This window comes from Bradyrhizobium sp. USDA 372 (assembly GCF_053629095.1).
This window is the reverse complement of record NZ_JBRJHR010000001.1, coordinates 4,173,727-4,625,504: the sequence shown is the minus strand read 5'-3', so window position 1 is coordinate 4,625,504 and position 451,778 is coordinate 4,173,727. Positions and strand designations below refer to the sequence as shown.

General features: G+C 64.5%; 416 protein-coding genes, 3 tRNA genes and 5 pseudogenes (2 of these 424 only partly in view). 227 read left to right on the top strand and 197 right to left on the bottom strand.

The features are described 5' to 3' along the window. Window positions 1–600 (bottom strand): annotated as a pseudogene (locus AB7M16_RS21830) (potassium/proton antiporter) (it extends 1,195 nt beyond the left edge of the window). Window positions 601–790: 190 nt separating this feature from the next. Between AB7M16_RS21830 and AB7M16_RS21825 the strand changes: the two are divergent. The 4 genes from AB7M16_RS21825 to AB7M16_RS21810 all read left to right on the top strand — a co-directional run bounded on the left by AB7M16_RS21825 (window position 791) and on the right by AB7M16_RS21810 (window position 4,659). Further along, window positions 791–2,107 (top strand): mechanosensitive ion channel family protein, encoded by a 1,317-nt coding sequence (locus AB7M16_RS21825; RefSeq protein WP_212259421.1) that lies wholly within the window; start codon window positions 791–793, stop codon window positions 2,105–2,107. A 120-nt stretch (window positions 2,108–2,227) separates the two neighbouring features. Beyond that, window positions 2,228–3,046, top strand: coding sequence for a type I methionyl aminopeptidase (gene map, locus AB7M16_RS21820; protein ID WP_172786644.1), 819 nt, complete (start codon window positions 2,228–2,230; stop codon window positions 3,044–3,046). Between the two features lie 82 nt (window positions 3,047–3,128). Next, complete coding sequence (radC, locus tag AB7M16_RS21815; RefSeq protein WP_453945190.1) at window positions 3,129–3,842, top strand: RadC family protein; 714 nt, start codon at window positions 3,129–3,131, stop codon at window positions 3,840–3,842. Window positions 3,843–3,870: 28 nt separating this feature from the next. After that, window positions 3,871–4,659 carry a bestrophin-like domain gene (locus AB7M16_RS21810; protein WP_439365421.1) on the top strand — a complete coding sequence of 263 codons (789 nt, stop codon included), beginning with the start codon at window positions 3,871–3,873 and terminating at the stop codon, window positions 4,657–4,659. Window positions 4,660–4,865: 206 nt separating this feature from the next. On the opposite strand, the gene AB7M16_RS21805 is transcribed toward AB7M16_RS21810, so the two are convergent. Continuing rightward, window positions 4,866–5,570, bottom strand: coding sequence for a tetratricopeptide repeat protein (locus AB7M16_RS21805; RefSeq protein ID WP_212259418.1), 705 nt, complete (start codon window positions 5,568–5,570; stop codon window positions 4,866–4,868). 97 nt (window positions 5,571–5,667) lie between these two features. Further along, the gene (locus tag AB7M16_RS21800) at window positions 5,668–6,042 is read right to left on the bottom strand and encodes a hypothetical protein (RefSeq protein WP_172786638.1); all 375 of its coding nucleotides are present in this window, start codon (window positions 6,040–6,042) and stop codon (window positions 5,668–5,670) included. A 252-nt stretch (window positions 6,043–6,294) separates the two neighbouring features. Here AB7M16_RS21800 and AB7M16_RS21795 point away from each other — a divergent pair, with 252 nt between their 5' ends. After that, window positions 6,295–7,689: a peptidoglycan-binding protein gene (locus AB7M16_RS21795; protein ID WP_260381793.1), complete on the top strand. Its 1,395-nt coding sequence runs from the start codon at window positions 6,295–6,297 to the stop codon at window positions 7,687–7,689. Window positions 7,690–7,907: 218 nt separating this feature from the next. On the opposite strand, the gene AB7M16_RS21790 is transcribed toward AB7M16_RS21795, so the two are convergent. The 5 genes from AB7M16_RS21790 to AB7M16_RS21770 all read right to left on the bottom strand — a co-directional run bounded on the left by AB7M16_RS21790 (window position 7,908) and on the right by AB7M16_RS21770 (window position 12,448). Beyond that, on the bottom strand, window positions 7,908–8,600 hold the full coding sequence (locus AB7M16_RS21790; RefSeq protein WP_453945189.1) for an AprI/Inh family metalloprotease inhibitor: 693 nt from the start codon (window positions 8,598–8,600) through the stop codon (window positions 7,908–7,910). Continuing rightward, window positions 8,600–9,589, bottom strand: a complete 990-nt coding sequence (locus AB7M16_RS21785; protein WP_453945188.1) for a 2-hydroxyacid dehydrogenase — start codon at window positions 9,587–9,589, stop codon at window positions 8,600–8,602. The genes AB7M16_RS21790 and AB7M16_RS21785 overlap by 1 nt, the downstream gene beginning before the upstream one ends. Next, the gene (locus tag AB7M16_RS21780) at window positions 9,589–10,407 is read right to left on the bottom strand and encodes an ABC transporter permease (RefSeq protein WP_453945187.1); all 819 of its coding nucleotides are present in this window, start codon (window positions 10,405–10,407) and stop codon (window positions 9,589–9,591) included. The genes AB7M16_RS21785 and AB7M16_RS21780 overlap by 1 nt, the downstream gene beginning before the upstream one ends. Next, on the bottom strand, window positions 10,404–11,219 hold the full coding sequence (locus AB7M16_RS21775) for an ABC transporter ATP-binding protein (RefSeq protein WP_453945186.1): 816 nt from the start codon (window positions 11,217–11,219) through the stop codon (window positions 10,404–10,406). The genes AB7M16_RS21780 and AB7M16_RS21775 overlap by 4 nt, the downstream gene beginning before the upstream one ends. Window positions 11,220–11,425: 206 nt before the next feature. Then, complete coding sequence (locus AB7M16_RS21770) at window positions 11,426–12,448, bottom strand: ABC transporter substrate-binding protein (protein WP_172786632.1); 1,023 nt, start codon at window positions 12,446–12,448, stop codon at window positions 11,426–11,428. A gap of 153 nt (window positions 12,449–12,601) precedes the next feature. Here AB7M16_RS21770 and AB7M16_RS21765 point away from each other — a divergent pair, with 153 nt between their 5' ends. From AB7M16_RS21765 to AB7M16_RS21755, 3 genes are all read left to right on the top strand, one after another. Then, window positions 12,602–13,408 (top strand): creatininase family protein, encoded by an 807-nt coding sequence (locus AB7M16_RS21765; RefSeq protein WP_453945185.1) that lies wholly within the window; start codon window positions 12,602–12,604, stop codon window positions 13,406–13,408. A gap of 139 nt (window positions 13,409–13,547) precedes the next feature. Further along, window positions 13,548–13,811, top strand: a complete 264-nt coding sequence (locus AB7M16_RS21760) for a hypothetical protein (protein ID WP_036045494.1) — start codon at window positions 13,548–13,550, stop codon at window positions 13,809–13,811. Window positions 13,812–14,210: 399 nt separating this feature from the next. After that, window positions 14,211–16,181, top strand: a complete 1,971-nt coding sequence (locus AB7M16_RS21755) for a carbohydrate porin (RefSeq protein WP_172786630.1) — start codon at window positions 14,211–14,213, stop codon at window positions 16,179–16,181. Window positions 16,182–16,189: 8 nt separating this feature from the next. Here the strand turns inward: AB7M16_RS21755 and AB7M16_RS21750 are convergent, their stop codons facing one another. Both AB7M16_RS21750 and AB7M16_RS21745 read right to left on the bottom strand, forming a co-directional pair. Further along, entirely contained in the window at window positions 16,190–16,921 is a 732-nt protein-coding gene (locus AB7M16_RS21750) for a sulfite exporter TauE/SafE family protein (RefSeq protein ID WP_453945184.1), read from the bottom strand. Window positions 16,922–17,037: 116 nt separating this feature from the next. Beyond that, window positions 17,038–19,113, bottom strand: a complete 2,076-nt coding sequence (locus AB7M16_RS21745) for a methyl-accepting chemotaxis protein (protein WP_453945183.1) — start codon at window positions 19,111–19,113, stop codon at window positions 17,038–17,040. Between the two features lie 244 nt (window positions 19,114–19,357). On the opposite strand from AB7M16_RS21745, the gene AB7M16_RS21740 reads away from it, so the two are divergent. Further along, complete coding sequence (locus tag AB7M16_RS21740) at window positions 19,358–20,653, top strand: hemolysin family protein (RefSeq protein WP_453945182.1); 1,296 nt, start codon at window positions 19,358–19,360, stop codon at window positions 20,651–20,653. Between the two features lie 178 nt (window positions 20,654–20,831). Here the strand turns inward: AB7M16_RS21740 and AB7M16_RS21735 are convergent, their stop codons facing one another. The 3 genes from AB7M16_RS21735 to AB7M16_RS21725 all read right to left on the bottom strand — a co-directional run bounded on the left by AB7M16_RS21735 (window position 20,832) and on the right by AB7M16_RS21725 (window position 23,943). Next, window positions 20,832–21,071: a PilZ domain-containing protein gene (locus AB7M16_RS21735; RefSeq protein ID WP_453945181.1), complete on the bottom strand. Its 240-nt coding sequence runs from the start codon at window positions 21,069–21,071 to the stop codon at window positions 20,832–20,834. 97 nt (window positions 21,072–21,168) lie between these two features. After that, window positions 21,169–22,794, bottom strand: coding sequence for an FMN-binding glutamate synthase family protein (locus AB7M16_RS21730; protein WP_453947240.1), 1,626 nt, complete (start codon window positions 22,792–22,794; stop codon window positions 21,169–21,171). Between the two features lie 375 nt (window positions 22,795–23,169). After that, complete coding sequence (locus tag AB7M16_RS21725; protein ID WP_453945180.1) at window positions 23,170–23,943, bottom strand: ferredoxin--NADP reductase; 774 nt, start codon at window positions 23,941–23,943, stop codon at window positions 23,170–23,172. 373 nt (window positions 23,944–24,316) lie between these two features. On the opposite strand from AB7M16_RS21725, the gene AB7M16_RS21720 reads away from it, so the two are divergent. Next, complete coding sequence (locus tag AB7M16_RS21720) at window positions 24,317–25,111, top strand: ATP-grasp domain-containing protein (protein ID WP_453945179.1); 795 nt, start codon at window positions 24,317–24,319, stop codon at window positions 25,109–25,111. 208 nt (window positions 25,112–25,319) lie between these two features. Here the strand turns inward: AB7M16_RS21720 and AB7M16_RS21715 are convergent, their stop codons facing one another. Together AB7M16_RS21715 and AB7M16_RS21710 are read right to left on the bottom strand one after the other, a co-directional pair. Continuing rightward, the gene (locus AB7M16_RS21715) at window positions 25,320–26,261 is read right to left on the bottom strand and encodes an amino acid ABC transporter substrate-binding protein (protein ID WP_453945178.1); all 942 of its coding nucleotides are present in this window, start codon (window positions 26,259–26,261) and stop codon (window positions 25,320–25,322) included. Between the two features lie 9 nt (window positions 26,262–26,270). Then, a complete protein-coding gene (locus tag AB7M16_RS21710) occupies window positions 26,271–27,569 on the bottom strand; it encodes a dicarboxylate/amino acid:cation symporter (RefSeq protein WP_172786622.1) in 1,299 nt (432 codons plus the stop codon). Window positions 27,570–27,780: 211 nt separating this feature from the next. On the opposite strand from AB7M16_RS21710, the gene AB7M16_RS21705 reads away from it, so the two are divergent. The 5 genes from AB7M16_RS21705 (at window position 27,781) to AB7M16_RS21685 (ending at window position 33,046) form a co-directional block, all read left to right on the top strand. Then, window positions 27,781–28,788: an NADP-dependent oxidoreductase gene (locus AB7M16_RS21705; protein ID WP_453945177.1), complete on the top strand. Its 1,008-nt coding sequence runs from the start codon at window positions 27,781–27,783 to the stop codon at window positions 28,786–28,788. A gap of 148 nt (window positions 28,789–28,936) precedes the next feature. Beyond that, on the top strand, window positions 28,937–29,755 hold the full coding sequence (locus AB7M16_RS21700; protein WP_453945176.1) for a hypothetical protein: 819 nt from the start codon (window positions 28,937–28,939) through the stop codon (window positions 29,753–29,755). Between the two features lie 113 nt (window positions 29,756–29,868). Beyond that, the gene (locus AB7M16_RS21695; RefSeq protein WP_453945175.1) at window positions 29,869–30,084 is read left to right on the top strand and encodes a hypothetical protein; all 216 of its coding nucleotides are present in this window, start codon (window positions 29,869–29,871) and stop codon (window positions 30,082–30,084) included. A gap of 188 nt (window positions 30,085–30,272) precedes the next feature. Continuing rightward, complete coding sequence (locus AB7M16_RS21690) at window positions 30,273–31,436, top strand: FAD-dependent monooxygenase (RefSeq protein ID WP_453945174.1); 1,164 nt, start codon at window positions 30,273–30,275, stop codon at window positions 31,434–31,436. Further along, complete coding sequence (locus tag AB7M16_RS21685) at window positions 31,433–33,046, top strand: benzoate-CoA ligase family protein (RefSeq protein WP_453945173.1); 1,614 nt, start codon at window positions 31,433–31,435, stop codon at window positions 33,044–33,046. The genes AB7M16_RS21690 and AB7M16_RS21685 overlap by 4 nt, the downstream gene beginning before the upstream one ends. Window positions 33,047–33,198: 152 nt before the next feature. Here AB7M16_RS21685 and AB7M16_RS21680 read toward each other — a convergent pair whose 3' ends face one another. After that, a complete protein-coding gene (locus AB7M16_RS21680) occupies window positions 33,199–33,711 on the bottom strand; it encodes a MarR family winged helix-turn-helix transcriptional regulator (protein WP_172786616.1) in 513 nt (170 codons plus the stop codon). Further along, on the bottom strand, window positions 33,701–34,333 hold the full coding sequence (gene maiA / locus AB7M16_RS21675; RefSeq protein WP_453945172.1) for a maleylacetoacetate isomerase: 633 nt from the start codon (window positions 34,331–34,333) through the stop codon (window positions 33,701–33,703). Before maiA ends, AB7M16_RS21680 begins: the two co-directional genes overlap by 11 nt. Before the next feature lie 204 nt (window positions 34,334–34,537). On the opposite strand from maiA, the gene gtdA reads away from it, so the two are divergent. Next, the gene (gtdA, locus tag AB7M16_RS21670; RefSeq protein ID WP_172786614.1) at window positions 34,538–35,578 is read left to right on the top strand and encodes a gentisate 1,2-dioxygenase; all 1,041 of its coding nucleotides are present in this window, start codon (window positions 34,538–34,540) and stop codon (window positions 35,576–35,578) included. A 240-nt stretch (window positions 35,579–35,818) separates the two neighbouring features. Here gtdA and AB7M16_RS21665 read toward each other — a convergent pair whose 3' ends face one another. The 4 genes from AB7M16_RS21665 to AB7M16_RS21650 all read right to left on the bottom strand — a co-directional run bounded on the left by AB7M16_RS21665 (window position 35,819) and on the right by AB7M16_RS21650 (window position 40,098). Then, entirely contained in the window at window positions 35,819–36,643 is an 825-nt protein-coding gene (locus AB7M16_RS21665; protein WP_453945171.1) for an ABC transporter permease, read from the bottom strand. Further along, on the bottom strand, window positions 36,636–37,409 hold the full coding sequence (locus AB7M16_RS21660) for an ABC transporter ATP-binding protein (RefSeq protein ID WP_453945170.1): 774 nt from the start codon (window positions 37,407–37,409) through the stop codon (window positions 36,636–36,638). The genes AB7M16_RS21665 and AB7M16_RS21660 overlap by 8 nt, the downstream gene beginning before the upstream one ends. A gap of 286 nt (window positions 37,410–37,695) precedes the next feature. Beyond that, a complete protein-coding gene (locus AB7M16_RS21655; protein ID WP_453945169.1) occupies window positions 37,696–38,700 on the bottom strand; it encodes an ABC transporter substrate-binding protein in 1,005 nt (334 codons plus the stop codon). A 30-nt stretch (window positions 38,701–38,730) separates the two neighbouring features. Then, entirely contained in the window at window positions 38,731–40,098 is a 1,368-nt protein-coding gene (locus tag AB7M16_RS21650) for an FAD-dependent oxidoreductase (RefSeq protein ID WP_453945168.1), read from the bottom strand. Window positions 40,099–40,174: 76 nt separating this feature from the next. On the opposite strand from AB7M16_RS21650, the gene AB7M16_RS21645 reads away from it, so the two are divergent. Then, window positions 40,175–40,483, top strand: a complete 309-nt coding sequence (locus AB7M16_RS21645; protein WP_453945167.1) for a hypothetical protein — start codon at window positions 40,175–40,177, stop codon at window positions 40,481–40,483. A 3-nt stretch (window positions 40,484–40,486) separates the two neighbouring features. Here the strand turns inward: AB7M16_RS21645 and AB7M16_RS21640 are convergent, their stop codons facing one another. Continuing rightward, complete coding sequence (locus AB7M16_RS21640) at window positions 40,487–41,290, bottom strand: enoyl-CoA hydratase-related protein (RefSeq protein WP_453945166.1); 804 nt, start codon at window positions 41,288–41,290, stop codon at window positions 40,487–40,489. A 151-nt stretch (window positions 41,291–41,441) separates the two neighbouring features. Here AB7M16_RS21640 and AB7M16_RS21635 point away from each other — a divergent pair, with 151 nt between their 5' ends. Next, window positions 41,442–42,416 carry a ketopantoate reductase family protein gene (locus AB7M16_RS21635; RefSeq protein ID WP_260381770.1) on the top strand — a complete coding sequence of 325 codons (975 nt, stop codon included), beginning with the start codon at window positions 41,442–41,444 and terminating at the stop codon, window positions 42,414–42,416. Window positions 42,417–42,419: 3 nt separating this feature from the next. Here the strand turns inward: AB7M16_RS21635 and AB7M16_RS21630 are convergent, their stop codons facing one another. Then, window positions 42,420–43,097, bottom strand: coding sequence for an alpha/beta hydrolase family protein (locus AB7M16_RS21630; RefSeq protein ID WP_453945165.1), 678 nt, complete (start codon window positions 43,095–43,097; stop codon window positions 42,420–42,422). Window positions 43,098–43,223: 126 nt separating this feature from the next. Between AB7M16_RS21630 and AB7M16_RS21625 the strand changes: the two genes are divergently transcribed. Then, complete coding sequence (locus AB7M16_RS21625) at window positions 43,224–44,369, top strand: acyl-CoA dehydrogenase family protein (RefSeq protein WP_260381767.1); 1,146 nt, start codon at window positions 43,224–43,226, stop codon at window positions 44,367–44,369. A gap of 16 nt (window positions 44,370–44,385) precedes the next feature. Here AB7M16_RS21625 and AB7M16_RS21620 read toward each other — a convergent pair whose 3' ends face one another. Next, window positions 44,386–45,366, bottom strand: coding sequence for a helix-turn-helix domain-containing protein (locus AB7M16_RS21620; protein ID WP_453945164.1), 981 nt, complete (start codon window positions 45,364–45,366; stop codon window positions 44,386–44,388). Window positions 45,367–45,523: 157 nt separating this feature from the next. Here AB7M16_RS21620 and AB7M16_RS21615 point away from each other — a divergent pair, with 157 nt between their 5' ends. Beyond that, window positions 45,524–46,249: an alpha/beta fold hydrolase gene (locus AB7M16_RS21615; protein WP_439402054.1), complete on the top strand. Its 726-nt coding sequence runs from the start codon at window positions 45,524–45,526 to the stop codon at window positions 46,247–46,249. Between the two features lie 8 nt (window positions 46,250–46,257). Here AB7M16_RS21615 and AB7M16_RS21610 read toward each other — a convergent pair whose 3' ends face one another. Further along, window positions 46,258–47,142, bottom strand: a complete 885-nt coding sequence (locus tag AB7M16_RS21610; protein ID WP_453945163.1) for a LysR substrate-binding domain-containing protein — start codon at window positions 47,140–47,142, stop codon at window positions 46,258–46,260. Window positions 47,143–47,244: 102 nt separating this feature from the next. Between AB7M16_RS21610 and AB7M16_RS21605 the strand changes: the two genes are divergently transcribed. The 3 genes from AB7M16_RS21605 to AB7M16_RS21595 are packed head-to-tail and all read left to right on the top strand — an operon-like array spanning window position 47,245 to window position 48,729. Continuing rightward, window positions 47,245–47,673 carry a DoxX family protein gene (locus tag AB7M16_RS21605; RefSeq protein ID WP_453945162.1) on the top strand — a complete coding sequence of 143 codons (429 nt, stop codon included), beginning with the start codon at window positions 47,245–47,247 and terminating at the stop codon, window positions 47,671–47,673. A gap of 14 nt (window positions 47,674–47,687) precedes the next feature. Continuing rightward, complete coding sequence (locus AB7M16_RS21600) at window positions 47,688–48,143, top strand: DsrE family protein (protein ID WP_453945161.1); 456 nt, start codon at window positions 47,688–47,690, stop codon at window positions 48,141–48,143. Further along, window positions 48,136–48,729 carry a TlpA family protein disulfide reductase gene (locus tag AB7M16_RS21595; protein ID WP_453945160.1) on the top strand — a complete coding sequence of 198 codons (594 nt, stop codon included), beginning with the start codon at window positions 48,136–48,138 and terminating at the stop codon, window positions 48,727–48,729. Before AB7M16_RS21600 ends, AB7M16_RS21595 begins: the two co-directional genes overlap by 8 nt. Before the next feature lie 6 nt (window positions 48,730–48,735). On the opposite strand, the gene AB7M16_RS21590 is transcribed toward AB7M16_RS21595, so the two are convergent. Both AB7M16_RS21590 and AB7M16_RS21585 read right to left on the bottom strand, forming a co-directional pair. Further along, window positions 48,736–49,875, bottom strand: a complete 1,140-nt coding sequence (locus tag AB7M16_RS21590; RefSeq protein WP_212258839.1) for an amidohydrolase/deacetylase family metallohydrolase — start codon at window positions 49,873–49,875, stop codon at window positions 48,736–48,738. Window positions 49,876–50,040: 165 nt separating this feature from the next. Then, a complete protein-coding gene (locus AB7M16_RS21585) occupies window positions 50,041–51,030 on the bottom strand; it encodes a DUF2252 family protein (RefSeq protein ID WP_453945159.1) in 990 nt (329 codons plus the stop codon). A gap of 6 nt (window positions 51,031–51,036) precedes the next feature. Here AB7M16_RS21585 and AB7M16_RS21580 point away from each other — a divergent pair, with 6 nt between their 5' ends. Continuing rightward, window positions 51,037–51,219 (top strand): hypothetical protein, encoded by a 183-nt coding sequence (locus AB7M16_RS21580; protein ID WP_453945158.1) that lies wholly within the window; start codon window positions 51,037–51,039, stop codon window positions 51,217–51,219. Between the two features lie 113 nt (window positions 51,220–51,332). Here the strand turns inward: AB7M16_RS21580 and AB7M16_RS21575 are convergent. Next, window positions 51,333–51,409, bottom strand: a tRNA-Arg gene (locus AB7M16_RS21575). A 142-nt stretch (window positions 51,410–51,551) separates the two neighbouring features. Here AB7M16_RS21575 and AB7M16_RS21570 point away from each other — a divergent pair. Further along, on the top strand, window positions 51,552–51,905 hold the full coding sequence (locus tag AB7M16_RS21570; RefSeq protein ID WP_212258843.1) for a VOC family protein: 354 nt from the start codon (window positions 51,552–51,554) through the stop codon (window positions 51,903–51,905). 106 nt (window positions 51,906–52,011) lie between these two features. Further along, complete coding sequence (locus AB7M16_RS21565; protein ID WP_172786591.1) at window positions 52,012–52,305, top strand: GYD domain-containing protein; 294 nt, start codon at window positions 52,012–52,014, stop codon at window positions 52,303–52,305. Window positions 52,306–52,363: 58 nt separating this feature from the next. On the opposite strand, the gene AB7M16_RS21560 is transcribed toward AB7M16_RS21565, so the two are convergent. The 3 genes from AB7M16_RS21560 to AB7M16_RS21550 all read right to left on the bottom strand — a co-directional run bounded on the left by AB7M16_RS21560 (window position 52,364) and on the right by AB7M16_RS21550 (window position 54,482). Next, window positions 52,364–53,320: a tripartite tricarboxylate transporter substrate-binding protein gene (locus AB7M16_RS21560; RefSeq protein WP_453945157.1), complete on the bottom strand. Its 957-nt coding sequence runs from the start codon at window positions 53,318–53,320 to the stop codon at window positions 52,364–52,366. Window positions 53,321–53,443: 123 nt separating this feature from the next. Continuing rightward, window positions 53,444–53,815 (bottom strand): cupin domain-containing protein, encoded by a 372-nt coding sequence (locus tag AB7M16_RS21555; RefSeq protein WP_172786589.1) that lies wholly within the window; start codon window positions 53,813–53,815, stop codon window positions 53,444–53,446. A gap of 28 nt (window positions 53,816–53,843) precedes the next feature. After that, the gene (locus AB7M16_RS21550; protein WP_453945156.1) at window positions 53,844–54,482 is read right to left on the bottom strand and encodes an RraA family protein; all 639 of its coding nucleotides are present in this window, start codon (window positions 54,480–54,482) and stop codon (window positions 53,844–53,846) included. A gap of 294 nt (window positions 54,483–54,776) precedes the next feature. Here AB7M16_RS21550 and AB7M16_RS21545 point away from each other — a divergent pair, with 294 nt between their 5' ends. Then, window positions 54,777–55,400, top strand: a complete 624-nt coding sequence (locus tag AB7M16_RS21545) for a hypothetical protein (protein ID WP_453945155.1) — start codon at window positions 54,777–54,779, stop codon at window positions 55,398–55,400. Window positions 55,401–55,644: 244 nt separating this feature from the next. On the opposite strand, the gene AB7M16_RS21540 is transcribed toward AB7M16_RS21545, so the two are convergent. Both AB7M16_RS21540 and AB7M16_RS21535 read right to left on the bottom strand, forming a co-directional pair. Next, entirely contained in the window at window positions 55,645–55,848 is a 204-nt protein-coding gene (locus AB7M16_RS21540) for a hypothetical protein (protein WP_439402047.1), read from the bottom strand. Between the two features lie 16 nt (window positions 55,849–55,864). After that, window positions 55,865–56,872 (bottom strand): 2-dehydropantoate 2-reductase, encoded by a 1,008-nt coding sequence (locus AB7M16_RS21535; RefSeq protein WP_453945154.1) that lies wholly within the window; start codon window positions 56,870–56,872, stop codon window positions 55,865–55,867. Window positions 56,873–57,033: 161 nt separating this feature from the next. On the opposite strand from AB7M16_RS21535, the gene AB7M16_RS21530 reads away from it, so the two are divergent. Further along, window positions 57,034–57,603 (top strand): YidB family protein, encoded by a 570-nt coding sequence (locus tag AB7M16_RS21530; protein ID WP_172786584.1) that lies wholly within the window; start codon window positions 57,034–57,036, stop codon window positions 57,601–57,603. A gap of 42 nt (window positions 57,604–57,645) precedes the next feature. Further along, window positions 57,646–57,918, top strand: a complete 273-nt coding sequence (locus tag AB7M16_RS21525; protein ID WP_172786583.1) for a GlsB/YeaQ/YmgE family stress response membrane protein — start codon at window positions 57,646–57,648, stop codon at window positions 57,916–57,918. A 128-nt stretch (window positions 57,919–58,046) separates the two neighbouring features. Here the strand turns inward: AB7M16_RS21525 and AB7M16_RS21520 are convergent, their stop codons facing one another. Beyond that, complete coding sequence (locus AB7M16_RS21520; protein WP_260381753.1) at window positions 58,047–58,832, bottom strand: SDR family NAD(P)-dependent oxidoreductase; 786 nt, start codon at window positions 58,830–58,832, stop codon at window positions 58,047–58,049. A 246-nt stretch (window positions 58,833–59,078) separates the two neighbouring features. On the opposite strand from AB7M16_RS21520, the gene AB7M16_RS21515 reads away from it, so the two are divergent. From AB7M16_RS21515 to AB7M16_RS21505, 3 genes are read left to right on the top strand one after another with little or no spacing between them, the layout of a single operon-like run. After that, window positions 59,079–60,143, top strand: coding sequence for an acyl-CoA dehydrogenase family protein (locus AB7M16_RS21515; protein WP_453945153.1), 1,065 nt, complete (start codon window positions 59,079–59,081; stop codon window positions 60,141–60,143). A 15-nt stretch (window positions 60,144–60,158) separates the two neighbouring features. Next, on the top strand, window positions 60,159–61,319 hold the full coding sequence (locus AB7M16_RS21510) for an acyl-CoA dehydrogenase family protein (protein WP_453945152.1): 1,161 nt from the start codon (window positions 60,159–60,161) through the stop codon (window positions 61,317–61,319). Between the two features lie 17 nt (window positions 61,320–61,336). Continuing rightward, window positions 61,337–62,149 carry an enoyl-CoA hydratase/isomerase family protein gene (locus AB7M16_RS21505; protein ID WP_212258864.1) on the top strand — a complete coding sequence of 271 codons (813 nt, stop codon included), beginning with the start codon at window positions 61,337–61,339 and terminating at the stop codon, window positions 62,147–62,149. Between the two features lie 110 nt (window positions 62,150–62,259). Here AB7M16_RS21505 and AB7M16_RS21500 read toward each other — a convergent pair whose 3' ends face one another. The 3 genes from AB7M16_RS21500 to AB7M16_RS21490 form a co-directional block, all read right to left on the bottom strand. Next, on the bottom strand, window positions 62,260–63,006 hold the full coding sequence (locus AB7M16_RS21500; RefSeq protein WP_453945151.1) for a hypothetical protein: 747 nt from the start codon (window positions 63,004–63,006) through the stop codon (window positions 62,260–62,262). A 2-nt stretch (window positions 63,007–63,008) separates the two neighbouring features. Continuing rightward, complete coding sequence (locus AB7M16_RS21495) at window positions 63,009–63,797, bottom strand: enoyl-CoA hydratase (protein ID WP_212258868.1); 789 nt, start codon at window positions 63,795–63,797, stop codon at window positions 63,009–63,011. Between the two features lie 150 nt (window positions 63,798–63,947). Beyond that, window positions 63,948–65,153 carry an ABC transporter substrate-binding protein gene (locus AB7M16_RS21490; protein WP_453945150.1) on the bottom strand — a complete coding sequence of 402 codons (1,206 nt, stop codon included), beginning with the start codon at window positions 65,151–65,153 and terminating at the stop codon, window positions 63,948–63,950. A 351-nt stretch (window positions 65,154–65,504) separates the two neighbouring features. On the opposite strand from AB7M16_RS21490, the gene AB7M16_RS21485 reads away from it, so the two are divergent. Together AB7M16_RS21485 and AB7M16_RS21480 are read left to right on the top strand one after the other, a co-directional pair. Continuing rightward, window positions 65,505–66,272 carry a thermonuclease family protein gene (locus AB7M16_RS21485; protein ID WP_453945149.1) on the top strand — a complete coding sequence of 256 codons (768 nt, stop codon included), beginning with the start codon at window positions 65,505–65,507 and terminating at the stop codon, window positions 66,270–66,272. 33 nt (window positions 66,273–66,305) lie between these two features. Next, the gene (locus tag AB7M16_RS21480; protein WP_172786576.1) at window positions 66,306–67,796 is read left to right on the top strand and encodes a M48 family metalloprotease; all 1,491 of its coding nucleotides are present in this window, start codon (window positions 66,306–66,308) and stop codon (window positions 67,794–67,796) included. A 7-nt stretch (window positions 67,797–67,803) separates the two neighbouring features. Here the strand turns inward: AB7M16_RS21480 and AB7M16_RS21475 are convergent, their stop codons facing one another. Then, entirely contained in the window at window positions 67,804–69,051 is a 1,248-nt protein-coding gene (locus tag AB7M16_RS21475; RefSeq protein WP_453945148.1) for an MFS transporter, read from the bottom strand. 142 nt (window positions 69,052–69,193) lie between these two features. Next, window positions 69,194–70,441, bottom strand: coding sequence for an MFS transporter (locus tag AB7M16_RS21470; protein WP_453945147.1), 1,248 nt, complete (start codon window positions 70,439–70,441; stop codon window positions 69,194–69,196). Window positions 70,442–70,647: 206 nt separating this feature from the next. On the opposite strand from AB7M16_RS21470, the gene AB7M16_RS21465 reads away from it, so the two are divergent. Beyond that, the gene (locus tag AB7M16_RS21465; protein WP_453945146.1) at window positions 70,648–72,717 is read left to right on the top strand and encodes a prolyl oligopeptidase family serine peptidase; all 2,070 of its coding nucleotides are present in this window, start codon (window positions 70,648–70,650) and stop codon (window positions 72,715–72,717) included. 181 nt (window positions 72,718–72,898) lie between these two features. On the opposite strand, the gene AB7M16_RS21460 is transcribed toward AB7M16_RS21465, so the two are convergent. Next, complete coding sequence (locus AB7M16_RS21460; RefSeq protein ID WP_172786572.1) at window positions 72,899–73,570, bottom strand: DUF938 domain-containing protein; 672 nt, start codon at window positions 73,568–73,570, stop codon at window positions 72,899–72,901. A gap of 230 nt (window positions 73,571–73,800) precedes the next feature. On the opposite strand from AB7M16_RS21460, the gene soxX reads away from it, so the two are divergent. From soxX to AB7M16_RS21410, 10 genes are all read left to right on the top strand, one after another. Continuing rightward, entirely contained in the window at window positions 73,801–74,157 is a 357-nt protein-coding gene (soxX, locus tag AB7M16_RS21455) for a sulfur oxidation c-type cytochrome SoxX (RefSeq protein ID WP_172786752.1), read from the top strand. 26 nt (window positions 74,158–74,183) lie between these two features. Next, window positions 74,184–74,669, top strand: a complete 486-nt coding sequence (gene soxY / locus AB7M16_RS21450; protein ID WP_453945145.1) for a thiosulfate oxidation carrier protein SoxY — start codon at window positions 74,184–74,186, stop codon at window positions 74,667–74,669. 15 nt (window positions 74,670–74,684) lie between these two features. Continuing rightward, the gene (soxZ, locus tag AB7M16_RS21445; RefSeq protein ID WP_172786570.1) at window positions 74,685–74,996 is read left to right on the top strand and encodes a thiosulfate oxidation carrier complex protein SoxZ; all 312 of its coding nucleotides are present in this window, start codon (window positions 74,685–74,687) and stop codon (window positions 74,994–74,996) included. Further along, the gene (gene soxA, locus AB7M16_RS21440; protein WP_453945144.1) at window positions 74,996–75,859 is read left to right on the top strand and encodes a sulfur oxidation c-type cytochrome SoxA; all 864 of its coding nucleotides are present in this window, start codon (window positions 74,996–74,998) and stop codon (window positions 75,857–75,859) included. Before soxZ ends, soxA begins: the two co-directional genes overlap by 1 nt. Then, window positions 75,856–76,161, top strand: a complete 306-nt coding sequence (locus AB7M16_RS21435; protein ID WP_453945143.1) for a hypothetical protein — start codon at window positions 75,856–75,858, stop codon at window positions 76,159–76,161. The genes soxA and AB7M16_RS21435 overlap by 4 nt, the downstream gene beginning before the upstream one ends. 51 nt (window positions 76,162–76,212) lie before the next feature. Further along, on the top strand, window positions 76,213–77,964 hold the full coding sequence (gene soxB, locus AB7M16_RS21430; protein WP_453945142.1) for a thiosulfohydrolase SoxB: 1,752 nt from the start codon (window positions 76,213–76,215) through the stop codon (window positions 77,962–77,964). Window positions 77,965–78,091: 127 nt separating this feature from the next. Further along, a complete protein-coding gene (locus tag AB7M16_RS21425) occupies window positions 78,092–79,129 on the top strand; it encodes an MBL fold metallo-hydrolase (RefSeq protein WP_453945141.1) in 1,038 nt (345 codons plus the stop codon). An 85-nt stretch (window positions 79,130–79,214) separates the two neighbouring features. Then, window positions 79,215–79,388: a hypothetical protein gene (locus AB7M16_RS21420; RefSeq protein WP_260381743.1), complete on the top strand. Its 174-nt coding sequence runs from the start codon at window positions 79,215–79,217 to the stop codon at window positions 79,386–79,388. Between the two features lie 136 nt (window positions 79,389–79,524). Further along, window positions 79,525–80,730, top strand: coding sequence for an MFS transporter (locus tag AB7M16_RS21415; protein ID WP_453945140.1), 1,206 nt, complete (start codon window positions 79,525–79,527; stop codon window positions 80,728–80,730). Between the two features lie 104 nt (window positions 80,731–80,834). Next, window positions 80,835–82,553 (top strand): N-acyl-D-amino-acid deacylase family protein, encoded by a 1,719-nt coding sequence (locus AB7M16_RS21410; RefSeq protein ID WP_453945139.1) that lies wholly within the window; start codon window positions 80,835–80,837, stop codon window positions 82,551–82,553. A 191-nt stretch (window positions 82,554–82,744) separates the two neighbouring features. Here the strand turns inward: AB7M16_RS21410 and AB7M16_RS21405 are convergent, their stop codons facing one another. Beyond that, complete coding sequence (locus AB7M16_RS21405; RefSeq protein WP_172786562.1) at window positions 82,745–84,070, bottom strand: MFS transporter; 1,326 nt, start codon at window positions 84,068–84,070, stop codon at window positions 82,745–82,747. Between the two features lie 259 nt (window positions 84,071–84,329). On the opposite strand from AB7M16_RS21405, the gene AB7M16_RS21400 reads away from it, so the two are divergent. Genes AB7M16_RS21400 through AB7M16_RS21385 form a run of 4 tightly spaced genes read left to right on the top strand, consistent with a single transcriptional unit; the run spans window position 84,330 to window position 88,933 of the window. After that, entirely contained in the window at window positions 84,330–84,983 is a 654-nt protein-coding gene (locus AB7M16_RS21400) for an ABC transporter ATP-binding protein (protein ID WP_453945138.1), read from the top strand. Beyond that, on the top strand, window positions 84,980–87,442 hold the full coding sequence (locus AB7M16_RS21395; RefSeq protein WP_453945137.1) for an FtsX-like permease family protein: 2,463 nt from the start codon (window positions 84,980–84,982) through the stop codon (window positions 87,440–87,442). Before AB7M16_RS21400 ends, AB7M16_RS21395 begins: the two co-directional genes overlap by 4 nt. Next, the gene (locus AB7M16_RS21390) at window positions 87,432–88,514 is read left to right on the top strand and encodes a lipocalin-like domain-containing protein (protein WP_453945136.1); all 1,083 of its coding nucleotides are present in this window, start codon (window positions 87,432–87,434) and stop codon (window positions 88,512–88,514) included. Before AB7M16_RS21395 ends, AB7M16_RS21390 begins: the two co-directional genes overlap by 11 nt. A 29-nt stretch (window positions 88,515–88,543) precedes the next feature. Beyond that, entirely contained in the window at window positions 88,544–88,933 is a 390-nt protein-coding gene (locus AB7M16_RS21385) for an MAPEG family protein (RefSeq protein WP_212258902.1), read from the top strand. 62 nt (window positions 88,934–88,995) lie between these two features. Here AB7M16_RS21385 and AB7M16_RS21380 read toward each other — a convergent pair whose 3' ends face one another. From AB7M16_RS21380 to cobS, 9 genes are all read right to left on the bottom strand, one after another. Further along, window positions 88,996–90,186 carry an ABC transporter substrate-binding protein gene (locus AB7M16_RS21380; protein WP_453945135.1) on the bottom strand — a complete coding sequence of 397 codons (1,191 nt, stop codon included), beginning with the start codon at window positions 90,184–90,186 and terminating at the stop codon, window positions 88,996–88,998. Window positions 90,187–90,495: 309 nt separating this feature from the next. Then, complete coding sequence (locus AB7M16_RS21375) at window positions 90,496–93,660, bottom strand: efflux RND transporter permease subunit (protein ID WP_453945134.1); 3,165 nt, start codon at window positions 93,658–93,660, stop codon at window positions 90,496–90,498. Beyond that, the gene (locus tag AB7M16_RS21370) at window positions 93,657–94,856 is read right to left on the bottom strand and encodes an efflux RND transporter periplasmic adaptor subunit (RefSeq protein WP_453945133.1); all 1,200 of its coding nucleotides are present in this window, start codon (window positions 94,854–94,856) and stop codon (window positions 93,657–93,659) included. The genes AB7M16_RS21375 and AB7M16_RS21370 overlap by 4 nt, the downstream gene beginning before the upstream one ends. 284 nt (window positions 94,857–95,140) lie before the next feature. After that, window positions 95,141–95,548, bottom strand: coding sequence for a hypothetical protein (locus AB7M16_RS21365; RefSeq protein ID WP_172786554.1), 408 nt, complete (start codon window positions 95,546–95,548; stop codon window positions 95,141–95,143). Between the two features lie 201 nt (window positions 95,549–95,749). Next, window positions 95,750–96,862 carry an NADH:flavin oxidoreductase/NADH oxidase gene (locus AB7M16_RS21360; protein WP_453945132.1) on the bottom strand — a complete coding sequence of 371 codons (1,113 nt, stop codon included), beginning with the start codon at window positions 96,860–96,862 and terminating at the stop codon, window positions 95,750–95,752. A gap of 301 nt (window positions 96,863–97,163) precedes the next feature. Beyond that, window positions 97,164–98,249 (bottom strand): esterase-like activity of phytase family protein, encoded by a 1,086-nt coding sequence (locus tag AB7M16_RS21355; RefSeq protein ID WP_453945131.1) that lies wholly within the window; start codon window positions 98,247–98,249, stop codon window positions 97,164–97,166. After that, window positions 98,246–100,153: a cobaltochelatase subunit CobT gene (cobT, locus tag AB7M16_RS21350; protein WP_172786551.1), complete on the bottom strand. Its 1,908-nt coding sequence runs from the start codon at window positions 100,151–100,153 to the stop codon at window positions 98,246–98,248. Before cobT ends, AB7M16_RS21355 begins: the two co-directional genes overlap by 4 nt. Beyond that, a complete protein-coding gene (locus AB7M16_RS21345) occupies window positions 100,150–100,560 on the bottom strand; it encodes a GNAT family N-acetyltransferase (RefSeq protein WP_260381734.1) in 411 nt (136 codons plus the stop codon). Before AB7M16_RS21345 ends, cobT begins: the two co-directional genes overlap by 4 nt. 4 nt (window positions 100,561–100,564) lie before the next feature. After that, on the bottom strand, window positions 100,565–101,563 hold the full coding sequence (gene cobS / locus AB7M16_RS21340; protein ID WP_172786549.1) for a cobaltochelatase subunit CobS: 999 nt from the start codon (window positions 101,561–101,563) through the stop codon (window positions 100,565–100,567). 294 nt (window positions 101,564–101,857) lie between these two features. On the opposite strand from cobS, the gene AB7M16_RS21335 reads away from it, so the two are divergent. Next, window positions 101,858–102,514: a DedA family protein gene (locus tag AB7M16_RS21335; protein WP_453945130.1), complete on the top strand. Its 657-nt coding sequence runs from the start codon at window positions 101,858–101,860 to the stop codon at window positions 102,512–102,514. Between the two features lie 20 nt (window positions 102,515–102,534). On the opposite strand, the gene AB7M16_RS21330 is transcribed toward AB7M16_RS21335, so the two are convergent. Both AB7M16_RS21330 and AB7M16_RS21325 read right to left on the bottom strand, forming a co-directional pair. Beyond that, window positions 102,535–102,933, bottom strand: coding sequence for a nuclear transport factor 2 family protein (locus AB7M16_RS21330; RefSeq protein WP_453945129.1), 399 nt, complete (start codon window positions 102,931–102,933; stop codon window positions 102,535–102,537). Between the two features lie 11 nt (window positions 102,934–102,944). Next, window positions 102,945–103,547: an NADPH-dependent F420 reductase gene (locus tag AB7M16_RS21325; RefSeq protein ID WP_453945128.1), complete on the bottom strand. Its 603-nt coding sequence runs from the start codon at window positions 103,545–103,547 to the stop codon at window positions 102,945–102,947. Window positions 103,548–103,671: 124 nt separating this feature from the next. On the opposite strand from AB7M16_RS21325, the gene AB7M16_RS21320 reads away from it, so the two are divergent. Beyond that, a complete protein-coding gene (locus tag AB7M16_RS21320; protein ID WP_172786545.1) occupies window positions 103,672–104,601 on the top strand; it encodes a LysR family transcriptional regulator in 930 nt (309 codons plus the stop codon). An 18-nt stretch (window positions 104,602–104,619) separates the two neighbouring features. Here the strand turns inward: AB7M16_RS21320 and AB7M16_RS21315 are convergent, their stop codons facing one another. After that, window positions 104,620–105,840, bottom strand: a complete 1,221-nt coding sequence (locus AB7M16_RS21315) for a citrate synthase family protein (RefSeq protein WP_260381729.1) — start codon at window positions 105,838–105,840, stop codon at window positions 104,620–104,622. 75 nt (window positions 105,841–105,915) lie between these two features. On the opposite strand from AB7M16_RS21315, the gene AB7M16_RS21310 reads away from it, so the two are divergent. Next, entirely contained in the window at window positions 105,916–107,010 is a 1,095-nt protein-coding gene (locus tag AB7M16_RS21310; RefSeq protein ID WP_453945127.1) for a citrate synthase/methylcitrate synthase, read from the top strand. Between the two features lie 208 nt (window positions 107,011–107,218). On the opposite strand, the gene AB7M16_RS21305 is transcribed toward AB7M16_RS21310, so the two are convergent. Beyond that, on the bottom strand, window positions 107,219–107,848 hold the full coding sequence (locus AB7M16_RS21305; protein WP_036014711.1) for a J domain-containing protein: 630 nt from the start codon (window positions 107,846–107,848) through the stop codon (window positions 107,219–107,221). A 118-nt stretch (window positions 107,849–107,966) separates the two neighbouring features. Here AB7M16_RS21305 and AB7M16_RS21300 point away from each other — a divergent pair, with 118 nt between their 5' ends. Further along, window positions 107,967–108,245, top strand: coding sequence for a BolA family protein (locus tag AB7M16_RS21300; RefSeq protein WP_193760624.1), 279 nt, complete (start codon window positions 107,967–107,969; stop codon window positions 108,243–108,245). Here AB7M16_RS21300 and AB7M16_RS21295 read toward each other — a convergent pair. The 3 genes from AB7M16_RS21295 to AB7M16_RS21285 form a co-directional block, all read right to left on the bottom strand. Then, a complete protein-coding gene (locus AB7M16_RS21295; protein ID WP_172786541.1) occupies window positions 108,242–109,594 on the bottom strand; it encodes a hemolysin family protein in 1,353 nt (450 codons plus the stop codon). The two genes, AB7M16_RS21300 and AB7M16_RS21295, sit on opposite strands and share 4 nt — an antisense overlap. Window positions 109,595–109,661: 67 nt before the next feature. Next, entirely contained in the window at window positions 109,662–110,804 is a 1,143-nt protein-coding gene (aroB, locus tag AB7M16_RS21290; RefSeq protein ID WP_453945126.1) for a 3-dehydroquinate synthase, read from the bottom strand. Continuing rightward, entirely contained in the window at window positions 110,801–111,424 is a 624-nt protein-coding gene (locus AB7M16_RS21285) for a shikimate kinase (RefSeq protein ID WP_172786751.1), read from the bottom strand. The genes aroB and AB7M16_RS21285 overlap by 4 nt, the downstream gene beginning before the upstream one ends. A 173-nt stretch (window positions 111,425–111,597) precedes the next feature. Between AB7M16_RS21285 and AB7M16_RS21280 the strand changes: the two genes are divergently transcribed. From AB7M16_RS21280 to AB7M16_RS21265, 4 genes are all read left to right on the top strand, one after another. Next, complete coding sequence (locus AB7M16_RS21280; protein WP_035669499.1) at window positions 111,598–111,744, top strand: hypothetical protein; 147 nt, start codon at window positions 111,598–111,600, stop codon at window positions 111,742–111,744. A 17-nt stretch (window positions 111,745–111,761) separates the two neighbouring features. Then, on the top strand, window positions 111,762–112,718 hold the full coding sequence (gene xerD, locus AB7M16_RS21275; protein ID WP_453945125.1) for a site-specific tyrosine recombinase XerD: 957 nt from the start codon (window positions 111,762–111,764) through the stop codon (window positions 112,716–112,718). Between the two features lie 324 nt (window positions 112,719–113,042). Beyond that, entirely contained in the window at window positions 113,043–114,005 is a 963-nt protein-coding gene (locus tag AB7M16_RS21270; protein ID WP_036042616.1) for an acetyl-CoA carboxylase carboxyltransferase subunit alpha, read from the top strand. A gap of 493 nt (window positions 114,006–114,498) precedes the next feature. After that, window positions 114,499–116,031 (top strand): L,D-transpeptidase family protein, encoded by a 1,533-nt coding sequence (locus tag AB7M16_RS21265; protein ID WP_453945124.1) that lies wholly within the window; start codon window positions 114,499–114,501, stop codon window positions 116,029–116,031. Between the two features lie 858 nt (window positions 116,032–116,889). Here AB7M16_RS21265 and AB7M16_RS21260 read toward each other — a convergent pair. From AB7M16_RS21260 to AB7M16_RS21230, 7 genes are all read right to left on the bottom strand, one after another. Next, entirely contained in the window at window positions 116,890–117,585 is a 696-nt protein-coding gene (locus AB7M16_RS21260) for a branched-chain amino acid ABC transporter ATP-binding protein (protein WP_453945123.1), read from the bottom strand. Next, window positions 117,578–118,309 (bottom strand): ABC transporter ATP-binding protein, encoded by a 732-nt coding sequence (locus AB7M16_RS21255; protein ID WP_453945122.1) that lies wholly within the window; start codon window positions 118,307–118,309, stop codon window positions 117,578–117,580. The genes AB7M16_RS21260 and AB7M16_RS21255 overlap by 8 nt, the downstream gene beginning before the upstream one ends. After that, window positions 118,299–119,402: a branched-chain amino acid ABC transporter permease gene (locus AB7M16_RS21250; RefSeq protein WP_453945121.1), complete on the bottom strand. Its 1,104-nt coding sequence runs from the start codon at window positions 119,400–119,402 to the stop codon at window positions 118,299–118,301. Before AB7M16_RS21250 ends, AB7M16_RS21255 begins: the two co-directional genes overlap by 11 nt. A 6-nt stretch (window positions 119,403–119,408) precedes the next feature. Further along, entirely contained in the window at window positions 119,409–120,626 is a 1,218-nt protein-coding gene (locus AB7M16_RS21245) for a substrate-binding protein (RefSeq protein ID WP_172786534.1), read from the bottom strand. A 2-nt stretch (window positions 120,627–120,628) separates the two neighbouring features. After that, on the bottom strand, window positions 120,629–121,486 hold the full coding sequence (locus AB7M16_RS21240) for a branched-chain amino acid ABC transporter permease (RefSeq protein WP_271497989.1): 858 nt from the start codon (window positions 121,484–121,486) through the stop codon (window positions 120,629–120,631). 36 nt (window positions 121,487–121,522) lie between these two features. Continuing rightward, window positions 121,523–123,037 (bottom strand): amidase, encoded by a 1,515-nt coding sequence (locus AB7M16_RS21235; protein ID WP_212258926.1) that lies wholly within the window; start codon window positions 123,035–123,037, stop codon window positions 121,523–121,525. A 165-nt stretch (window positions 123,038–123,202) separates the two neighbouring features. Next, the gene (locus tag AB7M16_RS21230) at window positions 123,203–124,387 is read right to left on the bottom strand and encodes a substrate-binding domain-containing protein (RefSeq protein WP_172786531.1); all 1,185 of its coding nucleotides are present in this window, start codon (window positions 124,385–124,387) and stop codon (window positions 123,203–123,205) included. 179 nt (window positions 124,388–124,566) lie between these two features. Here AB7M16_RS21230 and AB7M16_RS21225 point away from each other — a divergent pair, with 179 nt between their 5' ends. Then, window positions 124,567–125,010, top strand: coding sequence for a MarR family winged helix-turn-helix transcriptional regulator (locus AB7M16_RS21225; protein WP_172786530.1), 444 nt, complete (start codon window positions 124,567–124,569; stop codon window positions 125,008–125,010). Window positions 125,011–125,147: 137 nt separating this feature from the next. Here AB7M16_RS21225 and secA read toward each other — a convergent pair whose 3' ends face one another. After that, window positions 125,148–127,988, bottom strand: coding sequence for a preprotein translocase subunit SecA (gene secA, locus AB7M16_RS21220; RefSeq protein WP_453945120.1), 2,841 nt, complete (start codon window positions 127,986–127,988; stop codon window positions 125,148–125,150). Window positions 127,989–128,339: 351 nt separating this feature from the next. On the opposite strand from secA, the gene AB7M16_RS21215 reads away from it, so the two are divergent. Together AB7M16_RS21215 and argJ are read left to right on the top strand one after the other, a co-directional pair. Beyond that, window positions 128,340–129,248 (top strand): peptidylprolyl isomerase, encoded by a 909-nt coding sequence (locus AB7M16_RS21215; protein ID WP_172786528.1) that lies wholly within the window; start codon window positions 128,340–128,342, stop codon window positions 129,246–129,248. Window positions 129,249–129,348: 100 nt separating this feature from the next. After that, window positions 129,349–130,590, top strand: a complete 1,242-nt coding sequence (gene argJ / locus AB7M16_RS21210; protein ID WP_453945119.1) for a bifunctional glutamate N-acetyltransferase/amino-acid acetyltransferase ArgJ — start codon at window positions 129,349–129,351, stop codon at window positions 130,588–130,590. Window positions 130,591–130,648: 58 nt separating this feature from the next. Here the strand turns inward: argJ and AB7M16_RS21205 are convergent, their stop codons facing one another. Further along, window positions 130,649–131,974, bottom strand: coding sequence for a TadE/TadG family type IV pilus assembly protein (locus AB7M16_RS21205; protein ID WP_453945118.1), 1,326 nt, complete (start codon window positions 131,972–131,974; stop codon window positions 130,649–130,651). Window positions 131,975–132,112: 138 nt separating this feature from the next. Between AB7M16_RS21205 and AB7M16_RS21200 the strand changes: the two genes are divergently transcribed. Continuing rightward, on the top strand, window positions 132,113–132,523 hold the full coding sequence (locus tag AB7M16_RS21200; RefSeq protein WP_172786525.1) for a (deoxy)nucleoside triphosphate pyrophosphohydrolase: 411 nt from the start codon (window positions 132,113–132,115) through the stop codon (window positions 132,521–132,523). A gap of 116 nt (window positions 132,524–132,639) precedes the next feature. On the opposite strand, the gene AB7M16_RS21195 is transcribed toward AB7M16_RS21200, so the two are convergent. Then, window positions 132,640–133,488, bottom strand: coding sequence for a methyltransferase domain-containing protein (locus AB7M16_RS21195; RefSeq protein WP_453947239.1), 849 nt, complete (start codon window positions 133,486–133,488; stop codon window positions 132,640–132,642). Window positions 133,489–133,552: 64 nt separating this feature from the next. Between AB7M16_RS21195 and AB7M16_RS21190 the strand changes: the two genes are divergently transcribed. The 4 genes from AB7M16_RS21190 to AB7M16_RS21175 are packed head-to-tail and all read left to right on the top strand — an operon-like array spanning window position 133,553 to window position 136,027. Continuing rightward, window positions 133,553–134,362 (top strand): ComF family protein, encoded by an 810-nt coding sequence (locus AB7M16_RS21190; RefSeq protein WP_453945117.1) that lies wholly within the window; start codon window positions 133,553–133,555, stop codon window positions 134,360–134,362. Window positions 134,363–134,397: 35 nt separating this feature from the next. Then, complete coding sequence (gene grxC, locus AB7M16_RS21185; protein WP_453947238.1) at window positions 134,398–134,673, top strand: glutaredoxin 3; 276 nt, start codon at window positions 134,398–134,400, stop codon at window positions 134,671–134,673. Continuing rightward, complete coding sequence (locus tag AB7M16_RS21180) at window positions 134,670–135,548, top strand: carbon-nitrogen hydrolase family protein (RefSeq protein ID WP_453945116.1); 879 nt, start codon at window positions 134,670–134,672, stop codon at window positions 135,546–135,548. The genes grxC and AB7M16_RS21180 overlap by 4 nt, the downstream gene beginning before the upstream one ends. Next, a complete protein-coding gene (locus AB7M16_RS21175) occupies window positions 135,545–136,027 on the top strand; it encodes a DUF1178 family protein (protein ID WP_212258932.1) in 483 nt (160 codons plus the stop codon). Before AB7M16_RS21180 ends, AB7M16_RS21175 begins: the two co-directional genes overlap by 4 nt. Here AB7M16_RS21175 and AB7M16_RS21170 read toward each other — a convergent pair. The 3 genes from AB7M16_RS21170 to AB7M16_RS21160 all read right to left on the bottom strand — a co-directional run bounded on the left by AB7M16_RS21170 (window position 136,024) and on the right by AB7M16_RS21160 (window position 138,275). Further along, the gene (locus tag AB7M16_RS21170; protein WP_453945115.1) at window positions 136,024–136,923 is read right to left on the bottom strand and encodes an EamA family transporter; all 900 of its coding nucleotides are present in this window, start codon (window positions 136,921–136,923) and stop codon (window positions 136,024–136,026) included. The two genes, AB7M16_RS21175 and AB7M16_RS21170, sit on opposite strands and share 4 nt — an antisense overlap. Before the next feature lie 102 nt (window positions 136,924–137,025). Beyond that, window positions 137,026–137,793 carry a bifunctional 2-polyprenyl-6-hydroxyphenol methylase/3-demethylubiquinol 3-O-methyltransferase UbiG gene (ubiG, locus tag AB7M16_RS21165; protein ID WP_212258934.1) on the bottom strand — a complete coding sequence of 256 codons (768 nt, stop codon included), beginning with the start codon at window positions 137,791–137,793 and terminating at the stop codon, window positions 137,026–137,028. A gap of 14 nt (window positions 137,794–137,807) precedes the next feature. Next, window positions 137,808–138,275, bottom strand: a complete 468-nt coding sequence (locus AB7M16_RS21160; RefSeq protein ID WP_212258935.1) for a PH domain-containing protein — start codon at window positions 138,273–138,275, stop codon at window positions 137,808–137,810. Between the two features lie 153 nt (window positions 138,276–138,428). On the opposite strand from AB7M16_RS21160, the gene AB7M16_RS21155 reads away from it, so the two are divergent. The 5 genes from AB7M16_RS21155 (at window position 138,429) to AB7M16_RS21135 (ending at window position 145,590) form a co-directional block, all read left to right on the top strand. Beyond that, window positions 138,429–139,685: an aspartate kinase gene (locus tag AB7M16_RS21155; RefSeq protein WP_212258936.1), complete on the top strand. Its 1,257-nt coding sequence runs from the start codon at window positions 138,429–138,431 to the stop codon at window positions 139,683–139,685. Window positions 139,686–140,059: 374 nt separating this feature from the next. Further along, on the top strand, window positions 140,060–142,327 hold the full coding sequence (ptsP, locus tag AB7M16_RS21150; RefSeq protein WP_172789746.1) for a phosphoenolpyruvate--protein phosphotransferase: 2,268 nt from the start codon (window positions 140,060–140,062) through the stop codon (window positions 142,325–142,327). A 60-nt stretch (window positions 142,328–142,387) separates the two neighbouring features. After that, complete coding sequence (prfA, locus tag AB7M16_RS21145; protein ID WP_172788313.1) at window positions 142,388–143,473, top strand: peptide chain release factor 1; 1,086 nt, start codon at window positions 142,388–142,390, stop codon at window positions 143,471–143,473. Between the two features lie 3 nt (window positions 143,474–143,476). Next, on the top strand, window positions 143,477–144,358 hold the full coding sequence (gene prmC, locus AB7M16_RS21140; protein WP_453945114.1) for a peptide chain release factor N(5)-glutamine methyltransferase: 882 nt from the start codon (window positions 143,477–143,479) through the stop codon (window positions 144,356–144,358). Window positions 144,359–144,819: 461 nt separating this feature from the next. Beyond that, entirely contained in the window at window positions 144,820–145,590 is a 771-nt protein-coding gene (locus AB7M16_RS21135) for a DUF4167 domain-containing protein (RefSeq protein WP_453945113.1), read from the top strand. Between the two features lie 95 nt (window positions 145,591–145,685). Here AB7M16_RS21135 and AB7M16_RS21130 read toward each other — a convergent pair whose 3' ends face one another. Then, window positions 145,686–146,432 carry a methyltransferase domain-containing protein gene (locus AB7M16_RS21130; protein ID WP_172788310.1) on the bottom strand — a complete coding sequence of 249 codons (747 nt, stop codon included), beginning with the start codon at window positions 146,430–146,432 and terminating at the stop codon, window positions 145,686–145,688. A 108-nt stretch (window positions 146,433–146,540) separates the two neighbouring features. Between AB7M16_RS21130 and gloB the strand changes: the two genes are divergently transcribed. Both gloB and AB7M16_RS21120 read left to right on the top strand, forming a co-directional pair. Then, window positions 146,541–147,308, top strand: a complete 768-nt coding sequence (gene gloB / locus AB7M16_RS21125; protein ID WP_172788309.1) for a hydroxyacylglutathione hydrolase — start codon at window positions 146,541–146,543, stop codon at window positions 147,306–147,308. A 23-nt stretch (window positions 147,309–147,331) separates the two neighbouring features. Continuing rightward, window positions 147,332–147,754, top strand: a complete 423-nt coding sequence (locus tag AB7M16_RS21120; protein ID WP_172788308.1) for a cupin domain-containing protein — start codon at window positions 147,332–147,334, stop codon at window positions 147,752–147,754. Window positions 147,755–147,761: 7 nt separating this feature from the next. Here AB7M16_RS21120 and yddG read toward each other — a convergent pair whose 3' ends face one another. The 3 genes from yddG to AB7M16_RS21105 all read right to left on the bottom strand — a co-directional run bounded on the left by yddG (window position 147,762) and on the right by AB7M16_RS21105 (window position 150,920). After that, window positions 147,762–148,631, bottom strand: a complete 870-nt coding sequence (gene yddG / locus AB7M16_RS21115; protein ID WP_172788307.1) for an aromatic amino acid exporter YddG — start codon at window positions 148,629–148,631, stop codon at window positions 147,762–147,764. Window positions 148,632–148,773: 142 nt separating this feature from the next. Beyond that, entirely contained in the window at window positions 148,774–149,499 is a 726-nt protein-coding gene (gene phbB, locus AB7M16_RS21110) for an acetoacetyl-CoA reductase (RefSeq protein ID WP_080140541.1), read from the bottom strand. A gap of 242 nt (window positions 149,500–149,741) precedes the next feature. Then, a complete protein-coding gene (locus AB7M16_RS21105; RefSeq protein ID WP_453945112.1) occupies window positions 149,742–150,920 on the bottom strand; it encodes an acetyl-CoA C-acetyltransferase in 1,179 nt (392 codons plus the stop codon). A gap of 314 nt (window positions 150,921–151,234) precedes the next feature. On the opposite strand from AB7M16_RS21105, the gene phaR reads away from it, so the two are divergent. Continuing rightward, window positions 151,235–151,825 (top strand): polyhydroxyalkanoate synthesis repressor PhaR, encoded by a 591-nt coding sequence (gene phaR, locus AB7M16_RS21100; RefSeq protein ID WP_172788304.1) that lies wholly within the window; start codon window positions 151,235–151,237, stop codon window positions 151,823–151,825. A 42-nt stretch (window positions 151,826–151,867) separates the two neighbouring features. After that, window positions 151,868–152,488 carry a class I SAM-dependent methyltransferase gene (locus AB7M16_RS21095; protein WP_453945111.1) on the top strand — a complete coding sequence of 207 codons (621 nt, stop codon included), beginning with the start codon at window positions 151,868–151,870 and terminating at the stop codon, window positions 152,486–152,488. Between the two features lie 106 nt (window positions 152,489–152,594). Here the strand turns inward: AB7M16_RS21095 and AB7M16_RS21090 are convergent, their stop codons facing one another. Then, window positions 152,595–153,482: a branched-chain amino acid aminotransferase gene (locus AB7M16_RS21090; protein WP_453945110.1), complete on the bottom strand. Its 888-nt coding sequence runs from the start codon at window positions 153,480–153,482 to the stop codon at window positions 152,595–152,597. A 141-nt stretch (window positions 153,483–153,623) separates the two neighbouring features. On the opposite strand from AB7M16_RS21090, the gene AB7M16_RS21085 reads away from it, so the two are divergent. Next, window positions 153,624–154,559, top strand: a complete 936-nt coding sequence (locus AB7M16_RS21085) for an alpha/beta hydrolase (RefSeq protein ID WP_453945109.1) — start codon at window positions 153,624–153,626, stop codon at window positions 154,557–154,559. Window positions 154,560–154,570: 11 nt separating this feature from the next. Here AB7M16_RS21085 and AB7M16_RS21080 read toward each other — a convergent pair whose 3' ends face one another. After that, window positions 154,571–154,816, bottom strand: a complete 246-nt coding sequence (locus AB7M16_RS21080; RefSeq protein WP_260381706.1) for a hypothetical protein — start codon at window positions 154,814–154,816, stop codon at window positions 154,571–154,573. Window positions 154,817–155,029: 213 nt separating this feature from the next. Between AB7M16_RS21080 and AB7M16_RS21075 the strand changes: the two genes are divergently transcribed. Further along, window positions 155,030–155,902, top strand: coding sequence for a hypothetical protein (locus tag AB7M16_RS21075; RefSeq protein ID WP_453947237.1), 873 nt, complete (start codon window positions 155,030–155,032; stop codon window positions 155,900–155,902). A gap of 184 nt (window positions 155,903–156,086) precedes the next feature. Next, entirely contained in the window at window positions 156,087–157,670 is a 1,584-nt protein-coding gene (locus AB7M16_RS21070; protein WP_453945108.1) for a diguanylate cyclase, read from the top strand. Between the two features lie 16 nt (window positions 157,671–157,686). Here AB7M16_RS21070 and AB7M16_RS21065 read toward each other — a convergent pair whose 3' ends face one another. Continuing rightward, window positions 157,687–158,247 carry a carboxymuconolactone decarboxylase family protein gene (locus tag AB7M16_RS21065; RefSeq protein WP_172788298.1) on the bottom strand — a complete coding sequence of 187 codons (561 nt, stop codon included), beginning with the start codon at window positions 158,245–158,247 and terminating at the stop codon, window positions 157,687–157,689. Between the two features lie 112 nt (window positions 158,248–158,359). Beyond that, a complete protein-coding gene (locus AB7M16_RS21060; protein ID WP_172788297.1) occupies window positions 158,360–159,520 on the bottom strand; it encodes a PLP-dependent cysteine synthase family protein in 1,161 nt (386 codons plus the stop codon). Between the two features lie 183 nt (window positions 159,521–159,703). On the opposite strand from AB7M16_RS21060, the gene AB7M16_RS21055 reads away from it, so the two are divergent. Continuing rightward, complete coding sequence (locus AB7M16_RS21055; protein ID WP_172788296.1) at window positions 159,704–160,102, top strand: hypothetical protein; 399 nt, start codon at window positions 159,704–159,706, stop codon at window positions 160,100–160,102. A gap of 12 nt (window positions 160,103–160,114) precedes the next feature. On the opposite strand, the gene AB7M16_RS21050 is transcribed toward AB7M16_RS21055, so the two are convergent. Continuing rightward, window positions 160,115–160,579 carry an Lrp/AsnC family transcriptional regulator gene (locus AB7M16_RS21050; RefSeq protein WP_453945107.1) on the bottom strand — a complete coding sequence of 155 codons (465 nt, stop codon included), beginning with the start codon at window positions 160,577–160,579 and terminating at the stop codon, window positions 160,115–160,117. Between the two features lie 158 nt (window positions 160,580–160,737). On the opposite strand from AB7M16_RS21050, the gene AB7M16_RS21045 reads away from it, so the two are divergent. Further along, window positions 160,738–161,754 carry a 1-aminocyclopropane-1-carboxylate deaminase gene (locus AB7M16_RS21045; RefSeq protein WP_453945106.1) on the top strand — a complete coding sequence of 339 codons (1,017 nt, stop codon included), beginning with the start codon at window positions 160,738–160,740 and terminating at the stop codon, window positions 161,752–161,754. Between the two features lie 180 nt (window positions 161,755–161,934). Here AB7M16_RS21045 and recQ read toward each other — a convergent pair whose 3' ends face one another. The 7 genes and pseudogenes from recQ to AB7M16_RS21010 all read right to left on the bottom strand — a co-directional run bounded on the left by recQ (window position 161,935) and on the right by AB7M16_RS21010 (window position 171,361). Further along, the gene (gene recQ / locus AB7M16_RS21040; protein ID WP_453945105.1) at window positions 161,935–163,800 is read right to left on the bottom strand and encodes a DNA helicase RecQ; all 1,866 of its coding nucleotides are present in this window, start codon (window positions 163,798–163,800) and stop codon (window positions 161,935–161,937) included. 224 nt (window positions 163,801–164,024) lie between these two features. Then, a pseudogene (locus AB7M16_RS21035) lies at window positions 164,025–164,769 on the bottom strand (polysaccharide deacetylase family protein). A 106-nt stretch (window positions 164,770–164,875) separates the two neighbouring features. After that, window positions 164,876–165,875 (bottom strand): annotated as a pseudogene (metA, locus tag AB7M16_RS21030) (homoserine O-succinyltransferase MetA). 12 nt (window positions 165,876–165,887) lie between these two features. Further along, entirely contained in the window at window positions 165,888–167,189 is a 1,302-nt protein-coding gene (locus AB7M16_RS21025) for an O-acetylhomoserine aminocarboxypropyltransferase/cysteine synthase family protein (protein ID WP_453945104.1), read from the bottom strand. Between the two features lie 247 nt (window positions 167,190–167,436). Beyond that, window positions 167,437–169,011: an amidase family protein gene (locus AB7M16_RS21020; RefSeq protein WP_453945103.1), complete on the bottom strand. Its 1,575-nt coding sequence runs from the start codon at window positions 169,009–169,011 to the stop codon at window positions 167,437–167,439. 123 nt (window positions 169,012–169,134) lie between these two features. Continuing rightward, entirely contained in the window at window positions 169,135–170,169 is a 1,035-nt protein-coding gene (locus tag AB7M16_RS21015) for an aldo/keto reductase (RefSeq protein ID WP_453945102.1), read from the bottom strand. A 10-nt stretch (window positions 170,170–170,179) separates the two neighbouring features. Continuing rightward, window positions 170,180–171,361, bottom strand: a complete 1,182-nt coding sequence (locus AB7M16_RS21010) for an MFS transporter (RefSeq protein ID WP_453945101.1) — start codon at window positions 171,359–171,361, stop codon at window positions 170,180–170,182. Between the two features lie 98 nt (window positions 171,362–171,459). On the opposite strand from AB7M16_RS21010, the gene AB7M16_RS21005 reads away from it, so the two are divergent. From AB7M16_RS21005 to AB7M16_RS20985, 5 genes are all read left to right on the top strand, one after another. Next, window positions 171,460–172,413: a LysR family transcriptional regulator gene (locus tag AB7M16_RS21005; RefSeq protein ID WP_453945100.1), complete on the top strand. Its 954-nt coding sequence runs from the start codon at window positions 171,460–171,462 to the stop codon at window positions 172,411–172,413. 154 nt (window positions 172,414–172,567) lie between these two features. Beyond that, the gene (locus tag AB7M16_RS21000) at window positions 172,568–173,245 is read left to right on the top strand and encodes a nitroreductase (protein WP_025032723.1); all 678 of its coding nucleotides are present in this window, start codon (window positions 172,568–172,570) and stop codon (window positions 173,243–173,245) included. Window positions 173,246–173,277: 32 nt separating this feature from the next. Then, complete coding sequence (locus AB7M16_RS20995; protein ID WP_453945099.1) at window positions 173,278–174,393, top strand: L,D-transpeptidase family protein; 1,116 nt, start codon at window positions 173,278–173,280, stop codon at window positions 174,391–174,393. Window positions 174,394–174,557: 164 nt separating this feature from the next. Then, window positions 174,558–175,598: an SMI1/KNR4 family protein gene (locus AB7M16_RS20990; protein ID WP_453945098.1), complete on the top strand. Its 1,041-nt coding sequence runs from the start codon at window positions 174,558–174,560 to the stop codon at window positions 175,596–175,598. A gap of 307 nt (window positions 175,599–175,905) precedes the next feature. After that, window positions 175,906–176,889 (top strand): ABC transporter substrate-binding protein, encoded by a 984-nt coding sequence (locus AB7M16_RS20985; RefSeq protein ID WP_453945097.1) that lies wholly within the window; start codon window positions 175,906–175,908, stop codon window positions 176,887–176,889. Window positions 176,890–177,115: 226 nt separating this feature from the next. On the opposite strand, the gene AB7M16_RS20980 is transcribed toward AB7M16_RS20985, so the two are convergent. Next, on the bottom strand, window positions 177,116–178,552 hold the full coding sequence (locus AB7M16_RS20980) for an IS1182 family transposase (RefSeq protein ID WP_453945096.1): 1,437 nt from the start codon (window positions 178,550–178,552) through the stop codon (window positions 177,116–177,118). Window positions 178,553–178,865: 313 nt separating this feature from the next. Between AB7M16_RS20980 and AB7M16_RS20975 the strand changes: the two genes are divergently transcribed. After that, window positions 178,866–179,651: a hypothetical protein gene (locus tag AB7M16_RS20975; protein WP_453945095.1), complete on the top strand. Its 786-nt coding sequence runs from the start codon at window positions 178,866–178,868 to the stop codon at window positions 179,649–179,651. A 978-nt stretch (window positions 179,652–180,629) separates the two neighbouring features. Here the strand turns inward: AB7M16_RS20975 and AB7M16_RS20970 are convergent. Both AB7M16_RS20970 and AB7M16_RS20965 read right to left on the bottom strand, forming a co-directional pair. Continuing rightward, window positions 180,630–181,943: an adenylate/guanylate cyclase domain-containing protein gene (locus AB7M16_RS20970; RefSeq protein ID WP_439401998.1), complete on the bottom strand. Its 1,314-nt coding sequence runs from the start codon at window positions 181,941–181,943 to the stop codon at window positions 180,630–180,632. Window positions 181,944–182,981: 1,038 nt separating this feature from the next. Beyond that, window positions 182,982–183,506 carry a hypothetical protein gene (locus AB7M16_RS20965; RefSeq protein ID WP_453945094.1) on the bottom strand — a complete coding sequence of 175 codons (525 nt, stop codon included), beginning with the start codon at window positions 183,504–183,506 and terminating at the stop codon, window positions 182,982–182,984. A 559-nt stretch (window positions 183,507–184,065) separates the two neighbouring features. Between AB7M16_RS20965 and AB7M16_RS20960 the strand changes: the two genes are divergently transcribed. Further along, window positions 184,066–185,040, top strand: a complete 975-nt coding sequence (locus AB7M16_RS20960; RefSeq protein ID WP_453945093.1) for an ABC transporter substrate-binding protein — start codon at window positions 184,066–184,068, stop codon at window positions 185,038–185,040. Window positions 185,041–185,127: 87 nt separating this feature from the next. Here AB7M16_RS20960 and AB7M16_RS20955 read toward each other — a convergent pair whose 3' ends face one another. Further along, the gene (locus AB7M16_RS20955; protein ID WP_453947236.1) at window positions 185,128–185,739 is read right to left on the bottom strand and encodes a tyrosine-type recombinase/integrase; all 612 of its coding nucleotides are present in this window, start codon (window positions 185,737–185,739) and stop codon (window positions 185,128–185,130) included. Between the two features lie 358 nt (window positions 185,740–186,097). On the opposite strand from AB7M16_RS20955, the gene AB7M16_RS20950 reads away from it, so the two are divergent. From AB7M16_RS20950 to AB7M16_RS20935, 4 genes and pseudogenes are all read left to right on the top strand, one after another. Next, complete coding sequence (locus AB7M16_RS20950) at window positions 186,098–186,790, top strand: tetratricopeptide repeat protein (RefSeq protein ID WP_453945092.1); 693 nt, start codon at window positions 186,098–186,100, stop codon at window positions 186,788–186,790. Beyond that, window positions 186,763–186,831, top strand: a pseudogene (locus AB7M16_RS20945) (hypothetical protein); the annotation flags it as partial. The gene AB7M16_RS20950 and the pseudogene AB7M16_RS20945, both read left to right, overlap by 28 nt. A 6-nt stretch (window positions 186,832–186,837) precedes the next feature. Further along, complete coding sequence (locus tag AB7M16_RS20940) at window positions 186,838–187,968, top strand: glycosyltransferase family 9 protein (protein ID WP_453945091.1); 1,131 nt, start codon at window positions 186,838–186,840, stop codon at window positions 187,966–187,968. A 718-nt stretch (window positions 187,969–188,686) separates the two neighbouring features. Then, the gene (locus AB7M16_RS20935; protein ID WP_453945090.1) at window positions 188,687–188,923 is read left to right on the top strand and encodes a hypothetical protein; all 237 of its coding nucleotides are present in this window, start codon (window positions 188,687–188,689) and stop codon (window positions 188,921–188,923) included. 208 nt (window positions 188,924–189,131) lie between these two features. On the opposite strand, the gene AB7M16_RS20930 is transcribed toward AB7M16_RS20935, so the two are convergent. Beyond that, the gene (locus AB7M16_RS20930; protein ID WP_453945089.1) at window positions 189,132–189,779 is read right to left on the bottom strand and encodes a hypothetical protein; all 648 of its coding nucleotides are present in this window, start codon (window positions 189,777–189,779) and stop codon (window positions 189,132–189,134) included. Between the two features lie 332 nt (window positions 189,780–190,111). Here AB7M16_RS20930 and AB7M16_RS20925 point away from each other — a divergent pair, with 332 nt between their 5' ends. From AB7M16_RS20925 to AB7M16_RS20910, 4 genes are all read left to right on the top strand, one after another. Then, window positions 190,112–190,744 carry a hypothetical protein gene (locus AB7M16_RS20925; protein ID WP_453945088.1) on the top strand — a complete coding sequence of 211 codons (633 nt, stop codon included), beginning with the start codon at window positions 190,112–190,114 and terminating at the stop codon, window positions 190,742–190,744. A gap of 304 nt (window positions 190,745–191,048) precedes the next feature. After that, a complete protein-coding gene (locus AB7M16_RS20920; protein WP_453945087.1) occupies window positions 191,049–192,056 on the top strand; it encodes a methyltransferase in 1,008 nt (335 codons plus the stop codon). A 269-nt stretch (window positions 192,057–192,325) separates the two neighbouring features. Next, a complete protein-coding gene (locus AB7M16_RS20915) occupies window positions 192,326–192,796 on the top strand; it encodes an ABC transporter substrate binding protein (RefSeq protein WP_453945086.1) in 471 nt (156 codons plus the stop codon). Between the two features lie 333 nt (window positions 192,797–193,129). Then, window positions 193,130–193,435: a GlsB/YeaQ/YmgE family stress response membrane protein gene (locus AB7M16_RS20910; protein ID WP_453945085.1), complete on the top strand. Its 306-nt coding sequence runs from the start codon at window positions 193,130–193,132 to the stop codon at window positions 193,433–193,435. Window positions 193,436–193,482: 47 nt separating this feature from the next. Here AB7M16_RS20910 and AB7M16_RS20905 read toward each other — a convergent pair whose 3' ends face one another. Genes AB7M16_RS20905 through AB7M16_RS20890 form a run of 4 tightly spaced genes read right to left on the bottom strand, consistent with a single transcriptional unit; the run spans window position 193,483 to window position 196,074 of the window. Further along, window positions 193,483–194,220 carry a hypothetical protein gene (locus AB7M16_RS20905; protein ID WP_453945084.1) on the bottom strand — a complete coding sequence of 246 codons (738 nt, stop codon included), beginning with the start codon at window positions 194,218–194,220 and terminating at the stop codon, window positions 193,483–193,485. Continuing rightward, on the bottom strand, window positions 194,217–194,633 hold the full coding sequence (locus AB7M16_RS20900; RefSeq protein ID WP_453945083.1) for a phage holin family protein: 417 nt from the start codon (window positions 194,631–194,633) through the stop codon (window positions 194,217–194,219). Before AB7M16_RS20900 ends, AB7M16_RS20905 begins: the two co-directional genes overlap by 4 nt. Then, window positions 194,630–195,310 carry a hypothetical protein gene (locus AB7M16_RS20895; RefSeq protein WP_453945082.1) on the bottom strand — a complete coding sequence of 227 codons (681 nt, stop codon included), beginning with the start codon at window positions 195,308–195,310 and terminating at the stop codon, window positions 194,630–194,632. Before AB7M16_RS20895 ends, AB7M16_RS20900 begins: the two co-directional genes overlap by 4 nt. Window positions 195,311–195,321: 11 nt before the next feature. Beyond that, the gene (locus AB7M16_RS20890; RefSeq protein ID WP_453945081.1) at window positions 195,322–196,074 is read right to left on the bottom strand and encodes a DUF3618 domain-containing protein; all 753 of its coding nucleotides are present in this window, start codon (window positions 196,072–196,074) and stop codon (window positions 195,322–195,324) included. Window positions 196,075–197,137: 1,063 nt separating this feature from the next. Here AB7M16_RS20890 and AB7M16_RS20885 point away from each other — a divergent pair. Next, on the top strand, window positions 197,138–197,551 hold the full coding sequence (locus AB7M16_RS20885) for a hypothetical protein (RefSeq protein ID WP_453945080.1): 414 nt from the start codon (window positions 197,138–197,140) through the stop codon (window positions 197,549–197,551). On the opposite strand, the gene AB7M16_RS20880 is transcribed toward AB7M16_RS20885, so the two are convergent. Together AB7M16_RS20880 and AB7M16_RS20875 are read right to left on the bottom strand one after the other, a co-directional pair. Then, a complete protein-coding gene (locus tag AB7M16_RS20880; protein ID WP_453945079.1) occupies window positions 197,509–199,185 on the bottom strand; it encodes a PHP domain-containing protein in 1,677 nt (558 codons plus the stop codon). The two genes, AB7M16_RS20885 and AB7M16_RS20880, sit on opposite strands and share 43 nt — an antisense overlap. Continuing rightward, window positions 199,186–199,656, bottom strand: coding sequence for a hypothetical protein (locus tag AB7M16_RS20875; RefSeq protein ID WP_453945078.1), 471 nt, complete (start codon window positions 199,654–199,656; stop codon window positions 199,186–199,188). It abuts the gene before it with no gap. A 109-nt stretch (window positions 199,657–199,765) separates the two neighbouring features. On the opposite strand from AB7M16_RS20875, the gene AB7M16_RS20870 reads away from it, so the two are divergent. Further along, a complete protein-coding gene (locus AB7M16_RS20870; RefSeq protein ID WP_453945077.1) occupies window positions 199,766–199,954 on the top strand; it encodes a DUF3606 domain-containing protein in 189 nt (62 codons plus the stop codon). 323 nt (window positions 199,955–200,277) lie between these two features. On the opposite strand, the gene AB7M16_RS20865 is transcribed toward AB7M16_RS20870, so the two are convergent. Then, window positions 200,278–200,517, bottom strand: coding sequence for a PilZ domain-containing protein (locus AB7M16_RS20865; protein ID WP_453945076.1), 240 nt, complete (start codon window positions 200,515–200,517; stop codon window positions 200,278–200,280). A gap of 166 nt (window positions 200,518–200,683) precedes the next feature. Here AB7M16_RS20865 and AB7M16_RS20860 point away from each other — a divergent pair, with 166 nt between their 5' ends. Together AB7M16_RS20860 and AB7M16_RS20855 are read left to right on the top strand one after the other, a co-directional pair. Beyond that, complete coding sequence (locus AB7M16_RS20860; protein ID WP_453945075.1) at window positions 200,684–200,905, top strand: hypothetical protein; 222 nt, start codon at window positions 200,684–200,686, stop codon at window positions 200,903–200,905. 136 nt (window positions 200,906–201,041) lie between these two features. Next, window positions 201,042–201,284, top strand: coding sequence for a hypothetical protein (locus AB7M16_RS20855; protein WP_453945074.1), 243 nt, complete (start codon window positions 201,042–201,044; stop codon window positions 201,282–201,284). A gap of 638 nt (window positions 201,285–201,922) precedes the next feature. Here AB7M16_RS20855 and AB7M16_RS20850 read toward each other — a convergent pair. From AB7M16_RS20850 to AB7M16_RS20830, 5 genes are all read right to left on the bottom strand, one after another. Further along, window positions 201,923–202,087 carry a hypothetical protein gene (locus tag AB7M16_RS20850; RefSeq protein WP_453945073.1) on the bottom strand — a complete coding sequence of 55 codons (165 nt, stop codon included), beginning with the start codon at window positions 202,085–202,087 and terminating at the stop codon, window positions 201,923–201,925. Window positions 202,088–202,221: 134 nt separating this feature from the next. Continuing rightward, window positions 202,222–202,923 (bottom strand): cellulose biosynthesis protein BcsS, encoded by a 702-nt coding sequence (gene bcsS / locus AB7M16_RS20845; RefSeq protein WP_453945072.1) that lies wholly within the window; start codon window positions 202,921–202,923, stop codon window positions 202,222–202,224. Between the two features lie 42 nt (window positions 202,924–202,965). Continuing rightward, window positions 202,966–205,053: a glycosyltransferase family 2 protein gene (locus tag AB7M16_RS20840; protein ID WP_453945071.1), complete on the bottom strand. Its 2,088-nt coding sequence runs from the start codon at window positions 205,051–205,053 to the stop codon at window positions 202,966–202,968. A 683-nt stretch (window positions 205,054–205,736) separates the two neighbouring features. Continuing rightward, the gene (locus tag AB7M16_RS20835) at window positions 205,737–206,528 is read right to left on the bottom strand and encodes a cache domain-containing protein (protein ID WP_453945070.1); all 792 of its coding nucleotides are present in this window, start codon (window positions 206,526–206,528) and stop codon (window positions 205,737–205,739) included. Between the two features lie 218 nt (window positions 206,529–206,746). Further along, window positions 206,747–207,676 carry an ABC transporter substrate-binding protein gene (locus tag AB7M16_RS20830; protein ID WP_453945069.1) on the bottom strand — a complete coding sequence of 310 codons (930 nt, stop codon included), beginning with the start codon at window positions 207,674–207,676 and terminating at the stop codon, window positions 206,747–206,749. Window positions 207,677–209,373: 1,697 nt separating this feature from the next. Between AB7M16_RS20830 and AB7M16_RS20825 the strand changes: the two genes are divergently transcribed. Continuing rightward, window positions 209,374–209,838, top strand: coding sequence for a MaoC/PaaZ C-terminal domain-containing protein (locus AB7M16_RS20825; RefSeq protein WP_439401982.1), 465 nt, complete (start codon window positions 209,374–209,376; stop codon window positions 209,836–209,838). Window positions 209,839–210,000: 162 nt separating this feature from the next. On the opposite strand, the gene AB7M16_RS20820 is transcribed toward AB7M16_RS20825, so the two are convergent. From AB7M16_RS20820 to AB7M16_RS20810, 3 genes are all read right to left on the bottom strand, one after another. Further along, entirely contained in the window at window positions 210,001–210,969 is a 969-nt protein-coding gene (locus AB7M16_RS20820; RefSeq protein WP_453945068.1) for an ABC transporter substrate-binding protein, read from the bottom strand. A 582-nt stretch (window positions 210,970–211,551) separates the two neighbouring features. Then, window positions 211,552–214,137, bottom strand: coding sequence for a phage/plasmid primase, P4 family (locus AB7M16_RS20815; RefSeq protein ID WP_453945067.1), 2,586 nt, complete (start codon window positions 214,135–214,137; stop codon window positions 211,552–211,554). A 22-nt stretch (window positions 214,138–214,159) separates the two neighbouring features. Further along, window positions 214,160–214,948: a hypothetical protein gene (locus tag AB7M16_RS20810; RefSeq protein WP_453945066.1), complete on the bottom strand. Its 789-nt coding sequence runs from the start codon at window positions 214,946–214,948 to the stop codon at window positions 214,160–214,162. 242 nt (window positions 214,949–215,190) lie between these two features. Between AB7M16_RS20810 and AB7M16_RS20805 the strand changes: the two genes are divergently transcribed. From AB7M16_RS20805 to AB7M16_RS20790, 4 genes are read left to right on the top strand one after another with little or no spacing between them, the layout of a single operon-like run. Next, window positions 215,191–215,391 (top strand): hypothetical protein, encoded by a 201-nt coding sequence (locus AB7M16_RS20805; RefSeq protein WP_453947326.1) that lies wholly within the window; start codon window positions 215,191–215,193, stop codon window positions 215,389–215,391. Beyond that, window positions 215,354–215,833, top strand: a complete 480-nt coding sequence (locus tag AB7M16_RS20800; RefSeq protein WP_453945065.1) for a DUF2924 domain-containing protein — start codon at window positions 215,354–215,356, stop codon at window positions 215,831–215,833. The genes AB7M16_RS20805 and AB7M16_RS20800 overlap by 38 nt, the downstream gene beginning before the upstream one ends. Beyond that, a complete protein-coding gene (locus AB7M16_RS20795; RefSeq protein WP_453945064.1) occupies window positions 215,830–217,143 on the top strand; it encodes a recombinase family protein in 1,314 nt (437 codons plus the stop codon). Before AB7M16_RS20800 ends, AB7M16_RS20795 begins: the two co-directional genes overlap by 4 nt. Further along, window positions 217,140–217,559: a hypothetical protein gene (locus tag AB7M16_RS20790; RefSeq protein WP_453945063.1), complete on the top strand. Its 420-nt coding sequence runs from the start codon at window positions 217,140–217,142 to the stop codon at window positions 217,557–217,559. The genes AB7M16_RS20795 and AB7M16_RS20790 overlap by 4 nt, the downstream gene beginning before the upstream one ends. Before the next feature lie 1,504 nt (window positions 217,560–219,063). Here the strand turns inward: AB7M16_RS20790 and AB7M16_RS20785 are convergent. The 3 genes from AB7M16_RS20785 to AB7M16_RS20775 all read right to left on the bottom strand — a co-directional run bounded on the left by AB7M16_RS20785 (window position 219,064) and on the right by AB7M16_RS20775 (window position 220,962). Beyond that, window positions 219,064–220,119 carry a DUF262 domain-containing protein gene (locus tag AB7M16_RS20785; RefSeq protein ID WP_453945062.1) on the bottom strand — a complete coding sequence of 352 codons (1,056 nt, stop codon included), beginning with the start codon at window positions 220,117–220,119 and terminating at the stop codon, window positions 219,064–219,066. A 95-nt stretch (window positions 220,120–220,214) separates the two neighbouring features. Then, window positions 220,215–220,502: a hypothetical protein gene (locus AB7M16_RS20780; RefSeq protein ID WP_453945061.1), complete on the bottom strand. Its 288-nt coding sequence runs from the start codon at window positions 220,500–220,502 to the stop codon at window positions 220,215–220,217. Window positions 220,503–220,872: 370 nt separating this feature from the next. After that, window positions 220,873–220,962: transfer RNA gene (locus AB7M16_RS20775), tRNA-Ser, on the bottom strand. A gap of 194 nt (window positions 220,963–221,156) precedes the next feature. On the opposite strand from AB7M16_RS20775, the gene AB7M16_RS20770 reads away from it, so the two are divergent. After that, window positions 221,157–221,498 (top strand): hypothetical protein, encoded by a 342-nt coding sequence (locus AB7M16_RS20770; protein WP_453945060.1) that lies wholly within the window; start codon window positions 221,157–221,159, stop codon window positions 221,496–221,498. Between the two features lie 51 nt (window positions 221,499–221,549). Here the strand turns inward: AB7M16_RS20770 and AB7M16_RS20765 are convergent, their stop codons facing one another. From AB7M16_RS20765 to AB7M16_RS20755, 3 genes are all read right to left on the bottom strand, one after another. Next, on the bottom strand, window positions 221,550–223,013 hold the full coding sequence (locus tag AB7M16_RS20765; protein WP_453945059.1) for a trehalose-6-phosphate synthase: 1,464 nt from the start codon (window positions 223,011–223,013) through the stop codon (window positions 221,550–221,552). Between the two features lie 242 nt (window positions 223,014–223,255). Beyond that, window positions 223,256–224,077: a trehalose-phosphatase gene (gene otsB, locus AB7M16_RS20760; protein ID WP_172788246.1), complete on the bottom strand. Its 822-nt coding sequence runs from the start codon at window positions 224,075–224,077 to the stop codon at window positions 223,256–223,258. A 4-nt stretch (window positions 224,078–224,081) separates the two neighbouring features. Beyond that, a complete protein-coding gene (locus AB7M16_RS20755) occupies window positions 224,082–225,569 on the bottom strand; it encodes an MFS transporter (RefSeq protein ID WP_453945058.1) in 1,488 nt (495 codons plus the stop codon). A gap of 181 nt (window positions 225,570–225,750) precedes the next feature. Here AB7M16_RS20755 and AB7M16_RS20750 point away from each other — a divergent pair, with 181 nt between their 5' ends. Then, window positions 225,751–226,131: a DUF3175 domain-containing protein gene (locus tag AB7M16_RS20750; protein ID WP_453945057.1), complete on the top strand. Its 381-nt coding sequence runs from the start codon at window positions 225,751–225,753 to the stop codon at window positions 226,129–226,131. A 305-nt stretch (window positions 226,132–226,436) separates the two neighbouring features. After that, entirely contained in the window at window positions 226,437–227,690 is a 1,254-nt protein-coding gene (locus tag AB7M16_RS20745) for an IS110 family RNA-guided transposase (protein WP_172789764.1), read from the top strand. A 215-nt stretch (window positions 227,691–227,905) separates the two neighbouring features. Here AB7M16_RS20745 and AB7M16_RS20740 read toward each other — a convergent pair whose 3' ends face one another. Together AB7M16_RS20740 and AB7M16_RS20735 are read right to left on the bottom strand one after the other, a co-directional pair. After that, entirely contained in the window at window positions 227,906–229,954 is a 2,049-nt protein-coding gene (locus tag AB7M16_RS20740) for a methyl-accepting chemotaxis protein (RefSeq protein ID WP_172788243.1), read from the bottom strand. 159 nt (window positions 229,955–230,113) lie between these two features. Then, on the bottom strand, window positions 230,114–232,153 hold the full coding sequence (locus tag AB7M16_RS20735; protein ID WP_453945056.1) for a methyl-accepting chemotaxis protein: 2,040 nt from the start codon (window positions 232,151–232,153) through the stop codon (window positions 230,114–230,116). Window positions 232,154–232,419: 266 nt separating this feature from the next. Here AB7M16_RS20735 and AB7M16_RS20730 point away from each other — a divergent pair, with 266 nt between their 5' ends. Both AB7M16_RS20730 and AB7M16_RS20725 read left to right on the top strand, forming a co-directional pair. Then, window positions 232,420–233,586, top strand: coding sequence for an FIST N-terminal domain-containing protein (locus tag AB7M16_RS20730; protein WP_453945055.1), 1,167 nt, complete (start codon window positions 232,420–232,422; stop codon window positions 233,584–233,586). A 5-nt stretch (window positions 233,587–233,591) separates the two neighbouring features. Then, window positions 233,592–234,947, top strand: coding sequence for an ATP-binding protein (locus AB7M16_RS20725; protein ID WP_439367572.1), 1,356 nt, complete (start codon window positions 233,592–233,594; stop codon window positions 234,945–234,947). Window positions 234,948–235,089: 142 nt separating this feature from the next. Here AB7M16_RS20725 and AB7M16_RS20720 read toward each other — a convergent pair whose 3' ends face one another. The 5 genes from AB7M16_RS20720 to AB7M16_RS20700 all read right to left on the bottom strand — a co-directional run bounded on the left by AB7M16_RS20720 (window position 235,090) and on the right by AB7M16_RS20700 (window position 240,711). Continuing rightward, complete coding sequence (locus AB7M16_RS20720) at window positions 235,090–235,785, bottom strand: response regulator (RefSeq protein ID WP_453947235.1); 696 nt, start codon at window positions 235,783–235,785, stop codon at window positions 235,090–235,092. A 115-nt stretch (window positions 235,786–235,900) separates the two neighbouring features. Beyond that, a complete protein-coding gene (locus tag AB7M16_RS20715) occupies window positions 235,901–236,593 on the bottom strand; it encodes a response regulator (RefSeq protein ID WP_172788317.1) in 693 nt (230 codons plus the stop codon). Window positions 236,594–236,746: 153 nt separating this feature from the next. Next, window positions 236,747–237,922, bottom strand: a complete 1,176-nt coding sequence (locus AB7M16_RS20710) for a c-type cytochrome (protein ID WP_453945054.1) — start codon at window positions 237,920–237,922, stop codon at window positions 236,747–236,749. A gap of 141 nt (window positions 237,923–238,063) precedes the next feature. Beyond that, window positions 238,064–239,779 carry a PQQ-dependent methanol/ethanol family dehydrogenase gene (locus tag AB7M16_RS20705; protein ID WP_246571711.1) on the bottom strand — a complete coding sequence of 572 codons (1,716 nt, stop codon included), beginning with the start codon at window positions 239,777–239,779 and terminating at the stop codon, window positions 238,064–238,066. A 488-nt stretch (window positions 239,780–240,267) separates the two neighbouring features. Next, window positions 240,268–240,711 carry an SRPBCC family protein gene (locus tag AB7M16_RS20700; protein ID WP_260381661.1) on the bottom strand — a complete coding sequence of 148 codons (444 nt, stop codon included), beginning with the start codon at window positions 240,709–240,711 and terminating at the stop codon, window positions 240,268–240,270. Between the two features lie 694 nt (window positions 240,712–241,405). On the opposite strand from AB7M16_RS20700, the gene AB7M16_RS20695 reads away from it, so the two are divergent. The 4 genes from AB7M16_RS20695 to AB7M16_RS20680 all read left to right on the top strand — a co-directional run bounded on the left by AB7M16_RS20695 (window position 241,406) and on the right by AB7M16_RS20680 (window position 246,665). Further along, entirely contained in the window at window positions 241,406–241,891 is a 486-nt protein-coding gene (locus tag AB7M16_RS20695) for a (2Fe-2S)-binding protein (RefSeq protein ID WP_453945053.1), read from the top strand. An 84-nt stretch (window positions 241,892–241,975) separates the two neighbouring features. Then, a complete protein-coding gene (locus tag AB7M16_RS20690) occupies window positions 241,976–244,318 on the top strand; it encodes a xanthine dehydrogenase family protein molybdopterin-binding subunit (protein ID WP_453945052.1) in 2,343 nt (780 codons plus the stop codon). A gap of 13 nt (window positions 244,319–244,331) precedes the next feature. Further along, the gene (locus tag AB7M16_RS20685) at window positions 244,332–245,132 is read left to right on the top strand and encodes an FAD binding domain-containing protein (protein ID WP_453945051.1); all 801 of its coding nucleotides are present in this window, start codon (window positions 244,332–244,334) and stop codon (window positions 245,130–245,132) included. A gap of 426 nt (window positions 245,133–245,558) precedes the next feature. After that, complete coding sequence (locus AB7M16_RS20680) at window positions 245,559–246,665, top strand: CaiB/BaiF CoA transferase family protein (protein WP_453945050.1); 1,107 nt, start codon at window positions 245,559–245,561, stop codon at window positions 246,663–246,665. Window positions 246,666–246,800: 135 nt separating this feature from the next. On the opposite strand, the gene hppD is transcribed toward AB7M16_RS20680, so the two are convergent. Next, a complete protein-coding gene (gene hppD / locus AB7M16_RS20675) occupies window positions 246,801–247,919 on the bottom strand; it encodes a 4-hydroxyphenylpyruvate dioxygenase (RefSeq protein WP_212259008.1) in 1,119 nt (372 codons plus the stop codon). 121 nt (window positions 247,920–248,040) lie between these two features. Here hppD and AB7M16_RS20670 point away from each other — a divergent pair, with 121 nt between their 5' ends. Both AB7M16_RS20670 and AB7M16_RS20665 read left to right on the top strand, forming a co-directional pair. Then, a complete protein-coding gene (locus AB7M16_RS20670) occupies window positions 248,041–248,520 on the top strand; it encodes an Lrp/AsnC family transcriptional regulator (RefSeq protein ID WP_036045971.1) in 480 nt (159 codons plus the stop codon). Between the two features lie 74 nt (window positions 248,521–248,594). Continuing rightward, window positions 248,595–248,906 (top strand): DUF1272 domain-containing protein, encoded by a 312-nt coding sequence (locus AB7M16_RS20665; protein WP_453945049.1) that lies wholly within the window; start codon window positions 248,595–248,597, stop codon window positions 248,904–248,906. A 154-nt stretch (window positions 248,907–249,060) separates the two neighbouring features. On the opposite strand, the gene fahA is transcribed toward AB7M16_RS20665, so the two are convergent. From fahA to AB7M16_RS20640, 5 genes are all read right to left on the bottom strand, one after another. After that, entirely contained in the window at window positions 249,061–250,332 is a 1,272-nt protein-coding gene (fahA, locus tag AB7M16_RS20660) for a fumarylacetoacetase (protein ID WP_453945048.1), read from the bottom strand. Between the two features lie 194 nt (window positions 250,333–250,526). Further along, window positions 250,527–251,873, bottom strand: a complete 1,347-nt coding sequence (gene hmgA / locus AB7M16_RS20655; protein WP_453945047.1) for a homogentisate 1,2-dioxygenase — start codon at window positions 251,871–251,873, stop codon at window positions 250,527–250,529. A 2-nt stretch (window positions 251,874–251,875) separates the two neighbouring features. Next, window positions 251,876–252,832, bottom strand: a complete 957-nt coding sequence (locus AB7M16_RS20650; protein WP_453945046.1) for an MBL fold metallo-hydrolase — start codon at window positions 252,830–252,832, stop codon at window positions 251,876–251,878. Window positions 252,833–252,850: 18 nt separating this feature from the next. Continuing rightward, window positions 252,851–253,075: a DUF2783 domain-containing protein gene (locus tag AB7M16_RS20645; RefSeq protein WP_025032749.1), complete on the bottom strand. Its 225-nt coding sequence runs from the start codon at window positions 253,073–253,075 to the stop codon at window positions 252,851–252,853. Window positions 253,076–253,083: 8 nt separating this feature from the next. Then, window positions 253,084–254,700 (bottom strand): FAD-dependent oxidoreductase, encoded by a 1,617-nt coding sequence (locus AB7M16_RS20640; RefSeq protein WP_453945045.1) that lies wholly within the window; start codon window positions 254,698–254,700, stop codon window positions 253,084–253,086. Between the two features lie 107 nt (window positions 254,701–254,807). Here AB7M16_RS20640 and AB7M16_RS20635 point away from each other — a divergent pair, with 107 nt between their 5' ends. The 4 genes and pseudogenes from AB7M16_RS20635 to AB7M16_RS20620 form a co-directional block, all read left to right on the top strand. Next, window positions 254,808–255,350, top strand: a complete 543-nt coding sequence (locus tag AB7M16_RS20635; protein ID WP_453945044.1) for a MarR family winged helix-turn-helix transcriptional regulator — start codon at window positions 254,808–254,810, stop codon at window positions 255,348–255,350. Between the two features lie 89 nt (window positions 255,351–255,439). Further along, complete coding sequence (locus AB7M16_RS20630) at window positions 255,440–256,159, top strand: class I SAM-dependent methyltransferase (RefSeq protein WP_453947234.1); 720 nt, start codon at window positions 255,440–255,442, stop codon at window positions 256,157–256,159. 216 nt (window positions 256,160–256,375) lie between these two features. After that, window positions 256,376–257,356 carry an ABC transporter substrate-binding protein gene (locus AB7M16_RS20625; protein WP_212258982.1) on the top strand — a complete coding sequence of 327 codons (981 nt, stop codon included), beginning with the start codon at window positions 256,376–256,378 and terminating at the stop codon, window positions 257,354–257,356. Window positions 257,357–257,470: 114 nt separating this feature from the next. Continuing rightward, window positions 257,471–257,548, top strand: a pseudogene (locus AB7M16_RS20620) (MarR family winged helix-turn-helix transcriptional regulator); the annotation flags it as partial. Window positions 257,549–257,657: 109 nt separating this feature from the next. On the opposite strand, the gene AB7M16_RS20615 reads toward AB7M16_RS20620, so the two are convergent. Then, complete coding sequence (locus AB7M16_RS20615; protein ID WP_453945043.1) at window positions 257,658–258,464, bottom strand: N-acyl homoserine lactonase family protein; 807 nt, start codon at window positions 258,462–258,464, stop codon at window positions 257,658–257,660. 363 nt (window positions 258,465–258,827) lie between these two features. On the opposite strand from AB7M16_RS20615, the gene AB7M16_RS20610 reads away from it, so the two are divergent. The 4 genes from AB7M16_RS20610 (at window position 258,828) to AB7M16_RS20595 (ending at window position 265,448) form a co-directional block, all read left to right on the top strand. After that, window positions 258,828–260,393: a caspase family protein gene (locus AB7M16_RS20610; protein ID WP_453945042.1), complete on the top strand. Its 1,566-nt coding sequence runs from the start codon at window positions 258,828–258,830 to the stop codon at window positions 260,391–260,393. Window positions 260,394–260,537: 144 nt separating this feature from the next. Next, the gene (locus AB7M16_RS20605; protein WP_172789297.1) at window positions 260,538–261,209 is read left to right on the top strand and encodes an OmpA family protein; all 672 of its coding nucleotides are present in this window, start codon (window positions 260,538–260,540) and stop codon (window positions 261,207–261,209) included. Between the two features lie 157 nt (window positions 261,210–261,366). Continuing rightward, window positions 261,367–262,296 carry an efflux RND transporter periplasmic adaptor subunit gene (locus AB7M16_RS20600; protein WP_172789298.1) on the top strand — a complete coding sequence of 310 codons (930 nt, stop codon included), beginning with the start codon at window positions 261,367–261,369 and terminating at the stop codon, window positions 262,294–262,296. Beyond that, window positions 262,296–265,448: an efflux RND transporter permease subunit gene (locus AB7M16_RS20595; protein ID WP_453945041.1), complete on the top strand. Its 3,153-nt coding sequence runs from the start codon at window positions 262,296–262,298 to the stop codon at window positions 265,446–265,448. The genes AB7M16_RS20600 and AB7M16_RS20595 overlap by 1 nt, the downstream gene beginning before the upstream one ends. 24 nt (window positions 265,449–265,472) lie before the next feature. On the opposite strand, the gene AB7M16_RS20590 is transcribed toward AB7M16_RS20595, so the two are convergent. Then, window positions 265,473–266,147 (bottom strand): Crp/Fnr family transcriptional regulator, encoded by a 675-nt coding sequence (locus AB7M16_RS20590; RefSeq protein WP_172789300.1) that lies wholly within the window; start codon window positions 266,145–266,147, stop codon window positions 265,473–265,475. Between the two features lie 235 nt (window positions 266,148–266,382). Here AB7M16_RS20590 and AB7M16_RS20585 point away from each other — a divergent pair, with 235 nt between their 5' ends. The 3 genes from AB7M16_RS20585 to AB7M16_RS20575 all read left to right on the top strand — a co-directional run bounded on the left by AB7M16_RS20585 (window position 266,383) and on the right by AB7M16_RS20575 (window position 272,158). After that, window positions 266,383–268,434, top strand: a complete 2,052-nt coding sequence (locus AB7M16_RS20585; RefSeq protein ID WP_453945040.1) for an AsmA family protein — start codon at window positions 266,383–266,385, stop codon at window positions 268,432–268,434. 189 nt (window positions 268,435–268,623) lie between these two features. Further along, window positions 268,624–271,071: an adenylate/guanylate cyclase domain-containing protein gene (locus AB7M16_RS20580; protein WP_453945039.1), complete on the top strand. Its 2,448-nt coding sequence runs from the start codon at window positions 268,624–268,626 to the stop codon at window positions 271,069–271,071. 205 nt (window positions 271,072–271,276) lie between these two features. Further along, window positions 271,277–272,158, top strand: coding sequence for a hypothetical protein (locus AB7M16_RS20575; protein WP_453945038.1), 882 nt, complete (start codon window positions 271,277–271,279; stop codon window positions 272,156–272,158). 145 nt (window positions 272,159–272,303) lie between these two features. Here AB7M16_RS20575 and AB7M16_RS20570 read toward each other — a convergent pair whose 3' ends face one another. The 3 genes from AB7M16_RS20570 to AB7M16_RS20560 form a co-directional block, all read right to left on the bottom strand. Then, window positions 272,304–272,540: an AbrB/MazE/SpoVT family DNA-binding domain-containing protein gene (locus AB7M16_RS20570; protein ID WP_453945037.1), complete on the bottom strand. Its 237-nt coding sequence runs from the start codon at window positions 272,538–272,540 to the stop codon at window positions 272,304–272,306. Between the two features lie 69 nt (window positions 272,541–272,609). Then, entirely contained in the window at window positions 272,610–273,914 is a 1,305-nt protein-coding gene (locus AB7M16_RS20565) for a Spy/CpxP family protein refolding chaperone (protein WP_453945036.1), read from the bottom strand. A 148-nt stretch (window positions 273,915–274,062) separates the two neighbouring features. Further along, a complete protein-coding gene (locus tag AB7M16_RS20560) occupies window positions 274,063–275,169 on the bottom strand; it encodes a LysM peptidoglycan-binding domain-containing protein (protein ID WP_453945035.1) in 1,107 nt (368 codons plus the stop codon). 180 nt (window positions 275,170–275,349) lie between these two features. On the opposite strand from AB7M16_RS20560, the gene AB7M16_RS20555 reads away from it, so the two are divergent. From AB7M16_RS20555 to AB7M16_RS20520, 8 genes are all read left to right on the top strand, one after another. Continuing rightward, window positions 275,350–276,042, top strand: a complete 693-nt coding sequence (locus AB7M16_RS20555) for a hypothetical protein (protein ID WP_453947233.1) — start codon at window positions 275,350–275,352, stop codon at window positions 276,040–276,042. 139 nt (window positions 276,043–276,181) lie between these two features. Next, window positions 276,182–278,845 carry a bifunctional diguanylate cyclase/phosphodiesterase gene (locus AB7M16_RS20550; protein WP_453945034.1) on the top strand — a complete coding sequence of 888 codons (2,664 nt, stop codon included), beginning with the start codon at window positions 276,182–276,184 and terminating at the stop codon, window positions 278,843–278,845. 252 nt (window positions 278,846–279,097) lie between these two features. Beyond that, window positions 279,098–279,436 (top strand): hypothetical protein, encoded by a 339-nt coding sequence (locus AB7M16_RS20545; protein WP_172789308.1) that lies wholly within the window; start codon window positions 279,098–279,100, stop codon window positions 279,434–279,436. Window positions 279,437–279,525: 89 nt separating this feature from the next. Beyond that, the gene (locus AB7M16_RS20540; RefSeq protein WP_453945033.1) at window positions 279,526–279,918 is read left to right on the top strand and encodes a hypothetical protein; all 393 of its coding nucleotides are present in this window, start codon (window positions 279,526–279,528) and stop codon (window positions 279,916–279,918) included. 86 nt (window positions 279,919–280,004) lie between these two features. Then, the gene (locus tag AB7M16_RS20535; RefSeq protein WP_257187544.1) at window positions 280,005–280,136 is read left to right on the top strand and encodes a hypothetical protein; all 132 of its coding nucleotides are present in this window, start codon (window positions 280,005–280,007) and stop codon (window positions 280,134–280,136) included. 128 nt (window positions 280,137–280,264) lie between these two features. Beyond that, on the top strand, window positions 280,265–281,392 hold the full coding sequence (locus AB7M16_RS20530) for a lactonase family protein (RefSeq protein ID WP_453945032.1): 1,128 nt from the start codon (window positions 280,265–280,267) through the stop codon (window positions 281,390–281,392). A 68-nt stretch (window positions 281,393–281,460) separates the two neighbouring features. Further along, on the top strand, window positions 281,461–281,631 hold the full coding sequence (locus AB7M16_RS20525) for a hypothetical protein (protein ID WP_172789311.1): 171 nt from the start codon (window positions 281,461–281,463) through the stop codon (window positions 281,629–281,631). A gap of 162 nt (window positions 281,632–281,793) precedes the next feature. Then, complete coding sequence (locus AB7M16_RS20520; protein WP_439365213.1) at window positions 281,794–282,687, top strand: HlyD family efflux transporter periplasmic adaptor subunit; 894 nt, start codon at window positions 281,794–281,796, stop codon at window positions 282,685–282,687. A 199-nt stretch (window positions 282,688–282,886) separates the two neighbouring features. Here AB7M16_RS20520 and AB7M16_RS20515 read toward each other — a convergent pair whose 3' ends face one another. Further along, window positions 282,887–283,735 (bottom strand): caspase family protein, encoded by an 849-nt coding sequence (locus AB7M16_RS20515; protein WP_172789313.1) that lies wholly within the window; start codon window positions 283,733–283,735, stop codon window positions 282,887–282,889. Between the two features lie 421 nt (window positions 283,736–284,156). On the opposite strand from AB7M16_RS20515, the gene AB7M16_RS20510 reads away from it, so the two are divergent. The 3 genes from AB7M16_RS20510 to AB7M16_RS20500 all read left to right on the top strand — a co-directional run bounded on the left by AB7M16_RS20510 (window position 284,157) and on the right by AB7M16_RS20500 (window position 288,193). Beyond that, entirely contained in the window at window positions 284,157–285,884 is a 1,728-nt protein-coding gene (locus AB7M16_RS20510; protein ID WP_453945031.1) for a hypothetical protein, read from the top strand. A 293-nt stretch (window positions 285,885–286,177) separates the two neighbouring features. Then, window positions 286,178–286,903 (top strand): thermonuclease family protein, encoded by a 726-nt coding sequence (locus AB7M16_RS20505; RefSeq protein ID WP_212258995.1) that lies wholly within the window; start codon window positions 286,178–286,180, stop codon window positions 286,901–286,903. A gap of 102 nt (window positions 286,904–287,005) precedes the next feature. Beyond that, on the top strand, window positions 287,006–288,193 hold the full coding sequence (locus tag AB7M16_RS20500; RefSeq protein ID WP_453945030.1) for a pyridoxal-phosphate-dependent aminotransferase family protein: 1,188 nt from the start codon (window positions 287,006–287,008) through the stop codon (window positions 288,191–288,193). 181 nt (window positions 288,194–288,374) lie between these two features. On the opposite strand, the gene AB7M16_RS20495 is transcribed toward AB7M16_RS20500, so the two are convergent. Both AB7M16_RS20495 and AB7M16_RS20490 read right to left on the bottom strand, forming a co-directional pair. Beyond that, window positions 288,375–289,481: a hypothetical protein gene (locus AB7M16_RS20495; RefSeq protein ID WP_453945029.1), complete on the bottom strand. Its 1,107-nt coding sequence runs from the start codon at window positions 289,479–289,481 to the stop codon at window positions 288,375–288,377. After that, window positions 289,481–290,914, bottom strand: a complete 1,434-nt coding sequence (locus AB7M16_RS20490; protein ID WP_453945028.1) for an MBOAT family O-acyltransferase — start codon at window positions 290,912–290,914, stop codon at window positions 289,481–289,483. The genes AB7M16_RS20495 and AB7M16_RS20490 overlap by 1 nt, the downstream gene beginning before the upstream one ends. A gap of 320 nt (window positions 290,915–291,234) precedes the next feature. On the opposite strand from AB7M16_RS20490, the gene AB7M16_RS20485 reads away from it, so the two are divergent. Next, window positions 291,235–293,334 carry a S9 family peptidase gene (locus AB7M16_RS20485; RefSeq protein ID WP_453945027.1) on the top strand — a complete coding sequence of 700 codons (2,100 nt, stop codon included), beginning with the start codon at window positions 291,235–291,237 and terminating at the stop codon, window positions 293,332–293,334. Between the two features lie 262 nt (window positions 293,335–293,596). On the opposite strand, the gene AB7M16_RS20480 is transcribed toward AB7M16_RS20485, so the two are convergent. After that, a complete protein-coding gene (locus AB7M16_RS20480; RefSeq protein ID WP_453945026.1) occupies window positions 293,597–294,316 on the bottom strand; it encodes a ribonuclease activity regulator RraA in 720 nt (239 codons plus the stop codon). Between the two features lie 111 nt (window positions 294,317–294,427). Next, on the bottom strand, window positions 294,428–296,167 hold the full coding sequence (gene araD / locus AB7M16_RS20475) for an L-arabinonate dehydratase (RefSeq protein WP_453945025.1): 1,740 nt from the start codon (window positions 296,165–296,167) through the stop codon (window positions 294,428–294,430). 255 nt (window positions 296,168–296,422) lie between these two features. Here araD and AB7M16_RS20470 point away from each other — a divergent pair, with 255 nt between their 5' ends. Further along, entirely contained in the window at window positions 296,423–296,842 is a 420-nt protein-coding gene (locus AB7M16_RS20470) for a response regulator (RefSeq protein ID WP_172789322.1), read from the top strand. Next, a complete protein-coding gene (locus AB7M16_RS20465; protein ID WP_453945024.1) occupies window positions 296,820–300,428 on the top strand; it encodes a PAS domain S-box protein in 3,609 nt (1,202 codons plus the stop codon). The genes AB7M16_RS20470 and AB7M16_RS20465 overlap by 23 nt, the downstream gene beginning before the upstream one ends. Before the next feature lie 202 nt (window positions 300,429–300,630). On the opposite strand, the gene AB7M16_RS20460 is transcribed toward AB7M16_RS20465, so the two are convergent. Next, window positions 300,631–301,266, bottom strand: a complete 636-nt coding sequence (locus tag AB7M16_RS20460) for a response regulator transcription factor (protein WP_172789324.1) — start codon at window positions 301,264–301,266, stop codon at window positions 300,631–300,633. A gap of 150 nt (window positions 301,267–301,416) precedes the next feature. Here AB7M16_RS20460 and AB7M16_RS20455 point away from each other — a divergent pair, with 150 nt between their 5' ends. Continuing rightward, complete coding sequence (locus tag AB7M16_RS20455) at window positions 301,417–301,719, top strand: hypothetical protein (RefSeq protein WP_453945023.1); 303 nt, start codon at window positions 301,417–301,419, stop codon at window positions 301,717–301,719. A gap of 20 nt (window positions 301,720–301,739) precedes the next feature. On the opposite strand, the gene AB7M16_RS20450 is transcribed toward AB7M16_RS20455, so the two are convergent. The 7 genes from AB7M16_RS20450 to AB7M16_RS20420 all read right to left on the bottom strand — a co-directional run bounded on the left by AB7M16_RS20450 (window position 301,740) and on the right by AB7M16_RS20420 (window position 308,208). Further along, on the bottom strand, window positions 301,740–302,243 hold the full coding sequence (locus AB7M16_RS20450) for a response regulator (RefSeq protein WP_172789326.1): 504 nt from the start codon (window positions 302,241–302,243) through the stop codon (window positions 301,740–301,742). 141 nt (window positions 302,244–302,384) lie between these two features. Then, window positions 302,385–302,702 (bottom strand): PilZ domain-containing protein, encoded by a 318-nt coding sequence (locus AB7M16_RS20445; protein ID WP_172789327.1) that lies wholly within the window; start codon window positions 302,700–302,702, stop codon window positions 302,385–302,387. 2 nt (window positions 302,703–302,704) lie between these two features. Further along, complete coding sequence (locus AB7M16_RS20440; RefSeq protein ID WP_172789328.1) at window positions 302,705–303,583, bottom strand: CheR family methyltransferase; 879 nt, start codon at window positions 303,581–303,583, stop codon at window positions 302,705–302,707. Between the two features lie 60 nt (window positions 303,584–303,643). After that, window positions 303,644–304,030 carry a response regulator gene (locus AB7M16_RS20435; RefSeq protein WP_018321619.1) on the bottom strand — a complete coding sequence of 129 codons (387 nt, stop codon included), beginning with the start codon at window positions 304,028–304,030 and terminating at the stop codon, window positions 303,644–303,646. Window positions 304,031–304,063: 33 nt separating this feature from the next. Continuing rightward, the gene (locus tag AB7M16_RS20430) at window positions 304,064–304,537 is read right to left on the bottom strand and encodes a chemotaxis protein CheW (protein ID WP_453945022.1); all 474 of its coding nucleotides are present in this window, start codon (window positions 304,535–304,537) and stop codon (window positions 304,064–304,066) included. A gap of 27 nt (window positions 304,538–304,564) precedes the next feature. Continuing rightward, window positions 304,565–307,348, bottom strand: coding sequence for a hybrid sensor histidine kinase/response regulator (locus AB7M16_RS20425; RefSeq protein ID WP_453945021.1), 2,784 nt, complete (start codon window positions 307,346–307,348; stop codon window positions 304,565–304,567). A gap of 437 nt (window positions 307,349–307,785) precedes the next feature. After that, complete coding sequence (locus AB7M16_RS20420; RefSeq protein ID WP_172788850.1) at window positions 307,786–308,208, bottom strand: response regulator; 423 nt, start codon at window positions 308,206–308,208, stop codon at window positions 307,786–307,788. 342 nt (window positions 308,209–308,550) lie between these two features. Here AB7M16_RS20420 and AB7M16_RS20415 point away from each other — a divergent pair, with 342 nt between their 5' ends. From AB7M16_RS20415 to AB7M16_RS20400, 4 genes are all read left to right on the top strand, one after another. After that, entirely contained in the window at window positions 308,551–309,153 is a 603-nt protein-coding gene (locus AB7M16_RS20415) for a hypothetical protein (RefSeq protein ID WP_453945020.1), read from the top strand. Further along, entirely contained in the window at window positions 309,101–309,799 is a 699-nt protein-coding gene (locus AB7M16_RS20410) for a Crp/Fnr family transcriptional regulator (RefSeq protein ID WP_172788851.1), read from the top strand. Before AB7M16_RS20415 ends, AB7M16_RS20410 begins: the two co-directional genes overlap by 53 nt. Before the next feature lie 154 nt (window positions 309,800–309,953). After that, entirely contained in the window at window positions 309,954–310,328 is a 375-nt protein-coding gene (locus tag AB7M16_RS20405; RefSeq protein WP_172788789.1) for an Hpt domain-containing protein, read from the top strand. A 153-nt stretch (window positions 310,329–310,481) separates the two neighbouring features. Next, entirely contained in the window at window positions 310,482–310,730 is a 249-nt protein-coding gene (locus AB7M16_RS20400; protein ID WP_172788790.1) for a hypothetical protein, read from the top strand. Between the two features lie 77 nt (window positions 310,731–310,807). Here the strand turns inward: AB7M16_RS20400 and AB7M16_RS20395 are convergent, their stop codons facing one another. Further along, window positions 310,808–311,428, bottom strand: a complete 621-nt coding sequence (locus AB7M16_RS20395) for a helix-turn-helix domain-containing protein (RefSeq protein WP_172788791.1) — start codon at window positions 311,426–311,428, stop codon at window positions 310,808–310,810. Between the two features lie 337 nt (window positions 311,429–311,765). On the opposite strand from AB7M16_RS20395, the gene AB7M16_RS20390 reads away from it, so the two are divergent. Together AB7M16_RS20390 and AB7M16_RS20385 are read left to right on the top strand one after the other, a co-directional pair. Beyond that, window positions 311,766–312,929 (top strand): hypothetical protein, encoded by a 1,164-nt coding sequence (locus tag AB7M16_RS20390; RefSeq protein ID WP_453945019.1) that lies wholly within the window; start codon window positions 311,766–311,768, stop codon window positions 312,927–312,929. A gap of 601 nt (window positions 312,930–313,530) precedes the next feature. After that, complete coding sequence (locus tag AB7M16_RS20385; protein WP_212257630.1) at window positions 313,531–314,739, top strand: EAL domain-containing response regulator; 1,209 nt, start codon at window positions 313,531–313,533, stop codon at window positions 314,737–314,739. A 48-nt stretch (window positions 314,740–314,787) separates the two neighbouring features. Here the strand turns inward: AB7M16_RS20385 and AB7M16_RS20380 are convergent, their stop codons facing one another. Further along, on the bottom strand, window positions 314,788–315,642 hold the full coding sequence (locus AB7M16_RS20380) for an NAD(P)H-dependent oxidoreductase (protein ID WP_453945018.1): 855 nt from the start codon (window positions 315,640–315,642) through the stop codon (window positions 314,788–314,790). A 94-nt stretch (window positions 315,643–315,736) separates the two neighbouring features. On the opposite strand from AB7M16_RS20380, the gene AB7M16_RS20375 reads away from it, so the two are divergent. Then, a complete protein-coding gene (locus AB7M16_RS20375; RefSeq protein ID WP_453945017.1) occupies window positions 315,737–316,672 on the top strand; it encodes a LysR family transcriptional regulator in 936 nt (311 codons plus the stop codon). Window positions 316,673–316,687: 15 nt separating this feature from the next. Here AB7M16_RS20375 and AB7M16_RS20370 read toward each other — a convergent pair whose 3' ends face one another. The 4 genes from AB7M16_RS20370 to AB7M16_RS20355 form a co-directional block, all read right to left on the bottom strand. After that, the gene (locus AB7M16_RS20370; protein WP_453945016.1) at window positions 316,688–317,548 is read right to left on the bottom strand and encodes a DMT family transporter; all 861 of its coding nucleotides are present in this window, start codon (window positions 317,546–317,548) and stop codon (window positions 316,688–316,690) included. A 330-nt stretch (window positions 317,549–317,878) separates the two neighbouring features. Continuing rightward, window positions 317,879–319,018 carry an FAD-dependent oxidoreductase gene (locus tag AB7M16_RS20365; RefSeq protein WP_453945015.1) on the bottom strand — a complete coding sequence of 380 codons (1,140 nt, stop codon included), beginning with the start codon at window positions 319,016–319,018 and terminating at the stop codon, window positions 317,879–317,881. Window positions 319,019–319,388: 370 nt separating this feature from the next. After that, window positions 319,389–319,904, bottom strand: a complete 516-nt coding sequence (locus AB7M16_RS20360) for a nuclear transport factor 2 family protein (protein ID WP_453945014.1) — start codon at window positions 319,902–319,904, stop codon at window positions 319,389–319,391. An 89-nt stretch (window positions 319,905–319,993) separates the two neighbouring features. After that, window positions 319,994–321,055 (bottom strand): aldo/keto reductase, encoded by a 1,062-nt coding sequence (locus AB7M16_RS20355; protein WP_453945013.1) that lies wholly within the window; start codon window positions 321,053–321,055, stop codon window positions 319,994–319,996. A 92-nt stretch (window positions 321,056–321,147) separates the two neighbouring features. Here AB7M16_RS20355 and AB7M16_RS20350 point away from each other — a divergent pair, with 92 nt between their 5' ends. Continuing rightward, window positions 321,148–322,050 carry a LysR family transcriptional regulator gene (locus AB7M16_RS20350; protein ID WP_172788800.1) on the top strand — a complete coding sequence of 301 codons (903 nt, stop codon included), beginning with the start codon at window positions 321,148–321,150 and terminating at the stop codon, window positions 322,048–322,050. A 196-nt stretch (window positions 322,051–322,246) separates the two neighbouring features. On the opposite strand, the gene AB7M16_RS20345 is transcribed toward AB7M16_RS20350, so the two are convergent. After that, window positions 322,247–323,227: a Bug family tripartite tricarboxylate transporter substrate binding protein gene (locus AB7M16_RS20345; protein ID WP_274069618.1), complete on the bottom strand. Its 981-nt coding sequence runs from the start codon at window positions 323,225–323,227 to the stop codon at window positions 322,247–322,249. Between the two features lie 79 nt (window positions 323,228–323,306). Beyond that, window positions 323,307–324,947, bottom strand: a complete 1,641-nt coding sequence (locus AB7M16_RS20340) for an FAD-dependent oxidoreductase (RefSeq protein WP_453945012.1) — start codon at window positions 324,945–324,947, stop codon at window positions 323,307–323,309. Between the two features lie 111 nt (window positions 324,948–325,058). Here AB7M16_RS20340 and AB7M16_RS20335 point away from each other — a divergent pair, with 111 nt between their 5' ends. Further along, the gene (locus AB7M16_RS20335; RefSeq protein ID WP_453945011.1) at window positions 325,059–325,970 is read left to right on the top strand and encodes a LysR family transcriptional regulator; all 912 of its coding nucleotides are present in this window, start codon (window positions 325,059–325,061) and stop codon (window positions 325,968–325,970) included. Window positions 325,971–326,005: 35 nt separating this feature from the next. On the opposite strand, the gene AB7M16_RS20330 is transcribed toward AB7M16_RS20335, so the two are convergent. Continuing rightward, window positions 326,006–326,095: transfer RNA gene (locus AB7M16_RS20330), tRNA-Ser, on the bottom strand. Between the two features lie 160 nt (window positions 326,096–326,255). On the opposite strand from AB7M16_RS20330, the gene AB7M16_RS20325 reads away from it, so the two are divergent. Next, window positions 326,256–327,119: an alpha/beta fold hydrolase gene (locus AB7M16_RS20325; RefSeq protein ID WP_453945010.1), complete on the top strand. Its 864-nt coding sequence runs from the start codon at window positions 326,256–326,258 to the stop codon at window positions 327,117–327,119. 542 nt (window positions 327,120–327,661) lie between these two features. Here AB7M16_RS20325 and AB7M16_RS20320 read toward each other — a convergent pair. Next, window positions 327,662–328,795 carry an ROK family protein gene (locus tag AB7M16_RS20320; protein ID WP_453945009.1) on the bottom strand — a complete coding sequence of 378 codons (1,134 nt, stop codon included), beginning with the start codon at window positions 328,793–328,795 and terminating at the stop codon, window positions 327,662–327,664. A 334-nt stretch (window positions 328,796–329,129) separates the two neighbouring features. On the opposite strand from AB7M16_RS20320, the gene rplU reads away from it, so the two are divergent. The 3 genes from rplU to AB7M16_RS20305 all read left to right on the top strand — a co-directional run bounded on the left by rplU (window position 329,130) and on the right by AB7M16_RS20305 (window position 330,624). After that, window positions 329,130–329,510, top strand: coding sequence for a 50S ribosomal protein L21 (rplU, locus tag AB7M16_RS20315; protein ID WP_172788806.1), 381 nt, complete (start codon window positions 329,130–329,132; stop codon window positions 329,508–329,510). Window positions 329,511–329,612: 102 nt separating this feature from the next. Next, entirely contained in the window at window positions 329,613–329,882 is a 270-nt protein-coding gene (gene rpmA / locus AB7M16_RS20310; protein WP_008538809.1) for a 50S ribosomal protein L27, read from the top strand. 148 nt (window positions 329,883–330,030) lie between these two features. After that, window positions 330,031–330,624, top strand: a complete 594-nt coding sequence (locus AB7M16_RS20305) for a GNAT family N-acetyltransferase (RefSeq protein ID WP_439365192.1) — start codon at window positions 330,031–330,033, stop codon at window positions 330,622–330,624. Window positions 330,625–330,790: 166 nt separating this feature from the next. Here AB7M16_RS20305 and AB7M16_RS20300 read toward each other — a convergent pair whose 3' ends face one another. Further along, on the bottom strand, window positions 330,791–331,705 hold the full coding sequence (locus AB7M16_RS20300) for a DMT family transporter (protein WP_212257643.1): 915 nt from the start codon (window positions 331,703–331,705) through the stop codon (window positions 330,791–330,793). Between the two features lie 259 nt (window positions 331,706–331,964). On the opposite strand from AB7M16_RS20300, the gene AB7M16_RS20295 reads away from it, so the two are divergent. The 3 genes from AB7M16_RS20295 (at window position 331,965) to AB7M16_RS20285 (ending at window position 335,444) form a co-directional block, all read left to right on the top strand. Then, window positions 331,965–332,447 (top strand): MaoC family dehydratase, encoded by a 483-nt coding sequence (locus AB7M16_RS20295; protein WP_260381608.1) that lies wholly within the window; start codon window positions 331,965–331,967, stop codon window positions 332,445–332,447. Window positions 332,448–332,531: 84 nt separating this feature from the next. Continuing rightward, window positions 332,532–333,572: a GTPase ObgE gene (gene obgE / locus AB7M16_RS20290; protein ID WP_453945008.1), complete on the top strand. Its 1,041-nt coding sequence runs from the start codon at window positions 332,532–332,534 to the stop codon at window positions 333,570–333,572. Window positions 333,573–333,809: 237 nt separating this feature from the next. After that, the gene (locus AB7M16_RS20285) at window positions 333,810–335,444 is read left to right on the top strand and encodes an alkaline phosphatase family protein (RefSeq protein ID WP_453945007.1); all 1,635 of its coding nucleotides are present in this window, start codon (window positions 333,810–333,812) and stop codon (window positions 335,442–335,444) included. Between the two features lie 145 nt (window positions 335,445–335,589). Here AB7M16_RS20285 and AB7M16_RS20280 read toward each other — a convergent pair whose 3' ends face one another. Then, complete coding sequence (locus AB7M16_RS20280; RefSeq protein WP_453945006.1) at window positions 335,590–336,558, bottom strand: Bug family tripartite tricarboxylate transporter substrate binding protein; 969 nt, start codon at window positions 336,556–336,558, stop codon at window positions 335,590–335,592. A gap of 189 nt (window positions 336,559–336,747) precedes the next feature. On the opposite strand from AB7M16_RS20280, the gene proB reads away from it, so the two are divergent. Continuing rightward, window positions 336,748–337,869 (top strand): glutamate 5-kinase, encoded by a 1,122-nt coding sequence (gene proB / locus AB7M16_RS20275; protein WP_453945005.1) that lies wholly within the window; start codon window positions 336,748–336,750, stop codon window positions 337,867–337,869. Between the two features lie 24 nt (window positions 337,870–337,893). On the opposite strand, the gene AB7M16_RS20270 is transcribed toward proB, so the two are convergent. Beyond that, a complete protein-coding gene (locus AB7M16_RS20270; RefSeq protein ID WP_439365186.1) occupies window positions 337,894–338,079 on the bottom strand; it encodes a hypothetical protein in 186 nt (61 codons plus the stop codon). Window positions 338,080–338,258: 179 nt separating this feature from the next. On the opposite strand from AB7M16_RS20270, the gene AB7M16_RS20265 reads away from it, so the two are divergent. The 9 genes from AB7M16_RS20265 (at window position 338,259) to AB7M16_RS20225 (ending at window position 346,733) form a co-directional block, all read left to right on the top strand. Further along, complete coding sequence (locus tag AB7M16_RS20265; protein WP_453945004.1) at window positions 338,259–339,566, top strand: glutamate-5-semialdehyde dehydrogenase; 1,308 nt, start codon at window positions 338,259–338,261, stop codon at window positions 339,564–339,566. A 19-nt stretch (window positions 339,567–339,585) separates the two neighbouring features. Continuing rightward, the gene (locus tag AB7M16_RS20260) at window positions 339,586–340,230 is read left to right on the top strand and encodes a nicotinate-nucleotide adenylyltransferase (protein WP_439401947.1); all 645 of its coding nucleotides are present in this window, start codon (window positions 339,586–339,588) and stop codon (window positions 340,228–340,230) included. Window positions 340,231–340,438: 208 nt separating this feature from the next. Next, on the top strand, window positions 340,439–340,795 hold the full coding sequence (gene rsfS, locus AB7M16_RS20255) for a ribosome silencing factor (RefSeq protein ID WP_024338888.1): 357 nt from the start codon (window positions 340,439–340,441) through the stop codon (window positions 340,793–340,795). A gap of 90 nt (window positions 340,796–340,885) precedes the next feature. Beyond that, on the top strand, window positions 340,886–341,368 hold the full coding sequence (gene rlmH / locus AB7M16_RS20250) for a 23S rRNA (pseudouridine(1915)-N(3))-methyltransferase RlmH (protein ID WP_453945003.1): 483 nt from the start codon (window positions 340,886–340,888) through the stop codon (window positions 341,366–341,368). 32 nt (window positions 341,369–341,400) lie between these two features. Next, the gene (locus AB7M16_RS20245; protein ID WP_453947232.1) at window positions 341,401–342,759 is read left to right on the top strand and encodes a murein hydrolase activator EnvC family protein; all 1,359 of its coding nucleotides are present in this window, start codon (window positions 341,401–341,403) and stop codon (window positions 342,757–342,759) included. Next, a complete protein-coding gene (locus tag AB7M16_RS20240; protein WP_172788818.1) occupies window positions 342,756–344,117 on the top strand; it encodes a S41 family peptidase in 1,362 nt (453 codons plus the stop codon). The genes AB7M16_RS20245 and AB7M16_RS20240 overlap by 4 nt, the downstream gene beginning before the upstream one ends. 145 nt (window positions 344,118–344,262) lie before the next feature. Beyond that, a complete protein-coding gene (locus AB7M16_RS20235) occupies window positions 344,263–345,486 on the top strand; it encodes a divergent polysaccharide deacetylase family protein (protein ID WP_453945002.1) in 1,224 nt (407 codons plus the stop codon). 75 nt (window positions 345,487–345,561) lie between these two features. Continuing rightward, on the top strand, window positions 345,562–346,068 hold the full coding sequence (locus tag AB7M16_RS20230; protein ID WP_172788820.1) for an RNA pyrophosphohydrolase: 507 nt from the start codon (window positions 345,562–345,564) through the stop codon (window positions 346,066–346,068). A gap of 164 nt (window positions 346,069–346,232) precedes the next feature. Further along, the gene (locus AB7M16_RS20225) at window positions 346,233–346,733 is read left to right on the top strand and encodes an RNA pyrophosphohydrolase (RefSeq protein ID WP_453945001.1); all 501 of its coding nucleotides are present in this window, start codon (window positions 346,233–346,235) and stop codon (window positions 346,731–346,733) included. Window positions 346,734–346,848: 115 nt separating this feature from the next. Here AB7M16_RS20225 and AB7M16_RS20220 read toward each other — a convergent pair whose 3' ends face one another. The 6 genes from AB7M16_RS20220 to AB7M16_RS20195 all read right to left on the bottom strand — a co-directional run bounded on the left by AB7M16_RS20220 (window position 346,849) and on the right by AB7M16_RS20195 (window position 353,770). Beyond that, window positions 346,849–348,525: an adenylate/guanylate cyclase domain-containing protein gene (locus AB7M16_RS20220; RefSeq protein WP_453945000.1), complete on the bottom strand. Its 1,677-nt coding sequence runs from the start codon at window positions 348,523–348,525 to the stop codon at window positions 346,849–346,851. A gap of 164 nt (window positions 348,526–348,689) precedes the next feature. After that, window positions 348,690–349,097, bottom strand: coding sequence for a F0F1 ATP synthase subunit epsilon (locus AB7M16_RS20215; protein ID WP_172788823.1), 408 nt, complete (start codon window positions 349,095–349,097; stop codon window positions 348,690–348,692). A gap of 86 nt (window positions 349,098–349,183) precedes the next feature. Continuing rightward, window positions 349,184–350,626, bottom strand: a complete 1,443-nt coding sequence (atpD, locus tag AB7M16_RS20210; RefSeq protein ID WP_172788824.1) for a F0F1 ATP synthase subunit beta — start codon at window positions 350,624–350,626, stop codon at window positions 349,184–349,186. Between the two features lie 34 nt (window positions 350,627–350,660). Then, the gene (locus tag AB7M16_RS20205) at window positions 350,661–351,536 is read right to left on the bottom strand and encodes a F0F1 ATP synthase subunit gamma (RefSeq protein WP_172788825.1); all 876 of its coding nucleotides are present in this window, start codon (window positions 351,534–351,536) and stop codon (window positions 350,661–350,663) included. Between the two features lie 144 nt (window positions 351,537–351,680). Then, complete coding sequence (gene atpA, locus AB7M16_RS20200) at window positions 351,681–353,210, bottom strand: F0F1 ATP synthase subunit alpha (protein ID WP_172788826.1); 1,530 nt, start codon at window positions 353,208–353,210, stop codon at window positions 351,681–351,683. Then, entirely contained in the window at window positions 353,210–353,770 is a 561-nt protein-coding gene (locus AB7M16_RS20195) for a F0F1 ATP synthase subunit delta (RefSeq protein ID WP_453944999.1), read from the bottom strand. Before AB7M16_RS20195 ends, atpA begins: the two co-directional genes overlap by 1 nt. Window positions 353,771–354,427: 657 nt before the next feature. Between AB7M16_RS20195 and AB7M16_RS20190 the strand changes: the two genes are divergently transcribed. Continuing rightward, window positions 354,428–354,925 (top strand): septal ring lytic transglycosylase RlpA family protein, encoded by a 498-nt coding sequence (locus AB7M16_RS20190; protein WP_172788828.1) that lies wholly within the window; start codon window positions 354,428–354,430, stop codon window positions 354,923–354,925. Between the two features lie 401 nt (window positions 354,926–355,326). On the opposite strand, the gene AB7M16_RS20185 is transcribed toward AB7M16_RS20190, so the two are convergent. Further along, window positions 355,327–357,531 (bottom strand): primosomal protein N', encoded by a 2,205-nt coding sequence (locus AB7M16_RS20185; RefSeq protein ID WP_453944998.1) that lies wholly within the window; start codon window positions 357,529–357,531, stop codon window positions 355,327–355,329. A gap of 112 nt (window positions 357,532–357,643) precedes the next feature. Between AB7M16_RS20185 and AB7M16_RS20180 the strand changes: the two genes are divergently transcribed. The 5 genes from AB7M16_RS20180 (at window position 357,644) to AB7M16_RS20160 (ending at window position 362,679) form a co-directional block, all read left to right on the top strand. Next, entirely contained in the window at window positions 357,644–358,609 is a 966-nt protein-coding gene (locus tag AB7M16_RS20180) for a tyrosine recombinase XerC (RefSeq protein WP_453944997.1), read from the top strand. Window positions 358,610–358,761: 152 nt separating this feature from the next. Continuing rightward, window positions 358,762–359,010, top strand: coding sequence for a hypothetical protein (locus tag AB7M16_RS20175; RefSeq protein ID WP_246571395.1), 249 nt, complete (start codon window positions 358,762–358,764; stop codon window positions 359,008–359,010). Beyond that, a complete protein-coding gene (locus AB7M16_RS20170) occupies window positions 359,003–360,412 on the top strand; it encodes a class I SAM-dependent methyltransferase (RefSeq protein ID WP_453944996.1) in 1,410 nt (469 codons plus the stop codon). Before AB7M16_RS20175 ends, AB7M16_RS20170 begins: the two co-directional genes overlap by 8 nt. A 1-nt stretch (window position 360,413) precedes the next feature. After that, window positions 360,414–361,952: a sulfatase-like hydrolase/transferase gene (locus AB7M16_RS20165; RefSeq protein ID WP_453944995.1), complete on the top strand. Its 1,539-nt coding sequence runs from the start codon at window positions 360,414–360,416 to the stop codon at window positions 361,950–361,952. A 139-nt stretch (window positions 361,953–362,091) separates the two neighbouring features. Continuing rightward, entirely contained in the window at window positions 362,092–362,679 is a 588-nt protein-coding gene (locus AB7M16_RS20160) for a DUF4337 domain-containing protein (protein ID WP_212257655.1), read from the top strand. A gap of 162 nt (window positions 362,680–362,841) precedes the next feature. Here AB7M16_RS20160 and AB7M16_RS20155 read toward each other — a convergent pair whose 3' ends face one another. From AB7M16_RS20155 to AB7M16_RS20100, 12 genes are all read right to left on the bottom strand, one after another. Beyond that, complete coding sequence (locus AB7M16_RS20155; protein WP_172788833.1) at window positions 362,842–363,372, bottom strand: hypothetical protein; 531 nt, start codon at window positions 363,370–363,372, stop codon at window positions 362,842–362,844. A 34-nt stretch (window positions 363,373–363,406) separates the two neighbouring features. Further along, window positions 363,407–364,807 carry a dihydrolipoyl dehydrogenase gene (gene lpdA, locus AB7M16_RS20150; protein WP_172788834.1) on the bottom strand — a complete coding sequence of 467 codons (1,401 nt, stop codon included), beginning with the start codon at window positions 364,805–364,807 and terminating at the stop codon, window positions 363,407–363,409. Between the two features lie 52 nt (window positions 364,808–364,859). After that, window positions 364,860–365,621: an SDR family oxidoreductase gene (locus AB7M16_RS20145; RefSeq protein WP_453944994.1), complete on the bottom strand. Its 762-nt coding sequence runs from the start codon at window positions 365,619–365,621 to the stop codon at window positions 364,860–364,862. A gap of 57 nt (window positions 365,622–365,678) precedes the next feature. After that, a complete protein-coding gene (gene odhB / locus AB7M16_RS20140; protein ID WP_439401940.1) occupies window positions 365,679–366,920 on the bottom strand; it encodes a 2-oxoglutarate dehydrogenase complex dihydrolipoyllysine-residue succinyltransferase in 1,242 nt (413 codons plus the stop codon). 182 nt (window positions 366,921–367,102) lie between these two features. After that, window positions 367,103–370,060, bottom strand: coding sequence for a 2-oxoglutarate dehydrogenase E1 component (locus tag AB7M16_RS20135; protein ID WP_172788837.1), 2,958 nt, complete (start codon window positions 370,058–370,060; stop codon window positions 367,103–367,105). Window positions 370,061–370,196: 136 nt separating this feature from the next. Further along, window positions 370,197–371,081: a succinate--CoA ligase subunit alpha gene (gene sucD, locus AB7M16_RS20130; protein WP_260381590.1), complete on the bottom strand. Its 885-nt coding sequence runs from the start codon at window positions 371,079–371,081 to the stop codon at window positions 370,197–370,199. Between the two features lie 36 nt (window positions 371,082–371,117). After that, window positions 371,118–371,597: a DUF1579 family protein gene (locus AB7M16_RS20125; RefSeq protein ID WP_453944993.1), complete on the bottom strand. Its 480-nt coding sequence runs from the start codon at window positions 371,595–371,597 to the stop codon at window positions 371,118–371,120. Between the two features lie 4 nt (window positions 371,598–371,601). Continuing rightward, complete coding sequence (gene sucC / locus AB7M16_RS20120; RefSeq protein ID WP_172788840.1) at window positions 371,602–372,798, bottom strand: ADP-forming succinate--CoA ligase subunit beta; 1,197 nt, start codon at window positions 372,796–372,798, stop codon at window positions 371,602–371,604. Between the two features lie 203 nt (window positions 372,799–373,001). Further along, window positions 373,002–373,970 carry a malate dehydrogenase gene (gene mdh / locus AB7M16_RS20115; protein WP_027572983.1) on the bottom strand — a complete coding sequence of 323 codons (969 nt, stop codon included), beginning with the start codon at window positions 373,968–373,970 and terminating at the stop codon, window positions 373,002–373,004. Window positions 373,971–374,219: 249 nt separating this feature from the next. Next, the gene (gene zapE, locus AB7M16_RS20110) at window positions 374,220–375,407 is read right to left on the bottom strand and encodes a cell division protein ZapE (protein WP_453944992.1); all 1,188 of its coding nucleotides are present in this window, start codon (window positions 375,405–375,407) and stop codon (window positions 374,220–374,222) included. Between the two features lie 197 nt (window positions 375,408–375,604). Next, a complete protein-coding gene (thpR, locus tag AB7M16_RS20105) occupies window positions 375,605–376,141 on the bottom strand; it encodes an RNA 2',3'-cyclic phosphodiesterase (protein WP_172788842.1) in 537 nt (178 codons plus the stop codon). Window positions 376,142–376,317: 176 nt separating this feature from the next. Further along, window positions 376,318–376,953 (bottom strand): arylesterase, encoded by a 636-nt coding sequence (locus tag AB7M16_RS20100; RefSeq protein ID WP_453947231.1) that lies wholly within the window; start codon window positions 376,951–376,953, stop codon window positions 376,318–376,320. A gap of 55 nt (window positions 376,954–377,008) precedes the next feature. On the opposite strand from AB7M16_RS20100, the gene AB7M16_RS20095 reads away from it, so the two are divergent. From AB7M16_RS20095 to AB7M16_RS20080, 4 genes are all read left to right on the top strand, one after another. After that, window positions 377,009–377,731 (top strand): ATP-binding cassette domain-containing protein, encoded by a 723-nt coding sequence (locus AB7M16_RS20095; RefSeq protein WP_439401935.1) that lies wholly within the window; start codon window positions 377,009–377,011, stop codon window positions 377,729–377,731. Continuing rightward, complete coding sequence (locus AB7M16_RS20090; RefSeq protein ID WP_453944991.1) at window positions 377,728–380,298, top strand: ABC transporter permease; 2,571 nt, start codon at window positions 377,728–377,730, stop codon at window positions 380,296–380,298. Before AB7M16_RS20095 ends, AB7M16_RS20090 begins: the two co-directional genes overlap by 4 nt. A 276-nt stretch (window positions 380,299–380,574) precedes the next feature. After that, a complete protein-coding gene (locus AB7M16_RS20085; protein WP_172788845.1) occupies window positions 380,575–381,366 on the top strand; it encodes a Bax inhibitor-1/YccA family protein in 792 nt (263 codons plus the stop codon). Between the two features lie 223 nt (window positions 381,367–381,589). Continuing rightward, window positions 381,590–382,120 carry an N-acetyltransferase family protein gene (locus AB7M16_RS20080; RefSeq protein WP_453944990.1) on the top strand — a complete coding sequence of 177 codons (531 nt, stop codon included), beginning with the start codon at window positions 381,590–381,592 and terminating at the stop codon, window positions 382,118–382,120. Window positions 382,121–382,236: 116 nt separating this feature from the next. Here the strand turns inward: AB7M16_RS20080 and AB7M16_RS20075 are convergent, their stop codons facing one another. The 3 genes from AB7M16_RS20075 to acnA all read right to left on the bottom strand — a co-directional run bounded on the left by AB7M16_RS20075 (window position 382,237) and on the right by acnA (window position 386,892). Next, window positions 382,237–382,608 carry a DUF2794 domain-containing protein gene (locus AB7M16_RS20075; RefSeq protein WP_172788847.1) on the bottom strand — a complete coding sequence of 124 codons (372 nt, stop codon included), beginning with the start codon at window positions 382,606–382,608 and terminating at the stop codon, window positions 382,237–382,239. Window positions 382,609–383,164: 556 nt separating this feature from the next. Then, window positions 383,165–383,941, bottom strand: a complete 777-nt coding sequence (locus tag AB7M16_RS20070; protein WP_172788848.1) for a DUF1223 domain-containing protein — start codon at window positions 383,939–383,941, stop codon at window positions 383,165–383,167. Between the two features lie 230 nt (window positions 383,942–384,171). Next, window positions 384,172–386,892 (bottom strand): aconitate hydratase AcnA, encoded by a 2,721-nt coding sequence (gene acnA / locus AB7M16_RS20065; RefSeq protein ID WP_172788849.1) that lies wholly within the window; start codon window positions 386,890–386,892, stop codon window positions 384,172–384,174. 241 nt (window positions 386,893–387,133) lie between these two features. Between acnA and ccmA the strand changes: the two genes are divergently transcribed. The 5 genes from ccmA (at window position 387,134) to AB7M16_RS20040 (ending at window position 390,139) form a co-directional block, all read left to right on the top strand. After that, window positions 387,134–387,736, top strand: coding sequence for a heme ABC exporter ATP-binding protein CcmA (gene ccmA, locus AB7M16_RS20060; RefSeq protein WP_453947230.1), 603 nt, complete (start codon window positions 387,134–387,136; stop codon window positions 387,734–387,736). Window positions 387,737–387,815: 79 nt separating this feature from the next. Beyond that, a complete protein-coding gene (gene ccmB / locus AB7M16_RS20055; RefSeq protein ID WP_063198473.1) occupies window positions 387,816–388,484 on the top strand; it encodes a heme exporter protein CcmB in 669 nt (222 codons plus the stop codon). A gap of 91 nt (window positions 388,485–388,575) precedes the next feature. Next, on the top strand, window positions 388,576–389,367 hold the full coding sequence (locus AB7M16_RS20050) for a heme ABC transporter permease (protein WP_453944989.1): 792 nt from the start codon (window positions 388,576–388,578) through the stop codon (window positions 389,365–389,367). Then, entirely contained in the window at window positions 389,364–389,549 is a 186-nt protein-coding gene (gene ccmD / locus AB7M16_RS20045; RefSeq protein ID WP_453944988.1) for a heme exporter protein CcmD, read from the top strand. The genes AB7M16_RS20050 and ccmD overlap by 4 nt, the downstream gene beginning before the upstream one ends. Further along, window positions 389,546–390,139 carry a DsbE family thiol:disulfide interchange protein gene (locus tag AB7M16_RS20040; protein ID WP_453944987.1) on the top strand — a complete coding sequence of 198 codons (594 nt, stop codon included), beginning with the start codon at window positions 389,546–389,548 and terminating at the stop codon, window positions 390,137–390,139. The genes ccmD and AB7M16_RS20040 overlap by 4 nt, the downstream gene beginning before the upstream one ends. Before the next feature lie 137 nt (window positions 390,140–390,276). On the opposite strand, the gene AB7M16_RS20035 is transcribed toward AB7M16_RS20040, so the two are convergent. Continuing rightward, window positions 390,277–390,879, bottom strand: coding sequence for a septation protein A (locus tag AB7M16_RS20035; protein WP_172789710.1), 603 nt, complete (start codon window positions 390,877–390,879; stop codon window positions 390,277–390,279). Between the two features lie 122 nt (window positions 390,880–391,001). Next, on the bottom strand, window positions 391,002–391,946 hold the full coding sequence (gene ftsY / locus AB7M16_RS20030; RefSeq protein WP_260381582.1) for a signal recognition particle-docking protein FtsY: 945 nt from the start codon (window positions 391,944–391,946) through the stop codon (window positions 391,002–391,004). 57 nt (window positions 391,947–392,003) lie between these two features. Between ftsY and AB7M16_RS20025 the strand changes: the two genes are divergently transcribed. Next, complete coding sequence (locus tag AB7M16_RS20025; RefSeq protein ID WP_172789712.1) at window positions 392,004–392,705, top strand: RluA family pseudouridine synthase; 702 nt, start codon at window positions 392,004–392,006, stop codon at window positions 392,703–392,705. A 232-nt stretch (window positions 392,706–392,937) separates the two neighbouring features. Next, window positions 392,938–394,047 carry a DUF2336 domain-containing protein gene (locus AB7M16_RS20020; protein ID WP_212257915.1) on the top strand — a complete coding sequence of 370 codons (1,110 nt, stop codon included), beginning with the start codon at window positions 392,938–392,940 and terminating at the stop codon, window positions 394,045–394,047. A gap of 168 nt (window positions 394,048–394,215) precedes the next feature. Here AB7M16_RS20020 and mtaB read toward each other — a convergent pair whose 3' ends face one another. Together mtaB and dapF are read right to left on the bottom strand one after the other, a co-directional pair. Beyond that, entirely contained in the window at window positions 394,216–395,469 is a 1,254-nt protein-coding gene (mtaB, locus tag AB7M16_RS20015; RefSeq protein ID WP_453944986.1) for a tRNA (N(6)-L-threonylcarbamoyladenosine(37)-C(2))-methylthiotransferase MtaB, read from the bottom strand. Beyond that, window positions 395,469–396,344 carry a diaminopimelate epimerase gene (gene dapF, locus AB7M16_RS20010; RefSeq protein WP_453944985.1) on the bottom strand — a complete coding sequence of 292 codons (876 nt, stop codon included), beginning with the start codon at window positions 396,342–396,344 and terminating at the stop codon, window positions 395,469–395,471. The genes mtaB and dapF overlap by 1 nt, the downstream gene beginning before the upstream one ends. Before the next feature lie 245 nt (window positions 396,345–396,589). Here dapF and AB7M16_RS20005 point away from each other — a divergent pair, with 245 nt between their 5' ends. Continuing rightward, window positions 396,590–397,348 (top strand): GyrI-like domain-containing protein, encoded by a 759-nt coding sequence (locus AB7M16_RS20005; RefSeq protein WP_453944984.1) that lies wholly within the window; start codon window positions 396,590–396,592, stop codon window positions 397,346–397,348. Window positions 397,349–397,353: 5 nt separating this feature from the next. Then, window positions 397,354–398,055, top strand: a complete 702-nt coding sequence (locus tag AB7M16_RS20000) for an SIMPL domain-containing protein (RefSeq protein ID WP_453944983.1) — start codon at window positions 397,354–397,356, stop codon at window positions 398,053–398,055. A 36-nt stretch (window positions 398,056–398,091) separates the two neighbouring features. On the opposite strand, the gene AB7M16_RS19995 is transcribed toward AB7M16_RS20000, so the two are convergent. Together AB7M16_RS19995 and AB7M16_RS19990 are read right to left on the bottom strand one after the other, a co-directional pair. After that, window positions 398,092–398,502 (bottom strand): hypothetical protein, encoded by a 411-nt coding sequence (locus tag AB7M16_RS19995; protein ID WP_453944982.1) that lies wholly within the window; start codon window positions 398,500–398,502, stop codon window positions 398,092–398,094. A gap of 176 nt (window positions 398,503–398,678) precedes the next feature. Beyond that, a complete protein-coding gene (locus tag AB7M16_RS19990) occupies window positions 398,679–399,743 on the bottom strand; it encodes an MBL fold metallo-hydrolase (RefSeq protein ID WP_453944981.1) in 1,065 nt (354 codons plus the stop codon). Window positions 399,744–400,175: 432 nt separating this feature from the next. On the opposite strand from AB7M16_RS19990, the gene ffh reads away from it, so the two are divergent. The 9 genes from ffh (at window position 400,176) to AB7M16_RS19945 (ending at window position 407,649) form a co-directional block, all read left to right on the top strand. Beyond that, on the top strand, window positions 400,176–401,726 hold the full coding sequence (gene ffh / locus AB7M16_RS19985) for a signal recognition particle protein (RefSeq protein ID WP_271510434.1): 1,551 nt from the start codon (window positions 400,176–400,178) through the stop codon (window positions 401,724–401,726). Window positions 401,727–401,825: 99 nt separating this feature from the next. Further along, window positions 401,826–402,158, top strand: coding sequence for a 30S ribosomal protein S16 (gene rpsP / locus AB7M16_RS19980; RefSeq protein ID WP_172789386.1), 333 nt, complete (start codon window positions 401,826–401,828; stop codon window positions 402,156–402,158). 9 nt (window positions 402,159–402,167) lie between these two features. Further along, complete coding sequence (gene rimM / locus AB7M16_RS19975) at window positions 402,168–402,701, top strand: ribosome maturation factor RimM (protein WP_453944980.1); 534 nt, start codon at window positions 402,168–402,170, stop codon at window positions 402,699–402,701. Between the two features lie 465 nt (window positions 402,702–403,166). Then, window positions 403,167–403,493, top strand: a complete 327-nt coding sequence (locus AB7M16_RS19970; RefSeq protein WP_453944979.1) for a TapB family protein — start codon at window positions 403,167–403,169, stop codon at window positions 403,491–403,493. Between the two features lie 53 nt (window positions 403,494–403,546). Further along, window positions 403,547–404,224: a hypothetical protein gene (locus AB7M16_RS19965; protein WP_453944978.1), complete on the top strand. Its 678-nt coding sequence runs from the start codon at window positions 403,547–403,549 to the stop codon at window positions 404,222–404,224. A gap of 56 nt (window positions 404,225–404,280) precedes the next feature. Continuing rightward, the gene (gene trmD, locus AB7M16_RS19960; protein ID WP_453944977.1) at window positions 404,281–405,024 is read left to right on the top strand and encodes a tRNA (guanosine(37)-N1)-methyltransferase TrmD; all 744 of its coding nucleotides are present in this window, start codon (window positions 404,281–404,283) and stop codon (window positions 405,022–405,024) included. Window positions 405,025–405,135: 111 nt separating this feature from the next. Next, window positions 405,136–405,516, top strand: coding sequence for a 50S ribosomal protein L19 (gene rplS / locus AB7M16_RS19955; protein ID WP_036008895.1), 381 nt, complete (start codon window positions 405,136–405,138; stop codon window positions 405,514–405,516). Between the two features lie 426 nt (window positions 405,517–405,942). Then, window positions 405,943–407,349 carry a 3-isopropylmalate dehydratase large subunit gene (leuC, locus tag AB7M16_RS19950; RefSeq protein ID WP_172789383.1) on the top strand — a complete coding sequence of 469 codons (1,407 nt, stop codon included), beginning with the start codon at window positions 405,943–405,945 and terminating at the stop codon, window positions 407,347–407,349. A 90-nt stretch (window positions 407,350–407,439) separates the two neighbouring features. Next, window positions 407,440–407,649 (top strand): hypothetical protein, encoded by a 210-nt coding sequence (locus AB7M16_RS19945; protein ID WP_027573016.1) that lies wholly within the window; start codon window positions 407,440–407,442, stop codon window positions 407,647–407,649. Window positions 407,650–407,708: 59 nt separating this feature from the next. Here AB7M16_RS19945 and AB7M16_RS19940 read toward each other — a convergent pair whose 3' ends face one another. The 3 genes from AB7M16_RS19940 to AB7M16_RS19930 form a co-directional block, all read right to left on the bottom strand. Continuing rightward, on the bottom strand, window positions 407,709–408,236 hold the full coding sequence (locus AB7M16_RS19940; RefSeq protein ID WP_453944976.1) for a hypothetical protein: 528 nt from the start codon (window positions 408,234–408,236) through the stop codon (window positions 407,709–407,711). A gap of 194 nt (window positions 408,237–408,430) precedes the next feature. Further along, window positions 408,431–408,691, bottom strand: a complete 261-nt coding sequence (locus AB7M16_RS19935) for a hypothetical protein (RefSeq protein WP_172789381.1) — start codon at window positions 408,689–408,691, stop codon at window positions 408,431–408,433. Between the two features lie 50 nt (window positions 408,692–408,741). Continuing rightward, complete coding sequence (locus tag AB7M16_RS19930) at window positions 408,742–409,023, bottom strand: hypothetical protein (RefSeq protein WP_172789380.1); 282 nt, start codon at window positions 409,021–409,023, stop codon at window positions 408,742–408,744. Between the two features lie 154 nt (window positions 409,024–409,177). Here AB7M16_RS19930 and AB7M16_RS19925 point away from each other — a divergent pair, with 154 nt between their 5' ends. The 4 genes from AB7M16_RS19925 (at window position 409,178) to AB7M16_RS19910 (ending at window position 411,947) form a co-directional block, all read left to right on the top strand. Continuing rightward, window positions 409,178–409,576, top strand: a complete 399-nt coding sequence (locus tag AB7M16_RS19925) for a metallopeptidase family protein (RefSeq protein ID WP_453944975.1) — start codon at window positions 409,178–409,180, stop codon at window positions 409,574–409,576. A 253-nt stretch (window positions 409,577–409,829) separates the two neighbouring features. After that, window positions 409,830–410,435, top strand: coding sequence for a 3-isopropylmalate dehydratase small subunit (gene leuD / locus AB7M16_RS19920; protein WP_027573022.1), 606 nt, complete (start codon window positions 409,830–409,832; stop codon window positions 410,433–410,435). Window positions 410,436–410,515: 80 nt separating this feature from the next. Continuing rightward, the gene (locus AB7M16_RS19915) at window positions 410,516–411,301 is read left to right on the top strand and encodes a hypothetical protein (RefSeq protein ID WP_453944974.1); all 786 of its coding nucleotides are present in this window, start codon (window positions 410,516–410,518) and stop codon (window positions 411,299–411,301) included. Window positions 411,302–411,527: 226 nt separating this feature from the next. Continuing rightward, window positions 411,528–411,947, top strand: a complete 420-nt coding sequence (locus AB7M16_RS19910) for a hypothetical protein (protein WP_453944973.1) — start codon at window positions 411,528–411,530, stop codon at window positions 411,945–411,947. Between the two features lie 9 nt (window positions 411,948–411,956). On the opposite strand, the gene AB7M16_RS19905 is transcribed toward AB7M16_RS19910, so the two are convergent. Both AB7M16_RS19905 and AB7M16_RS19900 read right to left on the bottom strand, forming a co-directional pair. Next, window positions 411,957–412,730 (bottom strand): N-acyl homoserine lactonase family protein, encoded by a 774-nt coding sequence (locus AB7M16_RS19905; RefSeq protein ID WP_453944972.1) that lies wholly within the window; start codon window positions 412,728–412,730, stop codon window positions 411,957–411,959. Then, window positions 412,631–413,587 carry an AraC family transcriptional regulator gene (locus tag AB7M16_RS19900; protein ID WP_453944971.1) on the bottom strand — a complete coding sequence of 319 codons (957 nt, stop codon included), beginning with the start codon at window positions 413,585–413,587 and terminating at the stop codon, window positions 412,631–412,633. The genes AB7M16_RS19905 and AB7M16_RS19900 overlap by 100 nt, the downstream gene beginning before the upstream one ends. 192 nt (window positions 413,588–413,779) lie before the next feature. Between AB7M16_RS19900 and AB7M16_RS19895 the strand changes: the two genes are divergently transcribed. Next, entirely contained in the window at window positions 413,780–414,535 is a 756-nt protein-coding gene (locus tag AB7M16_RS19895; RefSeq protein ID WP_453944970.1) for an SDR family NAD(P)-dependent oxidoreductase, read from the top strand. A 312-nt stretch (window positions 414,536–414,847) separates the two neighbouring features. Beyond that, window positions 414,848–415,720 carry a Crp/Fnr family transcriptional regulator gene (locus AB7M16_RS19890; protein ID WP_453944969.1) on the top strand — a complete coding sequence of 291 codons (873 nt, stop codon included), beginning with the start codon at window positions 414,848–414,850 and terminating at the stop codon, window positions 415,718–415,720. 43 nt (window positions 415,721–415,763) lie between these two features. Here the strand turns inward: AB7M16_RS19890 and AB7M16_RS19885 are convergent, their stop codons facing one another. Beyond that, the gene (locus AB7M16_RS19885; RefSeq protein ID WP_172789372.1) at window positions 415,764–416,645 is read right to left on the bottom strand and encodes an HpcH/HpaI aldolase/citrate lyase family protein; all 882 of its coding nucleotides are present in this window, start codon (window positions 416,643–416,645) and stop codon (window positions 415,764–415,766) included. 105 nt (window positions 416,646–416,750) lie between these two features. Here AB7M16_RS19885 and AB7M16_RS19880 point away from each other — a divergent pair, with 105 nt between their 5' ends. From AB7M16_RS19880 to trmB, 13 genes are all read left to right on the top strand, one after another. Further along, on the top strand, window positions 416,751–417,392 hold the full coding sequence (locus AB7M16_RS19880; RefSeq protein ID WP_172789371.1) for a carbonic anhydrase: 642 nt from the start codon (window positions 416,751–416,753) through the stop codon (window positions 417,390–417,392). A gap of 162 nt (window positions 417,393–417,554) precedes the next feature. Next, window positions 417,555–418,250, top strand: a complete 696-nt coding sequence (gene tsaB, locus AB7M16_RS19875) for a tRNA (adenosine(37)-N6)-threonylcarbamoyltransferase complex dimerization subunit type 1 TsaB (protein WP_453944968.1) — start codon at window positions 417,555–417,557, stop codon at window positions 418,248–418,250. Then, the gene (gene rimI, locus AB7M16_RS19870; RefSeq protein ID WP_172789369.1) at window positions 418,247–418,732 is read left to right on the top strand and encodes a ribosomal protein S18-alanine N-acetyltransferase; all 486 of its coding nucleotides are present in this window, start codon (window positions 418,247–418,249) and stop codon (window positions 418,730–418,732) included. The genes tsaB and rimI overlap by 4 nt, the downstream gene beginning before the upstream one ends. 38 nt (window positions 418,733–418,770) lie before the next feature. Further along, a complete protein-coding gene (locus AB7M16_RS19865) occupies window positions 418,771–419,226 on the top strand; it encodes a Fur family transcriptional regulator (protein WP_453944967.1) in 456 nt (151 codons plus the stop codon). A gap of 227 nt (window positions 419,227–419,453) precedes the next feature. Then, on the top strand, window positions 419,454–420,134 hold the full coding sequence (locus AB7M16_RS19860; protein WP_260383819.1) for an HAD family hydrolase: 681 nt from the start codon (window positions 419,454–419,456) through the stop codon (window positions 420,132–420,134). A 192-nt stretch (window positions 420,135–420,326) separates the two neighbouring features. After that, window positions 420,327–421,721, top strand: coding sequence for a tRNA (N6-isopentenyl adenosine(37)-C2)-methylthiotransferase MiaB (gene miaB, locus AB7M16_RS19855; protein ID WP_453944966.1), 1,395 nt, complete (start codon window positions 420,327–420,329; stop codon window positions 421,719–421,721). 64 nt (window positions 421,722–421,785) lie between these two features. Beyond that, entirely contained in the window at window positions 421,786–422,781 is a 996-nt protein-coding gene (locus tag AB7M16_RS19850; RefSeq protein WP_172789366.1) for a PhoH family protein, read from the top strand. Between the two features lie 59 nt (window positions 422,782–422,840). After that, on the top strand, window positions 422,841–423,350 hold the full coding sequence (gene ybeY, locus AB7M16_RS19845; RefSeq protein ID WP_439401920.1) for an rRNA maturation RNase YbeY: 510 nt from the start codon (window positions 422,841–422,843) through the stop codon (window positions 423,348–423,350). A gap of 1 nt (window position 423,351) precedes the next feature. Next, on the top strand, window positions 423,352–424,470 hold the full coding sequence (locus AB7M16_RS19840) for a hemolysin family protein (RefSeq protein ID WP_246571404.1): 1,119 nt from the start codon (window positions 423,352–423,354) through the stop codon (window positions 424,468–424,470). Continuing rightward, a complete protein-coding gene (gene lnt / locus AB7M16_RS19835) occupies window positions 424,467–426,080 on the top strand; it encodes an apolipoprotein N-acyltransferase (protein WP_453944965.1) in 1,614 nt (537 codons plus the stop codon). The genes AB7M16_RS19840 and lnt overlap by 4 nt, the downstream gene beginning before the upstream one ends. A 218-nt stretch (window positions 426,081–426,298) precedes the next feature. Further along, window positions 426,299–426,712, top strand: coding sequence for a helix-turn-helix domain-containing protein (locus AB7M16_RS19830; protein WP_018319423.1), 414 nt, complete (start codon window positions 426,299–426,301; stop codon window positions 426,710–426,712). A gap of 86 nt (window positions 426,713–426,798) precedes the next feature. Next, window positions 426,799–427,956 (top strand): M20 family metallopeptidase, encoded by a 1,158-nt coding sequence (locus tag AB7M16_RS19825; RefSeq protein WP_453944964.1) that lies wholly within the window; start codon window positions 426,799–426,801, stop codon window positions 427,954–427,956. Beyond that, a complete protein-coding gene (gene trmB / locus AB7M16_RS19820; RefSeq protein ID WP_453944963.1) occupies window positions 427,953–428,666 on the top strand; it encodes a tRNA (guanosine(46)-N7)-methyltransferase TrmB in 714 nt (237 codons plus the stop codon). The genes AB7M16_RS19825 and trmB overlap by 4 nt, the downstream gene beginning before the upstream one ends. Before the next feature lie 125 nt (window positions 428,667–428,791). On the opposite strand, the gene AB7M16_RS19815 is transcribed toward trmB, so the two are convergent. Further along, the gene (locus AB7M16_RS19815; RefSeq protein WP_453944962.1) at window positions 428,792–429,874 is read right to left on the bottom strand and encodes a DUF2336 domain-containing protein; all 1,083 of its coding nucleotides are present in this window, start codon (window positions 429,872–429,874) and stop codon (window positions 428,792–428,794) included. A 358-nt stretch (window positions 429,875–430,232) separates the two neighbouring features. On the opposite strand from AB7M16_RS19815, the gene rimP reads away from it, so the two are divergent. The 8 genes from rimP to pnp all read left to right on the top strand — a co-directional run bounded on the left by rimP (window position 430,233) and on the right by pnp (window position 440,588). Further along, window positions 430,233–430,988, top strand: coding sequence for a ribosome maturation factor RimP (gene rimP, locus AB7M16_RS19810; RefSeq protein WP_172789359.1), 756 nt, complete (start codon window positions 430,233–430,235; stop codon window positions 430,986–430,988). Window positions 430,989–430,990: 2 nt separating this feature from the next. Next, window positions 430,991–432,601, top strand: coding sequence for a transcription termination factor NusA (gene nusA, locus AB7M16_RS19805; protein ID WP_197949020.1), 1,611 nt, complete (start codon window positions 430,991–430,993; stop codon window positions 432,599–432,601). Window positions 432,602–432,624: 23 nt separating this feature from the next. After that, entirely contained in the window at window positions 432,625–433,308 is a 684-nt protein-coding gene (locus AB7M16_RS19800; protein ID WP_453944961.1) for an RNA-binding protein, read from the top strand. A 70-nt stretch (window positions 433,309–433,378) separates the two neighbouring features. Continuing rightward, window positions 433,379–436,084, top strand: coding sequence for a translation initiation factor IF-2 (gene infB, locus AB7M16_RS19795; RefSeq protein WP_175424020.1), 2,706 nt, complete (start codon window positions 433,379–433,381; stop codon window positions 436,082–436,084). Between the two features lie 156 nt (window positions 436,085–436,240). Then, the gene (gene rbfA / locus AB7M16_RS19790) at window positions 436,241–436,672 is read left to right on the top strand and encodes a 30S ribosome-binding factor RbfA (protein WP_036008998.1); all 432 of its coding nucleotides are present in this window, start codon (window positions 436,241–436,243) and stop codon (window positions 436,670–436,672) included. Continuing rightward, window positions 436,669–437,778, top strand: coding sequence for a tRNA pseudouridine(55) synthase TruB (gene truB / locus AB7M16_RS19785; protein ID WP_212257699.1), 1,110 nt, complete (start codon window positions 436,669–436,671; stop codon window positions 437,776–437,778). Before rbfA ends, truB begins: the two co-directional genes overlap by 4 nt. A gap of 2 nt (window positions 437,779–437,780) precedes the next feature. Then, entirely contained in the window at window positions 437,781–438,050 is a 270-nt protein-coding gene (gene rpsO, locus AB7M16_RS19780; RefSeq protein WP_008540131.1) for a 30S ribosomal protein S15, read from the top strand. A gap of 378 nt (window positions 438,051–438,428) precedes the next feature. Further along, on the top strand, window positions 438,429–440,588 hold the full coding sequence (gene pnp / locus AB7M16_RS19775) for a polyribonucleotide nucleotidyltransferase (protein ID WP_453944960.1): 2,160 nt from the start codon (window positions 438,429–438,431) through the stop codon (window positions 440,586–440,588). Window positions 440,589–440,803: 215 nt separating this feature from the next. Here pnp and katG read toward each other — a convergent pair whose 3' ends face one another. Next, window positions 440,804–442,969: a catalase/peroxidase HPI gene (gene katG / locus AB7M16_RS19770; protein ID WP_453944959.1), complete on the bottom strand. Its 2,166-nt coding sequence runs from the start codon at window positions 442,967–442,969 to the stop codon at window positions 440,804–440,806. A 114-nt stretch (window positions 442,970–443,083) separates the two neighbouring features. Here katG and AB7M16_RS19765 point away from each other — a divergent pair, with 114 nt between their 5' ends. From AB7M16_RS19765 to AB7M16_RS19750, 4 genes are all read left to right on the top strand, one after another. Next, window positions 443,084–444,007: a hydrogen peroxide-inducible genes activator gene (locus AB7M16_RS19765; RefSeq protein ID WP_260381551.1), complete on the top strand. Its 924-nt coding sequence runs from the start codon at window positions 443,084–443,086 to the stop codon at window positions 444,005–444,007. Between the two features lie 4 nt (window positions 444,008–444,011). Then, on the top strand, window positions 444,012–444,476 hold the full coding sequence (locus AB7M16_RS19760) for a GNAT family N-acetyltransferase (RefSeq protein WP_453944958.1): 465 nt from the start codon (window positions 444,012–444,014) through the stop codon (window positions 444,474–444,476). Window positions 444,477–444,578: 102 nt separating this feature from the next. Next, window positions 444,579–445,400: a hypothetical protein gene (locus AB7M16_RS19755; protein WP_453944957.1), complete on the top strand. Its 822-nt coding sequence runs from the start codon at window positions 444,579–444,581 to the stop codon at window positions 445,398–445,400. 10 nt (window positions 445,401–445,410) lie between these two features. Then, window positions 445,411–446,007: a glutathione S-transferase family protein gene (locus AB7M16_RS19750; protein WP_453944956.1), complete on the top strand. Its 597-nt coding sequence runs from the start codon at window positions 445,411–445,413 to the stop codon at window positions 446,005–446,007. A 117-nt stretch (window positions 446,008–446,124) separates the two neighbouring features. On the opposite strand, the gene fabI is transcribed toward AB7M16_RS19750, so the two are convergent. From fabI to fabA, 4 genes are read right to left on the bottom strand one after another with little or no spacing between them, the layout of a single operon-like run. Continuing rightward, window positions 446,125–446,922: an enoyl-ACP reductase FabI gene (gene fabI / locus AB7M16_RS19745; RefSeq protein WP_260381547.1), complete on the bottom strand. Its 798-nt coding sequence runs from the start codon at window positions 446,920–446,922 to the stop codon at window positions 446,125–446,127. Continuing rightward, complete coding sequence (locus tag AB7M16_RS19740) at window positions 446,919–447,272, bottom strand: hypothetical protein (protein WP_453944955.1); 354 nt, start codon at window positions 447,270–447,272, stop codon at window positions 446,919–446,921. The genes fabI and AB7M16_RS19740 overlap by 4 nt, the downstream gene beginning before the upstream one ends. An 8-nt stretch (window positions 447,273–447,280) precedes the next feature. Next, the gene (gene fabB, locus AB7M16_RS19735) at window positions 447,281–448,504 is read right to left on the bottom strand and encodes a beta-ketoacyl-ACP synthase I (protein WP_260381546.1); all 1,224 of its coding nucleotides are present in this window, start codon (window positions 448,502–448,504) and stop codon (window positions 447,281–447,283) included. A gap of 53 nt (window positions 448,505–448,557) precedes the next feature. Further along, entirely contained in the window at window positions 448,558–449,079 is a 522-nt protein-coding gene (fabA, locus tag AB7M16_RS19730; protein WP_439401906.1) for a bifunctional 3-hydroxydecanoyl-ACP dehydratase/trans-2-decenoyl-ACP isomerase, read from the bottom strand. A gap of 354 nt (window positions 449,080–449,433) precedes the next feature. On the opposite strand from fabA, the gene irrA reads away from it, so the two are divergent. Next, entirely contained in the window at window positions 449,434–449,922 is a 489-nt protein-coding gene (gene irrA / locus AB7M16_RS19725) for an iron response transcriptional regulator IrrA (protein WP_036009037.1), read from the top strand. 177 nt (window positions 449,923–450,099) lie between these two features. On the opposite strand, the gene AB7M16_RS19720 is transcribed toward irrA, so the two are convergent. Then, a complete protein-coding gene (locus AB7M16_RS19720) occupies window positions 450,100–450,630 on the bottom strand; it encodes an SH3 domain-containing protein (protein ID WP_172788581.1) in 531 nt (176 codons plus the stop codon). A 323-nt stretch (window positions 450,631–450,953) separates the two neighbouring features. Between AB7M16_RS19720 and AB7M16_RS19715 the strand changes: the two genes are divergently transcribed. After that, a protein-coding gene (locus AB7M16_RS19715; protein ID WP_172788582.1) for a 2-hydroxyacid dehydrogenase crosses the window boundary here: on the top strand, window positions 450,954–451,778 show its 5' portion. The gene runs 177 nt beyond the window's last position; the window shows 825 of its 1,002 coding nt (coding positions 1–825); the start codon lies at window positions 450,954–450,956; its stop codon lies off the right edge, out of view.

Sequence of the window (451,778 nt, the reverse complement as noted above, 5' to 3'; positions counted from 1 at the left end):
GCCCAGTGCCGCCTCCAGCACGAACTCCATCAGCACGTGGCCGGCCGAGCTCGAGCCGACCGAGATGTATTCCACCAGCATCAAAGTGAGGAAGATCGCGAAGGGATCGTTGGTGCCGGATTCCGCCTCCAGCGTCGCGCCGACGCGCGGGCGCAGACGCAGGCCCTGGGTGTGCACCAGGAGGAACACGGCGGCCGCGTCGGTCGAGGCCACCACGGCGCCCACCAGCAGCGACTCCGCCCAGTTGAGGTCGAGCGTGTATTTGGCGAACGGCGCCGTGACCAGCGCGGTCAGCAGCACGCCGACGGTCGCGAGCACGAGAGACGGGGCGAGCACGGTGCGGATGCTGGCAAAGCGCGTGCGCAGGCCGCCGTCGAACAGGATCAGGGCGAGCGCGACGGAGCCGACCAGATAGGTGGTGCGGACGTCGTCGAACTGGAGCTGACCGGGGCCGGAATCGCCGGCGAGCATGCCGATGATCAGGAAGACGAGCAGCAACGGCGCGCCGAAGCGCAGCGCAAGCAGGCTCGAGAGGATGCCGGCCATGACGAGGACGGCGCCGAGCAATATGGCCAGACTGACGGAGTCGAGGGAAGCCATCCACCTTCCGGGTAAAAAATCGCTGGAATTTCATCCTTATCGTCGGCGGACTCGCGCGCCAACCCATTTTCGCGCTTCGCGGCAATCTGCCCGTATTTTACGGCCTTAACGCGCATCACTTCACGGTGTATCGATGGCCCGGCCGCGCCCTGCCCTCGAATCAATTCCTGCCCGCTTGCCGACGAGACCGATGGACATGGACCTCAAAGACTTCATGGAGTTCGTGCAGACCACCGCACGCAGCGTCGGGGCGGAAATCTCCTCACCCTGGTTCTACCTGCAATTCGGCCTCATCCTGGCAGCGGCCGGCATCGCCTATGCCGCGGAGGCCGGCATTCGCAGCCGTGTCGACCTGACCTCGCTGGCGATGCGCTGGCCGCTGCCGCTGCGACACTTCGTTCGGGTCATGGTCGCCAGCGCCTCGACGGCGGTGTTCACGCTGCTCGTGATCGTCTCGCGCGTGGTGATGTATCACGCGACCTGGCCGAGCCGCTCCTATCTCCTGATGGTCGCAGCCAAGCTGGGTTTCGCCTGGCTGGTGATCCGGCTCGTGACCTCGGTGCTGCGGAACGCCTTCATCGTCAAGCTGGTGTCGATCACGGCCTGGTTCGTCGCCGCGCTCTCGATCGTCGGCCAGCTCGATGCGACGGTCGACCTGCTGGATTCCTTCGCGATCGTGCTCGGCGGCCTCAGGCTGACCCCGCTTCTGGTGCTCAAGGCCGGCGCGCTGCTGCTGATCGCGCTCTGGCTCACCAACATCGCCAGCAATTTCGCCGAGAGCCGGATCAACTCGACCACCGACCTGACGCCGTCGGTGCAGGTGCTGCTGGTGAAGATCATCCGCATCGGGCTGCTCACGGTCGCAATCGTTATCGCGCTCGGCGCGGTCGGGATCGACCTGTCGGCACTCGCGGTGTTCTCCGGCGCGGTCGGCGTCGGTATCGGTATCGGCCTGCAGAAGATCGTGGCCAACTTCATCTCGGGGATCATCCTGCTCGCCGACAAATCGGTGAAGCCGGGCGACCTCGTCACCATCGGGGACAATACCGGGCGGATCAGCGCGATGAAGACGCGCTATATTTCCGTCGCCGCCGGTGACGGCCGCGAATTCCTGGTGCCGAACGAGGATCTGGTGACGCAGAAGGTCGTCAACTGGACCTATACCGACAAGAACACGCTGGTGAAGATCGCCTTCGGCACCAATTACGACGCCGACCCGCGCCTGGTCACCAAGCTCGCCGCCGAGACCGCCGCCGCCCATCCGCGCGCCACCAAGGGCAAGGCGCCGAACAGCATTTTGACCGAGTTCGCGGAAGCCGGCATGAAGTTCTCGCTGACCTTCTGGATCGCGGACCCCGACGGCATGGACAACGTCAAGAGCGACGTGATGCTGGCGCTGTGGGACGCCTTCAAGCGCGAGGGCATCCGGGTTCCCTACCCCGTCCGCGAAATCCGCATCCGCGGCGGCGCCCTGCCGGTGGAAACCACCGTAGAAGTCCCGAATTAGGTCACTTTCGCCCCCGAGGCTGGCCCCTCGGCTTGCATGAAGCCTGCCAATCATTAAATTGGGGCCTGAAATCAAGCCTTTCCACCGACATCGAGATCAGCCCGAGAAGACCTGACACGCATGAGCTACGTCGACGCCACCGAGACCTCCCTGCGCAAGACCGGACAGATCAAGCTGCACGGGCCCGCCGCCTTTGCCGGCATGCGCAAGGCGGGCGCGCTGGTGGCCAGGTGCCTGGACGAGCTCACCGACATCGTCGGGCCCGGCGTGCCGACCTCCAGAATCGACGAATTCGTCCGCGACTTCGCCTTCAGCCATAGCGCCTATCCGGCGACGCTGATGTATCGCGGCTACCGCTACTCGACCTGCACCTCGCTCAACCACGTGGTCTGCCACGGCATGCCGGGCGACCGTCCGCTGAAGGAAGGCGACATCGTCAACATCGACGTCACCTTCATCGTCGACGGCTGGTATGGCGATTCCAGCCGGATGTATGCGATCGGCCCGATCGCGCGCAAGGCGGAGCGGCTGATCGAGGTGACCTATGAAGCGATGATGCGCGGCATCGCCGCGGTGAAGCCCGGCGCCACCACCGGCGACATCGGCCATGCCATCCAGAGCTTCGTCGAGCCGCAGGGCATGAGCGTTGTGCGCGATTTCTGCGGCCATGGCCTCGGCCGCATGTTCCACGACGAGCCGAACATCATCCATATCGGCCGGCCCGGCGAGGGCGTGCAGCTCAAGCCCGGCATGTTCTTCACCATCGAGCCGATGATCAATCTCGGCAAGCCGCATGTGAAGATCCTCTCCGACGGCTGGACCGCGGTGACGCGCGACCGCTCGCTGTCTGCGCAATTCGAGCACTCGGTCGGAGTCACCGCGACGGGTGTCGAGATCTTCACGCTGTCGGAGCGGCACGGCGAGAAGCAGATCGGGTGATCTGGGGCACCGCCCTCGTCGCGCGACTGCTGGCGCAATTGACGGTTGCAAAAACGCCGGTCCCCGGCAATGCTGGCGGCCGATGCCCGCCAAGTCTGACCACGACAACAGCAAGCCCGAGGACGCGCCGCACTATCTCGGCCATCGCGAGCGGCTGCGCGAGCGCTTCTACAGCGCGGGCGCGGATGCGCTGAGCGATTACGAATTGCTGGAGATGGCGCTGTTTCCGGCGCTGCCGCGGCGCGACACCAAGCCGCTCGCCAAGCTGCTGATCAAGACCTTCGGCTCGTTCGCCGAGGTCGTGCATGCGCCGGTGGCGCGCCTGCGCGAGGTCGACGGGATCGGCGAGTCCGCGATCAACCAGCTCAAGCTGATTGCCGCGGCGGCGCATCGGGTCGCCAAGGGCGAGGTCAACAGCCGCAACGCGCTGTCATCCTGGAACGAGGTGATCGCCTATTGCCGCACCAGCATGGCGTTTGCCGACAAGGAGCAATTTCGCCTGCTGTTCCTGGACAAGCGCAACCAGCTGATCGCCGACGAGGTGCAGCAGACCGGCACGGTCGACCACACTCCGGTCTATCCGCGCGAGGTGATCAAGCGCGCGCTGGAATTATCGGCGACCGCGCTGATCCTGGTGCACAACCACCCCAGCGGCGATCCCTCGCCCTCGCAGGCCGACATCCAGATGACGAAGGCGATCATCGACATCGCAAAACCGCTGGGGATTGCCGTGCATGATCACATCATCGTCGGCAAGAACGGGCATGCGAGCCTGCGCGGGCTGCGGCTGATCTAGAGTCTCAAAATCAGATGACAAGGGAACGATGAGCGACTGGCTGCACAATCTGCCGGTGCCCGTCATGGCGCTGGTGATCTTCGGATTCACCTATCTTATGGCCGCGGCGATCTTCGCAGGCATCGCGCTTGTCGCAACGGAGGAGCGTGCCAAATCGCTCAAAGTGATCTCGCCGGGCATGCTGCCCGTGCTCGGCATCATCTTTGGCCTGTTCGTCGCCTTCACCGCAGCGCAGGTCTGGGGCGACAGCGATCGCGCCAGTGCCGCGGTGAGCCGCGAGGCCAGCGCGCTGCGCAGCGCCGTGCTGCTGGCCGGCGGCCTGCCGGCGGAGCAGGAGACGAAGCTGCGCGGCCTGGTGCGCGACTATGTCGGGCAGGCTGTCGCGGTGGAATGGCCGATGATGGCGCATCAGGAGGCATCGCTGAAAGTGACGCCGCCGGCGCTCGCCGATGCCCTGCAGCTCGTCATCACGATGACGCCGCAAGGCACGGGGCAGGCGAATGTGCAACGCGAGCTCATCGCCGCGCTGGAGCAGGCGCTGGATGCGCGGCGGCAGAGGATCATCGTCAGCCTCGCCGCAGTCAATCCAGTCAAATGGTGGTGCCTGTACCTCCAAGCCGCCTGCGCCTTGCTGGTGATCGGCCTCGTTCATTGCGACAACCGGCTGGGATCGGCGATCGCGATGGGCCTGTTCGCGACGGGGGTGGCCACCTCCGTCCTGCTGATTGCCGCACACGACCGGCCATTCGCCGGTCAGGTCTCGATCAAGCCGGAGCCGCTGCTGCAGATCATGCCGGAGGCAGCAGCGAAGACCTAGACGGAGGCGCACTCCCTCTCCCGCTTGCCGGAGAGGGTCGGGGAGAGGATGTTTCCGCAATGGGATAATCCCCAAGAGGAAAACCTCACCCGGCGCGCGGGACGATGCTTCGCATCGCCCGGACGCGCCGACCTCTCCCGCAAGCGGGAGAGGTGAACCGAGACCGCGGCATTGATCAACCTAAAGCCATTCCGCTTGAGGCCAGATCAGAACACCTGGCTTTTGGCGGCCTTCAAGTGGTCTTCTGCGGCCGTGATGCCGGCGAATGCCTTGAGCGTCAGGGCGGTCGGTTGCGGCTTCCATTCGGCAACCATTTTCTCGGCCTTCTCGAGCTCCGGCTTGGACAACATGGAAGCCATTTCGTTGACATTCCTGGCCGGCGCCACCTTCGAGAGCTTGAAATAGGCATACGACAGGGACACGTCCCTCGGCGTGCCCTTTCCTGCAGAATATGCGCGGGACAGGCTGAAGAGGGCGCTAGGGAGGCCCTGATCGCCTGCCATCTTCCACCATTTCAGCGCTTCTTCCGAATTCCCTTGCCGGTCGTACATGAGAGCGACATCGTGCTGGGCACGCGCGTAACCGGCCTTGGCGGACACAAGCTTGTACTTCAATGCCTGATCCGGATCCGTTGCGACGACGCCCACGCCCTGCCCGTCATAATAACAGCCGAGCTTATAGGCTCCGAGCGGATCGTTGGCCGCGGCCGATTTTTGAAACCACTCGAATGCCTGGCTGCGATCCTGCGGTGTGCCGATGCCGTTATTGTGCATCATGCCGACATGATATTGCGCCTCCGCATCTCCGCGATTGGCCAACGCCACCATCGCATTGAAGGTACGGGTGTCATTCGCGCTGGCGGGCATCGCGAATAGCAGAAGGCACGAAAAGGCCAGGGCAACGAATTTCATATCAAAGCCCGATCGAGTTTGAACCATTCCGTCTTGGTCGCTCGAGACGGAGAAAAAGTTCGAAATCAGCGATCCTTGGCCTGCCCGGGCGGTCCCGTCAGGGCTCCACCCAGCGCTGCACCGCCTCGGCGGTGTCGGCAGGCGTGGTGTTGAAGCAGATCGCGGCGTCCGGCGCCAAACGGTGGACGAGGTTCAGCACCTTCTCGAACAGGAGCAGGCGCTCCTTCGGCTCGCGCAGGCCGGCGCCGATGACGATGCAGTCGAAGCGCTCATCGCGCAGCGCCGCCACCACGCCGGCTTCGGCTGTGACATCGAGATCGATCAGGCAGCTCGTGACCTCGAAGCCGAGATCGCGCAGGCGCAACAGCTGCGCCTCGATGTAGTCGCGCACGAGCTCCGGCGTCAGCTGCGGGAATGCGCTGTAGTCGGCATTGCCGGGTTCGATGCCGATCGCGAGGACGCGCTTGGCCATGCAGGACACTCCTTGCCGGACCGTCTCGTCTTGCTAACGGAGGGATGGCCGGCCGGTTCCCGGAGCGGTGGAGGCCTCGCCCTGGTTCTACCGAGATTTCCCGCCCAAGCTGTAAGCCATTTCACATGCGCCGCGCCGGTGACCTGCCAGACTTTCGACAGATCACGCTGGAGCCAGGCGCCGATCACGACACCCGGCTCACTCTGGTTTGCACGGCAAGTCGATCATTCAATCAATTTGCGGGAGCGGAAGATGATTTCATTCGAGAGTTTCAAGAACGAATACGAGCGGAATTGGGCCGGTCTCGAAATCCGGCCCGGACGCCTCGCCGAGGCGAATGCCATCGCCCGCAAGGCGCTCAACGGCAAGGCGACCTATCAGCAGATCGAGCGGCTGACCGGCGTGCCCTGGTACTTCACCGCGCTCTGCCATTACCGCGAATCCAACTTCGATTTCGACACCTATCTGGGCAACGGCGAAACGCTTCATCGCACGACGACGATCGTTCCGAAGGGGCGCGGCCCGTTCGCCACCTTCGTGGACGGCGCCGTGGACGCGTTCAGAATCGAGAACTTCATCGGTGCGCGGGATTGGGGCATCGCGCGGATGCTGTTCCGGCTCGAGGCGTTCAACGGCTTCGGCTATCATTCCAAGGGCGTCAATTCGCCCTATCTCTATGGCGGCTCGACCCTGTACGGCCCGCCGGAAGCAAGAGCCGGAAAATTCGTCCGCGACCATGTGTTCGATCCCGGTCACGTCGATGCCCAGCTCGGCACGGCGGTGATCCTGCATGCGATGATGGCGCTGGATTCGTCGATCGCGCTCGACGACGGCCCGCAATTCGCCGGTCGCACCGAGCCCGAGGATGAGGTGGCTTCGACGGTCATGCTGATGCAGCAGGCGCTGAACAAGCTCGGCGCCAATCCGCCGCTCGTCGAGGACGGCATCAGCGGACCGAAGACCAGGGCCGCCGTCTCGCTGTTTCAGCAGCAGAACGGCCTGAGGGATACCGGATTGCTCGACGCCGCCACGGTCGCCGCCATCACGCGCGGGATGCAGCAGCCGGGCCCGGCCGGGCAGAACGGCGACCTCTCGCAGATCCTGAAGCGGCTGGAAGATCTCACACAAGTGCTGCGACCGCCGGCAAGCGGCGGGACGCTGCCGGCGATCGTGCCGAGCAACACATTGCCTGCCACCAACGATCCCGTCAGCCTGTTCGAACGGCTGTTCTCCCTCATCAACAAGACAGCGCCCATGCCCGGACCCGTCGCCCCGATGAGCCCCGCCCCCGTCGATCAGCTGAAACAGGTCGTCGATTTGCTCAGCACCCTGCTCAACAACGGCGGCGGCAAGCCGATGCTCGGCCAGGTCAATGGCGCGCTCGGCGAGACCATCGGCAAGCTGCTCGACGGCAAGAAGACCGCGCTCGGCATCGGGGGCTCGCTGATCACCGCCCTGCTCTCCTCGGTGACGGCAAGCCCGAATGCGGGAGGCCTTGCCGGGCTGCTCGGAACCATCGTGTCGGCCGTGCCCGGCCTTGGCCAGTTCGCAATGCCGATCTCGCTCGCGCTCGCCGTCTGGGGCGTGCTCGGCAAGATGGAGAAATGGGCGCAAGGCACCGCGCCGCCGCCGAAGGTGACGACGTGAGGACCCAGGGAGATCGGACTTGGGATGCTTCTCCAGGAGCAGGTGCGCTCCCTCCCCTGCTTGCGGGGGAGGGTTGGGGAGAGGGTGTCTCCACAATCGAGAATCCCCAAGAGGAGAAAGCCCTCACCCGGCGCGCTGGACCATGCTTCGCATCGGCCGGAACGCGCCGACCTCTCCCGCAAGCGGGAGAGGTTGTCGAGCCCGCGGCTTGGCCCCGCCTACTGGCGCAGCATGATCAGGGGATCGGCGGTGTCGGGGACACGGCGCCACTGCGCGTTGTCGTCGGCCTCGAACTGCCAGGCGTCGCCTGATTTGGACATCAGGATGATCTGGCCACGCTCGAGTCGCCATTGCGTCGGGTTGAACTGCGCGATCGTGGCGTCGCATCTCGGCTTGAGGAAGACCTGGAAATTGTCCGGGCCCGCTTCGGTGTTGGTCAGCGTCAGCCCGCAGATCGGCTGGCCGTTGCCGCGCACCATCGACCAGTCGCCGATCATCTGGTCCATCGACTTCGCCATCGAGCGCGCGGCGGCGAGGTCCTGCAGGATGTAGACGCCCTCGCCCTGGCGCAGGCCTTCGAAGATGCCGGCCTCGACCTCGGTGAAATCGATCACGGCTTCGCCGGTCGCATCCTGCAGGCGCACGATGTCGAGGCCCTTCACGCTCCAGGCGACGATGTCCTTGGTGAAGGGCAGCGCGGTCTTGCAGGCCGGCTCCAGCTCCAGCTTGTAGCCCTGGCCTGCGGCGTCACCTCTCAGTGTGACAACGCAGGTCTTGCTGCGCTCGGTGGTCGAGAGCTCCCACTGTCCGGGCATCTGCTTCTTCAGGCTCGTCGCATCCTGCGCATGCGCGATGCCGGTCGCGGCCAGAAAGGCCGCGATGGCAGATGCGAGAAGGCGACGAGCGATCATCAGCGCCCCTTGAACGGCGTTTCCGCAACCGGCGTCAGCGGCGCCTTGCCGGCGAACCAGGACTTGAGATTGTCGACCACGAGCTGGTCCATGGCGTTGCGCGTCACCACCGAGGCCGAGCCGATATGCGGCAGCAACACGACGTTCTGCATGGTCTTGAGCTCGTCGGGCACGTTCGGCTCGGCCGCGAACACGTCGAGGCCGGCGGCGAGAATGGTGCCGGATTTCAGCGCCTGGATCAGCGCGGGCTCGTCGACCACCGAGCCGCGCGCGACGTTGACCAGCACGCCGCGCGGGCCGAGCGCCTTGAGCACCTCGGCATTGATCATCTTTTCGGTCGAGGCACCGCCCGGCACGATCACAACAAGCGTGTCGACAGCTTTCGCCATCTCGATCAGATCAGGGTAGTGCTTGTAGGCGACCTCCTTGGAGGGGTTGCGCGAGTGGTAGACCACCGGCACCAGCGAGGCATCGAGCCGGCGCGCGATGGCTTGGCCGATCCGGCCCATGCCGACGATGCCGACCTTGCGGTCGCGCAGCGAGCCGACGCTGAGCGGATAGTTCTGGGTCTGCCACAGCCCGGAGCGGACATAGCGGTCGGCCTTGATGAACTCGCGCAAGGTCGAGATCAGAAGGCCCATCGCGACGTCGGCGACCTCCTCGGTCAAGACGTCGGGCGTGTTGGTGACGACGATGTTGTGCTCGGCGGCATATTTGGCGTCGATGTGGTCGTAGCCGACACCGAAGCTCGCCACCATTTCCAGCTTCGGCAGCTGCGACAGCGAATCCTTGTCCGCGCGCACGGTGTGGTAGGTCACCGCGACGCCGCGGATCCTGTCGCGGACCGCCGGCGTCAGCCGCTCGAGATCGCCGCGCGTCTCCGCCTTGTGCACGACGAAATGATCGGAAAAGCCGTTCTCGAGAATCGGCCGCACCGGCCCATAGATCAGAAGGTCGATCTTTTCGGACGAAATCGAACCGGCAGCCATCAGTTTTCCTTTCCAAGCGCGCTTTCATGCCAGCGCCGTAAAACGAGGTGGGAAACTAGCGCCAGCACCCCATAGATGACAATCCCGGCCAGCGACAACAGAAGCAGCGCTGCAAACATGCGGGGTATGTTCAAGCGATAGCCGGATTCGGCGATCCTGTAGGCGAGCCCGGAGCCGGCGCCGGCCGTTCCGGCCGCGATCTCGGCCACGACGGCGCCGATCAGCGACAGGCCGCCGGCGATGCGCAGGCCGCCGAGGATATAGGGCAGCGCCGCCGGCAGCTTGAGGAAGCGCAGGGTTTGCGGCTTCGATGCGCCATAGAGCTGGAACAGCCCGGCCAAATTGCGGTCCACCGAGTTCAGCCCGAGCGTGGTATTCGACAGCACCGGGAAGAAAGCGACGATGAAGGCGCAGACGACCACCGCGGTCTGCTGCTCCAGATAGATTAGCAAGAGCGGCGCGATCGCGATCACAGGCGTCACCTGGAGCACGATGGCATAGGGGAACAGCGAATATTCCACCCATTTCGACTGGTTGAACAGCAGCGCCAGCGCGATGCCGCCGATGCTGGCGGCGACAAAACCTTCGAGCGTGGTTGCAAGCGTGATCGCCAGCGATTGTGACAGCACCGCCCAGTCCTTGATTAGTGTCAGCACGATGACCGAGGGCGCCGGCAGCACGTAAGGCGGGATCTCCTTGATGCGGACCACGAGTTCCCAGGCTAGGAGGCCGGCTGCGAAGACGATGACCGGCAGCACGAAGCGCATCGCGCGTTGCGCGCCAGAGGATTTTGCCGGCACGGGAGCTTGCGCGCTCATAGCGTCGACTGCTCCGAATAGGACGGCGCCAGCGCGGCGGACACGCGTCGGCAATAGTCGGAATAGGCCGCCGAGGTGCGAAACTCCTCAGCCCTCGGCTCGACCGTCTCGATACGGATGTCGGCCTGGATGCGGCCGGGCCGCGACGTCATGACCACGACGCGCTGCGACAGATAGACGGATTCGAACACCGAATGGGTGACGAAGATGACGGTCTTGCGCAGGGACCGCCACAGCGCCAGCAGATCGTTGTTGAGGCGGAAGCGCGTGATCTCGTCGAGCGCGGCGAACGGCTCGTCCATCAGGAGGATATCGGGATCGGTGACGAGCGCGCGCGCCAGCGACACCCGCATCTTCATGCCGCCGGAGAGCTCGCGCGGAAAGGCATCGGCGAAATCGGCAAGGCCGACACTCGCCAGTGCCGCGTCGGCACGCGCGCGCCCCTCCGCCTTCGGCACGCCGCCGAGCTTCAGCGGCAGCCGCACGTTCTCACGGACGTTGGCCCAGGGCATCAGGGTGGGCTCCTGGAACACGAAGCCGATGCCGTGACCCGGCTGCGGCACGCCCTCGTGCCGTGCCACCCGCACCGTGCCCGACGACGGCGCGCTGAGCTCGGCGATCAGCCGCAACACCGTCGATTTGCCGCAGCCGGACGGGCCCAGCAGCGAGATGAACTCGCCCTTGCGGACAGCAAGATCGAACGGGCCGAGCGCCATCACGCCGTTGTCATAGACCTTCGTCACGCCGCGCAGGCTGACGGCAAGAGCCGTGAGGCTGGCCTCGACGGCGGGTGGCGTTGAGCTCGCTACCATCGATCGCTGGTCTTTGTGAGGCTCGGTCGCGCCGCATCTCTCACCTCTCCCCAACGGGGAGAGGTCGGCGCGCAGCGCCGGGTGAGGGGCCTCAGGTCCCACGAGAGAGCGTAACCCCTCACCCGCACCGCATCTGACGATGCGATGCGGCCTCTCCCTTCGGGAGAGGTGGGCCCCAGCCGCACCGCCGTGCCTGATCTCAGCATCTACGGCTTGTTCGGGCGCAGCTCGACGCCGACGCCCTTGTTGACGAAGCGCAGCGTATAGGATTTGCGGAAGTCGAGATCCGCCTTCACGACGCCGGCCTTGACCATCTTGTTGAAGAAGGAGGCATAGCGCTCGTCGCTCATCGCACCGATGCCGTTCTTCAAGCTGTCGCCGGAATCGACGATGCCGTGCTCTTTCATCTTGGCGACGGAATAGGCCAGGAGATCGTCGGTCATCTCCGGGTTGAGCTGCTTGATCAGGGCATTGCCGGCGGAATTGTCGCGGTAGATGTAATTGTACCAGCCGATCATGGAGGCATCGACGAAGCGCTGCACCAAGTCGGGCTTCTTCTCGACGATCTCACGGCGGGTTTCGATCAGGGTCGAATAGGTGTTGAAGCCGTAATCGGCGAGCAGCAGCACGTTGGGCTTGAAGCCGGCGGCCTTCTCGACCGCGAACGGCTCGGAGGTGACGTAACCCTGCATGGCGCTCTTGGGATTGGCGATGAAGGGCTGCGGATTGAAATTATAGGGCCGGACGTTCTTCTCGCTGAAGCCGTATTCGGACTTCAGCCACTGGAAATAGCTGGTCATGCCTTCCTTGGAGACGAACAGCGTCAGCGGCTTGAGATCCTCGATCTTGGCGACCTTGGCGTCGGGCTGCGTCAGCATCACCTGCGGATCCTTCTGGAACACCGCGGCGATGCTGACGACGGGAACGTTGTTGGCGACCGCGTCGAACGACATCAGCGTGTTCGCGGCCATGAAGAAATCGATCTTGCCGGCAATCAGCAGCATCCGGTTGTTCTCGTTGGGACCGCCGGGGACGATAGTGACGTCGAGACCGTATTTCTTGTAGGTGCCGTCGGCGACCGCCTGGAAGAAGCCGCCATGCTCGGCCTCGGCGACCCAGTTGGTGCCGAATGTGACCTTGTCGAGCGTTTGGGCGCGCGCCGGCGCAAAGGAGGCGACAGCGGCCAACAAGCCTGCAATTAACGCTCGCCGCAGATGAAAGGGGGGCATGATGGCACTCCGTCGACCCTGGCTGGTCCAATCGTCTCTGGTTCAAGTGAATGCAACGCGATAAAACCGCACGACATCAGGGGATGCGAGCCGGCCGGGCCCGCATCCCCTCATAGCGCAAATTACGTGACAAATTCGGGCAAGGAAACCTTGATGACGCCCTCCCGCGACTGGATCGACATCGACTGGGCTCATGCGAGCCCGGGCGAGGTGTCGCGCTGGATCGCGGTGCTGCCGCTGGCGGCAACCGAGCAGCACGGCCCGCATCTGCCACTGACGACGGACGTGCTGATCGCGGACGCCTATCTGGCACGTGTGCGCGAGCTGTTGCCCGCGAGCATTGCGGCGAGCTTCCTCCCGGTCGAACGGGTCGGGATTTCCACCGAGCATATCGACTATCCGGGCACGCAGACGCTGCCGACCGAAATGGCGCTGAAGAAATGGACTGGGATCGGCGAGGAGGTTGCACGCCGCGGCGTGAGAAAGCTCGTCATCGTCACCAGCCATGGCGGCAATAGCGCGGCCATGATGCTGGTCGCGCAGGACCTTCGCGCGCATCAAAAGCTCTTCGTGGTGACGACGTCGTGGTCGCGGCTCTCGGGCGCGGACACATTGTTCCCGACCGATGAAGTGCGCCACGGCATTCACGGCGGCGCGGTCGAGACCTCGATCATGCTGGCGCGCTATCCTGATCAGGTGCGCAAGGATGCGATCGCTGATTTTCCCGCGAGCAGCATCGCGATGGAGCAGCAATATCGCTGGCTGTCGACGCAGCGGCCAGCGCCGTTCGCCTGGCAGGCGCAGGATCTCAACGCCAGCGGCGCAGTCGGCAACGCGACGCTGGCTGAGCCAGCGAAGGGCGAGCAGTTGCTCGATCAAGGCGCGCGCGCCTTTTGCGAGCTGCTGGGAGAGGTCGATAACTTCGACGTGAACAGGCTCGCAAAGGGGCCCCTCGGCTAGCCCGCATCCAACTGAAACCATTCGAGAAATGACGGGATTCCGGGAGCGCCAGATGCGCTTTCGAACCGGACGCGGCATGCCTCCGTCCAACTGGGCACGCGGGCCACAACGGACCGCCTCAACCCGGATGGAGTTTCACATGTCGATCAAGACCAAGATTGCCGCCGCAGCTCTCGCTGCTCTCGCCGTCACCGGCAGCATCGCGTCCACCACCACCTCGGCCGAAGCCAAGCAGCCCGGCTGGGTCTGGGGTGTCGGTGCCGGCATTGCCACCGCCGCTGTCGTCGGCTCCGCGATCGCCGCCAGCAACGATCCCTATTACCACGGCTATCACCGCTGCGGCTGGGTCGCGCAGTACAACGCCTTCGGCCAGTACGTCGGCCGCGTTCGCACCTGCTACTGATCTGAGTACCTGAGGCCGATCTCCACGTGGATCCTGCGTCCGACACGGGCGCCTCATCCACCCCGTGTCGTGCCCCCGACCCCGCCCGGCGTCCCCCCGGGCGGGGTCATTCGTTTTGAGCCCGGCGAATTTGTTGCAGCCGCGTCACACAGCGGTGCGAACTCTTCTCTGCGGCGATGCGCATCAGTTGCTATTGCGAATTAATCGCAATAAGGTTTGTCGCAGGTTCAGGAACTTGGGACGAAGTCGCGACGAATCGAGATCATCTCGGCCGGTCGCCTCAATCGCCGAGGCTTGGTGACAGAATCGTCGCGACCCGTCAGGGATATTGCGGCGGGTGGAACAGATTCGCGTTTGGGGGCGTGCGTTTTGGCGTTGAGAGGTCACAGACATCGGTGCTTGCGAACGGCCGCGGCGATTGCCACGGGCGTGCTGGCTTTTCCGACTGCCGGCCGCGCGGCCGATCTGCCGCTGAAGGCGCCGGCCTTGAGAGCGGTCTATGACTGGACCGGCCTCTATATCGGCGCGCATGCCGGCTACGGCCGCGGCTCGTCGCATTTTGCACTGAACGACGGCACCGCACTCAGCGACAGCGGCGTCTTCAGCGGCATGATCGGCGGCGTGCAGGCGGGCTACAATTACCGCCTCAACTCCGGCTGGCTGGTCGGCGTCGAAGGCGATTTTACGTTTCCCAACTACATCACGTCGAACTCGATCGTCTCGTTCCTGGCGACGCCCGCCAACACCGTCACGCAGCAATGGGACTACACCGCGAGCCTGCGCGGGCGCGTCGGCTACACCAGCGGTCCGTGGCTCGTCTATGCCACCGGCGGCTTTGCCTGGATGGGCGAGCGCTATTTCGACGCGCCGGCCTCCGGCGCCGAAATCCCGAAGATCCTGAACACACGTCCTGGCTGGGTCGCAGGCGCCGGCGTCGAATACGGTTTCGCGCCGCATTGGAGCGCGCGGCTCGAATATCTCTACAGCCGCTTCGATAGTGCCAACGTCGCCTTCTCCACGGGCGCGCAATACACGTCCTCGTCGCTCGACTTCCAGCAGGTCAGGCTGGGCCTCAACCGCAAGGTCGATTGGCCCGGCATGCCGGGCTATAACCCGAAGAGCTCCCTGATCGACACGGAATCGGATCGCTGGGAGATCCACGGCCAGAGCACCTATCTGCCGCAAGGCTATCCATCGTTCCCCGCGCTCTATACCGGACCGAACTCGCTGTCGCCGTCGCGACAGGCCAAGGCGACGTGGAGCAACAGCCTGTTCCTGAACGCGCGGCTGTGGGACGGCGGCGAGGTCTATTACAATCCCGAGCTGCTGCAGGGATTTGGGCTCAACGACACGGTCGGTGCGGCCGGCTTCCCGAACGGCGAAGCGCAGAAATCGAACTTCCCCTACCCGCACTACAACACCTCGCGCCTGTTCGTGCGCCAAACCTTCGGCTTCGGCGGCGAGCAGGAAGAGCTGGCGAGCAGCCAGCTGCAGCTGGGACAGAAGGTCGACGTGTCGCGCCTCACCTTGCAGGCCGGCAAGTTCCCCGTGGTCGACGTGTTCGACGGCAATGCCTATGCCAAGGACACCCGCAGGGATTTCATGAACTGGTCGCTCTGGGCGCCCGGCGCCTTCGACTATTCCGCCGACAAGGTCGGTCTCACCTACGGCGTCACGGCCGAACTCAACCAGAAGCAATGGGCGCTGCGCGGCGGCTATTTCCTGATGGTGTCGGAATCCAATTCGAATCATTTCGACACCAGGGTCGGCGAGCGCGGCCAGTACGTGCTCGAGCTCGAGACGCGCTTCTCGCTGCTCGGCCAGCCCGGCAAGCTCAGGACCATCGGCTGGCTCGACAGCGCCAATATGGGCAGCTTCCGCGAGACGCTGAACAATCCCGCGCTCAATCTCGACATCGCGCAGACCCGGCGCGGACGCCTAAAGTACGGCTATGTGCTCAATCTCGAGCAGGCGATCACCGACGATGTCGGGCTGTTCGGCCGCTGGAGCTGGAACGACGGCCGGTTCGAAACGCTGGCCTTCACCGACATTCATCGCAGCCTGTCCGCGGGCTTGTCGATCAAGGGCACGAGATGGGGCCGGCCGGACGACGTGATCGGCGTCGGCGGCGCGATCAACGCGATCTCGCAGGATTATCGCGACTTCCTTGCCGCCGGCGGCCTCGGTGTCCTCGTCGGCGACGGCGCGCTGAACTACCGCAAGGAACGCATCCTCGAAACCTACTACGCCTATGCGGTGAACAAGAACATCACCCTCACCGCCGACTATCAGCTCATCGTCAACCCGGCCTACAACGCCGACCGCGGACCGGTGTCGGTGTTTTCGGGCCGGCTGCACGGGGAGTTCTGAGCTGCGGCTCAGAACAGGAGCGCGACACCCGAGACGAACAGCAGCGCCAGCACGATCTTGCGGAACGCGGCCTCGTCGATCCGGCCGAACAGTTTCAGCCCGAGCCAGGTGCCGGCGAACAGAAACGGCAGGCCGAGCGCGAACAGCTTCGCCGTGTCTGATGTGAGCGATCCGTTGGCACCGAGCCAGAGCGCCGCCATGGCGAATACCACGACGGCGACCGGCTGGAACGTGGCACGCTGCGCGTCCTTGGGCAGGCCGCGCAAATTACACCAGATGGTGACGACGATGCCGGCAAGGCCCGTCAGCCCGCCAAGCAGGCCGTTGACGAAGCCGACCGTCATGTCAGCGGCCGGCGGCACGACGACCGCGAGTTTGAGCTGCGGCCGGAAGAATGCATAGAGGCTGTAGGCGATCAGGACAGCTCCGACCGCGATGCGAACACTCTTCGGATCGGCCCAGGTCAGGAGCGACACCCCGGCCGGCACACCGATGACTGCACCGACGATGAAGGGCCACAGCCGGTGCCAGTCGAGCGCGCTGCGCAACTTCCAGACCGAATAGCCCTGCACCAGAAGGCCGAAGCCGACGATCAGGCTGGCACTTTGAAGCGGCGTCAGCACGTAAAGCCACAACGATGCCGCGACCAGGCCGAAGGCGAAGCCGGAGAGGCCGGCGACGAACGCGCCGGCGAAGGTGGCCAACAGAAAGAGCGGAAGCTCGATTGCGATCCCGTCCATTGCTCGCTCCATAGATCAGCGAGCAGCGCTTGCGTGGGATCACCACTTCACGGGGAGGCTGCGACATCCCCGGGATGCAAGTCTAGGTGAAGCGGCCTCTTTGCACAATGACCTCGTTACGCCGCGCGGATCGCGTCCAGGAATTTTCCGACCTCGGTCTTGAGCCGGCTGCTTTCGCCCGAGAGCGACCTCGCCGATGCGAGCACGTTGGAGGAGGCCGATCCGGTTTGGCTCGCGCCACGCTGCACGTCGACGATGCTGGCCGAGACCTGCTGGGTGCCGCGCGCGGCCTGCTGCACGTTGCGTGAGATCTCGCGCGTCGCCGCGCCCTGCTCCTCGACCGCTGCGGCGATTGCGGACGCGATCTCGGACATGCGGGAGATGGTGTCGCCGATCGACTTGATGGCGCCGACGGAGTCTTCGGTGGCGGCCTGGATCCCTGCGATCTGCTGGCTGATCTCGCCGGTGGCCTTGGCGGTCTGCTCGGCCAGCGCCTTGACCTCGGAGGCGACGACGGCAAAGCCGCGACCGGCCTCGCCGGCGCGCGCCGCCTCGATGGTGGCATTGAGCGCCAGAAGATTGGTCTGGCCCGCGATCTGGCTGATGAGCTCGACGACGTCGCCGATCCGGCCTGCGGCCCTGGCGAGCTCGCCGACATGCTCGTTGGTCCGCCCCGCCTGCTGCACGGCCTCGCCGGCGATGCGCGCGGAGTCCTGAACCTGGCGGCTGATCTCGTCGACCGACGAGGCCATCTCCTCGGCCGCGGCGGCAACGGTCTGTACGTTGGTGGAGGCCTGCTCGGAGGCGGCAGCGACGGTCGCCGTGACCTTTTCCGATTGCTCAGCCGAGCTCGTCAGCGTTCCCGCGAAGGCTTCCAGCTCGGAGGATGCCGACGAGACGGTGTTGATGACGTCGCCGATCATGGCTTCGAACTCACGCGCGACCTGATCCATGCGCTGGCTGCGCTTCAGCTTCGCTTCCGCTTCGATCGCGGCCGCCTCGTCGGCGGACTTCTTGGCGAGCAGCGAATCCTTGAAATGCTGGAGCGAGCCGGCGACCTGGCCGATCTCGTCGCTGCGGCCCGTCGCGGGAATCTCGACCTCGTGCTGCCCTACGGCGAGCGCTCCAATCACGTCGGCGATCCGCCCGAGCGGCGTCACCACGCGCCTGCGCAGCATGATGGTCACGCCACCGAGCGTGCCGAGCAGGGCCAGCACGGCGATTGCGGCGAGCGCGAGCATCGCCAGCGCGCCGTCGCGCGCGGCCGAGGCACGCTCGGCGGCTTCCGCCAGCGCAGCGTCGCGCACGCCGTAGAACATCTGGATGGCCGGGACGATGACCTTCGCCAGCTCGTCGGCGGTGATGCCGTACTTGCCGTCGCTCTTCGCCGCAGGCATCTCCTTCTCCACGACCGAGGCCGCTTTTCCAAAATAGGATTCCGTCGCGGCCTTCAGCGTCGTGGCGATCCGGGGCGGATTGCCGAGCTGCTCCATGCCGGCTTCGATGCGCTCGCGGTCGGCTTCGACGCGTCCCTGCATGCGATCCATCAGCGCGAATTCGGCCGCCACCAGGGGGCGGCGTGCGGACAGCGCCGGCGACAATGTGGCGGCGCGGCTGCCGGCCGAAACGCGCAGATCCTGCGCCGTTCGCGCCAGGCTCAAGAGCGCGGCGAGCGAGGAATCGGCATTGACGACCTGTCCTTCGAGCCGGTTCATGATGGGCTCGATGTTGCTGATAACCTCGGCAACGGCAGGCAGGAAGCCCTTGACCACAGCGCTGTCGCGCGCCGCAAGGGGAACGCTCATTGCGCGATCGGCCGCCGTGTAAACGTCCTTGAGCCGACGAGCGGCGCGATCCAGGGTTTCGATCATCGCGGCCCCGTCATCGACCGCCATGAGCGCGCGCCTTGCGGCCTCGAATCCGGCATCGGCCGCTTTCGCCGCCTTCCCGGCAGCTTCGGTCTGCGCCTGCGTTGCCGCGCCTTCCTGGAAGATGGGGGTGATGTAGGGCGCACGAAGGCCAGCGACGTGCTGGCTCACCGTTAGCATCGCACCGAACGCTTCCACCGTCTTGATCGCGTCGGAGCGGTTCGTGAAGATGCGCGTCTGCGGTATAAGCACCTCGGCGCCGAGAATGACTGCAAACACCGTCACCGTCAGCATCGACAGCGCGAAAAGCTTCCCGATCCGCATCCTCAGGTCCCCGAATATTATTTCTGCAAGCGCGAAAACTAGCCGCCGGCCACTAAGGGCTCGTTAAGCAACGATCCGTAGTTCCGCGGGGTGTCAGGTCGTCGCGGGACCCCTTGGCACGCTGTCGCGTACCGGTTCCCTTTGCCCGACGAATGCGCAGAATCGCCAGCACTTCCGCACCGAATACCTATATCAATGGCTTGCGCCGGCACCCCGGTCACACTTGCCTACCTCCGGAACGTCAATGCTCTCGCTCGAACTCGTCATCGTCGTCGTCCTGATCGTCATCAACGGCCTGCTGTCCATGTCCGAGCTGGCCGTGGTCTCGTCCCGTCCGGCACGGCTGTCGCTGCTCGCGGCCAAGGGCGTGCGCGGCGCCGAGCGGGCGCTGACGCTGGCGGCCGATCCCGGCAAGTTCCTGTCCACGGTCCAGATCGGCATCACGCTGGTCGGCGTGCTCTCCGGCGCGTTCTCCGGCGCCACGCTCGGGCAGCGGCTGACGCAATGGCTGCTCGAGCTCGGTCTGTCTCCGGGCATCGCCGACATCGTCGGCGTCGGCATCGTGGTCACGCTCATCACCTACGCCACCCTGATCGTCGGCGAGCTGGTGCCGAAGCAGGTGGCGCTGCGCGACCCCGAAAGCATCGCGGTGCGGGTCGCGCCGGCGATGCACGCGCTTGCGAAAATATCCCTGCCGCTGGTCTTTCTGCTCGACATCTCCGGCAAGCTGATCCTCGCGCTGCTCGGCCGCGGCGGCAAGGCCGAGGAGAAGGTCTCGGAGGACGAGATTCATCACCTCGTCAGCGAGGCCGAGAGCGCCGGCGTGCTCGAGCCCGGCGAGAAGGAGATGATCGCCGGCGTGATGCGGCTCGGCGACCGGCCGGCCGGCGCGGTCATGACGCCGCGCACCGAGGTCGACGAGATCGACCTGAACGACGATCCCGCCGCCGTCCAGGAGATCATCGCCAAGAGCCCGCATTCGCGCTTTCCCGTCTCCGACGGCGACCGCGACAAGCCGATCGGCGTGCTCCAGGCCAAGGACCTGCTGGTCGCCTACATGAACGAACGCAACCCGGACCTGCGCGCGCTCGTGCGCGAGGCGCCCGGCATCCCGGTGTCGGCAGATGCGCGCGACGTGCTGACCATCCTGAAAGCGGCGCCCGTTCACGTCGGGCTCGTCTACGACGAATACGGCGCGTTCGAAGGCATGGTGACGGCCGCCGACATCCTCGAGTCGATCGTCGGCGCCTTTCATTCCGAGGAAGGACCGCCCGAGCCGGCCTTCATCCGGCGCGACGACGATTCGCTGCTGATCTCCGGCTGGATGCCGGTCGACGAGTTCGGCGAGCTGCTCGGCATCGAGCTGCCGCCGCATCGCTACAACACCGTCGCAGGCCTCGTGCTGCAACAGTTCAGCATGCTGCCCAATGTCGGCGACGCCTTCGATTTCGGCGGCTGGCACATCGAGGTGGTCGATCTCGACGGGCGTCGGATCGACAAGATCTTGGCCAGCCGGTTGACCGAGGTCGAGACGGGGTAGCAGGTGACGGCGCGCGCCCTCTTCCTTCTCCCTTGCGGGAGAAGGTGGCGCGAAGCGCCGGATGAGGGGTTGCTTCAGCGAATTCGAATGGAAGTTGGACTCGGGGAGAAATACCCCTCACCCGTCTCGCCGCTACGCGGCGAGCCACCCTCTCCCACAAGGGGCGAGGGAAACATCCTCACCCGAACCGCACCCCGATCCGCTTTTCCTTGCGCCAGACCACGGTGCAGCGCAGATGCGTGCCGTCGGCCTGAACGAACAGGGTGAAATGATCGGGAATGCCGACGGGACTGGTGACGTCGAGTGCGGCGCCGGTATCGGAGAGATTGCGGACGGTGCAGTCGATCGCGCCGCCGCCGAACTCGATCGTTCCGGCCTTCAGCACGCGATGCCGGGCTTTGTCGCGTCGCTCGTCCATGGGGCAAATCTACACCCAAAGTTGAACCAGAGGTTAAACCCACCCTCCGCTCTCGGCAATTTGACGCCCCTGGCCTGCGGCAGCGGCGGCCGGAATGTCACAGCGCGGGCTGGAACGTCTCGGCGCGCGCCATCTGCCAGGCGTCGCGGAACCGCGGGTCTTCGGTGCCTTCGAGCAGCTCGCCCGGACGCAGCGCCGGATAGAGCTGCGCGAAGGACTTCACCTGGGTCGTCGACGTCCGTTGGCTGAAATGGATCGGCCGCAGCTGCTGCGGATGTTCGAGGCCGGCCGCAGCGATCAATTCGGTCAGCGAGTGCAGCGTGGCGTGGTGATAATTGTGCACGCGATCGATCTTGAGCGGCACGTAGAGCGCGCGCGCCCGCGTTGGGTCCTGCGTCGCCACCCCGGTCGGGCAGCGATCGGTGTGGCAGCTCAACGACTGGATGCAGCCGAGCGAGAACATGAAGCCGCGCGCCGAGTTGCAATAGTCGGCGCCGATCGCCATCGCCCGCGCCATGTCGAAGGCGGTGGCGATCTTGCCGGAGGCGCCGATCTTGATGCGGTCGCGCGCATTGATGCCGACCAGCGCATTGTGGACGAAACTGACGCCCTCGCGCATCGGCATGCCCAGATGATCCATGAACTCCAGCGGCGCCGCGCCAGTGCCGCCCTCATTGCCGTCGATAACGATGAAGTCGGGATAGATGCCGGTCTGAAGCATCGCCTTGCAGATCGCTAGGAACTCCCAGGGATGGCCGATGCACAGCTTGAAGCCAGCCGGCTTGCCGCCGGAGAGGCGGCGCATCTCGGCGATGAACTGCATCATGCCGACAGGCGTGGAGAACGCGCGATGCGAGGCCGGCGAGATGCAATCCTCGCCCATCGCGACGCCGCGGATCTTGGAGATCTCCTCGGAGACCTTGGCGGCCGGCAGCACGCCGCCATGGCCGGGCTTGGCACCCTGGCTGATCTTGAGCTCGACCATCTTGATCTGGTCGTCGCCGGCGACGCGCGCGAACGCTTCGGGATCGAAGCTGCCGTCGAGATGGCGGCAGCCGAAATAGCCGGAGCCGATCTCCCAGATGATGTCGCCGCCCATCTCGCGGTGATAGGGGCTGACGCCGCCCTCGCCGGTGTCGTGCGCGAAGCCGCCCTGCCTGGCACCGGCGTTCAATGCCCGCACCGCATTCGGGCTGAGCGCGCCGAAGCTCATCGCCGAGATGTTGAACACCGAGGCCGAATAGGGCCTTGCGCAATCCGGTCCACCGATCACGACACGGAATTTCTCCGTGGCATGCGCCTTCGGCGAGACCGAGTGATGCATCCACTCGTAGCCCTCGCGATAGACGTCCTCCTGGGTGCCGAACGGGCGCTTGTCGAGCTCCATCTTGGCGCGCTGATAGACCACCGCGCGGGTGTCGCGCGAGAACGGCATGCCGTCCTTCTCGCTCTCGAAGAAATATTGCCGCATCTCCGGGCGGATCTCTTCGAGCAGAAAGCGGATATGCGCGGAAATCGGATAATTGCGCAGCACCGCGTGGCTCTTCTGCAGGAGATCGCGGACGCCGAGCAGGGTCAGCGCGCTGAAGATCAGGATCGGGATCAGCAGGATGTCGAAGATCTTGCGGTCGGCGATGCCGATGCCGATCAGGAGGGCGGTGACGACCGCGCAGATCGTCAGCACGATGAAGCGCGGCGAGAAGGGCAGCAGCAGGGTTTCCATGATCCCCTCCTCCGCCAGCGGCAGGCGTTTCGGGGATGCATGCGTCTTGGTGTCGTCGGCCACGATTCCGATCCTCTCGCCAGCAGAAGGCGTCACGATACGCCCGCGCCTGTCATACGGATATGACGCCGCCCTTGTTTCAGGCTAGCGAATTCGGTCGAGACAAATCAATCAGCCGGATGGACGGGTTTTGCAGTGCAGCAGAGGGACGGGTTAGGCGGCAAGCGGCCGCAACCAAGCAGTGTCCCGGGCAAGCGCAAGCGCAGACCCCGGACCCAGAATGCAACGCCAAGCGATGCGGAGAGATGGGCCCCGGCTCTGCAGCGGACCGCCGAAGGGGCGCTGCGCTGCGTCCGGGGCACGATGGCGTGGCGCTTAGCGCTCGACGAAGGCCTTCTCGATCACGAAATGGCCGGGCTTGTTGCCGCTGCCTTCGACGAAGTCGCGGCTCTCGAACATCGCCTTCAGCTCTTCGAGCATCGCCGGGCTGCCGCACATCATGATGCGGTCGGTTGCGATGTCCAGCGGACCTTGGCCGATGTCGTTGAATATCTGCTCGGAGCTGATCAGATCGGTGATGCGGCCGCGGTTCCGGAACGGCTCGCGGGTCACGGTCGGGTAGTAGATGAGCTTGTCCGCGAGCAGCTCGCCGAACAGCTCATCCTCGCGCAGGGTCGCAACCAGCTTCTCGCCATAGGCGAGCTCGGAGACCTGGCGGCAGCCATGCACCAGCACGATCGTTTCGAACTGCTCGTAGACCTCGGGGTCCTTGATCAGGCTGGCGAAGGGCGCAAGGCCGGTGCCGGTCGAGAGCAGCATCAGCCGCTTGCCGGGAAGCAAATTGTCGGTGATCAGCGTGCCGGTCGCCTTGCGGCCGACCAGGATGGTGTCGCCTTCCTTGATCTTCTGCAGGCGCGAGGTCAGCGGACCGTCCTGCACCTTGATCGAGAAGAACTCGAGCTCTTCCTCGTGGTTGGCGCTCGCCATGCTGTAGGCGCGTAGCAGCGGCCGGCCATCGACCTCGAGGCCGATCATGGCGAACTGGCCGTTCTGGAACCGGAAGCCGGTGTCGCGGGTGGCGCGGAAGCTGAACAGCGTGTCGGTCCAGTGGTGGACGGAAAGAACCTTCTCTCGGTAAAACGCGCTCATGATTTTCGATATTCCGAATAGCTGCGGTTTTAGGGCAAAAGCGTTGCCCGGCCCTGAAACGGGGCGGTCACCATTTGCCATGGCGGAGGATTTCGCGTGTGTGATCTACGCCATTGAGACCAATAATCAACCTCGTTTCGGATGCAATTGATGCCGGTCAAACCGGCATTTGCGGCAGAACTGGTCACATCATTAAAGAATCTGCTGCCTGGCGCGCGTGGAGGATAATTTCTTTTCCCTCCCGGGCTTCATTGCAGCACTTAATTTCCGCCGCGCTCGCGGGAATTTCATTAAGAATAGCTCTGATTTTCACCCGGTTTGGCGCCGGTGCCCGCATTTTTGCGGCTTTTGGCGCCAGGGACGGCGAAACACCATGGCAAGCGGCGAGCGGATCTTCGTTCAGGCGATCAGGCGCTATTGCGCGGCGCGGGGCATCGCGGTCGATGTCCGCTCCGGGGGCTGGCTCATCGCGATGCGCCGGGGGCCGCGGCGGCACTTCGCCTTCGGCTACGACATCGGCCTCAACAGCGCCATCGCCCATCGCCTCGCCAACGACAAATCAGCCACCGCCGAGGCGCTGACGCTGGCGGAGGTGCCCTGCATTCCGCATCGGCTCTTCCTCAACCCGAAGCTGGGCGTGCATGTCGCCAGCGCCGACTGGCGCGAGGGGATGCTGGCGCTGCTCGCCGAAAATCCGCAGGGCGTGGTGGTAAAGCCGAACGAGGGGACATCAGGGCGATCGGTGTTCAAGGTCACGACCGAGGCGGAGCTCGACCACGCGGCCGGCGAGGTCTTTTCGATGAGCACGGGGCTCGTGATCTCGCCCTATGTCGCGATCGAGGAGGAGGTCCGCGTGGTGCTGCTCGATGATGCGCCCCGCGTCGTCTACAGCAAGCAGCGCGGCTCGGACTGGCGGCACAATCTCGATGCCGGCGCAAAGCCGGTGCTGCTGCAGGACGGCGAGGTCCGCGCGGCCTGCGGGAAGCTCGCGATCGATGCCGCGCGCGCCATCGGCATCGTCTTTGCCTCGATCGACGTGGTTCGTGTCGGCGGCGAATGGAAGGTGCTCGAGATCAATTCCGGCGTGATGATGGAGGCGCTGGCCAAGCTGCATCCGGCTCTGGTGCAGGCGACCTATGACGCGGCGCTGGACCGGGTGTTTGGGTGAGAGCGGCAAAGAATAGCAGCCGCGACACAGGTGCCCACCCTCCCCTGGAGGGGGAGGGTCGCTGTGCATGGAGCGAAGCGGAATGCGCAGCGGGGTGGGGTGACAGTCTCTCCCCAGAAGCGCTGCCCGAGCGGAGAGATCACCCCACCCCGCTCGCGCTGCGCGCGATCGACCCTCCCCCTCCAGGGGAGGGTAAGAAGGACTGCCGCTAATTATTCGCGCTGGGGGAATCGTCCATGGCCTTGAACGCCTCTTCCAGCTGCAGCGAGATCGGCACGTTCAGGCGCTCGCCTGTGGGCAGCCTTGCGGTGAACCATTTGTTGTAGAGCGGGACGAGGTCGCGGTTGGAGCCGAGCTTGCGGAAGGCGCGCTCGACCACGGCGGCAAGTTGCGGCTCGCCCTTCCTGAACATGATGCCGTAGGGATCGTAGGACAGATAGTCGCCGGTGACGCGGAACTTGTCCTGCGCCTTGTGGCGCGCGATCAGGCCGAACAGCAGGATGTCGTCGGTCGCGAACGCATCCGCCTTGCCGTCGGCGAGCATCTGGTACGATTGCTCGTGGTCGGGCGAGGTGATGATGTTGAGGCCGAGCGAGAACTTCTTGTCGGCCGCATGCATCGCCTGCTCGTTGGTGGTGCCCTTGGTCACCACCACGGTCTTGCCCTTGAGATCGGTGACCGAAGCGACGGTCGAGGCCTTCGGCACCATCAGCTTGGTGCCGGCGACGAACATCAGCGGCGAGAAGGCGACGCGCTTGCCACGCTCGGCATTGGCCGTGGTCGAGCCGCATTCGAGATCGATCTTGTTCTGGAGCACGGCGTCGATGCGGTCGTCCGAGGTGACCTTGACGTAGTCGATCCTGAGATCGGAATCGTCGACCTCGACGCCGATCTCCTCGACGATGGCTTCGCACAGTTCGAGGCTGTAGCCGATCGGCCGTCCCGACTGGTCGAGGAACGAGAACGGCGGTGAGCTCTCGCGATAGCCGAGCCGCACGGTGTGGGCCGACTTGATGGCCGACAGTGTCGGGCTGAGCCCTTCGCCGGCGGTCTGGGCGTGTGCCGACGTCGCGCACGAGGAGGCCGCGAGCAACGACGCGGCGAGCAAGAGGACGCCTGAGGTCAGCGGCCTCGCCAATATCCTGCCCATGGCGCGCTCCTATCCATGGCCGGCCATCGCGGGCACCTCGCCCGGGACCACGTCGTCGGGCACGACGTCGCCAGGGCCAAGCTCGTGCTCGGGGCCGAGCTCGCCCTCCCATTTGGCCACGACCGAGGTCGCAAGCGTGTTGCCGATCACGTTGGTGGCGCTGCGGCCCATGTCGAGGAAGGTGTCGATGCCCATGATCATCAGGAGGCCCGCCTCGGGAATGTTGAACTGCGCCAGTGTCGAGGCGATCACGACGAGAGAGGCGCGCGGCACGCCGGCGACGCCCTTCGAGGTGATCATCAGCGTCGCCAGCATCGCGAGCTGGGTGCCGAGCGGCATGTCGATGTGATAGCTCTGCGCGATGAAGACGGCCGCGAAAGTGCAGTACATCATCGTGCCGTCGAGATTGAAGGAATATCCGAGCGGCAGCACGAAGCTCGAGATCCGCGACGAGGCGCCGAAGCGGTTGAGCGCCTCGAGCGTCTTCGGATAGGCCGCCTCCGAGCTCGCGGTCGAGAACGCGATCATCAAGGGCTCGCGGACCAGCTTCAAGAGATGGCTGTAGCGCGGACCGATCACGATGAAGCCGACGATGACCAGGATGGTCCACAGGATCGCCAGCGAGAGATAGAAGCCGCCCATGAACACGATGAGCTTCCACAGCACGGCGAGACCGTTCTTGGCCACCGTTGCGGTGATCGCCGCCCACACTGCGAGCGGCGCGAACAGCATGACGTAGGCCGTCACCTTCAGCATGATGTGGCCGACGTCGTCGATCATGGCGAGGATCGGCTTTGAACGTTCGGGCATGGAGCCCATCGCCACCGAGAAGAACACGGCGAAGATCACGATCTGCAGGATCTCGTTCTGCGCCATCGCATCCGCGATCGAGGTCGGAATCAGATGGGTGAGGAATTTCTCGATGGAGAAGGCCGAGACCGGCAGGCCGGTCGATTGACCCGCCTGCGGCAGCGTGCCCGGGAAGTTGGCGCCGGGCTGCAGCAGATTGACCATGATCAGGCCGAGCAGCAGCGAGACGAAGGATGCGCTGACGAACCAGCCCATGGTCTTGGCGAAGATGCGGCCGAGCTTGGAGCCCGAGCCCATATGGGCGATGCCGCCGACCAGGGTCGCGAACACCAGGGGCGCGATGATCATCTTGATCAGGCGCAGGAACATCATGGCGATCAGGTTGATGGAGGAGGCCCAGTCGGCGCGCGTGTCCGGCAGGAAGTTGTAGATCGCCGAGCCCATGACGATGCCCAGCACCATCGCGGCCAGAATGTATTGCGTGAACCTGTTGGACATCGCTTACCCCCACGTACACCGGCGCTTCATAGTGTCGCAGATATGACAGCGACGCAACACGCTTTGCGTGCACGCGCCATGGCGCGATGTTCCCGTTGCGCAACGCCAGCGCGCGATCTAGCCTTCGTGCAGCGCACAACACATGCGGCTTGCACGTTTTCTTTGCGGCGGCTGCACCAATAATCGTCAAACGAATGAAGAGGGAAACGCCATGAGCGGCAACACCAATCGCCAGATTCTGCTGGTGGAAAAGCCCAGCGGCAAGCTCGGTCCTGAACATTTCAAGATGATCGACGGCACGATGCCGGAGCCGAAGGACGGCGAGGCTTTGCTGCGCGTGCGATACATCTCGCTCGACGCAGCCAACCGCGCCTGGATGCACGGCGCGACCTATCGTTCGGCCGTCGAGGCCAACAGCGTGATGGCCGGCGGCGCCATCGCCGAAGTCGTCAGCTCAAAAGCGCCAGGGCTTGCGCCCGGTGACATCGTGTTCGGCGACACCGGCTGGCAGGAGTTTGCCGCGGTGCCGGCGAAGCATCTGACCAAGATGCCGAAGCTCGAGCCGATGACGCATCTGCTCAGCGTGTTCGGCATCGCCGGCCTCACCGCCTATTTCGGCCTGCTGGAGGTCGGCAAGCCCAAGGAGGGCGAGACGGTCGTGGTCTCGGCGGCCGCGGGATCGGTCGGCTCGATCGTCGGACAGATCGCCAAGATCAAGGGCTGCCGCGTCATCGGCATCGCCGGCGGCGTCGACAAGTGCCGCTGGCTGACCTCCGAGCTCGGTTTCGATGCCGCCGTCGATTACAAGGACGGCGCGGTGTTCAAGGCGTTGCGCGCGGCTGCGCCCAAGGGCATCGACGTCTATTTCGACAATGTCGGCGGCGACATTCTCGAAGCCTGCCTGCCCCAGATGAACAATTACGGCCGCATCGCCTGCTGTGGCGCGATCTCGCAATATGACGGCGCGCCGTCTGCACATGGGCCGCGCGGCGTGCCCGGCCTGATCGTGGTGAAGCGGCTGACCATGCAGGGCTTCATCGTGATGGACTACATGAAGGACAGCGAGCGCGCGCTGGCCGATCTCCAGGCCTGGGTGAAATCCGGCAAGCTCAAGGTGCAGGAGGACATTCTCGACGGACTTCAGAACACGCCGAAAGCGCTGATCGGATTGCTTGCAGGCGAGAACCGCGGCAAGCGCATGGTGAGACTGACGACCTAGTCGCGTCGCGATTGCGGCGACATTATCCACTTGCGGTAGAGGCCAAAGCGGCCAAAGATGCCGCTCGCGAGCTGACCCTCGCGACGATTGCGCTTGCATATCTTTTCAAAAATAGTCGGCATTCCCGACCGGGCAGGAATTCATGCAAATGTTCAACACGTTGAAACATGCATCGGCGCGCACCGCGTTGCTGGCGACGGCACTCTTCGCAAGTGCAACAGGAGCGTTCGCGCAGACCGAGGCCGAGAAGAACGCCATCCGGTCCGCATGCCGCTCCGACTACATGGCGCATTGCTCGAGCGTGACGCCCGGCGGAGTGGAGGCGGTTCAATGCCTCGCCAAGAACATGTCGAGCCTGTCGTCGGGGTGCCAGGCTGCCGTTCGCGCGGTCGAGCAGGCCGCCGCGCCGAAGACCGAAGCGGCGCCCGCCAAATCTGAACCGGCCAAGTCTGAGCCCGCAAAGACGGAAGCGGCGCCCGCCGCCGAGCCCACAGCCAAGCCGGCAGCGGCAGCCGCGCCGAAGGCAGCAACAGCAAAGCAGCCGAGCCCCGCGCAGGTGTCCGCGATCAAGGGCGCCTGCCGCGGCGATTACCCCAAGGTCTGCGCCAGCGTGCCGCCGGGCGGCGCGCCCGCGGTCGAATGCCTGGAGAAGAACAAGGCGAAGGTGTCGGCGGGCTGCGCCAAGGCTATCAATGCGGCTTTCGGTGGCGGAGCGACCCCGCCTGCGTCCGGTGCTGCACCGGCAGCAGCGGCAGCGCCTGCCGCGGCACCTGCCGTCATCGTGCTGCGGCCCTTGCTGCCGCGCGAAGAGCTGTTCATCGCGCGGTCGGCCTGCGGCGCCGACATCCGCACCCTCTGCGCCGGCGTGGCGCCCGGCGGCGGCCGGATCATCCAATGCATTTCCAACCGGGCGGCATCGCTCTCGCCGGCCTGCAAGGAGGTGCTCGCACCTTTCGCGGCCAGATAAGGCGGACGCAGCACGAAAGATGAATTGCGGCGTACGCGACCGGATGCGCGCACGCTGACACAGATACTTTCTTCAGACGCAGCTTCGATCACGACAAGCCCCGGGAGAACAACATGCGTTCATTGCTGCTCGTTGCTTCTGCGCTCTTCGCTTTCGCCGCCACCATGACCTTCGAGGCCACTGACGCCAATGCGGTGGTGTGCGCCCGCGGCGTGGCTCGCGCCGGCTGCGCCGGCCCGAATGCGGCCGTGGTCGTCCGCAAGCCCGTGCCGGTGGTCCGCTGCACCAGAGTTCTGGTGAACGGGGTCTATGTGAAGCGCTGCGTCTGACCCCCGGTGGCCAATCCGCCCCGGGTTGGCTATGATTCGCGCCTGACGGTTTCGGATCCGCAAAACGCGCGTCCGGATAACGGGCTTTGGCGTGCCACGCACTGGCGATAATTCCGCTGGCGCTGGACGCCGGAGCACATTAGTCTACCCCTAGATAGTAAGTATACTGTCAATTAGGGAGGCAGACGTTGCGGATCGCCGTGATTGGCGGGGGGCCCGGTGGGCTCTACTTCGCCTATCTCTGGAAGAAGCGTCACCCCGAGGATCAGGTCGACCTGTTCGAACAGAACCCGGCCGACGCGACCTGGGGCTTTGGCGTCGTGTTCTCCGAACAGGCGCTGGAGTTCCTGCGCACCGACGACCCCGAGACGGTCGATGCGATCGCCCCGCACATGGAGAGCTGGGAGAACATCACGCTGAACCTGCATGGCGACAGCGTCGCCATCGACGGCGTCGGCTTCTCCTCGATCGGCCGGCTGGAGCTGCTCAAGTTCCTGCAGCAGCGCGCGTTCGACGTCGGCGTCACCCCGCGCTTCGACACGCAGATCCAGGCGATCGACCAGCTCAACGGCCACGATCTGATCGTCGCCGCCGACGGGCTGAACTCGCTGGTGCGGCGCGCCTATGAGGGCGATTTCGGCACCTCGCTGTCCTACTCATCCAACAAGTTCGTTTGGTACGGCACCTCGAAACGCTTCGACACGCTGTCGCAGACCTTCGTGAAGACCGAGCGCGGCGTCTTCAACGCCCATCACTACCGCTATTCGCCGACCATGAGCACCTTCCTGGTCGAATGCGATCACGCCACCTGGCAGGCCTATGGTTTCGCCTACAAGGACGTCGAGCAGTCCAAGGGCGTCTGCGAGGAGGTGTTCGCCGACACGCTCGGCGGCCATTGCCTCGTCTCCAACAAATCGGTCTGGCGCAATTTTCCCTGGGTCTGGAACGAGCACTGGTCGTTCAAGAACATGGTGCTGCTCGGCGATGCCCTGCATTCCGCGCATTTCTCGATCGGCTCGGGCACGCGGCTCGCGATCGAGGACGCCATCGCCCTCGTCAAGGCGCTGGAATCGGATGCGCATCTTGCGACCGCGCTGCATCGCTATCAGGCCGCGCGCAAGCCCATCGTGCAGAAGCTCGTCAACGCCGCGCGCACCAGTGCATTCTGGTACGAACATTTCGCCGAGCACATGAAGCTTCCCCTGATGGACTTCGCCTACAGCTATATCACCCGCTCCGGCCGCATCGACGATTCCCGGCTGCGGGCGATGTCGCCGGCCTTCATGGCGCGCTACGAGACGGCCAAGAACGGCGGAGGCAACGCCGAAGCCAACGGCGGAGATGCGGCATGAGACATGACATCCGTGACCAGGTGCCGGCGGACAGCGAGGGGGCGCGCGAGATCGGCTTTGCCGTTCCTGAAATTTACAATGCCAGCCGTGTGCTGTTCGACAATCTCGGCAAGGGCCGCGGCGAAAAGCTCGCGCTCCTGGGCCCTGCAGGCACGCGCACTTACGCCGAGCTCTGCGCGGAGGCCTGCCGCTGGGGCAACGGTCTCGCCTCGCTTGGCCTTGCGCGCGGCGACCGCGTGCTGTTGTTTCTCGACGACACGCCGGCCTACCCCGCCGCCTTCTTCGGCGCGGTGCGCGCCGGCTTCGTGCCGCTGCTGATCAACACGCTGACGCCGCCGGACCTCCTGCAATTCTATCTCGCCGATTCCGGCGCGACTGTCGCGGTGGTGGATGCCGAGTTCGCGGCGCGCTTCGATGCGGAGGCTTGCAAGGAGACGAAGCTGCATACGCTGATCGTCGCCAATGGCGCGGCCGGCGAGCACGCGGCGCCGCGGGCGCTCGCGGCGGCGAGCTGGCTCGCGCAATTCCCTGCTGAGCTGGCGGAAGCGGCAACGCAGCGCGACGAAATGGCGTTCTGGATGTACTCCTCCGGTTCGACCGGACGGCCCAAGGGCATCGTGCACCTGCAGCACGACATGGCCTATAGCGAAGCCGCCTTTGCGCGGAACGTGCTGAAGCTGACGCCTGATGACATCTGCTTCTCGGTGCCGAAGATCTTCTTCGCCTACGGCTTCGGCAATTCCGTCACCTTCCCGTTCTCGGCCGGCGCCGCAACGCTGCTGCTGCCGGGGCAGCCGAAGCCGGCGTCGATCTTCGCGGCGATCGAGCAATACAAGCCCACGGTCTTCTTCGGCCTGCCGACGCTGTACACCGCGCTGACCAAGGCCGAAGGGGCGGACAAGACGGATTTCTCGTCGCTGCGCATGGCGCTCTCCGCCGCCGAGGTGCTCTCGGCCGAGGTCTTCAACGGCTGGAAGACGCTCACGGGGCTCGAAATCGTCGAAGGCCTCGGTTCGACCGAGGTGCTGCACATCTATCTCTCCAACCAGCCCGAGCAGAAGAAGCTCGGCGCCGCGGGCCTGCGCGTCCCCGGCTACGAGGTCGCGCTGCGCGACAAGGACGGCCGCGACGTCGGCGACAACGAGGAAGGGATTCTCTGGGTCCGCGGCGATTCCAACACGCCGCTGTACTGGAACCGGCCTGACAAGTCCGCGGAGACCATTCGCGAGGGCGGCTGGATCTACACCGGCGACCGCTTCGTGCGGGATGCCGACGGCTTCCACTTCTTCCGCGGCCGCGCCGACGATCTCATCAAGATCTCCGGCCAGTGGGTCTATCCGCTCGAGGTCGAGCTGTGCCTCGCCGATCACCCCGACATCCGCGAATGCGCCGTGTTCGCCGCCGAGCTGCCGGACCGTCGCATGACGCTGAAGGCGGTGGTGGTGATGAACAACCGCGCGGTGAACCAGAGTGATGCGACGCGCAGGCTGCAGGACTATGTGAAGGGCAAGCTGCTGCCGTACAAATATCCGCGAGAGGTGATTTTCATCGACGAGCTGCCGAAGACCGGCACGGGGAAGATCGATCGGCAGGCGTTGCTGAGGATGTGAGGCGACGGCGTTGCCACACTCACCGCAATCGTAGGGTGGGCAAAGCGAAGCGTGCCCACCATTGCAAAATAGGAGAGAAATCGTGGGCACGGCGCAAGCGCGCCTTTGCCCACCCTACGAGATCGCGCGCTGGGCTGGGCCGGGGCGCCCCCTCACCCCGCCTTCCCAAGATGTTCCAGCGCGTCCTCCGCGCGCAGCGGCACTCGTGATGCTTCGTTGTTGAGATCGACCAGCTGCGCCAGCAGGCTCATCAGCGCCTTGCGGTCGGCGGGCTTGAGAGGCTCCAGCATCCGCTCCTGCGCACGCTCCACGGCGGGAATGATCTCGCGCAGGATCGCAGCGCCCGACTTGGTCAGATAGAGCAGCTTGATCCGCTTGTCCTCGGGTGCCGGCCTGCGCTCGATATAGGCCTTGGCCTGGAGACGTTCGATCACGCTGCCGAGCGTCGAGCGGTCGAAGGCGATCACCGCCGACAGCCGCGTCGCATCGATGCCGGGATGGGTGTGGATTGCGACCAGCGCCGCATATTGCACCGGAGTGAGGTCGAACGCCTTGCACTCCTCCATGAAGATCGAGACCGCGATCTGCTGCATGCGCCGGAACAGATAGCCCGGCGCGGCATAGACCGCGTCGATCGTGATCGGAGGGGGCGGCTTACTCGGCATCGGGCTGCTTCTCCGGTGCGGCATCGGCAAACGCCGCCAGCGCCTTGGCGGCAGCCTCGGCCTGGAGCAGGTGCGGATAGGCGGAGACGTCGACGCCGAAGCGGCGCGCATTGCCGAGCTGCGGCACGAGGCAGAGATCGGCCAGCGTCGGCGCATCGCCGAAGCAGAACGGACCCGGCTCGGCCTTGATCAGCGTCTCGCAGGCCGACAGGCCCTCGCGATTGACCCAGGCGGCCCAGCCCTGGACCTTCTCCTCGGGCAGGCCGAGCTCGCGCAGCCGCGCCAGCACTTTCAGGTTCTGCACCGGATGGGTGTCGCAGGCGATCGCCAGCGCGAAGGCGCGCACCTTGGCGCGGCGCAGCGGATCCTTCGGCAGCAGTGGCGGATTGGGATGGGTCTCGTCGAGCCATTCGATGATCGCCACCGATTGCGTCAGCACGCCACCCGCATCGTCCTCCAGCGCCGGCACCAGGCCCTGCGGATTGATGGCGAGATAAGAGGGTGCGCATTGCTCGCCCTTGCGCAAATGATGCGGCAGATGCTCGGCGCCGAGCCCCTTGAGGTTCAGCGCGATCCGCACGCGGTAAGCAGCGCTGGAGCGGAAATAGCCGTGCAGCTTCATGGAGAGCCTCCCTGCTTTTGTCATTCCGGGGCGACGCGCCAGCGTCGAGCCCGGAATCCATAACCACGATCGGGAGTATGGATTCCGGGCTCGCGCCTTGCGGCGCGCCCCGGAATGACACGATCTTGTGTGTCGTTCGTCAAGTTGACGCTACCTAGATCCTCAGTATACTGTCAATCAACAAAACGATCGGGAGCCGCAACCATGGAAGCCGTGACCAAGACGCCGGAACGCGAGGCGTTCTACAAGAAGATCGACGGCGAAAACCTCACCGCGCTGTGGACGGTGATGAGTGACCTGATCACGCCGGAGCCGAAGAGCGCCTGCCGGCCGCACCTCTGGAAGTTCGACGTCATCCGCGACTACATGACCGAGGCCGGCAAGCTCATCACCGCCAAAGAGGCCGAGCGGCGCGTGCTGGTGCTGGAGAACCCGGGACTGCGCGGGCAATCCAAGATCACGACCTCGCTCTATGCCGGCGTGCAGATGGTGGTGCCCGGCGACGTCGCGCCCGCGCATCGCCACAGCCAGTCGGCGCTGCGCTTCGTGCTCGAAGGAAAAGGCGCCCACACCGCGGTCGACGGCGAGCGCACCGCGATGGAGCCGGGCGACTTCATCATCACGCCTTCGATGACCTGGCACGATCATTCCAACGAGACCGATCAGCCGATGTTCTGGCTCGACGGCCTCGACATCCCGCTGGTGCAGTTTTTCGACTGCTCCTTTGCCGAAGGCTCGATGGAAGATCAGCAGAAGATCACGAAGCCCCCGGGCGACAGCTTTGCCCGCTATGGCCACAACCTCTTGCCCGTCGATGTGAAGCGGAGCTCGAAGACCTCACCCATCTTCAGCTATCCCTATGCCTACACGCGCGAGGCGCTGGAGAAGGCCAGGACGAGCCAGGAATGGGACGCCTGCCACGGCCTCAAGCTGAAATTCAGCAACCCCGAGACCGGCGATTTCGCCATGCCGACCATCGGCACCTTCATCCAGCTGCTGCCGAAGGGTTTTGGCACCGCGCGCTATCGTTCGACGGACGCAACGGTGTTCTGCCCGATCGAGGGCCGCGGCCGCAGCCGCATCGGCGATACCGTGTTCGAATGGGGGCCGCGCGATCTGTTCGTGGTGCCGAGCTGGCACTGGGTCACGCACGAGGCGGATGAGGACGCCGTGCTGTTCAGCTTCTCGGACCGGCCGGTGCAGCAGAAGCTGGATCTGTTTCGGGAAGATCGCGGGAACGCGTGACGGTCGCACTGCCAACCACATCGTCATTGCGAGCGAAGCGAAGCAATCCAGAATCCCTCCGCGGAGAGAATCTGGATTGCTTCGTCGCAAAAGCTCCTCGCAATGACGGTTGGCTACCTCCAGTTCAACAGTCTCGTAGGGTGGGCAAAGGCGCAACGCGCCGTGCCCACGTCTTCGCGACGCGTGAAGGAATCGTGGGCACGCTTCGCTTTGCCCACCCTACTGCAGCGGTGAATGCCGCTACCGCCAGTGCAACAGCCGCGTCTCCAGCCAGCCGATCACCTTGCCCACTGCGAGGCCGAACACCGACAGGATCACGACGCCCGCGAGCAGCTGATCGGTCTGCATCAGATTGCCGGCCTGCAGCACGAAGGCGCCGATGCCGTATTGGGCGCCGATCATCTCGGCGCTGACGACGAGCAGCAGCGCGACGGAGGCGGTGATGCGGAAGCCGGCGAGGATCGCCGGCAGCGCGCCCGGCCAGATCACCTTGCGCACGATGGTGGCGAAGGGGACGTTGAAGCTCTGCGCCATGCGGATCAGGTTGCGTGGCACGGCATCGACGCCGCTATAGACCGAGATCGCGGTCGAGAAGAACACCCCGAGCGCAATCGTCGCGATCTTCGGCTCCTCGCCGATGCCGAGCCAGAGAATGAGCAGCGGCAGCAGCGCAATCTTCGGGATCGGAAACAGCGCCGATATGAAGGTGATGCCGACGCTGCGCGCGAGGCGCGACAGGCCGATGGCAAAGCCGACGGCGACGCCGGCCGCCGTTCCCACGAGCCAGCCGACGCCGATCCGCAGCAGCGAGGCCGTAACATGCTGCCACAGTGCGCCGGAGACCGCGAGCTGATAGATCGCGCGGACAATCGCAGAGGGGGTCGGCAGAAACAGCGCATTGACGAGGCCGGCGCTGCCGGCGGCTTGCCAGATCGCGATGACGAGGCCGAGCGCGATCCAGCCGCCAAACCGGCTCGACGCAGGCACGAAGCCCGCACCACGAAAGCGGACGCGCCGCGTCGGTTCGTTCTTGGCCGTCGTGTCCGTTGCCGCGCGGTCAAGCATGCTGGACCTCGCGCTCGGCATCGATCGCCTCGTTGCGGATCAGCGACCAGATCTGATTCTGCAGCGCCAGCAGTTTTTCGCGCGCCGCCGCTTCGCCGCGCGCCGCGCGCGTCATCGGCACGGTGACGACCTCGCGGATGCGGCCGGGCCGCCGCGACAGCACCACGATGCGGTCGGCGAGCCGCGCCGCCTCTTCGAGATTGTGGGTGACGTAGACCGCGCCCATGCCGCCATCGGCGAGCAGGCGGATGAAATCCTCCATCAGCAGCTCGCGAGTCTGCGAATCCAGCGCCGACAGCGGCTCGTCCATCAAGAGGATCGCGGGCCTCACCGCAAGCGCGCGCGAGATGCCGACGCGCTGGCGCATGCCGCCGGAGAGCTGCTTGGGATAGGTCCGGCGAAAATCGGTGAGGCCGGTGCGGCGCAGCGCATCCTCGACCAGGGCGCGGCGCTGCGCGGCCGAGAGCTGGGTGTGCAGCAGCGGGAATTCGACGTTTTCCTCGACCGTGGCCCAGGGCAGCAGCGCAAAGTCCTGGAACACGAAGGTCAGCGGATTGAGACTATCCGCCGGCGGCGCGCCGCGCAGCTCCGGCGCGCCCGAGGTCGGCTGCAACAGCCCGCCGAGGATCGACAGCAGCGTGCTCTTGCCGCAGCCGGAGGGCCCCACGATCGCCACCACCTCGCCGGCACCGACGGTGAAAGAGACGTCGTCGAGCACGGCGAGATCGCCGAAGCGATGGGTGATGTGGTTGGCGATCAGGTCCATGCGATGAGCGCGCTTTCTTCACCCTCCCCTGGAGGGGGAGGGTCGGTTTGCATGCAGCGAAGCAAAATGCAAACCGGGGTGGGGTGAAGGTCCATCCGCAAGGATACTGACAGCGCTTGCTCTCGAACTTCCCGCGAAGAGTTTGAGCGAACGACGGACAGACCGCCGCCGTGGCTCACCCCACCCCGCTCGCTCCGGACGATGCTGCGCATCGCCGGTGCGATCGACCCTCCCCCTCCAGGGGAGGGTGGCAGATAGCCGGCGGCGAGAGACTGCATCATCAGCATCAATCCGCCTTCACGAATTCCTTCACAATGATCGCATCCGCATCAAAGCCCTTGTCGGCAAAGCCCTGCTCCTGCAGCCATTTGATCTGGTTGTCGACGTTCTTCACGTCGAGCTTGCCCTCGGGATCGATATAGGCGCAGTTGCCGACCACCTGCTCGACCGGCAGGTTGGTGTACTTGGCGATGATCTCCAGCAGCGGCCTGGTCTTGTCGTTGATCGGGGCGACACCGTCCTTCATCGCGGCGAGGATGACGTCGTGATATTCGCGGTCGGCTTTCGCGAGCACGCCGAGGAATTTCGTCACCAGCGCCTTGTTGGCCAGCGTCTTCGGCGACGCGAATACCGCGCCCAGCTGCCACGGCGTCTCGTCGCCGACCCAGCCCAAAAATTTCGCGCCACCCTCGTCCATCAGCTTTCGCGCGGTCGAGATCGGGAGCAAGGCGGCATCGACGGTCTCGCCCTTGAGCGCGGCGGCGGCATTCGACAGCGATTGCAGCGGCACGATCTTCACGTCCGCTAGCTTGAAGCCGTATTTGTCGGCGAGCAGGCCGAGCGAATAGTGGAAGCTCGATCCGACCTGCGTCATCGCCACGCGCTTGCCGGCGAGGTCCTTCGGCGTCTTCAGGCCGCTCGCATAGGCGTTGTTGCTGGCGAAATAGCCGATCAAGGGGTAGCCGGGCTTCTCGCGGCTCATGCCGCCGATCACCTTCAGCACTCCCTTGCCGGCGAGATTGTAGAGCCCGGCGGTGAAGGCGGTGACGCCGAAATCGACGTCGCCCGAGGTGGTGGCGACCGCAATCGGCTGCGCTGCGTCGAAGAACTTCAGCTCGACCTCCAAGCCGGCCTCCCGGAAATAGCCCTTGTCCACCGCGATGAAGACCGGCGCCGACGAAGACAGGCGGAGCACGCCGATCTTGGCTTTCAGCGCATCCTCGGCCCGCGCCGTGCCCATTGCCATGATCGCCATCAGGCCCGCTACCGCGAGCCGCGCAATCCCGATCATCCCGTTTCCTCCGCTTTGTCTTGCAGTGCGTTACAGGCCTTCGGGCACCGCCTGGTCCCCTCCGATGAAGGCGCCCTGTTGTTTCAACGTTTCCTGCAATTTTTCAATGGGGATTTCGCGTGGAATCCGGTTTCCGGACAGCGCCAGCGCGGCGGCGGAACCGGCGGCTTCACCCATCGCGAAGCAGGCACCGGAGACCCGCGCCGCCGACTGTCCCTCATGGGTCATCGAGGCACAGCGGCCGGCGACCAGGAGATTGTCGACGCCTTCAGGGACCAGCATCCGGTACGGCAGCTCGTTGTAGCCGCGCGATTCCGGGATCGGCGGGAAGGTGAAGACGACGTCGCCGGGCACATGAGCCTCGATCGGCCAGCCGTTGACGCCGATGGAATCCGCGAACGAGGCACAGCGAAGCACGTCCTCGCCGCTGAGCTGGTAGCCGCCTTTGATGCGGCGAGTCTCGCGGATGCCGAGCTGTGGCGGCAGGTCGACGATGTAGGAATTCTCAAAACCCGGCACCGCGCTGCGCAGGAATTCGTACGCGGCGAGCGCCTGCTTGCGCCCCTCGATCTCGCCGCGGGTGAGATCGTCGGGCTCGATTCCGTTGATGGCGTGACCATCCTCGCGCGGCACTTGGGTGAAATTCACCCGCCATTCGATGCCGGATTTCTGCGGCCGCACGATCGCGCTTTTCCGCGGAAATCTGTGCGTGCCGGCGGCGATCGCCTTCTCCATCAATTGCGGAATGGTGCGCCAGGCCTCGCCGGCCTTGGCGGGATCGATGCCGTTGAGACGCAGCATCATCGAGGGATAGAGCGGATGGCCATGCTCGTCGCCGATCTCGAACGGCGCGCCGGCCCACTCGGCGAGATCGCCGTCGCCGGAACAGTCGATGAAGATCTCCGCGCGCACCGCCTGGCGGCCGGCCTTGGTCTCGACCAGCATCGCGTCGATGCGACGCTCGTCCGCCATGACGACGCCGGCGCCGAGGGCATGGAACAGGATATTCACCTTGTGGCTAGCCAGCAGCTCGTCGGCCGCGATCTTGTAGGCGGCGGTGTCGTAGGCCTGGGCATAGACCTTGCCCAGGATCAGATGCGGCGCGTTGAGACCGTTCAAGCGATCGATCCGCGCCAATAGCTCCGAGGCCAGGCCCTGCACCAGCCGCCGGTGCTCGCCATGGACATTGCCGTGCAGGCCGCAGAAGTTGGTGACGCCGGCCGCGGTGCCCATGCCGCCGAGAAAGCCGTAGCGCTCGATCAGCAACGTCTTCCGCCCGGCGCGCGCCGCTGCGGCTGCCGCCACGATGCCGGCCGGCCCGCCGCCGAGCACGACGACTTCATACTCGCCATAGAGCGGTACTTTGCGCGCTGGTTCATCGATCGTCATGGCCGGCATGGCGCGTTCCTTCCCGGAATCTGGTTCGAACTGGATCACGACTTAGCCGGCGGTCCTCATGCCCGCAAGATCGCGGTTGCTCGCCATCGGTGAACCTGAGACAAGTGCGGCCATGAATTCGATCATCGTCAGGTACTGCTTCGCCGCTTCTATTGCCCTCGCGCTCTCGGCCGCTCCCGCCGCAGCCGTGGAGCAAAACTGCCGCTTCATCCCGGCCAAGGCCGACCGCGAGGCCTGCTACAAGCAGCAGGAGGAAGAGCTGGCAGCGAAGCGCAAGCCGGCCGCGCCGGCGGCTGAGAGCACGACGCTCGAAACGCTGCGCCAATTGCGCCAGGACGACGACGCCGTCTACCGCAGCATCAACAATATCTGCCGCGGCTGCTGACGCCTAACCTTTGCCACCGCCCCAGTTCGCCGCCCGTTTCTCTGCGAACGACGCAAGCCCTTCCGCCGCCTCGGCGCTCTGGCGCTTGAGCGAGTGCAATTGCACGAGCCGCGTATACGCCGCATCGTCCACCGCCATGCCGCCGAACGAGCTCTCCAGCGCGAGTCGCTTGGTCTCGGCCATCGCCTCGGGTCCGTTGGCGAGCAGCTGCTCGACCACCTTGACGCCTGCGGCATCGAGATCGGCGAGCGGCACCACCTCGTGGACGAGGCCGATGCGGCGGGCATCTTCGGCGCCGAAGCGTTCGCCGGTCAGCGCGTAGCGACGGACCTGGCGGACGCCGATGGCATCGCAGAGCTGCGGGATGATGATCGCGGCGGTCAGGCCCCAGCGCACCTCGGTGATCGAGAACAGGGCGTTGTCGGCGGCAATCACAACGTCGCAGGCCGCGATGACGCCGGTACCGCCCCCGAAGCAGCCGCCCTGCACCAGCGCGACGGTGGGAATCGGCAACGTGTTGAGCCGCTGCACGGCTTCGAACGTCGCCCGCGAGGCCGCTTCATTGGCCTCAGCCGATTGCGGCCGCACGCTGTTGATCCATTTGAGATCGGCACCGGCCTGGAAGTGCTTGCCGTTGCCCCGGAGCACGACGACGCGCAGATTGGGCTTGCTGCCGAGGTCGTCCATGGCCGCGAGCACGCCTGAGATCAGCGCGCCGTCATAGGCATTGTTGACCTCGGGCCGGTTCAACGTGACGGTCGCAACCCCGCGTTCATCGAGGCTCCACAGGACGGGGCTGGCAGTCATCGGCGGTCCTCCGGTTGTTTGCCCCGCACTATGGCCGAGGGCGCGTGCCGTGATCCATATCTTTCCGGCGTAGGGCGGCCGCGTCCATCGCATGGCGGCTTGTGTCATGCTGGCTGCGGGCGACACCACGGGATGGATACGGGATATCAATATGCGCATCTGCATTTTCGGCGCAGGCGCCGTCGGCAGCCACATTGCGGTACGGCTGGCGCGCGCCGGCCATGAGGTCAGTTGCGTGATGCGGGGGGCGCATCTGGAGGCGGCCCGCGCCAATGGCCTCAAGCTGCGCGTCGGCGATTCCGAGGTCGGCGCCAAGGTGAACGCGTCAGGCGATCCGGCCCAGCTCGGCCCGCAGGACGTCGTGATCTCGACCTTGAAGGCGACCGCGCTTCAGGGGCTGGTTTCCAGCATCAAGCCGCTGCTCCAGGACGACACTGCGATCGTGTTTGCGCAGAACGGCATTCCCTGGTGGTACGGCATCGGCCTGCCGCCGCGGCACCCGGCGCCGCCGGACATTTCATTCCTCGATCCCGGCGGGCGCCTGCGCGCCTGCATCCCGAAGGAACGGATCGTCGGCGGCGTGGTCTTCTCATCCAACGAGGTGATCGCGCCCGGCGTGGTGCAGAACCTGACGCCGGACCGCAACCGTCTCCTGATCGGCGAGTGCGACGACCGCAATTGCGAGCGCATCACCAGGCTGCGCGGTGTCTTCAACGACGCGCGGCTGGAATCGCCGCCGGTCGCCGAGATCCGCGAGGCGATCTGGTCAAAGCTGCTGACCAACATGTCGCTGTCGGTGCTGTGCCTGCTCACCGGCCAGACCGCGCGCGGCGTGCGCGACGACCCCGCCTTCACGGAGGTGATTCCGCGCATGCTGAACGAGGCCAACGAGATCGCCCAATACTTCATTCCCGAGGTCAAGCGCGCCAGCCGCAGCGGCCCTGCCCCCAACCACAAACCATCGCTGCTGCAGGATTACGAGCTCGGCCGCGCCATGGAGATCGACGTGCTGGTGAAGGCGCCCCAGGCCTTCGCGCGCACCGCCGGCCTGTCGACGCCGACGCTCGACCTGATCGCCGCGCTCGCCATCCAGAAGGCGCGCGACAGGGGGCTCTACTCGGCGTGAGTCTCAGGCGAGCGCGTCGATCCAGGCCGCGAGCGTGTCCAGCACCTCGGTGAGCGCCTCGTCATTGGTACGGCCGGATTTCTTCAGCACCGCGAACGAATGGTCGCCGCCTGCGACCTCATGCAGCGTCGCCTTCGGGCCGAGCTTCTCGACGACAGGCTTGAGGTAGCTCAGATCGGCAAGCTCATCGCGCGTGCCTTGCAGGAACAGCATGGGGATCGCGATGGCGGCAAGGTGTTCGGCGCGCTCGGATGACGGCTTCTTGGCGGCATGGAGGGGAAAGCCGAGAAAAGCGAGCCCTTTGACATCGGGCAGCGGCGACTTCGACTGCGCCTGCGAGGTCATGCGGCCGCCGAAGGATTTCCCGCCGGCAACGAGCTTCAGCCCGGGGCAGAGCCGCGCCGCCTCCGCGACCGCTGCGCGGATGGCGGCGTGCGCGACCGCCGGCTGGTCGGGACGTCCCTTCTTCTCTTCCATGTAGGGGAAATTGAAGCGGAAAGTCGCGATGCCGCGGCTCGCGAGACCTTCCGCGACCTTCTCCATGAAGGAATGCCGCATGTCGGCCCCGGCGCCGTGCGCCAGCACGTAGCAGGCGCGCGCATGCTCCGGCTGCGTCAGGATCGCCGAGACAGTGCCGATGCGCTCGATGTCGAGCTTGAGCTCCTGGGTTTTGATCGCCACAATCAGACATCCCGATAGACGCTGTTACCGGCGCCTTGGTAGCGTCACCGGCGCAGCCTGAAAACACAATAATTGCCGCGGTTCGCTGGCTTACCAAGCCGGAACGCCGCATCAACCGAGGTAATCATGCCCTACCGCTCCTCCTGGATGACCGAAGAGCTCGACGTCTTCCGCGACCAGTTCCGCAAATATCTCGCCAAGGACCTGGCCCCGCATGCCGAGAAGTGGCGCGAGCAGAAGATGGTCGACCGCTTCGCCTGGCGCGGGCTCGGGGAGATGGGCGCGCTGCTCGCGAGCGTGCCGGAGGAATATGGCGGCCTCGGCGCCACCTTCGCCTATGACGCCGCCGTGCTCGACGATCTCGAGAGCACGGTGCCGGAGCTGACCACCGGCGTCTCCGTGCACAGCGCCATCGTCGCGCATTACATCCTCAATTACGGCTCGGAGGAGCAGAAGAAACGCTGGCTGCCGAAGATGGCGTCCGGCGAGATGGTCGGCGCCATCGCCATGACCGAGCCCGGCACCGGCTCGGATCTCCAAGCCGTCAAGACCACGGCCAAGAAACAGGGCAATTCCTACGTCATCAACGGGCAGAAGACCTTCATCACCAACGGCCAGGCCGCCGACCTCGTCATCGTGGTCGCGCGCACCGGCGAGCAAGGTGCCAAGGGCATCTCGCTGATCGTGGTCGAGACTGCGGGCGCGGACGGCTACAAGCGCGGGCGCAACCTCGACAAGATCGGCCTGCACGCCTCCGACACCTCGGAGCTGTTCTTCGACAACGTGACGGTGCCGCCGGAAAACCTGCTCGGCAAGGAAGAGGGCCAGGGTTTCGTCCAGCTGATGCAGCAATTGCCGCAGGAGCGGCTTGCGCTCGCGGTCGGCGCCGTGGCCTCGATGGAGCGCGCGGTCAAGCTCACCACCGACTACACCAAGGAGCGGAAGGCGTTCGGCAAGCCGCTGATGGATTTCCAGAACACCGCCTTCACGCTGGCCGAGCGCAAGACCGAGGCGATGATCGCGCGCGTCTTCGTCGACTGGTGCATCGAGCGCCTGGTCGCAAAAGACCTCGACACCGTGACGGCCTCGATGGCGAAATATTGGTGCTCGGAGAAGCAGGTCGAGACCGCCGACGAATGCCTGCAGCTGTTCGGCGGCTACGGCTACATGCAGGAATACCCGATCTCGCGCATCTTCATCGATTCCCGCATCCAGAAGATCTATGGCGGCACCAACGAGATCATGAAGCTGCTGATCGCCAGATCCTTATAGGTCAGGTCGATGTAGATCACCGCGCGCGCCAGTCGCGCGGCCGGCAGCCGAAGCGCTGCTTGAAGCGGCGGGTGAAGTGGGAGAGGTCCGAGAAGCCCCAGTCGATCGCGATGGCGCCGATCGCCTGGTCCGCCTTCGCAGGATCGCTCAGGTCACGTGCCGCGCCGTCCAACCTACGATCCATGACGTAGTCCGAGAATGTGGTGCCTGCGCGCTCGAACAATTTGTGCACGTAGCGCTCGCTGATGCCGATGGCACGCGCGACGTCCGCAACCGCAAGGCGCTGCTCGGAGAGCCGCTCATGCACGGCCCGGCGGAGCGCGAGCGCGGTCGCGTCGGCAAAGCTGGCGGCCTCGGCCGTCTGCGCACGCGCGCGGCGCGACAGGCTCAGCGCGACAAGATCGAGCAGCACGCCGAACAGCCTGACGGCTTCGCCTTCCGTCATCCGCAGCGCGCCGGCATTCAGCGATCGCGCGGTCTCGACGATGAGATGGCCGACGAAGGGATCGTCGGACACACGCTCCACCCTGAAGTCGAAGGATGGCGGCAGCCGATCACGCAGCTCGCGCGAAGGCACCCAGAAGGATGCAACCTGCAGCGTCGGCCCGCGATCATGCAACAAGGTCACTTCCCGGTCGCTGTCGCAGATGCCGACCTGACCGCGCGACAGGCTGACGTCGCAGCCGCCCTGGACCACGCGGCAGCGGCCGGCTAGCTTGAAGTTCAGATAGAAGCAGCTTTCGGTCGACGCAGCGATATCGGCGCGCGAGCGATGCACGGTGTGCTCGGGAAAGACCACGCGGTTGATGGCACCGCTGCCGATCTTGATCGCCTCGACCTTGGCCGGGAAGCGTGAGGTGGTTGCCGATTCCGGCGTCAGGTTCATGAATGCCTGGCAGATCGCTTCGCGATAGTAGGAGAACTGCTCCTCCGGCCTCGTCTCGCCGGTGTCCCAGACCAAACGGCGGGGCCGGCTTTCGGAATTGAGCTGCTCCATCAGTTCGCTCCAGGACCAATCCGGTTCACCGTCGGACAAGCGCGCAACGCGCCAGCGGTTCAGTATGGCGGCAACAACGTCGACCGGCGTTCAGCCGGCAAATCCAGGCAAGGTCATCGCCGCACCGATCTAAGCAGTCTTCCGAGGGAGCCACAACATGTCGACCTACGTTCTCGTCCATGGCGCCTGGCATACCGGTGCCGAGCTCGAGCCGGTCGCCGCGCCGATCCGCGCAGCAGGCCATCAGGTCCATACCCCCACCATCAAGGGCAACCGTCCGGGCGATGCCAAGACGACCGGGCTGAAGGAAGCGATCCAGTCGATCGCCGACTACCTTGCGGAGAATAATCTGCAGGACGTCATCCTGCTCGGCCATTCCTATGGCGGCATGGTCATCACCGGCGTCGCCGACCTCGTGCCGGAGCGCATCCGCCGCCTGGTCTACTGGAACGCTTTCGTGCCCAACGACGGCGAATGCCTCAACGACATGGTGCCGCCGCACTATATCGGTCTGTTCGACGCCATTGCGGCCGAGCGCGGCGACGGCTCGGTGGTGTTGCCCTTCCCGATCTGGCGCGAGGCGTTCATCAACGATGCCGATCTGGAGACGGCGCAGCGCGCCTATGACGTGCTCAATCCGCATCCGCTCGCGACCTTCACCGACAAGATCGCGCTCAAGAGCAATCCGGCCGAGATGCCGCTGGCCAAATCCTACATCAACTGCACCGAGGATACCGCGCTGCCGCACAGCCATGGCTGGCATCCGCGCCTGTCGGAGAAGCTGGGCCTGTTCCGCCTGGTGCAGGTCGCGGGAAGCCACGAGCTGTGCTTCTCCGATCCGGCGCGGCTCGCCAAGGCAATCATCGAGGCGGGACGCGACTAGATCGTACGCTATCGCATCCGCTTGTCGGCGGCGATGAAGTCGATGAAGGTCCGCACCTTTGCGGAGAGATATTTGCGGCTCGTATAGACCGCGAACAGTTTTCCGACGAAGATAATGTGCTCGGGCATGACGTGCTCGAGGCGTCCAGTCGCGATGTCCTCGGTGACCAGCCATTTCGGCAGGAAGGCGAAGCCCATGCTTTCCAGCGCCGCCATGTGCAGCAGCGTCTCGTTGCCGCTGCGCAGCACCGGATTGAGCTTGACGGTCTCGGGGCCGTGCTCGCCCTGGAAGGAGAAGCTCTCGCCCGGATAAAGCGCATAGTGCAGCAACGCCTGGCCGGAGAGATCGGCGAAGGTCCTTGGGCGGCCCGCGCGTTTGAGGAAGGCGGGAGCGGCAACCAGGTAGAACGGAACTCCGGTGATGGGCCGCGCGATCAGCGCCTCGTCCGGCGCGGCCGTCGCGCGCAGGGCGAGATCGAACCCCTCCTCGACCAGATTGACGAGGCGCCCGCTGAGATCGACGTCGAGGCGCACGTCCGGATAACGGGCCTGATAGTCCGCCAGCACGCCCGCGAAGATCTTGTTCGCCATCCACACCGGCGCGGTCAGCCGCAGCGTGCCGCGCGGCACGACCGTCGCCTTGCTGACGGCGGCTTCGACCTCGTCGAGCGAGTCCAGCATCTGCCGCGCCTGCTCGAAATAGAGCGCGCCGCTCTCGCTCAGGCTGACGCGCCGGCTGGTCCGGTTGAGCAGTCGCGTGCCGAGCCGCTTCTCGAGCTGCATCACGTGCTTGCTTGCCATGGCAGGCGAGATGCGCAGGCGCTGCGCCGCGGTCACAAAGCTCTTCAGCTCCGCGACCAGGCAAAACACCTTCATGCTGACCAGAGTATCCATGAGATCATCAACATCCACGAAATGAATAATTCCTTTAGCGCAGAATGATCAAATGCGGCGAAACTATCAGATGGTGGCAACCTTCACATTCCGGAGAACCCCATGTCCGCCACCACCATCGAAACCGCCGCTCCCGGCCGGTCCCTTCGCATCGGCCTCTGGGCCGCGCAGGTCGCCCTCTCCGCCGTGTTCGTCTCGGCAGGCTTCGTGAAGCTGACCACGCCCATTCCCCAGCTGGCCGCGATGATGCCGTGGGCCGGTCAGTATTCCGAAACGTTCGTCCGAACGATTGCGCTGGTCGATCTCGCCGGCGGCATCGGCATCCTGCTGCCGGCCTTGACGCGAATCCTGCCGCGGCTGACGGTGCTCGCCGCGCTCGGCTGCGCGGTGCTGCAGGTCATTGCGCTTGTCTTCCACCTCTCGCGCGGCGAAGCCGAGGTAGCGCCGCTCAACATTGTCCTGCTCGCGCTCAGCCTGTTCGTGCTGTGGGGACGCCGCAGCAAGGCGCCGATCGCGCCGCGTCAGTTCTGAGCGGCAGGAACGCCATGATCTCTGCATGGTCCCGCAGAAGCCTGCTCGCTGGCACCGCGGTCCTCACAACCGGCGGCACCGCCGCGGCCAAGGAGGATCGTCTCGCTGAGGGCGTCGTAATCCTGATCGACAGCAACGAGCCCTACGTCATGGGTCACACGATCAGCTATTCGGCCAACCTCTCCAAGCATTTTGCCGAGAGGGGCGCGCGGCTGCTGATCGAGGTCGTCGCCAACGGCAAGGGCATCGACGTCTTCCGCGCCGACAGGACGCCGCTGGCCGAGCCGCTCGCGGCGCTGCGGCAGTCGGTGCCCAATCTCACCTTCAGCATGTGCGCCTCGTCCAAGACCATCGCGGAAGCCAAGGAGCAGATCTCCATCCCGCTGATCCCGGGCGCAAGCCTCGTCCCGTTCGGCATTGGCCGCGTCGTCGACCTGCAATTGAAGGGCTGGGCCTATATCCATGCGTGAGGCGGACGAGAGCCATCGCGCGCTGTCGCGGCGATCGATCCTGATGGCCGCGGCAGCCTCTCTCGCCATCCCGCCCGCCGGCCGCGCGCAAGACAGCTGGCCGCCAATGTTCGAGGCCGGACGCAGCCAGTTCACACTGGTTCGGCCGCGCGCCCCGATGCCACAGCTCAGGCTTCAGGACCTGCACGGCCGGGATGCCATCGTGACGGCGAAGCTGGGGCGCATCACGTTGGTGAATTTCTGGGCGACCTGGTGCGCGGCCTGCAAGCTCGATCTGCCGATGCTCGCAAGCCTTGCAGCCTCGCGGCCCGAGCCGCTCGACGTGGTCGCGATCTGCACGGACACCAAAGACCTGCGCAAGATCCGCGCATTTCTCGGCGGCCTCGCCGTGCAGAACCTCGCGTGTTACGCCGATGCCTACGGCGCGGCAGCCGAAGCTTCCAGGGCGATGTTCCCGCTCGTCGGCATGCCCGTCACCTATCTGGTCGGAGCGAGCAGCCGCGTCGAAGGCTACATCACCGGCGCACCCGACTGGCTCTCGCCGGCGGGCGCGCGGCTGCTGCAATTCTATCGCGAGCGGGGCTAGCGATCGTCAATTCGGATGCCACCAGCGCCCGCCGATGACGACACCCTCTGAGACGATCTTGCGATCACCGATCAGGTGCTCGCCGACGACGTCTTCGTAGTCGAACTGGCCTTGCTTCACCGAAATCAGCGTGGCGTCGCCGACGCTGCCGGGCTTGAGGCTGCCGAGCTCGGGACGCCGCAGCGCCATCGCCGCATTCACCGTCGATGCCGCGATCACATCCGGCAGCTCCATGCCCATGCACAGGAACTTCGACATGGTGGTGACCTGGTCATAGGCCGGGCCGTCGATGCAGAGCTGATGGATGTCGGAGGAGATGGTGTCGGGATAGAAACCATTGGCGAGCATGGCACGCGCGGTCTTGAACGCGAACGAGCCCTTGCCGTGGCCGATATCGAACAGCACGCCGCGCTCGCGCGCCTCCAGCACCGCCTTCTTCACGGTGCCTTGCGCCGTCGCCGGCGTGTTCGGGAAAGGGCGGAACGCATGGGTCAGCACGTCGCCGGGACGCAGCCGCGCCAACACGTCCTCATAGCTCGGCGGCGGATGGTCGATATGCGCCATCAGCGGCATGCCGACCTCGTTCGCGACCTCGAGCGCGATGTCGAGCGGCACCGCACCCGAGGTGCCCGAGGAATGCAGGCCCACGCGCACCTTGATGCCGACGATGAGATCGCGGTTGGCATCGGCCACCTCGGCCGCCTCGACCGGATTCATCAATCGCAGCTCCTCGCTCTCGCCGACCATGATCCGGTGCGAGAAGCCGAAGATGCCGGCATGCGAGACGTGCAAATAAGCGAGGATGCGGACCTGGCTCGGCTCGATCACATGCTTGCGGAAGCCGGCGAAATTGCCGGGTCCGGCGCTGCCGGTATCGACCGCCGTGGTGACGCCGGAGAGGCGGCAGAACTCCTCGGCATCGATGCCGAGCGAGGTGCCGCCCCAATAGACATGGGTGTGCAGATCGATCAGCCCCGGCGACACAATGAATTGCGAGACGTCGCGCACCTCGGTGCCCGGATCCGCCTTGAGGGCGCTGCCGATCGCGGCGACCTTGCCGCCGGCAAAGGCGACATCGGTCACGGCGTCGAGCCTCTGGGACGGGTCGATCACCCGCCCCCCGCGCAGGATCAGGTCGAAAGGCATCAATGGTCTCCGGGATGTGGCTGGGTATGGCAGGATTACAGGCAGGAGACCCGGGCAGGTCCCTGCAATTGTCCCTGTTAGCAATTTTCGCGCCCGCTGCGCAAATCGGAGCGCATGCCGGTTACGCTCCCAGCGCTTGCAAACCGCCTGCCGGCGCCTCGCACGTCAATCCTGGGTATCAGGTGTCCACGGCAGCCGGACCTTCCGCCATTCCTCGAAGTCCTCCTGGACGTCCGCGGCGGCGACTTTTGCGGCGCTGTGAAGCCAGTCGTCCTTGCGTCCATCGAGATCGTGCTCGATCTTGGATCTGGCGCCGCCCGTTCCCGCATGGATTGCGCCGAGATCGAATCCCTTGGCCCAGAGCAGATCGAGTCTCAGCCGCGGATGACTGCGATTGCTGAGCTCGAGCTTGCGCTGATCGGGAGCAATGCGGCGAATGATGTAGCCGCCTTTCAACTTGAGATGCGGATCGGGCGCCCGAAACTCTCCTTGGGCGACGTCTAGAAAGCGCGGCTTGCCGTTCATGCCGTGCGCCCAATCCCAGGCGGAGGGCACCAGCGCCTTGGCTTCCCTCACGATCTTGCCGCCATCCCAGGTGGCGATCGCAACGTAGCGCGGCCGGCCAAGGCCGCCGCCGCCTTTCCTGCGCGAAGCGAACCGCTCCAGCTCGGCATGGTCGGGCAGGTTCTTTCTGAGCGCCGAAGCAACCTGCGAAGGCGGCTCCGCATTTGGATAGTCCTCCAGCTCGTGCCAGAAGTCGCGGCGTTCCTCGTCGGAGCAGGCCACGAAGGGCCGCATCCAGCTCTCCTCCTCGTCCAGCAGCGACGGGCGCGGGTTCGCGAGCCCCTCGCGATAGCCATCGAGAATGGCCGCCGCCGCATTGCGATTAGCGGTCCGCGCCTTCGGTGCGAGCCGCGCGCTGGTCGCAAGGCGGACGAGATCGAACGGATAGGGAATGACCGCGGCTTCGTCGAAATCGTTGATGCCCCAGACCAGACGGCCTTCGGCATCGCGCCAGGTCCCGTAATTTTCGATGTGGGTGTCGCCGACCGACAGCACGGCGGGCGCATCCCTCAGCTTGGGACAGAGCTTCTCGATGCGACGCGCCCAGCGAAAGAACGTCGCGCGCAGGAACGTGAACGCATCCTTCTGCATCCGCTCGTGTTTGTGGACGAGGTCCGCGTCAACGACGTCGCATTGCTTGCGCAGCCAGTGCTCGAAAGCCGCATTGTCGCGCTGAAAAGTCATCCGCTGCAAACCACGAATATCGGGCGGGCCGGCGCTGATCCGCGGCGCGCCATCAAATCAATCTTCGGCTGCATCGACAATAGACTGATGCTCTGACGCGAAATGCTACAATCAAATGGGCAGCGGCGCAATTGTCGGCATCTGGACTGACATCGACCGTCGCGCAGCCCTCGGCAGGGCGACAGACGAAGCAAAGCCGGACAAGGAAATGGCGATCCCGGGAAGACTCGAACTTCCGACCTACGGTTTAGGAAACCGTCGCTCTATCCGGCTGAGCTACGGGACCGCGGAACCCGTGGGTACGGGTTCAATCCGGTCATAGCAGAGCAGGATACGGTTCGCCAGCCGCAAGACGGGCGAGATCCATCGTCAAGCTGAACACGGCGGCAGTACAATCGCGCCCGGACCCCTTCGACGGAGCAGCCCACATGATCGAGAGCATCAGCGCCATCACGCTCGGCACCCACGACATGGCACGCGCCGTGCACTTCTACCGCTCGCTCGGGTTCGAGCTTCTCTATGGCGGCGAAGCCGCAGCATTCACCAGCTTTCGCGGCGGCAGCGGCTATCTCAACCTGACTGCGCAGCCGGACGACAAGCGCTGGTCCTGGTGGGGCCGCGTCATCTTCTATGTCGCCGATGTCGACGCCACCTATGAGCAGGCGCTCGCGGCAGGATGGCAGCCGTCGACCACGCCGCGCGATGCCGAATGGGGCGAGCGCTACTTCCATCTCACCGACCCCGACGGCCATGAGCTCAGTTTCGCACGGCCGTTGTCCTGACCGAATAAGTCGCATCTGCTGACGTTCCAACGCGCAACTAGCGCTGTCTCAGCCACCGTGGCAAGCTCGGCGCGGTTTCCTCAAGTTCTAACCAGGGAGGACGACCATGGTAGCTTATGTCGTGCTGGGAAACTTCACTGATCAGGGAGTCCGAAACGTCAAGGACTCGCCGAAGCGGGCCGAAGCCTTCAAGGAGATGGCCAAAACGTTCGGCGTGACTGTGAAAGAGATCGTCTGGACGCAGGGACGATATGACGTTGTGACCGTTCTCGAGGCTCCAGATGAGGCTGCCGCGATGTCACTCAGCCTTAGTCTCAGCGCACTCGGCAATGTCCGCACCGAAACGCTGCGCGCGTTTTCGGCGGCAGATATGACGAAGATCGTCGGCAAGATGCTCTGACGCGCAAGCCCGCGCGAGCGCACTGGACCCGGGATGGCATCCCGGGCATGGGCGGATCTCACGCCTTGATATTGTTGTCCTTCACGACCTTGCCCCAATAGGCGACCTGCTTGTCGAAGAAGGTCTTGAAGGTGGCGCCGTCCTGGAGCAGCAGCGTCATGTGCTGGGTGTCCTTGAGCTGGGCGGCGGTCGCGGGCTCGCTCAGGATCTCCTTGGATGCCGTCGCCATGGCCGCGACGACGTCGGCAGGCGTACCTGCGGGGGCGAAGATGCCCCACCATGCCAGCGTCTCGAAATCGGGGAAGCCGGCCTCGATCGCGGTGGGCGTGTCCGGCAGGGACGGCAGCCGCTCGCGGCCGAGCTGCAGGATCGGGCGCAGCATGTTGGTGCCGAGCTGGGCCGCGACCAGCGCCGCCGATCCCGCGATGAGATCGACATGGCCGCCGAGCACGTCGTTCATGGCCGGCCCGCCGCCGCGATAGGGCACGTGCATGATCTCGACGCCGGCCTTGCTGCCGAGCACGGTCATGGCGAGATGGCCGAGCGTGCCGATGCCGACCGAGGCGTATTTCACCGCACCGGGGCTCGCCTTGCAGGCGGCGACCACGTCGGCAAAGCTCTTGTAGGGGCGTCCGGCGCCGGCCGCGATCACGTAGGGCGCGGTGCCGATCAGCAGCACCGGCATCAGCTCGCGCTCGACGTCGACCGGCGGCTTGTCGAGGATCGACGGGATCACCGCATGGGAATCGAACGTCACCAGGAAGGTCGAGCCGTCGGCCGGGCTCTTGGCGACCTGCGCCGCGCCGAGCGCACCGGCCGCGCCCGATTTGTTCTCGACCACGACGATGCGACCCAGCTTGGTCTGCAGGTTCGTCTGCAGCAGCCGCGCCATCGCGTCGGTCGATCCGCCAGGCGGGAACGGCACCACCAGCGTTATCTTGCCGGCCTGCGCTGCTGCCGGTGCCATCGCGAGGATGGCCGGTGCGGCCAAGAGCGTGCGTCGTGTGATCGTCATGGTCCCTCCCTTGTTGTTGCGCCCGGCTTTTTGCTCTGTGGCGCTCGAGCATGATCCGGAAAAGTGTGCAGCGGTTTTCCGAAAAGATCATGCTCAAGAAAATAGGCTAAAGCGCAAGGCGCTTTAGGTCGTGCCGAAGCCTGACCCTGCTTTTCTGTATTCTGGCCGAGGCGGGCTGAAGATGTCCAGCACGCGGGCGCCGTCGGGACCGGCACGCATGGTGTGCGGCACGTTCCCTGGCGTGCGCCAGAAATCGCCCTTCTTGACCGGGATTTCCTCATCGCCCTGGACGCGGATGGCGGAGCCGTCGAGCAGCACGCCCCATTGCTCCTCGGGATGATGGTGCAGCGTGCCTTGCGCATGCGGCGCCAGTGTCACCACCGACAGCATCGCTTGCTCGCCGGAGAAGATGCGCGTGGTCACGCCGGCGGCGAGCTCGCGGAAGAGGCCGTCGCTGGCGTCGTCGAGATTGTGGAATTCGTCCTTCTGGCTCACGTCATCCTCCCCTTTACACTCCGCCAGATCAGGCCTTGCCGTAAGCGCCCTGGTAACGACCCTCACGGATCGCCTTCAGCGTCTCTTCCTCGCGCGCGACCTGGACGCGCACCGCTTCCAGCAGCGCGGCCGCACCAGTCGCGGGAAACGAAACCACGCCGTCCTCGTCGCCGACGACGATGTCGCCGGGCGCGATCACGCTGCCGCCGATCGTCACCGGCACGTTGATCTCGCCGGGGCCGTTCTTGTACGGACCGCGATGGATCACCGCGCGGGCGTAGCAGGGAAAGTCGTCGGCCGCGAAGGCCGCGACGTCGCGGATCGCGCCGTCGATCACATAGCCTTCGGCTTTGCGCCATTGCGCGATGTTCTTCATGATCTCGCCGATCAGCGCGCGCGTCTCGTCGCCGCGGCCATCGACCACGATGACGTCGCCGGGCCCGACCAGGTCGAGCGCGCGGTGGATGGCGAGATTGTCGCCGGGCCGGGTGCGCACGGTGAAGGCCGTTCCCACCAGCTTGCCGCCGCGATGATACGGCCTCAGCCCGACCGCGCCGGGCAGCCGGCCGAGGTTGTCCGAGATCACCGAGGTCGGCGCGTCCCTGAAACCTTTAATGATATCAGCCGGCGGCTTCGGCACGCTGCTCGCTGCGATGGTGATCGTCATATGAGTCCTTCCGTGTTTGTCTCATTCAGCATGCGCCCGCGCCTTCGAAAGGCCAGATCCGGAAGGCGCGCCACTTCGTCTTCCTGGCGTCGCCAGCCGGGAGTGAGGCGCTCGCAATACGAGTGTAACAGCCTGCCGGCGGGGCGCTGTGACTCCCGCGCCACGTCAAGCACAAAATGTCAGCATCCCAGCCCTGAATTTCCCGGGTTCCATGGGTGACAAGCCGGCCATAAAGAGGCAAAAATCTGGCTCGACTCAGTTCGGGTTGCGTCTTGCAAGGAATACCCTCTTAGAATGTCGGCCGTAGTTACATCGCATCGCGCGGCGCTGCTTCTCGTTGCCGCAGCAGGATTTATTCTGCTGACGCCGGGGCATGCCGAGGCGCAATGGTGGAAACGCGCACCTGTCGATTTCGAGGAATGCGCCGACGCCGCCGAGAAAGCCGCAACCAAGGCTGAGAAGACCGCGGCCCTCGCCGATTGCAACGCCAAGTTTGCCGGCCGCCGCAAGCCGGGTGGCGGCTATTCCTATTACGATTTCCTCCAGGATCGCACCTTCGACATCGCCGGCCCCAATCCGACGCCGGAGGAGCAGAAGAAGATCGACGAAGCCTATACCGCCTATCTCGCCAAGCAGCGCCGCAGCAACGAAGCGGCCCAGGCCACCGCGCGGCAGCAGCGCGAGCAGCAAGAGCAACAGGTGCAGCAGCTCCAGCAGGTCGCGCTGCGGACCGAAGTCGAGCGCGTGCCGGTGCCGGTCGAGCGGCCGAAGGTGCAGCAGGCCGCAGGCGCAAGGCCGAAGGCCGCGCCTTGCACCAAGAGCTCATTCTCCTGCGAATGGCCGCGTCTGTCGGAAAGCTTGAACGACCTGAAGAAGCTGTTCAACCCGACACCGAGCAAGCCCGCGAAGAAAGGCTGAAGCAGCAGCCGTCATTGCGAGATGGTCGTAGGGTGGGCAAAGGCGCAAGGCGCCGTGCCCACCATTTGTTTATGATCGAGAGAGTCGGTGGGCACGCTTCGCTTTGCCCATCCTACGAGAGCTGAGCTCACGACAGGCGTCATTGCGAGCGCAGCGAAGCAATCCAGAGTCTCTGCACAGAAAGATACTAGATTGCTTCGCTGCGCTCGCAATGACGCGTGGATGGAGCTCCGGCTTGCAATCCTCAGTTCGGCTGCTTCTTCTTGCCGCGCTTCGGATGGACCACCGGCGCTGCGACCGTCGGCGAAGCACCCAACTGCGACCGGCTCTCCTGCAAACGCCTGTCATAGCCGGGGGAGTTCAAGACCGTCGGCGGCCTGGCGTAGGCGAGCGTCGACATGCCGCAGAGCGCGGCCAGCGCCAGGCCGATCATCAGACAACGCTTCATCACGCCCTCCTCGTCCTCAATTCACGCCCCGGATCTGCTGCGGCGTCAGCCGCGGCGGACCGTTGCCGGCCGCCTCGGCTTCCTTGATCAGCGCAACAATGCGGCGCATCAGCGGCACGGCGACATGGTTCTGCTCGGCGAGCGCAATGACCGCGCCTTGCAGATAGTCGATCTCGGTCTTGCGGCCCTGCTTCAGATCCTGCCACATCGAGGAGCGCGCCTCGGGATCGATCTTCATGGTCCGCCCGAGGATCGCGCCGAAGATCGCATCGGGCAGCCGCAGCAAGGCCGGAGACCAGCTCGTCGGGATCGGCGTCGACGATACCGGCACGATGCCGGCGGCCTTCAGTGCGGCCAGCCCTTCCGCCATCTGGTCAGCGAACAATCTTCGCCAGTCACGGTTCGCCAATTGCGCGGCGAGCGGCATGTCGGACAGCGCGCTCAGCGCATTGTTGAGGTTGATGATCAGCTTGCCCCATTGCACGCCGGTGATGTCACGGCTCGCGCGCACACTGAGGCCGGAGACCGAGAGCGCCGCGGCCGTGTTCTCCGGATCCTCTCCGACGTGAATGTCGCCGGAGGTCGAGCGGTGGAAACGGCCATCGCCCATCGCGATCACGTTGAACGGCACCATGCCGGCGAGCACGGACCGGCCGCCGAGCCGCTCGCGCAGCACTGCGACATTGCCGATGCCGTTCTGGAGCGAGACGATGACGGCATCCTCAGGCGCATGCTGCGCGATCTGGTCGGCGACAGCGGCGGTGTCGGCGCTTTTCACCGTGACCAGCACGATGCCGGCGCTGTGCAAGATCGAAGGGTCTTCCGACAGCGCGAGCTGGCCGGCGCCGAGCTTCGTCTCGGAGCCGTCGAAATCGGTCAGCAGCAGGCCGAACCGCTCGATCTCGGTCTTCACCCGCGGCCGCACCAAGAGCGCGACGCGCCGGCCGGCGGCGGCCAGCTTGCCGCCGACGAAACAGCCGATGGCGCCGGCGCCAGCCACCACGATCGATCGATCCGCAACCACTGGGCTTACTCCCTGAATGACCGGCCTTCGATAGCAGAGGCGAGGCCGGCAACCAATCGCGGCGCATCCGACTTGTAACGGTCATGACTGCCCCATATGTTTTCGCCCCGGGGGCAGCCAGCGGCGAGCGCTCGCCGAACGAGACGCCAAAGGAGAGCACCATGGGTCTACTCGACGTCCTCAACGGCATGCAGAACGGCCCGCGCGGCCCCTCTACACCGAGCTCAGAGAAATCCTCCGGCGGCATGTCGCCGATGACCATGGCGCTGCTCGGCCTGCTTGCCTGGAAGGCGTTCAAGCATTTCACGACCAGCCAGTCAGGCTCGGCGCCGCAACCATCACCGTCGCCCGCACCGCCGCCGGTGAACGCGGGTGCAGGCGGCGGCGGGCTAAGCGACATTCTCAAGGGCGGCCTCGGCGGCCTGCTCGCGGGCGGCGCTGCAGGCACCGTGCTCAGCGGCGGTCTCGGCGATCTCCTCAACCAGCTCCAGCAGGGCGGCCACGGCGATGCCGCGAATTCCTGGGTCGGCAAGGGCGAGAACAAGCCGATCGCGCCGGGCGATCTCGCCAGCGCACTCGGCGCCGACCAGATCGAGAGCCTGTCCGCCCAGAGCGGCCTGTCGCGCGAGGAACTGCTCAATGGCCTCAGCCAGTATCTGCCGCAAGTGGTCGACCATCTGACGCCGGATGGACGGCTACCGACCGAGAACGAGCTCTCGGGCAGAATCTAGTCGGACCTCGATCGATACGCTTTCGGGAAGGGGAGCAAAGTCATGAGCATGGGCGGCCTGTTGTGGATCATCGTCGTCGGCTTCATTGCCGGCCTCATCGCACGCTGGCTGGCGCCGGGGCCGAACAATCCGAGCGGCTTCATCCTCACCACCATCCTCGGCATCGCCGGCGCGTTTCTAGCGACCTTCGTCGGCCAGGCCATCGGCCATTACAGCCCCGACCAGGGCGCCGGCTTCATCACAGCGACGATCGGCGCGGTGGTGGTGCTGTTCATCTGGCACCGGCTGGTGGCGAGTGGCGTGATAAAGGGGTAGCAACCTCAATCGGGAGGGGCGGCACACCGCCTCCACATCGTCATTGCGAGGAGCGCAGCGACGAAGCAATCCAGACTATTTCCGCGGAGGGACTTCTGGATTGCTTCGCTGCGCTCGCAATGACGAGTTCACGTCACCAAATGCATTCCCGCATCCATGCGCACGACTTCGCCGGTCATGTTGCTGGAGGCCGGCATCGCCAGGAAGCAGACGAGCTGGGCGATGTCCTCCGCGGATGATGCGACCTTCAGCGGCACCTTCGCCACGACGCTGTCGCGTACCTGCTTGGCCTGCGCCTCGCCGCGGCCCTTGGTGAACCAGGGCGTGTCGATATAGCCCGGACACACGGTGTTGACGCGGATCAGCGGCGCCAGGGCACGCGACAGCGACAGCGTCATGGTGTTGAGCGCGCCCTTGCTCGCGGCGTACGCAATCGACGAGCCGACGCCGCTGATGCCGGCGACCGACGACACATTCACCACCGCCGAGGGCCGCCCCGAAGCCTTCGCACCGGCCTCGAGCAGGCTGCGCGCCGCGCGCACCATCTGGAACGGGCCGATCGTGTTGACGCCGTAGACCCGCTGGAAATCTTCAGCCGACAAGCCGTCGAGATCGGCATGAGCCACATGCTTGGTGGTGCCCGCATTGTTGACGAGGATATCGAGCCGGCCCCAGCCGCTCGCAGCCGCGACGATCTTGCGGCAATCCTCATCCTTGGAGACGTCGCCCTGTGCGACCAGCACCTCAGCGGCGCCCGCCTTGCGGCAGGTCTCGGCCGTCGCCTCGGCTTCCTTCTGGCTCGACGAATAGTTGATGACGAGCCGCGCCCCGCTGCGCGCGAGAATTTCCGCAGTCGCTGCACCCAGCCCGGATGCGGACCCCGTCACGATTGCGCACAAGCCGTCTTTTGCCATCCGGATTTCCTTCCCCTGTATCTGGTGTGGCGTCCTGTTTAGCGAGTTTGCCGCGCCCTGCAAATCGAGCAAACTCCGCTAAGCGGAATTAGCATTTCTTCAAGCCTGGCCCCATGCCGGCGCCGCAGATGGACCTGCGATCAACGCTTGTCAGGGCCATGGCTTTTTCCGATCATCGGGCGCAAGAAGAGACTGCGCACTGGCCGATCAGACCGGACGCGCCAATGGCAAAATACGGGGAACGCTGTGGCGGAGAGTGACAATATCGTCGTCGAGACCGCGGAGAAAATCTTCGCCGATCTCGCCGATCCGCAGACCATCAACAACGACAAGACGAATGCGTGGCAGGCCCCGCTGTGGCAGGCGCTGAGCGAAGCCGGCCTGCCGCTGTCCTGGGTGGCTGATGATCTCGGCGGCTCGGGCGCGAGCCTCGCCGACGGCTTTGCGCTGATGGGCGCCGCCGGCCGTTTCGCGGTCGCGGTGCCGCTGGCCGAGACCATGCTGGCGGGATGGCTGCTGGCGCAGGCGAAGATCGCTTCGCCCGAGGGCGAGATGACGGTGCTGCCGGCCACGCCAAAGGACCGCATCAGCCTGGATGCCGACGGCGCGCTCTCCGGCCGTGCCCGCGGCGTGCCCTTCGCCAAGACGGCGAAGCATTTCGCGGTGCTGGCGCACGGCAAGGACGGCGTTTCCATTGCGCTGATCGACGCGGCCAAGGCGCGGATCGAGGCCGGACTCAATGTCGGCTACGACCACAGCGACACCGTCACTCTCGACAAGGCCCAGCCGATCACCATCAAGCCCGCGCCGAAGGGCTTCGAGCAGACTCATCTGATGCTGATGGGCGGCGTCGCGCGCAGCCTGCAAATCGCCGGCGCGCTGGAATCGATGCTCGACATTTCCGTGCGCTATTCCAACGAGCGCGTCGCCTTCGAGAAGAAGATCTCGAAATTCCAGGCGGTGCAGCACAATCTCGCCCGGCTTGCCGGCGAATCCGCCGCGGCCCTGGCGGCGGCGACGTCCGCCGCCGACGCCATCGCCAATGCAAAATCGTTCAACGACGAGATCTATCTCGAAGCCGCCTCCGCAAAAATCCGCTGCGCGGAAGCTGCCGAAAAAGGCGGCGGCATCGCGCATCAGGTCCATGGCGCGATCGGCTTCACCATGGAGCACATCCTGCACCGCTATTCGCTACGTGCGCTGGCCTGGCGCGACGATTTCGGCTCGGAGAGCTACTGGGCGGTCGAGCTCGGCAAGCTCGTCGCAAACCGCGGCGCCGACGAATTGTGGCCGCTCGTGGCATCGCGCTGATCGGAGAGAGAAGACATGACCGCTGCCCTGCGTTTCGATCCGATCCGCCTGCCCGAGAAATGCGAGCAACTGCGCAAGGAAGTCCGCGCCTTCCTCGCCGAGGAGATCGCCGCCGGCACCTTCGATCCGCACAAGCCCAACCGCGAAGACACCGACGCGCCGGAATTTTCCCGCCGGGTCGGCGCCAAAGGCTGGCTCGGCATGACCTGGCCAAAGAAATATGGCGGCCAGGAACGCTCCTTCCTCGAGCGCTACGTGGTGACCGAGGAGATGCGCGTTGCCAACGCGCCGACGCGGCGCTTCTTCGTCGCCGACCGCCAGAGCGGGCCGGTGCTTTTGAAATACGCGCCCGAGCACATCAAGATGGAGATCCTGCCGCGGATCTGCCGCGGCGAGATCTGCTTTGCCATCGGCATGAGCGAGCCGAATTCGGGCTCCGACCTGTTCGCGGCGAAGACGCGCGCGACCAAGACCGACGGCGGCTATCTGATCAACGGCACCAAGATCTGGACCTCGTCGGCGCATATCGCCGACTACATGATCGCGATTTTCCGGACCTCGCCGCCGACCAAGGAAAACCGCCGTCATGGCCTGACCCAGTTCCTGGTCAAGATGAAGCAGCCGGGCATCAAGGTGAACCCGATCGGCCAGATCACCGGCCAGTACGAGTTCAACGAGGTCGTCTTCACCGATCACTTCATCCCCGATGACCATGTGCTCGGCGAAGTCGACGGGGCCTGGAAGCAGGCGACGAGCGAGCTCGCCTATGAGCGCTCGGGCCCCGAGCGCTTCCTCGAGACCTATTACGTGCTCACCGAGCTCGTGCGTGCGGTCGGCCCCAATCCGGACACGCGCAGCGCTGAGGGCATCGGCCGCCTGGTCGCGCAGCTCCACACCATGCGGCGCATGTCGGTCTCGGTGGCCGGCATGCTCGAAGCCGGCAAGGAGCCGGTGGTGGAGGCGTCCATCATCAAGGACATCGGCACGGTCTGGGAGCAGCAGCTGCCGCATCGGGTTCGCGATCTCGCCGCCTTCGTCGAGGAGACCGCGACCAATCGCGAGACCCTGGAGCGGCAGCTCGACTTCGCGATCAAGACCGCGCCGAAACTCACCATCCAGGGCGGCACCACCGAGGTGCTGCGCGGCATCATCGCCCGCGGATTGGGTCTGCGCTAATTCAATCGAGGATCATCATGAGCACGTATAAAGATATCGGCGTCGAGAAGGTGGGGCATGTCGGCACTATCGAGATCCGCCGCCCGCCGCTCAACTTCTTCGACATCTCGCTGATCAACCAGATCGCGGACGCGCTCGACGAGTTCGACCGCGACATCGAGATCCGTGCGTCCGTGCTCTCCGCGCAAGGCAAGGCGTTCTGCGCCGGCGCCAATTTCGGCGATCCTGCGCGGCAGGCCCAGGAGGCACGCGAAGCCGAGAAGAAGGGCGATCCCGCCGACAGTCTCGGCCCGATCAACCATCTCTACATCCAGGCCGTGCGCATCTTCCGCGCCAAGAAGCCGATCGTCGCCGCCGTGCAGGGCGCGGCCATCGGTGGCGGACTCGGGCTTGCAGTGTCGGCCGACTTCCGCGTCACCTGCCCCGAGGCGCGCTTCTCCGCCAACTTCACGAAGCTCGGCTTCCATCCCGGCTTCGGCCTGACCGTGACGCTGCCGGAGCTGATCGGCAAGAACAACGCCGAGCTGATGTTCTACACCAGCCGCCGCGTCACCGGCGAGGAAGCCTACAGATGGGGCCTCGCCAACGAGCTGGTCCCGCAGGACCAGGTCAAGGCGGCCGCGATGAAGCTGGCCGGCGAGATCGCCGAATGCTCCCCGCTCGGCCTGCTTTCCACCCGCGCCACGATGCGCAATGGCCTCGCCGACCGCGTGATGGCTGCGACCAATCACGAGCTCGCCGAGCAGACAAGATTGCGCGCGACGGAGGACTTCAAGGAAGGGGTGAAGGCGACTGAAGAACGCCGCGCGGCGAATTTCAAGGGGCGGTAAGCCGGAGCAGTAGGATGGGCAAAGGCGCAAAGCGCCGTGCCCACCATCGCTTCATTTGTGTGGTGGAATTGGTGGGCACGCTTCGCTTTGCCCACCTACGCATGAGTCGCTCAACTCACGCGGAACGTCACTCCGCCCAGCAGAAACTCATTGCCTGCGACCGCGAGCCCCTTCGCCTTGGCGGTATGCAGCACCTGCGCCACGTCTGTCACCCGAAACTCCAGCGCGCTCATGATCTCGCTGGCGCCCTTGACGAAGCGAAAGGTCGCATTGGGCAGCTTCAGTTCGGTGCCTTCAGGCGCAACGCCGATGATCCTGCCCCAATGCTCGGCCAGCCCTTGCGGATCCGGGCTCTGCATCTCCACCGCCGTCAGCGCCTCGGTCACATCCTTGCGGATGAACTTTTGCCAGTCCGGTCCGGCCGGCGGATACGGACCGAGGATATCGTCGCTGCCGTCGGTGTGATTGAACTCGATGAAGGCGGCGCGGCAGTCGCGGGGGTGGAGCTGCACGCCGTGATAGGGCGCGTGGTCGATGACGTTGGCGGTGCGCACACCGAGCGCGTTGGCATTGCGGCCGCGCTCGTCCGGATCGTCGCAGCAGAAGATCGCCATGTAGCCGCCGCGGCCGCCGGTCTTCTCGATGAAGCGGCCGGCCGTGGTGCCGTCCTTGAACGGCGCGACCACCTCCAGCAGGATCGTGTCGACCGGGAGCAGTGCGTTCTCCAGGCCGTATTTGGCGACATTGCCGTCGCGATAGCAGACGGCGAGGCCCATGATCCGGCCGATATCCGTGATGAGGGGCTCGAGCTGCGGCGCGACCAGGCAGATCTGACGCAGCCGGATATAGGGCGCCATGGTCATGCGCCCCTGAAGCTCGGCTTGCGCTTCTCGACGAAGGCCTTGGCGGCCTCCTTGTGGTCCTCGGTGTCGCCGCAGCGGGTGTGATGGATCGCCTCGCCGTCGAAGCAATCCTCCAGCGCCAGGTGCTCGGCATTGTTGATGTTGCGCTTGATGAAGCCGAGCGCGATCGACGGGCCCTGCGCCAGCGACAGTGCGAGCTCGTGCGCGGCGGCGTCGATCTCGGCGTCGGGCACGACCTTCGTCACCATGCCGATCGCGTGCGCTTCCCTCGCCGTGAGCACCGGCGACATCAGATAGAGCTCGCGCGCCCGCGCGCTGCCGAGCAACTGGGTCAGGAAGTAGGTGCCGCCGTAGTCGCCGGAGAAGCCGACCTTGGCAAAGGCCGTCGTGATCTTGCAGGATTCGGAGGCGATCCGCAGGTCACAGGACAGCGCCATCGACAGGCCGGCGCCGGCCGCGGCGCCATCGAGCTGCGCCACCACGGGCTTCGGCATCTGATGCAGGATGCGCGAGACCTCCATGCCGCGGCGAAGATTTGCGAGCTTCTGCTCGAACGGCAGCGGTGCGCGCCCCTGCGCCATCGATTTGACGTCGCCGCCGACGCAGAACGAGCCGCCGGCGCCCTTGAACAGCACCGCCCGCACCTCGGGATCATCAGCCGCGCGCCGTGCCGCCTCGACCAGCCCGGCGACCATGTCGGGGTTGAGCGCATTCTTCCGCTCCGGGCGATTCATGGTGATGGTGAGCAGCCCGCCTTCGAGCTTTTGCAGGACCATGTCGTTCATGCGGACGTCTCCTTGTTATTGTCTAGCCGACCTATCACCAGATCGTCATTGCGAGCGAAGCGAAGCAATCCAGGAATGTTTCCGCAGATGCAGTCTGGATTGCTTCGTCGCAAGAGCTCCTCGCAATGACGGCGTGAAGAAGTCACGCCGTCACTTCTTCACCAGCGGGCAGCGCGACTGCTCCAGCGACTGGAATGCCTCGTTGCCGGGGACGGTGGCGAGCAGCTTGTAATCGTCCCAGCGGCCCTTGGACTCCGACGGCTTCTTCACCTCGAACAGGTACATGTCGTGGACCATGCGGCCGTCCTCGCGGATCTTGCCACCCTTGGCGAAGAAGTCGTTGATCGGCGTCTCCTTCATCACCTTGATCACCGCCGCGGCGTCGGTGGTGCCGGCCGCCTTCACGGCTTTCAGGTAATGCGTGACGGAGGAATAGACGCCGGCCTGCGCCGAGGTCGGCACCCGCTTGGTGCGCTCCATGAAGCGCTTCGAGAAGGCACGCGTGTCGTCGTTGAGATCCCAGTAGAACGCTTCCGCGAGCAGCAGACCTTGCGCGGTCTCGAGCCCGATCGAGTCGATATCGGTGACGAAGGCGAGCAGCGGCGAGACCTTCTGGCCGCCCTTGGTGATGCCGAACTCCGCCGCCTGCTTGATGGCGTTGATGGTGTCGCCGCCGGCATTCGCGAGCCCGATCACCTTGGCCTTGGAGGCCTGGGCCTGGAGCAGGAAGGACGAGAAATCCGACGTGTTGAGCGGATGGCGGACGGCACCGAGCACCTTGCCGCCGGTCTTGGTCACGACGGCGCTGGTGTCCTTCTCCAGATCCTGGCCGAAGGCGTAGTCGGCGGTGAGGAAGAACCAGCTGTCGAGACCCGACTTCACCGCCGCAAGACCGGTCACATTGGCCTGGCCGTAGGTGTCGAACACGTAGTGGATGGTGTAGGGACCGCAGGCCTCGTTGGTGAGGCGGATCGAGCCCGGCCCGTTGAACATGACGATCTTGTTGCGCGCTTTCGCGATCTCGCCGGCGGCAAGCGCGGTCGCGGAGGCCGCGACGTCGTAGATCATCTCGACGCCCTGGTTGTCGAGCATGTCGCGGGCGATGTTGGCGGAGAGATCGGCCTTGTTGAGATGATCGGCCGCCAGCACCTGGATCTTGCGTCCCAGCACCTCGCCGCCGAAATCCTCGACCGCCATCTTCGCCGCAGTCTCGCTGCCGGGGCCGGTGATGTCCGCATAAAGGCTCGACATGTCGAGAATGCCGCCGATCTTCAGCGGCGGCTTGTCCTGGGCCTGTGCGGCGCTCGCATGGAGGGCAAACGCGGCGGCAAAAATGCCGGACAAAATACTCTTCATCGAAAACGACCTCCCTTATCGCGCCGTGCTCTGATGGCGGCTTGGTTATTGCTCTTGGCTATTCGCTGTTGCCGCAATCATGTCGCATGCGCAAGAGCGCAGCAAGCGGAGGGGCGAGGCGAATGCGTGATTGCCGCGCGTGTTTTCCGCAAAGCGGAATGGTGAGGTACGACGAAATGTTCCCGCGTCGTCAGTGCGAGCGCGGCGAAGCAATCCAGAAATGCATCCGCGGAAACAGTCTGGATTGCTTCGTCGCGAAGAGCTCCTCGCAATGACGGCGGTGGGGAAGACCCTTCGCGTCTCACCGCGCATGAGTTAAAGTCCGGCCGCAATGCAACCTTTCCGGGTCACGTGACGCAACGGCTTCACTTCATCGTCGCATGTCTTGTCGCGAGTGGCTCGGCATTCGCGAGCCCCTGCCAGTTCGAGTCCCAGGGCGAAGGCCGCGTTGCAGCCATTGTCGATGCGCGCAGCATGCGTCTCGACGACGGCCGCGAGATCCGCCTCAGCGGCATCGCGCCGACCGCGACCACGAAGCAGGCGCTGACTTCGCTGCTCGCCGGCCGCGACGTGATGCTGCGGAGCGCTGACGACACGCCCGATCGCTACGGCCGCCAGAGCGCACTGGTCTTCATCGGCGAAAGCGACATCTCGGTGCAGGCCATGCTGCTCGCCCGGGGCGAGGCCGTGGTCTCCGCCGAGATCGTAGACAAAGACTGCGCGGCCGCCCTGATGGCGTCCGAAGCCGCGGCGCGGCGTCAAAAAATGGGCAGCTGGGCTGACCCGTCGGCCATAAAAAACGCGGAAAGTCCGGACGATATTTTGGCGGAGATCGGGCGCTTTGCGGTAATCGAGGGCAAAGTCCTGTCAGTCCGGCAAGCTGGGGCAACGACCTACCTCAACTTCGGACGGAACTGGACACGTGGCTTTGCCGTGACTATTTCAAAGCGCACGCTAGCGGCGTTCGAAAACGCCGGCATGGCCCTTAAGTCCCTGGAAAATCGGCGTATTCGCGTTCGGGGCTGGGTTGAGGGGACGACGGGACCGCGTATCGATGTGCGTCTCTTGGGACAGGTTGAATTGCTGGGCGCAAACGAGCCTACTGGGGTAAGGCCTTAAACGGCCGGGCACGGGTTAATCGACGTGAATGGGGTGCTAGAACGGCACGGACTGGGTGATTGCCGCCGCCTGCGGGCTGCGCCGGCCGCGCTTTGCCTTGTGCTGGGCGGGCTTCTCGCCGGCTGCGGCGATATGGGCCGGTTCCAGACTGCGGCGACCCCGACGGCCGTGGCGATGCCGAAGCCAAAGCCCGCCGTCGCACAAACCCCGGCCACCGAAAAGGAGCACGAGCGTATCCTGGCGAGCTATGGCGGGACCTATGACGATCCCAAGCTCGAGGCGCTCGTCAGCAAGACCGTCGACCGGCTGGTCGCGGCCTCCGACCGGCCCGATCAGGGCTACAAGGTCACCATCCTCAATTCCGGCGCGGTGAACGCCTTCGCTCTGCCGAACGGCCAGCTCTATGTCACGCGCGGCCTGCTTGCACTCGCCAGCGACACCTCCGAATTGTCCTCCGTGCTCAGCCACGAGATGGCGCATGTGCTGTCCAAGCACGCGGCAATGCGCGAGGACCAGGCGCGCCAGGCCGCGATCGTCACCCGTGTCGTCACCGACATGAGCAACGATCCCGACCTCACCGCGCTGGCGCTGGCCAAGACCAAGCTCACCATGGCCAGCTTCTCGCGCAAGCAGGAGTTCGAGGCCGACGGCATCGGCGTCGGCATCTCCGCCAAGGCGCATTTCGACCCTTACGGCGCCGCGCGCTTCCTGTCCGCGATGGAGCGCAATGCCGAGCTGAAGGCCGGCAAGAGCTCGCTCGATCCGCGCGCGCAGGATTTCACCTCGTCGCATCCGGCAACGCCGGAACGCGTGCAGAACGCGCAGAACATTGCCCGTCAATACACGGCGCCTGAAGGCGCCGAGCGCGATCGCGAGAGCTATCTCGCCGCGATCGACAACCTCGTCTATGGCGAAGACCCCAGCGAAGGCTTTGTCCGCGGCCGGCGTTTCCTGCATCCGAAGCTCGGCTTCACCTTCCAGGCGCCGGACAATTTCACGCTCGACAACACCGCACAGGCCGTGATCGGCGTGCGCGAGGGCGGCGCGCAGGCGATGCGCTTCGACGTCGTGCGCGTGCCTGGGGAGCAGTCGCTCGGCGACTACCTCAACTCCGGCTGGATGGAAGGCGTCGAGAAGGCCTCGACCGAGGACCTCACCATCAACGGTTTTCCGGCGGCGTCCGCCACCGCCAAGGGCGACCAGTGGCAGTTCAAGGTCTATGCGCTGCGCTTCGGCAGCGACGTCTATCGCTTCATCTTCGCGGCACGGCAGAAATCGACCGAGAGCGAGCGCAACGCGCGCGAGACCGTCAACTCGTTCCGCCGCCTGACGCTGGAGGAAATCCAGGCCGCGCGCCCGCTGCGCATCAAGGTCATCACGGTGCAGCCCGGCGACACCGTGGAATCGCTCTCGCACCGCATGGCCGGCGTCGACCATCCCGCCGAGCGCTTCCGCGTGCTGAACGGCCTCGATCGCACCGCGCAGGTCAAGGTGCGCGATCGCGTCAAGATCGTGGCGGACTAACGCCTCGCTAAGCGCGCGTCGTCCCGGAGAGACGCGGCTTCCCGCGCACCATGATCAGCGCCGCCGCGATCACCTCCAGCGCGATGCAGAGATAGAACGGCAGCGTATAGCCGCCCGAGAGATCGCGCAGGAAACCGACGACGCCGGGGCCGAACGCATAGGTCACCTGGTTGATCGCGGTATTGAGGCTGATCAGCACGCCGAAGGCGGCGGAGTCGAACTCCTGCTGCACGATGAGCGAGGGCAGCGTGATGAGGTTGCCGACCGAAAAGCCGAACACGGCGCAGGCCGCGATCAGCACATAATCGTTGTGCAGGTTGATGACGGCGAGAAGCGCGGCGGCCTGGCTGAGGAACGACAGCGCGGATGCGAGACGCTGATTGAGGCGGTCGATCACCAGCGAGAACAGCACGCGACCGACCACCGCCATCGCGGTCAGCACCGCGACGGCCACGGCGGCGCGCTCGCGCCCGATCACGGGATCGAGGAACGAGATCAGATGCACGATGAAGCCGACCTGGGCGAACAGCACCAGGGCAAAGGCGATCGTTACCGTGAGGAAGCCGACGTCGCGCAGCGCCCAGGCGCGGATCTCCGTCGATGATTGCGGTCTTGCCTTCGCCGTCGCGTGCCAGCCGTGGCGATCGGGCGGGCGGCCGACGAGAAGGAGGATGACCGGCACGAGCAGCACCAGCATGGCGCCGGCGGCGGCGTACATCGCACCGGCAAAGCCGACATGGCCGATCAAGGCCACCAGCAGCGGCACGCCGGCGATGCCGCCGAAGCTCGCGCCGTTGAGTGCGAGACTGATCGCCATGCCGCGCCTCTCGTCGAACCACAGGCTGATCGTGTTGGTGATCATGGCGAGACTGGTGCCGGCCCAGCCGAAGGCGAGCACGGCATCGGCGAGATAGAGCTGCCAGGGCTCGCGCACCGCGCCGATCGCGACTGCGGCCGCCGCCATCGCCAGCGTGCCGGCCAGGAGGCTGAGGCGCGGACCGTATTTCCGCACGGCCTCGCCGACGAAGACGACGAGCAGCGCGCCGAACAGGTAGAAGAACGTGGTGCCGGAGGAGATCAGCGAGGCCGGCCAGCCCCGCGCCCGCTGCAGCTCGGCGACATAGACGCTCTGGCCGTAGAAGCCGAGCCCCCAGCCGAAGGTCGCGAGCAGGAAGCAGACCGCGACGATGCGCCAGCCTTCGTAACGGAGCGAGGATTCGTCGATTGGCGGAATGTGGCGGGGATTGTCGAGCATTTGCGCTGGTCCTTCGTTCCCCCCGCGAGCGCTTGGGCTGAACGCTCGCCTGTTGATGACGAGCATCATGTAACAACGCGGCTCTCGAAAATCACTTCGACCTGGATCGAAGTGTCAACGCTGCTGACAGCCTCTTGCCAAACTAGACCGCGTCGGGGAACTCGCCCATGGCTGCCTCCAGCCGCGCCTGGCGGCGCCTCGCCCAGGAGACCATCGAGAGCACGGCAAGACCCAGCAGCACCGGCGGGAACACCACGAGGTTCACCGCGGACCAGCCGAAATTGGCGAGCAGCTGGCCCGACGAGAACGAGCCGATCGCCATCATGCCGAACACCAGGAAATCGTTGAAGGCCTGCACCTTGTTGCGCTCCTGCGGGCGATGCGTCTCCAGCACCAGCGCGGAGGCGCCGATGAAGGCGAAATTCCAGCCCACGCCGAGCACGATCAGCGTGGCCCAGAAGTGCATCGCGGTGAGCCCGGAGAGACCGATGGTGGCGGCGCCTGCTTCCAGCAGCAGGCCGGCAGCCACGATCTTCGGCGCCCCGAAGCGCGCGATCAGCGCACCCGTGAAGAAGCTCGGCCCATACATCGCGACGATGTGCCATTGAATGCCGAAATTGGAATCGGAGACGCTGAGGCCGCACATCTTCATGGCGAGCGGCGCAGAGGTCATCACCAGGTTCATCATGGGATAGGCGATGACGCCGCACAAAGCGGCCGCGACGAAGCGCGGCTGGGTCACGATGGTGAGCAGTGGCCGGCCGCCGTGCAGATCGGCCGGGGCGGGCCTGGGCATGTCGACGCCGGCGACGATGCCCATGGCAACCAGCGCGACGGCCGTCTGCACCAGGAAGCTGAAGGCGAACAGATAAGGCTGCCAGACATCCATGGTCCACTGCACGAGCTGCGGACCAAGCACGCCCGCGAACACGCCGCCCGCCATCACCCAGGACACGGCCTTGGGCCGGTAGGCCGCACTGGCGCCGTCGGCAGCCGCAAAGCGATAGGATTGCGCCACCGCGCCGTAGAGGCCGCCGAGAAAGGTCGCCAGACAAAACAGCGCGAACGAGCCGTGCAGGATCGCGAACGAGCCGAGCAGGCCGGTGAGCGCGCCGAGGCCGGTGCCGATGACGAAGGCGGCACGGCGGCCGAAGCGGCGCGAGATCGCGCCGGTCGGCAGCGTGCCGGCAGCGAGCCCGACCACATACATCGAGATCGGCACGGTCGCGAACGACATGTCCGGCGCGAGCGTGGCACCGACGATCGCGCCGGTGGCGAAGATCACCGCCGAGTTGGCGCCGGTCAGCGCCTGCGCGGCGGCAAGGCGCACCACGTTGGCGCGCACGCGGGCTTCGTCGGCGATCTCATTGGCTGCAGTCACGTCCAGCATCGGCACTTCCGCCCCAAGGGCATTTGAGGCTTTCGAGGGCCTTGTTGATTCCCGGCACTATGGAGGGGCGCGGAAGGACGGGCAACCGACGCAAACGGGCGCGGGCCATGCCTCTGACGCAATCAATGGGATGATAGCGGAGTGCGCCCTTGACGGCTTGCGCTCGATCAAATCCTATCCGCCGCGAACTTTACGGAGTTTCGTTCATGTCCGTCGACGACAGGCCCACGCTTCAAGCTCCCGACGACGATCCCTGGCTGTGGCTGGAGGAGATCGAGGGCAAGCAGGCGCTCGATTTCGTCGAGCGACAGAATAGCCTGACGCTGCAGGCCTTCGGCGGAGCGGCGTTCGAACGCGACCGCGATATTCTCGCTGGCATCTACGATCGTCCCGACAACATTCCCTATGTCAGCCGCCGCGGCACTGACCTGCACAATCTTTGGAAGGACGCCGGCAATCCGCGCGGCCTGTGGCGGCGAACGACGCTGGCGGAATTTCGCAAAGCCGCACCGGTGTGGGAGACCATGCTGGATATCGACCAGCTCGCGGCAAAGGAAGGCGAAGACTGGCTCCTCGGCGGGATCGCCACGATGCCGGAAAGCTCGCGTGCCATTCTGAGCCTATCGCGCGGCGGCAGCGACGCCGTCACCCTGCGCGAGTTCGACCTCGGCGCCAAGAGCTTCGTTGCGGACGGCTTTACGCTGCCGGAGGCCAAGGGCGGCGTCGACTGGCTCGATGCCGACACGCTGCTGCTGTCGAGCGCTCATGGCGAGGACATGGCGACGAGCTCGGGATATGCGCGAACGGTTCGCCTGTGGCGGCGCGGCCAGCCTGTCGACCAGGCCGAGCCGATCGCGGAGACCACGGAAGATCACATGGTGATCTACGGCGGCGTCGATGACACGGGACCTGCGCCGCGCACCTGGATCATCGACCAGATCGACTTCTTCAATCACGCCATCTGGCTGCGCGATAGCGCCGGCACGATGACGAAGCTTGACCTGCCGACCGGCGTCTGGATGCAGGCGCATGGCGACTGGTTCGCGATCAAGCTGCGCAAGGACTGGACGGCCGGAGGCCGCGTCTATGCCACCGACACCGTGCTCGGCATCTCGCTCTCCGCCTTCCTCGCCGGCAGCCGCGATTTTGCCGTCCTGTTCGAGCCTGCACCGCGGCGCGCCTTGCAAGGCCTTTTCTGGGTCGCAGGAAAGCTGGTGCTGTCGATTCTCGACGAGCTCAAACCGCAATTCGAGATCTGGACGCCATCCGCTACGGGCTGGAGCCGCGAGACGCTTCCCGGCCTGCCGCAGATCGGCGTCGTCGACGTCTGGGCGCTCGATCGCCATCCGTCCGAAAGCAATGGCGATCTGCTCGCCAACGTGCAGGATCCGCTCACGCCGCCGTCGATGCTGCTGCTCGAGCGCGGCGTCGCAAGCCCGACCGTGCTGAAGCAGGCGCCGAAGACGTTCATCGCCGACGGCCTCGTGGTGACGCAGCACGAGGCGATCTCTGTTGACGGCGAGCGCATTCCCTATGTGCAGACCGGGCCCGCGACCGAGACCGGCGATGCGCCGGTCTATATGAGCGCCTATGGCGGCTTCGCCGTCTCCGTGAAGCCGTATTACAATTCCTCGCTCGGCAAGCTGTGGCTGGAGCGCGGGGGCACCACGGTGCAGGCGAATTTGCGCGGCGGCGGCGAGTTCGGCACGCGCTGGCACGATGCCGGACGGCTCGCCGGCAAGAAGCTGTCGCATGACGATTTCGCCGCCGTCGCCGCCGATCTCGTCCGCCGCGGTGTGACGAGCGCAAAGCGTATCGCCGCGCAGGGCGGCTCGAACGGCGGCATCCTCATCACCAACATGCTGGTGCGCTACCCCGAGCGTTTCGGCGCGCTGTTCTGCACCATCCCGCTGATCGACATGCGCCGCTACACAAAGCTGCTCGCGGGCGCGAGCTGGATCGCGGAATATGGCGATCCCGACAAGCCCGACGAATGGGAATGGCTGAAGACCTACTCGGCCTATCACAACGTGAAGGCCGGCCAGGCATATCCGCCGATCCTGATCGCGACGACGCGGCGCGACGACCGCGTCCATCCCGGCCACGCGCGCAAGATGGCGGCCAAGCTGCAGGCCATGGGCTATGAGGCCTGGTTCTACGAGCCGGCCGCAGGCGGCCACGGCTACGGCAAGGACAACAAGGAGCGCGCGGGTTTCGAGGTGCTGGGCTATCGGTTCTTGAAGGAGAAGATCGGGTGGCGGGATGACGAAGACTGAGACGTCTTGACAAGGTGCTGGCCACGGACAGTTCTTGCCTCTCCCGCTTGCGGGAGAGGCCGACGCGCTCGAAGAGCGCGGCGGGTGAGGGCTTTCTCCCCTAGGGGAGTATCCCGTTGCGGAAGCACCCTCTCCCCGACCCTCTCCCGCAAGCGGGAGAGGGAGCGCACCTCCGGCGTAGCTACCGCGCAAACACCAACGTCAGATTGTTCGCGGGCATCTCGATCGTATCGACGAGACCGAGGCCTGCCGCCTTCGCCAGCTTCTCGACGTCGACGACGTCGCGCACGCCCCATTCGGGATTGCCCTCGCGCAAGGAGGTGTCGAACACCGCGTTGCTGAGCGCGGTGTGCTTGCCGTCGCGCTTGAACGGGCCATAGAGGAACAGCTTGCCGTCGCGGCGCAGATAACGGCCGGCGCCGGCGAACAGGCCTTCGGCCACGGCCCAAGGCGCGATGTGAATGACATTGGCGCAGAACACGGCCGCGAGGCTGGTCGGCCCCTGCCCGCTTTTCATTTCCGGGCACCAATCTGCATCGGTGAGGTCGATGCGCAGGGGTGGGCGGATGTTCGGCAGGCCCGCATGCATGCGCCAGGCCTCGATGCTCTTGAGGTGGCGCTGGTTGAGATCGCTCGGCCACCAGACCAGGCCGGGCGTGTGGCGGGCGAAATGCACCACGTGCTGCCCGGTTCCACTGCCGAGTTCCACGACGTTGCCGGTCGCATCCGCGAGGTGCTTTTCCAGGGCGGCCCAGATCGGTTCGTGATTGCGATGAAAGGCCGGCGCATCGAGCCGGCCATCCGGCTCGACCCGTCCGCCATCCCTGCCAAATTCGACGACATATTCAGCCAAGTGACGTCCCCAAAAATGCGTACCAAAAAAGAAGGCCAGAAGGCCAAAGGTCCGAGAATAATTTGCTAGTCCGCGCCCATCCGCATGAACGAACTATCTTGTCGGTTGCAATGCGGAGGATATTAACCCCATTTTGCCGCATGCATAGTCTTGATTGTCAGGCGATGTCCTTTGTGCTTTTGAACAATTCCGTAAATGAGATCATCGAGATAACGCTCCGGGACGATGCCTTGACCGCCTTTCCTCGCAAGCCCGCTTTGCTTGTTGCCCTAGCCCTCCTCGCCGGCATGGCCATGGCCCCGGCGGGGGCGCAATCCGCCGTGACGGTGGGCCAGAAGCTCGCCTTCGACCGCGGCAAGGGCAATTGCCTGACTTGCCATGTCATCAAAGGCGGCGACCTGCCGGGGACGATCGGACCGGAATTGAAGGACATCAAGTCAAAATACCCTGATCGCAACGAGCTCACCGCGATCATCTTCGACGAGACCAAGCGCAATCCGCAAACCATGATGCCGCCGTTCGGCCGGAACCGGATTTTGACCGAACAGGAGATCGACGCGATCGTTGATTTCCTGCAGACCCTGTAACCGCCGGCGGCCCCAGGAGACTTGAGATGACCACGACCACGAGGCCTCACCCGACGCGGCGCCTGATCCTTCAGGGCGCAGCCTCCGTGGCGCTGCTCGGCCTCGGCAATCTGCCGTTCGCGCCCGCGCGCGCCGCGGCGAACGACAAATATCCGGAAGAGGCCTTCAGGCAGAAGATCGAAGCCGACGCGATCAAGGCGCTCTACGGCAAGACCGCCGAACCGTCGGACAAGGTCAAGCTGGATGCGCCGGAGATCGCCGAGAACGGCGGCGTCGTGCCGATCTCGGTGACGACGACGCTGGAGAAGGTCACCTCGATCTCGTTCTTCGTGGCGGAGAACCCGAGCGCGCTGGCCGCCAGCTACAGGATTCCCGACGGCACCATCCCTGCCGTCGCCAACCGGCTGAAGATGGCCAGGACCACCAAACTGACCGCGATCGTGGAGGCCGACGGCAAGCTCTACAGCGCGACCAAGGAGGTCAAGGTCACCGTCGGCGGTTGCGGCGGCTAAGCGAGGCAGTTCGACATGGCATCCAGCATTCGCGTGCGCGCAACATCGAGCGGCGACATCACCGAGGTGCAGGCGCTGATCCAGCACCCCATGGACACCGGCCTCGTCAAGGATTCCAAGGGCGAGTTGATCCCGGCGCATTTCATTCAGCAGCTGAAGTTCGAATGTAACGGCAAGGACGTGTTCGTCGCCGATTGGGGCACCGCCGTTTCCAAGGACCCCTATGTCAAGTTCAGCTTCAAGGGCGCCAAGAAGGGCGACGAGCTCAAGATCTCATGGACCGACAACAAGGGCGGCTCGGACACGACCACCGCGAAGATCGCGTGATGAAGGCCCGCATCCACCTCCTGCTGGGCTCGCTCGGCGCCGCGCTCGTCGCGCTCGCCCTCGCTTCGCCCCGCGTGATCGCTGCCGACAAGGTGGATCCCGTTGCTGATGCCAAGGCGTTCCAGAACTTCTTCTTCCAGAAGTTTCCGAACGTGAAGCACGAGGATTTCGTCAACGGCCCGTATTCCATGAACGAGGACATGAAGCGGCAGTGGCAGGAGAAAGAGGAATTCCCGCCTTACGAGTTTGCGCTCGATGCCGGCAAGGAGATGTTCTCGACCCCGTTCAAGAACGGCAAGACCTATGCCGACTGCTTCCCGAACGGCGGCATCGCCATCCGCCAGAACTATCCGTACTTCGACAGCAAGGAAGGCAAGGTCATCACGCTGGAGCTCGCGCTCAACCGCTGCCGCGAGGCCAATGGCGAGGCGCCCTATTCCTACGTCAAGGACGAGATGGCCTCGCTCACCGCCTACATGGCCTACACCTCCCGCGGCAAGCTGATGGACATCAAGATTCCCGATGACCCTCGCGCGCTCGCGGCGTACGAGAACGGCAAGCGCTATTTCTACACCCGCCGCGGCCAGATGAACTTCTCCTGCGCGAGCTGCCATGTGCAGAGCCCGGGCGAGCGCATCCGCGCCGAGACCCTGGCCCCGGCGCTCGGCATCGTCAACGCGATGCCGATCTACCGCTCGGAATGGAGCGGCATGGGCACGACCAGCCGCCGCTTCGTCACCTGCAACAGCCAGACCCGCGCGGTTCCGCTGGAGCCGCAGTCGGATGAATATCGCGACGTCGAATATTTCCTGTCCTACGTCGCCAACGGCCTGCCGATCTCGGGGCCAGGAGCACGGCCATGAAGCGGTCACTTGCGCTCGCCATGCTGCTCGCCTTAAGCCTTGCGCCATCCGTGCGCGCGGCGAATGAGGCGGACTACAAGGCGGCCTATGCCGCCGCCGAAGCCGCCTCCAAGGAGGCGGCCGGCATGCGCAACCAGTGGACGGTGACCGTATCTGCGCTGGCGGCTGCGAAGAAGGCTGCCGACGGCGGCGATTTCGACCGTGCGGTGGCCGCGGCCAGGGAGGCCGAAGCGCTGGCGAAGGCGTCGATCTTCCAGGCTAGTTCCGAAAAAGAAGCCTGGAAGGCGGTGGAAATCCGCTAGACTGCCCCCGCGGTGAACGCAGTCCACACGAGAGGCGCGGAGAATTCTTGAATGGCGATCCGCCGCCGCGATTTCCTGAAAGGTGCAGGCCTTGCCGCGGCAACGATCGCCCTGCCGCGGCTGGCCCGCGGCGCTGAGGCTGCCAGCATCTACGACCTCGAACGGTTCGGCACTGCGCGGATCCTGCACATCACCGACACGCATGCGCAGCTCAATCCGGTCTATTTCCGCGAGCCCAGTGTCAATATCGGCATCGGCGAGATGGCGGGACGGCCGCCGCATCTGGTCGGCCGCGCCTTTCTCGAACGCTTCGGCATCCGGCCCGACAGCGCCGATGCCTATGCCTTCACCTGCTTCGAGTTCGAGAAGTCAGCAGGCCGCTTCGGCAAGCTCGGGGGCTTTGCCCATCTGAAGACGCTGGTCGATCGCTTGCGCGCCGATGTCGGCGAGCGGCGTTCGCTGCTCGTCGACGGCGGCGATCTCTGGCAGGGCACGGGGCTGGCCAACCTGATGCAGGGCCGCGACATGGTCGAGGTCGCCAATCTGCTCGGCATCGAGGCGATGACGGGGCATTGGGAATTCACCTATGGCGAGCAGGCGCTGCGCGACAATCTCGAGCGCTTCAAGGGCGAGTTCCTGGCGCAGAACGTGTTCCTGACCGAGGAGGCCGCGTTCAACGACGCTCCCGCCTTCGACAAGGCCACCGGACGCGTGTTCAAGCCTTCTGTCATCAAGGAGCTCGGCGGACATCGCGTCGCGATCATCGGCCAGGCCTTCCCCTACACTCCGATCGCGCATCCCAAGAGGTTCACGCCGGACTGGAGCTTCGGCATCCGCGAGGAGGAGCTGCAGAAGCATGTCGATGCCTTGCGCGGCACCGACAAGGTCGATGCCGTCGTGCTGCTGTCGCACAACGGCATGGACGTGGACCTCAAGCTCGCGAGCCGGGTCACCGGCATCGACGTCATTCTCGGCGGCCACACCCATGATGCCGTACCGCAGCCTATGCCAGTGAAGAACGCAGGTGGCACGACGCTCGTCACCAATGCCGGCTCCAACGGGAAATTTCTGGGTGTGCTCGATCTCGCGCTCGACAGCGGCAAGGTCAGCGATGTCAGGTATCATCTGCTGCCGGTCTATTCGGAGCTGCTGAAGCCCGATCCGGCGATGGCCGAGCTGATCGGCCGGGTCCGTGCACCGCATGTGGCCGACTGGTCGGAGAAGATCGCGACACCCGACCGTCTGCTATATCGCCGCGGCAATTTCTCCGGGCCCATGGACGAATTGATCTGCACCGCGCTGCGCACCGAGCTCGATGCCGAGATCGCGCTGTCGCCGGGCTTCCGCTGGGGCGTCACCGCACTGTCAGGCCAGGCGATGACCATGGAGGATCTGCTGGCGGAAACCGCGATCACCTATCCCGAAACCTATGTGCAGGAGATGACGGGGGCCCAGCTCAAGGACCTGCTCGAGGACGTCTGCGACAACCTCTTCAATGCCGATCCCTACTACCAGCAGGGCGGCGACATGGTGCGCGCCGGCGGGCTCAGCTACACCTGCACGCCGGACGCTGCGATCGGCAGCCGCATCTCGGAGCTGAAGCTCGGTAGCGGCAAGGCGCTCAGCGCCAGCCACCGCTACAAGGTCGCGGGCTGGGCCTCGGTCAACGGCCAGCAGGGCGCGCCGGTATGGGACGTCGTCGGCAAATATCTGCGCTCGGGCCGGATGCTTCAGGAGCGACTGGGCTCCGGCGTGACGCTGAAGGGGGTCGAGGGCAATCCAGGCATTGCCGGATTGGGATGATGCCGTCGCCGCTCTCGCACCCGCAATAAGAATCTTCTAGATTTCGCTGTTCACGCAGTGAATTGCTTCTCTTTTGGACCCATACCGTAGTAGAATCTTGGAAGTCAGTTCCAAGCCGGGTCCTGCCATGATCTTCCGCCAGCTCTTCGACAGCGTTTCGGGCACCTACAGCTACGTCCTCGCCAGCCGCCCCGGCGGCGAGGCGCTGATTCTCGACCCTGTGCTGGAGAAGGTCGACCGCTACTGCCAATTGCTGCGCGAGCTCGACCTCAAGCTGGTCAAGGCGGTCGACACGCATCTGCATGCCGACCACGTCACCGGCCTCGGCGAGCTGCGCGACCGCACCCATTGCATGACCGTGATGGGCGACCAGACCAAGGCCGACGTCGTCGCCATGCGGGTGGCGGACGGCGACAAGGTGACGATCGAGGGCCTGTCGCTCGACGTGATGTACACGCCGGGCCACACCGACGATTCCTATTCCTATTTGATGGGCGACCGCGTCTTCACCGGCGACACGCTGCTGATCCGCGGCACCGGCCGCACCGATTTCCAGAACGGCTCGGCGCGCGCGCAATACGATTCGATCTTCAACCGTCTCTTGAAGCTGCCGGACGAAACGATGGTGTTTCCGGCCCACGACTACAAGGGCGATACCGTCTCCACCATCGGCGAGGAAAAGCGCTACAATCCGCGGCTCCAGGTGCGCTCGGTCGACGAATATGTCGAGCTGATGGCCAACCTGAAGCTGCCCAATCCGAAGATGATGGACGTGGCGATCCCCGCCAACATGCATGTCGGCCTGCATCAGGAGGAGCTGGAGAAGGAAGGCCGCGCGCTCAGCGCGATCGAGGCGATCCGCAGCCTCGGCCGGCCCGACATCCTGCTCGTGGACTTGCGCGAGACCAATGAGCGGATGAAGCACGGCATGCTCGAAGGCGCGCTGCACACGCCCTATCCCTCTGTGGAGGAAAGCCTCAAGCCCGGCGGCATGCTGCGCGAGGTCGCGGCCGCAACGGGGCGCCGCGTCGTGTTCTTCTGCGCCTTCGGCGAACGCTCGGCGATGGCCGTTGGGGCTGCAAAGGAAGCGGGGCTTCTCAACAGCGCACATATCGCCGGCGGCCTCGATGCCTGGAAGAAGGCAGGCGGGCCGGTGGTGCACTGACGACCTCGTCGCCCCTTGAGATAAATCAGGCGCCGCACATATTTGGCGGTACATTCGGATGCAGCATCACCATCCGGGACCCGCCATGACCAAGACCGCAAAGCCGAGCGAACCACCCAAGATCGCCGAGAACAAGGCCGCGGATAAGAAGGCGAAGAAGCCCTCCTCCCGCCGTGCGAACGATGACGACGATTACGAAGACGGCGACATCGCGACGCCGAAACGCGACCGCTATGGCCCTGACGACGAGCCGTTCTGAGTGGGAACGCCGATTCTGATCGCGCGCTAGCGGGATGGCGCCCCGCCCGCACTACCTGCCATGCGCGTGCGTTCATGGACAAATAACCGCCCTCCCCGATAGTTTGCCGGTCCATCGGGAGTGAAACGGAACTGCAATGGTCGACGTTCTCGCCGCACCGCAGCAAGGCAAGGCGGACAGTGCGCTGCGCACGCTCACCGGCATCTCGATCGCGCATTGGGTCAGCCATTTCCATCTGCTGGTCCTGCCGATGCTGTTCCCGTTCCTGAAGGAGAAGCTCGGCGTCGGCTATGTCGAGCTCGGCTTCTCGCTGACCACGCTCGCCGTCGTCTCCGGCCTGACGCAGGCGCCGACCGGCTATCTCGTCGACCATTTTGGCGCGCGCAAGATCCTGCTTGTAGGGCTGACGCTCGGCGGCTGCGCACTGATCCTGCTCGGCCTGAACCTCAGCTACGCTGCGCTGATCGCCTGTGCCGTGCTGCTCGGGCTCGCCAACAGCGTCTATCATCCTGCCGACTACGCGATCCTGGCCGAGCACATGGACGAGGCGCGGATGGGCCGGGCCTTTTCGGTCCACACCTTTGCCGGCTATCTCGGCGGCGCGGTGACGCCAGCGATCGTGGCGGCACTGGTCACGGTGTGGGGCGGCGTCGGCGCGCTGATCGCCTCCGGCGCGATCGCCATTCTGGTGGCGGTGTTGCTGGTGGCCATGGGCATCCCCGAGGCCGGCGCGCACAAGAAGAAGCCGGGCAGCGAGAGCGCGCCGAAGCAGGCCGTCATCACCCCGGCGCTGATCACGCTGACCGCGCTGTTCATGCTGCTCAGCCTGTCGGTCGCCGGCATCAACAATTTCGGCGTGGTGGCGCTGATGAGCGGCTACGGCACGTCCTATTCGATCGCCAATATCGCGCTGACTGCGTTCCTCGCAGCCAGCGCCGCGGGCGTGCTCGCCGGCGGCTTCCTCGCCGACCGCACCGCGCGTCACGGCTATGTCGCCGCGGCCTGCTTCGCCGCGAATGCGGTCATCGTGCTGCTGATCGCGCTGGTGACGCTGCCGGGCTGGGCCCTGACGGCGACGATGGCGACCGCAGGCTTCCTCTCCGGCGTGATCGCGCCGTCGCGGGACATGCTGGTGCGCAATGCCGCGCCTGCGGGTGCCGCGGGGCGCGCCTTCGGCATCGTCTCCACCGGCTTCAACCTCGGTGGCATCGTCTCACCGCTGCTGTTCGGCTGGATCATGGACCAGAGCGCGCCGCATTGGGTGTTCGGGGCGTCCGTGATCTTCATGCTGGCGACAGTGGTGCTGTCGCCGTTCACCGAGCGGCGGGCGGCGAAGGCGTAGCCAAGGTTCATCTGTCGTCGCCGCGAAGGCCCGGATCGGCGCGCGCTGAAAGCGCGCTTGTCCGGGACGACGAAAGCAAGCAACAAAAAACGGGAAGAAACACCATGAGCAATCCTGATCTCGTGATCCGCGGCGGCAATGTCGCGGACGGAAGCGGCGGCGAGCTGTTCGAGGCCGACGTCGCCATCACCGGCGGCAGGATCAGCGAAGTCGGGAAGGTCTCCGCGAAAGGCCGCGAAGAGATCGACGCGCGCGGCAAGCTGGTGACGCCGGGCTTTGTCGATGTGCACACCCATTACGACGGGCAGGTCACCTGGAGCCAGGACATCACGCCGTCGTCGCAGAACGGCGTCACCACCGCGATCATGGGCAATTGCGGCGTCGGCTTTGCGCCGTGCAAGCCTGCCGACCACACCCGCCTGATCCAGCTGATGGAGGGCGTCGAGGACATTCCTGAGCCGGTGCTGAGTGCCGGCATTCCCTGGGCCTGGGAGAGCTTTCCGGACTACATGAACTGGCTCGGCAAGCGCGATTTCGACATCGACGTCGGCGCGCAGCTGCCGCATGCCGCGCTGCGCGTCTATGTCATGGGCGAGCGCGGCGCACGCCGCGATCCCTCGACGCCTGAGGACAACGCGGCGATGGCGAAGCTCGCGGGCGAGGCCGTGCGCGCGGGCGCGCTCGGCTTCTCGACCTCGCGCACGCTCAACCACCGCACCTCGACCGGCGATTTCACGCCGACCCTGAAGGCCGGCGAGGACGAGCTCACCGCGATTGCCGGCGCGATGCACCGGCAGGGGCGCAGCGTGCTGCAATTCGTGCTCGACCTCTCCACCATCCACGAAGACCTGCCGATGATGCTGCGGGTGGCGGACAGCACAAAATGCCCGATCTCGTTCTCGATCACGCAGAACGACAAGGCGCCAAACCGCTGGCGCCAGACGCTGGACGAGATCAATGCAGCGGCCAGACGCGGCCTCTCCATCACCGCGCAGATCGCGGCCCGGCCCGTCGGCCTCCTGCTCGGGCTCGAGCTTTCGCGCAATCCGTTCCAGACCCATCCGAGCTACAAGGCGATCGCGCACCTGCCGTTGAAGGAGCGGCTGATGCAGCTGCGTCAAGCCGACATGCGCAAGGCGATCCTGAGCGAGACGGCGACTGCGACCGACGATCCGCTGTTCTTCCGGCCCAACTACGACAAGATGTTTTTGCTCGGCGATCCCCCCGACTACGAGCAGCCGCCGGAGAACGCGCTGGGGCCGCGGGCGCGCCAGCAGGGAAGGCAGCCGGAGGAGCTCGCGTACGAGGCCATGCTGTCGGACGACGGGCGCGGCATGCTCTACGTGCCGTTCCTGAACTATTCCGATGGCAATCTCGATGCGACGCGCGAGATGCTGCTCGATCCGCAATCGGTGCCGGGCCTTTCCGACGGCGGCGCGCATTGCGGCATCATCTGCGATGCCAGCTTTCCGACCTATCTCTTGACGCACTGGACGCGTGACCGCACGCGCGGCGAGAAGCTGTCGATCCCGTTCGTGGTCGCCGCGCAGTCGCGCAAGACCGCGCTCTCGGTCGGCCTCACCGACCGCGGGCTCATTGCTCCCGGCTATAAAGCCGACGTCAACGTGATCGACTACGACCGGCTGCATCTGCATCCGCCGAAGGTGCATTACGACCTGCCGGTCTGCGGTCGCAGGCTGTTGCAGGATGTCGACGGCTATGAGGCGACGATCGTCTCGGGCGTGGTGACGCGGCGGCACGGCGAAGCCACCGGCCGGCGGCCGGGCAAGCTGATTCGTGGCGCGCAGGAGATGGCGAGCTAGCGAGGCGACCGCTCACCCTCCCCTGGAGGGGGAGGGTCGGCTCATATGGAGCGCAGCGACATGTGAGACGGGGTGGGGTGACAGTCTCTCTCCACCGATACGGTGCCCGAGCGGAGAGATCACCCCACCCCGCTCGCGCTTTGCGCGATCGACCCTCCCCCTCCAGGGGAGGGTAAGAAAGAGGCCGCCGCTTACGTCGGCGACACCGCGCCCTTCAGCGCTGTGCCCTGCGCCGCCGCACCGCGGGTCAGCCTGGCCTTCTCCGTGTTCGGCCACAGCAGCAGCAGGCCGATGACGCCGGAGCCAATCATGACCGCCGCGTTGATGGTGAAGCCGGTCAGGTAGCCGTCGAGCATGGTGCCGGCGCGCTGGATCACGGTGCCCATCACGCTCGGCGCGATGATCCCTGAGAGCGTGTAAAGCGCGCCGTAGATCGCGATCACCGCGCCGCGCTGCGAGGCCGGGGTGAACTCGCCGAGCATCGGCGGGCAGACCACGTAGATCGCACCGCACAGGCCGGAGCCGACGACGAGCAGCGCGATCTGCAGGCCGGCGCCCTCGACATGCGCCATCGCGGTGAGGATCAGGCCGCCAATGATCAGCGGCACAGAGCCGAGCACGCCGCGCGAGATGCGCGTGGTGTAGCCGCGCGCCATCATCACCTGCGAGATCCAGCCGGTGAGGATGACGATGGTAGCGCCGAACACCCAGGGCAGGATTGAGATGAAGCCGGCCTGGCTCTGCGAGAAGCCGAGCCCCTTGACGATGAAGGGCGTGAACCAGGTGAGGCCGAGCGACAGCGCCCAATAGGCGCCGAACGTCGCGATCACGCAGCCGAGGAAGGTGCGCGAGGTCAGCAGCTGCACGTACGGAATCTTCGGCTCAGTGGCGGCCAGGACCTCGGTATCCTCCAGCGGGCCTTCCTTGCCGAGCGCGAGCCAGGCCGCGACCCAGATCAAGCCGACGATTCCGAGCGCGCCGAAGGCGTAGTGCCAGGAATGGTTGACGATGATCCAGTTCAGCGCCGGCACCGCCAGGATGACGCCGAAGGCCGAGCCCTGCGACAGGATCGCGGTCGGCAGCGTGCGCTTCTCGTCGGGGAACCATTTGTAGATCGCGTGCGCGGCGACCGAGAAGGCCGGGCCTTCGCCGGCCCCCAGCACGATGCGGCAGATCAGAAGCGTGGTGAAGGATACCGTGCCGACCATCGGGAACTGCGCCACCGCCCAGATCACCGCCAGCGTCAACAGCACCCAGCGTGTCGGCACCTTGTTGACGATGAAGCCAACCACGATGGCCGAGATCGAGAACAGGAAGAAGAACGAGGACCCGAGCAGGCCGAACTGCTCGGCGCTGAGCTTCATGTCGGTCATGATCGGCACGCCGGCGAGACCGACGACGATCTTGTCCGCGAAGTTCACCACCATGAAGAGAAAGAGGAGAAATGTAACGGTCCAGGCGCCCTGTGGCGTCTTGGTCGTTCTAGCCGCCACATTCGGCGTTCCCTGAGCGCTCATCATTCTCCCCGCATGTCTTTTTCGGCACTTTTTTGATTTGGCCGTCTTGGAAGCTAACAGCGGCTTCAGGGCCAACGCAACCCCGGCATTTCCGCATCAGGTGTGCTACGCAGCATTCTTACCTCTCCCCGTCGGGGAGAGGTCGATTTGCGTAGCAAATCGGGTGAGCGGCCTTGGGCTCTCAAGAGACCGTAACCCTCACCCGCGCCTATGGCGCGACCTCTCCCTATGGGAGAGGTGGAAGAGAAGTGGCAGGCCCGTGCTGAGCATCCGAAACCTCTCAAAGACCTTCTCCTCGGCGGGCGAGCCCGTCCACGTTCTGCGCGGCGTCGACCTTGACCTCGGGGCTGGCGAGCGCGTCGCACTGACCGGTGAATCCGGCAGCGGCAAGAGCACGCTGCTGCACCTGATCGCCGGGCTCGATGCCGCCGATGGCGGCTCGATCCGGCTGGGCGACATCGAGGTCACCAAGCTCTCGGACACAGGACGGGCCGGCTTGCGGCGCGATCGCATTGGCCTGGTTTTTCAGCAATTCAACCTGATCCCGAGCCTCTCCGTCGCGGACAATCTCGCCTTCCAGGCCCGGATTGCCGGCCGGCATGATGCGGCCTGGACCGAGGAGCTTGTCGAGCGGCTCGGACTCGGCAGCCTGCTCAAGCGTTATCCAGAGCAAATATCCGGCGGCCAGCAGCAGCGGGTCGCGATCGGCCGGGCGCTGGCGACAAAGCCCTCGCTGCTGCTGGCGGACGAGCCGACCGGCAATCTCGACGAAGCCACTGCCGAGGAGGTGCTGGCACTGGCGCGCGATCTCGTCTCGCGCACCGGCTGCGGCTTCCTGATGGTGACGCACAGCCTGCATCTCGCCGCCACGCTCGACCGTCATCTCACGTTGCATGCAGGGCGCATTTCATGAGACGCGCGCTCTGGGTCCTCGCCGTGCTGCTCAGCCATTGGCGGCGCCACAAGATGCAATTCGCGACGCTGCTCATCGGATTGATCGCTGCAACCGCGCTGTGGAGCGGGGTGCAGGCCATCAATCAGCAGGCCCGCAATGCCTATGACCGCGCCGCGGCGACATTCGGCGGCGTGCGCACGGCGATGCTGGTCGCTCCCAATGCGGCGACTTTCCCGCAGGAGCTGTTCGTAAAGCTCCGCCGCGCCAGCTGGCCGGTGTCGCCGATGCTGGAGGGACGTGTCCAGATCAACGGGCATTCGGTGCGGCTGCTCGGTATCGAGCCGGTCACGCTGCCGGTCGACGTCGGCAACGCGCCGCGCCTGGGTGCCGCGGATCTCAGCAGCTTCGTTGCTCCGCCCGGCCAGACATTGGTGGCCCGGGAGACGCTGCGGGACTTGCAGCAAGCAGAAGGCGCGGCCCCGGCGATCAGCAGCGGCGCAAAGCTGCCGCCGCTGCGCGTCGTGCCGCAACTCGCACCCGGTGTGCTCGTGGTCGATATCGGCGTGGCACAACGGCTGCTGAGCAAGCCCGACCAGGTCTCGCGGCTGCTGATCGGCAAGCCGAAGGGCAAGCCCGCACCGCTCGCGAGCGTCGTCGGCGAGCAGTTGCAGCTGATAGAGCCGAATGCGGAGACGGAGTTGGAGCGTCTCACCGACAGTTTTCATCTCAACCTCACCGCCTTCGGTCTGCTGTCGTTCTTCGTCGGCCTGTTCATCGTCAATTCTGCCGTGGGCCTTGCCTTCGAGCAGCGGCTGCCGATGCTGCGCACCTTGCGCGCCTGTGGCGCCTCGGCGCGACTGGTCAATACGGTGCTGGTGATCGAGCTGGTTGCACTGGCGCTGGCCGCAGGCCTGATCGGGCTCGCTTGCGGCTATTTCATCGCAGCCGCCCTGCTGCCCGATGTCGCGGCCTCGCTGCGCGGGCTCTATGGCGCGCAGATCCCGGGGCAGCTCAGCCTGCGAGGCGAATGGTGGCTCGCCGGCATCGGCATCAGCGTTGCGGGCGCGCTCGTGGCGGCGGCGACGAGCCTGATCAAGGCGATCAGGATGCCGGTGCTGGCGACGGCGCAGCCGGGCGCCTGGCAGCAGCGGCAACGCCGCTGGCTGATCCTGCAGAGCTGTGCGGCCTGCGCCGTGTTCGCCGTCGCGCTGATGCTGCTCCACTACGGGCAATCGCTGATCGCAGGGTTCGGCGTGCTGGCCGCGCTGATGTTCGGTGCGGCACTGATCCTGCCGGCCTTCCTCGACATCATCCTGCTCGTGGGTCAGCGCCTCGCGCGCGGCCCGCTCGCGCTGTGGTTCTGGGCGGACAGCCGGCAGCAGCTTTCCGGATTGTCGCTGGCGCTGATGGCGCTGCTGCTCGCGCTTGCCGTCAATGTCGGGGTCTCCACCATGGTCGAGACCTTCAGCCGCACCTTCATCGGCTGGCTCAACGGGCGGCTTGCGGCCGACGTCTACGTCAGCGCCTCCGACAATGCGCAGGGTGTCGCGATCCGCAACTGGCTGAAGGATCGCAGCGATGTTCAGGCGATCCTCTCGGGCGGACGCGCCGAAGCGCAGGTTCAGGGCCAGCCGGTGGAGCTGCTCGGCCTGCCCGATCACGCGCTCTATCGCGAGCGCTGGCCGCTGCTCGAGACCGCGCCGCGCGCCTGGACCCGGCTGGTGCCGGGCAATGCCGCCTTCATCAGCGAGCAATTGAGCCGCCGGCTGAACGTGCAGATCGGCGACGTCGTCGAGGTGCCGGCGCCGGGCGGGAGCTGGGAGCTCGACATCGTCGGCATCTATGCCGATTACGGCAACCCCAAGGGGCAGCTCACGGTGAACGTCGCCGCACTGCTCCGGCAGTTTCCGCAGACGCCGCAGACGCGGATCGGCCTGATCGTCGCGAGAGAGAATATCCCCGCCCTGATCGCGGCCTTGCAGAAGCAGTTCGGGCTCGACGACCGCAGCGTCGCCGACCAGGCGACGGTGAAGGCGGAATCGATCCGCATCTTCAACCGCACCTTTGCGGTGACGTCGGCGCTGAACGCCTTCACGCTCGGCGTCGCCGGCATCGCCTTGCTCACGAGCCTCCTGACGCTGGCGAACTCCCGACTGCCGCAGCTTGCGCCGCTGTGGGCGATCGGCCTGACGCGGCCGCGGCTTGCCGCGATCGAGCTGACCAAGACGCTCTCGGTCGCGCTGTTCACGGCGCTGCTGGCCGTGCCGCTCGGCCTTCTGGTCGCGTGGTGCCTGATTGCAATCGTGAACGTGAAAGCGTTCGGCTGGCGGTTGCCGTTCCACGTCTTCCCGTTGCAGCTGGTGGAGCTGGTCGCGGTGGCGCTCTTCGCCTCGCTGCTTGCGGCGCTGCTGCCGATGGTCCGGCTGGCGCGGATGCAGCCGGCGAATCTCGTCAAGGTGTTTGCCAATGAGCGCTGAAGCAATCACGCGACGCGCCTTCGCCGGCGGCATCGCTGCGCTGGCGCTCGCACGCCGCGCGGCCGCGCAGGGCTATGCCGGGCTCGGCGAGACAGCGGACGGCTTTGCGAAGGTGACGCCGGGAAGGACGTTCGCCTTTCCGGCCGACCACGGACCGCATCCAGAGTTTCGTATCGAGTGGTGGTATCTCACGGCAAACCTCGTCGACGCGAGCGGTGCTCCTTGCGGCCTGCAATGGACGCTGTTCCGCCAGGCTTCGCAGCCGGGTCCGCAAGGCGAAGGCTGGGCCAATCAGCAGGTGTGGATGGCGCATGCGGCGGTGACGCGCGCCGACACCCACCGCTTCTCTGAGACGTTTTCACGCGGTGGCGTCGGGCAAGCCGGCGTGACGGCAAAACCGTTCGATGCCTGGATCGACGATTGGGAGATGAAGAGTCTCGAGCGCACCGACGATCGCACCTTGGCGCCGCTGAGGCTGAAGGCGTCCAGCACTGATTTCAGCTACGCACTGACGCTCGAGGCCGATCGTCCGGTCGTATTGCAGGGTGATCGCGGCTACAGCCGCAAGTCGGAGCGCGGGCAGGCTTCGTACTACTACAGCCAGCCGTTCTACCGTGCCCGCGGCACGCTCAGCATCGACGACAAGCCGGTCGATGTCTCGGGCCAGGCCTGGATGGACCGGGAATGGAGCAGCCAGCCGCTCGACGCCGACCAGACCGGCTGGGACTGGTTGTCACTGCATCTGTCATCCGGCGACAAGCTGATGCTGTACCGGCTGCGGCAGAAGGACGGTAAGGATTATCCGTTCGGCAATTGGATCAGCGCCAGCGGCGAGACGCAGATGATTGCAGGGAACGACATCCAGATGATGCCGAAGGCGACGGCGGAAGTCGCGGGACGCAAGCTGCCGGTGCAATGGGAGATCGCGATACCGTCGCGATCGTTCGCGATCCTGTGCAAGCCGCTCAATCCCAGAGCCTGGATGGGGACCGGCTTCTCGTACTGGGAAGGGCCAATCAGCTTTGCCGGCACGCATGACGGCGTTGGCTATCTCGAGCTGACCGGCTATTGAAGCGCGGCTTCTCTTCAAGGGGTTTCGCGATGTATCATCTCACCGCGCTCGTCACGCTGCTGGCGATCGCATTTTATTTCTTCACCGCCATCAACGTCTCACGCTCGCGCACCAAGACCGGCGTCAAAGTGCCTGCGATGGCGGGCCATCCGGATTTCGAGCGGGCCTTCCGCATCCAGATGAACACGCTGGAATGGATGCCGATTGTCCTGCCCGCGCTCTGGCTGTTCGCGATCTATATCAGCGACGCCATCGCGGCGGGGATCGGCGCGATCTGGATCATCGGCCGTATCGTCTATTTCGTCGGCTATTCGCAAGCAGCGGCCAAGCGCGGCACGGGCTTCGCGATCCAGGCGCTCGCCGCCATGGCGCTGTGGGTCGGGGCGCTGGGAGCGGTGGTGTTGCGGTTGGTGAAGTGAAGCCCTGCATCACGCGGGCGCGTGTCCCGGGCACGCTGCAGCACGTCCGGGACACGAGAGCCTTACTTCGTCAGCGGACAGCCGCTTTCCTTGGCGGTGAAGAAGGCCTTGTCACCGGGGACGGTGGCGAGCAGCTTGTAATAGTCCCAGGGCTTCTTCGACTCCGAGGGCTTCTTGACCTCGAACAGATACATGTCGTGGACCATGCGGCCGTTCTCGAGCACCTTGCCGCCCTGCGCGAAGTCGTCGTCGACCGGCAGCTCCTTCAGCTTCTTGGCGACGGCATCCGGATCCTTGGTGCCGGCAGCCTTGACGGCTTTCAGGTAGCTCAGCGTCGCCGAATAGGTGCCGGCGTGGATCATGCTCGGCATCCGCCCGGTGCGCTTGAGGAAGCGCTCGCCGAGATGGCGCGTCTTGTCGTTGAGATCCCAGTAATAGCCCTCGGTCAGCACCAGACCTTGCGCAGCCTGAAGGCCGAGGCCGTTGACTTCGGCGAGCGTCATCAGGAGGCCGGCGAGCTTCTGGCCACTTGCGACGATGCCGAATTCGGACGCCTGCTTGATCGAGTTGGTGGTGTCGAGGCCGGCATTGGCGAGGCCGACGATCTTCGCCTTCGAGCTCTGCGCCTGCAGAAGAAAGGAGGAGAAGTCCGACGAGTTGAGCGGCACGCGCACCGAGCCGACCACCTTGCCGCCATTGGCGGTGACGATCTCGCTGGTATCCTTCTCCAGCGCGTAGCCGAAGGCGTAGTCGGCGGTGAGGAAGAACCAGGTGTCGCCGCCGGCTTTGGTCAGCGCACCGCCGGTGCCGACGCCGAGCGCGCGGGTGTCGTAGGCCCAGTGAAAGCCATAGTGCTGGCAGGCATCGCCTGTCAGCCGCGAGGTCGCGGCGCCGACGACGATGTCGATCTTCTTCTTTTCCTTGGAGAGTTCATGGATCGCGAGCGCGACCGAGGAGGTCGTCAGCTCCGTGATCATGTCGACATTCTCGACGTCGTACCAGCGCCGCGCGATCGAGCTGGCCAGATCCGGCTTGTTCTGGTGGTCGGCAGTGACGAGCTCGATCTTCTGGCCGAGCACCTCGCCGCCGAAATCCTCGATCGCCATCTTGGCCGCTTCGACCGACCATTTGCCGCCGTAATCGGCATAGACGCCGGACTGGTCGTTGAGGATGCCGATCTTGACGCCTTGCGCGGATGCGGGAACCGCAATCAAGAGGGCCGAGGCCGCTGCGGCCCAAAGTGCTGATTTCATATGTTTATCTCCAGCATTCTTCTGTGAAATCGCGCGGATGATAGTGAAGAACCCCGCGTGCGCCCATCCATTTCATATTGGTCGTTAGTATGGGATTCTGCACACCAAGCTCCCGCTGTCGTCCCGGGGCGCGCGGAGCGCGAGCCCGGGACCCATAACCACAGGGAGACGTTTGGCAATGACTCGGAGTTACTGTGTCGCCCCACACTTCTCCCTGTGGTTATGGATCCCCGCCCCCGTGCGCAATTGCGCACTCGGCGGGGATGACAGCGGAGGGTGTAGCGGCGTCCAGGTCCATCGAGGCAGACGTCAGGCCACCACCTCCGGCTTCTTGTCGCGCCGCCCTTCCGCGAGGTTCCGCACCACGACGTAGAAGATCGGCGTGAACAGCAGGCCGAACAGGGTGACGCCGATCATGCCGAAGAACACGGCGACGCCGACGGCCTGGCGCATCTCCGAGCCGGAGCCGGTCGAGATCACCAGCGGCAGCACGCCGAGGATGAAGGCGAAGGAGGTCATCAGGATCGGCCGCAGGCGCAAGCGGCAGGCGTCGATGACGGCCTCCAGCCGCGGCTTGCCTTCGTTCTCGATGTCGCGCGCGAACTCGACGATCAGAATCGCGTTCTTCGCCGCCAGTCCCACCAGCACGACGAAGCCGATCTGGGTGAGGATGTTGACGTCCTGGCCCATGATGCGCACGCCGATGGTGGCGGCGAGCAGGCACATCGGCACGATCAGAATCACCGCGAACGGCAGCGTCCAGCTGCCATATTGCGCGGCGAGCACGAGATAGACGAACAGCACGCAAATCGGGAACACGTAGAGACCGGCATTGCCGCCGGTAATCTGCTGATAGGACAGGTCGGTCCATTCGAAGGTGAAGCCGCTCGGCAAGGTGTCGTTCGCGAGCTGCTTGATGGCGTTGAGCGCGGTGGTCGAGCTGGTGCCCGGCGCCGGCTCGCCCTGGAGCTCGGAGGCCGCGTAGAGATTGTAGCGCGCGACGCGGTCGGGCCCCGAGACGTCCTTGAACTCGACCACGCTGCCGAGCATCACCATGTCGCCGGACGCATTGCGCGTGCGCAGGCGCGCAAGATCGCTCGGCTCTTTTCGGTACGGGAAGTCGGCCTGCGCGGTGACGTGATAGGTGCGGCCGAACAGGTTGAAGTCGTTGACATAGGTCGATCCGAAATAGGTCTGGATCGTTTCATTGATGTTGGAAATGGGGACACCCAGCTTCTGCGCCTTGGTGCGGTCGATGTCGACGAAGAGCTGCGGCGTGTTCGCCGTGAACGGCGAGAACACCGAGGGGGCGAGCAGCGAGGGCGATTTGCGCGCGGCCGCGACAAGCTCGTCGGTGGCCGCAGCGAGCATTTCAGGCCCGCGGCCCTGGCGGTCCTGGATGCGGATGGCAAAGCCGCCGCCGGTGCCGATGCCCGGCACGGCCGGCGGCGGAATCACGATGATGAAGGCGCCCTGGATCGCGGACAACCGCTTGCGCAGCTCGGCCGTAATGGCGGTGGCGGACAGGCCCTTCTTCAGCCGCACCTCCGGCTCGTCGAACACAGGGAATAGCGCCGCCGCATTGCCGGCCTGCGTGCGGGTGGCGCCGGAGAAACCGGCAAAGGCAGCGACGCGAACGATGCCCGGCGTATCCAGCGAGATCCGCTCGATCTCGCGCACGACCTCGGTGGTGCGCGCCAGCGACGCCGCGCCCGGCAATTGCACCGATATGATGACGTAGCCGCGATCCTGCGCCGGGATGAAGCCCTGCGGCGTGGTCGCGATCAGCCAGCCGGCGCTGCCGATCAGCACGACGTAGAACAGCAGCATCACCACCGAATGCCGGATCACGAAATTGGCGAGGCCGGCATAGCCATGCGAGAGCCGGTCGAACAGACGGTTGAACACGCCTGTGAACGCATTCCAGCCGCGCGCAATGACATTCCAGCTCGCCGGCGGCCGCTTCTCCTCATGCGGCGTGAGGATCTGCGAGGCCAGCGCGGGCGAGAGCGTCAGCGAGCAGAAGCAGGAGATCGCGGTCGCGACCGCGATGGTGACGGCGAACTGCTGGAAGAATTGCCCGGAAATGCCGCCGAGGAACGCGGTCGGCACGAACACCGCGCATAGCACCAGCGCAATCGAGACCAGCGCGCCGCCGACCTCCTCCATCGTCTTCAGCGCGGCATCGCGACGACTGAGGCCGTGCTCGAGATGGCGCTCGACATTCTCGACCACGACGATGGCGTCATCGACCACGATGCCGACGGCGAGGACGAGGCCGAACAGCGTGAGATTGTTGATGGAGAAGCCGAGCGCCGCCATCACCGCGAAGGTGCCGACCAGCGACACCGGGATCGCGATGATCGGAATGATCGCGGGCCGCCAGCCCTGCAAGAACACCAGCACGACGACGACCACGAGCAGCATGGCCTCGTAGATGGTCTTGATCAGCTCGTGGACGGACTGGGCGATGAACTCGGTCGGATTGTAGCCGATATTGTAGTCGAGGCCCTTGGGAAAGCTCTCCTTGAGCCTCGTCATGGTGTCGGAGATGTTTTTTGCGGTCGCGAGCGCGTTCGAGCCCGGCCGCTGCGTCACCAGCATGGCCACCGCCGACTTGCGCAGCAGGAAGCTGTTGGTGGAATAGGCCAGCGCCCCGAGCTCGATGCGGGCGACGTCGCGCAAGCGAACGACCCGGCCGTCGGAGCCTGCCTTGATCAGGATGTCCTCGAACTGCTTCTGGTCCTTCAACCGCCCGGTGAAGGTGAGGTTGGGCTGGAAGGCGCGGTCGACGATCGGCGGCTCGGCAATCTGGCCACCGGCGATCTGCACGTTCTGGGCGCGGATCGCCGCCAGCACCTCGGCCGAGGTCAGTCCGAGATTGGCGATCCGGTCAGGGTCGAGCCACAGCCGCATCGAATAGTCCCGCGCGCCGAAAATCTGGATGTCGCCGACTCCGTCGATGCGCAAGAGCTGGTCGCGGACCTGCAGCAGGGCGTAGTTCGAGATGTAGAGCTGGTCGAACGTGTCGTCAGGCGACAGCATGAACACGACCATCAGGATGTCGGGCGAGTTCTTGCGCGTGGTGACGCCGTTGCGCTGGACTTCTTCAGGGAGCCGCGGCTGCGCGATGGCGACGCGATTCTGCACCAGCACTTGCGCCTTATCGAGATCGGTGCCCAGCTTGAAGGTGACGGTGATGGTGAGCTGGCCGTTCGAGGTGGCCTGGCTGTAGAGGTACAGCATGTCCTCGACGCCGTTGATCTCCTGCTCGATGGGAGCTGCGACCGTGTCGGACACGGTCTGCGCGGAGGCGCCGGGATATTGCGTGGTGACGACGACGGTCGGCGGCACCACTTGCGGATATTCGGAGACCGGCAGCGTCGTGTAGGCGAGCGCGCCGACGATCAGGAGCACGATCGACAGCACCATCGCGAGGATGGGCTGGTTGATGGAGAGACGGCCGAGATTCATGGCTTGCCACCGGCTGGGGCTTGCGCGGTCTGGGGAGCGACCTTGGCGCCGACGCGGGCGCGCTGGATGCCGTTGACGATGACGCGGTCGTCGGCCTTCAGCCCGTCACGGATCACACGCAGGCCGTCGTCGAGCGGTCCGAGCACCACGGGACGTGCCTCGACCGTGTCGTCAGGCTTGACCACGAAGACGATCTTGCGGGACTGGTCGGTCGCAATCGCAACGTCCGGAATCAGCAACGCCTCATAAGGCGCGCTGCCGATCAGGCGGACGCGGCCGAACTGGCCGGGCAGGATCGACAGATCGGTGTTCTTGACCACCGCGCGGCTGCGCAGCGTGCCGGTCGAGACGTCCAGCCGATTGTCGAGGAAATTGACGATGCCCTCGTGCGACGGCTTGGTCTCGCCGGCGAGAGTCACTTGCACCGGGTTCGCCGTATCGCGCGAGCTTGGCCGCCGTCCCTCGAACCACAGCTTGCTGTATTTGATGAACGTTGCCTCATCCATGTCGAAATAGATGTAGATCGGATCGAGCGCGACGATCGACGTGAGGAGCGTCGAGGTGCCGGTGTCGCTGCCCTGCACGAGATTGCCGGGGCTGACGAGATGGCGGCTGACGCGGCCGGTCAGCGGCGCAGCCACATGCGTGAACTCGATGTTGAGCTTGGCAGCCTTCAGCGCGCCTTCGGCCTGCATCTCGGCGGCGTGCGCGGCCTGCAGGGCCTGGCGGCGCTGGTCGACGACCTGCTCGGAGACTGCGCTGGTCTGCACCAAATTCAGACCACGATCGAGCTCGCGCTTGGCAAGCTCCACTCTTGCCCGTGCGTCGGACAGCTGGCCCTCCGCCTGAGTGGCCACCGCCTCGAACGGGCGCGGATCGATCACGTAGAGCAGATCACCCTGGCGCACGATGGCGCCGTCCTGAAACTCGACCGAGTTGACGAAACCGCCGACCCGCGGTCGCACCTGGACCTCCTCCACCGCCTCGAAGCGGCCGGTGAACTCGTCCCAATCGGTGACCGTGCGCTTGACCGGCTGGGCGACCGTCACCGGCGGCGGTGGCGGGGCCGCAGCCTGCGATGCCGGCTTGTCGCAGCCGGACAGGGCGAATGCCGCGGCGAGAAGCCCGGCGATTGCGCTGACCTGAACGAAATCGTGCTTTTTGATCAACTGCCTGCTTCCGTCCGGTCCGCTCATCCCCAGGTCCTCGCATCCAAGCCGCAGGAAATGCAGGGTACGCCTCTACCTGCGGGCGTCACAAGATGGGCAGCAAAGATGAACTCTTCAAGACCGATGCGCGTGCAATGCTTCGAACGATGCCCTGACCGGATGACGGGTTGACAGGGAGAGGGACGATGCCGTGTAAGGCCGTCGAGGCTCGCCAGACCCTGCCGTGAAGGACCGGGCTCTCGGACTTGCGAGCTTTTCCCGCGGCCATCCATCGAGATGCCCGCTTCAGGCGGGCGCGTCATGAGAGAGAGCTACTTCCGCAGCCTGGCCTTGGCGCCGGCGACGATCTGCATGGCGACGCCGGCAATCCAGCCGACCAGGACGAGCCAGGTCCAGGCCATGTGCGGATCGAGCCGGAGCACGATCACGGCGACCGAGGCAAAGGCGGTGAGCGTAGCGCACAGCGTGCCGGCGGCGCTCATGAGCTCGGCGGCATCGATCTGGCTGTGCGCATCGTCGAAAGGCATCTGCGGCGTGTCGATGCCGAGATAGAAGCCGATGCCGCCGAGCAGCATCATCAGCAGCAGGAAGCCCTGCGTGGTGAGAGTGGGGATCGCCGAGCCGACATAGGCGCCGACGAACAATCCGCACGCGGCCCCCGCCATGGCAAGACCGACGCGCTCGAACACATGGGCGGTTTTACGAACACGAAAATGCATGGCCAGCCTCCGCGAGGCGTTGAGTGTGAGAGGTTAGGCCAGTTTTGCGGTGGGTGGAAGGCGAGGAGTTTTACGGATGCGTGACGGGGGTGAGAGCGAGCGCAACACACTCAGCAATCATCCCGGACAAGCGCGCGGAGCGGAGCGCAGATCCGGGACGACAGCGGAGCTTATAGCGCCGTCATCGCACCACACTCGCCCTCACCGCGCCCCGAACGTGGTCTTGCCGAACAGCGCCTTCTGCGTCGAGGGCTGCGAGCGCCAATATTGCGGCGGCGCCTCAACCATTCCGCCGAGCTCGGCGGCGGCGTGCCAGCCCCAGCGCGGATCGTAGAGCAGGCCGCGGGCAATCGCGACCATGTCAGCCTTGCCTGACGCAACGATCTCCTCCGCGTGCTTCGGCTCGGTGATGAGGCCGACGGCGATGGTGGGCAGGCCGGTCTCGCGCTTGATCGCCTCTGCAAACTGCACCTGATAACCGGGACCGAGCGGGATTTTCTGCAGCGGCGAGACGCCGCCGGAGGACGCATCGATCCAGTCGACACCGTGCGCCTTCAGCGCGTTCGCGAATTCGATGGTTTGCGCCAGATCCCAGCCGCCCTCGACCCAGTCGGTCGAGGACACCCGTATGCCGACCGGCTTGTCAGCGGGGAACGCGGCGCGCACCGCGTCGAACACCTCCAGCGGAAAGCGCATGCGGTTCTCGAGGCTGCCGCCATATTCATCGGTGCGCTTGTTGGAGATCGGCGAAAGGAATTGATGAATCAGATAGCCATGCGCGCCATGGACCTCGATAGCGTCGATGCCGAGCCGCGCGGCGCGCTTGGTCGAATCGACGAAGGCCTCGCGGATGCGCTTCAGGCCCACCGCATCCAGTGCCAGCGGGGCGGCCTCGCCCTCCTTGTGCGGCACCGCCGACGGCGCCACCGTCCGCCAGCCGCCCTGCCCTTCCGGAATCAATTGGCCGCCGTCCCAGGGGCGCGCGCTCGAAGCCTTGCGGCCGGCATGGGCGAGCTGCATCGCGATCGCGGTGGAGGAATGCTTGCGCACCGAATTGAGGATCTGATGCAGCGCGGCCTCGCAGGCATCGCTGTAGAGCCCGAGGCACCCCGGCGTGATGCGGCCGATCGCCTCGACATGCGTCGCCTCGATGCAGAACATCGCCGCGCCCGACAGGCTGAGATTGTTGATGTGGGTGAAGTGCCAATCCGTGGCGACGCCGTCCTCGGCCGAATATTGGCACATCGGCGACACCATGAGGCGGTTCTTCAAGGTCAGGCCGCGCAGCTTGATCGGGGAAAACAGGGCGCTCATGCGGGGAGTTCCGGAGGATGGAGGATGATGATGGGAGTGTAGTGACGGACGCGCGGATTGCTAGTTGCGCGGCGGGAATGGGGGACCGTGGGGCCATGCATTGCGCGCGTCATACAAACTCGGTTGTCGGCCCCGGGGCACGCGCAGCGTGAGCCCGGGATCCATAACCACGGGATCCGGTTTGACGAAAACCGGGGGCCACGAGCCTTCGCCAAATCACGTCCTGGGGTTATGGGTCCTCAGATGCGCAATTGCGCATCATAGCTCGCGACTTCGTCGCGCCCCGGGACGACGGCTGTGGCTACTCCGCCAGCGTGAATTGCAGCAGCAGGGTTCGCTGCAGCATCGAGAAATTGTCGTCGGAGATCAGGGTCAGCACCGTCTCCCCCTCGGCCGTGACGTGGGCGTCGATGCCTTCCATGTTGTCGATCTCGTGGCCGAGATCGGCGGCGAACAGCGCGGGGCCATCGACCAGCGCACCGGGCGCGATTGCTTTCAGCGGGATCGCGCGGATGCGGATGTTGACGCCGGTGAACCAGGAGAATTTGCGTTCGAGGATGAGCAGTTCGCCGGAGGGCAGCAGCACGGCATCGCTGATGTCGTATTTCTCGGTACGCCGCACGCTGAACTGGCCGGGCGTGGGACCGCCAATCAGGAAGGCGACGAGGTTGCCGTCGGCATCGAGCCCGCGCTCGGAGAAGGCGATCAGGGTGCCGGCGAGCGGTAAGTTCTGGTCTTTGCCCTTGGGCACGACGACCATCGCCTCCAGCCCCTTGTTGGAGGGCAGCTTGCGCAAGGCGGCTGGGACGGCAATCATCTCGCCACGGGCGCGGGTGCCGCCCTTGGCAAAATCGTAGCGCAGGATCTGGTTGACGCGCTCGAGCCCGACATAGACGAGGCTGCCGTCGCGCGCGATCGATTCCGAATCCCACCAGAGGTGCTTTTCCGTGATCGGCCGCCCTTCGGCGCCGAGCAGCGGCGCGGCCTCGACGTCGGCAAGGCCGACCATGTCGCGGCCGGAATAGCGGATGCTGCCGGTGAACCAGCCGCCCTGGTCGGAGATCGCGAGGAAACGCTCGCCCTTGCCGTCGAGGAAGCGGAGGCCTGACAGGCCGCCGAAGCCGCGATAGGGCGAGGTCAGCACCAGGCCGCTGCGATAGTCCAGCGAGCCGAAGCGCGTGCGCGTGCGGTCGCGCGGCTCGAAATTGGGAATGCTGCGCGCGTTGACCTCGACGCTGACGGGCGCCGCGACGGCGTGCTCGACCTGAAGCGGGCGCGGTGGCGGCTCGGTCGCGGCTTGCGCCTGCGCGAACCTGGAGACTGCGAATGTGGAGAATCCCGCCGCGGCGTGCCTGAGAAAGCTGCGGCGGGATGCAATCGTGCTCACGAATGCAATTTGCGTCGCGGGCGACCGGCCGCTTGCGTTGGCGCCGTGTTGGTCTCGCTGAAGAGCTCGGCGAGCTTTTCGGTGATCGCGCCGCCGAGCTCCTCGGCGTCCACGATCGTCACGGCGCGGCGATAATAGCGCGTCACGTCATGGCCGATGCCGATCGCGATCAGCTCGACCGGCGAGCGGGTCTCGATCTCCTCGATGATGTGGCGCAGATGCCGCTCGAGGTAGTTGCCGGGATTGACCGACAGCGTGGAATCGTCGACCGGCGCGCCGTCCGAGATCATCATCAGGATCTTGCGCTGCTCGGGCCGGCCGAGCAGGCGCTTGTGCGCCCAGTCCAGCGCCTCGCCGTCGATGTTCTCCTTCAGCAGCCCCTCGCGCATCATCAAGCCAAGGTTTTTGCGCGCACGACGCCAGGGAGCATCGGCCGACTTGTAGATGATGTGACGGAGATCGTTGAGGCGGCCGGGATTGGCCGGCTTGCCGGCGGCAAGCCACGCCTCGCGCGATTGCCCGCCCTTCCAGGCCCGCGTGGTGAAGCCCAAAATCTCGACCTTGACGCCGCAACGCTCCAGCGTGCGCGCGAGGATGTCGGCGCAGGTCGCGGCGACCGTGATCGGGCGGCCGCGCATCGAGCCGGAATTGTCGAGCAGCAGCGTCACCACGGTGTCGCGGAAGGTCGCCTCCTTCTCGTGCATGAAGGACAGCGGATGATAGGGATCGGTGACGACGCGCGACAGGCGTGCAGGGTCGAGGATGCCCTCTTCGAGGTCGAACTCCCAGGCGCGGTTCTGCTGCGCCATCAGGCGGCGCTGCAGCCGGTTGGCGAGACGGGCGACGATGCCTTGCAGATGTGCGAGCTGCTTGTCGAGATAGGCGCGCAGCCGCTCCAGCTCGTCATGGTCGCAGAGATCCTCGGCGGCGATGACCTCGTCGAATTTCGGCGCGAAGGCGTGATATTCCGGCCCGCGCGGCTCGTTCCTGCCGTGCTGGTTCGGGCGCGTCGCCTCGCCCGGCGTCTCGTCGTCGCCGAGCTCGCCGTCGTCGAAGGTGTCGGAGGTCGAGGCCTGCGCGCTTTCCATCGCGCTCTCGCTCATCTCCTCGGATGTTGCCTGCGCCTGGTCGGCGCTCATCTCCTGCGCGGCATCGGAATCGGGCGAGCCCTCGGCGCCGGACTGGTCATTGTCGCCGTCCTGGTTCTCCTCGTTCTCGTCGTTGTCCTCGCTGTCGGCGTTGCGCTCGTCGCCGAGCTCGAGCGCAGACAACAGATCATGCACGGCATCGCCGAACTTGGTCTGATCCTCGAGCACGCCGTCGAGCCGGTCGAGCCGCCTGCCGATCTTGTCTTCGAGAATGGGACGCCAGAGGTCGACCATCTTCTTGGCCGCCGTCGGCGGCGCCATGCCGGTGAGGCGCTCGCGCACCAGCATCGCCAGCGCGTCCGCCAGCGGCGCGTCGGCGCGGTCGGTGATCTCGTCGAACTTGCCGCGGTGGAAATGGTCGTCGAGCATCGCGGTGAGGTTCTTGGCAACGCCCGCCATGCGGCGCGCGCCGATCGCCTCGACGCGGGCCTGCTCCACCGCCTCGAACACGCCGCGCGCCTGCGGATTGCCGGGCATCAGCTTGCGATGAACCTTGGGATCGTGACAGGCGATCTTGAGCGCGATCGAATCGGCGTGGCCGCGCACGATGGCGGCGTCACGCTTGGTCATCTTGCGCGCCGGCTCCGGCAGCCGCGCCTTGCCGGGCGCCAGGCCCGGCCGCTCGGCGGCGAAGGAGACGTCGAGCTCGGGCGATTTCGCGATCGCCTTGAGACAGGAGGCGACCGAGCGCTTGAACGGCTCGGTCGGCGCTTCCTTGTTGTTGCGGAATTTGGAGTTGGATGATGATGTGCTCATAGCGACTTCGTAAACGAATGGCGCGTCACGCCGCCGGGATAGCCGTCGATGGTGCCGAATTCCTGATACCCGCAAGAACGATAGAAGCCCGGCGCCTGGAAACTCATCGTATCGACATGGGCCCGGATCGCGCCGAGCCGTCTTGCCTCGTCCTCGATCGCCGCGATCAGCTTCGTGCCGTGACCCTTGCCGCGCTGCTTCTGGTCGATCCAGAAATACTGGATGAACAGAACCGTGGACCAGAGTTGCCCGACGATGCCGCCGACGATCTTGCGGCCGTCCTTCAGCGAAACCGCGATGCTCTTGACCTTCTGCTTCCCAAACTTCTCGTCGTTGTAAGCGCCGAGACCGGCGAGCACAGCCTTCTTGGTGGTACCAATGGTGCGCTCGACGGTGATGGTTTGCATGGGGTCAGCTGAGCGCCACGTTGACCGCCGATTCCGGCAGCTCCGCATTGAAGCAGCGCTGATAGAACTCGGCGACCAGGGGACGCTCGAGCTCGTCGCACTTGTTGAGGAAGGTGACGCGGAAGGCGAAGCCGATATCGCCGAAGATGTCGGAATTTTCCGCCCAGGTGATCACCGTGCGCGGGCTCATCACCGTCGACAGATCGCCATTGGCGAAGGCGTTACGGGTGAGATCGGCAAGGCGCACCATCTTGTTGACGATGTCGCGGCCTTCCTGGGTGCGATAATGCTTGGCCTTGGCCAGCACGATCTCGACTTCCTCGTCGTGGCTGAGATAGTTCAGCGTGGTGACGATCGACCAGCGGTCCATCTGGCCCTGGTTGATCTGCTGGGTGCCGTGATAGAGGCCCGAGGTGTCGCCGAGGCCGACCGTGTTGGCGGTCGCGAACAGGCGGAACGCCGGGTGCGGCTTGATCACCTTGTTCTGGTCCAAGAGCGTCAGGCGTCCCGAGACTTCCAGCACGCGCTGGATCACGAACATCACGTCCGGGCGGCCGGCGTCGTATTCGTCGAACACCAGCGCGACGTTGTTCTGCAGCGCCCAGGGCAGGATGCCGTCGCGGAATTCGGTGACCTGCTTGCCGTCGCGGACCACGATGGAGTCCTTGCCGACGAGGTCGATACGGCTGATGTGGCTGTCGAGGTTGACGCGCACGCAGGGCCAGTTCAGGCGTGCCGCGACCTGCTCGATATGGGTGGATTTGCCGGTGCCGTGATAGCCGGTCACCATCACGCGGCGGTTCCGGGCAAAGCCGGCGAGAATGGCGAGCGTGGTGGCGCGGTCGAAACGATAATCGGAATCGACTTCGGGCACGTGAGGATCGACTTCGGAATAGGCCGGCACTTCGAGATCGCTGTCGATCCCGAACACCTGGCGCACCGACACCTTCATGTCGGGCTGACCGGAAACTTCCTCAACTTTGGACAGGGCGGCGGTCGTCATCAATCCTCCGAGGTCCCGGGCGGTCCCGAAACCGGTTATTCGCACGTTGGCTGCGGCTGGGTGCTGAAAATCAACCTATCAGAGACAACGAGCCGGCAGAAGCCCGCCCACCAATCAAAGTTCCGTTGTCTTTTCATTTAGATAGGCAAGGAGCGCGGTTTTTGGAGGGCTGCCTTGCGAATCACGCCCAAATTCGGGCGGGTCGCGCCGTTCCGTGCGAATGGTTACTTTGGCCGTATGCGGTTACTTATGTAGGGTCCGAAGCTCCCATGCTCCAGCCCTTCAAGAGACGACGTGACGTCCTTTCTCGATCCCCTCATCGCCTTCGTCTCCGCCCATCCGTGGCTGGCCTACCTGACCCTGTTCCTGGCGGCGCTGCTCGAAGCCGTTCCGGTGGTGGGATCGGTGATCCCCGGCTCGACCATCATCCTGGCGCTGAGCGCCCTGGTCCCGGGCGGCGAATTGCAGCTGCCGTGGGTGCTGCTCGCGGCCGCAGCCGGCGCCGTGCTCGGTGACGGGTCGGCCTATTGGATAGGGCATAGGCGGCAGCGGGAAATCCTCAACACCTGGCCGCTGACCAATTATCCGCGCCTGGTCGCCGAGAGCGAGAATTTCTTCCACCGCTTCGGCACCTGGGCCGTGTTCTTCGCCCGCTTCGTGCCGCCGATCCGCGCCTTCGTGCCCGTGACCGCCGGTGCGCTCGGCATGGCGCCCGCGAAATTCTATGCCGTGAACATCCCGGCGATCCTGGCCTGGGCGCCCGCCCATGTGCTGCCGGGCGTGCTGGCCGTGTCGGCGCTGCACGAATATGCCGGGCTGCATCATCACGCACATGTCGGCAAGCACGTTTGGATCTTGACGGTGGTAGCCGTCGCGATCGTGCTGGGCGTAGCGGTGTGGATCTATCGCCGGCGGAATGGTGATGTCGCGGCGAAGACGCCGCAGGCCTAGTTCGGCAGCACGACTTGTTTTCACTGCGGCGGATTGAGCAACACCCAGAGCCGTGCGATTTTGCCACCTTCGACTTCGGCTACGTCGGCTCCGGTCACTGCAATAGGGCCTTGCTCGGGTCCGGCATGCCAGGCCAGACGCGCCAAGCCATGATGCCCGACTGCAACGCCATCGGGTACGAACCTGAATGTCGGTCCGAACTGCTTCAGAAGCTCTCGGGCGACGCGCGATATCTCCAGTCGTCCCCGAACGATCTTCGTCGGCTCGTACATGACGGGCTCTTCAACGAACAACTCGGCAATGGCGGTCCGCCGCTTGTCCTCGTCCCGCTCGTTGAACACGCGCTCCAAATTGGCCCGTAGAAGTCGGTCGAAATCGATATCATTGCTCGCAGCCTTTCTCATCTCGTTGGAGAACATCCTCGAAGCCATCAGCCGAACTTGACCAGGTTCAGCGCCGGAAGCGGACCGCCCGGAAACTGGGTCAGCCTGGCTCCGACCGCGAGCGAACCGAGATCGATGCCAAAGAATCCGAGCCGGTCGATCAGCGCGCCGACACTTGCCTTCGCATCGGCGTCGTCGCCCGAGTAGAACAGCACGCGCTTGCCGCCGTCGCTCGCCGGGTCTGTTGCGAGGAGCTGCGCCAAGAGGTGATTGAACGCCTTCACCACCCGCGCACCTTGCACCAGATCGGCGAAAACTTCGGACGAGGCGCGACCACCGAGCTCCGCCGGCTTGAACAGCGGCGCCTCGATCGGATTGTTGGCGTCAACGACGATGCGCCCGCCGAATGGCGGCAGGCCGGCAAGCGCATCAGGCAGCTTCGACCAGTTGACCGCAACGAAGACGATATCCTTGGCCGCAGCTTCCTCGCGGGTGCCGGCGATCACGAGCGGACCGATCTCGGCCACGGTCGTCCTAAGACTGTCCGGGCCGAGGCTGTTGGACAGGGTCGCGGCGATGCCATTGCGCGCCAGTGCCTGGGCGATTGCGCGGCCAATATTGCCTGCGCCGATGATGCCGATGGTGGACATGGAATGCTCCGAGCTGTTTGGGATCAGGCGAGCTGATCGGTGGCCCAGAGATGACCCAAACATTGCCCTTTGATTAGGAGGATATTGCTCGTAAGATTTTCAACGATCACTTGCAAATGAGCCCATGGAAACACTGGCCAACCTGGAATCATTCATACGCAGCGCTGAGTGCGGCAGCTTCTCGGAGGCTGGCCGGCGCCTTTTGCTGACTCCGGCAGCGGTCAGCCGCAACGTCGCCATGCTGGAGCGCAATCTCGGCGTCCGATTATTTCATCGTTCGACACGGAGGCTGACGCTCACCGAGGCCGGCGAGACGTTTCGCACAGCCATCGCCGGCCATCTTGAGGGACTGCAGGCCGCGATCGCCGGAGCATCGACCGGACGCGAGGAGCCGGCGGGCGTTCTCAAGATAAGCCTGCCGCCGACATTCGGCACAGCCCATATCCTGCCACTGCTTCCCGGCTTCCTGGCCCGTTACCCGCAGGTCCGCCCTGAGTGGCACTTCGAGAACCGTCAGGTCGATCTGGTCGGTGAAGGCTATGACGCCGCGATCGGAGGTGGGTTCGAATTGTTGCCCGGTCTTGTCAGTCGCACCCTTGCGCCAGCACACATCATCGCCGTGGCGTCTCCAGCCTACATGTCCGGGCGAACATCACCGACCAAGCCGGACGAACTGGCCGCACTGGATGGCATCGTCATGCGCTCGCTGCAGACGGGACGCATCCGGCACTGGTCGATGCGCGATGTTTCGGGGCGGGAAGTTCAAGCCCCGCTATCTGAGTCGATCGTGGTCAACGATCCCGCTGCGATGCGCGAGGCGGCACTGTTGGGCCTGGGCGTTGCCATGCTTGCCACCGCCGACATTCTTCCCGCGCTCGAAAACGGGTCGCTGCTACGCCTGGTGCCACGATGGTACTGTGACGCTGGCGCAATCTCGATTTACCACGCATCGCGCAAGCTTGTGCCCGCGAAGACGAGAGTCTTCGTGGACTGGGTTGCCGACGCATTCAAGAAAAACAGGCTCGCCGAACGCTTCGCCGGAAGCCTGAGCTAACAGGACCGGCAAGGTATTCTACTCCGCGGCCCCCGCTCGCCGCCCCGGCGCCGGTCCCACATACCTTGCCCGCGGCCTGATCAGCTTGCCGAACTGCAATTGCTCGCTGGCATGGGCGATCCAGCCGACGCTGCGGGCCATCGCGAACAGCGCGAGTTCGCTGCCGGCGGGCAGGCGCAATGCGTGCACCAGCACGGCGAGCGCGTAGTCGATATTGACGAACTCGCCGGTGGCTTCCGCAATCCGCTCCGGCACTTCCCGGGTGAATTTTCGCGGTGCGCCGGCTCGCGACAGCGCGTTCAGCAGCGACTGCGCACGGGGATCGCCGCGCTTGTAGACGCCGTGTCCGAAGCCGGCAAAGCGCTCGCCGAGCGCGACGCGTTCGCGCACAACAGGCGCGACGTCGCGGTCGACCAGGGTCTTGACGAGCTGCGAGGCCAAGACGCCGGCGCCGCCATGCTTCGGCCCCTTCAATGCGGCGAGGCCGGCAATGACGGAGTCATAAAGGTTGAGGCCGGTCGAGGCCGCGCAGCGCGTGGTGAAGGTCGAGGCGTTCAGCTCGTGGTCGGCCAGCAGCACCAGCGCGCGGCGGATCAGATCGGGCGCGTGCTTGTTGTCCGCCGCCCAGGCGCGCGCGACCTGCTGATGCAGCGGCTCGGCCGAGGCTTCCGCATTGAGCATGGTCGCAACCAGCAGGCGGACGATGCGTGCACCGACCATGGCGCGCCCATCGGGCGCCCGGGTGAAGGCGCGGGGATCGACGCTCGCGGCCAGTGCCAGCACGGCGATGGCGCGGTCGATCGGCGCCGCCCGGCGCGCGGCCGCTGCGATCGTGCGCATCTCCTCGGACATCTCTGGCTGATTATCCGGATCGAACGGATCGACGTCGGCGACATCCCACAGCAGCGTCGCCGTGTGCTCCAGCGTGTCGTTCTCTGAAAGATCGACGCAATTGACGCCGCGGTAGATCGCGCCCTCCTCGGTGATGGTCGAGATCTCCGTGTCCATCACCGGCAGGTCGGCATCGAAGCTGCGCAGGCCGCGCGGCTCCGGCGACGGCACGCGCCGTTCTTTGAGCGCGCGGACGTCCTCGGCGCGATAGCGGTTCTTGCGCGAATCCGGCGTCGGCTCGGAGCGGATCAGGCCGCGGCTGACATAGGCGTAGAGGGTGGCCGGGGAGATCGCGAGCTCGGCGGCGGCTTCCCGGGCGGAGAGGTACAGCCCATCGGAATTTTTCATATTGATTTATGTAATCAAGATTGATCAACGTGTCGAGAGGCCTGACCTTATCCTCCTGAACAGGAGATTTTGGCCATGAACATCCACCTCACCAAAAGCCAGATCGGGCTGGACGGCGTTCCCGCGGCCGAGACCGTGCTGAGCCATGTCGATGGCGAGCGCGGCGAGCTGATCATCGCTGGCGAGCATGTCGGGCGGCTCGCCGCCATCTCGAGCTTCGAGGGCGTCACCGCCCGGCTCTGGAACGGCGCCAACAAGACCACCCTCACCGAAGCCAATGTGCGCTCACACCTGGGCGCGGCGCGCGAGCGCGCCTTCGCGCGGCTGCCGGACCTGCTGCCGGCGACGCGCGGCATGGGCGTCATCGACGGGTTCCGGGCGGCCGTCGCCGGACTTCGCGCCGAGCCCGGGCTGGAGCACGAGGCGACGATCGTCGGCGCATTTCCGGTGATCGCGGGCGCACTGGTCCGGCGCGCGAGGGGGCTCGAGCCGGTCGCGCCCGATCCGAACGTGAGCCATGCCGCCGATACGCTGCGCATGTTGCACGGGCGTTCGCCGGCCGCGCGCGAGGTCACGGCATTGGACGCCTATCTCGTCACCGCCAGCGACCACGGCATGAACGCCTCGACCTTCACCGCGCGCGTGGTGGCCTCGACGCAGGCCGATCTGTTCGCGGCCGTTACCGCCGGCTATTGCGCGCTGACCGGTCCGCTGCATGGCGGCGCGCCGGAGCCGGTGCTGGAAATGCTGGACGCGATCGGCTCGCGCGAGCGCATCCAGCCCTGGGTGGATGCGGCGCTGGCGCGCGGCGAGCGGATGATGGGTTTCGGTCACCGCGTCTATCGCGTGCGCGATCCGCGCGCCGACGTGCTCAAGACCGCGGTCGAGGCGCTGGCGTCCAATGGCACCGACCTGCCGTTTGCCGGCGAGGTCGAGGCCTATATCCGCAGCGCCCTGCGCAAGAAGAATCCGGACCGGCCGCTGGAGACGAACGTCGAGTTCTTCACCGCGATCCTGCTCGATGCGCTGACGATCCCGCGGCAGGCGTTCACGCCGATCTTCGCGGTCGCGCGCAGCGCCGGCTGGACCGCACACGCGCGCGAGCAGCAGCGGACGGGGCGGTTGATCAGGCCGAGCTCGTCGTATGTCGGGGCGATGCCGGTGGCGTGAGGTGGCGCGGATCTCTCCGCGAGTCCGGGAATCGTAGGGTGGGCAAAGGCGCACTTGCGCCGTGCCCACCATCTCTCTCGATCGCAAAAATCGCGTGGGCACGCTTCCGCCGTCGCTCTTCGAGCTATGGCGGACAAGTCGCTTTGCCCGCCCTACGACACTGCCGTCCGCGCGAAAACCGGGACGACACCGGAAGGTACCGCGAGTCCTACGCCTCGCGCACCACCGTCTTCAGATAATTATACGCCTTGATGATCTCGATCAGGCGGTCTTCGGTGGAGCGGTCGCCGCCATTGGCGTCGGGGTGGTGCTGCTTCACCAGCGCCTTGTACTTGGTCTTGACGTCGGCGAGCGTGGCGCTGGGGCCGAGGCCCATGACCTGGAGCGCCTTGCGCTCGGCGTTCATCACCTTGCGCGTCTCGGCCTTGGGCTCCGCTTCGGGGCCCTTGCGCCAGCTGGCGCGGCCGTTGATCTCGGAGAACATGCTGAAAGGATCGGCCGCCATGTCGATCTCTTCCGCACCCTTCTTGCCGCCATTGGCGCCCATCTTCCAGGTCGGGCGGTGACCGGTCAGCGCATCCTTCTGGTAGCGCGCAACGGCTTCGGCATTCATGCCGGAGAAGAAATTGTAGTTCTGGTTGTACTCGCGCACGTGGTCGAGACAGAAGTGCCAATACTCGCGCTGGTTCTCACGGCCCTTCGGCGCGCGGTGCGAGCCCTTGTTGGCGCAGCCCGCCCACTCGCAATTGACCGCGGTGTCGCGCGGCTTCACTTCCGGCTGCTTGCCCCGCGGCTTCACGCGGATGGAGTCGAAGAACTTTGATGAATCGATCGGCATGGCTGACTTTGACTACGCAATGCGAAAACCTTCAAGTCTTGACATTGCAATTCGCTGAGCACCCGGTCGCGACGAGCCTGGACGTCCGGGTATTGACGGGGTGCGACCGCGCACCTTAATGGCACACATGGCTATGAAAGACACTATCAGCAACAAGTTGCAGGAAGCTTTCACGCCCGAAAGCCTGCAAGTCGTCGACGAGTCACATTTGCATGAGGGCCACGCCGGCCATCGGGCGGGCGGCGAGACGCACTTCCGTGTGTATATCGTGTCTGCCGCCTTCAAAGGGAAGAGCCGGGTCGACCGTCATCGCATGATAAATTCGGCGCTCGCCGCGGAACTTGCCGGCAGCGTGCACGCGCTCGCGATCAATGCGCAGGCGCCAGGGGAAGGTTAGAACGAAGTCCCGGCCCGTCTCGGCTTGGCCTCTTCCAGCTCGGCCTCGCGCGGCACCGGTGAAATACGGAGCGCGGTGATGCGGTTGCGCTCGCGGCGGAGCACGCGGAAGCGGAAGCCGTGGAAGGTGAAGCTCTGGCCGCGGTCGGGGATCGAGCGCGCCTCGTGAATGACGAGGCCGGCGACCGTGGTTGCCTCTTCATCGGGCAGATGCCAGTCCATGGCGCGGTTGAGGTCGCGGATCGGCACCGAGCCGTCGACGACGACGGAGCCGTCGGGCTGGCGGCGCACGCCGGCCACCACCACGTCATGCTCGTCGGAGATATCGCCGACGATCTCTTCCAGAATGTCTTCCAGCGTCACGAGGCCTTCAACCTCGCCATACTCGTCGACGACGAGCGCGAAATGGGTCTTGCGACGGCGGAACGCCTTGAGCTGCTGGGATATCGGCCGCATCTCCGGCACGAACCAGGGCGGCAGCATGATGGTGGAGACGTCGATGCGCGAGGTCTCGCCCTCCGACGCGCGGATGGCGCGCAACAGATCCTTGGCGTGCAGAATGCCGATGATGTTCTCCGGCTTGTCGCGCCACAGCGGAATGCGGGTGTATTCGGTGGCCAGCACCTCCCGCACCAGCTCCTCCGGCGGCAGGTCGGCATTGATCATCACCATGGCGGTGCGGTGAACCATCACGTCGGACACCGTCAGCTCGCCGAGGCGGAAGACGTTGTGAATGTATTCGGCCTCGCCGCTCTCGATCTTGCCGTGCACGGCGGATTCCTCGACCAGGCCTTCGATCTCCGAATCGGTCAGGATCTCGTGTTGCGAAAACTCCTGGACCCCGATCAGGCGCAGGATCGCGCTCGAGGCCGTGTTGAGGCACCAGCTCAGCGGATAGAACACCAGATAGGAGACATGCAGCGGATAGGCGATCCACTGCGACACCGGCATCGGCTCCCGGATCGCCAGCGTCTTCGGCACCTGCTCGCCGATGATGATGTGCAGCGACGAGAAGACCAGGAAGCCCGCCACGAAGGAGGTGAAGTGCAGCGTGGCCTCCGACAATCCGAGCGGGCTGAGAACAGGGCTCAGCAGCGCCGACACGGTCGGCTCACCGATCCAGCCGAGACCGAGGGAAGCCATGGTGATGCCGAGCTGGCAGCAGGCGAGATAGGATTCGATATTCCCCATCATGGTCTGCAGCAGGCGAGCGCCGAAGCGGTTCTGCTCGACCATGGCCTTGACACGGAAGCCGCGGCTCTTCACCAGCGCAAATTCCGCCGCCACGTAGAACGCGTTGGCGGCGAGCAGGAGGGCCGCAAGCAGAAGATTGATCGAGATCGAACTCATGTTTGCCTCGCGACCGCCCCGGCATTCCCCGCCGTTTCGCGGGCGGCCGATCTGAACGGTCCCGCCATCACTGCGCGAGCTTCTCTTTCAGGAAGTCGCGCACCGGCGCTGGCTCGACATCCTTCGCGATCACCGCGCGGCCGACCGCCTCCAGCAGGATGAAGGTGAGCTTGCCGCGCTTGACCTTCTTGTCCTGTGCCATCAACGCCATCAGCGCGTCGGCGTCGGCAAGGCCTTCCTGCGCAAAGCCCGCGATGTCCTGCAGGCGCGTCGGCAGGCCGGCATCGATGAGGTGACGCTCGACACGTGCGGCATCGGCCGCGCCGATCATGCCGAGCTTCGCGGAGAACTGCGCCGCCAGCGTCATGCCGATGGCGACGCCCTCGCCGTGGAACAGGCGGTCGGAGAAGCCGGTCGCAGCTTCCAGCGCGTGACCGAAGGTGTGACCGAGATTGAGCAGCGCGCGTTCGCCGGTTTCGCGCTCGTCGCGTGAGACGATTGCGGCCTTGGCGCGGCAGGAGGTCGCGATCGCATGTTCGCGGGCCGAGCCTCCCCTAGAGATGTCGGCATGGTTCTTCTCCAGCCAGGAGAAGAAGGCTTCGTCGCCCAGCACGCCGTATTTGGCGACCTCGGCATAGCCGGCCCGGAACTGACGCGGCGACAGCGTGTCCAGCACGGCGGTGTCGGCGATGACGAGCACCGGCTGGTGGAAGGCCCCGAGCAAGTTCTTGCCCTGCGGCGAATTGATGCCGGTCTTGCCGCCGACGGATGAATCGACCTGAGCGAGAAGCGAGGTCGGCACCTGCACGAAATCGACGCCGCGGCGCAGGATGGCCGCGGCAAAGCCGGCGAGATCGCCGACCACGCCGCCGCCGAGCGCGATGACGAGATCGTTGCGCTCGATCCGCGCGGCGATCAGGGCCTCACTGACCTTTTCGAGGCCGGCATAGGTTTTCGAGATCTCGCCTTCCTCGACCACGATGCGCGAGGTCGGAATGCCGGCGGCCGCAAGCGATGCTTCGGTCGGCTCGAGCCAGTGTTTTGCCACGGTGCGATCGGTCACGATCGCCGTGCGCACGCCGGGACGCAGCGCGGCGATGCGATCGCCGAGCGAGGCCAGCACGCCGCGGCCGATGACGATGTCATAGGCGCGATTCTCCAGCGCGACGCCGACGTTGATGGGATCGGAATGCTTCAACGGCGCCGTCATCTTAACGCACTCGCAACGTCTTGAGGTGGTGGGGCGGACTGCTCGCCGCAGAGATGAGCACGCAGCGTCTCGATGCACTCCTCGACGATTTTGTCGTGGGGCACGTCGCGCGAGGCGATGGTGAGGTCGGCTTTGCCATAGACCGGCTCACGCTCGGTGAGCAGGCGCGTCACCGTCCCTTCCGGATCGGCAGTCTGGAGCAGCGGACGGTCGGCACGGCGGCGGACGCGGCGCATGATGACGTCGTGGTCCGCCCGAAGCCAGATCGAGACCGCCTTGGCGGCGATGCGGGACCGCGTCTCCTCGCGCATATAGGCGCCGCCGCCGGTTGCCAGCACCACGGGTCCATCGTCGAGCAGCCGCGCGATCACCCGTGTCTCGCCCTCGCGGAAATGCGCTTCGCCATAACGCTCGAAAATTTCCGGTATGGTCATGCCGGCCGCCGCCTCGATCTCGGTGTCGGCATCGACGAAGGGCAGCTTGAGCCGGGCCGCGAGCCGCCGGCCGATGGTGGATTTGCCCACCCCCATCATGCCGACGAGCACGATCGAGCGCGCGCCGAGCGCCGACAGGATGTCGGCCTCGGGCGAAGCAGGAAGCGGCAACGCGGCGTCGGACATCGTCTCGCTCGACTGGATCTCGCTCGAACTGCCGCCAGATGCGGCATGCTTTGGCCACCTATACGACCCCATGGGGGCCCTCGCCAGAGGACTCTTGCCACGAAACGGCGAACATGTTGGATGATTTCATTGGTTAATTTGGCTGCCGAGCCCCTACCCGAGACTCCCGAACGATGCCGAGCCTGTTCCGCTTCCTGACGGTCGTTGCTGTGATCGCCGGCATCGTCTATGGCGTGGTCTTCGCGCTGGCGAACTTCGTCAATCCGAAGCCGCGGGAAATGACGGTGACGATCCCGCCGGACAAATTTCTCAAGAAATAGGAGCTAGCCTCCAGGGCATGCGCAACCCGCCCTCAGACGCCAAGCTCATCGGCCTGTTCCTCGACATGCTCGCAGCGGAACAGGGCGCCGGCCCCAACACGCTCGACGCGTACCGCCGCGACCTCACCGATTTCTCCGAATTTCTGGGCCGGGTCGGCCATACCTTCGTGGATGCCGAGACCCAGAGGCTGCGCGACTATCTCGCCGATCTCGACACCCGCGGTTTCAAGTCCACCAGCGTCGCCCGCCGGCTATCGGCGATGCGGCACCTCTACCGTTTCCTGCTGAACGAGCGCATCCGCGGTGACGACCCCGCGGCGATCCTGTCAGGCCCGAAGCGCGGCCGCGGCCTGCCAAAAGTGCTGTCGATCGCCGACGTCGACCGCATGCTCCGCCGCGCCAAGGAATTGAGCGAGGCGGAAGATGCCTCGCCCTCCAGGCGGCTGCGGGCGCTGCGGCTCTACTGCCTGCTCGAGGTGCTCTACGCCACGGGCCTGCGCGTCTCCGAGCTGGTGGCACTGCCGCGCTCGGCGGCCAAGCGCGACGCCCGCATGATCGTGGTGCGCGGCAAGGGCAACAAGGAACGGCTGGTGCCGCTCAACGACGCCTCGCGGCAGGCGATGGCGGATTATCTCGCCGCGACGGAAGCAGCAAAGGCCGACAGGAAGAACAGCGTGGCCGCCTCGAAATGGCTGTTCCCCTCGTTCGGCGAGAGCGGACATCTGACGCGACAGCATTTTGCCCGCGACTTGAAGGAGCTCGCGGTCGCCTCCGGCCTGCAGGCCCGGCTGGTCTCCCCGCACGTGCTGCGCCATGCCTTTGCCAGCCATTTGCTGCACAACGGCGCGGACCTGCGCATCGTGCAGACCCTGCTCGGCCACACCGACATCTCGACGACCCAGATCTATACCCATGTGGTCGAGGAGCGACTGAAGAGCCTGGTGCGCGACCTGCACCCGCTGGCGGAGAAGTGAGGATAAGTGAGAGGTCTTCGTGCCCCGGACGCAGCGCAGCACGTCAGTGATGCGCTGCTGAGCCGGGGCCCAGGCCGCGCTGGGTCCCGGCTCTGCGCAGCAGCGCTATAAAAGCGCTGCAGCGCGTCCGGGACACGACAGCCCAGCCAGACGACGAGGAAACCGCCTTGACTTCGGCCAGATCTCCGCGGAAAGAGCCGGGGCCTTTCGACTGATTTGGCCGACTGCCGCCAGCACACAAGCCAACTCCTTGAAGACGCTACACTTCTTTCCGCAACCCCAACTCGCTTCGCTTCTCAAGCCCCGTCCCCTTATATTGAGTTGATGCAAGACCAGATGCGCAGCTATCTCGACTTCGAAAAGCCCGTCGCCGAGCTCGACTCCAAGGTCGACGAATTGCGCGCGCTCGCCGCCACCGGCACCGACATCAGCGACGAGGTCGGACGGATCGAGGACAAGGCGGCGCAGGCGCTGGCCGACCTCTATGCGAACCTGACGCCGTGGCAGAAGACGCTTGTGGCGCGGCATCCGCAGCGGCCGCATTTCAACGACTTCATCAAGGGCCTGATCACCGAATTCACCCCGCTGGCCGGCGACCGCAAGTTCGGCGAGGACGAGGCGCTGGTCGCCGGCTTCGGCCGCTTCCGCGGCGAGCCGATCTGCGTGATGGGCCAGGAAAAGGGCGATTCCACCGAGAGCCGCATCCGGCACAATTTCGGCATGGCGCGCCCCGAAGGCTATCGCAAATGCGTGCGGCTGATGGAGATGGCCGAGCGCTTCGGCCTGCCGGTGCTGTCGCTGGCCGATTCCGCCGGCGCCTATCCCGGCATCGGCGCCGAGGAGCGGGGACAAGCCGAGGCGATCGCGCGCTCGACCGATGCGTGCCTGGCGCTGACCGTGCCGAACGTCGCGATCATCACCGGCGAGGGCATGTCGGGCGGCGCCATCGCCATCACCACGGCCAACAAGGTCTTGATGCTGGAGCACGCGATCTACAGCGTGATCTCGCCGGAGGCGGCGTCCTCCATTCTCTGGCGCGACGGCACCAAGGCGCAGGAAGCCGCCAACAACATGAAGATCACCGCCCAGGACATGCTCCGCTTTGGCGTGATCGACGCCATCCTGAAGGAGCCGGTCGGCGGCGCCCACCGCGACCCCGCCGCCATGATCGCCACCACGGGCGAGGCCATCGCCAAGGCCTTCGATGAGCTCCGGAACTTTGATGGGGATGCCATCCGCAAGCAGCGGCGGCAGAAATTCCTCGATATCGGCCGGAAACTGGGCTGATTCGCCTCGATTCCGGTCTCGGTAGGGTGGGCAAAGCGAAGCGTGCCCACCATTTTACGCCTCGCAACGGACAGATCGTGGGCACGGCGCTTCGCGCCTTTGCCCACCCTACGAGACCTTTCGCAGCCCCCGGTAACCCAGCGTTAACCCTTTTTTTTGCCCAAATCGGCGATCTGAGTCCTGCTGGGCCAAAAGCCCAAGTTCCGTCCCAAGTCGCGTCCATTTAGTCTCTGTTGACCATGCCACTGGGCCAACGCCCTCGTGATCCCCGCTCGGGTTGCGACCACATGCCCCAGAGGTTAGAATTTTAATCAATGGCTTCAGGGCATAAGCGCTGGAGCGGGGTCTGACCGGGCCCGTCTCGGCGGGTCGGTTTTCCGGTCGGATTGCGCTTCGGGAGAATTGGGGTTCGCGCTTCAATGCCCGGCACGGTGTGGGGTCCATCTTGATTTCTCGTTCGCTTGCTCGCGCGCTCTTGGCTTCGGTTGCGCTGATGACGGCCGGCGTTCTGCTGTCCGGCTGCGACACCGATCAGGTCTCGCTCGCAACCAATGCCAAGGCCAATCAGCCGGTGCCGCCGAAGCTGATCGCCGCGATGGCCGAGAAGAACATGGACCTGCAATCGCCGATCCTGGTCCGCTTGTTCAAGCAGGAGGCGGAGCTCGAGGTCTGGAAGCAGACCCGCAACGGCCAGTTCGCGCTGCTCAAGACCTATCCGATCTGCCGCTGGTCGGGCGATCTCGGCCCCAAGGTGCGCGAGGGCGACCGCCAGGCGCCGGAGGGATTCTACTCGATCAATCCGGGCCAGATGAATCCTCAATCGGCGTATTACCTCTCGTTCAACACCGGCTATCCGAACGCGTTCGACAAGGCGCTGGGCCGCACCGGCTCGCAGCTGATGGTGCACGGCGACTGCTCTTCGCGCGGCTGCTACGCGATGACGGATGAGCAGATCGCGGAGATCTATTCGCTGGGGCGCGAATCCTTCTTCGGCGGCCAGAAGGCGTTCCAGCTGCAGGCCTATCCGTTCAAGATGACGCCGGTGAACATGGCCAAGCACCGGAACAATCCGAACATGGCGTTCTGGAAGATGATCAAGGAAGGCTATGATCATTTCGAGGTGACGCGGCAGGAGCCGAAGGTCGATTTCTGCGAGAAGAAGTACGTCTTCGACGCGGCGAAACCGGCCGATGCCAAGCGCGATCCGGTGTTCGACGCCTCGGCCAAGTGCCCGGCCTATGTGATCCCCGAGGAGATCGCCAGCGCCGTGCGCGAGAAGCAGGCCAAGGACGAAACCGAATACGCAAGGCTGGTCGCCAAGGGCACGCCGGTGGCGCGGATGAACACCGGCATCGATGGCGGCATGAACAAGATCTTCGCCGCCAAGATTCCGGAAGGCTCGACCGGCCTGTCCGAGGGCGCCGAAGGCACCACGCTGCAGATGCTCGCCATGGCGAAGGCGCCCGGCACCATCCCCGGCCACGTCAACCCGCCCAAGCCGAACCTCGACGCCGTCGCGTCCGCGCCCGCACCGAAGGAAGAGCCTGTCGTCGCCGTCAGCACGCCCGCGACCGGCACCCGCGTCGCCGCGGCGCAGCCTGCCGAAAAGTCCCAAGAAAAATCCGGCGGCTTCTTCTCCAATCTCGGCCGCAAGATGGGGCTCGGCACCGCCGATACCACCACGCCGGCGCCGCAAGCCACCGCGTCCGTGGCCCCGGCCGCCCAGACCTCCACGACGCCGGCCACGGCCGCCTCGAGACTCAAGGCCGCCGTGACTCGCTTCGTGCCGGGGCAGGACAAGTCCAAGGATTCAGTAAAGGACGCGGCGAAGGACACGCCGAAGCCGGCCGTTGCGACCGCCAAGCCTGCCGAGCCGCCGAAACCCGACACCCGCCTCGCCGCGACACGCCCGGCGCTGAAGCCGTCGGTCTCGGACGGCGCGGGTGACAATGCCCCGATGATGGCCGGCGCCGCGCCGGTGGTGCAGTCGAACTCGTTCGACAGCCGGTTCTCGGCGGTGAAGTAAAGCACGCTACTTCGGACAAACAAAATTTCGCTTTACCCGAACCCCCGAAACACCCTATCCTCCACGCCATCTCATCCCTCCGGAAGGGGCGGGTCGCGATCGTCACGGTTCGTGGGGTGGGTTGCGGTGGACGCGGGCGGCGTTGGCGCCAGATGCGGTCGCAGGGCGGGTAGTCCCCGTGAGCGATCAGCGGGCGTGGTACGACGGCGCTGCCGTGCCCTTGCGAGGCCGAAAGGCGAAGCAGGGCCAGCGTACGGCAAAATCGTGTGGTCCTGGCGCCCGCAGGCTGGCGTCAAGTCTCCGCGGTGGTGTGGGTGCCCGACCGGGTTGCCCACATCAGCGATCTGGCGAGGCGACGGGGGCAAAAGTGCAACGCTCCCCGGGGAGAGCGCGACATAAGCCGTCAAACCACTGCGCAGGGAAGGCCGGTTATCGGGCTGCACCTGTGTCTCCCCTGTGAGCGTCTACTCTACGCATCATGCACAGGGGCTCGTGGGTGCCAGCCGGTACCCGGCCTTCCCTGCGCCCTTCCGACTCGAAGGGCGTCAGAAGCGAAGCAAAACCCGGACGCGGAAGCGCTGCGGGATCGCGATGCCACGTTCGGCTGTCTGACAATTGAAGAAGCGGACGGGGTGCCGCGCCAGTCTTGGTCAAGCGCCGGGGTATCGCATATGGAGCGATCTCGCTTGTGGCCATCCTTCGAGACGCCCGCCGTTGGCGGGCCCTCAGGATGAGGATCGAGAGCGTTGCACCAGTTTCAACAGGCTCCGATGCTGCTTAGCCTCATCCTGAGGAGACCGCGAAGCGGTCGTCTCGAAGGACGAGGCGCGCGCTCAGCTCGCGCAACGGGCCATATCCCTACGGCGCCAGATAGCGCATCAGCTCCGGATTGCCCCTCACCTCCGCCGCCTCTTCCTGCAGCGCGACTCTTCCGCGGTCGAGCACGTAAGCATAATCGGCGACGCGGAGCGCGAGGTCGAGGTGCTGCTCGACGATGATGACGGCGATGGTCTTGGCGAGCTCGATCAGGCGCTCGGTGATCTCCTCGATGACGCCGATCCAGACGCCTTCGGTGGGCTCGTCCAGCAGCAGCAGCTTGGGATCGCCCAGCATGGCGCGGCCGATCGCGAGCATCTTGCGCTCGCCGCCGGAGAGCGTGCCGGCGGGTTGGTCGAGGCGCTGGCCGAGCTTTGGGAAGATGGCCAGCACGCGGTCGATTGCGGAGGCGTCCTTGCTCGCGAGCGAGCCGACCGCGAGATTGTCGCGCACCGACAGGCGCGCGAACACCGAATGCTCCTGCGGCACGTAACCGATGCCGGCGCGGACGCGCTCCTGGGTGGCGCGGCGACTGATGTCGCGGCCATCGAATGCGACCTCGCCCTTCCATGCCGGCAGCTCGCCGACGATGGTCTTCATCAGCGTGGTCTTGCCGGCGCCGTTGCGGCCGAGCACGGCGACGCCGCCGCGCCAGGGGATGCCGAGGCTGACGTCGAACAGGACCTGGCTGCGGCCGTAGCCGGCGTCGAGATGCTTGATGTCCAAAAATTCAGGCACGGCGCAGATAGATCTCCTGGACGGATGTGTTGGCCTGGATCTCGGACACCGTGCCTGTTGCCAGCACCTTGCCCTGGTCGAGCACGGTGAGGCGGTCGCAGATGTCGCGGATGAAATCGAGGTCGTGCTCGACGATGACGAGCGAGCAATGCTTTTTGATCGGTTGCAGCAATTCGCCGGTGACGCGACGCTCCTCCAGGCTCATGCCGCCGGTGGGCTCGTCGAGCAGCAGGAGCTTCGGTTTGCCGGCGAGTGCCATCGCGATTTCCAGCCATTGCTGCTGGCCGTGCGAGAGCGCGGCGGCCGCATCGAAGGCGCGGTCGGCGAGACGGAACTGCCTCAGCATGGTCATGACCTGATCGTGCAACGCGCCGCGTGTGCGCGAGAACACGAGGTCGAACAGCGAGGACTGCGCCTGCAGCGCGAGCAGGATGTTGTCGTAGAGCGTCAGCGACGGCAGCACGGACGTGATCTGGAATTTCAGGCTCATGCCGGCGCGGGCGCGCTCGGTCGGCGTGAACGCGGTGATGTCGGTGTTGACGAAGGAGACTTTTCCTTGCGTCGGCACCTCGGCCCCGGCGATGCACTTCATCAGCGTGCTCTTGCCCGAGCCGTTCGGGCCGATCAGGCCGTGAAACTCGTTCTCGCCGACCATGAGGGCTGCGCCGTCGAGCGCGGTGAGCTTGCCGAAGACTTTCTTGATGCCGGCCGCTTCAAGGAGCATTGCGCGTCTCCTTGATTTTGGCGCCGAAGCTGCCGACGCGTTCGCGCTCGCCGAGGACAAAACTGATCAGGCCGAGCGGCCGGAACAGGATCACGAGCAGGAGCAGCAGGCCGAGGATGATCGGCCAGATGTCGCGGTAGTTGTCCGAGAGCCAGAAGCTGACGCCTTCGACGATCACGGTACCGATGACGGCGCCGATCAGCGTGCCGGAGCCGCCGAACAAGACGTAAAGCACCACTTGCGTCGAGACCACGACGCCGACCATGTTGGGCCAGACGAAACCTTCGTGAAAGGCATAGAGGCTGCCGGCGAGACCGGCGACGGCCCCGCCGATGGTGAAGATGATCGCTTTCAGGTGCTGCGCCTTGTAGCCGAAGAAGGCGATGCGCTGCTCGTTCTCGCGCAGGCCGGCCAGCGCCAGGCCGAACTGCGAGCGCACCAGGAAGCGGCAGAGCAGATAGACCACGACGAGGATGCCGAGCACGAGATAATAGAAGGCCGGCCCTTCCGTGAAGTCGTAAGACCCAAGCGACATCGGCGCGATCGAGGGGATGCCGTTCTGGCCGCCGAGATAATACCAGCCGCGCGCCAGACGATCGGCGGCGTAGGAGCCGGTCAGCGTGCCCAGCGAGACGAAGATCACGCTGGAGGGGTGCCGTCCCAGCAGCAGGAAGCCGCCGAGCAGTAGCGCGAAGGTCAGGCCGATCAGCGTGCCCGCCGGCAGCACCAGGAAGATGTTGGTGATGCCGAGGTCGCGCGCGAGCAGGGCGACGCCGTAGCCGGCCGAGCCGAAGAACAGGGCCTGGCCGAAGCTCATGATGCCGGCATAGCCCCAGACCAGGTCGAACGACAGCGCGAACAGCGCGAGGATGACCACGCGCGTCGCGAACACCGTGAGATAGTCCTGCAGCACCAGGGGCGCGAACAGCGCCGCGACGAGCACAAGGCCCTCGACGATGGGCAGGATTTTTCGTCCTGCCTCGACGCGGCCATTGGCCTGTTCCGCCGCTGCGCCTTCAGCCATCGCACCGTCCACTTCGTCGTCCGCGTCGGCGACGATGGCCTCTCTTACCACACTCATCGGCTTCAGCATTCCACCTCAGCATTCCTTGGGATCGACGAGACCGTTGCTGCGCCCGACGATCTCGTAATTGCCGCTCTTGGCGACCGCGGTGTACATCTTCATCTTGCAGTGCCGCTTGCCCGGCACCATTTCGGCGGGTCCACCGGGACCTTCGGCGATCTTGGCATGGTCGAGCGCGGCGGCAACGGACTCGCGGTCGATCTTGCCGGCTTCCTTCACCGCCGCTTCCCACAGCTTGAGGCCGCGATAGGTGCCGGTGGCCGCGCTGCCAGCGGCGAACAGGAAGTTGCCCGGGAAGTCCTTCTCATAGGCCGCCTGGATCTTGGCGTCGAACGGGTTCTCCTTGGTCAGCACCTTGAAATAATCGAGGCAGCTGGCGAGGCCCTCGATTTCGGCAGCCTGGTTGATGTTGAGCGTGTTCTCGTCGTAGTAGACGCAGGCGAGACGTCCGCCGTTCTTGAGGAAGCCGGCTTCATAGAGCTGCTTGAAGAACGGTCCGACGCCGGGCGGGATGACGGTGTTGAAGACGACGTCGACCTTGTTGGAGATGATGCGGTTGACGGTCGCGGAGAAGTCGACCTGGTCGAGCGGGTAATATTCTTCGAACACGACCTCGCCGCCACTCGCCTCGATCACCTTGCGGGCGTAGACGTTGAGGGTATGCGGCCAGACATAATTGGCGCTCGGCAGCGCGAACTTCTTGCCGCCGTTCTTGATCAGCCAGGGGATGAACTCGTCGCATTGCTGCGCCGGCGTCGGGCCGGTGCAGAACAGGTAGGGCGTGCACTCCTTGCCTTCGTAGAGCTGCGGATAGATGTAGAGCGTCTTGCCGCGCGCCACGATCGGGTCCTTGATCGCGTTGCGCATCGACGAGGTGATGCCGCCCAGAACCATGTCGACCTTGTCGCGCTGGATCAGCTTGCGGACATTGCCGACGGCGACGGATTCGTTGGATGCGGTGTCCTCGATGTAGAGCTCGAGCGGACGGCCGAGCAGGCCGCCGGCTCCGTTGATCTCCTTGATCACCATTTTCGCGACGTTGGCGTCGGCATTGCCGGCATAGGCGATTGGGCCGGTGAGGTCGGTGGCGATGCCGACCTTGATCGGCGCCTCCGCCGCATTGGCCCAAGGCGCCGGGATCACCCAGCTGCCGACGCCGGTTGCGACCGCGCCCGATGCAAAGGCGAAATTGGAGAGAAAGCGGCGGCGTGAAAGCTGCGTACGATCGAACATGACTAAACCCCTTTTCCAGCGATGAGACCTTGCGGACGGAATTTGATGAAGACGATGGCAAGGACGAAGACGAGGACGTCGGCGACGACGGGCGCCATCACCCAGGGCAGCGCCGCGCTCAGCGTGCCGATGACCCCCGCGCCCGCGACCGGGCCGATGAAGGAGCCGACGCCGCCGACCATGACCGCGACGAAGCCCTGGATCAGGAAGCGCAGGCCGAGATCGGCAAACAGGCTGAACACCGGCACGATCAGCGCACCGGCCAGGCCGGCGAGCGCTGCTCCGAAGGCAAAGGTGGCGCCGTAGATCAGCGGCGTTGAGATGCCCGAGGCACGCGCCAGCGACGGGTTCTCCAGCGTCGCCCGCACGCGCAGGCCGAAGCTGGTGCGCGACAGCAGCAGATAGCAGAGGCCCATCACCAGCAGCGTGATGACGATGATGGTGAAGCGCCAGGCCGAGATGTGCATGGCGCCGATGTCGATCGAGCCGCCGATCGGCTCCGGCACGGTGAGATAGAAGCCGCCGATCAGCCCGCGAACGATCTCGCGGATGATCAGGCCGAGCGCATAGGTGCCGAGCATGGCAACGATCGGCGCGGCGTAGAAGCGCCGGATGATCAGCGCCTCCAGCACGAAGCCGAGAGCGCCGACCACGAAGGGCGCTGCCACCATGCCCGCCCAGATCGGCAGGCCCTTGGCATAAGCGAGATAGGTGATGTAGGCGCCGAGCAGAACGAACTCGCCCTGCGCGAAGTTGAAGATGCCCATCATGCTGGCGATGATCCCGAGCCCCAGCACGATCAGGACGATGATCGCACCGAAGCTCAGGATTTCGAACGCTGCGACGAACGCGTTAGCCATGTGGTGGTGTTCCGTTCGTCTGGACTAATCCCTCGTTCACATCTTCTTCCAGTCGCCGATCTGCTCGAAGGCATGGGCGGCGCGGTAGATGGTGGATTCCTCGAACATGCGGCCGACCAGCATCAGGCCGACCGGCAGGCCGTCGACCATGCCGCAGGGCAGCGACATCGCGGGATGATGGGTGATGTCGAACGGCGCGGTGTTCGAGATCATCTCGAGCGCGCGAGCGACGTAGTCCTCGCGGCTGGCATTGGGCTCTGGTAGCTTGGTCGCCTTCATCGGCGTGGTCGGCATCAGCAGCAGATCGTAATCCCCGAACGCCTTGTCGTAGGCCGCGGTCAGCCGGCGCGAGATGTTGAGCGCCTTGCCGTAGAAGCGTGGACCGAAATTGTTGTTGATGTAGGTGCCGAGCATCATGAACAGTTTCGTGGTCTCGGACAGCGAGTCGGCCTGCCGGCGCCAGCCGCGATGGAAATCCATCAGCGAGGTCGAATAGAGATCGCCGCGGCTGAGGCCGTAGCCATCGCCGAACATCATGGTCTGGGTCAGGCCTTCGGTGCCGATCGGAGTCCAGATCGCTCCGCCCATGAGGTGCATCGGAATCGAGACGGTCTCGACAGTGGCGCCCAGATCCTTGAAGCGCTTTGCGGCCTCGCGCACGCTTTCGTTCACCGCAGACTCGGCGGTCGGCTGCTCGAAACCCTCCTTGAGGATGCCGATCTTCATGCCCTTGACGCCCTGGCCGAGCGCCTTGGTGTATTCCTCGACCTTCGGGGCCTTGATCCTGGGATCGTAGCCGTCATCGCCGGCGAGCACCTCGAGCAGCAGCGCATTGTCGGCGACGGTCGCGGTCATCGGGCCGGTGTGATCGACATAGATCTCGATCGGCATGATGCCGGTGTAGGGAACGAGGCCCCAGGTCGGCTTCATGCCGTAAATGCCGCAGAACGACGACGGCATGCGGATCGAGCCGCCCTGGTCGCCGCCGATCGCCATGTCGACCTCGCCGAGCGCGACCACGACGCCCGATCCCGAGGACGAACCGCCGGCCGAGTAGCCCATCTTGTGCGGATTATGCACCGGCCCGTAGGAGCCGGTGTGGCTGCCGCCGGACAGGCAGAAATGCTCGCAATGCACCTTGCCCTTGATCTCGGCGCCGGCATCCAGCATGCGCGTGACGATCGTGGCGTCGAAATCGGGCACATAGCCTTCCAGCGTCGACGAGCCGTTGGTCATGGGCACGCCGGCCAGCATGATGTTGTCCTTCAGTGCAACGGTCTTGCCCTTGAGCTTGCCGCTGGCGGCGCCCTTCACGGTCGACTTGCGATACCAGGCATTGCGCGGGTTCTCTTCGGCCGAGGGCCGATAGCCCGGCGTGCGCGGATATTTCACCTCGGGCAATTCGTCCGGCATCGCGGCAACGAGATTGTAGGCTTCGATCGAGCCCTGCATGAGACCGCGGAACGAGGCGACGTCATCATCGGTGAGCGAAAGGCCGCACTGCTCGGCGACACTGCGAAGTTGGGCTGGCGTGGGAAGGGCAACTGTCACGGCGCTCTCCTTGAAGGCTTCTTGATCCCTGGCACTGATGGAAGCCTCTCGCCCTCGCCTTGGGGGGTGCGGGTCAACCGGCTTCACGTGGTTACTAGAGACGGAAATATTTTCCTTTTCAACTATTATTTCGCGAGAGCGCTGCGGCGTATCGGCAGCCGTCGCTCAGAGCGTCTTGATGATCTTGAAGTCGAGACCGTCGGCTTCAGCGAGGTACATCGGCATCTCGGCACGGCCGTCGCGAAGCGTCACGGGACCGCGGCCCGCCGAGTAGACGGTGTTCCGCGCGGCCTTCAGCAGCGGACGAAAGGCCAATGATCCGGCACGGTTGGCGACGGATTCCAGGAAGCGCAGCCCCTCATAGTTCGACTGACCGACGGAGCCGACCGGCGGCGCGTTGGCACCGAACATGGAATAATAGGCACCGAGGAACTCGTCATTGGCGCGCGAGACCAGGCCGTTGAAATAGCCGGAGGCGCAGAACAGATTCTCGGTGTTGTCGGCACCGATGCCGAGCAGCACGGTCTCGTCCATCGCACCTGCAAGCCGCAGCGTCGAGGTGGCAAGGCCCGCTTCGGCGAAGGCGCGGTTGAAGGTGATGCTGTCGGTGCCGATCAGCGAGATCAGCACCACATCCGGCTTGGCGGCACGGATCCGCGCCAGATGCGGCTCGTGATTGTCCTCGCCTACGGGTACGAACTCCTCGCCGACGACCTGGCCGCCCGCCTCCTTGATGTAGCGCTTGACCGCGCGATGCGACTGCCAGGGCCAGACGTAATCACTGCCGATCAGGTACCAGCGCGCCGCCTTCTTGACGTCCGCGAGCCAATGGATCGCCGGCCGGCTCTGCCAGCGCGGCGTCTCACCGATCGCCATGACGCCCGGCGTGCGCTCGCCGCCCTCATAGACAGGCGTGTAGATGTAGGGGATGCGGTTGCCGGTGACCTTGCGCAGTGCGACGCGGACCGCGCTGATATGCGAGCCCATGATGAGGTCGACCTCGTCGAGTGCAATCGCCTGCTCGGCACGGCGCACCACCTCCTCGATCGGTCCGCCGGAATCGTAGATCGACAGTTCGAGCTCGCGGCCGAGAATGCCGCCGCGCTTGTTGATCTCGGCAACCGCGAGCATCGCGCTGTTGGTTGAGGTCGGGCCCCAGATTCCGGGCGAGCCGGTGAAGGTGAGGAAATTGCCGATGCGCAGCTTGCTGCGCGCGCCGCGCCGCCTCATGAAATGCGCATCGACCGGAGACAGGTCGAAATCCGCCGCCGATGACGACAAATTCCTGAACAGCAAGGACGGCGGCAACGCCGGACCGCCGTGAGCCGGGAAGTTTACCGTCGCGTGCACGCCAACTCCTGTCTGAGACCAGACTTGAAAGCACATTGAGCAGGCGGCCGCGGCTTCCGCCCTTTTGTTGGGCAATGATCCTATTTTGAAAATATTGAATATTCAAGAATTGAAGTGCATATAGATGCAGCATTGTTTGCAAGACATTCACTCATTTGGGTCAAGACGAAGTCTTAGCCGTGGCAAAACCGTCGAAAGAAAACTCCCCGATCACCGAACATCTCGCCTACCTGCTCGCGCAAGCCAACCGGGAGATCAACCGGCAGCTCGAATTGCGGTTGAGCAAGGAAGGCGTGCCGGTCGAGCAATGGCGCATCCTGAAAGTGCTGTCGGATGGCGAGGGCCATTCGATGGGCGAGCTTGCGGACGCCGTGCTGCTCAACCATCCGACGCTGACCAAGATGATCGACCGCATGGTCTCCGACACGCTGGTCTATCGCGTGCAGGACCCGAACGACCGCCGCAAGGTGCTGATGTTCATCTCCGACCGCGGCAAGGTGCTGTGCAAGAAGCTCAACTCGCTCGCGGTCGACCAGGAGGAGCACATCCTGGAGAGCTACGGCGACAAATCGACGAGCGAATTGAAGCGGCTGCTGGAGAGCTTGATCGATAGCTCGAATTGAGCGCGAGCTACACCCTCAACTGTCATCGCCCGCGGAGGCGGGCGATCCAGTATTCCAGAGACGATTGTGATTGAGCCGAAAGGCTGGGGGGTACTTGATGCCCCGCCTTCGCGGGGCATGACAGCATCACCTAATCACTACGCATACCGCCCGTGGCAGTGCTTGTACTTCTTGCCGCTACCGCACGGGCAGTCCTCGTTACGGCCGACCTTGCCCCAGCTCGTCGGGTTCTTCGGATCGCGCAGCGCAGCGTCGGTAGCCTGGGCGCCGAGGGTGACGCTGGCGAGGGCCATCTCGTCTTCGCCGGTGTTCGGATCGAACTTGTGCGCCTCCATCGGCGGCAGCACCGGGGCTTCCTGCTCCGGCGGGACGATCTCGACACGCATCAGCTGCGCCGTGACCGCCTCGCGCAAGTGAGCGCTCATCTCCTGGAAGAGATTGAAGGCTTCGGTCTTGTACTCCTGCAAGGGATCGCGCTGGCCGTAGCCGCGCAGGCCGATGACCTGGCGCAGATGGTCGAGCATGATCAGGTGCTCGCGCCAGAGATGGTCGAGCGTCTGCAAGAGGATGGTCTTCTCGACGTAACGCATCACGTCGGGACCCCATTGCGCGACCTTCGCCGCCATGTGCTCGTCGGCCTTGGTCTCGATGCGGTTGAGCAGCTCCTCGTCGGCGATGCCCTCTTCCTTGGCCCATTCGTCGACCGGCAGGTCGAGATCGAGCACGCGCTTCAATTCGTCCTTCAGACCCGCGACGTCCCACTGCTCGGCATAGGCATGCTCGGGGACGTGCTTCGCGACGAGGTCGTCGATGAAGGCGTGGCGCATGTCGGCGACCGTCTCGGCGACGCTCTCGTCCTTCATCAGCTCGACGCGCTGATCGAAGATCACCTTGCGCTGGTCGTTCTGGACGTTGTCGAACTTGAGGAGGTTCTTGCGGATGTCGAAGTTGCGCGCCTCGACCTTCTGCTGCGCCTTCTCCAGCGCCTTGTTGATCCAGGGATGGATGATGGCCTCGCCCTCTTGCAGGCCGAGACGCTGCAGCATGCTGTCGAGGCGATCCGAGCCGAAGATGCGCATCAGATCGTCTTCCAGCGACAGGAAGAACTTCGAGCGGCCGGGGTCGCCCTGACGGCCGGAACGGCCGCGCAGCTGGTTGTCGATGCGGCGGGATTCGTGGCGCTCGGAGCCGATGATGTAGAGGCCGCCGGGCTTCTTCACGGTCTTGGCGGGCTTGCTTCCCTTGGCCGGCTCGACCTCGACGGTCTCCTCGGCCTTCAGCACGATGTCGCGGAAATGCTCGATGTCGGCCTTGATCTGCTCGATCTTCTTGGCCTTCTCGGCTTCGTCGGTGATGCCGGCCGTTTCCTGCTGGATGCGCATCTCCAGGGAGCCGCCGAGCTTGATGTCGGTGCCGCGGCCGGCCATGTTGGTGGCGATCGTGATCGCGCCGGGCACGCCGGCCTCTGCGACGATATAGGCTTCCTGCTCGTGGAAGCGCGCGTTCAGCACCGCGAACAGCTTGGCCGGCTTGCCGGCGCGGGCGGCGGCATAGAGCTTGTCGAGCGCGCCCTCCTTGCCGAAATCGATCTGCTTGTAGCCGTTCTTCTTGAGGAAATCGGCCAGCACTTCCGACTTCTCGATCGAGGCGGTACCGACCAGCACCGGCTGCAGCCGCGCATTGGCCCGCTCGATCTCGGCGAGGATGGCCTGATATTTTTCCTTGTGGGTGCGATAGACCTCGTCGTCCTCGTCGAGGCGCGCGATCGACAGATTGGTCGGGATCTCCACGACCTCGAGCTTATAGATGTCGAACAATTCATCCGCTTCGGTCGCGGCGGTGCCGGTCATGCCCGCCAGCTTCTCGTACATGCGGAAGTAGTTCTGGAAGGTGATCGAGGCCAGCGTCTGGTTCTCGGGCTGGACCTGGACGTGCTCCTTGGCCTCCAGCGCCTGGTGCAGGCCTTCCGAATAGCGGCGGCCCGGCATCATGCGGCCGGTGAATTCGTCGATGATGACGACCTCGTTGTCGCGGACGATGTAGTCCTTGTCGCGCGTGAACAGCGTGTGGGCGCGCAGGGCCTGGTTGATGTGGTGCACGACGGAGACGTTCTCGACGTCGTAGAGCGATTCGCCCTTGAGCTGGCCGGCATCGCGCAGCAGCGTCTCGATCTTCTCCATGCCGCCTTCGGTCAGCGTCACCGTGCGCTGCTTCTCGTCGACCTCGTAGTCGGTCTTGTCGAGCTTGGGCAGGAAGCCGTCGATGGTGTTGTAGAAGTCGGAGCGATCGTCGAGCGGACCGGAGATGATCAGTGGCGTGCGCGCTTCGTCGATCAGGATGGAGTCGACTTCGTCGACGATGGCGAAGAAGTGCGGCCGCTGGACCATGTCCTCGAGCCGGTACTTCATGTTGTCGCGGAGATAGTCGAAGCCGTATTCGTTGTTGGTGCCGTAGGTGATGTCGCAGGCATAGGCCGCCTTGCGCTCGGCATCGTCGAGGCCGTGCACGATGACGCCGGTGGTCATGCCGAGGAAGCTGTAGATCTGACCCATCCAGCCGGAGTCGCGGCGGGCGAGGTAGTCGTTGACGGTGACGACGTGGACGCCCTTGCCGGCGAGCGCGTTCAGATACACCGCAAGCGTTGCGACCAGCGTCTTGCCTTCGCCGGTCTTCATCTCGGCGATGTCGCCCTCGTGCAGCACCATGCCGCCGATCAGCTGGACGTCGAAATGGCGCTGGCCGAGCGTGCGCTTGGCGGCCTCGCGCACGGTGGCGAAGGCGGGGACCAGCAAGTCGTCGAGCGTCTTGCCGTTCGCGAGCTGCTGCTTGAATTCCGCGGTGCGGGCCTTGAGCGCCTCGTCGGAAAGCTTGGCGAGCTCAGGCTCCAGCGCGTTGATCGCGTTGACGCGGGACTGATATCCCTTCACCCGCCGGTCGTTGGCGGAGCCGAAAAACTTGCGGGCGAGCGCGCCGATCATGCCTAGTTCCTGTGTTCGCGATTTAACCGCGTTGGGCCCAAGAAGTTGTTCCCCGCCTGCCTATCAACTCACCGTGACGCTTCGCGGCGTCAGAGCCCGGACTGCGGGGTCATCCGCCATATGGGTGGGAATTGGGCAAGTCTGGGTTCAACGGCCAAAAACGCAGCAAAATAAACGCCATCGCCATGGTCGCGACCGGGCAGAGATATGGCCCGGTCAGGGCCTTGTCAACGGCGGGCGCATTGCGGCTAATTCATCATTTTGACAGACTTTTCGCGTTGCCAAGCCCCCCTGATTGGGCGAGTGTCCGCCCCGCTCGAGCAGCCCCCTGCTTCAACATAAGGATTTTCCATGACCGCCTCGTTCCCGGTAATCACCGGCCAGCGCTTCCGCAACGCGTCCGCCCTGGCTGGCAGCCTCGCCCTGGCGCTGTCCCTGGCGTTTGCGGGCCCGCTCCGGGCCGCCGATGATCCGGTGCTGGCGAAGGTCAACGGCGCGGAAATCAAGAAGAGCGACGTCACCATGGCCGAGGAGGAGCTCGGGCCGAGCCTCGCCCAGATGGACCCGGCGACCAAGGATGAGAACGTCCTCTCGTTCCTGATCGACATGAAGATCGTCAGCAAGGCTGCCGAAGACAAGAAAATCGCCGACAGCGAGGAGTTCAAGAAGCGGCTCGCCTTCGCCCGCAACCGGCTTCTGATGGACAGCCTGCTCGCCAACGAGGGCAAGGCCGCCACCACGCCGGACGCCATGAAGAAGGTCTATGAGGAGGCTTCCAAGCAGATCACCGGCGAGCAGGAGGTGCGCGCCCGCCACATCCTGGTCGAGACCGAGGACGAGGCCAAGGCGGTGAAGGCCGAGCTCGAGAAGGGCGCCGATTTCGCCGAGCTCGCCAAGAAGAAGTCCAAGGATCCGGGCTCCGCCGACGGCGGCGACCTCGGCTTCTTCACCAAGGAGCAGATGGTGCCGGAATTCTCGGCCGTGGCCTTCTCGCTGGAACCCGGCAAGATCTCCGACCCCGTGAAGTCGCAGTTCGGCTGGCACATCATCAAGGTCGAGGAAAAGCGCAGCCGCAAGGCGCCCGATTTCGAGCAGGTCAAGGCCCAGATCGAGCAGTACGTGACCCGCAAGGCCCAGGCCGAGTATGTCGCCAAGCTGCGCACCGAAGCCAAGGTCGAGCGGCTGGACCAGCCGGCGGCGGATGCCTCCAAGGACGCCAAGCCGTCAGACAGCAAGATGGCGCCGCCGGCGAAGAAGTAAGAATTCGCTGTCACTTCGCGGACGCCAAGAGTATCTAACGTCGCAATGGCCGGGGCTCCCCCGGCCATCTGCATGTCCAGACCCTACCAAGGCGCCCGCGATGTCCTCCTCCGTCTCTCCCCTCGCCCCCAAAACCGTCCCTGATATGCCCGTGATCGCGGGCGTCCGTCTTGCGACGGCCGAAGCCGGCATCCGCTACAAGAACCGCACCGACGTGCTGCTGGCGGTGATGGACAAGGGCACTGCGGTCGCCGGCGTCTTCACCAAGTCGAAGTGCCCCTCGGCCCCGGTGGAATGGTGCCGCGCCAAGCTGAAGGGCGGCAAGGCGCGCGCGCTCGTCGTCAATTCCGGCAATGCCAACGCCTTCACCGGCAAGACCGGCCGCGCCTCGACCGCGCTGACCGCGAAGATCGCGGCCAAGGCGGTCGGCTGCAGCGAGAGCGAGATCTTCCTGGCCTCGACCGGGGTGATCGGCGAGCCGCTGGACGCCACCAAGTTCGACGGCGTGCTCGGCCGTCTCGCCGAAACCGCCGAGCCCGGCGATTATCTCGCCGCGGCCAGGGCGATCATGACCACCGACACCTTCCCGAAGGTCGCGACCGCGACCGTCAAGCTCGGCAAGGCCAAGGTCACCATCAACGGCATGGCCAAGGGCGCCGGCATGATCGCACCCGACATGGCGACGATGCTGTCCTTCATCTTCACCGACGCGCCGATCGCGCCCGCCGCACTGCAGGCCCTGCTCAAGGCCGGCGTCGAGGACACGTTCAATGCGGTGACGATCGACGGCGACACCTCGACCTCCGACACGCTGCTGGCGTTTGCGACCGGCGCTGCCGCCGCGCAGGGCGCACCGAAGATCAGCCGCGCCAGCGATCCGCGCCTGAAGACCTTCGTCAAGGCCTTCAACCAGGTGCTCGCCAATCTCGCCGAGCAGGTCGCCCGCGACGGCGAAGGCGCGCGCAAGCTGGTCCGGATCACCGTCGAGGGCGCCAAGACCAAGGTCTCCGCCCGCAAGATCGCGATGTCGATCGCGAACTCGCCGCTGGTGAAGACCGCGATCGCCGGCGAGGACGCCAATTGGGGCCGCGTGGTGATGGCCGTCGGCAAGGCCGGAGAACCCGCCGATCGCGACAAGCTCTCGATCTCTTTCAACGGCATCCGCGTCGCCAAAAGCGGCGCGCGCGATCCGTCCTATGACGAGGCCCAGGTGTCGGAAGCGATGAAGGCGCCGGAGATCGCGATTCTGGTCTCGCTCGGCCTCGGCAAGGGCCGCGACCGCGTCATGACCTGCGATCTCACCAAGGAATATGTGGCGATCAACGGGGATTACAGGTCGTAGGGCCTCACGGTGTCATTCCGGGGCTCGCGAAGCGAGAACCCGGAATGCGTCCAAGCAATCACCCCGAGATCCTTGCGTCGGCAACCGCCTTCTTGAACAGCGCGTTCATGGCGTCCGAGATGCCCTGCGTCGGGCTGACCTCAAAATACAGGCCCGGCGAAGCGCAGCTCTCCATGTTCTGTGCGATCTGGCTGTTCGGCGACGGGCCATAGGGGCCGGCATTGAACGGGTCGATCCATTTCATGTACCAGGAGTTGGTCGGCAGCGCGAGATAGGTCGTGTACAACACAGCGATCTTGATGCCGCGATCCTTCATCGTCTTGCAAAGCGCAGGGTTGAGCGGTGACTGGCAGCGCGTGCTGCCCGAGAGCGGTTTCAGGCACCCGGTGTTACTCTCGTCGGCGACGCCATCGGACACGAAGAACAGGTATTTGAGCGGACTGGACGAGGTGCCGCTTCCGGGGGAGCTGATCTGGCCGTTGATCGCAGGAAAGACCGCGGTGAATGGGGTATCCTGATCGTTATTCTCGTTCTGGCCGTTCACCGACATCAAGTCGATGTTGCCGGCCGCCGTTTTGGCGCTGGAGAGAGAGGACGACAACGAAAACAGACTGCGCAGACCGAGCGAGCTTGCAGAGCCGCCGAAATCATAGATCGCCATTCTGAACTGGTTTGAATAGGTCTGAGTGGCGTTTGCCGTATCCATCAAGGACTGCGTGGCGCTCCGAAGTACGTCGATCCGGGTGGTCACGCCAAGCTTCTTGGCCAGGTCGTAATAATTGTTCTTGTCGTTGAGGTCGTGGCAGGCGAAAGCGCACTTATCGGACGTGTTGTTGACCATCTTCTGCACGTCGCTCGGCGTCGCGCCGACACCCATCGACGGAGAATTGTCCAGCAGCAGATAGAAATCGATATAGAGCGGCATGCTGGCCGTCGCCTTCGACGTGCCACTCAAGGTCATCGCGGACTTGCCGATCACGCCGAGAAACATGGTGTTCATAGTTGCGGTGAACGAAACCGTCGCAGTGACGGTCGAGCCGGACTTGACCACGGTCGGCGTGAGGCCCGTCAGCGTGTAGCCGGTCAGATTGGCGCGATTGGCATCGAAGATGTTCTGGGCGTCCGTAACGCCGACCGAAATGGAGCCGTCCGCAGTCATGTTGCCGGCGGCCTTGAAGCCGGGCGAGGCCTTGGCGATCGAGCCGACACTGGCCGCATCGGCGGCAGCCTGAAGCTTGGACCGGGTCAGCGTCGCGCGCGAATAATCGATGGCGCAGCCGATCGCACTGATCACCGGAACGCAGGCGAGAGCAAAAATCACCGCGATATTGCCGCGCCGGTCGTGGACTAACCGGCGGAAGAGAACGGAAAGCGCAGTGCGCATGGGTCGGACCTGGTGTGGTTTAAGCGTTCCCACACTAGGAACCGTGGATTAAATATGACTTATGGAGACCTTGGAAACATGGACCGCAACGAGGTTAACAAACCGTTGCGGACGATCATCAGCGAGCGACGACCACGCATGGCCGATCTCAAACTGACACTGGTGGTGGCCTGCGCGCTCGTCGACGCCGACAAACGCGTCCTGATCGCGCAGCGCCCCGAAGGCAAGGCGCTGGCGGGCCTTTGGGAATTCCCCGGCGGCAAGTGCGAACCGGGCGAGCGGCCGGAGCAGAGCCTGATCCGCGAGCTGCATGAGGAGCTCGGCATCGAAGTCGCCGAGCCGTGCCTCGCGCCGTTGACCTTCGCCAGCTACGCTTATGAGACCTTCCATCTCCTGATGCCGCTCTACATCTGCCGGCGTTGGGAGGGAATGGTCACCGCACGCGAAGGCCAGAACCTTGCCTGGGTCCGCGCCAACAAGCTGCGCGACTACCCGATGCCGCCGGCGGATATTCCGCTGATCCCGCATCTGATCGATTTGCTGATGTGATTGCACTGTACCCCGGACGCAGCGCGAAGCGCTGCAGAGCCGGGGCCCCAGGGCGCAGACCGGGTCCTGGCTCTGCGCAGCAGCGTTAGAACGCTGCAGCGCGTCCGGGACACGCGTCACTCCTTCCCGGCCTTCTTCACCGCCTCCGCCAGGCTCGCTTTCGCCGATCCTGGCTTCAGCGGCTGCTGCTGGCTCGCATGCGGCGCCCAGCCAGAGAGCCAGATGATGTCGAACGTCGCGCGGATGCGGCCGTCGGCATCGGCAAAGCGCTCCGCGTAGATTTCGGCCATCCGCAACAGCGTCGCGCGCCGGCTCGGTGTGCGGCGGCGTTCGATCAACACATTGGCCGCGCCCATGCGGCGGAGATCCTGCATCAAGGCGAACGCATTGCCATAGCGCACCACGACACGATCGACATCGGTCACCGGCAAGGCAAAGCCCGCCCGCTGCAGCAGCGCACCGATATCGCGGAGGTCCGCAAACGGCGCGACACGCGGCGACACGCCGCCCTCGCATTCGGCTTCCGCCGCGGCAAAGGCCTGCCGCAGCTCGGTGAGGCTGTCGCCGCCGATCATCGCGGCGAGCAGGAGCCCGTCCGGCTTCAGCGCCCGCCGGATCTGCGCCAGCACGCCCGGCAGGTCGTTGACGAATTGCAGCGCCAGCGCCGAGACGAGGAGGTCCAGGCTTTCCGGCGCGAAGGGAAGCCTCTCCGCGCCGGCCGCGTCGAGCGCGATGTGTTCGATGGCGGGAAGCCGCGTGCGCAACGCCACCAGCCCCACGCCGGGCGTCCAGAGATCGGTCGGAGCGTGAAACTCCCGCATCACTGCCGCCAACCGGTCGGACATGTCCTCGGCAGCGCGGTCGAGCAGGAAGGTCACGGCACCCTGCGCCTGCGCACGCCGCTGCCGTGCTTGCAGCAAGGCGCGATCGAACAAAGCAGGCGGGGTTTGGGGGTGTTGGGCCATGCCGCTGGTTACGCCGATCTCCACGGTTCTGGCAATCCGCCGCGTGCAGCGTTAGCCTCCCCACATGGAAGCCGACACCGCCCCTTCCCGTTCCATCGCTGCACCGCTGCGCGCCGCGTGGACGGCCGGCCGCCACGTGCTGGCGCGGGCGGCGCGGCTGGCGCTCGACATCGCGCTGCCGACACAGTGCGTATCCTGCCACGAGCCGGTCGACGGCGAAGGCGTTTGCGCCTCGTGCTGGGCCCGGCTGTCGTTCATCGAACGGCCCTATTGCCCGCGGCTCGGCATTCCCTTCGTCTATGATCCCGGCCCCGACATGCTGTCGATGGAGGCGATCGCGAGCCCGCCAGCCTATCAGCGGGCCCGCGCGGCTGTGCGCTATGACGACGTCGCACGCTCGCTGGTGCATGCGCTGAAGTACCAGGACCGCACCGATCTGGCGCCTGCCATGGGCCGCTGGATGGCGCGCGCGGGGCGCGAGTTGCTGACCGGCGCCGACATGCTGGTGCCCGTGCCCCTGCATTGGCGAAGGGCCTGGCGGCGCCGCTACAACCAGTCCGGAGCCCTCGCCCGTGTGATCGAGCGGCAGGGCGGGGTCAAGGTACGAGGCGACGTGCTGAGGCGGGTGCGTGCCACCGAGCAGCAGATCGGCCTGTCACGGGCCCAGCGCGCCACCAATGTGCAGGGCGCATTCCAGGTATCTCCCGACCGTCGGGCCGAGGTCCAGGGCCGCCGCGTTGTCCTGATCGACGATGTCCTGACGTCAGGGGCGACGCTCGATGCCTGCGCGCGAGCCCTGCTCCGCGCCAAGGCGGCCCAAGTCGACGTGCTGGTCTTTGCCCGGGTTGTCGAGAGCGGCCCCCGTCCCATATAATTCAACGAATTCATGTCATGAAAGCGCCAGACGAAATGACTGCTGCTGTCGAGATCTACACCCGGCCGGGCTGCGGCTATTGTTCCGCCGCCAAGTCGCTGCTGACCCGCAAGAAGGCGGCCTTCACCGAGTTCGACGTCGCCAAGAACCCGTCCTGGCGCCAGGACATGTACGGCCGTGCCGGCCAGGGTTCGACCTTCCCGCAGATCTGGATCGGCGGCACCCATGTCGGCGGCTGCGACGACCTCTATGCGCTCGACCGCGAAGGTAAGCTCGATGGCATGCTCGAAAGCGTGAAGGCCACGTCATGAGCGAGAACCGCACGTTCACGGCCGCCATGGTGCAGATGCGCACCGGGCTGATGCCCGGGCCGAGCCTCGAACAGGCCACGAAGCTGATCCGGCAGGCTGCGGCCGCTGGCGCCGATTACGTGCAGACACCCGAGGTCAGCAACATGATGCAGCTGAACCGCAAGGCGCTGTTCGAGCATCTCCAGAGCGAAGAGGACGACACCTCGCTAAGGGCCTACCGGGCGCTCGCGGCGGAGCTGAAAATTCACCTCCATGTCGGCTCGCTGGCGCTGCGCTTCTCGCCGGAGAAGGCGGTCAACCGCTCCTTCCTGATCGGGCCCGAGGGCAACGTGCTCGCGAGCTACGACAAGATCCACATGTTCGACATCGAGCTGCCGGACGGCGAGAGCTATCGCGAATCCGCCAATTACCAGCCGGGCGAGACCGCGGTGATCTCGGATCTGCCCTGGGGCCGCGTCGGCTTGACGATCTGCTACGACGTGCGCTTCCCTGCGCTGTACCGAGCGCTGGCCGAAAGCGGCGCCTATTTCATCACTGTGCCGTCGGCCTTCACCCGCAAGACCGGGGAAGCGCATTGGCACGTGCTGCTGCGTGCCCGCGCGATCGAGACCGGCTGCTTCATCTTTGCCGCGGCGCAGGCAGGCCTGCACGAGAACAAGCGCGAGACCTATGGTCACTCGCTGATCATCGACCCCTGGGGCGAGATCCTCGCCGAGGGCGACGTCGAGCCCGGCATCATCATGGCCAAGATCGATCCGGCCAAGGTCGAGACCGCGCGCCGGGCGATTCCCTCGCTCCAGCACGGCCGCCGCTTCGGCGTCTCCGATCCCAAGGCGGGACCGGACCATTTGCACCTCGTGCGGGGATCGGCATGATCCGCTACGCGCTACGCTGCGACCGCGACCACGACTTCGAGAGCTGGTTCCAGAGCTCGTCGGCCTATGATTCGCAGGTGAGGCGGAAGCTCGTGACCTGCCCGATCTGCGGCTCAGCCAAGGTCGGCAAGGCCATCATGGCGCCGCGCATCGTCGGCAAGAAAGGGCGCGGGCGCGCCACGCCACCGCCGGAGCCAGTGGCTGCGACCACGCCCGAGGCTGCGCCGTCAGGGCCGACCTCGTTGCTGATGGCACAGGAGCGCGAGTTGCGCGCCAAGCTCAAGGAGCTGCGCGATCACATCGTCAAGAACGCCGACAATGTCGGCGAGCGTTTTGCGAACGAAGCCCGGGCCATGCATTACGGCGACAAGGAGCACCGCCCGATCTACGGCGAGGCATCGCCCGAAGAAGCGAAGTCGCTGATCGAGGAAGGCATCGAGGTGTCGCCGCTGCCGACCCTGCCGGAAGACCGGAATTAGGCCCCCACCAGCACCGCCACGCCGATCACGATCAGCGCGATGCCAAGAATCTCGCGCCGCGCGATCGGCTGCTTGAACGAGTAGTAGGCGACGGCTTGTGCGAACAGCACCTCGACCAAAGCGAGCGTTCGGACATTGGCGGCGGCCGTCAGCGCGAATGCCAGGAACCAGAATTGCGAGGCTAGGGCGCCCGTGAAGCCCGCCAGCATCGAGGGCTTCCACAGGCCGAGGATCGCCTCCAGCACTTTTGGAGCGCGCCAGAGCAGATAGATCGTCAGCACCAGCGTCTGCACGAACAGGCCGAGCACCAGCGTGATCGACGCCGCGGTCACGAAGGAGACATCCGGCACATTGATGATGGCGCCGCGAAAGCCGACTGCGGAGAGCGCGAAGGCCGCCGCGGCAACGAGGCCGGTGATGGTCGGCTTCAGCTCGGCAAAGCTCTTCTCGCCGCCGGGGCGGAGCGCGGTGATGACGACGCCGATGGTGGCGATCACGATCGCCAGCACCTTCAGCCAGGTCAGGTGGTCGCCGAGGAAGACGAAGCCGAAGATCGCGGTCTGGATCGCCTCGGTCTTCAGGTAGGCCGTCGTCACGACGAAGGAGCGGTCGTTCATCGCGAGCAGCATCAGGCCGGTGGCGACGATCTGGCTGAGCGCGCCCAATAGCAGCCACGGCCAGAACACGGTCGGCGGCGCGCTCAGATGATCGCCAGTCGCGAGCAGCACCAACCCCAAGAACAGCAGCGAGAACGGAAAGCCGAACAGGAAGCGGATATTGGTCGCGCCCCAGGTCCCCAGCGGCTTGGTCAACGACCGCTGCATCGCATTGCGCGCGACCTGCCCGAGCGCGGCAATGATGGTGAAGGGAATCCAGAGGCTGGCGATGGTGAACATGGGATGGCGGGCGCGAGGAAGAGACAGTCAACCTGCCGCTTGCGCTCAAGCAGGTCAATCACGCCCACGTCATAGGAGCGATGCTCGCGCCGACCGATAGCCTCACACCATCGCTTCAGCGACCACCATGTAGTTCACGTCCATGTCGGACGACAGAGACCATTTGTCGGCGAAGGGCGAGTAGACGACGCCGGTTTGCTCGGTGATGACGAGGCGGTTGTCGAGCAGGTATTTCGTCAGTTCGTCCGGCGTGACGAACTTGTTCCACTCATGCGTGCCACGCGGCAGCCAGCGCAGCACGTATTCGGCGCCGACGATGGCGAGCGCAAAACTCTTCCAGTTGCGGTTCAGCGTCGAGACCACCATCAGGCCGTTCGGCTTCAGCATCGCGGCGCAACGCTTCAGGAAGACGCCGACGTCGGTGACGTGCTCGACCACTTCCATCGCCAGCACGATGTCGAAGCGCTCGCGCGGGTCGATCTCCTCAACCGTGGTGCAGCGATAGTCGATCGCCAGATGGCTCTTGTCGGCATGCAGCTTCGCCGCCGCGATGTTGCTCACGGAGGGATCGATGCCGATGACCTGCGCTCCGAGGCGCGACAGCGGCTCGCAGAGCAGGCCGGCGCCGCAGCCGATGTCGAGCACGCGCAGGCCGGCCAGGCAGTTCAGGCTTCGTACATTACGCTCGAACTTGCGGCAGGCGGCGTCGCGGATATAGCCGAGCCGCAGCGGGTTGATCCGGTGCAGCGGCGCCATCTTGCCCTTCGGGTCCCACCACTCCGCCGAGAGCTTTGAGAATTTCGCGATCTCGGCGGCGTCGACGGTCGAGCCCGGCTGGGTGGAGAGGGAAGTATTTTGCTGCATGCTCATGGTTGGGCGCGGTCCTACCGCGTGGTGATCGAACTACGGAAAGCGAGCGGCGAGGCGATGGTCTTGATCGTCTCGATCCCCTCGCCGACGCCTCGAATCGTCACGTCGCCGTAGTTGAGAATACGTCCAAGAATGGTCTGGTCGACGTCGACGCTCTCGACCTTGTCCAGCGCCATCTCGAAGGTTCGGCGCTTGATGAAGCCGGTCTTGTGCACGACCCTGAGATTGGTGACGTCGGTCTCGGTGGTGAAGCGATGGAACCAGCCCTTCACGGTCCAATACAGGCCCGCCAGCGCCGCGAGAGCTGCGGCGGCGAGGCAAAGCAGAACGAGCCAGTCGACGGTCGCCTGTCGCGACAGGATGAGCAGGGCCAGCGCCGCGATCCAGGCCACGATGGCCGGAAAGTAGAAGATCCAGTGCGCATTGGTCGAATACAGCACCCGCTCGCCGGGCTGCAGGATCTCGTCGATGTAACGCGCCATGATCTCGGTTAACCCACTACCCCCGCCCCGGCCCCCGCAGGAACCCGCTTGCCCCCGGCCCCGCCGCTCTGTATACGCGCGGTCGGTGTCCGCGAGGCACCCGTCCAGTGCGGGCCACCATACTGATCCTTATGAAGGAATGCACGCGTCGTCATGAGCCGCCTCGTGATGAAATTCGGCGGCACGTCCGTCGCCAACATCGAACGTATCCGCAACGTCGCACGCCATGTGAAGCGTGAGGTCGATGCCGGCCACGAAGTGGCCGTGGTCGTCTCGGCGATGGCTGGCAAGACCAACGAGCTGGTCGCCTGGTGCACCGAGGCCTCACCGATGCACGACGCGCGCGAATATGACGCCGTGGTCGCCTCGGGCGAACAGGTGACGTCCGGTCTTCTTGCCATCGTGCTCCAGGGCATGGGCATCCAGGCCCGCTCCTGGCAGGGCTGGCAGATCCCGATCAAGACCAGCGACGCCCATGCCTCGGCCCGGATCGAGGACATCGACGGCGGCGAGATCATCAAGCGCTTCAGGGAGCGCAAGGAGGTTGCGGTCATCGCCGGCTTCCAGGGCATCAACCCCGAGACGGGTCGCATCACCACGCTCGGCCGCGGCGGCTCCGACACCTCGGCCGTGGCGATCGCCGCTGCCGTCAAGGCCGACCGCTGCGACATCTACACCGACGTCGACGGCGTCTACACCACCGACCCGCGAATCGTGCCGAAGGCCAAGAGGCTCGACAAGATCGCGTTCGAGGACATGCTGGAACTGGCCTCGCAGGGCGCCAAAGTGCTCCAGGTCCGCTCGGTGGAACTCGGCATGGTCCACAACATGCCGATCTTCGTCCGCTCGAGCTTCGACAAGCCCGAGGATATCGACCCGCATGCCAACCAGCCGCCCGGCACCCTGATCTGCGGCGAGGAGGAGATCATGGAAAACCACGTCGTCACCGGCATCGCCTTCTCCAAGGACGAGGCTCAGATCTCGGTGCGCCAGATCGAGGACAAGCCCGGCGTTGCGGCCTCGATTTTCGGCCCGCTGGCCGATGCCAACATCAACGTCGACATGATCGTGCAGAATGTTTCCGAGGACGGCAAGACCACCGACCTCACCTTCACCGTACCGGCCGCGGACTTCACCCGTGCCAAGGACACGATTACCGCCGCCAAGGCCAAGATCGGCTATGCGCGGCTCGATACCGCCACCGACGTCGCCAAGATCTCGGTAATCGGCAGCGGCATGCGCAGCCATGCCGGCGTTGCCGCCCAGGCGTTCTCGGCGCTCGCCCGACGGAACATCAACATCCGGGCCATTACAACCTCCGAGATCAAATTCTCGGTTTTGATCGATACCGCCTATACCGAGCTTGCGGTGCGCACCCTGCACACGCTCTACGGCCTCGACCAAGCCTAAAGCGCGACCCTCGTCGCGCTTCAGATTGCCGTTTGAGCATGGTCTTTCCGGAAAACCGCTTCGCACTTTTCCGGACCAAGCTTAGGCTAATTTTCTCTTAGCGGTCGCAGCAAACGCGAAGGTATACACACCTTCGCGTTTGGCAGGCGTTTTGCTTGGCAAAACAAGCCTCAATTCGCTATACGGCGGACAGGGTGGGCTGCCGCAGACTGTGTCCCAGTTCAGGCGGCGCTGATTCGGTACGAGCGCTAAATTTCCCGTGGATTTTGGGCTTGTGCCTGCGCCGGACAAACAATTTGATTGTTTTTCTGGAATTTTGGTCCAGCCGCCGGCCGATACCGCCGGGCCCGGCAGACGGAGGAGATTGACGGTTCATGCGGAGCGCGTCGGGAGGTCCCCGCGTCTTGTTGAGACGGCTCCGCGAGACCATGGCGGAGCAGGTCTCGGCCCAGGAGCGGCTGGACAAGATCGTGGTGCTGATCGCCGCCAACATGGTGGCCGAAGTGTGCTCGGTCTACGTGCTGCGCATCGACAACACGCTCGAGCTCTACGCCACCGAAGGTCTGAACCGCGAGGCGGTGCACCACACCGTGCTCAGCGCCCATGAGGGCCTGGTCGGCCTCGTCGCCAGCGAGGCGACGCCGCTCAATTTGAGCGATGCGCAGAGCCACCCGGCCTTCTCGTTCCGCCCCGAGACCGGCGAAGAAATCTATCACTCCTTCCTCGGCGTGCCGATCCTGCGCGCCGGTAACACGCTCGGCGTGCTGGTGGTGCAGAACCGCGCCAAGCGCAATTACGTCGAGGAGGAGCTCGAGGCGCTCCAGACCACCGCGATGGTGCTGGCCGAGCTGATCGCCTCGGGCGAATTGTCCGCGCTGGCCCAGCCGGGCCAGGAACCGGCGGCGCGCCATTCGGCGCAGAAAGTCGGCGCCATCCTGTCGGAGGGCATTGCGCTCGGCCATGTCGTTCTGCACGAGCCGCGCGTCGTCATCAAGGACTACATCGCCGAGGACCTGCCGAAGGAAATCAAGCGGCTCGATACCGCGCTCGCCAAGCTGCGTGCCGATCTCGACCGCATGCTGGAGCGCGGCGACGTCGCCGAAGGCGGCGAGCATCGCGAGGTGCTGGAAGCCTACCGCATGTTCGCCAACGACCAGGGCTGGTCGCACAAGCTGCACGAGGCGGTTGCGACCGGCCTGACCGCGGAAGCCGCGGTCGAGCGCGTGCAGTCCGACACCCGCGCGCGCATGCTGCGCTCGACCGACCCCTATTTGCGCGACCGCCTGCACGACCTGGAAGACCTGGGCTACCGCCTGATGCGGCAGCTGGTCGGCCAGGATCACGCACCCTCGCGCGAACAATTGCCCGACAACGCCATCGTCATCGCCCGTGCGATGGGTCCGGCGGCGCTGCTGGACTACGACCGCAAGCGCCTGCGCGGCATCGTGCTGGAGGAAGGCACCGCCAATTCGCACGTTTCGATCGTGGCGCGGGCGCTGGGCATCCCTGCGGTCGGCGAGGTGCCGAACGCGCCCGGCATCGCCGATCCCGGCGATGCCATCATCGTCGACGGCACGTCCGGCTCGATCTATGTGCGCCCGTCGCAGGAGATCGAAGCCGCCTTCGCCGAGCGCGTGCGCTTCCGCGCCCGCCGCCAGGCACAGTATCTGGCGCTGCGCGACCGGCCCTGCGTCACCCGGGACGGCCAGAAGGTCGAGCTGATGATCAACGCAGGTCTTGCCATCGACCTGCCGCATATCGAGGACACCGGCAGCGCCGGCATCGGCCTGTTCCGCACCGAGCTGCAATTCATGGTCGGCCAGAGCCTGCCGCGCACCAGCGACCAGCTCGCGCTCTATCGCACCGTGCTCGATGCCGCCGGACCTAAGCCCGTCACCTTCCGCACGCTCGATATCGGCGGCGACAAGGCGCTGCCCTATATGGAAGCGGTGATCGAGGAAAATCCCGCGCTCGGCTGGCGCGCGATCCGGCTCGGGCTCGATCGGCCCGGCCTGTTGCGCGGCCAGATCCGCGCGCTGCTGCGGGCCGGCGGCGGCCGCGCGCTGCGCATCATGTTCCCGATGATCTCGGAGGTCGCCGAATTCGACTCGGCCAAGGCGCTGGTCGAGCGCGAGCTGACATATCTGCGCCAGCACGGCCACACGCTGCCTGAACGAATCGACATCGGCACCATGGTCGAGGTGCCCGCGCTGCTCTACCAGCTCGACGAGCTCCTGAAGAAAGTCGACTTCATCTCGGTCGGCTCCAACGACCTGTTCCAGTTCCTGTTCGCGGTCGACCGCGGCAATGCCAAGGTGTCCGAGCGCTTCGACACCATGTCGGCGCCGATCCTGCGCGCGCTGCGCGACATCGCACGCCAAGCCCACGCTGCGCAGAAATCGCTCTCCCTCTGCGGCGAGATGGCGTCGAAGCCGATCGGCGCGCTGGCGCTCATTGCGCTGGGCTACCGCTCGCTCTCGCTCTCGGCGACCGCGCTCGGCCCGGTCAAGGCGATGGTGCTCGACCTCGACGCCAAGAAGGCCGAAGCGATGCTGGGCCCTCTGCTGGATGCACCCGCGGGCAGCGTCTCGATCCGCCAGAAGCTGACGGAATTTGCCGAGGCCGAGGGCCTTGCGTTGTAGCGGGCCGATCGCCCGCTTTCCCGCCGCCCTCGCCCCCTTCCGCCCTTTGAGACTGAACCGATGTCGTCACTTCCCGAAGCCAAACTGGACGTCCTGCTCGCGCATCACGCCTCGCTCGAGGCCGAATCGCTCGGGCAGCTCGCCTCCGAGCGCTACGTGCAGATCACGCGCGAGCTCGCCGAGCTCACGCCGCTGATCGAGGCGGTGAAGGCCTATCGCTCCGCCGTCAAGGAGCTCGCCGACACCGAGGCGCTGATCGCCGATCCCGCCACCGATGCCGAGATGCGGAGCATGGCCGAAGCCGAACGCGACGAGCTCGCGCCGAAAATCGAGGAACTGGTCCAGAAGATCCGCGTCGCGCTCCTGCCCAAGGACGCCATGGACGATCGCAACGTCATGCTGGAAATCCGCGCCGGCACCGGCGGCGACGAGGCCTCGCTGTTCGCCGGCGACCTGTTCCGGATGTACGAGCGCTTCGCCAGCTTGCAGGGCTGGAAGGTCGAGGTGATCTCCGCCAGCGAAGGCACGGTCGGCGGCTACAAGGAAATCATCGCCGAGATCCAGGGCCGCGGCGCATTCTCGAAGCTGAAATTCGAATCCGGCGTGCACCGCGTGCAGCGCGTCCCCGACACCGAGACACAGGGACGCATCCACACCTCGGCGGCAACGGTCGCCGTGCTGCCCGAGGTCGAGGACGTCGACGTCGACATCAAGAACGACGACCTGCGCATCGAGACCATGCGCGCAGGGGGCGCTGGTGGCCAGCACGTCAACAAGACCGAATCGGCGATCCGCATCACCCACATCCCGACCGGCATCGTGGTGATGATGCAGGACAGCCGTTCGCAGCACAAGAACCGCGCCTCCGCCATGAACATCCTCCGCTCGCGCATCTATGACGCCGAGCGGCAACGCGTCGAGGCGGCGCGCTCGGCCGAGCGCAAGGAGAAGGTTGGCTCCGGCGATCGCTCCGAGCGCATCCGCACCTACAATTTTCCGCAAGGGCGCGTCACCGATCATCGCATCAACCTCACGCTCTACAAGCTGCCCCAGGTGATCGCGGGTGAAGCGCTCGGCGAATTGATCGACGCACTGACGACGGAGCACCAGGCCGCACAGCTCGCTGCGCAAGGCGCGGCGGCCTGAGGCGTGAGCAACCTCTTCACCGGGCAATCCATCGAGAGCGCGCGGCGCGCGCTGGCTGCGCAACTGAGATCGGCAGGGCTCGACGAAGCCGAGCTCGACGCACGCATCCTGATCAGTGCGGCACTCGGCCTCGACCTCACCGGCCTGATTGCGCAGGCGGCCCGTCCCCTCACCGCGGCCGAAGCATCGCGGCTCGCGCAACATACGCAGCGCCGCATCGCCGGCGAGCCGGTGGCGCGCATTCTCGGGACGCGCGAATTCTGGGGCCTACCGTTCCGCCTGTCGGAGGCGACCCTGGTGCCGCGCCCCGATACCGAGACCGTGGTCGAGCTTGCGCTCGAAATTCTTCGCGAACGACAGGCCTCTCACCCGCCGCGTATCGCCGACATCGGCACCGGCTCCGGCGCGATCCTGCTCGCGCTGCTGCACGAAATTCCGGATGCGTTCGGCGTCGGTACCGATCTCAGCCAGAACGCGCTCATAACCGCCAGGGACAATGCCGCCGCGCTCGGCCTCGCCGGCCGTGCCGGCTTCGTCGCCTGCTCCTACGCCACCGCGCTCCGTGGCCCGTTCGACCTCATCGTCTCGAACCCGCCCTATATTCCCTCGGCTGAAATTCCGAAATTGAGCGTCGAGGTGCGCGAGCACGACCCGCATTTGGCGCTCGACGGCGGCAACGACGGATATGATGCCTACCGCACCCTGATCCCGCAGGCGAGCGAGCGCCTCGCCCCCGGCGGCGCCCTGGTCGTCGAGGCCGGACAGGGTCAGGCCCAAAATATTGAAACCTTGATGAGGGCCGCCGCGTTGTCATTGGACAGGCCACCCAAGGCAGACCTGGTGGGCATTCCGCGGGCCGTATCGGCCCGAAAAATGCCCCCATAAAAGCCGGATTGGCCCGCAAAAAGCTCTTGGAATATCCCGTGGGAACGACTACGTTCCGGTCAACACATCGGTGCCGGCCCCGTAGACCTACGGGTGAAAGCCGGGCTCTCGGGCGAGAGCTTTACTGATTTACAGGTTCCAAGCCGCAGGTCCTGTTGAGCGCGATTGGCCAGTGAGCTGCGCTGCTCTCCGACCGCAACGTGAACGAAAGCCTGATATTGCGCCTGAAGACTAACGCAAGAAAGCTGGGCTTGTTTCGGCAGGCGAAATGAATGGGTTCGCTGGCGATGAATGCTGGCGGGTGGGGAACGCGTCTTTGTTGAACGCGACGGTCGACGAACATCGGCAGGGTTGGATCCGCTGGCGTGCGGTGCGCGCGAGTCGTGTGAACCGCTGTCACCAGGTCACTCCTAGCAATCAGTAATGCGTGCAACCTTTAGGGCTGGAATTAAAGGCAGGACATGAGAAACGGTCAAAACAAGCAGCGGATGCGCAACCGCAACAACAATAACAACAACAACCGGCGCGGCCAGAACCCGATGACCCGGGTCTACGAGTCCAATGGGCCCGACATCAAGATTCGCGGCACCGCTTCGCACATCGCTGAAAAGTATCTCCAGCTTGCGCGTGACGCGCGCTCCTCCGGCGATCCCGTTGCAGCCGAGAACTACTACCAGCACGCCGAGCATTATTTCCGCCTGATCGCGGCGGCCCAGGAGCAGTTCCGTCAGAACCAGCAGCCGCGCGGCGATGAGCCCGTCGCCAGCAGCGAGGACGGCGACGAGGACGGCGAGAATTTCTCGGCCTTCGGCCAGGAGCCCGGCTTCGTCCCGCAGCCTCAGCAGCAGCCGTTCATGCGCGACCGCGACGGCCAGCGCGATCATCACCAGCGTGATCACCAGCCGCGCGACAATCAGCCCTATCAACGTGACAACCAGCAGCCGCGCGAGCACCGCGAACGCGATCACCGTTCGCAGCCGCAATATCAGCCGCAGCCGCAGCCGCAACCCGCCAACCAGCCGCAGCCCGTCATCGCCGATGCCGGCGGCGTCGACCGTCTGCCCTCCTTCATCACCGGCGCGCAGCCACAGGTGAACGGCGGTCAGGGCGGCTTCGAGGGCGGCGGTGGCGGCGAGCGCTATCCGCGCCGGCGGCGCCGGCCGCATGGCCCGCGCCCGGAGCGTGAAGCCGCTCCAGTCGCTTCCAGCGACGAAGTCGCCTCGGGCGAGTAAGCTTTTCTGACTTTCCGACTTGAATCGTCCCGGCCTCGCCGGGACGATTTGTTTTTGAGGATGTCGGTCCGCTGAATCGGCGAGAGCCGAGGCTGCTAGCCGCGCGTCACCGTCGTCGAGGACGGCACCAGCACGGGCTTGGCGAGCGAGGGAATCAGCCGCGCCCGCTCGCGCTTGGCGGGGATCGCGCGGTAGACCTGCTTGGTCGCCTCCACGATGTGGACGCCGGCAAAGGGCAGCGACAGCGCGGCGCCGGCGCGCTCCCACATCTGGGCCGATTTCAGCACCCAGCCGCCGGCGTAGGGCGGCATGAACAGCGCCTCGCCCCAGGCGGTCGGCGTGAACCAGGTCTGGCGGAACAGCTCGGTGATCTGCGAGCGCGAATAGGGCCGGCCGTGACCGAACGGCGTGCTGTCGGTTCGGGTCCACACCCCGCGCCGGTTCGGAATCACCGCGATGACGCGTCCGGACGGCGACAGCACGCGCCACACCTCGCGCAGCAGCGCGGCCGGATCGTCCGACATCTCCACCGCGTGCACCAGGAGAATGCGGTCGACCGCTGCCTCGGGGAGCGGCAGTGAGAATTCGTCCACCAGCGAGGCCAGCGCCGGCCGTCCCGTCGGCCATTTCAGGACACCCTGGGCCGCCGGCATGAAGGCCAGGCAGCGCTCGGCGTCCTCGCGGAACAACCCCAGATAGGGTGTGGGATAGCCGATGCCGAGGACCCGCTGGCCCTCGGCGTTGGGCCAGCGCTGCCTGATGCCGCGATTGATCATTTGCCGCGCCACGATGCCGAGGCGGCGGGAATAGAACTCGCGGAGGTCGACGACGTCGATGGTCATGACAGCAATGTAACATGCGCGAGGGCGCCGCTGCGCGCGGAATATTGCATTGCCTGCGCAACGTTAACGCCATATTTGTCGGACGGGGCTGAGCGCGATGGAGATGACATGGCCGCCGAAATTCGTACTTTCACCTGTTTAAATGACAATTTCGGTTATCTGATCCACGATGTGGAAACCAAAGCGACGGCCTCGATCGACGCGCCGGAGGCCGGCCCGATCCTCAAGGCCCTGGAGCGCGAGGGCTGGCAGCTCACCGACATCCTGATCACCCATCATCATGGCGATCATGTCGGCGGGGTCGCGGAGCTCAAGCAGAAATACAATTGCCGCGTCGTCGCGCCGCACGACAAGACCACGAAGATCGCAAATGTCGACTTGCGCGTCGCCAATGCCGACGTGGTCAAGATCGGCAATCTGCTGGCGCGTGTCGTCGAGACGCCCGGCCATACGCTCGACCACATCTCCTACGTGTTCGACAACGAGAAGACGGTGTTCGCCGCCGACACGCTGTTCTCGATCGGCTGCGGACGCGTGTTCGAGGGCACCTATCCGATGATGTGGGATTCGCTGCTGAAGCTGCGCGCCCTGCCCGACGACTTCAAGCTCTATTGCGGCCACGAATACACGGCCTCCAACGTCAAGTTCGCGCTCACCATCGAGCCCGACAACGCGGCACTGCAGGCGCGCGCTGCGGAGGTGACGAAGCTCCGCGCCGAGAACCAGCCGACCATTCCTTCCCTGCTCGGTGAGGAGAAGCGCGCCAACGTCTTCCTGCGCGCCGACGAACCGGCGGTCGCGGCCAAGCTGCACATGAAGGGCGCGGATCCCGCTGCGGTGTTCGGCGAGCTGCGCGAGCGCAAGAACAAGTCCTGAAGCACACATCCCGACGAGGATCGATGCCGACCGCAGCCGAGATCATCGCACGCCTCGAGCTCCGCCCGCATCCCGAAGGCGGACATTATCGCGAGACGTTTCGCGACCAGAGCACGGACGCCAACGGGCGTTCGCGCTCGACTCTGATCTACTTCCTGCTCGCGCGCGGCGAGCGTTCGCACTGGCATCGCGTCGATGCAGTGGAGACGTGGCACTATTACGCCGGCAGCCCCTTGACGCTGCGCATTGCCCATGACGGCTGCTCGCAGCACGAGGTGCGGCTCGGCACCGACCTGATCGGCGGTGAGCGGCCGCAGGCGATCGTGCCTGCGCTGGCCTGGCAGATGGCGGAAACCACAGGCGAGTGGACGCTGGTCGGCTGCACCGTGGCGCCCGCTTTCGAGTTCGCGGGCTTCGAGCTCGCGCCGCCCAGCTGGGAGCCGTAGCTTCCAATCAGCGCTTCCGCAGCACCATGTCCTTGGCCGCGATCAGGCCGCCCCCGGCAATGAGGATCGCAGCAAGGGCGATGTTGGCGCTGGCCTTGGCGAAGCCGGCAGCGATGAGGAATCCTGTCGAGAGCAGCGGCGTCGCATAGGAGGCCGCGCCGAGCACGCGGATGTCGCCGCGCTTCATGCCGATGTCCCAGGCGTAGAAGGCGGCACCGACCGGGCCGATGCCGAGCGCGATGACCGAGAGCCATTGCAAGCCCGTCTCCGGCCAGACCGTAGTTTCAAGCAGGCCGTGCATCAGCGCGGCCAATATGGCCGTGGCAAGACAGAAGCCCGCGACCGCATCGGTCGGCACCGCTTTCAACCGGCGCGACAGCACCGAATAGGTCGCCCAGACGAACGCCGCGATGAAGGCTGCGATCAATCCCGGCACAGTTCCCGGGGCAAAGCCGGAGGTGTTGCCGGCGAACAGCAGCACGGTGCCGACGAGGCCGAGCACGGCGCCGATGATGTGGTGCGCCGCCAGCCGCTCGCCCGGCAGGAACGACGAGAACAGCACGATCAACAGCGGCCACAGGTAATTCAAGAGGCCGGCTTCCGCCGGAGGGGCGAAGCGCAGCGCGAGGAAATACAACGCGTGATAGCCGAACAGGCCGCCGACGCCGACGACCCAGACGACGAGCGGCTGCTTAAGGCTTTTCGCCGCCTCGCTCCGCCCGATCCAGGTCAGCAGACCGACGAGACCCCCGATCGCAAACGTCATCGCAGCGAGCTGAAACGCCGGGATCTTTCCGGTCGCCACCGTCATCACTGACAGCAGCGACCACATCAGGATCGCGGTCAAGCCGATCAGCGTGGCAGTGCGGGGAGTCATCGGCCCAATGTTTCCGTCATGGCCGGGCTTGTCCCTGCCATCCACGTTCTTCCGTGGCGACGGCTGTTGTAAGGCCGTGGATGCCCGGGACAAGCCCGGGCATGACGGTGTGGACAATATCAGCCTGCGTGATGCGATCGCATCACACCATGTACTGGCCGCCGTTGACCGACAGCGTCGAGCCGGTGATGGCGCCGGCTTCGTCCGCGGCGAGGAACACGACGGCGCGCGCGATCTCTTCGGGCTCACCGAGACGGCCGATCGGAATCAGCGGCAGGATCGCCTTCTCCAGCACGTCCTTCGGCACCGCCTGCACCATCTCAGTGTTGATGTAACCGGGGCAGATCGCGTTCACGGTTACGCCGCCCTTGGCGTTCTCCAGTGCCAGGGCCTTGGTGAACCCGATCTCGCCGGCTTTCGCCGCGGAATAATTGACCTGACCGAACTGCCCCTTCTGCCCGTTGATCGAGGAAATGTTGATGATGCGGCCGAACTTGCGCCCGCGCATGCCTTCGATCACCTGGCGCGACATGTTGAACAGCGAGCCGAGATTGGTGCCGATCACGGCGTTCCATTGCTCGAGGCTCATCTTGTGGAAGGCACCGTCCTTGGTGATGCCGGCATTGTTGACCAGCACGTCGACCGGGCCGACCTCGGCCTCGACCTTCTTCACGCCTTCGGCGCAGGCGTCGAAATTGCTGACGTCCCATTTGTAGACGGCGATGCCGGTCTCGGCCTTGAACTTCTCCGCCGCCGCATCGTTGCCGGCATAGCTTGCCGCGACCTTGTAGCCGGCCGCCTTCAGCGCCTTGCTGATCGCAGCTCCGATGCCCCGCGTACCACCCGTCACCAGTGCAACACGTGCCATGTCGTATTCCTTCCCTCTTCCTTGGACTCTTCGGACTTTTCTGACGTGATCGTTTTTAGCTAGGGATTATGCGATTGGTTTGACGGACATCAAGAACAAAACGCCCGGCATCGAGCCGGGCGTTTCTCTTTAGTCGAGGCTTGCGCGGTTGCGAAGAATATTTGATTTGCAACCGCCGCCTTTTTAGTCGCGTGCAACGCACGCGCTGACGTGTGCGGCGCACGCGTCAGCTGCGTGTAAGATCAGTCGCGCGCCAGACACATCGCGATACCCATGCCGCCGCCGATGCACAGCGTGGCGAGGCCCTTCTTCGAATCGCGCTTCTGCATTTCGTGCAGCAGCGTCACCAGCACGCGTGCGCCGGATGCGCCGACCGGATGACCGATCGCGATCGCACCGCCGTTGACGTTGACCTTGGAAGTGTCCCAGCCGAGGTCCTTGTTGACGGCGCAGGCCTGTGCCGCGAAGGCTTCATTGGCCTCGATCAGATCGAGATCGCCGACGCTCCAGCCGGCCTTCTTCAGCGCGGCGCGCGAGGCCGGGATCGGGCCCGAGCCCATGATCTTCGGATCGACGCCGGCCTGCGCCCAGGACACGATCCGCGCGAGCGGCTTCTTGCCTTCCTTGGCGGCCTGCTTGGCGGTCATCAGCACCACGGCGGCGGCGCCGTCGTTGATGCCCGAGGCCGAGCCCGCGGTCACCGTGCCGTCCTTCTCGAAGGCGGGCTTGAGCTTGGCCATCGCGTCGATCGTTGCGCCATGGCGCGGATATTCGTCGGCGCTGACGACGACGTCACCCTTGCGGGTCTTGATGGTGACGGGAACGATCTCGTCGTTGAACTTGCCGGCCTTCTGCGCGGCCTCGGCCTTCTGCTGCGAGGCGACCGCGAACTCATCCTGCTGGGCGCGGGTGATCTGCCATTGCCGCGCGACGTTCTCGGCGGTGTTGCCCATGTGGTAGCCGTTGAATGCATCCCACAGGCCGTCCTTGATCATGGTGTCGACCAGCTCGAGGCCGCCCATCTTGACGCCGCCGCGCAGATGCTGGGCGTGCGGGGCCATGCTCATGGATTCCTGTCCGCCGGCGACCACGATCTCGGAATCGCCGTTGAGCAGCGCCTGATAGCCGAGCGCAACCGTGCGCAGGCCCGAGCCGCAAAGCTGGTTGACGCCCCAGGCCGGACTCTCCACCGGAATGCCGGCGGCGATCGAAGCCTGGCGGGCCGGGTTCTGGCCCTGGGCGGCGGTCAGGATCTGACCCATGATGACTTCGGAGACCCGGCCGGGCTCGATGCCGGCGCGCTCCAGCGCGGCCTTGATGGCAATGGCGCCGAGGTCATGGGCGGGAAGGGTCGCGAACGCTCCGTTGAAGCTTCCGACCGGGGTGCGGGCGGCGCTGACGATGACGACATCGTCTGACATGGGCATCTCCTGGGGCTTGAGGTTCTTGTGATGGGGGCAGGCGGGGCTGGAAAGCGATCGCCAGTCTCGTCAGCCATCCTGTTAACGTCGTTGAGGCATGTCAATCGGCTGGGCACCGAATTCATACCGCAGCGCATTCAAAATAGCGTTCTTGGCGTTTTCGCAAGCACGATCTTGCTCTGCAATTAACCGTGCCGCACAAAACGGTAGCGTGAGCCCTTTGAAAATGCTTATTTTGTTGCGTTGCGTACTCTTCCCGCCCTGCGGCATTGCCCGACAGGTTACCCGTTCTCCGCGTTTGCAAGTGAGAGCCCATGGCGAAATCAGACCAACCCACCACCATCAAGAAATACGCGAACCGCCGGCTCTATAACACCGGAACGAGCACCTATGTGACGCTGGAAGACCTCGCCGCCATGGTCAAGGACGGCGAAGATTTCCTGGTCTATGACGCCAAGACCGGCGACGACATCACCCGCTCCGTGCTCGCGCAGATCATCTTCGAGCAGGAGAACAAGGCCGGCCAGAACCTCTTGCCGACCACCTTCCTTCGCCAGCTGATCCGCTTCTATGGCGACAGCATGCAGATGGTGGTGCCGAAATATCTGGAGCAGTCGATCGCGACCCTGACCCAGGAGCAGGAGAAGTTCCGCAAGCAGATCGCCAATACGCTGTCCGGCACTCCTTTTGCTCCGTTGGAGGAGCAAGTCCGCCGCAACATGGAGCTGTTCCAGCAGACCTTCTCGATGTTCAAGCCGTTCGCTGCGCCCCGCCCGGCGACTACTCCCGAGCCGGAGCCCGATGCGAATGCCGAGGCGCCGAAGGACAGCAACATCGACGAGCTGCGCCAGCAGATGAAGGAAATGCAGGAGCGCCTCGAGCGGATGTCGAAGAAGGACGAATAGTCTTTCATTCACGCCGGCCCCTTGTATGCGGGAGGGCGAGCCATGTCTGACCGAAGCACCCATTGGGACCATGTCTACGCCACCAAGGGCGAGGCCGAGGTCAGCTGGTATCAGGATAGCCCCGCGACGTCGCTCGCGATGATTCGCGGAGCCGGCTCAGATCGTGACGCGGCCATCATCGACATCGGCGGCGGCGCATCGCGGCTGGTCGATGCGCTGTTGCAGGACGGATATCACGACGTCGCCGTCCTGGATCTTTCTGCCAATGCGCTCGAGGCGGCGAAGAAGCGCATCGGTCAGGCCGCTTCGACCGTCGACTGGATCGTTGCCGATGCCACGACATGGCATCCGGCCAGGACCTACGATGTCTGGCACGATCGCGCAGCGTTTCACTTCCTGACTGATCCGCGCGACAGGGCGGCTTACGTGGAGCGCCTGCGGTCGACGGTCAAGCCTGGCGGCCACGTCATCATTGCGACGTTTGCACCCGACGGCCCCGAGAAATGCAGCGGCTTGCCGGTGCAGCGCCATGACAGCGCGAGCCTTGCGGCGGAGCTCGGGCCGGACTTCGAGCTGGTCGAGACGCGAAGCGAGACGCATCACACGCCGTGGGGTTCGAGCCAGGCGTTTCAGTTCAGCCGGTTTCGGCGGCGCGGCTTGTGAGCGGCCACAAACTCGTCATTGCGAGCGCAGCGAAGCAATCCAGACTGCCGCCGCGGAAAGACTCTGGATTGCTTCGCTGCGCTCGCAATGAAGGAGGGACTGGCACCTATGCCGCCATCTTCACGGCATGCGCAAAGTCCCAGTAGAGCTTGCGCGCCTTGGTGTAGAACGGGCCCGGCTTCAGCTCGCGCTCGTCGATGCGGATCACGGGCGCGACCTTGGCGAAATTGCCGGTGGAGAAGATCTCGTCGGCGGCCAGAAAGTCGGCGTAGCGCAGCGTCTTCTCGACCACGGTGACGCCGTCGGCGCGAAGCAGGCTGATGACGCGCTGGCGCGTGATGCCGTTGAGGAAGGTGCCGTTCGGCACCGGCGTGAACACCACGCCGTCCTTGGCCATGAACACGTTGGAATTGCCGAACTCGGCGACGTTGCCGAGCATGTCGAGCATCAGCGCGTTCTGGAAGCCGCGCGAAGCAGCTTCGGCGAGCGCGCGCGAATTGTTCGGGTAGAGGCAGGCGGCCTTGGCTTCGACCGGCGCGCATTCGGCCGTCGGCCTGCGGAACGGCGATAAGGTGATGGCGTTGCCGACGGGTTTTGGCATCGGCGCTTCATAGATGCACAGGCACCAATTGGTGGTCTCGGGGTCGAACAGCACGCCGCCGCCGCTTCCGTTCTGCGCCCAGTACATCGGGCGGACATAGAGCTCGGCATGTGCGGCAAAGCGCGCGATGCCTTCGTTCGCGAGCGTCAGCCAGGCGTCGGTATCGACCACCGGCTTCAGGCCGAAATTGATCGCAGATTGATTGGCGCGGGCGACGTGACGGTCGAGATCGGGCGCAACACCCTCGAATGCGCGCGCGCCGTCGAACACGACGGACCCGAGCCAGGCCGCATGCGTGCGCGGGCCCATGATCGGCACGTTGCCGTCGTGCCATTTGCCCTCGAAGAAGGTCCAGCTCGGCGAGTAGTCGATGGGCTTCTTGATCTCGGCCATGACCGGCCTCCCCTTGCAAAGATGCGGGCACTATTGTCCCAATTTCTAAACGATTTGCTGCGGGGCTAGCCACCCCTCTCTGGAGGAAAGGGTAAGACAGAGCAAACCGGCTATAATGCTGACCACGATATGGAGTGCCCCATGCCGCTCGATCCGCTCGCAAAGCGTCTGTTGACCATGATGGCCGTGGCTGCGCCGCAGGCGCGGAGCCGGCCGAGCGTGGAGGAGCGGCGGCAATCGCTGGCCAAGCTGATGCAGTTCGCCCGCGCCGAGGCGCCGGATGTGACGACCTCCGACGGCATGCTGCCCGGCCCCGGCGGCGAGTTGCCCTATCGCCTCTACACGCCGGCAGGCACTGAAGCGCCCGCACCGGGCTTCGTGTTCTTTCATGGCGGCGGGCTCGTCGCCGGCAGCATTGCCACGCATGAGCGCATCGCGGCGGCGTTGGCGCATGCCACCGGCTGCCGCCTCGTGTCGGTCGACTATCGGCTCGCGCCGGAGCACAGGTTCCCCGCAGCCGTCGAGGACGCGATCGCCGCCGCCGAATGGGTGGCGCGCGAGGCGGCATCGCTCGGCATCGACGCTGACCGCCTTGTCATCGGCGGCGATTCCGCCGGCGCCACACTCGCGGCGATCGTCTGCCAGAATGCGGCGCAGACCGCCGGCCTCTCCATCGCCGCCCAGTGCCTGATCTGTCCGGTGCTGGATTTCGAGGAGACCTCGCCTTCGCGCGAGGCCTTTGCCGAGGGCCATCTGATCGATCGCGTCACGATCGAAGCCGATCTTTCCGATTATCTGCCTCACGGCAGGGATACTGCCGATCCCCGCGTCTCTCCGTTGCGCGCGACACGCCTCACGGGCCTGCCGACCGCGATCATCCACACCGCCGAGTACGACCCGATGCGCGATGAGGGCAATGCCTATGCGCGCAAGCTGCTCGCCGCGGGGGTGGCGGTCGAGCATGTCTGCCACGAGGGGATGGTTCACAATTTCCACGCCATGGGCGCAATCCTGCCGCAGTCACAGCTCGTGCTGTCGCAAATCGGCGAGCAGGTGCGGCGGGCGGTGAAGAGGTGAGAGCGCTTTGATCACACGCGCGCGCCGATCACCGCGCGCGCTGCCCCGACATATTCCGGCCAGTGCGTGTCCGCGTAACGCTCCGCCTGCCATGCGCAGGTGAGGTCGGGCGCATGCGCCGCCGCAATCGTGCGCGCGAAGCGCTCCTCCGCAACCGTCACTTCGCCGGGCTCGGCCGTGGGTACAGCCGCCGCAGCAGTCGGAGCAACGGCGAGCCCCGCCAGACCGGTGAGCAGGATGCGGCGTGACGTGTTCATGGCTGTCTCCTCCATTGTTCGGCCAGCACAGTGGCGGGCGAATGTGTCCGTGCGATCACGGCAGGGTAACCGCACATGTCCACGCCGTCCATCGCCTGCGGATAGCGCTTGACCAAGCGGGCGATCACGTTCCATCTAACAACGGTCTTGCCCCCACATCGCCACGCGTCGGACCGTCACGTGCCTCTTCGCAGCCAACCCCGTTGTCCGGCATTGCGCGCTGCCGCGGCGGGATTGCTGTGTCTGGCGATCCCGGCTGGCGGCGCCTTCGCCGCCGACGATGAGGAGGACGAGCCCGCAAAGCCGACCGTCCCGAACATCTATCTCGACCTCCGCACCATCTATGCGACGATCCCCGCAGGCACGCTCGCGCTCGGCTTCGGCAACACCTCGCTGTCGGCCGCATTCCAAGCCCTGGCGGCGCAACGAGGCACGACGCTGCCGAACGGACTGCCGGCCGCGAAATCGATTGCGATCGACCTGCCGCTGACCGTCGACGTCAGCGACCGCGTTTCGCTCTACGGCGGCGTATCCGGTACGACGACGGATATCGGCGGCGGCTGGTCGTCCTTCGACATCACGAGCTGGAACATCGGCGTGCAGGCCGATCTCTACCAGCAGAATGGCGGCAAGATCCCGACCATCACGCTGCAATCGACGCTGACGCAGTCGGTGCCGAACGAGCAGGGCATGACGAATTCCTTCAATAACATCCTGGAATTCGACTACGCGCTCGACGAGGACGAGACGCGGGGCTGGCTGGCCGGCCTGCAATATACCTACACCACCGTTGCCAGCCCGTTCGCCAGTATCCGGCCGAACACGATCCTCTATGCAGGCGGCTATTACCAATGGCCGAGCAACTGGAAGTTCACCGGGCGCCTCGGCATCCAGTCGTTCGCCGGTGCCCAGCTCGCGGGCCGGACGCTCGCGGAATCCTTCACCCAGCCGGTCCTGCGGCTCGACCTCGATCGCATGGACGACAACGACAACCGCCTGTTCGGCATCACCGCGCAGATCGCCTGGATGCCGAAGCCGTCGTACCAGCTGACGTTGCGAACGCCGCTCTATGCGGTGCGCAACTGACTGCATTCGCGAGGAATTTTCGCTCAGGCGCGGCGGCAGCGCTTGACCGGCCGGACAGCATTCCGCATCGCCGTCAACCGATCATTAATCCTCATTCCGGAACATCGATTGCGTTACATCGCCGCAAAGAAGCTTGCGCGAAACTACGCCGGCTCTTCGGTCGTGTTCGCTTTGGAGGCCGCGAATGTCCCGCTTGGTTTCGGAACGGACGTTCCTTGCTGGGAAGATCTTTTTCAATTTCGGCCAGTCGTCGATCGATTGCGTGGTACGCCGCCTGACCGAGGAGGCCGCGACGCTCGAGATGGAGAGTGGCCTGGGCGTACCCGAGCGCTTCCAGCTCCGGCTCGCGGGGCGCGAGATCCTGACCTGCCGCGTGATCTGGCGATCGGACCGTCAGGCCGGCGTCGCCTTCGAGCAGCCGAACAGCATCGAGCCAGCAGCCGGCGAGGAACGGGAACGCTCGTCCGACGCGTTGATGCGCAGCCAGATGCTGGCGCTGCGCGCCGCACTCGATCATGTGCCGACTGGCATCGTGCTGCTCGATTCTCACCTGAGGGCGCGGCTGATCAACCGGTCGTTTCGTCAGATGTGGCGCCTGCCCGACGAGGTTGCCGACAGCAATCCATCCATTCTCACCCTGCTGCATCACGGGCGCGATACCGGCGCCTATGAGGTGCCGGACCCGGACCTCGATGCACTGATAGCGGAGCGCGTCCGTGTGATTGAGTCGGGCGATCCAACCCCAATCGACGTGCGCCGAACCAATGGCGATGTCGTACGCGTTCAGGTCACGCCGCTGCCCGACGGTGGGCGCATGCTGACCTATACGCCCGTCACCGATATCGTGCGCACCTCCGACGAGTTGAAGCTGCTGCGGGATGCGCTGGAGAATGTCCAGGACGGCGTTTTGCTGCTCGATGCCGACCTGCACGCCACCTTCATGAACCGGCGGATGCGGCGGTTCTGGGAGGTCAGCGAAGACGAGGCGGCGAGCCGCCCGGCCTATTCCTCGCTGGTCCGACGTCTGCATCGCGCCAGCGCGCCCAATCTTCCGAACAGCGAGCTCGCGAAGTTTCCGGCGCGGCGTGTCGAGGAGGTCAAGGCCGGCGATCACGTGCGCGACCTGCAGACGCCGGACGGACGCCGCATCCGGGCCCATTGCACCACGATGGCGAATGGCGGGCGCATGCTGACCTATGTCGACATCACCGATCTGACGCAAAAGGCCGCAATGCTGGAGACGCTCGCCACCACCGATCCGCTCACCGGCCTCCACAATCGCCGCCACTTCCTCGACAACCTCGAAGCGGAATGGAGTCGCTTTCAACGCTATTATCGCTCTGTCTCCGTGTTGATGCTCGACATCGATCACTTCAAGTCGGTCAACGATCGTCACGGTCATGCCGTGGGCGATGCGGCGATCAAGGCGGTTGCGGCCGCCTGCCTTGACGGCAAGCGGAAATCGGACATCGTCGGCCGTCTCGGCGGCGAGGAATTTGCCGTGCTGCTGCCCGAAACCAGCCTGTCCAGGGCGAGAACGGTAGCCGAGCGCATCCGCAAGCGCGTGATGAGCACGCAGGTCTTTGCCGACAAGGTGCAGTTCGGTGTCACCGTTAGCATCGGCATTGCCGAGGCCACCGTCAGCATGTCCGGCATCGATGCGCTGATGGTCGCGGCCGATCATGCCCTCTACCAGGCCAAGGCCGAGGGCCGCAACCGCTGCATAGCCTGGATGCCCCCGCCCCCTGCAAACAAGGCGGCGGAGTGACGGCAGCAGTTGCCGTCTACTCGGGCACCGGCACGTCGAACGTGTTGAGCGTGACCGAGACCATGCAGTAGACGCCGACGAGATAGGACAGTTCGGCCGCACCGTGCTCGCCGAATTCCTTCACGGCCGCACGATAAGTCAGCTCGGGCAGCACGCCGCCGCTTACCAGGGCCGAGGCCATGTCGTAGGCGACTGCCTCCTGCTTGGTGAGATCGACCGGCCGCTGGCCGGCGACGATGGTCGCGAGCTTCTCGTCGGAGAGGCCACGCTGCTCGGCCACCAGCACATGGGCATAGAGCTCGTAACCGGAGCGGAAATGCGAGCCGGTGACGAGGATCGCGACCTCGCGCACCGGCGCGGGCAGCAGCGGGTTCGACGCAATCGCCTTGACCAGCTCCCACACCGGCTTGCCGAAGCGCGGCTCGCGGATCCAGGGATTCCAGGGCCCGAGCAGCGCGCCGTCCTCGCGCATGTTCACAAAGCCCTTGAAGTGGTCCTTGATGCCGGCCTGCATGTCGTCATAGAGCGGCTTCTGCTCAGCACTCAGGTCTTTCGGATCGAGAATGGGAAGGCGCACGGCGGGATCTCCTCATTGAGAAGAGGCAACCGTCACCCGCAGGAGATCGCAAGGCAAGTGAAGTTGCCGTGACGACCTTGCCCTTTCGCAAATCCCAGGGAGATCTCGGCTATCACGCCGTGGGGCCTGGCACGCTTTGCGGATTGACGACATCGTCGACGTCCAGCGCCAGTGGCTCACCTGTGGTGAGAAACGACGACAGCGCCGCTTCGAACGGCGCCGGATCGAGACCGCGTGCGGCGAGCCAAGCGGGCTCGTAATAGGTCTGCCGGTAGCGCTCGCCGGAATCGCAGATCAGCGTCACCAGTGATCCCGTGACGTTCGCCTGGCGCATCTCCGAGGCGAGCCGGCACAGCGCCAGGAAGTTGGTGCCGGTGGAGCCGCCGACCGGACGACGCAGCCGGCGCGACAGCACGTTCATCGCCGCGATCGTCGCCGCATCCGGGATCTTCATCATGCGGTCGACCACGCCGGGCACGAAGGACGGCTCGCAGCGGGGACGACCGACGCCTTCGATCAGCGACGGGCGGTCGCAGACACGCGAGCGGTCCTGCGTGCGGAAGCAGTCGAAGAAGGCGGAATGCTCGACATCGGCGACGCACAGCCGCGTCGGATATTGCCGATAGCGTAGATAACGTCCGATGGTGGCCGAGGTGCCGCCGGTGCCGGCGCCCATCACGATCCAGTCCGGCAGCGGGCGCGGCTCGCCCTGCAACTGCGTGAAGATCGATTCGGCGATGTTGTTGTTGCCGCGCCAGTCGGTGGCGCGCTCGGCGAAGGTGAACTGGTCCATGTAATGGCCGTCGAGCCGGGCGGCGAGCGCGGCGGCTTCCGCATAGAGCGCGCGGCCATCGTCGATCAAATGGCAATTGCCGCCATAATGCTCGATCGCGGCGATCTTCTCCGCCGACGTCGTGCGCGGCATCACGGCATAGAAGGGCACGCCGATCATCTCTGCGAAATAGGCCTCCGACACCGCCGTCGATCCCGACGAGGCCTCGACCACGGGCGTGCCTTCGCGGATGTGGCCGTTGCAGAGCGCGTACAGAAACAGCGAGCGCGCGAGGCGATGCTTCAGGCTGCCGGTCGGATGCGTGGACTCATCCTTCAGATAGATGTCGATGCCCGATAGCGCCGGCACGATCAGCCGGATCAGATGCGTGTCGGCGGTGCGGCACTGGTCGGCCTCGATCGCGGCCACGGCCTCGTCGACCCAGCCGCGCCGATAGGCCGGCCCGGCCGGATTGTGCTGGCGGAAGGGGAATGTCTGCATCGCATGAATCTCTCATGACACGGATCGCGCATCAAGTGCGCTGAATAACGCTCCTGCTCGAAACTCCAGCGGCGAGGCTCGCGTGTGGTGCGCTAGGCAAGTGAAGCTTCCGGAACGGCCGAGGTGGCTTGGCAGAACGACTGCGATATGCTGACATTGCGGTGATGCTGGGGGGCTCACGGAATGAAATTTGAAGCCTGGATCGCGACGCTGGGCCTACTCTGCGCAACAGTCGGACCAGCATGTGCGATGCAGTTCGATCGAACGGTCCCCTCCGGAGCGATGGTCAGAATGCATCACTACCGCTCGTGGGGCCCGAACTGCGAGGGCAATGGCGGCGTGGTGAGGCTGCTGACCAAGCCGCAGCACGGCAAGCTGACGACGCGCACCGTGGACTCGCGCATCGAGATTAACCGCTTCGCCCGCGGCGGCGGCACGCCGTGCACCGGACGGCCGATCAAGGCCTTTGAGGTCAATTACCGATCGAATCCGGGCTACCACGGCCCGGATAGTTTCACCATCGAGATGATCACCGGCAGGGGCAGCCGCGACGTCGATACCTATTCGATCACCGTCCAATAGCGGCACGCCCGCTCAAAATTCCAGCGGCGCGTTGTCGACGACTTCCTTCATCACGAAGAACGTCCGGGTCTGGCGCACGCCGGGGAGCGCGATCAGCTGCTCGCCGTGGATGCGGTTGAAATCCTCCATGTCGCCGACGCGGATCTTGAGGAAGTAGTCGAAGTCGCCAGCGACGAGGTGGCAGTCGAGCACGAATTTCAGTTTTGCGACGGCCTGCTCGAAGGTGGCAAAGCTCTCCGGCGTCGAGCGGTCGAGCACGACCCCGACCATCACCAGCGTGCCTTTTGCCACTTTCTTCGGCGCGACCATGGCGCGGACAGTGACGATGAAGCCGTCCTCGAACAGGCGCTGGGTGCGACGATGGCAGGTGGCGGGGCTGATCGCCACCGTTTCGGCCAGCTCGGCGTTGCTGAGCCGACCATTATTCTGAAGCAATCTCAAGATCTTAAGGTCGGTGCGATCGAGCCGGGCAGCCATGAAAGAAGCTTTCATAGATACGTGATGTTCCGGAAGGAATATTAGCAGTATGCACCAATCCTGCAAGAAACTACGCAATATAGGTGCAATATTCGAGAGCACATTTTCCCGACGCGATGCTAGGCAGCTGGCAACACCAACGCCAATCGGGATGATCCATGAAGCTGGACAAATTTCCGCGCTATCCGTTGACCTTCGGCCCGACGCCCATCGAGAAGCTGGAGCGGCTGTCAAAACATCTCGGCGGCAATGTCGAGATCTATGCCAAGCGCGAGGACTGCAATTCCGGTCTCGCCTATGGCGGCAACAAGCTGCGCAAGCTCGAATACATCATTCCCGATGCGATCGCCTCCAATGCCGATACGCTGGTCTCGATCGGCGGCGTGCAATCCAACCACACCCGCATGATCGCGGCCGTCGCGGCCAAGCTCGGCATGAAGTGCCGCCTGGTGCAGGAAGCCTGGGTGCCGCACGAGGACGCGGTCTATGACCGCGTCGGCAACATCATGCTCTCGCGCATCATGGGCGCCGACGTGCGCCTGGTCGACGATGGCTTCGACATCGGCATCCGCAAGAGCTGGGAGCAGGCGATCGAGGAAGTAAAGGCCGCAGGCGGCAAGCCCTACGCCATTCCCGCCGGCGCCTCCGTGCACAAATATGGCGGCCTCGGCTATGTCGGCTTCGCCGAGGAGGTGCGCAAGCAGGAAGCCGAACTCGGCTTCAAGTTCGACTACATCATCGTCTGCACCGTCACCGGCTCCACCCACGCCGGCATGCTGGTCGGGTTTGCGGCGGACGGCCGTGCGCGAAAGGTGATCGGCATCGACGGCTCGTTCACGCCGGCGCAGACGAAAGCACAGGTGCTCTCGATCGCGCAGAACACGGCCAAGCTGGTCGAGCTCGGCAAGGAGATCATCGCGGACGACGTCGTGCTGATCGAGGATTACGCCTATCCCGCCTATGGCGTGCCGTCGGAAGAGACCAAGGAGGCCATCCGCCTCACCGCGCGCCTCGAAGCCATGATCACCGACCCCGTCTACGAGGGCAAGTCGATGCAGGGCCTGATCGATCTCACGAAGAAGGGCTATTTCGAGAAGGGCGCGAAGATCCTCTACGCCCATCTCGGCGGCGCGCCGGCGCTAAACGGCTACGGCTACGCGTTCCGGAACGGCTAGCTCCTCTGTCGTCCCGGGGCGCGACGAAGTCGCGAGCCCCGGGACCCATAGCCCCAGGAAGATGTTTGGCGAAGACTCGTGGTGACTAGCTTGCCGTAGCCACATCCGCTTGTGGTTATGGATTCCGGGCTCGCCACTTCGTCGCGCCCGGGGATGACGGCGGAGTTTTCGTGGCGCGCCCTACCTCGTCCTCACGATCTGCAGCAGCTCGTCGCCGTAATGCTCGAGCTTCTTGTCGCCGATCCCCGGCACGTTGCGAAGCTCGTCCAGCGTCGTCGGCCAGGCCCGGACGATGCCGTCGATCGTTGCATCGTGCAGCACCACATAGGCCGGCACGCCGCGTTCGCGCGCGACCTCTGAGCGCCAGGCGCGCAGGCGCGCGCGCAATTCAGGATCGACGTCGCCTTGCGGCGCGCTGGCCGCGGGCGCGAGGTCGCCGCGTCGCGACTTCGTGCGGCTGGCACGAACACGCGTGCCGGGCGCCTCCTCGCGCAGCCAGACCTCGGTCTCGCCGCGCAGCACCCCGCGCGAGGACTCCGTCAGCTTCAGCGCGCCGTAGGCTTCGCTGTCGCTCCGCAAATGGCCCATTGCCACCAATTGCCGCAGCACCGTGCGCCACTGCTTCTCGTTGAGCTCGCGGCCAACGCCGAACACCGACAGCTTGTCGTGGCCGAACTGCGTGACCTTCTCGGTCAGGCGTCCGATCAGCACGTCGATCAAATGCATGGCGCCAAAGCGTTGCCCGGTGCGATAGACGCAGGACAACAGCTTCTGCGCCAGCACCTTGCCGTCGCGCATCTTCGGCGGCGTCAGGCAATTGTCGCAATTGCCGCAGCTCTCGCCCATCACGATCTCGCCGAAATAAGCGAGCAGGCGCCGGCGCCGGCAATGCGGCGTCTCGGCGAGGCCGACCAGCGCGTCGAGCTTGCCGATCGAGACCCGCTTGAAATCCTCCGATCCCGCCGACTCGTCGATCATGCGGCGCTGCTGCACGATGTCGGAGAGGCCATAGGCCATCCATGCCGCCGACGGCTTGCCGTCACGGCCGGCGCGCCCGGTCTCCTGGTAATAGGCCTCGATGCTCTTGGGCAGGTCGAGATGGGCCACGAAGCGCACGTCGGGTTTGTCGATGCCCATGCCGAAGGCGATGGTCGCGACGATGACGATGCCGTCCTCGTTGAGGAAGCGGTCCTGGTTGCGCGAGCGAACGCTGCCGTCGAGCCCGGCGTGGTAGGGCAGCGCCGCAATGCCGGCCTCGGCAAGCGCGGCGGCGACCTCCTCGACGCGGTTGCGCGACAGGCAATAGACCACGCCCGCATCGCCCATGTGGCGCTCGCGGATGAATTCCTTCAGCTGCGACACCGCATTGCGCTTGTCGACGATCTCGTAGCGGATGTTGGGCCGGTCGAAGCTGGAGACGAACTGCGGCGCGCCCGTCAGCTGAAGCCGGTCGACGATCTCCTTGCGCGTCAGCTCATCGGCGGTCGCGGTCAGCGCGATCCGCGGCACGTCGGGAAAGCGCTCGGCGATGATTGAAAGGCCGACATATTCAGGCCGGAAGTCGTGGCCCCATTGCGAGACGCAATGCGCCTCGTCGATCGCAAACAACGCCACCTTCGCCTGCGCCAGCAGCGACAGGCAGCGCGGCGTGACCAGCCGTTCCGGCGCGACATAGAGCAGGTCGAGATCGCCGGCGAGCAGGCGGCGTTCGATGTCGGACGCCTCCTGCGGCGTCAGCGACGAGTTCAGCGCGGCGGCATTGACGCCGGCCTCGATCAGGCCGGCGACCTGGTCGCGCATCAAGGCGATCAACGGCGAGACCACGATTCCGCAGCCTTCGCGCAGCAGGGATGGAAGCTGATAGCACAGCGATTTGCCGCCGCCGGTCGGCATCAACACCAGGCAATTGCCGCCGTCGGTGACGTGGCGGATGATCTCGCCCTGCGCGCCGCGAAATCCCGGCAGGCCGAACACCGAATGCAGCACCGACAGCGCGTCGCGGCCGTTGGTCGGCGCAGGCAGCGGGGCGTGGGACGGAGCAGACATGGGCGGAGCAGATCAGGCCGTGAGATTCGTCACAAGGCCAGTCGCATGCTGGCGTCGGCGTGGCAAGACTGTTTGCGGGGCAACGCTGCTTGTTCTCCCTCTCCCCGTTCTTACGGGGTGAGGGGCCTCTCTCCGCGCATGAGAATGCCGATGGGCCTGTACCCCCTCACCCGGATCGCAAGAGCGATCCGACCTCTCCCCGCAAGCGGGGAGAGGTGAAAAAGCTACGCCCCGATCCGTCGCAGCGCTTCTGCGACGGTCACGATCGGCATGTTGCGCTTGGCGGCGGCTTCGAGCGCGTGACGCATCAGATGCGGCGTGCAGCCATAGGGGCTCGGCCTGTCGGTGACGTCGTGGCCGTAGAAGATCAGCCAGCCGCCGCTCGCGACCGCCTCGTCGAAATAGCGATCGACCCCCGCCTCGTCGATCTCGCAATCGACCAAAGGCGAGGCGCGCAGAAATTGGAGGTCGATGACACCGCTATTGACGCCGGGAAGAATGCCGCGCGCGGAACGGAAGGCTTTTGCCAGCTGCGGCTTGCGCCACACCGAGGCGATGCCATAGGGATAGGCGAAATTCTGCAGCGTGATCGAGGCATCGATGCCGTGGAGATGGCTGCGGTTTCGTTCGATCTCGCGCGCCATCGCGGCCTCGTCGAGCGTGGCCGAGCTCTGATGCGAGAAGGTGTGGCAAGCGATCTCGTGCCCGGCGCGGTGGAGCCGGACGATGGCGTCATCCGACAGGCCATGCCAATGCTCCGACGGCTGACCGATCAGGCTGCCGGCGAGGTAATAGGTGCCGCGGCCGCCATGTTGCTCCAGAAGCTCGGCGCCCTCGCCTGCGGCGCTATCGGGGGCGTCGTCGAACGTGAAGCTCACCATCGGCGCATGCGCAGGCAGCCGGTTGCGGCGCGGCGCGGAAATGCCGGGCCAGCCGATTGATCACGCGTCCCTGGAGTGCCGACCACACGACTGCGTTTCCCGTGATGCCTTCTTGCTCTACTGAAACATTCGTGCGCAGGTCGAGACAAGCCTAACGCCCGGGTAATCCTAACGCTGAACCAAGACCGCCTCGGCTAGCGCACCGATATCGACGCGTCGGCGTCCGCGCCGAGATAGCGCAACCAATTGCGGAAGAGCACCGCCGCCGCCTCGCCAGCGCCGATATCGCCGCGCAGGTTCAGCGCGGGCAGCTCGTTGCTGAGCGCCGGATGGCGCTGGTGTGCCGCCTTCCTCTCGAAGCGAGCCAGCTTCTCTTCCGTTGCTGCGTCAAAATAACTCACCGGCAGGTGCGGATAGTTCTCCCGCTCGCGCGCGAGATAGCGGCCGATGTCACGCAGATATTCGCGCTGGAGCGACAGCGCGTCATATTCGGGGTGGCCCTGGAAGAACACGAAGCGGCTGGCATATTGGCGAACGAAGACGTCGACGCCGGCATCCTCCGAGCGTGTCAGCACCTGATAACCGGCCTGCACGATGTCGCTTTCGGCGATCTCGTTCAGGCGTGAATGCGAGACCTTCAGCGGCGCAGGCGCAGAGCGGATCAGCGAATCGTCCGTCACGACGTCGCAATCGAAGATGCCGTGACATTTGGCCGGCAGCCGCTGCCGTTCAATGCCGTCGAGGTGCAGCACCGCGGCATGGGCGGCAAGGCAGGACCAGATCGTCGAACGCGTGTTGGCCTTGGCCCAGTCGATCAGGTTGGTGAGGTCGCGCCAGTACGGCTCCCGGTCGAGCTCGGGCGCGATCGGCTCTGCGCCTGTTACGATCAGCCCGTCGAATTTGCCGCGCTCGAGATCGGAAAGGTTGGAATATTCGCTTTCGACATGCCACTTCGCTTCCGGCGACCGCTTCACGCTGGGGAGCGAGAAGCAGTGGAAACGGATACGCCGCGAGCCTGCTGCGGGCCTGAAGCAGCTTCATGAACTGCCGCTCGGTCGCCTTCAACGCGGCATCCGGCATGTTGTTGACGAGGCCGATGGTGAGCTCGGGGCCGGCATCGCGCGCAAGATCGTGCGCGGCCGGCACCAGCGTCGGGCCCGCGATGACTTGATCCTTGTCGATCAAGATCGTCATGGACGGCGCCGCCTACTCCGCAGCTTCGCGGCGTGCCGACGGGCAGGCCTTCTCCAGCGCCTGGTCGATATCCTCGATGATATCAGAGACATGCTCGATGCCGATCGACAGACGGATCGTCTCCGGCAGCACGCCCGCGGCGCGCTGCTGCTCCGCGGACATCTGCCGATGGGTGGTCGACGCCGGGTGGCAGGCGAGCGACTTGGCATCGCCGATATTGACGAGGCGCGTGATCAGCTTCAGCGCGTCGTAAAACGTCTTGCCGGCCTCCATGCCGCCCTCGATGCCGAAGGTGAACAGCGAGGAGGCGTTGCCATTCAAGTATTTCTGCACCAGGGGATAATAGGGGCTGTCCGGAAAACCGGTGTAGTTGACCCAGGCCACGCGCGGATCGACGCGGAGGAATTCGGCGACCTTGCGGGCGTTCTCGACATGGCGCTCCATGCGCAGCGCCACGGTCTCGATGCCCTGGAGCAGCAGGAAGGCGTTGAACGGCGACAGCACCGAGCCCATGGTGCGCTGATAGACGCTGCGCGCGCGCTCGATATAGGCGGTCTTGCCGAAGCGCTCGGCGTAGACGAGACCGTGATAGGAGGCGTCGGGCGTGTTGTAGGCCGGGAAGCGGTCGGCGTGCTTGGCCCAGGGGAAGTTTCCGGAATCGACGATGGCGCCGCCGAGCGTAGTGCCGTGACCGCCCAAGAACTTGGTCAGCGAATGCACCGCGATGTCGGCGCCGTAGTCGAACGGCTTGAAGAGGATCGGGGTTGCGACGGTGTTGTCGACGATCAGCGGCACACCATGGGCATGGGCGATTCTCGCCAGCGCCTCGATGTCGCAGACATTGCCGGCGGGATTACCGATGGTCTCGGCGAACACGGCGCGGGTGTTCTCGTCGATCAGCTTCTCGACCGCCTCTGGCTTGTCGCTCTCGGCGAAACGGCCGGTGATGCCCTGGCGCGGCAGGATGTGGGAGAGCAGCGTGTGCGTGGTGCCGTAGAGCTGCGGCACCGAGACGATGTTGCCGCCGTGATCGGCGACGTTGACGAAGGCGAAATGCAGCGCCGCCTGCCCGGTCGCGACCGCGAGCGCGCCGACGCCGCCTTCGAGCTGCGCGATGCGCTTCTCGAGAACCGCGCTGGTCGGATTGGCGATGCGGCTGTAGCGAAAGCCCTCGGTCTCGAGATTGAACAGGGCTGCGCCATGATCGGCGCTGTCGAAGGCGTAGGCCGCGGTCTGGTAGATCGGAACGGCCACGGCGTGCGTGGTGGCTTCAGGCTCGTAGCCGGCGTGAATAGCGATCGTCTCGTTGCGCATCGTGCCACCTCCGCGTGGGGCGGGCCGCACTTATTGGCCTAGAATGAGGCATGTGCGTTGTCCGCCGTCCCTCTGTTAGAGGCGGGTGGTAAAGCGGACAATAATTCGCCTAGAGATCGAGGAAGTAACCCTAATGCTTGCTCGCGAAATGGCTGGAAACCGGGTTAAAGCCGATTAACGAACGCACGGCGCCACCCTCGCCCACGAGGACGAGGGGCCGCCGTCAGCGCTGCGATAGCTCGCTGCGTCAGCCCATCTGCTCCCACAGCCGATGGGTGAGCGCGCCGACGCGCTTCTCGATCGCAGCTGCGGCGTCGAGGGCGAGATCCTCGCGATAGCGTCCGGCAATCAGCTGCACGCCGATCGGCTTGCCGTCATGCAGCGCCACCGGCACCACCGCGCCGGGCAGGCCCAGCACGTTGATGGCGGAGATGAAGCGGATCTCGCCCCAGAATATCTCGCGCACGCGCTCTGCGCTGACGGTGTCCTCGCGCGGGCCCGGCGTCGGCTTCACCGTGGTCGGCGCCAGCACGATCGGATAGTCCTCGAAGAACAATTGCCAGGCGCGGATGTGACCGTTGCGCGCGGCGGTGGCCTGCATCCAGGCCTTGAGATCGAGCACGTTGGCCTTGGCCTTCATGCCGCCCCAGGACTTGTGAAAATCCCCGGACGTGACCTTCAGCATGGCGGCCTCCTGCATCATCACGGTCTCGTTGGTGATGATGTCGCACCAGGTCTGCCAGACCCCGTTGATGTCGGGCACCTCGACCTCGCTGACGCGATAGCCGGACCGCTCGAGATGATCGGCAGCCTGACGCAGCGCCGCGGCGACAGACGGATCGACGTCCATGTCCTCGGGGATCTTTGCCAGCGCGACCTTGATCGGCCCCTTCGGCCGCTCGCCGACCAACGGCGCCGGCACCCACCAGGGATCGCGCGGATCGCGCCGGCTCATGACCTCCAGCGCGAGGCGGACGTCGGCGACATGGCGTGCGAGCGGCCCCTGCGCCGACATCAGATGCGCCAGCATCGGCCGCTCCGACGTCGCGCTTCCGTTGAAGGCGGGGATGCGGCCCTGCGTCGGCTTGATGGTGGCAACGCCGTTGCAATGCGCCGGCCAGCGCAGCGAGCCGCCGATGTCGTTGCCATGGGCGATGGTGCCGATGCCCGCGGCGACCGCCGAGCCCGCGCCGCCCGAGGAGCCGCCGCAGGTGATATCGGGATCCCAGGGGTTGAGCGTCAGCCCGTGCAGGGGATTGTCGGTGAAGCCGCGGAAGGAGAATTCGGGCGTGTTGGTGAGCCCGATGACGATCGCGCCTGATTTCTTCAGGTTGCGCACCACGGGCGCATCCGATGGCGCGATGAGGTCCTTGTTGGCGGGCACGCCGTTGAAATTCGGCCGGCCCTGGTAGTCGACATTTTCCTTGATGGTGATGGGTACGCCGTGCAGGAGACCGAGATCGCCGCCCTTGGCGCGCTGCTTGTCCGCCACGTGCGCCGCCTTCAGCGCCTCCTCGCCGAGATCGACGACGACCGCATTCAGCCTGGGATTGACGGCGCGCATCCGGTCCAGATGGGCCTCGACGGTCTCCACGGCGGAGATCGCGCCGGCGCGGACCGCGGCCGCGGTCTCGACCGCGGACCATTGCCAGATCGGCCCCTTGGGCCGGCGGACCGCGGCTGGCTTGCGCGGTGCCGCCTTCTTGACTGTCGTCTTCGCGGTTTTCGCAATGGCGCCCTTTCGGGCGGTGCTCGTCTTGCTCGAGGCCCTGCTTACCTGCCTTGAAGCACTTTTCTTCTTGGTCGCCGTCTTCTTCGCCACGTCGCATCTCCAAAAAATTGCGCGGCGGAGGTTATGGAGGTCACGCAACCGTGTACAGGCGCGTTTCTGCATGGCGCATTGTCGCGACGCTCTGTCGCAATTCGCAGCGTTCTGAGAGAGCTCCTACACCAACGGTGGATTGAGCCGCGCGAAACCCTCCTGGACGCGATAGGGATAGTACGGATAAGGCGGCATCACGAAGCTGACCTCATCGAGCCGCTTGATCTGGTCCGCGCTCAGCGACCAGCCGACGGCGCCGAGATTGTCGCGCAGCTGCGCTTCGTCGCGTGCCCCGATGATCACGGAGGAGACCGTGGGACGCGACAGCAGCCAGGCAATCGCGACCTGCGGCACGGTACGACCGGCCTCAGCGGCAATCGCATCCAGCACGTCAACGACGGCATAGAGGCGCGCATCGTCCACGGACGGACCGAACTGTGCGGTGGCATGCAGGCGGCTTCCTTGCGGCAGCGGCTGGCCGCGCCGGATCTTTCCGGTGAGCCGGCCCCAGCCCAGCGGGCTCCAGACCAGAGCGCCGACGCCCTGATCGCGCGCGAGCGGCATCAGCTCCCATTCATAGTCGCGCCCGAGCAGCGAGTAATAGACCTGGTGCGCGACATAGCGCGGCCAGCCATGCCGGTCCGCGATGGCGAGCGACTTCATCAGCTGCCAGCCGGCGAAATTCGAGACGCCGACATAGCGTAGCTTGCCGGCGCGCACGAGCGTATCGAGCGTGGACAGCACCTCCTCGATCGGCGTGAACGCGTCGAAGGCGTGGAGCTGAAGCAGGTCGATCGTGTCAGTGCCAAGCCGTCGTAGCGTCGCATCGACCGCGGCCAGCAGCCGCTGCCGCGACGAGCCGGCATCGAGCGGACCGTCGCCGATCGGCAGGCTCATCTTGGTCGAGATCAGCACCTTGTCGCGGCGCCCCTTGATCGCAGCACCGAGGATCTCCTCCGAGGCGCCGTTCGAATAGACATCGGCGCTGTCGAACAGATTGACGCCGGCATCGAGGCAGATGTCGACCAGCCTGCGCGCCTCCTCGATGCCGCTGCGGCCCCAAGCGGAAAACAACGGACCCTGGCCGCCGAACGTGCCGGTGCCGAAGCTGAGGACGGGCACTTTGAGCCCGGAAGCGCCGAGGTTGCGGTATTCCATGATCGCTCTCCTATTCCGCCGGGCACGCCGCGACTGCGGTCGCCGTGCGATCAAGCTGGAGGCTCCACAGCGCCAGAACGAGGCCGATGGCGGTGACGCCGGCTGCGACCAGCGGCAGCGCCGAGAGGCCGAGGCCGCGGTCGATGGTGACGCCGCCGGCCCAGGCGCCGAGCGCGTTGCCGAGATTGAACGCGGCGATGTTGAGGCTGGAGGCGAGCGTCCGGCCGCTGGGACCGGCAGCCTCCAGTACGCGGAGCTGAAGCGGTGCGACGGTTGCGAAGGCGGCGACGCCGAGCAGCAGGATCAGCACGACGCTGATGATCTTGACCGACAGCAGCGCCGCAAGGCCAAGCAGCACGATGGCAAGCGCGGCCAGTGTGCCGATCAGGGCGCGCGCAAGGCCGCGATCGGCGAGCTTGCCGCCGGCGACATTGCCGATCGCAAGCCCAACGCCGAACACCAGCAGGATCGGCGACACGGCGGTCTCCGAAAAACCGGTGAAGCGCGTCAGGATCGGCTGGATATAGGTGAAGACGACGAACAGTCCGGCGAAACCGAACACGGTCATGGCAAGACCGAGCAGCACCTGCGGACGGCCGAGCACGGCCACCTCCTCGGCAAGCGAGATCGGCTTGTCGCCATTGCCGACATGGCCGGGCACGAGCGCGGCAACGACCGCGAACGCGATCACACCGATGACAGTCACCGCCCAGAACGCTGCGCGCCAGCCGAGCATCAGGCCGAGCCAGGCACCGAAGGGCACGCCCAGGAGCGTCGCGACCGTCAGGCCGATGAACATGGTGGCGATCGCAGACGCACGCTTGTCCTCGGCGACGAGGCTGGTGGCCACCACCGAGCCGACGCCGAAGAACGTGCCATGCGCGAGCGAGGTCAGCACGCGCGCGGCCATCAGCAATTCGTAGGTGGGCGCCAGCGCGCAGGCCGCATTGCCGAGCGTGAAGATCGCCATCAGCGCCAGCAGCACGGTTTTCCGCGGCATTTTGCGCGTCGCCAGGGTGAGGACTGGTGCCCCCACGAACACGCCGAGCGCGTAGCCGGAGATGAGCAGGCCCGCGACCGGCACCGAGACGTGCATGTCGGCGGCGACCTGCAGCAGCAGGCCCATGATGATGAATTCGGTGGTGCCGATGCCGAAGGCACCGGCGGTGAGCGCGAGGACGGCGGGAGGCATGCGTTGCTCCAAGGGATGAGACGAGCCACGCAGATAGCGGCGCTGCCGCCAAACCATTAGAATGTCCGCAATCCAATCATTTGTGACGTGAATTCAACATGGCCCGTTTCGACACCAACCGCTCGGCCGAGATGGAGGTCTTCGTCCGCGTCGTGGACCTCGGCGGCTTCACCCAGGCCGCGCGAAAGCTGCGCCTGACGCCATCGGGCGTCAGCAAGCTGATCTCGCGTCTGGAGGCGCGCCTCGGCGCACGGCTCATCAACCGCACCACGCGCAAGCTGACGCTGACGGCGGAAGGCCAGGCCTTCTACGAGCGCTCGTTGCGCATTCTCGCCGAGATGGAGGAGGCCGAGCGCGAGGCGGCCTCAGGCGCGGCGCCGCGCGGCCGCCTCACGGTCAATTGCAACATTCCCTTCGGCATGCTGCATGTGATGCCGTTGATCCCGCGCTTTCTGAAGCAGCATCCCGACGTCACGCTCGATCTCGTGCTGACCGATACGGTGATCGACCTGATGCAGGAGCGCGCCGATGTCGCCATCCGCGTCGGTCCGCTGCGCGCCTCGCGTCTGGTCGCGCGAAAGCTCGGCACCAGCCGCATGGTGGTGGTCGGCGCGCCGGATTATCTCGCCCGTTGCGGCACGCCGAAGATTCCGGCCGATCTCGCCGACCACCGCGGCATCGGCTGGACCTTTCCGCGCAGCATCCGCGGCTGGCCGTTCAGGCGTGGCGACCACGCCGAGGAGGCCCTGCCCCCGCCCGTCGCACGCGCCAGCGACGGCGAAGCCGCCCGCCGCCTCTGCCTCGGCGGCGCCGGTCTCGCGCGCCTCGCGCTCTTCCACATCGGCCCCGACATCGAATCCGGCCGCCTCGTCCCGGTGCTGCAAAGCTACAATCCCGGCGACCGCGAAGACATTCACGCCGTCTATGTTGGCCACACCGCGCCACTCCCGGCACGCGTGCGCGCGTTCATCGATTTCCTCGCCGAGCACGTGCGCGTGAGCGACCCCGCATTGAAGCGGGCCGCGGATGGGAAGTGGAAGCTGGTGGGGTGAGGCGCGATGGCGGAGCGAGCGTCAGCCAATCCAGATTGGCGATCATGTTCCGTGTGGCTGGACCGTTGAGGACACGCCGCCGGAGCTTGCGCGAGGGCGCAGAAATCGCGAAAATCCCGGCTGTTTCAGAACTCGCCAGAGGAATTCCACACACATGCAGTTCGATGACGTCATCCTCGGTCGCCGGAGCATCCGCGGCTACAAGCCGGATCCGGTGCCCAAGGAACTGATTGCGGAAATCATTGGATTGGCGATGCGCGCTCCGTCGTCGATGAACACCCAGCCCTGGAATTTCTATGTCATCACCGGCGAACCACTTGATCGGATCCGCGCCGGCAATACCGAACGGATGCTGGCGGGCATCCCGCAGTCGCGCGAGTTCCGCACGGGCCAGGCCTTTGCAGGCAAGCACCGCGACAGGCAGGTCGGCGTCGCCAAGCAATTATTCTCCGCAATGGGAATCGAGCGCGACAACATGGAGAAGCGCCAGGACTGGGTCCTGCGCGGCTTCCGTCAGTTCGACGCGCCCGTCTGCGTGATCATCACCTATGACCGCGTGCTCGACGGTAGCGACGATACGCCCTTCGACTGCGGCGCCGTGGCGACCGCCCTGGTCAATGCCGCGTGGTCCCGCGGGCTCGGCGCCGTGATCAACAGCCAGGGCATCATGCAATCCCCCGTGGTGCGCGAGCACGCAGGGATCGCCGACGATCAGGTCATCATGAAAAGCATCGCGCTGGGCTGGCCGGATGAAACTTTTCCGGCGAATGCCGTGGTGTCGGAGCGGAAGTCCGTCGAGGAAGCGACGGTGTTCGTCGGGTTCGAGACTTAGCGGCGCGGGCCGGAAGGGCTGGAGGCACAGCAGTGATCCGCGCCATGATCCGACGTGTCCTTGTGCTGGCGGCGGCTTTTGCCGCCGCCTTGACGCCGGTCATGTGTCTTGGCGAAAGCAGCAAGCCGTTGCCGGCGAAGGCGACGCGGGAACTACCTGATGAGCTGCTCTCGCTGCTCGAGCAGAAAAAGATGCCGAAGTATTCACCTATCCTCGTGCGTCTCTTCAAGGAGGAGGCCGAGCTCGAGGTCTGGAAACAGGACACCACCGGCCGTTTCCAGATCCTCAAGACCTATCCGATCTGCCGGTGGTCGGGCGATCTCGGGCCGAAATTGCACGAGGGCGACCGACAAGCTCCGGAAGGGTTCTATACGATTACACCTGAGTTGATGAACCCCAACTCCAACTTCTATCTTTCGATCAACCTCGGCTTCCCCAACACGTTCGACAAGGCGCACAAGCGCAATGGCAGCTTCCTCATGATCCACGGCGACTGCTGGTCGAGCGGTTGCTATGCCATGACCGACGAACAGATCGGCGAAATCTATGCGCTGGCGCGCGACAGATTCCTCGGCGGCCGCCCGTCGTTCCAGGTCCAGGCCTATCCGTTCCGCCTGACACCGGCAAATCTGGCGCGGCATCGAAACAGTCCCGACCTCGCGTTCTGGAAAATGCTCAAGATCGGCAACGATCATTTCGAGACGACGCGAATCGAACCGAAGGTGGATGTGTGCGACCGCCGTTACGTCTTCGATGCGCAAGGTCCACCGAATTCGCCGTCGCCTCCAGTGTTCAACCCTACCGAAAAATGTCCCCCCTTCGCCGTCAATCCGGACATCGCGCGGCGGGCCCTGGAGAAGAGGCGCGCCGACGAGCTCGAGTACGCGCGATTGCTTGAAGATGATTTGCCGGCCGCCCCGATATACAGCGGACTGGACGGGGGAATGAACAAGGTGTTCCTCACACGGTTTCCGGGCAGAGTGACGCTTGCCAAAGTCATGCCGTATGCATCCTACCTGCCGCAATTGCCACCGATCCCCTGGATCGACAGGGATGGCTCATTGACGAGCAGATGGTTTGGCAGCTTGTTGGACCAGCCGCCGGAATGTAATCCAACGCGTATCGGCTTCCCGTCAGGTCGGTGCTGAACACTCGTGCGGCGTCCGCGATGGATCATCAGCAGACGATGGCTGGCATCGACGTTCCGTCCCAGCGAATGCGGTGGCGTCGGAGCCGAGGTCTGGCGAGAAAGCTACGGTGTTCGTCGGATCTGGGTTGGATGGGTCTGCCGTAATATGATGGGGTAACGCGGATGACGTCGAAAAGGCCCTTTGACGGCTTCGACTTCGAAGGCTTCTGGGACGACTGTCCGTATTCCCTGGAGAACTATGTCGAGCCTCCGCCAAGCGACGAGCTGATCGCCTCCATTGAAGAGGAGATGGGCGGGTATCGGCTGCCGGCCGCCTATGTCGATCTCGCGCGCCGCCACAACGGCGGTATGGTCAAGCGCAACTGCCACCCGATGAAGGAGCGTACAGGCTGGGCGGAGGACCACGTGGCAATCGAGGGCCTCTACGCCATCGGCCGCACGTCCAAATATTCACTCGGCGGTGAGCTCGGCGCCAAGTTCATGATCGAGGAATGGGGCTACCCGCCGATTGGCATCGGCATCGCCGCCACGCCGGCCGGAGGCCACGAGCTGATTATGCTGGACTACCGGACCTGCGGAAAGCGCGGCGAGCCGCAGGTCGTGTACGTCGACCAAGAGGCTGACTACAGCATCGCCGTCATCGCGCCGGACTTCGAGACCTTCATTCGAGGCTTGGTCGAGGAGTCCGAGTACGACACCGCTGATGAGGATCGGGCTGCTGCGATCGCAACCGTCGAGCAGGGAACGTTATCGCCGATCGTGGTGCGAGCTTTGGCCGCCGTCGGCGACCGTCTGCCGCACGGCGAGCGAATGTTGCGCACCTTGGCCCGGCAGATCGTGGACGAGAAAGGCTTCTTTGCCCTGCACGACGACGAGCGCTCGCATCTGATGTATGGGCTGATGTTCTGGCTCTATTCGAGCCTTTGTACCGCCAAGTCCTTCGAGGCTTTCGTGGGCCGTCCCGAGACCGGCACCTCCTACGACTCGCCCTGTTACGAGCTGATGATTGCTTTCGACCTCGTCGCCGAACCTTACGGCTTCAACACGCGCGGGTACGCCGAGGGCTTTGTGAGGGACTGGTGGGACGCGTGCGTCGCCCGCGGCGACATCGTCAAGATGGCGGAAGGCTACCGTCTGGCCCCCAAGGCCGAGGCGGCCCTGCTCGGGCGCTTGGCGACATTTGCTGGCGCGCAAGGCAAATAAGCCGGCGCGATTGATTCGAGCCGGCGGCGGAGGGAGAGAAACCGAGTTCGAACATTCTCCAATCGACTAAACCACGCCTGCCTCAGAAACTGCTGAAATTTCAATAACTTAGATTTTGGCCTCGAAGGGCACTCCCGCTTAGCTGCCTGCGCCAAGCGAACCGGCCGTCGGCGCGAATTCCGGACATCGCCCAGTTTCTGTCGTGGACACGTCCCCTTCTAAGGCGAACAGACGAGATCGCGCTGCTCGCCGGACGGCGGCTTTTGAACCCGAAGCGGACAACCGTCTTCGGCTCCGATGTGCTAGTATGAAAAACCCGGTCAAAGGCTCCCTGGGTCCCATGAAACGGCGCGAGTTCATCACGCTGATTGCCGGCGCTGCGGCATCGCCGCTCGGGGCCCACGCGCAGCAGCGGGCTGGCCGGCGTCCCCGCGTTGCGCAACTGGGACCTATACCACCCAGCTTCTTCGATGAGCTGGACAGAGTCGGCTTTGTCAAAGGCAGCAACCTCGAGATCGACAGTCGTGGCGAAAGCGCGGCCGCCGTATCTTATGTCAGCATGGCCGTTGAACTGGCCAAGGCCAGTCCAGATGTGTTGGTGGTGGTTGGGGCCGAAGCAGGGCGTGCAGCACAGAAAGCCACACAGCGCATTCCAATCGTGGTAATCGCGGACGACTTGGTTGGCAGCCAGCTTGTCGCCTCGATGCCGCGTCCCGAAGGTAACACTACTGGTGTCGCCATCTTTGCATTCCAGCTCGACGCCAAGCGTTTGGAGTTGCTGCATGAAGCACTGCCGAGTACCCGGCGAATAGCTGCTCTCGCCGACCGCGTGCCGATACCAAACATGGATGCTCTCAAAAGCGCGGCCAAGAGGCTCGGCGTCGAGATCGTTCCGTATGCCGCACGATCAGAGGAAGATCTCATCCGGGTAATTGACGCCATGAAGGTCGAAGAGGTCGAGGCCGTTAACCTGCTGGCCTCACCGATCCTGGCATCGAAATTCCAGTACCTGATCCGCGATCGGCTGGCCCTCCGTCGTCTGCCCGCCATTCTACAATGGCCCGAACAGGCGGAAGAAGGCGGACTGATGGCATACGGTCCTCGCCTCAGCGCGGTCTTCGAGCAATGCGCGCGCCAGGTCGCAAGACTATTGCGAGGCGCACATGTTGCCGACGTACCTGTAGAGCAGCCGACAAAGTTCGAATTGGTCATCAATCTCAAGACAGCTAAAATGCTAAGTGTCGACATTCCGCCGATACTACTCTCTCGTGCCGACAGCACGATCGAGTGAGTGTAGAATTCTGCTTCTGGCTCATCTGCGAAGTTGCGCTGGGTCTCACGGAGGTCCGCTGTCGCGGCAGAGCGGACCAGATTTGCTCAACCTAAAGTTCTTCGCATTTTGACCGAGGCTGTGTGAGAACTCTTTGACAATTGGCAGTGCGGACGCCCGCCATCGATTTGGGCTGCCAAAGAGCAACCAGAAGGTTCTGAAGGCTGAGGCGTCGGTACAATATACCTTACATCTGCATCGCCTTCAGCAGGGTTGCGCACCCCAGAATCGCCATGACCCGTTTCATATTGTAGGCGAGCACATTCAACGCCATTTCGGTCGCAACCTTGTGTCGTCTTTGCATCAGGAAATGCGTCGCCCCCATCCAGGCCTTTATGGTCCCGAACGGATGCTCGGCCGTTTGACGGCGTAAGGTCATCTTGTTGGGGTCTTGGTCGAGCCGCCGCTGAACCTTCTCCAGCACGGCCTCGTGCTCCCAACGCGCGATGCGCCGCTCGGGGCCAGTGGTGCACTGAGCTTTGAGCGCACAGCTTTGGCAAGCCGCCGTCCAGTAACGGCGCAGCATCTTACCATCCTCTTGGCCGGTGAAGCGGTAGGTCAGCCGTTCGCCGGCGGGGCAGCGATGGATGTCCTCGGCCGCAACATAGACGAAGTCCTGCTTGCCAAAACGACCTGCGGCTTTCGCACCTGAGGTCAGCGGTTTCGGCAATGTGACCGTGATACCGGTTTCTTCACAGGCACGGAGCTCTTCGCCGTCGTAGTAGCCGCGATCCGCAACGACCTCGAGCGTCTCGACAACCATCTCGGCACGAGCCTGCCCGGCCATGTTGCCGAGTTGGTGGCGATCGGTGCCCACGTTGGTCACATCGTGAGCCACGATAAGATGATGCTGCGTATCAACGGCAATCTGAACATTGTAGCCAACGATGCCGGTGTCCTTGCCACTTGTCACCATCGAGCGTGCGTCAGGATCGGACAGTGAGATCTGCTTGTCCTCGCTCGTCATCATCTCCGCGTTGATCGCGTTGAGTCGGACGATCTCTTCCTTGAGCTTCTCGATCTTGCCCTTCAACCGCTCAACCTTCGCCTCCGGGACCGCGTCGCCATGCCGATCGGCGGTTTCAAGCTGCGAGAGATAGCGGGCGATGCTCTCATCGATCCGCTCAAAACGCCGCTTCATCTTGGCCTCGGTGAAGTTCTTGTCCCGTGCATTGACAGCCTTGAACTTTGATCCATCGATGGCGACGCTCGCGGCACCGAACAGCTCAAGCTTGCGGCACAACGCGACGAACTCGCGACAGACCTCACGAATGGCCTTGCCATTGTCCTTGCGGAAGTCCGCGATGGTCTTGAAGTCCGGCGCCAGCTGCCCGGTCAACCAGAGCATCTCGATATTGCGCTGGCATTCCCGCTCCAGGCGACGGCTCGACGGAATCCGATTGAGATAGCCGTAGATGTAGAGCTTGAGCATAGTGCTGGGGTGATAGCTGGGCCGGCCGGTGTCGAGTGGCTGGACACCGACGAACCCGAGCTTGTCGAGGTCGAGACTGTCGACGAACACGTCGACCGCTCGCACAGGGTTATCCTCGGCCACATAGTGATCGAGCGATGCCGGAAACAGCGTGCTCTGCCCGCGGTCCACCCCTTCGACAAAGCGCTTCATCAGATGCCCCCGCGAAATCGCCGGGAATCCTATCGCGCGAATCACTTTAAACAGAGCGTTTTCACACAGCCCGGGCCCTGAGCTGAACAACTCGGCAGCCCCCGCCATGTCAGCTGGTTGCGGAAGACCGGACCTTATAGATGATTGCGGTGGCCGCCGCTCGTGACCAAAACGGACCCCAGCATCTAGCCTTCTCGTGCAAACCGAACCTTAACCTTCGGTTGCTCTAATCAAAGATCTCTATCACGGCGTCTCTGAAGCTATGGCTTGCCCAGATCGAGTCCGAGCTTTGGCTGAAGCTCGAGAGGTTGACGTGAGCGCTACAGTCAAAATTTATATCGAGATTCTATTCCTACAGCTTCCACTTTATGCACTAATCGTTGGTTGCGCCTACGGTTCTTGGCTAGAGTTCAACCGTCGTCACTATCTTATCGCGATTTTCCTTGCCGGAATCGCTGTTCTGCCCGGTGCGACTTACGCTTATTCGTTCGCGGCTTCTCGGTTCGTCGCTCCCGCTGCCAGAAGAGCCGAAGTGGCGTCTTGGCCCCGTGTGAAGATTACTCAAGATAACAAGCCGAACACATTCCTCACCACATGGCAAAACAGCGGTGGTTCAATAGCAAAGGCGCTGGTTCAACTTGATCGTTTTGAGAAAGCCTACGGCTTGGTTGCGGACGACTGGTACGCTTTTGAACGGATCCAGGGGCAGGTATGCCCTCAGAGTCAGCACCATCCGCTTGACCATGCTCGACAAAATGAGACGCGGGAAACAACGCCCTGTGTTTCTGTCAAGAAACTTGGACGGTATCTTATGCCGCAGATATCGGAGCCACACCTGCGATTGCTGATCGACGGGACTGCTCCTTCCCACCACCGAAGTGCCAGTGGGACCACCGGCCGCACTCTAGAGCTCAGGTTAGTTTCCAAAGAAGCCAGCCAACTCGTTTCCTTCTGGGAAGTGGCGTATTTCGACGTTCCCGTATTTCCGCCGATATTGGTCAACGGAGAGAAGGGCTGGGTCAGAGAGCCATTCGGGACGAATCGTATGCCTCCCCCCGATCCGCTAAAGTTTGTTCTAGATGCAATCGGAGATGCTTAGTGCTTGGCCCAGCGTTTCGGCACACTCGGTTCGTCGGACCACCTTGCTGGACTTGACCGTGCTCGGACTCTTGCTGGGGCCGGCTTCTGACGCGAAGCTGACAGCGATCACGGGGCAAGCGGCGCTAGCTTGAGCATGGACACCTGGTTCAAGGTTGTGACATATTTGTTGCGCAACCGCCGAAATGAGGCCGCTCGATGGATCGCTTACCGTACGTTCTCATGGTCGCCACAGGAGCGATGCTTGGCGTCGTTCTGGTCACGTTTTTGATGGGGAGATCAGCTGGCGATATTCTCTATTCGGGAATTTCCACAGCCGTTATCTGGGCAGTTGTTCACGCTGGCTTCTTGCGCTGGAGAGGCCTGCCGCTCGACATATCCTTGCGCGAGTATAATCGCCACTGCGATCCGGGGACAGGTTGACAAATTGCGGGGAATGAAACGCACTCGTGACTATGGGTGGGCCGGCTAACAAACAATTGAAATCGGCAGCTTGCCCAATCGACTAAGATGGCACTGCATGACCGAGTCTCGCGAACCGAGAAGCGTGCGTCCTGACCCTCCACCCGAAGGGGTGGTACGATCCGACGTGAGCGGCGCCATCAGTCCGACACATGATCAACCGCCCATCGGGTGGCAACCACCTCTAACGACAACGTGGGAGCGAGCCATCCTATGGGCCGCTATAGCTGCTAGCGTGCCCATTGGAGTTTATTTTAAAGGTTCGGCTTATCTACTGGACGGTCTTGTGTTGGGGCCGTTCCTTTATCTGTGGTGTCGTTCTTCACGCAAGCAGTAAGCCGCCATCGCCTCTTTACTCCGATGTCACTTGTTGGCCCATCTGCGAAGTTGCGCTGCGTCTCACAGAGGTCTGCTTATCGCGGCAGAGCGGACCAGATTTGCTCAACCTGAGTTCTTCCCATTTTGACCCACTGCAGACCATCAGGCGGGGAGAAGGAGTACTGCTCGGAGGCACCTCTTAACGTGCGGCTGCGAAGATGCGCCACTCCCCCGGAATACCCTTGAGAGACCGGGTGCCGCGGTCCTCGAAGCGTAACCCAGAACCGGCCACCAGATCCTTGACCGTGCTCGATACCAAGACCTCGCTTGCACCGGCAAGGGCCGCAACCCGCGCTCCTATGTGGACAGCGATCCCGCCGACATCATCACCAATCATTTCGCACTCGCCTGTGTGAAGCCCAGCACGAACCTCAATGCCGAGCGGCCTGATTTCCTCGGCAATGGCCGAGGCGCAGCGAACGCCACGAGCTGGACCGTCAAAGGTCGCGAAAAAGCCGTCTCCAGTTGTTTTCACTTCCTGGCCTCGAAATCGTTGGAGATTGCGCCGGATCGTTGCGTGATGATGGTCGAGAAGATCACGCCAACGTTGATCGCCAAGTTCAGCGGCCTTCTCCGTTGAACCCACGATGTCGGTGAAGAGAACCGTTGCGAGGACCCGGTCGACCGGGACCGACGTCCTTGAACCAGTCAAAAATTCCTCGATGGCATCGGAAATTTCGCCCGCGTTTTCTCCGACGTAGAAAATGTGGTCGCTTCCCGGCAGCTCAAAGAGCCGGGCGCCGGGAATGTGCGCCGCCACGTCGCGCCCACCCTCTACACTGACAGTTTTATCCCCAGTCCGGTGGACCACGAGTGTTGGTACCCGAACCGCCGGTAGAATACCGCTGATTTCGATCTGGCTGTTCATCTTCATGAGAGCTTTCACAGCGGCTGGGCTGGCGCCGAGCCGCTCGTTGCGACCCCACCAGTGTTGGAAAGCCGCATCATTGGCGCGAGAAGGCGCGAATTTCTGGACGCTGCCGCCTGTGCCCCATGCCTGCTCGACGTAACCGAAAAACGCCTCGAGTGCTTCGTCTGTCGGAAACCAGTAGGAAAACCGTGAAAAGCTGCCATAGAGCACCAGCGCACCGCAACGGTCGGGGTAGGTTGCCGCGAACAGGACCGACAGTGGGGCGCCTTCGGAAATCCCGAGGAGTGCCGACTGCTCCATGCCGGCGGCGTCCATGACCGCTCGAAGGTCGTCCATACGTTGGTCGAGGCCGGGAAGCTCGACGCCTCGGTCTGACATTCCGGTGCCGCGCTTGTCGAAAGTGACCACTCGGGCGTAGGTGCCCAAACGATTCAGAAAGCGAGCGAGGTCGGGCTGTTCCCAATAGTTCTCTACGTTAGATACAAACCCCGGAACCATAACCAGGTTGATCGGACCAGCACCGAACGACTGGTAGGCGATGTGAATATCGCCGCTCTTGGCGTATTGCGTGACCGGCTGCATGGGCGTCCCTACAGGTTCACCGGGCTTTACCCGGCCGAATTTTGAAACCTGACCTGACGATGGAAAAACGGCAAGCCCACAATGTCGACTTCTGGCCCATCGCCGCCGCCTTTCTCAGCCGAGAATATGTCGGCCGTCAGAGGTAGACCGGGCCTAACTTAAACCGGACCAAACCGTAGCGATTGACCCTAAGCGGACATGCAATTTTAGGGAGTATTAACACCTGCCGCGCACGTTGGCGGTGACGATGATCGCGTGTCTGGAGAGTTGCCTTGAGATCATTTTCGCGAATTGTAGTGATGGTCGTTGTTTCGCTCGTAGTGCTCACGACCGGCGCGGGCGGATACGCGCGCAATTTCGCGGGACTCTTCGTCCTATTCAGCATGTTTTGGGGACTGCCACTTCTCGCTCTCATTTCGTTGTTCCACTTTCTCGACAAGCGCTTTGGACCCCGCGCTCGCTATCCAATAGCAGCAATCGGGCTTTGCCCTCTCTTGCTCGTCCTCTACATTGGTCGAGGCGATCCGACGTTTATGATGGCAGCTGTTCTGTCGGGACTCGCTTGGTCTGGCGCTTGGTTAATTACATCCCACAGCCTAGCATCGAAGCCCTCGCAGTCGGTCCGAACGGCAAATGGCCAACCAGCGACGTGAAGAAACACGCCCGCTGTGGTCCGCTTATGGACCTAAGCTGGGTGTAGGTTTGGCCCTTGCCATTCTTGTGGGTCTCTATTTCTACGGATCGCCGCCTTATAGAGCACTAAAGAAAGAGTGTATTGAAACTGGCATGGAGTATTCCGATGCTCCATCGGACGACGATTTGCACCGCTTGTGGATGGCTTGCCGCAAGATAGGCTTCGGTGCTCCGTTGTGAAAAGAGGCAAGTGACCTAGGTCGGCCGTTGGCCCATCACTGCCGCATCCACGACCGAAAATATCTCGGCTGTCAGGGGTAGACCGGGGTCTAGCTTTAGCCGGGCCAGATCGCCGCGATTGACCCGGAGCCGACATGGCGGAGCCAATTGCGGCTGCCCAGCACCTCATTCATCTCTTCGATAAAAATCGCGTGCGGTCAGCTCGTTAGCAAGCGTGTTTCGAGAGTGATATTGATTTCCGTCCAGATGAGTTTTCATGGTCTTAAGCCACGGCAGCTTTGCTTCAATGCCAGCAGTCAACGGGTCTTGCGTTACCTCAATGACAACGTCGCGGAGTGAAACTCCAGAGCCGAATGTTGCTGCTAGATTTCCGGGATCGATCTGTTCAACCGACTTCGGGTCATCAAGATCGCGAAAGCGGACCAACATCGGAATGTAATCGAGATGCAACACGCGACGCGGGCGCAGCTCTCTCAACAGCCTTACTTTTGGGAGTGGATCGATCTCGCCTTTGGTCAGATCGTCAAAGGCACGAAACAGCATCCCCGCAGGATCGCCTAAATCTCCAAATCCAGCTTTCGGTCCATGCAGAAGCGCGAAGAGCGTGCCGTGAGGACCGAGATCGACCACGACGGCTTCGCCGCTGACATCATTTCCTGCGCCGCCCATAGACCCAAAGATGGGTCTCATATCAGACTGCTTGACTTGGATGACGCGAGAACCGCTGACGAGCCTGCCATCAACCTCTACGTTAACCGTTAGTCGGTATCTGATTGTTTCGCTCAGGCGACCACAGCCAGTTAGTGCGCTCACAAGAACGCAGAGCGCAGCCAGCCGTTTCGCAAGTAGAGCCATCGCCGTACCAATACCACGCCAAATCTGGTCGAGCTTGCTGGCGCTTCCACAAGCTTTGGTTGTGTGGGCAACTGACTAAGGTTCAGTAAATGTTGGTCCTCGCCGCCCATAAAGGCGCAAAGCTGGGCAGAGTTTCACTTCCGCTTGTGGCCCATCGCTTCCGTTTGGGCGTAGCGACGTGTTGTCCGGAAACGGGGGTAAACCGGAAGCGCCCGCCCGCTGGGCAAATCGGCAGCTTTTGAGCCAGAGCGGACCAGATTTGCTCAACCTGAGTTCTTCGCATTTTGACCCGTAGCGGTCCTGCGACCGCCTTATCGATTCGAACTGCAAGTGCAACAACCGTGGAAACGTGATACTCTGCTTCCCGTCGTCCTCAATCTGCGATGAGGATCGAATGAAGCGGCGGGAGTTCCTCGCGGGCACTGCGGCGCTGCTCGTTCAGCCGGGGCATTTGCACGCGCAAGGGAAGCCTCGGCGGATGGGCTTCCTTGGCATCTGGGCGGATGATCCGACTCGCGACCCCATTCACGCGGCATGGCTGAGCGGGTTGCGCACGAAGGGTTGGATCGAGGGCAAGAACCTGCTTGTCGAGTATCGTTACGCCCCGGATCGTTTGCCTGCTTTAGCCGCCGAGCTGGTCGGCTTAACTCCCGATGTGCTCGTCGCCTCTGGACCACGGGCAGCCCAAGCCCTGAAATCAGTAACCTCCACCATTCCGATTGTTTTCGTGGCTGTCGCCGATCCCCTGGGACTGGGCCTCGTGCAAAGCCTTGCGCGGCCAGGTGGCAACATCACGGGTGTTGCGACCATGGTTCCCGATGACTTCGGCGCGAAACGCCTCGAAATCCTCCGCGAGCTCGTTCCCAGTGCCCTGAAAATCGCGATCTTGATCAACCCTAACAATCCGATGCACAGACTTAACTTCGGAGAATTCTTGGCTCGCACCGCCGAGAGGCTCGGTGTGACTTTGCTGACAGTTGAGGCGACGACGCCCGACGAACTTGACCTTGGATTTGCCTCGGCCGCCGCCCAACATGCCGATGCCGTGCTGGATATGGGTGATGGTCTGACGTTTTTCGAAGCTCCCCGAGTGGTCGCGCTCGCTGCGAAGTATCATCTGCCGACAAGCTACTTGTTCCGACGATGCGCCGAACTCGGGGGATTGATCGTCTACGGCCCCGATTTTGCAGACCTGTACCGCCGTGCAACCGGCTATGTCGATGAGATACTCAGAGGCACCAAGCCCGCCGATCTGCCGGTAGAACAGCCGACCAAATTCGCGCTGGTGATCAACTTGAAGACTGCAAAGGCGCTCGGCCTCACCGTGCCTCCCTCCTTGCTCGTTCGCGCCGACGATGTCATCGACTAGAGATGCCGCTCGCTGCGGCATGAGTCTGCTTGTGGCCCGGAGCCGTCGGTGAGGGCAGCGCAGAGCGCGTCTGCTCTGCCCCCGAAGTCAGACGTCGACTTGTTCTGCTATCGCGAGCGCGTCGTCGACCTCGATGCCGAGATATCGAACGGTACTCTCGATCTTAGTATGCCCCAGAAGGAGCTGTACGGCTCGCAGGTTGCCGGTCCGACGATAGATCAAGGTCGCTTTGGTCCGGCGAAGGGAATGCGTTCCGAAAAAGTGCGGGTCCAGTCCGATCTCGGCGAGCCAGCGGGATAGGAGGCGGGCATACTGGCGGGTCGTCATATGACCACCCGGCCGCCGGCCAGTGAACAGGTATTCTCCTGACTTCTTGCCCGTAAGCCGCAGGTAATCGTCGATTGCCTGCCGGGTCGATTCCGTCAGTTCAAACCTGACTGGTCGGCCGGTCTTCTTCTGTCGGACCGTCGCGCGGTCGGCCGAATATCCGCCCGGCGCAAGGTCATCAACTTTCAAGGCTACGACGTCGCAGCCGCGCAGCTTGCTATCGATGGCGACGTTGAACATTGCCAGGTCACGGCTTCGGCCTTCGACCTGGAGCTTGGTTCGGATTGACCAGACATGCTTTGGACGGAGCGGCGGCTTTGCGCCGACAATCTTCCCCTTATTCCAAGGCACGTTCTTCGAGAGGGTGGGGATGGTGTTCGGGTACCGGCCATGTTGACCTCCTCAGCTAGTGAGGCTGGTCATTTTCCGCCGGGAGCTCTTCTATTCAGCGTTCGCTTTTAGATGATTGAAGACGTACTTACGTCCAATTCGAACGATGGCGCGACCGATCTTATTCCGAAGCGGGCATTGCAGCCTGCAAACAAGGCCCCTTAGCCAAGCAACCTTCTCAAACCAAGGTCCGCTCGCAACAGATCGATGGCAAACGCGCCGGCATGCAACTTTGCTAGGGCTGCCTTTCGTTGGATGCATACGTCAGGATGATCGATCGATCCATTACTCGTTAGCAGCGAATCACCTAGAGATTGTGCAAGCCACTCGTGGAGTTGCAATGGCACGTTCTGAGCGTCAAATCGTCCAGCAGAAATCCGCGCCGCTCGATAAAGATCATCGTGCAGCGATGCGCCTTGAAGAACTTCATGCCGCGGCGATCGAACATTTGCGCAGTGGCCAACTACTAAAGGCGCAGTCTCGCGTCAAAGAAGCGTTCAAGCTGGATGCGGATAGCGCTAAGAGCCTGCACCTCATGGCCGTTGTAGACGCTGCCGCTGGCCGCGCAGACAGAGCGATAGATTGGGCTTCCCGCGCGATCCGGAAAGATCCCCAGCCTGCCTACTTGGCCACGCTGGGACATGCGCTTGCGAGTGCTGGCCGCCTTGACGAGGCTTTGAGAGTCTTTGACAAGGCTATTCAGCTCAAGCCGAGCGATGCCGAACTTTGGCGGCAGATGGGAGACGCGCTGATCCAGGCTCGAAGAAACAGCGAAGCTGTGCTCTGCTTTCGTCGCGCGTTCGAACTTGATCCGGCGCATGCTGACGCTGCGTATAAGGCAGGCCACCTTCTGCATGGGGGCGGGCAAGTTGCGGAGGCGCTCGCATATTTGGATCACAGCCTCAATTTGCGGCCCGATAACGCGCAGGCTCTGCACACGCGTGCACTCGTTTTAAACGGCCTGGGAAGGATTGAGCGACGGCAGATTGCCGGCGCGCAGTCCAACTGGATCCCAAGAACGCTGATACACTAGGCAACCTTGGTGCTCTGCTGCGAGCGCAGGGCCATTTGGAAGAGGCTTTGTCCTTCTTCGACCGGTCCTTGAAGATCAAGCCTAATGCCGGAAAGGCCATTGTCGGCCGGGCAAGCGTACTTGCCGACCTGGGCCGGGTCGAAGAAGCAATGTCTGCTTACAAGCGGTCGGCAGCCATTATCTCAGAGCATTCGAGATCCGTCTGGAATCTTGCTTTGCTTCAGATGCTCACTGGCGATTTCAAACGCGGCCTGAAGAGGATGCAGGCGCGTTGGGACGTTCCGGGCTTGCCGAACGGATATCCGCCGCTTCCCGGGCCTAAGTGGCTTGGTGACGGGGAGATCGCCGGAAAAACGATATTAGTTTGCGCCGACGAGGGGCTGGGGGACGCAATTCAGCTCGTGCGCTACATTCCGCTGCTTGCTGGCCGAGGTGCGCGCGTCGTTCTAATAGTGCAGGACGCTTTGCGGCCGCTATTCGCCGAAATGGAGGGCGTCTCAGAATGCTTGCCAGGATCATCGGGAGCTCGCTTGCCTCCTTTCGATCTTCATTGCCCTCTTAGCAACCTGCCGCTCATCTTTGGAACCCTCCTGGAGACCATTCCAGCGGCCGTCTCCTATTTGCCGCTGCCCTCTCAGGAGCGTGTTCAAGCTTGGGAGAACCGGCTTGGTCCGCGGGCTCGACCACGAGTAGGGCTTGTCTGGTCAGGTAATCCTGAACATTTGAATGACCACAATCGGTCTATTCCATTTCGTATGCTCACGGGCCTTTTGGATGAAAAGGTGAGCTTTGTCAGTCTTCAGAAAGACGTCAGGCCCAACGACCGAGCTGAACTGTTGGCTCGAATCGATATCTTCGATGCGGCACAGCATCTTACTGATTTTGCGGAGACGGCAGCTCTGATTTCGTGCCTCGATCTCGTCATCACTGTTGATACCAGCGTTGCTCATCTTTCGGCCGCCCTTGGGAAACTGACCTGGATTCTGCTACCTTTTATACCGGACTACCGGTGGCTTCTCGACCGCGAAGACAGCCCCTGGTATCCGACCGTTCGCCTCTTCAGGCAAAACGAGGGTCGGGAGTACGGCAGCGTCATCGACCGCGTGCGCCGAGACTTGCAAAGCTTGATCGGCAACGAACTTGATCGGGCACAACAGACAGGCAGCGCCCGCTTCTGACCCTGGCTGTGTGAAAACGCGAACGATCGAAACACGGCTAGAATTACATTCTTCAGTTCGTTCTCTAAGTTGAATGCGCTCGCGAGGTTGACCGCTAAGACGGTCTTGAACGAATGACTTATTCTATCGCCGCCAAGCGCCTTGGCGTTTTCACACGGCCAAGACCCGAAGCAGACTATCCCCGAGCCTCATCGATCTTTTGCGCTAGCTTATGCGCCCACTTTGGAGGCTCAGTACCAAAGAGGCTCGCATTTACTATTCCGCAAAGTGCGCCTAAGCCGAAACCGCCGAGACCAAGCCCTACCAGTAGCCCGAGCGCAAGGAACACGTACAAATCGCCGGACGACAAAGAAAGGAGCATCACTAATGTCGGCATATTGGAGCCTATAGCGAACCACCAAGCCAATTTTGGTCTTTTGCGAGCGAGCAATAAAGTCAGCGGCCATCCCGAGATGAAGCCAATGCCGGTGCAGATAAAGACGTACTTCATAGTCCGACCTTCGCTCAGGCGAGTTTAACAAAGATGAATATCATCGGTTGCACTACGCACAAATGTGCCTTGTGGCCCATCTGCGAAGTTGCGCCGCATGTGCCGGAGGTCCATTCTCCCTTCCTTAACGGACGCCGCGCTGTAGCAGTAGGGCGCTGGGCTCCGTCACTTTTTGGCACTCACAACGGATTGACTGCCAACCCAGTGAGGAACAGGCTGTTTTACGTCATGATCCGCCACCTGCCTTCAATGTTAACGCGAGAAGAACGTCTTAAACGGAGCAAGGAAGCCGCGCTCGCGCTTCTGAGCGCCGGTCGTATGCGTGAAGCGGTTTCGTCGATAATGACGGATATCCTTGATGGCCCAAGCAGCGCATTGCCTCATGAAGTCCATGCGTTCGGCATCTGTGCTGCCGCCGCTGGCGACACAAGCGCGGTGCGAGAATACATCGAAGGCTTTATCTGATATCTCTCAGCTCTAAGTCCGCTTTGGCCCATCGCGTCCGTTGACGCGGTGCCTGACCATGTTCGAAGTTGAGGGTAGACCGGACCTGACCGCTCACGCCCGAAACAGGCGCTGTTGACCCAAACCAGACCTGCCCTTCGCACAAAGTGACATTGCTTGAGCGAGCTGTCAGGCGGCGATCACAAATGGATTTGCGTACCCTCAAATCTCATTTTTTAATCTTGCCGGTTACGAATGAAATCAATTGCCAGATCGTCGCCTCACCCTGCTCAAAGAAGCAGCGCTCAGCCGTGGCTGGGACGCGCAGATGAGTGTCGCGCGTCAATTGTATTCTGACGTTTATCGTTGGAGGCTCGCGGTAGAAGGTTATCTGTTCGCCCCAGAAATCTTTGAGGTCGCTGGCTTCAAATTGATACAGATCCAATATAGGTCGTCCGGATGGTGGCCTGAGTTGGGAAATGCCGCGAAACTCGGAGGCCATCGGCGTATAGTCGACAAAGAGCGGCTGGCGCACGGTCGGCTCGATGGTCTGATGGGTTAAAAGCACCTGTCCGATTTCCAAGCACCTCGGGACCTCAAACGGGGGCGTGAAGAAAACGGACCCATTGTTGGGAACGGTTATCGTTGATTCTGTTAATTGATCCGGCTTCTTTTGATAGCCGCTGATCCAATTGATGGTCTTCTTTTCAACGACAATCGTAGTTGCTCCAAACCGGAGCTCTAACAAGCTCGATTGCGGCTCTTGCGGTGAAGACGGATCAATCGGTGCTGCTAATAGTGCGGCGCTCGACGTTACCCCCCAGTGGATGGCTAAAGAAAGCGAAATCAGAAATCGCTGGGATGCCAAGCTAGGCACAACGAGTCTCCAGAAGAAACGACATCCAGTGGTTGTGCCTTAACGCATGCTAACCTTCGGTAAACTCAAGTCGCAGTTCCGCTGCTGGCCCATCGCTGCCCCATCCCCAAGACCGAGGAAACGTCGGCTGTCAGGGGTAAACCGGCCCTAACTTAAACTGAGCCAAACCGTCGCAATTGACCCGTAGCGGACGCCCGGGCCGTCAGCGATGTTTTATGATGACAGAAAGTCTGCTGATATTCTGACGTAAATCACTGCTGGTTTGTAAACTCTATTGCCCGACAAAGGCCGGGGATTGGCGTCTATCGGCACCGATCAAGCGAGATGCTCGTATGTCCTTCCTGATCTTCATTGGTCGTCTCGATACAACGATCCGTTCCGGCGAAGAGGGGCTCTTCTTCAACCCCGCTCTTGGTGGCATCGATGATCTCGGCTTTAGCGGCGATACAGACCACGACCTGTCGCACCGCCCGCCTCGGCCGGAGAGCCTTCCATATGACAGCTGGTGTCTCGATAGGTCATTCTGCGTCAAACCTGACAAGTTCGTCAGTTCAACGGGGTCCGTGGAAGTCACGGAGACCTTAGTCTACGACAATCGCATGCGCGGGCAGATCGACTTCACCGGCTTCACGGTGATCGTCTCTTTGCAAGAGCACCTTTTCCAAGCTTATCTCAACTATATCGGTGAAAGGCGGGTGCCTGTGCGGAGCGATGAGGACGTCTGGGATGGTCGCATTCTGTTTCGCATCCCGTCGGACCCTTTCGCCTTTCCGATGCCTCGCGGCAGTTCAAGCCCATGGGAGATGCGTAAATCGGTCGTCGGCCCATTGAAGTTGATCAGGCGCTTCTCGTTCGATGAGATCGAGGTACAACCGCTCCGAGACGAGCAAGGCCGCCGGATGAAACTTGACGAAACAGCTGACGAAGTGCCTTCAGCGCTGCCGGGCTTGTATCTTCGAGTTTGACGGAGCCTGAACTCTCAGATCGACGTATGCTTGCTGCTGCTACAGAGTAGCCGTTAGAGATGTCGCCTATTGGCCCATCCCTGCCATATCCCACGGCCGAGAATATGTCGGCTGTCAGAGGTAGACCGGACGTAACTTGAATCGAACCAAACCGACGCGATTGACCCTACGCGGTCCTCGAATCTAAAGGATTCGTTGTGTTAGATGGTGCGCATCGCAATTTCTGAGATATCATCCGTTTGGCGGGAAGTCTGGTACTCGATGCATCTTTACTGTGTGCAGGGCAACAGCAGGAGGTGAGACCATGGCCACCAATGCTTTGTCGGATCTTACGCGGCTGATTAACGGTTATCAGATCTCGCAGGCTATTCACGTGGCGGCCCGGCTTGGCATAGCCGACCACCTTAGTCGCGGGCCCCTAGGCAGCAACGAACTTGCTCAGCTCAGCGGATCGCATCCGAGGACACTTTATCGGCTCTTGCGGGCGCTGGCTTCAGTCGGTGTTTTCCATGAGGCCGAGAACAAAACGTTCTCGCTCACCCCGATGAGCGAGTGTCTTCGTTCCGACTCGCCGACTCCACTCGACGGCTGGGCCGCATATGTTGGCCGACCTTATGCTTGGCAGACGTGGGGCCATCTTGAACACAGCGTCCGCACCGGCGAGAGTGCCTTTCGGCATCTCAACGGTCAGAGCGTATGGGAGTATCGCAGCACCCGCCCGGATGAGAACGCGATCTTCAACCGAGCCATGACGGCCAATTCACGCGGCGCGATCGACGCTATTATCGCCGCCTACGATTTCAGCAGCTTTCGTCACGTCGCGGATATCGGGGGTGGTGAAGGCCAACTGCTGGCGGGAATTCTCGGAGCAAACAAGGGCCTGCGCGGAACGCTGTTCGATCAGCCGCACGTGGTTGGCAAGGCGGCCGAAGTTCTGAACCAACATGGTGTCGCCGACAGATGCGAAATCGTCGGAGGCAGCTTTTTTGAATCCATCCCGGAAGGGGCTGACGCCTATGTGATGCGGGCGATTATCCACGATTGGGACGATAAGGAAGCGATTTCTATCCTGAAGATATGCCGCCGCGCTATGACCGCTGATGCCAGATTACTCCTCATTGAACGTGTGGTGGACGCGCCGAACGAGGGGCCGATCTCGAAATTCAGTGACCTCAATATGCTCGTCATGCTCGGGGCGCTTGAACGGAGCTACGACGAGTATTCCGCGCTATGTCGAACGGCCGGATTTGAGATGCGCGGCACAGTTCGCGCAGGCTCGCACTTCCAGGTCATCGAGGCAGTTCCAATTTAGACTGAGCCAGTGCGGGTCCTATCTTCACGGCCGCAGGGTCTGCATCCGATGCGCTTTCACAACCTGAGGTCTGGTTATGGCTCGAATGCGAAGTTCGGGCGGCGTCCTCAGTTGTCGGCTTATCGGGGTGGACCGGAGGCAATCGGCCGACCTTCCAAACGACGCTCACGACCCGTAGCAAAACTTCGTTGCGACGACTCGCTATAGTCTTGGGTTGGTGTTCATGATCAAATGTGACGTTTCAACCAGTACGCAGTTCGGGGCGAGGTATGAGGCGACGGGAACTATTGGTCATTGCCATTCTTGGTGCAGCAAATCTTCCTCGGTCGCTTCGGGCTCAGCCTATAAAGGGAAAGATAGGTTATCTACATCCCGTTACGACAAATCGAAATCACATTACCTTCTCAGTGCTTCAGGCGGAGTGGCGTCGCCTCGGGTACGTTGAAGGGGAGACTGTTTTGACCCGTTCCGGCGAAGGCGAATTGCTACGACTTCCCGAGTTGGTCCGAGATTTGATCGGCAAAGGAGTCGGCGTTCTTATTGCCGTCGGAGCGCAAGCTGTCCGCTTTCCTCGTGCGGTTCAACTGGCTGATCGAATATTGCGAGGCGAGAAAGCAGCTGACCTCCCGGTGGAGCGTCCCTCGAGGTTTGAGTTCATTGTGAATTTGAAGACAGCAAGAGCGCTGAATCTGACTGTGCCGCCGAGTCTACTGCTTCGGGCCGACGAGGTTATCGAATAAAGATCCGTTGCTGGGCCCGTAGCGGACATTTGTCGGAGAGCCCGCCAATTGTCTTTTTTGACTCACTGACGACTTTCCGGCCTCAAAGCAGGCGTGAGTTCGTGGTCGTCTGTCCATCAGGATCGTGCGGCGCGGTTTGAAACTTCAAGCTGTAGGGATGATTCGCGTATTGAAAGTTATGGAAGAAGCAGGCCAACGGCCGAGTTCCTGCATTCGCACAGCTTAAGCAACAGAGCTGGAGCGCCACCAATACCGCCGTCTGTTCTGGCTCCGCGGCATCCTCGGATGGCTTTGCCGTCTTGCTACAGCGCCGGTATCCAAGAGGAGGAGGGAATGAGCATTCTTTGGACGATCATCATCGGCTTTATCGCGGGCGTCATCGCGAAATTCATCATGCCGGGTGACAATGAACCCTCCGGGTTCATCCTCACGACGATCTTGGGCATCGTCGGTGCCTTCGTTGCCACTTACCTTGGCCAAGCTCTAGGCTGGTACCGTCCTGGAGAGGGTGCCGGGCTGGTCGGAGCAGTTGTCGGCGCCATCATCGTCCTCTTTGTGTATGGTCTCTTCGCCGGACGACAAAGGCGTGCCATATCAAGTCAGGCCGCGCGGAGCGATCTGCGTAACCATCTTGCCTGACCAGTTTGAAGGAGCGCGCCATCCTCCGCGCGCTCCTCCTATTCCGTTCACGAAGGCAACTTTACCTCGGCGCACGCAGCTGCCGCAGCATCCGTACCCGCCTGTGTAACCCGGTCCACGACTTCGGCCCCGGTGTCGCCGATTTCTGCGACGAGGGTATCTGAAGCTTCCCGCAGCGCCTGCGAGACCGCGCCAGCGCGTCGATTCAGGTCGGCCTTCAGGTCATCGCTGACTTCACCGACATACTTGTTCTCCATGTCGGACGCGCGAAACGCGCCTGCAACCGCTGCGCCGACCGCGACGCCCACGATCCCGAGGACGAGGGGTTGCCGCTCCAGCATGTCTGTAAGCGACGACTTGGCGCTGTTTAGGGTGTCCTTGTTCGGAAGCGGGTTGCCGAGCTTGCTAAATTGCTCCTGCGCGAAGGCGACGCCTTCATCGAAACGATCCCGGACGCTGCCCGCAGCCTGCGAGACAGTATCGGAAACGGCGGCTGTCGCGCCACGCAGGCTCTCTGCGCCCCCCTGCGCGCCTTCGTTGTCCATTTCGGGGGCGGTCGGCGGCGCCACGGTCTGCTTGATCGCTGACGCTGCCGACCTGAAACCACTGGTCCCTATATCGGTGACGGGTTCGACGGCTTCGGCAGCGGAACGTGCAACAGTTTTCAGCCCTTGGTCGCCGGCCAACAGCCAGAGCGCTCCGCCTCCGATCAGCGCGGCGGCAAGCGGGTTGTCCTTGGCAGCCGCCACCAGATTGTCGATAAAGCCGATCTTTGTGCTACTCATCGCACCATTCCCTTCACGGTGTCCTTGTCCTTTTCGAGTTGGCCGATCGTTTCTCGCGGGGCCAGCTGACGTGCATCAAGCCGGTTGATGCCGATTGCGACCAGCACGGCGGCAATCGCCGCCGCGATGATTGCCGAGGTCAGATAAGAGACGGGCTGCGACCACCCCGCCGAGATCAATGCGGCGGACAGAGCAAAAAGCGCCATCACGATCGCCGGGATCACCAGAACGGCGCCGCCCACAATCAAGCCCAGCGCGCCGCCAATCTTCTGAAGCTTCTCGCCAACCTCCGCTTTCGCCAGGTCGATCTCGTTCTGGAAGAGCTTGGCGAACTGCGACATGGCATCGCCGAGTAGCGTCGAGATCGCCCTCAACTCCCTTTGGCTGGTTTTGATATCGCGCTCGATGCTCATGGTACTGTGCTGCCCTGTGTGGGAGAGGTTTGTTGCCGATTAGAGCCAGTCTGCATGGATTCCCGAGCCCAGGTTTGTTGCCCCGCGGAATACGACGTCCCGGTCGGGCTCTGACTGCCTTCCGACGACGATCTCTCCTTCGTGTCGCGCTGCCCAGGGGATGACGACTGTCCGCCTGACGCCTTCAGGAAGCGCACGGCCGCGAAGCCTGCCAGCACCGATATTCCGAGAAAGGCCGCAGGTTGACGTCTGGCGAAATCGGTTGCGCCTTCGACGAGATCTCGGAAGCTTCCATCCCGGATCTTCTGCGCAGCGTCCTCGACATAATCGGCGGCGGCGCCGATGCCGCGTGCGGCGAACGGGACGTCGCTCTCGAAAGCCCGGCCGGCTTCGCGGATGTTGCCTGCGAGGCGCTCGACGAAATCTGCGCCCGAACGTTGCTGCTCGCGCGCCTGGCTCTGGATCTGGTCCATGGTTCCTTCCGCGACCCCCTTTGCTGCATCCGCCGCCTCACCGAACTTGTCGCGCGCGACGTCGGCCGAAGCCCTGAAAGCGTCGCCAGCACGCTGTTTCACCTCTGCTCCGGCATCACTCATCTGCTCCTTGATTTCTTTTGCGGTGCCCTTGTCCTGGTTCTTTGCGAACTGCGTCACATTGTGCGGGTCCAAATCGCTCATGATAGTTTCCTTCAGGTGTTGGGTTGAGAGGGGCTAAAGGCAGCTTTGACCACGTCGTCGGCAGCCTCTTTCAATGTGTCGGCGATGTTCTGAGTCACGCGGCTGGCATGGCTGCCGAGATCTGCCTCGGCGACCTTCTGCGTCGCAGCATCGGCCGCAGACGTGGTCGCGTCTCTCACTGCCTCGAATCCGGATTGCACCGCGGCGGCCGCCGCCTGCTTCACTCCATCGCTTGCTCCGCCCATCGCCTTGGCTTCAGCCTTGGTTTCGGGAAGAGCCGCAGCGATGATGGCCCCGATCGCGATGCCCAAGCCTCCGATCAGCGCGGCGTTGTCGCCGATGGTCTGTCGGGCCTGGTCGGGCGCGCTCGCAGCGGCATCCTTGGCCGCGTCCATGCCGCTCTTGAGCTTTTCACTCGCGAAGCTCGCGGCCTGCGCCGCGCTCGCCTGCAGATCAGCGGCGAGACCTGCGGCCTTGTCCCGGGCGTCATCAGCCATGCCGGCGGCCCGGCTTTGGGCGGAGGATAGCGTCTCCTTGGCCTCGCCCTGCATGGACCGCGCGCCCTCCGTCACCTCGTCAAGCATGCGCCCCGCTTTGTCCATGACCGGACCGGTGGCTTCGGCGGCGCGATCCCGCACTGTCTTCGACGTCAGCGCCAGCCCCGCCCCGATCATGAGAAGCGGCAGCGGCATACCTCGTGCCAACCTCAGCAATGGAACGCCCACTGCGGCGCCCGCAGCCACTGCGCGCATCGGGTTGTCCATGATCTGTTGCTTGAGCGCTTCGACCCAGCTCTGGGTCTTGTGGCTGACGTATTCGGTAACTTCGGATTTGATGTGCTGCGGCGAGACCTTGTGGCGAATGTCGTCGGCGGTGTCCGCTATCTGCTCCTTCAATCGTCCTACCGTCGCCGCCAGCTCCGCGCGGCTACGCTCGGACTGGCGTCTCAACTCCTCCACGGATCGTGTCATCGCGTTACCCTCTTGCTTTGTTTCTTGAATTTGATGTCGAACTCACGCTGTGTTGAATCGTTCCTCGTCTCGCTTCGCAGCCTGCCGGGGCGATGAAAACTGTTGCTCAAACGCGAGGGGAGTGGCGGGCGACAGTGGTAATGCTGCTTGCCGGATATCCGCGGAGAAGACATCGGCCTGAGAAGACGCGGTCGCGAGGAACGTCAGCAAGCAATCTAGCGTAGGGCCAGAGAGGCTCTTCGCCGTCTGGTATGAAAAAAAGGGCCGCTATCGAGCGGCCCTGGTTGTGATTCACCAATGACGGTGGCGGCTCCAGCCGTAGTGATGGCCACGCCCTCTTCCCCACCCGTAATGGTGACCACGGCCACCGCGGTGCCCCCACCCGTGGCCGCCGCCATGACCGTGTCCACCCTTGACTTCGATCGCAGTCGAGGCAGGCCCACCAATTGCATTAGGAGGCGCAACAGGCATCGCCGTGACCGACGTTGTAAAAGCTATGGCAACAGCGCACGTCAGATAGCTAAGCCTGCAAATCCATTTCATGTATTGTGCCTCCCTGTAAGGCCGGCGCGTCCGTCGCGGCCGGGTCAACCCCAACAGTGGAACCGGGAAAAAGTTGCAATCCCTGTCACGGGTGTCGGAATGACGCTGCTTCAGGGCGAGGCTTGGTTCGGAATGCCACAGCGACTGAGGTGAGAACCTCCCCCTTTCTATAGGGCCGGCAGCATCCGAAATGAGGAGGACGGGAGCCGAACCCGCGCGATGTCGCCGGCTGCGACCGTTCCGCCGGCTCGAACAACGCCCAGCACCCCACATCTGAATGCGGGACCCGTTTCCGCCAATGAGAGCACGTGCCGTGGCCGGTCAATTCGATAATCGCCGTAGGCCCGAGTTCGACCAGTGTCCCAAGCGGCATCCGTTCGAGGTTCAGGCCCGCAGTTGTGATGTTCTCGCCGAGCTCTCCGGCTCCAACCTCGAAGCCAGCCTCCCCGAGAGTTGCGAAGAGCTCCGATGGGATCAAGTGGACCCGCCGCAGATTGGGAAGCCGGGGTCGGCGGCGCGCGACATAGCGGTGTCGAACGAAGGGGCCAGCGTGGGCGTCGCCTTCGACTCCGTGGCCTTCCAGCAGCACGATCCAGTCCCGGGAAGGCTTGCTGAAGTGGTGCCCGCGATCGGCGGCGACCGCAACCACCCTTCCCTCCATCGCGAGATCGTGCCCGGGCGACATCAGGCAGCGCGGGAAAGCGAACGTCGCTTCTGGCGGAGGTAGCGCGTGATTTCGGAAAGCGGCATCGCGTTCAGGACCCGATCGGCAGGCACGCCGCCCTTGCGAGCCATCTCGACGCCCCAATGCATGTGGTCAAGCTCTTCAATCGAGTGCGCGTCTGGATTGATGCTCAGCATGCAGCCGAACTCAAGCGCCGTCTGGTGCCAGCGCCAATCTAAGTCGAGACGCCAGGGATGCGCGTTGATCTCGACGACGACGTCGTGCTTCGCGCATGCCCGAAGCACCTTCTCGACGTCGATCTCGTAGCCCGGCCGCCGCTGGAGCTGCCGCCCGGTCATGTGGCCGATGATGCTTGTGTGACGATCGGAAATGGCCCGAAGCAAACGCTGCGTCTGCGCCTTGCGGTCCAGCTTGAAACGACCATGAATGCTGGCGACGACGAAGTCGAAACGTTCAAGCACCTCCTCGTCGTAGTCGAGCGACCCGTCCGCCAAAATGTCGGATTCGATGCCTTTCAAGATTCGGAAATCTTTGGCGAACCGCTTGTTCAGCCGGTCCGCTTCCCGGTGCTGCTGCACGATCTCCTCAACGGCGAGACCACCGGCATAGTGCGCGGACTTCGAATGGTCCGCGACCCCGAAATATTCGAAACCGCGCTGACGGGTCGCCTTCGCCATCGTCTCCAGGGTCTCGGCGCCGTCGGAAGCATCCGTGTGGCAGTGAAGGATACCGCGGAGATCGTCGTCGGTGACCAGCTTCGGCAGCTTGCCCTTCAGAGCCAATTCGACCTCGCCCCGCCCCTCCCGGAGCTCGGGAGCGATGAATGACAGCCCGAGAGCGCGATAGATGTCGGCCTCCTCGCCCGCAATCAGCGTGCGGCTCTTATGCAAGCCATCGGGCTCCAACCGCATTCCTTTCTCCGCGGCCAATGTCTGGAGCTGCTCGACATGGGCGGCGGAGCCGGTGGCGAAAAGAAGGGCGGCCCCGAAGTGTTTGCGGTCGGAGACGGAGATTTGCAGACCATCCGCTGGCGGCTTCGACGTCTTGCTTGACTTAGCGGCCTCCGCAACGATCGCAAGGTCGCGGACGAGTTCACATCCACGGCGGAAGTCGCCGGCGATCGTCACACGCTTTAGCTCGGGCTGAGCCTTCCGGATGGAATTCTGAGCGTGCGCGAGCAGGGCGGCGGCACGGTGCAGGTGGAGACGGCCTTCTCCACTCTTCGCGATGGCCAGGTTCTGCAGAATCTTGGTTTGCAGCGCGGCACCAAGTCCTTTCACCTTCTTGATGCGGTCGTTCTTGGCAGCGGCCTCTAGTTCGGCGAGAGAGGCGATGCCCAGATCTTTGTAGAGCCGCAGCACTTTGTCCGGACGAAGGCCAGGCACGGCGAGCATCTCGAGCACACCCTCGGGGATCTCCCGCCGCAGCTTTTCCAGGCTTGGAGTGCCCGTCTTGTGAAGCTTGGTAATGATATCGGCTATCGCGTCGCCGACCCCGGGCACCTCAGTGAGCCGGTCTTCGGCAACGAGCACGTCCAAAGACACCGTAAGAGCGCCCAAGCTGTCCGCCGCGCGAGAATAGGCTTTTGCCCGGTACGGGTTGCCGCCACGAAGGGCGGCGCGCTGCGCATATTCCCGCAGGAGACCTGCTACGGCGCGAGCGTCGAGGGAGGCCACTCAACGAACCTCCTGCTCTGCCTGATGAGAGTTCGTCGCGGCAAAGCGAGGTCGAGCGGCCGGGTCGTTCGGGCGACTATCCAAAGATCGTTCTAGCTTTTGCGCTGCTCGAAAGTCTTCCAAGTGCTGCGTGTTCGGGCCATAAGCCGCCTCCTTCTTGAGGAGGTTAAAGATGCGGCCGACCACAAGCTGCAGGTGCTTCATCCGGCCCTTCGGCATCGATCGCGCTTTGCAAAGAGCTCGCACAGCATAGGCGCGGAAATAATCGAATGCGTCTGACATGGTCGGTAAACGCCCGTTCTCGCCGATTGTTCGGCCCTCGCCGATCCCGCCTTGATGTGCCAGGCGCCCTCGGCGACCTTCTTGGAGCGGTTGGTTCAGTCGGAGACCGCGACCGGTGAAGACTTTGACGGCTTCGTTCGCCAGATGGACCTGGAGCGGCAGCCGTCGAATTTGATTTGGTGAATCCATCCCGGATGGACCCATGTACGGTGGATTCGTTCCGACCAAGCCGCAAGGCAGACCCAGGGCAAGGAACCACCTGAATCTCTATGCGTTTCGCAAAGAATGGAGGCGCAATATGGCTAAGGCGAAGAAGTCGACCGCTCGCGGTCGCAAGCAGGATCGCGCACGCGTGGCGGGCGGACAGGATTACGAGGTTCGTTACGAGGCGAAGAAGACTCACCGCTCCGCTTCGGCGGTGAAGAAGGCGGTCAAGAAGGTGGGAAGTAGCCGGAAGAAGGTGGAGCGGAAGCTAAAGCGCAAGTGAGCTTTGGGCCGAATTGAGGTTCTGGAAAGAACACCAATGAAGTGGCCGCCAGCGCGAAGGGCTCGAACGGAGCAGTTCCCCCCGACGCATTCATCTTCGCTCTACAGCGAAGTGGAAGATGCGGGGATTCCGATGGACAAGCCTTGCCCATGTGCCGGGCTTTCGCATGTTTGGGGCAAGCGGCCGCTTCCAGTCGCTGCTCTGAAGACCTCAGAAAGGTCCGGCTGCCTCCCGAAAGCGGACCGGAGGCGGGTGTGCTGGCAAAGACAGCTAAGGGACCACAAGGCGACTTCGAAAGGAGAGGGCCTCTAGCTGAGGCGGCCTTACTCGTCGAAAGCTACACCGATCTGGCCGTCCTTTCGCCAAACAATATGGCAACGCCTCGAAGTGCCATCCGAGTTTATCGCGAGCACGAAGCTGTCAGGAAACCAAAGCGGGCCCCGCGCTTGGATGCGGGCACCCGTCGCGGAGATATCGCGAACGATGCAATCAACGGCCGATGAGCCGAACACAATTTGCCCGGCCTTGAGAATGCGACGGCGCTGGGAGGATCGATCCTGCATGGCTAGAAGCTCCCACTGATTTCTAAAAAGTGGATTAGGCTTCTTGGACTTGTTCTGTTCTCATAGGGCAAAATACCACTTTGTGGGTAGAACGAATGACGGGCAGTTCCCGCTAAGCGCCGGTTCCATGATATTGTGCGACCTCAGGCGTGCTGGAGGGCGAGACATGGCCATCTACCGGCATTTGCAAACCGGCGGTTTGGCACCGAAGCAGATTGCCTGCATTACAAAGGCTTACGAGCAAACCTTACGCACACTCTGCGTTAAGGATCGTGACGATCCACTCGCGGAATTGGTGGCGAAGACAATCATCAAAATCGCTCAAAGCGGGATCAAAGACCCTGCAAAGATATCAGCGCAGGCAATCAGCAAACTCGAAATGCGCTAGGCGAATATCGTCTGAAAACCGTGAAGTGTGAAGCTGTTCACCTTGGCCGGATCTCTCCTCGCCTACAATAGCAACACTCCCCTCTGGGACGCACATCCGGGGAATGGGCGAGTTGGGCGAAGCTGGAGGCGCGGCCATGAAGCGCCACGCCATGAGCAAGTATTTCGGTAATGGCGCCGGCCACGTTCTGCGCCAACACAATAGCGCCGTGCTGCTGTTCAGCTGGCGCGGCAGGCCCGACGGATCGGCCCGCTATGTCGAGCGCGTCAACCGCTACACCCGCGATGGCGTGGAATATTCCAGCCTTGCCGCCCTGCTCCGCGCCGTCGAGGACGAGCACGCTCAGACGCAGCCGCAGGAACGATCAAGCGGCGAATGAATCTCCGCCCAAGACGGCATGGAACTGAAACACTCCCGCTCGCGGGAGTTGGCTAATGCGCTTCGGGGCATCGCAACGTGCGAGGCGCGCCATGCCCCCTCTCCCGGTGGGCGATGTGTTTCTCACGGCAATCATGGCCGTGACCTTCATGGTGGAGATCGGCCTTTTCACCTTGATCGGAATGTTCTGAATGGATGTTCGGCTACAGGCCTACTCATCCAGATCTCGGGTCATAGGCAATCGCGCTAGCGCAAAAAGGCCGCCGGGCGGGGCGACCTTTCTGGCTAGTGAGGAGAGACTAGTGCAGCCAAACTAAATGCCACCGCACAAGCGGCGGCCAAAGAGCAGAGCGTTATCGCAATCTCCCTGGGCATGCAGATCAAGCACATCGGAGCCCGTAAGTTCCTCGGCTAGGTTTGTTCCTGTAGAGGAGTATCCCGAGCTGCCGAGCCTGCCGGCGGACTGAGCCGACCCGCCGGTCCAAGAGCCTGGCTGCCTCTGCCGCGGTTGTCCTGCTTCTAGCTAACTGAACAAGTCGCTCCAGCTCTTGAGCTGTCCAATCGGGGATTTGCGCCGCGGCTATGCTGTCCATAAAACCGAGCCTAGTAACAAATATTAATCAAATGCTTAACGATGGATTAAGGATGCTCGCGGTCGGGCGAGCGTCGGGCAAGATCGCGAAGTTGAGCCAGCAGCTCTGCTTTCAAATCCCGCAGGTTTCGGGTGCTGATCTCTCCCGAAAACACCTTGGCCAGCTCGCGGCAGAGAGCGCTGATTGCCAGATTTTCCTGATCGATCTGCATGCTTTTGGAATGCACAAATCGAGAAGTTGTTCAGAGACAAAATTGGGCCGCTTTGGCGCAAACGCTGCCCCGGTTTTCTGCATGACGACGCAAAAAATGTACATATGGCCACTCATCACCAGTCCGGTCTCAGGTCAAAAATTGATCTGAAAGTTCAAGCCGCCATATACGCCTTTGCCGTAGTTGCTATCGCTGACATAGCCGAGCGAGACGCCCGTATTCATGCTGCCGACGGTAAACCCTGTAATGTGTCCTCCAAGACGAAGCTGGTTGTAGGTCCAACTGCCTGAATAGGCCGCTTCAGGTCCCACAAAAATGTTTGGGGCGATTGCTATGCCTGTCTTGCCCTGCGCGTAATAGAACTCGGATGCAGTATTGTAGTGTGCTTGGACATAGACCATCGTTTGGTCAGTTGGCTTGCCGTACAGCGAAGTGAGCACCTTCAGTCCGTACAGCTGTGCGTCGGATCGCGGCAAGCCAGGCGCGGCATAGACGTGACTGTTGACGCCCGTCACGCCGGCGGCGACAAGCCAAGACCAGCCACTCGGGGTGAATTGGTATCCCGCAAGCACATCCAGCGTTGCATCGAGGCCGACACGTTTCTGGCCGTCTTCGACAAAGCTGTAGCGGCGTGCTGAGGTAATGCCTTCCACGCGCCAGCCAGGCTCCCACAGAGTCCCGAATGGAGAATACAGGGCCGTAAGGTCAGTGTAAAAAGCGCCGTAGGATGCAAAATCACTGGTACTCTGCAGTGAGAGGCGCGGCGGCTCCTCCGCGGCTGCGACGCCTGCCAAACTAGCCGTCAAGACCGAAGCGAAGCCCTTTAGCAACTTCACCGGCTCCCTCCGACCGCATGTGATCGACGAAATGCCATGTGCCTACACCCGGAGGCTCGACTGCTTAGCAAGCGTCGTCGCTTCTCCGCGAGCGTATTGACCGGCTTTTCGTACCGAGATACCAGCCTTGATATCTTCGACGGCATCGCGCCATCCAATCAGGCGCCAGATGCCATACAAAAGAAACGCGGCATTTGCTGCAGAGAAGCCACAGAAGAGCACGCTACCTCCCCACAGATTGGCTGCGGCCGAAACGAGAGAAGTCGTCAGGAGACCGGCCAAGAAGATCAGATGGGACGGGGGCGCTCCGGTCCGCCCCTCGATCTTGGGAGTGCGGGCGAACGCACTCTTACGCCCCGTAACCAATTGCTCCAGGGATCGGTAGACTCCAGCGAGATTAACAGGCACGAGCAACAGCGTCAGTGCATAGACCCGTACTGCATCCGACCATTTGTATCCGCACCGGATGAGGTCTCGTCCATACAAGAGGTAGTACGGCGCCGCAGCCAACGGAAACCAGATGTTCGAGAATCCCTCGCCGAAGGGAACCACGAGAAGTAACAACAAGCCAACATTCGCGAGCGCCGGAGAGATGAGGTAATGGGACCGGACGAATGTTTCGAGGCCACCCGCGCGAGCCGACCCGCGATCACGCCAATGCGCAAGAAGGCTCGGCAATATGATCAGACCGCCATTTGCCCATCGCCGGCGCTGGATGACAAGCGCGCCGAAGTCAGGAGGCGTGGCGCTGTATGCGAGTCGCTCTGGATGATTGTGTAGGCGCCATCCCTTTGCGACGAGGTCAATCGTCGAGCCCGTGTCTTCAATAAGCGTTTTGTCTTGGATAAAGACAGGTACGACATGACCACGCTCCGTCGTCATGGCCTTGATGTCATTCAAGGCTGAATGCCGCAGCACTGCGTTGGCGCCTACCCAAAAGGTTGCGTTGTAGGCCGTAAATCCTTGATGGACGAGATATTGAATATCGGTAGTTGCAGCTGCAACTCGCTCCAGCCTTGAAGGTGGATTTGGATAGGCAGAGTATGGCGTCTGTGCAATGGCGATCGTTGGATCTGCCTGCATGATGGAGACGAGCTTGCCGATGTAGTTGGGCAGAATGATGCTGTCGGCATCAATGGTGAGGACGTAATCCGCCGGCGGCACGATGAGGTCTGCTTCGCCTGCGGGACAGTCTTTGAGAACCGAGCGACCATCAGATCCCTTGGCTACGCGAAAGGCGCGTCCAATCAGGCCAATATAGCTGTTGAGGTTCATCGCCTTGTTTGGCGCATGAGAGAGGTTTCCAAATCGCTTGCGCTCGAAGCAGCCGATCGGCACCTCGAAAAGCCTGACCAAGCGTCTGTACTCGGAGCGAATGCGCCCAAAGTTGAGGTCCCTTGGATTGCGAAGAGCGTCGGCAAGCCTCCGATACTCGGCATCGAGCTGATCGATGACTTCGCGAGCGAAAACTTCGTCTCCATGAGCAAACACCGGCTGAGAACGCTCCGCGTAAAGCAGCCCCAGCTCGCTCACGAAATCAGCGGCTTCTACGTAAAGCCCGGCGAGGACTATGCCCTCTTTCTCCAGGGAAAAGCCGGTCGAGGCACGGCGCACGTTGAAGTCCTCGGCGGCCGTTTGAAATCGCTGCGACATTCCACGGAAAAGATCATGCAGCTCAAAGATCAGAGCGCGCGCGGCCTCGAGTCCCGCCAGATCGGCCCCTTTGCTCGTCGGTGGATCGTCAAGGAGCAGCGTGATTCGCCGATTTGGATGCTCGGAAAGAGCCGCCGACAACACCGTCTGCATTATAACCGGGATCTGCTCTTTATAGGACGGTATGAGGATGCTGATCCGCGGCGCTTCCGTATCTTCAGCCGGGCGGCAGTGGTTCGCCTCCTCGCGGTGGGCGGCATGCCGTCTGATCTCGCCAAGTCGCGTCAGCTGATAAACGATGTTCCCATAAAACAGGCTGATCACGGCAGCACAGAAAACCAGAGTCAGGAAGGCTTTCTGCAAGAAAGGGCCATTGAAGGCCGGTTCTAAACCAGAAAGCACGGTGGCGAGGCCAAGAGCAAACGCGAGCGTGCTCACGCCCGCGGCGACGCGGGTCAACAGGATCTCGTGCTTCATTTAGGAATGATGCCCCAGTGATGCGGAAGTGCGGTGATGACGGATTTGCGGGCGCCAAATGCGAGGTGAAAGGTGACGCAAATGCGGTCTGGATCGTGGGAAAAAATGGCAATCCGCGTGCATTTTGCGGCATCCGCGTCTTTGAAAACCAACGTTTGGCGGCCGCACCACGTGCGCTCAAGTGCTGGAGCAGAGCCATACAGCTAACCCGAGATCTCCATCGGCATCAGGAGAACGGGCAAAGCGCGTTTTGACATCTATCAGCCACTAGAACTTTGGGATCCTTAAGGGACTGAGCAGCTCGCGCAACCGACCGCCCCGAACCCAAGCATCTGCAAATTTGGATCGACTGCTAGCGGCGCCATTCGGCGATTTCCGCTTTGGGTCTTGGCTGTGTGAAAACGCCAGGACGCTTTAAGGCGATTGAAGAAGTTATTCGTTCAAGACCGTTTTAGCGGTCAACCTCGCGAGCGCATTCAACTTTGAGAACCAATTGAAGAATGTAATTCTAGCCGGGCTTCCTTCTTTCGCGTTTTTACACAGCCAGGGTCAAAGGCTGCCCAGAGCAGCGCCAAGGCGCTATTCCGCTCAGCTATCCGAAGCGGACAGGGCGACGCCAAGACCGAAAGTCAGCCACGGGCCAAGAAGAGACGTATGCATCGCAGCAATTGGCTTGGCTTTTCTCAATATTTTGTCCACTCTTCAATCGGCAACTCCGCAAAGACCAACCAGCCGAGCCCCGCGACGCGCGCGTAGGCAGCGACGACCTTTTGACCATTCATGTCACGCGTGATGTGCGCCGTTCCCGTCAAAGCTGTCGTGGTGCGCGCCTCCCGCACCTGGGCAAGGGTTGACAAATCCCGCAGAGACTTTCGCACCCCGAAATCCGGATGTGCGATGATACGCCCCCCGGCGTCAACAACATAGGCAACGCCTCGATTGCCGACCTTGGTTTGTTGCACAATATCCCAAATCGAGATGAGATTGAGTTCGACCACGCTCACGCCAGCGTCGGGCCGTGTACTGGCCAGTCCCAAGGTCATGTAAGGCTCCGACTCGCGGCGCAAATAGACCGGCCCGTAGTAGAACTTCTTGGCCACCGTTTCGGTGAATTTCGCTTCCTTGGAGTAGTCAGTGCCGCTGCCAACCACGTCCATGGCTAAACGCGATACTTTGTAGAACTCCTTGCCTTCGCCATCGAGTAGCGACAGCTCGGTAATAGCAGGAGCCTGGCGCATAAGCCGCAGCGCGTCGAACCGACGCTGCTCGATGGAGCCTCCCGTCGGCGGCGGCTGCGTGGTCCAACCAACTTGGTTCTGATTTTGCTTAATGAACTCAGCAACCTTGTCGGCGATGCACTCAGCCTGCATGAGAAGAATTTGGCCTCGCAAAGCCCGACCGTCCGGCTGTCCATGGGCAGCGATTGGCCACGCCATCGCGAGACCTAGAACAATGATGAGTGCTGGTCGCCGCATGCCTCCTCCCTCAAACTACCAAGCCTTTGGGATGGGGAGCCTAGCACTTTGTGGTGGGACTGTGGCCTTCTTTGAAGGACCGCTTGGGGTCATGAACGTCGTTTGTCGGCACGGCAGGTTACTTCCGGTTTCCCCCGATGAGCCCGACAACAGAGACGCTGTCTGGAGCTGCACCTTTGGGCCGTGCAGACTCATGCAGGGCCGCAAACACCGTCATCTCATTCGATCACCTTGTCGGCGCGCGCCAACAAGACCGCCGGAACCGTGACACCTATCGCCTTAGCGGTCTTGAGGTTGATCACCAGCTCGAACTTCGTCGGCTGTTCGACCGGCAGATCAGCAGGCATCGTGCCGCGCAAAAGGCTCGCGGCAAATCGGGCAGTAAGGTCTGCCAAGTGATCGGAGGATGGGCCGTAGCCGATAAAGCCACCTTGCTCGGCCCGCACTCCCCACTGATACATGGTTGGAAGGCGCAGTGCTGCAACTCGTTCCATAATCCGCGGACCATTGCCGTCGAGCATCCCGGAACCAAGAACATTTAGCGCCGTGGCCCCCGATGCCTGTGCCCTATCGATAGTCGCGACAATCTCCTCAGCTCTGGTGACGCGATAGATTGAAAGCTCGACGTTTTTTGCGCGCGCCGCCTCTTGCAGAGCGCGAGCCTTCGCCTCAGTCAAGCTGGTATCGGCGAGAGCCGCCATGCGGCGAATTCCAGGCACGGCTTCGATCAGGATGTCCTGTCGCATGCCGTCAAGCTCAGCGCCAAAAATGCTGATCCCCGTGATATTGCCATTGGGCCGGGCGAACGATTTTACCAAGCCCTGCGCGACCATATCGCCTGTGATCCCAACGACGGGGATACTCGTGGTTGCCTGCTGTACTGCGTCAACTGCCTCGGGTCCAGCAGCATAGATGACATCGGGTTGGGCTATGACCAGCTCCGCCGCAAGTTGCGAAGTCAGATCGCTATGAGGTGCAAAGGCGCGGTAATCAATCGTGAGGTTTTGGCCGTCAATGAAACCAGCGCGCCGTAGTTGCTCGAAAAAACGTACGTTAAATTGAATATCGCGAGGATGCGGAGACAAGCAACCGAGGCGATAGGTCCGTCCCGCTTTTTGGGCCAACGCCGCGAGCGGCAACGCCACCATCGTACCGCCGGCAAGCGTTATGAACTCCCGCCGTCGCATTTGGTCGCCCTCAAGGCCGAGCGACAGCCTAACATATGTTTCAAATCTCAGCGGTATTATGCATCACAGCATATGCGCGCTGATGTCGCAGATGGGTCAACCTGAGACCTTTGAACCGATGGCTGGCTACGTCTGGTTCACCGCCAACTCCGGACATCCAACCGGCAACCCAGCATGGCAGCAACGGGCCACAAGCGGAAGTGAGGGATAACCAATGAAAGAGGCCGCGAACTGAGGCGGCCTTACTTCGGCCCCCGGAGATCGTCCTTCTTCGGCGGCTGTAGGCCGGGCGAGTTAAGCCAATCGTCCATGTGAGCGGCCGTCTCTGCTTGCCTCGCTCTTCTTAATGCCGCGTCGCGCACCGGTCCGTGTGGCAGCAACCTAGCCTCCTCCAAGAGCTTGTGAGCCTCTTCGAGAAGCCGTTCTTTAAGTGACTTAGTTTGTTTGAAACGACGCCGACGAATGATCGTCATAACGCGCTCCTTTCCATTGGAGGAAGGCGGGAGCGCAATCGGCGTTCTCGTCACGGATAAAAGCCAAGGTCCGGTCCGTGATGAAGGCATAATGACACAGCGCCGGGTTTAGTCATGTATCTTTTGATACGCAGCGAGAAGTAATTATTCTTTCGGTAACTTACTCAAATTGAGCCACCACTGACCGTCGCCCAAGTTCGCTTAGGGTCTTGGCTGTGTGAAAACGCCAGGACGCTTTAAGGCGATTGAAGAAGTTATTCGTTCAAGACCGTTTTAGCGGTCAACCTCGCGAGCGCATTCAACTTTGAGAACCAATTGAAGAATGTAATTCTAGCCGGGCTTCCTTCTTTCGCGTTTTTACACAGCCAGGGTCAAACGCTACCTCAACCCGCTCGCATCACCCTGTTCGGGTCACCTACGGAAAGCAGACCTCGCGACGCTTTGAGCTAAGGTCAGCCTCGGGCCAGAAGCGGTCGTGAAGGAGCTAAGGATATGTCGGGTGCCAGATCGCAAATGGACGCTCCCACTCGCCGTTATCCTTTAGGACTAGCAATATTGCGGCTCCCGGCGAGAATGTGGTCGAGTTAGAAAGAGAGAATTGGACGCTGCGGCCACCCGAAGCTCTTTCCTCTCCCTTGAAGTAAATGGACCTCTTGATCGTTTGGGACGCGGCATCGAAAGTACAGCCGGGAACCGGCATGTGATCGAGCAGAAACGCGTAGATTGCGTTCAAATCGTTCGGCTTCCGGGCCAACAAGCTATCGAGTTCTGTCACGAATGTCGCAAGCTTCATTGAACAATTTATGGCATCAGCGCTTTGTGCGAAGAGCGATGGAGCGAAATTGCAACTCCCGACGACTCCTGCCATCGCGATTGTTGTCTTCCAAATGGGGCTCATGCGGTTGCTTCGGCCTCCATCATCTTAGGTCGGTCCTCTTTTGGTTGCATGAGGACGGAAGGTCAACCGTGGCCACGACCAATACTCAATTTTCCATAAACAGGGAGGTCCGCTCCGGGTCAAACTCTGCCCTGAACGGTTGGTCTGGTCGGCGTCCGGTCTACCTCAAAAAGCCGAACTCAACCTTAGCTTCCTCCTCCAGAACCGACCGTGCTGACCTTGAGCGGCACAGAGACTATAGTGGCGTTTGCCATCCCTATAGTTAAGTCCGCTCGAAGGATTGACCAATGACCCGTATATATTTCGAAGATGCCGAAATTGGTGCCACCAGAAAGGCAGGTCCTTATTTGGTCTCGAAGGAAGAGATTATTCAGTTCGCCAAGCAATACGATCCGATACCGCGCCACATCGATGAGGAGGCAGCAGCACGTTCAATTTTTGGTGGATTAACCGCATCGGGCGCCCACACGTTTGCAGTCTTCATCTCGCTCACGCCCAAGCTCCAGCCTCGGCCTCTCCATGTCCTCGCCGGAATGGGCTGGGATGAGCTGAGGTTGCCGAACCCGGTACGCCCAGGAGATGAACTTAATCTCGAAGCGATTATTTTGGAGAAGCTGGAATCAAAATCGAAACCTGATCGCGGTATCGTGCGCAATCAAATCCGATTACGTAATCAAAGAAACGAAATCGCCCTGCAATGCATCGGCACAATCCTCGTCGCAAGGCGACCAGACGCGAAAGAATCGGCGTAAGCCGTTCTACAAGGTGCCGTCGGTTGGTTTCGCTCCGATGTCTCTTGCGGGTCAAAAGCGCCGACTTGACCGGCGGTCTGGCAGTTCCGGTTTGCCCCCGGCTGCTGACATCTCGCTGCGACATGCCAACGGAAGCGATGGGCCACAAGCGGAAGTTCAGCCCTACTCGATCACCTCGTCGGCCCGAGCGAGCAAGGCGTGTGGTACGCTCAGACCAAGCGCTTTCGCAATCTTCATGTTGATTACTAGCTGGAATTTGGTCGGCTGTTCTACGGGCAGATCGGCAGGCTTGGTGCCTTTGAGGATCTTATCAACATAGCCGCCCGCACGGCGAAATAGATCTGGTACATCGGGGCCGTAGACGACCAATCCGCCATTGGCGAATGGTCGGAAAAGATAGCTCGCGGGCAGACGATGCTTCGCTGCGAGTGCCATAACTCGCTGGGCATGGCGATTGATCAGATCATCGCTAAAGACCGTGATCGCATCGACGTGCTGAGCGGCGGCCGAAGCAAAGGCGCTATCCAGTTCCTCGGGCGTGGTCGCTTCAACTATCGGCAGAGCCACGCCCAACTGCCGGGCTACGCTGGGTGTCTCTTCGGCTAATGCCCGCCTATGGAGTGGGTTGTTCGGATTGGCCAAGAGAGCAATTTTCGAGGCGTGGGGAACCAATTCTCGGAGGATTTCTATTTGTTTTCCAATAAAACTTCCCGGAACAAAGGTTGCAAATCCCGTTGCGTTGCCGCCTGGTCGCGAGAGGCTCTGCACAAGGCCAAGCCCCACGGGATCGGCCACAACTACGAAGATAATCGGAATGGTAGCAGTTGCCGATTTCAGTGCTACGGCCGCTTGCGGCCCGGCGGCGATTATTAAATCGGGAGTTAAAGCCACTAACTCGGCAGCGAAGTTCGGGAGGCGATCCGGCGTTTCGGCAAAATGACGATATTCGACGAACAGGTTCTGGCCCTCAATCCAGCCCCGTTGGCTTAGTCCGTTGTGCCACGCGTCGCGACCTCGCGCCTCCAAGAAAGAACTCAAGAAACCAATACGGCGAAGTTTTCCCTGCGCCCCAGGACGCGTAGGCAGAACGAGAAGCGCCGCAGTAACCGCTATGAACTGGCGCCGTTTCATTCGAACCTCATCGCCTTGAGGATGAGGTGGTAGAGTATCACGTCTCGCTGGTCCTCGCACGCATGCGAGGGATGTGCGCAGGACCGCTTTGGGTCACAAGCTGACCATGCGACGCGTCGGCGACAGGTCAGCTACTGAGGCAAAACCGGCCTGGTGAGCCGACTCAGGGGTGTGCGGCCATGCCTGGTAGGCACTGCCGCTCCCCCTCCTTGAATGTTTCCTTTCGAGACTCTGCTGCATCCAGCGGGCCGATCGCTTCATCGCGGTCGGTCCTTTTTGTTTCGCGGGTCCCTCTGGCTTTCCGAGCGACCGCGGGTAATTCGCACCCCTTGGTCTCGCTAGCCAGAGCATTCAAAAAATTAGGTTGACACGGTTGACAAGGTTGACACCCGGTTGACACCGACCAGCTTGACGCTTCCGACACTTGGGTGTCCTGAGCCAGTCCTTCCTGCGCGCGCGGGCGCGCGCTTAGCCAGTTTTGTGCAACGAAGTGTCGAAAGTGTCGAAACTGTCGGGAAGCCCCACTTTTCTCGAGCTTTTTTGGCTCCGACACTTCCTGGACGCTCGTATTTCCCGACACTTTCAACTGTCGTTTTCGGCCTCCTCACCCTCTAAATCGTCCTCAGCCGAGGCGCTGACCGCGAAGTCACCCACCGCCTTGGTGGCCACGATGTCCTTCCAATAGCGCTCCTCCCCTCGGGACTGCTCGTAGTCCCGCTCCTTCATAGCGCTGGTCAAACTCTTCTTTGTCCATGGCCGCTCCCCGTTCTTCCTGCTCCAAACGACAAACAGGTTGTGGAGCTCTGCGTTAGACAGGCGCTGCCCCTCCGCCCGCATGGTGCATTCTTGGAGGAAGCGACCAAGGACGTCGCTGTCGCTGCGGTACTCCTCTGTCGTCTCCTTGATCTCCTCGGGGACGAGCAGGCCGTGGTCGATCCAATCGCGAAGGCCATCTAGCAATCGGTTTAAGATGCCCGAAGCCTCCGCCTTGAGCTTTGCCGATAGCTGTCTATCAACCTCTTGCTCGGGAACCGTAATTGCCCAGCGCACCATGATCAGGCGGCGCCACGTGCCCTGAGACGCCTCGCCGCCGTCCACCTTCGGCCGGTAGTTGCCCGACATCGTCAACTTGAACTGCGGCTTGAAGCTAAAGAAGCCCTTGTTCAGCTCCCGGGCTTGGATCGTGTCGCCTCCGGTCAGTAGCTTTACGTGGCTTTCCGACAAGCGCGCGTTACGCGCCGGCTCGTCAGTATGGACGAACCTAATTCCCGGGAGGAGCGCGAGATCCGGCGTCGCCTGACCTCCGCTTCTCCCCCTGCCATTGTCCATGAAGGTTTCAACGGCAAGCGAGCACGCGTAGTCGCCATAAATCGACGCCCACGCCTCCACCAGCGTTGTCTTGCCGTTGCGTCCCTTTCCCCAGAAGAACAGCAGCTTCTGTTCTGACGTGTCGCCCGTCAGCCCGAGTCCAGCCCATTGGTGCAGGAAGCGCTGCACTTTAGGTGAGGGCTGAACTTTCTTCAAAAAGGCGTCGTACACCGGACACGTCGCGCTTGCGTCGTAGTCGGCATCGATGACCTTCGTGATCAGATCGGCGGGATCATGAGGATAAAAGCTGATAGGATCTTCGTCACCGCTGCGATTGACCTTAAGGGTCCCATTCTTCGTGTTGATCTTCATCGGATCGGCATCGAGCCGCGCCTGGTCGATCGCCATCATCGGCTCGGCCTGCCTGCGAAGTGCGGTCAAATGCCGATCGTTTTCTGTCTCTCTACCCCAGTCCCTCAATTTGTCGGATAACCTGATTTCCCGCTCGCATTTGGCACCAGGAGAGCGAACTTCGACGACGGCGTCTTCTTCAGTTTCGGAGAGCGCATCCGCCTCGCGCTGGATGGAGCGTGCCACGTACTGCGCCGCAATTCGCGCCGCGTCCTCCGCCCCGTTCATCGTCCACCGGCGGCCGTCCCACTGAAACCAACCCCGCGTGGGCACCGCCATCAGCCGATCCTGCATCCGGCGGGCAAAGCGTTCGGCATTACCTAGATCCGTCAGGGGACACTGAGCCAATTCTCTGTCGAGTTGGATTTGGTGATCCTCATCCAAACCGAGGCGCTCGAGAATAGAGGCGGCGATCTTCGGTGCCGGCGGCGCGAGGTCATCAACCCGCTCAGCAGGTCGATTTTTGACTGCGCGCGTGGGGACTGACCTCGGTTCGGCGAGACCGCGCGCAAAGCCAGAGGCGATTGTTGTTTTTGACTTTTGAAAGTTTGGCCACTGCCTCGCCACCGATTCAAGGGCGGAGCGAGCGACTATTTCGTCGAGATGCCCGGAGGCTACAAGTTGCGCCAGCTTTATGGAGCTATGAAACAGCGTGTCATTGCGAGTACCATCCGCTGCGTCGCGCAAGACACGGATTTCATCAGCAAGGGCCTTCATACCGTAGGCCTCTTTTGAGGTTGTTCTGGCGCTGGGCTGGCGCAAACCATCGCGGCGAGATGGTGCCGCCAAAAAACCCAGCAGTTCGGCTGGCGCCCAGGCCTCGGCAGCATCGTCCGCGCTCTGCCAAACATAACCAGCGCCGTCTGACCGAAGTGAAGGAGGAACAATGACGTATCCGCCCTCCCCTCTCACATCGACCCGCTTCAAGATGCCGGCACGATTGCGTGGCATCGCCGCGCCACCTTCGGGCAATCGAAAGTACAGATGCAAACCGCCGCGCGGAGTGCGGCAGACCCTTGTCGGCGGCAGCGGGCACCCCAGCGTGGCCTCGAGACGACCGAGGATTTCCACGGCGTCATAGACCTCGCCTGTCTTGCTATCCGTTCCGGCGTCGATATCGACCACGAAGGCGCCTATGGGCGTGCCTGTCGGCACCCCTATCATGGCGTTAGGATACTTTCGCCACCAAGCTTCAATCTGCGCCTTGTCAGTAGTGGCCTTCTTGAGGCCGCCTGATGCTGGGATGGCTTTGCCGGTGACCGGATCCGCGTCTGCCTTGACGAGAGGTTGCTTAGTCTCGGGATGACACGGGAAAACCGGCCAGCCCTTCGCCGCGTTCGCCAGCGCCGCGGCCGCCATGCTGCTGCCGGGCTTCCCGGCCCCCTCCCTTTCCCGACTATTCATCGTGCTTCCTTCCACCTCGAAAACGAGGTCGAAGGAGGCCGTCAATCCAATGATTCGCGCCCGCGGCCTACTTGCCGGTTTTTTGAGGAGGTAGGCCTTTTTGAGCGAGGGCTGGGACGAACTTCCCTTCGTGCAGCTCCATTTCCCTCTTTGCTTTCCTTTGGCGCCTTTCGAGATCGTCCCTGGTTGCGTCGTCCTGGCCACTGGAGTTGAGCATCAGCTCAATGCTCCAATATTCAGCCTTGGCACGGCTATAACCGTGCAGCGCGCTAATCAGCTCTCGCAGTTTATATCCAAGGGCCATCTTGTCTTCGTCATGCTCGCCGGTCGCGAACTCGTAGACCATGTGTACGAAGCAGAAAAACGGCGAGCCTTCTGACGAACTGCCACTTCCCGGGTGATAGGCATCGAATACTTCGAAGGCCTCTCGAATGAACCTGTTCTTCACCGGGCCAAGAAATCGCTCTTCATAATTCTGAGCGCCACCTCGGTCAGCGACCTGACCGTCGCCAAACATCTTTTGTAACTTGCCGACAACCCCCTCCATCTGGTCGGCTATGCGGGAGGATAGTCCAACGAATTCACCGGCACTTCCGTCTTCGTAGGACGGCAGCCATCGAGGCTCGACACCATCGCAATGAAGTTCGGAAGGCGTTCGGAGATGGAAGCGGGACCATTCTCCGAGTGAGACAATCGCCAAATTGGCTTCTCGAAGACGGTCTCGGGCTTGGCCGAGTTCGGCGACGACGTCTTTGACCCTTGGTGCCTGACGAGCCCGATACAGCGCACTATTGAGGGCCTCGGCCAAACTGTGGACTTCCGCACAGGCCAAAAGGCGGGGATCCTGTGCCGCCATCACCTCTCGTGCATCCGCTGGGGCATGCGCCTCCAACCGGCGTTCGAAGGGCGCCAGTAAAGCTACTGCTCCTTCGAACGCATGTTGCGGGCCCTTCGGCTCGATTTCTGCGTTTGGTCCTGGCGCAAAGTGATGGTTAGACATGTTCGTCCGCAGGCCGTGAATCGGTTTCTGTAAACCTAGCCCAGAACGGGTGAGGTTGACCGCCGGACAACTCGCCGAATCATCTGCAAACAGTGCGGATGATCACAGGATCTCCACACATTCCTTCCGCCGACGACCGAATTGCCGAAATCGCCGAGCTTTTAGCGCTCGGCCTCAGCCGGATTCAGGCCCGAAAGGCAAGCGGATTTTCCGGCCACACGGGAGATGTTTCACTCGACATCTCGCCCGACCAGAGCGGACATGCCGCGCCTTTGGAATGGAGAATGGCGGATGGCTAGCGGCGGCGTTTTGGCGCAGATTTCAGCCCTTAAGACTGCCCCCGTGGGCACGCTGAAGGCGCGCTGGCGCGAGCTGTTCGGCTCGGAGCCCCCTCCCTACAACCGCCGTTTCCTCGAAAGCCGGTTGGCATACCGCATCCAGGAGCTGGCGTACGGTGGACTGTCGACCGACACCGTCCGGCGGCTGGAAGCCCTGGCGGCCGACCTGCCAACCAAGGGCAGCAAGCGCGTCCGGCATAAAAATTCGGACCGCCCCGTCAGCGGCACCCGGCTCATCCGGGAGTGGAAGGGCGTCGAGCACCGGGTAACGGTCCGCGACGCCGACTTCGAGTACCAAGGCAGGCCGTACAAATCGCTTTCTGCGGTCGCCAGAGCCATCACGGGCACCCGGTGGAATGGCCTGGTCTTCTTTGGCCTGAAGAGCCAGCGGACGTCAGTATGAGCAAGCCGGTCGTGCGCAAGCTGCGCTGCGCGGTCTACACCCGCAAGTCCAGCGAGGAAGGCCTGGACATGGAGTTCAACTCCCTCGAGGCCCAGCGAGAGGCATGCGAGGCCTATGTCGCAAGCCACAAGCAGGAAGGTTGGCTTCTCGTTCCTGACCACTATGACGACGGCGGGTTCTCTGGTGGCACACTCGAGCGCCCCGCCCTCAAGCGCCTGCTGGCCGACATCGAGGCCGGCAAGGTCGACGTCGTCGTGGTCTACAAGATCGACCGGCTGTCGCGTTCACTGATGGACTTTGCCAAGCTGGTGGAGGCGTTCGACCGACGTACGGTCACCTTTGTCTCGGTCACCCAGGCTTTCAACACCACGACGTCGATGGGGCGGCTGACGCTCAACATCTTGCTGTCCTTTGCCCAATTCGAGCGCGAGGTCACCGGCGAGCGCATTCGCGACAAGTTCGCGGCTTCTCGCAAGAAGGGCATGTGGATGGGCGGTTGGGCGCCCTTCGGCTATGAGGTCAAAGATCGCAAGCTGGTGATCAACGACCAGGATGCGGAGACCGTCCGGTGGATATTCCGCAGGTTCGTGACCCTGGGTTCTGCCACCCTCCTAGCCCGAGAGCTTAAGCAAAAGGACCTCCGCAATCGCTATGGCCAGGCCATCGATAAGGGCGTGCTCTACAAGATGCTCAATAACCGGACCTACATTGGAGACGCCGTACACAAAGGTACCGCGTATCCCGGCGAGCACGACGCGATCATCGAACGCAAACTTTGGGACCAGGTGCATTCCATCCTGCAGGAGAGCCCTCGCAAGCGCGCGGCAAAGCACCGGGCGCAGACCCCTGCCCTTCTCAAGGGGCTCATCTTTGATTCCGCCGGCGTGGCTATGTCTCCCACTCATACTCGCCGTCGAGGGAAGCTGTACCGCTACTACGTCAGCCAGCAGACCATCAAAGGCGCGGCCGCATCCAGCGCAGCCTTCCGCGTCCCCGCAGGGGAGATTGAGGCGATCGTCGTCGACCAGGTCCGGCGCGTGCTCGCCTCCCCTGAGCTGATAGTGGCGACCTGGAAGAAGATGCGGGTCTGCACGCCCGGAACCACCGAACGATCGGTCCGCGAAGCGCTCGTCGATTTTGATCAGGTGTGGAGCGAATTATTCCCCGCTGAGCAATCCCGGATCCTGCAGCTCATTGCGGCTAAGGTGATCGTCGCCGCGTCAAAGGTTGATTTGCACCTTCGGGTGAATGGCTTCGCGTCGCTGGTCGCGGATCTCAAGGGCAGCGGGACGATCGCGGAGGCCGCGTGACCACCAAGCCCAAACAGAATGTACGGCTCAGCCGTGATGGAAGCGAACTGGTTGTGAGCATCCCGGTTGATTTCCGGCAGAGCGGCGGCAGGAAGCAAATTGTCGTACCCGCCGGCTTAGAGGTCTGGACCCCTCCTCGATCACGACCAAGCAACAGCCTCATTACTGCTCTCGCGAAAGCGCACCGATGGCGCGGACAGATCGAGACGGGACGTTATGCGTCCGCGGCAGAACTTTCGAAACGTGAAGCCGTCAACGAGTCCTACGTCTGCCGAGTGCTCCGTCTTACATTACTAGCGCCTGATCTAGTCCAGATCATCTTAGATGGTCGACAAAGCAAAACGCTCGAGCTGAAATCGCTGCTGAAACCATTCCCCGCGGACTGGGCCGCGCAACGAACTCACTTCCGTTCGTGAAGTGCGGACAGAAAAAGGGCTCGCAGGGAAAGTCACGGGACTCGGCTGCGCTAGCACGCGGAGCTCGGCGCGCTAGTTAGGTACAGTTGGGTGGGAACCCCAAACCGACACCACCAGCATTGAAAAGACTAGCGAATTTGCACCTAAAGCTTGCAGCTTTGTAGCGGTGATTTGTATTCATTGGAAGGTACTCACCGGGGCTCGGTGCATGTAATTCGAGGATTGCCGTTCAAATTGGCCCTGGACATCTCAATCATGGCCGCGCTTGCTTCATTGACTGCTCGTCTCAGGCGAGTGTCCGAGAGGCCCTATGGAAGGGACGAACGCGATGATGAGTGGGGCTAGCTCATCCGTGTGGAAGATCATTCCAATTGTCCTGTTCGTGGCTAGCCTCATGTTGGCGGGATTGGCCTACATCGTCTCTTCATCGAATGATCCGATCCAAAAAGCGCTTAAGGAGACCAAGGTCGTTTGCGGAACGGCCGTTCAAAGGGGCGAGGACATCATTCTTACATGCCGCCCTAAAAGCACGCCCGATCCATTCCCCGTCAAGAGGCTGTTCAGGCCGTGCTGAGTTTTCTTTTGCTATCCGCGGCGCTGTTTGTGATACTTTCCTCACGCTATCGCCCAACGGACAGGCATTGGGCCTACGCAACGGTGGGAACGCTCTTGGGCTTTTGGCTCAAGCCCTAGGTTGAGCGTGGGTGCAGAAGCGCAGGCGCTCCCTAGTGGAGGACTGCGGCCACCCAAGCAAACAACTGAAAATCAACACAAATCGACTTCGCTGCGTGATGGTTGCTACCACCATTTGCTACTGCCGCAAGCTCACGAGGCGATTTCAGGAGACAGCCGCCTGCCCCGCAACTTTCAGCTCATCGATTGCGAACGTTACGAGGAAATCATTGCTGCTGGGCTCCGTCCAAAACAGCGCGTGCGTTGGGTGAGTTATACGGAAAACGATGTAGGAAGATTGCAGGCTCCTCACTTCGCTCATCGTCTGCACGTTGTGGTGCGCAGTCCCATTGCGTATCGTTTGAAGAGCTTTCGCGCTGGAGTAGATAGAGGAAAATGCTGACAGTAGCTGAGTATGATTGTTGGGTCGCAGCTTCGTCAAAATCTTATTCAACACGTCGACATCGCCCCACGTAGGCTCTGCCCGTAACACGGTGTTGGTACCGCCCCAATATGGGGGATTTGCCTTGTTCTTCGCCCTTATAGCTGCGCCCGAAACGTGGGCCTCGCTGGTTGCGACCGCCAGTGGCAACACTGTGCCACTCGCAGATGTGGCTCCCAGACAAGAATGAACTACGCAAGTGCGCGCAAAGTTACACCAGGATTGCCACACCCGCGACAGAAGCCCCTCAAGAAGACATTCGTCGAGAAGCGAAAACTGATTGGACGTGGCGACAGGACCTCTGCTTGCTGCGAAGGCTCGCAGTTCCGCTGCAAGAGCGTCTAGCTCGCTCTCCAACGAGTTGAGGGCGGGCACGAGAGCCATTGGCTTTCACTCAAATTCGCCATCGAGCGCTTGGCAAAGCCAAAAAATCCGCTCGGCCCGTTGAGCCGCACGATTGCCGCCTTCGGACGCAGCTCTCACGAAATTGCCGAGCCGCCCGTTAAAATCCTTAACTTCATAGGCGATTGCCAGCTCCCTCAAAGCGGCCAAGGCGCGCTGCCTATCGGAGAAGAAATTCCCCTTCGGCTCCACGCCGATCATTTCCTGTGCGCCCGGCAGTCCGTAGCGCCGATGCATGAGGGCGCAAACGAGGGAATGAAAGACGTGCGGGCGGGTTATGTATGTTTCCTGTAACTCGGAGAAATCAGACACGATTGTTTCCAGCGCGCTTGTAATCTCTCTGTCCATAACGTCGCGAGCCGTGAAGAAAACATCGTATCGTTGGTACAGTTTCCTGAGCTTGGTGGGACTAGTGCTTACGATCCCTTCGTCGACTGCCAGCGCTAAGTCGGCGATGAACTCCGCGTCGGCCATTCGAACTATCTGTCGGCTAGTGAGCACGCGCCAGTTGACCAAAAGACTTCCATAGCGATCCAAAACCGTATTCACCCAGTCCTTGAACTCACCGAAAAACTCACTGTGGCGCTTTTCCGGTGCATTCAGCGGCAGGGTATATGCGTTCATTCGCCGGAACATCGATAGAATTTCGGAGCGGTCCGCGTTTCGAATTACGTCCACTGAAACGGTGTAAGAGTAGAAATTCTCCTGCTGCTCCGGCGTTAAATCCTCGAAGCGCTTCCCTTGGTAGCCCTCGGCATTAATTCCAAGCTGGAAGCCGTTGGCTGCGAATTCAGCTATCGTGCTGATGCGCTGCTGGCCGTCGACAATTTCGCGGTGGGGCCGCTTGGTGCGCATATCTAGCCGCTCGTGGAAATACACCTTGGGAAAGGGGTAGCCCTTCAGAATTGTATCTATGAAGTAGCTTTTGGCGGATGGCGGCCACAGTCCCGATCCGCGCTGATACTCCTTGTTCGGAACAAGGACCTTGCTCCCGTACCAATCAATCAGTTCGGCAACAGAGTATTTGCCTTCGTCAACCTTCATGTCCGCCCTCGATGTATTCCGTCCCGAACCTAAATCGAACACGATACCGGACGCGCGGGTTCGCGCCGCGTGAAGTATCGTTGATGCTCGTGGGACTACTGGCCGTTTGGCCAAAAGTGATCGTTCATCTGCCGCGCCATCAGGGCCACCACTTGCTCGGGCGCCACCGAATACATCTGATGCAAGATGGCATCAAAAGAAGAACTGCCGACGCGTAGAGATACTTCAGTTGTACCGCCTCCTTTAGAGGCCATCTCGAATTTGAAATGCAGCGAAGGGTCCTTTTCGCTGAAGTTGTTCACGACCACACGGTCCGTCTCAAAATTCCACTTCGGTGCAGTTACCCCGGACCGATAGACCTTCGCGCCGCGCAAGCTCGGCATGCCTCTGTCCTCCCCCTCCAGACAGTTGAACTCGACGAAGGATACCACCACGGCCACTCGGGGGCGAGTTTTGGGCCTAAAAAGAGAGCTTGTATAAATCCTAAATGGACGACGAGATTTTTGGTGGTCTTGGCAGCCAAGTACGAAGCGAATTCTTCTACCTTTCCGACGATTGAAACGCTTTGATTTTCAACGGGTTTATCGTCCGTTACCTGCTCGGAAAGTACAGAGGTTTGGAGAAAGGAGGGCAATGGAGCAGGCTTTAGGTGCAAACCTAATTAGCTGAGTACGGTTCAGCGTCAAAAAGCTCGGGAAATTAGCCGCTAGTTGGCACTTAGACTGACACGGAGAGGACGTTCGAAAAAGGGACTGGCGGAGAGAGTGGGATTCGAACCCACGGTACGGTTTCCCGCACACACGCTTTCCAAGCGTGCGCCTTAAGCCACTCGGCCATCTCTCCGGAGCGCCCTCTCTTGAAGGGGCGCCGACGATTTTGCAAGGGATCGGGGGATAAATCAGGTGATTTTCCGCAACTTATTGTATTTACAGCACAATATGAGGCTCGATACGTGCCTGGACGGGCCTGCCGGCTGAACCACGGGCGGCCCTGGCGCGACGATTCACGGCAAGCCGCCAAACACGACCGGGGACGCCATGACCATCACCAAGACCATCGCCGCCTTGAGCCTGATTTCGGTCCTCGGCTCCGCTCTTGCCACGCCGGCCCTGGCTGAGGTCTGCACCCGGCAGGGCGTCGACGTCAGCTGCGACGACGGCCGGCGCGGGGTGCTTTCGGGCGATTCCATCCTCTGGCCGGACGGCACGCGCTCGAGCTCGACGCCGCATCAGAGCTTGATCATCGGCAACAAGAGCTCCGTGCATGTCGGGCCCGGCGTGTTCGTCGGCCAGGGCAAGGGCGTGGTGCCGCTGGACGATCCGAACGCGCCGAACAAGCGGCAATGCGCGATCCTGGATGGCGTGTCGTATTGCTATTGAGGTTGCCGTTTTCACCTCTCCCCGCTTGTGGGGAGAGGGAGACGAGCTAGTCTAGATCAACCGCACGCCTGAGATCGCCGACTTCAGCCAGCGCAGCGCCTGCGGCGGCTGGGCTGCGAGCGGGGCCACGGCCGCCTTCTCGGTGCGGCACTTCTCGAGCTCGGCGACGAAATCGGCGGACCATTGCTGGATGGTGTGGCCGCGCAGCTTCTTCATCATCGCGTCCCAGCGCATCTTGCGCTCGGTGAGCGGCATGGATGCGGCGATCGCGATCGCGCGGGCCATGCCGTCGATGTCGTGCGGATTGACCAGCAGCGCGGCGTCGAGCTCGTTGGCGGCGCCAGCGAACTTCGACAGCACCAGCACGCCGGGATCGGCGGGGTTCTGCGCGGCGACATATTCCTTGGCGACGAGGTTCATGCCGTCGTGCAGCGGCGTCACCACGCCGATCTGCGCGGTGCGGTAGAGACCCGCGAGCACGGCCTGGCTGAAGCCTTTGTTCAGATAGCGGATCGGCGTCCAATCGACCTCGCCGTGGCGGCCATTGACGTCGGAGACGAGACGCGCGACCTCGTTCTGAAGATTGCCATAGGCCTCGATGCCGCCGCGCGAGGGGTTGGCGATCTGGAGCAGCGAGATGCTGCGCGCAAACTGCGGCTGCTCGGTCCAGAGCCGGTCGAATGCGCTGATGCGGTTGACGAGACCCTTGGAATAATCGAGCCGGTCGACACCGATCGCGAGGCGCTCGCCGTTGAGGCTGCGGCGCAGCCGCGACACGTCCGGATGCGCGGCCGACTTCGTGGCATAGGCCGCGAACTTCTCCGCATCGATGCCGATCGGGAAGACTTCGCAGCGCGTGCGACCGTGCTGCGAGATCACGACACCGTCCTCGATGGTGAGGCCGAGCTCGCCGCCGACATAAGAGAGGAAGTTCTGCCGATCTTCCTCGGTCTGGAAACCGAGCAGATCGTACGCCAGCATCGCCGTGATCAGCTCGCGATGGTTGGGCACGCCCTGCATCACTGCGGCGACGGGCCATGGCGTATGCAGGAAGAAGCCGATGGGATCGTCGACGCGGAGCTCGCGCAGCTCGGCGCCGAGCGCGAGGAAATGATAGTCCTGCACCCAGAACGCAGTCCGGGCCTTGCGGAACCGCATCAAGGCGCGCGCCATGAAGGCGTTCACCTCGCGATAGCTGACATAATCCTCGCGCGAGACGCGAATGAGATCGCTGCGCGAATGCAACGCCGGCCACAGCGCTGAATTGGCGAAGCCTTCGTAATAACCGCCGTAATGCGCCGCCGGCAGATCCAGCGTTGCGATCGCGCCTGTCCCGAGCGCCTCGATCTCGGCGAACGGTTCCTTCTGATGGCCATCACGCACCCGGCCGGAGGAACCGACCCAGATCGCACCAGAATGTTCCACCACGGGAAGCAAAGCCGCCGCAAGGCCGCCCGTCATGGGCTCATTGGGTTTGCCGCGGGCGACGCGATTTGAAACGACGATCAAGTTCACAGGTCGTCCCCTCCTGTTCATTCCGCCCCATTTAACTGCCGTTCATCAATATGGTTCCTGATCATCGTTTCAACCAATTGAAACCAAAATCGGGCGTGCGCGTTGGAACTGGTTTTCCTCACGGAACCCGGGAATATCGCTGCAAAGACAGCGTTTCCGGCCCGATTGCGCAGCACGCATCGCGGCGCGCAATGGCGCTGCGATGAAAGCCTTTATGTCTGCGAGATGGCGCTGCCTTGGTTTCACCTGGGATCGAGCAGGTGCGCCAGGAACGCACGCACATCCGCCGGCGCATCGAAGTGGCCATTCACACCCATGGCGCGGCGGCCGACCGAGAACGCAAGCCCGTCCATGTCGGGCATGATCGCGAACACGGTCTCGTCCGTGACGTCATCACCGATGAATAGCGGACGACGTCCTTTGAACGGCGCGTGCTTCATCAACTCGCGCACGCCGCTCGCCTTGGTGAATCCGGAATGCTTGATCTCGCAGACGAACTTGCCGGGCAGCACCTCGATCGGTGCACTCGGCAGATCGGCCCGGATCAGCGAGACGGATTCGTAGATCGCCTTCTCCGCATGCGGCGCCAGGCGGTAATGCAGCGCGAGCGAATAGCCCTTGTCTTCGAGCAGGATTCCGGGGCTGAGCTTGGCAATGGCGGCGAGGCGTCGCTTCAGCTCCTTGTCGAGCGGCGGCGCGTGCAGGGCATCCGCTTCACTGTCCACCGCCAGCCGCATCTCCGCGCCGTGGCCGGCGACGGCGCGAAATACATCGGGCGCGAAGATCAGGTCGATGTCGTTGAGCGAGCGGCCGCTGACCAGCGCCAGCGCCCCGGAGGTGCGCTCGGTCAGATGCTTCAGTGTTTCCGACAGGCCCGGTGGCACCCACACCTCGCGCGGCGTCGGCATCAGCTCGAGCAGCGTACCGTCGATGTCGAGCAGAATGGCGATTTCATCGAGATGCGGCACCAACGCATGCGGCACTGGCACCGTTTCCGGCGTCTCGTCGTCATCAGGTGTGGTGAGCTTCTGGTCCAACGCCATTTCCGCAAGTTCCGATTTCATCAGTCTACTCCATAAAGGCGAGCGGCCGCGCGATGTGTTCGAGCGATTTGCGCTCGGCAGCGACGGCATAGCGCCACGCCACGATCGCGGCCGCGATCATCAGGACGGCGCCCAGCAGATAGCCGGCGAACACGCTGGTGCGCGATCCCGTGTCGATCAGTGCGCCGAACAGCGCCGGCCCGATCACGCCGCCGATGCCGGTGCCGACCGCATAGAACACTGCGATCGCCAGCGCGCGAACCTCCAGCGGAAACGTCTCGCTGACGGTGAGATAGGCCGCGCTCGCGGCGGGCGATGCGAAGAAGAAGATCACCATCCAGGCGATGGTCTGCCCCTGCGCGCTCAGCACGCCGATCGAGAACAGATAGCCCGACAGCGCCAGCAGCACGCCCGATGCGCCATAGGTGAACATGATCATGGTGCGGCGGCCGAGCGTATCGAACAGGCGGCCGAGCAGCAGCGGCCCGAGGAAATTGCCGGCCGCAAAGGGCAGCAAGTACCAGCCGACGTGATCAGCGCTGATGCCGTAGAAATCGGTCAGCACCAGCGCGAAGGTGAAGAAGATGGCGTTGTAGAAGAACGCCTGCGCGCTCATCAGCGCGAGGCCGACCAGGGCGCGCTGGCGGTAGACCGAGAACAAGGTGTGGACGACCTCGGCGATCGGCGTGTGATCGCGCATTCTCAGGCGGATCTTCGGGAAGCGACCCTCGCCCGTGTCCTGGCCATGCCCGGTCACCGAGCGTTCGATCTCGTCGACGATGGCGTGGGCCTCGTCGGGACGGCCGTGGATCATCAGCCAGCGCGGGCTCTCCGGAATCCACATCCGCATCAGGAGCACGACGAGGCCGAGGGTTGCGCCGATCAGATAAGCGAGGCGCCAGCCGAGATCGGGGCCGATAACAGCGGGATCGAGCAGCACGATGGCGGCGACCGCGCCCATGGCAGCGCCGATCCAGAAGCTGCCGTTGATCACGAGATCGGTCCAGCCGCGATAGCGCGCGGGCACCAGCTCCTGGATCGTCGAGTTGATCGCGGTGTACTCGCCGCCGATGCCGGCACCGGTGAGGAAGCGGAACAGCGCGTAGCTCGCGACGTCCCACGACAGCGCGGTCGCGGCCGTTGCCGAGAGATAGAGCGCGAGCGTGATGAAGAACAGCTTCTTGCGGCCGATACGATCGGTCAGCCAGCCGAAGCCGAGCGCACCGAGCACGGCGCCGGCGAGATAGGCGGAGTTGGCGATGCCGAGATCGAGATTGGAGAAATGCAGCGACGGGCTCTGCTTCAGCGCCCCGGAGAGCGCACCCGCCAGCGTCACCTCGAGACCGTCGAGAATCCAGGTGATGCCCAGCGCGAGCACGACGCGCGTGTGAAATCCGCTCCACGGCAGCGCATCGAGCCGCGCGGGAATGCTGGTCTCGACGATGCGGTCGGTCGCGGCCGCCGCCGGGACAACGGGTGCATGGGTCAGCGCTGGGCTTTGCTGCAATTCCATCGGGTTGCTGCGTCTGATCAATGGAAGCGACCCCGTTTCACACGACGTGGACGGGGTCGATCCGATCATCGGGGTGCGGCAATCTGCCTGCCACCTGCGACAACGTTTGCGATGAGGCCGGGTTCCCGCGGAACGCCCGGGGGCACCGCTCGTTTCCGCTGGAGCCGCAAGGAGTTGGCGCATGGCTCAGGTCAGAAAGACGACACATTCTCGAAACAGCGGCCCGCGCAAGACGACCCCCAAGGCAAGCACCCGGCGTAGCGCGGCCGCGCCCAAGAGCACGAAACGCGCCACAAGGCGCTGGTCGCAGCGCGTGACAGAGAAGAGCGATGCGCTCGACCTCAAGCAAGGGGTGTTCAAGCTCACGAGCGCGAAGAGGATCGCGGCTTCGTTGAAGCGCTCGGCCGAGCACAGCTCGCGACGCAAGACCGGCGCCTATCGCTCGGCGCTGTCGATGCTGACCTTCTACATCAACCGCGCCGGCAAGACGCTGCCGAAGACGCAGCGCACGCGGCTGGAGCGCGCCAAGGTCGAGCTGAAGCGGGCGTTCGGAAGGGAGTGAGATTTGTAGGGTGGGTTAGGCGAAGCCGTAACCCACCGTTCCACTCCCGGCCGTGACATCAAGGTGGTGGATTGCGCTTCGCTAATCCACCCTGGGGTTCGTGGCGGCCTTCGGATGTAGACTGGCCGTCCGGGCCGATCCGCCGGGAGCAGCCTTGTCCACCTGTGCCTCGAGCACCGACGTAGGAACCGCGCCCCGGCGGAGCGACCGCGATCGAGATCCGGTAGGAGGTCGCGCCAAGAGCGCCGGTACAGGGACTGATCAGGATCGTGGTGGCCCGCCTTGCGAGCAAGGAGGTCTCAACAATGATCGAAGATGTACGCTGGTTCGTCGGGATCGACTGGGCAACGCGGAGCCATAGCGTTTGCCTGCTGGATGCCGCGGGAAGACAGGTTGCGCAGCACGAGTTCGACCATGGCGGCGCCGGGCTGACGGAGTTGCGTGACTGGCTGCTGGAGAAGACCAAGGCCGCACCGGGACAGATCGCCGTGGCGATCGAGATGCCGCACGGCCCGGTGGTGGAGATGCTGCTCGAGCACGGGTTTGCGGTGTTTGCCATCAATCCCAAGCAACTGGATCGCTTCCGCGATCGCTTCACGGTGGCCGGTGCCAAGGACGACCGCCGCGATGCTCATGTGCTCGGCGCCTCGCTGCGCACTGACCGTGCTGCTTTCCGTCGGCTTGTGGCAGACGATGCGGCGATGATTGAGCTACGGGAGTGGTCGCGCCTGGCGGACGAACTGCAGCAGGAACGCACGCGGCTTGCCAACCGCTTGCGTCAGCAGTTGTGGCGATATTATCCCCAGGCCACCAAGTTGACCGACGATGTCGCCGACGAATGGTTCCTGGCGCTTTGGCAGAAGGTGCCGACCCCCGCCAGTGCGGTCAAGGCCAGCGAGAAGGCCATCGCAGGTGTTCTCAGGGACTATCGTATCCGCCGTCTCAATGCGGCGACGGTGCTCGGGACTTTGCGCGAGGCACCGCTGTTCGTAGCCCCCGGCACGACGGAGGCAGCCTGCGCTCACATCCGCAGCCTGGCGGCACGTCTGCACCTGGTCAATCGGCAGATCAAAGAGGCTCATCAGAACCTGGACCGGCTATGTGCCGAGTTCGAAGGAGAGGAGAAGCCGTCGGGGCAGAGCTCGGAGCAGTGCGACGTGACGATCCTACGCTCCTGGCCAGGAATCGGCAGGATCAATCTCGCCACACTGCTCGCCGAGGCCGCAGAGCCCCTGCGCAGACGAGATTACCATGCTCTGCGCGCCTTGGCAGGGGCTGCGCCGGTGACGCGGCAAAGCGGCAAACAACGCTTCGTGATCCGCCGCCTCGCCTGCAACAGGCGGCTACAGAGCGCCGTCCATCACTGGTCGCGTGTCGCCATCCAACACGACGCTGCCAGCAGGCGACGGTATGATGCCTTGCGCAGAAAAGGACACGGTCACGCGCGGGCTCTGCGCAGCGTGGGAGATCGCTTGCTTTTTGCCCTGTGCACGACGCTCAAGCGACAGACCCCATACGATGCGGACCATAACGGCACAAAGAACTCCGCGAACGGGTGAGCCCCATTCCTTTGTTCGGCCGGGCGACCATTCCTTCGTCCCGACCTGCCGAGCGCCAGAGCGCCGCCCGCAGATGCTGTCCAGGATGCCGAAGGCACCGGCAAAGCCGGCGCGCAGCGTCCTGGACTGCATCGAGCACGGCGCTACCATATTGCCCTATAAGGACGTTCCCCTTGACCAAGGGTAGGAGGTCCTACGCGTTCTTTCCGCGGTCTCTACGCCGCCCTGATATTGCCCATGAAGCGGTCGAGCTCGGCGCGAAGACGGGTGCTTTCGCTCGACAGCGTCTTGGCCGAGTTCAGCACCTCTTCCGAGGCCGAGCCGGTTTCGGCGGCGCCGCGGTTGACCTGGCCGATGTCGGTGGCCGCGGTCTGGGTGCCCTGGGCGACGGTCTGAACGCTGCGGGCGATCTCCTGGGTGGCGGCGCCCTGCTGCTCCACCGCGCTCGCGATCGAGGTCGAGATCGACGAGATCTGGCCGATCGTCGCGCCGATCTCCTTGATCGCGGCGACCGATTCGGCGGTCGCGCCCTGCATCCCTGCAATGTGCGAGGAGATCTCGTCGGTCGCCTTCGCGGTCTGGCTCGCCAGCGACTTCACCTCGCTCGCCACGACCGCGAAGCCGCGGCCGGCTTCACCGGCGCGGGCGGCCTCGATGGTGGCGTTGAGCGCGAGCAAATTGGTCTGCTCGGCGATCGCGGTGATCAGCTTGACCACCTCGCCGATCTGCTGGGCGGCATGCGACAGCTTGCCGATGCGGCCGTCGGTCTCCTTAGCCTGCATGACGGCAGCCTCTGCGATGCGGCTGGAATCGCGCACCTGGCGGCCGATCTCCTCGACCGAGGCCGACAGCTCTTCGGTCGCGGTCGCGACCGACTGCATGTTGGAGGAGGCCTGCTCGGAGACGCCGGCGACCTGGCTCGACAGGCTCTGCGTGGTCTCGGCGGTGCGGGTCAGCGTGGAGGCCGCCGATTCCAGCTGCACGGCCGAGGCCGAGACGTTGGAGACGATGGCACCGACCGCGCTCTCGAAATCGTCGGCAAAGCGGATCAGCTCGGCGCGGCGGCTTGCGGCCTGCTCGCGGTTCTGCACTTCGCTCGCGGCGGCGTCGCGCTCGGCCTTTGCAACGGCCTGGATCTTGAACTCCTCGACGGCGCCGGCCATCTCGCCGATCTCGTCCTTGCGGCCCAAGCCCGGCAGCACGACGTCGAAATTGCCGGAGGCGAGCTCGCGCATCGCCTTGCACATCGCGATCATCGGCCGCGAGATGCCGTTGCCGAGCCACAAGGCCAGCACGATGCCGACAGCCAGCCCGCCGAGCGCCATCATCAGCATCAGCTGCTCGGTCTCTCCGATCGTCGCATTGGCGCTCGCCTCGATGCGTTGCTGGTCGGCGGTCAGATCCGAACGCAGCTCGGCCGAGAGCTTGAGGATGGTTGCCGCGGTCTTGGTCATCTCGCCGTTCAGCTTGACGACGACCTTCACGTTCTCGGTCAGCTTTGCGAACGAGGCGCGGTATTGCTTCAGGAGATCGCCGATCTCCTTGACGCGATCCGTGATCTTCTGGTCGTTCGCGTAGACGGAGACCAGCAATGTCTCGAGGAACTTGATGCGGGCGATCACGCCGTCAGCGGTCTTCGGCTCCGGCTTGGCGACGAAGGCGCTGACCGAGGTGGAGACCGCCAGATATTGCGAGGTGATGTCCTTGGCCGTGGTCTGCACCGAGGCGAGGCCCGCCAGCGCCGCGGTGTCGGCGAGATCGTCGAATTTGAATCGGATCTTGTTGCCGACACTGTTGAGCTCGTCGGCCGCGATCTTGCCGTTCTCGCGCGTCAGCGCGATGATCTCGCTGAAGACTTTCGTAAAGCTCTGGAATTCGGCTTCGAGCTTGCCGACCTGCTCACGGCGGGCCGCGCCGGTCGTCGCAGCCATCGACTTGGCGATCGCGTTCTTCAGATTCCCCTCAGCGGCCTTGGCCGCAGTCTCGTCATCCACGGCGCCGGTCAGGGTATAGGCTCGGGTCAGCCCCTGATAGGCGATCAGCTCGCGATCGACCGTCCGCGCCTGGTCGGCTTCCGCTACGCTGGTGCGGTAGGATGCCACGGCGCCTGCGATCCGCTCGAAGCCGAAATAGGCGAACGCCATGCTGCCGGCGAGGATGGCGAGCACCGCCACGAAGCCGAGGATGATTTTTGCGCGAAAACGCAGCGTTGGCAGCTTCGATTGGCTCGACTTCGATTGGCTCGACTTGGACTTCACCGACATTCCCCCACCCCATTCCATTCGCGGAAAACCAGGCGCAGCCGGGAAGCAGCCCGCTTCCCGACTCGTGTGCACGGTAACCGGCAAAGGATAAGCTGCGGTAAATTTGTGGCGCCGCAACTGGCAGTTAGGTGGCGTAGGGATTTGTTAAGGCGCGCCTCCCTACGCCGCCCGAATATTTGCCATGAAGCGGTCGAGCTCGGCGCGGAGACGGGTGCTTTCGCTCGACAGCGTCTTGGCCGAGTTCAGCACCTCTTCCGAGGCCGAGCCGGTCTCGGCGGCGCCGCGGTTGACCTGGCCGATGTCGGTGGCCGCGGTCTGGGTGCCCTGCGCGACGGTCTGAACGCTGCGGGCGATCTCCTGGGTGGCGGCGCCCTGCTGCTCCACCGCGCTCGCGATCGAGGTCGAGATCGACGAGATCTGGCCGATCGTCGCGCCGATCTCCTTGATCGCGGCGACCGATTCGGCGGTCGCGCCCTGCATCCCTGCAATGTGCGAGGAGATCTCGTCGGTCGCCTTCGCGGTCTGGCTCGCCAGCGACTTCACCTCGCTCGCCACGACCGCGAAGCCGCGGCCGGCTTCACCGGCGCGGGCGGCCTCGATGGTGGCGTTGAGCGCGAGCAAATTGGTCTGCTCGGCGATCGCGGTGATCAGCTTGACCACCTCGCCGATCTGCTGGGCGGCATGCGACAGCTTGCCGATGCGGCCGTCGGTCTCCTTAGCCTGCATGACGGCAGCCTCTGCGATGCGGCTGGAATCGCGCACCTGGCGGCCGATCTCCTCGACCGAGGCCGACAGCTCTTCGGTCGCGGTCGCGACCGACTGCATGTTGGAGGAGGCCTGCTCGGAGACGCCGGCGACCTGGCTCGACAGGCTCTGCGTGGTCTCGGCGGTGCGGGTCAGCGTGGAGGCCGCCGATTCCAGCTGCACGGCCGAGGCCGAGACGTTGGAGACGATGGCACCGACCGCGCTCTCGAAATCGTCGGCAAAGCGGATCAGCTCGGCGCGGCGGCTTGCGGCCTGCTCGCGGTTCTGCACTTCGCTCGCGGCGGCGTCGCGCTCGGCCTTTGCAACGGCCTGGATCTTGAACTCCTCGACGGCGCCGGCCATCTCGCCGATCTCGTCCTTGCGGCCCAAGCCCGGCAGCACGACGTCGAAATTGCCGGAGGCAAGCTCGCGCATCGCCTTGCACATCGCAATCATCGGCCGCGAGATGCCGGTGGCGAGCAGCAAGGCGAGGACCGCGCCAAGCAGCGTGCCGCCGACGGCCAGCATCAGCACCAGCTGCTCGGTCTGCCCGATGGTCGCCTCCGACTCCGAATCCAGCCGCTGCTGCTCGGCGACGAGGTCCGCCTTCATGGCGGTGGCTCCTTGCTGGATCGCACCAGCCGAGCCGCTCATCTCGGTGACGAGGTCATCGACCAGCTTGGCGTTGGCGATGAGCTTCTCCAGCGCTTCGCGATAGGCTCCGAGAATGATCTTGGCGTCCTTCAGGCCAGCGACGATCTTGTCGTCCATGGAATAGACGGCACCGAGCGAGTTCTCGACGAATTTGAGCCGTGCCAGCGCGCTGGTCGCGATCGCCTGGTCGGACGTCAGCACGAAATTGGTCGCCGCTGCGCTCGCAGTCTGGAACTGGGCGTTGACCTGCTTGGTGCCGAACTCGATCGCCTGCGCCTCGGAATCGGAGGCATTGTTGCCGATGTCGTCGAGCTTGTATTTCAGGAGGTTGGCTTGGCGCTGCAGCTGGTTCTGCACCAGCAGCGCACTGTCGCGCTTGGCCTGCAGCACCTTGGCGAAGGTCACGGAGAAGTTGGAGAACTCCTTGGCGAGCTTGTTGAGGCTTTCCTGCCGCGCCGGCTTCTTGGCGCCCTTGACGGCCTGATCGACGGCGTTCTTCAGGCTGGCCTCGGCGTCGAGCGCCGCCTTGGCGTCGTCTTCCTTGCCGGTGACCACGAAATATTTGACGGCCGAACGATAGGCAAGCAGCTCGCGGTCGATGTTGCGGGCGAGATCGGCCTCCGACACGCTGCTGCGGTATGATCCGACCCCGGAGGCGACCCGCTCGAAGCCGAAATAGGAGAAGGCCATGCTGCCGGCGGAGATCACCAGCACGGCGGCGAAGCCGAGGATGATTTTTGCGCGGAACCTGAGGGTCGGAAAAAGTGCACGCTTCGACGGCGACGCGGTACGCCCGGACATTCCCAACCCCCAGCTCATGTTCTTTCAGCATTCTGCGGTCCGGAAGCAGCCCGTTCCGAACCATGCGCAAAATTAGGGCAGAATCCTCAAGGGGTGGTAAATCCGTGCGGTCTGCGTCCTGAGTGGAGGCGTTCCTCCCGTGCTGATCCGGGCTGGCGCGCGACGGCTGTCGTGTTGCGGCGACCTGCAAAACGCCTTACTCTCGAATACTTATCAGGCACTTGTCAGGCACTTGGCGTTAGACCAAGCCTCGAGGGAGAAACGGAGTGGGGCAAACCGATTTCCGGTTTGGCGGTGCGTCGGGCGTTGCCGTGGCCAAGTCGAAGGCCGCGAGCGTCGATGGCGCCGTGGCCGAGCTCGCGGCCCAGCTCCCGTCCGACGGGCTGGCGCTGATCCTGGTGTTCCTCTCCCCCAGCTACGACCCCCATCACTTCATCGCCGAGATCAGCCGGCATTTCGACGACACACAGGTCTGCGGTTGCACCACCGCAGGCGAGCTTGCCCCCGATGGCTGGGACGAGAACAGCGTCGTGGCGCTGGCGTTCAGCCGTGCCGACTTCTCCGCGGTGGTTCGGCCCATCTTCAACCTCGACAGCTTCCGCGTCGAGGACGGCCGCAGGATCGGCGGCGAGCTCCGGCACGAGCTGTTGCGGGCCACGCCGCAGGTCGAGCGAGGCAGTCCCTTCGGCCTGGTCCTGATCGACGGCCTGTGCCGCCGCGAAGAAGCGGTGATGTCCGCGATCTATGCATCGCTGGACGATATTCCGGTCGTCGGCGGGTCCGCGGGCGACGGGCTGCGCTTCGAGAAAACCTTTGTGTTCTTCGAGGGCAAGGCACACGGCAATGCCGCCCTGCTGATCCTGCTCAACACCTCGTTGCCGTTCCGCGTCTTCAAGTGCGACAATTTCGAGCCGCAGGCGCAGAAGATGGTGGTGACCGAGGCGGACATCGAAAACCGCACGGTCCGCGAGCTGAACGCCGAGCCTGCTGCGCAGGAATATTCGCGCGTGGTCGGCATCATGGACGCCAAGCTCGATCCGTTCTCCTTCGCCTCGCATCCGGTCCTGGTCCGGGTCGGCGGCGCCTACTACGCGCGCTCGATCCAGCGCGTCGAGCCGGACGGCTCGCTGCACTTCTTCTGCGCCATCGACGAGGGCATGGTGCTGACCGCGGCGACGTCGCGCAGCCTGGTCGGCGCGGCCCGCGAGACGTTCGCCGACATCCGCGACCAGATCGGAGACGTTTCGCTCTATATCGGCTTCGAGTGCCTGCTCCGCCGGCTCGATGCCGAGCAGCATCAGCTCGCCCGCGACATGTCCGAACTGTACCGGCAGAACCGCGTGGTCGGCTTTCACACCTACGGCGAGCAGTTCGGCTCCATGCATGTGAACCAGACCTTCACGGGGGTTGCGATCGGAAGGCGCCCGTCGTGACGGACATGTGGCAGGGGCCTGATGCGGTCGACCAGCTCAGGCGCGAGGCCGCCAAGCTGAGGAAGATCAATGCCGCGCTGATGTCGCGCGTCGAGCGCTCGATGGACCAGCAGCTCAACGCCTTTTCATTGTTCGAAACCGCCATCGCGCTCGACCACAAGGTTCGCGACCGGACGCACCAATTGCGCGAAGCGCTGCATTCGGTCGAGCGCGCCAATGAGGGGCTCTACCGCGCCAAGCAGCAGGCGGAAGCGGCAAGCTCGCTGAAATCCTCGGTGCTGATCTCGGTCACCCACGATCTGTTGCAACCACTCAACGCGGCGCGCCTGACCCTGTCCGCGCTGACGGAGATGATGGAGTCGCAGGAAGCGGGCGTGCTGATCGACCAGGCGAGCCGCTCGCTGGTGATGCTGGAGGACCTGCTGCGCTCACTGCTGGAGATCGCCAAGCTCGACGCCGGCGCACTCAAGCCCGACGTGCGCGCGATCGCGCTGGCGCCCCTGTTCGAGCAGCTCCGCAACGAATTCGAGCCGGTCACCGCGCGGCAAGGCCTGTCCTTGCGCATCCGCAGCTCAAAGCTGGCGGTGATGTCGGATGCGATGATGCTGCGGCGGATCCTGCAGAACCTGCTCGCCAATGCCATTCGCTACACTCGCAGCGGCGGCGTCGTGATGGGATGCCGGCCGCGCGGCGGCCAGATCTGCGTCCAGGTCTCCGACACCGGACCCGGCATCGCGCAGGCGCAGCAGGAGGCGATCTTCCGCGAATTCCAGCGCGGCGATGCCACGGCGGCCGACCAGGCCGGCTTCGGGCTCGGCCTCTCCATCGTCCGCCGCTTCGCAAGCGAGCTCGGGCACGAGGTGCGGCTGTCGTCGCAGCTCGGCAGGGGATCGACCTTCACCCTGGAGCTGGAGCCGGCCGACCTCGCTGACGTCGCCGACGAGGTGCAGGAGGTCGCGCCCGCCGCGCGTCACTACGATTACAGCGGGCTCGAAGGCGCCAAGATCCTGCTGATCGAGAACGATCCGAACGGCTCGGAGGCGATGGCCGCGCTGCTGGAGGGATGGGGCTGCGACGTCGCGACCACGCGATCGGGCGCGGACGCGCTCGTGCGCCTCAACGAGCTCGGCGGCGCGCCCGATGTCGTGATCGCCGACCTCCATCTCGACCACGGCGAGAGCGGCCTGTCGGCCATCACCGACGTGCGGGAGCATTTGAAACTCGACACGCCCGCCATGATCATCACCGCCGACTATTCCGAACAGGCGGCGAAGCAGGCGAGCCTCCAGGGCCTCGAAGTGCTGAAGAAGCCGATCAGGCCCGCGGAGATGCGGGCGCTGCTGTCGTTCCTGCTGAGCTGAAGCCGCACTTGGCGCACATCAAAAGTTGAAAACAACCCCATGCACCGTACCGGTAGCATCTTACAGCGTGATATGGCTTTGACGTGTCAATGAATTAGCTGCCGCTGAGACAAGTCCCGCCTGGCAGAAAGCGGGATTCTAATCACTGCTGATCCGGCGGAGCATGCTCGCGCCGTGCCGGAGCCCCCTCGGCGGCCAGCGTCGCGAAATCGATCCGGGACATTTCAACGATGGCCTTGGTGCGACTGAGCACGTTGAGCTTGCGCAGGATGTCGGAGACGTGGACCTTCACCGTGGTCTCGGAGATATTCAGCTCGAAGGCGATCTGCTTGTTCTGCAGGCCGCGCTTGAGCATTTCGAGCACGCGCAATTGCTGCGGCGTCAGCTCGTGCAGGCGTTTCAGGAGATCCTGCGCGGGGCCGGCGGCGCGTTGCGGGCGGACCAGCCCGCGATAGGCGGCAGGGACACAGACCGCGCCGCGCAGCACCTCGCCGATCGACTGCGCCAGATCCTGCTTGGAGGACGATTTGAGGATGTAGCCGGAGACGCCGAGCGACAAGGCGCCGGACATGATCTGCGGATCCTGATGCCCGGACACGATGACGACCGGAATCCTGGGAAAGGCCTTGCGGATGCGGATGATCCCCGAAAGGCCTGTGGTGCCCGGCATCGACAGATCGAGCAGGATGAGGTCGAGCTCGGCAGCCGCCGCGGCCTGCTCGAGCGCACCGTCGACCGACGTCGCCTGAAGGATCTCGGCGGCCGGCGCCACCAACTGGAGCGCGCCCTCGAGGGCCTCGCGAAACAACGGATGGTCTTCGACGATCAGAAATCGCATCACGTGTGAGCCATTCCTGGTTGATCGGCCAGAGGATCGACGGGGTCGACGTCGAAACGAGAATGTCCCAGCCGGATCAGACCGGCTTGATCCAGATCAAGCGAGACCTTGCGCGTCATTGCGGCCGCCCGCGGTCCGCCCGCGCATAAGGCCGGGCCTTGGGATCCGGCAGGTCCACCTTGCCGATCTCGATGATCGCCTTGTTGCGGCTGAACAGGCCGAGCTTGCGCAGAATTTCGGTGATATGCGCCTTCACCGTGGATTCGGCGAGCTGAAGCTCCTGGCCGATCTGCCGGTTCGGATAGCCGCGCCGCAGCAGCTCGAGCACGCGAAGCTGCTGCGGGGTAAGCTCGCGCAGCTTGACCTCGAGCGCCTTGCTGGCCTCGGCCCGGCGCCGCTGCGGCGTCGCCACGAAATCCTTCGGCACCGATACCGATCCATTCAGCACACCCTCGATCGATTGCGCCAGCTCGCGCTTCGACAGCGACTTCGGCAGATAACCGGCGGCTCCCAGCTCCAGCGCCTCGCGGACGACGCGCTGGTCCTCCTCGCTCGACACGATGGCGACAGGCAGGCGCGGGTGGGCCTCGCGCAAGCGCAGAAAGCCGGAGAAGCCGGTCGCATCCGGCAGCGAGAGGTCGAGCAGCGCGAGGTCGATGCCCTCGCCCTGCTCGGCCGTCAGGATATGAAGGGCATCCTCGATCGACACCGCCTCGACAATCCGCGCCTCCGGCAAGGCCAGCCGCACCGCATTGCCGAGCGCCTCGCGAAACAGCGGATGATCGTCGACGATCAGGAAGCTGGTCATGGCGCCTTCACAGGACTGCACCGCCGAATGCTGCACCGTATGGGCATCCGCCGCCGCAGCGGAAGAGGCGGAACCATCCGACATCCGTCCGGCACCGGGATGGTGCCGGATGGACGCTACCACATCCTCTTGATCGGGTTCGGTCAAGACCGTTCAGTCGTTCGATTCGGTCTGGACCGTCAGCAGGAAGGAATAGATGCTGTCGAACTGGTCATCGGTATAGACCTCCTTCCAGGCCGGCATGCCCTTGTTCGGCCGTCCCTCGTGCACGGTCGTCCAGTACTTCTCGCGCATCTCGTCGCCGTAGCGGTGACGCAGCAGCCGCAGATCGATCTTCCGCTCGCTCTGGATCGCGTCGGGACCGTGGCAATGCGCGCAGGTTCCGTTGAAGATCTCCTTGCCCGCGCCGACGGCCTCGGCGCCTGCCGCGGCCGCGTCGCCCTTGGTCTCGGTCGCCACCACATTGGCGACCTGCACCACACCGGCTCCGGTTCCCGTCCCCGTCGTGACCGCCGGCACCGCACCGAAGCGAACCGGCGCGCCGCTCGGCAAACCGTATTTCGCGGCGAGCTCGCCGATCGTGCCCTGAAGCTGCGGCAGCACGGCATTGACGCGGTCGCGCAGCTCGGTCGAGGTCTTGGCGAAGCCGATGGCGGCATCCCATGACAGGCCTTCGCCCTCGGTGAGCTCGATCTGGTAGCGGCCATCGTAGCTGGTCTTGTTCAGCCAGCCGGCGACCGGTCCCCAGATGAAGGCGACGTCGGCCTTGCCCTGATCGAGCGCCTGCATGCCCTCCTCGGGCGACAGCACCGTCACCTTCTGGATGTCGTCGCGGCTCGCGAGCAGGTTTTGCGGCGTGCTGGCGAACTGCACGGCGACGCGCTTGCCCTTGAGGCCGTCGATGCCGCCGACCGCCGCGCCCTTGGCGGCCACGAGGGCATAGCCCTCCTTCGCGAAGGCCTCGGAGAAGATCACGGCCGGGCCCATGAAATCCTCGGACCGCGGCAGGCCGATCATGACGTCGCACTGCTTGCCGAGCAGCGTGACGCGCACGGTGCGCTTGCCGAAATAGGATTTGTACCAATCATAGGCGATCGGCCGGCCGAGCGCCTGCGCCAGGGCCTGCCCGATCTCGACATAGAAACCCGGCTTCGACGAGCTGTCGCTCGAGAATGGCAGGTTGGTCGGATCGGCGCAGAGACGGAACGGCTGCGCTTCCTCGGCCTGCAGCGGCGAGGCCGGACCGATCAGCGCCGCGGCGGCACATGCGAGCAGGCCTGCGATGGCGCGATGTCGGCTCGCACCGGTGGCGGAATGATTCGGACGCATCCTCGTCTCCCTTGCGTTGGCTTTGTTGCGCCGGCGCTTGTTGAGCCAGGCATGGCGACACCAGGCACCGCCCGATGCCGCAGCTAAAGTCTGGAGAAAGCGCGCGCGTATCCGTCACCTCGAGGATACGCGCGCGAGTTGTCACTGGACGGAGAACACGAAGAGCGAACCGCCCTCGGGGGCTGCGGCCGTCATCTTCTTTCCTACCTCGCCCAGGAACGCAGGCAGCGCAGCGGTGCGGCCGACGACGATCGCGACATATTGCTTGCCGTCGACCTGATAGGTCACCGGACCTGCGCCGATGCCGGAGCCGAGATTCTTGCTCCATAGCACCTTGCCGGACTTCGCATCGATGGCGCGGAAGTCGCCATGGATGTTGCCGGCAAACACGAGCCCGCCGCCGGTGGTCAGCGTGCCGCCATTGAAGGGCAGGTCTTCCTTGATCGACCAGACCTTCTTCTGCGCGACCGGATCCCAGGCGACGAGCTCGCCGAGGAAGCCGCCGGGGCCTTCCTTGGTCGGGAATTCGGCGCCGAGATAGAACACGCCGCGCTTGTAGGCGACATCGCTGACCGACCAGTCCATGCAGACGTTGTTGGACGGGATGTAGACGAGGCCGGTCTGCGGGTTGAACGACATCGGCTGCCAGTTCTTGCCGCCGATCAGGTTCGGGCAGATGTCCTTGGCCGGATGGTTCGGCCCGGGACGCTTGTCGGGATCCTCGACCGCGCGCATCGTGGCGACGTCCCACTTCTGGGCCCAGTTGGAGAACACGTATTTCTCCGCCGACAGCACCTTGCCGGTCTCGCGATTGGCGACGAAGAAGAAGCCGTTGCGGTCAGCCTTCATCAGCGCCGGAACGGTGCTGCCGCCGATCTTGAGATCCGCGAGCACGGCTTCGTTGACGCCGTCATAATCCCAGGCGTCGGCCGGCGTGGTCTGGATGTGCCACTTGATCTTGCCGGTGTTGGGATCGAGCGCGAGCGTCGAAGCCGTGTAGAGGTTGGTCAGCTTGCCGAAATTGCCGTCGCCGGTCGAACGCACCGCCGTGTTCCACGGGCCGGGGTTGCTGGTGCCCCAATAGACCGTGTCGCTCTTCGGATCGTAGGAGCCGACCAGCCAGGCCGCACCGCCGCCATGCTGGGCGGAATCGCCCTTCCAGGAATCGCCACCGGGTTCCTCCGGCGAAGGAACGGTGTAGGTCTGCCACACCTGCTTGCCGGTGTTGATGTCGAAGGCCAGCAGCGCGCCGCGCACGCCGTATTCGCCGCCGCCGAAACCGGTGATGACCTTGTCGCGCACGACGAGCGGCGGCGAGGTGATGACCGAGCCCTGCTTGTAGTCGACCACCTTCGCCGTCCACAGCGACTTGCCGGTCGCGGCATCGAGCGCCGTCAGCTTGCCGTCGAGGCGGCCGACGAAGATCTTGCCGTCGGCATAGGAGACGCCGCGGCTGTTCACGTCGCAGCAGGCGTATTGCAGCACGTCCTCGGGAATGTCGGGCTCCCAGGTCCATTTGCGCTGCCCCGTCGCCGCATCGAGCGCATAGACGTATTTCGGACCCCACGAGCTCGAAACGTACAGCGTGTTGCCGACGACGATCGGCGAGGATTCGTTCGAACGCAGCGACGCCAGCGAGAAGGAATAAGCGAGCGTCAGCTTGCCGGCGTTCTCGGTGTTGATCTGCTTGAGCGGGCTGAAGCGCGTGTTGCCGTAATCGTGGCCGGCAACGGCCCACTGATTCGAATCGGATTGCGCCTTGAGCAGGGAGTCGTTGGCGCGAACGCCAGGTGTAACGGCGGCAAGCATCGCAATCGTGGAGATGCCGGCCAAGAAGCCCTTCGTTCCAAAGGTCATGTATCCCTCCGCGGTGTTGTTGTGCACGCCTCGTTGGGCGCCTGAGCGCGTTGCGCTCGTGATGAGCAGTTCGCCTGCGAGCCATCGTTCGAAATTACAGCATCGCTTTTTCGCGCTTAGTATAGGCGGAAGGTAGTAGTGCAAATCATTGGCGGCTTTCGCCGCTCATCTCGTTGTCGCGCCTCACGTCCTGCCCTTGTTTTGCAGCTCGAAATGCCCCATCGGATGTGGGCAACATCGCGCCGCAATCCGATTCTCTCCGCGCATCGCGGTGTATCGCATATCCTTGTGGCGCTGGCCTGCGCGCACGCCTCGTCCTTCGAGACGGCGCTTACGCGCCTCCTCAGGATGAGGCTAATCAGCATCGGCGCTTGTTGAACCTGCTGCCGCGCACTCCGCCCTCATCCTGAGGAGCCCGCCCAAAGCGGGCGTCTCGAAGGATGGCTGCAGGAAAAAAACTCGGATCCGACAGCCCTGCCGCCCCTGGGTTACGATGATGGCGCTACCACGCCTGCAAAACTTTCGAAGAAGTTCGCGGCGAGTTTTCGCGACGTCGAGTCGATCAATCGCGAGCCGAGCTGTGCGAGCTTGCCGCCGATCTGCGCATCGGCCTCATAGTGCAGGATGGTGACGTCGGGCGCTTCTTCCTCCAGCCTGACCTTCGCGCCGCCCTTGGCAAAGCCGGCGACGCCGCCGGCGCCTTCGCCGACGATGCGATAGCCGTTCGGCGCATCGATATCGGTCAGCGTCACCTTGCCGCTGAATGTCGCCTTCACCGGGCCGACCTTCAGCACCACCGTCGCCGTCATCTCGGTCGGCGATGCCATCTCGAGCGATTGGCAGCCGGGAATGCAGCGCCTGAGAATTTCGGGATCGTTGAGCGCAGCCCACACCGTGGCCTTCGACGCCGGGATCCGCTGACTGTCGTTCATCTGCATCGCTTCCACCCTTGTTGCCGTTGCTTGTACGGCTCCACTAGGAGGGCGCGCGGCCGCATTCAATCGCCAGGAAGTACTAGTGCTGCTTTTTCGGACCATTCACTCGTTGTCATTCCGGGGCGCGCCTCTTGGCGCGAACCCGGAATCCATTTCCGCGCGGACTCTGCGGCCCGATGGATTCCGGGCTCCCTCGCTCCGCTCGGGCCCCGGAATGACGGAGTGGGCTGTACTGGCCGACGCGGCTTGACGGAGGCACTTCGCTGCACTGCCATAAGCAAAATCAAAGACTTAAGCCGTGACGTCCTACTACCAAGATCGCGATTACAAAGGCGGGGGCGCATGCTCCTATTCGCGCAACGAGCAAGGCATCCGAGGGAGGAAGGACGCACGACCGGGCCGAAGTCCAGGGGCAAGGGGCTAGGATGACCACGGCACGTGCGACCAGGTCACGCGCCTATTATGGTGGCAGCCGAGCACGCCATCGCAGAGGCTAGCGACTTTCCGCGTGTCTTTCGCAACGTCGCAGCACGTGACGGCGGCGGCACGAGACATCGTGGCCGAATCGCACATCGGCGACCGTCACCACGATGACCCTTCCATGACCGCGGTCAGCAAAAACCCAGTTGCAAAGTTTCGTTCGCGCTGTCTCTAATTAGAACCAATCAAAATCACTTTGGGAGGACTTCAAGTGTCTACAGTCAAACTGACGGTCAACGGCAAGGCCGTTGCTGTCGATGTCGAGGACCGCACGCTGCTGGTCCAGCTCCTGCGCGATCACCTCAACCTGACCGGCACCCATGTCGGGTGCGACACCAGCCAGTGCGGCGCCTGCGTCGTGCACATGGACGGTCGTGCGGTGAAATCCTGCACCATGCTGGCAGGGCAGGCCGACGGCGCCAACGTCACCACGATCGAGGGCATCGCCAAGGGCGACGAGCTGCACCCGATGCAGGCCGCCTTCCGCGACAATCACGGCCTGCAGTGCGGCTATTGCACGCCGGGCATGATCATGTCGGCGATCGACATCGTGCAGCGCCATGGTGGACAGCTCGACGAGGCGACCGTCCGCACCGAGCTCGAAGGCAATATCTGCCGCTGCACCGGCTATCACAACATCGTCAGGGCCGTGCTGGATGCGGCCGGCCGCATGAAGGTCTCGCAGGCGGCCGAGTAACCGGCGCGCCTCGAAACAAGTACCACCGTCGCAGCTGTCGATGGACAGCGCGGTCAAAGAAACTTCCGGTCGGGAGGACCAGACATGGGTGTTGAAGGCATCGGCGCACGCGTGGTGCGCAAGGAAGACAAGCGTTTCATTACCGGCAAGGGCCGTTACGTCGACGACATCAAGTTGACGGGCATGACCCATGCCTATTTCATCCGCAGCCCGCATGCGCACGCCAAGGTCAAGAAGATCGATTCGTCCGCGGCGCTGAAGATGCCGGGCGTGGTCGCAGTGCTCACCGGACAGCAGCTGGTCGACGACAAGGTCGGTAACCTCATCTGCGGCTGGGCCATCACCTCCAAGGACGGCAGCCCGATGAAAATGGGCGCCTGGCCGGCGATGGCACCGGAGACCGTGCGCTTCGTCGGCCAGGCGGTCGCGGTCGTGATCGCCGAGAGCAAGAATCTGGCACGCGACGCCGCCGAAGCCGTGGTCATCGACTACGAAGAGCTTCCCGCGATTGCCAACGTCCAGGCCGCCATCAAGGCCGGCGCGCCGCAGCTGCACCCCGAAGCGCCAGGCAACCAGGTCTATGACTGGGTGATCGGCGACGAGGGCGCGGTGAGCGCGGCCTTTGCCAAGGCCGCCAACGTGGTGAAGCTCGACCTCACCAACAACCGCCTCGCGCCGAACCCGATGGAGCCGCGCTCGGCCATCGCCGATTACGACACGGCGGAGGAGCATTTCACGCTGTACACGACGTCGCAGAACCCGCACGTCGCCCGCCTCGTGCTCAGCGCCTTCTACAACATCGCGCCCGAGCACAAGCTGCGCGTGATCGCACCCGACGTCGGCGGCGGCTTCGGCTCGAAGATCTACATCTACCCGGAAGAGATGGTGGCGCTCTGGGCCTCCAAGCGGGTCGGCCGGCCGGTGAAATGGACCAGCGACCGCACCGAGGCCTTCCTCACCGACGCCCACGGTCGCGACCACATCACCCATGCCGAGATGGCGTTCGACGCCAACAACAAGATCCTCGGCCTCAAGGTGAAGACCTACGCCAATTTCGGCGCCTACATGTCGCTGTTCTCCTCGGCGGTGCCGACCTATCTCTACGCGACGCTGCTGTCGGGCCAGTACGTCATCCCGGCGATCCATGCCGAGGTGATCGGCGTCTATACCAACACCACGCCGGTCGACGCCTATCGCGGCGCCGGACGACCCGAGGCGAGCTATCTGCTCGAGCGAATGATGGAGACGGCCGCGCGACAGCTGAACGTCGATCCGGCGGCGCTACGCAAGCATAACTTCATTACCCAGTTCCCGTACCAGACGCCCGTCATCATGGCTTACGACGTCGGCGACTTTAACGCCTCGCTCGACGCCGCGATGAATGCGATCGACTATGCCGGCTTCCCCGCGCGCAAGGCGCAGGCGAAGGCGGACGGCAAGCTGCGCGGCATCGGCGTGTCCTGCTACATCGAGGCCTGCGGCATCGCGCCGTCGAAGGCGGTCGGCAGCCTGGGCGCCGGCGTGGGCCTATGGGAATCGGCCGAGGTGCGCGTCAATCCGGTCGGCACCATCGAGATCCTCACCGGCTCGCACAGCCACGGTCAGGGCCACGAGACCACCTTCTGCCAGCTCGTCGCGGAGCGCCTGGGCGTTCCGATCAGCCAGGTCTCGATCGTTCATGGCGACACCGACAAGGTGCAGTTCGGCATGGGCACCTACGGCTCGCGCTCGGCGGCCGTGGGCCTCACCGCGATCCTGAAGGCGATGGAGAAGATGGAATCCAAGGCCAAGAAGATCGCGGCGCACGCGCTGGAAGCGTCGGAAGCCGACATCGTCATCGAGAACGGCGAGTTCAAGGTAACAGGCACCGACAAGGCGATTGCCCTGCCGATGGTCGCGCTCGCGGCCTATACGGCGCACAATCTGCCTGACGGGATGGAGCCGGGCCTGAAGGAGAGCGCCTTCTACGACCCGACCAACTTCACCTTCCCGGCCGGCGCCTATATCTGCGAACTCGAGGTCGATCCCGGCACCGGCAAGACCTCCTTCGTCAACTTCGTCGCGGCCGACGATTTCGGCCGGCTGATCAACCCGATGATCGTCGAAGGCCAGGTCCATGGCGGCCTCGTGCAGGGCATCGGGCAGGCGTTGCTCGAGCATGCTATCTATGATGCCAACGGCCAGCCGGTCACGGCCTCGTTCATGGATTATGCCATGCCGCGCGCCGACGACGTGCCGTCGTTCAACCTGTCCCACACCACGACGCTGTGCCCGGGCAATCCGCTCGGCATCAAGGGGTGCGGTGAGGCCGGCGCGATCGGCGCATCGGCAGCCGTGATCAACGCGATCACGGATGCGATCGGCAAGAACAATCTGGAAATGCCCGCAACCCCCGACCGGGTGTGGCGCACGATCCACGCGGCTTAAGGGAGGACCGAAGATGTACCAGACGACCTATCATCGCGCTTCCTCGGTCGACGAAGCCGCCAGCCTGTTCGCCAAGGGCAGCGAGTCGAAGTTCCTCGCCGGCGGCCAGACGCTGCTTCCGGTCATGAAGCAGCGCCTTGCTAGCCCCTCCGACGTCATCGATCTCGGCAAGATCAAGGAGCTGCAGGGCGTCGAGCTGTCGGGCGACACGCTGACCATCAAGGCCGCGACGACCTATTACGACATCATGACGAATGCCGATGTGAAGAAGGCGATCCCCGCGATTGCCTATCTCACCTCGGTGCTCGGCGACCCCGCCGTGCGGTATCGCGGCACGATCGGCGGCTCGATCGCCAACAATGATCCAGCCGCGGATTTCCCGGCCGCGCTGCTCGCACTCGGCGCCACCGTGAAGACCAACAAGCGGTCGATTGCGGCGGATGACTTCTTCCAGGGCCTGTTCACGACGGCGCTGGAAGACGGCGAGATCATCACCGCCGTGTCGTTCCCCGTGCCGGCGAAGGCAGGTTACGAGAAGATGCGGCATCCGGCGTCGCGCTTCGCGCTGACCGGCGTGTTCGTGGCGCAGACCAAGTCAGGCGAGGTTCGGGTGGCCGCCACCGGCGCCTCGCAAACCGGTGTGATGCGGGTGCCGGCGATCGAAGCGGCGCTGAAGGCGAACTGGTCGCCGTCGGCGATCGACGGCGTCAACATCTCGGCGAACGGATTGCTGGCCGACATCCACGGCACGGCGGAATATCGCGCCAATCTGATCAAGGTGATGGCGCAACGCGCGGTCGCGGCTGCGCGCTGACGATCGCAATTTAGACGACAAGGCAAGTTCTCTCACTCCCTCTCCCCGTTCTTACGGGGAGAGGGTGGGGTGAGGGGCTGCCTCCGCTTATTCGATGCATCTTGCATGCGATCAGGTGCAGGAGAGATCTTTGATCGCGGTCGGCTGATTGCCATGCCCCTCACCCGGAATTCGCGCGGCGCGCGAATTCCGACCTCTCCCCGCGCAGAGCGGGGAGAGGTTAAGACAGCGTCTCCACGCAAATTTTCCGCGGCGCGCACTTCGGTGCGCGCCGTTTTATTTTGGCCGTGCGGCATGAAAACCGCTTGCCTCGTCGGCGTGAAGGCGGGAAAAGTTAATCGGCCGATTAACTCGCTCAACAGAAGAAGACGTCAGAGGCGATTGCCGCATCAAGCGCATGCGCCCGCGACCCGAGGAAACAACAACGTGCTCGATCAACCAGCCCCCACTTCGTCCATCCGCACTTCCGGCCCGCTGTCGGGCTTCCGCATCGTCGAATTCGCCGGCATCGGGCCCGGCCCGTTCGCCTGCATGATGCTGGCCGACATGGGCGCCGATGTCGTCACGCTCGACCGCGTCGGCGCCAAGAAGAGCATGAAGTCGGTGGCGGGGCGCGGCCGCAAGGTGATCGAGCTCGACCTCAAGGACAAGGCCGCGATCGCGCAAGTGCTGGATCTGCTCGCGAGCGCAGACGCGCTGGTCGAAGGCTTCCGCCCCGGCGTGATGGAGCGGCTCGGCCTCGGGCCGGATGTCGTGCTCGCGCGCAACCCGAAGCTGGTCTATGGCCGCATGACCGGCTGGGGCCAGGAAGGCCCGCTCGCCAACGCCGCCGGCCACGACATCAACTACATCTCCATCACCGGCGCGCTTGCCGCGATCGGCACGAAGGAAGCGCCGGTGCCGCCGCTCAACCTCGTCGGCGATTTCGGCGGCGGCGCGCTCTATCTCGTCGTCGGCGTGCTGGCGGCACTGCTGGAAGCGCAGAGGTCGGGCAAGGGCCAGGTGGTGGACGCGGCGATGTGCGACGGCGCGGCCTCGCTGATGTCGTTCTTCTTCGACATGACCACGATGGGACGCTGGACCGAGGCGCGTAACCAGAACTTCCTCGACGGCGGCGCGCATTTCTACGGCGTCTACGAATGCGCCTGCGGGCACTTCGTTTCGATCGGCTCGATCGAGCCGCAATTCTACGCGCTGCTGCGCGAGCACGCCGGCCTCACCGACGCCGATTTCGACGCGCAAATGGATCGCAAGGCCTGGCCGGCGTTGAAGGAGAAGCTGAAGGCCGTGTTCAAGAGCAAGACGCGCGAGGATTGGTGCAAGATCATGGAAGGCTCCGACATCTGCTTCGCACCGGTGCTGACCATGTCGGAGGCGACACAGCATCCGCACATGGTCGCCCGCAACGTCTTCATCGAGCGCCACGGCGTGAAGCAGCCGGCGCCCGCGCCGCGATTCTTGCGGACGCCGTCGGCGGCGCGCGAGCCGGAGGCGGCGGAGATCGGGGCGGTGATGAAGGCGTGGACGCGATAGATCTAGCGCCGGCAAAGGTCGCGTAGGGTGGGCAAAGGCGCGAAGCGCCGTGCCCACGTCTTCGCATCAGTTCGGCAGGTAGGTGGGCACGCTTCGCTTTGCCCACCCTACGGCAGTGTGCGTGACGGCGGCAACCTACGCCGCGTTCCCAACCTTCAGCACCCCGCGCCGGATCTGGTCCTCCTCGATCGATTCGAACAGCGCCTTGAAATTGCCCTCGCCAAAACCGTCGTCGCCCTTGCGCTGGATGAACTCGAAGAAGATCGGGCCGATCGCGTTGGCCGAGAAGATCTGCAGCAGCACCTTGGTCTGGCCGCCATCGACCACGCCCTCGCCGTCGATCAGGATGCCGTTCTTCTTCAGCCGCGCGACGTCTTCGCCATGCCCCGCCAGGCGCGCGTCGATCTTCTCGAAATAGGTGTCGGGCGGCGAGGGCATGAAGGGCAGGCCGGCCTCGCGCAAGTCCTCGATGGTGCGGTGGATGTCGCGGCAGCCGCACGCGATGTGCTGGATGCCTTCGCCGCGATAGGTCTGCAGATATTCCTCGATCTGGCCGGAATCGCCGGCGTCCTCGTTGATCGGAATGCGGATCTTGCCGTCCGGGCTGGTCAGCGCGCGCGAGAACAGGCCGGAGGCGCGGCCCTCGATGTCGAAGAAGCGGATCTGGCGGAAGTTGAACAGCTTCTCGTAGAAGCCGGCCCAGACATTCATGCGGCCGCGATGGACGTTGTGGGTGAGGTGGTCGAGATAGAACAGGCCGGCGCCAACCGGCTTGGGATCGCGCGCGCCGAGCCATTCGAATTCGGCATCATAGGCCGAGCCCTTGGCACCGTAACGATCGACCAGATAGAGCAGGCTGCCGCCGATGCCCTTGATCGCGGGGACATCGAGCGTCTTCTGCGCAGACGACACATCGGCGGGCTCGGCGCCGAGCGCGATCGCGCGGTCATAGGCCGCCTTGGCATCGACGACGCGAAACGCCATCGACGGCGCGCAGGGGCCGTGCGCGGCGACGAAATCAGTGCCGTGGGTGCCGGGCTCCTCGTTGACGAGATAATTGATGTCGCCCTGACGATAGACCGTGATCTTCTTGGTCTTGTGGCGCGCGACGGGCGCGTAGCCCATCAGCTTGAACAAAGCGTGCAGCTCTTCCGGATGAGGGTGCGCATATTCGACGAACTCGAAGCCGTCGGTGCCCATCGGATTGTCGGCACTAATCGTGGCCGGCGGTGCATCGTGCGGAAACGGACCCATGGTGTTCTCCCAAATGGCTGCTGGCACGAACTATCCTTCATGGGGCGCGCAAGGAGCGTGCAAACGGGGCACCGATTGGCTATAATATGCACGATCCGTGCATCAAATGGTCAGAACGCGCATGATTTCCGTAGATGCCTTCGACCTCAAGATTTTAGGCGCGCTCCAGGACGACGGCCGCCTCACCAACCAGGAGCTGGCCGAGCTCGCGGGCCTCTCCGCCTCGCAATGCTCGCGGCGGCGGATGCGGCTGGAGGAGGAGAAAGTGATCGCGGGCTATCACGCCGACCTCTCCAGCGAGGCACTGGGCTTCGGCGTGATCGCCTTCATCCAGGTCGGGCTCGCGACACACTCGCCGGACAACTCAAAGCGCTTCCGCGCGCTGGTGAACCGGATCGACGAGATCCAGGAGGCGTATTCGCTGACGGGCGACGCCGACTACGTGCTGAAAGCCGTGCTGCGCGATCTCAAGGGTCTCTCCAACCTCGTCAACGACGTGCTGATGCCGCACCAGAGCGTGGCGCATGTTCGCTCCTCGATCGTGCTGGACCGGCTGAAGGAAAGCTCGAAGCTGCCGCTCAAGGAGATCAAGCCCGGCTGAAATCGAGGGAACTGCGGCATTCGCGCGCAGCGCACGATCTGCGATGATCGCAGCTCCATATGCGGAGATTCAACATGGCGCTCCAGCTGCGACCGAACTGCGAATATTGCGATTGCGATCTGCCGCCCGACGCAACCAATGCGCGGATCTGCTCCTATGAATGCACGTTCTGCGCGGACTGCGTCGAGACCAAGCTGTTCAATGTCTGCCCGAATTGCGGCGGCGGCTTTGCCCCGCGCCCGATCAGGCCGGCGCAGGAATGGCGGCCGGGCGTGTGCACGACCAGGCAGGTGCCGTCCGACAAGCGGGTGCATTTGAAGTACAGCGTGGAGGATGTCGCGGCGCATTGCGCGCGGGTGCGCGACGTGCCGCCGGAGAGGCGGTAGGTCTCTCCACGTCATTGCGAGGAGCCCTTGCGACGAAGCAATCCAGACTGCCCCTGCGCAAAGATTCTGGATTGCTTCGCGGAGCCTGTCATCGGGCCGCGCTTTGCGCGGACCCGGTGGCTCGCAATGACGGAAGTTGTGGCGGCGATCGAGGCTACCCCGCGGCCACGATCGTCCCCTCGACCTCGCCGAACCCGACGCGATAGCCGTTGCCCTGGCACCAGCCGCGCATGACGAGGCTATCGCCGTCCTCCAGGAACGCGCGCCTGGCGCCGCCGGGCAGCTCGACCGGCTCGGTGCCGTTCCAGCTGATCTCGAGCAGGCTGCCGCGCTGGTTCTTCTCCGGCCCGGAGATGGTGCCGCTCCCTAAGAGATCGCCGACATTCATGGCGCAGCCCGAGGAGGCGTGGTGCATCAGCTGCTGCACCGAGGACCAGTACATGTATTTGAAATTGGTGCGGCTGATGCTGGCCGGCGCATTGATGCCGGCAGCGCGCAAGGACACGTCGAGCTCGACATCGTAGTTCTGGGGCTTGGTCTGCTTGAGATAATCCAGCGGCACCGGCTGCTGCTCCGGCCCGTTCAGGCGGAACGGCTCCAGCGCCTCGCGCGTCACCACCCAGGGACTGATCGAGGTCGCGAACGCCTTGGCCAGGAACGGCCCGAGCGGCACATATTCCCATTGCTGGATGTCGCGCGCGCTCCAGTCGTTGAGCAGCACGAAGCCGAAGATCATCTCCTCGGCCTGGGTCTCGGTGAGCATGCCGCCCATCGGCGACGGCTGGCCGATGACGACGCCCATCTCCAGCTCGAAATCGAGCCGCTTGCACGGCGCAAAGCTCGGCAACTCGACATTCGGCGGCTTCAGCTGCCCGCGCGGCCGCTTCACCCTGGTGCCGGAGACCACGACGGTGGAGGCGCGGCCGTTATAGGCGATCGGCATGTGCAGCCAGTTCGGCTGCAGCGCATTGTCCTTGCCGCGGAACATCACGCCGACATTGGTGGCGTGCTCCTTGGACGAATAGAAATCGGTGTAGCCGGCGACGGCGAACGGAAGGTGCAGTCGGGCCTCGCGCATCGGCACCAGGGCCTGTTTGCGCAGCTCCTCGTTGTCGCGCAGCTCCGGATGATCGGCGCGCAAGAGCTCGCTGATGCGTGCGCGGGTCTTGGTCCAGACCTTCGGCCCCAGCGCCATGAAGGGATTGAGCGAGGGGCCCGAGAACACCCCGAGCGCACCGACGTCGAGCCGGGAATCCTGCTCGAGCTCCCAGAGATCGAGCACGTAATCGCCGATTGCGACACCGACGCGTGGCGTCGGGTTGGCCGCAGTCGAGAACACGCCATAGGGCAGGTTCTGGATCGGGAAGTCCGAGGCGGGATCGACGGCGATGAAGGAGCGGAGGCTGGGGTCGTTGGGATGGGGCATGGGTTTCCCGTGGCGCAGCGGTGACGGTGTCACCCTCCCCTGGAGGGGGAGGGTCGGTTCGCATGAAGCGAAGCGGAATGCGAAACGGGGTGGGGTGATCTCTCCACTCGGGCACCGCCTCAGTGGAGAGTCTGTCACCCCACCCCGCTCGCTGACGCGAGCGACCCTCCCCCTCCAGGGGAGGGTAAGAGACCTTACGGCTTGCTCGGATCGAACCGCTTTTCCAGGCCGTTCCAGCAATCGGCGTAATCGTCCTGGAGCGTCGAGGACTTCGCGGCGTGTGCGGTGACGCGCTGCGGGTAGCGGGTCTCGAACATGAAGGCCATGGTGCCGGTCAGCTTCACCGGCTTCAATTCGCCGTTGCTGGCGTGCTCGAAGGCGTCGCGGTCGGGGCCGTGCGGCAGCATGCAATTGTGCAAGGAGATGCCGCCGGGGACGAAGCCCTGCGGCTTGGCGTCGTAGACGCCGTAGATCAGGCCCATGAACTCGCTCATGATGTTCATGTGGTACCAGGGCGGCCGGAAGGTGTTTTCGGCGACCATCCAGCGCTCCGGGAAAATCACGAAATCGATATTCGCGGTGCCGGCGGTCTCCGAGGGCGAGGTCAGCACCGTGAAGATCGAGGGATCGGGATGGTCGAAGCCGATCGCGCCAACCGGAGAGAAGGTGCGCAGATCATACTTGTAGGGCGCGTAATTGCCGTGCCAGGCGACGACGTCGATCGGCGAATGCGGCAACGTCGTCTTGAACAGCGAGCCGCCCCATTTCACGTAGAGCTCGGTCGGCGTGTCCTTGTCCTCGTAGTTTGCGACCGGCGTCAGGAAGTCGCGCGCATTGGCGAGGCAATTGGCGCCGATCGGACCGCGCTCGGGCAGCGTGAAGGCGCCGCCGTAATTCTCGCAGAGATAGCCGCGCGCCGGGCCATTCGGAATCTCGACGCGGAACTTGACGCCGCGCGGGATCACCACGATCTCGCCGGGCTCGGCATCGATGCGCCCGAACTCGGTGACGAGGCGAAGATTGCCCTGCTGCAGCACGAACATCAGCTCGCCGTCGGCATCGTAGAAATGCTGGTCCACCATCGACTTGGTGATGAGGTAGACATGCGCGGCCATGCCGGCCTGCGTGTTGACGTCACCCGCCGTCGTCATGGTCTGCACGCCCTGGACGAAGGTGACATCCTCCTTCGGCAGCGGCGTAGGATCCCAGCGCAGCTGAGCGATCGGCAGGTCGTATTCATGGCACGGCGCCGAACGCCATAGGCCGGCATCGACCTTCTCGAACCGGCCGGAATGCTTCACCGAGGGGCGGATGCGGTAGAGCCAGGAGCGCTCATTGGTGCCCCGCGGCGCGGTGAAGGGCGAGCCGGAGAGCTGCTCGGCATAGAGCCCATAGGCGCAGCGCTGCGGCGAGTTGCGCCCGATCGGCAGCGCGCCCGGCAGCGCCTCGGTCTCGAAAGAGTTGCCGAAGCCGGACATGTAGCCCGGCGTGACCTGGGCCGAGCTGCGGATGATCTGGTCAGGCGAGGTATTGATGTTCATGACTATCCTCCTCCTTGCAAGGCGGCCCACATTTCCTGGTCGCGCTTGTCGGTCCAGATCACGGGGTCGTCGATTCCGGACGCTTCGTCGTAAGCGCGCGACACGTTGAACGGCAGGCAGTGCTCGTAGATGGCAAAGCTCGAGAATTTCGGATCCATCACCTCGCGCGTCGCCGCCATCGATTCCTTCAGCGTGCGGCCCTTGGCGACCGAGATTTCAGCCGCGCCATAGAGCGAGGTGACGAAGTCGCGCGTCATCGCGATGGCCTCGCGCACCGTGGCGGCGCCCTTCAGCGCATCGCCGCGTCCCGGCGCGATCGCCTTGGGATTGAAGTTGCGGATCTCGTTCAGCGTCATGGGCCATTCGCGCAAATGCGCATCGCCGCAATAGCAGGCCGAGTGATATTCGATGAGGTCGCCGGAGAACATGACCTCGGCATCCGGCACCCAAGCGACGATGTCGCCCGAGGTGTGGCCGGCGCCGAGCTGCATCAGGCGCACCTCGCGCTTGCCGAGATAGATCGTCATCTCGCCTTCGAAGGTCAGCGTCGGCCAGGTCAGGCCGGGAATGCTCTGCGCATCCTGGAACAGGCGCGGGAAGCGGCCGTACTCGGAATCCCAATCCTGCTGGCCGCGCTCCTCGATCAGCCGATAAGTCTCCTGCGAGGCGACGATGCCTTGCGCGTGATAGGCGGAGGCCCCTAACACGCGCACGGCGTGATAGTGCGACAGCACGACGTATTTGATCGGCTTGTCGGTGACCGTGCGTACACGCTCGATCACCTTGTTCGCCATGGCCGGCGTTGCCTGGGCGTCGAAGACGAGGCAGCCATCGTCGCCGACGATCACGGCCGTGTTGGGATCGCCCTCGGCGGTGAAGGCATAGAGATCGGTGCCGATCTCGGAGAAGGTGATCTTCTTCTCGGCGAGATCGCCGGTGGATGCGAAGTTCTTCGCCATCAATTCGTCCTTACCCAGTTATTGTTGTTGCTGTTGTTGCTGCTGACCATCGATCATGCGGCGCTTGGCCAGTCCGATCGCCTCGCGCAGCACGTCGATGTCGCCGATATGGTTGGCGAGGATCAGCACCAGCGCCGCGTCGAAATCGGCGCTCTGCTCCTCGGTGAGCCCGCGATGCGCCTCGACGATGGCGCGGAACGCATCGTCGGGGCGTGCGAAGTTCGAGCTGGTGGACAGCGGCATGCGGAACCTCAATTCAACCCTTCGGCCCGAGACAATGCCGCCGCGATTGCCTCGCGCGTCGGATGGCGGAAGCGCGCCGCCACGTAGCCATCGGGCCTGAGCAGATAGGCTGCGCCCGGCCCCACGTCGTAGCGCTTGGCGACGAGGCCGGAGGGATCGCCCAGTCCTTCCTCTCCGCCGATGCGAATAGTCTTGACGCCGTCGGGCGCATCAAGCGCAACGCCATTGCTGAACGACAGCAAGGTGAAGTCCGTTCCGCCCTTGCGGAAGGCATCGGTCAGATAGCCCCGGTGGGCAACGGGCGCATCGAGCATGGAACAGCCGGGCCGAGGCCCACCGGCCCAGGCATCGGCGTCTGGCGACGACAACGGCGTGTCGTAGCTGCACGGCACCGAGAGCCGGCCACCATTGACCATGCGCTTGCCGAACTCGGTCTCCTTGGCCAGCGACAGCACCGCCTTGCGCAGCCGCGCCTCCTGGTGCGAGTTCGGCGCCATGAAGTCGGTCGAGCGGGTGGATTCGCGGATGTTCTCGTCAGCCGCCATGCTGCGCTCGAGATGGTAGCTCTCCAGCAGGCTCGCGGGCGATTTGCCGCGCAGCACGCGGTCGAGCTTCCAGGACAGGTTCTCGGCGTCCTCCAGTCCGGAATTGGCGCCGCGCGCGCCGAAGGGCGAGACCTGGTGCGCCGAATCGCCGGCGAAGACCACGCGGCCATGGATGAAGCGGTCCATCCGCCGGCATTGGAATTTGTAGAGCGAGATCCACTCGAACTCGAACTTGTCGTGGCCGAGCATGCGGGCGATCCGCGGCCGCACGTTTTCCGGCTTCTTCTCGAGAACCGGATCTGCATAGCGGTTGAGCTGGAGGTCGATGCGCCAGACATCGTCGGGCTGCCGGTGCAGCAGCGCCGAACGCCCGGCATGGAACGGCGGATCGAACCAGAACCAGCGCTCGGTCGGGAATTCCGCCGTCATCTTGACGTCGGCGATCAGGAACTGGTCCTCGAACACCTGACCGGCGAATTCCGCACCGACCATCTGCCGCAGCGAGGAGCGCGCGCCGTCGCAAGCGATGACATATTGCGCATGCAGGCGATAGGCGCCCTCCGGCGTTTCGATCGTCAGCATCGCGGAATCGTTGCGCTGCTCGAGCGCCGTCACCTTGTTGCGCCAGCGCAGGTCGATATCAGGCAGATCGTTGATGCGATCGACCAGATAAGCCTCGGCGTAATATTGCTGGAGATTGATGAAGGCCGGCCGCTTGTGCCCGTCTTCCGGCAACAGGTTGAACTGATAGAGTTGCGACTCGCCGTGGAAGATCCGCCCCACACTCCACACCACGCCCTTCTCGACCATGCGGTCGCCGACGCCGAGCCGGTCCCAATATTCCAGCGAGCGTTTCGAGAAACAGATCGCGCGCGAGCCCTCGCCGATGCGGTCGGCATCATCCAGCAGCACGACGCGCTGACCGCGCTGGGCGAGATCGATCGCCAGCGACAAGCCGACCGGGCCCGCGCCGACGATCACGACCGGATGCTCCGCGGGGCTTGGCCCGGGGCGGTCCTGATCGGGATGACGGCGATAGCCGAACTGGGTTTTGGCCTGATGCGTATTGGCCGGCGCCATACACTAACCTCGGCTCTGGTCAGAAGAGGACTGATCTGCTAGATAGTCTCACGTGCAACTATTTTGGACCGGAGCCGGCCGGCCGTCAACTGGAAATCGGAGCGCTCTTGGCGAGGACATCCAGCGACATCGCGCTGAAGACACGGCAGGCCGACGAGGCCTCGCCGCGACCGAAGGCACGGCTCGATCTGTTCAAGTTCGTGCCGTTCCGTCTCAACCGGCTCGCGGCGGAGGTGAGTTCCGCGCTCGCGGTCGAATATCAGGAGCGCCACGGCCTCGACATTCCGGCCTGGCGCGTCATCGCCACGCTCGGCTTCCGTAACGATGCCTGCAGTGCGCAGTACATTTCCCAATGTACCCGCACGCACAAATCCACCATCAGCCGCGCGGTCACCACGCTGCTCAACGACGGCCTGATCGAGCGGGTCGAGAACGCAGCCGACCGCCGCGAATTCCGCCTGCAACTGACGAAAAAGGGCCGGGCGCTCTATGAAGAGCTGTTCCCGCAATTGCTGCGGCGAGAGGACGAGATCCTCGCCTGCCTCTCGGCGCAGGAGCGCAAGCAATTGTCGGCCCTGCTCGGCAAGATCGAGCAGAGCCTCGATTTGATCCAGACCAGCGAAGAGGCGGACGCCAAGCAGGCGTATTAGGGCGCCCACCCATAAGGCGCAGACGTCAGCTTTTGGGAGTCCGGTTGAGAAAGCTTGGTAGGACCGTGACGGCAGCGACGTATATAGCGATGCTACTTGTGGCGCTTATCGCAACTCGCGCATACGCCGCTGACATAGGTCATCTGGCTCCCCCTGGAGTCGCGGCAAACGAGTTTCCCTCACCGCGGCGCCCTGTTGCACGGATCGTCAGCCCACGCCGCGCCGCCGAAGAACGCCGCGACGCCCTCAATGAGGCCGGCCAAATCGCGCGTGTTCTTGAACTGAAACCAGGCATGACAGTCGGCGACATTGGAGCAGGCAGTGGCTACCACACGGTCCGGCTCTCGCACCTCGTCGGACCCGCCGGCTCTGTCGTTGCCCAGGACGTCACGCGGGATTACCTCATCGAACTCGCCAGGCGAACAGAACTTCTGAAGTTGACGAACGTGCAATTCGCGCTCGGCGAACCCCACGACCCGCGTCTACCCGCTTCCTCGCTGGATGCCGCAATCCTCGTTCACATGTATCACGAGATAGCCCAACCCTATGCCTTCCTCTACAACCTCGCGCCCGCCTTGAAGCAGGGTGCGCGGGTCGGAATTGTCGATCTCGAGCTTCCGACGTCGAAGCATGGCACGCCAATTGAGCTCTTGCGCTGCGAAGTGACCGCCGTCGGCTATCGCGAGGTCGCCACATATCAGCTAGCAGGTGACGGAGGATATTTGGCGGTATTCTCTCCGCCGGAGGTAGCGGCTCGAAAATCTCCCCACGATATCGTTGCTTGCAGGAATCCTGCCGGCGCTCGTTGACACCACACCAGCCCCCGGTCTCAGAGGCTGAACGTGTCCGAAGCAAGGGGTAGACCGGAAGTCGCCGGCTGAGACTCAAACCGGGCGCTTTTGACCCAAAGCAGTCCTTCCACTCTCCTTCCTTCAAGAAAGTGCTAAGGTCGCCTTCCGTAGGTGTGGTCTCTTGCAGGGAGCGGCACATGCGACGTCGGAAATTCATCGCCGGAGGAAGCGCAGATGAAACGACGTGAATTCATCAGCATCGTCGGCGGTGCAGCGGTCGGGTTGCCATTTGCCGCGATGGCGCAGCGCCAGATGCCATTGGTTGGCTTCCTGAATAGCGCATCGCCCGAGACCTATCGCTTCAATGCCGACTCTTTTCAAGAAGGTCTGGCAAAAGCTGGCTTTGTTGCGGGGCGCAACGTCCGTATCGAGGAACGCTGGGCTCGGGGTGACTACAGCGTGTTACCCCGCCTTGCGGCTGAACTTGTCGCTATGGGCGTCGTCGCGATTGCTGCCACAGGAGATGTCGCCTCTGCTCGGGCGGCGCAGCTTGCGAGCAACACGGTGCCAGTGGTGTTTACTATCGGCGGAGACCCAGTCCGCCATGGACTCGTCGAAAGCATAAACCGCCCCGGCAGGCACGTCACTGGAATCCTTTTTAATCCGAACGTACTCGGCGCAAAGCGAGTTGAATTGCTCCATGAAATTGCCCCGGATATTTCCCGCATCGCACTGCTGATGAACCCCACGAACCCAAACGCCAAAACCGAAGAAGCTGATGCCGAAGCAGGGGCGAGGAAGCTGAGCCTGCAGACCATCACGTTCAATGCGGGAAACGCGAGCGAAATGGAAGCCGCACTCGAACAGTTGCTGAGTGCCAAGGCCGAAGCATTGATTACCGCGAGTGATCCGATCCTGCTGGATCGGCGCGAGCAGATTGCTTCCTTCGCACTACGGCACAACGTGCTGGCCATAGGCTTTGTGCAACAGATCGCTGCTGCGGGTGGCCTTCTGAGCTATGGTCCGAGCATCAGTTGGATGTACAGACAAGCAGGCGACTACGTCGGACAAATCCTGAAAGGCTCAAATCCGGCCGAAATGCCCGTCCTGCAGCCGACACGCTACGAACTGGTGATCAATCTGAAGACCGCCAAGACGCTTGGCCTCACCGTTTCACCGTTGCTGCTCGCTCGCGCGGACGAAGTGATCGAATAAGATGCTACTTCCGGAATTGGCCCGACTCAGACCTCCGACGATGTTCTTTTCGCCTGCATTCGGGAGCATAGCGGACATAAGGTCCGCCTGATCCGAGCCACAAGGGCGCTCGCGGCGCTGCCCGGCAAGATCGAAGCGAGCCTCGACCTGATCCAGAGCAGCGAAGAGGCGGATGCGAAGCAGGCGTATTAGCCCAATTTGGCATTCCGGGGCGCCGCAAAGCGGCGAACCCGGAATCTCGCGCTACAATTTCTGGATTCCGGGTTCGCGCTCCGCGCGCCCCGGAATGACGGCTTCGCCGTCACCTCGCAAACGACCGCGTCGGCGGCAGGTGCAGCGCCCAGGCGTCGACCTTGTCGCTGGCGCGCGGATAGATCTCGGTCACGATCGGATCATGACCGGGGATGTAGCGATCGGGATGGCCGGCGAGGCGCTCGATCGTTTCCCAGCCTTGCGCCATGTCGCCGACATTGTAGACGATCGGGAACGGGCTCCTGCGCTGCAGATTGGCGTAGTAATGCGCGGCATCGGAGGCGAGCACCACGGGGCCGCGCGCGGTGTCGACCCTCACCACCTGCAAGCCGTCGGAATGGCCGCCGACGCGGTGCACGGTCACGCCGGGAGCGACCTCGCCGTCGCCGGAATAGAAGGTGACGCGCTCGCCATAGACGTGGCGCACCATCAGCGTGACATGCTCGACCGAGAACGGGTGGCGCAGCAGGCCGTTGCACATGCAGCGCCCGGTCGCGTAGGCCATCTCGCGCTCCTGCAGATGGAAGCGCGCATTGGGAAAGCGGTCGAGATTACCGGCGTGGTCGTAATGCAGATGCGTCACGATGACGTCACGAATGGCTGACGCCGCGACGCCGAAACGCTCCAGCGCATCGACCGGATTGAGCGTGAGCTTGCGCGCCCGCGCGCTCGCCTCCTCGGCGTTGAAGCCGGTATCGACCAGAATGTCGCGGCCGTGGCCCCGAATCAGCCAGACGAAATAATCGAGGTCCTGCGCCGCGCTGTCATGCGGGTCGGGCGCGAGGAAGTTCATGTGGGGGGTGCGCGGCGACATCGTCGCATAGCGCAGGGCGTAGATCTCGTAGACGTTTCCCATGGGTGTTGCTTTTTTCGCGTTGGATCTTCTGGAGCGATCGCGCCCCACCAAGCCATCGCCGGCAGGAAAGGTCAAACGCGGGGCGTTGCGGCGGAGGCGGGCCTGCAATGTGAGACCGATCACGTCTTCATCGCCATGGTTGTCTTAACGTCCGCCGATCGCATCGAGATACCGAGGACTGTCATGACAACCCGTCTATTTTCGCTCGCGGCACGCCCGTCCGTTGCGGACAATCATCGGATTAAGGTCGAATCTCCAAGTGGTTGACGCCCCCCGTCCCCGGTTTGATAATGGGGTAAGCGTAAGTTAAGGTCGCCGCGGCGCAAGCTGGAACGGCGCCTTTTTGGCTGGACCGCGCTGATTATGAAAATTCGCTTCTTTGTTCTCCTGTCCTTGCTCATCTCGCTCGTCCCGACTGCCCCCTCGCTTGCGGCCGGTGACCGTTTCGCGCTGGTCATTGGCAACGCCAAATATCCGGACGCGGATGCCCCGCTGAAGGAACCGATCAACGATGCGCGCGCCGTCGCCGACGAGCTCAAGCGCGACGGCTTTTCGGTCGAGCTCGGCGAGAACCTGACCGGCGACGCCATGCGCCGCGCCTTCGACAAGCTCTACGGCAAGATCAAGCCGGGCTCGGTCGCGCTGGTGTTCTTCTCGGGTTTCGGCATCCAGTCCGCGCGCCAGAGCTATCTGCTGCCGGTGGATGCGCAGATCTGGACCGAGTCCGACGTGCGCCGCGACGGCTTCAGCCTCGAGACCGTCCTCGGCGAGCTCAACACCCGCGGCGCCGGCGTCAAGATCGCGCTGATCGACGCGTCCAGGCGCAACCCGTTCGAGCGCCGGTTCCGCAGCTTCTCGGCCGGCCTGACCCCCGTGATCGCACCGAACGGCACGTTAGTGATGTACTCGGCGGCGCTGGCCTCGGTGGTCTCGGACGCCGGCGGCGACCGCAGCCTGTTCGTCCAGGAGCTGCTGAAGGAAATCCGCGTCCCCGACCTGATGGCCGAGGAGACGCTGAACCGCACCAAGATGGGCGTCACCCGCGCCTCGCGCGGCGAGCAGGTGCCGTGGATTTCCTCGTCATTGGCCGAAGATTTTTCGTTCATTCCGGGCGCCGGCGGTTCGCGTCCGGCAACGCCGCCGCCGCCGCCGCCCGCGCCTCCCGCCGCGCCGGCCGTCGTCGCCAACAATCCGCCACCCGCCCCTCCCGCGCCGCCGCCGCCGCCGAAGCCGGCCGAGAGCGCTGCGGCCCCCGCTCCCGCGGCTCCGGCGCCTGCGGCTCCAGTTGCGGCGCCTGCACCGGCGCCCGCGCCTGCTCCCACGCCGCGGCCGCAGATCGAGGCCGCCCTGCCCCCGCCGCCACCGCCGGTGAAGCCGGCTGATCCCGCACCCGCGCCGAGCACGGACGGCGGGCCCAGTGCCGCCGCGCTGGCCGACGATCCCACGATCAAGAGCCTGACCGCCAAGATTGCCGCCAATCCTGACGACGTGAACGCGCTGTACCGGCGCGGCCAGGTCTATGCCAGCAAGGGTGCCTACAGCCTCGCCATCAAGGATTTCGACGACACCCTCCGGATCAATTCGAAGGACGTCGAGGCCCTGAACAACCGCTGCTGGACCCGCACCGTGGTCGGCGATCTCCAGGGCGCGCTGAAGGATTGCAACGAGGCGCTGCGGCTGCGGCCGAACTTCGTCGATGCACTGGACAGCCGCGGCCTCGTCAATCTCAAGTCGGGCGCGGTGAAGAATGCGATCGCCGATTTCGACGCGGCCCTGAAGATCAACCCGCGCCTGACCTCCTCGCTCTACGGACGGGGCCTTGCCAAGCAACGAAACGGCTCGGCCCAGGAGGGGGCGCTGGACATCGCAAACGCCAAGGCGATGGACCCGAACATCGTTCAGGAATTCGCAAGCTACGGAGTGCGTTAGTATTTTTTTGAGTTGGGCCCGCCCGAGGCTCGAACCTTGAACAGCACTGGGAAGACCAATGGGCGGATGCCGCAACAGGCCTTTTCGGGGGTGGGTTGCTTGAATTTGAGATCACGCGAGCTGGCTGCGCAGGAGGGACTGGCTATGAGATCGGCTGCAAAAGGGCTTACCGCGATTCTGTCCATCATCACCGTCGGCGTCACGCTGTCGCTGCCGACCTCGGCCGCCTATGCGGGCGATGACGGCAACAGCAAGAACGTCACCGAGGACGAGATCGTCCGCGCGCTGGCACCGGCGCCGAAGAAGCCCCTGACCCGCGGCCTCTCGATCGGCCCGCAGACCGAATCCGCGCCGAACGCCGCGGAGACCAAGCTGCTGCAATCCGTGCGCGGCCGCTCGACGCGCTCGCTGTCGTCGACCGAGCGCGAGGAAATCGCCTCCGTCGCCAAGGACAAGCCGAACATCGATCTCGAGATCACGTTCGACTACAACTCCGCCAATATCAGCGCCAAGTCGATGCCCTCAGTGCAGGCGCTCGGCCGCGCGTTGACCAGCACCGACCTGAAGGGCTCGACCTTCGTGGTCGCGGGCCACACCGACGCCGCCGGCGGCGAAGCCTACAACCAGGATCTCTCGGAGCGTCGCGCGGACGCGATCAAGCGCTATCTGGTCGAGAAGTACAGCATCTCCGCCACCGACCTCGTCACCGTCGGCTACGGCAAGAGCAAGCTCAAGGACGCGAACCAGCCGCTGGCGGAGGTCAACCGCCGCGTGCAGGTCGTCAACATGGAAAACAAGACCACCGCATCGAAGTGAGCACGACGTATCCTTTGCAGTGACAAGTCGTGATGTGGTGTAAGGTCTCGCTTCCAAAGCGCGTCCCGCAGCCTTGCGGGACGCCGCTTCATTTCAGGGAAACGCTCCGTTTGGACCTCGCGCGGATGGCCGTGAGCCAGGTCAGGATGATCCGGCGATGAATTTGACTGAATATCTCAAGCCGGCCGGAACCGTGGCGTTCGTCGTCGTGCTCGGCATCGGCTATTATCTGTTCGAGCATCGCAAGCGTCCCGAGCCGAAGGAGACGCAAAGCGAGGCGCTCGTCATCGTGACGAAGTCGACCAATGCCTGCTTCTCCGATCTGGTGCGGGTGACCGGCTTCTTCGTGCCGCGCCGCGAGGCGGTGGTCGTGGCCGACCAGGAAGGCTCCAGGGTCACCGACCTCCTGGTCACCGAGGGCACGATCGTCGCCGACAACCAGGAGCTGGCGCGCCTGACTGCGCCGCCGCAGATTCCGGGCCAGCCGCAGCGGCCCGGCCCGCAAGGCCCGATCTCGCTGAAGGCGCCCGCGCCCGGCCTCGTCACCGAGGTCCGCACCATCGTCGGCGCGCCGGCCTCGCCGCAGGCCGGTCCGATGTTCCGCATCGCCGTCAACAACGAGATCGAGCTCGACGCCCAGGTCCCGGCGGTGCACATGTCCAAGCTCACCTCCGGCGCCACCGTGCGCATCAGCCGCGACGACGCACCGGATCTGATCGGGCGGGTCCGGCTGGTTGCCCCCGAGATCGACCGCACCACGCAGCTCGGGCGGGTCCGCATCAGCGTCACCAACAATCCGTCGCTCAAGGTCGGCGTGTTCGCGCGCGCCTCGATCGACGCCAAGCGAAGCTGCGGCGTCTCGATCCCCAAGACCGCCATCGATCACCTCACGGTGCAGGTCGTCAAAGGCAACATCGTCGAGACACGCAAGGTGCGGGTCGGATTGTCGTCCGACAGCGCGACGGAAATCCTGGAAGGGCTCGAGGTCGGCGAAATCGTCGTGGCCGACGCCGGCTCTTCGCTCCATGACGGCGACCAGATCAAGACCATGTTCGCCGATGAACTCGATCGCACGCGGGTACGCTGATGGCTCTCAATATCTCGGCATGGTCGATCCGTCATCCGCTGCCGTCGGTCGTCTTCTCGATCATCCTGCTGGTGCTGGGCTGGGTGTCCTTCACCAAGCTCGCGATCACAAGGCTGCCCTCGGCCGACATTCCCGTGATCTCGGTGGCGGTGTCGCAGTTCGGCGCAGCGCCGGCCGAGCTCGAATCCCAGGTCACCAAGACGGTTGAAGACGCCGTCTCCGGCGTCGAGGGCGTCAGGCACATCACCTCCTCGATCACCGACGGCCTGTCGGTCACCACGATCCAATTCGCGCTCGAGACCAACACCGACCGCGCGCTCAACGACGTCAAGGACGCGGTGACGCGCGTGCGCTCCAACCTGCCGCAGAACGTCACCGAGCCGCTGATCCAGCGCGTCGACGTCATCGGCCTGCCGATCGTGACCTATGCCGCGATCTCGCCCGGCAAGACGCCGGAGCAGCTCTCCTATTTCGTCGACGACGTGGTCAAGCGCGCGCTGCAAGGCGTGCGCGGCGTCGCCCAGGTCGAGCGCATCGGCGGTGTCGAGCGCGAGATCCTGGTCTCGCTGGATCCCGATCGCCTGCAGGCGATGGGCCTGACCGCGGTCAATGTCAGCCAGAGCCTGCGCGGCACCAATGTCGACGTCGCCGGCGGCCGCGCCGAGATCGGCAAGAACGACCAGGCGATCCGCACGCTGGCCGGCGCCAAGACGCTGGGCGATCTCGCCGGCACCATGATCCCGCTGTTCGGCGGCGGCGAGGTCCGGCTCGACGATCTCGGCACCGTCACCGACACCATCGCCGACCGCCGCACCTTCGCCCGCTTCAACGGCGAGCCGGTGGTCGCGCTCGGCATCAAGCGCTCCAAGGGCGCCAGCGACGTGAAGGTCGCCGAGGCCGTGCAGAAGCGCATCGACGCGCTGAAAGCCGCCTATCCCGAGGTCGACCTGAAGCTGATCGACACCTCGGTGGAATACACCAAGGGCAATTACCACGCGGCGATCTCGACCTTGTTCGAAGGCGCGATCCTCGCCGTCATCATCGTGCTGCTGTTCCTGCGCGACCTGCGCGCCACCATCATCGCCGCGATCTCGCTGCCGCTGTCGATCTTCCCGGCGTTCTGGGCGATGGACCTGCTCGGCTTCTCGCTGAACCTCGTCAGCTTCCTCGCCATCACGCTCTCGACGGGCATTCTCGTCGACGACGCCATCGTCGAGATCGAGAACATCGTCCGGCACATGAACATGGGCAAGTCGCCCTACCGGGCCGCGCTCGAGGCCGCCGACGAGATCGGCCTCGCCGTCATCGCGATCTCGCTGACCATCATCGCGATCTTCGCGCCGGCGAGCTTCATGTCGGGCATTGCCGGACAGTTCTTCAAGCAGTTCGGCATCACCGTCTCGGTGCAGGTGTTCTTCTCGCTGCTCGCCGCGCGCTTCGTCACGCCGGTGCTGGCCGCCTATTTCCTCAAGCACAGTACGCATGAGGAGCCGCCGCCCGGCCGCATCCTGCGGTCCTATCATGGCATCGTCGCCTGGTCGGTGCGGCACTATTTCATCACGGTGCTGATCGGCCTCGGGGTCTTCGCGGCCTCGATCTGGAGCATCACGCTGCTGCCGCAGGGCTTCCTGCCGGCCCAGGACAGCGCGCGATCCCTGCTTGCGCTCGAGCTGCCGCCGGGCACCCAGCTCGCCTACACCGAAAAGGTCACCGAGGACATCGTCGCGCGCCTGCGCAAGCGGCCCGAGGTCAAGAGCATCTTCGTCGATGGCGGGCGCGTTCCGCCGGGCACCCAGGAAGTCCGGCGCGCCGCCCTGATCATCAATTACACGCCCAAGGACAGCCGCGACATCACCCAGCGCGAGCTCGAATTCTCGATCAGCCAGGAGCTGGAGAACGTTCCCGATATCCGCTTCTGGTTCCTGGACGAGAACGGCCTGCGCGCGATCTCGCTGGTGGTGACCGGCGTCGATCCCAACATCGTCAACAACGTCGCGAGCGAGCTTGCGACGCAGATGAAGCGCATTCCCACCATCGCCAACGTCATCTCCGAGACCTCGCTGGAGCGCCCCGAGCTGCGCATCGAGCCGCGCGCCGATCTCGCCGCACGGCTCGGCGTCTCCACCGAAAGCCTGTCGCAGACCATCCGTGTCGCCACCATCGGCGACGTCGGGCCGGCGCTCGCCAAGTTCGACGTCGGCGACCGCCTGGTGCCGATCCGCGTGCAGCTCGAGGATGCCGCCCGCGGCAATCTGAAGACGCTGGAGCAGCTCCGCGTGCCGCTCGGCGAGCGCGGCGAGAAGGGCGGCGTACCGCTCTCGGTCATCGCCGACGTCAAGCTCGACCAGGGTCCGACCAGCATCGGCCGCTACGATCGTGAACGGCAGGCGACCGTTGCCGCCGACCTCGTCGGCTCCGCCGCGCTCGGCGACGCCACCAAGAAGATCTACGAGCTGCCTGTCATGAAGACCCTGCCGAAGGGCGTGAAGGTCTCGCCCTCGGGCGATGCCGAAAGCCTGAACGAATTGTCGGAGGGTTTTGCGACCGCCATCACGGCGGGGCTGATGATGGTGTACGCGGTGCTGGTGCTGCTGTTCGGCACCTTCCTGCAGCCGATCACCATCCTGTTCTCGCTGCCGCTCTCGATCGGCGGCGCGATCGCGGCCCTGCTCGTCACCGGCAAGCAGCTCACCACGCCGGTGTGGATCGGCATCCTGATGCTGATGGGCATCGTCACCAAGAACGCGATCATGCTGGTGGAATTCGCGATCGAAGCGATTCACGCCGGCAAGCCGCGCGAAGAGGCCATGATCGACGCCGGCATGAAGCGCGCCCGCCCGATCGTGATGACCACGATCGCGATGGCCGCGGGCATGATGCCGAGCGCGCTCGCCGTCGGCGCCGGCGGCGGCGAGTTCCGCTCGCCGATGGCGCTTGCGGTGATCGGCGGCCTGATCTTCTCGACCATCCTGTCGCTGGTGTTCGTGCCCGCGATGTTCATGGTGATGGACGATTTCGGCGCCCTGATCTGGCGCTTCGCCAAGCGGCTGATCGTGCACAGCGAGGACGCGGAGGTTGCCTCTCATCACGAGCCAACACCGGCCCACGCGGCATCGGCACCGAAGAGCGTCGCGCGTCCAGCGGCGGAGTAGCCTTACGAAGCGTGCTCGTAAGCCTTACTCGTTCCGCGCGATCGCGGTCAGCTTGGTCATGTTCCGCAGCAGGATCCGGCCGCGCTGGAGATCGAGGATCGCGTCCTTGCGCCAGGCCTGGAGCTGGCGGTTGACGCTTTCGCGGGCGGCGCCGACGAAGACGCCGAGCTGCTCCTGCGAGATGTGGACCTCGGAGCCGAAATCGGCCGCGAGCGCGCACAGCCGCCGCGCCAGACGCACCGGCAGCGGCTGCAGCATGGACTCTTCCATGCGCTCGCTCTGCCAGCGAATGCGCTGGCACAGCAGCGCGATGATCTTGATGGCGACCTTGGGCTCGCGCTCGAGGAAGCCGAGGAAGTCTTCGCGCCGCAGCACGAACAATTCGCTGGCTTCGCCCGCGGTCGCGTCCGCCGTGCGGTTCTGGCCGTCCAGCACCGCGACCTCGCCGAACAGGTCGCCCGGCCCCATGAAGTTCAGCGTCAGCCGGCTGCCGTCGGAGGCGCCGGTTTCGATGCGGACCTGGCCGCGGCGCACGCCGAACAGCGCGTTCCCGGGATCGCCCTTCTGGAACAGCACCTCGCCGCTGGCCAAATGCTGGGTGTGGCAGAGATTGGACAGCCGCTGGAGCTCGTCCGCGCCGAGATCGGCGAACATCGGGTTCATCTTCAGGATGACCGCAAATTCGGCCTGCTTGCTCATTTCAATGTCCTTGTGAACGTCCTGATCATCGTTCTTGGCAAATCGCTTGAAACCATCGACTTCAGGATCGCGTAAAACCGCGCCGGAGAAGTGTGTCATAAGTCACATAACTTTGCAGCACCCCCCGACTATTTTTACGCGCTTGGAGCCGCTTCCCGTCCGGGGATAAACTCTGGGCGCAAAGGACGGGTGATCTGCCGGTTCGACGCGGATTGTCCGTCGCTGGAAAGTCGACATGAGAGCATTGAAATTCGTCGGCGGGGCTTTGGCCGCCGTCATGGTCGTGATCGCACTTCTGCTCGTGGTCGGGATCCCCTCGGGCTTCCTGACCTCGACGATCGCCTCGCGCCTCGAGAGTGCGACCGGCTATCGGCTGTCGATCGACGGCACCACCAAGATCAGCCTGTGGCCGACGCTGAACGTCACGCTGAACGACCTCACGCTGGCCGACCCCAAGGACCGCAGCGGCATCACGCGCCTTACGATCGACCGCGTGCAGGCCGACATGTCGCTCGCCAGCATATGGTCGGGCAAGCCTGAGATCAGCGAGCTCGTCGTCACCCATCCCGTGCTCTACCAGCCGCTGCTCCGCGAACGCCTGCCGAATGCAGCCGCGCCTTCGAAGCCGCTCGCGCTCGACACCAGCGGCGCCACCATCGAGCGCATCAGGATCACCGACGGCGAAGTCGCATTCTCGCGCCTGCGCGACCGTGTCGAGAGCCGCATCAGCGCCATCAACGCCGACGCGGTCATGGACCGCGACCGCAAGGTCAATATCACCGGCACTGCGCGCGTCGGCGAGCATCCGACCAAGTTCGACATCAAGGCGGCCACACCGGCCTCCTCGGTGCCGGTGGATTTCGCCATCGACATGCCCAGCGTCCTGAAGTCCCAGCTCACCGGTCACGCCGAGATGCGGCTCAACGGCAATGTCGTGATGATCAACGGCGTGAACGGCAGGCTCGGCGACGGCGCCTTCAACGGCTGGGCTTCGGTCGACATCGCAAGCAAGCCGCTGGTCAAGGTCGACCTCGACTTCCAGCGGCTGACCATGCCACTGGCGAAATCGCCGGAGGGCGTGTCCGGGCAGCCCTGGAGCAATGCGCCGATCGACGTGTCCGGGCTCAATTACGTCGATGCGCAGGTGCGGATCTCCGCGAGCGAGGCCGTGATCGGCGACGCGCGCATTGCGCCGCTGGCGCTCGACGCCAAGCTCGCGGGCGGCGTGCTCAAGGCCGGCACGGCCAATCTCGGCGCCTATGGCGGCCAGGTCTCGGGCGAGGTGATCCTGGACGCGACCACCGGCGCGCCGAGCTTTGCCATGCATTCCGACCTCGTCGGCGTGCGCGCGCTGCCGCTGCTCCAGAGCCTGGCCGAGTTCGACCGCATCGACGGCAAGCTGCAGGCCAAGCTCGCCTTGCGCAGCGCCGGCATCAGCCAGCGCGCGCTGATGGCAAACATGCAGGGAACGGCCTTCGTCAATTTCCAGGACGGCGCCATCCGCGGCATCAATGTCGCGCAGATGATCCGCTCGCTGACGACGGGCACGCTCTCCGGCTGGCAAGACAACCAGAACAGCAGCCAGAACAGCAACCAGGAGCAGAGCACGGATCTGTCGCAGCTCTCGGCCTCCTTCCGCATCGACAAGGGCCAGGCCGTGACGACCGACCTCAACCTGATCGGGCCGCTGGTGCGCGTCACCGGCGCCGGCACCATCGCCCTCGACACCAAGATGATGGGCTTTCGCGTCGAGCCGAAGCTCGTGATGACGACCGAAGGCCAGGGCCGCGCCAACGAGCCGGTCGGCTTCGGCATTCCCGTGATGATCCAGGGCTCCTGGTCGCAACCGCGGATCTACCCTGACATGGCCGGCATGCTGGACAATCCGGACGCCGCCTATGCCAAGCTGCGCGAGATGGGCAAGGGCCTGTTCGGCCCCGACGGAGCCGGGCTCGGCAATATCCTCGGCAGCCTCGGACTAGGTGGCACCGCCGCGCCGGGCGGCGGCAATGCAACCGGCAATGCCAATCCGCAAGGTCAGCAACCGGGGCAGAACAATCTGCTCGGCGGCCCGCTCGGGGAGGCGATCGGCAATCTGATTCAGCAGGGACTCTCCAGCGGCGCGGGAAGCGGCACTGGCACCAGCCGCAGCCGCAGCCTGCCGGCAACGCCCTCCACGCCGGCGCCACAGGCCTCCCCTGCCGCCCCCGCCCTGGAGGACCCGCCGGTGGCGCAGCAGGACAGTCAGCCAATGAACGACGTGCTGCGGCAGCTGTTCAATCGATAAGCTCCCTCCTTCGAACGGATCGGGCCGCGACCATCGCTGCCGGTCCACCTGCCCAGGTGACAGAGGTAACCACACCGGCCGGTCCGCCGGCTGCATGACGGCCCTTCGGTCCGAATTATGGTAGAACGGCTTGGAAGGGCCTGTACGGCCCATAGCGCGCGGCGTCTGTGGCGGCGCGAGAGGATCGGGATGGCAGGAGCGAACGACAAGACACGATCTCTGCGCGAGGGCCTGTTCGCGAAATATGTCGTCTCCCTCGTCGGCCTCGTCGTGTTCGTCCTCGCCGTCAACGGCGCGATGGAGACCTGGATCTCCTACCGCGCCACACGGACACAGCTGACCGACGGGCTGGAGGACAAGGCGCAAGGCGCCGCCCGGCGCATCGAGCAGGCGATTTCCGAGCTCGACCGCCAGATCAGCTGGGTGACGCGGGCGAGCCAGGACACGCTGGAGAAGCGCCGCGCCGACTACGCCTCGTTGCTGCACCAGGTCTCGGTCGTCAACCAGCTGTTCCAGCTCAACGGCGACGGCCGCGAGGTGTTGCGCGTCTCCCGGCAATCGACCACGACCGGCGGCAATGCCGACCTCTCCCGCGACATGCGCTTCACCGAGGCCGTCGCCCGCGGCGTCACCTACGCGCCGGCCTGGTTCGCCGACCGGACGCCGCTGATGTCGATCTCGGTGGCGCATTCCGGCTTCAATGCCGGCGTCACCGTGGCCGAGATCGACCTCGGCTTCCTCTCCGACTTCCTGTCCGACGCCCAGGTCGGCAAGGCCGCCTTCGCCTATGTCGTCGATCCGCGCGGCCGGGTGCTGGCGACGTCATCGAAGGGGCCCGAGATCGGCGCGGACCTTTCCAAGCTGCCGCAGGTGGCGGCCGCGATTGCGCCCGGCCACGAAGCCGACACGTCGGGCACCGACTTCAACGGCCATGCGGTGATGAGCGCCGCGAGCCTCGTGCCGAAGCTCGGCTGGAGCGTGCTGTTCGAGCAGCCGACCACGCAGGCCCTGATGCCGATCCGCGACCAGCTGGTGCGCATCGCGCTTCTGATCGGCATGGGCCTGATGGTCGCGATCCTCGCCGGCACGCTGCTCGCCCGCCGCATGATCATCCCGATCACGGCGTTGCGCGACGGCGCGCAACTGCTCGGCGCCGGCGATTTCAGCCATCGCATCGACGTGCACACCTCCGACGAGCTGGAAGACCTCGCCGGGCAGTTCAACCGCATGGCCGACCAGATCCAGGAGACCTATTCGAACCTGGAGACCAAGGTCGAGGAGCGCACCCGCGATCTCGCGCAGTCGATCCACGAGCTCAAGGTGCTGGAGGAGGTCGGCCGCGCGGTGGCCTCCTCGCTCGATCTCAACGCGGTGCTCGCGACCATCGCCGCCCGCGCGATCGAGATCACCCATGCCGATGCGGTGCTGATCTACGGCTTCGACGCCGAGGCGCGCCGCTTCAACCTGGTCGAGGCCAACGGCATCGACACATCCGCCGAGGGCGCGCATGTCACCATCGCGCAAGGCGGCAACATCCTGAGCGATGCCGCCGACAGCGGCGCGCCGATCGCGCTGGCCGAGCTCGGCGATGCCGCCGAGCAGCCGCTGCGCGAGGTCGCGCTCGCGGCCGGCTTCAGCTCGGTGCTGGTGGTGCCGCTGATCGACCAGCAGGGCACGCTGGGCTCGCTCGTGGTGCTGCGCCGCGCCGCCGGCGCGTTCGCGCCCAGCATCATCGGCCTGATGCGCACCTTCGCCAACCAGGCCGTGCTGGCGATGCGCAATGCGCAGCTGTTCACCGAGGTCGACCACAAGAGCCACGCGCTGGAGGCGGCGAACACGACGGTGCGCGCCCAGGCCGACAAGCTCCGCGAGCAGACCGAGCAGCTCAAGGACTGGAACAAGTCGCTGGAGGAGCGCGTCAGGACCCAGCTCGGCGAGATCGAGCGCATCCGCAAGCTCGAGCGTTTCCTGGCGCCGCAGGTGGCGCAGCTGATCGCCTCCTCCGACAGCCCCGAGGGGTTGCTGACCAGCCAGCGCCGCGAGGTCACGGTGGTGTTCTGCGACCTGCGCGGCTTCACCGCGTTCACGGAAGCGACCGAGCCGGAAGAGGCGATGAACGTGCTGCGCGAATATCATGCCGCGCTCGGCCAGCTGATCTTCAAGTACGAAGGCACGCTCGACAAATATGCCGGCGACGGCGTGATGATCCTGTTCAACGCGCCGATCCAGTTCGAGGACCACACCAAGCGCGCGGTGAAGATGGCGGTGGAGATGCGCGACACCATCGGCCCCTTGACCGAGCGCTGGCGCAACCGCGGGCACAGTCTCGGCTTCGGCATCGGCGTCGCGCTCGGCTATGCCACGCTCGGCCAGGTCGGCTTCGAGCAGCGGCTGGAATATGCCGCGATCGGCAGCGTCACCAACCTCGCCTCCCGCCTCTGCAGCGAGGCCAAGCCGAACCAGATCGTGGTCAGCCGCCGCGTCTATGGCATGGTCGAACCTTGGGTGGAGGCCCGCGCCCTCGACGATCTCCAGCTCAAGGGCTTCAATCACCCCGTGCTGGCGATGGAAATCCTGAGCTGGCGCGAGGAGGTGGAGAACGTGGTGGACGCCGCGGCGGTGCGGCGAAGGGGGTAGCCAAACCAAAAAGTGCGAAAACAACCCCATGCACAGTAGGCGGGGGTTGCGGAATCAATGACTTGCGGCAGGCCCTGCGCGAGCCCACGCGATTTGTCCCGTCAGTCGAAAACACCGGCAGATTGGCAGCATCCCCAGACGCCTCCCACGAACCACTTCCCTCCTCCCTGCGACCAACCATCGCCTCAGCGGCGAGGCCATTTCGATGGGAGATGAACCCGTGACGCTTGCGCTGCCTTCGCGTGCCTATGATTTGCAGATGCTGGACCGGCCCGCGGATCGCGCGCGCGATCAGGGCTGGGTGTTCGGGCTGCCGCCGGGCATTGCATCCGAGCAATGGCCGTTCGATCCCGTCACCGGCTATCCCTTGATGCACGGGTTCACGCTGCTACTGCCGGAGGATTATCGGGTGCATGGCGATGACATCGTCGCATTGTCGTTCTTCGCCACGGCGCCCGATCACAATGACGGCGGTGCGCCCGACGATCCCGAGCTTCGCGAGGCGGTGCTGGCGCGGCCATCGCACCCGCGCCTGTCGCGCATGACCGATATTCTCGACTACGCCTATGCCGCGCTGCTGCTGACGCGGGCCGAATATGACGGCGCATTCGCCGCGCCGCCGGCGCCGCTTGCGCTGGCAACAGTGGAGCGGCCGCGCTGGCTCGATGTCGGCGGCGCCAGCGCCTTCTTCGAGGCCGCGCCGGCCTACGCCAAGAAGATGTTTGCCGCCCCGCCGCGCGCCGATCTCGGCGAAACGCGCGCGATTGCGCTGTCGCCGCGCGCTGATGATCCCAACGCCGGCAAGGGCCCGCAGGACGAGTATGTGCGCGAAAATCCGCCGACCGGCTATCAGCCTTATTACTACTATGTCGGCGGCAAGCCGGGCCGCGACAATTTCCGCCTGCACGACTGGGCCAGGGATCACGCCCCCAACCATCTCGGCGGCACCATGCGGCCCTGCCAGGCGGTGCCGGAGATGAGCCCGTTCTACATCGAGTTCGAGGAGTATTTCGGCGGCTACAATTTCGGCGGCGGCAACGCGCAGCTGGACTTTAGGGATATGAAGTTCGACTGGGCGTGTGGGTGAGATCGCAGAATTCGCGGAGGAGTCCGGACTTGGCGATGATATGAGCGCTCACGGAGTCACGCCGAGAAACGGATTGACGATCGCAAGCCCGCCGATGCTGCGGCTGTGCTGAAGGTCCCAAGATCACCGCTGTCAAAGAACGCGCTCACCCCTCGTTCGCCTCGTCCCGATCGAATTTGTAGCCGGCGGGCAAGGCCGGCCAGTTGCGCGCCTCCATGTTCTCGATCGCGCGCCGACGCCGCTGCTCCTTGGTCTCGATTTCGATCGTGCCTTTGCGGGCGGCCACGACATCGATTTCGTCGCCCTCCTTGAGGCCGAGTTCATCAACTAGCGCTTTGGGCAGGCGCGCTGCCAGGCTGTTGCCCCATTTGGAAACCAGCACCAGCACTCTCCGTGATGTGCATCCCTATCTGCATATCATAGGATGATGGCATTCCAAGCTGGCGTCCCCTCACGCCCCCCGCTTCGGCCCGATCGCCTCGAACCCGGCCTTTTGCTCATCGCTTAAGTCCGCCTGGAAATCGTCGAGCGCGTCGGCGATTGCGCCGACGGCTTGCAGCATCGCCTGCAGCCGCGTCTTCACGGCGGCGAGGCGGGCCTGCTGGGTTGCGGCGGGCTCGGTCGGGCAGGCGCTGAGCGTCTGCATGGTGCGGAGCGTGGTGTCCTGCAGCACCTCGAAGCGGGCGCGGGCGACCTCGTCGAGGTGGAGCGTGGCGGCGATGTCGGCGGCGGGCCATTGCTGCTGGACGAGCTGCTCGTATTGGCGCTGCGCATTCTCGTCAGCAAGAGGATCGTAGTCCGCCTGGCAGGCCTTGGCCGCCTGCGCGTCCCTGGATGCGTCCTTGCTCGCGGTCCTGTCAGCGTTTTTGGACTGGTAGGACGCCAGCGCGGCGCGCCGTTCATGCGCGAGGGCGTTGAGCCGGGCTTTCTGGTCGTCATTGAGCAGGCCGACGAATTTCGACAGCGGCGCTTCCATGGCGTCGACGGCCTTGATCATGGCCTCGATGCGCTCGCGCATCAGGCCGAGGCGCTCCGCCGCACTCGCAGGGACCTGCGCCGGGCAGGCGGTGCGGATGGTGTCGCGCGCGGCATTCCAGGCGGATGAGAGCTCGTCGAGCGCGGTACGCTGCGCTTCGTTCGGTGCAACGGCGCTCGCGATGCGCTCGACCGGCAGGCCGCCGGTGTCGCTGGCCTCGCACATCGTTTCCGCGGCCGGAATTCGTCGCGCGCGACGGCCTTGCGGCACGGTGTAGGCGGCCAGCTCGGTGGCGGCATAGGGCGTGAACAGCGCGGCATAGATGTCGCCGTAGCCGTAGAGCGAGAGGCTGGTGGTGTCGCCGAAGATGATCGCATTGGTGAGATCGTCATGCGCGAACGGCCAGAACACCGGGCCGACCCAGCCGTAGCTGCCGTCGGGATGACGCCACCAACCCTGTGGACGGCGGCCGCCTTGCCATCCCGCCAGCGCAGCCTGCGCCGTGAGGGCCGCACGCAGCACGTAAGGGTTCGATAGCTGGCCGCGCTCGGCCCCGCGCGGGTCTTGCGACCTCAGCGCAGCGGAGCGGTAGCGGCCACTGCGCACCGCCATGCGGGAATGGCGCAGGCGCGACAGGCCGATCACGTGGCCGACGGCGAAACGCGCAACTCCGAGCGGACCGCCGCGCAAGCCGAACTGCGCCTCAGCCCTACCAGGCAGCAGCACGGCCGCAATCAGCAGGGTCGCACCGGCGAGCGCCAATCCCATGCGTCCCGGCATGATCGCTGACCTAACCACGGGCTTGATCACGTCCCTCGCTCCCGCGTGCGCAATGCGTCGCATCTCAATGACGCGCGAGGGAACCGAATGTTCCAGACGGACACAGGACAATGCGTCGCAACGCTGGCCGGCCAATGCCGGTGCAGTGTCACTCCGCCTTTTGCGGCATCACGAAGGTCTGGCCGGGATAGATCAAGTTGGGGTTGTGAATCTTGTCGCGGTTGGCCTTGAAGATCACCCCGTAGCGGGCGCCGTCGCCGTAAGCGAGCCGGCTGAGCGCCCACAGGCTGTCGCCGCGGGCGATGATCCGGCTGCCGCCGGCGGCCTCGGCCGGTGCGGCGGTGAGCGCCTCCGCGGGCGAGGCCGATGCGACCGCAGTGCCCGCCGGCGCATGCGCGAAAGGTGCATGCGTGAAAGCTTTGGGCTTCGGCGCGCCGATCAGTTTCGGCCGGGCCGCTTGCTTCTCGGGCACCGAGGCCAGGCGCGGCGAGGCCGACGGCAGGGCGGCGACGACATCCGATTTGTCGTCGGGCTTCTCGGCCTGCTTGGTCTCCTGCTTCGCGACCGGTGGCGTGCGCGCGGGCGGCGGCGCCGCCGCGGCGATGGTCACCGGCATGGTCCGGCCGGATTCGGTGACCGTGCCGTCCGGTGCCTTGGCCCGGAGCGTCAGGTCGTAAGAGCCGGCGGGCAGTTGCGGCGGGGTCATCACGAACTGGCCGGAGGCGTCCGCAACCACGCTATCGAGCGGCTTGCCGTCGCGCAGCAGCTCGACCCTGGCACCCGGCGTGGCGCGGCCGGCAATCACCGCCGCCTCGCCGTGCTCGTCGACGCGGGCGACGTCGAAACGGGGGCCGGCGTCCGCAGCCGGCGCCGGCGGCTTGACCGGGACGAGATCGCCGAGCGCGGCCACCTGCTTCTGGGTCTCGGCCAGCGGGCCCGCCTTCGGCTCGGGAGCAGGCGGCGCGCTGCCGGCGAGCTTCGGCTGTTCCGGCTCGAGCCCCGGCTTGGACTCGGGCTTGGATTCGGGCTTGGATTCGGGCTTGGACGTGTCCGGCTTGGACTCCACCTTCGCTTCAAGCTTGGGCTCGACCTTGGCCTCGATCTTGGGCTCGGCCTTGGCCTCCGGCTTGGCAGCGACGGTGACCTTGGTCCCGTCCGGCAACAGGCGGCGCAGCTCGGTCGGGCCGATCACCAGCGCGGTGCCGACCAGCGCGAGCAGACAGAAGGCGATGAAGGCCTTGGATGCGGTGATCATTTGAAAAGGACCTTGGGTGGCAAATCAGCCGAGGCCGGCAAGGTGCGCCGATTTGGCTGCCGCAGCAAGACTGCCGATGGGATTATGCCTCCGCCGAGGCGCGCGGGATGAACCGGCGCGACCATGCGGGTGTCCAAGTATCAAGGCCGCCTCGCGGCATTCTTCAAGGGAATTTTTGCCGTGACCGTATTTTCCCGTGCCGCGCCATCGCTGGCGCTGGCGCTGACGCTGGCCGCTTCACCCGCTTTCGCCGCCTCCGGCCCGCCCCCCGGTTACATCCTCACCGACGATGCCGATCTCGCCTTCACCTCGCCCGACGGCGCCACCAGGCTCGAGCAGTACATGAAGGAGGGCGAGGATTTCGACATCACGTGGCAGGTCTGGGCGCGACGCGGCGAACAGATGCACGAGCTGAAGCCCGAGCAGGGCTATCCGGCCGGCTTCCGTTTCACGGCCGACTCGCAATGGCTGGTGCGCATGCAGAAGACCGGCTCGGGTGAGCAGGATCTCTTTCTCTACCATGTCGAGAACGGCGCCTTCGTCAACGCGACGAAGACATCGCTCAGCGATCTCGCCTGGACCTATTTCCACAGCCGGCCCGACACTCGCAAGATGAAGCTCGACTACCACATCTCGGCCAATCTGATGAAGGGCACCGAAGATGGGTATCGCTGGCTCGGCGTCGACTGGCCCAACAACCGCTATCTCCTGATCTCGCTGTCCGGCGAAATGGACAAGCATCCGAAGAACGTCGCGGTGAAGGGATTGGCGGATTGGAAATGCCGGTATGACCTCAAGACCGGCAAGTTCGACGTCCCGGCGATGTTCGCCAAAGGCAATGCGGAAGCCTTGAGGTGGGAAATCAAGCGCTGAGGGTCCCGCGGTCTCGCCGCAATCTCCCGCGCGATGGAACCAACCCTCTGATTTCGTTCCGATTCATGTTTTCCTAACCCTTTGTGGTAACGGGGTCTTGTCGGTTTTGCAGCATCTTGCATCCCACGGGAGGACTGGGATGGGCGCATCGATCCGATGGACCGCGCGAACGCGCGCGTTGCTCCGCCGTTGGCGCGGGGCGCCGCTGACGTGGCTGATCGCCGGCGGCTTCGTGCTGATGCTTGCGACCGCGATCGGCACCGCGCTCACCGTCGACCGCTTCCGGCAAAACGCCATCGAGAGCGGCCGCGACAGCCTCGAAAACGCCGTCCGCATGCTCGCCCGGCATTTCGACCGCCAGTTCGAGGACTTCGCGGTGCTGCAGAAGAGCATCATCGCCGAGCTCGAGAGCCACGGCATCGAGTCCGCCGAAATCTTCCGCAGCGAGATGGGCACGCTCGCCGTGCACGAGGTGCTGCGCGCGAAAGCCAGCGGCTGGTCCGACGTCGCCGGCGCCAATCTGTTCGATTCCAGGGGCGTGCTGATCAACTCGTCGCGGCAATGGCCGGTCGCCGACATCTCGGTCGCCGACCGCGGCTACTTCAACCGTCTCAAGGACGATCCGGCCGCGCAGGAGGACGTGGAGGTCGTGCCCGGCCGGTTCGGCAGCGGACCGGCGATCGTGTTCGCGCGGCGCGTCTCCGGACCGCACGGCGAGTTCCTCGGGCTGGTCACCCGCGCGATCGCGCCCGAGCAGCTCGAATCCTTCTTCGCCTCGACCGGGCTCGGCGAGGATTCCTCGATCGCGATGCACCACCAGAACGGACAGCTGCTCGCCCGCATTCCGCATGTCGAGGCGCTGATCGGTCAGAACTTCCGCAACGGCACGCCGGAGCAGATGGCGGTGTTCGCGCGCACCTTCGTCACCACCCAGCTCGCAAGCCCGATCGATGGCAAGGACCGCATCGTCGCCTCGCGCCTGCTCGCCGGCGAGCCGCTGGTCGTGGTCGCGACCAAATCGCTGGATGCGACGCTGGCGACCTGGCGCACGCAGACGAAATTCTTCGTCACCATTGCCGTGCTGTCGATCGGCCTCCTGGTGCTCACGCTGTTTCTGATCTTCCGCCAGGTGACGCACCGGCTCTCGCTCGAGAAGCAGCGGCTCGACACCGCGATGAATACGATGACGCAGGGCCTGTTGATGTTCGACCAAGACGAGCGGCTGATCGTCTGCAACCGCCGCTACATCGAGATGTACGGGCTCTCGGCCGCATTGGTGAAGCCCGGCGTCCACTTCCGCGACGTGATCCGGCACCGCCGGGACACCGGCTCGTTCGAGGGCGACGTCGAAGCCTATTGCGACGACATCCTGAGCAATATCGGCCGCACCCAGAGCGCCGTCGTGGAAACCGCCGACGGCCGCCTGATCGAGATCAAGAACCAGCCGGCCGCTGCCGGCGGCTGGCTCGCCACCCATGACGACGTCACCGAGCGCATCCGCACCGACGAGCGCATCGCCCATCTGGCGCATTACGACGCGCTCACCGACCTGCCGAACCGCGTGCTGCTGCGCGGGCATCTGGAGCGCCGCGTCGCCGAGCTCGCGCAAGGCAAGCCGTTCGCGATTCTCTATATCGACGTCGACGAGTTCAAGGGCGTCAACGATTCGCACGGGCACGAGGTCGGCGACGAGTTGCTGCGCCAGGTGGCGAGCCGCCTGCGCGCCTGCGTCAGCGGCAACGACATGGTCGCGCGGCTCGGCGGCGACGAATTCGCCATCGTCAAGGCCGCGACCTCCGATCCGGCCGAGCTGACGGCACTGGCGGAAACCATTCTCAAGGCGTTGCGCGCGCCGGTTGACTGCAAGGGGCAGGAGATTCCGACCGATGCCAGCATCGGCATCGCCATCGCGCCCGATCATGGCGACAATCTCGACGATCTGCTCAAGCGCGCCGATCTGGCGATGTATGCGGCGAAGTCGGAAGGCCGCCGCACCTTCCGCCTGTTCGCCCCCGAATACGACGCCAAGGCGCGGCAGCGCCGCCAGCTCGAGCTCGACCTGCGCCAGGCGCTCGCGCGCGGCGAGTTCGAGGTGCACTACCAGCCGCTGGTCGACCTCACCGCCAATGTCGTCACCGGCTGCGAGGCGTTGCTGCGCTGGCGCCATCCCGAGCGCGGCATGGTTTCGCCGGCGGAGTTCATCCCGGTCGCAGAAGACACCGGCCTGATCGGCGAGATCGGCGAATGGGTGCTGAAGCAGGCCTGCGTTGAGGCCGCCTCGTGGCCCGGCCCGATTCACATCGCGGTCAACGTGTCGCCGCTCCAGTTCCGCTCGCGCACCCTGGCGCTCAAGGTCGCCGCCGCGCTCGCGGAGTCCGGGCTCGCGCCGGGACGGCTCGAGCTCGAGATCACCGAGACGGTGCTGATCCGCGACGACGCGGAGGCGCTGGCGATCCTGCAGCAATTGCGCGAGCTCGGCGTGCGCATCGCGCTCGACGATTTCGGCACCGGCTATTCGTCGCTGAGCTATCTGCACCGCTTCCCGTTCGACAAGATCAAGATCGACCGCAGCTTCATCAGCGACATCGGTCAGTCCGAAGATTCCTCGCCGATCGTGCAGGCCGTGGTGCACATGGCCGCCGCGCGCCACATGGCGACGACAGCCGAAGGCGTCGAGACCGAAGCGCAAGCCGAGGTGCTGCGCCAGCTCGGATGCAGCCAGATGCAGGGCTGGCTGTTCAGCCCGGCGGTGCCGGCCGCGAAGCTGAAGCAGCTGCTCGCGGCGCAGGCGGTCGCGGCCTAGGGCGGCGGCTCCCTCATCGGAGACGTCCGCAGCCGCTCATCCCCTCACCGCCTGCCTTGAAAATTTAGGATCAAACCTTGCGCCTTGCGGTTATCGCCTCGCTGAGACGGTCGGGAACTCCGGCCGACGGGCCCTAGTCGACATTGCATCACGCGCACCACAGGCGGCTTTTCGCCCGCACTGTCGCGCGCGCGTGCGTCAAACGAGCGAGGTGACATGGCGATCTTGGCGTTCAGAATCTTGGCGTTCAGAATGATCCCTCTCGTCGCGGTTGGGGCCCTGATCGGGCTCGCCGCGGAGGCCCGCGACGACGGGCGCTACGCAAACTCTCCCCTCAAGGGCTGGTTTGAGAGCCTGAAGAGCAAGGGCGGCGGCCCCTGTTGTGCCGATGCCGACGGCACCGCGCTCGACGACGTCGACTGGGAGACGCGGGACGGACATTACCGGGTGCGGCTCCTCGGCAACTGGGTCGAGGTGCCCGACGACACGGTCATCACCGAGCCCAACCGCGCCGGGCGCACCATGGTCTGGCCTTATTACGTCAACGGCCGTCCGATGATCCGCTGCTTCATGCCCGGCAGCATGACGTGATCCGGGACGAGCGTCCGCAAGGGCGGGACGCTCACATCGATCGTCGAGCCGCCCGCACTTCGGCGAATTCGGCGTCGGGGTGGCTGACGATGGTGGCGACCCAGATGCCGCTGATGATCAGCGACCAGGCGGTGTTCCAACAGATCCAAAACACGATCCAGCCTCCCTCTTCCTTTTCTCACGCGGCAGAGCGATGCCGCCGTTCCCCACGCCAGGCCGCCGCGATGCCGGGCGGCGAGGCGCTATTTTGGTTTGGTCGGCGGCGGCGCCCGGTCGGTTTGGCCGGTGTGGCGCTTTGCCACGACGTCCTCGTCGCGCTCGCCCTCGTGCGGGCGCGGCGGAGGCCTGGGCTGGCCGGCCTGACCGCCATGCTTGCCGCCCATGTCTGGCTTGCCTTCGAGATCGTTTTCGCGGGGCATGCCGGTTCAATGCGTTCGCAGCGCATTGGTTCGCAACGGCATCGACGGTTTCCCGCCCTGTGAACGGCCTCATAGAACCGCCGCTCTTTGCAGTGCAGGATGGCGGACGCGGCCCTCGGCCTCGCAGCTTGCACCGACGGATTGGCCTGATGCGAAAACGCCTCATCCTCTGGACGCTCATGACGTCCGCCCTGGTCGCGGTGACCGTGTGGACCATGCTCGGGCCGCCGGACCGCCCGCCGTGGCCGCATTTGCCGTCCCGCACTGCGGCGGTGCGCTGACCCGTCATCCCGCGACCGATGCGATTTCGGCATCGATCGATCCCATCTGGATTTTGGTGCGGCGGCGCGTCTCCCGCTATCCTCGCGGCAAAACGACCACGCCGCGAGCCGGCTTTCAGGAGGAGCCCATGTCGAGATCGATCCGACGCATCGTATCGCGCGTGCCAGGCGCTGCGATCGCCGCAACCCTGTTCGCTTCTCTCGCCCTCGTTTCTGGAGTCCGTGCCGGCATGGCCGAAACCTTCGCCTATGTCGGCAATGCCGACAGCAACGACATCAGCGTGTTCAAGATGAGCGAGAGCGGCGAGATGACGCCCGTGCAAACGGCCGCCTTCAAGGGCGTCGAAAAGCCGGGCTCATCGACACCGCTCGCGATCACGCCCGACCGCCGCGTGCTGATCGCCGGAATCCGCTCGCAGCCCTATGTCGCAGTGAGCTTTGCGATCGATCCCAAGACGGGCGAGCTCAGCCATCTCGGCAACGGACCGCTCGCCGACAGCATGGCCTATATCGCCACCGACCGCAGCGGCAAGTTCCTGTTCAGCGCCTCCTATGGCGGCAACAAGGTCGCGCTGAATCCGCTGCTTGGCAACGGCGTCGCCGGCGAGCCCAAGCAGGTGATCCCGACCGGGCTGAACGCCCACGCCTTCCTGCCCTCGCCCGACAACCGCTTCGCGTTCGCCACCAATCTCGGCTCCGATCAGGTGCTGGCCTTCGCGTTCGATGCCGCAGCCGGCACGCTGACGCCGAGCGATCCGCCGGCGCACAAGGTGCCGCAGAAATCGGGGCCGCGGCACTTCGTGTTTCACCCCGGCGGCAAGTTCGTCTATCTCCTCCACGAGCTGAACGGCGACGTCGCAGCATTCACTTATGAAGCCAGGAGCGGCGCCTGGGACGAGATCCAGCGCACCACCGCGCTGCCGGACGGGTTTTCCGGAAAACCTTGGGGCGCCGACATCCACATCACCCCGGACGGCCGCTTCCTCTACGCCTCCGAGCGCACCACCAGCACGCTCACCGCCTACAAGGTCGACGGCGCGAGCGGCAAGCTGACCACGATCGGCAGCGTGCCGACCGAGAAGCAGCCGCGCGGCTTCCAGGTCGATCCCGCCGGCCGCTATCTCGCCGCCGTCGGCGAGCTCTCCGACAGCATGACGGTCTATGCCATCGACCAGGGCAGCGGCGCGCTGGCCAAGCTGAAATCCTACCCCACCGGCAAGAAGCCGAACTGGGTCGAGTTCCTGAACCTGCCGTGAGGGGCCGTCGCCGACCTACGTAATCATCCGTAATTTCGCGAGGCCCGGCTTGGCGTCATATCTCGGTCATGGACCGGCAGATTGTCTTCAAATGCCCCCAGACGGGCCTGAACGTGCAGCATCGGCTCACCGACGAGCCGGCTGACCGCACGCACGTATCCGTGTCCTGTCCGGCCTGCACGCGTCTGCATCTGCTCGAGCGGGCCAGCGGCAAGCTGCTGGGTGATCGGCGTCGCTGACGGCCTGAGCCCTTCGAGCGAACCTGTTCTCCAATTCCGCGACTCATCAAAGACTTGCCGCGACTGTCGGCGGCGCTAAGTCCTGTTTTGGGACGACGCGGCCGTAGTGCGGGCGGCAGCCATCTGCTATCGATTGGAGGCACAGCCCCCGTGGAATTTCCGATGCGTCATTTGCCCCGCGCCGTTGCTCGAAGCCTGTATCCCGCAGCCGTCGCCGGCCTGCTCGTCCTCAGCTCCCATCCGGCCGGTGCCGCCGATGACGACGCGCCCAAAGGGCCGGCGGTCACGGTGCTGAAGGTCGCGAAATCCTGCTTCTCCGACATCGTCGAGGCCACCGGCTCGATCATCGCGCGGGAGGAAACCTCGGTGCGGCCCGAGCGTCCGGGCCTGAAGGTCACGGACGTGCTGGCCGAAGCCGGCGATACCACCACGGCCGGCCAGGTGCTGGCACGGCTGGCGCTGCCCGAGGGCGGCACGCTTCAGGTCACCGCTCCCGTGGCGGGGGTGATCGCAACCTCGACCGCGCAGATCGGCAACTTCGCCTCCGCCAAGGGCGAGGCGCTGTTCACGATCGTGGCGCGCAGCGAGTACGATCTCGTCGGTCTCGTCGCCACCACCGATGTGCGCAAGCTCGCGGTCAATCAGCAGGCCACCGTCCGGATCGCAGGCGCCGGCGACATCAACGGCAAGGTGCGCCGCATCGGCCCGACCGTCGAGCCGAACATCCAGCAGGGGATGGTCTATATCGGCATCTCCTCGCAGAAGCGGCTCTTGCTGAATGCCAGCGGGCGCGCGCTGATCAAGACCGGGCAAAGCTGCAACGTCGCGGTGCCGCTGACATCGGTGCAATATTCGTCCGCCGGCACCGTCGTGCAGGTGATCCGCCGCAACCGCGTCGAGACCAAGCGTGTCGAGGTCGGATTGATGTCGGGCGGCAATATCGAGGTCCGCGACGGCCTCAACGAAGGCGACGTCGTCGTCGCCCGCGCCGGTGCATTGCTGCGCGAAGGCGATCCCGTGCGTCCGGTGATGGCGAGCGCGGAAGCGGCGAAGTAGCGGCGCGATCGTCATTGCGAGGAGCTCTTGCGACGAAGCAATCCAGGGTCTCTCCGCGGAGGGATTCTGGATTGCTTCGCTGCGCTCGCAATGACGATGCAGGTACAGTGTGCCCAAAAAACTGGGCCCCGGCTCAGCGTCGCATCATTGCATGATGCGTCGCGTCCGGGGCACGAGACGTCGCAAGACCTAAGAAAAACTAACCGCCGGCTTCGCCGAAACGGACGTCTTCGAGCAACGACGACGACACGGTCGGGACCTGGTCGCCTTCGCTGGCGCGCGAGATGGCGAGGCGGGTCTTGTTGAAGACGCTCTCGGCGCTGCCGGGCTTGCTGAGATTGTTGAGGAATTCGCTGACCAGCACGCTGTGCTCGCCCTTGCCGTCGTCGACGACCTTGCCGGGCGAGGCGGAGGTGAGGATCAACGCATTGTCGGACGCGCTGATCGGCGCGAGACCGTGGCTATAGGAGCGGAAGCGGCGCTCGTAAGGATTGCGGCGGGAGGCGTCCACCACGACGAGCTTGGCCTTGGCACCCTGCTCCTTCATCATGTCGAGCACGCCGTCGATGGAGACGCCATGGCGGCGGACGTCGCCTTCCTTCCAGATCACGGCATCGACCGGCAGCATGTAGCTTTCGCGGCCGGCCTGCACGCCGTAGCCGCCGAAGAACAGCATGACGACGCTGTCGCGCGTGATCCGGGACTTCAGGCGGGTCACGGCACGGACCATGTCGTCCTTGGTCGCGTCTTCCACCATGTCGACGTCAAAGCCGTTCTTGCGCAGCGACGAGGACAGCGCGCGGGCGTCGTTGATCGACTGCGTCAGCGGCGCGCTGGCGTCGGGATAATGGCCATTGCCGATGACGAGCGCGAGGCGCGAGGTCTGGCCGATCGAGCCGGTGATCTGGTCGGTCGAGACGGCCTTGGCGGCATCGATCGCACGCATGTTGAGAGCAGCATGGGCGCCGATCACCAGCGACACCGTGCCGATGAGGGCTGCGGCGAGGGCGATCGTACGTCTGGAAAGGTCGAGCTGCTTTACATTCATCTCGCTTCGTTTCCTGTGCCAAAGACCGGCCAAGCGCGCGCACACTGTTTGAGTAGCGCGATAGCGTCTTTAGGTTTGAGGGATTGGCCGGGGAAGTGCCCCCGAATTGCGCGCAATTTGCGGCGCCGCACCAAACAAACCCTTAACCGGATATAGGCCGTGGGGCAATAGATTGCCAAAAATTTGAGCTAAGTATCTGAATATGTTCGTTAATTCTCCGGGCTGGATTCCTGCATCATTGGCTTCCCCGTAGCCTTCCGGAGATCGACCATGCAGCCCTCGTGCCGGCTTTTCCGTGACGTTCATCACATTTGTATTTCCTGCGAATCCGGGTAGCCTTTTCAACGACTTGCAAGGGGGTGGCGCGCACATGCCAGCGTGCCTGCCGTCCCCGACCAAGGCCCCCGCGACCAGGTATTTCATGAGCTTTCAATATTTTGCCGGCGCCGCCTGCCGGGCGCTGACGACGCGGAAGGACGGCCCCTCGCTTTACGACGTCTGCGATCCCGTATTGTCCGATACGGCCAGCGGCGATCCGCATCTGGCCAAATTCTACAAGACCGCGCTCGGCAATCCCGCGCTGCGGATCCTGCTCCGCCGCGCCGGGCTGCCCGAGCTGCGCGACGAGGGGATGCTGACGCGGCTGCGCGCGGCGCTCACCCGGGCCCGCGACGAGGCCGAGCCCGACTGGGCGGCGGTCGGGCAGCCGATCGCCGATCTCGTCGACGGCATCGCGCTCGACCATCCCAGGCCGCCGCCGGTGCCGTTCAACGCCGCCATGCCGCAGATCGCGCAGATCGACGGCGTGATCCGCGATTGCGCGCAGCATCTGCTCGGCTCGTACCGCCGCAACGGCTTCCTGCCGACCTATGCCGCCTTCAACCTGATCGGCGATCCTGACGTCCGCGGCCGCGAGCTGATCATGGCGCTCACGGGCCTCAACGCGCGCGGCTACAAGAACTCCTCGCTGCTGTTCAACCTCGCCCGCGTCTTCATCGCGCGCTCGCCCGCGCGCGCCGTGGTCAATCCGCCCTGGAAGGGCATTGCCGAGCCGATGTGGGAGCCGGTGCAGATCCGCCATCGCTCGGCCTATTACGACGCGTTCTTCATCGAGGCCCTGCTCAGCTTCGTCGAGACCGGGCTCGCCTCGGTCGCCGACAAGATCGCGGCGGAGCGCGCGATCGCCGACATGGTCGATTTCTGCGTCAACATCAGCCGCGAGGAGGTCGAAGGCTTGGGCGGCGCGCGCTTCAACGTCATCACCGCCCTGGCGCCGGCACCGCATCCGCGCTTCTCGCGCTACTTCGCGCAGATCAAGCAAGACCTCGGCTTCGGCATCTACGTGCCGGATTGCGACACCACGGCCTGCTCGATCTCGGCGGCGACGCAGGCCGGCTGCCTTGATGCCATCATCGACCAGCCGCTCCTGGACTTCTATGCGGGCTATCAGGTGCGCGCTGGCGTCAACGAGCCCCGCGTGACCGTGCCGCTCAACGACAATATCGACTATGAGGGCGGGGTCGCGACCTGGATCGACAATCTCGCCGGCGAGCGCCCTTACGGCAACGATCTCGATCCGACGCTCAACCTCGACATTCTCGAGGTCAGCTTTCGTAACTTGGCGCGCTGGAAGGTCTTGGAGACTCCGGCGCGGCTCGCCACGGTCCATCGCATCATCGGATTCCAGAAGCGCCTCGCGGCCAGCGGCGCCTTCGCCAATCCGCGCTCGCACATCTATTATCTTCCGGAGCTCTACAGCGCCTATTTCGGCCGCTGTTATGCCGCCTTCCTGGCGCTGCCGCTGGCGGCGCAGGCCGCGATTGATCCCGCCGGCGATTTCGACTTCATCCGCCACCGCGTGCTGTCCTACGTCAAGGGCGAGCTGATGGCGGCCGAGATGAACGTGTTCGACGCCGCGCTGGCGCTGATCGCGCTCGGCCATCTCGGCGCCGACCCGCGCACCTTCGCACCGGCGCTGAACGTGATCGTCGCCGGGCTCGGTGAAGGCGGCCGCCGCGGCCCGTTCCGCGCCTATGAATGGAACAAGATGAAGACGCCGACGCGGATCCTGGTCGGCGGGCCGGAGGTGACGTCGGCGTTCGTGCTGATGGGGCTGGCGGTGGCGAAGCGGGCGATGGCGCGGGGGTGATGGTCCTTTTACCCTCCCCTGGAGGGGGAGGGTCGATCGCGCGCAGCGCGAGCGGGGTGGGGTGACGGTCCCTCCGCGACGAACAGTGCCCGAGTGGAGAGATCACCCCACCCCGTCATGCAATCTCGCTTCGCTCGATCGCATGCCGACCCTCCCCCTCCAGGGGAGGGTAAGCAACGCCGCCACAATGACAGGAAGTTGAAAGGCAATCTGTTCGGCCTGCGCTGGCCGGGCGGCCAAAAGCCGACCACAATTGCGCGGCTTATCGAGATTGTCATCACAACCGGACCGGCATGTTGCGAAAAGTCCTGATTGCGCTGTCCTTGTTCGCCATCCCGTCGCTGGCTGATGCCGCCGACATCACCGGCACGGCAAAGGTTCGCGCCGGCGATGCCGTGGTGATCGGCAACACGCGGATCCGGCTCGGCGGCATCGACGCGCCGGCGGTCGACCAGCTCTGCCTCAACACCAAGACCGAACGCTGGACCTGCGGCGTCGCGGCCCGCGACGAGCTCGCCAAATACACCGAGGGCAAGAATTGGGTCTGCCACACCCGCGCGATCGACCGGCGCGGCCGCACCGTGGCGCGCTGCGAGGTCGGCGGCGAGGACATCCAGAAATGGCTGGTGCGCAACGGCTGGGCGCTGGCCTACACCCGCATCTCCAAGGACTACGAGCCCGACGAGGCTGCCGCGCGTGAGGCAAAAGCCGGCATGTGGCAGGGTGCCTTCATCGCGCCGTGGGACTGGCGGGAGCGCAACAAGAAGACCGCGATCCTCGGCGCGACCAAGCCGCCGGACGGCGCGCATGCGGTGCTGCTCGCTTCGGCCTCGGGGCCGGTCGCGCCGTCGCCGGATTGCACCATCAAGGGCAATGTGAACAGCGCCGGCGAGTGCATCTATCACCAGCCGACCAGCCGCTGGTACACCCAGATCAAGATGAAGATCAGCAAGGGCACCCGCTGGTTCTGCTCGGTCGAAGAGGCCGAAGCGGCCGGATGCCGGGAGACGAAGCGATAACCCAGCCCTGCGTTTTACGTGCTTTTCCCAAGGCCCTCCGCCGCGTAAAACCGTGAATCAGCAACCCACCATCCTGTTCTCTGGCAATAAGGACTGACAGCAATGACCGTTCGCGCGGGCCGGGAGTTTCTGGCCATCCCCGGGCCCACCACGATGCCCGACGAGGTGCTGCGGGCGATGCACCGTCCGGCGATCGACATCTACTCCAAGGAGATGCTGGATCTGACCGAGAGCCTGCTCAGCGACATCTCGAAGTTGTTCGCGACCAAGGGCAAGTCCTACATCTACATCGCCAACGGCCACGGCGCCTGGGAAGCGGCGCTGAGCAACGTGCTGTCGCGCGGCGACAAGGTGCTGGTGCTGGAGAGCGGACGCTTTGCGATCGGCTGGGGCAATGCGGCGGCGCTGATGGGCGCCGAGGTCGAGGTGCTCAAGGGCGACTGGCGCCGCGCGGTGCGGCCGCACGAGGTCGAGGAACGCCTGCGCCGCGACAAGGAGCACAGCATCAAGGCCGTCGTCGTGGTCCAGGTCGACACCGCCTCCGGCGTGCAGAACGACATCGAGGCGATCGGCAAGGCGATCAAGGCGAGTGGCCATCCCGCGCTGTACATGGTCGACACCGTCGCCTCGCTCGGCTGCATGCCGTTCGAGATGGACAAATGGGGCATCGATGTCGCGATGTCCGGCTCGCAGAAGGGCCTGATGACGCCGCCCGGCCTCGGCTTCGTCGCCGCCAATGCGCGCGCGCTCGAGGTGCACAAGAAGGCCGGCATGTCGACGCCGTATTGGAGCTGGAGCGAGCGCGAGGGCACCGAGAATTATCGCAAATATGCCGGCACCGCGCCGGTGCATCTGTTGTTCGCCTTGCGCAAGGCGATCGACATGCTGCACGAGGAAGGCCTCGAGAACGCCTTCCGCCGCCACAGCCTGCTCGGTGAGGCCGCGCGCCGCGCGGTTGCGATGTGGTCGGAAGGCCAGGTGCTCGGCTTCAACGTCGCCGAGGCCAGCGAGCGCTCCAACACCGTGACCACGGTGACCATGAGCAACGGCCATGACCCGGCCGTGCTGCAACGCTATTGCAAGGACAAGTGCGGCGTCGTGCTCGGCACCGGCATCGGTGATCTCTCCGGACAAGCCTTCCGCATCGCCCATATGGGCCATGTCAATGCGCCGATGCTGCTCGGCACGCTCGGGGTGATCGAGGTCGGGCTGAACGCGCTGAGGATCCCGCACGGCAAGGGCGGGCTGGAGGCGGCGGTCGCGTATCTCGGCGACGAGGTGGCGGTGTAGCAAAGCGTGCTCGTGCCCCGGACGCAGCGCAGTATCGTAGGGTGGGCAAAGCGAAGCGTGCCCACCACTTCTGTCGTACCGTTGAATCGATGGTGGGCACGGCGCTAAGCGCGCCTTTGCCCACCCCACGATTCGAGCTAGCGGAAAGACCCACCCTCTCCCGTAAAAGGAGAGCGGAAGATCATCGCTCGACGCGATACGCCTCCACCTGCGCCTTCAGCTCCTCCAGCGGCGCAAGCGGTGCCTTCGGATCGACGCGGTGCTCCCCGCTCGCAAGCCATCTCAGCACCATCGCATCCACCACCGGCGAATGGTGGATGACGTCGCTGTAATTGTCGAGATCGTGCGTGACCGCCTTGATCGCGCGGAAATCATGCAGGCGGACGTTGGGCAGTTGCGTCAGGCGCCGCGCAATGTGCGCCGTGAGATCGGTGACGATCTTCAGCGTTTGAGGCGAGGCATCGCGCATCGCGACGAATTGCAGGATCGAATAGGGCGGGAAGTAGATGTCGAAGGTTACGTCGGGGTGGCGCGAGATCAGGCCGGCGGCGTCACGCTCGAAATGCCGGACCATGGCCTCGAAGCCGTAGCCTTCGCCGAGGAAGCGGCTGCGTACGGGGCTGGTGATATAGGCGAAGGCGGCGAGCGTCTTCTTCGCGTTGTAGTCTCGCGCAACGTCGAAATCCCGCGCCAGGGCGTAGATGTCGTCGATGTCTGCCAGCGCGAACTTGACCGGGAGATAGGGCGACGCCCGGGTCAGCGGCTCGCGCAGCAGCGGGACGGACCGCAGCAGCGCGAACAGGGATTCCTTCGCCATCGCCGCGCTGAACAGATAGGAGGCGACGCCTTTCGCCGTCCGGCGGTAGAGATCGACGGACAAATATGGATCGGCCTCGATATCGGCGGCATCGATGAAGATGAAGTCGTCCATCGCCCAGATCACGCGCCTTGCGCCGCGGTCGATCGCCTGCTCCAGCACGAAAGCCTGCTGGCGCGAATTGGAGCCGGTCATCGCGAGCTTGAGCGAGCGGACGCCGAGCGCGCGATCGATGTCGCTCTGGCGGAAATGGATCGCGAGCGAGGTACCCATGAAGGCGGTGTCGAACGGCTGGCTGCGGATCAGCCCGGCATTCTGCACGCGCGTGTCCTCCGAGTAGAAGGCCGGGATCAGGCGCGAGGGGCGGAATAATTGCAGGGGATCGACGGCGAAGGTGAGCGCTGCGGCGCCGAGCACGCAGGCCGCGCTCGCCAGCAGAAGACGTGTGAGATGGGTGAACGCGCCCTGCATCAGAACCGGAAATAGATGAATTCGCTGTGGCTCTGGATGCCCAGGAAGCCGAAGGCGAGCACCAGCGAGGCCGCATAGAGCACCAGGGGCCGCATGCGCCCCGCCCGCAAGGCCTCGCCGACCTTGCGGTTGCCGTGGTCGTATCCCATCAGCGCTTGCGTGTTCGGCGCCAGCCACACCAGCGCCGCGTAGATTGCGACCTGCACCAGTGCTGCAATCTCCTCGCGGCCGAGCACGATGTTGGCGGGATCAGCCATGGCATGGAGCACCCGCAGTGCCCAGGCGACGCTCTCAGCGCGGAAGAACACCCAGGCGATGACGACGGCGAGGAAGGTCAGCACGGCGCCAAGCATGCGGCCGGGACGCGCCAGCAACGGAACGTTCGGCACCAGCGCGCTGAAAGCGTGGTTGACGCAGAGATAAGCGCCATGCAGCGCGCCCCAAATGACAAAAGTCCAGGCCGCGCCGTGCCAGAGCCCGCCGAGCAGCATCGTGATCACCAGATTGACGTAGCGGAGCACGCGGCCGCGGCGGTTGCCGCCGAGCGGGATGTAGAGATAATCGCGCAGGAATTGCGACAGCGTCATGTGCCAGCGCCGCCAGAACTCGACGATGCTGGTCGCCTTGTAGGGCGAGTTGAAATTGACCGGCAGGAAGATGCCGAACATCAGCGAGATGCCGATCGCCATGTCGGAATAGCCGGAGAAGTCGAAATAGAGCTGGAACGTGTAGGCGAGCGCGCCGAGCCAGGCCTGGTCGAAGCTCGGCGAGCGCGCCTCGAAAGCGAGCGCGACCAGCGGCTGGATGCCGTCGGCTAGGCAGGTCTTCTTGAACAGGCCGATCGCGAAGATGATGACGCCGCACAACATGAGATGCCCGTCCGGGCGCTTGGTCTCCTCCTCCTCGAATTGCGGGATCATGTCCTTGTGATGGAGGATGGGCCCGGCGATCAGATGCGGGAAGTAAGTCACGAACAGCGCGTAGTGCGGCAGCGCATAGGCCGCGACCTGGCCGCGATAGGCATCGACCAGGAACGCGATCTGGGTGAAGGTGTAGAAGGAGATGCCGACCGGCAGCAGGATGTGGATCGCGACATGCGTGCCGAGCAGCGCGTTGACGTTCTCGGCGACAAAGCCGGCATATTTGAAGATGCCGAGCATGAGGAGATCACCGGCGACGCCGAGTGCGAGCGCCGCCTTTCGTTGCGGGTGCGTGAGCTCCGCCACGATGAGAAGATGGCCGACGCCGTAGTTGAAAGCGATCGAAAGTAGCAGAAGGGCGACGAACTGCCAGCTGCCGATGGCATAGAAGGTGATGGAGGCCAGTGCCAGCCAGATCACCGGAGCCAGATTGCTGCGCCGGCCGAGCCGGAAATAGCCGGCGAGCACGACCGGCAGGAACAGCAGGATGAAGGGGTAGGAATTGAACAGCATCGGGCTGGACCGGCGGCGGGGATAGTTTCCCTAAAGCATACAAGGGACGGATCAACAACCCGGTGAGATGGCGCCGCCTTTGGAACAGGCGTGCTGGCAATCCACGGAATGGGAACGATATAAGGGAACGCGCCTTCTCCCTCTCCCCGCTTGCGGGGAGAGGGTTGGGGTGAGGGGGAGTCTCCGCAAGGACGGTGAGAGTTGGACTCGCGGAGAGTCCCCCTCACCCGGATCGCATCTGCGATGCAATCCGACCTCTCCCCGCAGGCGGGGAGAGGTGAAGAGGAAGCACTGCGCGAACGAGAGATGATGAGGACCGAGTGACCCAAGCCAAGACGCCTTCGAAGCCCCCCGTTGCCCCGCGCCGGCCGCATGCCTTCACGCGGCACGGCATCACCGTGACCGACGATTATGCCTGGCTGAAGGACGCGAACTGGCAGGACGTGCTGCGCGATCCCGGAGTGATCGACCCTGACATCCGCAAATATCTCGACGAGGAGAACGCCTATACCGAGAGCCTGCTAGGCCATACCGCGCCGCTGCAGAAGACGCTGGTGCGCGAGATGCGCGGGCGGATCAAGGAGGACGATTCCAGCGTGCCGTCACCCGACGGTCCCTTCGCCTATTTCCGCAGGTTTCGCGAGGGCGGGCAGCACGAGCTGTTCGGCCGCATGCCGCGCGACGGCGGCGACGGCGAGATCGTGCTCGACGGCGACGCGCTCGCCAAGGACCACACATATTTCAAGTTCGGCGGCAGCCGGCACTCCTACGATCACAAGCTGCAGGCCTGGAGCGCCGACACCAAGGGCTCGGAATATTTTTCGATCCGCGTTCGCGACTGGGCGAGCGGTAAGGATCTCGACGATCTCGTCGAGGAGACCGATGGCGGCGTGGTTTGGGCCGCGGACTGCAAGAGCTTCTTCTATGTGAAGCTCGACGACAATCATCGGCCGATGCAGGTGTGGCGGCACAGGCTCGGCACCCAGCAGGCCGACGACACGCTGGTCTATGAGGAGCAGGATTCCGGCTGGTTCACCCATTTGCATGAGAGCACCAGCGGCCGCTTCTGCGTGATCGCGGGCGGCGATCACGAGACGAGCGAGCAGCGGCTGATCGATCTCGCCCATCCCGAGGCGCCGCCGCGCCTCGTCGCGGCGCGCGAGGAAGGCGTGCAATATTCGCTCGCAGACCGCGGCGACGAGCTGTTCATCCTCACCAATGCCGATGACGCCATCGACTTCAAGATCGTCACCGCGCCGCTTCACGCGCCCGAGCGCAAGAACTGGCGCGATCTGATCCCGTATCGGCCCGGCATCTACATCATCGACCTCGATCTCTACGCCGGCCATCTGGTGCGGCTCGAGCGCGCCCATGCGCTGCCGTCGGTCGTAATCCGCGATCTCGCTGGCGGGGAGGAGCATGCCATCGCGTTCGACGAGGCCGCCTATTCGCTCGACACGATGGGCTCCTACGAGTTCGAGACGACTACACTGCGCTTTGCCTATTCGTCGATGACGACGCCGTCGGAAGTCTATGATTACGACATGACGAAACGGACGCGCGTGCTGCGCAAGCGGCAGGAGATTCCGTCGGGGCATAACCCGGCCGACTACGTCACGACGCGCATCATGGCGAAATCGCATGACGGCGCCGAGGTGCCGGTCTCGATCCTCCATCGCCGCGGGCTGAAGCTCGACGGCACAGCGCCGCTCCTGCTCTACGGCTACGGCTCCTACGGCATGGCGATGCCGGCTTCGTTCAGCGCCAACCGCCTGTCGCTGGTCGATCGCGGCTTCGTTTACGCCATCGCGCATATCCGCGGCGGCGCCGACAAGGGCTGGGGCTGGTATCTCGACGGCAAGCGCGAGAAAAAGACCAACTCGTTCGACGATTTCGCCGCCAGCGCCCGCGCGCTGATCACCGCGAAATATACCAGCGCCAAGCGCATCATCGGCCATGGCGGCTCGGCCGGCGGCATGCTGATGGGCGCGGTCGCCAACCGTGCCGGCGAATTGTTCGCCGGCATCGTCGCCGAGGTGCCGTTCGTCGACGTGCTCAACACCATGCTCGACGACACGCTGCCGTTGACGCCGCCGGAATGGCCGGAATGGGGCAACCCGATCGAGAGCGAGAAAGATTTCCGCACCATCCTCTCCTACTCGCCCTACGACAACCTCGCGGCGAAGGACTATCCGGCGATCCTGGCGATGGGCGGACTTACTGATCCCCGGGTCACTTACTGGGAGCCCGCCAAGTGGATCGCACGCCTGCGCGCCACCATGACCGGCGGCGGCCCGGTCCTGCTGCGCACCAACATGGGCGCCGGCCACGGCGGCGCGTCGGGCCGCTTCGACCGGCTGGACGAAGTCGCGATCGTCTACGCGTTCGCGCTGTGGGCGGCGGGGATGGCGGAGGCGTGACGTTTATCCCTCTCCCCGCAAGGGGCAGGGCGATTGCATGTGATTTGTGGCGCCGGCCGGCGCGCACGCCTCGTCCTTCGAGACGACCGCTGCGCGGTCTCCTCAGGATGAGGCTAAACAGCATCCGCGCTCGTTGAAGCGGTCGCCACGACCTCGGTCCTCATCCTGAGGGCCCGCCAACGGCGGGCGTCTCGAAGGATGGCCACAGGCAAGATCGAACTATATGCGATAGCCCTGACTGCAGCGGGGAAAGGCGAAGGAACTACCGCCCGTTCTTTTTGCGCCATTCCGCGAAATCGGTGAGCGTCTGGGGATCGGTGGCGGGATAGAGACCGAAGATGCCGCGACCCTTGCCGACTTCCTCGGTGACGAAATCCTCGAATGCGGTCATCTCGAAGGTTTCGTTGGCGATCTCGTCGGCCAGATGCGCGGGGATCACGATGACGCCGTCGGCATCGCCGAGGATGACGTCGCCGGGAAACACCGGCGCATCGCCGCAGCCGATCGGCACGTTGATCTCGATCGCCTGATGCAGCGTCAGATTGGTCGGCGCCGAGGGGCGATGGTGGAAGGCGGGAAAGCCGAGCCTTGAGATCTCGGCGGAGTCGCGAAAGCCGCCGTCAGTGACGACGCCGGCGACGCCGCGCTTCATCAAGCGCGTCACCAGGATCGCGCCGGCCGAGGCCGCGCGCGCATCCTTGCGGCTATCCATCACCAGCACGGCGCCCGGCGGGCACTCCTCGACCGCCTTGCGCTGAGGATGGGAGCGATCCCTGAACACGTCGATAGTGTTGAGGTCCTCGCGCGCCGGCATGTAGCGCAGCGTGAAGGCCTCGCCGACCATGGTCGGCTGGTCCGGGCCGACGGGATGCACATCCTGGATCATCTGGATGCGCAGGCCGCGCTTGAACAGCGCGGTGGCGACGGTGGCGGTGGAGACGGATTTGAGCTTGTTGCGGGTGGCTTCGGTGAGTTTGGTCATGATGTCGTCATTCCGGGGCGCGCGTAGCGCGAGCCCGGAATCCATCGGGCCGCATACGCTGGGGTGAAATGGGTTCCGGGTTCGATGCTTCGCATTGCCCCGGAACGACGGTCAGTAAATCGACGGCTCGCCGATCGGCGCGCCGAAATCGGTCTCCAGGAAGTCGAAATCGCAGCCGTCATTGGCCTGCTTGATGTGCTTGGTGAACATCCAGCCATAGCCGCGTTCGAAGCGGCGCGCGGGCTGCTTCCAGGCGGCGCGGCGTTTTGCGAGCTCGGCTTCGGAGACGTCGAGATTGATGGTGCGCGCGGCGACGTCGAGCGTGATGCGGTCGCCGTTCCGCACCAGCGCCAGCGGACCGCCGATATACGATTCCGGCGAGACGTGCAGGATGCAGGCGCCATAGCTGGTGCCGCTCATGCGCGCATCCGAGATGCGCACCATGTCGCGCACGCCCTGCTTCACGAGTTTTGTGGGAATCGGCAGCATGCCCCATTCCGGCATGCCGGGGCCACCTTGCGGCCCGGCATTACGCAAGATGAGGATGTGATTCTCGGTGACGTCGAGGTTGGGATCGTCGACCGCCTTCTTCATCGAGGGATAGTCGTCGAACACCAGCGCCGGCCCGGTGTGCTTGAGGAAGCGCGGCGCGCAGGCGGAGGGCTTGATGACGCAGCCGTCGGGCGCGAGATTGCCCTTGAGCACGGCGAGCGCGCCTTCCTTGTAGATGGGATTGTCGATGCCGCGGATCACGTCGGCATTGTACACCTCGGCGCCCGCGATGTTCTCAGCCACCGTCTTTCCAGTGACGGTGACACACTCGAGATGCAGATGCGGCTTGATCTGGCTCATCAGCGCCGGCAGGCCACCGGCGTAGAAGAAATCCTCCATCAGGTACGTCTCGCCGCTCGGGCGGACGTTGGCGATGACGGGCACCTTGCGGCTGGCTTTCTCGAAATCGTCGAGGCCGATGTCCTGGCCGGCGCGGCGGGCCTGCGCGATCAGATGGATGATGGCGTTGGTGGAGCAGCCCATCGCCATCGCGACCGCAATGGCATTCTCGAACGCCTTGCGGGTCTGAATCGTCTTCGGCGTCAGATCCTCCCACACCATGTCGACGATGCGGCGGCCGCATTCAGAGGCCATGCGGATGTGGTTGGCATCCGCGGCGGGAATCGAGGAAGCGCCGGGCAGCGTCATGCCGATCGCTTCTGCAATCGCGGTCATGGTCGAGGCGGTGCCCATGGTCATGCAGGTGCCGTAGCTGCGGGCGATGCCGGCCTCGATGTCGAGCCAGTCCTTGTCGGAGATCTTGCCGGCGCGGCGCTCGTCCCAATACTTCCAGCCGTCGGACCCGGAGCCGAGCGCCTTGCCCTTCCAATTGCCGCGCAGCATCGGGCCTGCCGGCAGATAGATCGCCGGGATGTTCATCGAGGTTGCGCCCAGCAGCAGCGCCGGCGTGGTCTTGTCGCAGCCGCCCATCAGCACCACGCCGTCGACCGGATGGCTGCGCAGCAGCTCCTCCGCGTCCATCGCCAGCAGGTTGCGATAGAGCATGGTGGTGGGCTTGAGCAGCGATTCCGACAGCGACAGCGCCGGCAGCTCCAGCGGCAGGCCGCCCGCCATCAGGATGCCGCGCTTGACGTCCTCGACGCGCGACTTGAAGTGCATGTGGCAGGGCTGCGCGTCCGACCAGGTGTTGAGGATCGCGATGATCGGGCGGTCCTTCCACTCCTCCGGCGCGTAGCCCATCTGCATGGCGCGGGAGCGGTGGCCGAACGAGCGCAGATCATCGGGCGCGAACCAACGCGCACTGCGGAGCTGGTCGGGCGTTTTCTTCTTGTTGGTCATCGCATTCCTTGTCCGTCCGGAGGATTGGCCCTGCTCTTCTCACAGGCAATCCACCCCCGGGCAAGGCGCTGGGCTGGCGGATGGCGAACCTCTGCTATGCACTCAGGCGGGCATATTTGGCGGTGCAGCGCAATAAATCGGCAGCACCGGCCGAAGTCCTTGCCGGCAGACGAGAATCCGCGCAACAATTTCGAGTTGATTGGCTTGATTTGCGGTTGGTGGGACTAACTCCGCCGACTCCGGAGGATTTCAGACGTGGCCAACATCCTGATCGTGGATGACGATCCGGCCGTCCAGTTCACCATCCGGCTGCTGCTGGAACGGGCTGGTCATCACGTGACGGTCGCCGGGGATGGCCGCAAGGGGCTGGCGCTGTTCGAGGCGAGCCGGTTCGACCTGCTGTTTCTCGACATCTTCATGCCCGGCATGGACGGACTGGAGACGATGCGTCACATTCGGGTGCTGGCCCCGGCCGTTCCGATCGTCGTCATCTCCGGCCGTTCGAGCACGCCGGATGCCTATGCGGAGCCGGATTTCCTGAAGATGGCGACCAAGCTCGGCGCGGTCGCCAGCCTGCAAAAGCCGTTCCGGCCCGGTACACTGCTCGCCGTGGTCGCAGATTGCCTGAAGGCCCACGAGCCGGAGGGGTCCGATGTCCGCTCCGGCCGCCGATGACAAGGGCACCTCCTCTGCTGCAAGCCAGAAATGGCGCAGCGATACGGCGGGTCCGGCGAAATTCCCCATGAGAGCAGCAACGACGCTGGCCACGCGGCTGGCCATCGCGATGATCCTGCTGGTGGCGGTTACCGTGGCCGCGGTCGGATGGCTCGGCTATCGCAACACCACACAGGCCGTCATTCCGCGGGTGCTGGAGCGGGTCGAAGCCCAATCGCGCCTGCTCGCGACCAACCTTGAATCCTACGTTGCCGGCGTGCGCGGCGATCTGGTCGGCTATCGCGCCGCAGCGGCGATCAACGGCCTGATCCGCGCTCATGTCGGCGGAGGGATCGATCCCGTGGATGGCGTCTCGGAGCAAACCTGGCGCGAGCGTATCGCGGCACGGCTCGCGGCCGAGATCGAGGCCAAGCCCATCTACGGGCAGTTCAGGATCATCGGCGTCGACAACGACCAGCGCGAACTGGTCCACGTCGATCGCTCCGGACCGAACGGAGCAGTCAGGATCGCCCCGGACGGTGAACTGGAGCGCAAGAGCGACCGAGCCTACTTCCAGGAAGCCATACGGCTCGCGCCCGGCGAAATCTATGTGTCTCCCATCGAGCTCGCCACGCGTCAGGGGGGAACGAGGGCGTCCCACGCGCCGACTTTGCGGGTCGCGATGCCGCTGTTCACAGCCGACGACAAGCCGTTCGGCATCATCGTGGCCAATGTCGACATGCGCCCGGCACTCGACCGGGTCCGTGCGACAACGACCTCCGGCGGAGAGATCCACGTTGTAAACGCGCGCGGCGACTATCTCGTCCATCCCGACCGTATGCGCGAATTCGGCGCAGCGCATGACCGCCCCAACGATTGGCGCAAGGACTTTCCATACTTCGGGGCTCTGACGGGCACGCTGGAAGGATCCACGCGGCTCATGACCGATTCATCGGGCCGGCCGAGCGGGGCAGCGCTGGCGCCGACCCTGCTCGCGGGCAAGGAATGGGTCGCCATCATCGAAACGATCCCTGCGCCCGTGTTCGGCCGCGTGCCGGCCGCCATTCAAAAAACGTCCCTGCTCGTCGGGGTGCTGGCCGTTCTCGCCGCAGCTGCCCTCGCGGTGCTGCTGGCGCGCTCGTTGACCCGCCCGATCGGGCGCCTGACGGAGGCGGTGCAGGCCATCGGCAGCGGACGTCCCGCGGACATCCCCGTCGATGCCAGCGGCGAAACCGGCGTGCTGGCACGGGCCTTTGCCCGGATGGTGGAGGAGATGCGCGCGAAAACAGCCGCGCTCGAACGCGAGATCGAGGAGCATCGCCGCACCGAGGCGGCGCGAAGCCATCACGCGGCGCGCGAGAGCCTGTTCAGCGCCGCGGTGGAATCGTCCGACGATGCGATCGTGATGCAGACGCTCGATGCCGTCATCACCGGCTGGAATCCGGCCGCCGAACGCCTTTACGGCTATACGGCGGAGGAGGCGATCGGCAAGCCCACGTCGATCATTGTCCCACCCGACCGCCGCGAGCACGGCAAGGACTATCTGCGGCGGATCGCGCGGGGCGAGCCGATCGAACGCTTCGAGACGGTCCGCCTGCGCAAGGACGGCACGCCGGTCGAGATTTCCCTCGGCCTGTCGCCGATCAAGGGACCGGCGGGCGAGGTCATCGGCGCCTCGGGAAGCGCGCGCAGCCTGACCGAGGCGCGCCGCGCCGAGCGGGCCCTGCAGAACCAGCTGGAGGAGCGGCGCCAGATCTTCGAGACGTCGCAGGACCTGATCATGGTCATGGACGCGCGAGCCCATGTCGCGCAGATCAGCCCGAGCAGCCAGACCATTCTCGGCTATCGACCGGACGAGATGATCGGCCGCAGCGGCGCCGACTTCATTCATCCCGCTCATCTGGAGCAGTCCCGTGCCGAAATGCGCGCGATGCGCCGCGGCGAGCGCGTCAAGCTCGCCGACACGCGCTGCCTCCACAAGAACGGGCACGAGGTCTGGCTGTCCTGGCTCGGCAGCTGGTCCGAGCCTGCCAAGCGCTTCTTCTTCGTCGGGCGCGACATGACCGAAGCGCGGCTCGCGCAGGAATCGCTGCGCGAGAGCGAGCGGCTCGCCCGCAACATCGTCGAGACCTCGCTCGACGCCTTCGTCCAGACCGACGAGACCGGAAGCATCCTGAACTGGAACTCGCAGGCCGAGCAGCTGTTCGGCTGGCGCCGCGACGAGGTGCTCGGCAAGAGCACGATCGACCTCATCGTCGCCGAGAGCGAACGCGAGAGGGTCAGGGCGGGGCTGAAGCAATTCCTGGCCGAAGAGGACGGCACGACGCTGAACCGCCGCCGCGAGCTGATGTGCCGCCGCCGCGACGGCAAGGAATTCAGGGCCGAGCTGAGCGTCACCGCGCTGAAGCGGCGCGAGGGCCTGCTGTTCAACGTCTTCTACCGCGACCTCACCGACAAGATCGCCGCCGAGGAGCGCATCCGCCATGCCGAGAAGATGGAGGCGGTCGGCCAGCTCACCGGCGGCGTGGCGCATGACTTCAACAACATTCTCACCGTCATCACCGGGACGATCGAGATTCTCGCGGAGGCGGTCGCCAAGGAGCCGCAGCTCGCGGCGATCACCAAGATGATCGACGAGGCCGCCGCGCGCGGCGCCGATCTGACCCAGCACCTCCTTGCCTTCGCCCGCAAGCAGCCGCTCCAGCCGCGCGAGATCGACATCAACTCGCTTATCGTCGACACCGCGAAATTGCTGCGTCCGACGCTCGGCGAGCAGATCCAGATCGAATCGGTGTTCGAGGACGAGAATTGCGTCGCCATCGTCGATCCCAACCAGCTCACCACCGCGATCCTCAACCTGGCGCTCAATGCGCGCGATGCCATGCCCGGCGGCGGCAAGCTGATCGTGGAGACCGGCGCCGCCTATCTCGACGAGGTCTATGCCGGCGCCAACGACGTGCCGCCAGGGCACTACGTGCTGATCGCGGTGAGCGACACCGGCACTGGGATCCCCGCGCACATGCTGCCCAGGGTGTTCGACCCCTTCTTCACCTCGAAAGGACCGGGCAAGGGCACCGGGCTCGGGCTTTCGATGGTGTACGGCTTCATCAAGCAGTCCGCAGGTCACATCAAGATCTACAGCGAGGAGGGCCACGGCACCACGATCAAGATGTATCTGCCGCCCGGCAAGACGCCGACGGCGAGCGGCGAGGGCGTGACGCCGGCGACGATCGAGGGCGGACACGAGACGATCCTGGTCGTCGAGGACGACCGGCTGGTGCGGGACTACGTGCTCGCGCAGCTGCATTCGCTGGGCTACGTCACCCTGCAGGCCGCGGACGCCGCCGAGGCGCTCGCGATCGTCGCCGCCGGCAAGCCGTTCGACCTTCTGTTCACCGACGTCATCATGCCCGGCAAGATGAACGGACGGCAGCTCGCGGACGAGCTGATGAAGACGCGCCCGGATCTCAAAGTGGTCTACACGTCAGGCTATACCGAGAACGCGATCATCCATCACGGCCGGCTGGATTCCGGCGTGATGTTGCTGGCCAAGCCCTATCGCAAATCGGATCTGGCACGGATCATCCGCAAGGCGCTGAGCGGGTGAGAGCCGTAGCCCGGATCGAGCGCAGCGCAATCCGGGAACAAGTGTTGAAGCCTGCACGAGCGCGAACTTAGCGGCGCAGCGAGCTCTCGTAGGGTGGGCAAAGGCGCACTTGCGCCGTGCCCACGATCTCTCTCTCACTGCATCACGTGAAGTTCGTGGGCACGCTTCGCTTTGCCTACCCTACGGCATCTCACGTATAACGCTACGACGCGCGCTGGGCCGCCGTCATCACGATGCGGATCAGGTCGGCGGCATTGCGTGCGCCGAGCTTCTTCATGATGTTGGCGCGGTGGTCCTCGATGGTGCGCGGGCTGATGCCGAGCGTGCGGCCGGCCTCCTTGTTGGAGGCACCGGCGGCGAACTGCTCGAGCACCTCGCGCTCCCTGCGCGTCAGCGGCTCGCGGCCGGGGAAATGCAGCGAGCCGAATTTCGGTGACGCGTTCTCCGCCTGCCGGCGTGCATAGGCACCGATCGCCTCGTCGAGGCGGCCGACGATCTCGCTGCCGCGGAACGGCTTCTCGATGAAGTCGAGTGCGCCGCTCTTGATCGCGCCCACCGCCATCGCGATGTCGCCCTGCCCGGAGATCATGAAGATCGGTGCCGGGTAGTCCTCGCCGTGCAGCTCCTTCAGGATGTCGAGACCCGACTTTCCGGGAATATTCACGTCGAGCAGGATTGCAGCCGGTGTGCGGTTTCGCGCGACCGAGAGCAGCGCTGCACCGTCGGCGAAACAGATCACCTCATAGCCCGCCGCCTTCAACACCATCGACAAGGTGTCGCGAACGGCAGGGTCGTCGTCGACCACGAAGATTTCACCGCGAGAGCTTTGTTCGGCCATGTGCCACATCCGGTTGGCATGAAGGACTCGCGTTCCGCGCCATTCGTTATGGCGCTCGGCGCGGATTCGGCCCACCCGTATTTGTACGGGACATGGACTTAACGCACAAGTAGCGGCATGGCGCCTAATTGCAGTGGACGGAGAATATCCATGCTAAATTTGGCCGACACGCCGCCTCCCGTCGCAACGCCCGAAATCGCGAGCCGTGAGCTGATTGCGGCGGACCTTCGTTTGCTGATCGCACAGATCGAGACCAGCATGCGCCGGATCGCCGCAGCCATGGACCAAGAACACGGCAGCGATCCGGAAGGTTCCGCGGATATCGTCGTGCTCGACGACGTCTCGCCCCGCTACGCCACCGCGAGCGCGGCCCTCAATGCCTGCCGGGCGGGCCTCGGCCACGCCCTGCAATGCCTATCGGAATCCGGCAACGCGGCGGGCGGCAGCATCTGACCGCATGGCAGCTCCGCGAGCTAGGCGCGGTGCCGCTCCACGATAGCGTCGGTGGCGACACCACCCCAGGTGTGAATCGCCGGCAGGCCCATCGCGGTCTTGCCGAGATTGGCGAGGCTGATGCGCAGCGCCGCGAGATCCAGCGGCTTCGGCAGGCTCTGGAGCTCGATCCCGACGGAACGGGCGAAGCTGCGGGCGGCACTGCGGCGCTTGCCGTCCATGCCGCTGATGACGATCACGGAGCCGGCGAACTTGGCGCTCGCCATCTCGCGCAGCACGTCGACGCCGTCGCCATCCTCCAGCACGAGGTCGAGCGTCACGCAATCGAAGCGCGCAGCGCGCAGCTTCTCGATCGCGTCCGCAACGGATGGCGCCACGGTGACCTCGTGGCCGGCCTGCTTGGCCGCGACCGTGATCAGGCTGCGCTGCGTGGCGTCGTCGTCGACCACCAGGAGCTGAAGCGCACGCCGTTCAGTGCCGTCGGGCAGGTTTGACGAGATCGGGGAAAGAGAACTTCTGGGCATTGCCGTATCCTGAGATTGAGAGCGCCAATGGATACACGGCTCGCGCTTAAGCCGCGTAAAGCTGCTGCGAGCAATTGACTCCGAAGTCTTCAGCAAATGTGAAGCAAAGTGTCGGAATGCGTAGCGGCAGTGGCGGCGGGATCAGGCCGCGGCGTCGTGACCGCCGGCCGCACCGCGCTTCTTCCGGTTCTTGCCGCGCAGGAACTGGATATCCATTTCGGCACCGTTGACACGGACCAGCTCGCAGCGACGATAGGCGAGACCCGTGGACGACAGCAGCAGGAAGAACTCTTTCAGGTTCAAGCCCTGGATCGAGCCCTCCACCGTGAGAACGGCGTCGGTGTCGGAGATCGCGTTGAGCTTGCAGTCGCGCCGCCAGGTGCCGTCGATGGCCATGATGCAGACATCATAACCGCGGCTGAAGGTCACGCGCTCGACGCCCTTGCCCTCCTCGGCCATGATTATCGTCCCGCCACCGCCGCCATGCGCGGCGCCGCACCGGCGAGAACCGGCTTGGCCGCTGCCGCGCGCGGATCGTTCGGCTTGTAGAGGCCGCGCCGCTCCGGAATCGGCCGGAACGTGTCGGTCAGCCCGACCACGGTTTCGGCGGCGCCGAGCACCAGGAAGCCGTCAGGCTCGATCTGGCGCGCCAGGCGGTTGAAGATGTTGATCTTGGTGTCCTGATCGAAATAGATCAGCACGTTGCGACAGAAGATGACGTCGAAGGTGCCGAGCTGGGCGAAATCGTGCAGCAGGTTGAGCTGCCGGTGCTGGATCATGGCCCGCAATTCGGGATTGATCTGCCAGGTCTCGCCGATCTGCTTGAAATATTTCACCAGCATCTGGATCGGCAGGCCGCGCTGCACCTCGAACTGGCTGTAGACGCCGGCCTTGGCCTTCTCCAGCACCTCTTGCGACAGGTCGGTGGCGATGATCTCGACGCGCCAGCCGGTGAGGGCCGCGCCCATCTCCTTCAGGCACATCGCCAGCGAATAGGGCTCCTGCCCGGTCGAGCCGGCGGCACACCAGATGCGCACGCTGCGCTTGGCCGCACGCGCCCTGATGATCTCCGGCATGATGTGGTCGCGGAAATGATCGAACGGGACCTTGTCGCGGAAGAAGAAGGTCTCATTGGTGGTCATGGCTTCGACCACGTCGGTGATCAGCTGGCGCGAGCCGCCTTGCAGCTTCTGCACGAGCTCGGCGATGCCAGAGATCCCGGCCTTGCGGGCCAGCGGCATCAAGCGGCTTTCGATCAGATATTGCTTGTCTGCGGACAGGTCGAGACCGGAATTGTCCTTCAGGAACTTGCGCAGATACTCATACTCGGTCGGGGTCACGGATGGCCTCTTCGAACTGTACTGGAACACTCTGGCCCAAGCACTTTGGGCCAGACACACTCAGACCATGGCTTGTCCGACCGGGATCAAACCAACTTCAGCGAACTTGTCGGCGATGATGTCTTTGTCGAAGGGCTTCATGATGTACTCGTTGGCGCCGCCGCTGAGCGCCTGAGCGATATGAGCCACGTTGTTCTCGGTGGTGCAGAACACCACCTTCGGCTGATCGCCGCCGGGCAGGCGGCGCATGTGGCCCATGAACTCGAAGCCGTCCATGACCGGCATGTTCCAGTCGAGCAGCACCGCATCGGGCAGCTGCCGCTGACAGATCTCGAGCGCCTTCGAGCCGTCCTCGGCCTCGGTGACCTCGAACTCGAGGCCTTCCAGGATCCGGCGTGCGATCTTGCGCACGACGCTGGAATCATCGACCACCAAACAGGTTTTCATTTTGGTTCTCCGGCTTCGATGCTTTTCGTTGGCTCACGCGGCCATTTGCACTTTGGTTTCGAGCTCGAGGACGCGATCGACGTCGAGCACGACCATGAGCTGGCCGTCGAGGCGGTGGACGCCGCCGGCGAGCTTGGCCATGCGGGGGTCGAGGTTGACGGGGTTCTCCTCCTTGCCGTCCTCGGACAGGCGCAGCACCTCGCCGATCTGGTCGATCAGCAGGCCGTAGGATTCGCCGCGCAGATCGACGCCGACCGCCATCGGCACCTTGCCGTCTTCGGCCTTGGGCAGGCCGAGGCGGGCACGCATGTCGACCACGGTGACGATGCGGCCGCGCAGATTGAGGACGCCCGCGATCTCGCGCGAGGACAGGGGCACGCGGGTGACGCGCTCGGGCATGAACACGTCCTGGACGCGGGAGATCGGCAGGCCGAACAGCTGGCCGCCGATCATCGCGGTGACGTACTCGACCATGGCGCCTTCAGCGGACTGGGTCTTCTTGCTCATCTCGGTGTCTCCTGATCCCCGTCCTGCTTACGCCGCGGCCCGGCTCAGCTCGGAGGCGCCGGCGGCGCCCGCGGTCTGCTCCTTCAGCGCCGCGATCAGACCGGGACGGTCGAACTTGGCGACGTAATCGTGGAAGCCGGCCTGCCGGCCGCGCTCGATCGCCGCCGGCGACACCAGCGCCGAGAGGCCGATGATCGGCGTCGCGGCGAGGTTGTTGTCGGAGCGGACGACTTCCGCGAACTCGAACCCGTTCATGTCGGGCATCTCGATGTCGGTCAGGATCACGTCGAAGTTTTGGGCGCGCAGGGCGGCCAGGCCTTCCTGCGCGGTCGGCGCGGTGCGGACGCGGTAGCCGGCGGCTTTCAGCACCGGCGCCAGCATGTTGCGGAAGAACGCTGAGTCGTCGACCAGCAGCACCGACTGCGAGTGCAGCGACGGCTTCATCTCCTTGCGGGTGAACCAGTCGGCGAACGCCATCGGCAGGAAGTGGCCGACGTCGATCACCTCGGTGGCCTGGCCCTTGATCACGGCCGAGCCGAGAATGCCGGAGGAGGAGCCGCCGACCTCGATGTTGAGCCGTTCCTCGACGATGTCGATGATCTCGTCGACGACGAGGCCCATGGAGCGGCCGTCGTCGGCGAACACCAGGATCGGCTGGGCGCCCTGGCTCGCAATGGTGACGCCGTCCATGGCGACCAGCGGCATCAGCTGCTCGCGGTACTGCACCATGTAGCGGCCGTTACTGAACTCGATCTTGTCGGCGGGCAGCTCTTCCAGGCGCGTGACGAGGCCAAGCGGGACCGCCTTGGGCTGCGACGAGCCGGCGCGGAACACCAAGAGCGAGGTGGTCTGCTCGCCGGAGCCGATGTGATGGGCGCCGTTCTCGTCGCCCATGTCATGGGCCGAGGAGCCGGCGGCGCCGAGCGCCTTGGCAATGCCGTTGGGATCGATGATCATGATCACCGCGCCATCGCCCAGAATGGTGTTGCCGGAGAACATGTCGATGTGACGCAGTTTGGTCGACATCGGCTTGACCACGATTTCTTCGGTGTGGAACACGCCGTCGACGACGATGCCAAAGGTCTGGCTGCCGACCTGGGTGACCACGATGAAGCCGTTCTCGGGATCGCTGGCGGCGCCGTCGTCGATCTTGAGCAGCTTCTTCAGGTGGATCAGCGGCAGCAGCTTGTTGCGCAGGCGCAGCACCGCGGTGTCCTTGATGCGCTCGATGCGGTGCTCGGAGTTGGCGCGGGCCCGCACCAGCTCGACCACCGAGAGCTGCGGAATCGCAAAGCGGTCGCCGGCGGCTTCGACGATCAGCGCCGAGACGATGGCGAGCGTCAGCGGGATCTTGATGGTGACGGAGGAGCCTTCACCGGCCACGCTCTTGATGTCGATGGTGCCGCCGATCTGGTCGATATTGGTGCGGACCACGTCCATGCCGACGCCGCGGCCCGACACCGAGGTGATGGCGGCCGCCGTGGAGAAGCCCGGCGCGAAGATGAACTTGTGGATCTGGGCTTCGCTCATCTTCTCCAGCTCGGCCTCGGTGACGAGACCTGAGGAAAGCGCCTTGGCCTTGATCTTCTCGGTGTTGAGGCCGCGGCCGTTGTCGGCGATGCAGATGATGATGTGGCCGCCCTCGTGATAGGCGGAGAGGCGGATGGTGCCCTGCTCGCCCTTGCCGCTGGCGAGGCGCTCGGCGGGGGTCTCGAGGCCATGATCGGCGGAGTTGCGCACCATGTGGGTGAGCGGGTCCTTGATCAAATCGAGCACCTGGCGGTCGAGCTCGGTGTCGGCGCCGTGCATCTCGAGCTCGATCTGCTTGCCGAGTTCGGATGAGAGGTCGCGGACGATGCGGGGCAGCTTCTGCCAGGCATTGCCGATCGGCTGCATGCGCGTCTTCATGACGCCCTCCTGCAGCTCGGCGGTGACGTTGGAGAGGCGCTGCAGCGGCACCTTGAACTCGGTGTCCTCGTTGCGGCGGGAGATCTCCAGGAGCTGGTTGCGGGTCAGGACCAGCTCGGAGACCATGGTCATCAGGTGCTCCAGCGTATCCACGTTGACGCGGATCGACTGGTTGGCGATGCGGTCGCCCTCGCCCGCCATCTCGTCGGCCATCGACTTCTTCGCGGCCTTCTCCTTGGGCTTTGCGGCTTCCTTGGCAACGGCGGCTTCGGCAGCCGGCGCAGGTGCAGCCTTGACCTCAGTCTTGGCCACGGGCGCGGCGAGCGGCGCTTCGATCGCGGTCTCGCGGAAGGCGCGCTCGAGCTCGTCGAGCGAGACCTCGCCCGGACGCAGCGGGCGCTCCAGGGTCTGCTCGACCAGCGAGCCCGTGGTCATCTCCTTGGCCGGCGCCGCGGCAACTGGTGCTTCCGGCGCCAACGGCGGTGCGTCTGCAACAGGCGCAGCGCTTCCCGCCGCCATCGCGGCCATGCCCTGCTCGACCATGGCCTCCAGCTTGTCGATGAGATCGCGGTCGTTCCCTTCAGGCTCGGCCTCGGTTGCCTCCAGGCCGGCCAAAATCTCCTTGATGCGGTCGATCGAGGACAGGATCACCGTCACCGCCTCGGCGGTGACAGGCATGCCGTCACGGAATTTGCCCATCAGGGTCTCGCCGGCATGCGCCAGCGCTTCCAGCCGCGGCAGGCCCAGGAAGCCGCAGGTGCCCTTGATGGTGTGGACCAGGCGGAAGATGTTATCCAGGATCTTGGCGTTGTTCGGCTCCTGCTCGAACTTCACCAGCTGATTGTCCACGGTGTCCAGGCTCTCGCTGGTCTCCGTCAGAAACTCCCGCAACAGATCATCCATGAGCTACGCCTTACTGACCTGGGCCGCAAACGCGACGTCCGAGCCACCCTCGGCACGGACGGAAGCCCCTATCCTGGATCGTTAGACATCCCCTTTCACAGTCCCGTTAATTTCATCCTCCGTGCTACTACGGATATTGAAGAGAAGTTTGCGGTTCTGCTGCATGCTGCAGCGCTTTTCGGCAAAACCGCCTCCGCGTCGCAACGGCGGGAGCCGCGCGGTCAACGAGCCGATAATTGCGCGACGAGGCGCGTGGGAAAGTCCTGCTCGCAAAGAACGATAGGGCCGGCCCGCAGGCGGTTGGCGCGGGCCGCCCGCAACCGGCGGGGCTCTCGCCGCGCGCGCTCTTGAACGTTTCCTGGGCGTTGCCGCGATTTGCGCGATCCGCGCTCGAGGTAAACGAAGGGTTACCCTGCGGCCGAGCGGCTCGTGCGGCGCTAACCGAGCTGCACCGCCGTGGCAACGTCGGAGCGGGGGCGATGCTCTGCCAGGCAATCGTTGATGGCGGCGAGCAGCGCGTCCGGCGTGAACGGCTTACGCAGACAACGCGCGGCGCCGAGCTCCAGCGCCATCCGCAGGAAGTCGGGCGCGGGCGAGTTCAGATTTGCGAAAGCGTGGCCGGACATCGCAATCAGCGGAATCACCGGCGCCTGCTCGTGGAAAATCCGGATCGATTCGAACCCGCGCATGTGCGGCATGAAGATGTCGATGATCATCAGATCGAATTGCTTGTCCTCGAGGGCACGCAGTCCGGCTTCACCGCCCTCGGCGATCGTCACCCGAAAATTGTTGCGCTGGAGGTAGACCTCGATGGCCATGCACACCATCGGGTCATCGTCGACGACGAGAATATGGCGCAGATCGTCTCGCCCCAATTGAGCTTCCCTTTTCGGCGATTCAACGATTGAACCGTGGGGCACGCCTTTCTCCTTTGGTTTCGATGAGGGATGGAACGAACGTCGTTTGCGGAAGCGGACGAGGCGACGCGAACCGGCCCGATGGCCAGCGCGGATGCAATGCCTTCCAGCTCCTGAGGCCCCTTGCCGCCAATTCCCGCGTACGCGTTGCAGGACGGCCGCCTCGCCAGCGAATCAGTGTGCGCTTCTTAACTCCGCCGCAAATGAGACAGCCTGTCTGCCCTCTAACGGGTATATGGACGTCACCACAACCTTCAGGTTAGTATTTGCGCGCTGTGCACCTGAGTGACGAAGCCGCCCCGCCCGCCGACCATCGAACCCGCCGGATTGACCTGCATGACCGTGAGCAGGCCCCCGCCCAATCAGCTGCTGCAACTGCTCGACGCGGCAGATTTCGATTTGCTGCGTCCGTATCTCGCGACGCTCGAAATGGTCAGTAAATCTGTCGTGGGCGAGGTCGGCATTGCGTCGGGACACGTCTACTTCCCGCATGGTGGATCCGTTTCGATCAGGGTGAGCCTGTCCGAAGGACAGACGATCGAAATTGCGATGCTGGGCCGCGACGGCGTCGTGGGGACCAGTGCGGCACTTGCCGACGGCATCTCGCCGATGGACGCGGTTATGCTGTTCCCAGGCCTTGGTGGCGTGACGGGAGCACGATGCGAGCCCTGTATGCCGACGTGCACGCAGCGTCGACGCATCGCCAGGGCCGGACAACTTGTCTCAATTGCCAATATATCCCGACGCGAAGATGATGGAACTTACCCGCACACGACGTCATCCGCGCGCTGCGAATTCGAAGGCGCATGGGAACGGGGAGGCAGCCTTGGAAACGATGATGCGTCCATCCAACGGTTTCCTGTCCGCATTGTCGGCGGACGATTATGAATTGATCCGCCCGCACCTGCGAACGGCGGATCTGCCCCACGAGGCGGTGCTGGTCGAGACCGGCGAGACGCTCAGGCGCGCCTATTTTCCTCACCGCGGCGTCATCTCGCTGGTCGTGGAACTGGCCAAGGGCGAGCATGTGCAAGTCGCCATGATCGGCCGCGACAGCCTGCTCGGGACGCTCGCAATCGTGGGCGATGCGTGTGCGTTGAACACGGCCATCGTGCTGGTGCCCGGCGTCGCCTCGGTGGTGGATCTGGACCGCCTGCGCATGGCCGCCGACCAGAGCAGCACCCTGCGCGCACAGCTCTCGCGCCACGGGCTGGCGGTCTACGCCCAGGTGCAGCAGACCGCGGGCTGCAACGCCGCCCATCCGGTGGAGTCGCGGCTGTCGCGCTGCCTGCTGCACACTCATGATCTGTCGGGCGAGTCGCGTCTGCTGCTGACCCAGGAGACCATGGCCCAGATGATCGGAGCCCGGCGCAACAGCGTGTCGCTGGTCGCCAACTCGCTGCAGCAGGCCAATTTCATCCACTACAGCCGCGGGCACATCCAGATCACCAACCTCGACGGGCTGCGCCAGACGGCATGCGAATGCTACGCCGCCGTGAAGGGCCAGTACGACCGGCTGCTCGGCCCGCACTGAGCGCCGCCCGCTTGGTAAACCGGGCGCTAAAGTCGGCCTGCAAACACCGGCCATCCCGCTACCGGAACTGAAATTCGAATGCCGTAGATACGCGACATGCCTCGGGCGGCGACGTGCCGCGCGACAACGAACCGTGATCAAGGCAGGCAAGGCCATGTTTGACGTCACCGTCGCGCCTGCGATGGCGCTCGATGCCGAACCCGCGCGCGAGCCGCGGGCGTACGAAGCGCTGGTGCGCGAGATCGGCGAGGACGGTGCCACTGAAGTGCGGGACGTGTTCTGGAGCGAGACCTGCGCACGCCTGCAATTGTTCCGCACGCTCTCGCCTGCGCAGCACCACGCCAAGATCGCGCGCGAAGCGCATTCGTTGAAGAGCGCGGCCGGAACGTTCGGCTATCTCAGGCTCGCAGCGCTGGCACTGCGGCTGGAGAAAACCGCGGAAAGCCTCGGCGAGGCCGAATTCCACGCGATGCTGGACCTGATGGATGCGGCCTACGCCGCCGCGCATGCGCAGGAGCCGCAAGGCTAGTTCGCTTTTTGGCGCGCCCTCGTCGCGCTACTTCGCGTAAAAGCGCTCCCGAACTACCGGCGCGTGTATTCCCGCCGTACTTCTACGGTTTGCGATTTTCACAGATGGCTAATCATAGCTGGCGATAGTCCCGGAAAACCAGGAGGGTTTTCCATGTTCACCTACGAGACCGCCGACCAGAAGGAGGTTCGTCGCTTCCGCATCGCACAGTTCAACGGCCGGATGGCGACGGTCAGGGCCGGCGAGTCGACCGTGACCGGTTTCGTGCGCTCGGTGCTGGAGCAGGAATCGAGCATGCCTCCCCGCTGGACCATCACGATCATTCCGAGCGCGCCGAAGGAAGAGATCAAACCGCTGCGTCCCGCCCCGCGCGCACGTCCGTTCGCCGAAGACTATTTCTGAGCGCGGATTTCCAAACTATCGAGATGGATCTTCGGCATCTCGTCCGCGCCGCCCGAGGGCGGCGCAACCAGCCCGGATCAGTCGATCGCATGCAAGAGCGCCGCACGGACGAGGTCCGCGGTGTTGCGCGCACCGAGCTTGCGCATCGCCTCGGCGCGATGACTCTCGAAGGTGCGCGGACTGATCTGCATGCGCAGCGCGCCCTGCTTGTTCGAGTAGCCTTCGCTGATCAGCCTCAGCACCTCGCGCTCGCGCTTGGTCAGCCGCTTCTGGCCGGACGGGCCGAGAAGATCGGCGCTCGGTGCGCGCGGCGGCTGCAGCACGCGGGCGGCCCTCGATTCTGCCTCCTCGGTGCTGGACGGGGCCGACAAGCCGCCCTTGTGAGCGCCGGCGAGCTGCTTGACCAGGCCGCAAACGCGCTCGGTCTGTGCCAGCGCGTTCTCCACCACCCGCTGCAGATAGGCACGATCGCCCATGGCGGGGACGAGCTGATCGCTGTGATGCTTGATCTCGCCCATGTAGAGCAGCAGCGCGGTCAGGGGGCCGTTGAGCTCGCGAGCGATCGCAGCCGCCATTTCGTCGGCCGCCTGCGCACGAACGGCGCTCAGACGGACGAAATCGGGCTCTTCAGCTGAAGCAGCGCTTTCGTGCCATTCCGACGGCCGCGAATCGGTGGCCGTATCATTCTGTGACCCCATGTCACTCGTTTACCGGAACCGGGGCGGGTCTGTGGTTAACTTTCTGCTCCGTAAGACTACGGTGATTTGGGCCCTTTTACGCTAAAATGACGGCTTCGGCACAATTTGTGCTTGCGCGACGTCGCACGCGACCATGTAGCGGTTGAGTTTTCTGCCCAGATCCTGGTCTCGGACGAGGAAAAGCTCCTCGTGCGGCCGCCTTGCTCCGACATCCGCCCCCCGGATTTTACGGATTAATTAACGGCGACTTGCTTCTCTAGGGAGGTTGAGAGCGCGCAAATGCCTCCACGCATTGGGCCCGCAAGCCCGCGGGCCACGCTGCGAAAGATTGCGTGCCATGGACGAGATCGATCGGCTGTCGGAATTTCTGCAGAGGCTGACGCCGCTGTCGCGCAGCTGTCTGCTCAGCGAGCTCGAGCGGCTCGAGCTGTGCGGCATCGACATGCCCGGTTCGGCCGACATCCAGGCGCGCTTGCGCGCCGAATTCCGCAAGGACGGATCGAGCCAGGCGCGCGCCACCAGCCCGTCGCGCTATTTCTTCGCACCGCTGGAGCTGCTGCTGATCGACGGCGCGCCCGAGCATGCCAACATGGGGCGGATCTCGCGCAACACCCTCACCCCGATCTGGGAGTGGATCTGCCGCGACCTGCTGCCGACCATGGCGCGCGACTACATCAAGGCGATCGGCGACCAGGTCGCCGCCAACAACCCCAAGGAAGTGCAGAAGATCGCCTCGACCTTCCAGACCAAGGTCGTCAAGGTCCTCGAGAGCACGCTCAATTCGCCCGAGAGCGCCGAATCTGCGCGCGCCAAGCTCGGGCAATATACGGCCTCGCGCACCGCTTTCGACGACGTCGTGAAGATGCTGCATGTGTTGCGCGCCGGCGATGCGCTACCGAAGTTCAACGCGAAGCTGCCCGAGAAGATCGCGAAGTTCGACGATGGCCAAGTCGCCCAGATCACCGCGCAGCTCGACGCCTTCAAGAAGGCCCATCCCCAGGCGCTGCCCTTCGCGCTGGCGCTGGTGGCGCGACGACTGAAGACCTCATGGCAATTGGTGCGGCTTGCCACCAGGGCGGCTGCGAGCAAGGCCGCCGCGGACGTCGCCGCCACACCCTATGCCTGCGTCGTGCCGATGGTCCTCGACCGGCTCGACGACAAGCGCCTCGCACTTCGCGTCGCACTCCGGCACAACCGGGTGCTGATCGCCCGCGACCTGCTCGCCGAAATCTATGACACCGAATATGCGCTCAAGGTTCGCATCGACGGCATCGAGCATTGCGAATGGGGCGTCCGCCTCCAGCAATTGATGGACGCGATCGCGGCGCTGGTCTCCGCCGAGGTGAGCCGCTTCCCCTCCAATGTCGGCCACATTCTCGGCTCGCGGCGGCTGCGCAGCCACGACACGATCGGCGGCAAGCTGAGCTATCTGGCCTGGAAGGGACGCGACGCGATGCAGGACGGCGCGGCGGCGTTCCGCAAATTGATCGGGCAGACCTAGATCGGGTCCGGCCGCGAAGGCCACGGTGCACAGCGCGGCTAACGCGGCAGGCACAGGAAGCGATCCATGAATCGCCCTGACAGCACGAACCTGAACCACCAATACATCATTCGCCGCATCGACATAGCTGTAGTCCTCGACAGCCCTCCACCAGCTCGGGGAACCTTTAGCGCGAGTGCAGCAATGCGCGTGTGATGTACTTCACATTCTTGGCCGCTAGCCCGGACCCGTTGTCGCAGAATCGTCACGCGCGGAAGGCCGCGACGCGCGCATCGCGGGAAGGCGCGAGTTGAAAGTCGCCGTCGATTAACGCTGCGCCGGCTTGATCGCCGCCTCGGAGCAACCGCGCGCGTGCATCCCTCGACGCCGTCGAGCGGCAAGTCGCGCGCCGATCGCGCGCGCAGGCATTTCACCTGCAACAACCGGCGCTGCGCGTGTGGTGCTCGGGTATGCGAATTCATTTCGAAGAATCTGTCGACAAATTAGCTCGAATTGCAGGGCTTAACGTTACTCAGATAATTCAAGAACGATGTGAAGCTCTCCTTATTTGAACCCACGCTCCGCGGTTATGAAACCGTCACGGAACGGGAGTGGTGTTGCAATGAACGATGGGATGATTGAGCTCGTCGGACGAAGGCCTGTGACCTTCGGACGACGAAAGGTGACGCCGCGCGCCTGCGTGGCCGACAGCAAGCGTCACTTGCGCGCCTTTCTCAGCGAGATCCTCGAAGATCTCGGCTTCGTCACCTGCGAATGCGCCAGCGCCGACGAGCTGCAGACCGTGCTCGCCAGCGAACTGCCCGACCTGATCCTGCTCGGCGTCGCCGCCGACGGCATCGAGCCGGGACGATTCCTCGAAATCCTGGTGCGCGAGGCATTTGCCGGCAAGGTTCTCGCCGTCGGCGCCCGCGATTCGATCATCGTCAAAGCGGTGCGGCAGGTCGGTGAGGAATACGGCCTTGCGATGCTGCCGCCGCTGACGACGCCCTTTGCCGCGGAGACGCTGCGCGAGCGCGTTGCCATGCTGCTGCCGGAAGAGCCGGCGCCGAGCCCGGCCGTGCATGTCGGCGAGGCCTTGCACGCCGGCTGGCTCGAGCTCTGGTACCAGCCCAAGATCGACGCGCGCACGCTGGTCCGCAACGGCGCCGAGGCCTTGGTGCGGATGCGGCATCCGACCTGGGGCGTGGTGCCGCCGGCCTATTTCATCCCGGAGCCGCACGATCCGCATTTTCGCGCGCTGTCGGAGTTCGTGATCGATCGCGCCATGCAGGACTGGCACTATCTTTTGGAGCAACAAAGTCCGGTCGACCTGTCGATCAATCTTCCCGCCTCCTATCTCAGGGAGCCGCAGGCCGTGCGCGATCTCTGCCGCCGCGTGCCGACGCACCCGGCCTTCGGCGGACTGACGGTCGAGATCGACAGCGAGGAGGCGATCCGCGAGCTCGATCTCCTGGGCGAGGTCGCGCGCGAGGTCGGCCTGCATAATATCGGCCTGTCGATCGACAATCTCGGCGCCAACTGGCCCTCGCTGATGGACCTGGACAAGATTCCCTTCGTCAAGCTGAAGGCCGATCGGCAATTCGTCACCGGTAGCGGCGGCGACCGGCTGAAGCGCACGGTGTGCCGTCACATCGTCGAGCTGGCGCAGGGCTTTGGCGCGCGCGCGGTGGCGCAAGGGGTCGAAAGCCGCGCCGATCTCGTCGCCGCGAACGAGCTCGGCTTCGACCTCGTGCAGGGCTTTCTGTTCGGCAAGCCGATGCCGCTGAAGAAGTTTGCACGGAGCGCGCTGACGCGAACCGTGATGGGATGAGCGCGTCGCGCTCCCAGCCTCGAGAGCGCGACGCGAGCCGTCTCGCAACTACGCGGTTGCGGCGCGGAGATTTGTCGTCGATCGAATCACGCCAGGCTTGTCCGCCGCGCCGCATTCATCAGGTCGATCGAGGTGGAGCGCGAAACCGCGCGCCCCGGGCGACTCGAGCCCGGCGCGGAGCTGCATGCTCGGGATGACGTAATCGCCGCCATTCTGGCGCCGATAGGGAATCGGTGACGTCGTCGCGAGCGTTCTCATCCTCTCGCGCAGGCGTTCGGCCGTCGCGCCGAAAGCGGCTTCATCGAGCTTGTCGACCTGATAGGCCACGAACGGCGGCAGGACGTCATAGCCGGGATAATAGAGAATGCCGTGATTGATCGGAAACAGCAGGTCGTCGATCGGCCCGTTGATGCCGCGGGCGGAATAATGGTCCTGCCAGCCGCCGGCGGTCACGATCAGCATCGCGCGTTTGCCGGCCAAGGTGCCCTCGCCGTAACGGTCACCCCAGCGCCTGTCGCTGTGCTCGCCGACACCATAGGCGAAGCCGTAGGCGAACACGCGGTCGACCCAGCCCTTGAGGATCGCAGGCATGCTGAACCACCACAGCGGAAATTGGAGAATCAGAGCATCCGCCCACAGCAGCTTCTCGATCTCGCCCTTGACGTCGGCGGTCAGCGTGCCCGCCTCGAACGCCTGCTTGGATGCCGCGGCGACCCCGAGACGCCCATCGATCGGCAGCGACGGGAAGTCGCCGCGACCGACCTCGGACTTCCAGCCCTCGGCATAGAGGTCGGAGACCCGCACGTCGTGGCCCTGGGCCTCGAGCTCTCTGATGGCGACATCCCTGAGCGAACCATTCAGCGAGCGCGCTTCGGGATGAGCAAAGACGATCAACACTTTCATGTCAGCACCATTGGATTGATGATTTGGGATCGGCAGATAGCGCCCGGGACCGCGATCCGGTAGAAGCGGCCAATGGATAAGATTGTGCCGGAAAATGGATAGGTCGGAGGTCACGCTCGAGCGCATGCGCAGCTTCGTGCGCGTCGCCGAGCGCGGAAGCCTGTCCGCGGTCGCGCGCGAGCTCCGGGTCGGCCAATCCACGGTGACGCGGCACATTCGAGAGCTGGAGCAGGCGGTCGGCGTGCCGCTGCTCACCAGGACCACGCGCAGGGTCACCATGACGGCGGAGGGCCGCAATTACTACGCCGACTGCGTGCATATCCTGCGTCTCGTCGAGCAGGCCGGCGACGAGGCGCGCTCGACGCGCGGCGCGCCGGCCGGAACTGTCCGGGTCTCCTGCACCGCGGCGTTCGGCGTGCTCCACGTCAGCCGTTTCATCTTCGCCTTCCAGGACATCTATCCGGACGTGTCGGTCGACCTCAGCCTGACCGACGAGCGGATCGACCTCGTCCGGGAGGGCGTCGATGTCGCACTCCGTTTGGGGCCGCTCGCCGAAAGCACGATGAAGCTGAAGTCGCTTGGCCAGTCGCGGCGGCTGCTCGTGGCCGCACCCGGCTATCTTGCCGCGCGTGGCCGGCCCGCGCGCCCGCAAGACCTCGCCCATCACGAGGGCGTTCGCATGTCCAACATCGCCGGCAGCGACGTCCTCGTGCTGCAGGGCCGCCGCGGAGGCCGCCATGCGATCCCCTTCAGCGGGCGGCTGCGCCTGGATCACGGGCTGGCCGCGCGTGAGGCGCTCGCGGCGGGCCGCGGCATTGCGCCGGCGCATCTTTGGCTGGTCAACGACCTTCTCGCCGACGGCAGCCTCGAACGCGTGCTGCCGGACTATTCGCCGCCGCCCGTTCCGCTGAACATGCTGATCGTGCCGGAGCGGTCCGGCGTTGCGCGCGTGCGCCTCCTGGTCGATTTCCTCGCCGAGCAGATCGCGCGATTGCCCGGGATCGAAAAGCCTCAATCCGGCAGGAAGTAACGAAGCGGGTTGTCCTCACGCAAACCGCCGCGCGAAGAAGACGCAGGCGACCACGATCGCGGTCGCGGCGATCATGCTTCCTGCGACCGGCTCGTGCAGCAGAAGAGCTGCGAGCGCGAGACCGAAGAACGGCTGTAGCTGCTGCAGCTGGCCGACGCGGGCAATGCCGCCGATGGCGAGCCCGCGGTACCAGAAGATGAAGCCGACGAACATGCTGAAGACGGAGACATAAGCGAGCCCGACCCAGGCGGGCCCACTGATGCCGCTCCAGACGGGCGGCCACGTCAGAACTGCGAGCGCCAGCATCAGCGGCAGCGCGAGGAGCAGCGCCCAGGAGATCACCTGCCAGCCGCCGAGGCGGCGCGACAGCGCGGCGCCTTCGGCATAGCCGAGGCCGCACAGCACGATCGCGGCGACCATCAGGAGATCGCCGGCGAGCGAGGCCACGCCGTCGCCGGCGAGGGCAAAGCCGGCCACCGTGGCGCTGCCGAGACCAGCGAACAGCCAGAACGGCGGCCGCGGCCGCTCGCCGCCGCGCAGCACGGCGAAGATCGCGGTCGACAGCGGCAACAGGCCGATGAAGACGATCGACCGCGCGGACGTGATGTGCTGGAGCGCGAGCGCCGTCAGCAGGGGAAAGCCGATCACGACGCCGATCGCGACGATGGTGAGCGAGGCGAGATCCTGCCGCTGCGGCCGCGCCTGCCGGAGCAGGCCGAGCACCGCCGCACCGATCAGCGCCGCGATGACGGCGCGCGCCGAGGTCAGGAACAGCGCCGAGAAGCCGCCGACGGCCACGCGCGTCGCCGGCAACGAGCCGCTGAAGATGATGACGCCGAGGAGCCCGTTGCCCCAGCCGCTGGCGGAAGAGTGCATGTTGGTCTCGCTTGGTGGGGGCGTGCCGTGAGGGTTGAACGCTTCGCGTTCAGCCATGGAACAACAAAAGTGCGAAAACAACCCCATGCACAGTAGACGGGGGTTGCAAGATCAATGGGTTACGCGGAGGGCTGGATCAGGTGCGGGCCGGACAGGATTTCGGGAGCCAAAAAGCCGAGGAATCTCCCGTCATTTGCTTCGTCGGGCAAAACAGGAGCATAGTGCCAAGATCGCACGAGGTCGCACAGGCAGGGCTCTGGCTCGGGTCTCTTGAAGGCGTTTGCCGCCGGACGGTGCGCGTGCATTGTCACCGCAACATCCAGCAACCGCTCAGGCAAATCGAGAATAGCGCGAAAGCTGAAAGAAGGGTTCTGCTTCGTAGGACGGATCGGTGGCAAGGCGGGCAAGCCTTTGCCCGATGGCGGGCGCGAACTTCGCACCATGGCCTGAACACGCGGAGCAGACGATCAGGCGGGACTCCGGCCAGCGATCGATGATGAATTCCTCGCCCGCGTCTAGCCGGCGGTCGGCGGGCGCGGTGTTGGTGTAGAGGCAGACGTCGCGATCGATGATGGGCCCGGCCGCGCCCGGGACGAGGGCGGCCAGCGCTTCGCCGATGGGGCGGAGTTCGGCATCGCTGGCGTGCGGACCCCAGTCGTCGGGGCCGACCACGGGCCCGTGGTTGTGAGGCGCAGCTTTAACGCCGCGCTGTTCGAAGTCCGGAAAGCCGTAGACCATGTCATCAGGACCTCGGTCCAGAATGAAGATCGGGAAACGACCGAGCGCCACAGTGTCGGGGCTAGCAGGCGCGAACCACCCGACCGCCTGTCGGGTCACGTTGAGCAGCGCGGCTAGTGGCGGGAGTGCGCGACCGAGCCATGGGCCAAGCGCCAGAATCGCGCGCTCGGCGAAGAACTCTTCGGTCGCCGTGCGGATCGATACGCCGTCGTGGTGCGGCGCGAAGCTCGCGCGTTCCGGAATCACACGATTTCCGGCGCGTGCGCGCATCAGTGTCATGACGACCTCGGTCCGCAGGATCGCGCCACCGTCCTGCACGACGACGTCCCAATCGTGCGGCAGGCTGAAAGCCGGAAATTCCTTGTTCGCTTGAGCCGCGGTCAACATCGGATCCGGACGCCCTTTCGCGATCGCGGCCGCGCGCGAGGACGCCACCATGGCGGAGCCGGGACGGCCGGCCTCCAGAATAGGAGTGTCCGTCAGAATTGTTTGACCGCTTTCGCTCTGCATCCGGATCCAGCCGGCATGCGCCTCGTCGCTCAGGCTGGTGTAGTTGGGGTTTTCGAAATTGAAGCGACGGAAAATGCGACATGACCCATGTGACGAGCCTCGATCCGAACCTGCTGCGACAGGGTCGAAGCCGAGCGCATCGACGCCGGCATCCAGCAATGCGCCCAGCGCTGCTCCGCCCATGAGCCCCAGACCCAGCACGGCGACTTCGCATTTTCGCATGAAGGCCTCGCAAGCGATGCTACGATGCGGAGATCATCCTGATGATTTCGCGTGTTGACAAGGTCTACGGGAGGGCGATTACGGCCGGCATCGACAACGCCGTATCGGATCGTCTGCAGGCTTGCTCCGCCTCTCCCGCTTGCGGGAGAGCATAGGCCGCCTTCGGCGGCCGTCCTTCAAAAGGACGCCGAGGCATAGCCTCCGCTATCGCGCTCGCAGAGCGCGGCGGGTGAGGGCTCTCGCCGCGCAGGGACGTCCTCAGTTAATCTCGATAATCCCAGCGCGGAGACACCCTCTCCCCACCCCTCCCCCGCAAGCGGGGGAGGGAGCGCACCTTCCCTTGTCGCGATCAAACCTACTCGCACCCCGCCTATTGCGCTGACGAAGGAATACGCCGCAGGACGTCGTCATAGGGTACGAGGTCGAGATAGGCCGTGACCTCGGCCGCCTTGCCATCCTGCATGAGCATGATCCACGCATAACTGTTCGCGTAAGGCCTGCCGTCACGGGCCACGCCGCTGCCTTCCCAATGCGCGATGACGTGATCACCATCGGCGAAGATCCTCACGGCAGTAGGACGCACCGGTGTCGACAATCGGCTGGCGAACGGGCGAACCGCGCGATCGAGGAACACCTCGCGCCCTCTGAACTCGCCGGCGCTTGGACCGGATCCCTTGATGCGCCACACCACGTTTTCGTGCAGCAGATCATTGAAGAAGGTGGTTCCTCCCGCCGCCCATCGATCGAATGCGTCGGCGACGATCCGCTTGTTGTCACCCTGCACCGAACTGGCCTGTCCGCAAGGCGCGGCCGTTGTCAGGCTGGATGCCGTGAAGATGACCGCATAGACGCACCACGCAAGTACGCGATTGACCATGACTGCCATTGTGTCTCCCTTTCTGGTGCAAGATGTCGTCCTGCCCCGAAGTGATGCACGCGTGCTCGGTCGAGATCGGCGACGTGTTGTTGCCCGATCTAGCCGCGCCGCGCGACGCTGGCGCCGCCAAAGATGAGTTGCTCCACCATGGGGCGGCGCAAGAAGCGGCCTGGAAAGATCGGATCTGGCGCGGTCGCCTGGTCGAGGCGCGCCATTTGCTCAGGAGAAAGCGAGATCCCGACCGCGCCGAAATTGTCTTCCGCCTGGTCCAGCGTGCGGGCGCCGATCACCGGCGCGGTGACCGCCGGATTGGCCAGCGTCCATGCGATGGCTACCTGCGAGGACGTTGCGCCGAGCTCCGAGGCGATGGTTCGCACCGTTTCGGCCGCGGCGAGCGATCGCTCGTTGAGAAGGCCGGACGACGCGATGATCGAGGCGCGTGTGGTTCCGACCGCCCGTTCCTGAGAATCCCTGAGATCGGCGCGGGTGTACTTGCCGGTGAGCACGCCGCCGCCGAGGGGCGACCAGGGCAGCACGCCCAGGCCGAGGGCTGCTGCTAGCGGGATGAGTTCATGTTCGACGGTGCGCTCGACCAGATTGTATTCGATCTGGAGGGCAACGAAGGGCGACCAACCGCGCAGATCTGCCATCGTCTGCAGCTGTGAAATGCGCCAAGCCGGCGTGTTGCAGATGCCGACGTACAAAATCTTTCCGGTGCGCACGAGATCGTCCAGGCCGCGCATCACCTCATCCGGCTGCGTCGTCGCATCCCAGCTGTGGAGGTAAAGCAGGTCGATGCGGTCCGTATCGAGTTGCCGCAGGCTCTGCTCCACGGAACGAACCATGTTGAGCCGGTGGTTGCCGCCGGAATTGGGGTTGCCGGGATCGCGGGCCATGGTGAACTTGGTCGCGAGCACGAGGCGATCGCGCTTGTCCCGTGCGAACTGGCCGACCAAGCGCTCGGAAGCGCCATTGGTGTAGTTCACCGCGGTGTCGATGAAATTGCCGCCGCGGTCGACGTACAGATCGAAGATCCGCCGTGCCTCATCGGCATCGGATCCCCATCCCCACTCGGTCCCGAAGGTCATCGTGCCCAGGGCAAGGCGAGATATGCGCAGGCCGGAGCGGCCAAGCAGGCGGTATTGATCGAGCGACGTCATCAGAGCCTCCTTCGTGTGGTTCGGAGGTAGTCCCCGGTGAGAGGTGGGAGAAGTTGGCCAATGATGACTGGGGTGGTAAGCCTAGCTAACCAATGACCACCGACCTGAACCTCGTCGCCGTTTTCATCGCGGTCGCGGAAGCCAAGAGCTTCCGTGGCGCCGCCGAGCGGCTCGGCGTGACACGATCCGCCGTGAGCCAAGCTGTCCGACGCATGGAAGACCAGTTGGGCGTGGCTCTCGTCCAGCGCACGACGCGCAGCGTCAGTCTCACCGAAGCCGGCGTGCGCTTGCATCAGCGCGTGGCGCCGGCGCTCGCCGAAGTCGAACAGGCGATCAATGGCGCCCGCGACCGTGACGCGCAGCCGACGGGGCAGCTGCGTCTCGCCGTCTCATCGATCGCCGAGCGTTTCATTCGCGGTCCATTGCTGGCCGAATTCACGCACGCCAATCCCGGCGTGCGGGTTGACGTGACCGTGACCGATGACGAATTCGACATCGTGGCCGAGGGCTTTGATGCAGGCGTCCGGCTCGGCGAAGTGATCGAGCAGGACATGATCGCCGTGCCGGTCTCGGGCGATCAGCGCCAGCTGGTCGTGGCCGCTCCGGCCTATCTGGAACGGTTCGGCGCCCCCTCTCATCCGCGCGAGCTTGCGCAGCATTGCTGCATCGGGTGGCGGCCGGCGCCGCACGTCGCTCCCTACCGCTGGGAATTTGCGGAAGGAGGGCGCGAGTTCGACGTCGCGGTGGAGCCGAGGATCACGACCAACGACATGTGGGTCATGGTGCGGACCGCCTGCGCGGGAGGCGGCCTGACATTCGGCATGGAGGAAACGTTTCGATCCTATATCGAACGAGGAGAATTGGTGCCCGTGCTGGAGGAATATTGCCCGTTCTTCCCCGGCTTCTTCCTCTACTTTCCGGATCGGCGGAATCTTCCGCCGAAGCTGCGCGCGCTGATCGATCACGTGCGTTATCGGCCGAGCGGAAAGCGCTAGCGCGCAGTGAAATGAGGCTCGATCGCCGCAAAAACGAACGTGCGCTCCCTCTCCCGCTTGCGGGAGAGGGTTGGGGAGAAGGTGTTTCCGCAATGGGACAATCCCCAAGAGGAGAAAGCCCTCACCCGGCGCTTCGCGCCGACCTCTCCCGCAAGCGGGAGAGGTGAACGAGCCGCGGCAATCCCTCAAGCCCGCTCTAGTTTGCCTTGATGCCGGCCTCGCTGATCAGCTTGCCCCATTTCGTGCTCTCGCTCTCAATGAAGCGGCCGAACTGCTCCGGCGAGGTCGGCGCAGGCTCCGCGCCGAGGGTCCGGATCTTCTCCGCCACGGAAGGATCCTTCAGCGCCTTGGTGAAGGCGTCGTTCAGCCGTCCCATGACATCCGCAGGCGTGCCGGCGGGCGCAACGAGCCCGAACCAGCCGACGGATTCGAAACCCGCAATGCCGCTCTCGGCCAGCGTCGGCACATCGGGCAAGGATGAAAGGCGGCGGGCGGAGGAAACGCCGATCGCGTTGAGCTTGCCATCGAGGATCAACTGCCGCGATGCCGGAATATCCAGCACCGCGAAGGGGACATGCCCTGCGAGAACATCGACCGCCGCCGGCGCCGTCCCGCGATACGGGACCAGCTCCATCGCGATTCCGGTCTTGTGCGTGAACAGCGCGGCGGTCAAATGCATCGCCGTCGAGTTGCCGCCATGCCCGATCGACAGCGCACCTGGCCTCGCCTTGGCGAGCGCGATCGTCTCCGCGGTGTTACGCGCCGGGATATTCGCGGATGCGACCAGCACAAAGGGAATTTCCGCGAGCAGGGTGATGGGCGCGAGATCCTTCAGCGCGAACGGCATCGCGGCGTTGAGGTGTGGATTCACCGTCAGCGCGCCTGCCGGCGCCACGCCGAGCGTGTAGCCGTCCGGCCTCGCCTGCGCGACCGCGGCCATGCCGATGTTGCCGCCGGCGCCGGCGCGGTTCTCGATCACCAGGCTCTGCTTGAGCTCGGCTGTGACCAGCGGCTCGAGCGCGCGGATGACGGTGTCGGCGCTGCCGCCGGGCGGGAAGGTCACGATGATCTTGATCAATTGCTCGGGATATGCGGCTCGGGCCGCCGCCGGCGGCAACACCGCGAAAGTCGCGGCCGTCAGCGCGGCCAGGATGCGGCGCCTTGCAACGTGAAACACGCTCTCCTCCTCCATGCGTTCCTGCTTTTGAAAGTCGGCCTGGCGAGCTGCGCCGCCAGGCCGTCCGCTCGGTGTCGTCTTACGCCGCAGCGCCAGTGATACGTGCCAGCAGGCCCAGCGGGTTCTCCGGCGCGGACTGCCCGCGCCAGGCGATGTGCTGGTCGGGCCGCGCCAGCACGAGCTTCTCGGCATAGGCGCCGTTCGCCTCCTCCGGCGCAACGTCGACCAGCGCCAGCGGCACGCCCCGCTCCTTTGCAGCGTCTTGTAGCCGCGTCACATCGATGGCCGGGTCGAACCGCAGCAATGTGTAGCCGGGGCCGAAGGCGTCGTAGAGCGAGCGTCCGTCGCGCAGGAACAGGTGCGGCGCGCGAGCGCCCGGCACGCTGGAGGGCGTGAAGCTGCCCATCGCATAGGGCGGCGGCGTCTCGCCGTCATATGCGATGATCGGCGAGGCATCGTAATAATAGCCGAAGTTGAGGCCGGCACAGCAATATTGCTGCACGTTGAGATCATAGGCCGCTCTCGCCAGCGCGGCGCGCGCCGCATGGCCGCGCGGCGTGTCGTCCTCGATCTCCGAAGGTACGCCGCCGCGCTGCGCCATCATCTTCATCGCATGGTCCATCGCAAAGCGCGACACCTGCTCGGTGATGGGCTGGCGCTCCGCCTCATAGGCATCGAGGATCGCAGCCGGCGCCCAGCCGTTCAGATGCGCCGCCAATTGCCAGCAGAGATCGACGGCATCCGCAATGCCCGCATTCATGCCGTAGCCGGCATAGGGCATCCACAGATGCGCGGCGTCGCCGCAGATGAAGACCCTGCGGTCGCGGAAACGATCGGCCACGAGGCGGCGTCCGACCCAATCCTCCTTGCTGAGCACGCGGTATTCGAAGCGCTCGTCGACGCCGAGGATGGCGCGGATGGCCCAGTCGCGATCGACCGAATCGAACTCGGGCTCGTCGGGCTTCAGGTGGTTGTGGATCAGCCAGCGGTCGTGACCGTCGATCGCAACAACGGTGCCGGAGCGGCGCGGGTTGAGCGCGAGCACCATCCAGGCCGGCTTGTGTGCGCCCATCAACTCCTTCAGTTGCGGGGCCTCGATGAAGGTCGACTGCACGCGCTGGATCACCGGCGTGCCGGACAGGCTGGCACCGATCGCTTTCCGAACGAGGGATCGGCTGCCGTCGCAGCCGATCACGAAGCTGGCTTCGATGCGAAGCGCATGTCCGCTGTCGAGATCGCGCGCCAGCGCGACGACGTGGTCATCGTGCTGCTCGATGTCGGTGATTTCGGTGCGCGGCAGGATCTTGATGCGCGGCTGCGCGGCGGCATGGCTGAACAGGATCGGCTCGAGATAGACCTGGTTGATCCGGTGCGGCGGCTCGGGCGTCGGCCACCAGGTGTCGGGGCCGCCCGTCGCGCTATAGCGGCGCGCGCGGGAGGGAATGTCGATGCGGCAAAGCTCGATCCCGGTCGCCGTGGTCCGATAGGAGCAATCATTGGGAAAGTCCGCAGGAAGTCCCGCATCGCGCAGCTTGGCGGCAATTCCGAGCCGTCGAAAAATCTCCATCGAGCGCGCCGACACGTGATTGCACTTGACGCTGGGCGGATCGCCGGCGTGGCGGATCTCCGCGACGACGACGTCGATCCCGCGCGAGGCGAGATCCATCGCCGCAGTCAATCCGACGGGCCCGGCGCCCACCACCAGCACTTGCGCTCTCATGCTCGCTCCAATCCTTGCCGCGGATTCTGTCCGCCCGCACATCATGCATTTTATTGCAGGCCCGCTTATGAGATAAGCCGGAAAGTACTCATCAATTCATGAGCTTTTCCGATGAATGTCACCTTGCGCCAACTGGAGGCCTTCACCGGCGTGTACCGGACGCGCAGCATCACGCGGGCCGCCCGCGAGCTCGGCATTACGCAATCGGCGGCGAGCCTGTTGATCCAGCAGCTCGAGACCCAGCTCGGCGTCAAGCTGTTCGACCGCTCCACGCGTTTGGTGCAGCCGACGCTGGCTGCCGACGAGGCGTTCCACGCCGCCGAACGTATGCTGAGCGATGCGCAAGGCCTGTCGCGCCGCATGCGCGACCTCGCGCAGGCCCGCGCCGGCCGCGTCGCGTTTCTCGCCTCGGCCGGCACCGCATCGGCGCTGCTGCCCATGGTGCTGGCGAAATTCCGCGCCAGCCATCCCGGCATCGAGATCGACATGCGGGATGTTGCCGCCGACGATCTCGTGCCACGGCTGGCCACGACCGATGCCGAGTTCGCGATCGGCAGCGTGGAAGGCGAATTCGCGGACTTGACGATCGAGACACTGACAAGCGGCCGCCTGAGCGCGATCGGCCGCCGCACCGCGGACTTCGCCGCACGTCGCTCCCTCACCTGGGACGAGCTGGCGCAACTGCCGACCATCGCGATGCGCCGGGAGACGCGGATCCGCATGCAGATCGATCAGGCCCTGAGCGCGCAGGGCAAGCACCTCGATCCGACCTATGAAGTGACCCTGATCAACACCGCCCTCGCCATGACGGCGCAGGGCCTCGGTCTCGCGATCCTTCCCGCGACGATGCTGCCGGCCGACCAGTTCCCGACACTGATCGCAAGACCACTCGTGCGCCCCGCCCTCACGCGACCCGTGTCGCTGCTGCAGCGCCAGGGCCGAACGCTGTCGCCGGCGGCGCAGGCCTTCGTGGCGACGGCGCGGGCGGTGCTGGCCGGCCGAACGGCACCGGCATCAGGCTGATTTTGCGGAGCTATTTGGAAGGATCGTCGTTGAGCTGGCGGAGAGGGAGGGATTCGAACCCCCGATAGGCTTGCACCTATGCCGCATTTCGAGTGCGGTGCATTCAACCACTCTGCCACCTCTCCTGAAGGCGCCATATAGGAGCTGGGCCCCTGTGGTTGGGGGCGTTAATAGGCGAGGATGGCGGGCCAGACAAGGCGCGAAAGGGGAAAATCCGCTGCCTCTTTCAGCCCTTGTCGTCCGGCTTGTCGACCCCTTGGCCTCTCGGCTCGAAAAGGAACCGCCATGGAGCACCTGACCATCACGGCCAATGGCGCCGATTTCCACCTGGTCCGCGCCGGAAAAGGCAAACCGCTGCTTTTGCTGCATGGCTGGCCGGAATTCTGGCTGACCTGGGAGCCGGTGATATCGAGGCTTTCGGACCGGTTCACGCTGATAGCGCCTGATCTGCGCGGCTTCGGCGACAGCGACAAGCCCGATGGCCCTTACGGGCCGGACGGGCACGCGGCCGACATGCTGGCGCTGATGGACAGGCTCGGCATCGACCGATTCGGCGTGGTCGGCCACGATGTTGGCGGCGCGGTCATGCAGCCCCTGGCCCGGCTGGCGCAGAAGCGATTCGCTGGGCTGTTCTTCTTCGATTTCGTCTATCCCGGGATCGGAGCGCGGATGGCGGCACCCGATCGGCTCAACCACATCTGGTACCAGTCCTTTCACCAGATGGAGATGGCGCCACAGCTCGTCGGTGCGAGCCGGGAGAGCTGCCGGCTCTATATCAGCCATTTCCTCAGAGGCTGGGCGCACCGGAGAGGCGCCTTCGACGATGTGCTGGACGCCTTCACCGACAATTTCCTGAAAGACGGCAACCTCGCCGGCGGCTTTGCGCATTACCGCGCCTCGCATGAAGGGCGGGTCGCGATGATGAAGGGCGAAGCGCCCCGGCTGCCGCCGATCGCGGTGCCGACCTGCGTGCGCTGGGCCGAGCACGATCCGCTGTTTCCTTATGCGTGGACGGATCGGCTGTCCGAGACCTTCAGCGATCTCGATCTCGAGATGTTTCCCGGCGTCGGCCACTTCCCGCATCGGGAAGATCCGGATCGCGCGGCCGCAGAGATCGCGGCATTCTTTCAGCGTGTGGGGTGGAGTTGAGGTGCAAGAAGGCCGAACTCGGGCAGCGATGGACCTGGTGCGGCGGCCTGCGCGCACGCCTCGTCCTTCGAGACGGCGCTTACGCGCCTCCTCAGGATGAGGCTCATCAGCGTCAGTGCCCGTTGAAGCTGCAGCCACGCACTCCGCCCTCATCCTGAGGAGCCCGCCCAAGGCGGGCGTCTCGAAGGATGGCAGCAGCAAAAACTCTCAAATGCCAATGTTCGGAAAACAAGGTGGGACCGCCAGACGCGGTAAACACTGGCGGTCCCGTGCCGCTCATTGAAATACTGGCCGTGAAGGGCGGCTTCGCCGGCCGAGTGGAAGCGACGGCCAGACCCTAGCGGGCGGCAGGTTTCCCGCAACGCAATCCGTGCCTTAACCTAACCGGTCAAGGTTACCCGGGCGCGGTAAGGCCGGGGGCGGACATGCGGTCAGCATGATCGAGACCGAAACCCCTCACCCGAATGGCATCTCTCGATGCCATTCGACCTCTCCCTTCGGGAGAGGTGGGCAGCGGCGCGTGGCCGATCGACCTTGGCCGCTCAGTCGCCCTTCTTGCCGTCCTTGTCCTTTTTCTTGCCGTTCTCGGCGGAGTCCTTGTCCTTGCCGTTGCTTTCCTTGCGGCGGTTGGTGAAGCGCGCGTTGCCGAGGCCGGTGCCGATGGTGAGCACGCCCCAACGCTGGACATGCTGCATGAACGGCACTTCCGACAGGCCCTGAACGACGCCGTCATTGTGCATCAGGATCGCGGTGTCGTGGCCGCCGATGCTGGGAATCGCCTCGACCAGGCTCGCCGGCAGGTTGAACTTGCTGCTTTCCCAATTGCCGGGCAGGTTCTGCGCGCCCTTCTCGATCGAGCCGTCCGCGTTGATCACGCCGGGACAAGCGATGCCGATGAAGGGTGCGAGCTTGAAGCCTTCGGCCGCGGCATCCTCGACCAGGCCTTGCAGCATCTTGACCAGCCGCTTCACCGCGGCTTCGCGGCTCGGCTCGTCGTCGGCGTGGCGCCACAGCTCGGACTTGAAGACGATCGCCTTGGACAGGTCGGGCGCCTTCTTCCAACGGGTCTCGACGATGCCGCAGCGGATGTTGGTGCCGCCGATGTCGACGGCGAGGATGCTGTCATAGGCCTCGAAGATCCAGGACGGCGCGAGGTGCAGGGCTCCGATCAGGCCGGCATCGTCAGGATCGAAGCGGATCGGCACCAGATCGACCTTGAAGCCCTCCGATTTCAGGATGATCTCGGCGCGGGCAATGGCGATCTCGCCGAGCCTAGAGGCGCGAAAGCCGCCCCCGACCACGATGCATTCGGTCTTGGCCCAGGCCTTGGTCTTGAGGAATCGCCGCGTGACATAAGCGAGCTCCTGCGCGAAGTCCTCGATCGCGCTGTGCACGACGGCGGTGGCCTCGGTGTCGTCGCCGACCAGAACGGCATCCAGGAGCTTCTTGCTGATCTTGTCCGACGGCTCGTCGCCGAACGGATCCTCGCCGCTCTTGCGTAAGGGCTTGCGCCATTGTTCGAGGATCTCGCGAAAGGCGCCCTTAGAGGCGCGGTCGCCGAGAAACCCGTCCTCGTCCTTGATCTCGATGTTGAAGCTGTCGACATCGACCGACGGCAGGCGGCTCGCGCCGTGCTGGGCGATGCCCGTCGTCTTGACCAGTTCGTCCGTCGCCATGATAAGCCCTTGCCCGCGTGTCCAATTTGCGAGGACACAACGGGGTGGGAACCCGTTGGTTGCACGCCGGCGGCAGATTCAGCCCACGCGCTGCAACTCTCGCCAAATCCTTCAAATCCGGGCGGTTTTCGCCCAGTTTTCCTTGACTCTGGACGGATCGCGGCTATAAGTCCCACAGCCGGCGCGGGGCGTTTCTCGCGCCGCTTGTTTTTGCGTGGGTTTTCAAAGGGATAAAACCCACCCGCGCAAAACGCAGATAAACCCATAGCGACTGACAAAAAGCCGACCCGGACGAAGACGTCCCGAGGCCGGGATTGAACACGGAGAAAGAACGATGTTCGCAGTCATCAAAACCGGCGGCAAGCAATACCGCGTCGTGCCGGATGATGTTCTCGAAGTTGGCAAGATCGAAGGCGAAGTCGGCTCGATCGTGCAGTTGAATGAAGTTCTGGTGGTCGGCGGCGACACGCCGGTGCTGGGCGTTCCGACGGTGGCAGGCGCGTCCGTTGCGGTCGAGGTGCTCGACCACAAGCGCGGCCCCAAGGTCATCGCCTTCAAGAAGCGCCGCCGCAAGAATTCGCGCCGCAAGCGCGGCTACCGCGACGAGATCACCGTACTGCGCATCAGCGAGATCCTGACCGACGGCGCCAAGCCCACCAAGGGCCCGCGTCCGAAGAAGGAGAAGGTGGCGCCGGCAGCGGAAGCCGCCGAGTAACGGAAATCGATCACGCCAATTCACGAATTGAAGCGTGAGAAATTTTGAAATGATTCCGTCAAGGAATTGACCTAGAACTACGCAGGATTTCGGAGACGAGCCATGGCTCACAAAAAAGCAGGCGGTTCATCGCGCAACGGTCGCGATTCCAAGGGCAAGCGCCTCGGTATCAAGGCGTTCGGCGGCGAGATCGTCACGCCCGGCAACATCATTGCGCGTCAGCGCGGCACCACGTGGCATCCCGGCCTCAATGTCGGCATGGGCACGGATCATACTCTGTTCGCCAAGATCGAGGGCCGCGTTGCGTTCCAGGCCAAAGCCAACGGCCGCACCTTCGTATCGGTGCTTCCGATTGCCGAGGCTGCTGAATAGACGGTGGACAAAAACGGAGTCCGCCGGTCCCGACTGAACCGGCGGAGTCCTGAAGATCCCAACAGATCGAAGGCTCCAAGGGGAGGCGGGAAACCGGCCTCCCCTTTTCGTTGCTCACTTTGAATTAGTGACTTTCACGGAGCCGGACATGTTGCAGGATTTTTCGAGCGTGACCTTGGCCGAGGCGAGACCCAGCGTCGTCGCCACCGAGCGGCTGACCTTGCGGCGGCCGACGCTGGCCGACGTCAGGACCATCGCCCGGCTCGCCAACGACCGCCGTGTCGCCGAGAACACCCGCCGCCTGCCGCATCCCTATTCGCAGGACGACGCCGCCGACTTCATCCGCGCCACCGCCGAGCTCGGAGCTGAGACCGTATTCCTGATCGAGCACGACAGCGGGCCGGTCGGCATGGTCGGTATCGATTGCTCCAGGCCCGGCAATGCCGAGCTCGGCTACTGGCTCGGCGTCGAGCATTGGGGCCAGGGCTTTGCCACCGAGGCCGCGCGCGGCGCGATTGACTTCTTCTTCGAGGAGTTCGAGGACGAGCATCTCTACGCCGGCGCGCGCGTCACCAATCCGGCCTCGCGCAAGGTGCTGGAGAAGTGCGGCTTCCAATGGAGCGGCGTGCAGCTGCACCGCTTCCTGGCGCTGGGCTCCTCGACGCCCGTCGACTGCTTCCGCCTCTCGCGCGGCGTGTGGGCCTCGCTGAAGAGCTGGAGCAGTGCAAGACGGGTGCGGTAGCTTACCCTCCCCTGGAGGGGGAGGGTCGGCTCACATTGAGCGCAGCGAAATGTGAGACGGGGTGGGGTGACAGTCTCTCAGCGGAAGCAGTCCCCGAGTGGAGAGATCACCCCACCCCGCTCGCGCTTCGCGCGATCGACCCTCCCCCTCCAGGGGAGGGTAAGAGTTACGCCGGCGGATTCACTTCGTCGCCGGGACGCCCCAGATCCCGCTCGCGCAGATAGATATAGAACCCGGCGCCGATGATGATGGCGGCGCCGACGAGTGTTGCGATCGACGGGACGTCGCCGAACACGACGAAGCCGAAGATCACGGCCCAGACGATCATCGAATATTGATAGGGCACCACGACGCTGGCCGGCGCGAGCTTGAGCGAGCGGTTGACGCAGAACAGCGCGGTCACCGAGACGCATCCGGCAAGCGCGAAGATCACGAGGCTGCCAGGGGTCGGCGGCACCCAGTGGAACGCCGACAGCACCGCCCCCAGCGAAAACGTGCCGATGAATTGCGAGGACGCCATCACGATGTCGGGCGTCTTGCGCAGGCTGCGCGTGATCAGCATCAGGGTTGCGAAGGAGAGGCTGCCGCCGAGCGCGATCAGCGCCGGCAGGCTGACCGTCTGCGCAGACGGGCGCAGCGCGATCAAGACGCCGCAAAAGCCGATCAGGATCGCGGTCCAGCGCCGCCAGCCGACCTTCTCGCCGAGAAAGATCGCCGACATTGCGGTGACGAAGATCGGACCTGCGAGATAATAGGTGATGACGTCGGCGAGCGGCAGATAGACGGTTGCGAGAAAGAAGGCCGCGACTTCCAGCGTCGACAGCACGACGCGAACCAGCTGCAGGCCCGGCCGCTCCAGATGCAGGAACAGGTCGCGCTGCTTCCAGATCAGGGGCGACAGCAGCAGCAGCGCCGCGCAGGCGCGCAGGAACAGGAGCTGCCCCACCGAATAGGTCCCGACCAGGAACTTGCCCATGGCATCGCCGAACGAGAACATGAAGATCGACAGCACCATGAGTCCGATGCCGGCCAGGCGCGCGGAGCGATCGTCATAGGCGGAGAGATTCTTGAACAGGGGCATTGCGGTCGTTCGTGGGAAGCGTCATTGCGAGCGAAGCGAAGCAATCCAGACTGTCTCCGCAGCGGCAGTCTGGATTGCTTCGTCGCTTCGCTCCTCGCAATGACAAGGAGAGAGCGCGGAATCATGGCGATCAGTGTCGCTTGCGGTCGTTTTAATGACGTGAGCCGCCGGGACAAGCCCGCTACCGCCGAATTGAACGGATTGTCGCACTCTTCGCATCGCGGTAGCGATACGAGCCACATCGACCAGAGAGCCTGACATGACCGATTTCGATCCGGCCCGGCATCGCATGATCCCGACGCAACGCTGGTTTGAGGATTTCGTCGTCGGCGAACGCTTCGTGCTGCCGAGCCGCACCCAGACCTCGGCTGTGTTCGCCGCATTCCAGACCGCGAGCGGCGACACCCATCCCGTGCACTATGACGTGGAATATTGCCGCGCCCGCGGCATGCCGCATCTGCTCGCCCACGGCTTCCAGACCCTGATCCACACCGCGCCGGGCGCCGGCCTGTTTCCGTTCCTGGTCGAGGAATCGCTGGTCGGCTTCCTCGAGCAATCGAGCCGCTTTCTGAAACCCGTGTTCGCCGACGACACCCTTTATCCGGCGCTCGAAGTCACCGAGCTTGTGCCGGGGCGCTCGACCGGCACGGTGGCGCTTCGCAGCACCGTGTTCAACCAGCGCAAGGAGCTGGTGCTGGAGGGACTGCAGAAATTCCTGATCCGGCGGCGGCCGGCCGGTTAAGCAAGGGGCAGAATCGCCAGAAATTCGGCCGATTCGCAGGGTGTTCGGGTTGCCGGAGGGGGCCGGCTGGCCTACCTATGGCCCATGAAATTCCTCGACGAAGCAAAGGTCTATATCCGCTCCGGTGACGGCGGGAACGGCTGCGTGGCGTTCCGCCGCGAGAAGTTCATCGAATTCGGCGGTCCCTCCGGCGGCAATGGCGGCCGCGGCGGCAATGTCATCATCGAGGTCGCCGACGGCCTCAACACGCTGATCGACTACCGCTACCAGCAGCACTTCAAGGCCCAGAAGGGCGAGAACGGCATGGGCTCGGACCGCCATGGCGCCAACGGCAAGAACATCGTGCTGAAGGTTCCCATGGGCACGCAGATCTTCGACGAGGACCGCGAGACGCTGATTTACGATTTCACCAAGGTCGGCGAGAAATTCGTGCTGGCTGAGGGCGGCAATGGCGGCTTCGGCAATGCGCATTTCAAATCGTCGACCAACCGCGCCCCGCGCAACGCCAATCCCGGCCAGCCCGGCGAGGAGCGCTGGATCTGGCTGCGGCTGAAACTGATTGCCGATGCCGGCCTGGTCGGCATGCCCAATGCCGGCAAATCGACCTTCCTGTCGAAGGTCAGCGCGGCGCGGCCGAAGATCGCCGACTACCCCTTCACCACGCTGCATCCGCAGCTCGGCGTCGTGAATGCCGACGGACGCGAGTTCGTGCTCGCCGACATTCCCGGGCTGATCGAAGGCGCGCATGAGGGCACCGGCCTCGGCGACCGCTTCCTCGGCCATGTCGAGCGCTGCCGCGTGCTCTTGCACCTGATCGATGCAACAAGCGAGCATGCCGGCAAGGCGTACAAGACGGTACGCAAGGAGCTCGATGCCTATGGCGGCCAGCTCACCGACAAGATCGAGATCGTCGCGCTGAACAAGATCGACGCGGTCGAGCCGGACGAGCTCAAGAAGCAGAAGGACCGGCTGAAGCGCGCCGCCAAGAAGACGCCGTTGCTGATTTCCGGTGCGACCGGCCAGGGCGTCAAGGAAGCGTTGCGCGCGCTGGCCGATGTGATCGGCGAGAGCCCGGTGTCTGCGAAGGCGAAGAGCGCGGCCGAAGCGGAGCCGTGGTCGGCGTAAACTCTCTCCCCACCGTCGTCCCCGCGAAGGCGGGGACCCATACCGCGTGATCTATTTTTTGCGAATGGTCGTAGTACCGACCGACGAATCTTCGCCAAACAACTCCCTGTGGTTATGGGTCCCCGCCTTCGCGGGGACGACAGCGGAGTGTATCGCTGCGAGCGCGCGCATCACCGGCTTGTCTTGGCGCGCGCAATATCGCAGCATCAAACGCTCAAGAACCGGCAGGGACAACGCATGGCGCGCGCGAAGAACGTTCTCTGGATCATGTGCGACCAGCTTCGCTACGACTATCTCGGCTGCACCGGCCATCCCAAACTGAAGACACCGAACATCGACGCCATGGCCAAGCGCGGCGTACTGTTCACGAAGGCCTATGTGCAATCGCCGATCTGCGGCCCGTCGCGGATGTCGTTCTACACCGGCCGCTACATGCGCTCGCACGGCTCGCACTGGAACGGCTGGCCGCTGCGGGTCGGCGAGCCCACGCTCGGTGATCACCTCAAGACAATCGGCGTGCGCAACGTGCTGGTCGGCAAGACCCACATGGCCCCTGACATCGAAGGCATGAAGGCGCTCGGCATCCCGCCGGAATCGATGATCGGCGTGCATGTCGCCGAATGCGGTTTCGAACCTTACGAGCGCGACGACGGCTTGCATCCGACGGGGCGGCCGCGCCCGAAATACGACGAATATCTCCGCCAGCAGGGTTTTGAAGCCACCAATCCCTGGGAGCATTGGGCCAATTCCGGCGCTGCCGAGGATGGCAGCTTGCAGAACGGCTGGCTGCTGGTGCACGCCGACAAGGCCGCGCGCGTGCCCGATGAGCACTCCGAGACGCCCTACATGACGCGGCGCGCGATGGACTTCATCGGCGAGGCCGAGACCGACGGCCGGCCGTGGTGCCTGCATCTGTCCTACATCAAGCCGCACTGGCCCTATATCGCGCCCGAGCCCTATGCCAGCATGTATTCGGCCGATGACATGATCCCGGTGATCCGCGCGGAGCGCGAGCGGCAGAATCCGCACCCGGTGTTCGGCGCCTACATGGACATGCGCTACTCCCGCAACATGGCGCGCGACGAGGCCCGCGAAAAGGTGATCCCGACCTATATGGGCCTGATCACCCAGATCGACGACCAGATGGGCGTGCTGATGAAGTTCTTAGGTGAGCGCGGCCTGCTGGACACCACGATGATCGTGTTCACCTCCGATCATGGCGACTATCTCGGCGATCACTGGATGGGCGAGAAGGACCTGTTCCACGAACAATCCGCAAAGATCCCGCTGATCATCATCGATCCCTCCCGGGAAGCCGACGCCACGCGCGGCACGCGCAGCGATGCGCTGGTCGAGGGAATCGATCTCGCCCCGACCTTCGTCGATTATTTCGGCGGCCAGGTGCCGGGCCACATTCTCGAAGGACGTTCGCTGCTGCCGCTGCTGCGCGGGCCAACGCCGCCGGATTGGCGCCAAATCGCTTTCTCCGAATACGACTATTCCATGCAGGACGTGCGGCTGAAGCTGAACCAGCCGATCGAGCGCTGCCGCCTGTTCATGGTGTTCGACGGCCGCTGGAAATACATCCACGCCTCCGGCTTTCGCCCGATGCTGTACGATCTCGAAACCGATCCGGACGAGTACGTCGATCGCGGCGACGACCCTGATTGCGCCGGCATCATCGCGCGGCTGCAGGCCGAGCTGTTCGACTGGGCGCTGCATCCCAACGATCACATCACGACACCACGCGAGAAGATCGCCGCCTATGCGGATAATCAGCTGCAGGTGAAGAACGGCGTTTTGATCGGCATTTGGGATGAAGCCGAACTCACGGCGATCAAGGACGGGATAGCGCAGCGCACGAAGATGTAGACCCACCGCGGTCTGTATTAACAATACGACCGCGAATCGATCCACACCGTCATTGCGAGCGCAGCGAAGCAATCCAGATTGTTTCCGCGGAGAGATTCTGGATTGCTTCGTCGCAAGAGCTCCTCGCAATGACGGAGGAGAGACCTCAATTCTCGATCTTGTATCCGGTCGCCTTCACGATCGGCTGCCACAGCGCGGTGTTCGCGGCGAGCTCCTTCGTCAATCCCTCCGGCGTCGAGCCGACCGGTATCAACCCGATCGCCATCAGCTTCTCCTTCACCTCGGGCTTGGCGAGCGCCGCGACCGCGGCTGCGCTGAGCTTTTCGGCAAAATCGGGCGGGCTGCCGGCGGGGAGCCACATGCCGTACCAGCCGTCGGCAACGAGATCGATGCCGCTTTCCTTCAGCGTCGGCACATCGGGGACGAACGGCGAGCGCTCTGCGCTTGCAATCGCGAGGATCCTCACGCCGTTAGCACGATGCTGCGTGATCGCATCGGATACCGTGGTGATGCCGAACGGCAGATGGCCGGCGATGAGATCATTCATGACGAGCGCGCTCCCGCGATAGGGCACCCGGGTCACTGAAAGACCAAGGATCTGTTCAAGTCGCCATCCGAGGAAGTGCGGGATGTTGCCGCTGCCTGGTGTCCCATAGGTGGCCTTCGCGACATTTGCCCTCAACCAGGTGACGAGTTCACTAAAACTATCCACCCCGATCGCGGGATTTGCAACGACGGCAAACTCGAAGCGAACGAGTTGCGACACGGGGACGAAATCCCTGGCCGCGTCGAAGCTCGGTTGATTCTCCACCATCGGCAGCAGGTACATGGTCGGACCGGTCGTCACCAAGATTGTATTGCCGTCGGAGCTCGCGCCCTTCACGGCCCTGATTCCGATCAATCCGTCGCCACCGGTACGATTCTCGACGATCATGGTTCGCCCAAGCGGGGCGCTGAATTGCTCGGCAATGAGACGACACAAGGCATCACCGCTGCCGCCTGCCGCGAACGGAAAGATGATGCGCGTCAGCGGACCGGATTGAGCATGTGCGCCACTGGCCTGCGCCAGCAAGGGCAGCGAGAGGCCTCCGGCGATGAAGCTGCGTCGGTCCACGACAATCCTCCCTCGTTATTGATTGTTCGAGGCATAGACTGCCCGAGCCTCGGCCGACAAGGGCGCCGTTAGGCCTATTTACCGGCTCCGCTGCCTTGCGCCGGCCACCGTCCTGCTGCAAAAGCTAGCCGCATCGGCGCCGCCCTTTTCGCTCCGCCGGATCAGCGACAGAGCAATCTGACGACCGCCATGGCCAGCCCCGAACTCAGTCAATTCCGCCGCATCGTCGTCAAGGTCGGCTCCGCGCTGCTGGTCGATTCGGACAAGGGCGAGGTGCGGGCGTCCTGGCTCGCCGCGCTCGCCGACGACATGGCCAAGCTGCACAAAGAAGGACGCGACGTCCTCGTCGTATCCTCGGGCTCGATCGCGCTGGGCCGCAGCCGCCTCAAATTGCCGCGCGGACCGCTGAAGCTGGAAGAGAGCCAGGCCGCCGCTGCCGTCGGCCAGATCGCGCTGGCGCGGATCTGGTCGGAGGTGCTCGGGGCGCACGGGATCGGTGCCGGCCAGATCCTGGTGACGCTGCAGGACACCGAGGAGCGCCGCCGCTATCTCAATGCGCGCTCCACCATCGGCAAGCTGCTGGAATGGCGCGCCATCCCCGTGATCAACGAGAACGACACGGTGGCGACCACCGAGATCCGCTACGGCGACAATGATCGCCTCGCCGCGCGCGTCGCGACCATGGCGAGCGCCGACCTGCTCGTGCTGCTGTCCGACATCGACGGGCTCTACGACGCCCCGCCGAAGAACAACCCGAACGCAAAGCTCATTCCCGTCGTCGACAGCATCTCCTCGGAGATCGAGGCGGTGGCGGGCGATGCCGAGTCCGAGCTGTCGCGCGGCGGCATGCGCACCAAGGTCGAGGCGGCCAAGATCGCGACGACTGGCGGCACGCATATGCTGATCGCCTCCGGCAAGATCGAGCATCCCTTGCAGGCGATCGCCGATGGCGGCCGCTGCACCTGGTTCCTGACGCCCGCCAATCCCATCACCTCGCGCAAACGCTGGATCGCGGGCACGCTGGAGCCAAAGGGCACGCTGACGATCGATGCCGGCGCCGTGACGGCGCTACGTGCCGGCGCCAGCCTGCTGCCGGCCGGCGTGATCAAGGTCGAGGGCCAGTTCGCTCGCGGCGATGCCGTGATCGTGCGCGGCCCCGACGGCCGCGAGGTCGGCCGCGGCCTGATCGCCTATGACGCCGAGGTCGCGGAGAGGATCAAGGGCCGCTCCTCCCCCGATGTAATGGCCATCCTCGGCATCAGCGGGCGCTCCGAGATGATCCACCGGGATGATCTGGTGGTGGGCGGCTAAGGGCGAGAAGGGCAGTCTCGAAGGTCAAACCTTTTTGTCGGCCTTCCGCGCAGCCAACCGTTCGCGTCCTCGCGCCTTGATACTTTCGAACCATTCATGGACATCGCCGATCTCCTCCATCGGCGCGCTGTCAAAGCCCTTCTGGATTTCGGCCCTCAGCGCCTCAAGCTTGGCCTTTCGCCGCTCTTCACGCTCTTCGACGGTCGGCATCGCAGGCTCCATGATTGGGCATTGATATTCCGAGATATTTTGGCGCCCGGCAGGCCGAGCGCAGCCGGGCCATTGGCCGACCCGGCGGCGCGAACCGGGGCCCTGCCATACCCTCCCCGCCCTTCGCAAAAGCGGGATTTCCGTGCTAGGACACCGCCTTAGCAGAAGGTTGAACTCCCATGGCCGCCCCCCTCAAAGCCGTCGACGGCAATGCCGATCGCACTAGCGATCTCTTGGCGCTGATGTCCGATCTCGGAACCCGTGCCCGCGCCGCCGCGCGCGTGCTGGCGCTGGCGCCGCCGGAGCAGAAGAACCGGGCGCTGGAGGCCATGGAGCGGGCGATCCGCGCCAACGCGGCCGCGATCCTCGCCGCCAATGCCGAGGACGTCGCGGAGGCCCGCGCCTCCGGCAATGCCACCTCCTCCTTCATCGACCGCCTGACGCTGACACCGGCGCGCGTCGAAGCGATGGCCGAAGGCATCGGCATCGTGCGCGGCATCGCCGATCCGATCGGTATCGTCATCGAGAGCTGGCAGCGGCCGAACGGCATGACCATCGAGCGCGTGCGCGTGCCGCTCGGCGTCGTCGGCGTGATCTTCGAGAGCCGGCCGAACGTTGCGGCCGACGCCGGCGTGCTGTGCCTGAAGTCGGGCAATGCCGTAATCCTGCGCGGCGGCTCGGACAGTTTCCGATCGTGCCGCGCCATCCATGACTGCCTGGTGCAGGGCCTGCGCGAAGCGGGCCTGCCTGAAGCTGCGATCACGCTGGTGCCGACGCGCGACCGCGCGGCGGTCGGCATGATGCTGTCGGGCCTGAGCGGCGCCATCGATGTCATCGTGCCGCGCGGGGGGAAAAGCCTCGTCGCGCGCGTCGAGCAGGAAGCGCGCGTGCCTGTGTTCGCGCATCTCGAGGGCGTCAACCACGTCTATGTCGATGCCAGTGCCGACCTCGCCATGGCGAAGTCGATCGTGCTCAACGCCAAGATGCGGCGCACCGGCGTCTGCGGCGCTGCCGAGACGCTGCTGGTCGACCGCGCTGCCGCTGGCAAGAACCTGAAGCCGCTGGTCGAGATGCTGATTGACGCCGGCTGCGAAGTGCGCGGCGACGAGGCCGTGCAGAACACCGATGCGCGCGTCAAGCCGGCGAGCGACGAGGATTGGAACACCGAATATCTCGACGCGATCATCGCGGCGAAGGTGGTGGACGGCGTCGACGGCGCGATCGCACACATCCAGGACCACGGCTCGCATCACACCGATGCCATCGTGAGCGCGGATGAGGCCGCGGCGCAGAAATTCCTCAGCGAGGTCGATTCCGCGATCGTGCTGCATAACGCCTCGACGCAGTTTGCCGATGGCGGCGAATTCGGTTTCGGCGCCGAGATCGGGATCGCCACCGGCCGCTTCCACGCGCGCGGCCCGGTCGGTGCCGAGCAATTGACGAGCTTCAAATATCGCGTCCACGGCACCGGGCAGACCCGGCCGTAGACGTCGCGGGGCGCGGGCATTGAGCAACAATCTCGTCGTGCCGCGCTTCGTGGCGCAAGCGGTCCCGGCCTCGACGCCGGGCATGCGCATCGGCCTGCTCGGCGGCTCGTTCAACCCGCCGCATCAGGCTCATCGCGCCATCAGCCAGTTCGCACTGAAGCGATTGCAGCTCGATCGCGTCTGGTGGCTGGTCACGCCAGGCAATCCGCTCAAGGAGAACGGCACGCTGCACGAGCTCGGCGAGCGCATGCAGGCCGCGCGCGACGTCGCCGACGATCCGCGCATCGAGGTGAGCTGTCTCGAATCCGTCATTCGCACTCGCTATACTATCGACACGATCAACACCTTGCGCCGCCGCTTTCCTGGCTTGCGCTTTGTCTGGATCATGGGCGCCGACAATCTCGCTCAATTCCATCGTTGGCAGGACTGGCGGCGCATCGCCGCCCAGGTGCCGATGGCGGTGATCGATCGCCCGCCGCAGAGTTTTCGCGCGCTCGGCTCGCCCGCAGCCCAGGCGTTATCGCGCTACCGCCTGCCCGAAAAAAAGGCGCCCCTGCTTGCAGATCGGCCGGCACCGGCCTGGGTGTTCCTGACCGGATTGAAGCTGAACCTGTCCTCGACCGGCCTACGGAACCCGGACGGGAGCTGGAAAGGTACGAAGTGAGACGAAGTGTACGGACATGGTGTGGACTACGGGCTCTCTGGCATATTGAAACCCTTAACCCCACATGATGTAGTGTAACCGGTGGGCGCCGGATTCGGCGTTCGCGATACAGTGAAAGGAATGGTCCCTGACCGCATCTGTATTGTCCAAGCCTGTTTTACCCAAGGTTGCCAAGCCTACGCGTAAAACATCGACCAAAGCTGCGGCCTTGAAGGCGCAACCCGACGCCGACAAGACGCTGAGCCTGATCCTCTCCCGCCTCGAGGACATGAAGGCGGAAGAGACGGTCACAATCGACCTTCGCGGCAAATCGGCGTACTCCGACTACATGATCGTCACCACCGGCCGGGTGAACCGGCACGTCGGCGCGATCGCGGAAAACGTCACCAAGAGCCTCAAGGAAAACGGCATCAAGAACATCCATGTCGAGGGCTTGCCCAATTGCGACTGGGTGCTGATCGATTCCGGCGACGTGATCGTGCACGTGTTCAGACCCGAGGTCCGCGAGTTCTACAACCTCGAGCGGTTGTACACGCAGGGCCCAGGGGCGGCGAAGGCGATCTAGGCTCACTGCCGATTTCGAATCGGCTGACGCGCATGCTAGCGTCGTGCGCGCGCTTGTTGCGCGCGGTCTTGTCAACGCGGCACTGAAATCATGCGTGTTGCTGTCATTGCGGTGGGCCGGCTGAAGCAGGGCCCCGAACGGGAGCTTGCCGACCGCTATTTCGAACGGTTCTGCGACGCCGGCGGCAAGCTCGGATTCCGCGGGCTCAGTGTCTATGAAGTTGCCGAAAGCCGCGCGCGCGATGCCGCGACGCGGATGGCCGAAGAGGCCGCGGCGATCTCGGCGCATATTCCTGACAAGGCGATCCTGGTGGCGCTGGACGAGCGCGGCCAAAATCTCGACTCCACCGTATTCGCACGGCATCTCGGACGCTGGCGCGACGAGGGGGCCGGACATACTATCTTCGTGATCGGAGGGGCGGACGGACTTTCGCCCGAATTGCGCCGTAAGGCCAAGCTCGCGATCGCGTTCGGCTCTGCGACCTGGCCGCACCAAATGGTCCGCGTCATGCTTCTGGAACAGCTGTATCGGGCCGCCACCATCCTGGCCGGCCACCCCTATCACCGCGCGTGATGCGCGCCACAACGAGCACCTTTGCCGACACGATGCGAGCGCCGCTCCTCAACCTGATGCTGATCACGGGCCTCGCCGGCGCAAGCCTCGCGCAAGCGAACACAAGCCTCGCGCAAGCTCAGACGCAAGGTCAGACAGTTGCGCCGCCGCCGCAGACCGCGGCGGTCTCGCCCGATGCGATCAAGCAGCGCGAGCAGGAGCTGGAAGCCGCGCGCGCGCGGCAACGAAGCGCGGAAGAAGCGCAGGCCAAGCTCAAGGCCGAGATCACCGCGCTCGGCCAGGACCGCACCCAGCTCAATCAGCAGCTGATCGAAACCGCCGCCAATGTGCGCGCCGTGGAGACCAAGATCGACGAGGCCGAGGCGCGGCTGCGCGCGCTGAACGGCCGCGAGCAACAGATGCGCGCTTCGCTGGATTCGCGCCGCGCCGACATCGTCGAGGTGCTGGCGGCCTTGCAGCGCGCCGGCCGGCGCACGCCGCCAGCGCTGCTGGTGCGGCCCGAAGATGCGCTGCAATCACTGCGCACCGCGATGCTGCTCGGTGCCGTCGTGCCGGAATTGCGCGGCCGCGCCGAAAGAATCGCGGGCGAGCTCGGCGAGCTTGTGGCCTTGCGCAGGACCATCGCCACCGAGCGCGATCAGCTCGCCTCCGACCGCGACAAGGTCAGGAGCGACCAGACCCGGCTCACCGCCCTGATCGAGGAACGGCAGCGCCAGCAGTCCGCACGCGAAAAAGACCTCGACGCCGAAGGCGCGCGCGCGATCGCGCTGTCAAAGCAGGTCGGCGATCTCCAGGGGTTGATCGCCAAGATGGAGCAGGACCTGCAAAGCGCCGCCAAGGCGGCCGAGAAAGCCGCCGAGGCCGCAAGGCAGGCCGAGGCCAAGGCGGCTGCCAGCGCCAAACAGGGCCCGGGCGCGTTCAAGGACAAGTCCCGCACCACCCCGGCGATCGCCTTCGCCTCGGCCAGGGGTCTCCTGCCGTTTCCGGTTAACGGTAACAAGATCAGGGATTTTGGCGGTTCCGACGGGGTCGGCGGCGTCCAGAAGGGCATTTCGCTGGCGACCAAGCCCGGCGCCCAGGTCACGACGCCGTGTGATGGCTGGGTTGTGTATGCCGGCCCATTCCGCAGCTATGGACAACTCTTGATCCTCAATGCCGGGGGCGGGTATCATGTCCTGATCGCCGGGATGGAGCGCATTTCGGTCAACATCGGGCAGTTTGTGCTCACGGGGGAGCCGGTCGCGACGATGGGGTCGACCTCTCAGGTCGCCTCCATTCTCGCCACGAACGCGAGTCAACCTGTGCTGTATGTCGAGTTCCGTAAAGACGGCACTCCAATCGATCCAGGCCCATGGTGGGCCGCAAATGAAGGCGAGAAGGTTCGCGGATGATGCGCAAGACTTCAGTAATCCTCCTCAGCGCCGCCACCGGTGCGGCGCTGACGCTGTTCGTGACCCAGCCGCGCGCGGTGTTCATGGGCTCCAGCGCGCGAGCCGCCACCGCGGACACCTATCGCCAGCTCAACCTGTTCGGCGACGTCTTCGAGCGCGTGCGCTCCGATTACGTCGAGAAGCCCGATGACACCAAGCTGATCGAATCCGCCATCAGCGGCATGCTCACCGGCCTCGATCCGCATTCGAGCTACATGGACGCCAAGAGCTTCCGCGACATGCAGGTGCAGACCCGCGGCGAGTTCGGCGGCCTCGGCATCGAGGTCACGATGGAAGACGGCCTGATCAAGGTGGTCTCGCCGATCGACGACACGCCCGCTTCGCGCGCCGGCATCATGGCCAACGACATCATCACCAATCTCGACGACGAGGCGGTGCAGGGCCTGACCCTGAACCAGGCGGTCGAGAAGATGCGCGGCCCCGTCAACACCAAGATCAAGCTCAAGATCATCCGCAAGGGCCAGGACAATCCGCTCGACGTGACGCTGGTGCGCGACAACATCCGCGTCCGCTCGGTGCGCGCGCGCGTCGAGCAGGATGACATCGGCTATATCCGCATCACCACCTTCAACGAGCAGACCACCGAAGGCCTGAAGCGCGAGGTCGGTAACCTCACGAACCAGATCGGCGGCGACAAGCTCAAGGGCTTCATCATCGACCTCCGCAACAATCCGGGCGGCCTGCTCGAGGAAGCGGTCACCGTCTCGGACTCCTTCCTCGAGAAGGGCGAGATCGTCTCGACCCGCGGCCGCAATGCCGAGGAGACCCAGCGCCGCACCGCGCATGCGGGCGACCTGACCAAAGGCAAGCCTGTCATCGTGCTGGTCAACGGCGGCTCGGCCTCGGCGTCGGAAATCGTCGCCGGCGCGCTGCAGGACCACAAGCGCGCGACGATCGTCGGTACGCGCTCGTTCGGCAAGGGCTCGGTGCAGACCATCATTCCGCTCGGCTCGGGCAACGGCGCGCTGCGGCTGACCACGGCGCGCTATTACACGCCGTCGGGCAAGTCGATCCAGGCCAAGGGCATCGTGCCCGACATCGAAGTGCTGCAGGACGTGCCTGACGAGCTGAAGTCGCGCACCGACACCAAGGGCGAGGCTTCGCTGCGCGGCCATCTGAAGAACGACGGCGACGAGAAGACCGGCTCGCAGTCCTATGTCCCGCCGGACGCCAAGGACGACAAGGCGCTCAAGCTCGCCGGCGACCTGCTCCACGGCATCAAGAACAGCGCCTCGGCCGCGCCGACCCCGGGCAACGACAACAAGGCCACGACCGACAAGCCCAAAGCGGCGAACTAAGTCGGCGTCACGCGCGATCCCACGAAAGGGCGGCTTCCTGAAGCCGCCCTTTTTGCTTGGAACTCCGGTCGTCCCCGGCCTCTCCCGGCCTGCCGCCGCTTGACCGCGGCGTGGTATCGTCGGCACGAGTGATTCGGGATCGCGCATGACTGAGACGGCCGACGATCTGAGCGCCCCGCTCGGACAGGACAAGCCGCGCCGGAAACGCCGGCTGCGGCTGCCGTTCACCGCCCTGCAGCTGGTGGCCGTCCTGCTCGGCCTGTTCCTGATTACCTTTGCCGGCTTCGCCATCTTCAACAAGGATCCGCTCGGCGGCGAGCCGATGGCCAGGCTCGCGATCCGCGCTCCCAGTGCCACGGACGAGAAGCCGGCCGCGTCCGGCCACGGCGCCGAGAGCAAGCCAGACGCCAAGCACGAGACCAAGGAAGCGCCGAAGCAGGCCGCGCCCGGCGAGCAGAAGACCATCACCATGATCGACGGGTCCACCGGCGCCCGCCACGACGTGGTGATCGGCGCAGGCGATGCTGCCGACAAGGGCGAGGCGGCATCCGGCCCGCCGCCCGTCATGGCCGGGATCAATCCGAAGCTGCTGGAGAAATCACGCTACGGCATGATCCCGGTGGTGGCCGACGGGCTGAGGCCGTTCACCGTCTATGCGGCCGATGCCGACCGTGCCAAGGCCGCCAAGATGCCTGTGGTCGCGATCGTGATCGGCGGCCTCGGCGTCGGCGCCGCAAAAACCACCGATGCCATCATGAAGCTGCCGCCGGCGGTGACGCTGGCCTTCACGCCCTACGGATCCGATCCCGGCAAGCTCGCCGAGCGGGCGCGGACGCAGCGCCACGAGATCTTCCTCCAGATCCCGATGGAGCCCTACGACTTCCCGGACAACGATCCGGGGCCGCAGACGCTGCTGACCTCGCTCAGCCCCGACCAGAACATGGACCGCCTGTACTGGCACCTCAGCCGGATGCAGGGCTATGCCGGCCTCACCAATTTCATGGGCGCCCGCTTCATTGCGACCGAGCCGGCGATGCAGCCGATCATCCGCGAGGCGGCCAAGCGCGGCCTCGGCTTCTTCGACGACGGCTCCTCGCCCCGCAGCATCGCGCCCCAGGCGGCGGCCAACCAGGCCGTGCCTTTCGGCAAGGGCGATATCGCCATCGATGCGGTGCCGACGGCGACCGAGATCGACCGCGCCCTCAACAAGCTGGAATCGACGGCGCGCGAGCGCGGCATCGCCGTCGGCACGGCCTCCGCCCTGCCCGTCTCGATCGAGCGCATCAGCGCCTGGACCAAGACCCTGGGCGACCGAGGTATCCTTTTGGTGCCATTGACAACCGCGATGCTGAAATCAAAATCCAGCTAAATCAACGAATTGGTTCGGCACGGGTCTCGCGGGGCCGGCATGCCTTCCAAAAAAGCAGGCAAGAGGTCTGGCGGAATGGCGCGTTACGAGGATCTGCCCTACCGGACCTGTGTCGGTGTGATGCTGATCAATCCAAAGGGACTGGTGTTCATCGGCCGCCGCGCCGGCGGCATCGAGCATGTCGACGACACCCATGTCTGGCAGATGCCGCAAGGCGGGGTCGATCCCGGCGAGGACACCTGGGAGGCGGCCAAGCGCGAGCTCTACGAGGAGACCAGCGTGCGCTCGGTCGAGCGGCTCGGCGAAGTCCCGGACTGGCTCACTTACGACATCCCGCGCACGGTCGCCGGGCGCGCCTGGAAAGGCCGCTACCGCGGCCAGCGCCAGAAATGGTACGCGGTGCGCTTCACCGGCAAGGACAGCGAGATCAACGTCGCGAATCCCGGCGGCGGCGGCCACAAGGCCGAATTCGTGAGCTGGCGCTGGGAGTCGATGAAGAATCTCCCTGAGCTGATCATCCCGTTCAAGCGCCCGGTCTATGAACGCGTGGTGCAGGAATTTTCTGCGCTGGCGGAGGGGTGATTAGGTGATCTGTCGCGGCTCTCTCGGTTGTCATCCCCGCGAAGGCGGGGATCCATAACCCCAGGCAGCCGTGGCGTAGGAGATATCAACCACGAGCTTTCATCCGTCCGCTGCCTGTGGTTATGGATTCCGGGCTCGCGCTCCGCGCGCCCCGGAATGACAAGATGAACAATGAAAAACCCTACCGCCCGAACGTCGGGATCGCGCTGTTCAATCCGGACGGCCATGTGCTGATCGGCCATCGCTTCAAGGGCGACGGGCCCGAGATCATCCTGCCGGGGCTCGACTGGCAGATGCCGCAGGGCGGCGTCGACGAGGGCGAGAACCTGCGCGATGCGGCGCTGCGCGAGCTCTGGGAGGAGACCAACGTCGTCAGCGCCGACTATCTTGGCGAGACCGACTGGTTCACCTATGAATTCCCGCCTTACGACGGACTGCAGACGCATCGCCTCGCAAAGTTTCGCGGCCAGCGCCAGAAATGGTTCGCGCTGCGCTTCACCGGCCGCGACGACGAGATCGATCCGCTGACGCCGCGCAACGGCCAGCCCGCCGAGTTCGATGCCTGGCGCTGGGAGCGCCTCGACCGTGTCGCCGACCTCGTGGTGCCGTTCCGCCGCGAGGTTTACCGCGCCGTGGCGCGAGAGTTTGCCCACCTCGCGAGCTGAACTTTCGAAAACAACCCCATGCACAGTAGAGATGGGGTTGAAATCGTTAGGTTATTTTGCCGGGATGGACGCATAAAGGGGCGCCTCTGCCAGCGCACCAGTCGGGGCCTCATCTCTAATTGATCGGGCCCACCATGAATGGGCCGATGGCGATGACGTGGCAGTCGCTGTCGCGCTTGGCGCAGTCGGCGAGCGCGGAATTGACGGCGGTCTGCTCGTCGGCGGCTTTGAGGCCGAGGCCGGCGCGGCCGGACGTGCCGACGGCGACGGCGTTCCAGCCAGTGGCGTCACCGAGCTTGCGGACGACCTCGCCGCGCGCTTCGGCCACGATCGAGGAATTGGAGGCGGCGTTGAAGAAGCCGGTGATCCTGAACAGCGTCGGGATCGGCACGACGAAACTGTCGTCGATCGCAACGACCATGCAGGCAACGCCGGCGATTGCGCCGCACGATTCCAGCGAGCGCTTCGCCGCGTCGTCGGCTGATGATGCGCCCAGCACCATGAAATATTGCCCGCCCGGGCCGAGCGCGACCGAGCGGGACTTCGCCGCCGGCACGAACATGTTCTCGAGCCGGACCTTCTGCGGCTCGCGTACGATCGGAAAATCCTTCGAGGCGAACGGCCGCTCGATCATCGCATCATGCCTGACATAGGGCGGCGGCGGCATCGGCGGCTTGCCGTGCGTGTAAACGATCGTGTTGCCGACGGCGTAGAGCTCGCAGCGCCGCGGCGATTGCGCGGCATCGGCGCGCTTCTGGCACTGTTCGAGTGCCATGTTGCGCGCGGCTTCCTCGCTTGCCTGGTTCAGCGCTGAGCCGGTGAAGCCGCCGACATTGAGCGCGAAGGCCTTGTAGTCGCCGGCCGCAGAATAATCGCCGGCGAGGAAATTGCGGACGCGCTCGTTGATGAAGGGTACGCTGTCGGCAGCAAGCTTGCCGGTCATCGGCGATGCCGATGGTGACGGCGCAGGCATCGGCGCCATCGCGGCGCCGGCGTTAGACGGAGCCATCGGAGCCATCGGCGCCTTTGCCATTTGGGTCGGCATCGGGCTCGGCGTTGCCGCCGCCGCAGCCGGCGTTGGGCTCGGCTCCGCATTGGGCGTCACGGCCGGCGCCGCGGCACTCGCGGTCTGCTTGAGCTTGGTGTTGTAGAGAAAGCCGGTGACGACGATGGCGACGATCGAGACGACGGCGACCACCAGCGGCCACATCCACACCGGGGCCGCGGCCGCCTTGGAAGCCGCCGTCTTCAGCTGCGGCTTGGCATAGCTGCCGTCCTCGCGCCGCATCGCCACCAGATAGGCGTGCACCGGCGTCGGGATGTTCTTGACCTCCTGCGCGCCGATATCGGCGAACTGCACCGACAGCTTGTTGGCGACCTGCTCATGCACCGCGCGGGAGACGCAGATGCCGCCGACCTCGGCGAGGCCCTCCAGGCGCGCGGCGATGTTGACGCCGTCGCCCAACAGATCGCCGTCGCGTTCGACGACGTCGCCGATGGTGATGCCGATGCGGAACGACATCTGCCGGCTCGGCGGATAGGCCATGTTGCGGGTTCGCAAGCTTTCCTGGATGTCGATCGCACAGCGCACCGCATCCACCGCGCTCGGAAACTCCGCGAGCACGGCATCGCCCGCCGTGTTGAAGATGCGTCCGCCGGCCTTGGCGATGAAATCGTCGACGACCTCGCGATAGGAGGCGAGACGCCGCAGCGTCTCCTCTTCGTCTTCCGCGACCAGCCTCGAATACCCGGCAATATCGGCTGCGAAAATCGCTGCGATCTTGCGTTTCATCTGCCACCGGCCCCCGGAACAAATCCGCGGGGCGCAGAATGCCGCCATCTCCGGCGCGGTGCAACAAAGTTTCAGCGCCAGCACGGTCGTGACGAGCGCTGAACTTGTTCAGGAATTCCTTTGCAGGAATGTCTTACCCGAGCCCCGGAGCGGTGCCCCGGGGCTTAGTGCATAGCCGTGGAGTTGAGCTGGTGCTGGATGCTCTTGAAGTGATCCAGTCGCTCGATGGCCTGATCGAGCTCGCCGCCTTCATGCTCCTTCAGATTCTCTTCCATCTCCGCAATCGTCTCGGCGAACTGGGCACGATCGAGCTCATCCAGCGAGGTCGCGACGTCGGCGAGCACGGTCAGGCCCCTCTCGGACACCTCGGCGAGGCCGCCGAGCACGATGACCTTCTCGTGCCTGCCACCGCTGGTGATGGTGAGGATGCCGGGCCGGATCGCCGCCACGACCGGCGCATGCCCTGCCAGCACGCCGAAGTCACCCTCGACGCCGGGAATGTCGACCTGATCGACCTCGCCCGAGAAGGCGAGCTTTTCCGGAGAGACGAGATCGAAATGGAAGGTGGCCATTGAGAACCTGCGAATGGTGAGTAGCGAATGGCGAGTGGCAAAAGAGGGAGCGGCTATTCGCCACTCCCTATTCGCTATTCGCCAGCTTAGGCCGCCTCAGCGGCCAGCTTCTTGCCCTTCTCGACCGCCTCTTCGATGGTGCCGACCATGTAGAAGGCCGCTTCCGGCAGGTGGTCGTACTTGCCGTCCACCAGGCCCTTGAAGCCCTTGATGGTGTCGGCGAGGTCGACGAACTTGCCGGGCGAACCCGTGAAGATTTCGGCGACGTGGAACGGCTGCGACAGGAAGCGCTCGATCTTGCGGGCGCGGGCCACCGTCAGCTTGTCCTCTTCCGAAAGCTCGTCCATGCCGAGAATGGCGATGATGTCCTGGAGCGACTTGTAGCGCTGCAGCACCTGCTGGACCTGACGGGCGACGGCGTAGTGCTCCTCGCCGACGACGAGCGGGGAGAGCATGCGCGAGGTCGAGTCGAGCGGGTCCACCGCCGGATAGATTCCCTTTTCCGAGATCGCGCGCGACAGCACCGTGGTGGCGTCCAAGTGCGCGAACGAGGTCGCGGGCGCCGGGTCGGTCAAGTCGTCGGCCGGCACGTAGATCGCCTGCACCGAGGTGATCGAACCCTTCTGCGTCGTGGTGATGCGCTCCTGCAGCGCGCCCATGTCGGTGGCGAGCGTCGGCTGATAACCCACCGCCGAGGGAATGCGGCCGAGCAGCGCCGACACTTCCGAACCCGCTTGCGTGAAGCGGAAGATGTTGTCGACGAAGAACAGCACGTCCTGGCCCTGGTCGCGGAAGTGCTCGGCGACAGTCAGGCCGGTCAGGCCGACGCGGGCGCGGGCGCCCGGCGGCTCGTTCATCTGACCGAACACGAGAGCGCACTTCGACTTCACGCTCGGATCCGGATTGTGCGGATCGGCGTTGACCTTGGACTCGATGAACTCGTGATAGAGGTCGTTGCCCTCGCGGGTGCGCTCGCCGACGCCGGCGAACACGGAGTAACCACCGTGCGCCTTCGCGACGTTGTTGATCAGCTCCTGAATCAGCACGGTCTTGCCGACGCCGGCGCCGCCGAACAGGCCGATCTTGCCGCCCTTCGCATACGGAGCGAGCAGATCGACGACCTTGATGCCGGTGACGAGAATTTCGGCTTCGGTCGACTGGTCGGTATAGGTCGGCGCTTCCTGGTGGATGGCGCGGATGCCTTCCGACTTGATCGGGCCGGCCTCGTCGATCGGCTCGCCGATGACGTTCATGATGCGGCCGAGCGTACCGTCACCCACGGGAACCGAGATCGGCTGACCGGTGTCGGTCACTTCCTGGCCGCGCACCAGACCTTCGGTGGCGTCCATCGCGATGGTGCGGACGGTCGACTCGCCGAGATGCTGCGCGACTTCCAGCACCAGGCGGTTGTTGCCGTTCTTGGTCTCCAGCGAGTTGAGAATGGCCGGCAGGTGGCCTTCGAACTGCACGTCGACGACGGCGCCCATGACCTGGGTAACGCGACCGATCTGTGTGGCTGCTGTAGCCATTTACTGTCTCCTTCGATCCGAATTTCGTGTCCGGTCAGACTGCTTCTGCGCCGGAGATGATTTCGATGAGTTCCTTGGTGATCTGAGCCTGACGCGTGCGGTTGTAGACCAGCGTCTGCTTGCGGATCATTTCGCCGGCGTTGCGGGTGGCGTTGTCCATCGCCGACATCTGCGCGCCGTAGAACGAAGCGTTGTTCTCGAGCAGGGCGCGGAAGATCTGCACCGCGAGATTGCGCGGCAACAGGCGCGTGAGGATCTCGTCCTCCTCCGGCTCATATTCGTAGGAGGTCGCGCTGGCGTTCGCACCGCCTTCCTCGACGACCAGCGGGATGATCTGCTGGGCGGTCGGGACCTGTGCGATCACCGACTTGAACTGCGAGTAGAACAGCGTGCAGACGTCGAACTCGCCGTTGTCGAACCGCGCCAGCACCTTCTTGGCGATGTCCTCGGCGTTGACGAAGCCGAGCTGACGCACGCTGCGCAGGTCGAGATGCTCGACGATCTGCTTGTCGAACAGGCGGCGGAGCTGCTCGTAGCCCTTACGGCCGACGCAGAAGAATTTCACTTCCTTGCCCTGCGCAGCCAGCGCCAGAGCGCGTTCGCGGGCGAGACGCACGATAGAGGAGTTGAAAGCGCCGGACAGGCCGCGCTCGCCGGTGCAGACCAACAGCAGGTGAACCTGATCGCGGCCGGTGCCGGCCAGCAGCGCCGGCGCGCCGGGCGAGCCCGCCGCGGCGCTGGCGATGTTGGAGATCACCGCGCTCATCTTTTCGGCATAGGGACGCGCGGCTTCCGCCGCGGTCTGCGCGCGGCGCAGCTTGGAGGCCGCGACCATCTGCATGGCCTTGGTGATCTTTTGCGTCGCCTTGGTGGAGGCGATGCGGACGCGCATGTCTTTAAGTGACGCCATTCTTCGTTCACCCCGGCGGTTCGACTGAAGCGTCGGACCGCTAGCCTGTCCCTACCGCAATGCCCGGCCGGGCGCCGGGCATGCTTCTTATTGATTTGCCTCTCGCGAAGCGGTCATGGCCGGACCATCCGGCCATACTTGCTGTTAAGCGAAGCTCTTCGCAAAGCCTTCGACCACCGACTTCAGCTTGCCGGCGGTGTCGTCGGAGAGGTCGCGGCTGTCGCGGATCGAGTTGAGGATGTCGGCGTGCTTGCCGCGCAGCAGCGAGAGCAGGCCGTCCTCGAACGCGCGCACCTTGTTGAGCGGGAGCGGATCGAGATAGCCGTTGGTGCCGGCCCAGATCACGCAGACCTGCTCTTCCATCTTCAGCGGCGAGAACTGCGGCTGCTTCAGGAGCTCGGTGAGGCGCGAGCCGCGGTTGAGCAGGCGCTGGGTCGAGGCGTCGAGGTCGGAGCCGAACTGCGCGAACGCCGCCATTTCGCGGTACTGCGCGAGCTCACCCTTGATCTTGCCGGCGACCTTCTTGGTGGCCTTGGTCTGCGCGGACGAACCCACGCGAGACACCGACAGACCGACGTTCACGGCAGGACGGATGCCCTGGAAGAACAGGTCGGTTTCCAGGAAGATCTGGCCGTCGGTGATCGAGATGACGTTGGTCGGGATGTAGGCCGACACGTCGTTGGCCTGGGTTTCGATGACCGGCAGCGCCGTCAGCGAGCCCGAGCCCTGGTCCTTGTTCAGCTTCGCCGCGCGCTCGAGCAGGCGGGAGTGCAGATAGAACACGTCGCCCGGATAGGCTTCGCGGCCCGGCGGGCGGCGCAGCAGCAGCGACATCTGGCGGTAGGCGACGGCCTGCTTGGACAGGTCGTCATAGATGATGACCGCGTGCATGCCGTTGTCGCGGAAGTACTCGCCCATGGTGCAGCCGGTGAAGGGCGCGATGTACTGCATCGGGGCCGGATCCGAGGCGGTGGCGGCGACGACGATCGAATATTCGAGCGCGCCCTGCTCTTCCAGCACCTTCACGAACTGCGCGACGGTCGAACGCTTCTGACCGACCGCGACGTAGACGCAGTACAGCTTGATGTTCTCGTCCGGCTGCGCGTTGAGCGGCTTCTGGTTCAGGATGGTGTCGAGCGCGATCGCGGTCTTGCCGGTCTGGCGGTCGCCGATGATCAGCTCGCGCTGGCCGCGGCCGATCGGGATCAGGGCGTCGATCGCCTTGAGGCCGGTCGCCATCGGCTCGTTCACCGACTTGCGCGGAATGATGCCGGGCGCCTTGACGTCGACGCGCATGCGCTTGTCGGCCTGGATCGGGCCCTTGCCATCGATCGGGTTGCCGAGCGCGTCGACGACGCGGCCGAGCAGACCCTTGCCGACCGGCGCGTCCACGATGGCGCGGGTGCGCTTGACGGTCTGGCCTTCCTTGATTTCGCGGTCGGCACCGAAAATAACGACACCGACGTTGTCGGTCTCGAGGTTCAGCGCCATGCCGCGGGTGCCGTTCTCGAACTCGACCATTTCGCCGGCCTGGACGTTGTCCAGACCGTAGACGCGGGCGATACCGTCGCCGACGGACAGCACCTGTCCGACTTCGGAGACTTCAGCTTCCTGGCCGAAATTCTTGATCTGGTCCTTGAGGATCGCGGAAATTTCCGCGGCGCGGATGTCCATCAGCCTGCCTCTTTCATCGCGTGCTTGATCGAATTGAGTTTGGTGCGAAGCGAACCATCCACCATGCGGCTGCCCAGCTTGACGACGAGGCCACCGATGATCGAGGGATCAATCTTCACGTTCAGCGCGACATCCTTGCCGGTCACCGATTTCAGGGCGACCTTGAGGGCATCGAGATTCTTGTCCGAGAGCGCTTCCGCCACGGTGACGTCGGCCGTCGTCTCGCCCTTGAACTTGGCGACGAGCGCGCGGTAGGCGCGGATGACGTCGGCCACTGCGAACAGGCGGCGGTTGGCCGTCAGCACTTTCAGGAAGTTGGCGGCGATGCCGGCGATGCCCGCCTTGTCCAGCACGGCCGTGAGGGCCTTGGACTGGGCGTCGGCCGCGAACACCGGGCTGCGGACGAGGCGCTTCAGATCGGCGCTCTCGTTCAGCAGGGCCTCGAATTTGTCGAGATCGGCTTTGACCGCGTCGACCAAATTCTGGTCGCGGGCCAGTTCAAACAAGGCCGTTGCATAACGGCCGGACACACCGGAAACGGACGTATCTTCTGCAGCCACAGACGCGCTCTTTTTGCTGTCAAACTCGCAAGGGAAAAACCGTCGCCACGAAGCGGCGCCTAGCGATCCAAGCCCTTGGAATTCAAGCGGGACTTCGATTTTCGACCAGCACGGGAGGTGCCGGGCTCGTTAAAATCGCGGCTTTGCTAACATAGCAGGCGCGCAGGTGCAACATGACGCCAAATTAAAGGCATGAGGTTCTGTCGCCAGTTCGTCGCAGCCGCGCGACACATCGCGCGCCGAGGGGCGGCCGAGGCGGCGGCCTCCCAGCTCACGGAAATTGGCGCCGGCTCTGCCGCCGCGCCCTCCATTGGTTCCTGCCCCTAGCGCATAGCCGCCATGAACACGGATCGCTGAGGCGTGAATCCGCCCGAGCGAGTTCCACGCGCCGAATACTTATCGAATTCTAAACGTTGGCGGCGATGACTTCGCTCTACAGTATTTGTAAGTAATAGTGAGGTTAATAAATCGTTAAAGCCGAAGATTTCGGAACATCGGCCGAATATCGCGCGACGGTAACAAGATATTTCATGACGACACATACCGGAATTACTGCCCAATTCACGCCTCATTAGGAATCGAAACGCCAACCCGCTCACAAACTGATGGGGGCTCCACTTGCCACAAATGTGGCAATACTAGCTTAGGGACCATTAAATGCTGTCTTTGAAGACGCTGGGCTTTGTGACCCGGCCGCGCACGGCGATTGCTTTCGTCGCCGCAACTCTGATCGTCGGTGGAACTGCCACCGAAGCTTCCGCCAAATCCCGGCATCACCGGCATCACCACCGCCACCACGCCCAGACCGAGGCCAACGCGACCTCCGATTGGCGCAATGCCAATGCGTCGATGACGCCGACCTCCGGCACCGGCCACAGCTTCTCCGGCGTGGCCTCCTATTACGGCAACGAGTCCGGCAGCCGGACCGCCTCGGGCCAGCGCTTCAACCAGAACGCCATGACCGCGGCGCACCGTTCGCTGCCGTTCGGCACCAAGCTGCGCGTCACCCACCGCGGCCAGAGCGTGATCGTCACCATCAACGACCGCGGCCCGTTCATTCGCGGCCGTGTCCTCGACCTCTCCACGGGTGCAGCCCGCGCCATCGGCCTCACCGGCGCCGGCGTCGGCCGCGTCACCGCGGAGGTCGTCTCCTAAACGCGACGAGCCGCCTACCCGCGCACTTTTCATCAGTTTGATGCGCGCATGAAAACAAGCCCGCGGTCTTGGGGGACCGCGGGCTTTTTGTTTGGCCGTCACCGCCCTCGTGTCCCGGACAAGCTGCAACGCGTGAGCGTTGCGGCGCCGAGCCGGGACCCAGAACGCCGCGAATTCCTCCGAGAGATGGGCCCCGGCTCTGCAGCGCACCGTCGCACCGGACGATGCTTCGCATCGCCGGGGAGACGCTGCGCTGCGTCCGGGGCACGAGAGGAGACAGGACGCACTGCTCCCACGGCGTCATTGCGAGCGCAGCGAAGCAATCCAGAATCTTTCCGCGGAAAGACTCTGGATTGCTTCGTCGCAAGGGCTCCTCGCAATGACGTGGAGAGAGCGGTGGCCTACAAAAAGCTCTGCGGATCGACGTCCACTTCCAGCTTCAGATTGCCTGTCGGCTTCGGGCAGACCGCGAGCCAGCTGCGCAAATAGTCCGACAGGTCGAAACCGCGCGCCGATTTCACCAGGATGCGGAAGCGGTAGCGGCCCTTGATGACGGCGAGCGGCGCTTCGGCGGGGCCGAGCACCACGACGCGCTCGTCGCGCGGCGCGAGCGCGACGAGCTTGCGGCCGAAGCCTTCGGCGCCCGGGCGGTCGCCGGCGGAGATGATCAGGCTGGCGAGCCGGCCGAACGGCGGATAGAGCGTCTTCTCGCGCAGCTCGATCTCGCTGTCGTAGAAGGCCTCGCGGTCGCAGGCGATCAAGGCCCGCATCACGGGATGATCGGGCTGGTGGGTTTGCAGATAGCCGACGCCGCGGCCCTGCTCGCGGCCGGCGCGGCCGATCACCTGGTTGAGCAATTGCCAGGTCCGCTCCGCCGCGCGCGGATCGCCGTTGGAGAGGCCAAGATCGGCATCGACCACGCCGACCAGATTGAGCCGCGGGAAGTTGTGCCCCTTGGCGACGAGCTGCGTGCCGATGATGATGTCGACGCGGCCCTCTGCGATCTCGGCAAGCTCGCTTCGCATCGTCTCGATCGAGGTGATGAGATCGCTCGACAGCACCATGGTGCGCGCGTCCGGGAACAGCGCGGCGGCCTCCTCCTGCAGGCGCTCGACGCCGGGGCCGACCGCAACCAGCGATTCCTCGGCCGAGCAGTTCGGGCAGATATGCGGACGCGGCATCGAGAAGCCGCAATGGTGGCAGACCAGGCGCTGGCGAAAGCGGTGATCGACCAGCCAGGCATCGCAGATGGTGCAGGCAAAGCGATGGCCGCAGGCACGGCACAAGGTCAGCGGCGCATAGCCGCGGCGATTGAGGAAGAGCAGCGCCTGCTCGCGCCGCTCGATCGCGGTTCGGATCTCGCCGGCAAGCCGCGGCGAGATGAAGCGACCACGCGCGGGCGGCTCGCGGCGCAGGTCGATGGCCTCGATATGCGGCATGTGCTGGCCGCCGAAGCGCGAGGGCAGCGCGATGCGCTGATAGCGGTTCTTGCGCGCGTTGACCTCGGACTCCACCGACGGCGTCGCGGAGGCCAGCACGACCGGGATCTTTGCGATATGCCCGCGCACCACCGCCATGTCGCGGGCGTGGTAATGCACGCCCTCGTCCTGCTTATAGGCCTGGTCGTGCTCCTCATCGACGACGATGAGGCCGAGATTGGCGTAAGGGAGAAACAGCGCCGAGCGCGCCCCGACCACGACCGGCGCCGAGCCTTCGGAGATCGCAGCCCAATTGCGCGCGCGGGTGCGCGGCGTCAGCTCCGAATGCCACTCGATCGGCCGCACGCCAAAGCGCTGCGCGAAACGGTCGAGGAACTGGCCGGTGAGCGCGATCTCCGGCATCAGGATCAGTGCCTGCTTGCCGCGGCGGACCACCTCGGCGACGGCTTCGAAATAGACCTCGGTCTTGCCCGAGCCGGTGACGCCGTCGAGCAGCGCGACGTGAAAGGTGCCGTTGGCTGCGAGCGCGCGCATCGCATCCACACTGGCACGCTGCAGCGGCGAAAAATCCGGCCGGCCGAATTCGGGATCGGGCGCCGGCGGCGGAGGCGGCGGCGGCATCGGCTCCACCGTGAGCGTGCCTTCATCGACGAGGCCGTCGATCACGCCCGAGGAGACGCCGGCTTCCCTGGCCGCCTCGGACTTGCCGTGCAGCAGCCGGTCCGACAGCACCGCGATGACGCGCGCCCGCGCCGGCGTCAGACGCTTCGGAGGATCGCCGGTCAGGCGCACGCCGGCGCGCACCCGCTCCGGGCCGAGATTTTCGCCCATGCGCAGGCACATGCGCAGCACCATGCCGCGCGGGCTCAGCGTGTAATTGGCGACCCAGTCCACCACCGAGCGCAGCTCCGGCTTGAGCGGCGGGACGTCGAGTTTCTCGCTGACCTCCTTGAGGCGGTTGTGCAGGCGCGGATCGGGATTGGCATTCTCGCCCCAGACCACGGCCAGCACCTCGCGCGGACCGAGCGGCACACCGACGAGATCGCCCGCCTTCAGCTCCATGCCGCGCGGCACCTTGTAGGAATAGGTCTGGTCGAGCGCGACCGGCACCAGCACGTCGACCATGCGGGTGGCGGGGGCGGTGTTGCTGCGCGACGATTGGTCCATGAGCTGAGAATCGGAACCTTGAGGCCTTGAGGCTAGCGCCGCGCGGCGGCCTTAGCGAACAGTAAACTGGTGTGATGCGATATACTGTGCGGAATCACCACGTCCAGAGCGCATGAGCAAAGCGGCTGCCCCACACATCGAGCTCGCCAGCGCCGATCCCTCGATCGCGCAGGAGATGACGCGCTGGCTGGCGCATCTCGGCGCCGAGCGGCGGCTGTCGCCGAAGACGCTGGAAGCCTATGGCCGCGACTTGCGGCAGTGCCTGGATTTCCTCAGCAATCATTGGGGCGAGCGCGTCACGCTCAAGCGCTTCGCCGCGCTGGAGGCGACCGACGTGCGCGCCTTCATGGCGATGCGCCGGGCCGACGACATTGCCGGCCGCAGCCTGATGCGTGCGCTGGCGGGCCTGCGCTCGTTCGGACGTTTCCTGGAGCGCGAGGGCAAGGGCAAGGTCGGCGCGTTGTCGGCGATCCGCGCGCCGAAGGTGGCGAAGAGCCTGCCAAAACCCCTGCCGATGGCATCCGCAAAGCGTCTTGCCGATGCCGACGAGCGTGCCGGCGAGGAACGGGAGACCTGGATCCTGGCGCGCGATGCCGCAGTGATGGCGCTCTTGTACGGATCGGGGCTGCGCATCTCCGAAGCGCTCTCCCTGAAGCGCCGCGAGGTGCCGCGTCCCGGCGAGGGCGACGTGCTGGTCGTGACCGGCAAGGGCAACAAGACCCGCATGGTGCCGGTGCTGCAGAACGTGCTGGAGCTGGTGCAGGAATACGTTTCGATGTGCCCCTATCCGCTGCCGGCGGAAGGGCCGATCTTCGTCGGCGCACGCGGCGGTCCCTTGAGCCCGCGCATCATCCAGCTCGCGATGGAGCGGCTGCGCGGTGCGCTTGGGCTGCCGGACAGCGCCACGCCGCACGCGCTGCGCCATTCCTTCGCCACGCATCTGCTCTCGCGCGGCGGGGACTTGCGCGCCATCCAGGAATTGCTCGGCCATTCCTCGCTGTCGACGACGCAGGTCTATACCGGCATCGATTCCGAGCGGCTGCTGGAGGTCTATGCCAGCGCGCATCCGCGGCGCTGAGGCACGGCCGTGCGCACTGCACCGCAACGGCAGACAGGCCGTCGACGACCGGTGGAATAGAGCGGATTTCCGTTTACGCGCGTAGGTGGATGGTGCAAAAGACCAATAGGCGGCATGTGCGACCCGCGACTATCGTCTACGGCGTGTGGAAAATGAACAAGACCTCTCCGGGAATGACTGTGGCGGTGCTGGCCGGAATCGCCGTGCTGATGCCGACCAGCGCCTATGCCTATCTGGATCCGGGGAGCGGCGCCTTCGCCGTACAGGCGCTGCTTGCCGGCATTGCCGGCGGCCTGATCGCCATTCGAGCGTACGGAAAGCGGGTGATGGATTTCTTCCGGCGCTCGAAATCGTCGCCGGACGTCGCCACCAGCAGATCCATACTGGACCGCGATGCGTGATCCCGGATCGTTCCGCGATCCCTCAGGCTACGTCTTCACCCATGCTGGCCGAGTTTTTCGCGCGGTCGACGACGAAGCATATCGCAACTTCCTGCTGCTGAAATCGTCGGGCGCCTACGACGTGCTGATGGAACGAGGATGGATCGTCGCCGCGGAGGAGGCAAGCTCCGACGAGGCGACGCAGACTCTGATCCATGCCGAATCGGATCGACTGAAAGTTCTGGAGCATCCGCGCGTCCCGTTCATCTCCTATCCATATGAATGGCCGTTCGAGTTGCTCAAGCGCGCCGCCCTGCTCCACCTCGATGTCCATCTGCTCGCGCTCGATTTCGGACTGACGCTGTCGGATGCGACCGCGTACAATATTCAGTTCATCGGAATCCGGCCGGTCTTCATCGACATTTCCTCTTTCGTGCCGTACCGGGACGGCGACTATTGGGACGGCCACCGGCAGTTCGTCGAGCAGTTCGCGAACCCCTTGCTGATGCGCGCGCTGCTCGGCGTCGCCCACAACGCCTGGTACCGGGGCGCGCTGGAAGGCATTCCGACCGCCGACATGGCCGCGCTGATCGGCTGGCCCAAACGGTGGCTCTCCCCGGACGTCCTGACCAACATCACGCTTCCGGACCGTTTTCAGCGACGGGCACGCCGCGAGCCGGATCAGCCCTCACGTCAGCCAAAGCCGCTGCCCAAAGCCGCGCTTCAGATGATGTTGCGCCGGTTGCGGCGCTGGATCTCCAATCTCGCGCCGAAAGACGTCGGACCGACCGAATGGCAGCAATATGAGCGCGGCAATCTTTCATATTCCGACACCGAGGAAAGCAGGAAGGAGAAATTCGTCAGTTGCTTCGCGCAGAACAATACGCTGGCCTGCGCGTGGGACATCGGCTGCAACACCGGTCGGTATTCGCAAGCGCTTTTGCAAAACCGGGTCCGGTCCGTGATCGGGTTCGACGCCGATCTCAATGCGCTCGACGTTGCGGTGGCGCGTGCGACCGCGGACAATCTGGACTTTCTCCCGCTGTTCAGCGATGCCGCAAATCCAAGCCCCGGTCAGGGCTGGGCGGAGACCGAGCGTTCGGGGCTGCATTCGCGCAGCCGCGCGGACGCCGTCATCGCGCTCGCGATCGTGCACCATCTCGCAATCGGCCGGAACATTCCGCTGCCGTCGGTGCTGGATTGGCTCGTCGGCCTGGCACCCCGCGGCGTGATCGAGTTCGTTCCGAAGTCCGACCCGATGATCCAGCGCATGCTGCGATTGAGGCGGGACATCTTCGATGGCTATGACGGCGAGCAATTCGAGCGCGCCTTGACCCGCCATGCAGCGATCGTGCGGCGGCTCGAGCTCACCCCGGGCGGCCGCACGCTGTATGAATTCGCAAGACAGGCCGGTGGAGACTGAAATGCCGCTACGATCCGATGACAGATTCGTCCTGCTCCGCGCGGTCGCGACGGCTGTACTTCTGTCCACGATGGCCCTCCTCAATTTTTACGCAGCGAACATGAGCGCGCTGGCTGGTCCGTCGCGCGTGTTGCAATACGCGGCCGGCATCATGGCGATCGCGGCGGTTCTCTCGGTGTGTCTCGCCTTGCTGCTGCGCAAGGTCCCGCCATGGCGCATCGTTCTGGCGGTCGGGCTGACGGTCTTCGTCTTCTTCGCTTATCGCGTCGAGTTGGTCGAGTACGAGATGAAGGGCCGCTTCGGCGACTGGGCCGCGATCGCCTGGACCGTGATGGCCATCGCCACCGGCATCGGTGCCCTGATTGTCATCCGCCGACCTGCGCTCGTGACAATCGCACTGGTGGCGTCGTTGGCGTTTGCCGCCCTGCCCGTCACCCGCATCGCGACCGCGCTTGTGAAGGAGCAGCGCGCGCCGCGCCCGGTGCCGGGCGCCGGTGAGCCGGCGATGAAGCTCACGATGTCTCCCAACATCTATTGGATCGTGCTCGATGCCTATCCGAGGCAGGACGTCCTCAAGGAAGATTTTTCATTCGACAACAGCGGCTTCCTCGCCTCGCTCCGCGCGAAGGACTTTACGGTATTTCGCAATGCCCGCTCGAATTTTCCGGCGACGGCCAATTCGATATCCAGCACGGCCAACGCCGACTACACCGTCGAGGGCGAAGGCAAGGACCTCAAGGCTTTCCCGCTGGAGCGGCTATATCCGCTCGTTCGAGGCAAGAACCGGACGGTGGCCCGGCTCACCTCGGCCGGATACAGCTATGTCCATTTTGAAAACGGCTATGACAACCTGACCAAATGCGCGTTCGACGGGCCGCGTTGCCTGCGCGGGAATGTCGGGCTGGACGAGATGGACGTCGCCATTCTCTCCAACACACCGATCATCGACTTGATCATCGGTCGGCGGCAGTCGCCGTTTGCGTGGGGCGGCGTCGATGACCTGACCCGTCTGTTGAATGAGGTCCAGGCGACTCCATCGCCGTTCTTCCTGTACGCACACATCCTGGTCCCGCATATCCCGTTCCGCTTCACGGCGGACTGCGGTTTCCGCTCGGCCGCCCCGGACCTGCAGCGCTGGGACCCGGCGAGCCGCCCGGCCTTCCTCGACCAGCTCCGCTGCACCAACTCTCAGACGCTGACGCTCGTCGACAAGATTGTCACGTCAGATCCCAACGCGCTGATCATCCTGCAGTCGGATCATGGCACGGACTTCCGCGGCCAGACCAAGCGCTCGCCATCTACCTGGTCGGACGCCGATCTCCACGAGCGCTTCGGCGTTCTGAACGCAATTCGGCTGCCGAAGCAATGCCGCGCGGCCGCTCCAGACGACATCACCTTGATCGACACCTTTCCGCTGGTCTTTGCCTGCCTGACCGGCGGCGCGTTTGAACCGCGTCAACCGCGCTTCTTTGTCACCCCGTATGACGACATGCCCGACTTCGGGGATGCGGTCGAGTTTCCGGCTGAGCGGGTACGGTGAACGACCGATGTGTCGCGGCGCGGCCTCCCCCACAGGCTGCGCAGCCGGCAGACTGACACACTCTCGTCATAGCGCGCGTGCCTCTTGCGCAGGCCGCGCGGTTCGGTCAATCGTTGCGGAACCGACCAAGAGGGGAATCATGAGCGCACATGAAAGCATGGAGCATGCCGAGCACGCCGAACACGCGTCCGGCTCGAACAAGAAGATCGCCCTTCTGATCGCCGTGCTGGCGCTTTTCCTTGCGATCTCGGAGACGCTCGGCAAGGGTGCCCAGACCGAATCGATCAGCAAGAACGTCGAAGCCGCCAATCTCTGGGCGTTCTTCCAGGCCAAGAGCATCCGCCGCACCGTGGTGGTGACCGCGGCCGAGCAGGGCAAGCTGACGCTGGCCGAGGCAAGCGAGGCGCAGAAGCCCGCCGTGCAGAAGCAGATCGAGGATTGGACCAAGACCGCGCAGCGCTACCGCTCCGAGCCCGAGACCGGCGAAGGCACCGAGCAGCTTGCGGAGAAGGCCAAGCACGCCGAGCACGACCGCGACGAGGCGACCGCGAAATACCACCATTTCGAGCTGGCCTCGGCCGCCTTCCAGATCGGCATCGTGCTGGCCTCGGCCACCATCATCACCGGCATGTTCGCGCTCGCCTATGTCGGCGGCGTGCTGACGATCGCCGGCCTGATCATGACCGCACTCGGCCTGTGGTGGCCGCATCTGCTGCATTTGCATTGAGGGGAGCGTGTGGCGCGCGCCCGAAACCACACAGACAGTGTCATGCCCCGGCTTGACCGGGGCATCCAGTACGCCGCGGCTTCTCGGTTCAATCACTGACGTCTCTGGAATACTGGATCGCCCGGTCAAGCCGGGCGATGACAGCGAGCGTGTGGTGAACAGCTAGCGCGCCTGGTGCACGCTCTTCCTGAAACGCTGGATCATACGCAACGTGCGGGACGACCAGCCCTCGCCGTCGCCGGCGATCAATTCGCGGATGCGGCGCTTGATCGGGTCGACCAGCTCCGCAGCCTTGGCGCGGATCTTCAGCACCAGCCCGTAGATCCGCTCGAACCAGCGCATCTCCAGAAGCTTGGCGCGCGTGACGTCGAACACGAAGGCGGTAACGCCGACGCCGATGAGCTTCGCGAACACGATCGTGAAGACGGCGCTGGTCCAGTATTCATGCGCGAGCAGCCACAGGCCGACCAGCTTGAGCGGAAACAGCGGGACGATTGGGACCGCGAACACGATCAGCGTCATGGCCGGCGACAGCGCATCGACGCGCTCGGTCAGCCATTGCTTGAAGCGCGCAAGCGGGATGGCTGCGACGACCTTGGCAACGATCGGCTCGAGATGGTCCCACAGCCAGGCTTCGATCAGGAAGACGATCGCAAGCAGGACCCAGACCGGTTGAAGAAGGCGGCGCAGCATGTGTTTCCCGCCCGATTTGGCGCTGGGCGCTTCGCTACATATGGATGGCGCGCTTGCCGACCGCAAGCGCGGCTTCCTTGACGGCCTCCGAGCGGGTCGGATGGGCATGGCAGGTGCGCGCGAGATCTTCCGCACTGCCGCCAAATTCCATGAGAACACACGCTTCATGGATCATTTCGCCGGCTTCGCGGCCGATAATGTGCACGCCGAGCACGCGATCGGTCTTCGCATCTGCGAGAATCTTCACAAAGCCGTCGGTGGTCTGGTTGACCTTGGAGCGGCCGTTGGCGGTGAACGGAAACTTCCCGACCGTATAAGCCGTGCCCGCCTGCTTCAGTTCCTCCTCGGTCTTGCCGACGGAGGACACTTCCGGCGTGGTATACACGACGCCGGGGATCACGTCATAATTCACGTGGCCGGCCTGGCCGGCGATGATCTCGGCGACCGCGACGCCCTCGTCCTCGGCCTTGTGCGCGAGCATGGGGCCTGCGACGACGTCGCCGATGGCATAGACGCCCTTCAGGCTGGTGGCGAAATGCGGATCGATCTGCACCCGGCCGCGCGCGTCCAGCGCGACGCCGGCTTCCTTGAGGCCGAGACCGTCGGTGTAGGGCACGCGGCCGATGCAGACCAGCACGACGTCGGCTTCGATGGTCTCGGCGGCACCGCCGGAAGCCGGTTCGATTTTCGCGAGCAATGCCTTGCTGTTCACCTCGACGCCGGTCACCTTCGAGCCCAGCTTGAATGCAAATCCCTGCTTTTCAAGGATGCGCTGGAATTGCTTGGCGATCTCGCCGTCCATGCCGGGCAGGATGCGGTCGAGGAATTCGACCACCATGACTTCGGATCCGAGCCGGCGCCACACGGAGCCGAGTTCGAGCCCGATCACGCCGGCGCCAATGACCAGCAATCGGCCTGGCACCTTCTCCAGCGACAGCGCGCCGGTCGAGGACACGATGCGCTTCTCGTCGATCTCGATGCCCTTCAGGCGCGCGATGTCGGAGCCGGTGGCGATCACGATGTTCTTGGTCTCGACCACCTGCGACTTGCCGTCGGCGGAGACCTCGACCTTGCCGGTCCCCAGGATCTTGCCGGTGCCCTTGAGCACGTCGATCTTGTTCTTCTTCATCAGGAACTCGACGCCCTTGACGTTGCCGTCGATGCCCTGCTGCTTGAAGTTCATCATCGACGGCAGATCGAGCTTCGGCGCGGAAACGCTCACGCCCATCTTGGCGAAGGAATGCCCGGCTTCCTCGAACATCTCGGAGGCGTGCAGCAGCGCCTTCGACGGCATGCAGCCGACGTTGAGGCAGGTGCCGCCGAGGGTTGCGTTCTTTTCGACCACGGCGACTTTCATGCCGAGCTGGGCCGCGCGCACCGCGCAGACATAACCGCCCGGTCCGGTGCCGATGACGACGAGATCGTAGGTAGCCATGAGAGAAAGTCCCGTAAGGTTAGGCGTGGTGAGGATGTGTCAGCGTGGCGCCTCAGCGTCCGCCGGACACATCGAGAATGGCTGAGGTGACGTAGGAGGCCTCGTCCGAGATCAGCCAGACGATGGCATTGGCGATTTCGTCGGCGGTGCCGACGCGCTTCATCGGCACCAGATGCGCCAGACGATGGGCGCGGTCGGGCTCGCCGCCGGCGGCGTGGATTTCGGTGTCGATCAGGCCGGGACGGATCGCGGCGACGCGGATGCCTTCGTTCGCGACCTCATAGCCGAGGCCGACGGTGAAGGAATCGACCGCGCCCTTGGACGCGGCGTAATCGACATAGGTGTTCGGTGCGCCAAGCCGCGCCGCGACCGATGACAGGTTGACGATGACGCCGCCCTTGCCGCCGTGCTTGGTCGACATCCGCTTCACCGCCTCGCGCGCGCAGAGAATGGAGCCGGTGACGTTGACCGCCATGACGCGCTGGATGCGCTCGGCCGACATCTCGTCGACCCGTACGCCGCTCTTGCCGACGATGCCGCCATTGTTGACGAGAGCGCCGAGCGTGCCGAACTTGTCGGCCTCCTTGAACAAATTGAGGATGTCGCTTTCCTCGGCGACGTCGCACTTCACAGCGATGGCCTTGCCATTGCTGGCCGCGATCTGCGCGACCACCTCGTCGGCGGCATTCTTGTTGCTGGCATAGCCGACCACGACGCGGAAGCCGCGCGCGGCCGCCGCAAGCGCGGTCGCCCGCCCGATGCCGCGGCTGCCGCCGGTGATGACAACGACTTTATCCGTCACGCGCGCCTCCATGGTTCGACAGGCGCCGTCGTCGCATCAGTCGCGACGGCGCTCGCAACGCATCAGCGATCAGAGATCGAGCACCAGGCGCGCCGGATCTTCCAGGCTCTCCTTGACGCGAACCAGGAAGGTGACGGCTTCCTTGCCGTCGATGACGCGGTGATCGTAGGACAGCGCCAGATACATCATCGGGCGCACCTCGATCTTGCCGCCGACGACCATCGGCCGTTCCTGGATCTTGTGCATGCCTAAAATGCCCGACTGCGGCGCGTTCAGGATCGGGGTCGACATCAGCGAGCCGTAGATGCCGCCGTTGGTGATGGTGAAGGTGCCGCCCTGCATCTCGTCGATCTTGAGCTGGCCGTCACGGGCGCGGCGGCCGAAATCGGCGATGCTCTTCTCGATGTCGGAGATCGACTTGTGGTCGCAGTCGCGCACCACGGGCACGACCAGGCCCTTGTCGGTGCCGACGGCGACGCCAATGTGATAATAGTTCTTGTAGATCAGGTCGCTGCCGTCGATCTCGGCGTTGACGGCCGGGATGTCCTTCAGCGCCTGCACGACGGCCTTGGTGAAGAAGCCCATGAAGCCGAGCTTGGCGCCATGCTTCTTCTCGAACGCGTCCTTGTAGTGCGCACGCAGCGCCATGACGTTGGTCATGTCGACCTCGTTGAAGGTCGTGAGCATGGCCGCGGTGTTCTGCACGTCCTTGAGACGGCGCGCGATGGTCTGGCGCAGCCGGGTCATCTTGACGCGCTCTTCGCGGGCGGCGTCATCGGCCGGCGAGGGGCTGCGGACCTGAACGGCGGCGGCGGGCTGGTTGACCGGGGTCGGCGCGGACGCGGCGCGCTCGATCGCGGCCAGCATGTCGCCCTTGGTGACGCGGCCGTCCTTGCCGGAGCCGGGAACGGTCGAGGCGTCGATGCCGGTCTCGGCGGAGAGCTTACGCACGGAAGGCGCGAGCGGCGCGTCGGCCGGCGGTGCCTTCGCGGCAGCGGGCGCCGGCGCTGGAGCAGCGGCGGCAGCCGCCGGCGCAGCAGCCTTGGCCGGCGCGGCGGCGGGCTTGGCTGCGCCGGCACCGTCGGTGATCTGACCGAGCAGCGCGCCCACGGCAACGGTTGCACCATCGGCCGCGATGATCTCGCTCAGCGTGCCGGCGGAGGGCGCGGGGACTTCGATGGTGACCTTGTCGGTCTCGAGCTCCACCAAGGGCTCGTCGACGGCGACGGGGTCGCCGGCCTTCTTGAACCAGCGGCCGATGGTGGCCTCGGTGACGGATTCGCCGAGCGTCGGCACACGAATTTCAGTCATGGTCTCTTCCTTAAGGGATCGCCGGTAGCGGTCATGAATTTCATACGTCATTGCCCGCGAAGGCGGGCAATCCAGTACGCCGTGACCTTCGTGATCAAAACGAAAGCCGCGGAATACTGGATGCCCCGCCCCCGTGCGCGATTGCGCACTAGGCGGGGCATGACCTAGTCCTAAAAACCTTCTCAGCTCAGTGCTTCGTCCAGGAACGCCTTCAGCTGAGCCTGATGCTTGGACATCAGTCCCGTGGCGGTCGCGGCGGAAGCGGCGCGGCCGACATAGCGCGGACGCCGGCTCACGCCGTTCACCTGGTTCAGCACCCATTCCAGATAGGGCTCGATGAAGTGCCAGGCACCCATGTTGCGGGGCTCTTCCTGGCACCACACCATCTCGGCCTTCTTGAAGCGCGACAGCTCGGCCACCAGCGCCTTCAGCGGCACCGGATAGAGCTGCTCGACGCGCATCAAATAGATGTCGTCGATGCCGCGCTTCTCGCGCTCCTCGTAGAGGTCGTAATAGACCTTGCCGGAGCACAGCACGATGCGGCGGATCTTCTCGTCGGGGACGAGCTTGATCGCCTCGTTCGGCAGCATCTGGGCGTCATCATAGAGGATGCGGTGGAAGGTCGTGCCCTTCGCCAGCTCTTCGAGACGCGACACCGCCCGCTTGTGACGCAGCAGCGACTTCGGCGTCATCATGATCAGCGGCTTGCGGATCTCGCGATGCAGCTGCCGGCGCAGCACGTGGAAGTAGTTCGCCGGCGTGGTCGGGTAGACCACCTGCATGTTGTCTTCCGCGCACATCTGCAAGTAGCGCTCGAGGCGCGCCGAGGAGTGCTCCGGACCCTGGCCCTCATAGCCGTGCGGCAGGAGGCAGACGAGACCGGACATGCGCAGCCATTTGCGCTCGCCCGAGGAGATGAACTGGTCGAACACGACCTGCGCGCCGTTGGCGAAGTCGCCGAACTGGGCTTCCCACAGCGTCAGCGTGTTCGGCTCGGCGAGCGAATAGCCGTATTCGAAGCCGAGCACGGCTTCTTCCGACAGCAGCGAATTGATGACCTCGTAATGGCCCTGCTCGTGACCGAGATGGTTGAACGGCGTGTAGCGGCTTTCGTCTTCCTGGTCGATCAGGACCGAATGGCGCTGCGAGAAGGTGCCGCGCTCCGAATCCTGGCCCGACAGACGGACGTGATGGTTTTCGTTGAGCAGCGAGCAGAACGCCAGCGCCTCGCCGGTCGCCCAGTCGATGCCGGCGCCGGTGTCAATGGCCTTCGAGCGGTTGTCGAGGAAACGCTGGATGGTGCGGTGAACGCGGAAGCCGTCCGGCACCTTGGTGATCTTGCGGCCGATGTCCTTCAGCGTGGCGATGTCGACGCCGGTGACGCCGCGCCGCGCATCCTCTTCCTGGTCGGCGATCTTGAAGCCGGACCACTTGCCGTCGAGCCAGTCGGCCTTGTTCGGCTTGTAGGAGGTGCCGGCCTCGAACTCGGCGTCGAGCCGGGCGCGCCAGTCCGCCTTCAGCTTGTCGACCTCGCCCTCGGTGACGACGCCTTCTGCGATCAGGCGCTTGGAGTAGAGCGTCAGGGTCGAGGGATGGGCCGCGATCCGCTTGTACATCACCGGCTGGGTGAAGGCCGGCTCATCGCCCTCATTGTGGCCGTAGCGGCGGTAGCACCACATGTCGATGACGACGGGCTTGTGGAACTTCTGCCGGAATTCGGTCGCGACCTTGGCTGCGAACACGACGGCTTCCGGATCGTCGCCGTTCACGTGGAAGATCGGCGCGTCGATCATCTTCGCCACATCAGACGGATAGGGCGAGGAGCGCGAGTAGCGCGGATAGGTGGTGAAGCCGATCTGGTTGTTGACGATGAAGTGCACGGAGCCGCCGGTGCGGTAGCCCTTCAGATCGGACAGGCCGAAGCACTCCGCGACCACGCCTTGACCGGCGAACGCGGCGTCGCCGTGCATCAGAAGCGGCATCACGGAGATCCGCATGTCCGGGGGATCACCGTGCTGGTCCTGCTTGGCGCGGACCTTGCCGAGCACCACGGGATCGACGATCTCGAGATGCGAGGGGTTGGCGGTCAGCGACAGATGGATGCGGTTGCCGTCGAACTCGCGGTCCGAGGAGGCGCCGAGGTGGTACTTGACGTCGCCCGAGCCTTCGACCGCGTCGGGGTTGGCCGACCCGCCCTTGAACTCGTGGAACAGTGCGCGATGGGCCTTGCCCAACACCTGCGTCAGCACGTTGAGGCGGCCGCGATGCGGCATGCCGAGCACGATTTCCTTCACGCCGAGATTGCCGCCGCGCTTGATGATCTGCTCGAGCGCGGGGATCAGGGCTTCGCCGCCGTCGAGGCCGAAGCGCTTGGTGCCGGTGAACTTGGTGTCGCAGAACTTTTCGAAGCCTTCGGCTTCGATCAGCTTCTGCAGGATGGCCCTGCGGCCTTCACGCGTGAACGAGATCTCCTTGTCGGGTCCCTCGATGCGCTCCTGAATCCAGGCCTTCTGCGCGGCGTTGCTGATGTGCATGAACTCGACGCCGAGCGTCTGGCAGTAGGTGCGCTCGCAGATCGCGGTGATCTCGCGCAACGTGCCGTATTCGAGACCGAGCACGTGATCGAGGAAGATCTTGCGGTCGAAATCGGCCTCGGTGAAGCCGTAGGTGCGCGGATCGAGCTCTTCGCGGTTGCGCTGGGCTTCGATGCCGAGCGGATCGAGCTTGGCGTGGAAGTGGCCGCGCATGCGGTAGGAGCGGATCAGCATCAGGGCGCGGACGGAGTCGCGCGTCGCCTGAAGCACGTCGGCGGAGGAGATGTCGGCGCCCTTGGTCTGCGCCTTGGCGGCGATCTTGGCACCGACCGCCTTCTCGACTTCGGCCCAGTTGCCGTCGAGGGCGGAGGTCAGGTCATCCTTCGGGGTCAGCGGCCAGTTGTCGCGCTCCCAGGACGGGCCTTCCGCGTTCTTGCTGATGTCAGCGGGCGCGTCATTCAGGCTCTTGAAGAACTCCTGCCACTCGGCGTCGACCGAGGACGGATCCTTCTGGTAGCGGGCGTAGATTTCGTCGATGTAGGTGGCGTTGGTGCCCTGCAAAAAGGATGACAGGGCAAAGGCTGCGTTCGCGTCCTGGCGAGACATACTTGAGTTCCTGGCGATTTCGGTTCGCGCATAACAAACGGCGCTGGCGCCGAGCTCCCCGACAGGGCTCGACGCGACAGGCACCCTTTACCCTATTTGCTGCGAAACTTCGCCCGGAAAAGCACGAAGAAGTGAATTAGCCTTTCAACTTTTCGGCAAGCGTGTGGCCGAGGCGGGCGGGCGACGGAGACACTGTAATCCCTGCGGATTTCATCGCCTCGGTCTTGGAACCGGCATCGCCCTTGCCGCCCGAGATGATGGCGCCGGCATGGCCCATGCGGCGGCCGGGAGGGGCGGTGACGCCGGCGATGAAGCCGACCATCGGCTTCTTGCGGCCGCGCTTGGCCTCGTCCTTGAGGAACTGGGCGGCGTCCTCCTCGGCGGAACCGCCGATCTCGCCGATCATGATGATCGATTCCGTCTTGGGATCGGCCAGCAGCATCTCCAGCACGTCGATGAACTCGGTGCCCTTGACCGGGTCGCCACCGATGCCGACCGCGGTGGTCTGGCCGAGGCCTTCCTGGGAGGTCTGGAACACGGCTTCATAGGTCAGCGTGCCCGAGCGGGAGACGATGCCGACCGAGCCGGTCTTGAAGATGTTGGCGGGCATGATGCCGATCTTGCACTCGCCGGCGGTCATGACGCCCGGGCAGTTCGGCCCGATCAGGCGCGACTTGGAGCCGAGCAGCGAGCGCTTGACGCGCACCATGTCCACGACCGGAATGCCCTCGGTGATGCAGACGATCAGCGGGATCTCGGCGTCGATCGCTTCGCAGATCGCGTCCGCCGCGCCCGGCGGCGGCACGTAGATCACCGACGCGTCGGCCCCGGTCTTCTCACGCGCCTCGCGTACGGTGTCGAACACCGGCAGACCGAGATGCGTCGAGCCGCCTTTGCCGGGCGAAGTGCCGCCGACCATCTTGGTGCCGTAGGCGATCGCGGCCTCGGAATGGAAGGTGCCGTTCTTGCCGGTGAAGCCCTGGCAGATGACCTTGGTGTTCTTGTCGATCAGGATGGACATGAGGTCTGCTTTCGCGAAACTAACAGAGTGAGAGGGTCAGTGGATGCGGCGGTAGACGCCGGTTAGGACGTCGGACCAGCCTTCCGCGTCCGGCGAGAACTGAATCTTCAACGAGTAGGAATCCTCATTGATGATCTCGTAGACGTGGCGCGCATTGCCGCGGAGCGAGCCGCGCACCAGCGTCAGGGTCTTGCCGACCCACCCGCCTGAGGCGGGCGAAGGCGGCGTGTAGCCGAGCGAGTCGTACCAGAACAATTTGTAGGTCCGGTCGTCGCGGTCGAAGGTGAAGATGCCGTGGGTGGCGAAGATCTGCTTGCCGTCGCGCATCTGGACCGCATCCTGGATCAGATAAAATCCGTTGAGGTCCATGCGCGCGACGACGTGAGAGGTGGCCGGCCCGCCCGCGTTCCAGCGCGACGGGAAGACCATCTCCTCACCATCCCATTCGCCGGCGAACGCGGCGAGACGCGCGTGCTCGGGGAGCGGAGATGATGCGGCGAGATGGTCCTGGGCCATGGCGTTAGCCTCCCTTGACGGCCTTCACGATCTTCTGCGCGGCGTCGTCGAGATTGTCGGCGGGCACCACGTTCAGTCCGGATTCACGGATGATCTTCTTGCCGAGTTCGACATTGGTGCCTTCGAGGCGGACCACGAGCGGCACGCTGAGGCCGACCTCACGAACCGCAGCGGTGACGCCCTCGGCGATCACGTCGCACTTCATGATGCCGCCGAAGATGTTGACCAGGATGCCCTTCACGTTGGGATCGGCAGTGATGATCTTGAACGCGGCCGCGACCTTCTCCTTGCTGGCGCTGCCGCCGACGTCGAGGAAGTTCGCCGGCGCCATGCCGTAGAGCTTGATGATGTCCATCGTCGCCATGGCAAGGCCCGCGCCGTTGACCATGCAGCCGATGTTGCCGTCGAGCGTGACGTAGTTGAGGTCGTACTTGGACGCTTCGATTTCCTTGGCGTCTTCCTCGGTCTCGTCGCGCAGCGCGAGCACCTCGGGATGACGGAACAGCGCGTTGTCGTCGAACGAAACCTTGGCGTCGAGCACGCGGAGCTGGCCCTGCTTGGTCACGACCAGCGGGTTGATCTCCAGCATCGACATGTCCTTGGCGACGAAGGCGGCGTAGAGCTGCGCGGTGAGCTTCTCGGCCTGCTTGGCGAGATCGCCCGAGAGGTTCAGCGCCTTGGCAACCGTGCGGCCGTGGTGGCCCATGATGCCGGTGGCGGGATCGACCGAGAAGGTGACGATCTTCTCAGGCGTGTTGTGCGCGACGTCCTCGATGTTGACGCCGCCCTCGGTCGAGACGACGAAGGAGACGCGCGAGGTCTCGCGGTCGACCAGGATCGAGAGGTAGAATTCCTTGTCGATGTCCGAGCCGTCCTCGATGTAGAGGCGGTTGACCTGCTTGCCGGCGGGGCCGGTCTGCACGGTCACCAGGGTTGCGCCCAGCATCTGCTTGGCGAACTCGGAGACTTCAGCGGCCGACTTGGCGATGCGGACGCCGCCCTTGTCGCCGGCGCTAGCCTCCTTGAACTTGCCCTTGCCGCGGCCGCCGGCATGGATCTGGCTCTTCACCACCCAGACCGGGCCGGGCAGCGCCTTGGCCGCGGCTTCGGCGTCGCTCGCTTTAAGGACCGGGACGCCCTTGGAGATCGGCACGCCGAACTCGTTCAGCAGCGCTTTGGCCTGATATTCATGGATATTCATATGGTCGCTCCCTGAACCCGCGGGCGGTGACCTCATGGGCCCACCTCAGTCTTGTGGCTGGCATACCATATACCACAGGAACTGCAACCCGGATTCTTTGACTTCGAGATCTCTAGACTAGGGAACCCGCCCCGGCAGTGGGTCCCGGAAGTGAAACCGCCGAAGACCGGGTTTCGATCTTCGGCGGGGATGTCGTTTGCGCCTTAGCGGCCGAGAAGATCGGGTGCGATCTTCTTGCAGGCATCGACCAAGCCCTGCACGGCGCCGACCGACTTGTCGAAGGCTTCGCGGTCCTTGCCGGCGAGCTCGATCTCCACCACGCGCTCGACGCCCTTGGAGCCGATCACGACGGGCACGCCGACATACATGTCCTTCACGCTGTACTCGCCGTTGAGATAGGCGGCGCAGGGCAGCACGCGCTTCTTGTCCTTCAGATAGCTCTCAGCCATCGCGATCGCGGAGGCCGCCGGGGCGTAGAAGGCCGAGCCGGTCTTCAGCAAATTGACGATCTCGGCGCCGCCGTTGCGGGTGCGATCGACGATTTCGTCGAGGCGCGCCTGCGAGGTCCAGCCCATCTTGACGAGGTCGGGCAGCGGGATGCCGGCGACGGTGGAGTACTTCACCAGCGGCACCATGGTGTCGCCGTGGCCGCCGAGCACGAAGGCGGTGACGTCCTCGACCGAGACGTTGAACTCGTCGGCAAGGAAGTAGCGGAAGCGCGCCGAATCCAGCACGCCGGCCATGCCGACGACCTTCTTGTGCGGCAGGCCGGAAGCCTTCTGCAGTGCCCAGACCATGGCATCGAGCGGGTTGGTGATGCAGATGACGAAGGCATCGGGGGCGTACTTCTTGATGCCGGCACCGACCTGCTCCATGACCTTGAGGTTGATGGAGAGGAGGTCGTCGCGGCTCATGCCGGGCTTGCGCGGCACGCCGGCGGTGACGATGCAGACCTTGGCGTTGTCGAGCGCCTCATAGGAGTTCGCGCCGGTGTAGTGGGCGTCGAAGCCGTCGACCGGCGAGGACTGCGCGATGTCGAGCGCCTTGCCCTGCGGCACGCCTTCGGCGATGTCGAACATCACGACGTCGCCCAGTTCTTTCAGGCCGATGAGGTGAGCCAGCGTTCCGCCGATCTGACCGGAGCCAATCAAAGCAATCTTGTCGCGCGCCATGTGAACCTGTCCTTTAGACACGTAAGGAGGGGAAAACTGAGACGGGTGGTTATCCCTTTCGCCTCCCCCGTTCAAGTCGCCCAATGCCCAATTGTCGGGCTTGCCGCGATTCCGGCCAACACACCGAAGCCGTCATTCCGGGGCGCGACGAAGTCGCGAGCCCGGAATCCATCGGTGGGGCGGAGCGCGCTGAGAAATGGATTCCGGGCTCGCGCTCCGCGCGCCCCGGAATGACGGCGGGAATAGGACTTAAGTCTCCACCAGGCCCTTGGTCGAGCCGCTGGCGGTGGAATCCTTGCGGCCGTGAGGCAGCGCCAGATAGGATTCCGAGCTCATTTCGATCAGGCGCGAGGCGGTCCGCTTGAACTCCATGGCCTCAACGCCGTCGGTCGCGAGGTAAAGCGAGATCGGGTTGGCGTCGGCCGAGGCCATCAGCTTCACGGCGTTGTCATAGAGCGTGTCGATCAGGGTGATGAAGCGCTTGGCCGCGTTGCGCTGGGAGAAGTCCATCACTGGAATATGGTCGACCAGGATGGTGTGATAGTCGTGCGCCAGCCTGAGGTAGTCGGATGCGCCGAGCGGCTGCTCGCAGAGGTCGGCGAACGAGAACCGCGCCACGCCATGGGCCGAGCACGGCACGTGCAGGATGCGCCCCTTGATCGAAATGTCGCGCGGCTTGCATTTGGCATTGCCGGTCATCTTCACCCAGGCGCGGTTGAGCGCGGCGTCGGCATCGCCATCGGCCGGCGTCAGCCACATCCGCACGCCCTGAAGTTTTTCGAGCCGGAAGTCGGTGCGCGCATCGAGCCGCGCGACGTCCATGTGGTCGGTGATCTGCTTGATGAAGGGCAGGAACAGCGAGCGGTTGAGGCCACCCTTGTAGAGATCGTCGGGCGCGACGTTGGAGGTCGCGACCACGACGGTGCCGAGCTCGAACAGTTTCGCGAACAGGCGGCCCAGGATCATCGCGTCCGCGATGTCGGTGACGTGGAATTCGTCGAAGCAGAGCAGCCAGCTCTCCTCGAAGATCGCATTGGCGGTCAGCGCGATGACGTCGCCATCGGCGATCTCGCCGCGCGCGATGCTCTGGCGGTAGTCGTAGATGCGCTCGTGCACGTCCGCCATGAACTCGTGGAAATGCGCGCGGCGCTTGTGCTCGACCGATGAGTGCTGGAAGAACAGGTCCATCAGCATGGTCTTGCCGCGGCCGACCTCGCCATGGATGTAGAGCCCGCGCGGCGCCTCGTCCTTGTCACCAGAGCTGAATAGGCGGCTGAGCAGGCCTTGCTTGCGAGCGGGCTTGTAGGTCGAAAGCCGCAGGTCCAGCGCCGCATAGGCCTCGGCGACCTCGGCCTGCGCGGCATCGGGCTCGATCGCGCCGGACGCGATCTCGGCCTGGTAGGCCTCGCGGAATGAGGAGTTTTCGGTGGAGAGCATGGCCCTTTACGGCCAGAGACGGACGGAAATTGCAAGCCGTGAATTGGTGGACGGGCTATGCGGTTTCGTGTCCCGGACGCGCTGCAGCGTGCAACGCTGCTGCGCAGAGCCGGGACCCACTGTCTCGTTCATCACCACATTTACGTTCATCGCGGAGCACTGGGCCCCGGCTCTGCGGCCGGGGCACGAGAGCGGTGCTACTCACACAGCTCATAGGCGTCCTCGACGACATACGGGCCACCGCCGGTGGAGGCGCGCGAGGAGAACAGCACGAAGCGTTCCGCCATGAACGCCTTGCTCGGGAAGTAGCCGCGGATCGAGAGATAGTCGGCGACGTCGCGGTCGGAAGCGTCGTGTAGCCGCGCGAGCGTGACGTGCGGGATGAACTTGCGTCCCTCGGGGTCGAGGCCGATCCGCTGCATCATGCGCTCGAGCTCGGCCTGCAATTCCATCAGCGGCTTGCTCGGCGCGATGGTGGCGACCACTGCGCGCGGCTTGCGGCCGCCGAAGCTGGTGAGCCCCTGCACCTTCACCTCGAACGGCTTGCGGTCGACGCGAAACAGCATCGATGCGATCTCGTTGGCGGAAGCGCCGTCGATGTCGCCGATGAAGCGCAGGGTGACGTGATAATTTTCGGGATCGATCCAGCGGGCGCCGGGGAGGCCGCCCCTCAAGTTGGAAAGCGACTGGCCGATCTCGGCCGGAATTTCCAGACCCGTGAACAAACGCGGCATCGTTTCGCACTCCCGATGCTTGGGTACAGTCCTCGAAGCGCGAGAACCATATCCAAATTAGAGCCGGCGACGAATCACCGGTACCCTGATTCCTATCGCAGTTGTGTGACTCTGCGAAGCATTGCGCGCCTCACCCCAGTAAAACCCTGGGAATTAGGGTTAGCGTTGCCTGGTTTTCAACGCCGTTGCTCAGCGATCGTGCCAATGAATGCCTCCACCGTGGGCATGATCCTGCCGACGATGATGTCGACGCCCTCAGCGGTCGGATGAATGCCGTCGGCCTGGTTGAGCTTGGCGTCGGCCGCGATGCCCTCGAGGAAGAACGGATAGAGCGGCACGTCGAATGTCTTCGCCAGATCCGGATAAATCGAATTGAAGCGTGCGGCGTATTCGGCGCCGTAATTCGGCGGCGCCAGCATGCCGCAGAGCATGACTGAAATCTTTCGCGCCTTGAGCCGCTGGACGATGTCGGTCAGCGCCGCGCGCGCCACGTCGGGATCGATGCCGCGCAGCGCGTCATTGGCGCCGAGCTCGACGATGACGCCGTCAGTTCCATCGGGCACCGACCAGTCGAGCCGGTCGCGGCCGCCCGAGGTGGTGTCCCCGGACACCCCGGCATTGGTCATGTCGACCTCTATGCCTTTGGCCTGTAAGGCTTTTTGAAGCTTTTGAGGGAACGCCTCCTGGGCCGGAAGGCCGAAGCCGGCGCTCAGGGAATCGCCGAGAACGACAAGCTTGACCGGTTTTGTCGCGCCTGCCCAAGCCGGGTTCGCCATCGTCATCAAGGCGAGCATCAACACGGCTATGTGCATGAACAATCCGTAACGCCTCTCGACCCCGCGTGCGGAGTTGCCATATGACCGGACCATGGACACTCGCATCGACCTCTCTTCGCTCGCCGCTACTGCCGCGGACACCATCGCCATCTCCAACGTCAATCTGTCATTGGGCACGGGCGCGGCACGCGTTCACATCCTCAAGGATATCAGCCTGCGCGTCGCCTCGGGCGAGACGATCGGCCTGATCGGCCCGTCAGGCTCGGGCAAATCCACGCTGCTGATGGTGATGGCGGGGCTGGAGCGTCCTGACAGCGGAGAGGTGGTGGTGAATGGCACGCCTTTCAATGCCCTCGACGAGGACGCGCTGGCGCGCTTCCGCGGCCGCCAGGTCGGCATCGTCTTCCAGTCCTTCCACCTGATCCCGACCATGACGGCGCTGGAGAACGTCGCGGTGCCGCTGGAGCTCGCCGGCAATCCCGACGCCGCCAAGCGCGCGGCAGAGGAGCTGCAATCGGTCGGGCTCGGCGACCGCCTGCATCATTATCCGACGCAGCTCTCCGGCGGCGAGCAGCAGCGCGTCGCGCTCGCCCGCGCGCTGGCACCCGATCCCGCGATCCTCGTCGCGGACGAGCCGACCGGCAATCTCGACGAAGCGACCGGAAAGCAGATCGTCGACCTGCTGTTCACCAAGCATGCCGAGCGCGGCATGACCTTGGTGCTGGTGACGCACGATTCCTCGCTCGCACGCCGCTGCGACCGCGTCATCCGCCTGCGCTCCGGGCGCATCGACACGCAGTCTGCGCCGGCATGAGCGCTTTGGCCGAACCGTTCGCGAAGCCGAAGGCCGTCGCGCTGTCGCTGCGCTACGCCTTGCGCGAATTGCGCGGTGGCCTGCGCGGCTTCTACGTCTTCATCGCCTGCATCGCGCTCGGCGTGATGGCGATTGCCGGCGTCGGCTCGGTGTCCGCCAGCCTGAGCGATGGTCTCGCGCGCGAGGGCCGCACGCTGCTCGGCGGCGACGTCTCGTTCGTGCTGTTCCAGCGCGAGGCCAAGCCGGAAGAGGTCGCGTTCCTGCGCTCGCGCGGCACGCTGTCGACCGCTGCGACCTTGCGCGGCATGGCGCGTTCGGCTGACGGCAAGCTGGCGCTGGTGGAGATGAAGGCGGTCGATAGCACCTATCCGATGCTGGGACAGCTGACGCTGGCGCCGCCCCTGCCGATGGCCGATCTGCTCGCCGAGCGTGACGGTGCGTTCGGCGCCGCCGCCGATCCGACGCTGCTGGCGCGGCTTTCGCTCAAGACCGGCGACCGCGTCACCATCGGCGCGGCGACCTTCCAGATCCGCTCGACGGTCGAGGCCGAGCCCGACAAGCTCGCGGGCGGCATCGGCTTCGGGCCGCGCTTTTTGATCAGCGAGGCGGCCTTGCGCGCCACCGGCCTGATCCAGCCCGGCAGCCTGGTGCGCTGGGTCTACCGGGTCAAGCTGCCGGAGGCTGCGAACAACGAGCGCGCCACCGAAGCCTTCATCGCGGATGCGCGCAGCGCCGCGCCGCAAGCCGGCTGGGAGATCCGCAGCCGGTCCAATGCCTCGCCGCAGCTCGAACGCAATATCAGCCGCTTCACGCAGTTCCTGACCCTGGTCGGCCTTGCCGCGCTGCTGGTCGGCGGCGTCGGGGTCGCCAATGCCGTCAAGAGCCACATCGACCGCAAGCTCGAGGTGATCGCCGCCTTCAAGGCCGTCGGCGCCACCGGCCGGGACGTGTTCGGCATCTACCTGGCGCAAGTGGTCCTGCTGGCGGCGATCGGATCCGTGATCGGCCTTGCGCTCGGCGCCGCGATGCCCTTTGCCATCGTTGGCCTGTTCGGCAAGCTGCTGCCGCTGCCGGTGGTGCCGGCCGTGCATGCCGACGAGCTCGCGCTGTCCTTCGTCTACGGCCTCCTCACTGCGCTTGCCTTCGGCCTGTGGCCGCTCGGGCGCGTGCACGACGTGCCGGTGGCCGCGCTGTTCCGCGACACCATCAGCTCCGAATGGCACCGGCCGCGCGCGGGCTATCTCGTGTTCATGGGGGTCGTGATCGCACTGCTCGTCGCGGTCGTGATCGGCCTGTCGTTCGACAAGCGCATCGCCGCGGTGTTCGTGGCCTCCTCGGTCGTCGTGTTCGCCTTGCTGCGCGGCATCGCCGCCCTGCTGATGGCGATCGCACGCCGGCTGCCGCGGACGCGGCTGCCGATGCTGCGGCTTGCGATCGCCAACATCCACCGGCCGGGCGCGCTGACGCCTTCAGTCGTGCTGTCGCTGGGACTCGGGCTCGCCGTGCTCGTCACCATCACCCAGATCGACGGCAATCTGCGCCGGCAGTTCCTGGCCGCACTCCCCGACCAGGCACCGTCGTTCTTCTTCATCGACATTCCGAGCGCGCAGGCCGAGCAGTTCGACGCCTATCTGCACCGGATCGCCCCCGGCGCCCGAATCGAGGACGTGCCGATGCTGCGCGGGCGCATCGTCGCCGCGCGCGGGGTGCGCGCCGAGGAGCTCAAGCCCACAACCGATTCCGAATGGGTGCTGCAGAGCGACCGCGGGCTGACCTACACCGCCGAGCTGCCCAAGGGCTCCAAGGTGGTCGAGGGCGAGTGGTGGCGCGCCGATTATTCCGGCCCGCCGCTGGTCTCGATGGAGAAGAAGATCGCCGACGGGCTCGGCCTCAAGCTCGGCGACGAGGTGGTGGTCAACGTGCTCGGCCGCGACATCCCGGCGAAGATCAGCAATTTGCGCACGATCGACTGGCAGGGGCTCGGCATCAATTTCGTCCTGGTGTTCTCGCCCAACGCCTTCAAGGGCGCGCCGCACACCCACATCGCGACGCTGACGGAAGCGGGCGGAAATGCGGCGGGCGACGGCAAGATCATCAAGGAGATCGCCGACGCCTATCCGATGGTGACGAGCGTGCGCGTGCGCGAGGTGATGGAGACGGTCGGCTCGGTCGTGACCAATCTGGCCCTGGCGATCCGCGGCGCCAGCGCCGTGACCCTGATCTCGGCGATCCTGGTGCTGGGCGGGGCGCTCGCCGCCGGCCACCGCCACCGGGTCTATGATGCGGTGATCCTGAAGACCCTGGGCGCGACGCGGCTGCGGCTGCTCGGCGCCTATGCTCTCGAATACCTCCTGATCGGCCTTGCCACCGCGGTATTCGGGGTGATCGCCGGCAGCATCGCGGCGTGGATGATCGTCACGCGGCTGATGACGCTGAGCTTCGTCTGGCAGGCCGGCAGCGCCGCCGGCGTGGTCGCGGCCGCGCTGGTCGTCACCGTCGGGCTCGGCCTTGCCGGCACGCTGCTGGCATTGAACAAAAAGCCCGCGACGGTGTTGCGAAATTTGTGACAAATTGAAGCGGCGGATCGAGCCGGAATCGCCCCGGTTTCCGCGATTAACCACGCTGCTCGTCAGCTCCACGTCAGGATTACCGCCAAGGGCGACATTCGGCCGCGCGTGGAAGGTTGCAGCGAATGTGTTAGTTTCCCACATATCGAATGGGTTCGGGGCCCCGATTGTGAGCCAAAATTTAGTCGGCTGGCAGCGGTCTCCGAGATTGAATTTGACGAACCGGCGGCATGGCGACCCTCATGCCGGACCGGACCAACCAACGGGAATTCGACCATGTCGGACCTAGACCGTAACTACGCTTCTCCTTTCGGCAGGGCCGCCGGGCGTGTCGACGCCGCGACGGTCGATGCCGGCCTGCGCGCCTATATGCTGCGCATCTACAACTACATGAGCATTGGCCTGGCCATCACCGGCCTTGCCGCGCTCGGCGTCTACATGGCCGCCGTGACCGACGTCCCGACGGCGGACGCCGTCCGCGTCGGCAAGCTGTTCCTGACGCCGTTCGGCTACGCCATGTTCGTCAGCCCCCTGAAGTGGCTGTTCATGCTCGCGCCGCTCGCGATGGTGTTCGTGATCTCGGCGGGCATCAACCGCCTGGCCCCCTCGACCGCCCAGATCCTGTTCTGGGTGTTCTCGGCGCTGATGGGCATCTCGCTGTCGTCGATCTTCCTGGTGTTCACCCACACCTCGATCGTGCGGGTGTTCTTCATCACCGCGGCCACCTTCGGTGCGCTGAGCCTCTACGGCTACACCACCAAGCGTGACCTGACCGGGATGGGCTCGTTCCTGTTCATGGGCCTGATCGGCATCATCATCGCCAGCCTGGTGAACCTGTTCCTGGCCAGCTCGATGCTGCAGTTCATCGTCTCGGTGGTCGGCGTGCTGGTGTTCTCGGGCCTCACCGCGTGGGACACCCAGCGGCTGAAGAACGACTACATCTACGGCTATGCCTCGGCCGGCGGTGACATCGCAGAGCGTGCGGCCATCACCGGCGCACTGTCGCTGTACCTGAACTTCATCAACCTGTTCACGCTGCTGCTGCAGCTCCTCGGCCAGCGCGAGTAGGCGACAGGACCGAGCGAACGACACGAACCCCGGCCGAGAGGCCGGGGTTTTTGTTTGGGGGGTCGCGGGGGCGGCCACAAACACCGTCATTGCGAGCGCAGCGAAGCAATCCAGAGTCCCTCCGCGGATGCATTTCTGGATTGCTTCGCTGCGCTCGCAATGACGCTGCGGAGGCGGCGTAGCCCCCTTCCAGCAGTCGGATGAAGGCTCTATCCTTCCCGCCATGTCCGCACCCGATATCAGGCCCACCACCGAGGCCGACCTTCCCGCCATCACCGCCATCTACCAGCAGGCCGTCCGCGAGGGCACGGCGACGTTCGAGCTGGAGCCGCCTGACCTTACGGAGATGACGCGCCGCTATCGCGCGCTGATCGACGGCGGCTATCCCTACTTCGTCGCCATGCTGGACGGGAGCGTGGCCGGCTATGCCTATGCCGGCGCTTACCGGCCGCGGCCTGCCTACCGCTTCACGGTGGAGAACTCGATCTATCTGGATCCGTCCTTCCACCGCCGCGGCGTCGGCTCGCTGTTGCTGGAACGGCTGATCGCCGAATGCGAGACGCGCGGCTTCCGCCAGATGATCGCGGTGATCGGCGATTCCGCCAATGCCGGATCGATCGGCGTGCACACAAGGTGCGGCTTCAAGATGATCGGCACGCATCCCAGCGTCGGGCTGAAATTCGGGCGCTGGCTGGACACGGTGATGATGCAGCGCGACCTCGGCGAGGGCGCGCGCACGGTGCCGGGGAAGTAAGCTCGGTTTCGTAAGGGTGGGCAAAGCGCAAGCGTGCCCACCGTTCGCGGCGATTGAGATAGGACGTGGGCACGGCGCGGTGCGCCTTTGCCCACCCTACGGCAGCGTTCGTGCCGCTACACCACCGCCAATTTCCGATCGATCACCAGCAGCACGCGCTCGAGCTCGTGGCCGCGGCGCAGGATCAGGCCGGTCGCCGAGATCACGCTGTACATGCCTTGCTTGCGCGCGAGGCGCGGGTCCTTCTCGATGCGGTAGATCGGCACTTCCGAGGCACGGCGATAGACCGAGAACACGGCGCGGTCCTTCAGGAAGTCGATGGCATAGTCGCGCCACTCGCCGTCGGCGACCATGCGACCGTAGAGATTGAGAATCCGGTGCAGCTCGAGCCGGTTGAAGGTCACCCGGTTCGGCGGCGCATGCGCCGCGGCGGGACGCGCCGCCGCGCGCTGCTCGCTCGGCTCGGCATCCTCCGACGTCAGACTCATGGGAAGCGCCTCCTCATCGCACGGCTATGACCCGGGTCCGCGAAGACCGTCCCCGGAACCGCGTTCATGACACTTGCATGATTGCGCCAACCGTTCCGCGCCGCAAGGGGCTCAACCGGTCGAATCGACAGTGCGTCGGGGCACACGCAAGGGTGGAACTCCGTCGCGGCAAACCGTCACGGGATCGTTAGCAGGAATCATAGTATCGCCGCTTTTCCGCCAACCGCCCGCCGCCCTGCATTGCGAAAAGACTGGTGTGCGTTGACCCGGTCCTTTCGGTTCCGGATTCCTCAGCCCCCAGCCCCCCGGGGTCGAACAGGATCGGGTCTGTACGCACGACAAGGAGGGCCAACGCAAGTTGGTCCTTTTTTGTTTGTGTCGGGATGTTTCCGGTGACTGTCATTCCGGGGCGCGCCTCTTGGCGCGAACCCGGAAATCCATTGCTCAGCTTGCACAATGGATCGATGGATTCTCAGGTGCGCAATTGCGCAGCATAGTTCGCGCTTCGCGCGCCCCGGAATGGCGAAGCATCAGTTGCTGAGACGTTCTGCTTGCTTCAATGCAGCGACGTGTACGCCGCACCCAACATCGGGCCCGGTCGCTCGCGGCTGCCGTCCTGGACGTAGACCACTGCGCCGTCGACGCCGTCGCGCGTGAGATTTTCGATCGGCACCGTCCAGCTCTCTGGACGGCCGGTCCAGTCGCCGACCTTGAGCAGGTTGCGCACCACGTTGTGATAGGTGACCTGCTGTCCGCGGTTCTCGCCGCGGGTGATCGCGATCGGCACCGACTTGGCGATCGAGCAGATCCAGACCTCGCCATGCGAGACCGTGGGCTCCTTGCTCGCGGCCACCGACACGTTGATCTGCTTGCCCGAGAGCGACATCGTCACCGGCACGCTCATCACGCCGTTGCCCTTGTCGGTCTTGCCGATCGCGTTCTCGATGCCGGCGCGATCGCTGCCGATGACATGCGTGGAGCCGTTGACCACGACCTGTGGCGTGTAGACCTCGCGGTCGCCGCGCATGCGCGAATAGGCGCGCTGCCGTGCAGAGAAACGCGAATCCGCCAGCGTGTCCTTCCAGCCGAGATAGTCCCAATAATCGATCGGCATGCTCAGCGCGATGACCGAGGGATCCTTGGAGAGATCGCCGATGATCTGGTCGGCGGGCGGGCAGGAGGAGCAGCCCTGCGAGGTGAACAATTCGACGACGGCGCGGGGATCAGCCTCGGCAGGACGAATGACGGCGATGATCGCACATATGCCGAGAGCTCCCGACCAGAGGGCACCGGACCAACGTGGAATCAGATGGGAAGCCGTCATTGTCGTCATGTCGAACGCCGCACACCGTTGCTCTCAGGGGAAATCTTATCGCCGGATGGTCACCGTAGTCTTACGGGGCGCGGTACATTCATCCATCCGGGCCACCGTCCAAGGGGAGGTATTCCGCCGGGCGGGCCCATCTGAAGCGTACCGCAAACGCGCGAAGGCGGCCTTTGATAGGCCGCCTTCGTTAAGGCTTCTACTCACTTCGCAGTGAGCCATCGTTCACAAATCCGCGCTTACGCCGCGAGCTTGCGCAGCACGTAGTGCAGGATGCCGCCGTTGCGGTAGTAGTCGAGCTCGTCCAGCGTATCGATGCGGCAGAGCAGCGAAACGCGCTGCAGCGAACCGTCGCCGGAGACGATCTCCGCGGTCAGCTTCTGGCGCGGCTTGAGGTCGCCGACGAGGCCGCGCAGCGTGACCTTCTCGTCGCCCTTGAGGCCCAGCGACGACCAGGAGGTGCCTTCCTCGAAGGTCAGCGGCAGCACGCCCATGCCGACCAGGTTGGAGCGGTGGATGCGCTCGAAGCTCTGGCAGATCACGGCGCGCACGCCGAGCAGGCGCGTGCCCTTGGCGGCCCAGTCGCGCGAGGAGCCGTTGCCGTATTCGGCGCCGGCGAACACCACCAGCGGCACCTTCTCTTCCTGGTACTTCATCGCGGCGTCGTAGATCGACATCTGCTCGCCGTCGGGCCAGTGCTTCGTCAGGCCGCCCTCGGGGATGTTGCCATCGGCGCCCTTCAGCATGAAGTTCTTGATGCGGATATTGGCGAAGGTGCCGCGCATCATCACTTCATGGTTGCCGCGGCGCGTGCCGTACTGGTTGAAGTCGGCCGGACGCACCTGGTGCTCGCTGAGATATTTCCCGGCGGGCGAGGTGAGCTTGATCGAGCCGGCCGGCGAGATGTGGTCGGTCGTGATCTTGTCGCCGAACATGGCGAGGATACGCGCCTCGACGATGTCGGTGACCGGCTCCGGCTCCTTCTTCATGCCATCGAAGTAAGGCGGGTTCTGCACATAGGTCGAGGACATGTTCCAGCGATAGGTCTCGCTCTCGACCGTCTTGATCTTGCGCCAGTTGGTGTCGCCCTTGAACACGTCGGCGTACTTCTTCTTGAAGATCGACGCGGTCACGAACTTCTTCATGAAGGCGTTGATCTCCTTGGTCGTCGGCCAGATGTCCTTCAGGTACACCGGCTTGCCGTCCTTGCCCTCGCCGAGCGGCTCGGTGGCGAGATTCTTGGTGACGCTGCCGGCGAGCGCATAGGCGACCACCAGCGGCGGCGAGGCCAGGTAGTTCGCCTGCACGTCCGGCGAGACGCGGCCTTCGAAGTTGCGATTGCCGGAGAGCACGGCGGCCGCGACGACGCCGTTGTCGTTGATCGACTTCGAGATCTCCTCGGGCAGCGGACCGGAATTGCCGATGCAGGTGGTGCAGCCGAAGCCGACCAGGTTGAAGCCGACCTTGTCGAGATCGGGCTGCAGACCGGAATTGGCGAGATATTCCGCGACGACCTGGCTGCCCGGGGCGAGCGAGGTCTTCACCCACGGCTTGGCCTTGAGGCCCTTCGCGGCCGCATTGCGCGCGAGCAGGCCGGCGCCGATGAGGACGCTCGGGTTCGACGTGTTGGTGCAGGAGGTGATCGCGGCGATCACGACGTCGCCATGGCCGATATCGAAGTTCTTGCCTTCGACCGGGAAGCGCTTGGCCGGCTCCTCGGCCTTCTTGTACTCGCTGGCGAGCGCGAGCGAGAAGCCGTCCGCGACGGTGGGCAGCGCGATGCGGCCTTCCGGACGCTTCGGACCGGCCATCGACGGCACGACGTCGCCGAGATCCAGGGTCAGCGTCTCCGTGAACACGGGGTCGGGCGACTTGGCGGTGCGGAACAGGCCCTGCGCCTTGGCATAGGCCTGCACCAGCGCAACGCGGGCCGAGGCACGGCCGGAGGTCTTGAGGTAATCGAGCGCGGCGGCATCGACCGGGAAGAAGCCGCAGGTCGCGCCGTATTCGGGCGCCATGTTGGCGATCGTCGCCTTGTCGGCGACCGAGAGGTGGTCGAGACCGGGACCGAAGAACTCGACGAACTTGCCGACCACGCCAAGCTTGCGCAGCATCTGCGTCACCGTGAGCACGAGGTCGGTCGCGGTGACGCCTTCCTTCAGCGCGCCCTTCAGCTTGAAGCCGACGACATTGGGCAGCAGCATCGACAGCGGCTGGCCGAGCATGCAGGCTTCCGCCTCGATGCCGCCGACGCCCCAGCCGAGCACAGCGAGACCGTTGACCATGGTGGTGTGCGAATCCGTGCCGACCAGCGAATCGGGATAGGCGACCTCGAAGGTGCCGGTCTTCTTGCCGACCGTCATCTTCTCCTTCTTGGTCCAGACCGTCTGGGCCAGATATTCGAGGTTGACCTGGTGGCAGATGCCGGTGCCGGGCGGCACGACGGAGAAGTTCGAGAACGCCTTCTGGCCCCACTTCAGGAACTCGTAGCGCTCCTGGTTCTGCTTGTATTCCTCGGTGACGTTCTTGCCGAAGGCCTTGTTGTCGCCGAAGAAGTTCACGATCACGGAGTGGTCGATGACGAGATCGACCGGCACCAGCGGATTGATCTTCTCGGCATCGCCGCCGAGCTTCTGCATCGCGTTGCGCATCGCAGCGAGGTCGACCACCGCGGGCACGCCAGTGAAGTCCTGCATCAAGACGCGCGCCGGGCGGAAGGCGATCTCATGCTCCAGCGACTTCTTGCGCAGCCATTTCGACACCGCGACGATGTCTTCCTTCTTGACCGAGCGGCCGTCCTCGTTGCGCAGCAAATTCTCGAGCAGGACCTTCATCGAATAGGGAAGTTTGGAAATTCCCTTCAGACCATTCTTCTCGGCGGTAGGCAGGCTGTAATAGACATAGGTCTTGGCGCCGACCTTGAGGGTCTTTTTGCATTTGAAGCTGTCGAGCGAGGTCATGTAGGAGATCCCAATTGTTAGTTATACCCGGCAGGGTATTTTAACACCGTCAGCGTATCAGGCTGGGCCGCTTGCAGGGGCAGGTTGAGTTGCTGCATCAAGTAGTTCCGGGCTTATAGAAGCTTTCTAACCGCGCCGCCACAGCCACTATCGTGCTGCAGCAATCCGCGAGCCAAAAATTCCCATGCGCTACCCCAAGATTTCCTGAGGCCCGGCTGTGAGCGGATTGAACCAGGGCGACATGCAGCTGTCCGGTCACGGGCTGAGATGCGTGCGCGGCGGACGCGAGGTGTTCGCCGGGCTCGATTTCGCGGCCGTCTCGGGCGAGGCCGTCGCGGTCGTCGGCCGCAATGGATCGGGCAAGACCTCGCTGCTGCGGCTGATCGCGGGCCTGCTCGTTCCCGCCGGCGGGACGATCGCGCTGGACGGGGGCGATGGCGAGCTGACCCTGGCGGAGCAGTGCCACTATCTCGGCCATCGCGATGCCCTGAAGCCGGCGCTGAGCGTTGCCGAAAACCTGACGTTTTGGGCTGATTTTCTTGGAGGAGAGCGCTTCGATGCGGCTGACAGCCTCGCCAAGGTCGGCCTCGACCACGCCACCCATTTGCCCGCCGGATTCCTGTCCGCCGGACAGCGCCGCCGGCTCTCGCTGGCCCGGCTGCTGACCGTCCGCCGCCCAGTCTGGCTCTTGGACGAGCCGACCAATGCGCTGGATGTGGCCGGTCAGGACATGTTTTCCGGATTGATGCGGGAGCACCTGGCTGGCGGCGGCATGATCGTCGCGGCGACGCATGCCCCGCTCGGGGTCGAATCGCGAGAGCTGCGGATCGGGGGGACGGCATGATTCCGATGCACCCTCAGCTTTCCGAGCGGCTGGGCGCCGTGCTCTCCCTACCCTCCCCCCCTGTGGGGTCCGAGGCCCCATGACCGCCCTCTCCGCCCTGATCCGCCGGGACATCCGGATCGCGCTCCGCGTCGGCGGCGGAGCCTTGATTGGCGTCTTGTTCTTCCTGACCGTGGTGGTGCTGATGCCGTTCGCGGTCGGGCCGGATCTGGCGCTGCTGTCGCGGCTGGGCCCGGCCATTCTCTGGCTCGGCGCGCTGCTGGCGAGCCTGCTGACCCTGGACCGGCTGTTCATGGCCGACCACGAGGACGGCTCGCTGGACCTGATCACGATGAGCCGGACGCCGTTGGAACTCGCCTGCGCCGCCAAGGCGCTAGCGCATTGGCTCGCCGCCGGCCTGCCGCTGATTGTCGCAACCCCTGTGCTCGGCCTGTTGCTCAACCTCGACATGGTCGCCACGGCGGCGGTGGCGCTGACGCTGCTGGCGGGCACCCCGGCGCTGACCTTCACCGGCATGATCGGCGCAGCGCTCGCGGTGACGCTGCATCGCGGCGGGCTGTTGATGGCCGTCCTGGTGCTGCCGCTGTCGATTCCCGTGCTGATTTTCGGCGTTGCGGCCTCTCAGGCGGTGATCGTCGGTCCCATGACCTTCGGCGCGCCGTTCTCGATCCTGTGCGCGCTGTCGCTGGTCAGCCTCGTGATCGGCCCGTTCGCGGCGGCGGCGAGCCTGCGCCATGGTCTCGATTGAGATGGACTCGGACGACCTTGACCCCGATCAACTTTCGCGACGGACTTTCGTGCTGATTGCCTGAGCGGCCCCCGGTGATTATCAGGATACCATGACGCTGATCGACCTCGCCAACCCCACGCGGTTCCTCGCGCTGACAGCGCGGGTGTTGCCGTGGCTGGCGGCCGCGACAATCATCCTGCTCACGATCGGTCTCTATCAAGCTGCGCTCGCGCCGGACGACTATCAGCAGGGCGCGACCGTGAAGATCATGTTCATCCACGTGCCCAATGCCTGGCTGTCGATGTTCGTATGGGGCGTGATGAGCATCGCATCATTGGGCACGCTGGTGTGGCGGCATCCGCTCGCCGACGTCGCCGCCAAGGCCGCAGCGCCCATCGGCGCCGCCTTCACCTTCCTCGCGCTGCTCACGGGCTCACTCTGGGGCCGGCCGATGTGGGGCACCTATTGGGAATGGGACGCACGGCTGACCTCGGTGCTGATCCTGTTCCTGATGTATCTCGGCCTGATGGCGCTGTGGCGCGCGGTCGACGATCCCTCGCGCGCGGCGCGCGCCGCTGCGGTGCTGACGCTGGTCGGCGCGATCAACCTGCCGATCATCAAATTCTCCGTCGACTGGTGGAACACGCTGCACCAGCCCGCGTCGGTGATGCGCATGGGCGGCTCGGCGCTGGACAAATCGTTCCTGATTCCGCTGCTGGTGATGGCGGTCGCCTTCACGCTGCTGTTCGTCACGCTGCACCTCGCCGCGATGCGCAACGAGATCTTGCGCCGCCGTGTCCGCTCGCTGCAGATGATGCAGGCGAGTCGCGTAGCGTTTTCGAGCGAGGTGGCCGCCGGCTCGCGTGAAGACAATGCGTCGAAAGAAGCTGGGGCTGCATGACGATGTCGCTCGGTCCCTACGCCTCCTTCATCGTGACCTCTTATGCCGCTGCCGCCCTCGTGATCGTGATCCTGATCGGCTGGGTCATGCTCGATTATCTCAGCCAGACGCAGCGCCTGCGCGAGCTGGAGCAGCGCGGCATCACCCGTCGTTCGGGCCGCAGCGCGACGGAGCCGCGATGAGCGATCAACCTGCCTCCGCTCCGCCGCAGCGGCGCACCTTCCTGGTGGTGCTGCCGCTGATCGCCTTCATCGGCCTTGCGCTTCTGTTCTGGTTCCGGCTCGGCAGCGGCGATCCCTCGCGGATTCCCTCCGCGCTGATCGGCCGCCCCGCGCCGCAGACCGTGCTGCCGCCGATCGAGGGGTTGCAGGACAACGGCACGCAGGTGCCGGGGCTCGATCCCGCCGCCTTCAAGGGCAAGGTCAGCCTCGTCAATGTCTGGGCGTCCTGGTGCGTGCCGTGCCATGACGAAGCGCCGCTCCTGACCGAGCTCGCCAAGGACAAGCGCTTCCAGCTCGTCGGCATCAACTACAAGGACGCCGCCGACAATTCGCGGCGCTTCCTCGGCCGCTACGGCAACCCGTTCGGCCATGTCGGCGTGGACGCCAACGGCCGCGCGTCGATCGAATGGGGCGTCTACGGCGTGCCGGAGACCTTCGTCGTCGGGCGCGAGGGCACCATCGTCTACAAGCTGGTCGGGCCGATCACGCCGGACAATCTGCGGACGGTGTTGATGCCGCAGATGGAGAAGGCGCTGAAGGCGGGGTCTTAGCCAAGACCGTCATTGCGAGGAGCCCGCGACAAAATTGCGAAGCAATTTTGCGCTGGTGCGACGAAGCAATCCAGAGTCCCTCCGCAGAGGCATTCTGGATTGCTTCGCGTCGCTCGCAATGACGAGCGGAGAGACCGTCACCCCTTGCTCACATCCCCCGCCTCGGCCTCGCTTCTCTCCAGCGAGACCGGCGCGAGGTGATAGCGCTTGGTCAGCGGCATCTGGGCGATGGCGAAGATCATCGTGATCGGGGTGACGCCGAACACCTTGAAGTTCACCCAGAAATCCGTGCTCTGGGTGCGCCAGACGATCTCGTTCAGCACCGCCATGCCGGCGAAGAACAGCGCCCAGCGCAAGGTGAGGATGCGCCAGCCCTGCGGGGTCAGGTTGAACACCTGATCGAACATCACGGCGATGAAGGAGCGGCCGAACAACAGGCCGCCGCCGAGGATCGCGGCGAACAGGCCGTAGATGATGGTCGGCTTGACCTTGATGAAGGTCTCATCATGCAGCACCAGCGTCAGGGTGCCGAACACCAGCACGATCACGCCCGTGACGATCGCCATGATCGGGATGTGGCGCGTCACCATGTAGGAGGCGGCCATCGCCGCCACGATCGCGACCATGAAGGCGCCGGTCGCGGCGAACAGATTGAATTTCGCGTTGACGAAAAAGAATACGAGCAGCGGACCGAGCTCGGTCGCGAGCTTGAACAGCGGATGCGGCTGGGTCTTGTCCATTCTCTCTTCCGTCTCTCCCATCCTTCGAGACGACCGCTTCGCGGTCTCCTCAGGATGAGGACCTATTATGTGGCACGACCTCATCCTGAGGAGCCGCGCAAGCGGCGTCTCGAAGGATGAAGCTATTCAATTCCGGCGATGGCGCGGGCGAAGTCGCGCGCGGTGAAGGGCGCGAGATCGTCGACGCCTTCGCCGACGCCGATGAAGTGCACCGGCAGCTTGAATTTCTCGGCGAGCGCCACCAGGATGCCGCCGCGCGCGGTGCCGTCGAGCTTGGTCATCACGAGGCCGGTGACCCCGGCGGTGCGATGGAAGGCCTCGACCTGCGACAGCGCATTCTGGCCGACGGTCGCATCCAGCACCAGCAGCACGGCATGCGGCGCAGTGTCATCCACCTTGCGGATCACGCGCACGACCTTCTCGAGCTCGTTCATCAGCTCGGCCTTGTTCTGTAAGCGGCCGGCAGTGTCAATCAGCAGCACGTCGATGCCCTGCTCCTTCGCCGCGGTGAGCGCGTTGAAGGCAAGGCTCGCCGAATCCGAGCCCTGCGCGCCCGCGATGACCGGCGTCTTGGTCCGCTCGCCCCAGACCTTGAGCTGCTCGATGGCCGCGGCGCGAAACGTATCGCCGGCGGCCAGCATCACCTTGCGGCCTTCGGAGGCGAATTTCTGCGAAAGCTTGCCGATCGTCGTGGTCTTGCCGGAGCCGTTGACGCCGACGACGAGAATGACGAACGGTTTTTTGGCCGCATCGATCACGAGCGGCTTTGCCACCGGCGACAGCACCTTCTCGACCTCGGTCGCGACGACGTCCTTGACCTCGTCCGCCGAGATCGCCTTGTCGTAGCGCCCCGTGCCGACCGCGTCCGCGATCCGCACCGCGACGGAGGTGCCGAGGTCGGCGCGCAGCAGCACGTCCTCGATGTCGTCGAGCATGGCGCGGTCGAGCTTGCGCTTGGTGACGAGGTCGGCGACCGCGGTCCCGAGCGAGGACGAGGTGCGCTTCAGCCCGTTGGACAGGCGGCGCCACCAGCTCAGCTTGGGGGGATCTGACGTGGTATCGTTCATGATGGCGTGTTAGCCGTTCCGGCCCGTAAACGAAAGCCTTGACCGAAAGTCCTGCAATTGCTCGATGTTCCCCAATTGACCGCCGATGAGATCCTGGCCCGCGTGCTCCATCGCGACGGGCTGATGCTGGTCATCGACAAGCCGGCCGGCCTGCCGGTGCATCGCGGCCCCAAGGGTGGCCCCAATCTGGAGGATTCCTTCGACGCGCTGCGTTTCGGCCTGCCGCGGCCGCCGGTGCTGGCCCACCGGCTGGACAAGGACACCTCGGGTTGCCTCGTGCTCGGCCGGCACCGCAAGGCGACGGCATCGCTGGGCCTTTTGTTCAAGCACGGCAAGATCGGCAAGACCTACTGGACCGTGGTCGAAGGCGGCCCTGCTGAAGATGAGGGCATCATCGACATGCCGCTCGGCCGGCTCAATGCCGAACGCGGCTGGTGGCAGAAGCCGGATCCCGACGGCCAGAAGGCCATCACCAACTGGAAGGTGTTGGGTCGGGGCGACGGTTTCGCCTGGCTGGCCATGGAACCCGTCACCGGCCGCACCCATCAATTGCGCGTGCATTCGTCGGCAACCGGATGGCCGATCTTCGGCGACAACATTTACGGCAACGGCCCGCGCTTCGGCGAGCCGCGCCTGCACCTGCATTCGCGCGAGATCGTGGTGCCGATCTCCCGGAACAAGGAGCCGATCCGCGTGGTGGCGCCGGCCCCGCCGCACATGCATGAGAAGCTCCGGGCCTGCGGGTGGAATGGGGAATAGGTGTCGACCCTCATGGTGAGGAGGCGCGCTAGCGCCGTTTCGAACCATGAAAGGCCCGCATCTCGCCCGCGGCCAAATCCTTCGAGACGCCCGCTTTGCGGGCTCCTCAGGATGAGGAGCGGAGCCGTGCCCGGCTACCGCGCCATGGTTTACGAAACGTTCAGGGCTCACCTCTAATGATAACGGTTGCTTAGAAAAAGCTTCCGTAACCGCTCAGGACGAGCCGCGCGTGATGACCAAGGCCGGGCTATCGATCATCGACGAGGTCGAATCCGCACTTCGGATCGGCTCGCCGGAAAAGGGCCTGGCGACGGCCCGCCGCGTCACCGAGCTGTTCCTCTCCTCCGCCGGCAATTTCGACGACGAGCAGATCGCGCTGTTCGACGACGTGCTCGAGCGCCTGATCGGCACGATCGAGCTGCGCGCCATCGCCGATGTGGCAGCACGCGTCGCCCTGGCCGAGATCAGCGCGCAGCTGGCGCCGATCGCGCAGGCGCCGCCGTCGGTGATCCGCCGCCTCGCCAACAATGACGAGATCCGCATCGCCGGCCCCGTGCTGCAGGAATCCGCGCGGCTCGACGACGGCGAGCTGGTGAAGATCGCATCGAGCAAGGGCGAGCCGCATCTGCTCGCGGTCGCCGGCCGCTGGTGGCTGAAGGAGATCGTCACCGACGCGCTGCTGGCGCGCCGCTATCCCAGCGTCAGCCGGCGGCTCGCCGCCAATCCCGGCGCGCGCGTCTCCGGAAAAGGGTTTGCCATCATCGTCGGCCAGGCCGAAAGCGATCCGGAGCTCGCGGTCGGCGTCGGCGTCCGCGTCGATTTGCCATCGGAGCTGCGCCGCCAATTGCTGCGCTCGGCGACCGATGCCGTACGCACCCGCCTGCTGTCGCGCGCTCCGCCGCATCTGTTCGAGGAGATCCAGAGCGCCATCGCCGCCGTCACCGTCGGCGTGGAGCGCGAGATGTCGGGTGTCCGCGATTTCGAGGGTGCCAAGCGCGCGATCGGGTATCTCAAGGCCACCGGCCAGCTCAACGAGGCGACATTGTTCGGATTCGCCAGACAGCGGCGCTATGAGGAGACGGTGGCGGCCCTGGCGGCATTGTCCGGATCGACCGTCGAGGTGATTCGTCCGCTGATGCAGAGTCTCCGCGAGGACGGCCTGCTGGTGCCGTGCAAGGCCGCGCAGCTCAGCTGGGAGACGACCATGGCCGTGCTCGAATGCCGTTTCGCGACAGGCGCAATGAAGCCGGCGGACATCGCCAGGGCGCAGGGACACTACGCGAGAATGACGGCGGAGAATGCCAAGCGGACGCTGCGGTTCTGGCAGGTAAGGGCGTCGTAGGTTTTCCCTCTCCCCTTGCGGGAGAGGGTGGCTCGCCGCGATAGCGGCGAGACGGGTGAGGGGTCTCTCTCCGCGCATGACCTCTCAATGTGAGTGCACGGATACAACCCCTCATCCGGCGCTTCGCGCCACCTTCTCCCGCAAGGGGAGAAGGGAAGAGACAACGGCTTATGTGGTGAGCCGCTCGCCGTCAACGCCGGCAATCAATCGTGGCACGATGCTTCCGACCTGCTCGCCCGCAATCGCCACCGGCAGATAATGCTCCGTGCGGCCCTGCTCCGCGCTCTCGATCAGCACCTCGCGCGTTGCGCCGATCTCGGCTTGCAACCGTTGTCGCAGCGCCGCCTCCCCCGCCGCACGCAACCGCTTCGCGCGTGCCTTGATCTCAGGCCCCGCCACCTGCGGCATCCGTGCGGCCGGCGTGCCGGGCCGCGGGGAATAGGGGAAGACGTGCAGGAAGGTCAGGCCGCATTCTTCGACGAGGTCGAGCGAGCGCGAGAACATCTCCTCGGTCTCGGTCGGGAAGCCCGCGATGATGTCGGCGCCGAAGACGACATCGGGGCGCAGGCGGCGCACCTGCTCGCAGAACGCGATGGCGTCATTCCGCGAATGCCGCCGCTTCATGCGCTTCAGGATCATGTCGTCGCCTGACTGCAGCGACAGATGCAGATGCGGCATCAGCCGCGCATCCTCGGCGATGGCATCGAGCAGGTCGTCATCCGCCTCGATCGAATCGATCGAGGAGACGCGCAGGCGCTTCAGCTCGGGCACATGGCGCAGGATCTGCTTGGTCAGCATGCCGAGCTTCGGCGCACCGGGCAGGTCGGTGCCGTAGCTGGTGAGATCGACGCCGGTCAGCACGATCTCGGCATGGCCGCGCTCGGCCAGGGTGCGCACCTGATCGACCACCGCGCCCATCGGCACCGAGCGCGAATTGCCGCGCCCGAACGGGATGATGCAGAAGGTGCAGCGATGGTCGCAGCCGTTCTGCACCTGCACGAACACGCGCGGCACGCCGCTCGCAAAACCATCGACGAGATGCGGCGCCATTTCCTTGACGGCCATGATGTCGCTGACGGCGATCTTCTCGCCGGCGCCGAGATCGAACGCATCGCGTGTCCTCCGCCACACTTCGCCACGCATCTTGTCGTCATTGCCGACGACACGATCGACCTCGGCCATGTCGGCGAACATCGCAGCCTGCGTCTGCGCCGCGCACCCGGTGACCACGATGCGCGCCTCGGGGCGCTCGCGCTTCAGCTTGCGGATCGATTGGCGCGCCTGCGCCACCGCCTCGTTGGTGACGGCGCAGCTGTTGATGACGATTGTGTCGGAAAGCCCCGCGGCTTCTGCTTTGCCGCGGATGACCTCGGCCTCGAAGGCGTTGAGGCGGCAGCCGAAGGTGACGATGTCGACGGCCATCAGGCGACCGGCGCGAACAGCGCCGGATCGAAGGTGCCCTCATATTCGAAGGTCGCCGTGCCCGTCATCAGCACGTGATCGTCGCGCTCGCGCCATTCGATGCCGAGCTTGCCGCCGGGCAAGGTGATCTCGACCTTGCGCTCGGCGCGCTTCAGCCGCGCGGCGGCGACCGCCGTGGCACAGGCCGCAGAACCGCACGCCTTGGTCAGGCCGGCGCCGCGCTCCCAGGTGCGGATCGTGATGTGCTCGCGATCGACGATATGGGCGAGCGTGATGTTGGCGCGCTCGGGGAAGATCGGATGGTTTTCCAGGAGCGGACCGAAGCGGCCGAGATCGTAGGCGTCGACGTCGTCGACCCAGAACACCGCGTGCGGATTGCCCATGCTCACCACGGAGGGCGAATGCAGGATCGGATTGTCGATCGGCCCGATTTGCAATTCGATGTAGCGGGTGTCGCGAAACTCTTCAGCCAACGGAATATCCTGCCAGCCGAACTTCGGCGCGCCCATGTCCACCGTGTAGAGATCAGGCGCTGGCCCCTGCCAGGCATTGAGCAGGCCGGCGGCGGTCTCGAAGGTCGCGGTGGTCTGCCCGGTCTTCTCGAAGACGCGGCGCACGACGCAGCGCATGCCGTTGCCGCAGGCGCCGGCCTCCGAGCCGTCATTATTGTAAATGCTGATGAAGGCCTCGGTGCCGTCGAGCCGCGGCCTCGAGAGCACCATGAGCTGGTCGTAGGCCACGCCGCCCTGCGCGGACGCCACGGCGCGGGCGTCGTCGGGGGTGATCTTAGCCGTCGAATCGCGCAAGTCGACAACGACGATCTCGTTGCCGATGCCGTTCATCTTGGCAAATGCGTGGTTGGCCAGCGCGCTCATGAAAATTCCCGAATTTCGCCTGCCTTATATGGCGATCCTTGCCGGCTTGGCCAGTGATTTGCAGCCGGACCGGGACATGGGCCAAGGTGACTGCCATGACGCATCTGTCATGGGACGAATTCGGCGCTCGCGTGTTAGAACGGCGCGGTTCGCGCGAACCGGGACGCGCGGCCGGGTTAAGGCCTTGGTGGGTAAGGCCTTGATGAATTCAGGCCCCGACGAAGCGGGGCCTTGGGGAGAACAGAATGACCAGTTTTCGTCGCCTCGCTTTGGCTGCGCTGATCCCGGCTGCGGCCTTGTCGCTTGGGCTGTCCGGCGCTCTGGCGCAAACGCCGAGCCCCGCACCGGCGGCATCGGCAAGTCCCTCGCCGGCCCCGTCGGCTTCGCCCGCTCCGGCTGCAAGTGCCTCGCCCGCCCCCGCGGCCACACCCTCGCCTGCGGCGAGCGCCTCACCCGCTCCTGCAGCATCGCCAGCACCCGCCGCCAGCGCCTCGCCCAGCCCGCCCCCGGCCGCCGCCGCGACGCCCGCCCCGGTTCAGACCGCCGATCCCTTTGGCCTCGAGACCACGCTCGAATCCAAGAAGGTCGTGATGGTCAAGGGCACCGCCAATTGGGACTCGGCCTTCGACACGCTGATCGATGCCTTCAAGGCGCTGAACACGCTGCTGGACAAGCAGGGCATCAAGCCGTCAGGCAATTCGATGATCGTCTACACCTCGACCGACGACACCGGCTTCACCTTCCTCGCCGAGATCCCGGTCGAGCAGGACCCGAAGAACCTGCCCAAGGACATGAGCGTGGGCAAATCGCCTGAAGGCAAGGCGCTGAAATTCGTCCATCGCGGCTCCTACGACAACATGGACAACACCTATGAGGCGATCACCAACCACCTCGACGACAAGAGGCTGGAAGCCAAGGACACCTTCATCGAGGAGTACCTCACCGATCCGCTCAAGACCGCTGAGGACAAGCTCGTGATCAACGTTTTCGTGCCACTGAAGTGAGACTGATGAAAAAGCCTGCCCTACTCGCCGCCGTTCTTGCCACCACGCTGCTGGCCATGCCGGCGCGCGCCGACGATTTTCCCTCCGCGATCTCGGTGAGCGGCGAAGCCTCGGTGTCCGCGGCGCCCGATCTCGCGCAAATCGATGCCGGCGTCGCCAGCGACGCCAAGACGGCGAAGGAAGCCTCCGATGCCAACAACGCGGCGATGGGCAAGGTGCTGCTGGCGCTGAAGAGCGCAGGCATCGCCGAGAAGGATTACCAGACCTCGCGGCTGTCGCTGCAGCCGCAATACGGCCAGAACAAATCCACCGGGGCATCGCCCGTGGTCGGCTTCCGCGCCAGCAACCGCGTCACCGTGAAGATCCGCGACGTGACCAAGGTCGCCGGCATCATCGACACGCTGGTCAGCGCCGGCGCCAACGACATCGGCAACATCTCCTTCGAGGTGACGCAGGCATCGAAGCTGCTCGACGATGCGCGCGAGCAGGCGGTGGCCGACGCGCGCCGCAAGGCCGAGATCTACGCCAAGGCCACCGGCGTTACGTTGGGCGCGCCGCTCAGCGTCACCGAGGGCGGCGGCCCGGTGCCGCTGTTCAAGGGCCGCATGGCGACAGCTCCGATGGCGGCGCCTGCGGCCGTTGCACCCGGCGAGGAGACGCTGACGGTGACGGTGAATGTGAGCTGGGCGATCAAGCAGGGGCAGTAGCCTCTTTCGTAAGAGGCGCGTCGGCGCAACACCTGATCAATCATTCACGCTGATATCAGTAAAAAGGAACCCCGCCGGCGTCTTGGTAAAGACGAAGATGAGCTCGCCGCAGAAGACGAAGTAATTGTCGTTCTTATAGTCATCGCGATCGTAGACGGCCTTGCCGCGCTGGATACACGCGCGATTTTTCGCCGTGAACGAGGTCCGATAGGTCTTGGCGCCAAATTGCGCGGCGTCGCGAATTGCGTTGTCGTTCATGAACGGTAATCGTGTCATAGCGGCGACGGCGGCGGGATCGTTTGCCTTCAGCGCCGCGCGAAACTTCTCGATGAAGCCATCGAATTCCTTCTGCAAGGCAGGAGAAGCAACGGCATTCTTCGCCTGGGCGACGGCTGGAGCAAGGCTCACGAGAGCGGTTGCAAGCGCAATTCTCAGCAAAAATCCCACAGGCCGGCTCCATCCATTGATCGATCAAGGTCTTCCGACCGAAAGAAATCCATGGTGTTTTGTTGCGTCATGGGCCTTCTGGTTCAACGGCGCAGCGCCGCACGAACTTGTCGCCATGGGAGCAAAGCGGAGATTGCTTTCGTCGCATCACGCCGCCGGGGTTATGGATACACGACCTAAATCTCCACCACCTGCCCCGGCATCATCGCCACGAACCGCTCCTGCGGGATCTTCGCCGCATCCAGCGCGTCCACCAGCGCTTTCGCCGGCGCGTCGATCGCTTCGTCCGTCAGCTGGAACGTGCCGTGATGATGCCCGAGCGCTTGCTCGGCGCCGCAATCGGCCAGCGCCTTCACGGCATCTTCCGGGTTCATGTGCTGGTCGCGCATGAACCAGCGCGGCTCGTAGGCGCCGATCGGGAGGATCGCCAAGCGCAGCTTGCCGTGCTTCTCGGCGACGCGGCGGAAATGCCGGCCGTCGCCGTAGCCGGAATCGCAGACCACGTAGATCTTCCCGGCCGGCGTCTCCAGGACAAAGCTCGCCCACAGCGCCTTGTTGCGGTCGAACAGGCCGCGCGCGGTCCAGTGCCGGGTCGGCACCAGATGCACCGCGACGCCTTCGCCGAGCTCGACCCGGTCGTGCCAGTCGAACGCTTCCGCCTTGATGGTGGGATCGGTGCTGCGCATCGTGACGTCGTTGCCGAGCGGGGTGACGATGCGCGGGGCGAAATTCTTGGTGAGCCGCGACAGCGTCGCGATGTCGAGATGGTCGTAGTGGCCGTGCGAGACCAGCACGACGTCGATCTTCGGCAGCTTCTCGAAGGCGATGCCTGGGTCGTTGTGCCGCTTCGGCCCGGCCCAGGCGACCGGCGAGACTCGCTCCGACCAGACCGGATCGACCAGGATGTTGAGGCCGCCGACCTGGATCAGCCAGCTGGCGTGGCCGACGAAGGAGAGCCGCACCTTGTCGCCATCGACACGCGCCGGCGGGGTATCGGCATGGGGGCTGGGCGCCCAATCCGGCCAGGTCGCCCGCCGCCGCTTGCCGCTGAACTGCCAGCGCAGCACCTCGCGCAGCGATTTCGGCGGCGACCCGTCCGGATCGAAGAAGGTCAGGCCGTCGAAATGGTCGGAGGCGGGACCGTCATAGGTTTTCATGCGGGACATCCAGAGCGAGGGGACGCCGACCAGCGCGCCGGCTCCGGCAAGCAATCCGAAAAGGCGGCGGCGGGTGATCGGCACGGCGGGCTTCTAGGAATGGTCGGAAGGGTAAGACATCACCGCCTATATGGGCGGGGCTGGCGGAAAAGGAACCCGCGACAAAAGGATCACGTTTTCAAAACCTTGCCTTACCAAGGGCGAGCCGGCACCCTAACTTTCCTTGACTTTTGAGCGGGAGCGGCGTTTAACCCCGCCACTTTCTCGGAAAGGCTTTCTTTTCGACCCGCCGACCGGCCTTAGGACCGGAGGTCAACGCCCGACAGCGCTGTGCGCCCTCGGGCGCAAAGGTGTTTGGACTTACTTCTCCCTCGCCCCGCTCTTGCGGGAGAGGGTCGGGGTGAGGGGCTCTCTCCGCGCATGGTGCGCGTCGATGGTCCCGTACCCCCTCACCCGCCGCGAAGAGCGCGGCGACCTCTCCCCGCGGGCGGGGAGAGGTAAAAGAGGACAACGGCATTGTTCGACAATCTGTCGGAACGGCTTGGTGGCATTCTCGATCGTCTGACGGGGCGCGGTGCGCTGACCGAAAAGGACGTCGACGCCGCGATGCGCGAGGTGCGCCGCGCGCTGCTGGAGGCCGACGTCGCGCTCGAAGTGGTGCGCAGCTTCACCGAGCGCGTGCGCGAACAGGCGATCGGCGCCACCGTCGTCAAGTCGGTCACCCCCGGCCAGATGGTGGTCAAGATCGTCCATGACGAGCTGGTCAACACGCTCGGCAGCGAAGGCCAGACCATCGACGTCAATTCCGTGCCGCCGGTGCCGATCATGATGGTCGGCCTGCAAGGCTCCGGTAAGACCACCACCACCGCAAAGCTCGCCCGCCGACTGGTCCAGCGCGACAAGCGCAAGGTGCTGATGGCCTCGCTCGACGTCTACCGTCCGGCGGCGATGGAGCAGCTGGCCGTGCTCGGCCGCGACCTCGACATTCCGACGCTGCCGATCGTGGCCGGCCAGCAGCCGCCGCAAATTGCAAAACGCGCGCTGGAAGCCGGCAAGCTCGGCGGCTACGACATCGTGCTGCTCGACACCGCCGGCCGCACCACGCTCGACGAAGAGATGATGGCGGAAGCGGCTGCGATCAAAGCGGCGGCCAACCCGCACGAAGTGCTGCTGGTCGCCGACAGCCTCACCGGCCAGGACGCAGTGAATCTGGCGCGCTCGTTCGACCAGCGCGTCGGTCTCACCGGCATCGTGCTCACACGCGTTGACGGCGACGGCCGCGGCGGCGCCGCGCTGTCGATGCGCGCGGTCACCGGCAAGCCGATCAAGCTGATCGGCACCGGTGAAAAGACCGACGCGCTGGAAGATTTCCACCCCGACCGTATCGCCGGCCGCATCCTCGGCATGGGCGACGTGGTCTCGCTGGTCGAGCGCGCCGCCGCCAATATCGACGCCGAGAAGGCCGCGCGCACCGCCGAGCGCATGCGCAAGGGCCAGTTCGACCTCAACGACATGCGCGAGCAGCTGCTGCAGATGGCCAATATGGGCGGCATCAGCGGACTGATGGGCATGATGCCCGGCATCTCCAAGATGAAGAACCAGATCGCGGCGGCCGGCATCGACGACAAGATTTTGAAGCGCCAGGTCGCGATCATCGATTCCATGACGCGCGACGAGCGCCGTCATCCGGACCTGCTGAAAGCGAGCCGCAAGAAGCGTATCGCCGCAGGTTCCGGCCAGAGCGTCGAGCACGTCAACAAGCTGCTGAAGATGCACCGGAACATGGCCGATATGATGAAGGCCATGGGTTCGGGCAAGCGCGGCCCGCTCGCCGGCATCGCACAGGCGATGGGCTTCGGCGGCGGCATGAAGATGCCCTCGCCCGAAGAGATGAAGGCGTTGCAGGAGAAGATGCAAGGCGCGGGCGGCGGACAAGGCCTGCCGAATCTGCCGAAGGATCTGCCGGCCGGGCTTCGCCAGGGCCTGCCGAACCTTCCCGGACTGACCGGGCTGAGCGGCAAGCCGACGCTGCCGGGCCTCGGCGGCTTCCCGGGCAAGAAGAAATGAGGAATTCGTCGCACGGGATGATCAGCATCTCAGGCGACGCGGAATACCAATCAACCGAACAAAACGTACTTTGCAAACCACACTTTCAAGGAGAACTGAATGTCCGTCGTTATCCGCCTCGCCCGTGCAGGCACCAAGAAGCGTCCCGTCTATCACGTCGTCGTCGCCGATTCGCGTTTTCCCCGCGATGGCCGCTTCATCGAGCGTCTCGGCTATTTCAATCCGCTGCTGCCGAAGGACAACGAGACCCGCCTCAAGCTCGACATGGACAAGGTGAAGGCCTGGCTCGCCAAGGGCGCGCAGCCGTCCGATCGCGTCGCGCGTTTCCTCGACGCCGCCGGCGTCGCGAAGCGCGAAGCGCGCAACAACCCCCAGAAGGCCGTGCCGCGCAAGGAGCGCAAGGCGCAGGCCGAAGCCGCCGCCAAGGCGTAAGGCTGGATCATGTCGGCGCTGGTCTGCGTCGCGCGGATCGGCGCCGCGCATGGTGTGCGCGGTGCGGTCAAGCTGTGGACCTTCACCGAGGATCCCTTCGCCGTTCGCCGCTACGGTCCGCTGTCGACCAAGGACGGCAGGCGCCAGTTCGAGATCGCGCAGGTGCGCGAGGCCAGGGATCATCTGGTCGCGACATTCAAGGGTGTCGCGAGCCGCGATGAGGCCGAGCGCCTCAACGGCATCGAGCTCTATATCGCGCGCGACAAACTGCCCGCGACGGACGAGGACGAATATTACCACACCGATCTGATCGGGCTCGCCGCCGTCACCATTGATGGCGACGCGCTCGGCCGCGTGCTCGCGATCCATAATTTCGGCGCCGGCGACATCATCGAGATCGCGCCGCTCAAGGGCCCGACCATGCTGCTGCCGTTCTCCAACGCGGTGGTGCCGGAGGTCGACCTCAAAGGCGGCCGCGTCGTGATCGCGCTGCCGCAGGAGATCGAGGGCGATCGGGACGAGGACGACACTTCGTCGTCATGACGGAGCAGTAACGCCTCGCCAACAATTTCCGACAACGGGGCTTGCGTTCGGCATCCGGCTGGTTCACGCTTGGGTTGCACCCTCCCCTCCCGTCGATTCCTTGACATCCGGAGATTTCATGCTGCGCTGCTGTGCTCTGGCAACGATCGGCCTGCTCGTGTCCATAAGCGTCCTCCATGCACAGACGCCGCCCAGCCCTCCGCCCGCAGCCGAGGCCCCATCCGTCGAAGCCATGGAAGAGCCGCAGGTCGGCGACCACTGGACCTACGAGATGCGCGACGAGATCACGGGCGACCTCAAGTCAACCATGACGCACACCATCACCGACGTATCGGCCACCGAGATCAGCATCCGGTTCGAGACCCTCGCAAGCCCGGTTTCGGCTACCAGACCTACGATCGGTCGTGGGACATCATCAACAATGGCGCCTGGCGCTTCACGCCAAACGATGGTTCAGGTGTCCGCATGCCGCTTGCGGTCGGCAAGTCCTGGTCGTTCAAGTCCAGTGGCTCCAACAGCACGGCCGGTGTCAGCCTGAAGCGCACGGGCACCTCTAAGGTCACGGCCAAGGAGAGCATCACCACCCGCGCAGGCACTTTCGAGGCCTACAAGATCGAGACGTCGATCGAGATGCGAAACACCAACGATCCCACCAAGAAATCCCAGTTTGAGCAGCAGGTCTGGTACGTGCCCGAGATCAATCATTGGGTGAAGCGCACCTATGTCAGCAGGTCGTATGGCAGGGTTCGCGAGCGGGGCGCGCTCGAAATGATCGAATACGGTCGCCGCTAACATCCGACGCGAAGGCGCCGTGAATGACCGAAACTCCTTGGGGGAAAACGCTGATGTCTCGTTACGCGGCCACGATGATCGCTTGCCTGCTTGTCGGCAACACCTCCGCATGGGCGGCAAACGATACACCATCGCCCCCGCCTGCCGATACAAAGCCGGTCATCGCCATGGAGCAGCCGCTGCAAGGCGATTTCTGGACCTACGAGGTGCGGGACGAAATCGGCGGCAAGATCAGCTCGATCCGCACGCACATGGTCACCGAGGTCTCGCCGAGCGAGATCAGCGTCCGCACCACCATCGAAGGCAGGGATACCAACATCCTGAGCGTCTATGACCGATCGTGGAATCTGAAGGACAACGGCGAGTGGAAGTATCAGCCGGGCGATGGCTCGGGCATTCATTCGCCGCTGAAGACCGGCGATAGCTGGAATATCTCCGCCGACGACATCAACAACAGCAAGGGCTTCATCTGGAAACGCTCGGGCCGCTCGAAGGTCGTCGGCCAGGAGGCCATCACCACCCGCGCCGGCACGTTCGAGACGTACAGGATCGAAACGACCCTCTCGAGACGCCCGACCAACGACCGGAGCCGCAAGCAGGACATCACGACCGTGACCTGGTACACCCCGGCCATCGACCATTGGGTGAAGAAAACCTTTGTGTTACGGGAGAACGGCCATCTGCGGATCAATAACGTTCTCGAAGTCGTCGAGTACGGCCGCAAGAGCTAGGCAAGCACGCCCGCGAGGGCCTCGACCTGCCGGCCGCAATGCCCTAACCAGCGGCCATGACCAACCCCTCACCCTGGCGCGCGACGGTGCTGACGCTGTTTCCGGAGATGTTTCCGGGGCCGCTCGGCGTGAGCCTCGCCGGCCGGGCGCTCGCGTCCGGGCTCTGGCAGATCGAGGCGCGCGACATCCGGGCCTCCGCGACCGACCGCCACCGCAGCGTCGACGATACCCCTGCCGGCGGCGGCCCGGGCATGGTGCTGCGGGCGGACGTTCTGGCCGCGGCGATCGATGCCGCCGGGATCGTGCCTGAGCGGCCACGCCTCCTCATGAGCCCGCGCGGTCGGCCATTGACCCAGGCGCGCGTCACCGAGCTCGCCCGCGGCCCCGGCCCCCTGATCGTCTGCGGGCGGTTCGAGGGGGTGGACCAGCGGGTGATCGACGCCCGGGACCTGGAGGAGGTCTCGATCGGCGATTACGTGCTGTCCGGGGGCGAAATCGCAGCCATGGCCCTGATCGACGCCTGCGTCCGGCTGCTGCCGGGGGTGATGGGCAAGGAAGCCTCTGGAACCGAGGAAAGCTTTTCGGACGGCCTGCTGGAGTACCCCCAATACACCCGCCCGCAGCTGTTCGAGGGGGTTCCGATCCCTGCCATCCTCACCTCCGGCGACCACGCCAAGGTGGCGGCGTGGCGGCGGACGGAATCCGAGGCCCTGACGGCCGCCCGGCGTCCGGATTTGTGGGAAAAGGCCGCGAATCGGGGGAGCGGCCAAAAAACGCCAAAAAACAAGACAGACGGGTGACAAACGCTCCGGCTTGCCTTATAGGAGCGGCCAAATCCGCAATGGCTGGATAGACGAATTTCACGCAGCCCCCGTTTCTTAAAGGCTGGGCGCGCCGATGGAGATTTACCCATGAACCTGATCAAGCAGCTCGAGCAGGAGCAATTCGACAAGCTGTCCGCCGGCAAGGACATCCCGGAATTCGCCCCCGGCGACACCGTGATCGTCAACGTGAAGGTCGTCGAAGGCGACCGCACCCGCGTGCAGGCCTATGAGGGCGTCTGCATCGGCCGTTCCGGCGGTGGCCTCAACGAGAGCTTCACCGTGCGCAAGATCTCCTATGGCGAGGGCGTCGAGCGCGTGTTCCCGCTGCTCTCCCCGATGATCGACTCGATCAAGGTGGTGCGCCGCGGCAAGGTGCGTCGCGCCAAGCTCTATTATCTCCGCAACCTTCGCGGCAAGTCGGCCCGCATCGTCGAGAAGCAGGACCGCGCTGCTGCCGTCGGCGAGTAAGCTTCGTCACCAGGCAAGTCTTTCGAAAGCGCGGGGCTCGGCTCCGCGCTTTTTTGTTTGGCCGGACGCCCTCCCCGACCTCGTCATTGCGAGCGCAGCGAAGCAATCCAGAGTGTTTCCGCGGAGACAGTCTGGATGGCTTCGTCGCAAGGGCTCCTCGCAATGACGACGCAGCTAAGCTCTCGCGCTTTTATCGCTGCGTGCTATATAGCTTCTAGAATGTTTCCAGATCCGACCAGCTTCGCACCCGTCCGGCGCATCGTCATCGACGATCGCTCGCGGCTGCCTGGCCGGTTCTTCGGACGCTTCGCGACCTCGGCAACGTCAGAGCTTAGCCGCGCAGCCTGAAGGCTGCGCTGACGATTTTTGTTGCCCGCGCGCTCTGCCGCGCTCATCGCTGACACACATTCTTCGGAGCTCGAGCTCATGTCCAAGCCGACCACCCTGTACGACAAGATCTGGAACGACCATCTGGTGCACGAAGCCGAGGACGGCACCTGCCTGCTCTACATCGATCGCCATCTGGTGCACGAGGTGACCTCGCCGCAGGCGTTCGAAGGCCTGCGCGCCACGGGGCGCAAGGTTCATGCGCCCGAGAAGACGCTTGCCGTCGTCGATCACAACGTGCCGACCACCGACCGCACCAAGCCGAATCCCGATCCTGAAAGCATCGAGCAGATCAAGGCGCTGGCGGAGAACGCCAAGGAATTCGGCATCGAATATTACAACGAGTTCGACAAGCGTCAGGGCATCGTCCACGTCATCGGCCCCGAGCAGGGCTTTACGCTGCCCGGCACCACCATCGTCTGCGGTGACAGCCACACCTCGACGCATGGCGCGTTCGGCGCGCTCGCGCACGGCATCGGCACCAGCGAGGTCGAGCACGTGCTCGCGACGCAGACGCTGATCCAGAAGAAGGCGAAGAACATGCGCGTCACCGTCGACGGCAAACTGCCGGAGGGCGTGACGGGCAAGGATATCATTCTGGCCATCATCGGCGAGATCGGCACCGCCGGCGGCACCGGCTACGTGCTGGAATACGCCGGCGAGGCGATTCGCGCGCTCTCGATGGAAGGCCGCATGACGGTCTGCAACATGTCGATCGAAGGCGGCGCGCGCGCCGGCCTGGTCGCGCCCGACCAGAAGGCGTTCGACTTCCTGCGCGGCCGCCCGAAGGCGCCGAAGGGCGCGGACTGGGACGCGGCGATGCGCTATTGGGAGAAGCTGCGCTCCGACGACGGCGCACATTTCGACCACGAGCTGCGCCTCGATGCGGCAAAGCTGCCGCCGATCGTGACCTGGGGCACCTCGCCTGAGGACGTCATCTCGGTCACCGGCATCGTGCCCGATCCCGACAAGATCGCGGACGAGGCGAAGCGCATCTCCAAGCACCGCGCGTTGAAGTACATGGGCCTGACCGCGGGGACGAAGATCACCGACATCAAGCTCGACCGCGTCTTCATCGGCTCCTGCACCAACGGCCGCATCGAGGATTTGCGTGCGGCAGCGAAGATCGCGGAAGGCAAGACCGTGTCGGCGAACGTCAACGCCATGGTCGTGCCGGGCTCCGGCATCGTGAAGGAGCAGGCCGAGGCCGAGGGTCTCGACAAGATCTTCATCAAGGCCGGCTTCGAATGGCGCGAGCCGGGCTGCTCGATGTGCCTTGCCATGAACCCGGACAAGCTGAAGCCGGAAGAGCGCTGCGCCTCGACCTCGAACCGCAATTTCGAGGGCCGCCAGGGTTTCAAGGGCCGCACCCATCTGGTGTCGCCGGCGATGGCGGCCGCGGCGGCGATCGCAGGTCACTTCGTCGACGTCAGGGACTGGCGCTAAGCTACTTCCTGCAATTGTAGCGATCGCGGCAAAGCGTCGTTAATCGGCGGCGCCGACAGTGTCCTCGCGACGGTTTCGCGAGGACACGTCATGGCCAACAAGCCGGAATATGTCGATCTCATCAGCGAAGCGACGCGCCAGCACCGCCGGCGCGCGGCGCCATTGCGCATCGTCGCCAAGCCGGAGGTCGAGGAGACCTCCAAGCTCAGCCGCTGGCCACCGGCGATGTTCAAGCAATGGAAGCTCGAGAACCTGATGCGGTGGAAGGCTTCGTCGTGGAAGCTGAAGGACTGGCTCTAACAAGTCTCTCCGTCATGGCCGGGCCTGTCCCGGCCTTGACGCTGCTCGAATAGCTCACATCACCAATAATACCGATACGGATAGTGCCAGCGGGGCCAGCGGCAGACCCGGCGCGGGCCGTAATAGGTCCAGATGATCCGGCAGCGGCGCGGATAGTGGTAGTAGGGATAATAGCCGCCGTAATAGTAGCGCCGGTGGAAGTGGCGATAGCCGTAATAAGGGCGATAGCCCCAGTGCCGGTGATGGCCGCCGTAGTGACGGAATCCGCCGTAACGAATGCCGCCGCCGTGAAAGGCCGGCGCGGCGCGGAAGCCGCCGCCATGAAAGCCACCGCCGCGGAAGCCGCCGATATGCCCGCCACCGCGAAAACCTCCGCCGTGAAAATGCCCACCACCATGTCCGCCGTGCCCGCCATGGCGAACCTGCGTGACGAGATCGTCGGTTGCGGCCTTCGTTACCGGCGACGTCGCCGGATTGATCAAGGTGAGCGCTTCAGCGCGACGCGCGCTGCCGGCCGACAGCATCAGCGTCGCGGCGGCCGCAAGCCCAAGCAGGCGCATCGGGCTGGCCCGACGACCCAATATCATCAGCGTGAAATCCTCCCTGAACCCGGACGGCAGAGCTGCGACGTCTCGGCCGCGCCATTGCTGTTCAATTGCAGTCGCTCCAGGGATTAAGTTGCGGACAGCGATGTGAACGCGCCATGAATGAACGACACGCGGCGCCGCGATGCGACGCCGTGCCTCGCACGATCACAAAGCCGGCGGTCCAAGGCGGCGCCTTACCAGAAGGGCCCGTAGCTGAAGACGAACGGCGCCGGCACGCCGTAGGGATAGGGACGATAGTAGACAGGGCGCGCGTAGTAGCGCGGATCGCGGCGTACGGCAGGCCGCGCCATGTCATATGTCCGCGCGTGTCGTCGCACATCGAAAACCGCGATCCCTGCCGACGCCTCCGGGATCGTCGCCCTTGGCGCGGCGGACGCGCAAGGCAGTCCGGCGGCAAGCGCGGCGGCAATTGCCAATGCGATCCATCTCGCCATCATGGCCCTCACGAGGCCACCGCGAAGCTCGCTGGCGCGGGCATCGACGGTCAGCCCCGGCGCCAGTAGCAGCTCACGCGCGGCACGATCACCGTGCCGCTCGGCCGGTACTCCTGCACATAGGTGGCGTTGCAGACGCGGACCGCGTCGGGGCCGGGATTGTAGCGGGGATAGACGCCATCCGGGCTGTAATAGGGCGTGACGCGCAGACGCGCTGGAGGCCGCTTGCGCGGCGGGGGGACATCGTCCGGCGAGACCAATTGGGCCATCCGGAGTCCGGAACTGGCTGTCTGCGCCTCGGCACCGACGCAAAACTGCGAAAACAACCCCATGCACAGTAGAGTCAGCGCTGTTTTCGCTCGCATTTTTCCGCCCACCTGAAACGTCCCATTGACCGCCCCACGCTCCCCGTTTTGGCGGCGCCCGTCAACCTCGCCGCTTATAAAGCCAGATGCATCGCCACGGAACCCGCGGTATGAGGGGCACATGTGGACGGAATTGAAAGCGCCTTCGCTCGCCGAGATGGAAGCGATGACTCACGACGTGTTCGAGCGCCTGCCGGCGGACTTTCGCAAGCTCTGCGAGGGCGTGATCGTCCGCGTCGACGACTTCCCGACCGAGGAGGTCCTTGACGAGATGGAATGCGAGAGCGAGTTCGACCTGCTCGGCCTGTTCCAGGGCGTCGGCCTGCCCCAGCAGAGCCTTGGCGACGTGGCGCGGCTGCCCAACATGGTCTGGCTCTACCGCCGCCCGATCCTGGACTATTGGGCCGAGCACGACGAAAGCCTCGGCCACATCGTCCGCCACGTCCTGATCCACGAGATCGGCCACCATTTTGGTCTGTCGGACGACGATATGGCGGCCATTGAGGCCAAGGCGGGGTAACACCGTTGCCACGCGCGAAGTGCGCTCCCTCTCCCGCTTGCGGGAGAGGGCCGGGGAGAGGGTGTCTCCACAATGGGACAGTCTCCTAGAGGAGAAACCCTCTTCCCAACCCTCCCCCGCTCGCGGGGGAGGGAGCTCACCTTTCTCTTGGCTCATGGCCAAGCAGACGAGATCTGCCGATTTCGGCCTAGGATTCCCGGTCCGATCGCGATAAATAGCCGGTTCCCTGAACCACGTGCGGGAAAGCGCAACCATGGACAAGTTCACCACGCTGGAAGGCGTCGCGGCGCCGCTGAAGATCATCAATGTCGACACCGACATGATCATTCCGAAGCAGTACCTCAAGACCATCAAGCGCACCGGCCTTGGCAAGGGGCTCTTCTCCGAGCAGCGCTACAAGGATGACGGCAGCGAGAACCCGGACTTCGTGCTCAACCAGCCGGCCTATCGCAATGCGAAGGTGCTGGTCGCCGGCGACAATTTCGGCTGCGGCTCGAGCCGCGAGCATGCGCCCTGGGCGCTGCTCGACTTCGGCATCCGCTGCGTGATCTCGACCTCGTTCGGCGACATCTTCTACAACAATTGCTTCAAGAACGGCATTCTGCCGATCCGCGTCTCGCAGGAAGACCTCGACAAGCTGTTCGACGACGCCGAGCGCGGCGCCAATGCGACGCTGACGATCGACCTGCCGAACCAGGAGATCCGCGGCCCCGACGGCGGCAAGGTCAAGTTCGAGATCGATCCGTTCCGCAAGCACTGCCTGATCAACGGCCTCGACGACATCGGCCTCACCATGGAGAAGAAGGCCTCGATCGACTCCTATGAGGACAAGCTCAAGCGCGAGCGCGCCTGGGCCTGATATCAGATTTCCGTTCGAGCCCCGGCGTCGAAGGCGCCGGGGCTTTTTCTTTGTTCTGATTAGCCCGTATAGCTGCACACATGCTGCCCGAGATCGTCACCTTCTGGCACGGCCCGATGGATGCGTTGCGCCAGACCTGTCTGCGCTCGCAGCTGGCTGCCGGGCACAAGGTCACGGTCTACAGCTTCGATCCCATTCCCGGCCTCCCCGCCGGCGTTGCGAATGCCGAGGCCGAGGCGATCCTGCCGCACGCGTTCTCCGAACGCTTGCGCCCGCCGCAGCCGGACGGCAGCTGGCGCGACTGGACCATTTTGCAGTTCAGCGACTTCTTCCGCATGAAGCTGATGGCGAAGGGCCTCGGCCTCTGGCTCGACGCCGACGTGCTGCTCCTGAAGCCGGTCGAGATCGATCCGGCAAAGCCCTACTTCGCCTGGGAGCGGCCGCGCCAGCTCGGCAATTCCGTGCTCTACCTGCCGCCCCCGCACGGCATCGTCGCCGCCTTCGAGGAGCTGATGGAGCAGGAGGAGCTGACGCCGAACTGGCTGTCGCTGCGCCATCGCATCACCTTCATGATGCGCCGCCTGCGCGGCGGCTCGAACCGCCTCTCGGATATTCGCGTCGCGATCTACGGGCCTGCCGCGCTCACCGCGCTGGCGCGGCGCACCGGTGAATTGCAGAACGCACTGCCGAAACAATCGTTTTACGCCGTGCATGCCGAGCCGAAACTGTTCTTCGATCCCTCGAGCTATCTCGGCCTCGTCACCGACCCCAGCATCATCGGCCTGCACATCTCGCCGAAGGGACGCGGCGGCGAGAAGCCGATTCCCGGTAGCCTGTATGCGTGGGCGGCGGAGCGATTCGCTTAGCGCTCTCCGTGTCCCGGACGCGGTGCAGCGTGCAACGCTGCTCCGCAGAGCCGGGACCCAGCAAGCGGCGCGATGGGCCCCGGCTCAGCGGCGCACCACTACGTGCTGCGCCGCGTCCGGGGCACGAGACCGGATTAATGCCCCATCCAATTTGATCCAGCGCAACGCGCTTCTGCATCATTGTGCTTATCTCGCTTCAATTCCGCTCGTCCGAATGGAGCTTGCCATGAGCACCGCAACCAGGCCCTATCCCATCGTCCAGGATCTCATCGAGTCCTTCGCGAACTGGCTGAAGCACCGCCGCGAGATCAACGAGATGCGGCAGCTCGACCGCGCCGATTTCGACCGGATCGCCAATGATCTCAGGATCGCGCCCGACGATCTGGAGGAGCTGGTCCGTCACGGCCGCCACGCCGCCGACGAATTGCCGAAGATGCTCGAGCAGCTCGGCATCAGCACTGAGGCGCTCGGCCGCGCGCGGCCGCTGCTGCTCCGCGACCTCGAACGGGTCTGCTCGCTCTGCAATCAAAAGGGACAGTGCGACCGCGATCTCGCTGAGGGCACCGCCGCGGAGAATTACCACGGCTATTGCGCCAACGCCTCGACGCTGGAGACGCTCGAGCGCGCCGAACACGCGCCGCGGTGAGGCGTTGCGTTACTCGATCCACTTCTGCGCGTAAGCCATCCCTTCGCTTTGCGCCGTATCGTGATTGATCCAGATTTCGGCGTTCTCGACGCGTAGCAGCTCGACCACCTTGGCCATAGATGCAACCGTCGCCTGCGGGTCGGCATTGAACGACGGTACACGCATGTGCCGGAGGTTCTCTCGGTTATGCGCAACGTCGCCGCTCAGCAGCACGGCGCCGCGCCGCGGCAGCTTCAGCATCAGCGAGCAATGCCCAAGCGTATGGCCGGACGTGAAGATCATGCGCACTGCGCCGTCGCCGAAGATGTCGTGATCACCATCGACGATCTCGTAAGGCCGCTCCTTCAACATCCTGTAGTGCTGAAGCGAGTAGCCGAATTCGTCAGGCTCAGGCCCGAACATGGCCTCGAATTCGGCCCGCTGAGCGATCCATCTTGCATTTTCGAACAGATCGACATTCCCGATATGATCGAAATGCGCGTGGGAAAGGAGGATCGTGCGGATATCGCGGGGCCGCACCCCGATTTCATCCAATTGGTCCGCGATGGGACGACGCACGATGCCCCGTATGCCATGCGCGATGATGCGCCCTTCCGGATGCTTCGCCAGCTCATCCTCAATGCCCGTATCCCAGATCAGCCACTCGCCGCGATGACGGATGAGATAGGCATTGCAGCTCAACGTCATGGGAATGCCGACGTTGATGCCGGGAGAATAGATCGAACCGTCTTCGACCTCCGCAATGCCTCCGTCGAGGATGTAGATCCTGTCGATTGTCGCCATTTGAGAACTCCGGGCGGCATGCCGAACAATCGGCAATATTCCCGCGTGAACTGCGTGACGCTTTCGTAGCCGACCCGATGCGAGGCGGTCGCGATGCTTGCGCCATCGGCCAGCATGGTGCGGCGCGCCTCGATCAGACGAAGCTGCTTCTGAAACTGAAGCGGGGTCAGCGACGTGATGCTGCGAAAGTGCAGGTGAAATGCCGACTGGCTCATCCCCGCAGCCTTGGCGAGCCGGTCGACACGCAAAGGCTTGGCATAGTCGGCGCGGATGATCGCAACCGCACGGCCGATCCGCTGCGCATGGCTGTCGGCAATACCAAGCGCCCTGATGGCGCCACCGTGCCGACCGGCCAACAGCCAATAATGCAGCTCCCGCAGCATTTGGCTCTGGAGGATTGAGGCGGACGAGGGCCGATCGATCAGGCGCAACAACCGCAGCGCCGCGTCGCTCACATCCCGCTCCGTCGGCTCGACCCGCAGCGGCCGGGACGGAACATAAGGCGCCGCCCCGATCTCGACGACCAGCCCCTCAATGACAATGGGATCGAGCTCGACGACGAGCGACAAATAGGGCACCGCGACTGTGGCGTGCGTAATCTGGCTGACCGTCGGCACGTCGCTCGCGATCACCAGCGAATCGCCTGCACCCAGGTCGAAGGACGTGGCGCCGACCGCAACACGCTTGGCGCCTTGCAGCACCAAGGCGACCAGAGGCTTGGAGATCGCAAATTGGAGCGCGCTCGGCGCGGTCTCACGAATGATCGAGATGCCGGCGAAAGGCGTGGACGCAAGGCCCTTGTCGTCGGCGCGAGCTGCGGCGTAGCGGCTGGCGATCTGGAGCAGCGTTTCGGTCACGCGCCTAATCTAGGCCGAGCCGGGCACGCCGGCAATTGCCGACGGGCGATCAGGCAAGGAGACGGGAGTTCTGGGCAAGTCGGCCGCCGGCCACATTCTGGAGGGTTGGGCAAGACGATCAGAGGATCCGGCAACATCCGACGCTCGATCACAGGCAGAAGGGCCCCACCGAAACTCCACGAGGAACCTGCAATGCCCACCATTTCTCTCGTCACCGGTGCCAGCCGGGGCCTTGGCCGCAACACCGCAATCGCCATCGCGCGTCACGGCGGCGACGTCATCGTGACCTATCGCAGCGGTGCCGCCGCCGCCCGCGAGGTCGTCACCGAGATCGAGGCGCTCGGCCGAAAAGCGGTCGCGCTCCAGCTCGACGTCACCTCGGTATCGACCTTTCCGGCGTTCGTCGCAAAAGTCGGGTCGGCGCTGGCGGAGCATTGGCACACCGAGAGGTTCGATCATCTCGTCAACAATGCCGGCCAGGGCGAAATGGCCGCCATGGCCGAGACGACGGAGCAGCAGTTCGACGCGCTCTTCGCCACGCATGTCAAAGGGCCGTTCTTTCTGACGCAGGCCTTGCTGCCGCTGCTTGGCGACAATGGCCGGATCATCAACTTCTCGAGCGGGCTGACGCGCGTGTCTTTCCCCGGCTTCTCGGCCTATGCCGCCGCCAAGGGCGCCATCGAGGTTCTGACCGTCTACATGGCAAAAGAATTCGGCGAACGCGGCATCACCGCCAACGTCGTTGCGCCGGGCGCAATCGAGACCGACTTCCTCGGCGGCGCCGTTCGGGACATGCCGGATTTGAACAAGCAGTTCGCGCAAATGACCGCGCTTGGGCGCGTCGGGCTGCCCGACGACATCGGGCCGATGGTCGCGAGCCTGCTCGGTCCGGAGAACCGCTGGGTCACAGCACAGCGGATCGAGGTGTCCGGCGGACAGACGATCTGATCGAAGCGGCACTTGCGCACTTCGTCGCGAGGCGATGGAGTGCGCGAGCCCTCAGCCCTTCCGCATCACCGCGATCGCATCCGCGATCTTGCCACCGCTATCGTCACCGAGAAAGACCCGACCATCTGCCGGACCGCTGATGCCAGCGTACGGCAGAGCTTTCAACTCGTGCGCAGGTGGCAACGGGCGTAAATAGTATGACTGTTTGCGCGGCGAGGATGCGGGAAAGCTCACCGCAATTATCCGTGCTTGATCTCGACTATTAGCTCTGTTTGGATCGTTACCGTTCCGCAATTCGCATTTCGGATAATCATGGCGAATGAAACAGATGATTCCCGTCGTTCATTGGGTGCTCGTTCAACAGAGGACACCGTGACTGCCCAACGCAAGGGCATCGGGAATCGGCTATTGGCGGCGCTGCCGCCGGCGGATCTCGCTTTGCTGACGCCCCACTTCCAGAAGGTCTCGTTCGAACCCGATGCCGTCCTGGTGCGATCGGGCGACGAGCTCGACCCGGTCTATTTTCCCCATAGCGGCGCGATCGCCTTCATGCTCGACATGCCGGACGGGCAAACGGTCGCGACCACCTTGATGGGACGGGAAGGCGCTTTGGCCTCGTTCTCCGTGCTCGGCCCGTCGCCTTCATCCGTGACCGCGATCGCCCGCATAGCCGGCACTGCATCGGTGATCTCCGCCGCTAAATTTCGCGCGGCCCATGCGCAAAGCGCAGCCATCAGGCATGTCGTGCAGGTCCACGCCCGCGCCGTGTTATTGCAGCTCCAGCACGTCGCCGCTTGCAACGCGCTGCATCGGGTGGATGGCCGCATGGCGCGGTGGCTCCTGCAGCTTCACGACCGCGTTCCCGAGGACCTGCTTCCGGTGACGCAGGAGGCGCTGGCGCAATTGGTTGGGGTACGGCGGACGACGGTGACTTTGACGATGAGCAAGCTACGCGAGGCCGGCGCCATCCCGTCCGACCGGCGCGGGTTTGTCGAAATCCATCGGGCGCGGCTCGAGAGGGCCGCATGCGATTGCTATGCGCTCATGCAGCGCACCATCGATCGGATGTATTGCCAGGAATTGGCGGCGCCGCAGCCTGCCGATACGCCTTTCCGGCAAAGCGCCATCGCCGCCTCCCACGGAGCAGGTGGTGAATTCAAAGCCGTTTCACGGGCGGGACGATAGAGAGCAAAACCTGCTTGGCGCGCGGAAAAGCAAATCTCGCGCCTCAGCCCTTCGCCATCGCCGCGATCGCGTCCGCAATCGCGATCGTGCGCCGAGCCATGTCGGCGTGCAGGCGCTCCACCATCGCGCCGTCGAGACGGATCGCGCCGCGCGAGGCGTTCTCAGGCAGTTCGAACGCCGCGATGATTTTTCGCGCGCGGGCGACTTCCTCCTCCGGCGGGGTGAAGATCGCGTTGCAGGCGTCGATCTGGGAGGGATGGATCAGGGTCTTGCCGTCGAAGCCGAGGTCGCGGCCTTGCGCGCATTCGGTGGCGAAACCGTCGGAATTGGCGATGTCGCTGTAGGGGCCGTCGAGGATCTCGAGGCCGTGCGCGCGCGTCGCCAGGATGCAATGGGTGATCATCGGGATCATCGCGGCGCGGCCCGGGAGCATCCTGATCCGCGTCTCGCGCGAGATGTCGTTCGGGCCGAACACGAAGCCCGAGAGGCGGCTCGATGGATCGCGTCCGGCGGCGGCCAGTTCCTCGGCGTGCAGCACGGCGCGCGCGGTCTCGATCATGGCCCAGACCTTCACGGTCGGCGCGGCGCCGAGCTCGGCCAGCTTGCGGCCGATCACCTCGAGATCTTCGACGCTCGAGACTTTTGGAACCAGGATGCCGTCCGGCGAAGCCTTGGCGGCCATGGCGACGTCATCTGCCCACCAGGGCGAGTCGAGGCCGTTGGTCCGGATCAGGATCTCGCGCCTGGCGAAGCCCTTGGCGGCGATCGCCGCCGCAATGCCGTCGCGCGCCGCCGCCTTGGCCTCAGGGGCGACGGAATCCTCGAGGTCGAGGATCAGGCCGTCGGCGGGGAGATTGCGCGCCTTTTCCAGCGCACGCGGGTTAGAGCCGGGCATGAACAGATGGCTGCGGCGCGGGCGGGTCATGCTGGCGTTCCTTCCTGGTCTGTCGTCCGACCCCCAGGCGATAGCACTTGGCCTGCCCATTCGAAAGGCTTGTCGGCTCTGGCGGTATGTGATTAGGCATGGGCCATGACGACATTCCCGAAGCAATTGCTGGAAGGCTACAAGGCCTTCGCCACCCAGCGGCTGCCGACCGAGCAGAACCGCTACCGCGAACTCTCGGTCAAAGGGCAGTCGCCTGAGACCATGGTGATCGGCTGCTGCGACTCCCGGGTCTCCCCCGAAGTGATCTTCGACGCGGGGCCGGGCGAGCTCTTCGTCGTCCGCAACATCGCCAATCTGGTGCCGACTTATCAGCCCGACGAAAGCGCGCACGGCGTCTCGGCAGCGCTGGAGTTTGCGGTGACGGTGCTGAAGGTGAAGCACATCGTGGTGCTCGGCCACGCGCAATGCGGCGGCATCCGCGCCTTCGTCGACAAGATCGAGCCGCTGACGCCCGGCGACTTCATCGGCAAATGGATGCAGATGTTCATCAAGCCGGGCGAGGTGGTCGAGCAGCGCGAGCACGAGACCATGGCGCAATTCGTCGAGCGCATCGAGAAGGCCGCCGTGTTCCGCAGCCTGGAAAACCTGATGACCTTCCCGTTCGTGCGCAAGGCCGTGGAGAGCGGCCAGATGCAGACCCACGGCGCCTATTTCGGCGTGGCGGAGGGATCGCTGTTCGTGCTGGACAAGGCGGCCAAGGAATTCAGGAACGCGCGCGCGGCATAGCCGCTCGCCGGTGGGCAGAGCGGCTTGGCCGCCAGGCGCGTGCGCTTGCCCTCCTTGCGAAATGGCGCATATCGGGGGCCTGCAAATCGTGCGTGATGAATGGCGGACAGGCGCCTGGTTCGCTAGAGTGCTCTCCATTCGCCAATCGCCGTTTGCTGTTTCATGCTGATCCTTGCCATCGATACTGCGCTCGAAGCCTGCGCGGCCGCCGTTCTCGACACCGACGCCGGCGAGCTGCTCGCCCGGGAATCGCAGCTCATGAAGCGTGGCCATGCCGAGGCGCTGATGCCGATGATCGCGCGCGTGATGCAGAGGGCCAGCCTCGCCTTCACCTCGCTCGACCGCATCGCCGTCACCGTCGGGCCCGGCAGCTTCACCGGCCTGCGCGTCGGCATCTCGGCGGCGCGGGGCCTTGCGCTGGCGGCGAAACGGCCGGCGGTCGGGCTGACGACGCTGTCGGCCTATGCCGCTGGTGTCGTCGGCCAGAGCGGAACGGCACCGGTGATCTCCGCGATCGATGCGCGGCACGATCACGTCTATTTCCAGATCGTCGCCGGCGACGGCAGCCAGCTGGTGCGCCCCCGTGTCGCCGCGATCGACGCGGCGATCGCGGCCTCGCAATTCGGCGCGCCGCATCTGGTCGGCAATGCCGCCAATATTCTCGCCGATCGCTGGCCGAAGGGCGGACCGCAACCCGTTGCGGTCGACGCGCAGCCCGCGCCCGACATCAGCTGGATCGCCTGGCTCGGCGCGGCGGCCAATCCCGACACCAATCCGGCGCGGCCGTTCTATCTGAAAGCGCCCGACGCCAAGCCGGCGGCACAGACGCCGCGCGCAGCACAAGCCGCGACCTCATGATGGGATGGCTGTCGGAGTGGTGGCGCGGCGGCACGGCCGCCGTCGAGCCCGCGACCATGCGCGATGCCGCGCGGCTCGCGCAGCTGCACGGCGCCGCCTTCGCGCATGGCTGGGGCGAAGGCGAGTTCGAGAGCATGATGAGCGAGCGCAACACGCTGGTGCATCGCTTGCGTCTCGGCCGCAAGACGGTCGGCTTTGCGGTGTCGCGGATCGGGGCGGACGAAGCGGAAATCCTCTCGGTTGCGGTGGACGGGGCTTATCGCGGCCGCGGCCTCTCCCGTACGCTGCTGATGACCCATCTCGGCCACCTCGCCGGGCGCGGCGTGCGCACGATATTTCTGGAAGTGGAGGAAAATAACCAGCCGGCGCGGCGGCTTTACGATCGAGCTGGATTCGTGGTGGTCGGGCGCCGCGATCGCTACTATAAGCAGCCCAACGGGGAACAATTGAACGCCCTTCTGATGCGACGCGACTTGGCGTAACATCGGTGGCAGAAAGCGCCCGCCAGGCAGACAACGCTATGACCACACTGAAACATTCTCCTGCATCCAAGGCGTCCGATATCGAGGCGCGCTGCGCCGCCACGGGCATGCGCATGACCGAGCAGCGCCGCGTCATCGCCCGCGTGCTGGCCGAAGCGATCGATCATCCCGACGTCGAGGAACTGTACCGGCGCTGCGTTGCGGTCGACGACAAGATCTCGATCTCGACGGTCTACCGCACCGTGAAACTGTTCGAGGACGCCGGCATCATCGAGCGCCACGATTTCCGCGAAGGCCGCGCGCGCTACGAGCAGATGCGCGACAGCCATCACGACCACCTCATCAATCTGCGCGACGGCAAGGTGATCGAGTTCACCTCCGAGGAGATCGAGAAGCTCCAGGCCGAGATCGCCCGCAAGCTCGGCTATCGTCTGGTCGATCACCGGCTCGAGCTCTATTGCGTCCCGCTCGACGACGACAAGCCGACGAATTGATTGCTTTGCAAATTCCACGCACCGGCGTCCCTTCACCTCTCCCCGTTGGGGAGAGGTCGATTTGCTCCCGGCGATGCGAAGCATCGTCCGGTGCAAATCGGGTGAGGGGACTTAGGTCCCACGAGAGAGCGAAACCCCTCACCCGGCGCTTCGCGCCGACCTCTCCCTATGGGAGAGGTGGCACCGCCCGCTCTGAACCACGGTGCCAAAACCGAGCTGCACACTGAATGCCCATCGATCTCATTATCTTCGATTGCGACGGCGTGCTCGTGGACAGCGAGGTGATCTCCTGTCGCGCGCACGCTGACGTGCTGACCCGGCACGGCTATCCGATCACATCGGAGCAGGTGTTCGCGCGCTTCCTTGGCCGCTCGACCAAACAGGCCAATCTCGAGATCGAAACCGAGCTCGGCCGCAAGCTGCCCGAGGCCTATCACGGTGATCTCCAGGACGAGCTTTTTCGTTCGTTCGAAGCCGACCTGGAAGCGATCCGCGGCATCCATGATGTGCTGGATGTCGTCAGCCAGCGCGTCTGCGTCGCCTCCAGCGGCTCGCATCCGCGCATGCAGGTGAGTCTCGGAAGCACGGGGCTTTATGAGCGTCTCGCGCCAAATATCTTCTCGGCCTCGCAGGTCAAGAACGGCAAGCCCGCACCTGACCTGTTCCTGTTCGCGGCGAGCCAAATGGGCGTCCCGCCCGAGCGCTGCGTCGTGATCGAGGACAGCCTGGCCGGCATCGCCGGCGCGCGGGCGGCCGGTATGAAAGTGTTCGGCTTTTACGGGGGCAGCCATTGCGGGAGCGGCCATGCCGAGACCCTGCGCCAAGCCGGCGCCGACTTAACTTTTGCCGACATGCATCAGTTGCCGGACCTGGTTCGGCGGGTCGAGGCGGACGCTCTGGCGGGTTGATTGTTGTCCCGGACCGTCATTCCGGGGCACGCGCGACGCGCGTGAACCCGGAATCTCGCAGTAAAACCTCTGGATTCCGGGTTCGCGCTGGCGCGCGCCCCGGAATGACGGGCCGAAAGAGGCCGCATTCGCTGGATTTTCGGCCCTCCAGCCTATATCTGAGGGCCGTCCTCCACCTCCATTTCGGGTTCCATGACGCCGCCGCGCAAGCTGCACATCAAATCATATGGCTGCCAGATGAACGTCTACGATGCCCAGCGCATGGTGGACACGCTGGCCCCGGAAGGATTCGTGGAGACGGCGAGCGCAGAGGATGCCGACCTCGTCATCCTCAACACCTGCCATATCCGCGAGAAGGCCTCGGAGAAGGTCTATTCCGAGCTCGGCCGCCTGCGCGTCGCCAAGGACGAGGCCGCGCGTGCGGGCCGCGCGATGAAAATCGCGGTTGCCGGCTGTGTGGCGCAGGCCGAGGGCGAGGAGATCGTGCGCCGCGCGCCTGTCGTCGACGTCGTGGTGGGTCCGCAGAGCTATCATCATCTGCCGGAGCTGTTGAAGCGGGCCGAGGGCGAAGGCCGCGCGATCGAGACCGAGTTTCCCGCCGCCGACAAGTTCGGCTTCCTGGCCCAGCCGAAGCCCGACGCGATCCGCGCGCGCGGCATTTCCGCCTTCGTCACGGTGCAGGAAGGCTGCGACAAGTTCTGCACCTTCTGCGTCGTGCCGTATACGCGCGGCGCCGAAGTCTCGCGTCCGGTGGCGAAGATCGTCGACGACGTGAAGCGGCTCGCTGACAACGGCGTGCGCGAGCTCACGCTGATCGGGCAGAACGTCAACGCCTATCACGGCGAGGGGCCCGACGGAAAAACCTGGCCGCTCGGCCGGCTGCTCGCACATCTGGCGGCGATTCCCGGCATCGCGCGGCTGCGCTATTCGACCAGCCATCCCCGCGACGTCGATGACAGCCTGATCGCAGCCCATCGCGACCTCGGCGCCCTGATGCCGTTCGTGCACCTGCCGGTGCAGTCGGGCTCGGACCGCATTTTGGCGGCCATGAACCGCAAACATACCGCCGATGATTACCGGCGGGTCATCGACCGTTTCCGGTCCGCACGCCAAGACATTGCTTTTTCATCGGATTTCATCGTCGGTTTCCCCGGGGAGAGCGAGCAAGATTTTCTCGCCACCCTCGCGCTTGTCACGCAAATCGGTTACGCTGCGGCCTATTCGTTCAAATACTCCGCCCGGCCGGGAACGCCGGCCGCGGACATGCAGGAGACGGTGTCCCCCGCCGAGATGGACCAGCGATTGGAGCGGCTCCAGGAACTGATCGACAGCCAGCAATCGGCCTTCAACAAGGCCGCGATTGGCTCAACGGTCGACGTGCTGTTCGAGCGTCCGGCGCGCAAGCAGGGCCAGATCGTGGGCCGCACCGCCTACCTGCAGCCCGCCCATGTGATGGCCCCGCCCGACATCATCGGACAGATCCTGCCGGTCAGGATCGACAGCCTCGAGCGCTACAGTTTTCTCGGCGAGCTCGTGACGCCGCGCAAGGCGCGCGAGCCCGCTTTATCGCAAGCCAGTGGAGCCTGAACCCTTGCCCAAAAGCGCATCGGATTCGTCTTCGTTCGCTCCCAGCCGCAAATTTGACCGCGACATGCAAGTTCCGCCCGAGACCCAGGTCGTCATCGACCTCGACGACAACCGCGCCGCTTCCGCGCTGGTCGGCCCTTACGGTCAGAATCTCGCGCAGATCGAGCGGAGGCTCGGCGTCGTCGTCGATTCCAAGGGCAACCACATCACCATCGGCGGCACCCGCGACGGCTGCGACGCCGCGCGCCGCGTGGTGGAGATGCTCTACGCGCAGGCCGTGAAGGGACAGGACCTCGACCAGGGCGAGGTCGAAGGCGCGATCCGCGCCGTGATCGCGCAGGGCTCGCTGTTCGAGTTCGACGCCAAGTCAGCCAAGTCCACCTTCGACAGCATCAACTTACGCAAGCGACCGGTGCGTGCGCGTACCGCTGCGCAAGACTCCTACATCCGCGCGCTGAAGCGCCACGAGCTGGTGTTCGGCATCGGCCCCGCCGGCACCGGCAAGACCTGGCTCGCCGTCGCGCACGCCGCGCAGCTGTTCGAGCGCAAGGAGGTCGACAAGATCATCCTGTCGCGTCCGGCGGTGGAAGCCGGCGAGCGGCTCGGCTTTTTGCCTGGCGATCTCCGCGAGAAGGTCGATCCGTATCTGCGCCCGATCTACGATGCGCTCTACGACCTCATGGATGCGCGGATCGTCGAGCGCGCGCTGCAGACCGGCGAGATCGAGATCGCGCCGCTCGCCTTCATGCGCGGCCGCACGCTGACCAACGCCGCCATCATCCTGGACGAGGCCCAGAACACCACGTCGATGCAGATGAAGATGTTCCTGACGCGTTTGGGCGAGAACAGCCGCATGATCGTGACGGGCGATCCCTCGCAGATCGACCTGCCGAACGGCCAGACCTCGGGCCTGGCCGAGGCGACCCGCCTCCTGAGCGGCGTCGAGGGTATCGCCCAGGTTCATTTCAAGGCCGAGGACGTGATCCGCCACGAGCTCGTGGCGCGGATCGTCGCCGCCTACGAAGGGCCGCCGCAGCGGCCGGCCACCGGTCAGTCCTGACGAGGCAACACCGGACCCAAGAGGGCGCGAGCTCGGCGCCTTTCGTCCGAGACAACACAATGTCCCATTCCAACCTTCCCATGACCGAGGTCCTCGTCGTCGCCGATTGCTGGCAGCGCGAGCCCGATTCCGAAGCCGTGATCCAGCGCGCGGTGGCGGCTGCCGCCGAGAGCGTCGACGAGGACGTTGCCGACGCGGAAGTGGCCGTGATGCTGACCGATGATGCCGGCATCCGCACGCTCAACAGCAACTGGCGCGGCATCGACAAGCCGACCAACGTGCTATCGTTTCCCGCGCTGCAGCCGGAGGGCGCCTGGAAGCCGGGCGATGCGCCGCGCATGCTCGGCGACATCGCGATCGCCTACGAGACCATGCGGCGCGAGGCCGACGCGGAACACAAGCCGTTCGACCATCATTTGAGCCACCTCGCCGTGCACGGCTTCCTGCACCTGATCGGCTACGACCACGAGAACGAGAGCGACGCCGAGGAGATGGAAGCGCTCGAAACGGAGATCCTCGCTCATCTCGGCATCCCCGATCCCTATGCCGACCGCCCGGGGACGCACTGAGATGCCGGATTCCGAGCCTACCCACGACAATCCGCGCACCACGGCCAATCTGCCGGCCGTGGTGACGCCGGGCGAGGTGCTGCGCCCGACCGCCGATAGCTGGCTGCTGCGCGCCATCCGCACGCTGTTCGGCTGGAAGGCGGGGTCGGTGCGCGATGACCTCCAGGTCGTGCTCGACGCCTCGACGCCCGACGACACCGGCTTCTCCGCGGTCGAGCGCACCATGCTGCGCAACATCCTCGGCCTGCACGAGCGCCGCATCGCCGACGTCATGGTGCATCGCGCCGACATCATCGCGGTGAAGCGCGACATCCCGCTCGGCGAATTGATGGACCGCTTCGAAAGCGCCGGCCATTCCCGCCTCGTCGTCTTCGACGAGACGCTCGACGATCCGGTCGGCATCGTCCACATCCGCGACCTGCTCGCTTTCATGACCGCGCGTGCCCGCGTGTCGGAAGCCACCAAGACCAAGCGCAAGAAGCCGCTGCCGGCCGGGCTCGACTTGCGCGCGGTGGATCTCGCGCTGCCGCTTCACGAGGCGCACATCATTCGCAAGCTGCTCTACGTGCCGCCGTCGATGCGGGCGATCGACCTGCTCGCGCAGATGCAGGCCTCGCGCATCCATCTGGCGCTGGTGGTCGACGAATATGGCGGCAGCGACGGGCTGGTCTCGATCGAGGACATCGTCGAGCAGATCGTCGGCGAGATCGACGACGAGCACGACAGCGACGAGCCGCCCTCGATCGTGCGCCTCCCCGACAACGCCTTCATCGCCGACGCCCGCGCCAGCCTCGACGACGTCCGCTCGGTGATCGGCGAAGACTTCGTCACCGGCGAGGCCGGCGAGGAGGTGGAGACGCTGGGCGGCTATCTCGTCAGCTTCGTCGGGCGCCTGCCGGTGCGCGGCGAGGTGATCTCGGGCCCCGGCAATTACGAGGTCGAGGTGCTCGATGCCGATCCGCGCCGCGTCAAGCGGCTGCGCATCGGGACGCGGAAGGAGCGCCCGGCGCCCCGCACCCAGCGCGAAAGCCGGCGCCGTGAAGCCGCGCCGGAGAGCGGACAAGCGCCGGCCAGCGACACGCCCACGCCGCCGCCGAGCGACGGGACCGGCCCGCAGTGAGCCCATCGCAGCGCCTTCGGCAAATTGCGCTGGCCATCATCCTCACCTGGGGATGGCAGCGCGCCATCGTCGCCATGGCGGCCGGCGCGCTGTCGGTGCTGGCACTGGCGCCGTTCAACCTCTTTCCGGTGCTGTTCGTCACCTTCCCGGTGCTGGTCTGGCTGATCGACGGCGCCGGGGCCGGCCGCTATGGCGGCGTGCCCGCGGCGGCCTTGACCGGCTACTGGTTCGGGCTCGGCTATTTCGTGCCCGGCCTCTACTGGATCGGCTATGCCTTCTTCGTCGAAGCCGACATATTCGCCTGGCTGACGCCGTTCGCGGTGCTGGGCCTGCCGGCCTATCTTGCGATCTTCACGGCAATCGGCTTTGCGCTGGCGCGGCTGCTTTGGAGCAAGAACGCCACGCGCGTGCTGGCGCTCGCGGCGAGCCTCACCATCAGCGAATGGCTGCGCGGTCATGCGCTGACCGGCTTTCCCTGGAACGCGTTCGGCTATGCGCTGTCCGAGCCGTTGCCGCTGGCGCAGACGGCCTCGCTGATCGGCCTATGGGGCATGACGTTCCTGACGGTCGCGATCTTCGCGAGCCCGGCGACGCTGATCGACCGCACGCCCGATCGGCGCCTGCAATGGCGGGTGCCGGCCGCGGCGCTCGCGCTCCTGGTTGTCATGAGCATCTTCGGCGCGATCCGCCTGGCGCTGCATCCGACCACGATGGTGGTGGGCGCCAAGCTGCGGCTGATGCAGCCCAACCTGCAGCAGGACGCGAAATTCAACTACGCCGCCAAGCCGGAGGTAATGAAGAAGTACCTCGCGCTGTCGGACCGCGCCTCCGGGCCGCAATCGACCGGCGTGCGCGATGCCACCATCCTGATCTGGCCGGAATCCGCCTTTCCGTTCTTCCTGACGCGCGAAGCCGACGCGATGGCGCAAATCGCCGATCTCTTGCCGAAGGGCACGGTGCTGATCACGGGATCGGTCCGTGCGCCTGACCTGCCGCGGGGCACGCCGATCACGCGCGCCTACAACTCGATCTACGTGATCGATCACGACGGCAGCGTGCTCGCCGTGTACGACAAGCTGCACCTGGTCCCGTTCGGAGAATTTCTTCCCTACCAGTCGTTGATGGAGAAGCTCGGTTTCGAGCAACTGACGCGTGTGCGCGGCGGCTTCATTCCAGGGACCGTGCGGCATGCGCTCCCCGTTGCCGGCGCGCCGCCGGCGCTGCCGCTGATCTGTTACGAGGCGATCTTTCCCGACGAAGTGGCCGCACGCAACGAACGTCCGGGCTGGATCGTGAACCTCACCAATGACGGCTGGTTCGGCATCTCGACCGGTCCCTACCAGCACCTGGAGCAGTCGCGGATGCGCGCGATCGAGCTCGGATTGCCGCTGGTCCGCTCGGCCAATACCGGCATCTCCGCAGTGATCGATCCGGTCGGCCGCACGGTGGCGAGCCTCGGTCTCGGCATCGAGGGCATTTTGGATGCAAATCTGCCGACGGCGATCCCACCGACCGTTTATGCACGGGTGGGTGATGTGCCCGCAGCGATGCTCGTCGCGGTGGCCGTGCTGTTGGCGGTCCGCCGACGAATAGGCAAACGCCAGCCCTGATCGCGCCGCCGCCGCAGCGGCCGGAATCCTTTGACAACCGTAGTCCCACGGTTGACAGACTGCACGCGGGCTCCCCATTCTGCACCGGCTGCAAAAGACAGTGGTGCGTTGCTAAATTTCTCCGCAATGTTTCCCAATAACAGGGTTTGATTTTGCGATGTTGCACCCGAGGCATGCTTGATCATTGCGCCGAAGGTGGTGTTTGGAGGGCTGAGGAAATGTCGAAAGCGCCCAACCCTGTTGACAAATATGTCGGCAGTCGCGTGCGCATGCGCCGCATCATGTTGGGCATGAGCCAGGAAAAGCTCGGTGAAGCTTTGGGCCTGACTTTCCAGCAGATCCAGAAATACGAGAAGGGCACCAACCGGGTCGGCGCGAGCCGCATCCAGCAGATCGCGGAGATTCTGCAGGTGCCGGTGTCCTTCCTGTTTGAGGGCGGCCCGAGCGGCGTGCCGGGTCCGGATGGCTTCAGCGAGGGCGCCTCGCCCTCTTACGTCTCGGACTTTCTCGCCACTTCCGAAGGGCTGGCCTTGACCAAGGCGTTCACGCGAATCACGGATTCGAAGATGCGCCGCTCGATCGTCGATCTGGTCGAGCAGATCGCGGCCCGCGAAGGCCCCGACAAGCGCTGAATCGCCATCTCCACGGCGATTTGAGACTGCATCAAATCTGGCCTATGTCGTCATTTACGACCGCGCTTTGATGCGCGTCCGCTGCGATGATGCGATTCAAAGGCACAGATGCGTCCATGACCGACTCCAATTGGTTCGATTCACAAACTATTCTCGATGGCATCCGCCGCTGGGTGGAGATCGAGACGCCGACGGAAGCACCTGAACAGGTCAACAAGCTGGTCTCCGTGGTCGCGGAGCAGTACCGCGACCTGCCCGTCACGCTCGAGCGCATCGCCGGCACGGACGGCTGCGGCGATCATCTCGTGGCGCGCACGAATTGGGGGCAGGAGCAGCCGGGCATCCTGGTGCTGAGCCACCTCGATACCGTCCATCCCATGGGCTTCATCGAGCGCCTGCCGTTCAAGGTCGAAGGCGACGTCGCGTTCGGCCCGGGCATCTACGACATGAAGAGCGGCGCCTACATCGCCCATCACGCCTTCCGCGCGCTTTGCGCGACGGGCGATCGCTCGCCGCTCGGCATCACGCATCTGTTCACCTCCGACGAGGAGATCGGCAGCCCGACGTCGCGCGCGCTGATCGAAAAGGAAGGGCGCAAGGCCAAATATGTGCTGGTGACCGAGCCGGCGCGCGACGGCGGCAAGATCGTGACCGGACGCAAGGGCGTCGGTCGCTTCCGGGTTTTCATCAAGGGCGTGCCCGCGCATGCCGGCTCGCGACCCGAAGACGGCCGCAGCGCCGTCCGCGAACTCGGCAACGTCATCCTGGCGCTGGAAGGGATGAACGATCTGGCGCGCGGCGTCACCGTCAATGTCGGTGTGGTGCGCGGCGGCACGCGTCCCAACGTCACGCCCGAGGATGCCTATGCGGAAGTCGATCTGCGCGTGGTGAGCCTCAAGGACGCGGACGAGTTCGTCGGCAAGATCCTCGGGCTGCGATCGAAGACCGACGGCGTCACCGTCATGGTCACCGGCGAGCTCAACCGGCCGCCTTACGAGAAGAGCAATGCAGGCGCATCGCTGTACGAGCATGCCCGAACGCTCGCCAGCGAGATCGGCTTCGAGCTGATCGACACCCATACCGGCGGCGGCTCGGACGGCAATTTCACCGCCCCGCACACCGCGACTCTCGACGGGCTCGGCGTCGACGGCAAGGGCGCGCACACCCATTACGAGCAGCTCTATGTCTCCTCACTGGCACCACGCGCGCGGCTGCTCCATCGCCTTTATCAGACGCTGCGATGAGCGAACGCAAGTCAACCCCCGATCGCGACGACAGCGAGCGCGCCTTCTTCGGGCGCCGCAAGGGCCACAAGCTCAGGCAACACCAGGCCGGGTTGATCGAGCAGCTGCTGCCGCATCTTGCGCTCGATATCGGGGGTGAGGCGCCGGCGGACGCCCGCGACATCTTCGATCCCGCAGCCGACGACATCAGGCTCGAGATCGGCTTCGGCGGCGGCGAGCATCTCGCGGCCGAGGCGCAAAACTTTCCCGCCACCGGCTTCATCGGCTGCGAGCCCTATGTCAACGGCATGGCCAAGATCCTCGCGCAGATCGAGGCGGCCAACATCGGCAATATCCGCCTGTTCGCGGGCGATGCCGCCGAGCTGCTCGCCTGGCTGCCCCGGGAGTCGCTGTCGCGGATCGATTTGATCCATCCCGATCCCTGGCCGAAGCGGCGACACTGGAAGCGGCGCTTCGTCCAGGACCGCACCATCGCGGCAATGGCGCGCGTGCTCAGGCCGAATGGTGAATTCCGTTTCGTCTGCGACATCGACGATTACTGCGCCTGGACGCTGTCGCATCTTGCGCGTTCGCCGGACTTCGTGTGGCTCGCCGAACGCGCCGACGATTTCCGCCAGCCATGGCCGGGCTACACCATGACGCGCTACGGTCGAAAGGCCGCGCGCGAAGGGCGCAAGGCGGCGTATTTGCGGTTCAGGCGGGTCGATTAGCCGTCATTGCGAGGAGCCCGCGATAAATTGCAAAGCAATTTGCGCTGGCGAACGAAGCAATCCCGAGTGCCTGCTCGGAGAGATTCTGGATTGCTTCGCTACGCTCGCAATGACGACGCGCGGAACTAAATCGTCTGCCGGTTGCGCCAGAAATTCACGACGCGCTCGGCGGTCGTCGGCATCAGGCGCGTGAAGTTCACGCGCGCGGTCTCGATGTCGGCATCGGCCGGCGTGCGGTTCGAGCCGTACCAGAGCAGGATGAGCGCGCGCACCGTGGGCCAGCCGAGGTTCAGCACGCGGCCCAGGATCAGCAGCGGATCGTAGCGGTCGCCCGCGATCAGGCGGTCGAGGACCTGGAGGCGAACGCCCGACATCGCCGACAGCGCGGCGACCGATTCCTCGTATTTGTGCGCCTTGGCGAAACCGAGCAGCGCGCTCTCGCCGAGATGGCCCTCGCGATTCAAGGTCAGCACGGTGCGTTGTGCCGCGGAGAAATCGCGGCGCGGGCCCGGCGGCAGCGCGGCCTCCTCGATCGCGGCCATCGCGCGCTTGATCTCGACCTGGCGCACGGGATTGACCACGGTGGAGAGACGACGGCGGATGACGTCGAGCGTCCCGTCCAGCAGCAGCTTCAGATTCTCGCCGGAAAGGTCGTTGCGCTGACCGATCTTGAGCGTCAGCACGCCGTCCTGCGCCGCGCGCTTGATCATCTCGGAATAGCTGTCTGGCGAGAACACCGCACCGGCATTGGCGGCGGCACGCCGCACCACGTCGCGATCGCCGCGCTCGACCAGCACGTCGGTGACGGCGGGTGACAAAGCGGGACGCTCCGTCATCGCCAGCAGATGGCCCTGGCCCTTCAAGCGCGCGATCTCGACCAGAGCCGCCTCGTCGAGCACGGGCGAGCGGCGCAGCACGGGGCCGGCCACCATGATCTCGTTCTCGCGCGCGAGCTGATTGACGAGGTGCGGCGGCGCGTTGTTCAGGCGCGAGAAGCGCTCGGCCAGATCAGCGCGGGAGGCGAGCTCGGCATGGGGGACGAGATCGATCAGGAGATTGTCGAAGAGATCGATCAGCTCGGGGCGGAGCTTGTCCGCGTCCCGGAAGAACAATTGAGAGATGGCACGCGCGATCTCGCCGCGGCGGCGCGGATCGCCGCGCTTGACGATATCGTCCAGTCCAGGAATGAGCGACGTGGCAACGGTCATGAAAACGCAACTCGAACGGGGCACGCCGCGGGTGCGCCCTTGGTTCAAGCCGCCCCACAATCGGAAAATCTAGGCCTGCTTGATGAAGGAAGCGTTGCGCAGGGCCTGCAGACGGGCGCAAAAAGGCCCCGTTCCCGCTGCAATGGGCCTTGTCCGTGGGTTAAGAAAGCGCTATATCAGCGCCAATTCATCTTCTCATACGATCCGCGTAGTGAGAGTGGGCCCGAAAGGACCCGCTCTTTTTTATTACCTGAACGCGGCTCGGCGGGAGATGCGCCCGACGCGTTGTCGGGAAAGTTCCGAAGCGGGCTTTGAAATCGTAACCAAGCCTTAACCATCGAGCGCCCTGACCCTGGACATGACCGAACCGAACCCTGGTTCCACGGATGCCGAATTGCTGGCCGAGCCGCGGCTCGTGGTCGAGCCCGGCGTCGCGGCACGGGTGTCCGCAGTGGCAGGTCCCGTGCTCCAGGGCATGGGCTACCGCCTGGTCCGGATCCGCATTTCCGGGGAAGCAGGCTGCACCGTGCAGATCATGGCCGAGCGGCCCGACGGCTCGATGCAGATCGAGGATTGCGAGGCGATCTCGCGGGCCCTGTCGCCCGTGCTCGACGTCGCCGATCCCATCGACCGCGCCTATCGGCTGGAGATCTCCTCGCCGGGGATCGACCGTCCGCTGGTGCGCCGCTCCGATTTCGAGCGCTATTCCGGGCATCTGGTGAAGATCGAGATGGCGGTCGCCCATGACGGGCGGAAGCGCTTCCGCGGCACGCTCGGCGCGGTCGAGGGCGACCGCGTGCATCTGCATCGCGACGATGCCAAGGCTGGCGACGATGCCGACGTTCTCCTGACCATGGAGGATATCGGCGATGCGCGGCTGGTGCTGACTGACGAGCTGATCGCCGAATCCATGCGCCGCGGCAAGGCCGAGGCGCGCGAGATGCGGCGCAATCTCGGTCTCGAGCCGCCGCAGGCACCGCACGCCAAGATCAGCGAGAAGACCACCAAGAACACCAAGCCGAAGAAGAAGCCGGCCCCGACCAACACGAAGAAACATCGCCTTGCCGCCGAACGCGCGCGGCGCGGCGAGATCGAGCCTGACCAAGGAGACTAGCCATGGCAGTCAGCGCCAACCGACTTGAATTGCTTCAGATCGCGGACGCCGTCGCGCGCGAAAAGTCGATCGACCGCGGCATCGTCATCGCGGCGATGGAGGACGCCATCGCCAAGGCGGCGCGCGCCCGTTACGGCAGCGAGACTGACGTTCACGCCGAGATCGACCCGAAGAAGGGCGAGCTGCGGCTGTCGCGCCACATGCTGGTGGTCGACAAGGTCGAAAATCACTCCAACCAGATCTCGCTGGTGGACGCGCAGCGCGCCAATCCGGGCGCGCAAGTAGGCGACACCATCGCCGATACCCTGCCGCCGCTGGAATATGGCCGCATCGCCGCGCAATCGGCCAAGCAGGTGATCGTGCAGAAGGTGCGCGAGGCCGAGCGCGACCGGCAGTACCAGGAATTCAAGGACCGCATCGGCGACATCGTCAACGGCGTCGTCAAGCGCGTCGAATATGGCAGCGTGATCGTCGATCTCGGCCGCGGCGAAGCCATCATCCGCCGTGACGAGATGCTGCCGCGCGAAGTCTTCCGCAACGGCGATCGCGTCCGCGCCTATATCTTCGACGTCCGCCGCGAAACGAGAGGCCCGCAGATCTTCCTCTCCCGCACCCATCCGCAGTTCATGGCAAAGCTGTTCGCGCAGGAAGTGCCGGAGATCTATGACGGCATCGTCGAGATCAAGGCGGTGGCCCGCGATCCGGGCTCGCGCGCGAAAATCGGCGTGATTTCCCGCGATTCCTCGGTCGATCCGGTCGGCGCCTGCGTCGGCATGCGCGGTTCGCGCGTGCAGGCCGTGGTGAACGAATTGCAGGGCGAGAAGATCGACATCATTCCCTGGTCGCCCGACATCGCGACCTTCGTGGTCAACGCGCTGGCGCCGGCGGAAGTCTCCAAGGTCGTCATCGACGAGGACCGCGAGCGTATCGAGGTCGTGGTGCCCGACACCAACAACCAGCTCTCGCTGGCGATCGGCCGCCGCGGCCAGAACGTGCGCCTGGCTTCGCAGCTCACCGGCTGGGACATCGACATCCTGACCGAGCAGGAGGAATCGGAGCGCCGCCAGGCCGACTTCGAGAACTCCACCCGCGTCTTCATGGAATCGCTCAACGTCGACGAGGTGGTCGGCCAGCTCCTGGCGTCCGAAGGCTTCACCTCGGTCGAGGAGCTCGCGATGGTGGACGTCAAGGAGCTCGCCGGCATCGAGGGCTTCGACGAGGAGACCGCGCAGGAGCTGCAGAACCGCGCCCGCGAATATCTGGAGCAGCAGGAAGCCGAGCTCGAGGCGAGGCGTAAGGAGCTCGGCGTCGAGGACGCGCTCAAGGACGTGCCCGGCGTCACCTCGAAGATGCTGGTGAAGTTCGGCGAGAACGACATCAAGAGCGTCGAGGACCTCGCCGGCTGCGCCACCGACGATCTGGTCGGATGGACCGAGCGCAAGGAAGGCAGCGAGCCGACCAAGCACGCCGGTGCGCTCGACGGCATCGACATCTCCCGTGACGACGCCGAAGCGATGATCATGCAGGCCCGCGTCAAGGCCGGCTGGATCACCGAGGCCGATCTCGCCAAGCCTGCCGAGGAGGCCGAGGCGACCGAAGATCAGCCGGCTTAAGGGCAAAGGAGAATGTCGCCCGGATGCTTGCAGATTCCGACCTCGAACTTGACCATGGCCCGCGGACCGAAAGGTCCGCGACCATGCGCATGTGCGCGGTCAGCCGCGAGGTCCGGCCGATCGACGAGCTGATCCGCTTCGTCGCATCGCCTGACGGACAAATAGTTCCCGATCTCAAGCGCAAGCTGCCCGGACGCGGGATGTGGCTCACCGCCTCACGCAAGACGGTTGCGGAAGCGGTGCGGCGTCACCAATTCAGCAAAGCCTTCAAGCGCGAGCTGCGCATCCCTCAGACGCTTCCCACCGACATCGAGGCGCTCCTGGCCCGGAGCGTGACCGAAGCCCTTGGGATCGCCGCCAAGGCGGGCCAGGTCGTGGCCGGCTTCGGCAAGGTCGAGAGCGCCCTTCGGGAAGGGACGGTCGAGGTCCTGATCCATGCCAGCGACGGGGCCGCGGACGGAATCCGCAAATTGGACATGCTGGCGCGCCAGAATGCCGGGAATCGCGGTGCTAAGGCGCAGATTCCCGTCGTTACCGCTCTGAAATCGTTAGAATTGGATTTGGCACTGACCCGGTCAAATGTGATACATGCTGCCCTGCTCGCGGGCCCGGCGAGCAAGTCATTCCTGTCACGTAGCCAGATCCTGGTCCGATACCGGATGGCGGACGACGACAAGACTGCCGAAAAACCCGGCCAGGATTTCTGAGAGACAACGACGACCCAATTGGATGGTGCGGCAACGCACAACACTGATAAATCAGGATTAGGACTGCTGAATGGTTGATACCAAGACCCCTGGCGACAAGAAGCTGAGCGTTCCGAGCAAGACGCTATCGCTCAAGCCGCGCGTCGAAACGGGCACCGTGCGCCAGAGCTTCAGCCATGGCCGCAGCAAGCAGGTCGTGGTCGAGAAGCGCGGCAAGCGCCGCATTGGCGACGGACCCGAGCCGCACGCGCCTGAGGTGACGGCAAAGCCCGCGCCGGCCGCCCCCGCCGCGCCGTCCCGTCCCGCTCCGCCCCCGCCCCGCAACGCCGGTTCCGGCGTGGTGCTGCGCACCCTTACCGAGGACGAGCGTTCGGCCCGTGCCAGCGCGCTGGCGGACGCCAAGCTGCGCGAAGTCGAGGAACGCCGCCAGGCCGAGGAAGAGGCCCAGCGCCGCTCCGCCCGTGAGGCCGCCGAGCGCGCCGAGCGCGAAGCCGCCGAATCCCGCCGCAAGGCCGAGGAAGAGCGCCACCGTCATGAGGACGAAGCCAAGCGCAAGGCTGAGACCGAGGCCAAGAAGCGTTTCGGCGAGGGTGAGCAACCATCCGCCGCGCGCCCCGCGACCGCAACACCGGCCGCCGGCGCTCCGCGCCCCGGTGCGCCTGCGTCCCGGCCTGGAACCACCACCACAGCGCGTCCGGGAACCACGACGGCGCGTCCCGCAACGACGACCGCGCAGCGTCCGGGTGGACCGGCTGGCCGCGGCCCCGCCGTTGCGGCCGAGGCTGACGACGACGAGGCACCGCGCCAGATCCGCCGCGGCCCCGGCGGCGCCGCGCGTCCCGTGGTAGCCCCCAAGCCCACCCACAAGCCCGGCCCGCAGAAGGAGCGCGGGCGCCTGACCGTCGTCACCGCGCTCAATGCCGACGAAGTGCGCGAGCGCTCGATCGCCTCGTTCCGCCGCCGCACCCAGCGCCTGAAGGGCCACGCCTCGAATGAGCCCAAGGAAAAGCTCATCCGCGAGGTGGTCATTCCGGAAGCGATCACCATCCAGGAGCTCGCCAACCGCATGGCCGAGCGCGCGGTCGACGTCATCCGCATGCTGATGAAGCAGGGCGCGATGCACAAGATCACCGACGTGATCGATGCCGACACCGCGCAGCTGATCGCCGAAGAGCTCGGCCACACCGTCAAGCGCGTTGCCGCGTCCGACGTCGAGGAAGGTCTGTTCGACGCTACCGACGATTCGACCGACACCGAGACCCGTTCGCCCGTGGTGACCGTCATGGGTCACGTCGATCACGGCAAGACCTCGCTGCTCGATGCGCTACGCCACGCCAACGTGGTCTCCGGCGAAGCCGGCGGCATCACCCAGCACATCGGCGCCTATCAGGTGACATCGCCTGAAACCGGCAAGAAGATCACCTTTATCGACACGCCCGGCCACGCCGCGTTCACCGCGATGCGCGCCCGCGGCGCCAAGGTCACCGACATCGTCGTGCTGGTGGTCGCGGCCGATGATGGCGTGATGCCGCAGACGGTCGAAGCCATCAATCACGCCAAGGCGGCAGGCGTGCCGATCATCGTTGCCATCAACAAGATCGACAAGCCCGATGCCAAGCCCGAGCGCGTGCGCACCGAGCTGCTCCAGCACGAGGTGCAGGTGGAATCCTTCGGCGGCGAAGTCGTCGACGTCGAGGTGTCCGCCAAGAACAAGACCAATCTCGACAAGCTGCTCGAGATGATCGCGCTCCAGGCCGAAATCCTCGACCTGAAGACCAATTCGGAGCGTCCCGCCGAAGGCACCGTGATCGAGGCCAAGCTCGATCGCGGCCGCGGTCCGGTCGCGACCGTTCTGGTCCAGCGCGGCACGCTCCGTGTCGGCGACATCATCGTCGCAGGCGCCGAGATGGGCCGCGTCCGCGCGCTGATCTCCGATCAGGGCGAGACCGTGCAGGAGGCCGGCCCCTCGGTGCCGGTCGAAGTGCTCGGCTTCAACGGCCCGCCCGAGGCCGGCGATCGTCTCGCGGTGGTCGAGAACGAAGCCCGCGCCCGCCAGGTCACCAGCTACCGCGCGCACCAGAAGCGCGAGAACGCGGCAGCCTCGATCTCCGGCATGCGCGGCTCGCTGGAGCAGATGATGTCGCAATTGAAGACGGCGGGCCGCAAGGAATTCCCGCTGATCGTCAAGGCCGACGTGCAGGGCTCGCTGGAAGCCATCCTCGGCTCGCTGGAGAAGCTCGGCACCGACGAAGTCGCCGCCCGCATCCTGCATGCCGGCGTCGGCGGCATCTCGGAATCCGACGTGACGCTGGCCGAAGGCTTCAACGCCGCGATCATCGGCTTCTCGGTTCGTGCCAACAAGGAGGCCGCTGCGGCCGCCAAGCGCAACGGCATCGAGATCCGCTACTACAACATCATCTACGACCTCGTGGACGACGTGAAGAAGGCGATGAGCGGTCTGCTCGCGCCGACCTTGCGCGAAACCATGCTGGGCAATGCCGAGATCCTGGAGATCTTCAACATCTCCAAGGTCGGCAAGGTCGCCGGCTGCCGCGTCACCGACGGTACCGTGGAACGCGGCGCCAATGTGCGCCTGATCCGCGACAATGTCGTCGTGCACGAAGGCAAGCTGTCGACGCTGAAGCGCTTCAAGGACGAAGTGAAGGAAGTCCAGTCCGGCCAGGAATGCGGCATGGCCTTCGAGAATTATCACGACATGCGTGCCGGTGACGTGATCGAGTGTTATCGCGTGGAGACGATCCAGCGCTCCCTGTAAGTCCAAATCTTACCGAAGCGTTCGGATCTTTTTGAACTGAGATTGCGGGAGTGCGATGGCCGGATTTTTCCGGCCATCCACCCCTCTTCGTTTCAACAGGACAAATGACAATGCCCGTGTCGCGGATGCGGGCATGACGAGGTGATTTTCGAAAAAATGCCACGGCATCATCAGAAGAAGAGTTCCGCGCCCGGCGGCTCGCAGCGTCAGTTGCGCGTCGGCGAGCAGGTTCGCCACGCGATGGCCGATATTCTGGCGCAAGGCAATGTGCATGATGCTGATCTGGAAGGTCACATCATCACCGTGCCGGAGGTGCGGATGTCGCCCGACCTGAAGCTCGCGACAGTCTATGTGATGCCGCTCGGTGGCCGCGACACCGAGATCGTGATCGCTGCGCTCGAACGCAACAAGAAGTTCCTGCGCGGCGAGGTCGCGCGGCGCGTTAACCTGAAATTTGCACCTGACATTCGCTTCCGCGTCGATGAACGATTCGACGAAGCGGAACGGATCGAGAAGCTTTTGCGAACGCCTGCGGTGCAGAAGGATTTGGAACAGGATCCGCATTCGGATCGGGAAGAAGAGCAATGACCATGGACCCCGCTCACGGCACGATCGGCGGCAACGACACCGACCAGCGCGACGTGCAGAACAACAATTTCGCGGAGAATTCGCAGCCGCATCAGGAGCCGCGCCGCGTCAACAACGATCCGCGCGCCAGGCAGCAGAAGGGCAACCAGGTTCGGCGCGACCGCCGCGACGTCCATGGCTGGGTCGTGCTCGACAAGCCGATCGGCATGACCTCGACCCAGGCGGTCGCCGTGCTCAAGCGGCTGTTCAACGCCAAGCGCGCCGGACACGCCGGCACGCTCGATCCGCTCGCCTCGGGGGGCTTGCCGATCGCGCTCGGTGAGGCCACCAAGACCGTCCCCTTCGTGATGGACGGCCGCAAGCGCTACCGCTTCACGGTCTGCTGGGGCGAGGAGCGCGACACCGACGACATCGAGGGCCGGGTGACCGCGACCTCGGACCAGCGCCCGAGCCGGGAGGCCATCCTCGCTCTGCTGCCCCGCTTCACCGGGGTGATCGAGCAGGTCCCGCCGCGCTATTCGGCGATCAAGGTCCAGGGCGAGCGCGCCTATGACCTCGCCCGCGACGGCGAGGTCGTGGAGCTGGCCCCCCGCCCGGTCGAGATTCACCATTTAACCCTTGTAGATCAACCGGATAACGACCGGGCCGTGTTCGAGGCCGAATGCGGCAAGGGCACCTATGTGCGGGCGCTGGCCCGCGATATGGGCCGGATTCTCGGCACTTACGGCCATATCTGCGCGCTCCGGCGGACCCTGGTCGGCCCATTTGGCGAAAACGACATGATTCCGCTGGATCAGTTGGAGGCTTTGTGCGATAGAGCCGCGTCCGGCGAGGGCAGCCTCGCCGACGCGCTTTTGCCCGTTGAGACCGCGCTGGACGACATCCCGGCACTGGCCGTCACTCGGGCTGATGCGGCAAGGCTCCATCGGGGCCAGGCCGTTTTGTTGCGCGGACGGGATGCGCCCACTTGTAGCGGCACAGTCTATGTCACGGTGGCAGGCCGTCTTTTGGCGCTTGCCGAAGTTGGCAATGGCGAAATCATCCCCAAGCGTGTGTTCAACCTGACCGGCCTGACTGCCAGCCCCGGTCGCAACGAGAGAAATTGACGATGTCGATTGCCGCAGAACGCAAAGCGGAAGTCATCAAGACGAATGCCACCAAGGCCGGCGACACCGGCTCGCCCGAGGTTCAGGTCGCGATCCTGTCGGAACGCATCAACAACCTCACCAACCATTTCAAGACCCACGTGAAGGACAACCATTCGCGTCGCGGCCTCTTGAAGCTGGTCTCGACCCGCCGCTCGCTCCTCGACTATCTCAAGAAGAAGGACGAGGCACGCTACAAGGCGCTGCTCGAGAAGCACAATATTCGTCGTTAAGAGTTCCTGCGCGCGCCACCGGCGCGCGTTTTCGCACGTGGTTTCGAACGAAAGCGCTTATTTCAAGCTTTTTGATCGAGGTTGCGCGCACATCGGACGCAAGCCGTTGAGGGCGAGCATCCGGGCATGAAGGGCGAGGACCGCGGTTCGGTGTTCGCATTCGTGCCGACTGACAGTCCAGCAGCAATCCGGCGGCTGGGCACAACGGGCAAGGCGCCCGTATGACCCGAAAGGATGGACGCCATCCGACATCCAAAAACCATGGCAGGATCGCAGGACGCTGATCATCCGCTCCGATCAGCGTCCCGCAATCTTGCGCATGGTTTTTGTTTTTCGAGAGCCGTCCCTTCTTTCGAGAACCCATGAAAGAAGACCTCTATGTTCAATAAGCATTCAGTCGAGATCGACTGGGGCGGACGCCCACTCAAGCTCGAAACCGGCAAGATCGCCCGCCAGGCCGACGGTGCCGTCGTCGCCACCTATGGCGAGACCGTGGTGCTCGCCACCGTCGTCGCGGCGAAGGCGCCGCGCGAAGGCGTCGACTTCCTGCCGCTGACCGTCGACTACCAGGAAAAGGCCTACGCTGCGGGCCGCATTCCCGGCGGCTATTTCAAGCGCGAGGGCCGTCCGACCGAGAAGGAGACGCTGGTCTCCCGCCTGATCGACCGTCCGATCCGCCCGCTGTTCGTCGATGGCTGGCGCAACGAGACCCAGGTGATCGTCACCGTGCTGTCGCACGACATGGAGAACGATCCCGACATCGTGGCGATGGTCGCGGCCTCCGCCGCGTTGACGCTGTCCGGCGCCCCCTTCAAGGGCCCGATCGGCGCGGCCCGCGTCGGCTTCGCCAATGACGAATTCATTCTCAACCCGACGCTCGACGAGATGGTCGACACCCAGCTCGACCTGGTCGTCGCCGGCACCGCCGACGCCGTGCTGATGGTGGAATCGGAAGCCAAGGAACTGAACGAAGACATCATGCTCGGCGCCGTGATGTTCGGTCACCGCCACTTCCAGCCGGTGATCAACGCCATCATCGATCTCGCCGAGAAGGCTGCCAAGGAGCCGCGCGAAGTCACCGTCATCGACAATTCGGCGCTCGAGAAGGAAATGCTCGGCCTGGTCGAGCAGGAGCTGCGCGCCGCCTACGCCATTCCGGTCAAGCAGGATCGCTACGCCGCCGTCGGCAAGGTCAAGGAAAAGGTGATGGCCCATTACTTCCCCGAAGGGCAGGAGCCGCAATACGACAAGCTGCGCATCGCCGGCGTGTTCAAGGAGCTGGAGGCCAAGATCGTTCGCTGGAACATCCTCGACACCGGCAAGCGCATCGACGGCCGCGACAGCAAGACGGTGCGCAACATCGTCGCCGAAGTCGGCGTATTGCCCCGCGCCCACGGCTCGGCGCTGTTCACCCGCGGCGAGACCCAGGCGATGGTCGTGACCACGCTCGGCACCGGCGAGGACGAGCAGTACATCGACGCGCTGTCCGGGACGTACAAGGAAACGTTCCTGCTGCATTACAACTTCCCGCCCTACTCGGTCGGCGAGACCGGCCGCCTCGGTGGCACCAAGCGCCGCGAGATCGGCCACGGCAAGCTGGCCTGGCGCGCGATTCGTCCGGTGCTGCCGCCGCATCACGAGTTCCCCTACACCACGCGCGTGGTGTCGGAGATCACCGAGTCGAACGGCTCGTCCTCGATGGCTTCGGTCTGCGGCGCCTCGCTGGCGCTGATGGATGCGGGCGTGCCGCTGAAGCGGCCGACCGCGGGCATCGCGATGGGCCTGATCCTCGAAGACAAGCGCTTTGCGGTTCTCTCGGACATCCTCGGCGACGAGGACCATCTCGGCGACATGGACTTCAAGGTCGCCGGCACGGAAACGGGCATCACCTCGCTCCAGATGGACATCAAGATCGAGGGCATCACCGAAGAGATCATGAAGGTGGCGCTGGCCCAGGCCAAGGACGGCCGCATCCATATCCTCGGCGAGATGGCCAAGGCCCTCACCGCGGCCCGCGCCGAGCTCGGCGAATACGCGCCGCGCATCGAGACCTTCAAGATCGCCACCGACAAGATCCGCGAAGTGATCGGCACCGGCGGCAAGGTGATCCGCGAGATCGTCGAGAAGACCGGCGCCAAGGTCAACATCGAGGACGACGGCACCGTGAAGGTCGCCTCCTCTGACGGCGAGGCGATGAAGGCCGCGATCAAGTGGATCAAGTCGATCGCGTCCGATCCGGAAGTCGGCCAGATCTATGACGGCACCGTCGTCAAGGTGATGGAGTTCGGCGCCTTCGTGAACTTCTTCGGCTCCAAGGACGGCCTCGTCCACATCAGCCAGCTCGCGGCCAGCCGCGTGCAGAAGACCTCCGACGTCGTCAAGGAAGGCGACAAGGTCAAGGTCAAGCTGCTCGGCTTCGACGATCGCGGCAAGACCCGCCTGTCGATGAAAGTGGTCGACCAGACCACCGGCGAGGACCTCGAGGGCAAGGACAAGGCCGAAGGCGAGAAGGCCCCGCGCGAAGCAGCCGGCGAGTAAGGCCTCTCGCGACAAAGCAAAAAACGAAGGGCGGCCGAAAGGCCGCCCTTTTTGTTGGTGGTCTCGATCCGTCAGCGCGCTGCTCTTCACCTCTCCCCAGCGGGGAGAGGTCGATTTGCGAAGCAAATCGGGTGAGGGGGTTTGGTCCCACGAGAGAGTAGAACCCCTCACCCGGCGCTGCGCGCCGACCTCTCCCTATGGGAGAGGTGTCACACTCACGCCGCGATGTCGAAGCGGTCGAGGTTCATCACCTTGGTCCAAGCCTTGGCGAAGTCCTTGGCGAACTTCTCCTTGGCGTCCGAGGTCGCATAGACCTCGGCGAAGGCACGGAGCTGCGAGTGCGCGCCGAAGATGAGATCGGCGCGGGTGCCGGTCCACTTCACCGCATTGGTCTTGCGGTCGCGTGCCTCGTAGGTGCCGTCGGCAGCCGGCGTCCACTGCGCGCTCATGTCGAGCAGGTTGACGAAGAAGTCGTTGCTCAGCGTTCCCACCTTGGTGGTGAACACGCCGTGCTTCGAGCCGTTGGCGTTGGCGCCGAGCACACGCAGGCCGCCGACCAGCACCGTCATCTCGGGGCCGGTGAGCCTCAAGAGCTGCGCACGATCGATGAGAGCTTCCTCCTGCTGCATGAACTGATGCCGCTTGCCGATGTAGTTGCGGAAACCATCGGCGCGCGGCTCCAGCGGCGCGAATGAGGCCGCATCCGTCTGCTCCTGCGAAGCATCCATGCGGCCCGGCGTGAAGCCGACCTTGACCTCGACGCCGGCATCCTTGGCGGCCTTCTCGACCGCGGCGGTGCCGCCGAGCACGGTGAGATCCGCGAGCGAGACCTTCTTCGCGCCTGACGAAGCGTTGAAGTCCTTCTGGATCGCTTCGAGCTTGCCGAGCACCTTGGCGAGCTGGGCCGGATCGTTCACCTCCCAGTCCTTCTGCGGAGCAAGGCGGATGCGTGCGCCGTTGGCGCCACCGCGCTTATCCGAGCCGCGGAACGTCGAGGCCGACGCCCAGGCGGTCGAGACCAGCTCGGAGACCGACAGACCCGAAGCCAGGATCTTGCTCTTCAGCGAAGCGATGTCCTGCTCACCGACCACCTCGTGGTTCAAGGCCGGAATCGGATCCTGCCAGATCAGCGTCTCCTTCGGCACCAGCGGGCCGAGATAGCGCTGGATCGGACCCATGTCGCGGTGGGTGAGCTTGAACCAGGCGCGGGCGAAGGCATCCGCGAACTGATCCGGGTGCTCCAGGAAGCGCCGCGAGATCTTCTCGTAAGCGGGATCGAAGCGTAGCGAGAGGTCCGTCGTCAGCATCGTCGGGCGATGCTTCTTCGACTTGTCGAAGGCGTCAGGAATGACGGCGTCGGCGCCCTTCGCCGTCCACTGGTTCGCACCGCCCGGGCTCTTGGTCAGCTCCCATTCGTACTTGAACAGGTTCTCGAAGAAGTTGTTGCTCCACTTCGTCGGGGTCTGCGTCCAGGTCACCTCGAGGCCGCTGGTGATGGAATCGCCAGCGAGGCCCGATGCGTGCTTGCTCTTCCAGCCGAGGCCCTGATCTTCCAGCGCGCCGGCTTCCGGCTCCGGGCCGACCAGCGATGGATCGCCCGCGCCATGGGTCTTGCCGAAGGTGTGGCCGCCGGCGATCAGCGCGACGGTTTCCTCGTCGTTCATCGCCATGCGGAAGAAGGTCTCGCGGATGTCCTTGGCCGCGGCGACCGGATCCGGCTTGCCGTTCGGGCCTTCCGGATTGACGTAGATGAGGCCCATCTGCACGGCGCCGAGCGGCTCGGCGAGCTGGCGTTCGCCGCTGTAGCGCTCATCGCCGAGCCAGGTGCCTTCCGGGCCCCAATAGAGCTCTTCCGGCTCCCAGACGTCGGCGCGGCCGCCGGCGAAACCGAAGGTCTTGAAGCCCATCGATTCCAGCGCGACGTTGCCGGCGAGCACCATCAGATCGGCCCAGGAAATCTTGCGGCCGTATTTCTGCTTGATCGGCCACAGCAGACGGCGGGCCTTGTCGAGGTTGGCGTTGTCGGGCCAGCTGTTGAGCGGAGCGAAACGCTGCTGACCGGCCCCGGCGCCACCGCGGCCGTCGGTGATGCGGTAGGTGCCCGCGCTGTGCCATGCCATGCGGATCATCAGGCCGCCGTAATGACCGAAGTCGGCGGGCCACCATTCCTGCGAGTCCGTCATCAGGGCCGTGAGGTCCTTGATGACCGCGTTCAAGTCGAGCGATTTGAACTCCTTGGCGTAGTCGAATTCCTTGCCCATCGGGTCGGACAGATCGGAATTCTTGTGCAGCACCTCGATGTTGAGCTGCGTCGGCCACCAGTCGCGGTTCACGCGCGTGGGTTTTCCGCCCGAAAACGGGCACTTCGAAGTGTCGTCCATGAATACCTCCTCTGGCGGCGTCGAACTCGCGCCCTTGACCAGGTAGAACCACTCTAAGCGCCGCGTCCTATCAGGGGAAGTTGACTTTAGTGATCGCTGCGATAGGATTTTCTGATGATCAATCTGACGCTGCGCCAGCTCCGCTATTTCGATGCGCTGGCCCGTCACGGCCATTTCGGCCGCGCGGCCGAGTCCTGCTCGATCTCGCAGCCGGCCCTGTCGATGCAGATCAAGGAACTCGAGGAGGCGCTGGGCGGCCTGCTGCTGGAGCGCAGCGCGCGGCAGGTCGCGCTGACCCGGTTCGGCGAGGAGCTGGCGCAACGGGTGCGCGACATCCTGCGCTCGGTCGACGAGCTCGGCGATTTCGCGCGCGCATCGCAGGACCGCTTCGCCGGCCGCCTGCGCATCGGCATGATCCCGACCATCGCGCCTTACCTACTTCCCAAGATCACCAAGAATCTCACGCGCATGCACCCGGAGCTCGACATCCGCGTGCGCGAGACCATGACGCCGCGGCTGATCCAGGAACTGGTGGAGGGCCGGCTCGACACCGCCATCGTGGCGCTGCCGGTGTCGGAGCCCTCGCTCACCGAGGTCGCGCTGTTCGAGGAGAAATTTTTGCTGGTGCGCCCGGGCGCCGATGAAGGCACACCGGTGCCGTCGCGCGAGATGATGCGCGAGATGCGGCTTCTGCTGCTCGAGGAGGGGCACTGCTTCCGCGACCAGGCGCTGTCGTTCTGCAACATGCAATCGGCGCCGCCGCGCGAGATGCTGGATGCGAACTCGCTGTCGACGCTGGTGCAGATGGTCAGCGCCGGCATCGGCGTCACCCTGATCCCGGAGATGGCGGTGCCGGTGGAGACGCGCTCCGCCTCGGTCTCGCTGGCGCGCTTCCGCGACCCCGAGCCGTCGCGCACCATCGGCATGGTCTGGCGCAAGACCAGCCCGCTGGCGCGGCAGCTGCTGCAGATTTCCGAAGTGGTGTGCCTGTCGGCCGGCAAGGTGCGCGCGCGGCAATCCCTGCGCCAGAAGGCTTGACCGGATGTCGCATCCGATCATCCGCCCCGCTCGCCCGGACGAGTACGACGAGATCGGGCGTGTCTGGATGGAGAGCTGGGTCTCGACCGGGCTCGCCGAAGCCAGCGACTTCCTGCTGGCGAACTTGCGTGCGCGCATCAGGCGCGAGATCGCGGACGGCTGGAGCCTGTTCGTCGCCGATGACCGAGGCACGATCGCTGCGATGCTGGCGCTGCATCTGCCAAAGCTCTATCTCGACATGCTGTTCGTCGCGCCGGCCTATCAAGGCCAATCGCTCGGCCGGCAATTGCTCGCCTTCACGCGCACGCAAATGCCCGACGAGATGCATCTGCGCTGTGTGCGCGAGAACGAAAAGGCCTGGCGCTGGTACGAGCGCGGGGGCTTTGTGTTCGAGAAGGAAGAGATCGAGCCGTCGAACGGGTTCGTGATGAAGTATTACCGGTGGAAACGAAGGACCATCGACGCATAGCGCGCCGAGGTCCTCGCCTTGCGGTTGTCATCGGCTCGCCCTAAGACTTATCTCAAGTCCTGATCGGACATCTCCAAGCCGTGATCCCCGCCCGCCGATTCCATGTTTCGCATCTGTTTGACCGCGCTCTCCCTGTTTGGCCTCGTCAGTGTCGCCGCGGCGCAGCCTGCACCGCCATCGGCGACGCCAACGACGCGCCCAGCCAAGGGCGCAACTCCGAAAGGCACGCCGAATCCCAAGCGGGCGGGCGCTGTAGACGGCGGCCCATGCGAAATCGGCCTCCTGGCCGCGGCCGCCAATCGTTTCGGCGTTCAGCAGGTCGGCTTCACCATGTTCGGCAACGAGTACACACCCGTGCCGGTCGACAGCTGGGGGCTGGACGATCTCATCCTGTCGCGGCTTCGTGCCGCCGCAGCCGGAAAGTCGGTCAGGCGAATTGCGTATTCGCCCGCTGCTTTTGCGCATGCCGTGGAATCGGGATCGCCGATGCTGCGTCGGAACCCGGAACGACAGGAGTTCGTGCAGCAGAGCGCTGCCACCACCAAGTGCCAACGCTATGTCCTGATCGAGCGATACCAGAACCGCTTCAGCAATACCAACCAGTCCGTCGAAGGCTTTGGCATCGTCAAATGGGGCAACCCGATCAAGCGCCGCACGTTCCTGTACGCGTTGACCTACATCACCGTGTACGACGGGCAGTCATTCGAGGCCATCAAAAAGGGCCCCGCAAGCCTTGATGACGAGCCGATGATGTCCCGCCTGATCGGGATCAACCCGATCAGTGGTCCCAACAAGGAGATGGACGAGGCGGCCTTTCCATCGGCTCCCGCCGAGGTGGCGGCCAACGCAAAGCTGCGGGACGGTGTCCGTGCCTTATTGACGACAAGCCTCGACCGGACATTACCAGGACTGCTCCAGCAATGAGGTCCGCGCCATGATCAAGCTCTATTGGTCACCCCGCTCGCGCTCGTTCACGACGCTGTGGCTGATGGAGGAGAGCGGCCTGCCCTATGAGCGCGTGCTGACCGACATCTCGACCGGCGCGCAGAAGGCGCCGGACTATTTGAAGATCAACCCGATGGGCAAGGTGCCGGCGCTGACCGACGGCGATGCTGCGCTCGCCGAAGCCGCGGCCATCTGCGCCTATATCGGCGACCGCTATCCCGAGACGAAGCTCGCGCCCGCCGTGACCGATCCACGCCGCGCGCGCTATCTGCAATGGCTGTTCTTTTCACCGGGCTGCATCGAGCCGGCCATCATCCAGATCTTCACCAAGATCGAGATCCCGACCTCGACTGCGGCCTGGGGCAGCGCGACGCAGGTGTTTGACGTACTGGACGCCGCGCTCGCCAAGGGCCCGTGGCTTCTCGGCGAGGAATTTTCCGCCGCCGACGTCGTGATCGGCTCGGGCCTGAATTACGCGGTACGCCGGTTCAAGATGGTGCCGTCGCGCCCCGCGTTCGACGCCTATCTGGCGCGCTGCACGGCGCGGCCGGCGTTCCAGCGCGCGGAAAAGATCGCGGCGGGGTAAGCAAGCTCTCGTAGGGTGGGCAAAGCGAAGCGTGCCCACGTCCTCTATCTATGGCGATCGCTGGGAGATCGTGGGCACGTCGCTTGCGCTCCTTTGCCCACCCTACGGCAGGGTCGCCTATTCCGCCTTCAAATCATCCGGCCGCGGCATCAGGATGACGTTGTAGCCGGAATCCACATAATGAATCTCGCCGGTCACGCCGCCCGAGAGATCCGACAACAGATACAGCGCCGAGCCGCCGAGCTCGTCGAGCGTGACGCCGCGGCGGAGCGGCGCGTGCTTCTGCATGAAGCCGAACATCGCCCGCGCCTCGCCGATGCCGGAGCCGGCGAGCGTGCGGATGGGGCCGGCGGAGATCGCATTGACGCGGATGCCGCGCGGTCCGAAATCGGCGGCGAGATAGCGCACGGAAGCTTCCAGCGCCGCCTTGGCGACGCCCATCACGTTGTAGTTCGGCATCGCGCGCTCCGAGGCGCCGAAGGTCAGCGTGATCATGCTGCCGCCTTCCGTCATGAGCTCGGCGGCGCGCTTTGCGACCTCCGTGAACGAGAAGCACGAGATCACCATGGTGCGCGAAAAGTTCTCGCGGCTGGTGTCGGCGTAGCGGCCCTTCAGCTCGTTCTTGTCGGCAAAGCCGATGGCGTGGATGACGAAGTCGAGCTTGCCCCACTTTTCGCGGAGCACCGCGAAAGTGGCGTCGACGCTGGCGATGTCCTCGACGTCGCAAGGCAGCACCAGATCGACGCCGAGCTGCTCCGCCAGCGGCTTGACGCGCTTGCCGAGCGCCTCGCCCTGGAAGGTGAAGGCGAGCTCGGCGCCGTGGACATGCAGCGTCCTCGCCATGCCCCAGGCGATGGAATGATCATTGGCGATGCCCATGATCAGACCGCGCTTGCCTTTCATCAACGAAGTCATGTGGTGGATTCCATGAGTCGGAAAGATCTGGCTTCAACTTCGATTGTTCCACCAAACAGGCAGACAACAAGGATTTCTGTATCGGCCGTATATTCCATGCGCAAAAGATCGATATTCCCGCTGGATCGATTCTTCAGAAGTCGCCCGATATCGCCGCTCATGACGAAACGGAAAACGTTCGTTCCAATGCAGCGGTATCGGCGTCGCGGCGCGTGCACGTCAGCGTCCGGATACAGATCGACGATAAGGGTGAATTCCTGCTCGCCCTCGGCAAACCCCGAAATTCGAAGGTCAACGAGAACCCCGTCGTGCCAGTTGATCTCGTCTGGTCCTTCCGCCGGAGTCGGCAAGGTAGAACTCACACGTCCAGCCGGCTGAACACCAGCGTGGCGTTGGTGCCGCCGAAGCCGAACGAGTTCGACAGCACGGTGCCGATCTTGACGTTGTCGATGCGCTTGCGCACGATCGGCATGTCGGCGAACACGGGATCGAGCTCCTGGATGTGCGCGCTCTCGCAGATGAAACCGTTGTTCATCATCAGCAGCGAATAGATCGCCTCCTGCACGCCGGTGGCGCCGAGCGAGTGGCCGGTCAAGGCCTTGGTCGCCGAGATCGGCGGGCACTTCTCGCCGACGCCGAACACATTTCGGATCGCCTCGATCTCCGGCGGGTCGCCGGCCGGGGTGGAGGTCGCGTGCGGGTTGATGTAGTCGACCTTGGTCTTCACCGTCGACATCGCCATGCGCATGCAGCGCTCGGCGCCTTCGCCCGACGGCGCCACCATGTCGTGGCCGTCCGAGGTCGCGCCATAGCCGACGACCTCGCCATAGATGCGCGCGCCGCGCGCCTTGGCATGCTCGAGCTCTTCCAGCACCAGGACGCCGGCGCCGCCGGCGATGACGAAGCCGTCGCGATTGAGATCGTAGGGCCGCGAGGCCGTGGCCGGCGTGTCGTTGTACTTCGAGGACATCGCGCCCATGGCGTCGAACAGCACCGACAGCGACCAGTCCAGCTCCTCGCAGCCGCCGGCGAAGATGACGTCCTGCTTGCCGATCTGGATGGTCTCATAGGCATTGCCGACGCAATGGTTCGAGGTCGCGCAGGCCGAGGAGATCGAATAGTTCACGCCCTTGATCTTGAACCAGGTCGCAAGCGTCGCGGACGCCGTCGAGGACATCGCCTTCGGCACCGCAAACGGGCCGACGCGCTTCGGGCCCTTGGAGCGGGTGATGTCGGCGGCTTCGACGATGGTGCGCGCCGAGGGGCCGCCGGAGCCCATGATGATGCCGGTACGGATGTTGGAGACTTCGTCAGGCGACAGGCCGGAATCCTGGATCGCCTGCTCCATCGCGATGTGATTCCACGCCGCGCCCTGGCCGAGGAAGCGCATCGCGCGGCGGTCGACCACCGTCGAAGGATCGAGCGTCGGCTCGCCTTGCACCTGCGAACGGAAGCCGAGCTCGGCATATTTCTCAGCCCGCGAAATGCCCGACTTCGCCTCGTGAAGGCTCGCAAGCACTTCCTGGGTGTTGTTTCCGATCGACGAGACGATGCCCATCCCGGTGACCACAACCCGCCTCATGACAGCCTCGCCTCAATCGTTGTCTTCTGCTCGTTGTCTTCTCGGTGATGCGCTCAGCCCAGGCTCGTGCCCTGCTTGAACAGGCCGACCTTCAGATCCTTGGCGCGATAGATAATCTGGTCATCGACCGAAAGCCACCCGTCGGCGATGCCGAGCACGAGCTTCGAACGCATCACGCGCTTGATATCGATGTTGTACACAACCTTGCGCGCTTCCGGCAGCACCTGGCCGCTGAACTTGAGCTCGCTCAGGCCAAGGGCCCGGCCGCGGCCTTCGCCCCCGCTCCAGCCAAGGTAAAAGCCGACCATCTGCCACAGCGCATCGAGGCCGAGGCAGCCGGGCATGACAGGATCGTTCTTGAAGTGGCAGCCGAAGAACCAGAGATCGGACTTCACGTCGAGCTCAGCGCGCACCAGGCCCTTGCCGAACTCACCGCCATTGTCGTTGATGTCAGTGATGCGGTCGAACATCAGCATCGGCGGCAGCGGCAGCTGGGCATTGCCCGGGCCGAACATCTCGCCGCGGGCACAGGCCAGCAGATCTTCGTAGTCGTAACCGTTGCGCCTGTTCAGCATTCACGAGCCTCTGTTCAAATCCCGATTGAGCGGCGTAACTTGGCGAAAATCGGCCCCGCCTCGATCGGAGAGCAACGCCAATTGCCACCGCCGGCCGCGACCTGCGCAAGCTTCGGATGGACTCCCGACCGGGCTTCCATGCCCGGTTGCGCCAAAATCGGCTAAGCGGAACCGCGCGCTCTCTAACACAGGCCATTTCGGGTGGCAAAGCGCATCCATGAAGGTAAAATGACGCGATCCCCAGGCGGTTCCAAGCCTGATTAGAACAGCTCTAGTTGCGAGAAACTTGCATCTGCATCTTTCTGTTCTTATATTACAGATAGATATTGTTCACGCGTGCCCGAAATCTTGGAAATGAACGAGAATACCGCGTCCCAACACGACGACGACCATGCCGCGGCCCTCCTGTCCGGCCGCCAGCCGGCCCTGACCGGCTGTCCCTGGCACGACGTCAACGAAATGCTGCAGTCCGCGGGGTTGCGGCCGACGCGTCAGCGCATGGCGCTGGGCTGGCTGCTGTTCGGAAAAGGCGCACGCCACCTCACGGCTGAAATGCTGTACGAGGAAGCGACGCTCGCCAAGGTCCCGGTGTCGCTGGCGACCGTCTACAACACGCTGAACCAGCTCACCGATGCCGGCCTGCTCCGCCAGGTCAGCGTCGACGGCACCAAGACCTATTTCGACACCAACGTCACCACTCACCACCACTATTATCTCGAGAACAGCCACGAGCTGGTCGACATCGAGGATCCGCATCTGGCGCTGTCCAAGATGCCCGAGGTGCCCGAGGGCTACGAGATCTCCCGCATCGACATGGTCGTGCGCCTGCGCAAGAAGCGCTGAGACCCTACATCGCTGATTTCGTCGTCATGGCCGGGCATAGCCGTCCGAAGGACGGCGTCGCTTGCGCTCGCCTATGTCCCGGCCATCCACGTTTTGGGGCTAGTCAGAAGAGCGTGGATGCCCGGGACAAGCCCGGGCATGACGTTGGGGCAGCAGCTCGCCCTTCAGCCTTCGGCGTCAATTGACCTGCTCGTCCGAATAGACGCCCCAGAGGCGCTCCTGCTGGATCCAGCCGTCGAAGCCATTGCCGATGACGCGGCACCAGCCTGCGGCGCATTTCTTGACCTGGGTGACGACGCCGGCCTGTAGCTTGGCCGCAACCGCGCTGTCGGGATCGGGCCGGTCATAGATCGGCGCGAGATCGTCCTTGTGCTTCATGGTGACGACGGCGGTGCGACGGCCCGACAACAGCGAGTGGTAGACCCAGCCCTCGGCGCCTTCGGAATCGCGCACCCGGCGCCAATTCTCGAACTCGGCGGTAATTTCGACCGGCAGGCCGGCGCGGGTGTAGACCCAGGCGACGTCATTGTCCTTGGTCGGGCCGGCGCGGACGTTCACGTGATCCGATTTGAGGCTGACATAGCGCGGCACCGGCAGGCCGCTGGCGGTCTGCGGAGTATTGTCCTTCGCCGCATGCGAGGGGCCGACCGAGGCGCTCAACCAGGTGCAAACGAGCGCCATCACCGCACAAAAACGCCCCAACGCCATCAACCCGTCTCCTTCGAAGACCCGGCAGACCGGGCCCTCACCCCAAATTCCAAAAACCCTGCCGCGCCTGCCCCTTGTCCCCGCCCCACGCGGGTTCCAAGCCCTAAGCCGTGGTTCTTGTCTTGGCCCGGCCTTCTGCTAGAGAGAACGGGCACTTGAGCAACCAATTGGCCCCGATTTTCCGGCCGGAAATGTCGGGTGAGCTTGGAGGAAACGCCGGGGACGGACACGGCAAGGGCAGTGTCGAACAACCGGGTTAATGAGGCCTCAACGACCGGCCTTTGGCGACAGAGGCGGCCTGCGATGTCTCATGAGAGCAGGACATGTCGGTGAAGAAAAAGCCCCTCGTCGTGGTGACGCGCAAGCTGCCGGATTCGATCGAGACGCGGATGCGCGAGCTGTTCGACGCGCGGATCAATCTCGACGACACGCCGATGTCGCCCGAGCAGATCGCGGAAGCCGCCCGCACCGCCGACGTGCTGGTTCCGACCGTGACCGATCATATCAGCGCCGAGGTCGTGAATCAGCCCGACTGCAAGCTCCGCCTGATCGCCAATTTCGGCAACGGCGTCGACAATATCGACGTCACAGCCGCCCATGCCCGCGGCATCACCGTCACCAACACGCCGAAGGTCCTGACCGAAGACACCGCCGACATGACCATGGCGCTGATCCTGGCGGTGCCCCGGCGAATGATCGAAGGCGCCTCGATCCTGACCGACGGCAAGCCCTGGGCCGGCTGGTCGCCGACCTGGATGCTCGGCCACCGCATCGGGGGCAAACGCCTCGGCATCATCGGCATGGGCCGCATCGGCCAGGCGGTGGCGCGCCGCGCCCGGGCCTTCGGCCTGCAGATCCACTATCACAACCGCCGTCCCGTCGCCCCCGTGATCGCCGAGGAGCTTGGCGCGACGTATTGGGAAAGCCTCGACCAGATGCTGGCGCGGATGGACATCATCTCGGTGAACTGTCCGCACACGCCGGCGACCTATCACCTGCTCTCGGCGCGGCGGCTGAAGCTGATCCGCAAGGACGCCTATATCGTCAACACTGCGCGCGGCGAGGTCACCGACGAGGACACGCTGATCAAGCTGATCGAGGGCGGCGAGATCGGCGGCGCCGGCCTCGACGTCTACGAGCACGAACCC

Excerpts from the sequence above, each read along its gene's own strand:
- AB7M16_RS21565 (WP_172786591.1), top strand. The coding sequence starts at position 52,012 with ATGGTAGCTTATGTCGTGCTGGGAAACTTCACTGATCAGGGAGTCCGA.
- AB7M16_RS21130 (WP_172788310.1), bottom strand. The coding sequence starts at position 146,432 with ATGACCATCGACGTCGTCGACCTCCGCGAGTTCTATTCCCGCCGCCTC.
- AB7M16_RS21735 (WP_453945181.1), bottom strand. The coding sequence starts at position 21,071 with ATGGACGAGCGACGCGACAAAGCCCGGCATCGCGTGCTGAAGGCCGGA.
- AB7M16_RS21635 (WP_260381770.1), top strand. The coding sequence starts at position 41,442 with ATGCGCATCTGCATTTTCGGCGCAGGCGCCGTCGGCAGCCACATTGCG.
- AB7M16_RS21055 (WP_172788296.1), top strand. The coding sequence starts at position 159,704 with ATGAAATTTGAAGCCTGGATCGCGACGCTGGGCCTACTCTGCGCAACA.
- rimM (WP_453944980.1), top strand. The coding sequence starts at position 402,168 with ATGTCGGCGCTGGTCTGCGTCGCGCGGATCGGCGCCGCGCATGGTGTG.
- AB7M16_RS20390 (WP_453945019.1), top strand. The coding sequence starts at position 311,766 with ATGGACGAGATCGATCGGCTGTCGGAATTTCTGCAGAGGCTGACGCCG.
- AB7M16_RS21200 (WP_172786525.1), top strand. The coding sequence starts at position 132,113 with ATGGCCGATCTCAAACTGACACTGGTGGTGGCCTGCGCGCTCGTCGAC.
- AB7M16_RS20825 (WP_439401982.1), top strand. The coding sequence starts at position 209,374 with ATGACCCGTATATATTTCGAAGATGCCGAAATTGGTGCCACCAGAAAG.
- AB7M16_RS21625 (WP_260381767.1), top strand. The coding sequence starts at position 43,224 with ATGCCCTACCGCTCCTCCTGGATGACCGAAGAGCTCGACGTCTTCCGC.
- AB7M16_RS21650 (WP_453945168.1), bottom strand. The coding sequence starts at position 40,098 with ATGCCGGCCATGACGATCGATGAACCAGCGCGCAAAGTACCGCTCTAT.
- AB7M16_RS21360 (WP_453945132.1), bottom strand. The coding sequence starts at position 96,862 with ATGAGCGCCCTGTTTTCCCCGATCAAGCTGCGCGGCCTGACCTTGAAG.
- otsB (WP_172788246.1), bottom strand. The coding sequence starts at position 224,077 with ATGAAATCGGAACTTGCGGAAATGGCGTTGGACCAGAAGCTCACCACA.
- AB7M16_RS20085 (WP_172788845.1), top strand. The coding sequence starts at position 380,575 with ATGTCGGACCTAGACCGTAACTACGCTTCTCCTTTCGGCAGGGCCGCC.
- AB7M16_RS20600 (WP_172789298.1), top strand. The coding sequence starts at position 261,367 with ATGAATTTGACTGAATATCTCAAGCCGGCCGGAACCGTGGCGTTCGTC.
- AB7M16_RS21085 (WP_453945109.1), top strand. The coding sequence starts at position 153,624 with ATGCCGCTCGATCCGCTCGCAAAGCGTCTGTTGACCATGATGGCCGTG.
- ccmB (WP_063198473.1), top strand. The coding sequence starts at position 387,816 with ATGACCGCCCTCTCCGCCCTGATCCGCCGGGACATCCGGATCGCGCTC.
- argJ (WP_453945119.1), top strand. The coding sequence starts at position 129,349 with ATGTCCTCCTCCGTCTCTCCCCTCGCCCCCAAAACCGTCCCTGATATG.
- AB7M16_RS20915 (WP_453945086.1), top strand. The coding sequence starts at position 192,326 with ATGAGGCGACGGGAACTATTGGTCATTGCCATTCTTGGTGCAGCAAAT.
- AB7M16_RS20155 (WP_172788833.1), bottom strand. The coding sequence starts at position 363,372 with ATGCTGCGCCGCCTTCTTCAACCGGTCTGGGTCCTGCTTGCGATCGTC.
- AB7M16_RS20225 (WP_453945001.1), top strand. The coding sequence starts at position 346,233 with ATGAACAATGAAAAACCCTACCGCCCGAACGTCGGGATCGCGCTGTTC.
- soxB (WP_453945142.1), top strand. The coding sequence starts at position 76,213 with ATGGCGATCCGCCGCCGCGATTTCCTGAAAGGTGCAGGCCTTGCCGCG.
- AB7M16_RS20590 (WP_172789300.1), bottom strand. The coding sequence starts at position 266,147 with ATGAGCAAGCAGGCCGAATTTGCGGTCATCCTGAAGATGAACCCGATG.
- AB7M16_RS20350 (WP_172788800.1), top strand. The coding sequence starts at position 321,148 with ATGACCACCGACCTGAACCTCGTCGCCGTTTTCATCGCGGTCGCGGAA.
- AB7M16_RS20265 (WP_453945004.1), top strand. The coding sequence starts at position 338,259 with ATGGCCGCCCCCCTCAAAGCCGTCGACGGCAATGCCGATCGCACTAGC.
- AB7M16_RS19880 (WP_172789371.1), top strand. The coding sequence starts at position 416,751 with ATGACGACATTCCCGAAGCAATTGCTGGAAGGCTACAAGGCCTTCGCC.
- AB7M16_RS20175 (WP_246571395.1), top strand. The coding sequence starts at position 358,762 with ATGAACAAGACCTCTCCGGGAATGACTGTGGCGGTGCTGGCCGGAATC.
- AB7M16_RS20205 (WP_172788825.1), bottom strand. The coding sequence starts at position 351,536 with ATGGCGTCACTTAAAGACATGCGCGTCCGCATCGCCTCCACCAAGGCG.
- AB7M16_RS21050 (WP_453945107.1), bottom strand. The coding sequence starts at position 160,579 with ATGGCTGCCCGGCTCGATCGCACCGACCTTAAGATCTTGAGATTGCTT.
- AB7M16_RS20160 (WP_212257655.1), top strand. The coding sequence starts at position 362,092 with ATGAGCGCACATGAAAGCATGGAGCATGCCGAGCACGCCGAACACGCG.
- ccmD (WP_453944988.1), top strand. The coding sequence starts at position 389,364 with ATGACGATGTCGCTCGGTCCCTACGCCTCCTTCATCGTGACCTCTTAT.
- AB7M16_RS20865 (WP_453945076.1), bottom strand. The coding sequence starts at position 200,517 with ATGCAGGATCGATCCTCCCAGCGCCGTCGCATTCTCAAGGCCGGGCAA.
- araD (WP_453945025.1), bottom strand. The coding sequence starts at position 296,167 with ATGACCAACAAGAAGAAAACGCCCGACCAGCTCCGCAGTGCGCGTTGG.
- AB7M16_RS21600 (WP_453945161.1), top strand. The coding sequence starts at position 47,688 with ATGATCTCTGCATGGTCCCGCAGAAGCCTGCTCGCTGGCACCGCGGTC.
- AB7M16_RS21595 (WP_453945160.1), top strand. The coding sequence starts at position 48,136 with ATGCGTGAGGCGGACGAGAGCCATCGCGCGCTGTCGCGGCGATCGATC.
- AB7M16_RS20805 (WP_453947326.1), top strand. The coding sequence starts at position 215,191 with ATGATCACAGGATCTCCACACATTCCTTCCGCCGACGACCGAATTGCC.
- AB7M16_RS21375 (WP_453945134.1), bottom strand. The coding sequence starts at position 93,660 with ATGAATCTCGGCCGTCTCTCCATCAACCAGCCCATCCTCGCGATGGTG.
- AB7M16_RS20545 (WP_172789308.1), top strand. The coding sequence starts at position 279,098 with ATGATCCCTCTCGTCGCGGTTGGGGCCCTGATCGGGCTCGCCGCGGAG.
- AB7M16_RS21070 (WP_453945108.1), top strand. The coding sequence starts at position 156,087 with ATGTCCCGCTTGGTTTCGGAACGGACGTTCCTTGCTGGGAAGATCTTT.
- thpR (WP_172788842.1), bottom strand. The coding sequence starts at position 376,141 with ATGCCGCGTTTGTTCACGGGTCTGGAAATTCCGGCCGAGATCGGCCAG.
- AB7M16_RS20820 (WP_453945068.1), bottom strand. The coding sequence starts at position 210,969 with ATGAAACGGCGCCAGTTCATAGCGGTTACTGCGGCGCTTCTCGTTCTG.
- AB7M16_RS21060 (WP_172788297.1), bottom strand. The coding sequence starts at position 159,520 with ATGCAGACATTCCCCTTCCGCCAGCACAATCCGGCCGGGCCGGCCTAT.
- AB7M16_RS20700 (WP_260381661.1), bottom strand. The coding sequence starts at position 240,711 with ATGAACGACAGTCAGCGGATCCCGGCGTCGAAGGCCACGGTGTGGGCT.
- AB7M16_RS21570 (WP_212258843.1), top strand. The coding sequence starts at position 51,552 with ATGATCGAGAGCATCAGCGCCATCACGCTCGGCACCCACGACATGGCA.
- AB7M16_RS21195 (WP_453947239.1), bottom strand. The coding sequence starts at position 133,488 with ATGGCCCAACACCCCCAAACCCCGCCTGCTTTGTTCGATCGCGCCTTG.
- obgE (WP_453945008.1), top strand. The coding sequence starts at position 332,532 with ATGAAATTCCTCGACGAAGCAAAGGTCTATATCCGCTCCGGTGACGGC.
- AB7M16_RS21435 (WP_453945143.1), top strand. The coding sequence starts at position 75,856 with ATGAAGCGGTCACTTGCGCTCGCCATGCTGCTCGCCTTAAGCCTTGCG.
- AB7M16_RS21160 (WP_212258935.1), bottom strand. The coding sequence starts at position 138,275 with ATGGCGCGTTACATCGACGAGATCCTGCAGCCCGGCGAGCGGGTGCTG.
- cobS (WP_172786549.1), bottom strand. The coding sequence starts at position 101,563 with ATGACGACCGCCGCCCTGTCCAAAGTTGAGGAAGTTTCCGGTCAGCCC.
- AB7M16_RS20720 (WP_453947235.1), bottom strand. The coding sequence starts at position 235,785 with ATGCGATTTCTGATCGTCGAAGACCATCCGTTGTTTCGCGAGGCCCTC.
- AB7M16_RS20490 (WP_453945028.1), bottom strand. The coding sequence starts at position 290,914 with ATGCTGTTCAATTCCTACCCCTTCATCCTGCTGTTCCTGCCGGTCGTG.
- AB7M16_RS19765 (WP_260381551.1), top strand. The coding sequence starts at position 443,084 with ATGATCAATCTGACGCTGCGCCAGCTCCGCTATTTCGATGCGCTGGCC.
- AB7M16_RS21770 (WP_172786632.1), bottom strand. The coding sequence starts at position 12,448 with ATGCCCCCCTTTCATCTGCGGCGAGCGTTAATTGCAGGCTTGTTGGCC.
- AB7M16_RS20235 (WP_453945002.1), top strand. The coding sequence starts at position 344,263 with ATGACTGAGACGGCCGACGATCTGAGCGCCCCGCTCGGACAGGACAAG.
- AB7M16_RS21680 (WP_172786616.1), bottom strand. The coding sequence starts at position 33,711 with ATGCCGAGTAAGCCGCCCCCTCCGATCACGATCGACGCGGTCTATGCC.
- phaR (WP_172788304.1), top strand. The coding sequence starts at position 151,235 with ATGGCGAAATCAGACCAACCCACCACCATCAAGAAATACGCGAACCGC.
- AB7M16_RS20785 (WP_453945062.1), bottom strand. The coding sequence starts at position 220,119 with ATGAAGGTTGACGAAGGCAAATACTCTGTTGCCGAACTGATTGATTGG.
- irrA (WP_036009037.1), top strand. The coding sequence starts at position 449,434 with ATGAACGAGAATACCGCGTCCCAACACGACGACGACCATGCCGCGGCC.
- AB7M16_RS21705 (WP_453945177.1), top strand. The coding sequence starts at position 27,781 with ATGAGCGGCAACACCAATCGCCAGATTCTGCTGGTGGAAAAGCCCAGC.
- AB7M16_RS21390 (WP_453945136.1), top strand. The coding sequence starts at position 87,432 with ATGAGCGCTGAAGCAATCACGCGACGCGCCTTCGCCGGCGGCATCGCT.
- AB7M16_RS20190 (WP_172788828.1), top strand. The coding sequence starts at position 354,428 with ATGCTGTCTTTGAAGACGCTGGGCTTTGTGACCCGGCCGCGCACGGCG.
- AB7M16_RS21775 (WP_453945186.1), bottom strand. The coding sequence starts at position 11,219 with ATGGTAGCGAGCTCAACGCCACCCGCCGTCGAGGCCAGCCTCACGGCT.
- AB7M16_RS20585 (WP_453945040.1), top strand. The coding sequence starts at position 266,383 with ATGAGAGCATTGAAATTCGTCGGCGGGGCTTTGGCCGCCGTCATGGTC.
- AB7M16_RS19815 (WP_453944962.1), bottom strand. The coding sequence starts at position 429,874 with ATGACCGTTGCCACGTCGCTCATTCCTGGACTGGACGATATCGTCAAG.
- AB7M16_RS20165 (WP_453944995.1), top strand. The coding sequence starts at position 360,414 with ATGCCGCTACGATCCGATGACAGATTCGTCCTGCTCCGCGCGGTCGCG.
- AB7M16_RS20430 (WP_453945022.1), bottom strand. The coding sequence starts at position 304,537 with ATGAGCAAGAAGACCCAGTCCGCTGAAGGCGCCATGGTCGAGTACGTC.
- AB7M16_RS20180 (WP_453944997.1), top strand. The coding sequence starts at position 357,644 with ATGAGCAAAGCGGCTGCCCCACACATCGAGCTCGCCAGCGCCGATCCC.
- miaB (WP_453944966.1), top strand. The coding sequence starts at position 420,327 with ATGACGCCGCCGCGCAAGCTGCACATCAAATCATATGGCTGCCAGATG.
- AB7M16_RS20385 (WP_212257630.1), top strand. The coding sequence starts at position 313,531 with ATGAACGATGGGATGATTGAGCTCGTCGGACGAAGGCCTGTGACCTTC.
- AB7M16_RS21525 (WP_172786583.1), top strand. The coding sequence starts at position 57,646 with ATGAGCATGGGCGGCCTGTTGTGGATCATCGTCGTCGGCTTCATTGCC.
- prfA (WP_172788313.1), top strand. The coding sequence starts at position 142,388 with ATGTCGTCACTTCCCGAAGCCAAACTGGACGTCCTGCTCGCGCATCAC.
- AB7M16_RS20835 (WP_453945070.1), bottom strand. The coding sequence starts at position 206,528 with ATGCGGCGACCAGCACTCATCATTGTTCTAGGTCTCGCGATGGCGTGG.
- AB7M16_RS21320 (WP_172786545.1), top strand. The coding sequence starts at position 103,672 with ATGGAAACACTGGCCAACCTGGAATCATTCATACGCAGCGCTGAGTGC.
- AB7M16_RS21310 (WP_453945127.1), top strand. The coding sequence starts at position 105,916 with ATGAACATCCACCTCACCAAAAGCCAGATCGGGCTGGACGGCGTTCCC.
- AB7M16_RS20905 (WP_453945084.1), bottom strand. The coding sequence starts at position 194,220 with ATGAGTAGCACAAAGATCGGCTTTATCGACAATCTGGTGGCGGCTGCC.
- AB7M16_RS20840 (WP_453945071.1), bottom strand. The coding sequence starts at position 205,053 with ATGAAGCACGAGATCCTGTTGACCCGCGTCGCCGCGGGCGTGAGCACG.
- atpD (WP_172788824.1), bottom strand. The coding sequence starts at position 350,626 with ATGGCTACAGCAGCCACACAGATCGGTCGCGTTACCCAGGTCATGGGC.
- AB7M16_RS20605 (WP_172789297.1), top strand. The coding sequence starts at position 260,538 with ATGAGATCGGCTGCAAAAGGGCTTACCGCGATTCTGTCCATCATCACC.
- AB7M16_RS21800 (WP_172786638.1), bottom strand. The coding sequence starts at position 6,042 with ATGGCCAAGCGCGTCCTCGCGATCGGCATCGAACCCGGCAATGCCGAC.
- AB7M16_RS19720 (WP_172788581.1), bottom strand. The coding sequence starts at position 450,630 with ATGGCGTTGGGGCGTTTTTGTGCGGTGATGGCGCTCGTTTGCACCTGG.
- AB7M16_RS20215 (WP_172788823.1), bottom strand. The coding sequence starts at position 349,097 with ATGGCCACCTTCCATTTCGATCTCGTCTCTCCGGAAAAGCTCGCCTTC.
- AB7M16_RS19935 (WP_172789381.1), bottom strand. The coding sequence starts at position 408,691 with ATGGCGAGATGGATCGCATTGGCAATTGCCGCCGCGCTTGCCGCCGGA.
- AB7M16_RS21765 (WP_453945185.1), top strand. The coding sequence starts at position 12,602 with ATGACGCCCTCCCGCGACTGGATCGACATCGACTGGGCTCATGCGAGC.
- sucD (WP_260381590.1), bottom strand. The coding sequence starts at position 371,081 with ATGTCCATCCTGATCGACAAGAACACCAAGGTCATCTGCCAGGGCTTC.
- AB7M16_RS20900 (WP_453945083.1), bottom strand. The coding sequence starts at position 194,633 with ATGAGCATCGAGCGCGATATCAAAACCAGCCAAAGGGAGTTGAGGGCG.
- AB7M16_RS19800 (WP_453944961.1), top strand. The coding sequence starts at position 432,625 with ATGCTTGCAGATTCCGACCTCGAACTTGACCATGGCCCGCGGACCGAA.
- AB7M16_RS19905 (WP_453944972.1), bottom strand. The coding sequence starts at position 412,730 with ATGGCGACAATCGACAGGATCTACATCCTCGACGGAGGCATTGCGGAG.
- AB7M16_RS21410 (WP_453945139.1), top strand. The coding sequence starts at position 80,835 with ATGAGCAATCCTGATCTCGTGATCCGCGGCGGCAATGTCGCGGACGGA.
- AB7M16_RS21280 (WP_035669499.1), top strand. The coding sequence starts at position 111,598 with ATGCCGAGCCTGTTCCGCTTCCTGACGGTCGTTGCTGTGATCGCCGGC.
- AB7M16_RS21245 (WP_172786534.1), bottom strand. The coding sequence starts at position 120,626 with ATGTTCGATCGTACGCAGCTTTCACGCCGCCGCTTTCTCTCCAATTTC.
- AB7M16_RS20365 (WP_453945015.1), bottom strand. The coding sequence starts at position 319,018 with ATGCGAAAATGCGAAGTCGCCGTGCTGGGTCTGGGGCTCATGGGCGGA.
- soxA (WP_453945144.1), top strand. The coding sequence starts at position 74,996 with ATGAAGGCCCGCATCCACCTCCTGCTGGGCTCGCTCGGCGCCGCGCTC.
- map (WP_172786644.1), top strand. The coding sequence starts at position 2,228 with ATGAGCTACGTCGACGCCACCGAGACCTCCCTGCGCAAGACCGGACAG.
- AB7M16_RS21825 (WP_212259421.1), top strand. The coding sequence starts at position 791 with ATGGACATGGACCTCAAAGACTTCATGGAGTTCGTGCAGACCACCGCA.
- AB7M16_RS19915 (WP_453944974.1), top strand. The coding sequence starts at position 410,516 with ATGCTGCCCGAGATCGTCACCTTCTGGCACGGCCCGATGGATGCGTTG.
- AB7M16_RS21520 (WP_260381753.1), bottom strand. The coding sequence starts at position 58,832 with ATGGCAAAAGACGGCTTGTGCGCAATCGTGACGGGGTCCGCATCCGGG.
- rimP (WP_172789359.1), top strand. The coding sequence starts at position 430,233 with ATGACCGAACCGAACCCTGGTTCCACGGATGCCGAATTGCTGGCCGAG.
- proB (WP_453945005.1), top strand. The coding sequence starts at position 336,748 with ATGGCCAGCCCCGAACTCAGTCAATTCCGCCGCATCGTCGTCAAGGTC.
- AB7M16_RS21695 (WP_453945175.1), top strand. The coding sequence starts at position 29,869 with ATGCGTTCATTGCTGCTCGTTGCTTCTGCGCTCTTCGCTTTCGCCGCC.
- AB7M16_RS19860 (WP_260383819.1), top strand. The coding sequence starts at position 419,454 with ATGCCCATCGATCTCATTATCTTCGATTGCGACGGCGTGCTCGTGGAC.
- dapF (WP_453944985.1), bottom strand. The coding sequence starts at position 396,344 with ATGAGCGCGCTGGCCAACCACGCATTTGCCAAGATGAACGGCATCGGC.
- AB7M16_RS21655 (WP_453945169.1), bottom strand. The coding sequence starts at position 38,700 with ATGATCGGGATTGCGCGGCTCGCGGTAGCGGGCCTGATGGCGATCATG.
- AB7M16_RS21090 (WP_453945110.1), bottom strand. The coding sequence starts at position 153,482 with ATGGCCGAGATCAAGAAGCCCATCGACTACTCGCCGAGCTGGACCTTC.
- AB7M16_RS20380 (WP_453945018.1), bottom strand. The coding sequence starts at position 315,642 with ATGAAAGTGTTGATCGTCTTTGCTCATCCCGAAGCGCGCTCGCTGAAT.
- AB7M16_RS20850 (WP_453945073.1), bottom strand. The coding sequence starts at position 202,087 with ATGCAGATCGATCAGGAAAATCTGGCAATCAGCGCTCTCTGCCGCGAG.
- rplU (WP_172788806.1), top strand. The coding sequence starts at position 329,130 with ATGTTCGCAGTCATCAAAACCGGCGGCAAGCAATACCGCGTCGTGCCG.
- AB7M16_RS21420 (WP_260381743.1), top strand. The coding sequence starts at position 79,215 with ATGACCAAGACCGCAAAGCCGAGCGAACCACCCAAGATCGCCGAGAAC.
- AB7M16_RS19930 (WP_172789380.1), bottom strand. The coding sequence starts at position 409,023 with ATGGGGTTGTTTTCGCAGTTTTGCGTCGGTGCCGAGGCGCAGACAGCC.
- sucC (WP_172788840.1), bottom strand. The coding sequence starts at position 372,798 with ATGAATATCCATGAATATCAGGCCAAAGCGCTGCTGAACGAGTTCGGC.
- AB7M16_RS20750 (WP_453945057.1), top strand. The coding sequence starts at position 225,751 with ATGGCTCAGGTCAGAAAGACGACACATTCTCGAAACAGCGGCCCGCGC.
- AB7M16_RS21010 (WP_453945101.1), bottom strand. The coding sequence starts at position 171,361 with ATGCCTCCCGCCGTCCTCGCGCTCACCGCCGGTGCCTTCGGCATCGGC.
- AB7M16_RS20640 (WP_453945045.1), bottom strand. The coding sequence starts at position 254,700 with ATGGCGCCGGCCAATACGCATCAGGCCAAAACCCAGTTCGGCTATCGC.
- trmD (WP_453944977.1), top strand. The coding sequence starts at position 404,281 with ATGACCAACCCCTCACCCTGGCGCGCGACGGTGCTGACGCTGTTTCCG.
- AB7M16_RS19825 (WP_453944964.1), top strand. The coding sequence starts at position 426,799 with ATGATGCGATTCAAAGGCACAGATGCGTCCATGACCGACTCCAATTGG.
- AB7M16_RS20530 (WP_453945032.1), top strand. The coding sequence starts at position 280,265 with ATGTCGAGATCGATCCGACGCATCGTATCGCGCGTGCCAGGCGCTGCG.
- AB7M16_RS20240 (WP_172788818.1), top strand. The coding sequence starts at position 342,756 with ATGATGCGCAAGACTTCAGTAATCCTCCTCAGCGCCGCCACCGGTGCG.
- AB7M16_RS19940 (WP_453944976.1), bottom strand. The coding sequence starts at position 408,236 with ATGATATTGGGTCGTCGGGCCAGCCCGATGCGCCTGCTTGGGCTTGCG.
- AB7M16_RS21105 (WP_453945112.1), bottom strand. The coding sequence starts at position 150,920 with ATGTCAGACGATGTCGTCATCGTCAGCGCCGCCCGCACCCCGGTCGGA.
- AB7M16_RS21080 (WP_260381706.1), bottom strand. The coding sequence starts at position 154,816 with ATGAACACGTCACGCCGCATCCTGCTCACCGGTCTGGCGGGGCTCGCC.
- AB7M16_RS20970 (WP_439401998.1), bottom strand. The coding sequence starts at position 181,943 with ATGCAGCCGGTCACGCAATACGCCAAGAGCGGCGATATTCACATCGCC.
- AB7M16_RS19830 (WP_018319423.1), top strand. The coding sequence starts at position 426,299 with ATGTCGAAAGCGCCCAACCCTGTTGACAAATATGTCGGCAGTCGCGTG.
- AB7M16_RS20855 (WP_453945074.1), top strand. The coding sequence starts at position 201,042 with ATGAAGCGCCACGCCATGAGCAAGTATTTCGGTAATGGCGCCGGCCAC.
- AB7M16_RS21045 (WP_453945106.1), top strand. The coding sequence starts at position 160,738 with ATGAAGCTGGACAAATTTCCGCGCTATCCGTTGACCTTCGGCCCGACG.
- AB7M16_RS20535 (WP_257187544.1), top strand. The coding sequence starts at position 280,005 with ATGCGAAAACGCCTCATCCTCTGGACGCTCATGACGTCCGCCCTGGTC.
- AB7M16_RS21805 (WP_212259418.1), bottom strand. The coding sequence starts at position 5,570 with ATGAAATTCGTTGCCCTGGCCTTTTCGTGCCTTCTGCTATTCGCGATG.
- AB7M16_RS20935 (WP_453945090.1), top strand. The coding sequence starts at position 188,687 with ATGATCCGCCACCTGCCTTCAATGTTAACGCGAGAAGAACGTCTTAAA.
- katG (WP_453944959.1), bottom strand. The coding sequence starts at position 442,969 with ATGGACGACACTTCGAAGTGCCCGTTTTCGGGCGGAAAACCCACGCGC.
- AB7M16_RS21795 (WP_260381793.1), top strand. The coding sequence starts at position 6,295 with ATGATTTCATTCGAGAGTTTCAAGAACGAATACGAGCGGAATTGGGCC.
- AB7M16_RS20890 (WP_453945081.1), bottom strand. The coding sequence starts at position 196,074 with ATGGACAACCCGATGCGCGCAGTGGCTGCGGGCGCCGCAGTGGGCGTT.
- AB7M16_RS19850 (WP_172789366.1), top strand. The coding sequence starts at position 421,786 with ATGCAAGTTCCGCCCGAGACCCAGGTCGTCATCGACCTCGACGACAAC.
- nusA (WP_197949020.1), top strand. The coding sequence starts at position 430,991 with ATGGCAGTCAGCGCCAACCGACTTGAATTGCTTCAGATCGCGGACGCC.
- radC (WP_453945190.1), top strand. The coding sequence starts at position 3,129 with ATGCCCGCCAAGTCTGACCACGACAACAGCAAGCCCGAGGACGCGCCG.
- AB7M16_RS21370 (WP_453945133.1), bottom strand. The coding sequence starts at position 94,856 with ATGAGCGGACCGGACGGAAGCAGGCAGTTGATCAAAAAGCACGATTTC.
- AB7M16_RS19890 (WP_453944969.1), top strand. The coding sequence starts at position 414,848 with ATGGCGAATGAAACAGATGATTCCCGTCGTTCATTGGGTGCTCGTTCA.
- AB7M16_RS20795 (WP_453945064.1), top strand. The coding sequence starts at position 215,830 with ATGAGCAAGCCGGTCGTGCGCAAGCTGCGCTGCGCGGTCTACACCCGC.
- AB7M16_RS21305 (WP_036014711.1), bottom strand. The coding sequence starts at position 107,848 with ATGCCGATCGATTCATCAAAGTTCTTCGACTCCATCCGCGTGAAGCCG.
- mdh (WP_027572983.1), bottom strand. The coding sequence starts at position 373,970 with ATGGCGCGCGACAAGATTGCTTTGATTGGCTCCGGTCAGATCGGCGGA.
- AB7M16_RS21170 (WP_453945115.1), bottom strand. The coding sequence starts at position 136,923 with ATGTTCACCATCGCCAGCCTCTGGATTCCCTTCACCATCATTGCCGCG.
- AB7M16_RS20300 (WP_212257643.1), bottom strand. The coding sequence starts at position 331,705 with ATGCCCCTGTTCAAGAATCTCTCCGCCTATGACGATCGCTCCGCGCGC.
- AB7M16_RS20715 (WP_172788317.1), bottom strand. The coding sequence starts at position 236,593 with ATGACCAGCTTCCTGATCGTCGACGATCATCCGCTGTTTCGCGAGGCG.
- AB7M16_RS21725 (WP_453945180.1), bottom strand. The coding sequence starts at position 23,943 with ATGAGCGCGTTTTACCGAGAGAAGGTTCTTTCCGTCCACCACTGGACC.
- recQ (WP_453945105.1), bottom strand. The coding sequence starts at position 163,800 with ATGTCTGCTCCGTCCCACGCCCCGCTGCCTGCGCCGACCAACGGCCGC.
- AB7M16_RS21155 (WP_212258936.1), top strand. The coding sequence starts at position 138,429 with ATGAGCCGCCTCGTGATGAAATTCGGCGGCACGTCCGTCGCCAACATC.
- AB7M16_RS19895 (WP_453944970.1), top strand. The coding sequence starts at position 413,780 with ATGCCCACCATTTCTCTCGTCACCGGTGCCAGCCGGGGCCTTGGCCGC.
- AB7M16_RS20335 (WP_453945011.1), top strand. The coding sequence starts at position 325,059 with ATGAATGTCACCTTGCGCCAACTGGAGGCCTTCACCGGCGTGTACCGG.
- AB7M16_RS20665 (WP_453945049.1), top strand. The coding sequence starts at position 248,595 with ATGGCGCTCCAGCTGCGACCGAACTGCGAATATTGCGATTGCGATCTG.
- gtdA (WP_172786614.1), top strand. The coding sequence starts at position 34,538 with ATGGAAGCCGTGACCAAGACGCCGGAACGCGAGGCGTTCTACAAGAAG.
- AB7M16_RS19750 (WP_453944956.1), top strand. The coding sequence starts at position 445,411 with ATGATCAAGCTCTATTGGTCACCCCGCTCGCGCTCGTTCACGACGCTG.
- AB7M16_RS20035 (WP_172789710.1), bottom strand. The coding sequence starts at position 390,879 with ATGGACAAGACCCAGCCGCATCCGCTGTTCAAGCTCGCGACCGAGCTC.
- AB7M16_RS20710 (WP_453945054.1), bottom strand. The coding sequence starts at position 237,922 with ATGCGTCCGAATCATTCCGCCACCGGTGCGAGCCGACATCGCGCCATC.
- AB7M16_RS21495 (WP_212258868.1), bottom strand. The coding sequence starts at position 63,797 with ATGAACGACATGGTCCTGCAAAAGCTCGAAGGCGGGCTGCTCACCATC.
- AB7M16_RS20400 (WP_172788790.1), top strand. The coding sequence starts at position 310,482 with ATGTTCACCTACGAGACCGCCGACCAGAAGGAGGTTCGTCGCTTCCGC.
- AB7M16_RS20625 (WP_212258982.1), top strand. The coding sequence starts at position 256,376 with ATGAAACGACGTGAATTCATCAGCATCGTCGGCGGTGCAGCGGTCGGG.
- AB7M16_RS20980 (WP_453945096.1), bottom strand. The coding sequence starts at position 178,552 with ATGAAGCGCTTTGTCGAAGGGGTGGACCGCGGGCAGAGCACGCTGTTT.
- AB7M16_RS20595 (WP_453945041.1), top strand. The coding sequence starts at position 262,296 with ATGGCTCTCAATATCTCGGCATGGTCGATCCGTCATCCGCTGCCGTCG.
- AB7M16_RS19885 (WP_172789372.1), bottom strand. The coding sequence starts at position 416,645 with ATGACCCGCCCGCGCCGCAGCCATCTGTTCATGCCCGGCTCTAACCCG.
- AB7M16_RS20670 (WP_036045971.1), top strand. The coding sequence starts at position 248,041 with ATGATTTCCGTAGATGCCTTCGACCTCAAGATTTTAGGCGCGCTCCAG.
- AB7M16_RS20100 (WP_453947231.1), bottom strand. The coding sequence starts at position 376,953 with ATGCACATAGCCGTGTTGATGCTCGCCTTGATGACGATGGCGAACCCG.
- AB7M16_RS21745 (WP_453945183.1), bottom strand. The coding sequence starts at position 19,113 with ATGCGGATCGGGAAGCTTTTCGCGCTGTCGATGCTGACGGTGACGGTG.
- AB7M16_RS20020 (WP_212257915.1), top strand. The coding sequence starts at position 392,938 with ATGACCAAGGCCGGGCTATCGATCATCGACGAGGTCGAATCCGCACTT.
- AB7M16_RS21760 (WP_036045494.1), top strand. The coding sequence starts at position 13,548 with ATGTCGATCAAGACCAAGATTGCCGCCGCAGCTCTCGCTGCTCTCGCC.
- AB7M16_RS20505 (WP_212258995.1), top strand. The coding sequence starts at position 286,178 with ATGTTGCGAAAAGTCCTGATTGCGCTGTCCTTGTTCGCCATCCCGTCG.
- AB7M16_RS20860 (WP_453945075.1), top strand. The coding sequence starts at position 200,684 with ATGGCCATCTACCGGCATTTGCAAACCGGCGGTTTGGCACCGAAGCAG.
- zapE (WP_453944992.1), bottom strand. The coding sequence starts at position 375,407 with ATGCTCTCCACCGAAAACTCCTCATTCCGCGAGGCCTACCAGGCCGAG.
- AB7M16_RS19965 (WP_453944978.1), top strand. The coding sequence starts at position 403,547 with ATGTCTCGTTACGCGGCCACGATGATCGCTTGCCTGCTTGTCGGCAAC.
- AB7M16_RS20480 (WP_453945026.1), bottom strand. The coding sequence starts at position 294,316 with ATGACCAAACTCACCGAAGCCACCCGCAACAAGCTCAAATCCGTCTCC.
- yddG (WP_172788307.1), bottom strand. The coding sequence starts at position 148,631 with ATGACTCCCCGCACTGCCACGCTGATCGGCTTGACCGCGATCCTGATG.
- AB7M16_RS21605 (WP_453945162.1), top strand. The coding sequence starts at position 47,245 with ATGTCCGCCACCACCATCGAAACCGCCGCTCCCGGCCGGTCCCTTCGC.
- AB7M16_RS20220 (WP_453945000.1), bottom strand. The coding sequence starts at position 348,525 with ATGAAACGCAAGATCGCAGCGATTTTCGCAGCCGATATTGCCGGGTAT.
- AB7M16_RS20985 (WP_453945097.1), top strand. The coding sequence starts at position 175,906 with ATGAAAAACCCGGTCAAAGGCTCCCTGGGTCCCATGAAACGGCGCGAG.
- AB7M16_RS21015 (WP_453945102.1), bottom strand. The coding sequence starts at position 170,169 with ATGGAATACCGCAACCTCGGCGCTTCCGGGCTCAAAGTGCCCGTCCTC.
- AB7M16_RS21665 (WP_453945171.1), bottom strand. The coding sequence starts at position 36,643 with ATGCTTGACCGCGCGGCAACGGACACGACGGCCAAGAACGAACCGACG.
- AB7M16_RS20090 (WP_453944991.1), top strand. The coding sequence starts at position 377,728 with ATGAGCGCTTTGGCCGAACCGTTCGCGAAGCCGAAGGCCGTCGCGCTG.
- AB7M16_RS20560 (WP_453945035.1), bottom strand. The coding sequence starts at position 275,169 with ATGATCACCGCATCCAAGGCCTTCATCGCCTTCTGTCTGCTCGCGCTG.
- AB7M16_RS21000 (WP_025032723.1), top strand. The coding sequence starts at position 172,568 with ATGCAGTTCGATGACGTCATCCTCGGTCGCCGGAGCATCCGCGGCTAC.
- AB7M16_RS20735 (WP_453945056.1), bottom strand. The coding sequence starts at position 232,153 with ATGTCCGGGCGTACCGCGTCGCCGTCGAAGCGTGCACTTTTTCCGACC.
- mtaB (WP_453944986.1), bottom strand. The coding sequence starts at position 395,469 with ATGGCCGTCGACATCGTCACCTTCGGCTGCCGCCTCAACGCCTTCGAG.
- AB7M16_RS21785 (WP_453945188.1), bottom strand. The coding sequence starts at position 9,589 with ATGGCTGCCGGTTCGATTTCGTCCGAAAAGATCGACCTTCTGATCTAT.
- AB7M16_RS20465 (WP_453945024.1), top strand. The coding sequence starts at position 296,820 with ATGTCCGCTCCGGCCGCCGATGACAAGGGCACCTCCTCTGCTGCAAGC.
- leuD (WP_027573022.1), top strand. The coding sequence starts at position 409,830 with ATGGACAAGTTCACCACGCTGGAAGGCGTCGCGGCGCCGCTGAAGATC.
- AB7M16_RS21365 (WP_172786554.1), bottom strand. The coding sequence starts at position 95,548 with ATGCATTTTCGTGTTCGTAAAACCGCCCATGTGTTCGAGCGCGTCGGT.
- infB (WP_175424020.1), top strand. The coding sequence starts at position 433,379 with ATGGTTGATACCAAGACCCCTGGCGACAAGAAGCTGAGCGTTCCGAGC.
- rpsP (WP_172789386.1), top strand. The coding sequence starts at position 401,826 with ATGTCCGTCGTTATCCGCCTCGCCCGTGCAGGCACCAAGAAGCGTCCC.
- secA (WP_453945120.1), bottom strand. The coding sequence starts at position 127,988 with ATGATCGGCGCGCTCGCCCGCAAGTTTTTCGGCTCCGCCAACGACCGG.
- AB7M16_RS20550 (WP_453945034.1), top strand. The coding sequence starts at position 276,182 with ATGGGCGCATCGATCCGATGGACCGCGCGAACGCGCGCGTTGCTCCGC.
- AB7M16_RS21470 (WP_453945147.1), bottom strand. The coding sequence starts at position 70,441 with ATGCTGGACGTGACTGCAGCCAATGAGATCGCCGACGAAGCCCGCGTG.
- AB7M16_RS20875 (WP_453945078.1), bottom strand. The coding sequence starts at position 199,656 with ATGGATTCACCAAATCAAATTCGACGGCTGCCGCTCCAGGTCCATCTG.
- AB7M16_RS20510 (WP_453945031.1), top strand. The coding sequence starts at position 284,157 with ATGAGCTTTCAATATTTTGCCGGCGCCGCCTGCCGGGCGCTGACGACG.
- AB7M16_RS20305 (WP_439365192.1), top strand. The coding sequence starts at position 330,031 with ATGTTGCAGGATTTTTCGAGCGTGACCTTGGCCGAGGCGAGACCCAGC.
- AB7M16_RS20135 (WP_172788837.1), bottom strand. The coding sequence starts at position 370,060 with ATGTCTCGCCAGGACGCGAACGCAGCCTTTGCCCTGTCATCCTTTTTG.
- AB7M16_RS20725 (WP_439367572.1), top strand. The coding sequence starts at position 233,592 with ATGTGGCAGGGGCCTGATGCGGTCGACCAGCTCAGGCGCGAGGCCGCC.
- pnp (WP_453944960.1), top strand. The coding sequence starts at position 438,429 with ATGTTCAATAAGCATTCAGTCGAGATCGACTGGGGCGGACGCCCACTC.
- AB7M16_RS21465 (WP_453945146.1), top strand. The coding sequence starts at position 70,648 with ATGTCCGTCGACGACAGGCCCACGCTTCAAGCTCCCGACGACGATCCC.
- AB7M16_RS20830 (WP_453945069.1), bottom strand. The coding sequence starts at position 207,676 with ATGGTGGCGTTGCCGCTCGCGGCGTTGGCCCAAAAAGCGGGACGGACC.
- AB7M16_RS20630 (WP_453947234.1), top strand. The coding sequence starts at position 255,440 with ATGCTACTTGTGGCGCTTATCGCAACTCGCGCATACGCCGCTGACATA.
- AB7M16_RS20575 (WP_453945038.1), top strand. The coding sequence starts at position 271,277 with ATGGGAGATGAACCCGTGACGCTTGCGCTGCCTTCGCGTGCCTATGAT.
- phbB (WP_080140541.1), bottom strand. The coding sequence starts at position 149,499 with ATGGCACGTGTTGCACTGGTGACGGGTGGTACGCGGGGCATCGGAGCT.
- AB7M16_RS20170 (WP_453944996.1), top strand. The coding sequence starts at position 359,003 with ATGCGTGATCCCGGATCGTTCCGCGATCCCTCAGGCTACGTCTTCACC.
- AB7M16_RS21385 (WP_212258902.1), top strand. The coding sequence starts at position 88,544 with ATGTATCATCTCACCGCGCTCGTCACGCTGCTGGCGATCGCATTTTAT.
- maiA (WP_453945172.1), bottom strand. The coding sequence starts at position 34,333 with ATGAAGCTGCACGGCTATTTCCGCTCCAGCGCTGCTTACCGCGTGCGG.
- AB7M16_RS21285 (WP_172786751.1), bottom strand. The coding sequence starts at position 111,424 with ATGTCCGACGCCGCGTTGCCGCTTCCTGCTTCGCCCGAGGCCGACATC.
- AB7M16_RS20080 (WP_453944990.1), top strand. The coding sequence starts at position 381,590 with ATGTCCGCACCCGATATCAGGCCCACCACCGAGGCCGACCTTCCCGCC.
- AB7M16_RS20965 (WP_453945094.1), bottom strand. The coding sequence starts at position 183,506 with ATGAGACCCATCTTTGGGTCTATGGGCGGCGCAGGAAATGATGTCAGC.
- AB7M16_RS21255 (WP_453945122.1), bottom strand. The coding sequence starts at position 118,309 with ATGCTCCTTGAAGCGGCCGGCATCAAGAAAGTCTTCGGCAAGCTCACC.
- rplS (WP_036008895.1), top strand. The coding sequence starts at position 405,136 with ATGAACCTGATCAAGCAGCTCGAGCAGGAGCAATTCGACAAGCTGTCC.
- AB7M16_RS21380 (WP_453945135.1), bottom strand. The coding sequence starts at position 90,186 with ATGAAATCAGCACTTTGGGCCGCAGCGGCCTCGGCCCTCTTGATTGCG.
- AB7M16_RS21715 (WP_453945178.1), bottom strand. The coding sequence starts at position 26,261 with ATGGGCAGGATATTGGCGAGGCCGCTGACCTCAGGCGTCCTCTTGCTC.
- AB7M16_RS20525 (WP_172789311.1), top strand. The coding sequence starts at position 281,461 with ATGGACCGGCAGATTGTCTTCAAATGCCCCCAGACGGGCCTGAACGTG.
- AB7M16_RS20375 (WP_453945017.1), top strand. The coding sequence starts at position 315,737 with ATGGATAGGTCGGAGGTCACGCTCGAGCGCATGCGCAGCTTCGTGCGC.
- AB7M16_RS20355 (WP_453945013.1), bottom strand. The coding sequence starts at position 321,055 with ATGACGTCGCTCGATCAATACCGCCTGCTTGGCCGCTCCGGCCTGCGC.
- AB7M16_RS19970 (WP_453944979.1), top strand. The coding sequence starts at position 403,167 with ATGCCGCTTGCGGTCGGCAAGTCCTGGTCGTTCAAGTCCAGTGGCTCC.
- AB7M16_RS21740 (WP_453945182.1), top strand. The coding sequence starts at position 19,358 with ATGCTCTCGCTCGAACTCGTCATCGTCGTCGTCCTGATCGTCATCAAC.
- soxY (WP_453945145.1), top strand. The coding sequence starts at position 74,184 with ATGACCACGACCACGAGGCCTCACCCGACGCGGCGCCTGATCCTTCAG.
- AB7M16_RS19925 (WP_453944975.1), top strand. The coding sequence starts at position 409,178 with ATGTGGACGGAATTGAAAGCGCCTTCGCTCGCCGAGATGGAAGCGATG.
- AB7M16_RS21810 (WP_439365421.1), top strand. The coding sequence starts at position 3,871 with ATGAGCGACTGGCTGCACAATCTGCCGGTGCCCGTCATGGCGCTGGTG.
- AB7M16_RS21730 (WP_453947240.1), bottom strand. The coding sequence starts at position 22,794 with ATGGAAACCCTGCTGCTGCCCTTCTCGCCGCGCTTCATCGTGCTGACG.
- AB7M16_RS21300 (WP_193760624.1), top strand. The coding sequence starts at position 107,967 with ATGGCACACATGGCTATGAAAGACACTATCAGCAACAAGTTGCAGGAA.
- AB7M16_RS20005 (WP_453944984.1), top strand. The coding sequence starts at position 396,590 with ATGACCAGTTTTCGTCGCCTCGCTTTGGCTGCGCTGATCCCGGCTGCG.
- AB7M16_RS20230 (WP_172788820.1), top strand. The coding sequence starts at position 345,562 with ATGGCGCGTTACGAGGATCTGCCCTACCGGACCTGTGTCGGTGTGATG.
- aroB (WP_453945126.1), bottom strand. The coding sequence starts at position 110,804 with ATGACGGCGCCGTTGAAGCATTCCGATCCCATCAACGTCGGCGTCGCG.
- AB7M16_RS20810 (WP_453945066.1), bottom strand. The coding sequence starts at position 214,948 with ATGGCGGCACAGGATCCCCGCCTTTTGGCCTGTGCGGAAGTCCACAGT.
- AB7M16_RS20455 (WP_453945023.1), top strand. The coding sequence starts at position 301,417 with ATGCTAAATTTGGCCGACACGCCGCCTCCCGTCGCAACGCCCGAAATC.
- AB7M16_RS20445 (WP_172789327.1), bottom strand. The coding sequence starts at position 302,702 with ATGGCCGAGGAGGGCAAGGGCGTCGAGCGCGTGACCTTCAGCCGCGGT.
- atpA (WP_172788826.1), bottom strand. The coding sequence starts at position 353,210 with ATGGACATCCGCGCCGCGGAAATTTCCGCGATCCTCAAGGACCAGATC.
- AB7M16_RS20395 (WP_172788791.1), bottom strand. The coding sequence starts at position 311,428 with ATGGGGTCACAGAATGATACGGCCACCGATTCGCGGCCGTCGGAATGG.
- AB7M16_RS20325 (WP_453945010.1), top strand. The coding sequence starts at position 326,256 with ATGGAGCACCTGACCATCACGGCCAATGGCGCCGATTTCCACCTGGTC.
- truB (WP_212257699.1), top strand. The coding sequence starts at position 436,669 with ATGACCATGGACCCCGCTCACGGCACGATCGGCGGCAACGACACCGAC.
- AB7M16_RS20960 (WP_453945093.1), top strand. The coding sequence starts at position 184,066 with ATGAAGCGGCGGGAGTTCCTCGCGGGCACTGCGGCGCTGCTCGTTCAG.
- fabB (WP_260381546.1), bottom strand. The coding sequence starts at position 448,504 with ATGAGGCGGGTTGTGGTCACCGGGATGGGCATCGTCTCGTCGATCGGA.
- AB7M16_RS20450 (WP_172789326.1), bottom strand. The coding sequence starts at position 302,243 with ATGCCCAGAAGTTCTCTTTCCCCGATCTCGTCAAACCTGCCCGACGGC.
- AB7M16_RS19945 (WP_027573016.1), top strand. The coding sequence starts at position 407,440 with ATGGCCAACAAGCCGGAATATGTCGATCTCATCAGCGAAGCGACGCGC.
- AB7M16_RS20580 (WP_453945039.1), top strand. The coding sequence starts at position 268,624 with ATGGCAGGAGCGAACGACAAGACACGATCTCTGCGCGAGGGCCTGTTC.
- AB7M16_RS20990 (WP_453945098.1), top strand. The coding sequence starts at position 174,558 with ATGACGTCGAAAAGGCCCTTTGACGGCTTCGACTTCGAAGGCTTCTGG.
- AB7M16_RS20425 (WP_453945021.1), bottom strand. The coding sequence starts at position 307,348 with ATGGATGATCTGTTGCGGGAGTTTCTGACGGAGACCAGCGAGAGCCTG.
- AB7M16_RS21640 (WP_453945166.1), bottom strand. The coding sequence starts at position 41,290 with ATGACTGCCAGCCCCGTCCTGTGGAGCCTCGATGAACGCGGGGTTGCG.
- AB7M16_RS20645 (WP_025032749.1), bottom strand. The coding sequence starts at position 253,075 with ATGCCGCTGTCCACCAGCTCGAACTTCGCACGCCCCGACGATGCGTTC.
- AB7M16_RS20000 (WP_453944983.1), top strand. The coding sequence starts at position 397,354 with ATGAAAAAGCCTGCCCTACTCGCCGCCGTTCTTGCCACCACGCTGCTG.
- AB7M16_RS20610 (WP_453945042.1), top strand. The coding sequence starts at position 258,828 with ATGAAAATTCGCTTCTTTGTTCTCCTGTCCTTGCTCATCTCGCTCGTC.
- AB7M16_RS21545 (WP_453945155.1), top strand. The coding sequence starts at position 54,777 with ATGTCGGCCGTAGTTACATCGCATCGCGCGGCGCTGCTTCTCGTTGCC.
- AB7M16_RS21540 (WP_439402047.1), bottom strand. The coding sequence starts at position 55,848 with ATGAAGCGTTGTCTGATGATCGGCCTGGCGCTGGCCGCGCTCTGCGGC.
- acnA (WP_172788849.1), bottom strand. The coding sequence starts at position 386,892 with ATGACCTCGCTCGACAGCTTCAAATGCAAAAAGACCCTCAAGGTCGGC.
- AB7M16_RS20070 (WP_172788848.1), bottom strand. The coding sequence starts at position 383,941 with ATGACGACAATGACGGCTTCCCATCTGATTCCACGTTGGTCCGGTGCC.
- AB7M16_RS20910 (WP_453945085.1), top strand. The coding sequence starts at position 193,130 with ATGAGCATTCTTTGGACGATCATCATCGGCTTTATCGCGGGCGTCATC.
- AB7M16_RS20520 (WP_439365213.1), top strand. The coding sequence starts at position 281,794 with ATGCGTCATTTGCCCCGCGCCGTTGCTCGAAGCCTGTATCCCGCAGCC.
- fabA (WP_439401906.1), bottom strand. The coding sequence starts at position 449,079 with ATGCTGAACAGGCGCAACGGTTACGACTACGAAGATCTGCTGGCCTGT.
- AB7M16_RS21240 (WP_271497989.1), bottom strand. The coding sequence starts at position 121,486 with ATGGCTAACGCGTTCGTCGCAGCGTTCGAAATCCTGAGCTTCGGTGCG.
- AB7M16_RS21750 (WP_453945184.1), bottom strand. The coding sequence starts at position 16,921 with ATGGACGGGATCGCAATCGAGCTTCCGCTCTTTCTGTTGGCCACCTTC.
- AB7M16_RS21325 (WP_453945128.1), bottom strand. The coding sequence starts at position 103,547 with ATGTCCACCATCGGCATCATCGGCGCAGGCAATATTGGCCGCGCAATC.
- AB7M16_RS20500 (WP_453945030.1), top strand. The coding sequence starts at position 287,006 with ATGACCGTTCGCGCGGGCCGGGAGTTTCTGGCCATCCCCGGGCCCACC.
- AB7M16_RS21660 (WP_453945170.1), bottom strand. The coding sequence starts at position 37,409 with ATGGACCTGATCGCCAACCACATCACCCATCGCTTCGGCGATCTCGCC.
- AB7M16_RS21005 (WP_453945100.1), top strand. The coding sequence starts at position 171,460 with ATGGCCCGTTTCGACACCAACCGCTCGGCCGAGATGGAGGTCTTCGTC.
- AB7M16_RS21685 (WP_453945173.1), top strand. The coding sequence starts at position 31,433 with ATGAGACATGACATCCGTGACCAGGTGCCGGCGGACAGCGAGGGGGCG.
- AB7M16_RS20755 (WP_453945058.1), bottom strand. The coding sequence starts at position 225,569 with ATGGAATTGCAGCAAAGCCCAGCGCTGACCCATGCACCCGTTGTCCCG.
- AB7M16_RS21585 (WP_453945159.1), bottom strand. The coding sequence starts at position 51,030 with ATGCAGAAGGATGCGTTCACGTTCCTGCGCGCGACGTTCTTTCGCTGG.
- AB7M16_RS21560 (WP_453945157.1), bottom strand. The coding sequence starts at position 53,320 with ATGACGATCACACGACGCACGCTCTTGGCCGCACCGGCCATCCTCGCG.
- AB7M16_RS21510 (WP_453945152.1), top strand. The coding sequence starts at position 60,159 with ATGACCGCTGCCCTGCGTTTCGATCCGATCCGCCTGCCCGAGAAATGC.
- hmgA (WP_453945047.1), bottom strand. The coding sequence starts at position 251,873 with ATGAACATCAATACCTCGCCTGACCAGATCATCCGCAGCTCGGCCCAG.
- AB7M16_RS21790 (WP_453945189.1), bottom strand. The coding sequence starts at position 8,600 with ATGATCGCTCGTCGCCTTCTCGCATCTGCCATCGCGGCCTTTCTGGCC.
- AB7M16_RS20040 (WP_453944987.1), top strand. The coding sequence starts at position 389,546 with ATGAGCGATCAACCTGCCTCCGCTCCGCCGCAGCGGCGCACCTTCCTG.
- AB7M16_RS21295 (WP_172786541.1), bottom strand. The coding sequence starts at position 109,594 with ATGAGTTCGATCTCGATCAATCTTCTGCTTGCGGCCCTCCTGCTCGCC.
- AB7M16_RS21620 (WP_453945164.1), bottom strand. The coding sequence starts at position 45,366 with ATGGAGCAGCTCAATTCCGAAAGCCGGCCCCGCCGTTTGGTCTGGGAC.
- AB7M16_RS20320 (WP_453945009.1), bottom strand. The coding sequence starts at position 328,795 with ATGGCGACGGACGAACTGGTCAAGACGACGGGCATCGCCCAGCACGGC.
- AB7M16_RS20095 (WP_439401935.1), top strand. The coding sequence starts at position 377,009 with ATGGACACTCGCATCGACCTCTCTTCGCTCGCCGCTACTGCCGCGGAC.
- AB7M16_RS20125 (WP_453944993.1), bottom strand. The coding sequence starts at position 371,597 with ATGGCCCAGGACCATCTCGCCGCATCATCTCCGCTCCCCGAGCACGCG.
- AB7M16_RS20270 (WP_439365186.1), bottom strand. The coding sequence starts at position 338,079 with ATGCCGACCGTCGAAGAGCGTGAAGAGCGGCGAAAGGCCAAGCTTGAG.
- AB7M16_RS19865 (WP_453944967.1), top strand. The coding sequence starts at position 418,771 with ATGACCACACTGAAACATTCTCCTGCATCCAAGGCGTCCGATATCGAG.
- AB7M16_RS20370 (WP_453945016.1), bottom strand. The coding sequence starts at position 317,548 with ATGCACTCTTCCGCCAGCGGCTGGGGCAACGGGCTCCTCGGCGTCATC.
- AB7M16_RS20495 (WP_453945029.1), bottom strand. The coding sequence starts at position 289,481 with ATGCAGGGCGCGTTCACCCATCTCACACGTCTTCTGCTGGCGAGCGCG.
- AB7M16_RS20950 (WP_453945092.1), top strand. The coding sequence starts at position 186,098 with ATGGCACGTTCTGAGCGTCAAATCGTCCAGCAGAAATCCGCGCCGCTC.
- AB7M16_RS20245 (WP_453947232.1), top strand. The coding sequence starts at position 341,401 with ATGCGAGCGCCGCTCCTCAACCTGATGCTGATCACGGGCCTCGCCGGC.
- tsaB (WP_453944968.1), top strand. The coding sequence starts at position 417,555 with ATGCTGATCCTTGCCATCGATACTGCGCTCGAAGCCTGCGCGGCCGCC.
- AB7M16_RS21250 (WP_453945121.1), bottom strand. The coding sequence starts at position 119,402 with ATGCTGAAGCCGATGAGTGTGGTAAGAGAGGCCATCGTCGCCGACGCG.
- AB7M16_RS21265 (WP_453945124.1), top strand. The coding sequence starts at position 114,499 with ATGACGGCCGGCGTTCTGCTGTCCGGCTGCGACACCGATCAGGTCTCG.
- AB7M16_RS21475 (WP_453945148.1), bottom strand. The coding sequence starts at position 69,051 with ATGCTCGACAATCCCCGCCACATTCCGCCAATCGACGAATCCTCGCTC.
- AB7M16_RS21550 (WP_453945156.1), bottom strand. The coding sequence starts at position 54,482 with ATGACGATCACCATCGCAGCGAGCAGCGTGCCGAAGCCGCCGGCTGAT.
- trmB (WP_453944963.1), top strand. The coding sequence starts at position 427,953 with ATGAGCGAACGCAAGTCAACCCCCGATCGCGACGACAGCGAGCGCGCC.
- AB7M16_RS21330 (WP_453945129.1), bottom strand. The coding sequence starts at position 102,933 with ATGTTCTCCAACGAGATGAGAAAGGCTGCGAGCAATGATATCGATTTC.
- AB7M16_RS20340 (WP_453945012.1), bottom strand. The coding sequence starts at position 324,947 with ATGAGAGCGCAAGTGCTGGTGGTGGGCGCCGGGCCCGTCGGATTGACT.
- AB7M16_RS21780 (WP_453945187.1), bottom strand. The coding sequence starts at position 10,407 with ATGAGCGCGCAAGCTCCCGTGCCGGCAAAATCCTCTGGCGCGCAACGC.
- AB7M16_RS21395 (WP_453945137.1), top strand. The coding sequence starts at position 84,980 with ATGAGACGCGCGCTCTGGGTCCTCGCCGTGCTGCTCAGCCATTGGCGG.
- rbfA (WP_036008998.1), top strand. The coding sequence starts at position 436,241 with ATGCCACGGCATCATCAGAAGAAGAGTTCCGCGCCCGGCGGCTCGCAG.
- rlmH (WP_453945003.1), top strand. The coding sequence starts at position 340,886 with ATGCGTGTTGCTGTCATTGCGGTGGGCCGGCTGAAGCAGGGCCCCGAA.
- ccmA (WP_453947230.1), top strand. The coding sequence starts at position 387,134 with ATGCAGCTGTCCGGTCACGGGCTGAGATGCGTGCGCGGCGGACGCGAG.
- hppD (WP_212259008.1), bottom strand. The coding sequence starts at position 247,919 with ATGGGTCCGTTTCCGCACGATGCACCGCCGGCCACGATTAGTGCCGAC.
- AB7M16_RS21215 (WP_172786528.1), top strand. The coding sequence starts at position 128,340 with ATGACCGCCTCGTTCCCGGTAATCACCGGCCAGCGCTTCCGCAACGCG.
- AB7M16_RS20405 (WP_172788789.1), top strand. The coding sequence starts at position 309,954 with ATGTTTGACGTCACCGTCGCGCCTGCGATGGCGCTCGATGCCGAACCC.
- AB7M16_RS20690 (WP_453945052.1), top strand. The coding sequence starts at position 241,976 with ATGGGTGTTGAAGGCATCGGCGCACGCGTGGTGCGCAAGGAAGACAAG.
- odhB (WP_439401940.1), bottom strand. The coding sequence starts at position 366,920 with ATGACTGAAATTCGTGTGCCGACGCTCGGCGAATCCGTCACCGAGGCC.
- AB7M16_RS20050 (WP_453944989.1), top strand. The coding sequence starts at position 388,576 with ATGACGCTGATCGACCTCGCCAACCCCACGCGGTTCCTCGCGCTGACA.
- AB7M16_RS21530 (WP_172786584.1), top strand. The coding sequence starts at position 57,034 with ATGGGTCTACTCGACGTCCTCAACGGCATGCAGAACGGCCCGCGCGGC.
- AB7M16_RS21710 (WP_172786622.1), bottom strand. The coding sequence starts at position 27,569 with ATGTCCAACAGGTTCACGCAATACATTCTGGCCGCGATGGTGCTGGGC.
- AB7M16_RS20925 (WP_453945088.1), top strand. The coding sequence starts at position 190,112 with ATGTCCTTCCTGATCTTCATTGGTCGTCTCGATACAACGATCCGTTCC.
- AB7M16_RS21615 (WP_439402054.1), top strand. The coding sequence starts at position 45,524 with ATGTCGACCTACGTTCTCGTCCATGGCGCCTGGCATACCGGTGCCGAG.
- AB7M16_RS20435 (WP_018321619.1), bottom strand. The coding sequence starts at position 304,030 with ATGAAAACCTGTTTGGTGGTCGATGATTCCAGCGTCGTGCGCAAGATC.
- fabI (WP_260381547.1), bottom strand. The coding sequence starts at position 446,922 with ATGACTTCGTTGATGAAAGGCAAGCGCGGTCTGATCATGGGCATCGCC.
- AB7M16_RS19910 (WP_453944973.1), top strand. The coding sequence starts at position 411,528 with ATGAGCACCGCAACCAGGCCCTATCCCATCGTCCAGGATCTCATCGAG.
- ftsY (WP_260381582.1), bottom strand. The coding sequence starts at position 391,946 with ATGAACGATACCACGTCAGATCCCCCCAAGCTGAGCTGGTGGCGCCGC.
- AB7M16_RS20460 (WP_172789324.1), bottom strand. The coding sequence starts at position 301,266 with ATGGCCGAACAAAGCTCTCGCGGTGAAATCTTCGTGGTCGACGACGAC.
- leuC (WP_172789383.1), top strand. The coding sequence starts at position 405,943 with ATGTCCAAGCCGACCACCCTGTACGACAAGATCTGGAACGACCATCTG.
- ybeY (WP_439401920.1), top strand. The coding sequence starts at position 422,841 with ATGTCCCATTCCAACCTTCCCATGACCGAGGTCCTCGTCGTCGCCGAT.
- ubiG (WP_212258934.1), bottom strand. The coding sequence starts at position 137,793 with ATGAGCATGCAGCAAAATACTTCCCTCTCCACCCAGCCGGGCTCGACC.
- AB7M16_RS20615 (WP_453945043.1), bottom strand. The coding sequence starts at position 258,464 with ATGGGAAACGTCTACGAGATCTACGCCCTGCGCTATGCGACGATGTCG.
- AB7M16_RS21345 (WP_260381734.1), bottom strand. The coding sequence starts at position 100,560 with ATGCAAACCATCACCGTCGAGCGCACCATTGGTACCACCAAGAAGGCT.
- AB7M16_RS20870 (WP_453945077.1), top strand. The coding sequence starts at position 199,766 with ATGGCTAAGGCGAAGAAGTCGACCGCTCGCGGTCGCAAGCAGGATCGC.
- AB7M16_RS20895 (WP_453945082.1), bottom strand. The coding sequence starts at position 195,310 with ATGAGCGATTTGGACCCGCACAATGTGACGCAGTTCGCAAAGAACCAG.
- rpsO (WP_008540131.1), top strand. The coding sequence starts at position 437,781 with ATGTCGATTGCCGCAGAACGCAAAGCGGAAGTCATCAAGACGAATGCC.
- AB7M16_RS20360 (WP_453945014.1), bottom strand. The coding sequence starts at position 319,904 with ATGGCAGTCATGGTCAATCGCGTACTTGCGTGGTGCGTCTATGCGGTC.
- AB7M16_RS21405 (WP_172786562.1), bottom strand. The coding sequence starts at position 84,070 with ATGAGCGCTCAGGGAACGCCGAATGTGGCGGCTAGAACGACCAAGACG.
- AB7M16_RS21180 (WP_453945116.1), top strand. The coding sequence starts at position 134,670 with ATGAGCGAGAACCGCACGTTCACGGCCGCCATGGTGCAGATGCGCACC.
- AB7M16_RS19760 (WP_453944958.1), top strand. The coding sequence starts at position 444,012 with ATGTCGCATCCGATCATCCGCCCCGCTCGCCCGGACGAGTACGACGAG.
- AB7M16_RS20780 (WP_453945061.1), bottom strand. The coding sequence starts at position 220,502 with ATGCCGAGCTTGCGCGGCGCGAAGGTCTATCGGTCCGGGGTAACTGCA.
- AB7M16_RS21270 (WP_036042616.1), top strand. The coding sequence starts at position 113,043 with ATGCAAGACCAGATGCGCAGCTATCTCGACTTCGAAAAGCCCGTCGCC.
- AB7M16_RS21505 (WP_212258864.1), top strand. The coding sequence starts at position 61,337 with ATGAGCACGTATAAAGATATCGGCGTCGAGAAGGTGGGGCATGTCGGC.
- AB7M16_RS20650 (WP_453945046.1), bottom strand. The coding sequence starts at position 252,832 with ATGGCGAAGAACTTCGCATCCACCGGCGATCTCGCCGAGAAGAAGATC.
- AB7M16_RS21700 (WP_453945176.1), top strand. The coding sequence starts at position 28,937 with ATGTTCAACACGTTGAAACATGCATCGGCGCGCACCGCGTTGCTGGCG.
- AB7M16_RS20800 (WP_453945065.1), top strand. The coding sequence starts at position 215,354 with ATGCCGCGCCTTTGGAATGGAGAATGGCGGATGGCTAGCGGCGGCGTT.
- AB7M16_RS20920 (WP_453945087.1), top strand. The coding sequence starts at position 191,049 with ATGGCCACCAATGCTTTGTCGGATCTTACGCGGCTGATTAACGGTTAT.
- AB7M16_RS20685 (WP_453945051.1), top strand. The coding sequence starts at position 244,332 with ATGTACCAGACGACCTATCATCGCGCTTCCTCGGTCGACGAAGCCGCC.
- AB7M16_RS20185 (WP_453944998.1), bottom strand. The coding sequence starts at position 357,531 with ATGGACCAATCGTCGCGCAGCAACACCGCCCCCGCCACCCGCATGGTC.
- AB7M16_RS20285 (WP_453945007.1), top strand. The coding sequence starts at position 333,810 with ATGGCGCGCGCGAAGAACGTTCTCTGGATCATGTGCGACCAGCTTCGC.
- AB7M16_RS20295 (WP_260381608.1), top strand. The coding sequence starts at position 331,965 with ATGACCGATTTCGATCCGGCCCGGCATCGCATGATCCCGACGCAACGC.
- ptsP (WP_172789746.1), top strand. The coding sequence starts at position 140,060 with ATGCGGAGCGCGTCGGGAGGTCCCCGCGTCTTGTTGAGACGGCTCCGC.
- AB7M16_RS21415 (WP_453945140.1), top strand. The coding sequence starts at position 79,525 with ATGGTCGACGTTCTCGCCGCACCGCAGCAAGGCAAGGCGGACAGTGCG.
- rpmA (WP_008538809.1), top strand. The coding sequence starts at position 329,613 with ATGGCTCACAAAAAAGCAGGCGGTTCATCGCGCAACGGTCGCGATTCC.
- AB7M16_RS21425 (WP_453945141.1), top strand. The coding sequence starts at position 78,092 with ATGATCTTCCGCCAGCTCTTCGACAGCGTTTCGGGCACCTACAGCTAC.
- AB7M16_RS20770 (WP_453945060.1), top strand. The coding sequence starts at position 221,157 with ATGACCATCACCAAGACCATCGCCGCCTTGAGCCTGATTTCGGTCCTC.
- AB7M16_RS19755 (WP_453944957.1), top strand. The coding sequence starts at position 444,579 with ATGTTTCGCATCTGTTTGACCGCGCTCTCCCTGTTTGGCCTCGTCAGT.
- AB7M16_RS21490 (WP_453945150.1), bottom strand. The coding sequence starts at position 65,153 with ATGAAGAGTATTTTGTCCGGCATTTTTGCCGCCGCGTTTGCCCTCCAT.
- AB7M16_RS21175 (WP_212258932.1), top strand. The coding sequence starts at position 135,545 with ATGATCCGCTACGCGCTACGCTGCGACCGCGACCACGACTTCGAGAGC.
- AB7M16_RS20740 (WP_172788243.1), bottom strand. The coding sequence starts at position 229,954 with ATGTCGGTGAAGTCCAAGTCGAGCCAATCGAAGTCGAGCCAATCGAAG.
- soxZ (WP_172786570.1), top strand. The coding sequence starts at position 74,685 with ATGGCATCCAGCATTCGCGTGCGCGCAACATCGAGCGGCGACATCACC.
- grxC (WP_453947238.1), top strand. The coding sequence starts at position 134,398 with ATGACTGCTGCTGTCGAGATCTACACCCGGCCGGGCTGCGGCTATTGT.
- AB7M16_RS21315 (WP_260381729.1), bottom strand. The coding sequence starts at position 105,840 with ATGAAAAATTCCGATGGGCTGTACCTCTCCGCCCGGGAAGCCGCCGCC.
- lpdA (WP_172788834.1), bottom strand. The coding sequence starts at position 364,807 with ATGGCTACCTACGATCTCGTCGTCATCGGCACCGGACCGGGCGGTTAT.
- AB7M16_RS19840 (WP_246571404.1), top strand. The coding sequence starts at position 423,352 with ATGCCGGATTCCGAGCCTACCCACGACAATCCGCGCACCACGGCCAAT.
- AB7M16_RS21720 (WP_453945179.1), top strand. The coding sequence starts at position 24,317 with ATGGCAAGCGGCGAGCGGATCTTCGTTCAGGCGATCAGGCGCTATTGC.
- gloB (WP_172788309.1), top strand. The coding sequence starts at position 146,541 with ATGGCCGCCGAAATTCGTACTTTCACCTGTTTAAATGACAATTTCGGT.
- AB7M16_RS21500 (WP_453945151.1), bottom strand. The coding sequence starts at position 63,006 with ATGGCGCCCTATATCCGGCTGCGTCAGATCTGCCTGGTCGCGCCGCAG.
- rimI (WP_172789369.1), top strand. The coding sequence starts at position 418,247 with ATGATGGGATGGCTGTCGGAGTGGTGGCGCGGCGGCACGGCCGCCGTC.
- AB7M16_RS21120 (WP_172788308.1), top strand. The coding sequence starts at position 147,332 with ATGCCGACCGCAGCCGAGATCATCGCACGCCTCGAGCTCCGCCCGCAT.
- fahA (WP_453945048.1), bottom strand. The coding sequence starts at position 250,332 with ATGCCCCATCCCAACGACCCCAGCCTCCGCTCCTTCATCGCCGTCGAT.
- cobT (WP_172786551.1), bottom strand. The coding sequence starts at position 100,153 with ATGAGCACATCATCATCCAACTCCAAATTCCGCAACAACAAGGAAGCG.
- AB7M16_RS21135 (WP_453945113.1), top strand. The coding sequence starts at position 144,820 with ATGAGAAACGGTCAAAACAAGCAGCGGATGCGCAACCGCAACAACAAT.
- AB7M16_RS21095 (WP_453945111.1), top strand. The coding sequence starts at position 151,868 with ATGTCTGACCGAAGCACCCATTGGGACCATGTCTACGCCACCAAGGGC.
- AB7M16_RS20565 (WP_453945036.1), bottom strand. The coding sequence starts at position 273,914 with ATGCCGGGACGCATGGGATTGGCGCTCGCCGGTGCGACCCTGCTGATT.
- AB7M16_RS20145 (WP_453944994.1), bottom strand. The coding sequence starts at position 365,621 with ATGGAGGCGCGCGTGACGGATAAAGTCGTTGTCATCACCGGCGGCAGC.
- AB7M16_RS21205 (WP_453945118.1), bottom strand. The coding sequence starts at position 131,974 with ATGCGCACTGCGCTTTCCGTTCTCTTCCGCCGGTTAGTCCACGACCGG.
- AB7M16_RS20745 (WP_172789764.1), top strand. The coding sequence starts at position 226,437 with ATGATCGAAGATGTACGCTGGTTCGTCGGGATCGACTGGGCAACGCGG.
- AB7M16_RS20410 (WP_172788851.1), top strand. The coding sequence starts at position 309,101 with ATGATGCGTCCATCCAACGGTTTCCTGTCCGCATTGTCGGCGGACGAT.
- AB7M16_RS21025 (WP_453945104.1), bottom strand. The coding sequence starts at position 167,189 with ATGCGCAACGAGACGATCGCTATTCACGCCGGCTACGAGCCTGAAGCC.
- AB7M16_RS20515 (WP_172789313.1), bottom strand. The coding sequence starts at position 283,735 with ATGAATGTAAAGCAGCTCGACCTTTCCAGACGTACGATCGCCCTCGCC.
- xerD (WP_453945125.1), top strand. The coding sequence starts at position 111,762 with ATGCGCAACCCGCCCTCAGACGCCAAGCTCATCGGCCTGTTCCTCGAC.
- AB7M16_RS20540 (WP_453945033.1), top strand. The coding sequence starts at position 279,526 with ATGGTGGCGACCCAGATGCCGCTGATGATCAGCGACCAGGCGGTGTTC.
- AB7M16_RS21590 (WP_212258839.1), bottom strand. The coding sequence starts at position 49,875 with ATGCCTTTCGACCTGATCCTGCGCGGGGGGCGGGTGATCGACCCGTCC.
- AB7M16_RS21610 (WP_453945163.1), bottom strand. The coding sequence starts at position 47,142 with ATGGATACTCTGGTCAGCATGAAGGTGTTTTGCCTGGTCGCGGAGCTG.
- AB7M16_RS20075 (WP_172788847.1), bottom strand. The coding sequence starts at position 382,608 with ATGAGTCTGACGTCGGAGGATGCCGAGCCGAGCGAGCAGCGCGCGGCG.
- AB7M16_RS20705 (WP_246571711.1), bottom strand. The coding sequence starts at position 239,779 with ATGACCTTTGGAACGAAGGGCTTCTTGGCCGGCATCTCCACGATTGCG.
- AB7M16_RS21190 (WP_453945117.1), top strand. The coding sequence starts at position 133,553 with ATGGAAGCCGACACCGCCCCTTCCCGTTCCATCGCTGCACCGCTGCGC.